The organism is Neisseria sp. LACPHL-SPEC-2024-00856, assembly GCF_047915665.1.
Lineage (GTDB): Bacteria > Pseudomonadota > Gammaproteobacteria > Burkholderiales > Neisseriaceae > Neisseria > Neisseria polysaccharea.
The window spans coordinates 1-394,658 of the sequence record NZ_JBLRPR010000001.1 but is presented as its reverse complement, the minus strand read 5'-3'; the positions used below and the strand labels follow the sequence as shown (position 1 = coordinate 394,658).

Here is a 394,658-nt window from a genome sequence, read left to right as displayed (position 1 = left end):
CGATTCCGACGGCCGCCCCGTTTTAACCCCGCCGCGCCCGTCCGATTACCACGAATGGGACGGCAAAAAATGGAAAATCAGCAAAGCAGCAGCAGCAGCCCGTTTCGCCGAACAAAAAAACGCCTTGGCATTCCGCCTCGCGGCAAAGGCGGACGAACTCAAAAACAGTCTCTTGGCGGGCTATCCCCAAGTGGAAATCGACAGCTTTTACAGGCAGGAAAAAGAAGCCCTCGCCCGGCAGGCGGACAACAACGCCCCGACCCCGATGCTGGCGCAAATCGCCGCCGCAAGGGGCGTGGAATTGGACGTTTTGATTAAAAAGGTTGTCGAAAAATCTGCCCGCCTGGCCGTTGCCGTCGGCGCAATTATCGGAAAGCGGCAGCAGCTCGAAGACAAATTGAACACCATCGAAACCGCGCCCGGATTGGACGCGCTGGAAAAGGAAATCGAAGAATGGACACTAAAAATCGGCTAAAAAAATACGGTTACCACCTGTTGGTAGCCATCGACCAACTGTTCAACGCCCTAACCGGCGACGCGGCGGACGAAACCCTGTCAAGCCGCACCTATCGCGGCGCGCGGCTCGCCCAACAGCCCAAAACCCGCTGGAAGATTTTATACACCCTGATCAACGGCTTGTTTTTCGACCGCCAACACTGCCGGCAGGCGTATATCAGCGAACTGAAAGGCAGGCAGCACGACGCGCGGTTCAACCAAAGCCGCGCCGCCGGGGAAAAGGGGACGCGATGAACTACTTCGGCATGGTAGAGTTTCTGCGCCTGATGGCAATGGTGCGGCCGCCATTTGTCTTCTTCTCCGGCACCCGCAGCGAACTGCCTGCTTATCTTGACCTCGTGGCAGAACTGCGCCTGACCGGATGGGAGCGTTTTGCAGGCAGCCAAACCTTGACTGTGAGCAGCACATCAACAGCAATTCAAGCTACGACGACCACCTGATTTATAAGTTCTGACCGCAAGTAGCGTACTGCTTTTAAAGGCATAAGATAATCCCCGTTTAACAGACCATTAAACGGGGATAAATTTGTGCAAAAGCTAATACAATTTCCTACGCTTCGGCGGTGCAAAAGTTGCCGCCAATTCGTGCAAAAGCTGCCGCCGCCTTACATAAGAGATGGGAAAATAATTGGCTATCAAGAAAAAGGTCTAGGTAGACCAATTTATCAAGTGAACCATAATGATAGGGAAGTTAAGGTGGCAATTACCATTGGTGATAATGGTTACATTGTGGGGGCAAACCCTCGAGGATTTGTAAAATGAAAATTAAAATTAGATTAATGGCTGACTATTTTTGTTATCCATTATGGCATGATGATGGTATTAATATGGGAGATATTGACCCTGCCAGTTTACCAATTTCCAATGAATTAAAAATGAAACTCTATCATTGGGCAGAATTGTATGACAATATTCTAAACATGGCTGATCCAGCAAGCTTTGTTTTTAATAGTAAAGAAGAAGAAAAATACTTCATACAAATGGGGGCAAAGCTTTTTTCTCAATTAAAAGTTGAGTTAAGTGACTCATACGAGATTAGGTATGTTGTTACTATTTAACAATAACCAACCAGCATATCCCGTGTAACCAAACTAAAAAGTGCACCAAATAACATGCAGCTAGTACCGTTGGAAATACATGATGCAGTTAGACATACTGGTCAAAATGTATTAAAAAAAGGACGTTAATCAAGGAAATGAATAATGAAAAAATTAAATATCTGGAGAGATGAAGGAAAAGTTTCTGCTTTAATCATTGAAAAATTTGCAGAAAATTTAGGTGTAACATTCCCTAGATCGTATATATATTTGATAAGTGAACATGATTATTTATATCCCGAAGAAGATTGTTTTATTTTTATTGATAATAATAAGAATACAGATGACAGAAATATTTTATTTTTAGGATATAAAAAAGATGCCTCCTGTCATGAAAATATCTATACCTATTCATGCATTGATGATGAATATGGCTATGGAAACCAAGTTGTTGCATTTGGAATAAGTGCAAATGGCGATTATATTTGTTTTGATTATCGTAAAAATTCAAGTAATCCATCCATCGTACTTATGTATCATGATGAATTTTACGAAGATGAACTAGGTAATACCAAGATGATTACAGTTCCCATCGCACCTGATTTTGATAGTTTTATAGATAAACTTTATCAAGATGTAGATTAACTGGCACTACTAACCAGTATAGCCTGTGTAACCAAGCAAAAAAGTGAAATGGTAGGATGTGTATTCATGCACACGCGGTTTTGGTTTCTCTGAACTCGGTTTCAGGCTGCCTTAAAACCACTTACCTTTCCTTTTTACTTTAACTAATCGTAACTCTAAACTATGCCCACTCCCCCCTAAACATCCTCTCACCCAAGCTCTATCCCAGTGAGCCATATAACGAAAGCGAAGCACCCGGTGCTATCACTTGGTTGTGGTATCAGTCGCCTAAGCATCGCCAAGTGTCTATTGCGGAGATGATGGCTTATGTGTTGCCTGTGTAAAAAAGAAGGGGCTGTGCTAGATAACCAGACCAAATTTCTATTAACTAATCGTCTTCAAATCTGAATTTGAGATTCTATTTCACTGTTGTTAAAACGCCGTTCACATTCCTTTAAATACGGTCCCAAATGTTCTTTGGAAATACCGTTCAACTTGCGTAAATGTCTAAATTCACTGACATCAATCGCATCATAACTATGAAAGGTATCCGTGTACACAATGCCATCAGGCTTAACTTTCTCTATCTAATACAGCCCCAAACTTTTTACTGTTTAAATAAATTTCCAAAGGCTTGGGCAGGCCGTAATCTTTCAAATGCGCCGGCTTTATCCAAATGCCGTCTGAAGGGCTTTCAGACGGTATTTGCCCTTCAAACGGCGTAATCATCAGCAACCGGTGCGTCAGGCGGTGGGTCAGGGCGGTTTGTTCGTCCATATCTGCCATCGTCAGGGAGAGTTTGGCGGCAAAGTCGGAAAGCCCGTTCAAACTTTCAAAACACGGTACGCAATACAGACCGCCCCAAATGCCTTTGGCGGGGCGTTTCTCCAATAAGATTGCGCCGTTTCGGTTGCGGACAATCAGCCAGTAAAGCGGCAGGGTTTGCACTTCGGGGGCAGTTTTTTTACGCGGCAGCTCGGCAATGCGGTTTTGCTTTTTTGCTTCGCAGATGTCTGCCATCGGGCATTGGTGGCACAAGGGTTTCGTCCCTTTGCACACGGTTGCGCCCAAATCCATCAAGCCCTGCGTGTAGGTGGGCATATCGGTGTTTTCAGACGGCATCAGACTTTCGGCAAGTGTCCAGAGCGAGTTTTCAAATTTTTTGTCCTGCGGATTGCCGTCGCGGGCGAACACGCGGCAGAGTACGCGTTTGACGTTGCCGTCCAAAATGGTTTCGCGGCGGTTGAAGGCAAAGGCGCAAATGGCGGCGGAGGTACTTCTGCCTACGCCGCAGAGGGTTTCCAAGTCTTTGCGCTCCGACGGAAATGTGCCGCCGAATTGTTCGACGACTTGTTGAGCGGCTTTGTGCAGATTGCGCGCGCGGCTGTAATAACCCAAGCCCGCCCACAGCGATAACACTTCGTCTTGCGGCGCGGCCGCAAGCGTCTGAACGGTCGGGAATTTTTCTAAGAAACGCGGATAGTAGTCCAACACGGTGGCGACCTGCGTTTGCTGGAGCATGATTTCGGAAAGCCAGACGCAATAAGGGTTTTTGACCTGCCAAGGGAGATGGTGGCGACCGTGTTGTTTTTGCCAGCGGATGAGCCGTTCGGAGAAGGGGATGGGTGTGTTCATTAATATCAATCTGTGGTTTTATTTATATTTAAAACAGAATGTTATGGTATAACATTGTGAAAGTAATTCTTATTGACATACAGATTATAGGGGTATATAACTCATACAAAGAGACTTTATTGCGGTATTGAAATTATTTATCAACAAGCAAGGAGTATCAGCATGAAAGCAATGGTTTATCACGGCGCAAACGACATCCGTTTTGAAGAAAAACCTCGTCCGCAGATTATCGATCCGACCGATGCGGTGGTGAAAATCGTCAAAACCACGATTTGCGGTACCGATTTGGGTATTTGGAAAGGCAAAAACCCCGAAGTCGCCGACGGCCGTATTCTCGGCCATGAAGGCATCGGTATTGTAGAAGAAGTCGGCGATGCTGTAAAAAACATTAAAGTCGGTGATAAAGTCATTATTTCATGCGTCAGCAAATGCTGCACTTGCGACAACTGTAAAATCCAACTTTATTCACACTGCCGCAACGGCGGTTGGATTTTGGGCTATATGATCGACGGCACGCAGGCCGAATACGTCCGCACGCCTTATGCCGACAACAGCCTTGTTCCGCTGCCCGATAACGTCAACGAAGAAGTCGCCCTGTTGTTGAGCGATGCCTTGCCGACCGCCCACGAAATCGGCGTGCAATATGGTGATGTAAAACCCGGCGATACCGTCTTTATCGCCGGTGCCGGCCCTGTCGGTATGTCTGCCTTGCTGACCGCGCAACTGTACAGCCCTGCCGCCATCATCGTTTGCGATATGGACGAAAACCGTTTGAAACTGGCGAAAGAACTGGGCGCAACCCATACCGTCAACCCTGCTTCCGGCAATGTATCCAAACAAGTTTTTGCCATCGTCGGCGAAGACGGCGTGGATTGCGCGATTGAGGCCGTCGGCATCCCCGCAACTTGGAATATGTGCCAAGACATCGTGAAACCGGGCGGTCATATCGCCGTTGTCGGCGTACACGGTCAATCCGTCGATTTCAAACTCGAAAAACTCTGGATTAAAAACCTTGCCATCACAACCGGTCTGGTAAACGCCAATACCACCGAAATGCTGATGAAGGCGATTTCCAGCAGCTCCGTCGATTACACCAAAATGCTGACCCACCGCTTCAAATTCAGCGAATTGGAAGAAGCCTACGACGTGTTCAAACACGCCGCCGAAAACCAAGCCATGAAAGTGGTTTTGGAAGCGGATTAATCGGCGTTGAATCAGTTGTTTTTTAACCGGATGCCGTCTGAATGCGTTTCAGACGGCATTTTTTCAGCCGTGTAAAACGGGCTGTCCGGCTGCTGTATTTGTCGAATAGACTGACCGTTATTTTTATTATGCGGAAGATGGATGGGTATTTTAGGGGCGGTATGTCGGAGCGGTGCTGCCGTGTATGCCGACTGCGCCGCCAATCGGCAAAATGCCGTCTGAAGCAGGAAAGGGTTTCAGACGGCATTTTTACGATGCGGTTCAGGCTTTGGGTTTCAACGCCGCCGCTTCTTTGGCGAGGCGGGTGATGGTGTCCCAGTCTTTGTTTTTCACAGCTTCTTTCGGGGTCAGCCAAGAGCCGCCGATGCACAAGACGTTGGGCAGTGCCAAGTAATCGGGTGCGGTGGCGAGGCTGATGCCGCCGGTCGGGCAGAAGCGCACGTCGGCATAAGGACCGTAGAGGGCTTTGAGCATCGCTTTGCCGCCAACGACTTCGGCGGGGAAGAGTTTGAGGGTGTCGATACCGTGTTCCAAAGCCAGTTGGACTTCGCCCGGAGTAGCAACGCCGGGAATCAGAGGAATGCCGCTGTTGTGTCCGGCTTTGGCGAGGGATTCGTGCAGCCCCGGGCTGATGGCGAAAACCGCGCCTGCGTCTTCGACGGCTTTGAGCTGTTCAGGGTTGGTAACCGTACCCGCGCCGACGATGGCGTTGGGCACTTCTTTGGCAATCAGGCGGATGGCATCGAGGCCGACAGGGGTGCGCAGGGTGATTTCGAGGGTGGGGATGCCGCCTTCGACAAGGGCGTGGGACAAATCGACGGCAGTACTCAAGTCGTCAATCGCCATTACCGGTACAACTGCGCCGGCGGTCAGGATTTCGCGGGGGGTCAGTTTGGACATTTCGGTTCTCCGGGTGGGATGGGGTGTTGTTTTTGATGCGGTCAAACGGGATGGGGGGCGGTTTTCAGACGACCTTTAGAGGCTCTCGTATCCGACAAATACTCTGATAACGTCGGATTCGAGAATCCGACCTACGTCTATCTTAAAACGCTTCAATAATTTTTCAGACGACCTCTCGTTTTATGAAAAGGCCGTCTGAAACGCACATCAGGCAAATTCGCCGCCGAAGCTCATCGCGCCGGTTTCCGCGCCGCCGGTCAAACTGCGAAAGCCGGCGAAGAGTTCGCGGCCGCAGCCTTGTTGGTTCGCGCCCAAGTCGATGTGTTCGACTTCGCGGGCATTCCATTCGGCTTCGTCAATCAGGACGTTGAGTTCGCCGGTCACGGAATCGAAGCGGATCAGGTCGCCGGTACGGATTTTGGCGATGTTGCCGCTCATCAGGGCTTCGGGGGTCATGTGGATGGAGGCCGGAACTTTGCCGGACGCGCCGGACATACGGCCGTCGGTCAGCAGCGCCACTTTGAAGCCGCGGTCTTGCAGGATGCCCAAAGGCGGGGTCAGTTTGTGCAACTCGGGCATACCGTTGGCACGCGGGCCTTGGTAGCGGACGACGCAGATAAAATCGCGTTCCAATTCGCCGCGCTCAAACGCAGCCAACACTTCGCGTTGGTCGTTGAATACGATGGCGGGCGCTTCAATGATGCGGCAACCTTCACGCACGGCAGATACTTTAATTACGCCGCGACCGATGTTGCCTTTCATCAGGCGCAGACCACCGTCTGGGGAGAACGGATTGTCGGCTTTGCGCAGGATGTCATCGTTGCCGCTGGTTTCGGGGGCTTCGCGCCATTCGAGTTTGCCGTCGATAAGGAAAGGCTCTTTGGTGTAGTGGCGCATACCGTGTCCGACAACGGTATCGACATCGTCATGCAACAGGCCTGCGTCCAGCAATTCGCGGATAACGAAAGGTAGGCCGCCGGCAGCGGTAAAGTGGTTTACGTCGGCTTTGCCGTTGGGGTACACACGGATCAGCAATGGGATGATGGAAGAAATTTCGTCAAAGTCGTCCCAGTTCAAAATCACGCCGGCGGCGCGTGCCATGGCAACGAGGTGCATGGTGTGGTTGGTTGAGCCGCCGGTTGCCATCAGGCCGATTAGGGCGTTAATGAAGGATTTCTCGGTCAACATTTCGCCCAATGGTTTAATCGTGCCGTTTTTGATGCCGCGCGCGAGGTGTCCGGCCGCGTAGCGGGTCAGGGCTTCGCGCAGGTCGGTATAGGGATGGACGAAAGCGGCGGCAGGCAGGTGTACGCCCATCATTTCCATCATCATTTGGTTGGAGTTTGCCGTGCCGTAGAAAGTGCAGGTGCCCGGGCTGTGGTAAGAACCCATTTCGCTTTTCAAAAGTTCGTCGCGTCCGACTTTGCCTTCGGCGAAAAGCTGGCGGGTGCGAGCTTTTTCTTTGTTGCCGATGCCGCTGGACATCGGGCCTGCGGGGACGAAGATACCCGGAATATGACCGAACGAAAGCGCACCTATCATCAAACCCGGCACGATTTTGTCGCATACGCCCATAAACAGGCTGCCGTCAAACATTTGATGCGACAGACCGATGGCGGTACTCATGGCAATCACGTCGCGGGAAAACAGCGACAATTCCATGCCGGCATAACCTTGCGTGATGCCGTCGCACATGGCGGGTGTGCCGCCGGCGACTTGTGCGGTCGCACCGTTTTTCTGTGCTTCGTCTTTGATTTGATCAGGGAAGTCTTTAAACGGCTGGTGTGCGGAAACCATGTCATTGTAGGCAGTGATGATGCCTAAGTTGGGGACGGTTTCCTGAAGCATTTCGATTTTGATGCTCTTAGGCATGGAGGCATAGCCGTGTGCCAAGTTGCTGCAGCCGAGCTGGTTGCGCTCTAAGCGTCCCATCTGTTTGGCGCTGCGGATTTTCGCCAGATACTTTTCACGCGTCGGGCGGCTGCGCTCGATGATGCGCTCGGTAATTTCGGCGAGTTTCGGGTGAATAGGAGTGGGGTTCATGTGCGGTCTCCTGGCTAAACGATATGATAGGGATTTTGTTTGTGCGTTTCTGATTTTTGTATCGGGTATTCAGACGGTGAGTGTTTTAAAAGGTATGCCGTCTGAAAGTGGGAAGCGGGTGCTATTATAGTACAAAATTTGTAATTTTGTTACAAAAAAATCAGGCATTGAAAAGAAATTTGATTTAAATCGTAGAATCTTTCGATTGTTGTAACGGAATAGGGGAAACCTGTCCGATTTTTGGACTAGGTCAAATAAATTGTAAAAATGGGAATAGACAAAAAGTGTAGCGGTGTGTAGTATTACTACTCGTTATGCCGCCTGCCTTTGTTTCCGATATTGCGATGCAGCGTGATGGGGGAAACAGGTTCAGACGGCATCGAAAAATTCTTTCCTGACGAGATAATGCGATGAGTACACAGACAAATTTTGATTTGGTGTTGTTCGGTGCGACCGGCGATTTGGCAATGCGCAAACTTTTGCCCTGCCTGTATCAGGCGCACGTGGCCGGTTTGCTTCATCCCGAAGGTCGTATTTTGGGTGTGAGCCGCAGCGAATTGGATACCGCCGGTTTTTTGGCAAAAGCGGAAACGAATTCTAAAATCCATATCAAACAAAATTTTTCAGATGAAGCGTGGGCTTCGTTCGTCAAACGCATCGAATACCTGAAGGTTGATGTTACCGAAGCAGCCGATTTTGCCGCTTTGGGCGATTTGGTCAAAGCGCGTAAAGAAACCGACAACGTCGTCATCTATCTGTCCACCGCGCCCAAATTCTTCGCGCAAGCCTGCGAGAACCTTGCTGCGATCGGTTTGAATGCCGACAACGTGCGCGTGGTTTTGGAAAAACCGTTGGGTACGGACTTGGCTTCTTCCCAACAAATCAATACCGATGTTGCGCGTTATTTCAAAGAAGGGCAAATTTACCGCATCGACCACTACCTTGGCAAAGAAAGCCTACAAAACCTGCTTGCGCTGCGTTTTGCCAATGTAATGTTCGAGCCGCTGTGGAACAATAAATACATCGAAAGCGTGCAGTTGACCATCGCCGAACAGCTCGGTGTAGAAGAGCGCGGCGAGTTTTACGACATTACCGGCGCGTTGCGCGATATGGTGCAAAACCATTTGATGCAGATGCTGTGCATGACTGCGATGGAAGCCCCCGCCAGCTTGGATGCCGACGCGGTGCGCGATGAAAAAGTCAAAGTCATCAAGTCATTGAAGCCGCTGACCGTCGAATCTGTCAATGAAAATGTCGTGCGCGGACAATATACCGCCGCCAAAGGCATGAACGGCTATCTTGAAGAAATCAACGTTCCGCAAGACAGCTTTACCGAAACCTACGTCGCCATTAAAGCCGAAATCGAAAATGAACGCTGGAAGGGCGTTCCTTTCTACCTGCGTACCGGCAAACGCATGGCGGGCAAAGTGGCGGAAATCGTTTTGAACTTCAAAGATTTGAACAGTCATATTTTTGAAGGCAGCCGCACCGCGCCCAACCGGCTCGTTATCGAGTTGCAACCGCATGAATCCGTGCGCCTCTATACGCAGATGAAAACCCCGGGTGCAGACAATAAGGTCGAAACCGTGCCGCTGGCAACCGATTTGGGCAAAGCATTGGAAGGCCGCCGCGCGGAAGCTTACGAGCGCCTGCTGTTGGATGTGATTAACGGCAAACTCGCTTTGTTCAACCGCCGCGACGAACTCGAAGCCGCATGGGAATATGTGATGCCGATTTTGGAAAACTGGGCAAATAACACCACGCCGCCGCACGGTTACGGCGCACACTCGTGGGGGCCTGAAGCCGCGCGCGAACTGTTGGCGCGCAACGGACACAAGTGGCACGAAGAGCAGTAATACAATAATGCGTTCAGACGGCATGGGGTTTGAAATGCCGTCTGAACGCAAGTAAAGCAGTATAGTGGATTAACAAAAATCAGGACAAGGCGACGAAGCCGCAGACAGTACAAATAGTACGGCAAGGCGAGGCAACGCTGTACTGGTTTAAATTTAATCCACTATAAAAAGCAGTCCCGATATTTGGTATCAAAAGCATAAACAACTGTTCGGCCGGCATATTGCTCAACCCGTTTCCATAACGGAATATGCCGTCTGAAATAAAAAAAGGACACAAATATGTTTGTTTGGCACGAATACGAAAATGCGGCAGAAGCGGCGCAGTCTTTGGCTGACGCAGTGGCGGATGCTTTGCAGGGCGCACTGGACGAGAAGGGCGGTGCGGTGTTGGCAGTTTCCGGCGGACGTTCGCCGATTGCATTTTTCAACGCCCTGTCGCAAAAAGATTTGGATTGGAAAAACGTCGGCATCACCTTGGCAGACGAGCGCATCGTTCCGACCGTCCACGCCGACAGCAATACCGGTCTGGTGCGCGAATACCTGTTGAAGAACAAAGCGGAAGCGGCAATGTGGATTCCTATGGTGGAAGACGGAAAAACTGAAACCGAATTACATCCCGATGCTGTTGTCGATTATGCACTGAAACATTACAAGCAGCCCGATGTTTTGATTTTGGGTATGGGAAACGACGGGCATACGGCTTCGATTTTCCCGAAAGCTCCGCAGTTTCAGACGGCAATCGACGGTTCGGCAGGTGTCGCGCTGGTGCATACCACGCCCGTTACCGCGCCGCACGAGCGCATCAGCATGACCGTGGATGCGATTGCCCATACGGGGCATGTGTTTTTGGCGATACAGGGCGAAGAGAAAAAAGCCGTGTTCGACCAAGCCGCACAAGGCGAAAACCGCGAATATCCGATCAGCTTCGTATTGAGCTGCCAAGGAGTGAACTGCCATGTCTTTTACGCCGAATAAACAAGCCGGATATCCCCGACTGGTCGCCGACATCGGCGGTACGAATGCACGTTTTGCTCTGGAAACCGCGCCGCGCGTCATCGAAAAAACCGCCGTGCTTCCGTGTAAGGACTACGATACGGTTACCGATGCGGTGCGTGTCTATCTGAACCAAAGCGGTGCAACAGGCGTACGGCACGCGGCATTTGCCATCGCCAACCCGATTTTGGGTGACTGGGTGCAGATGACCAACCACCATTGGGCGTTTTCCATCGAAACCACCCGTCAGGCTTTGGGGCTGGACACCCTCATCCTTTTGAACGACTTTACCGCGCAGGCATTGGCGGTAACGCAGACTTCAAGTAAAGACCTGATGCAGGTAGGCGGGCAAGAGCCTGTCGAATTTGCCCCCAAAGCCGTTATCGGTCCCGGTACCGGCTTGGGCGTGAGCGGATTGGTGCACAGCCCCGCAGGCTGGGTGGCTTTGGCAGGCGAGGGCGGGCATACCAGTTTCCCGCCGTTTGACGATATGGAAGTGCTGATTTGGCAGTACGCCAAAAACAAATACGGCCATGTTTCCGCCGAACGCTTTTTGAGCGGCGCGGGCTTGAGCTTGGTTTACGAGGCTTTGGCTGCAAAACAGAAAGCCAAACCCGCCAAACTGATGCCGTCTGAAATCACGGAAAAGGCTTTGAGCGGCGCGTCGCCTTTGTGCCGTCAGACTTTGGACATCTTCTGCGCCATGCTCGGCACGGTTACTTCCAACCTCGCCCTGACGCTGGGCGCGCGCGGCGGCGTGTACCTGTGCGGCGGCATTATTCCCCGCGTGTTGGAATACTTCAAAACTTCCCCGTTCCGCAGTCGTTTCGAGAACAAGGGCAGGTTTGAAGCATATCTTGCCGCGATTCCCGTGTATGTCGTCTTGAGCGAGTTTCCCGGAATTTCCGGTGCGGCTGCGGCTCTCGACAACCATTTGAGAAACGTTTAACCACAGCGGCTCCTTGCAGCGGGGCTGCATTATCGAAGGGCATATCATTATGTTAAGCAAAATCAGCGAATCACTGGCAAACCTTTCCGGTGCGGAACGCAAAGTCGCCGAATGTGCATTGGCGGAACCCAAATGGTTCGTCCATGCCGCCGTTGCCGAAATTGCCGAACGTGCGTCCGTCAGCCAGCCGACCGTCATCCGATTCTGCCGCAGCTTGGGTTATAAAGGGCTGCCCGAGTTCAAGCTCGCCTTGTCCGCCAGCATCGGTCATGAGGGTATGCCCTATGTCCACGAAGAACTCAACGCCGACGACGATATGGCAAGCGTGGTCGAGAAAGTATTGGGCAATGCCGCCGCCTCGCTGTTGGGCGAACGCCGCTTCCTGAAAGAGTCGGAGCTGGAAAACGCCATTGCCACGCTGATGCACGCCCGCCGCGTCGAGTTTTACGGTGTCGGCAATTCCGGTATCGTCGCGCAGGACGCGCAGCACAAGTTTTTCCGTTTCGGAATGTCCACGGTCGCCTATGTCGATACGCACACGCAGCTGATGGCGGCATCCGTTTTGAGCGATCAGGATGTTTTGGTTGCCATTTCCAACACGGGTTCGTCTATCGAACTTTTGGATGCGGTCAGCATCGCCAAAGAAAACGGCGCGTCTGTCATCGCACTGACCCGCAACGATTCGCCTCTGGCGCAACTTGCCGACTGCGTGTTGAGCGTTGCCACACAGGAAAATGCAGAACTCTACACGCCCATGGTTTCCCGCCTCTTGCAGCTTGCCGTCATCGACATTCTCGCCATCGGACTTGCCCTGCGCTTGGGCGATGCTGCCAGCCTGCAATTGCAGAAAAGCAAAAAAAGCATACACAACAAGCACATCGATTACGACAAAGATTGACCTTCAGACGGCATCCTACAAATGCCGTCTGAAATGCCGAACAACGGTCGTCGGCGGCTTGCGGCAGTTTCCGGCAGCCTTTTCATCCCACAACAAAAAACCTCATTCAGGAGCATACAGATGAAACACCTTCACGACTTACCCGCATGGTCGAAATTGTGGAACCACTTTGACGACAGCAAAACATTGCATATGCGTGAAATGTTCGAGCAAGACCCGCAGCGTGCGGAACGCTACTGGCTGCAAGTCGGCGGACTGACGCTGGACTACTCCAAAAACCGCATCAACGACGAAACCATGTCGCTTTTGTTCGAGTTGGCGCGTGAAGCAGGCGTGCCGGAGCGGATGCGGCAGATGTTCCACGGCGAAAAAATCAATACCACCGAAAACCGCGCCGTCCTCCACGTCGCCCTTCGCAACCGCACCAATTCGCCGATTGTGGTTGACGGTGAAGATGTTATGCCCAAAGTCAACCGCGTTTTGCAACGTATGGGCGAATTTGCACACGAAGTCCGCAGCGGAAGCTGGCTGGGCTATACCAACCAAGTCATTACCGACGTTGTCAACATCGGCATCGGCGGATCGGATTTGGGCCCGCTGATGATGTGTACCGCGCTCAAACCTTTCGGTCATCCGCGCCTCAATATGCACTTCGTCTCCAACGTGGACGGCTCGCAACTGCGCGACGTATTGTCCAAAGTCCACCCCGAAACCACGCTGTTCATCATCGCCTCCAAAACATTTACCACGCAGGAAACGCTGACCAACGCGCTGACCGCGCGCGAATGGTTTTTGAATCATGCGGGCGACGAAGAAGCCGTTGCCAAACACTTCGCCGCCGTTTCCACCAATCAAAAAGCCGTCGCCGAATTCGGCATCGACACCGCCAATATGTTTGAATTTTGGGATTGGGTCGGCGGTCGGTACAGCCTGTGGTCCGCCATCGGATTGCCGATTATGCTGTATCTCGGCGAAGAAAACTTCATCGAAATGCTCAACGGCGCGCACCTGATGGACCAACACTTCATCAACACACCGCTCGAGCGCAACCTGCCCGTCATCCTCGCCCTCATCGGCATCTGGTATATCAACTACTACGGCGGCGGCAGCCACGTCATCGCGCCTTACGACCAACATTTGCACCGCCTGCCCAAATTCATCCAGCAGCTCGATATGGAAAGCAACGGCAAACAGGTTACGTTGGACGGCAAAGCAGTCGGACACGAAACCTCGCCGATTATCTGGGGCGAAACGGGCATTAACGGCCAGCACGCCTTCTTCCAACTGCTGCACCAAGGCACGCACATTACCCCCATCGACCTGATTGCCTCGCTTGAAAAACGCAGCAACCTGCCCGGACACCACGAAATCCTGCTTGCCAACGTCTTTGCACAAGCAGAAGCCTTTATGCGCGGCAAAACCCCCGACGAAGTCCGTGCCGAACTCAAAGCGCAGGGTATGGATGAGGCGCGCATCGAAGAGCTGGTCCCGCACAAAACCTTCTCCGGCAACCGCCCGACCAACCTCATTCTCATGGACAAGGTCAACCCGCGCAATATGGGCAGCCTGATTGCAATGTACGAACACAAAACCTTCGTACAAGGCATCATTTGGGGCATCAACAGCTTCGACCAGTGGGGCGTGGAACTCGGCAAACAACTGGCTAAAACTATTTTGGGCGAACTGACCGGCGAAACCGTGCCGCAAAAGCACGACAGTTCGACCGAACGCCTGATCAGGCTTTACCTGCAAACCAACCGCAAATCATAAAATCCCCGGGCAAAATGCCGTCTGAACGCCGACCGTTTCAGACGGCATTTTTATCGAACAGGAAAACCGTCGGTAAACTTGCAGAGCGTGTGCAATCCCGATATGATGGTTCGCATAAATTTAAACATGTATGTTCCGCAGCCATGTACTTCAAGTGCCGTAGCGTGTGTGGAAATACGCAACAGACAGTCCGTGTTTGGACGGCAAAGGAAATCCGATGAAAAAAAACTTACCCGCACTGGCATTGGCAAGTATGCTGATTTTGTCGGGCTGCGACCGTTTGGGAATAGGCAACCCGTTTTCCGGAAAGGAAATTTCCTGCGGAAGCGAAGAGGCTAAAGAGATTTTGGTCAAACTCGTCCGCGACAATGTCGAGGGTGAAACCGTCAAAACCTTTGACGACGACGCATTCAAAGACCAGGCATTTGCCGACATCGGCATATCGCATATCCGCAGCATGGTCGAACGTTTGGGGATAACCGTCGATGAAGTCCGAACCATCGAAAAAACCGACACGTCCAGCAAACTCAAATGTGAAGCTACGTTGAAACTGGACGTGCCCGACGATGTTGTCGGTTATGCCGTAGCCGCCAACCAATCCATAGGTAACAGCTATAAGAAAACGCCCGACTTTTTTGAACGCTACTACCGCAAAGAAGGCGCGTATTACGTCAAAACTATTTCTTACAGCGTCCAGCCGACAGACGACAAAAGCAAAATCTTTGCCGAACTGAATCAGGCACACGATATCATCCATCCGCTCAGCGAGCTGGTGTCTATGGCACTGATTAAAGAGCCGTTGGACAAAGCGAAACAAAGGAACGAAGAACTTGAAGCGGCAGAAGCCGCCGCGCAGGAAGCGAGGGAGGCAGAAGAAGCGGCGGCGCAGGAGGCATTGGGTCGGGAGCAGGAAGCCGCCCGCGTATCCGAATGGGAAGAACGCTACAAGCTGTCGCGCAGCGAGTTCGAGCAGTTCTGGAAAGGATTGCCGCAAACTGTACAGAATAAGCTGCAAGCTTCGCAGAAAACATGGAAAAGCGGGATGGATAAAATCTGTGCCAGCAAGGCAAAAGCCGAAAGTGAAACGCCAAACGGCATAAAAATCAGCGAATTGGCATGCAAAACGGCGGAAACCGAAGCACGCTTGGAAGAGCTGCACAACCGCAAGAAAGCAGTGATTGACGAAATTATCAGGGAAGCAGATAAAAAAGAAAGGACTGCCAAGGCGGCATTGGATGGTGCGGTTCAGGCATTGCCCGCCGATATTGCCGAAACCGTTATGCCCGAATACCGCAACTGGCAAAACGGTTTGAATGCCAAATGCGCCGATGGCGACGAATACGGCGTGGCACAATCCGACTGCCGTACCAGAGAAATCAATGCGAAAACCAAAGAAATCCAAGGTTATCTGATCAACTGACCTTCGATTTGAAGATGCCGTCTGAAATACTTTTGTGTTTCAGACGGCATTTTTGCTGCTGGCCTTTTGGATAACGGCTTTGTTTATTCTGTAAAAAACGTATGCGCTCCAAGGTAGTTTTTGGCGTAAAACGGTGTGGAGAGTTTTTCGGTTTTGATGGTTTTACCGCTGCTGGGGGCATGGATGAATTCGCCGTTGCCGATGTAGAGTCCGACGTGTGAGTAGCGGTGCGCGCCGCCCGTATTAAAGAATACCAGGTCGCCTGCTTTGAGGCGGCTGTCGGGGATTTTGCGGCTGGCTGCCGCCATGTCGCGGGCGGTGCGGGGAAGGTTGACGTTAAGGGCGTTTTTGTAAACGAATTGAATCATGCCGCTGCAGTCGAAGCCGGTTGCGGTGCTGCTTCCGCCCCATTTGTAGGGCGTACCGATGAGTCCGAGGCTGTGGAGCATGAGTTCCTGCGAGCCTTGTGTGCGGTCGATGTGGCTGATGCGGACGGGTTGGATTTGCCGGACTGTCTGTTTGGGTTTCGGTTGGCGGTGTTTGTCGGAGGTCGTGCCACATGAGGCGAGGAGCAGTGCGCTGAGACAGAGGAAAAGGGTTTTGTCGAGGGGAAACATGGTTTTTCCTTTGCGGGTTCGGATATGCCGTCTGAAGGTGTTTCAGACGGCATTTCTATAATAAACCTTCTATGGGCAGCAGGGATAGGATTTTTGCGGCGATGCGTTTCCAAAGTTTGGCTTCGGGTTCGTTCGGGTAGGTTTTTCGGGTGGCGGGATCGTGCCATTGCAGGCGGTTGTGCCTGTCGAGGGTAACGCGGTAGGCGTATTCGGGTGTGGTATCGGCAAGGGTGCGCTCCATCTGTTCTGCGATTTTGGGGCTTTCGATGACAACGCCCATTTCGGTATTGAGGCGTGCGGAACGGGGGTCGAGGTTAAATGAGCCGATGAAGATGCGTTTGCCGTCCACGATGAAGGTTTTGGCGTGCAGGCTGGTTACGGAGCTGCCGGTCAGGCCTTTGTCTTTTGTGGCGGGGACGGCATGGTTGGGTTGCAGCTCGTAGAGTTTGATGCCGGCTTTGAGCAGCGGTTTTCGGTATTTGACGTAGCCGGAATGGACGGCGGCAACGTCGGTCGCCTGTAGCGAGTTGGTCAGGACGGTAACGTCTATGCCGTCCTGCACCAGTTTTGCCAGTGCGTCTGTGCCGGATTTTGTGGGGACGAAATAAGGTGAAACCAGATAGACGCTTTTTTCGGGCTGTTTGAGCGCGTCTTGCAGCCGCCCGGCAATCGGCGGTTTGCGGCTGTCCCGGTCCAGCCCTTTGTCGGGATCGTCGCTGATTAGGCGGGTTTGGACGCTCTGCCAGTCGATGCGTCCTGTCTGTATTTTTTTGTAGAGGGGCGACTGTTCGACGGTTTCGCGGTAGCGCAGGAGTGCGTGTCTGGACGTTTCGTCGTTGTATCCGAGTGCTTGAAGACCCTTGCCGATGTCGCCGCTGCGGATGATACGCGTGGCGTTGTGGGCGGAATGGCTTGCCCAGTAGCGGTCGAAGTCGTGCGATACTTCGCCGACGACGCTGCCGGTGGCGAGGATGTCCAGGTCGGCGAAAACGGTGTCCTCACCGACTTTGAAGTATTCGTCGCCGATATTGCGTCCGCCGAGTATGGTGGCGCGGTTGTCGGCGGTAAAGGATTTGTTGTGCATGCGGCGGTTGAGGCGGGGGAAGTCGGTCAGGTAGCCGAGTGCGCGCCATTTGCGTAGGACGAAGGGGTTGAACAGGCGCACTTCGATATTGGGATGGCTGTCGAGGGCAAGCAGGAGGTCGTCCAATCCGCGCGTGTTGTTGTCGTCCAACAGCAGGCGTACGCGCACGCCGCGTTCTGCGGCAAGGTACATCAGGTTGAACAGCAGCCGACCGGAAATGTCGTTGCGCCAGATGTAGTATTGCAAATCGAGGCTGTGTTCGGCAGATTCGATAAGGGCGGCGCGGGCGGCAAAGGCTTCGTGGGGGTCGTCGAGCAGGTAAATGTCGGACAGGCGGCTGTCGGACGGGAAATGGCGGATGTGCAGGACTTTATCCAAACGGACGGGGGAAGCAGTGTCAAAATGGCGGCTTTCCGTGCGTTCGTCCAAGGGCGGCAGCCATGCGGCGCACGAGCAGAGCAGGAGGAACAACAGGGGAAGGAGGCTGCGTGTTTTCATAGGAAATCGGTTCAGACGGCATTACCTGTGTTTTGGGTTGGCGCACATGGAAGTGCGACATCATAATCCAAACGTTGAAACGGGTAAAAGTTTTGCGTGCGAACCGCTTCAGGATGGTGTGTTCCGTGTCAGGTTGGTGCCGTCTGAAACGTGCAGCCGATTGAATACCAGCGATGAGGCAAGGGTGATGCCGCCGATGCTGAGCAGGGTCATACGGAAGGCGGAATGCAGACCTGAAGAAGCCGGTATCAGAAATGTCCAGTTTTTAAGGATTAATGCGCCGGCAACAATGCCCATGCTGATGGCAAGCTGTTGGTTGACCGCCATCAGGCTGTTGCCGCTGCCGGTCTGTTGCGGGCGCAAATCGGCGAGGGTCAGTGTGTTCATGGCAGAAAACTGTAGGGAGTTGCACGCGCCGATCGCCAGTGAGAGGAAAATCCAAATCCACAGTGGCGAGTTTCCGTCAGGCAGGGCGAGCAGCATGATAAAGGCGGCAAGCAGTTTGGTATTCCAAAGCAGTACCTTGCGATAGCCGAAACGCTTCATCAAGGTGGAGATTAACGGCTTGACTAATAGCGAAGACAGGGCGACGGGTGCGACCAGCCAGCCTGACAGGCTTGCGCTGAAGCCGAAAGCGACTTGAAACATCAGGGGCATCAGAAAAGGAATCGAGCTGATGCCGATACGGCTGAACAGGTTGCCTGCCAATCCCAGACGGAAAGTGCGTATCAGAAACAGGTCGGCAGAATAAATCGGATGGGGTGCCGTTTTCATGTGTCTGAAATAACGGTGTGCAAACAGCAGTCCGCCGCACAGCGGCAACAGTGCAAAATACGGAGGCAGCGCGTGCGACAGGCTTTCTGCAGCAAGCAGCAGCAGGCAGGCGGCAGCGGAAAAGGTCAGATAGCCTTTGAAATCCAGAGCGGTATCGTTGCCTTTGACATCGGGCATGATGTTGCGTCCCAATATAAACCCCAGCAGACCGATGGGCAGGTTGAGCAGGAAAATCCAGTGCCACGAAGCGTATTCGACCAGATAACCGCCCGCCAAAGGCCCTAAAACCGGCCCGATTAATGCGGGCATAACCGCATAATTGATGGCATTGAGCAGCTTGGACTTGTCGTACACACGCAAGATGGTCAGACGCGGTATCGGAACCAGCATCGAACCGCCAATGCCCTGAACGACACGGGAAAGCGTCAATTCAAACAGCGAACCCGATGCGGCGCACAATGCCGATCCGAGCATAAAAACGGCAATCGAACTGAAAAAGACTTTTTTCGTTCCGAACCTGTCCGCCAAATAACCGCTCAAAGGAATCAGCAGGGCAACAGTTAGCGTGTAGGAAATAACCGCCAGCTGCATGTTCAATGGCGACTCATTCAGGTCGGCGGCAATTTCAGGCAGTGCGGTATTTAAAATGGTCGCATCCAACATCTGCATAAAAATGGCAATTGCCAGCAGAAGCGGCAGCCAAGGGGATGGTGCGCGGGCGGATAGGGTGTTTTTTTCCATAGGGCGATTGTACCCCATCCTTGTGCCATTATCGTTTTCAGATGCCGTCTGAATGCCGTCAGAGTCGGCGTCCTGAATGTTCACAAGCAAACGAATCGGCATTTCATTGTAATGATAATTATTATCGAAAATTATCAGAGTAAGGTACAGTAAGCGTTATGGGGCAGTTTGTAAGAAAAACCGGATTATTTTTTAAAATTAGACTTGACCCGCAACAGTCAATTACTTAAAGTAAACGCTTACCTTTCTACAGAGAAAAACGGGTTTCCCGTTATCAAAAAACATGAGCGCAACCATTCCCCCAAAAATTATCCGATACGACAGCAATCCGACCGATGTCTATTTTTTCGGCACCTGCGTCCTTGATCTTTTTATGCCCGAAGCAGGCATGGATGCCATTGCCCTAATCGAGCAGCAGGGCATACGCGTCCATTTCCCGATGGCGCAAAGCTGCTGCGGCCAGCCCGCCTATTCATCCGGCCATCCGACCGAAGCCTTTGATGTCGCCAAGGCGCAACTCGACCTTTTCCCCGAAAACTGGCCGATTGTCGTACCGTCCGGCTCGTGCGGCGGCATGATGAAACACCACTGGCCGACTTTGTTTAAAGGCACCGAGTACGAGCAAAAAGCCATTGATTGTGCCGGCCGCATCATAGAGTTTACCCATTTTCTGCTGGCTATCGGCTACAAGCCTGAAGACAAAGGCGGGCCGGTTAAGGTCGCCGTTCACACTTCCTGTGCCGCCCGCCGAGAAATGAATGTCCATCTTTCAGGCTGGCAGTTGATTGACGGCATGGAAAACGTCGAGCGCATCGTTCACGACCACGAAAGCGAATGTTGCGGCTTCGGTGGCACATTCTCCGTCAAACAGGCCGATATTTCCGGCGCGATGGTAACAGACAAAGTTGCCGCGCTGAAAGAAACCGGTGCGACCGAAATCATCAGCGCGGACTGCGGCTGCATGATGAACATCGGCGGCAAAATTGCTAAGGACGAACCGAATATGCCGCGTCCGAAACACATTGCATCCTTCTTGTTGGAACGTACCGGAGGCAAAGCATGAGCGCGCGCGAAAATATTTTGGCAAAACTGAAAAAAGCCGACGCATTGCCGATGGAAGAGCCTGCGGTTTTTGATTATTACCGTGAAATGGGTGTTTCTTGGAGCAGCGAAGTTGAGCGTCTGAAACATTGGGCTGCCGCTATGCGCGCCGTAAAAACCGAAATTTATTGGGTGACCAAAACCGGCTGGCCGCAAGTATTCCGTCAAGCAGCCGAAGGCAAAGGTTTGAAAAACATTCTGCTGCCGTTGGCGACCGAACACGGACAAATCGCCCGTGCCGCGCTGGTGGACAGCAATATCGAACCGATTGCTTTCGAGCGCGAAATCGATACTTGGAAAACCGAGTTCTTCTCAAACATCGATGCGGGCTTCAGCGGCGCGCAATGCGGCATCGCCCGTACCGGTACGCTGATGCTGTTTTCCAGCCCTGAAGAGCCGCGTACTTTAAGCCTCGTTCCGCCCGTGCATTTCTGCCTGTTCGATACGTCCAAGATGTACAACGAGTTTCATAACGCCGTCGAAGGCGAAAAACTGGTGGAAAACGGTATGCCGACCAATGTATTCCTGATTTCCGGCCCGTCCAAAACCGCAGACATCCAACTGACGCTTGCTTACGGCGCGCACGGTCCGCGCGATTTGGTCATCCTCGCCATTCTGCCCGACCACATTTCCCCTGCCGATTTGGAGGAAAACGCATGACTACGCAAACCATCAAGTTCCACATGAAGCCGGAAACTTTCAAACAAAATGCCGCAATTTCCCTTCAAGACAAGCCTTTGCGTAAAAGCCTGCGTACCGCGATGGATATGCTGATGACCAAGCGCAAAGCCGTTTTGACCGACGAAGAAGAGCTGCAAAGCCTGCGCGATTTGTGCGAACACATCCGTCAGCGTTCCCTGTCCAAATTGCCTGCGCTGCTGGAGCAGTTGGAAGAAAACCTGACCAAGCTGGGCGTGAAAGTGCACTGGGCGGAAACCCCTGCCGAAGCCTGCCAAATTATCCACGACATCATCACAGCCAAAAACGGCAAGCTGATGGTCAAAGGCAAATCAATGGTCAGCGAAGAAATCGAGCTGAACCATTATCTTGAAGCAAAAGGCATTAAAGCGGTGGAAAGCGACTTGGGCGAGTTCATCGTCCAAATGGCAGGCGAAAAACCGACCCATATCGTGATGCCCGCCATTCACAAAACCAAAGAACAGGTTAGCGAACTTTTCCACCAAAATCTTGGAACTTCCTTAACGGACGACGTGGATCAACTGACCGGCTTCGCCCGCAAAGCCCTGCGCGATATTTACAGCACCGCCGATGTCGGCTTGAGCGGCGTAAACTTCGCCGTTGCCGAAACGGGTACGCTGTGTCTGGTCGAAAACGAAGGCAACGGTCGCTTGAGTACCACCGTTCCGCCCGTGCATATCGCTATTACCGGTATTGAAAAAGTGGTGGCGAAATTGTCCGACATCCCACCCTTGTACAGCCTGCTGCCGCGTTCTGCCATTGGTCAGAACATTACCACCTATTTCAATATGATTACCGGTCCGCGCCGCAGTGAAGAGCTGGATGGTCCGCAGGAAATGCACTTGGTTCTGCTCGACAACGGCCGCAGCCAAGCCTATGCCGAAGACCAAATGCGCCGCACCTTGCAATGTATCCGTTGCGGCGCGTGTATGAACCATTGCCCGGTTTATACCCGTATCGGCGGCGCGGCATACGGCACAACTTATCCCGGCCCGATTGGCGAGATTATTTCCCCACACCTGTTGGGCCTGGATGCCACCCGCGACCTGCCGACCGCCTGCACGATGTGCGGCGCGTGCGTGGAAGTCTGCCCGGTACGCATCCCGATTACCGAACAAATGCAGCGTTTGCGAGTTGAGGCGCAACGTTCGCCGACCGAAACCGTGCCGCACCCCATCCGGGGGCAAGGCGCATCGCATACCTTCGGCGAACAAATGGCGTGGCGCACATTCAACGGTATTTTCAGCGGCAGCAAAACCTACCGCGCCTTCGGTTGGGCGGCCACCAAGTTCCGCAACCTGACCCCGCGCAAACAGTTGGGTTGGACGCAAAACCGCGTACCGATGAAACCGGCGAAGAAAACCCTGCACGAACTGATGGCGGAAAAAATGCGCCAAAAAGAAAAAGCATAAGCGATTGTGTATGAAATGCCGTCTGAAACGGTTTCAGACGGCATTTGCTTGGTTATTCGGCTTTGAATTTTGGGTCGGCTTCCGACAGCCGTAGGGCGGCATTGCCATGCCGCCGTTCAAACCCTTGCATTTACACCTCCAACAGTTTCAGTGCGGCGGCTTTGATGGCTTCAAAAGACAAATCTACCGCCTTTTCCTTCAACAGGCTGCGGATGCACCGCCAAGCCGTATCGCTGCGGATGGAAGCGAGAAACTCATGCCCCGCCCACGTCAGGCGGATTCTGTAACAGGCAAACCCATTACCCTGCTGATCGCGGTTGCATTTGCCCGCAATCAGTTCGCCCTGTATCAAGAGCCACAGATGATATGCGGCTTCTTCCTTTGTCCAACCTTCGATACAGGTGGAAACGAGCCAGCGGTCGGGGTTGGGTTCATTTTCCAATTCGGTCAGGATATGGCGTATCAAATCCCAGTCGCGTTTCACTTTTTATCCTTGAAGATGTTTTAAAGGCCGTCTGAAACGGTTTCAGACGGCCTTTTAGTTATGCGGATTTTAATCCCAGGTCTGCTTCCGGAGCGGTTTTCCTACTTAAAAATACTTTTATTTCTCGGCTGACATACAGTTCAGACGGCATGACCTACTCCGATATTTTTATCAATAAGCGGACTTTATCCCACTGTTCTTGCGGCAATGATAACACATACCGCAACAATGACTTTGCGGTATTACCCTGCCACCCGGTTGATTTCATCCCGGCATATATAGGCGCAATTCATACGGGCGGGCGCATACATGGGTGGAACTGCAACAGGGCGCGTGTTTGCGGATAGCTTGTGTAAGCACAAAAGTGTGTAACAGCCTGATAATTGGCTGGAAGCTTGCAGCTTTTTGCATTGCCGATTTGTCGGCAGTAATGTTGGCTTTGGCATTTTCTTCTGTTTTAAGGTAACTTGTGGCAAGCTTCCCCCATAAATGATGAAAATTCAGGTATAGCCCGTCGTATCCGAGGCAACAAAAAAGCCTTGAGACTATTGAATTTCAAGGCTTTATGCGTATTGCAGGATACTGCTGAAAACAGGGTATGGTGGAGGCGGGGGGAATCGAACCCCCGTCCGAAAGTCCTCTACAAAGCGTTCTACATACTTAGTTGTGTCTATTTGAAAATCTTATTTCCATCATGCCGACCAACAGGCCTTTTGGAAACCAGTTACCTTAAGTCTTATTTCCTGCCAAGTAACCCGGCAGGAAACCAGTCAATGTAAGATGACGTTGCGGTGGCTTTCGCCACACAGCCCATTGACCGACTGCTGCAACGGCTGGCCTTAAGCGGCCAAAGCGTAAGTTTCGTCGTTTGCGACTATTTGAATTCAGTGTTTTACGGGAATCTGAGACCCCGGTATGCCCGCATCTGCTTCGCAACCCCCGTCGAAACCAAGGTCGCCCCCAGAAATGGTTTGCAAATTATACGGATATTGTGCGGTGCTGCCAAGTCTGGCGGAGAAATTTGTCAGTCTTGCTGCCTTAATTTGCGTTTGAGCAGGATGCGGACGCAGCCGTCGTTGCCTTCCCGGGGTTCGACGTAGGCGAGTACGTCGGGGTGTTGCATCAGCCAGTTTCGGGTCATGTTTTTCAGAACGGGTTTGTAGCCTTTGGAACCTAATCCGCTGCCGTGGATGATTTCGCCGCATACGCCGCGTTTTTGGGTGAATGCGATGAATTCGTTGAGGACTTTTTGGGCTTCTTCTTGGGTGTAGCCGTGCAGGTCGACATCGGTAACGACGGGATAGTATCCGTTTTTCAAGCGTTGGATGTCGTTTTTTCCCTGTCCGTTTTTGCTGAAGCTGGCGGGTGGGTCGTTGTATATGCTGCCGATGTAGAAGTAGTTTTCTTCGTCGGCGCGGTTGTCTTTGGGACGGACTTTGATGGGGGTTTTGTCGGGCTGCGCATAATATTGCTGCCGGTTTTTTAATGGGGAGACTTGTCCGACTGCTTGTGAAAAATCCAAATCCTGTTCTTGTTTTTGCTTGTTTTTTTCGGCTTCCTGTTTTTCTGCCGCTTCTTTTTTGGCCTGTTTGCCCAGTTGTTTGAGGATGTTTTGGAAGTCGGTATTCATATTTTTTCCTGTTATTTGTCCGATGGCTGTTTCGGGCGGGGTTTTAATTTGCCGGAATGTTTGCCAAGCGGGGGCGGATGATTTTGTTGCCGGCGTATGTTTTTTGAAAGTGTGATTGTATATCAAAAAGAAATGCGGCAACCGTCGGCAGTGTTGATTGCCGGAAATGCGGGCCGACCGAACCGATATGCCTGAACGCCTGATAAAGTTTTAAAAACCTGCCTTGCGAAGCAGGCTGACGTGTTTTGCCAATCTTGAATTGCCGGAAACGCGAAACACGGAAATCTGATGTTTTATAAATGTTCCGATACGAACCGCAAAATATTGGTTTTGTTTCTGACAGGCAAAAGCACTGTTTATTTGGCTATCAAAAGGGATGGTTAAGGAAAGTTATGCGCCCCTTTGATGAAGCGCGCCCCAGATAAGGATGGCTGCGCCGACGGCTTCAGACGGCATTTTGGCGGCGGTGTTGGGTTTTGTATCCGGTTTGCCGTTGTGTCTTGTGATGATGATTTTGGGCGCGGTTTTTCTGTTTTGATGTGTGAAATGCCGTCTGAAAGGTGGTTCAGACGGGGTCATTTTTGTGCGGTCAGGCGGTCGAATACGCCGCCGTCGGCGAAGTAGGTTTTCATGATGTTGTCCCATCCGCCGAATTTTTCTTCGGGAGAGAAGGTGTCTAAGTCTGGGAAGTCGGTTTTGTGCCGTGCCAATACTTCGGGGTTGCGGGGGCGCAGGTAGAGTGAGGCGGCGAGTTCTTGCGCCGGTTCGCTCCAAAGGTATTCGAGATAGGAGCGGGCGACTTTTTGCGTACCTTTTTTCGCGACGACGCTGTTGACGACGGCAACGGGGCTTTCGGCGGAAATGGTGTAGCTCGGATAGACGATTTCAAACTGTCCTTGGGTCAGTTTTTTGCTGACGTAGTTGGCTTCGTTTTCAAAAGTGATGAGTACGTCGCCGATGTTTCGTTGTGTGAAGGTGGTGGTGGCGGCGCGTCCGCCGTTTTCAAAAACGGGTGTGTTTTTGAGGATGGATGCGACGAGTTTTTGGGCTTCCTGTTCGTTGCCGTTGGTGGCTTTCAGGCCGTAACCGTATGCGCCGAGGAAGGCGTAGCGTCCGTTGCCCGAGGTTTTGGGATTGGCGATGACGATGTTAACGCCGTCTTTGGCAAGGTCGTTCCAATCGCGGATCTGTTTGGGGTTGTTTTTTCGGACAAGGAAAACCATAGTGCCGGTGTAGGGCGCGGCGTGGTCGGGGAGGGCTTGTTGCCAGCCTTTTTCTACCAGCCCTTTTTTTTCGAGCAGGTCGATGTCGGAGGATTGGTTCATGGTGACGACATCGGCTTGAAGGCCGTTGGCTACGGATAATGCCTGTTTGCTGGAGCCTCCGTGGGACTGTTGGATGCTGACGGATGTGCCGGGATATTTGGATTGGTATTCTTTGATAAATAATGGGTTGTATTCTTTGTAGAAATCCCGTGCTACATCGTATGAGGCATTGAGCAGGGCGATGGTTTTACCGTCGAATTCGGTATTGGCCGGGACATTTTGTCCGGACGGATGGTTTGAATCGGCTGTGGGGCTGCAGGCGGTGAGCAGGGCTGCGGTATAGAGTACCGGTGCGTAGGTTTTCATATGCTTGTCCTGTCGGTTGGTAGATGGGGCAACTTTATACGGCTGTCTGCGCTTGTGGAAATAATGTTTGATTTGAAGATTATCAGTTTTGGTTATGTGGAAGACAATTTCCAAACACTGCGTGAACGTGCGGTTGAGGATATTCGAGAACACTGATTGATTTGGTGTGAAAAAGGAGACCTGTGATGGGTCTCCTTTTAAATTGAAATGAAAGCAAAAAACCGCCTTTAACAGGCGGTTTAAAATTAGTGTCTAAATAATCTGCCAGTCTCTCTGATACGTTGGCGCATCAGATTGTTTTTCATTGGCGAAAAAAAGTAAGGCTCACCGTTCGGCTGATAACCACTTGCTACTGTTTGTTCAGATACACAACCGACACCTCTTGTGCAGTAGACCCATTTTCCATCTTGGCGGGTTACATAATTGTTTGCCCTGTCACTCCACAAGTGGAACTCTTTATATTGCGGTTCTGCTTGTCTTTGATGATTGGGTTTGGCAAAGACAGGGGACACAGCCAACACACAAACAGCAAGAACGAAAACTTTCTTCAACATGATTTTCTCCAAAATTCATTTCCAATGCGATTATTATACCTAGTTTTTCATGCAAGGTGGGATTAGAGGTGTTTGCGCATCAGTTCGCATTTGATTTTGATGCTGGGGTCAAGCTGCAATACTGCCGAACCGAGCGATTCGTAGCGGTTGAGAAGGTAAAACGGGACGGAGTTGAGCGATGCGTAGAGTTTCAGAAAGCTCAAACCGGATTTGTGGGCGATGGTTTCCGCCTGATGAAGTAGGGCAGTGCCCAGTCCGAGGTTGTGGAACAGGGGGTGGACGTAAAGCGCATCGAGTTGTGCTTCTTGGCAGTCGATTTGGAAAAACCCCTGTATGTTGCCTTTGTATTCGGCAACCCAAAGTGCTTTGTCGGGATCTGAAATGGTCGGCAGGTAACTTTCTGTGTTTAACAAGCCCTCCCATACTTTTAGGGCGTGTTCGTTGTAGCTGAGGATGCAGGTGTATTGGACGGAGTGCAGGTGGACTTTGAAGATGTCTTTGCAGTCTTGCACGGTGGCGGGGCGTAACAGTGTCAGCAGGCTCATGGCGGTATGTCGGCGGCTTCAGACGGCATCTGTGCCGTTGGTCGGATTATAGGGACTGATGCAGTTTTTTTGCTTCTTGAAATGCGGTGTCCGAATCAGTGGTTAAAACGGTAAAGTGTCCCATTTTCCGCCCTTTGCGCGCGGTTTTTTTGCCGTATAGGTGCAGGTGTGCATTCGGCCGGCTTTGCAACGGCAGCCAATCTGGTTCGCCGCCGTCTTCCTGCCAAACGTCGCCCAAAATATTCGCCATGCAGCATGAAGAAAGCAACTTGGTATCGGCAGGCGGCAGGTTGCACATAATGCGTACCTGCTGCTGGAACTGGTCTGCCGCGCAGGCATCTATCGTATGGTGTCCGGAATTGTGCGGACGCGGGGCGATTTCGTTGACGACCAATTCATGCGTGTTGCCGACAACAAACATTTCCACCGCCAATACGCCGACGTAGTTTAATTCATCGGCCAAACGCTGCGCCATTTGCCGCGCCTGTTGCTGCACGTCGGCACTTAGTCGCGCGGGGACAATGGAATAAGCCAAGATGCCGTTTTCGTGGATGTTTTCGGCGGGGTCGAAGGTTTGCACGTTTTCATCGTTCAGACGGCATACGATTACGGAAATCTCGCCGCGCAAATCCACCATTTTTTCCAAAACGCAATCCACGCCGCCGTGTTCGGCAAACGCGGCTTTGAGTTCGTCCACCGTTTTGACGCGGATTTGACCTTTGCCGTCGTAGCCCAAAGTGGCCGTTTTCAGAATACCGGGCAGGAATTGCGCGCTTGCTTCAGTGATGTCTTCGGCTTTGCAAACTGCTTGATACGGCGCGGTTTGCAGACCTGCTTTGCGTATCCATGCCTTTTCCTGAATGCGGTTTTGCGCGATGGCAACGCAGTCGCCGCTGGGGGAAACATTGGTGTGTTTTGCCAGAAAGCGCATCGCGTCGGCATTGACGTTTTCAAATTCAGTGGTCACCGCCGCGCATTTTGCTAGCTCGTCCAAAGCGGCTTGGTCGTCAAACGGCGCGCACAAATGGCGGTCGGCAAATTCTGCCGCCGGCGCGTTCGGATCAGGGTCGAGAACGGTTACTTTGTAGCCCATGGTTTTGGCGGCAACGGTAAACATTCTGCCTAATTGGCCGCCGCCGAGGATGCCGAGTATGGCAGGCGGGAGGATGGGGGATTTATTCATAGCGGTTTAATTTGTCTGTGTTCTACTGTTTATTTCAGGTTGTCTGAAACCGTTAATCCGTCGTTCCTGTGCAGGCGGAAATTTAGGCATCAATCTTTTGGAAATATTTAGAGATTCCCGTTATTTCAAATTTCTGGATTCCCGCTTGCGTGGGAATGACGCGGTAAAGGTAGTTGTTTTAATCAAACGATTGCTGCTTATTGTTTGGATTTTCAGACGGCCTGTTGATTCCTTAAAGGCTGTCTAAAAACGCCAAGTTTACCTATCCAACCCTTCCTGCACCATCTGCGCCGCCCGAACCACTGCTCGGGCTTTGTTTTGCGTTTCCTGCCATTCTGATTCAGGATTGGAGTCGGCAACTACGCCTGCGCCGCTTTGGACGAAGAGGGTATTATTTTTAATCACGGCGGTGCGGATGGCGATCGCCAAGTCCATGTCGTTGTTGAAGCTCCATACGCCGACGGCGCCGCCGTAGATGCCGCGTTTGCTCGGTTCGACTTCTTCGATGATTTCCATGGCGCGGACTTTGGGTGCGCCGGAGAGTGTGCCGGCGGGGAACGTGGCGGCGAGGATGTCCATGTTGGTGATGCCCTCTTTCAGACGGCCTTCGACGTTGGAAACGATGTGCATCACATGGGAGTATTTTTCAATCACCATTTTGTCGGTTACTTTGACTTCGCCTGTTTTGCTGATGCGGCCGACGTCGTTGCGTCCTAAGTCAATCAACATGACGTGTTCGGCGATTTCTTTGGCATCGCTTAACAAATCTTGTTCGTTGGCAAGGTCTTCGGCGGGGGTTTTGCCGCGCAGGCGCGTACCGGCGATAGGGCGGACGATGACGTCGTCGCGTTCGCGGCGGACGAGGATTTCAGGCGAGGAACCGACGATGTGGAAATCGCCGAAATCGTAGTAGAAGAGATAAGGTGAAGGGTTGAGCGTTCGCAAGGCGCGGTAGAGGGCGAGTGGGCTGTCGGTGAATTCCATACTCATGCGCTGGCTGGGGACGACCTGCATGCAGTCGCCTGCGAAGATGTAGTCTTTGATTTTGTTGACGCAGGCTTTGAACGGTTCTTCGCCGAACTCGCTGACGGCTTCGGTGTGTTTGCTGCCGAGCGAGAGCGGGATAGCGCAGCTTTGGCGCAACTGGGTACGGATGTCTTCAAGGCGTTCGCGGGCGCGTTCGTAGCCATCTGGCTGCGAAGGATCGGCATAAACGATAAGGTGGATTTTTCCGCTCAAATTGTCGATAACCGCCAACTCTTGCGACAGCATCAACAAAATATCGGGCGTGCCGAGCGGGTCGGCTTTGGCGGTGTTTTTCAGGCGGTGGGCGAAGTGTTCGAAATTGTAGATGGTTTCGTAACCGAAGTAGCCGACCAAGCCGCCGGTAAAGCGCGGCAGGCTTGGGATTTCGGGCGTTTTGAAACGGTTGTGGAAGGCTTCGATAAAGGGCAGGGGGTTGCCGTCGTGTTGCTCGACAATTTCGCCGTTTTGATAAACATCGACGTGTTTGCCGCTGGCTTTGAGATAGTGGCTGCAAGGCAGGCCGATAAAGGAATAGCGGCCGAAACGTTCGCCGCCGACAACGGATTCGAGCAGGTAGGTATAGGGGCGGTTGGCAAGTTTGAGATAGAGGGAAAGCGGCGTATCCAAGTCGGCAAGGAGTTCTTGCACGAGCGGGATGCGGTTGTAGCCTTGGGCGGCTTGGGCTTGGTATTCTTGTTTGCTGATCATTTCTGCTTTCCCAAAAGGCGGTTTCAGACGGCATGATAAGGGGTGCGAGTATAGCATTTTATCGGAATTGTTGACAGTCTGACCGGAGATGCCGTCTGAAAAAGACGGGCTTACGGCTTTGTTTTGCGCTGCCGGTATTGTTTCCATTTAAACAGATAACCTGCGGTTACGGGAATCAAGGCTAAGATGGTTTTGAACGTCCATGATGCATACCAAGGTAAAGAACCGGGTGCGACCGATTGATTCAGATACGGCCACCAACAGGCAGTCAGGCAGCCGAGCAGCAGCGGCCAGATATGCCGGCTGAGGTTTTTCTGCCAAAGGAGGAATGATGCGGCAGACCAAAGCAGGGTAAGGGCAGTGATTTTTAACACGGTATAAGCATCCGCTCCAAACAGGGCGGCGAGAAAATACGTACCGGCAATCCAGAGGACGGCAAGTATCAGGACGATGATTTCTTCAGGTCGTTTGAACATTTTTTTCTTCCTATTTGATTTCAGACGGCATTGCCGTTCTGTTTGGTTTCCAGCAGCTCCCAGCGTTCCAGCTTTTCCAAAAGCAGTGTTTCGATTTCTTCGGCGCGGTTTTGCAATGCACCTGCTTTTTCGTAATCTTTGAAAATTTCAGGATCGGAAAGTTGGGTATTGATTTCAGCCTGTTCGGCTTCCAAAGCGGCGATTTCGTCGGGCAGGGCATCGAGTTCGCGCTGCTCTTTGTAGGACAGTTTGACCGTGCGGTTGGCTTTGGGTTTTTCTTTCACCGGTTCGGCATCGGCTGTTTTGGGTGCGGATGCCGTCTGAATTTTCTCTTCGCGTGATTTTGCGTCGATGTAGTCCTGATAGCCGCCGATATATTCTTTTAACCTTCCATTTCCTTCAAAAATAATGCTTTGGGTAATCACGTTATCGAGGAACATACGGTCGTGCGAGACGAGGAAGACTGTGCCTTGATAATCGCGCAACAGGTCTTCGAGCAGCTCTTGGGTGTCGATATCCAAGTCGTTGGTCGGCTCATCCAAGACCAGGATATTGGCAGGACGGGTAAAGAGTTTTGCCAGCAAAAGGCGGTTGCGTTCGCCGCCGGAGAGCGATGAAACGGGACTTTGTGCGCGGGCTGGATGGAACAGGAAATCTTCCAAATAGCTCATCACATGCTTTTTCTTGCCGCTGACTTCAACGTAATCGTTTCCCTGTCCGAGCGTGTAAAACACGGTGTCGTTTTCATTCAACGCGCTGCGGAACTGGTCGAAATAGGCAACTTCCTGCTTGCTGCCGATACGGATTCTGCCGTAGGTCGGCTGCAATTCGCCCAAAATCAGCTTAAGGAAGGTGGTTTTGCCGATACCGTTTGGGCCGATTAAGCCGATTTTGTCGCCGCGCTGCAAAATGGTGGAAAATTTGTCCATGATAACTTTATCGCCATAGGCAAACGAGGCGTGTTCCAGTTCGGCGATGATTTTGCCGCTTTTTTCGCCGCTGTCGAGCTTGAAGTTGACTTGTCCCTGTACGTTGCGGCGTTCTGCACGCTGGCGGCGCAGCTCTTCCAAACGGCGCACGCGGCCTTCGTTGCGGGTGCGGCGCGCCTCGATGCCTTTGCGTATCCACGCTTCTTCCTGCGCGTGGAATTTGTCAAACAGGCGGTTGTGTTCCGCCTCGACTGCCAACTCTTGCACTTTTTTTTCGCTGTATTTGGAGAACGAACCGGGATAGGAACGCAAAATACCTCGGTCGAGTTCGACGATGCGCGTGGCGATATTGTCCAAAAAACGGCGGTCGTGGGTAATCACAACCAAGCTGCCTTCAAACGCTTTGAGCAGGTTTTCCAACCAAATAATCGCGTCGATGTCCAAATGGTTGGTCGGTTCGTCCAGCAGCAATACATCGGGCTTCTGCACCCAAGCCTGCGCCAAGGCGACACGCTTTTTCTGTCCGCCGGAGAGGTTGCCGATTTTTTCGTTTTCCGGCAAACCGAGTTCGCCCAAAGTCTGCTTCACCGCCGCATCCAGTTTCCAGCCGTCCTTCGCTTCGATTTCGAGTTGCAATTCGTTGAGTTCTTTTAATAAAACGCCGTCTGAATTGTGTTCCAAATCATGGCTGACGTGATGATAACGGCGCAATAAATCGCGGATTTCGCCCAAACCTTCGGCAACGGTATCAAATACGGTGGCTTCTTTGTCGAAAAACGATTCCTGAGGCACATAAACGATTTTGAGGTTGTTTTGAACAATAATCTGTCCGTCGTCGAGCTTTTGCACGCCGGCGAGGATTTTTAAAAACGAAGACTTACCCGCACCGTTGCGGCCGATTAAGCCGACTTTTTCGCCGCTGTCGAGTTGGAAGGAAGTTTTGTCGAGCAGGGCGACATGGCCGACGGCAAAGGAAGCGTTTTCTACGGATAATATATTCATGATACAAATTCTCAACAGTTACCGTTTGGATTTCACCGCAAGTTTGGCGCGGGCAATTTCGATGATGCCGGGCAGGACGGAAACAATAATGATACCGCCCATCACCAAGCCCAGATTGTTTTTTACGACGGGGAAGTTGGCAAAGAAATAGCCTGCATAAGAAAACAGGATGACCCACAACAAGCCGCCGATGATGTTATAGCGGATAAATTTTGCATAGTGCATTTTCCCCATACCGGCAACAAAGGGGGCGAAGGTACGGACGATGGGCACGAAGCGGGCAATGATGATGGTTTTCCCGCCGTGTTTTTCATAAAAGCGGTGGGTTTTGTCGAGATATTCGCGTCGGAAGATTTTAGAATCGGGGTTGGCGAACAGCCTGCCGCCGAAATACTTGCCGACGGTAAAATTGAGGGCGTCGCCGAGTATGGCGGCGGCAAATAGCAGCATAACCATCAGATGAATATCCATACCGCCTAGTGCGGCAATCCCGCCTGCGGCAAATAGCAGCGAATCGCCGGGCAGGAAGGGGGTAACGATCAGGCCGGTTTCGCAGAACACAATAATAAATAAAATGGAGTAAATCCAAATGCCGTATTGCGCCGACAGCGCAAGCAGGTGTTGGTCGATATGGAGGATGAAGTCGATGGCAGATGCAACCACGGTGCATTTCCTAAAAAAATAGACCGTGTATTTTAACCGATTGGAAAAATGCCGTCTGAAAAGTTTCAGACGGCATCGGTTTTATTTTTTCTTTGCAAGGCAAAAGGCGGTCAGTCCCGCGCAGCGGTTGCTTTTTTGTATGCGGATTTCGAGGCGGCATATTGAAGCCAGTATGCGGTTGATGACGGGATGATGCCGCATCAGTTGGGATTTGGGATTTTGTCCGGATCTCAACCGTCCGAGCAGGCGGACGGTTGCGGCAAGGAGGAATACTGCGCCAAAATAATAGTTCCCCCCGAGGACGGCCAGCCCGGTGCTGCGGATTAAGTTCTCGAGCTGTATCAGGCTGTAGCGGCGGTAATGCCCCAAAAATTCGTCGTGCCCGCTCCACAGGGACTGGAAGGCGGGTACGGAAATGAGGAATTCCGTGCCGGAAGGGACTTTTGCGATATAGTCCTCTAGCATTGCCTTGTCGTCTTCGACGTGTTCCAAAACATCCATCATCAGCACCAGGTCGGCATCGCTCATGCCGATGGTGCGGCGGAAATGAATCGGTTTGCCGCAATATGACTCATCTTTTTCACCCGTGTAGGCGGTGTCGATGCACAATGCTTCGCGTATATCAGAATTTTCCAGCAGGAAGTGTGAAAAAAAGGCGGAGCCTGCGCCGACATCCAGCACTTTGCGGAAGGTTCTGCCTTTTAAAAGATTGGCAACGGCAAGTGCTTTGGATGCGTAATACCAATGGCTGTTGATGCTGTCGCCCAAAATACCGCTTTCTTTTACATCCATTTTATTATCCTTTCTTTCGTTTTTTTAAAATATATCGGGGACGCTGTTTGGTTTCGATATAGATACGCCCGATATATTCGCCGAGTATGCCGATACCGATGAGCTGGATTCCGCCGAGAAACAGGATGCAGACCAAAAGCGACGGGTAACCGGGAATATCTTTTCCATAGACGAGCGTTCGGAGAATAATCAATGAGCCGCATAAAAATGCGGTAAATGCAAACAAAAAGCCGATATACGTCCATATCTTCAGCGGGACGGTCGAAAATCCGGTAATGCCGTCCCAAGCGAGATTCCAAAGTTTCAAGGCATTGAATTTGGTATGGCCGATGATGCGTTTCGGACGGGTGTATTCGATAACTTCCCCTCTGTCCGGCCAGGAAAGTAATCCTTTCATAAAGAGGTTTCGTTCGGGCATTTTGATAACGGTGTCGATGATGTCGCGTGAAATTAGTCGGAAATCGCCGACATTTTCTTCAATTCTGACGGGGCTGATTTTATTGTAAAGTTTATAGAAGAAGGACGCGCTCCATCTTTTGAGCGGATGGTCTTGCGCCCGCCCGATGCGTTTTGCCAATACGGTTTTTGCGCCGGCACGCCATTTTTCGAGCATAGTCGGAATCAGTTCTATGGGGTCTTGAAGGTCAACGTCAATCGGAATGGCGGCATTGCCCGATGCGTGTTCCAAGCCGGCGAAAAGGGCGTTTTCCTTGCCGAAATTGCGTGTAAAGTGCAGCGGTTTGACCAAGGGGTCTGCAAGGGCGAGGTTTTCCAAAACGGTTTCCGTATTGTCCGTGCTCCCGTCGTTGCAGAAGACGATTTCGACTTCGTATTTTTGAAGCCCCCTGCTTTCCCTGACGGCACGGTAGAAAATCGGAATGGCGGCTTCTTCATTCCACACCGGGACGATAAGCGATATTTTCATGGTTTTCCTTTTGTTTGGGCAAAAACAAGGTAACTCGAGCACAGGTAGCCATATATCAGACTGATGGCGGAAAATCCGACGGCGGCGACCTGCGGCGGCATAGCAAGGGCATCCGATGCCAAACCGCTTGCCGATGCCGCAAAACCCATCAGCAGTACGAAACAGGCATAGCGTTTGAAGGAAGCTTTTGTACCGAACGTCCATCTTGCATTTGCGGCAAAACCGAATGCTGAGGCTGCGGCAAAGGCTATGAGGTTTGCGGCGGCGGCGGGATATTGCCGGCTTGACAGCACGGTAAAAACGGCAATATGGATTAGGGTGTTGATGATACCAACCGTGCCGTAGCGCGCGAACCGTTTGAGCCGCATATCAATGCCGTCTGAAAAGCGACCATTCCCCTATGGTCTTGATATGGGAAACACGGGAGCAGGAGGGATTGGTGGCAAGCAGTTTTTCCAATGTGTCCGACGTATGGTTGGCGGTCAGGATAAGCAGGTAGTCATAGCGGCGGCAGTCTGTTTTCCGAGTCAGGTTATATTCGGACAAAAACCTGACTTGACTGTACCCGTCATACATTTCTTTCATTTTCATGCGGACGGGCATAGCGTGCGCCGAGGCAAAGCTGTAATCCGCCCACCCCTGCCTTTCGGCCTGATACCATTGTGCGATATGGAAGAACTCGCCGCCCGAAGTCAGGCTGCCTCCGCTGATGGACAAGGGGTCGTTGACAGTCAGGACTTTTTTGCCGTTTTCCATCATTTGGGAAATTTTTATAAAATCAGCCAACTTCTGCGAGCGGTCAAAAAGGATGTTGTTAAGGTAGGCTTTGCCTGTCAGCGCGGCGATGCACAAGGCGGACAACAGGCAGGCTGCTTCCGATATTTTTGCTGCAATCCTGCCCGGCGTTTCCGGTTTCTTTTCCCAAATCAGATAATAAAAAATAGGGACGAACAGGGCGAAGCGTTCGTAAAGGAAGCTGGTTTGAAAGGTAAAATGAGGCATCAGGAAATAAACCGCAAGACAAGCAAGCAGCAGGACGTACCGGCTTTTTTCCCGAGTGGGGCGGCAGTTTGCCGCTATGGGGGCGGCAAATAGGAAGAGGCAGGCAATGTCGTAGTAGAACAGGACCAACATATTCCAAGGCAGGTAGGCAATTTCCAGTATTTTGTCCCAAAAGGAATGTTGGATAAAGTTGTCTTCAAATGCCTTATAGGGGACGGGGTTGGGTTTTGCGGTATAACGTGCCAAAAGGGCGGCGAAAAAAAGATAGGCGGCTGTCAGGGAAAAACGCTGTTTCCAAGGGATTTCTTTAATTCTGAAAAGAAAGTATCCGTATGAAAGCAAGCAGAAAAACGAAAAGGTCAGAATATGGGAGAAGTACGACCATATCCCCAATGCGGAAACGGCGGCAAGCATCTTTGCTGAGGGGTTTTCAATCCAACGCTTGTTGGTAATGAAAAACAGTATGCCGATGGGAATGCCCATAATGTAGCCGACAAAGCCCCATTGAAAGGCAAATCCGAAAAAACAGGTCAGCGCGACCCAGTCGGTCATCCTTTCCGCCCCCATTTCCTTTCTCATTTTGACTGCCGTATAAATGAAAAATAAAAATTCGAGGGAGACCAAAGCCTTAGAAGAAGCATTAATGCCCATAAACTGATACAGCGCCAACCATAGGGCATAAACGGTCAGATAAGGCGTATCCCAATTTATTTGCAGCATATCCGCCCACGGGCTGCGGTGTTTGAGCAAATCATCCAAGGCGGCAACCTGCGCGGCGTGCTGCGGCAGGTCGTTCATCGGCAGGTATTTCGGATAAAACAGGAAACATACCGTTGCAAGGACGGTAAGGAAAAACAGCCTGTTTTGTATTTTGTCAGACAAAGGTAGTGCGATGTTCATTAAAATTTTCTTGGTTGTTTCACTCCTACCCGTCAGGATATTAGTATGTTTGAAAGGTAAGCCTTTCTAAATTGGGACGCACATATAGGATCGAACCGTATGTGTGTCCCGTCGGTATGGTAGTTGGCTTTTACATAACAAAACAATTGTTACGGTTGACATAATAAAGAAATCGGGGGGGGGGTAGATTTGCAGACTATATTTAACCTATTCTTACTAATTATTATATATTTTAACAATTTAGAGGCGTTCAGATAAAAAATGCCGTCTGAAACACGGAAATCAGGTTTCAGACGGCATTTTGCCTTGAAAAGGCTGTTCAAATCAGCGGTGGTAGTTCGGTGCTTCTTTGGTAATTTGAACGTCGTGAACGTGCGATTCGCTCATACCTGCGGAAGTGATTTCCACAAATTCGGCTTTTTCGTGCATTTCGGCAATATTGGCGCAACCCAAATAACCCATACTGGAACGCAAACCGCCGGTCAGTTGGTGGATGATGTTCACAATCGGACCTTTGTAAGGAACGCGGCCTTCGATGCCTTCAGGGACGTATTTGTCGGTGCTGTCGGTTTTGTCTTGGAAGTAGCGGTCGGCAGAACCTTGGCTCATCGCGCCCAAGGAACCCATACCGCGATAGGATTTGTACGAGCGGCCTTGGTAGAGTTCGATTTCGCCCGGTGCTTCTTCCGTGCCGGCAAACATACCGCCGAGCATGACGCTGTACGCGCCTGCGGCGAGGGCTTTGGCGATGTCGCCGGAGAAGCGGATGCCGCCGTCGGCAATCAGCGGAACGCCCGTGCCTTTGAGGGCTTCGGCAACGTTGTGAATGGCGGTCAGTTGCGGCACGCCCACGCCTGCCACGATACGGGTGGTGCAAATCGAGCCTGGGCCGATACCGACTTTGACGGCATCCGCACCGGCGGCGACCAAATCCAATGCGGCTTTGGCAGTGGCGATGTTGCCGCCGATGACTTGGATGTGCGGATAGGTTTCTTTGACCCAGCGTACGCGGTCGATCACGCCTTGGCTGTGTCCGTGTGCGGTATCGACGACAATTACGTCCGCGCCTGCTTCGACCAAGGCTTTGACGCGTTCTTCGGTATCGCCGCCGGTGCCGACTGCCGCACCGACGCGCAGACGGCCTTCGGAATCTTTGTTGGCATTGGGAAATTCGGTGGTTTTTAAAATATCTTTGACGGTAATCAGACCTTTGAGTTCGTCTTTTTCGTTCAGAACCAAAACGCGTTCGACTTTGTGCGTGTGCATCAGTTCGCGCGCTTCGTCTATGCTTGTGCCTTCGGGGACGGTAACCAAGCGTTCGCGCGGGGTCATAATGGCGGAAACGGGCAAATCGACTCGGTTTTCAAAACGCAGGTCGCGGTTGGTTACGATGCCGACGACTTTGCCGTTTTCAACGACGGGCAGGCCGGACATTTTGCGTTTGCGCTGCGCGCGCATTTCCAAGACTTCGCGGATGAGCGTCGTCGGCGCAACGGTTACGGGGTCTTTGACCACACCGCTTTCGTGGCGTTTCACTTTGGAAACGGCGCGCGCCTGCATCTCCGTCGGCATGTTTTTATGGATGATGCCGATGCCGCCTTCCTGTGCCATCGAAATGGCGAGACGCGCCTCGGTAACGGTGTCCATCGCGGCGGAAAGCAGGGGGAGGTTGAGCGTGATTTCGCGGGTGAGCTTAGTTTGAAGTTTAACGTCTCGCGGCAGCACGGTTGAGTGTGCGGGAACCAACAAAACATCGTCGAAAGTATAGGCTTTTTCTACGATACGCATAATGCTCGGTCTTTCAGTTTGTGCAAGATGCACGGCATTATAGCACGTTACCGGCGGCTTGACAGTTTATCAGGTTTAATTTTGGTCCCCTTTGAATAGCCCGGTTTTCCTTTGCCGACCACTGTTGCTCCCGTTCTTTCAATTTCAGGAAAAGCTTTTTTCTAATTTTTGGTAAGTGGCTCAGTTATTGAAGCCCTATATCGGGCGGTAACTTCCAGTACAAAAAAACGGAGTAGTTCTTTATTTATTTTTTCCTTTAATTTTCAGTATATTATCTTAATGTTTCGAGGGTAACATATCTGCTAATCTAGTTACAGCCCCATATATTATAGATTCAATTGACAAATAACAGATTCAACTGTACCTTTCTTATACCTGATTTCTTTAAAGTTTTTCCCATTGTCAAAACTATAAAAAAGTCTCTCTTCCTCACCAGAATATCCCATTTCTAATACTAAACAATCTATTTCACAATTACCCCCTCCACTCATATATGTAGTATCAATAGAAAATATATTGCATAATTCCAGAGAATTATATTTATCTATATCAAATAGTTGCTCTCCAAAATCTAAACCATTGTTTCCACCTGCATAATACTTCTCTTCAAAGGATGACTTCAAACTATTAAAAACTGTATTTAGCGTAAAATATCCATATGGGCATATCTTAGGATATATATTCTCTCCTATTATTATCTGAATTTTTCCATAAATAAAACCATTACATTCAGAGTTTTCTTCCCATAAAATCCCAAATTTTCTTGTTGAGTCCATAATAATATTCATATAAATCCTTATATTAATAAATTATTTACAATATCCCCCGCTTTCAGACGGCATACGGAGTGGCGGCGGAATGCCGTCTGAAGGCGGGCGTTATGATAATTGTTCCAGCAGCGTCTGCTTCAATGAGGACTGGATTTTTGGGTTTTTCAGGTCTAGGCTAAAAACGGTAAAACTGTCTTCGGCGCGTTCATCCAACGTGGAGATTTTGGCATAGCGCAGGCTGACGTTGTGGGCGAAAAAGACTTCCGCCATATCGGCGAGCAGGAAGGGGCGGTTGACAGCGGTGATTTCGACGGAGTACCAGTCGGGGTAGTCTTCTTCGGGGGTGATGGTGATGCTTGGCGCGATCGGCATGTAGCGGCTGCGGCGGCTGATGCGGCGGCTGCAGTTTTGGGTTTCGGCAACGGTGTGTCCGTGGATAAAGCTGTTGAGTTCGGCTTCGAGCGCGCTTTGGATGTCGGGGTAGTCTTCGGGAGCGTGCTGCGAGGGAATTTGCACGATGAAGGTGTCGAGGATGTAGTCGTGTTCGGTGATAAAAGCGCGGGCGGCGAGAATGTTGAAGCCGTGGCGGCTGAAGATACGGCAGAGACGGGCAAACAGGCGCGGGCCGTTGGGCATAAAGACCATCACTTGAAAGCTGTCGCTTTGGGGCAGGATGCGGCTGCGGACGATGGGGGTTTCAAAATCGTGTACGAGGTTGGCGGCGTGCCACAGGATTTCGCGGGACTGGTGGCGGGCGAAATAGGCGGAACCGAGCGCGTTCCATAGTTTTTTCTGCTGTTTTTCGGGGACGGCGGCGCGGGTGAGCAATTCGGCGGCTTCCTGCCGGCGGCGGCCGAAGAGGGCGTGCGGGTTGCCGCCGTTGCCTGCGAGGCAGCGTCCGGCGGCGTGGAACAGGCTTTCCAGCAGGCTGGCGCGCCAAGCGTTCCACAGTTTGGGATTGGTGCCGCGTATGTCGGAAATGGTCAGGAGGTAGAGTGCGCTGAGGCGTTCGTGGGTTTGTACGCGTTTGCAGAAGGCATCGAGTACGTCGGGGTCTTGGATGTCTTCTTTTTGGGCGACGGCAGACATCAGCAGGTGGTTTTCGACCAGCCAGGCGAGCAGGTCGCTTTCTTCTCCGGTCAGGAAGTGGTCGGCGGCAAATTGGCGTGCGTCTGTGATGCCTTGTATGGCGTGGTCGCCGCCGCGTCCTTTGGCGATGTCGTGGAAGAAGGCGGCGAGATAGAGGATGTCTTGTTTTTCAAAGGACTGCATCAGCGCAAAGGCGTAGGGCAGCTCGTGGCTGTGCATATCCAAGGCAAGGCGGCGGACGTTGCGGACGACGGCGAGGATGTGGTCGTCCACAGGATAGATGTGGAACAAGTCGTGTTGGAGCAGTCCGACGATTTTTTCCCACGCGGGCAGGTAGCGTCCCAATACGCCGTAGAGGTTGAGAAAGCGCAGGGTTTGGGTCAGTCCGTTGCCGTTGCGGAAAAAACCGGCGAAGCGGCGGCGGTTTTCGGGATTTTGGTAAAAGCTGCGGTTGATTTTGCGCGTCGCGCCCCACCAGGCGCGCAGGGTTTGCGGTTCGAGCGCGGTAATGTCGTTGCGCTGCTGCATGATTTCGACGATTTTGAAAATGTGTTCGGGCTGCCTCAAAAAAATATCGGTGTGCCGCGCGGCGATTTGGTTGTTGACTTGGATGTAGTCGTCGTCAATCCGCAGGGTAACGCGCATCGGCGCGGAGGAAACGCGGCTTTGCAGCATGGGCGTGAGGATGCCGGCCAGTTGTTTGACGGTTTTGACCGCACGGTAAAACACGCGCATCAGTTCTTCGCTTTGACGGCGGCGGTTTTCATCTTGATAACCCATACTTTCGGCGACTTGCGGCTGCAAATCGAACAGCAGGCGGTCTTCGGCGCGCTTGGCGTTTAAATGCAGACGGATGCGGATGTGGGCGAGGCGGCGGTAGCCGTGCGAAAGCATACCGGCTTCGGCACGCGTCAAAATCCGCTGTTTGAGCAGGTCGGGCAGATTGGCCGCCAAGCCTTGCGCCTTCGCTATCCAAAGCAGGGTGTGGATGTCGCGCAGACCGCCCGGGCAGCTTTTGATGTTCGGTTCCAATACCGCCCCCGAGCCTTGAGATTTGGCGTGGCGGTGTTCCATCTCCACCAGTTTCGCTTCGACAAACGCCGGCACATTGCGCTGCGCGTTCATTTTTTCCGCCAGTTCGTCCGCCGTTTGGCGGTTGCCAAACAAAAACCTAGCCTCTAAAAACGCTGTGTCCCCCGTAATATCATTGCGCACGCTTTCGCACAGTTCGTCAATGCCGCCGCTTTTTACAGACGGCATCAGTTTGCAGTCCCAAAGGGTTTGGACAAACCGGGCAATCTGTTCCTGAATGCCGTCTGAAAGCGGGGCAGGGGAGACAACCGCCAAATCCACATCCGAACAGGGATACAGTTCGCCGCGCCCGAAGCCGCCCACCGCCATCAGGCATAACGCGCTGTTTTGAAAATGTTCTACCCACAATGCCGCCAGTAAGGTTTCGACTGCCGCCGTATATTCCCTGAAAAATATCGACACGCGGTTGGCTTTCAAATAATGCGCTTCGGCGGCATCGCGCTGCCGTTTGAAGGTTTCCAGTGCTGAAGACAGGTTTGCAGGCATTTTTATTCTTTCGATGGGCGGGAAAAAGGGAGGCGGATGGTTCAGCGGTTAAATACCGCTTTCAGACGGCATTTGTCGGATATCGGCGGAATTGGTTATCAGGTTCAACCGTTCCTGCGGCGGCAGCAGCAACTGATACGCCGCCACACCCAAAGCCGCCGCCATTTTTTCGATATTCGACAGGGCGATGTTCCAGCGTTTGCGCTCGACTGCCGACACATAAGTCCTGTCCAAACCGCATTGCCGCGCCAATTCTTCTTGCGACCAGCCCTTGTTCACGCGGAAAAGCCGCATATTGTATGCCAATACCGCCCGCAAATCCTGTTCGTCAGGCAGTTCGGCAGGCAGAGTCAATTTGTTGCCCATCATTTGTTTCCGGATAAATGGTTAAAGTTAAGCATTTGCTGTTACGGATTTTACTTCACATAAAAGCCAAAAAAAAGGGGTGGCGGCAGCCACACCCAAACACACACACATCAAGAGGAAAGAGGTAAAATCAAGACGGATTGGGAAACAGCAAACAAGCAATCTAGATTTCATGTCGGTATTATCAAACTAAAACCGTTATCAAGTATTGATTCAAATCAATTTAGATTTTATTCGCAAACCGCAAAGAAGAACGGCCTATCCGATTGCCCGGATAGGCCGTCTGATGGTGCAGGGGACTGCTGTATTTGGCAGTGGTTTGTGTTTTAGTCCTCTTGCGCCGCTGTTTGCAGGTAGTTCGGCAAACCGATTTTGCCGATCAGTTCCTGCTGGGTTTCAAGCCAGTCGATGTGTTCTTCGTTGGTGTCTTTTTGTTTTTCCAACAAATCACGGCTGACGTAATCCTGTTGCGCTTCTGCTGTAGCGATGGCAGCAAGCAGGGCTTCGTGTTTTTCCTGTTCTTTGGTCAAATCGCAGGCAATGATTTCTTCGGTAGATTCACCAATCAACAGTTTGCCCAGTTCTTGCAGGTTCGGCAGGCCTTCGAGGAACAGAATGCGCTCGATCAAATCGTCGGCAGCTTTCATTTCAACGATGGACTGTTTGAAGAAATGTTCGCCCAGTTCTTCAAAGCCCCAGTTTTTCAAAATACGGGCGTGAAGGAAATATTGGTTGATGGTTATCAGCAGCAAGCCTAAGTTTTTGTTCAGCTCGCGGATAACCAAACGGTCGCCTTTCATACGGACTCCTTTTATTCCGAATACGGATTACAGTTGGCTTTGGTAGTAGTTGCCTTCGCCAATCAACTCGATCAGGCGAAGCTGCTGTTCCAGCCAGTGTGCGTGGTCTTCTTCGGTATCTTTCAGTTGGGCAACCATCAGGTCGCGCGTAACATAGTCTTGAGCCTCTTCGCACAGTTTGATGCCTTTTTTCAACGCATCACGTACTTCATATTCGGTTTGCAGGTCGGCTTTGAGGCAGGAAACCACGTCCGTGCCGATATTCAGTTCGGCGCGCGCCATTTTCGGCGTGCCGCCCAGCATCAGGATGCGGCGGATGAAGTCTTCGGCGTGTGTGGTTTCTTCTTCCATCTCGTGATTGAGACGTTCAAAAAGTTTGCTGTAGCCCCATTCGGAGTAGAGGCGGGAGTGGATGAAGTATTGGTCGCGTGCTGCCAGCTCACCGGACAGCAATTCGTTCATGTAATCTAAAACTGCTTGATTGCCTTGCATAATATCTCTCTTTCCGTAACTTGGTTTTCGGTATGTCTGAACAGCATTTGTATCGCTATTCGGGATGCGTGCATTGTATGCAAAAGTTTTTGATATGACAAATTTTCTATTTAAAATACAAACAATTATCAAAAGAGATAGGGTGGATTTGCTGATACTTTCCAAATCAATGCTCTGTTTCTTATCGGTTTTTTTTGCTGCTAAAACTAAGAATCCATCTCATCAATAAAGAACATTTACACTTATTAACCATAGTAAAAAACAAATAGAGCATGGTTTTTTATCAAAATTTATAATGAATCGTTCTCATTAACTGACAGATTCTTTTGAGATTATCGGATTTTGGGAATAAATTATGCCGTCTGAAGGGCTTTCAGACGGCATAGGCGGCTAACGCGGGTGCGGCTTGCGCCAAACGGCGCGGCAGGCGCAGGAAATTATTTTTTACTTCGGAACGGTGTTTTTGGTTTAATGATGCCCGCAACCGCCGTGGTTTTCGCGTAAGGCTTCCGCCGCCTGTTCGTCGGCATGATAACTTGAACGTACCATCGCACCGATGGCGGCATTGGTAAAGCCCAGTTCGTATGCTTCTTTTTCAAATATTTTGAATTGTTCGGGCGTAACGTAGCGCAAGACAGGCAAGTGGCCGTCTGAAGGCTGGAGGTACTGTCCGATGGTAATCATCTCGATATTGTGCGCCCGCATATCGCGCATAATTTCACGCACGTCTTCGTCTGTTTCGCCCAAGCCGACCATGATGCCGGATTTGGTCGGGATATGCGGCATCATTTCTTTATAACGTTTTAATAAGTCTAAAGAATGTTGATAATTGGCACCGGGACGGGCTTTCTTGTACAGGCTCGGATGGGTTTCCAAGTTGTGGTTCATTACGTCGGGCGGGGTTTCGGCAAGGATTTTGAGTGCGATGTCCAAGCGGCCTCGGAAGTCGGGAACGAGGATTTCGATTTTGGTATTCGGGCTGGTTTCGCGGATGGCTTTGATGCAGTCGGCGAAATGCTGTGCGCCGCCGTCGCGCAGGTCGTCGCGGTCAACCGAGGTGATGACGACGTAACGCAGGTTCATGGCTTTGACGGATTCGGCGAGGTTTTTCGGTTCGTCGGGGTCGAGCATATTCGGACGGCCGTGTCCCACGTCGCAGAACGGGCAGCGGCGCGTGCAGATGTCGCCCATAATCATGAAGGTCGCCGTGCCTTTGCTGAAGCATTCGCCGATGTTGGGGCAGGAGGCTTCCTCGCAAACGGTGTGCATTTTTTGTTCGCGCAAAATGTCTTTGATTTCAAAGAATTTGCGCGATGGGAGTTTGGCGCGTATCCATTCGGGCTTTTTTAATTTTTCCTGAAGGGGGACGACTTTGATGGGGATGCGGGCGGTTTTGTCCGCGCCTCTGAGTTTGATGCCGCGTTTGGGGTCGTCGGTTTTGATTTCACTCATTGTTGTCTGCTTTCGGTGTGAGTTGTGTTTTAAGATGTGTGGTCAGCTTGGCGGCGACTTCGTCCAGCGTGGGGCAGGGGTGGACGAGGTCGGCAATTTGTGTCATTTCCATACCGGCATAACCGCAGGGGTTGATATGGGTAAACGGCGAGAGGTCCATATTGACGTTGAGCGCAAGGCCGTGATAGACGGAACCTTCTTTGATACGCAGCCCCAGCGAGGCGATTTTGCGTTCTCCGACGTAAACGCCAGGGCGTTTGGGATCTGCAGCCGCTTCGATGCCGTATTCCGCCAATGTGGCGATAATGCTGTTTTCAAGCGCGGAAACGATGTTTCTAACACTGGTTTTGCGCCGTTTGAAATCAATCATCGTATAAACGACCAATTGCCCGGGTCCGTGATAGGTAATCTGTCCGCCCCGGTCAATCTGGATAACGGGAATGTCGTCGCGGATCAGCAGGTGTTCGGGTTTGCCCGCCAATCCTTGTGTGAACACGGGAGGGTGCTCGACAACCCACAGTTCGTCTTCGGTGTCGGCATTCCGTCCGGCATTAAAGGTTTTCATCGCCTCGAAAGTCGGCAGATATTCGACCAAACCTTTATGTATGATTTTCATCTCAAAGTACCACTTTGACCAGTTCGTGCGAAGTCAGCGCGCGGTAGATGTTGTCCAATTGTTCTTGGTTTTCAACCTTTACCTGAACGGTGGCGCCGGTATAGTTGCCTTTGCTGCTCGGACGCGTGGTGATGTGGTGCGCCTGCGTGTCGGGGGCGTGAAGGCGGACGGTGTCCAATACTGCCTGCTCGAACTCGGGATGCACCGCGCCCATTACTTTTAATGAGAAGGTACAGGGAAATTCGATGAGGGATGTTTTGTTTTTTTGTTCGGTCATGATGTGCTGCCTTATCGTGTACGGTATGCCGTCTGAAGGCGGGTTTGCCTTTCAGACGGCATCGGATGTGCGTTATTTTAGCCTAAACCGCGATAACAGGCTATCGGGAAGGCGGAGGCTTTTTTGACGGCGCGGCGGTTCTGCTATACTGGCGCGCAATATTATTTTTAGAAGGGTGGTTTTTATGTATCTGAGGAAAGGGCGGGGCATCAAGCCGTGGATGGGTGCCGGTGCGGCGTTTGCCGCCTTGGTTTGGCTGGTTTTCGCGCTCGGCGATACTTTGACTCCGTTTGCGGTTGCGGCGGTGCTGGCGTATGTATTGGACCCTTTGGTCGAATGGTTGCAGAAAAAGGGTTTGAACCGTGCATCCGCTTCGATGTCTGTGATGGTGTTTTCCTTGATTTTGTTGTTGGCATTATTGTTGATTATTGTCCCTATGCTGGTCGGGCAGTTCAACAATTTGGCATCGCGCCTGCCCCAATTAATCGGTTTTATGCAGAACACGCTGCTGCCGTGGTTGAAAAATACAATCGGCGGATATGTGGAAATCGATCAGGCATCTATTATTGCGTGGTTTCAGGCGCATACGGGCGAGTTGAGCAACGCGCTTAAGGCGTGGTTTCCCGTTTTGATGAGGCAGGGAGGCAATATTGTCAGCAGTATCGGCAACCTGCTGCTGCTTCCCTTGCTGCTTTACTATTTCCTGCTGGATTGGCAGCGGTGGTCGTGCGGCATCGCCAAACTGGTTCCGAAGCGTTTTGCCGGTGCTTATACGCGCATTACGGGTAATTTGAACGAGGTATTGGGCGAATTTTTGCGCGGGCAGCTTCTGGTGATGCTGATTATGGGTTTGGTTTACGGCTTGGGGTTGGTGCTGATCGGGCTGGATTCGGGGTTTGCCATCGGTATGGTTGCCGGTATTTTGGTGTTTGTCCCTTATCTCGGGGCGTTTACGGGATTGCTGCTTGCCACTGTTGCCGCCTTGCTCCAGTTCGGTTCGTGGAACGGCATCTTGGCTGTTTGGGCGGTTTTTGCCGTAGGACAGTTTCTCGAAAGTTTTTTCATTACGCCGAAAATCGTGGGAGACCGTATCGGCCTGTCGCCGTTTTGGGTTATCTTTTCCCTGATGGCATTCGGGCAGCTGATGGGCTTTGTCGGAATGTTGGCAGGATTGCCTTTGGCCGCCGTAACCTTGGTCTTGCTTCGCGAGGGCGTGCAGAAATATTTTGCCGGCAGTTTTTACCGGGGCAGGTAGGCGGCTCCGAAACATATTTGAAGCAGGATACAACCCTGCTCGGGTTTAAATATAGTGGATTAACAAAAATCAGGATAAGGCGACGAAGCCGTAGACAGTACAAATAGTACGGCAAGGCGAGGCAACGCTGTACTGGTTTAAATTTAATCCACTATATTTGAAGCGGGATACAACCCTGCCCGAGTTTAAATAAAAATGCCGTCTGAACCCCGAAAACAGAGCTTCAGACGGCATTTCATCACGGCTTATTTGGCGGTTTTGCTGCTGTCGATAATTTTCATCCCAGCCGAAATCAGGCTACCAATGTCGGCAACATTGGCAGGCATAATCAGCGTATTGCTTTCTTTGGCAAGATTGTTGAACGCGGCGACGTATTGTTCCGCAATCTTCAGATTGACCGCATCCGCGCCGCCTTGGGTTTGAAGGGCGGCGGCAATTTGACGGATGGCTTCGGCATTGGCTTCGGCAACAAGGCGCAAGGATTCCGCTTCGCCTTTGGCGCGGTTGATGCGGGCGATTTTCTCGGCATTTGACGCATTGACCGCAGCCTGAGCCTCGCCTTCGGATTGTTGGATTTCGGCTTCGCGCTGACCACTGGCAAGGTTGATTTGTTCGATTTTACGGCCTTCGGATTCGGCGATACGGGCGCGTTTTTCGCGTTCGGCGGTAATTTGCGCCTGCATCGCGCGCAAAATCTCTTGCGGCGGCACCAAGTCTTTAATCTCATAACGCAAAACCTTCACACCCCAGGCTCCGGCTGCCTCATCGAGGGCGGAAACGACGGTGCTGTTGATTTCGTCGCGTTCTTCAAACGTTTTGTCCAACTCCATACGTCCAATAACGGAACGCAGCGTCGTTTGGGCAAGCTGGGTAATTGCCATGATGTAGTTGCTCGAACCGTATGAGGCGAGTTTGGGATCGGTTACTTGAAAATAGATGATGCCGTCAACAGTCAGCTGCGTATTATCGCGCGTGATGCAGACCTGGCTGGGTACATCCAAGGGAATTTCTTTCAGCGAATGACGGTAGGCGACGCGGTCGATAAAGGGAATCAAAATATTCAAACCGGCCGTCAGGGCGCGATGGAAACGCCCGAGCCTTTCGACAACGTGGACTTCCTGCTGTGGGATGACAACAAAGGATTTGAAGCCGAAAACAACGACGGCTGCCAGCAAGATAATGAAAAATTCCATAATTCCTCCGAGTGTTAAGGGTTTACGATGATAAGAAGATTGCCTTCCTTGCGGACGATGAGGACGCGCGTTCCCGGTTCAAACACTTCCTGCCCCGTATTTTGCGCCTGCCAGTACGTACCGCGATAAAAAACTTCGTAACGGTTGCCGCCTGCGTGCCGGAGGATTTCGGCATATTGTCCGGCATCCAAATCCTGATATGAATCCGTTTCAACTTTTCCTACGGCGGTTTTGGCGTGTACGAACCAAATACCCAGCGCGGAAAGCAGTGCGGCGGCCAAGGTGGCGGCAGGCGTGCTGCCGGTCAGCCCGTAGATAATGCCCGAACCCGCCAAAGCCGCGCTAATAACCAAAAGATAAACTGTTCCCGTCAATAATTCGATGATTAAGACGGCAACAGCAGCAACAAACCATACAGTCATACATTTCCCCACAAAGCGCGTCGTTTGACAAAATAACGCAATATCAGCAGTATAGCCGAATTTGAAAGGATAGGGCAGATATGGGCACTTGGCATGATGCACTCGGCGGCGAAAAACAGCAGCCGTATTTTCAGGAAATTTTAAATGCGGTCAGGCAGGAACGTTTGTCGGGACAAATCATCTATCCGCCGACGGCGGATGTATTCAACGCATTCCGGCTGACAGCGTTTGACCGAGTCAAAGTCGTCATTCTCGGACAAGACCCGTATCACGGAGCAGGGCAGGCGCACGGTTTGGCATTTTCCGTCAGGCAGGGCGTCCGCATACCCCCGTCTTTACTCAATATCTACAAAGAATTGGAAACCGACATCGAAGGCTTTTCCATTCCCGCGCACGGCTGCCTGACGGCTTGGGCGGAGCAGGGCGTATTGCTTCTGAACACGGTTTTGACCGTACGCGCAGGACAGGCGCATTCGCACGCCCTTTTAGGCTGGGAACGCTTTACCGATACCGTCATCAGGCAGCTTGCGACACACCGCAAGCACCTTGTCTTCATGTTGTGGGGTGGGTATGCACAACAAAAAGGGAGGCTGATAGACAGTCAAAATCATTTGATACTGACCGCACCGCATCCGTCTCCTCTGTCGGCATATCGCGGTTTTTTCGGCTGCCGCCATTTTTCACAGGCAAACAGCTATTTGAGTCGGCACGGTATCGAACCGATAAACTGGAAGCTGTGAATGCCGTCTGAATGCCAAGTTGCTTAAACCTCGTTCAAGGCTGCTTTTGAAGCTTGAAACAAAGAGATTAAGACATAATGTAAAATCTCCCGAAGTCTAGGATTTAGACGGCCTTTAAGTTTCAAAGTTTGTGTGTCAGGTTCATTTAGCGGAATTCAATAGCGGAATTCAAACAACTCTTGATGCTTTGTTTGCCTTTTATTTGTTCTGATTAAATTTTTAAGCGACTGAGTTTTGAATGGAGGTTGTAAAAACATCTATTCAATCTATCATAAATTTAACATAATATACATTATGCGAACTATCGGAAAAAGCTGTATGTGTTTTGAAAGTTGACCTTCAATACGATATACAGGCAGCAGGCACACAGATATGCCGCCCATACTTTCTTTAATCCAAAACATTATATCAACGGGCGCAAATAATAAATCGCCCAACTTATCCCAAAAATTCTCCTGCTTGTTCATCATTTCTTCTGTCAAATCCTTGGAACGTTGGAACGGTCGATCTGAAAACACGGCCTTACATGCGCCCCAGTTCCCTTTGCAGGGCTTGGATGTTTTGCTGCCTGTCCAATACATTGCTTTGCAATGCGTTGATTTCTTGATGGTTGATGTTGCCGCCTTTTGCCAGACGTGCTTGTGATAACATTTTTTGGGCTTCAGTCAGGGCTTTGCGTTCATTGCTTAATTCTGCTTCGAGAATGGAGCGTCTGCTGTTGTTTACAGGTGCTTGTTGAGGCGGGGGCGTATTGGATTTTGCCGGCTTGGATACTGTTTTGACCGGGGCTTTATATTTGACAGCCTGTCCGCCGTTTGACGGTGATGGTGCCGGTTCGGGAGTTTGGGGTGGGATATAGCGTTCGCTGCTGTAGTTGCCGATTGGGGGCAAATCGGTTGAGTGGCAGCTTTTAGACGGCTTGGTGGTGTAAACGGTTTCTCCGTTGATTGTGCAGGTGTAGATTTTGGCCGCATTCGCACCCAATGGGCTTGAAATCAGGGAAAGGTTGATTAGGATTAAGGGGAGTTTTGATTTCATAATGTGTTTGATACTCGGATAATGATTTGATTTTTGGAGATTTTTTGTAAGGTTTTCTTAGCGTTTTATGGGCTTTTCTTTTCGGTTGTTTGTTTTTGATTTTCCTTCGGGGCTTTGGCAGCCTACCTGTTCTTTTTCCCGGCAGGTTTTTTGTTTTTCTTTTTGTTTCCTGTGTGTATTTTGGCTTCTTGACTAAGTTTTTTAATTTTCAGGCGGTATCCGCCTCCCTGATGGCTGCTGATTTTAGGTAAATCCGCATCGGCGCACGATCCTGACGGGTCTGATGTATATACGCTTTTGCCATTTGAGTTGCAATGGTATACGGATGCTTGCGCCGCCATACCGGAAAAGGACAGGAAAATGAAGGCAGCAAAAAGTCTGATGTTCATACCGGTAAAGTAAAAAGGCGGTGGTAACGTCCGAATTATACCGTTATTAGCAGGCAAAGATAAGCACCCTGCCCGCGCTTCTTTATCGCTCGGCAAACTGTTTCTCGATTTCAGTTTCAATCCGTTCCAATTCTTCTTGGCAAGCCAGCCAAACCTCTTCGATTTGGGCAAGTTGTGTTTTGACTTTTGCCAATTCGGATAAGGTGTTTTGCAATTTTTCTTTGTTTGCTTCAAGGTAAGCTTCTTCTTGTGCTAAAAATGCTTCACATGCCGTCTGAATTTCGGAAAGCTGCACCATTTCTTTTTCGGCACGGTCGATTTTCTGCTGTATCGGCTTACTGCGTCGGGCTTTTTCTTGACGGATTTGTGCTTCGATACGCTTGGTATCCTTGCGGTTTTGGCTTTGCGCGGATGCTGCGGGTGCGGCGGCGGCGTTTTCCTGTGCCAAACGCCATTGCCGGTAGTCGTTCAAATCGCCGTCGAAGTTTTTCAGACGGCCTTTGTCTATCAAGAGGAAACTGTCGGTCGTGGCTTCAAGCAGGCTGCGGTCGTGCGATACGACGATTAAGACGCCTTGGAAACTTTGCAGAGCGAGCGTCAAGGCGTGGCGCATATCCAAGTCCAAATGGTTGGTCGGCTCGTCAAGCAGCAGTAGGTTCGGCTTTTGCCAGATAATCATGGCAAGGGCGAGGCGGGCTTTTTCTCCGCCGGAAAAAGGTTCGGTTTTCTGCAACGCCATATCGCCGACAAAGTTGAAGCCGCCGAGGAAATTTCGGATTTCTTGTTCGCGCACTTCGGGAGAAAGCTGCTGAATATGCCAAACAGGGCTTTGGTCGGCGCGGATGGTATCGAGTTGGTGTTGGGCAAAATAGCCGATATTGAGTTTTTCGGAACGGACGATGCTGCCGGAGAGCAAATCGATTTTGCCCGCCAAGGCTTTGATAAACGTAGATTTACCGCTGCCGTTGACACCCAATAGCCCGTAACGTGCGCCACTTTCCAGCGACAGGGTAATGTCGTGCAGGACGGTTTTGCCTTCGTAACCCAAATCAGCGTGTTCCAGCTTCAGTAAGGGATTGGGCAGATGGTCGGGATGGTAAAACTCAAAGGAAAACTCGCTGTCCAGATGCGCGGGCGCAACGCGTTCTAGCTTTGCCAAAGCCTTCATGCGGCTTTGCGCTTGAACGGCTTTGGTGGCTTTGGCTTTGAAGCGGTCGATAAAGGATTGCAGATGTTTGATTTGCGCCTGCTGTTTGACATAGGCGGCTTGTTGTTGCGCCAGACGCTGCGCGCGTTCGTTTTGGTAAAAATCGTAATTGCCACCGTATTGCGTGAGCTTCTGCTGCGACAGTTCGATGGTTTGAGTGGTGGCCGCATTGAGGAAATCACGGTCGTGGGAAATGATGATTTGCGTGCAAGGTAAAGAGGCAAGGTGGTTTTCTAGCCACAAGACGGTTTCCAAATCCAAGTGGTTGGTCGGTTCGTCAAGCAAGAGCAAATCGGCGCGGCAAATCAGGGCTTGCGCAAGGTTCAGACGCATACGCCAGCCGCCGGAAAAGGATTTGACGGGGCGGTTGTCTTCTTCTTGCGAAAAACCCAGTCCGTTCAACAATTTCGCCGCACGGGCCGGTGCGGTATAAGCGTCGATTTCTTCCAATTTGGCATGATATTCCGCCTGTTTCATGCCGTCATTTTGCGCTTCCGCCTGCCTTAATGCCGTCTGAAAAGCCTGCAACTCGGCATCGCCCTGCAAAACGTAGTCCAATGAAGAGATGTCCAAGTCGGGCGTTTCTTGGGAAACGGAAGCAATCCGCCAATTTTTCGGAATCGAGATATCGCCGCCATCCTGAGTGATTTCACCCTTGATTAAGGCAAACAGGCTGGATTTTCCCGTACCGTTTTTACCGATCAAACCGACGCGCTGACCGGGATTGACGGTAGCGTTGGCTTTGTCGAGCAGGATTTTCAAACCGCGTTGCAGGGTGAGATTTTTAATTTCAATCATAACGGAAACATCATCGGGCGGAAAAAGCCCGTATTTTACCTGAAAGAAAGTGCTGATGCCGTCTGAAACGGGAAATTTACGGTTGAAGCCACGCCCAGGCTTTACGCCCTTCAGAATGCAAAAAGACCAATGTCCTGCATGCCGATTCGGTATTCATACATTCCACACCGATTCCGATCTGAGAGAAATCCGCCATGATTTTGGGATGGATAAACTTCTGTACCGCCCCGGTCCCGATAATCAATATTTCCGGATAGTCAACAGGTTTGATGTCGGACAACAGGTTTTCCGGAGTCAGGTCGGACAAGGTTCGGCATTGTGACAGGCAGACCGAATCCTTATGTACAAGCACGGGTTTATGGAAACTTTGACCTGCCAATCGGATTTCGCCCGACCGGTGGTCGTACTCTGCAAAATGTCCGTCTATCGGATTTTCTTCAAACAGCATATTTTCGTCCTTTTGCCGCTTCAGTCGTGTCGGAAAAGGTGCAAAATCAGACAAATTCATGTAGGATTAGCAGATTTCATCTGACGCGCCTTCCGATTTCAGACGGCATTTGATTTAAAGTGCGGCACAATTATATCGGCAGCGGATATTTTCGTCTTTCAATATTTACATTTCAGTCGGCTTACAAGGAGACACAATGAAGCCAGTAAACATCGGGGTCTTTTAGGTTTAGGTACGGTCGGCGGCGGTACGGCTGCCGTGTTGCGGGACAATGCGGAGGAAATCAGCCGCCGTTTGGGACGAGAAGTGCGCATCAGTGCCGTATGCGACTTAAGCGAAGAAAAAGCCCGCCAAATCTGCCCGTCCGCAGCCTTTGTCAAAGATCCGTTCGAACTGGTTGCGCGTGAAGACGTCGATGTCGTCGTCGAATTGTTCGGCGGTACCGGCATCGCCAAAGATGCGGTGTTGAAAGCCATTGAAAACGGCAAACACATCGTTACCGCCAACAAAAAACTACTCGCCGAATACGGCAACGAAATCTTCCCGCTAGCGGAAGAAAAAAATGTCATGGTGCAATTTGAAGCCGCAGTAGCGGGAGGTATCCCAATCATCAAAGCCCTGCGCGAAGGTTTGGCGGCAAACCGAATCAAATCCATCGCCGGCATCATCAACGGCACCAGCAACTTCATCCTCTCCGAAATGCGCGAAAAAGGCAGCGCGTTTGCCGACGTATTGAAAGAAGCGCAAGCATTGGGCTATGCCGAAGCCGATCCGACCTTCGATATCGAAGGCAACGACGCAGGTCATAAAATTACCATTATGAGCGCGCTGGCATTCGGCACGCCGATGAACTTCTCCGCCTGTTACCTCGAAGGCATCAGCAAACTTGACAGCCGCGACATCAAATACGCGGAAGAACTCGGCTACCGCATCAAACTGTTGGGCATTACCCGCAAAACCGGCAAAGGCATCGAGCTGCGCGTCCACCCTACCCTGATTCCCGAAAGCCGCCTCTTGGCAAACGTCAACGGCGTGATGAACGCCGTGCGCGTCAACGCCGATATGGTTGGCGAAACCTTATATTACGGCGCGGGCGCGGGCGCATTGCCGACCGCTTCCGCCGTGGTTGCCGATATCATCGACATCGCCCGCCTGGTTGAAGCCGATACCGCCCACCGCGTACCGCATCTGGCGTTCCAACCCGCGCAAGTCCAAGCGCAAACCATCCTGCCTATGGACGAAATTACCAGCAGCTACTACCTGCGCGTCCAAGCCAAAGACGAACCGGGCACGCTGGGGCAAATCGCCGCGCTGTTGGCACAAGAAAACGTGTCCATCGAAGCACTGATTCAAAAAGGCGTGATTGATCAGACCACTGCCGAAATCGTGATTCTGACCCACAGCACGGTCGAAAAACACATCAAGTCGGCAATCGCAGCCATCAAAGCACTGGATTGCGTGGAAAAACCGATTACCATGATCCGCATGGAAAGCCTGCATGACTGAGCCGAAACACGAAATGCCGACGGAAGAGCAGGTTGCCGCGCGCAAAAAAGCAAAAGCCAAAATCCGCACCATCCGCATTTGGGCGTGGGTCATTTTGGCGTTGCTCGCTTCAACCGCCCTGCTCTCCCAATGCGCGATGTCCAAACCGCAGGCAAAACAGAAAATTGTCGAGTCTTGCATGAAGAATATTCCGTTTGCTGAAAAATGGCAGAACGATTTGAAAGCGCGCGGCTTGGATGCGGACAATACCCGCCTTGCCACCGATTACTGCAAATGTATGTGGGAGCAGCCTTTGGACAGATTGAGCGAGAAACAGGTCAGCTCCTTCGGCAAACTCGGCGCGCAAGAACAGCTTGACCTGCTCGGCGGCACAAACGCGTTTGAGGCGCGCGACAGACAGTGCGTTGCTGATTTGAAAGCTGATTGAACCGCCGAACCGGAATGCCGTCTGAACGCGGGAAAAGCGTTTCAGACGGCATTTTTCCATCCGGATTTGACGGGCCAGCCCTTCATCCGAATCCGACGGGCAAACCCCCATCCTGATTCGGCGGGGCAAATAAAAAGCCGATTCTTCAAAAATCGGCTTTTTATCAAAGATAAACAATTTACAGCGCGTCTTTCAGAGCCTTGCCGGCACGGAATTTGGGCGTTTTGGCAGCGGCAATGGTCAGAGGCTCGCCGGTTTTGGGGTTGCGGCCTTGGCGTTCCGCACGTTCGCCGACGTAGAAAGTACCGAAACCGACCAGAGTAACGGTGTCGCCTTGTTTCAGGGCGTTGGTTACTGCATTGGTAGTGGCATCCAAAGCTTTTTGTGCGGCGGCTTTGGAAATGCCGGCTTCTTGAGCAATCGCTTCGATCAATTCAGACTTGTTCACAATCAGTCCCTTCCTGTCTTAAAAAATGATGAAATGCCCGAATACTCGGGAGTTTGTACTGCTTAAGCAACTTTCGCTTTATAGCAATTCTGAAATTGCCGTGTCAAGCAAAAAATACGGAATCGACCTATTTTACAGGCTTTCAGGACGAAACCGCATTTTTACAACACATTTCCTGCGTTTCAATGTTTGATTGCCCTGCTGCGGGGTTTCGGTTTTGAAGCGGGTTCCGCCGCCGCTTCCGCGGCAGAAGGTTCTGCCCAAGGCTCAGGTTGGCTTTCCAAACCCAAAGCCAATACCTCGTCTATCCATTTGACCGGATGGATGGTCAGGCCGGTTTTCACGTTTTCAGGGATTTCCTCTAAGTCTTTGACGTTGTCTTTCGGAATCAGGACGTGTTTGATGCCGCCGCGAAGCGCAGCCAACAGTTTTTCCTTCAGACCGCCGATCGGCAGGACTTCGCCGCGCAGGGTGATTTCGCCCGTCATGGCAACATCCGCACGCACAGGGATTTTGGTGAATGCGGACACCATCGCCAAAGTCATGGCAATGCCCGCACTCGGACCGTCTTTCGGGGTCGCACCTTCGGGAACGTGAACATGGATGTCTTTTTTCTCGTAAAAATCAGGAGCCAAACCCACTGATTCTGCACGGGAACGGACAACCGACCATGCTGCGAACACGGATTCCTTCATCACATCGCCCAACTGGCCGGTACACTGGATCACGCCTTTACCCGGTAATGCCACGGCTTCGACAGTCAGCAATTCGCCGCCGACTTCCGTCCACGCCAAACCGGTTACTTGTCCGATACGGTTTTCGCTTTCGGCAACGCCGTAATCGAAGCGGCGCACACCCAAATAGTCGTGCAGATTTTTCTCATTTACTTTAACCGCCCTGGGCTTGGCTTTTCCGGTTTTTTTGGTTTTTGAGTCTTCGTCCAAGGTAATCTGCATCACCACCTTGCGGCAGATTTTGGCAATCTCGCGGTCGAGCGAACGCACGCCCGCCTCGCGGGTGTAGTAACGGATAATATCGCGCACCGCGCTTTCTTCGATTGCCAATTCCCCTTCTTTTACGCCGTTGCGCTTCATTTGCTTCGGCACGAGGTACTGCATCGCGATATTGATTTTTTCGTCTTCGGTATAGCCGGACAGACGGATGATTTCCATACGGTCGAGCAGCGGTGTCGGGATATTCAGACTATTGGATGTGGCGATAAACATCACATCACTCAAATCGTAATCCACTTCCGCATAATGATCGGCGAACTTGTTGTTTTGCTCGGGATCAAGCACTTCAAGCAACGCGCTGGCGGGATCGCCGCGGAAGTCGCTGCCTAATTTATCGATTTCGTCGAGCAGGAACAAGGGGTTTTTCACGCCGGCTTTTGCCATATTCTGCAAAATCTTACCGGGCATAGAGCCGATATAGGTGCGGCGGTGTCCCCGTATTTCGCTTTCGTCGCGCACGCCGCCCAAAGCCATGCGGACATATTTCCGCCCCGTTGCTTTGGCGATGGATTCGCCCAAAGAGGTTTTACCTACGCCCGGAGGACCGACCAGGCACAGAATCGGGCCTTTGAGTTTGTCCATACGTTTTTGGACGGCGAGGTATTCCAAAATCCGTTCTTTGACTTTTTCCAGACCGTAGTGGTCGGCGTCCAGCACCAGTCCGGCTTTGGCGATGTCTTTGCTAACTCGGGATTTTTTCTTCCACGGCAGTTCGAGCAGGGTGTCGATGTAGTTGCGTACGACGGTGGATTCGGCAGACATCGGCGGCATCATTTTGAGTTTTTTCAGTTCGGACAGGCATTTTTCTTCCGCTTCTTTGCTCATCCCCGCCTTTTTGATGCCTGCTTCCAAGGCATCCAGTTCGCCGTTTTCGTCTTCTTCGCCCAATTCTTTGTGTATCGCTTTAATCTGTTCGTTCAGATAATATTCGCGTTGGGATTTTTCCATTTGGCGTTTGACGCGTCCGCGTATGCGTTTTTCGGCCTGCATAATGTCGAGTTCGGATTCCAGCTGTGCCAGCAGGAATTCCATCCGTTTACCGATTTCGGGAATTTCCAAAATCTGTTGGCGTTGCGCCAGTTTCAACTGCAAATGCGCTGCGACCGTATCGGTTAACCGGCTGTTTTCGGCAATGCCGTTGATGCTGCCGATGATTTCGGCGGGGATTTTTTTATTGAGTTTGGCGTATTGTTCAAACTGCGCCAACAGGGTGCGGCGCACGGCTTCGAGGTCGGTATTGCCGCCCGTGTCTTCTTCCCCGACCGCCTCTATATGGGAAACGAACAGCCCGCCCGTGTCTTCAATGGTCAGGACGCGTCCGCGATACAGCCCTTCGACCAGCACTTTTACCGTGCCGTCCGGCAGTTTCAATACCTGTAAGACTTGTGCGACGGTACCGGTCTGATACAGGTCTGCGGCTGCGGGGTTTTCCACTGCGGCATCGGTTTGCGCCAACAGGAAAACCGGTTCCTCGCGGGTAATGGCGTTTTCCAGCGCGGCGATGGATTTCGGCCTGCCGACGAACAGCGGCAGAACCATATGCGGGTAAACGACGACATCCCGCAAAGGAAGGGTTGCCAAGGCGGCATATTCCTCAAAATGCTTTTCTTTTTGTGTCATGGATACTCTCTTGTGTCTGACAGAATACGGATTGCCGCGTAAATTGGGGTTGAAGGTATTATTTCAAGCATACGCGGTTTATTTATGGAGTTTGATGCGATGCCGTCTGAAACATTCCGGCTTCAGACGGCATGGGCTTGGAAAGACAAGGCAGGAACAAAAAACAGTTCTGTGTTGCCGCTCCTTGCTGTACCATCCGTATGGTTTACGGTTCTGCCGCCCTATTTTCAAAACATGACGCAGGTATCCCATGTCTTCTTTTATTTTTCCCGATAACGGGTTCGAATGGCGCAACGAAAGTCTGCAAAAGCCGCCCAAAGGTTGGCATTATGTCCGCGAAAGCGGTGCAGACGGCATTTTGAAGGCTGCCTATCAAAATATTGCAACTGTCTGGCAGGGCGATTTCCACAATGCCAAACAGGTGCTTTCGGCAATGAAGAAGAAGGTCCGCAAACCTGCCGCCGTCCGTTCCGATGCGGATATCGCCGCCCTTTTCCACGCGCACCGTATGAAGCAGGCGCAGCAGAGCCGTATTCTGAATATGCTTGCCGTTGAAATCCGCCCCGGTTTTGTGTTGGACAACAAACGCGCGCCCGATATACGCGCCGCCTTGCTCGACGTGTACGGCAAGCCTAACGTCAAGCCTTTTTTCCTCCCGCTCAACCTGCTGCTGGGCTTTATCGGGGCGCACGAGTGGCATAAAAAAGGGGTTGCCGTTTCCCAAGCCGGCGGGCAGATATATGTCCCTTTCGGCGTATTTTCGCCCTTGCGCGGCGAATATCTCGATTTGCTCGCCCAAGCGCCGTCAACAGGGTTTCAGACGGCATTGGACATCGGGACGGGTTCGGGCGTGCTTGCCGCGATATTGGCAAAACAGGGGATTCCTTCCGTAATAGGGACGGACACCAATCCGAGGGCGGTTGCCTGCGCCCGGGCCAATATCGCCCGGCTGGGTTTGGAAAAACAGGTTGAAATACGGGAAACCGATATGTTCCCCGATATGCGTGCCGATTTGATTGTCTGCAACCCGCCGTGGCTGCCCGCCAAGCCGACTTCCGCCATCGAATCCGCATTATATGACCCCGATTCTGCGATGTTGGCCGCGTTTTTAAGGGATGCGCCGAAACATCTGAATCCCGACGGCGAAATCCGCCTGATTATTTCCGACCTTGCAGAGCATTTGGGGCTGCGTCCTGCCGATTTTTTGGAAAAGGCATTTATCCGGGCGGGTTTGCGTGTTGCCGATATGATGAAAACCAAGCCGAAGCACAAAAAAGCCGCCGATCCGAGCGATCCGCTTGCTTTTGCGCGAACCCGGGAAACCACTTTCCTATACCGTTTGAAAAAGGCATAAGGGGCGGCGGCGCGGCATTCGGGCGGATTATTCTTGTGAAAATACCCGCCCAAGCATACTGCCCAATGCCGTCTGACGCGCTTTGACGGTAGCGGCGGCTTGCCGGAAGGCTTCTTCCCCGCCGAAAAATACGAACTTTTCCCTCGCGCGGGTAATGGCTGTGTAAAGCAGCCCTCTGCTCAAACCCGAAAGCGCGTCGTCCGCGTCGTCCGAACCGCTGGCGGAGGGCGGCAGCAGCCAGACTTCCCGATATTCCGAACCTTGGCTTTTATGGACGGTCAGCGCGAATGCGGGTTCAAATTCGGGCAGGCAGCTTACCGCTACCTTTTTAAATCCGTCCGCATCGGCAAAATAGGCGGCAAGGCTGCCCTGCCGTCCGACATCTTCCATAATCAGTCCGATGTCGCCGTTGAACAGTTCAAGTGCGTAGTCGTTCTGCCTGATCATAATCGGCTCTCCGGCAAAATATGCCAAATGTTCCGGTGTGTTCATTTTGCGGCGTACATGGCTGCAATAGGCTTCGTTGAAGTCTTCCGCATCCTGCCGCCAAGCTGCCAGGATCACGATATCCGAGATGCCTGCGTATGCGGCTTCGATATTGCCGTCTTTTACCGCCTGCCAATAGGCTTTGTGCGTCCGGTACAACCTTTCGACTCGAGCGTTCGGACTGCATTCCGAATGTTCCAGTTCGTCCGGAAACCGGTCAAACAATGCCCACGCCCCCTCATCGCCCGATACGGCGGCACGAGCAAGGCAGCCGATGCCGCTGTTGTCGCCGAAGCGGTGGCTGAACGACAGATGGGCGGTGTTTTGCGCCAACACGGGTGGATTTGCGCTGACGCTGAAACCGTGTTCCGGAAGGAAGCCGGCCAGCCTTTGGTGCGTTTCTCCGTCCAAAACGGTTTTTTGTGACAAAACGGACAGCACCGCCCCTATTCCGACGGACGGGAGCTGGTTTTCATCCCCCAGCAGAATCACGCGCGCGCCGGTTTTGACCGCTTTTAAAAGTTGCAGCATCAATGCCGTATCCAGCATAGAGGCTTCATCGATAACCAATACGTCAAACGGCAGCGGGTAAACAGGGTTGAACGCCGGCTGCATTTTGGGCGGGCGCAGCTTCAGCAGGCGGTGGACGGTTTGCCCTTCCAATTTAAGCAGATGGCGGCGGACGTTGTCCGGCGCGTCAAAACTGTTGATTGCACGGTGCAGCGCGCGCGCCATATGCGCCGCAGCTTTGCCCGTCGGGGCGGCAAGCGCGATATGGGGAAGGCTGCCGCCCCCGCCGCAAATCAGTGCCAGCAGCTTGGCAACCGTCGTCGTCTTGCCCGTGCCGGGGCCGCCGGTAATCACCATAAAAGACTGCAACAGCGCCAGTGCGGCGGCATCGCGCTGTCCTTCGCTGCCCGCGCCTTGAAACCATTTTGCGAGATTCTGCCGCGCGCCTGCCGCATCGGGGGCGGATGTGCCGGCTGCCGCCAAGCGTTTGATCTCGACCGCCAAATCGTATTCCAACTGCCACATCCTGCCCAAAAACAGCCTTCTGCCTTCCAAAATCAAAGGGGCGGCGGATGATCCGACCACGGGCGCGAGTGCCTGCAACACTGCCGCCTCGCCCCCGTCCAAACGGATAAACGAATGACCGTTCTGCAATGCTTGAAACAGGCGTTCGGTACAGTTTGCAAGCACTTCGCCGCCGGAATCCGCATAGTGTTCCAAAAAACGGATTGCCGCCCTTGCCGCCGCTTGGGCAAATTCATCTGTCTGCCGTTCCATCGTATTCCTTGTCGAAATGCCGTCTGAAGGCGTGAGGCTTCAAACGGCGCGTGTTGTTTCGGCTGTTTAGGCGTTTGCGCCCTGTTTGGGGTGCAGGCTGCCGTCTTTCATGACCATGACGCGCTCGAAGCGGCCGGCGAGTTCATCGTCGTGCGTTACGACCACCAGCCCCGTTCCCAATTCCGTTTTCAGTTCCAGCATCATATCCAAAACATTCCTTGCGTTTGCCCGGTCGAGGTTGCCGGTCGGTTCGTCGGCAAGCAGGCATTTGGGTTGCGTAACCAAGGCGCGTGCAATGGCGGCACGCTGGCGTTCGCCGCCGGACAGTTCGCCCGCGCGGTGCGTCGAACGGTGTTTCAGTCCGACCTTCTCGAGCATCGCCATTGCCGCCTCCGCAGCCTCTTCCCGGCTTTTTTTGCCGATCAGCAAAGGCATCATCACGTTTTCCAGTGCCGAAAATTCAGGCAGAAGATGGTGGAACTGGTACACGAAACCGAGATGGCGGTTGCGCAAATCGCCCAAACGCCGCTGGTTTAAGGCACGCAAATCCTTGCCCATCAGCAGCACCCTGCCTTCAGACGGCATATCCAGCCCGCCCAAAATATGCAGCAGCGTCGATTTGCCGCTGCCCGAAGAACCGATGATGCCGGTGCTTTCCCCCGCGCGGATTTCCAAATCCAAGCCGTGCAGCACCCGAACGTCCAAACCGCCGTCCCGATAGCGTTTGCCCACGCCTTCGCATTTCAAAATCAACTCACTCATAACGCAAAGCCTCCGCCGGTTGGGTTTTTGACGCGCGCCAGCTCGGGTAGAGCGTGGCAACGAAAGACAGTCCCAAGGAAATGCAGGCAATCAGGGCAACGTCGCCCATATCGACATCACTGGGAAGGTAGTCGATAAAATAAACCTGCGAATTGATGAGGTGGACACCGAGCAGGTTTTCAAAAAACGCCACGACCCTGCCGACGTTCCAACCCAAAAGCACGCCGCAGACCACACCCGCCAGCGTGCCGAAAAAGCCTGAAAACGCACCCTGCACCATAAAAATCTTCATCACGCCGGCAGGGGAAAGACCCAAAGTCCGCAAAATCGCAATGTCCGCCTGCTTTTCCGTAACCGCCATCACTAACGAAGAGACAAGGTTGAACGCCGCCACAGCGATAATCAGCGTCAGGATGATGAACATCATCCGTTTTTCCAGTTCGACCGCTTCAAAATAGCTGCGGTTGCTGTACGTCCAATCGCGCACCCAAACCGCGTCCCTTTGCGCCTCCGGAATCAGTGTTGCCGTCAAGGCGGGAGCGTTTTGCGGATCGGCGAGCTTCAGCCGCAGCCCCGCAACTTCCTTATCCAAACGGTACAGCACGCGTGCGTCTTGGATATGCGTCATTGCCAATGAGTTGTCCACTTCGTAAACGCCCGTCTTAACCAGACCGACCACGGTAAACTGTTTCAACCTCGGTACGACTCCGGCGGGGGTAACGTTGCCCTCCGGCGTGATGACGGTAACTTTATTGCCGACTTCGATGCCCAGTGCCTCAGCCAAACCGACACCGAGGATAATGTCAAACTGACCCGGAATCAGGTCTTCAAACTTGCCTGCCGGCATTTTGTCGCCGTATTCCACCACTTTGCGCTCTTCAGACGGCAAAATGCCGCGCATCTGCACGCCCCTGATCTCGCCCGCATGGGCCAGCAATGCCTGATTGGAAACATAGGGCGCGGCAGCCAAAATACCTTTGCGGTTTTCGGTAAACCGAAGCAGGTTGCGCCAATCCGTATCCGTATTGTCGATATAGCCGATTTCGGCGTGCGGCGCGACATTCAGGAGCTGCCCGCGTATTTCTTTCTGAAAGCCGTTCATAACCGACAAGACAACAATCAGCGCGGTTACACCCAAGGCGATTCCGGCAATCGAAACCATCGTGATAAACGACATAAAGCCGTTGCGCTTTTTCGCCCTGAGATACCTCAAGCCTATCCAAGCCTCTAAAGAAAACATAACGCTACCTTAAAAATGTCTGCAAACGTGCCGCCCCGGACGGCGGTTTGGGGGCGGCGGCAAAAGTTTATTGTACCGTAAAACCCCGGCAGCGTCCGAACGGCAGGCTGTGCAAATAAAGACGCAGTATGTGGCAAATTCGGAAAAACAGGGCGGAAAACTTGCACAACGTGCCGAACTACCCTATCCTTCTCTTGAAACAAAATCTTTTCTTTAAGGAAAACAATGAATATCAGGAAAATCTCCGCTTTGTGTGCTGTTGCCGTTTTTACTGTTTCGACAGCCTATGCCAAAGAAATCAAAATCGATGCCAACAACACGCCTTATTCCGAAGCCGACGCGCAAAAGCTGGCGGCAACGGCAGTTGGTATGGGCGTTAAGGAACCTGTCAGCCTGAACGGCGGCAGCGGCAGCATTACCGTTTCCGGCAGCAGCGCGACGCAGTGCGTGTTCAAAGTCGGCAACGGAGGCGCGTTGCAGATTCAAGGGCTCAACTGCAAGTAAACCGCCCAGAAAAATGCCGTCTGAAGGCTTCAGACGGCATTTTGCATTGGCGGCGTTACGCCCCGCCTTCTTTAATCAGGCGGCGTTCGTACACCGCCTGCGCCAGCGTTCCCGCATCGACATATTCCAATTCGCCGCCCAAGGGGATGCCCTGCGACAGCCTGCTAACTTTGTAAGGCAAGTTTTTAAAAAACTCGGACAGGACATACGCCGTCGCATTGCCTTCTGCGGTAAAAGCGGTTGCAATAATGATTTCTTCGACTTCCCCGCCGCCCAGCCGTTGCGCCAGCCTGTCCAATGCGATGGCGGATACGTCCATTCCCAGTGCCGTATTGATTTGCCCCATCAGGACGAAATACAGCCCGTCGTGGCAATTTGCCGCTTCCATATTCGACACGTCGGCAGGCATATGCACCACCATCAGCCGCCGCCCGTCGCGTGTTTCATCGGCACAAATATCGCACAATCCGCCTTCGCAAAACGTGTTGCACATCGCGCAATGGTGAACCTGCTTCAATGCCGTCTGCAAGGCATCCACCAGCTCTTCAGCCTCTTTGCGCTTGTGCTGCAACAGATGGTACGCCATCCGCTGTGCCGATTTCGGCCCGACGTTGGGCAATACTTTCAGCGCACCGATCAGCCTTTGGAAGGCATCTTGCTTTTTGGAATTCATCATACTCCGCCATATGGGAAAACGGTCGGAATATTCCGACCGTTATGTTGTCAACAAAAGTGTCAATTACTGACCGTCGCCGTTGTCGACCGATTGCGCTCCTTTGGTCTGTTTGATTTTGCCGTTGAAATAGCGGATCAGCAGATCGAAGGTATTGGCAGACTGCTGTTGCGCCAAAGCCTGTTTTGCAGGCGGAAGCTGTGCGGCGATATCCTTCGGAGGCGTGATTGCCTGCACCTCGACAATCACCGGAGCCGGCAGGCCGGTCAGTCTGACATAGGCGGGTTTACCGTTTGCCGGTTTTGCTTTCAGCAGTTCCGCATAAGCCTCGGGAGGCATGGACTGCCTTGCCTGCTGCGCGCCCAAAACGGACACTTCCGACCATTTCACATCAACTGCCTTGCCTCCGCTCAACTGCGCCAGCGTTTCTTTTGCCTTGTTTTCGGCAAGTTTGGCGGCTTCGGCGCGGACATATGCCTGACGCACCGCATCTTTAGCTTCTTCAAACGGTAAGGTTTTTTCTTCGCGGACTTCTTTGGCGCGGACGACCCACGCGGTTTCGCTGTTGATGGTCAGCACTTCGGAATTGTGTTTTTTCTTCAATACGTCGTCGCTGAAAACGGCATTGATCAGATTTTCGGGCATACCGGACATTTGCGCGTCCTGCCTACTCAGCCAAGTTTCTTGGGTTTCGACTTTCAAACCGCTGTTTTTGGCGGCTTCGGCAAGCGAGGAAGGATGGTTGAACGCGTCATCGCCCAGCTTTTCTTTTGCCTTATTGAAGTCGGCAACCGCCTTTTTCATTTTCAATTCGTTTTCTACGGCGGCTTTTTCCTGCTCGAAAGAAGGTTTGGCTTCATTTGCCGGCAAACGCGCCACGCGCTCTTCAAACGCATTTTTCACTTCTGTTTCGCTGACGGTCTGTTTGTCTGCAAAGTCTTTCAGATTCAATGCGACATATTCCAATTTGACCGCTTTGGGAAGCAGGTAGTCTTTTTTGTTTGCGTTATAAAACTTCTGCAAATCGGCTTCAGACACTTTGACTTGGGCGATGAATTCGTCGGGGTTGAAAGTGTGCGAACGGATGGTGCGGTTGACCTGCGTCAGCCTGATCAGCTGTTCCGCCTGCGCGTCGCCGACCAATACGCCGTTTTGGACGAGGTTTACCAAATTCTGCAAGGCAAACTGATCGCGGATTTCTTCGACAAACTGGTCTTCAGACATATGGCGTTGGGAAAGGTAGCGGTTTAAAAGCGCGTGGTCGAATTTGCCGTTTGCGTCGTGGAAATTGGGATCGTCCACGATAATCTGCTTGATTTGTTCGGAAGAAACCGAAATGCCCATCAGCTTCGCGCCCTGTTTCAGGTAGGCGCGTTGTAGCAGGGATTGGAACACCGCGTCGCGCGAAGGGCCGCCGCCGTCCGCCTGTTCGTTTTGCATGGCGGCATTAATCGAATGATCGCTGATTTTTTCGTCCCCGACTTGGACGATGTAATCGGAACCCGGGTGTGAAACCGTGCTGACGCCGAAGCCGACAAAAGTTAATGCAATCAGGCCTAATAAGACTTGGGCGGGTGTTCTGTATTTTTCGATGGAATGGAACATATTTTCAGATCGGAATATGGAATGGGGTTGGGAAATATAAATTCCGTATTGTAACGGTTTTTATACACGTCTGCACGAAGGCTTAATTAACGTTTGAATATCTCTCGATAAGATTCATCGCTGAAGCCGACATGAACCTTTCCGCCGTATTCCAGTACGGGACGTTTGATAAGGCTGGGCATTTCGGACATTATTCTGACCGCACCTTCCTTTGAGGACAGGGCCTCCTCCTGCATCAGTGCATCAAGTTTGCGCCATGTGGTTCCCCGTTTGTTGAGCAGTATCTCCAAAGGCACCTGCTCCAGCCACAGGCGGATTTCCGCTTCAGACGGCCTCTGTTTTTTGAAATCCCGAAACTCAAACTCCAAGCCGTATCCGGCAAGCCTGTTTTTGGCTTTTTTGACTGTGTCGCAATTTGGGATGCCGTGAAGGACTATCATTTGGAAACCTTTTGCCTGAAATAATAAAACGGATATTTTACTATAAGTGTCTGAAAATTTGCCCGTCTGTTTCAGACGGCAAGGGGATTATGTTACAATCTAAAAATTTGAAAAATTTAATCTCTTGTTCAATAAAGGTTTTACCCATAATGATTTCTACCAACGGCATTACCATGCAATTCGGCGCGAAGCCGCTGTTTGAAAACGTATCCGTAAAATTCGGCGAAGGCAACCGCTACGGCCTGATCGGCGCCAACGGCTCAGGCAAGTCCACCTTCATGAAAATCCTCGGCGGCGATTTGGAACAGACTGCCGGCGAAGTCGCGATTGAAAACGGCGTGCGTTTGGGTAAATTGCGCCAAGACCAGTTTGCCTACGAAGAGATGCGCGTGCTGGACGTGGTAATGATGGGGCATACCGAAATGTGGGCGGCGATGACCGAACGCGATGCGATTTACGCCAACCTCGAAGCTACCGAAGACGACTACATGAAAGCCGCCGAACTGGAAGCCAAGTTTGCCGAATACGACGGCTACACCGCCGAAGCACGCGCTGCCGAATTGTTGAGCGGCGTGGGCATTTCCGAAGATTTGCACAATGCGAAAATGGCGGAAGTCGCCCCGGGTCTCAAACTGCGCGTATTGCTGGCGCAAGCCCTGTTCTCCAAACCGGATGTATTGCTTTTGGACGAGCCGACCAACAACTTGGACATTAATACCATCCGCTGGTTGGAAGGCGTGTTGAACCAATATGATTCTACGATGATTATCATCTCGCACGACCGCCACTTTTTGAACGAAGTCTGCACGCATATGGCGGATTTGGACTACAACACCATCACCATCTATCCGGGCAACTACGACGACTATATGCTCGCTTCCGCCCAATCGCGCGAACGCGCCCTGAAAGACAATGCCAAAGCAAAAGAGAAACTGCAAGAGCTGCAAGAGTTCGTCGCCCGCTTCTCTGCCAACAAATCCAAAGCCCGTCAGGCGACCAGCCGTCTGAAACAGGCCGACAAAATCAAATCGGAAATGGTCGAAGTCAAACCTTCCACCCGTCAAAACCCATATATCCGTTTTGAAGCCGACGAAAAAGCCAAATTGCACCGTCAGGCTGTGGAAGTTGAAAAACTGGCCAAACGTTTTGAAACCCAGTTGTTTAAAAACCTGAACTTCATCCTTGAAGCAGGCCAACGCCTTGCCATCATCGGCCCGAACGGCGCGGGCAAATCCACCCTGCTGAAACTCTTGGCCGGCGCGTACAACCCCGAATATTCAGACGGCCTGCTGCCGGACGAAGGCAGCATCAAATGGGCGGAAAAAGCCAGCGTCGGCTACTATCCGCAAGATCACGAAAACGACTTTGATGTCGATATGGATTTGAGCGAATGGATGCGCCAATGGGGGCAGGAAGGCGACGACGAACAAGTCATCCGGGGCACTTTGGGGCGTTTGCTCTTCGGCAGCAACGATGTCGTGAAAAAAGTAAAGGTTCTTTCCGGTGGCGAAAAAGGCCGTATGCTTTACGGCAAACTGCTGCTGCTGAAACCCAATGTTTTGGTGATGGACGAACCGACCAACCATATGGATATGGAAAGCATCGAATCCTTGAATATGGCGTTGGAAAAATATAAGGGCACGCTGATTTTCGTGTCGCACGACCGCCAGTTCGTCTCCTCGCTCGCCACGCAGATTATCGAACTGGACGGCAAGGGCGGTTACGAACATTACCTGGGCGATTACGAAAGCTATTTGGAGAAGAAAGGCGTAGCATAAGCGCACAAAATACCCTCCGGTTGAAACAATGCCGTCTGAAGCCGCTTCAGACGGCATTCTTGATAACTTTAAAACACAAAGCATATGCAGACTTACCTCGTCGGCGGCGCCGTCCGCGATTATCTTTTGGGCTTGCCCGTCAAAGACCGCGACTGGGTGGTCGTCGGCGCAGACGCGCAAACTATGCTGGCGCAAGGCTTCCAGCCGGTCGGCAAAGATTTTCCCGTATTCCTTCATCCCAAAACCCACGAAGAATACGCCCTCGCCCGCACCGAACGCAAAACCGCCAAAGGCTATGCCGGTTTCAGTTTCCACGCCGACAAAGACGTTACGCTGGAGCAGGACTTGATGCGCCGCGACCTGACCATCAACGCGATGGCGCAAGATGCGGACGGCAAGATTATCGACCCTTTCGGCGGACAACGGGATTTGGCGGCAGGCATTTTGCGCCACATTTCCCCGGCATTTGCCGAAGACCCCGTCCGCATCCTGCGTACTGCCCGCTTTGCCGCGCGCTACGGATTTGAAATCGCCGAAGAAACCATGAAGCTGATGCGGCAGATGGTGGAAAACGGCGAAGCGGACGCATTGGTTGCCGAACGCGTCTGGCAGGAATTGGTGAAAGGTTTGATGGAAAAAAATCCGCGCAAAATGATTGAAGTGTTGCGCGAATGCGGCGCGCTCAAAGTCTTGCTGCCCGAAGTCGATGCCCTCTTCGGCGTGCCGCAACGCGCCGACTACCATCCCGAAATCGACAGCGGCATCCATACCCTGATGACACTGCAACGCGCCGCCGATATGGGTTTGAGCCTGCCCGAACGCTATGCCGCCCTGCTGCACGACTTGGGCAAAGCCAAAACGCCGCCCGACATCCTGCCGCGCCACCACGGACACGACCTCGCCGGTGTCGAACCCGTGCGCGAAGTCAATCAAAGGTTGCGCGCGCCGAAACATTGCGCCGAGCTTGCCGAATTGGTTTGCCGTTGGCACATTATTTTCCACCAAGTCGGACAGCTTAAAAGCCAAACCATTCTGAACGTTTTGAAAAAAACCGACGCTTTCAGACGACCCGAACGCTTCTCCTCTGCCTTAAACGTCTGCATTGCCGATACGCAAGGTCGTCTGAACCGCGAACACACGCCCTACCCGCAACGCGCGCACTGGCTCGCCCTGCTCGAAGCCGCCAATCAGGCGGATTCGGGCAAAATCGCCGCCGAATGCCGCGCGCAGGGAAAAGCGCACCTTATCGCCGAACAAATCGACCGGGCGCGGCTGGCACAAATCGCTCCGCTGCAAAAAGCGTTCCGGGCGGCGCAAGACAAAACAGAAAAACATTAAAACGCCCAATGCAGCCACTATAAAGTTTTGAGGACGATACCCAATCCAAGCTTTGCAACAGCTGCTGCCATATCCGCTATAATTCACGCTTCAGCCATTCCGTTCCCAACATAAAATCATGACCCTACAAACCGATTTATTATCTAAAATCAACAACGAAGATTACCAACGTCTCATTCTCAAACACAGCTCGGAATTTAGCGATGGCGAAATCCGCCTATTGAACGAAATCCTCGAAAAATTCAATTTCGACGTTGTTCAGGCGCAGGCATTGGCGCAGGCGGTAATGCAGCAAATCCGCTTCGACCCCAACGCCTACCACATCGACAGCGACGACGAAGACACCACCGGCATCTGCCCCCACTGCATCAACCCGCCTATGCCGCCCCTGCGCGACTATCTCGTTTGGCGCGAAACGCTCGGATAAAACGCTTTTGACCGTTATCTTTTCAATGCCGTCTGAAACGCCGCCGACCGTTCAGACGGCATACCCGACAAAGGGAACACTATGCTGCAAACCGACAACCTGACTGCCGCGCAACCGCAACGCATTGTTGCCGCCCAAACCGCCTCCGCACAGGAAGAACTGCTCGAACGCGCCCTCCGCCCCAAAACGCTGGACGACTACATCGGGCAGCATAAAGCCAAAGAGCAGCTCGCCATTTTCATCCAAGCCGCCAAAAAACGCGGCGAAGCACTCGACCACGTCCTGCTTTTCGGCCCGCCCGGACTGGGCAAAACCACACTGGCGCACATCATCGCCAAAGAATTGGGCGTAAATTTGCGCCAAACCAGCGGCCCCGTCCTCGAACGCGCAGGCGACCTCGCCGCCCTTTTGACCAACCTTGATCCGCACGACGTATTGTTTATCGACGAAATCCACCGGCTCAGCCCTGTTGTCGAAGAAATCCTCTACCCCGCGCTCGAAGACTACCGGCTCGACATTATGATAGGCGAAGGGCCCGCCGCCCGTTCCGTCAAAATCGACCTGCCGCCCTTCACCCTCGTCGGCGCGACCACCCGCGCCGGTATGCTGACCAACCCGTTGCGCGACCGCTTCGGCATCGTCTCCCGCCTCGAGTTTTACGAAAACCGCGACCTTGCCACCATCGTCAGCCGTTCGGCACAACTATTGCAGCTCGATATGTCCGAAGAAGGCGCGGAAGAAATCGCCAAACGCAGCCGGGGCACGCCGCGCATCGCCAACCGCCTGTTGCGCCGCGTGCGCGATTTCGCCGACGTGAAAAACAACGGCACAATCGACGGCGGCATCGCCGATGCCGCTTTAAGTATGCTGGACGTGGACGCGCAGGGGCTGGACGTGATGGACAGGAAATTCCTCGAAGCCGTTTTGCACAAATTCGGCGGCGGCCCCGTCGGTTTGGACAACGTTGCCGCCGCCATTGGCGAATCTACGGACACCATCGAAGACGTTATCGAACCCTACCTCATCCAACAAGGCTTTTTGCAACGCACCCCGCGCGGCAGGATGGCGACCGAACGCGCCTACCTGCATTTCGGGCTGCCCGTCGAAAAATAAACCATGCCGTCTGAAACAGAACTGCCGACCAAAGTCGGACATCATCCCCTTTGTCTGCAACAACTTCAGACGGCATGTATTTTTTATCAGGTTTTGTACCCTATCCGTTGCAGAATGCAGGATTCGCAAAATTCCGTACTGCTCGGACTTGATACTGACAACTGCAGTGCCGACTGATGCGCCGATAGTAACGCCTGAAGAAAAACCGTTTGCCATATACTGATATATAGTGGATTAACAAAAATCAGGACAAGGCGACGAAGCCGCAGACAGTACAAATAGTACGGCAAGGCGAGGCAACGCCGTACTGGTTTTTGTTAATCCACTATACATCCATTGAAATAAGGTTGTTTGTATGTTTATCGTCGGTATGCTTATGCGTCGCCACATTCGGCGTATAAGCATTAGTATCCACCAAAGCGACCTTGACCGTATCGTCCGCCCAGTTCAACTGCCCCTCCAAGAACATCTATCTCGAAGTATCGTAAAGCGTATTAGCCATAACTGAGTATCGTAAAGCGTATTAGCCATAACTGCTCCAACAAGTTAAAAACACACCCATTAAACCAACCGTACCGGCGGCATTCAACCGCCTAAAAAAAGCCCGAACCGTTTTCAGGTTCGGGACTTTCTCAATGCCCGAAGGCAAATCCGCCGTCGGTACGCGCATCCGAGTGCTTGTCCGGCAGATAAATACCGTCTTTCGCCCCCGCAACGCGCCGTTGCCGGTTTCTCATGCTTGACATAATATTTTTCGACTTAATGGCACGCTCCGAATGCTTCCTGTTCCACTACGCCACCACTGCCGCCGCAACGCCCATTTTCTTCAATACAGCCTTCTCGGTGGCTTTCCTGCCCATATTCAAAATACCGCCGCCAAGCCCGTATTCGGGTCGGTAATCTCATAACTGGTTGTTTTAAAAACATTCGGGTCAAAGCCCTTCTCCTCTTTCCACTCAAACTTCCCATTAAGCGCATCAATCTGCCGCGCAATCTCCCCGCGCTAAGTTACACAAAAAACACACCGACAAACCATTTCTCGGGGCAAATAAAAAGCCGCCTGAAGCAAATTTGCTTACAGACGGCATCATTCCGATGTTATTCAAACAAAACCGATTTAAAGATTCCCCAAATATTCCAACAAAACCAACCAACGCGTGTGCGGCATATCGCAATGCGCTTTCAAACCCATTGCCGCCTCCTATTTTTGTTCCGTCACCAAAGTTACGCCCGTAATCTCGGCAACCCACTTTTGCGTCAAGCCGTATTTATGGCGCAATTCCTTCAGGTTGTTTGGCGTGTAATCAATGTTTTAACGGTAATGCAAGAGGTTTTTGAATATATTGCAAAATTCTGATTTATATGATTTTAAATTTATCCAAGCCCGATAAAAAAGCCACCTGATTAAATCAGATGGCCTGTATTTTGCGTCCCTAAATTGTCCCAATGTATTTTAAGTAATTGATTTATTTATTGTTAATGGTGCGGACGGAGAGACTCGAACTCTCACACCTCTCGGCGCCAGAACCTAAATCTGGTGCGTCTACCAATTTCGCCACGTCCGCATAAGGGTGGAGATTATACAGATTTTGTCCGATTGCGCAAGGCTTTGGGCGTAATAGTTGAGGCTTATGCTTTGCAGCGGTAAAATCCACTATTCGTCCGCCTGGCATCGGAATCCGGCGGTTTTATTTTATTGACGGAATTTGAGTATGCCTGCTGCTTTGATTAAAGATTTTCTGCTGACCCAAGGTTTAAAGCTGCCGCCCGACGAGGTACGGACGGCGTATCTGACCGTGAAGGCGGTGATGGATATGGGGATGGCTTCGATAGACCGTTCGGTTTTGTGGCGCAATTATGAAGATTGGAAACTTGCCGATTACCTGCCGTGCGATGATGTCCGCGAAGACAGCCTGAAACAGCTTTTTATGGCCCTGGATTCGGTATTCTCGCGCTCCGAAGGCGTGCGCGCCGCAGCCGTTTATGCCCTGATGCCGTCTGAAAACGCCGCCTTCCGGCTGGTTTGCCTGTCCCAACAGGGAGAAGGTTTGGAAAACATATGGAATCCGGATGAAAATGTTGCCGATGTTTCGCTTGCCTGCCGTTGCGCGCAAAGCGGCTGGATGAATATTGCTTCGGATGTGGGCCGCTGGCTGGCATTGGGCGAGCTTTCCGGCGAACGCAACCGGCATTCGGCGGCGCAACTTTCCATTCCCGTTTGTACCGAGAGCGGCGGCGTGCTGGGCGTGGTTCACGTCGAATTTGAAAAAGCCGGTTGTGCGGACGAGGCGGCGCAGGCGGAATGGATTGCATTGGCGCTGGCGTTGTCCGAACCTTTGAAGCAGCTTTTGGGCATCACTGCCGCAGAAGGAGATGAAAATGTCTGAATTATTAAACTATGTCGCTTCGTGCCGCCTGCCGACCGAATGGGGCGTGTTTACGATGCACGGTTTTGAAGAAGCAAGCGGGCAGGAACACGTCGCGCTGACCGTCGGCGATTGTTCAGACGGCAATCCGGTTCTGACGCGCATCCACTCGGAATGCCTGACAGGAGACGCGCTGTTCTCAAAAAAATGCGACTGCGGGCCGCAACTGGAAGCGGCGATGAGGGCGGTGCAGGCAGAGGGGCGCGGCGTTATCGTTTATCTGCGTCAGGAAGGACGCGGCATCGGGCTGATTAACAAAATCCGCGCCTATCATTTGCAGGATCAGGGTATGGATACGGTTGAGGCGAACGTGGCACTCGGGCTGCCCGTCGATGCCCGCGATTTCCGTTTGGCGCAATATATCTACGAATATCTGGGCATCCGCTCGGTCAAACTGCTGACCAACAACCCCGAAAAAATCCAAACCCTGAAAGATGCGGGGATTAACGTGGTCGAACGCATCCCGCTGCACGTCGGGGAAAATCTGGAAAACGAGCGTTATCTCCAAACCAAAGCAGACAAGCTGGGGCATCTGATGTCGGAATAAGGCAAAGATGCAGGGAACGGGCATCCTGCGCCGCCTTTCGGGAAACAGGTTTCCATACCTTAATAAAGCAATAAGTTTTATAAAGTTACAGGGTGCGGATACAAACGCATTGCGGGACGGGTTTGAAGCATACGCCCGACATACCTGATTGGGCGGATACCGGGCGCGGGTTTCTGCATACGCGCAAACATCTTAATATAATGGATTGATATTTATGATTTTCTCCATCATCGTCCCTATTTACAATGTGGAAAAATACCTCCGCTGCTGCGTGGATTCCGTGCTTGCCGAAAATTTTGCCGATTATGAAATGATTTTGGTCGATGACGGTTCGCCGGACGGCTGCGGGAAGATTTGCGACGAATATACAGGCAAATATCCGCATATAAAAGTGATTCATCAAGAAAACGGCGGGCTGTCGGATGCCCGCAACGCCGGTATCCGGGCGGCAAAAGGCGATTACCTAATCTTTTTGGACAGCGACGATTATTGGGCCGATACCAACCGTTCAAAAAACGCGGGGGGGGGGGATTCTCTTTGATTTACAACAACTTGCAGACAAAAAGGTTGATTTGATCCTGCATCCCTCGTCCTTCAATTACCGCGACATCCCCAAAGGGGCGGACTTTTCGGATAATGATTTTGTCCGCCATTTTGAAACGCTGGTGGAGGGGCGGTACTATATCGCCAACGCGTGGACAAAGATTGTCAGGCGGGAAATCATCATTAAAAACAATCTGTTTTTCCCAAAAGGATACATTCACGAGGATTTCCCGTACAGTTTGCAATTGGCGCGTTTTATCAAGACTTTTGCCTTTTACGATAACCCTTTTTACCAGTACCGCGTTCTCGGCGGCTCTATCAGCCACAACATCAAATACAAAAATTTCAGCGATGTGCTGACGCATCTCGACCGGGGTGTGGATTTTTTAGTCGAAAACAAAAATTCCCCCATCTACGGCGGTTTGCAAAAATTTGTCTTCGACAATATCGGCTATCTGAGGTCTATATTGGTAAGGCTTTATTTTTCCAAAAACATTATCCTCATCTACCGGAAATATTTTTCATTTAAAGAAAAATGCAGAAAGATATTCGGCGCGAAGACGATGCATCCGATTTTTATCGGGAAGACCGCATTCATCATAGGATTGCCGATATTGCGCCTGCTCGTACCGCCTATGCTGTACCCGGCAATCAAGGCCGTTTATCAGAAATTTTTTTCGGAATAAGCTTCCGGCAAACCCCGAATCGGAAGCGGGCGGGAAGAAACAGCCGCCCCGCCGGCGGGGATTGCGGCAATGCCGTCTGAAGCCACGAATCCGGCTTCAGACGGCATCTGTTTACCAAAAAGCAAATAATTCGGTTTGGCGAAAAAAACAGATTTGCTTTTTGGTAAATACGCGATTACAATCCGCTACATCCGATTTCTACAAAGGATGAAACGATGACCGACACAGCCGGTCTGCGCCGCCGCAACCTGCGGCAATGGATAGCAGAACACTACGGCGGTTTGCAAACCCGTTTTGCCGAAGCCGTTGCCCTCAACACAGGCGAACTCTCCGCCCTTTTGAAAAACAAATCCTTCGGCGAGAAAAAAGCCAGAAAAATCGAACAGGCGGCGAACATGCCTGCCATGTGGCTGGATCAGGAAAACCCTGCCGCCCAAACCGACCATCAAGAAAGGCGCACCATGTCCCATATCTCCACCATCCCCGAAATCCTAGCAGACATCAAAGCCGGCAAAATGGTCATCATTACCGATGCCGAAGACCGCGAAAACGAAGGCGACCTGCTGATGGCGGCGCAATTCGTTACCCCCGAAGCCATCAACTTTATGATTAAAAACGCGCGCGGCTTGGTCTGCCTGCCGATGGCTGGCGAAATGGTCGAAAAACTCGGGCTACCGATGATGACCCAGAAAAACGGCGCGCAATACGGCACCAACTTTACCGTCTCCATCGAAGCCGCACACGGCATTACCACCGGCATTTCCGCCGCTGACCGCGCACTGACTATTCAAACCGCCGTTTCACCGACCGCCAAACCTGAAGACATCGTCCAACCCGGTCATATCTTCCCGCTTCGCGCCCAAAAAGGTGGCGTACTCGTCCGTGCCGGACACACCGAAGCCGGTGTCGATCTGGCGCAAATGAACGGGCTTATCCCTGCCGCCGTCATCTGCGAAATCATCAACGACGACGGCACCATGGCGCGTATGCCCGAGCTGATGAAGTTTGCCGAAGAACACAAGCTCAAAATCGGCACGATTGCCGACCTCATCGAATACCGCAGCCGTACCGAAAGCCTGCTTGAAGACATGGGCAACGCACCCGTACAAACCCCGTGGGGCGAGTTCCAACAACACGTTTACGTCGACAAGCTCTCCGGCGAAACCCACCTCGCCCTCGTTAAAGGCACACCCTCCGCCGACGCAGAAACCCTAGTCCGCGTCCACGAACCCTTCAGCGTCATGGACTTCATCCAAGTCAATCCGCGCCATTCCTGGTCATTGCCCAAAGCCCTTGAGCGTGTCCAACAGGCAGAAAGCGGCGTAGTCATCCTTCTGCACCGCACCGAAGACGGCGCATCCCTGCTCGACCGCACCCTGCCTAAAGGCGCAAACCAAGCCTACAAATGGGACAGCAAAAGCTACGGCATCGGCGCGCAAATCCTCGCTGGCCTCAACGTCGGCAAACTGCGTGTGTTAGGACAGCCCTCCGCCTTCACCGGACTTACCGGCTTCGGTTTGGAAGTCATCGGCTTTGAAGAAGCAGAAAACAAATAAACCGCCCGTCCTATCAAAAGGTCGTCTGAAACCCGAATTCCGGTTTTCAGACGACCTTTTGCTATAAATTACCTGATTCAGCCAGAACCTCCCATAAAAGTCATTATTATAGTTTATTCTAAATAAAAATAATAATATAATAAACTAAGAATAATTTCAGAGTAATTTTTATTGCATTAAAAAATAGAAATGTAACATAATACTCACCATCAAGAATGAATCCTCTCCTCCTGATATTTTATTTAACCCTAAAACAAAAGGATATAATTATGCCTAATAGCTTTATCGACCGCCGCACAGAAATATACAACCAACGAAATCAAAATAAGATTACGTTGAGTTTACGTTTATCCATTAAAGATGATTTGATTTTGCAAGAGCTTGCCGATGCTTGGGAAACAACCCGCCAAGATATCATCAATGATTTAATTCAAGAATTTATTATTCAAGACTGGGAGAACAAACGAATGATTGACAAACAAAAAGAAGAAGAATTTGATAATTCAACTACAACACGATATTTCTTATTAAATACTAATAGTGCCAACGACCTGGAAGACCATAATTTTATGATGACAAACCAAGTAGCTGCTGCATTTGAAGATGGCTACAAAGAAAAAATCTGTCGGATTAAAAAAGGAGACTATGTATTCCTATACGCCTCTGGACAAGGAATTGTTGCATATGGTCAAGCAACAGGAATCATAGAGAAAACTCATCATTACGGCGTTGATAATAAAACATTTTTTCAGAAACTAGAACATTTTATCGATTTAAGTCAGAATCCAATCAAAGCAAAACAGGTTAAATCCATTTTGGGACGTTCTTTTCCTTTTGCCCAAACATTATCTCAGATTACTGATGGGGAAAAACTGTTGGAGAATCTCAAATAAGACAAAGTAAGGCTACAAGTATCCTGTAAAATGGCAGTTAAATTTTAAAAGGCCGTCTGAAAATTTTCAGACGGCCTTTTAAGTTTGTTATCCAATTCAAAAACAGCAAATATAAAAAAGCCGATAACCTTTCCGATGTATCGGCTTTCGCTATCTGCCCAACGCTTAATTTTTGCCGGGTAATTCTTTTTCGCTCAATGGTTTGATGTACCAAATATCGCGGCAGTAGTCCGCAATGGAGCGGTCGGATGAGAAGAAGCCCATATTGGCGATGTTGATCAAGGCTGATTTGCGCCACGCGGAGGTGTTGCGGTAGTGTCCGTCCGCTTTGTATTGCGTGTCGATATAGCTGCGGAAATCCGCCATCAGTTGATAGTAGTCGCCGTACGGCTGCAACACATCCTTGTAGCGGCCCGGCTCTTCCGGCGAAAACGCACCTTGGCTGATTTGGTTGACGACGCGGCGCAGGTCGCTGTCGCGCTCGATATAGCTCAAGGGGTCGTAACCGTTGCGGCGGATTTCTTCGACTTGTTCGACGGTATTGCCGAAGATATAGCAGTTGTCCGCGCCGACTTTTTCCAAAATTTCGACGTTCGCGCCGTCCAGCGTACCCATACAGATTGCGCCGTTGAGGGCGAATTTCATATTGCCGGTGCCGGATGCTTCCGTCCCCGCCAGTGAAATTTGTTCGTGCAAATCGGCGGCAGGAATGATGATTTGGGCGAGGCTGACGCTGTAATTTGGGATGAACACGACTTTAATCAGGTCGCGGATGCGCTCGTCGTTGTTGATGACTTTGGCAACGTCGTTAATCAGGCGGATGATTTTTTTCGCCATATAGTAGGCGGATGCGGCTTTGCCGGCAAAGATAAACACGCGCGGCTGCCAATCGTAATCCGGGTTTTCCAAGATTTTGTTGTAGCGGTCAACAATGTGCATCACGTTCAAGGCTTGGCGTTTGTATTCGTGGATGCGTTTGATTTGGATGTCGAAAAGCGCGTCGGTGCTGACTTTGATACCCAACTCGGTTTCGATGTATCGGGCGAGGCGTTCTTTGGCGGCTTTTTTGACTGCGCCGAACTCCGCCTGCACGGCGGCATCGTCCGCCCTGCCGTTGAGCTTGGTCAGCTTGTCCAAATGCAAACGCCAGTCGTCTCCGCCCAAATGTTTGTCGAGGAACTTGGTCAACTCGGGGTTGGCGATGTTGATCCAGCGGCGCGGGGTTACGCCATTGGTAACGTTGGTAAAGCGTTCGGGGAACACTTTGGCGAAGTCCGCAAAAATGGTGTTGACCATCAGGTCGGAGTGGATTTTCGCTACGCCGTTGACCTTATGCGAACCGATGACGGCAAGCCAACCCATACGCACGCGGCGGCCGTGGGTTTCGTCGATGATGGAGACGCGGCGGACAAAGTCTTCATCAAAACCCTGTTCCTGTACGCTGTTGAGGAAGTGGGCGTTGATTTCAAAGATAATGTCCAGATGTCGGGGCAGCAGGCGCGCCATCAGTTCGACCGGCCAGGTTTCCAAGGCTTCGCTCATCAATGTGTGGTTGGTGTAGGAGAAGATTTTGCAGCACATTTCCCATGCTTTTGTCCATTCGAAGCCTTCTTCGTCAATCAGGATACGCATCAACTCCGGAATGGCGAGTACGGGATGGGTGTCGTTCAGGTGGATGGCGGCTTTGTCGGCAAGATTTTCAACGCTCGGGAAACGGCATTTGTGGCGTGCGACGATGTCTTGAACCGAGGCGGAAACAAGGAAATATTCCTGTTTCAGGCGCAGCTCTCTGCCGCTGTCGGTAGAATCGTTCGGATAGAGGACGCGGGAGATGTTTTCGTCGCTGTTTTGCGCGCGGACGGCAGAGGCATAGTCGCCCTTGTTGAAGTCGGCAAGGTTGAACAGTTTGCCGGCGTGCGCCGTCCACAAGCGCAACGGGTTGGCACATTCGCCGCCGTAGCCCGGGATGATTTCGTCGTATGCCATCGCGGAGATTTCTTCTTCGGGCAACCATTCTTTTTTGCCGCCCATGTTCAGAAGCTGACCGCCGAAACGGACGGAATACTGTTTGTTCGGACGGGCAAACTGCCAAGCCAAATCCTGATCCAGCCACAAATCGGGTTTTTCAACCTGCTGTCCGTCCGCGATTTCCTGTTTGAACATACCGTATTGGTAGCGGATGCCGTAGCCCATTGCTGGAATCCGCAAAGTGGCGAGCGAATCGAGGAAGCAGGCGGCAAGGCGGCCCAAACCGCCGTTGCCCAGGCCGGGGTCCTGTTCTTGTTCGCACACGTCGGCGAACGCTTTGCCCAGTTGGCGGAACGCCTCTTCAAATTCGGCGTAAACGCCTTCATTAATCAAGGCGTTGACAAAAGCGCGGCCGAGCAGGAATTCCATAGACAGGTAGTAAACCATACGCTTACCGTTTTCGATGTGGGCGCGGCGGGTTTTCAGGAAGTCTTCGGCAATCAGGTCGCGTGCGGCAAGCATGGCGGCGTTGAGCCATTGGTGTTCGTTGGCATCTTTGGGGTCTGCGCCCAAGATGAAAATCAGTTTGTAGACAATCGCTTTGCGGATGGTCTCGGCATCCGGTTTGGGCATGACGTAGTCGAAACCGGAAATGGGAAGTTTTTGAGCCATGTGAAACAGCCTTTCTCTGCGGGGTGATTGAAAAATAGGTTTCCGTATGCCGTCTGAAGGGTCGCCGGTTCAGACGGCATTTCTTTTATTTGTGTTCTTTATGTTCGGACAGGTCATGCTTCCTGCTTCAAAACCCAAATGCCCATATGTCCGGCGGCAAACCGATTTTCAGAAACATTGTAATTAAATTTCTCCGATGGTACGCAAGAAACCTGCCACCGTCCTTGAGGCAGGTTAAAAAACTGCCGATTACGCGCACCGTTGACCAACAGCAGCCACTGCCCGTCCAGCAGAACCTGCATCGATTTCGCCGTCCTGTCGTGCCAGTTTTCATGATTCATCGGCACTCCGTCGGCATTCAGCCAGCACACCCTGCCCTCCGTCCACCAGATGTTTTCGTTCAAAATGCCGATTTCCCGGCGCAGGGCAATCAGCGATTTCGTGTAATCCTGCAACATTTTGTCCGCGTCCTGCCAGTCCAGCCACGCAATCGGGTTGTCTTGGCAATAGGCATTGTTGTTGCCCTGCTGGCTGTTGCCGAACTCGTCGCCGCCGAGCAGCATCGGGATGCCGTTGGAAAGGAACAGCGAGGAGAGCAGTGCTTTAGCGGTGTATTCGCGGCTTTGCCGTATATCCGCATCGTCGGTCGTGCCTTCGATGCCGTGGTTGTAGCTGATGTTGCCGTTGTGTCCGTCGCGGTTGCCTTCGCCGTTGGCATCGTTGTGTTTTTCGTTGTAGCTGACCAAGTCGCGCAGGGTGAAGCCGTCGTGGGCGGTAATGAAGTTGAGGCTTGCCGAGGGCTTGCGTCCGCCGTGGCGGAACAGGTCGGATGAGCCTGCCAGACGTTCGGCAAACGCGCCCAAATTGCCGTTTTCCCATACCCAAAACGCGCGCATATCGTCGCGGAAACGTCCGTTCCATTCGGCAAACGGCGGCGGAAACTGCCCCAAACGGTAGCCGTCGCCGCCGATGTCCCATGCTTCGGCAATCAGTTTCACATCTGCCAGCACGGGGTCTTGGTAAAGCGTTTGGAAAAAATGCCCGTCCGTTCGGAAATCCGGCCCGCGTCCCAAAACCGTTCCCAAGTCGAAGCGGAAACCGTCTATATGGAAGTGTTCCGCCCAATAGCGCAGGCTGTCCGAAGCCCAACGCGCCACATCGCGGTCGGCAATACGCAGCGTGTTGCCGCAGCCCGACCAGTTTTCATAACCGCCGTGCGGCTTGTGCCAATACCAGCGCGCATTGTCGATACCGCGCTGGCACAGCATCGCGCCTGCTTCGTCCTGTTCGGCGGTATGGTTGTACACCACGTCCAAAATCACTTCCAAACCTGCCGTGTGCAGCGATTTGACCGCCTGTTTCAGCTCCGCCGCAGCCTGTTCCGCCTCCGCCGCATAGGACGGCTCGACCGCGAAATGGGCACAAGTGTTGTAACCCCAATAGTTCGACAGCCCCGCCTGCTGCAAATGGTATTCGTCAAGATGCTGCTGAACCGGCAGCAGCTCGACCGTGGTAACGCCCAAATCCTTCAAATAGGCAATCACGCGCGCATCGGACAGGGCGCGGTATGTGCCGGCATGTGCCAAATCGGGAAACTGTTTGGTCAGCCCCTTGACGTGCGCCTCGTAAATCACGGTTTGCGCCAAGGGGATGCGCGGACGGCGGTCGCCGCCCCAGTCGAAACCGTCATCGCCCCGCACCACGCTTTTGGGAGCAAATGCCGCGTTGTCGCGCCCGTCCTCCGGTCTGAACCATGCCATCTCTTCCGCATTGCGGAAACCCGGTTTGCCGTCGGTCTGCCGCGCATACGGATCGAGCAGCAGCTTTTGCGGATTGAAACAGGATTCCGCCTCCGCGTCCGCCCTGCCGTACACGCGGTAGCCGTAACGCTGCCCCGCGCCGATTCCGCGCACAAAGCCGTAAAACACCGTGCCTTCGTGCGAAGGCAGCTCCAGCCGCGTTTCCCCGCCTTCGCCGTCAAACAGGCACAGCTCCACTTTTTCGGCATTGCCTGAAAACAAGGCGAAATTGACCCCGCCATCCATCGGTGTCGCCCCCATCGGATAAGGAAAGCCGCTTTCGATAACATATTTTTCGGCAACCATAAAACCGTTCCAAAAATAAAATAATCAAATGATTCATTCTGATACGATCAGATAAAGCCCTGATGCCGTCTGAAACCGGCTTTCCCGCCTTCAGACGGCATCTCAAACTTCAAAACCCGATTCACAGGGCGATGCTTTATGTGCCGTTCTGTGTGTTGAAACATCGGTTAAACATCGTTTACAAAAACGCCAACGCGCCCCACCGCATTCAGACGGCATCCCAAGGCTCGGAATGCCGTCTGAACGCCTTTGCGGCAGGCAGTCAAAGCCGTCCTGCCCCCAATCCGCCCTATCCCCTGGGCAATGCCTCTTCATCCAGCGATTTGAGCCATGCCAGCTTTTCGCCGATTTTGATTTCCAGCCCGCGCGGGACGGGTTGGTAGAAGTCCGGTTCGTCCAAGCCGTCGGGCATATAGCTTTCGCCGGCGGCGTAGGCGTTCGGTTCGTCGTGGGCGTAGCGGTATTCGCGTCCGTAGCCCAATTCCTTCATTAACTTGGTCGGGGCGTTGCGAAGATGGACAGGCACTTCGTCGCTGCTGTTTTCTGCAACAAATCGGCGCATTTGTTTATACGCTTTGTAGCCCGCGTTGGATTTCGCGGCGGCGGCAAGGTACAGCACGGCTTGCGCCAGCGCGAGTTCACCTTCGGGCGAGCCTAAGCGTTCAAATGTTGCGGCGGCATCGTTGGCGATTTGGAAGGCGCGCGGGTCGGCAAGCCCGATGTCTTCCCAAGCGATACGCACGATGCGGCGGGCGAGGTAGCGCGGGTCGGTGCCGCCGTCGAGCATACGGCAGAACCAATACAGCGCGGCGTTAGGATGCGAACCGCGCACGGATTTGTGCAGGGCGGAGATTTGGTTGTAGAAACTCTCGCCGCCTTTGTCGAAACGGCGGATTTGCGCCCCGAGACTGTCGGCGAGAAATTCAGCGGTTAAGTTTTTTAGACGGCGCGTGTCGGCGGCGCGTAAAAGTTGTTCCAACAGATTCAACAATCTGCGCGCATCGCCGTCGGCGGTATTGACGAGTAGATCCTGCGCGTCGGCCTCAATCGTGAAATCCCGGTATTCGGGCAAAGCCAAAACTTTGGCAATCAGTTTCTTGAGGCCGTCTGAAGACAAGGATTGCAAAACATACACCTGCGCGCGGCTCAACAGCGCGGGATTGACTTCAAACGACGGATTTTCCGTCGTCGCGCCGATAAAGGTCAGCAAACCGTTTTCCACATAAGGCAAAAACGCGTCCTGCTGCGCCTTGTTGAAACGGTGGACTTCATCGACAAACAAAATCGTCGCCCTCCCCTGCTGCAAAGCGATTTCAGCCTTATCGATTGCCCCGCGTATGTCTTTCACTCCTGAAAACACGGCGGAAACAGGCAGAAACTGGGCATTAAAACTCTGCGCCAAAATCCGCGCCAAAGTCGTCTTGCCCACGCCCGGCGGCCCCCACAGCAACATAGAATGCGGCTTGCCGCCTTCCACCGCCACCCGCAGCGGCTTGCCTTCGCCGATTAAATGCTGCTGCCCGATAACATCATCAAGCGTATGCGGGCGCAGGCGTTCGGCAAGCGGCGCGTCGGGTTGGCGGGTGAAAAGGTCGGACATGGCGGTTTCCGCAAAGGTTTTCAGACGGCATGGATTATACGTCAGTTGCGCGGAACGCACACATCGTTCTGCTTACGGTATAATGCGTAAATTTCAAATAAAAGTACGATTATCATGAAGAAAACCTTATCCACCACCATGCTTGCGGTTTTATTGAGCGGCTGCGCTGTCGGCGGCGGCAACACATTCGGTGGCTTAGACGGCGGCACGGGTATGGGCGGCAGCATCGTCAAAATGGCGGTAGAAAGCCAATGCCGTGCGGAATTGAACAAACGCAGCGAATGGCGTTTGACCGCGCTGGCGATGAGTGCCGAAAAACAGGCGGAATGGGAAAACAAGATTTGCGGCTGCGCTACCGAAGAAGCACCCAACCAGCTGACCGGCAACGATGTGATGCAGATGCTGAACCAGTCCACGCGCAATCAGGCAATTACCACCGTTACCGCCAAAACGGTTTCCGCCTGTTTCAAACGCCTGTACCGCTAACCTTCTTCAGACGGCATGAGGCAGATGCCGTCTGAAGCCGTTTTCCTGCAATTTCGACAGACGAGAAAAATCATGAAATACATCAGCACGCGCGGCGAAACCGCACACAAACCGTTCAGCGAAGTTTTATTGATGGGGCTGGCACCCGACGGCGGCCTGATGCTGCCGGAACATTATCCGCAAATCGGGCGCGAAACCTTGGACAAATGGCGCGGTTTGGCTTATCCCGAATTGGCGTTTGAAATCATGCGCCTGTTCGTTACCGATATTCCGGAGGACGATTTGCGCGACATTCTGAACCGTACTTACACGGAAGCGGCGTTCGGTACTAAGGAAATCACCCCCGTCCGCACGCTTTCAGACGGCATCAAAATCCAAGCCTTGTCCAACGGCCCGACGCTGGCGTTCAAAGATATGGCGATGCAGTTTTTGGGCAATGCGTTTGAATATGTTTTAAGCAAAGAAGACAAAAAACTCAATATCTTGGGCGCAACCAGCGGCGATACGGGTTCGGCTGCGGAATATGCCTTGCGCGGCAAAAAAGGCGTGAACGTATTTATGCTGTCGCCCGACGGTAAGATGAGCGCGTTCCAACGTGCGCAGATGTACAGCCTGCAAGATGAGAATATCCACAATATCGCCGTGAAGGGGATGTTTGACGACTGTCAGGACATTGTGAAGGCGGTGCAAAACGATGCCGCGTTCAAGGAAAAATACCATATCGGTACGGTCAACTCGATTAACTGGGGACGCATCGTCGCGCAAGTGGTTTATTACTTTGCAGGCTATTTCAAAGCGACGCAAAGCAATGACGAGCAAGTCAGCTTCTGCGTGCCGAGCGGCAACTTCGGCAACGTTTGCGCGGGACACATCGCCAAACAGATGGGTTTGCCTATCCGCCGCCTGATTGTCGCGACCAATGAAAACGATGTGTTGGACGAGTTTTTCAAAACCGGCGCGTACCGCCCGCGCAACAGCGCGCATACTTATGTTACCTCCAGCCCGTCGATGGACATTTCCAAAGCGTCCAACTTCGAGCGTTTCGTGTTCGACCTGATGGATCGCGATCCTCAGGAAATCAATACGCTGTGGGCAGAAGTGGCGGCGGGAAAAGGCTTTGACCTGCGGTTTGCTTTAGAAAAAGTCGGCGGCAAATACGGCTTTACTTCCGGCAAATCTACCCACGCCGACCGCCTCGCCACCATCAAGCAGGTTTACGAGCAAGACCAAGAACTCATCGACCCGCATACTGCCGACGGCGTAAAAGTCGCCCGCGAAGTGCGCGAAGAAGGTGAAACGGTGGTTTGTTTGGAAACCGCGTTGGCTGTGAAATTCGATGCGACCATACGCGAAGCCGTCGGCGATGTCGCCATTCCACGCCCTGCCGCGTTGGAAGGTTTGGAAAGCCTGCCGCAGCGCGTACAAACCGTGCCGAACAGTGCGGATGCGGTAAAAGGCATCATCGAACAAACCCTTGCCTGATGTCCCGTGTGGGCAGCATTCCGTCCGAACTTAAGATTGAAAGAAAATGACCTTACCTATGCAGGAAACCCGTTTTTCCATACTGCTGGACGAATTGGCGGCAAAACAGGAGGCAGCCATCGCTCCCCACCTGCTTGCCGACGGAACCAAGGTATGGGTACGCAAAGCAGGCAGGCACAATGCGCGGTGGCGTTACGCGCTGCTCGGTATGGTTGCCCGATATTTGAAACTGGGGGTGTTAAAGCCGGTTCCCAGCCTCGGCGGCGAGCCTGCCATTGCAACCGAGTCGAAACGCCTGTACGAATTGCGCGCGGCGGGGATAGTCGTTCCCGAATTGCTCGCCGTCCGGAAAAATGCCCTTATGTTCGGCAATTTGGAAGGCATCCCGCTCGATACGCAAATCCGCCAAGAAGCCGAGGCTGGAAAGTCGGACGCTTGGCTTGCCGGTTTGGAAGCCATTGCACGCGTGCATAAAAAACGGCAGTTCCTCAGTCAGGCGTTTGCGCGGAATATGATGTCGGACGGAAAAAACATCAGCTTTTTGGATTTTGAAGACGACCCTTCCGAAGTCCTGACCCACGCGCAATGCCAAGCCCGCGATTGGCTCTGCTACATCCATTCGACCGCGCTGATATTGAAAAACGGCGGACTGCTGGAAGCGGCTGCGGAAAAATGGGGCGGCGTATTGTCGGATCAGCCTGCCGAAATACAAAGGCTGATTGCCGCCACCGTCAAACCGATCCTCCCGATACGCAGGCTGGAACACCCCCGCTGGGGACGGGACGCGCTCAGGCTGGCCGCCTCGATTTCCCTGATTTCCCTTGCCGATATGCCGCCATAAGCCGCCGCCCGCCCCGCGATGCCGTCTGAAGCCCTTCAGACGGCATATGACCGCCGCGCATCAAGCATTGTCGCAACCATCCGTTTCGTTTAGAATTTTGGCTTTATCCCGAATCGGGCAGACATTTTCACTCTGCCTCACGTCCCGAACAAGCACTATCCATTTCTTTTACTGACAGGAAACCCAAATGGCAGCATTCAATACCCAGAAAGTATTGTCCGTACACCACTGGACAGACGCATATTTTACCTTTACCTGCACCCGCGACGAATCGTTGCGCTTTGAAAACGGACAGTTCGTTATGGTCGGATTGATGGCAGACGGCAAGCCGCTGATGCGTGCATACAGCGTCGCCTCCGCCAACTGGGAAGAACACCTCGAATTTTTCAGCATTAAAGTCCAAGACGGCCCGCTGACCAGCCGCCTGCAACACCTCAAAGTCGGCGACGACGTGTTAATCAGCAAGAAACCGACCGGAACCTTGGTTGCCGGCGACCTGAATCCGGGCAAACATCTTTACCTGTTGAGCACCGGTACCGGCATCGCCCCTTTCTTGAGCATCACCAAAGACCCCGAAATTTACGAGCAATTTGAAAAAATCATCCTCGTACACGGCGTGCGCTACAAAAAAGATTTGGCGTACTACGACCGCTTTACCAAAGAATTGCCCGAACACGAATACCTCGGCGACTTGGTTAAAGAAAAACTGATTTACTACCCGATTGTTTCGCGTGAAGAATTCGAACACCACGGCCGCCTGACCGACCTGATGGTAAGCGGCAAACTGTTTGAAGACATCGGTCTGCCCAAAATCAATCCTCAAGACGACCGCGCCATGCTGTGCGGCAGCCCTGCGATGCTGAAAGACACCTGCAAAGTTTTGGACGATTTCGGTTTGACCGTCTCTCCGAAAACAGGCGTGCGCGGTGATTACCTGATTGAGCGCGCATTTGTGGACCAATAATCTACTTGAAAATGCCGTCTGAACGGCATCAGCAATCAAAAATCCCGAATCCTGCCAATCAGGATTCGGGGTTTTTATAGTGAATTAAATTTAAATCAGGACAAGACGGCGAGCCGCAGACAGTACAAATAGTACGGCAAGGCGAGCCAACACTGTACCGGTTTAAATTTAATTCACTATATAGTGGGTAAAAATTAGAAATGCACATTTCCGTCATTCACGCGCAGGCGGGAATCCAGACCTATCCGTTAATTAGCATTTGAAAATAAAAGAAAAACCAAGCATATGGGTTCCCACTTGCGGAGGAATCTTCATCGTCTCATTTTTGTTTTCATCAACTTTTCCTAAACTTTCCTGTTTGGCTGCATAATCAGACTTGACTTTGTTATTTTCCATATTGAGCTTCTCTTAATTTGAAAAAATTAACATAAACATTTAAAAATAAAACAAAATTATATAATAAAAAAAATAATGAGAATATAAAGGATAAAAAGAGAGTTAAGTTATTTAATCGGACTTGTTCTCTATAAATCATAAGACACCAAATAAGCCATAATAAATTTAGTAAATAAAAACTGCTTATACCCAACTTTCTTTTCTTGGAACCTATTATTATTTCAACTCTAGATGAAAAAATAGAATTTAAAAATTTTTTTCTTTGATATATCGTTAATATCTCCCTAGTTTTTCTTAAAAAAATATAATCATATATATACTACACAACATTGGTAATAAATAAATTAAAAGCGAAAGGTAATTAAATTGATAATTGTAAATTATATAATAAACAACATACGAAGAAAAAATTATTATAGATGATTTGCTATACGAATAAAAAAATATCCTACCTAGCCCGAACTTTCTTATAATTTGTACTATGTGATTATCCATTTCAATATCCATTTAAGCTTTCAATTAATTTTCTATATTTTTCAATGGCATGTATCATGCTGTGCTTGGGAAATATCATCTTGGTTGATGATCAAGCCATGTATGCAAAGATTGGAATATGGTATCTGTCGTGCTAATAATGCCCCCGTTACTGTTATACGTCTAAAGCAACGCTGTCCGTCATTGTTCGGACGGCATTTTTTCAGACGGCATGTCCACCTGCTTGTGAAGCCGCATAGCATTGCCCAATACGACCAGCGAACTGAAGCTCATGCCCAGCGCGGCTATCCACGGTTGGACATAGCCCAAAACGGCAAGCGGTACGGCAATGATGTTGTAAGCACTCGCCCACGACAGGTTCTGACGGATAATCTGCCGCGTCCTTCCCGCCTGTACCAGCATATGCGGAACGGTATTCAAATCTTCGTTTAAAAGGACGATATCCGCGCCGTCCCTTGCAATATCGGTTCCTCCCGCCACCGCTGCAGAAGTATCGGCCTGTGCCAAAACAGGGGCGTCGTTGATGCCGTCGCCTATCATCAACACTCTTTTCCCTTCTTTCTGCAAAGCCTTGACATATTCCAACTTGTCTTCCGGCATGGCTTGGGAACGGTAATGTCCAATACCCAAGGCGCGTGCGGTTTCTGCAACGGCGGTTTCACGGTCTCCGCTGAGCAGGTGCAGGGTCAGGTGTTGCCGCTTCAACTTGCGTACAACTTCCTCTGCCCCTTCCTTCAACGGGTCTTGAAGATAAAACACAGCTTGGAAACCGAGCTGGTTGCCGAGATAGACCGCGCTGCCGCTTTCTGAAGACTGTTCATCTTGCGGAGGTTCTCCGGCGATTTTGGCGACATAAGCCGCCCTGCCCAATGCCCACACCTGCGTTTCCTCGTTGATGGTCAGTTGCGCGCCTACGCCTTCACCGACGTGATTGAGGCGTTGTCCGACCCGTATGTCAGGAATCATGCCGTCTGAAACACGGTGGTTGAGGATGGCACGGGCAAGGGGATGTTCGGACTGTTGTTCCAACGCCTGCGCCACCGCGAGAACAAAGGCTTCGTCTGTGCCGCTCAACAATGAGATACGGCTGACGGTGGGATTTCCCTGGGTCAGCGTTCCTGTTTTATCGAAGATGATGTCGGTGGTTTGGGCGAGCGTTTCCAGGGTTTGCTTACCGCTGATTAAAATGCCTTCGCGCGCCAGCGAACCGGTAGAAGCTGCCAAGGCCGTCGGCGTGGCAAGCGATAAGGCGCACGGACAGGTAATGACAAGCAGGGCGACGGTAATCCAAAGCGCGGTATGCGCGTCGGCGTACAGCGTCCAGCCGATGAAGACGGGGACGGCAAGCAGCAGCTCCCCGAAAATGAAAGACGAGGCGTATTGTTCCGCCAATTCGGCAGTGCGCGGTTTTTGCGCCAAGGCGCGGTCGAGCAGGCGGACGATGTGCGACAGTCGCGTGCCGCCGCCGGTGCGGTCGGTACGTATAATCAGGGGGCTTTGCGTATTGAGTGTGCCGGCGGTTACTTTTTCAGACGGCATTTTGGCGACGGGCAGGCTCTCGCCGGTCAGCATAGATTCGTCAACCGTGCTTGCGCCTTCCAGCACCGTGCCGTCAACGGGTATGGTTTCGCCCGGTTTGACCATCACGGTATCGCCCGCCTTCAGTTTGACGACGGCGGCTTCTTCAATGTCTTGGCTGCCGGGATAGCCGGGCATCCGGTGGCAGAAGGCGGGTATCAGTTTCACCAGCCTTTCGGCGGCATCGCCTGCCTTGCGGCGGGCAATGTGTTCCATAAAGCGTCCGCCCAGCAGGAAAAACAGCAGCATCGCGATGGATTCAAAATACATCCCCTGCCCTGCGTTGGTGGCGAGGCTGTAAATGCCGGCGGCAAAGGTCATAATGATGGCGGCGGCAATCGGCGTGTCCATACCGGCGCGGCGGTTTTTCAGGTCGCGCAACGCGCCTTGATAAAACGGGACGGCGCAATAAAATACGACGGGCAACACCATTAAGAAACCGCCCCAATGGAGGATTTTCAAAAAATCGGGTTCAATGTCGCCGCCGTAAAGGTAGGTCGGCAGCGCGAACATCATCGTCTGCATCATCCCTAGTCCGGCAACGGCAAGGCGAACGATATATTGTTTCCGCTCCTTCTGATTGGCGGCTTCGATTTTTTGCGCGTCATAGGGTGCGGCGGTGTAGCCTGTCTGCCGGATTTTCAACAGAATGTCGGAGAGGCGGATTTTGCCGTCCTCCCAAACGACGCGGCAGCGGTGCGTGCTGTAATTGAGGTCGATGCGGACGATGCCGTCTGTACGCAAAAGCTGCTGTTCGATCAGCCAGACGCAGGCGGCGCAGGTGATGCCGCCGAGCATTAAAACCGCCTCGCGCGTGCCGCCGTGGGTTTCCACAAAGTCGGACTGGACTTCGGGCAGGTCGTACAGGCGGATTTGGTCGAGGATTTCTTGGGGCGGCAGCTCGGTTTTTTGCGCGTCGGCGGTGCGTTGTTTGTAATAACTGCCCAAGCCCGCGTCAATAATGCTTTGTGCGACCGCCTGACAGCCGGCGCAGCAGGTTTCGCGGTCTTCGTTTTCGTAACGGACGGTCAGATGCAGGTTTTCGGGAACATCCAGCCCGCAGTGGAAACAGGTTTTTTTCATGGCGTTTCGGTTTCGTCTGTGTTTGGTGCGGCGGCACAATACTCGGCAATGGCTTCGCGCAGTGCGTCTATACCGGTATTTTCAGCAACGGAAATGCGGACGGCAGCAATTTTTCCCGCAGCGTCGCGCCATATGCCCGTGTTTTGTTCTTCAGACGGCAGCAGGTCGGTTTTGTTGTACACCTTGATGCAAGGAATATCGCCGGCATGGATTTCTTGCAGTACGTTTTCCACGTCTTCAATCTGCTGTCCGCTGTTCGGGGCGGCGGCATCGACGACGTGCAGCAGCACATCGGCTTGCGCGGTTTCTTCCAGCGTGGCGGAAAATGCCGAAATCAGCTTGTGCGGCAAATCGCTGACGAATCCGACGGTATCGGTCAGGATAATGCTGCATTTCGGATGGATATAAAGCCGCCGCGCCGTGGTGTCGAGTGTGGCGAAAAGCTGGTCTTTCGCATATATGCCCGACTTGGTCAGCCGGTTGAACAGGCTGGATTTGCCGACATTGGTATAGCCGACCAGCGCAAACGTTTTGATTCTGCCCGATTCGCGGGACTTGCGGCGCAGGACGCGCTGTTTTTTGAGGCTGGAAAGCTGTTTTTTCAAGGCGTTGATTCGATGGGCGATCAATCGGCGGTCGGTTTCCAGTTTGGTTTCGCCGGGGCCTTTCATGCCGATACCGCCGCGCTGGCTTTGCAGGTGTCCGTAACCGCGTATCAAGCGTCCGGCCAAATGGCTCAATTGTGCCAACTCGACTTGCAGCCTGCCTTCCTGAGTGCGGGCGCGACGGGCGAAAATCGCCAGAATCAGCCCTACCCTGTCCAATACGCGGCATTGGAAGATTTTTTCCAAATTGCGTTCCTGCGTGGGCGTGAGTTCGTGGTTGAATACGACCAAATCGATGCCGTCTGCAGCAACTGCTTCCGACAGCTCCGCCGCCTTGCCCGTGCCGACAAACAGCGCCGTATGCGGGCGGTCGCGTTTGGCGGTCTCCACAATGACGGGATTGCCGCCCGCCGCCTTGACCAGCTCCACCGCTTCCGCCAATGCCGTCTGAAATCCGCTCAGACGGGCGGCACTGCTGCCCGTACCGTCTTTGTCCAACATTACGCCCACCAGCATGACGCGTTCGGGTTGCGCTTGGGTACTGCCGTTGCGGCCTGTTCTGCCTGTCATGTATTCAATCCTGTAAATAAAGGGTAACGCCGCGTCCCGGGCTGTCTTCTGGGGCAAGCGTGATACGGCTGCCTGTCATTCCGCCAACGCTGAAGACGATGCCGCCCGCCTCGTGCCTTCCTATGGACAGGCGGCTGCCGAGCCGCTGCCGGTAGGTATAACGGGTACACGCGTCCAAACACCAGCGTCCGCGCCAGTGGATGAAATATTTTTCGCCTTTTCTAACCGCAAGCGTCTCGCCGCCGTTTACCTCAAAATAAGGGTAATCGGGTTTTCGGGTTTTAAACTGCCATTTCGCCTGCGCGCGCCGTCCGTTGCGGACATAGTCGAATACCGCCGTATAAAGCGTACCGTATTCCAAAGGCTTGAGCGGGAAAAGCGCGAATTGGTACGCGGTCAACCTGCCGTTGGGGTCGTTGCCGGCGGTTAAAACCCTGACGGGGCGGATTTCGTTTTTACCCTGATACAGCTTGAAACTTTTCATCGCAATTTTGCCTGCCGCCTCGGAAAAATCAATGCTGGCAGGATTGCCCGTCATTTCATATCCCGGCACGGGGTCGGGACGTTCCCCGTAAAAATAAGGCAGTGCGCCGCTGCCAACCGGATAGGCTGTATAAAGCAGCTCTTGTGCGGGCATGACTTCGTCGGTGTACACGACCGCACCGTTGTGGCAGGCGTTGCGGTAATAGTGCCGTCCCGCTTCAGGCTGATTTCTGCCTTGGGCGCAATGCCGCTCAAACCTGCCGTTGCCCTGATTGAATACGACGACGGTTTTACCGTTTTCGCGCACAAATGCCGCTCCTGCCTCATCCGTATGGCGGTCAAGCAGGGAAAGGCGGTGGTAGATTGCGCTCATCAATCCGTCAACCTGGCGTTGCTGCGTGCGGATGTCGCTGTCGGACGATTCGGCGGCTTCCTCTTCCGTGCTGATGTTTTCATGCACGCCGTTGTAGAGATACCCGGCAAGGCGTGTGCGTTCGGTCAGCTTTTGTGCTGTGTAGTGCGGATTATCGGGATGGTGTTCGCCGTGTCCGTCTTCGGGATTGAGCGTGAGGTAACGTGCGTGCCTGCGGGCGGAGTTTTCCAATACAGGCGCGTGTGCCAGCTCGTGCAAACCGATTTGTGTGCGGATGAGGTTGAGGTAGTGCAACGCATCGCCCTCTCCCCTGATTTGCGGTGCAGACGGATAGACAAGTTCCCCCACGGGCAGGGATTGGTTTTGGGTATAGTAGAAAACGCCTGCTGCCGAGCCCAACAGAAGCAGCCAGATAACAAGGGATTTCATGATGTCGCCCTCCCGACGCGTCAATGGGGTGTTTTATCAAAACGGCAAACTTGTCAATGCGGTTTCCGCTTGCCGATTGCCAAACCGACAAACCTTTCCCCGTGCCGATGCCGAACCCGATGCCGTCTGAACCTTCAGACGGCATCGGGTGTTTATTTGTCCACCCGGATGGGTGCAGGTTCGTATTGTGTCGACTCGTCCCCGTAATACAACACTCCGAGTTTGATGGGGATTCTGCCCTGTGATTTGCGGTGGGCGTTGGAATCCCTCAGGGAATAGGCACAACCGCAATATTCCTGCTGGTAGAAGTTTTCGCGTTTGCTGATTTCGATCATGCGCGCGCTGCCGCCGCCTTTGCGCCAGTTGAAATCCCAATACACCACATCATCGTAAGGCGCGGCGGCACGGCGGCCGCAGTCGTTAATCTGGTTCATGTTTTTCCAACGGGAAATGCCCAGCGAACTGGTAAAGACGGGAAAACCGTGTTCATGCGCGTATTGCGCCGCCTTTTCAAAACGCATATCGAAACACATGGTGCAGCGGATGCCGCGTTCCGGCTCAAACTCCATACCTTTGGCTTTGGCAAACCATTCTTTACGGTCGTTTTCGTAATCGTCGTCTTTATCGATGAAAGGGATGCCGAACTTTTCTGCAAAGCGTACGTTTTCCTCTTTTCGGAGCATATACTCTTTGTGCGGATGGATATTGGGATTGTAAAAATAAATGGTGTAATCAATGCCGCTGGCCAGCATGGCTTCCATCACTTCGCCGCTGCACGGGGCGCAGCAGGAATGCAGCAAGACTTTTTTATGCCCGCCGGGCGGGACGAGTATGGGGCGGTCAATGTCGGTAACGGTAGGTTTGTTTTGTGTTTCCATTAACTTAACGATATCTGTCTAATACGGTTGAAGCGGCTATTTTATCAGAGCCGCCGAATGTAAAACAGAGTGTCAGGGCATCAGCCCGAGCTGCCTGAACGAGCAGACGGTTTGCGAGGTAACGATAAAATGGTCGAGCAGCGACACATCGACCAGCGACATGGCCTGTGCCAGCCGCCTTGTGAACATGATGTCTTCCTGCGAAGGTTCGGGCGAGCCGCCCGGGTGGTTATGCGCGATAATCAGGCTGTCGGCATACTCGTCCAAAGCCAGTTTGACGATTTCGCGGATGTAAATCGTGTTTTCCGCAACCGTACCACGCGACAGCTCCCTGACGGAAATCAGCTGGTTTTGGCGGTTCAACAGCAGCGCGACGCTGACTTCGACTTTTTCCTGCCCCAAATGAAAGCGTAAATAATCGGCCACCGTATCCGGATCGGACAGGACGATGCTCTCCTGCAATTCTTCCGCCAATATCCGCCTCCCGATTTCCCTGACCACGGCAAACTGTGTGAAACTTGCCGTCCCCATCCCTTTGTATGCCGACAGTTTGCCGACCTCCGCGCTCATCAGCCTCCCCAAACTGCCGAACTCCTGCAGCAAATAACGCGCCAAATCGACCGCACTCATTCCGCGCGTGCCGACGCGCAGCAGGATTGCCAAAAGTTCGGCATCACTCAAAGCCGCCGCCCCGCGTTCCAACAGCTTTTCCCTGGGCCTTTCGCCTTCCGGCCATTGCTTGATGCTCATGTTTTCCCTCTTTTAAATAGTCTGAGATGCCGTCTGGAACAAATGTTCCCACACGCCAAATATCCGAAATGCCGTCTGAAGCGGATTTCCGCTTCAGACGGCATCTGTATTTCAAAACAGTCTTACGCCGTTTCTTCCAACTCGATGGACGCCGCCAGAAGCGACAGGCGTGCCATTACGCCGTACACATAGAGGCGGTTGTGTTCGTTGTCCACATCGCAGTCTTTTTCGGAGCGCGGCATACCGAGTGAATCCCATTGTTCGAATACGCGCTTGCAGGCTTCGGGCGCTTCTTGGGAATTATCGCCGTTGCCGGTGGGAATGCTGTTGGACAGCGGAACAAACACCATACCGCCGGCGTTGAGGTTTTCGTCCGCACCGCGCCCTTCGTGTACGCGGAAAAAGCCGCCGATGACGAAGCGGTCCATCATATACACGACGGGTTCGCACACCGCGCCGTTGAAGGTTTCATAAGTATAAATCCCTTCTTGGACAATGACTTCACTGACTTCCAAGCCTTCTTTGACTTTCGCCATTTTGTTGCGGTTTTTGCGGTTCAAGCCGCGCACTTCATCGGCGGACTTGACGCTCATCACGCCCATGCCGTAAGTGCCTGCGTCTGCTTTCACAATAACGAAAGGCTGGTCAGTAATACCCAGTTCGTCGTATTTGGCTTGAATTTTCGCCAGCACGCGTTCTACCGCTTCTGCCAACGCATCTTCGCCTTCCCGCTCTTGGAAGTCCAAACCGCCGATTTTTTCAAAATACGGGTTAATCTGCCATTCGTCGATGTCAATCAGCTTGGCAAATTCGGCGGCAACTTGGTTGTATGCACCGAAATGAGCTGTTTTGCGGCGCGTCGTCCAACCGCCATGCAGCGGCGGCAAAACGGTTTGGCTGATGCCTTTGAGGATGTCGGGAATGCCGGCGGACAAATCGTTATTCAACAAAACCACGCAAGGCGAAAAGCCGTCGGCAAGATGGACGCGGTCGTGGGTTCGCAGCAAAGGCTCAAGCAGGATTTTGTCGCCCAATGCGGTTTCAAATTCAGCCGGTTCGGTTACTTCCGGATTCAGGCTGCCCAAGCGCACTTCATACCCTGCCGAACGCAAAATCTCGCCGAGGGCGTAAACGTTTTGCAGGTAGAACGTGTTGCGCGTGTGGTTTTCGGGAATAATCAATACGGATTTTGCCGTTTCGCAGGCACGCTGTACCGCATCTTGCGCCGCAACCGCCGCCAGCGGGATAAAGTTGGGATTCAAATTATTGAAGCCGCCGGGGAACAAATTCATATCAATAGATGAAATTTTGTAACCGGCATTGCGGATGTCGACCGAACCGTAAAACGGCGGACGGTGCACATTCCACTGCGAACGGAACCATGCTTCGATTTTTGCGTGGTTACACAGGATTTTCGCTTCAAATGCCTGCAGTTGAGCCAAATGCTCAGACGATATAACCGGTAATTTCATCTTTCCTCTGCCTGACGTGGTTTTAACAAGGTACAAATAATAATGCCTTTAAAAGAATCCCGACAAGTATTCTTTCATATCGAATCATTCTTTAGATATAACTGTTTACTGAAATGGACAATATGTCTAATTTTTTTGTTAAAATTGTTTACAAAATAACACCGACTCAAAAATTAGACAAAATCTGTTGCGCGGTATAAAGAATACGTCTAAAATCCGCCCAATCCGCATTACCATTTATCCAAAAGAACAACATCATGACCGCACAAACCCTCTACGACAAACTTTGGAACAGCCACGTCGTCCGCGAAGAAGAAGACGGCACCGTCCTGCTTTACATCGACCGCCATCTGGTGCACGAAGTAACCAGCCCACAAGCATTTGAAGGCTTGAAAATGGCGGGGCGCAAACTGTGGCGCATCGACAGCGTGGTTTCCACCGCCGACCACAACACCCCGACCGGCGATTGGGACAAAGGCATCCAAGACCCGATTTCCAAGCTGCAAGTCGATACGTTGGATCAAAACATCAAAACATTCGGCGCACTCGCCTATTTCCCCTTTATGGACAAAGGTCAGGGCATCGTACACGTTATGGGGCCCGAACAAGGCGCGACCCTGCCCGGTATGACCGTCGTCTGCGGCGATTCGCACACTTCCACCCACGGCGCATTCGGCGCACTGGCGCACGGCATCGGCACTTCCGAAGTCGAACACACGATGGCGACCCAGTGCATTACCGCGAAAAAATCCAAATCCATGCTGATTGCCGTTGAAGGCCGTCTAAAACCGGGCGTTACCGCCAAAGATGTTGCCCTCTACATCATCGGAAAAATCGGCACGGCAGGCGGTACGGGCTACGCCATCGAGTTCGGTGGCGAAGCCATCCGCAGACTTTCCATAGAAGGCCGCATGACCTTGTGCAATATGGCGATCGAAGCCGGCGCGCGCTCAGGCATGGTCGCTGTCGACCAAACCACCATCGACTATGTAAAAGACAAACCCTTCGCACCCAAAGGCGAAGCGTGGGACAAAGCCGTCGAGTACTGGCGCACGCTGGTGTCTGACGAAGGTGCGGTATTCGACAAAGAATACCGTTTCAAAGCCGAAGACATCGAACCGCAAGTTACTTGGGGCACTTCGCCCGAAATGGTTTTAAACATCGGCGGCAAAGTACCTAATCCTGCCGAAGAAACCGATCCGGTCAAACGCAGCGGCATGGAACGCGCCCTCGAATACATGGGCTTGGAAGCCGGTACGCCATTAAACGAAATCCCTGTCGACATCGTCTTTATCGGTTCTTGCACCAACAGCCGTATCGAAGACTTGCGCGAAGCCGCCGCCATCGCCAAAGGCCGTAAAAAAGCGGACAATGTACAACGCGTATTGATTGTCCCCGGCTCCGGTTTGGTTAAAGAGCAGGCAGAAAAAGAAGGCTTACACGAAGTATTTATCGAAGCCGGTTTTGAATGGCGCGAGCCGGGCTGCTCTATGTGCCTCGCCATGAATGCCGACCGCCTGACCCCGGGACAACGTTGCGCCTCCACTTCCAACCGTAACTTTGAAGGCCGTCAAGGCAACGGCGGACGCACCCACCTCGTCAGCCCCGCTATGGCAGCCGCCGCCGCCGTTACCGGACACTTTACCGACATACGCACGATGGCTTAAAGTATTTTCAGACGGCCTTTATTCATCAGGCCGTCTGAAACAACACCTTACACAAGTAAGTTTTCCTATTGCGAAAAACGTCCGAAAAACTTCTCAATCATTGATAACTTGAAAGGAAACTAGTATGAAAAAACTGTTTGCATTGGCTGCCGCAGCCCTCATCCTGTCAGCTTGTTCCAGCACTTGGTCAGGCGCAAAAAAGGATGCCAACCGCAATTGGGATAAAACCAAAGAAACTGCTGAGCGCGTAGCCGATAAAACCAAAGAAACCGCCGAACACGTTGCCGACAAAACCGGCGAAGCCGTTAAAAAAGGCGGCAATGCAATAGGCCGCGGCATGAGCCATGTTGGCAGCAAAATCGAAGCCGCTACCGAATAATTCGGTAAATCAGACCGTCTGAAGCTCCTGACCCTGTTTTAGACGGCCTGATACCTGATTACTTGTTCAGACATTTTCACGATTCCAAGCAAAGGGAGAAACAATGAGTAATCCGTCAAGCTGGTTTGGTATTCACGCTCATGATTTGGATCGCGCCAAAGCCTTTTACGAATCCGTATTCGGCAAGCCCCTGCAAGACGTTGGCAGCAACGGATTCCGTTTCATCATTTTCCCAGCCGATTACACCCAACACGGTACGGCCGGCATGATTTGGCACGACAGCAATGCCCAACCCGGTCACGGCGGTACAACTATTTTCTTCAATTGCCCGGATTGTGCCGAAACAGCAGAAAAAGCCGTTGCAGCAGGCGGCAAACTGTTACAAGAGAAATTCCGCATTGCCAACGGCTTTGCAGCATTTATCGAAGACACAGAAGGCAACCGAATCGGTTTGCACAGCACACGCTGACCCGAATAGCCATAAAATTTCCCATTATTACTATAAGAATCTGACATGAAAGCCTTTACCAAAATTACCGCCATCGTCGCCCCGCTCGACCGCAGCAACGTCGATACCGACGCCATCATCCCCAAACAATTTCTGAAATCCATCAAACGCAGCGGCTTCGGCCCCAATGCCTTTGATGAATGGCGTTACCTCGACCACGGCGAACCGGGCATGGACAACAGCAAACGCCCGTTGAATCCGGATTTCTCCCTGAACCAGCCACGCTATCAAGGCGCACAAATCCTGTTGACGCGTAAAAACTTCGGTTGCGGCTCTTCACGCGAACACGCCCCTTGGGCATTGGACGACTACGGCTTCCGCGCCGTCATCGCCCCCAGCTTCGCCGACATCTTCTTCAACAACTGCTACAAAAACGGCCTTTTGCCTATCGTTTTGACAGAAGAACAGGTTGACCAGCTTTTCAAAGAAGTTGAAGCTAACGAAGGCTATCAGCTCTCCATCGACCTTGCCGAGCAAACCCTGACCACCCCTAGCGGCGAAACATTCACATTCGACATTACCGAACACCGCAAACACTGCCTCTTAAACGGCTTGGACGAAATCGGCCTGACCCTGCAACACGCTGACGAAATTCACGCCTTTGAAGAAAAACGCCGCCAAAGCCAGCCTTGGCTGTTTAACGGTTGATATACAAAAGGCCGTCTGAAAAATTTAAGTGTTTCAGACGGCCTTTAATCTACAAAAATATACCATGATTACCGACACCATAAGCAATGCCACCCGCTACGCTGCCTTGCATCCCGACTTTGCCGAAGCCTTCCATCTGTTGCAGACCTTGGATTTTACCAAACTGCCCGACAGCCAAGTGCCGTGCGAGAATCCCAATATCCGTATTTTTATCGGTAGCGAGCCGATGAGGACGCAGCGAGAAGCCCAGCCTGAAGCGCACTTAAAACATATTGATATTCAAACGCCGATTGACGGCAGCGAAACATATGGCTGGATAGACAGAGGCCGTCTGAAAAACGGTTTAGGCTACAACGAAAAGCGCGACATCGAGTTTTTCGACTGCGAACCGGAAACCTGGCTGACCTTGGAGCCAGGCGAATTTGCGCTATTTTTTCCGAATGATGCGCATGCACCGTTAGTCGGCGACAAGGCAAACATACGCAAAGCGGTATTTAAAATCCGTATCGAAACAGAGTGTCTATAACGGCATCTTGGCAGCGTATCCGACCTCTAAACCTGCCCGAACTTTTTTCAGACGGCATCCCCACTCTTTATTGACAAAAAAAGGAAAAACAAAATGACCAAACATATCGCTATCTTGCGCGGCGACGGCATCGGCCCTGAAATCGTCGCCGAAACCGTCCGTGTACTCGACAAACTCATCGCCCAAGGCTTGGACGCCGGCTACGAATACGCCCCATTGGGCGGCGAAGCCTACGACGAATACGGCCATCCTTATCCCGAATTCACGCAAAACCTCTGCCGCAAAGCCGATGCCGTCCTGCTCGGCGCGGTCGGCAGCCCGCAATACGACAATCTCGACCGTCCATTGCGTCCTGAGCGCGGCTTGTTGACCATACGTAAAGACTTGAATCTGTTTGCCAATTTGCGCCCCGCTATCCTCTATCCCGAGCTAGCCAACGCCTCCACGCTGAAACCCGAAATCGTCGCCGGTTTGGATATTTTGATTGTGCGCGAACTGACCGGCGATATTTATTTCGGCGAACCGCGCGGCATCCGTGTTCTGGAAAACGGCGAACGCGAAGGCTACAACACCATGAAATACAGCGAAAGCGAAATCCGCCGTATTGCCCACGTTGCCTTCCAATCCGCCCAAAAACGCAGCAAAAAAGTCTGCTCCGTAGGCAAAGCCAACGTTTTGGAAACCACCGAACTGTGGCGCGAAATCTTTGAAGAAATCGGCAAACAATATCCCGATGTCGAGCTTTCCCATATGTACGTCGACAACGCCGCCATGCAGCTCGTGCGCGCGCCCAAACAGTTTGACGTGATTGCCACCGGCAACATCTTCGGCGATATCCTCTCCGACGAAGCCTCCATGCTGACCGGCTCCATCGGTATGCTGCCCTCCGCCTCGCTGGACGAAAACGGCAAAGGACTGTACGAACCGTCCCACGGCTCCGCCCCCGACATCGCCGGACAAAACAAAGCCAACCCGCTGGCGACCATCCTCTCGCTCGCCATGCTGCTGCGTTACAGCCTGAACGACGAAGCGCGCGCGCAACAAGTTGAAAACGCCGTCCAAAAAGTGCTGCAACAAGGCTTGCGTACCGGCGATATTTACGAAGAAGGCACAAAACTCGTTTCCTGCTCCGAAATGGGCGATGCGGTACTCGCCGCCTTGTAAAAAAACAAAGCGCGGATCACACCGCGCTTTTTCATCCGCCCTTTTCCGCCCGCCCCGTTCGTCAACTGCCTGCAAACCCACCGTTTACCGGCAGGAAATGCCATAAATCCCTGCCTATGTTAGGATAAACGCCTTTACCGGCCCACACAAAGGATTATCATCATGAAAAAAATCATCATCGCCGCGCTCGCAGCAGCCGCCATCGGCACTACCTCCGCCGCCACCTACAAAGTGGACGAATATCACGCCAACGCCCGTTTCGCCATCGACCATTTCAATACCAGCACCAACGTCGGCGGTTTTTACGGTCTAACCGGTTCCGTTGAGTTCGACCAAGCAAAACGCGATGGCAAAATCGACATCACCATTCCCGTTGCCAACCTGCAAAGCGGTTCGCAACACTTTACCGACCACCTGAAATCCGCCGACATCTTCGATGCCGCCCAATATCCGAACATCCGCTTCGTTTCCACCAAATTCAACTTCAACGGCAAAAAACTTGTTTCCGTTGACGGCAACCTGACCATGCACGGCAAAACCGCCCCCGTCAAACTCAAAGCCGAAAAATTCAACTGCTACCAAAGCCCGATGTTGAAAACCGAAGTTTGCGGCGGCGACTTCAGCACCACCATCGACCGCACCAAATGGGGCGTGGACTACCTCGTTAACGTTGGCATGACCAAAAGCGTCCGTATTGACATCCAAATCGAAGCAGCCAAACAATAAAACATTTGATAAGAATCAATAAAGATGCCGTCTGAAAGGTTTCAGACGGCATCTTTATTTTCATCATGATAAATTTACCATATCATATCGTACTAATCCTTATTAATTATATTGGATAAACTTTATGACTACTCCGTTTAAGCCAAATACGCATCGTCTTTTTAATCTCAACATCATCCTACTATCCCTGCTTTCCGCATCGGCTTACGCACAGGACACGGCAACTGCCGAGTTGCCCCAAGTCAACGTTAGCGCGCACAAAGACAAAAGCAGCCGCGACCTGCAGGCCAAAGACGTTTTAGGTGACGGCGACGTGCTGACCGCCCATGATTTGAAAACCAAACGTGCCGTCTCACTCGGTCAGACTTTGGAAAAAGTCGGCGGCGTACAAAACGCTGGTTTCGGCCCCAATACCGGTCTGCCTCAAATCCGTAGTTTGAGCGGTTCGCGCGTCTATATCAGCGAAAACGGCATGGGTGTGTCCGATATGGCGGCAATCAGCGGCAACCTGCCTACCATGGTCAACCCGTTTTTAGCAGATAAAATCACGGTTTTGAAATCCTCAGCGGCAGTCCTGTACGGCGGCAACGCCATCGGCGGCGCGGTTGATGTCGATACCGGCATCATCCCGCACAAACTGCCGGAACAAGACTTCGGCGGTAAAATCGAATTGAGCGGCGGCTACAACACCCCGCACAACGAAGCCTTCCGTTTCGACGGCAAGACCGGTAATTTCGCATGGCATCTTGATGCTTCCAACAGCCAAATTTCAGGCTACCGCATCCCCGGCTCAAGCAAGCCCGATTTGTGCTACGACCCGGCGAACCGCCTCAACTCGCGCCTAATGTGGTCTTGCCAGATTACGCCGGAAATTGAAGAAAAACTCAATTACGGACATTTCAAATATAAACTCAAAGACAGCGCATCTTTTTTTAAGAAATACCCGGATGCCGATGAGAGTGAAGCCTACAAATTGGTAAAACCGATGTGGGGTGAATGGATTGACAATCCGCTTTACGACGGTTCACCTAATCGACGGCATACAATAGTTAAGGCCATGCGCGACGATACGCCCGTCCGCAAAGGCCACCTGGGCAACAGCAGCCTGAAAAACCGCAGCGTTTCATTCGGCGGCAGCTATATCGGCGAGAGAGGCCACATCGGTGCCGCCGTCAGCCGCAGCCTGTACCGTTCCGGTATTCCCGGTTTCTCCTATTACAATATCGACGGCAACGGCAACCGCAAACTTGCTGCAGAACCCGCATCCGTCTATTCTCAGCAAACACGCTGGCTTGTGGACGCACTTTACCGTCCGCAATCCTCTTGGGTGGACAACGTCAGCTTCCTGACCTCATACACCGATACGCCGAATACCGAACTCTTGGGCTCGACCAAGGTTAACAGCCTCGACAGCCGTACCCTCCAAAACCGTATCGAGCTGAACCACCACTTCTCCTCTCTGTTTAACGGCAGTATAGGGGCCGACTACAAACGCCGCCATACCGAATCTTCGGGCTTGAACGGCAAACGTACCGGCAACTATTCCTACCTGCCCGATACGAACAGTCGTGAATACGGCATATTTGTCTTGGAAAACCTCAAATACCGCAACTATGAAGCCTCGCTCGGTTGGCGTTATGGCAATGTCCGCCACGGCCTTGACTTGGGCAGCTACAAAACAGCCCGTAATACTGGTTCCAAAAAAGGATCTGAGCAACGGAGCAGCCTCAAATACAGCCTCAACAGCTTCCATGCGTCAACCGGTTGGAAACCCCTTTCGTTTTGGAAAATAAATGCCCGCTACAGCCGCTCCCAACGCGCGCCGGAAATTAACGAACTCTATGCAAGCGGCAGCCATTATGCGCAACTTGCTTCGGAAAATCATTTTTCCGATTCCGTCTTACGTCCGGAAACTGCCAGAACATGGGAATTCGGCAACGAATTCGCGTGGAACGGCGGCAAACTCCGCGCCAACTATTACCAAACCCGATTCAACGACTACATTTATCTGTCTGACTCTGCACATGACGGCGGCGACCGCCTGCCGACCAAATACTGGCGTGCGGCAGATACCCGTATCCAAGGTTTGGAAATCGAGCTGACCCAACTTTTCGACCTGAAACAATACGGACAACTCGAACTGCGTCTGTTTGCCGACAGGGTTCGCAATCATGCCGACGACAAAGACAGTAGGAATGCGGACTCAAACCGCCTGCGCAATGACGGCTACTATATGCCCAACCTGCCTGTTTCCCGCTACGGGCTGGGTGCAAGCTGGAACAAAGGAGCATGGCAAATCGGCAGCAGCCTGACCCGTTACGCCGCCGCCAAACACACCGGAAACATGGCTGCGGCATACAAAGAACCCTCACTCGGCTCCTACGCCCTGCTCGATGCCTATGTCAGCCATACACAAAAACACGGCAGATACAGCACAGAATGGTTCTTGGACGGCCGAAACCTGACCAACCGTACCGCGCGCGCGCAAAACTCCATACTCAAATACATTGCGCCGCTGCCCGGACGTTCTATCCGCACCGGTGTGAAAATTTCGCTGTAAACATCAAATACCGCCTGTAAACGAAATGCCGTCTGAACATTCTTCAGACGGCATTGATTTATTTCAAACACCGATACAGCGTTCAATCTACCACTTTTTTCAATTCTGCACGCATAGCATCGATTACCTCCTTGTAATCCGGTTTGCCGAAAATTGCCGAACCTGCAACAAAGGTATCCGCGCCGGCTTGGGCGGCGGCGGCGATATTGTCGGTTTTGATGCCACCGTCCACTTCAATGGCAATACGTCTGCCGCTTTTCTCTTCATAGCGGTCAAGCATGGCGCGAACCTGTCTGATTTTTTCCAAAGTGTGCGGAATGAAGCTCTGACCGCCAAACCCGGGGTTGACCGACATCAGCAAAACCATATCCAGCCTGTCCAATACGTTTTCCAACAGATATACGGGCGTTGCCGGATTCAACACCAGCCCCGCCTGACAGCCCATGTCCCGAATCAGGCTCAAGCTGCGGTCAATATGGCGGCTCGCTTCGGGATGGAACGTGATGATTGATGCTCCTGCTTTGGCAAACGACTGAATCAGGTCGTCCACGGGTTCGACCATTAAATGCACATCAATCGGCACACACGCATACGGTTTTAATGCCGCGCAAACCATAGGCCCGAAGGTCAGGTTCGGCACATAATGGTTGTCCATCACGTCAAAATGGATTAGATCTGCACCTGCCGCAATGACGCTTTCCACCTCTTCGCCAAGCCGTGCAAAATCTGCCGATAAAATGCTGGGTGCGATACGGTAAGTAGTCATGTTTTTTCCTTCAATATCCTTTTATAGTGGATTAACAAAAATCAGGACAAGGCGACGAAGCCGCAGACAGTACAGATAGTACGGAACCGATTCACTTGGTGCTTCAGCACCTTAGAGAATCGTTCTCTTTGAGCTAAGGCGAGGCAACGCTGTACTGGTTTAAATTTAATCCACTATACGTTCCGATTCCGCCGTTATGTCTGCCTGCCGGACATACGTACGCATTATTAACAAAAGTTAACTGCGATAATACCATCTTTCACACGTCAATCTAGTATATTTCCTAAAATTTCCAACAAGAGGAAAAGCCGTGCCACTGCCTGCTCCCTGCCGTTTTGCCAAACCTGCCGCCTCTTTTTTAAGTATGGCTTTGCTTTCCTGCCAGCTTTCCCACGCCGCCACGGCTTATATCCCCCCGAACGATTTTCAACCGAACTGCGACATACGCCGGCTCGGGCTGACCCAAAGTCAGCACAATGAGCTGCGTAAAATCCGCACCGCCTTCAAAATGGCGGGCGACAGGGCGCGTTTGAAGGTTATGCATTCCGAACACAGCCGCCGCCGGTCTGTCGTCGAAATCATTTCCTCGGATGTTTTTAATCGGAACGAGGCGCGCGATTATGTCGAAAGCCGCTACCACTCCAGCATGGATTTTGCGGTGGACGAATTGGAAATCCAACACCGCTTCTTCCATATCCTCACACCGCAACAGCAGCAAATGTGGCTTTCTTCCTGTCTCAAATAACTCCTAAAAAACTTACAGCATCCGTTTTTCCGGCAGCCTGCCCGCCCAGTCGCAGGCAAACTGCCAAGCGGAACGTCCCGAGCGGTTGCCCCGCATCTGCGCCCACTGCAACGCCGCCGTCCGGGCGGCTTCATCATATGGTATATCAAAATCTTCCAACCAGCTTTGCACTGCCGACAGATAATCGTTTTGATCGAACGGATAAAAGCTGAGCCACAATCCGAATCGGTCGGACAAAGATACTTTTTCTTCCACCGCTTCTTTCTGATGGATTTCTCCGCGCACGCCTGTCGTACCTGCATTTTCATCCAAATATTCGGGCATCAGGTGCCGTCTGTTGGAAGTCGCGTACACCAGCACGTTGGCGCAACGTTGGGACAGACCGCCGTCCAATGCCGTTTTCAATGCCTTATAGGTTTCGTCGCCGCTTTCAAATGACAAATCGTCGCAAAATACAATGAATTTTTCCGAACGTTCCTTCAAAAGCGTCAACAGATACGGCAGGCCGATCAAATCGCTTTTATCGACTTCGATCAGGCGCAATCCCTTATCCGCATATTCGTGCAGCAGGGCTTTGACCAGCGAGGATTTGCCTGTTCCGCGCGCGCCGCTCATCAATACGTTATTCGCGGGTCTGCCGGCTATGAATTGTTCGGTATTACGCACCAGCAATTCGGTTTGCCTGCCAACTCCCGCCAGCCTTGCCAAGGGGAAGGTGTGCGGATCGGGCAAGTGTTCCAAAAAACCTTTTTTGCCCGCACTCTGCCAGCGGAAGGCAAGCGCGTTCCAATCCGTATGCCCGGGTTCGGGCGGAAGCACGGCATCCAAACGCCGCAAAACGGCATAGGCTTTATCGAGAAATTCGTTCAACTCCATCTCTACCTCACTTTGCATATCTTTGCGCCATCAGCCGTTCGACTGTGTCGACGATTGCCTGCGTATTCGGATCGATTTCGATGTTGATCCTGTCGCCGACCTTTCTGCTGCCGAACAGCGTCCGTTCCAAAGTTTCGGGAATCAGATGGACATTGAAACGGCTGTCTTCGACTTTGCCTATGGTCAGGCTGCAACCGTCCAAGCCGACGAACCCTTTAGTCAGGATATAGGGGTTGAGTTCGTCCGGAAGCTCAAACCAAACCGTGCGGTTGAACCCGTCCCGTTCGATTTCGACAATAGGCACGGTTGCCATAATGTGTCCGCTCATGACGTGTCCGCCGATTTCGTCGCCGAAACGTGCCGCCCGTTCGATGTTGACGCAATCGCCTTCCTTCAGCAGCCCTAAATTGGTTTTTGCCAAAGTTTCTGCCATTAAATCGAAGCTGACGCGGTTTCCTTCGATTTCGGTAATCGTCAGGCAGCAGCCGTTATTGGCAACCGATGCGCCGCGTTGCAGATTGTCCGCCGCCTCTTGCGGAAGCTCGACGACATAAGTGTGAAATGCCTCCGACGGGCGGTGGATTGCCGTCAGTTTTCCCAATCCTTGAACAATGCCTGTAAACATAATCCTGTTTCCCTATGTCGGTAAAATAGTGTAAATTGTAGCATTTCCCCGCGAAAAATGCCGTCTGAAACGCCTTCAGACGGCATTGTGCCTCCAGTTCGGGCAAAAACCGCCCGGTACGGCCTGACCTTTCCTTTCCGCGCCGGTCGGCAGTGTTGCCCTTATCCCTCCTGCAAATCGGTTTGCGTGTTCAAGTCGGCAAAATGCCCGTCAAACTCGAATCTGACCGGCCGCGCCCTTTGCTGCTGCAACCAGCTTCTTAATGTTTTCATACCCGAAAACAGATAGGGAATCGCGCTTTGCAGAATTTGCGGGCGGATATACATAAGGTTGTAGTGCATCGTTACCGGTGTTTCCACATAAAACGCATTGCACAACGGTGTGCGTTTCGACACGGTTTCAAACCTTGCCACCAAATCGTCCGGCAGATACGGCATATCGCACGGCACAACCAAAAGCCAGTCGGCAGTCGCCAACTGCAAATCGTTGGCGGCGGTACACAATGCCGAAAGCGGGCCGAAATGCTGCCACTGCCGCGCATCGGGAAAAATATGCGGACTTCTTCGAGCATATTCTTCCAAATTCCGGTTGGTGCTGATGGCGATATGGCTGACCTGCGGCCTGACCCTGTCGATAACATGGTCTATCAGTGCCTTACCCCCCAAAAGAGCAAGCCCCTTGTCCCCGCCTCCCATACGGCTCGCCTGACCGCCAGCCAGTATCAGGGCAAAAGTTTTCATTGCGGATGTTCTCTTGGAAAAGTTCGAGGTTTTCATGATTGCAGTCTGCCGTTCCCAATGACTCAAAATGCCGTCTGAAGCAGACGGCAAATAAATTCATATTATCTGAATTTTATCATAACATGATTTAACACTGAAGCGGTGCGGATTAAGTTTTCCTTAACCAATTCTTTCTGAGCAGTTGTATCTAATCCCAAAGAATGATATTGTTTGCATTATTTAGAACAATTTTTCGCCGAGCATGATACTGCCAGCCCGTTTTTCAGACGGCATCAGCCTTTCCCTGCGCCTGAAACTCCTGACCGGACTGTGGGTCGGGTTGGCGGCATTGTCTGTCGTTTTGACACTGCTGCTCTCTTTGCGTCTGGAAAACGCGGCCTCCGTCATCGAAGAGGCGGGCAACTTGAGAATGCAGGCATACCGTCTGGCATACATGGCTGGTGAAGGCTCGCCCCGTGCGCAAATCGACAATCAGGTTGCCGAATTTGAAAAAAGTTTAAAACGCATTGCCCAAAGCGATGCCATCCATCCGCTGATTCCCTCCGACAATCCCCTTGCCTACGATTTGATACAGTCCATGCTGATTATCGACTGGCAGGCAAACATCCTTCCCCCGCTGCAGGCCTACCGCCGCCCGACACAAGTCGAACTTTACCGCTTTGCCGGAAACATCGAACTGTTTTTGCAGGCATTGGAAAATGCCAACGAAAAAAACACATGGTGGCTCAGGCGGTTTCAATGGGCGATTATGCTGATGACGCTGGTGTCGTCGGTACTGATGCTGTTCTGGCACCAAATCTGGGTTATCCGCCCGCTTCAGGCATTGGGAGAAGGTGCGGAACGCATCGGTCAGCGGCATTTTGACATCCCTGTTCCCGAAGACGGTACGCCGGAATTCAAACAGGTAGGTCGCTGTTTCAACCAAATGGGCGGCAAACTCAAAGCCCTATACGACAATTTGGAAGGGCAGGTTGCCGAACAGACCCATAACCTTGAAAAGCAAAACCGCAACCTGACCCTGCTGTACCGGACCACGCGCGACCTGCATCAATCCTATACGCCGCGACAGGCGGCGGAAGAATTTTTGAACCACATCCTCCCCGCCGTCGGCGCACAATCTGGCAGCATCTGCCTGGAAAACGGTTCCGACACAGACATTTCCGTCCATACGGCCGAACACGGCAAAAACCCCCATCATTTGGAAAAATACCATGACGAAACCTTCCCCATCGAATATCAAAACGAGAAACTGGGCATGCTTTCGCTCAGCTTTTCAGACGGCATTTCCCTCACCGGAGACGACCGCACGCTGCTTCAAACCCTGATTCGGCAATTGGGCGTATCGCTCGCTAGCGCGAAGCAGGAAGAAGAAAAACGCCTGCTTGCGGTATTGCAGGAACGCGGCCTGATTGCACAGGGGCTGCACGACAGCATCGCGCAGGCATTAACGTTCCTAAACCTACAGGTACAGATGCTGGAAACCGCCTTTGCCGAAAACAAACAGGAGGAAGCCGCAGAAAACATCAGCTTTATCAAAACAGGCGTGCAGGAATGTTATGAAGACGTCCGTGAACTGTTGCTCAACTTCCGTACCAAAATCAGCAATAAAGAATTTCCCGAAGCCGTTGCCGACCTATTCTCGCGCTTCACGCAACAGACCGGCACGACTGTCGAAACCGCTTGGGAAAACGGCACGCACCTGCCTACACAGGACGAGCAGCTCCAAATGATTTTCATCCTTCAAGAAAGCCTGTCCAACATCCGCAAACACGCCCGCGCCACTCATGTAAAATTCACCCTTTCCGAACACGGCGGACGCTTTACCATGACCATCCAAGACAACGGACAAGGTTTCGACACGGAGAAAATAGGGGAATCCACGGGCAGCCATGTCGGACTGCACATCATGCAGGAGCGTGCCAAACGCATCCGTGCCGTTTTAGAAATCCGTTCCCAACCCCAACAGGGAACCACCGTCTCATTGACGGGTGCATCTGAAGAAAGCTTGAAATGACCATTAAAATTATCCTGATAGACGACCACACCCTCTTCCGCAGCGGCATTAAAGCCCTTTTGTCGCGCCAACATGGTTTTGAAGTCATCGGCGAAGCCGCAGACGGCCTCTCGGGCATCAAAATGATTAGTCGGCTGCAACCCGATGTCGTCCTGCTCGATTTGGATATGCCCGGCATGAACGGACGCGAAGCACTCTCCCAAATCATCAGCATCAATCCGCAGCAGGCAGTGATTATGCTGACCGTTTCCGAAGACAGCGACGACTTGACCGAATGTATGCGCATCGGCGCGCGCGGCTACCTGCTGAAAAACATCAACGCCGACTTTCTGCTCGAAAGCATACGCAAAGCCGCCGATGGCGATAATGTATTCTCTCCCGAGATGACCGCCAAACTCGTCAAAAGCCTGATTTCCCCCCAACCTGCCCAAGGAACGCAGGCACTCTCCTCACTTACCCCTCGTGAACTGGAAATCTTGGGCTATCTCGCCGCAGGACACAGCAACAAAATCATCGCCCGCCACCTCGATCTTGCCGAATCCACCGTCAAAGTCCACGTTCAAAACCTGCTCCGCAAACTCAACCTCAGTAGCCGGGTGCAGGCCGCCGTTTACGCCATCCGGCACAACGTCCCCCAACCTGTGCTGGAATAGGCGTTCAGACGGCATCGGGTTAGGAAAAAAGCAATGCGCCCCTTTGACGGGGTGCAATATATAAGGGACGGCATCCGGTGTGCCGTCCCTTTAAGTACGCCATTACCGCCGTAACCCGGACGGAATGGCTTAGGCGGTTTATTTCCAAGAATATTTCACACCTACGGTGCCTTGGTAGCCTTTATGTCGGTTGCTATCGAAGGATTTTTCGTAGCGAGCGTCTGCATAAAGGTAAGTGTTTTCACTTAAGGAGAATTGAGAACCTAAGCCTAATTCCCACCAAGTGCGGGCAAACTTCCCGGCTAATTTGTCCGACCCGATTAATGCGTTGCCCCCTGCCTTAAAATCGTGCCAAATATTGCCGGTGAAATAATAGGTGCGCGTGCGTTGCTTATCGTTCGGTTGGTTATGCGCCAAACGGAAACCGACACGGCCGCGCAAACCGTAACCTTTTTGCGAAACGGAACGAGTGCCGTCGTTAAAGTTGCCTAAGCGCAAGTATTGTGCAATCAGTTGCGCTTGCGGCTCTAAAATCCAGCTATCTCCGTTGTTGGTTTTATCTTTACCTAATGCGTAAGGGCGACCGGTTTCCACTGAAAGGGCTGCACCCCAGCCGTGATTTCTCGCACCTGTGCCGTCAACCGCCGAATAACGGTTATTTAACCAAGAAAGCTGCCCCACCAAATCAATGTAAGTGCCGTTTTCATGGTAACGCGTATCGGTTACACCAAGATTAAGTGCGGTAGTTTTTACGTGGGAAGTTAATTTATCTGCAATCACGATGCCGTTTTTCGCGCGGTATTCATCATAGAATTTGCTGTGGGAACGTAACGCACCGAAATACAAGCCGGTAAAACGACGAGTGAGTTTGCCCTCATCATCTTGTTTGGTTTTAACATCAAAATCGTGTCCCACTTGGAAGCCGTACATATTGGTTTTGAAACCAAAACGTTCTTTTCCATCGAGTTTGAGGTGTTTGCCGATTACGCGCCCCCAAGATTGTTTTTCCACATCCTGCCAATAACTGCCTTGCCTGTCCCAAGAAAGGGTTTGGTTTTCGCCACGGCGTTGGTGAAGCGTATCCAGCATCGCATAGCCTGATTCCAAGTTTTGACGCGGAACGAGCGTATAAGCCGGCGCACTTGGCGTGATGATGGTTTTATCTTGATTCGGCGTGGTTAAAGTCCAGAAGTATTCTGTTACACCTTTGTCATCTTTATGAGAAACTAATTGTAATTCCCCTGCACCTGTGGTTTTTGCTGTACCGGTAAAGGTTGAACGTGTATTGTAAGCGTAAGGTTTGGCTGCATCCGTAGAATTTATTTCACCGTTTGCTGTTCCTTTGTCATCGCCTAAAACTTTAATAACAGGGACACTACGTTTGTAGCGGTCGGCAAGTTCGCCGATTGAGCCATCAATAACATTTTCAGTACCATCCGTCTTAATAGCTTTGACAGTCGTATTACCAGAGGCATCACCTGTAATCGTTAATAAATCTGATTCTGAATGTGCGCCGAGATAATCGCCCGGGGTATCCCATTTGGTGTTTACTTCTAACACGCCATTATTGCCGACATAATTTCCTTCAATGGTGAGTTTGTCTGCATAGGATTGATTGGCAAGCGTAATGATGCCGCCGTTGGTGAATGTTCCCTTTTCAGTTTCATAACTTGTACCTGATAAAGCAACACCCATACTTGACTGGGTAAATGTACTTTTAGCAAGTTGTATATTCCCATCCGGTGTCTCGACTACACCTTTTGTAATCGCGAAACTACCCTCTTTAATTTTAATTGTTCCTGCCTTATCTTCTATTTCTATTACACCGTTTACAATTTTGAATGGTTTCGTAACATATTTAACGGTATTATCATTTGGTTGTTCTGTGCCATCTGCTTTTAATAGCGTACTTGATTTTATTTTGAATAGACCTTTGGCATTTATTGTGCCATTAGTGATATTCTTTTCAATTTTTTGCTCATTCGCAGCGTGAGTCAGGGTTACTTTATAATCCGTTCCATCTCCTAGAGAATGTTTTGAAGCATCTAATACACCGCCATCAGCAAGCTCCACATCATAAGCTGTCGCACGTTGAACTGACTCATCTATTTTAGGTGCGAGTTCCCAAATAGCACCATTTTTGATTGCAACATCAAGTTTAGAGCTGATGAGTCCCTCACTTTGCTGATGCGTCAAGCCAATCGCTTGCTTTATTATCCAGCGTAAAAGTGAGATCTGAGGCTTTGTTTTTTGCTAATTTTGTTTCAGCCAACCAACCTTTAGTTGCTGCTTTTGCTTCGGATCGCTTACCTTTTAATAAGAATTTTGCATTTTCGGCAACAAATTCCCCATTGTTAAACCAGTTGGCGACTTTGTTTCCCGCATAAGATACCGCAAGGCTGTTCACATTCTCAGCATTAGCGACAATCAATGAGGCATTTTCAGAAGTGGTTGAAATCTTGGTATTGTTCAACCGCACTTCTTGGTTTTTGTTTGGTTCGTTACGGGAAACGGGTACAGTGAGAAAATAGGTTACATCAGTAGCGTAATCCCCTGTATCAAACACAATAGCCGAATTACCTGATGTGATTGTTCCTGTGCTGGTTTCACTATCCGCGATTAAACGGGATTTTGTGCCAAATAAACGCACTGTAGCCGAATCCTTCGTCCCGGAAGTATCCAGCTCCATTTTGCCTGTCGAGTTGATTACCGCACCTTTGTAATCATTAGGTTTATCTGTGTTAGGTAATTCCGGTTTGCCGATTTTCAGTGCTGCGGAATGTTTGCCATTCGCTTTTACAGTGATTTTACTGTCTTTTAAATTGGCTTCCGCGCCGTCGCCTGCAATGTAGATACCCACTAAATAATCGCCAATTTTTTTGGTTGATTTATCTTCAACATTGATAGTTAATGATTTTTCAGAATTTAAAATAGGGGTTGAATGAGCGGAGTCTTTTCGATAGATCCTAATCCCTGAAAGTTGATGACCGGTGTTAGCTGTAGCACCGCTATAGCTCATAGAACCAAGAATAGTACCCGGGGTATTATCTACTTTGATTGTTGCATCATCTTTTAATGTTAAAACAGTCTTATTTTTACCACCACCACTATAATCATACCCAACCGCAATGCCATAAGCTGCATTGGAGTCGGGAGACATACCAAGTTTTCCCTCACTGGCTAAAGTAACAGCAATATTGGTTTTTCCTTGAATTTCTTCACTGCGATCCTTACGAATGATAATGGCTTTTGGATAAGTATGTATTGAAGGATTTGCAGGCGTAACAGTGATATTTACATCACCGGTAACGGTGTTTTCGGTATCGCTCACTTCGTGAATCGGACCTTCACCGGAAATCTGTTTATTTTCATTAATACTGGAATATTGAGCTGAAAAAGCTGTTGCAGAAAGAGAAGAAATCAAAATGCTCAAAAGCGTTTTGCGATAGGGAAATGGTTTCATAAGGGGCCCCGTAATTTCAGAACATAAAGATAAGTAAAAATTGATGTCAATCATTTTAATAAGAATGAACTTACTAAAATTTTACCCCCCCCCCCTCGAATATGGCAAGCAAAAAGAATGCTCGCATAATAAAAATGCCGTCTGAAACAGGTTCAGACGGCATTTGATGCTTGGAAGTCAGGCAACTTGGGTTTGATGCTCGCTTCCTTGACGCTCGCGGATGCAACCCAAACGGTACACTGTCTCGCCCTGCCCGCTCAGGAATGACTGAACCGCATCGGCATCTTCGGCAGCGACGATGACGACCATACCGATACCGCAGTTAAAGGTCCGGTACATTTCTTGGGTTTCCACATTGCCCGCCTTTTGAAGCCATTGGAAGAGCTTGGGCAATTCCCACGATTCGGCATCGATTTGGGCAACCGTGTTTTCAGGCAACACGCGCGGCACGTTTTCGGTAATGCCGCCGCCGGTAATGTGCGCCATACCTTTAATGGTAAATTTTTCCAAAGCGGCAAGAATCGGTTTCACATACAGACGTGTCGGCGCAATAACGGTCTCACGCAAGGTTTTGCCATTATCAAACTCGGCATCCAAATCGGGATTGTCGCGTTCGATGATTTTACGGATAAGGGAATAGCCGTTTGAATGTGCGCCGTTGGAAGCCAAACCCAATACCACATCGCCCGCTCCGATGCTGCGGCCGGTAATGACATTCTCTTTTTCCACCACGCCGACGGCAAAACCCGCCAAATCGTATTCACCAACGGGATACATGCCCGGCATTTCGGCAGTTTCTCCGCCAATCAGGGCGCAGCCGGACTCTTCGCAACCTTGTGCAATGCCTTTGATCACATCGGTTGCGCGCGGAACATCCAATTTGCCGCAGGCAAAATAATCCAAGAAAAACAAGGGCTCTGCACCTTGAACCAAAATATCGTTGACACTCATTGCAACAAGGTCGATGCCCACCGTATCGTGTTTGTCCCAATCGAAAGCAAGCTTGAGCTTGGTACCCACGCCGTCCGTACCGCTGACCAATACGGGATTTTTATATTTTTTGCCGATTTCGACCAACGCGCCAAAACCGCCCAAATCCCCCAATACTTCCGGGCGCATCGTGCGTTTGGCAAACGGTTTGATGTTTTCGACCAGTTGGTCGCCTGCGTCGATATCGACGCCTGCATCGCGGTAACTCAATGAAGTATTCATCATTTTTCCTTGGTAAATGGGGATTGGACGGTAAAATAACGGGGCGTATTCTACCTTATTTCGCGTTTGCAGGTTTGGATTTTTAGACAATATTGTAAACAATATTCTTTGTATGGCAGATTTTTTGACAAACCGTGCAAGGATGTTGATGACCCAAGCAAGGTCAGGTTCGGTATTTGAAAATTGTCCGGAAAAACAAGCCCGCCGGATTTTGACGGATTGCCCCATAAAATTAAAAATGCGGGTTTCCCGAAACAGCAACCGTTCCGAGACCGGAAGTACTGGCATCACCTGTCCGCAGATAATCCGGTACAAACTTTTTTATTGTTCATACAATGATTTTATTTAAGAAAATATATGAGCTATCGGACAACCCGTTTCCCGATACCGGCCAATAAAATGCCGTCTGAAATTTTTCAGACGGCATCGCGTATCATTTAAACATTAATCCAGTAAACATCAATCCAGCTTTTTAAAGTGGCGGCGGCGTTCCAATTCGCTCAGGTAACGCTTACGCAGGCGGATGGACTGCGGCGTGATTTCAACGAGTTCGTCATCATCGATAAACTCGACCGCGCCTTCCAGCGTCAGTTTGATCGGCGTGGTCAGGCGCACAGCTTCGTCGGTACCGCTGGCTCGGATGTTGGTGAGTTTTTTACCTTTGAGCGGGTTAACCACCAAATCGTTGTCGCGGCTGTGGATGCCGATAATCATGCCTTCGTAGATTTTGTCGTTGGGCGATACGAACATACGGCCGCGGTCTTCCAAATTCCACAAGGCGTAAGCAACCGCTTCGCCCTGCTCTTGGGACACCAGCACGCCGTTGTGGCGGCCGGGCATATCGGGTTTTACGGGCGCGTAGTCGTCGAATACGTGGCTCATCAAGCCGACACCGCGCGTCAGGGTCATGAATTCGCCTTGGAAACCGATTAAGCCGCGCGCGGGAATATGGTATTCGAGGCGGGTACGGCCGTTGCCGTCGCTTTCCATATTGGTCAGTTCGCCACGGCGGCGACCGAGTTCTTCCATTACCGCGCCTTGGTTGTCGTCGGGTACGTCCACGGTCAGGTTTTCATAAGGTTCGCATTTTTGACCGTCGATGTCGCGGTACACAACGCGCGGTTTGCCGACTGCCAGTTCGTAGCCTTCGCGGCGCATATTTTCCAACAAAATGGTCAGGTGCAGTTCGCCACGGCCGGATACGCGGAACACATCGGCATCGGCAGTATCTTCCACGCGCAGGGCGACGTTGGTCAGCAATTCTTTTTGCAGGCGGTCGCGGATTTGGCGGCTGGTTACGAATTTGCCTTCTGTACCCGCCAGCGGGCTGGTGTTAACCATAAAGTCCATCGTCAGCGTCGGCTCGTCCACGCTCAACATAGGCAAGCCTTTAGGATTGTCTTTATCGGTAATGGTTACGCCGATGCCGATGTCTTCGATCCCGGAAATAATCACGATGTCGCCGGCTTCGGCTTCTTCAAGCGGTACGCGTTCCAAGCCTTTGAAACCCAAAAGCTGGTTGATGCGGCCTTGGGCGATTTGCTGCTCGTGGTTCATCACGGCAACGACTTGGCCGGGTTTGATACGTCCGTTCAAGATACGACCGATGCCGAGGCGGCCGGTGTAGTTGTCGTAGTCGAGTTGGGAAATTTGCAGTTGCAGCGGTTCGTCCGCGCTGCCGCTCGGTGCCGGCGTGTGTTTTAGGATGGTGTCAAACAGCGGGCGCATATCGCTGCTCTCGTCGGTTTCTTCCAGCTTGGCAAAGCCGCTCAAACCGGAAGCGTAAACAATCGGAAAGTCCAACTGCTCGTCGGTTGCGCCCAAGTTGTCGAACAGCTCGAAAGTCTGGTCGATAACCCAGCTCGGGCGGGCGGACGGTTTGTCGATTTTGTTGATGACGACAATCGGTTTCAGCCCCAAAGCCAAGGCTTTTTTGGTCACGAAACGGGTTTGCGGCATCGGGCCTTCCTGCGCATCCACCAACAAGACGACGCAGTCCACCATACCCAAAACGCGCTCCACTTCGCCGCCGAAGTCGGCGTGTCCCGGCGTGTCGACGATATTGATGTGGTAGCCCGCGTAATCGATAGCGGTGTTTTTGGCGAGGATGGTGATGCCGCGTTCTTTTTCAAGGTCGTTGCTGTCCATCACGCGCTCGTCAACCTGCTGGTTGGCGCGGAATGTGCCGGATTGGCGCAGCAGTTGGTCAACTAATGTGGTTTTGCCGTGGTCGACGTGGGCGATAATGGCGATGTTGCGGATTTGTTTCATAATTAATGTTTTTCAAAAACTGTAAAAGATAACTGCGCATTATACCACGCTTTACCGGACAGTATTTGGGAAATGAAGATGCCGTCTGAAGCCCTTGCCTTTCAGACGGTATAGTGGATTAACAAAAATCAGGACAAGGCGACGAAGCCGCAGACAGTACAAATAGTACGGAACCGATTCACTTGGTGCTTGAGCACCTTAGAGAATCGTTCTCTTTGAGCTAAGGCGAGGCAACGATGTACTGGTTTTTGTTAATCCACTATATCTTCTTACATACTTTCAGTTATCCAGTTGCGCAACCACCTTGCCGCCGGGGCGATTTCGCCCGCCAACAGCCCTGCCGCAATGCCTGCCGATTCTTTTATGACATCCGCCGCCGCGCCGTGCAGCCACACGCCCGCGCAGGCGGCTTCAAAAACCGGCACGCCCTGTGCGAGCAGACTGCCGATGATGCCGCCCAATACGTCGCCACTGCCCGCCGTTGCCAATCCCGCGTTGCCGCTTTCGTTGACATAGATTTCCGTATCCGGTGCGGCAACCAGTGTTTTGTGTCCCTTTAAAACCACGGTTGCGCCGAAAATTTCCCCTATCTTCCTTACTGCCGCCGTCCGATCCGCTTGAACCTGTGCAACCGTCGTTCCAAGCAGGCGAGCCGCTTCGGCAGGGTGAGGCGTTAAAATCAGGTTTTTACACCCGCGCGCCATGCTTCGGATTTCAGCATTGACTGATAATATATTCAATGCATCCGCATCCAAAAGGACGGGCTTGTCCGTGTGTTCCGCCAAAATTCCGGCAAGCGTTCCGACCGCCGCCTTATCCGTACCCAATCCGCAACCGACAACCCAGGCGTTTATATCTTGACGCTTGGTCAAACCGTCTGCCGTGTCCAACATAATTTCGGGAAAACCGGCAATGACGGTGAAAGGCACCGTTTCCTGATTGAAACCCGCCCACACTTTGCCGCAGCCGAGATACATTGCCGCCGATGCCGCCAATATGGGCGCGCCGCTCATGCCGACCGCGCCGCCGACTACGGCGAGCGTGCCGAAAGTCCCTTTGTGCGAATCTTCCGCACGGGCTTTGAAAACATGGGGAAAACGCAATGCCGTCTGAAGCATACGGCGGCGGCTTTCGCCTGAAATGCGGAAAACGGGAAACATTATCCCTCCAATCGGTTAAAATAAGGCTTGAAGAAACTGATTTTACCGCCGGAAACCGATTATGAAAAACAAAACCAAAGTCTGGGACTTCCCCACCCGTCTTTTCCACTGGCTGCTTGCCGCGTCCCTGCCCTTTATGTGGTATAGCGCGAAAGCCGGCGGCGATATGCTGCAATGGCACACGCGCGTCGGGCTGCTCGTCCTTTTCCTGCTCATATTCCGCATCTGCTGGGGCATTTGGGGCAGCGATACCGCCCGTTTTTCCCATTTCGTCCAAGGCTGGGCAGGCATACGCGGCTATCTGAAAAACGGCATTCCCGAACACCTCCAACCCGGACACAACCCCTTGGGCGCACTGATGGTCGTTGCGCTTTTGGCCGCCGTGTCGTTCCAAGTCGGCACCGGGCTTTTTGCCGCCGATGAAAACACCTTCAGCACCAACGGCTACCTCAACCATTTGGTTTCCGAACATACGGGCAGCCTTATGCGGAAAATCCACCTCAACTTTTTCAAGCTGCTCGCCGTTTTTTCCGCCATTCATATTGCCGCCGTCGCCGCATACCGCGTGTTCAAAAAGAAAAACCTCATCCTCCCAATGATAACCGGCTTCAAATACATCGAAGGCAAAACCTCAATCCGCTTTGCAGGCAAAACCGCGCTTGCTGCTGCATTATCGGTTGCCGCGCTTGCCGCAGCCGCCATCCTGCTCCTGTCCTGAAACCCGACATCAATGCCGTCTGAAGCCCTTTTCTGCCTTTCAGACGGCATTCCGAACATTGCCGCTTCAAAAATACCGTTGCACAGAATATCCCACCATTCCGCAACTTCCACACAATACCGATACTTGGTATAAAATACTTTCTTTTTTCCAGCTCTCTAACACAGTACAAAATGCCGTCTGAAACCCTTCGCTTTTCAGACGGCATGAAAACAAGGAAACACACTATGCCAGAATACCGCTCCAAAATCTCCACTCACGGCCGCAATATGGCGGGCGCACGCGCATTGTGGCGCGCCACCGGCGTGATGGAAACCGACTTCGGCAAGCCGATCATCGCCGTTGCCAACTCCTTCACCCAATTCGTGCCCGGCCATGTCCACCTGCACAACATGGGCCAACTGGTTGCCCGCGAAATCGAAAAAGCAGGCGCAATCGCCAAAGAATTCAACACCATCGCTATCGACGACGGCATCGCCATGGGACACAGCGGTATGTTGTACTCCCTGCCCAGCCGCGATTTGATTGCCGACTCCATCGAATACATGGTCAATGCCCACTGCGCCGACGCGCTGGTGTGCATTTCCAACTGCGACAAAATCACCCCCGGAATGCTGATTGCCGCCATGCGCCTGAATATTCCGACCATCTTCGTTTCCGGCGGCCCGATGGAAGCGGGCAAAGTCATCGGCGTGGCCAACATCCAACCCGAACGCCGCTTGGACTTGATTGACGCGATGATTGAATCGGCGGACGACAATGTCAGCAACCGGCAAGTCGAGGAAGTCGAACAAAACGCCTGCCCGACCTGCGGCTCCTGCTCCGGCATGTTTACTGCCAACTCCATGAACTGCCTGACCGAAGCACTCGGTCTGTCCCTACCCGGCAACGGTTCGTATTTGGCGACCCACGCAGGCCGTAAAGAATTGTTCCTCGAAGCAGGACGTATGATTGTCGAAATCACCAAACGCTATTACGAACAAAACGACGAAACCGTGCTGCCGCGCAGCATCGCCACCAAAAAAGCGTTTGAAAACGCTATGACGATGGATATTGCGATGGGTGGCAGCACCAACACTATTTTGCATTTGCTCGCCGTCGCCAACGAAGCGGGCGTGGATTTCAAAATGGCCGACATCGACCGCTTAAGCCGCGTTGTGCCTTGCATCTGCAAAACCGCACCAAACAACCACGATTACTACATGGAAGACGTGCACCGCGCGGGCGGCATCTTCGCTATCCTGAAAGAATTGGACAAAGCGGGCAAACTGCACACCGACGTGCACACCATCCACGCGCCGACGCTGAAAGACGCGATTGAGCAATGGGACGTAACCAATCCCGAAAACACCCACGCCATCGAACGTTTCAAAGCCGCGCCTGGCGGCGTGCGCACTACCCAAGCGTTCTCGCAAAACCGTATGTGGAAAACCCTCGACCTCGACCGCGAAAAAGGCTGTATCCGCGATGTCGAACACGCCTACTCGCAAGACGGCGGCTTGGCAGTATTGTTCGGCAACATCGCAGAACGCGGTTGCGTAGTGAAAACCGCAGGCGTGGACGAGAGCATCCTCAAATTCACCGGCCGCGCCCGCGTGTTTGAAAGCCAAGAAGACGCCGTCGAAGGCATTTTGGGCAACCAAATCGTGGCTGGCGATATCGTCATCATCCGCTACGAAGGCCCGAAAGGCGGCCCCGGTATGCAGGAAATGCTGTATCCGACTTCCTACCTGAAATCTAAAGGCTTGGGCAAAGCCTGCGCCCTCTTAACCGACGGACGCTTCTCCGGCGGCACATCAGGTCTCTCCATCGGCCACGCCTCGCCCGAAGCGGCGGAAGGCGGCGCAATCGGTTTGGTACACGAAGGCGACACCATCGAAATCGACATCCCCAACCGCAGCATCCGCCTTGTCATTTCCGATGAAGAGCTTGCCGCACGCCGTACCGAAATGGAAGCACGCGGCAGCAAAGCGTGGAAACCGGAAAACCGCGACCGCTACGTCTCCGCCGCATTAAGGGCTTACGGCGCGATGGCGACTTCCGCCGACAAAGGCGCGGTGCGCGACGTATCGCAAATCGAAAGATAAGCCCCAAAACGTGCGGCAAATGCCGTCTGAACAGCAAAGGTCTGATTATGGACAAATTTATCTGGGCAATGGCGGTATTTTCCGCAATTTTGGCTCTCGTTATCGGCAGCGGCTTTACCGCCCTCGAGTATGTGAAAGAGCCGCCACCGGTCGCCTCTTATGCTGCTTCCGCACCGCAAACCGCCGGGGTCAAGCCCTCGGCGCATCCTGCCGGAACGGAATCCCCCGTACTGCCGATTGACGGTTCAAACTCCGCGCCCGTTTCAAACACCGGCAATGCAGACGGACAGGATACGCCTGACGGAAACGCAGCCGATACCGTTTCCATCATCGGGGTCGGCGACATTATGCTCGGCAGCAATTATCCGGTCGATTACCTGCCCGATACCAATATCCTGAAAAACGTCGAATCCGTCTTGCAAGACGCGGACATTACCGTCGGCAACCTTGAAGGCACGCTGTTTGACGAAGGCGGTACGCCGAAAAAATGTGCAAACCCCAAAATATGCTATGCATTCCGCACGCCCTCCGCATACGGGCAATACCTTGCCGACGCGGGATTCGACTACCTCAGCCTCGCCAACAACCACAGCAACGACTTCGGCGCGCAAGGCATCACGGCAACGGCAAGCAACCTTGACGAATTAAACATCAAATATTCGGGCATCGAAAACAGGTTTGAAACCGCCATCCTGAAGAAAAACGGCGTGAGATACGGCTTCGTCTCATTTGCCCCCAACCTTGCCGCCGTCAAACTGAACGATTACGCCAAAGTTAGAAAACTGATTCGGAAAACCAAACAGAAAGCCGACATCGTTATTGTGATGTTCCACGGCGGCGCGGAAGGGAAACAGGCGGAACACCTGCCGTTCGATACCGAAATCTTCTATGGGGAAAACAGGGGCAACGTCGTTGAGTTTGCAAGGCTGGCCGTCGATTCCGGTGCGGATGTCGTATTCGGGCAGGGGCCGCACGTTACACGCGCCGTCGAACTTTACCGCGACCGCTTCATCTCTTACAGCGGCGGCAACTTTGCCACCTACGGCGCAATAAACACCTCCGGCATCAGCGGCATTTCGCCCATTTTCAAGATTATTACGGACAAACAGGGGAAATTTATTTCCGGAACCATCATCCCGATTACCCAAGCCGGCGACAAAATCCCCAAAATCGACCCCGAGAAAACCGTTATTGAGCGGATTATTTATCTGAACCACAGCGATTTCCCCAACGGGAACGGACTGGATGTCTCGCCCGACGGCAGCATCACGCGTCGGTAAAGAGATATTGGAAATGCCATCCGAACAAATGCCGTCTGAAAGCCTTTTTTCGGGTTTCAGACGGCATCCGCGTTTCAGACGGCGTTTTTGCAATCGTCAATAATCCACTTTAATCCCCGAGGCTTTGTCCGCTCCGCCCACGCCGCCTTCCGGTTCAAACTGCAAGGGATACAGGTTGGCTTTTCCAAATGCCGTCTGAAGCTCGTCAGGATTCTTTGGAAATACCGTGAACAAATGCCGTCTGAAAGCCTTTTTTCAGGTTTCAGACGGCATTCAAGTTTCAGACGGCATTCAAGTTTCAGACGGCATCCGCGTTTCAGACGGCATTTTTGCAATCGTCAATAATCCACTTTAATCCCTGAGGCTTTTTCCGCCCCGTCCGCGCCGCCTTCCGGCTCGAACTGTAAGGGATACAGGTTAAGCTTTTCCATCAGGATTCTGTCGCCGTCTTCATCCGGATTGCCCGTGGTCAGCAGCTTGTCGCCGTAAAAAATCGAATTCGCGCCCGCCATAAAGCACATCGCCTGCATTGCTTCCGGCATATTGCTGCGCCCTGCCGACAGCCGGACGTAGCTTTGCGGCATCGTAATCCGCGCCACGGCGATGGTGCGGACAAACTCCGTCCAGTCCAAATCTTCGGCATTGGCAAGCGGCGTGCCTTCCACTTTAACCAACTGATTAATCGGTACGCTTTCGGGCTGCGGGTCGAGATTGGCGAGGCTGGCAATCAGCCCGGCACGTTCGGCGCGGGTTTCGTTCATCCCGACGATGCCGCCGCAGCAGACTTTCAAACCGGCGTTGCGGACTTTGCCCAAAGTATCCATTCGGTCTTCGTGTTGGCGGGTGTGGATGATGTCGTTGTAGCGGTCGGGGTCGGTGTCGAGGTTGTGGTTGTAATAATCCAAACCCGCCTCTTTCAAGTCTTCCGCCATACCTTCTTCGAGCATACCGAACGTGCCGCAGGTTTCCATACCCAAGCCCTTGACGGCTTTGATGATTGCGGAAACCGTCTCCACGTCTTTGGGTTTGGGGCCGCGCCACGCCGCACCCATACAGAACCGGCTTGCGCCGCGCGATTGGGCGATTTTGGCTTTTTCGACGATTTCATCCACATCCATCATCTGCTCTTTGCCTAGATTGGTGTTATGGTGCGCCGATTGCGGACAGTAGGCGCAATCTTCGGGACAACCGCCGGTTTTGATGGACAACAGCGTGGAAAGCTGGATTTCGCGCGGGTTGAAATTTTGGCGGTGGACTTCTGCCGCCTGATGGACAAGTTCTAAAAACGGCAGTCCGAAAAGTGCCTCGACATCGCATTTTTTCCAATAGCGCGCGGTGGGATGCGGCTTGCGCTCGGTCTTACGGCGCAAGGCGACGGGGGATACGGTCATAATGTGTTCTTTCGTATTTACAGCGGCGCAATGACGCTGACGTGCAGACCGCCGGCGCAATGACGGCGGTTGCGGGTAATCAAATGGCTGAAAACAGCGGCAGCAAGTGTAACGCGTTTGAAAATACGGGGCAAACGGTTTTTCCGCCTTTGTGCCGCGCAGCCGGGCAATGCCGTCTGAAGGGCTTTCAGACGGCATTGCCCGGGCTATCTCAAAGCGTCCAGCAGTTTGGTGTGTATTCCGCCGAAACCGCCGTTGCTCATCACCAAAATATGGTCGCCGGTTCGGGCGTTTTTCACAATTTCGGCAACAAAGGCATCGAAATCCTTGCCGACGTGCAGCCTGCCGCCCAAAGGCGCGAGGGCTTCGGCAACGTCCCAGTCCACGCCCCCGGCGTAGCAGAACACTTGGTCGGCTTCTTTGAGGCTTGCGGGCAGGGCGGCTTTCATCGTACCCAGCTTCATCGTGTTGGAACGCGGTTCGAGGACGGCGAGGATGCGCGCGCCGCCGACACGTTGGCGCAAACCTTGAATCGTGGTTTCGATGGCGGTCGGATGGTGGGCAAAGTCGTCGTAAACAATGATGCCGTTTGCCGTGCCTTTGATTTCCATACGGCGTTTGACGTTTTTAAACGCGCCCAAGGCTTTGCAGGCCGTCCGAATATCAACGCCGGCGTGACGCGCGGCGGCGATGACGGCAAGCGCGTTCATACGGTTGTGCCTGCCCATCAAATCCCATTTGACGCGTCCGGCTTTTTTGCCGTCAAGCAACACGTCGAACGAGCCGTCGGCATTGACTTCGCCGGCCTGCCAGCCGTGTTCCGTGCCGAATTTTTCCACCGGCGTCCAGCAGCCTTTGTCCAAAGTGTCTTGCAGGCTTTGTTGTTGTCCGTTGCAGACGATTAAGCCTTCAGACGGCACGGTGCGCACGAGATGGTGGAACTGGGTCTGTATCGCGCCCAAATCGGCGAAGATGTCAGCGTGGTCAAATTCCAGATTGTTCAACACGGCGGTACGCGGACGGTAATGCACGAATTTGGAGCGTTTGTCGAAAAAGGCGGTATCGTATTCGTCGGCTTCGATGACGAAAAACGGCGATTTGCTGTTTGGATCTTGGCGCGGCGTTTGCGGCAGGCGCGCGGAAACGCCGAAATTTTCCGGGATGCCGCCGATGAGGAAGCCCGGCGCGAGTCCGGCATATTCCAAAACCCACGCGAGCATAGACGCGGTGGTGGTTTTGCCGTGCGTCCCCGCCACGCCGAGCACCCAGTGCCGGTGCAACACGTTTTCAGCCAGCCATTGCGGGCCGGAAATATAAGGCAGCCCTTTGTTCAAAATCGCCTCGACCACATCCATCCCGCGCCTGGCGACATTGCCGACGACGTAAACGTCGGCTTTAAATTCCTCCAACTGCGCGGCATCGAAGCCTTCATGTACGCCTATGCCCAAGGCTTCGAGCTGGGTGCTCATCGGCGGATACATCTTCGCGTCGCAACCGCTGACTTTAAAGCCCGCTTCTTTGGCAATAGCGGCCACTCCGCCCATAAACGTGCCGCCGATACCGATAATGTGGATGTGTTTCATCAAAGTTCCCTAATCGTTCAAATTCTATTGCTCAACACCGTCATGGTTGATTCGGTTTCAATCAATGCGTCTTTGCACCGGTATTCGAAGCATCCTTATGCGTATTCTCTTTCGGATTTTGGATGTGTTCGTCCTTCCTCATATCCAAATTGTCATCAGCCCCTGTGTTTTCCGCCCTGTCTTTTACTGCCGGCCTAATCGAACTGTATACCTGATCACGCCCCAAGCCCGCGTTGGTACAATGTTTTCTCGGAGTTTGGCTGTAACTGACCTTACCGTTTTGACGGCATTCATACACTGCCGCAGATGCCGTCTGAACCGCCACAGCCAGCATCAGCCCCGCAATAATTTTAGATGTTTTCATATCAAGACTCCTTCAAAACCATTTCCACCATATCCAAAACAAAGCCGCCACCATGACGGCATTGGACAATATGATGGCTTTCCACTGCCCATCCTTCCGCAATGCCGCCTTCTTGGGCTTCAAAACGCCGCCATAAAAAAACGGCGATAGCAGCATAGAAGCGATACATAAGAAAATCAATACGCCGTAATAGATTTTTTCAGACGGCATTTCTCTTCCTCAATACGTCGCCCGTTGGCGCATTTGTTCAAACAGGCAAACTGTCGCCGCCATTGCGACATTTAAAGACTCGGTTGCATCGTGCATCGGAATCCTGACACACTTGTCCGCCCTGTCTAAAACTGCTTTACCGACACCCGCGCCTTCGTTGCCAAACACCCAGGCTGTCGGTCCGCACAAATCTTCGCCATACAGAACCGCCTGCTTTTCCTCACGCAACGCGGTGGCAAACACACGGTCTTCATAGCGCGCCAACCATATTTCCAAATCCGCCTGCGAATAAATGTCCAACAAGAAATGCGCGCCCATACCCGCGCGCAATACCTTGGGCGACCAAACATCCGCAGAACCCCTGCCCAAAACGACCTTACCTACCCCTGCCGCCGCCGCACTCCGTAAGACGGTGCCGACATTGCCCGGATCTTGCACGCCGTCCAAAACCACACAGTCGCCTTTGTCCGGCAAGGTTCCGCCCAATGGGATATCAATCAGTGCAAGTATATCGTCTGCACAACTCAAGCTGCTGATTTTTTTCAATATGCCGTCTGAAACGGAAAAAATCCTGTCTTCCAGCAAAACCGCTGTCAATTTACGGACTTCTTCAGACGGCATTTTGCCCTCGGGAATATATACCCCGACCGGCTTTCTGCCGGATTGCAGGAAAACCTGAAGCAGGTGCACGCCCTCCAAAACGGTTTGGGCATACTGCCGTCTGAACTTTCCTTGCGACAACAGGCGGTGCAGGTGCCGGATGTGTTCATTATTTGGCGAACTGATTTGCTTCACTTTACAGCCTTTTCAAGAATATATAATCGGACGGTATCCAATCGTCCACTAAGTAACAGCGATTCCGATTCCATCAAAATAAAACGGGAAAATCCGGATGGACGGGCAAAATGCCGTCTGAAACCGAGATTTGAAAATCCGTACCGTAATTTGCCAACACCAGCGGACGGTTGTCCTTGTCGGCGACGACCGGCCAAAACGGGCGCAGCACGGGCAAAACCCGCTTTTCCTGAAGGATTTTCTTCACATCCTTATGGATACCGCCGACAGCCAGCCTGTCCGATGCCGCAACCGTCCGCAAGATTCCGTCCTGCTCCAAAAGATGCTCAGGAAGTCCGAACGGATGCCGTTTCAACACAAATCCCTGATCCGTCAATATTTCCCTTAAATTTCCGCTTATCTGCCTGTCTTTTAAAAACCGCAGTTTATCCGTTTTTTCCAGTCGGAACACAAACAGCCTGCCTGCATAATGATGCAATTCAAAGCCTTGCAAGTTCCAACGTCCGGTTTTTGCCTCCGTCAAAACGCGGGCAATGTCGGCAAGTGCGTTCTGATTCGGCACGGGGATGCCGTTTTCCTTTAGAAAATGCCGCAAAATATGGGTTTTCCGTCGCAGGGAAAAAGTCTGCCAACGCATCGTATCAAAACTGCCTTCCTCACAGACCCAACGGCAGTCCTGACCGATGATTTCGTCCAACAAAGCCAAATCTTCCTGCAAAGCGCGAACATTGTTCAGCACATGCCGCCCGAAATGGGGAATCTGCGCCGAAAGTTCGGGCAAAATACAGTGCCGGAAGCGGTTTCGCAAATAAGCCGTATCGCTATTGCTTTCGTCCTCGATATTCGGCAAACCGTGTTTTTGGGCATAATCCCATATGTCTTGGCGCGAAAAAGGCAGCAAAGGCCGCCAGATGATGCCTTTTTCCCCAAAAGGGCGGACGGCGGGCATAGCCGCCAAAGCGCGCAAACCGCCGCCGCGTGCAACTGCAAGCATAAAGGTTTCGATTTGATCGTCCCTGTGGTGCGCCAACGCCAAAACGTCAAAGCCTTTTTCGGCAAACGCGGCATAACGCTTTTGCCGCGCCGCCGCCTCGATGCCCAAACCGTTTTTTTCCACGCAGATCTTAACCGTTTCCAGCCCCACCCCGAGCATATCGCAATAGTTTTGGCAGAAATCCGCCCAATCGTCGGCACGGGGACTCAAGCCGTGATGGATATGCAATGCATCCGGAATAAAACCGCCTTTTTTCCCGGCGCGGACAAGCAGATGCAGCAAAACGACGGAATCCAAGCCGCCGCTTAATGCCACCGCTGTTTTTTTTCCATTCAGACCTTGAGGAAAACAATCATTCAAGCATTGCTCAAACGCATCTAAAGTCAGCACGGTTCCGTCCCGATAAAGAAAAAGCAAGCAGTTTCAGACAAACTGCTTGCTGCTTGTTCTACCTGAATTATTGTTCCGAAAATTTGCCGTAAGCCATAATGCGGTCGAAACGGCGCGAAAGCAAATCGGCAAGCGGGATGCTTTGCGCTTCGTGCAGTTGTTTTTCCAAAACGGCTTTTACGTTTTTCATGGTTTGCCCGAAATCCCGATGCGCGCCGCCCAATGGTTCTTTGATGACGGTATCGACCAAGTCCAGCTTTTGCAGGCGGTCGGCAGTAATGCCCAAAGCCTGAGCCGCATCCGCCGCCTTTTCCGCCGTTTTCCACAAAATAGACGCGCAGCCTTCGGGGGAAATAACGGAATAGGTCGAATATTGCAGCATATTGACGTAATCGCCTACGGCGACCGCCAACGCGCCGCCCGAACCGCCTTCGCCGATGACGGTACACAAAACAGGAACGCGCAGGCGCGTCAGTTCGTACAGGTTTTTGCCGATGGCTTCCGACTGCCCGCGTTCTTCCGCGCCGATGCCGGGATACGCGCCCGGTGTATCGATAAAGGTCATGACGGGCAAGCCGAATTTCTCAGCCGTTTTCATCAGGCGCAGGGCTTTGCGGTAGCCCTCGGGGCGCGGCATACCGAAGTTGCGGCGGATTTTTTCTTTGGTGTCGCGCCCTTTCTGATGCCCGACGACCATCACGCTTTGTCCGTTGAAACGTGCCAATCCGCCGACAATCGCATGATCGTCGGCAAAATGGCGGTCGCCGTGCAGCTCTTCAAAATCGGTAAACAGCGCCTCAATATAATCCAAAGTATAGGGACGCTGCGGATGCCGGGAAACCTGTGAAACCTGGGCGGGCGTAAGTTTGCTGAAAATCGATTTGGTCAGGTCGTTGCTTTTTTTCTGCAAACGGTGTATTTCGTCCGAAATATCGACGGCAGACTCGTCTTGGACGAAACGCAGTTCATCAATTTTGTTGGTCAGTTCGGCTATAGGTTGTTCAAAATCCAAAAAAACAGGTTTCATAGAATGAAGCTCTCATCAACAGATTCTGCCGCTATCATACGCTATTTGTGCATATTCCGCAGTTAATTTATTGTCCAAAACGGCTTTTCCATACCCTCTTTTTGTGTTCGGACAGCATGGAAAACAGTGGATTAGTGCATATATACTAGTTATAAGGCGGCGTATCTTATGCTAAACTCGAAACAAATTCAATTATTTCAACCAAAATCGTATGAAAGACAAGCACGATTCTTCCGCCATGCGGCTGGACAAATGGCTTTGGGCAGCACGTTTTTTCAAGACCCGTTCCCTTGCGCAAAAGCACATCGAACTGGGTAGGATTCAAGTAAACGGCTCGAAGGTCAAAAACAGTAAAACCATAGACATCGGCGATACTATCGACCTGACGCTCAATTCCCTTCCCTATAAAATCAAGGTTAAAGGTTTGAACCACCAACGCCGCCCGGCATCCGAGGCGCGGCTTCTGTATGAAGAAGACACGAAAACGGCAGCATTGAGGGAAGAGCGCAAACAGCTCGACCAATTCAACCGCATCACTTCCGCCTATCCCGACGGCAGACCGACCAAGCGCGACCGCCGCCAACTGGACAGGCTGAAAAAAGGAGACTGGTAAAACCATTCCCGCTGCAAACAGAAGCACGAACCGCGTACCGCCGCATTTCAGACGGCATTCCCGAAACTTATTCTGCCTCGTCTATCCATGCCTGCTGCACGGCCTCGAGGATGCGTTCGCCGCAACGGGCGGGGTCGTCGTCAAATTCGGGCAATGCCATAATCAGGTCGCGCAGTTGGGTAAAGCGCACGGTTTTGGGATCGATGGTTTCGCCGTGCAGGTCGTAGAGTTCTTCGGCGATACGCCGGGTATCGGTCCATTTCATATGAATTTCCTTTTATCGTCCGGCATTGAAGCCGTGTAGAATATGTTTCTGCAAAACTGCCGCCCTTTGAGGATGGCTGAATGTTTCAACTCGCCGGACAACACATCAAGCACCAGCCTATGTGCCGTCCCAATCTGGGAGGAGTTGTCCCTCCCAAACAAATCTGATTCTACCGCCCTGAAGGGCGGGGTTTCAACCGACAAGGAAGATTGATGAACAATATGTTTGCCGCAAAATTGTCCAAACTGGTTTATACCGCTTCCGACCATCCCGACCCCCTGTCGAAGATGGAGGAGTTTGACCGCCTGATTTTGCTGATACGCAAACTGTATCAAATATTGGACGGGCAGCATATCCTCTCCAGAGTAACAGTTTGCCTTCACTACCGGAGCAGGCGCGGCCTGATTGCCTTGGATAAAGCGGCTGCCGGTTGCGATGCGGCAATGTTGCGCGCCCAACGTTGGCGCATCTACACGCAGATTGCGGAACGCCTTGCCGGGTCGGGCGGCGGCTTCACGGTTACGGCAGAAAGCGTGTCCGCCGCCTGCCCTGAGCTTGAAGGACGCTATCTCGAGCTTGTCCGCCGCGCCGCCACCTCTTTCGGTTTCGTGCAAGTACAGGAATATCCGGCAGGCGGGCAGGAAGAAACACAAGCCGTCCCGGATGCCGCATCGGGTCGTTCCGTCAGAAAACCAATCAAAATCAATATAGAAGCGAAAGTGGAACGCTATCCGGCATACCGCCCGACCGCCGCCCTGAAAGTAACCCGCCGGCGGTTTTTCCGGCTGCAAAACCGATAAATACCCGTGCATCGCGTCTGAGTAATCCGTCTCGGAATTCCGTCAGAAAACCGATAAAAATCAATATATAGTGAATTAAATTTAAACCGGTACAGCGTTGGCTCGCCTTACCGTACTATTTGTACTGTCTGCGGCTCGCCGCCTTGTCCTGATTTAAATTTAATTCACTATAGAATCGAAAGTTCCGCCTGTACGAACGCCTGTTTTCGGGCGATTGCGCCTTATCCGCGCAACAATGCCGTCTGAAGCGCGCCGGCTTCAGACGGTCTGTTTTCAGTGTTCTTCTCGCGCGTGGTTGATGGTGTATTTGGGGATTTCCACAATCAAATCCTCGCCGGCGACAACCGCCTGACAACTCAGGCGCGAATCGGCTTCCAAACCCCATGCTTGGTCGAGCAGGTCTTCTTCCAATTCGGTCGGTTCTTCCAAACTGTCGAAACCTTTGCGGATGATGACGTGGCAGGTGGTGCAGGCGCAGGATTTTTCGCAGGCGTGATCGACTTCGATGTCGTGGTCGAGCAGTACGTCGAGGACGGTTTTGCCTTCCGGCGCGTCGTCGATAACCGCGCCTTCGGGGCATAATGTCGTGTGTGGAAGTACGGTGATTTTGGGCATTTTTATTGTCTTTCTGTAAAAAGTGTTTGTGTCCGTTTTTCGGAAAACTGTCTGCCTAATGTCGCGGTTCGAGCAGGTCGGCAACATTTTGCCAGCCCGTCAGGCGGGCAAAATCAAGGGCGGTATAGCCTTCCGATGTCGTTGAGGCAGGATTTGCGCCGTATTCAAGCATGGCTTGAACCATAAGTGCATTTCCTGCGATGGCTTCATGATGAAGCGGCGTATAGCCGTCTTCGTCCTGCTCATGCAGAAAATCCGGATTTTGGGACAACTGTTGCCGAAAATCGTCAATACAGTTCCGGCACATCGGATGCTCTTCCAGATTTTCGGGATGTTCTTTTTCTTCATACACCAGCAATACCTGCCCGGGATCGCCGAAATCGATTCCCCATGCGGCATCGTGTTCTGCGCGCTCCTCTTCCGTCATCTGCCCGCGCATTACCTGTACGGTAAAGCCGCCGTAGGGAATGCCGTTGCACACGAACATCCAGTCGCTGATGTCGTCAACCGGAACGCAAACGCTTTCGCCTTGTTCGACATTGGTCAGTCCGCCGGGTTCATTGTTCAGCACACCGTAAATATAAAGACCGTCAAAATAAATATCGTCGATCCACATATGTTCGCAAATTTCGCCGTCTTCGCCGTCTTGGAAAAAAGGGACTTTGACCATGGCAAAATCCAGGGCGGGAATAATGCGGCGGCGTTCCCAAAAAAGCTCACGCCAAAAGTATTTGAATGTTTTACGGGCGCGTTCGCCGGCGCGGTTTACCGGTTCGTCTGCCTGTTCTACATAATAAATGACGGAATCGCCCATCATACTGCTCCTCAACGTGTACGGTATCTGTTTGCACCTTACCGCGGTTTTCTGCCTTCGGCATCCGATTCGGATTTGAAAAGTTCCAAATATTCGGAATAGGCTTTTTCCAAATCCGCCCGTGAAAAACAGGTGTAAATATGGATGCCGTCTGCAATTTCGTCGGTCAGCCTCGTGCCGCTTTTGCGGGAATATGCTTCTTTAAAAAGGCGGATTTTCGATTTTTTCGGCTTGTAGGATGCCGCGCCCGCCAAAAGCCGGGGCAGCGCGTAAGGGTATTCCCGGTGTCCGCGCCGTACCAAATCAAGCAGTTGTTTGCGGCCGGACCCGGCATTCCCTTCCTGCCTGCGTTCGTGGACGCTTTTTTCAAATTCCGATTCCGCCGTTTCGTTTTTCGGGAATACGATTTCGCCGCGAAGTGATAAAAACAAACGTTTCACAAGGTTTTCGTCCACGGCGAACAATTCGGTATCGCCTATTCTGCTTTTGCTGAAAATTTCATGGAGCAGGTTTTCTTTTTCTTTGTAATTGTCGGTTTTGATGGCAAGGATGCGTTCCAATCCGGCAACGTTCGCATAGCCGTTGTTTTCCAAATGACGCATTCTGCCTCCAAAATTGCTTACGTCCGGAATGCCGATTTTATATAGTGAATTAACAAAAATCAGGACAAGGCGGCGAGCCGAAGACAGTACAAATAGTACGGAACCGATTCACTTGGTGCTTCAGCACCTTAGAGAATCGTTCTCTTTGAGCTAAGGCGAGCCAACGCTGTACTGGTTTAAATTTAATTCACTATACACGCCCTTGATGACGGTCTTCATCAGATAGACAATGCCTGACTTTTCCATATCGATGTTTTTCAAGTGTTTTCGAGCCTTCAGACGGCATCAGGTTATCTCTATGCCGTCTGAAACCATTTGCCGTCAAATATTATCAACGCTTTGACCTGTCAGCGCACGTTGGATGTTGCGGTTCATGCGCTTGGCGGCGAAGTTGTCGGTGATTCTGCCGAGTTTGGCGGCGGCGGCACGGATGTTTTCGGCTTTTCCGTCTTTCAGACGGCCTTGCAAATCGGCGATGCCTTGCCGGATCTGTTGCAATTCTTCGGCATCCAGTAAATCGCTGTCCAACTCGAGGGCGGCGTTGACGGCATCGGTCAGGCTTTCGGCTTCGACCACGGCTTCGGCTCGGGCACGTGCCGCCATGTCTTCGGCGGCGTTACTCATGCTGTCTTTGAGCATTTGGGTGATGGTGTCGTCATCCAAACCGTAGGAGGGTTTGACTTCGATTTGCGCGTGTACGCCGGTGCTTTGTTCTTGGGCGGAAACGGACAGCAGCCCGTCCGCATCGATTTGGAAGGTTACACGGATACGCGCCGCACCCGCCGCCATCGGCGGAATGCCGCGCAGGGTGAATTTGGCAAGGCTGCGGCAGTCGGCAACCAGTTCGCGTTCGCCTTGCACGACGTGTATCGTCATCGCGGTTTGACCGTCTTTGAAGGTGGTAAAGTCCTGTGCGCGCGCGGTGGGGATGATGGAATTGCGCGGGATGATTTTTTCGGCAAGGCCGCCATAGGTTTCCAAACCGAGCGACAAGGGCGTAACGTCCAGCAGCAGCCATTCGCCGTCGGCTTTGTTGCCGGCGAGGACGTTTGCCTGTATGGCTGCACCGAGTGCGACGACTTCGTCGGGGTTGAGGTTGTTCAGCGGGGTTTGTCCGAAAAAGGTGGCGACTGCCTGTTGAACGTGCAGCATACGGGTCGAACCGCCGACCATAATCACGCCTTTGACTTCGTTTTTACCGACACCGGCGTCTTTCAACGCCTGTTTGACCGGCTCGAGCGTTTTCATCACCAAATGCTGCGTTAGGTTGTGGAACTCGGCGCGACTGATGCGTGTGTCGATTGCCATGCCGTCTGAAAGCGTCGCCTGAATGCGCACTTCGGTTTGCGTGGTTAATTGTTCTTTGGCGGCGCGGACGAGCGAGAGCAGGAGTTGGCTGTCTTGTTCGTTGAGTTGGGAGAGTCCGTTTTGTTCGAGCAGGTAACAGAACAAACGATGGTCGAAATCGTCGCCGCCTAACGCGCTGTTGCCGCCGGTGGCTTTGACTTCAAACAGTCCTTTGGTCAGTTGCAATACGGATACGTCGAATGTGCCGCCGCCCAAGTCATAGACGACAAACGTGCCTTCCGAGGCGTTGTCCAGCCCGTAGGCGATTGCGGCGGCGGTGGGTTCGTTGAGCAGGCGCAATACGTTCAAACCCGCCAGACGCGCGGCATCTTTGGTGGCCTGGCGTTGGGCATCGTCGAAATAGGCGGGAACGGTAATCACCACTCCGACCAAATCGCCGCCCAAGGTTTCTTCGGCACGTGATTTAAGGATTTTGAGGATTTCCGCCGACACTTCGATAGGCGTTTTGGCACCTTGACGCGTGTGCAATTCGATAACGCGTTGATTTTCACCGAAACGGTAAGGCAGGTAATGCGTATTTTGATGCAGATCGGCAAGCGTCCGTCCGATAAGGCGTTTGGCGGAGCTGACGGTGTTCAGCGGGTCGGATTTTTGCGCGGACAGGGCGGTTTTACCGACTTCAATGCCGCCGTTTTCCAGATAGCGGACGACGGAAGGCAGGGTAACGCGCCCTTCGGCATCGGGCAGACAGGTGGCACTGCCGCTGCGGACGGTGGCAACCAAGCTGTTGGTCGTACCCAAATCGATGCCTGCCGCCAAACGGTGCCGGTGCGGGGCGGCGGACATACCCGGTTCTGAAATCTGCAAAAGAGCCATAAATTCTGCCTGTCGGTGCGGTGTGTAAAGGAAGGAAAGCGACATTTTAACAGAATTTGCGCCGATAGTTGAGCAAACCGCTAAGGATTGGGTCGTGCCGCCGAAATTGCCCTCTGCCGCCAAATGCCGATAAAATCCGCCTTTCCCGCCCATCATTAGGAATATAAATCGTGAAAGGACTCGACTATTGCCGTCAAAAAGCAGAAGAAAGCCGCTCCAGTTTTTTATCGGGCTTCCGTTTCCTGCCGCAGGAAAAACGGGATGCGGTAACGGTTTTGTATGCTTTTTGCCGCGAATTAGACGATGTGGTTGACGAATGTTCCAACCCCGATGTTGCACAGGCAACATTGAACTGGTGGCGCGGCGATTTGGACAAGGTGTTCGGCAGCGCGATACCGGAACACCCCGTCAATCAGGCCTTGCGGCAGGTTAAAGAAACCTTCAAGCTGCCGAAATATGAACTGGAAGCCTTAATCGACGGGATGCAGATGGATTTGGTTCGGGCGCGTTACGGTAGTTTTGAAGAATTGAAACTGTATTGCCACCGTGTTGCAGGCGTGGTCGGCTGCCTGATTGCGCGGATTTTGGGGTTTTCAGACGGCAAAACGCTGGAATACGCGGATAAAATGGGTCTTGCGCTGCAACTGACCAACATCATCCGCGATGTCGGCGAAGATGCACGCAGGGGACGGATTTACCTGCCGATGGAGGAAATGCGGCGGTTTGACGTACCCGCAAGCGTGATTTTGCAATGCAGCCCGACGGACAATTTTGCCGAATTGATGGCGTTCCAAATCAAACGCGCCCGCGAAACCTACCGCGAAGCCGTATCGCTGCTGCCGGCCGCCGATAAAAAAGCCCAAAAAGTCGGACTGGTCATGGCGGCGGTTTATTACGCGCTGTTGAACGAAATCGACCGAGACGGCGCGCAAAACGTCCTCAAATACAAAATCGCCCTCCCTTCGCCGCGCAAAAAACGCATTGCCCTGAAAACCTGGTTATTCGGATTCAAACCGCGCCCCTGCACGCCGGAACGGGCATAAGGCGCATACCGCCCGCCCTTCAGGAAAACCCAACCCCCGCCGCTCCGAAAAACGGGGTTTCAACCATTGGAGGAATAAATGATGAACACGCCGCATCCGCGCCCGAAAATCGCCGTCATCGGCGCAGGCTGGGCCGGCTTGTCCGCCGCCGTCACCTTGGCGCGGCACGCCGACGTTACCCTGTTTGAAGCCGGCAGGCAGGCGGGCGGCAGGGCGCGCACATTGGCCGGAAATACCGACGGTTTCGGTTTTTTGGACAACGGGCAGCATATTTTACTCGGCGCATACCGGGGCGTGTTGCGCCTGATGAAAACCATCGGTTCAGACCCCCGTGCCGCCTTTTTGCGCGTACCGCTGCACTGGCATATACACGGCGGTTTGCAGTTCCGCGCCCTCCCCCTGCCCGCGCCGCTGCATATTTTGGGCGGCGTGCTGCTTGCCCGGCGCGCACCGACCGCATTCAAAGCCAAACTGCTTGCCGATATGTCCGATTTGCAGAAGTCCGCACGCCTCGGACAGCCCGACACGACAGTGGCGCAATGGCTGAAACAGCGGAACGTGCCGCGTGCCGCCGTAATGCAGTTTTGGCAGCCCTTGGTTTGGGGCGCGCTCAACACGCCTTTGGAAACCGCAAGCCTGCGCGTGTTGTGCAACGTTTTGTCCGACGGCGTGCTGACGAAAAAATCCGGCAGCGACTATCTCCTACCCAAGCAGGATTTGGGCGCAATCGTCGCCGAACCCGCCTTGGCGGAACTTCAGCGGCTCGGCGCGGACATCCGCCTCGAAACGCGCGTATGCCGTCTGAACACCCTCCCGGACGGGAAAGTGCTCGTCAACGGCGAACCTTTCGATGCCGCCGTCCCCGCCACCGCGCCCTACCACGCCGCCGCGCTCCTGCCCGAAGGCACGCCCGAACACGTTCAGACGGCATATCAAAACCTTCGCTATCACGCCATTACCACCGTCTATCTGCGCTACGCCGAACCCGTCCGCCTGCCCGCCCCGCTGACCGGACTTGCCGACGGCACGGTGCAATGGCTGCTTTGCCGGGGCAGGCTCGGACTGCCTGAAAACGAAGTGTCCGCCGTCATCAGCGTTTCCGACCGCGTCGGCGCGTTTGCAAACCGGGCGTGGGCGGACAAAGTTCACGCCGACCTCAAACGCATCCTTCCGCATTTGGGCGAACCCGAAGCCGTGCGCGTCATCACCGAAAAACGCGCCACAACCGCAGCCGATGCCCCGCCGCCGGATTTGTCGTGGTTGCACCGGCACCGCATCTTCCCCGCCGGCGACTACCTCCACCCGGACTACCCCGCCACGCTCGAAGCCGCCGTACAATCAGGTTTCGCGGCGGCGGAAGCCTGCCTGCAAAGCCTGAACGATGCCGTCTGAAAACGCCGGCCGGCATCGGGACGCTTTACAAGGTGCGGCAAAACGCTAAAATACCCCCGACCGACCACCAAAAAGGAAAAAGTATGGCGACACTGACCGACAAAACCATCTTAGTTACCGGCGCATCGCAAGGGCTGGGCGAACAGGTTGCCAAAGCCTATGCGGCAGCAGGCGCGACTGTGATTTTGGTTGCCCGTCATCAGAAAAAACTGGAAAAAGTGTATGACGCGATTGTCGAAGCCGGATACCCCGAACCATTCGCCATCTGCTTTGACCTTATTAGCGCGGAAGAAAAAGAATTTGAACATTTCGCCGCCACTATTGCCGAAGCCACTCAAGGCAAACTAGACGGTATCGTCCACTGCGCCGGCTATTTTTACGCGCTCTCGCCGCTGGATTTCCAAACCGTCGCCGAATGGGTCAACCAATACCGCATCAACACCGTCGCCCCGATGGGGCTGACCCGCGCCCTGTTCCCGCTGCTGAAGCAGTCGCCCGACGCGTCCGTCATCTTCGTCGGCGAAAGCCACGGCGAAACACCCAAAGCCTACTGGGGCGGCTTCGGCGCGTCCAAAGCCGCGTTGAACTACCTGTGCAAAGTCGCCGCCGACGAATGGGAACGCTTCGGCAACCTGCGCGCCAACGTCCTCGTCCCCGGCCCCATCAATTCTCCGCAACGCATCAAATCCCATCCGGGCGAAGCCAAAAGCGAACGCAAAAGCTACGGGGACGTGCTGCCCGCATTTGTCTGGTGGGCAAGTGCCGAAAGCAAAGGGCGGAGCGGCGAAATCGTTTACCTCTAAATCCCCCAAAGGGCAGGTTCCACACCCGCCCTTCTTTTCAGACGGCATCAAAAAGCACGCCATATCCGCAATATGCCGACACAGGCAAATCTTTCGACACCCCGACAGACAAAAACACCTTGACTAAAAATTACATGCAAATAATAATAACAACCTCTTTATTCCTCTAACAATTTTGGAGTAGGTTTTATGAAGAAAATTTCCGCCGCCATCGCTTTTGCCGCTGCTGCCGTTTCACTGACCGGCTGTGCGACCGAATCCTCACGCAGCCTCGAGGTAGCAAAAGTCGCCTCCTACAATACGCAATATCACGGTGTTCGCACCCCGATTTCCGTTGGAACATTCGACAACCGCTCCAGCTTCCAAAAAGGCATTTTCTCCGACGGGGAAGACCGTTTGGGCAGCCAGGCGAAAACCATTCTGGTAACGCACCTGCAACAAACCAACCGCTTCAACGTACTGAACCGCACCAACCTTAGCGCATTGAAACAGGAATCCGGCATTTCCGGCAAAATGCAAAACCTGAAAGGCGCAGATTATGTCGTTACCGGCGATGTAACCGAATTCGGGCGCAGAGATGTCGGCGATCATCAGCTCTTCGGCATTTTGGGTCGCGGCAAATCGCAAATCGCCTATGCAAAAGTGGCTCTGAATATCGTCAACGTCAATACTTCCGAAATCGTCTATTCCACACAGGGCGCGGGCGAATACGCACTTTCCAACCGCGAAATCATCGGTTTCGGCGGCACTTCCGGCTACGATGCGACTTTGAACGGCAAAGTTTTAGACTTGGCAATCCGCGAAGCCGTCAACAACCTGGTTCAGGCTGTCGACAACGGCGCATGGCAACCCAACCGTTAAGGACAAATGATGAATCCGAAAACCTTGAGCCGTTTGTCGCTGTGTGCGGCGGTCTTGGCTCTGACCGCCTGCGGCGGCGGCGGGCATAAAAACCTGTATTATTACGGCGACTATCCCGATACTGTCTATGAAGGTTTGAAAAACGACGACACTTCGTTGGGCAAGCAGACCGAAAAGATGGAAAAATACTTTGTGGAAGCCGGCAACAAAAAAATGAATGCCGCCCCGGGTGCGCACGCCCATCTGGGACTGCTGCTTTCCCGTTCGGGAGACAAAGAGGGCGCGTTCCGCCAGTTTGAAGAAGAGAAAAAGCTGTTTCCCGAATCGGGCGTATTTATGGACTTCCTGATGAAAACCGGTAAAGGAGGCAAGCGATGAAACCTTTGATTTTAGGGCTTGCCGCCGTGTTGGCACTGTCTGCCTGCCAAGTTCAAAAAGCTCCCGATTTCGACTACACGGCATTCAAAGAAAGCAAGCCCGCCTCGATTCTGGTCGTACCGCCCCTGAACGAATCGCCCGATGTCAACGGCGCTTGGGGGATGCTGGCTTCGACCGCCGAGCCGCTTTCCGAAGCCGGCTATTACGTCTTCCCCGCCGCAGTCGTGGAGGAAACCTTCAAACAAAACGGTTTGACCAATGCCGCCGATATTCACGCCGTCCGGCCGGAAAAACTGCATCAGATTTTCGGCAATGATGCGGTTTTGTACATTACAATTACCGAATACGGCACTTCATATCAAATTTTAGACAGCGTAACCAGCGTATCCGCCAGAGCACGGCTGGTCGATTCCCGCAACGGGAAAGTGTTGTGGTCGGGTTCGGCCAGTATCCGCGAAGGCAGCAACAACAGCAACAGCGGCCTGCTGGGTGCTTTGGTCAGCGCAGTGGTCAACCAGATTGCCAACAGCCTGACCGACCGCGGTTATCAAGTTTCCAAAACCGCCGCATACAACCTGCTGTCGCCCTATTCCCGCAACGGCATCTTGAAAGGTCCGAGATTCGTCGAAGAGCAGCCCAAATAAGCATATGCCGTCCGAACCTCTCCGAGCTTCAGACGGCATATGCGAATCTTGATACTTCCAAGCCGCACCGCCCAAAATCGGGCAGCCGATTTCAATATCCGAACAAGGTTCGGGTTCTGTATTTTGCAGAACCCGAACCTTTTATTCAAATTCAAACTTAATTCCGGCGTGGTTGTATGGTAAATTATAGTGGATTAAATTTAAACCAGTACAGCGTTGCCTCGCCTTGCCGTACTATCTGTACTGTCTGCGGCTTCGTCGCCTTGTCCTGATTTAAATTTAATCCACTATAACAAGCAATATGCCCTGACCGGCAAAACTTCCCCAAACTTCATCAAAAAATCAACTGTACCCGTCTTTTTCAGACGGCATTGATACCGTAAGAGACTTCCCATGCAGAAATGGCAAACCGAGCTTTATTCCACGCCGTCTTGGCTGTTGCAGACCTTATTGACGGTCGCCGCCGCTTCAGCGGTGATTCTGTTTTTGACACGGAAAACGCGCTTCGGGCGCGAGTTTGCCTATATCCTGCGCCTTTGCCTGACACCGAAAAGTACGGTCAAAGTCTTGCTGCTGATTACGGCGATGATTACGCTGCTGTTAACCGAAGTGCGGCTGAATGTGTTAAGTACCTTTATGTCCAAAGGGCTTTACGACTCGATGCAGGATTTGAATGCTTCGGCATTTTGGATGTTTGCCGCAATGAACGCGGGCGTGGTGCTGATACGGGCGTTTAACAACGTCGTCAACGACTTTCTCGATCAAGGCTTGGCGATTAAATGGTCGGAGCGGCTCAACGAAGTGCTGACCACGCGCTGGCTTGCCGGCAAAAACTACTACCGCCTGCAAATGCGCCGCCACGCGCCGGACAACATCGACCAGCGTATCCAACAGGACGCGCAGGAATTTATCGCCTCGACCATTGAATTTGTGCGCGGTATGATCAATTCGGTCGTTACCTCGTTGGAATTTGCCGTTGTTTTGTGGGGCTTGGCGGGCATCCTGACCGTGTTCGGCTTCGACATTCCGCACGGCATCGTTTGGTTTGTCTTTATTTTTGTGATTTTGGCGACCTTTATCGCGATGTGGATAGGCAACCCCTTGATTCGTTACAACTATGAAAACGAAAAGCTCAACGGGGACTACCGTTATTCCCTCATCCGCGTGCGCGACCACGCCGAAAGCGTGGCGTTTTACAGCGGCGAGCAACACGAACACGGCCGGCTTTCCGACCGCTTTAAAGCCATTATCCGCAACCGTTGGCACATCGCGCGACAAAGCGTCTGCTTAAGCGGCTTTAACGATATGTTCACCAACGGCATCAAACTCTTCCCGATTATTTTGCAAGCGCCGCGCCTGTTTGCCGGACAAATCAAAATCGGCGACATCCAGCAGACCGTCCAAGCCTTTGCACGACTGCAAAACGCGCTGTCTTTTTTCCGGATGTTCTACAACAAATTCACCGCCTACCGCGCCCGGTTGGAACGTTTATACGGCTTTTTGCTGAGTACGGAAGAACAACACACCGCGCAGCAACCCGAGATTAGCGAAGTTTCAGACGGCATTGCACTGGAAAACGTCGCCCTGTTCCGCCACAACGGCGAAGTTTTATTGGACGGCATCAATATCAAACTCAAAAGCGGCGATTCCCTGCTGATACGCGGCCCGAGCGGTTGCGGCAAAACCTCGCTGTTGCGCGCGCTGGCGGGGCTTTGGCCGTTCGGCAGCAGCGGCAAAGTCAGCCGTCCGCCGCATCAAGACATCCTCTTCCTGCCGCAACGCCCGTACACGGCACAGGGCAGCCTGCGCGACGCGGTTTGTTACCCCGATATCGACAAACAGCATCCCGAGTTAGCCGAAGCCATGAACACCTGCCGCTTGGGTTATCTGATTGACAAATTGGACAAAACAGACGACTGGCAGCACAAACTCTCCCCGGGCGAACTACAACGCGTCGCCTTCGTCCGCGCCCTGCTTTCCAAGCCCAAAATCGTCCTGCTCGACGAAGCCACCGCCGCCTTGGACGAACCGGCCGAAGCCGCACTCTACCGCGCCTTAAAGCAAAAACTGCCCGACAGCATCATCATCAGCATCGGACACCGAAGCACGCTCAACGTGTTCCACAATATGCACCTCGATGTCGGCAACGCTGCCTGCGGCTGAACGATGCCGTCTGAAGCCGTTTTCAGACGGCATCGTTCAAATTGGAAAGACACGCGAAAACAACGTACAATAAACCCGTTTACCACCCCTCGGAATGCCGAACCGTGAACCAGCTTATTTTCGACTTTGCCGCACACGACTATCCGGGTTTCGACAAATTCCTCGGCACGGAAAACGCGGAACTGGTCTATGTCCTCCGACACAAACACGGACAATTCATCTATGTTTGGGGCGAAGAAGGCGCGGGCAAAAGCCATCTTTTGCAGGCGTGGGTCGCACAGGCGCTCGAAGCCGGCAAAAACGCCGCCTATATCGATGCCGCCTCCATGCCGCTGACCGATGCCGCGTTTGAGGCGGAATACCTCGCCGTCGATCAAGTCGAAAAACTGGGCAACGAAGAACAAGCCCTACTTTTTTCCATCTTCAACCGCTTCCGCAACAGCGGCAAAGGCTTTTTGCTGCTCGGTTCGGAATACACGCCCCAGCAGCTCGTCATCCGCGAAGACTTGCGGACGCGTATGGCATACTGCCTCGTTTACGAAGTCAAACCCCTGACCGACCAAGAAAAAATCGACGCGCTCGCCAGTATGGCGGCGGCACGCCAAGTAACCGTCGATTCCGAAATTTTCGAATACCTGCTCAAACACTGGCGGCGCGATATGGACAGCCTGATGATGATGCTCGACACGCTGGACAACTACGCCGTCACGATGGGCAAACGCATCACCCTGCCGCTTTTGCGCCAGCTTTTGAAACAACAGGAAACCCAATGAAAAACCTCGCCATCTTCGACCTCGACAACACCCTCATCAACACCGATTCCGACCACGCCTGGCCGCAATACCTCATCAAAAAAGGGTTGGTTGACGCTGCCGAAACCGAAGCGCAAAACGAAAAATTCTACCGCGACTACCAAAACAGCTGCCTCGACATCGACGCATTCCTCAAATTCCACCTCGCCCCGCTCGCCCGTTACAGCAAAGAAGAGCTGGCAGAGTTTCACCGCGAATTTATGGCGGAATACATCATCCCCCACATCTCGCCTATGCAGCGTATGCTGGTGCAGAGCCACCAAATGGCAGGCGACGAAACCCTCGTCATCTCCTCGACCAACGAGTTCATCATCACCCCCGTCTGCCGCCTTTTCGGCATTCGCAATATTATCGGCACGCAACTTGAAACCGGGCCCGACGGCCGCTACACCGGCAACTACATCGGCACGCCCAGCCTCAAAGAAGGCAAAATCACCCGCCTGAACCAATGGCTTGCCGAACGCGGCGAAACGCTCGAAAGCTACGGCAAAACCTATTTTTACAGCGACTCCAAAAACGACCTGCCGCTGCTGCGCCTCGTCAGCGAACCCGTCGCCGTCAACCCCGATGCCGAGCTGGAAGAAGAAGCCAAAGAAAAAGGCTGGCCGGTTTTGAATTTCAAATAAAAAATGCCGTCTGAAGCCCGATTCGGCGTTCAGACGGCATTTTTATAGTAAATTCAAAGGGAAACCCCTCTATCATCATTCCCTCGAAAGCAGTTGCATAGGGCGTGCTGCAGTCCGGGCTGTAGGACGTGATGTAATCCTGGCGTAGGGTGGGCTGTAGGGTGGGCTGTAGGGTGGGCTGTAGGGTGGGCTTCAGCCCACCAATCCACCGACTCCCGCCATCTTCATCCTAAAATCCCGTCATTCCCACGAAAGTGGGAATCTGAAACGCAGGGTTGGAGAAACCGTTTTATCCGATAAGTTTCCGTGCCGACAGGTCTAGATTCCCGCCTGCGCGGGAATGACGATATTTCAGTTTGCTGTTTTTGATTTTTTGTTTTTGCGGGAATGGCGGGATTTCAGTTTGCTGTTTTTGATTTTTTTTGTTTTTGCGGGAATGACGGTTTAGGAATTGCCCGAAACCCAAAAAAGCGGAAACCGGACAACCCGGCTTCCCGCCAAAGCCGGCATTTTCCGACTTTGCTTCAGGCATCTTCCCCACTGCCCAAAATCATCGAACCGATACCCGCATCGGTAAAGATTTCCAGCAAAAGTGCGTTGGGCACCCTGCCGTCGATGATGTGCGTGGCTTTCACACCGTTGACGGCGGCTTCAACCGCAGAAGCGATTTTCGGCAGCATACCGCCATACAGCGTGCCGTCGGTAATCAGTTCATCAATCCGTTTCGGCGTGAGTTTGGTCAGCAGATTGCCCGTTTTGTTCATCACACCGGCGATATTCGTCATCATCAAAAGTTTTTCGGCGTTCAATTCTTCCGCCAATTTGCCTGCCACCAAATCGGCGTTGATGTTGAACGCTTCGCCTTTTTCACCTATGCCGACGGGGGCGACGACGGGAATGCAGCCGCGTTCTATCAGCCCTTTAACCAAACCGGTATCGATGCTTTCCACCGTACCGACCTGTCCGATGTCTACGCCATTCTGTTCGGGCGTATCGACCAAAAGTTTCTTCGCCTTAATGAAATGGTCGTCGCGTCCGCTTACGCCGACCGCATGCCCGCCATATGTGTTAATCATCGACACGATTTCTTTATTGACGTGCCCGCCCAACACCATTTCGACAATATCCATCGTCTCTTTGTCGGTAACGCGCATTCCTTGGACAAACTCACCCTTTTTGCCGACTTTTTCAAGCATCGCATTGATCTGCGGCCCGCCGCCGTGAACGATGACGGGATGAATGCCGACCAGTTTCAGCAGCACGACATCACGGGCAAACCCTTCTTTCAAGGCAGGTTCGGTCATCGCGTTGCCGCCGTACTTGATGACGACGACCGAACCGGAAAACCGGCGGATGTAAGGCAGCGCTTCGGCAAGGATACGCGCCTTGTCGGCGGCGGAAATCATGTTTTCAGACTCCATAACGGCTCCCTATTGTTGACAATTTCGGCTTATGTTAACGCCAAACGCCGTCTGAAACAATCTTCAGACGGCATCCGGCAGACCTCGGGCAGGTTGAAGCCTTGCGATACGGGCGGTAAAATCGCGGTTTATCCGGTTCGAGAAACCGGCGACAGCAAGGACTTTCCCATGATTAAAATCAGCACCCGCTTCGATGCCGGTTCGGTCGTCGTCAAAGACCTGACCGATCCTTCCAACATCCGCCTCGCCCTGCGTCCCGACAACGCCTCCGATTTCGCACAATGGTTCTACTTCCGGCTGCAAGGGGCGGCATATCAAAACTGCATCATGCATTTTGACAATGCGGCAGATGCCGCTTATCCCAAAGGCTGGGAAAGCTATCAGGCGTGTGCCTCATACGACAGACGCAACTGGTTCCGCGTGCCGACGGGCTATGAAAACGGCGTACTGACCATCAACCATACCCCGCTGTCCAATAGCGTGTATTACGCCTATTTCGAACCTTACTCCGAAGAACAGCATCTGAACCTCTTGGGCGACGCGCAAGGCAGCGGCCTGTGCCGCATCGATGACTTGGGCAGCACCGTGCAAGGGCGCGACATCAATCTGCTGACCATCGGCAATCAGGTCGAAAGCGATTTGAAAATCTGGATTACCGCCCGCCAGCATCCGGGGGAAACCATGGCGGAATGGTTTATCGAGGGGCTGCTCGGCAGGCTGCTCGACCCTCAGGACGCGACCGCGCGCACCCTGCTCGACCGCGCCACGTTCTATATCGTCCCCAACATGAACCCCGACGGTTCGGCACTGGGCAACCTTCGTACCAACGCCGCCGGTGCGAACCTCAACCGCGAGTGGGAAAATCCGACAGTGGAAAAAAGTCCCGAAGTATTCTTCGTGCGTGAAAGAATGCTGGAAACCGGCGTAGATTTGTTTTTGGATATCCACGGCGACGAAGGGCTGCCCTTTGTCTTTGTTGCAGGTACGGAAGGCGTGCCGAACTACAATCCACGCATCGCCGCGTTGGAAGCGCAATTTAAAAATGCCCTTTTAAACGCGAGCCCAGATTTTCAAGACGAATACGGCTACGAAAAAGACGCGCCCGGTCAGGCCAACATGACCTTGGCGACCAACTGGGTCGGCAACCGTTTCAACTGCCTTGCCTACACGCTGGAAATGCCGTTCAAAGACAATGCCAATCTGCCCGACGACGATTTCGGCTGGAACGGTCAGCGTTCGCTGCGTTTGGGCGAAGCGGTGCTTTCCGCCATTTTGAACGTCGCCGGCGATTTGCGTTGACACTCCCCACTGAAAAATGCCGTCTGAAAGCCCTTTTGCGTCTTTCAGACGGCATTTGAAAACGAAAGCCCATTATGATTATCCATCCCCAATTCGACCCCGTCCTTATCAGTATCGGTCCGCTTGCCGTCCGCTGGTATGCCCTAAGCTACATACTCGGATTTATTCTTTTTACCTTTCTCGGCAGAAGGCGCATCGCGCAAGGCTTGTCCGTTTTTACCAAAGAATCGCTCGACGACTTCCTCACTTGGGGCATTTTGGGCGTGATTTTGGGCGGCCGTTTGGGTTACGTTCTGTTTTACAAATCCGCCTACTACCTTGCCCATCCGCTTGATATTTTTAAAGTATGGGAAGGCGGAATGTCGTTCCACGGCGGCTTTTTGGGTGTAGTTATTGCCATGTGGTTGTTCAGCCGCAAGCACGGCATCGGCTTCCTCAAACTGATGGACACGGTCGCCCCGCTCGTTCCCTTAGGTTTAGCTTCCGGCCGTATCGGCAACTTCATCAACGGCGAACTTTGGGGACGCATTACCGACATTAACGCATTTTGGGCAATGGGCTTCCCGCAGGCGCATTACGAAGATGCCGAAGCCGCCGCGCACAATCCCCTTTGGGCAGATTGGCTGCAACAATACGGTATGCTGCCGCGCCATCCCTCGCAGCTTTATCAGTTTGCCCTTGAAGGCATCTGCCTGTTTATCGCCGTGTGGCTGTTTTCCAAAAAACCGCGCCCGGCCGGGCAGACCGCCGCGCTCTTCCTCGGCGGCTACGGCGTGTTCCGCTTTATTGCCGAATTTGCACGCCAACCCGACGACTATCTCGGGCTGCTGACCTTGGGGCTGTCGATGGGGCAATGGTTGAGCGTCCCGATGATTGTTTTAGGTATCGCCGGCTTCATCTTCTTCGGCAGCAGGAAAAACTAAACCTTTCCGACAAAAACGCCGTCTGAAACGCAAACTGCATTTCAGACGGCGTTTTATTCCGCCCGAGCCGTCAATTTTTACCGCAACACGCCTTGTATTTCCTGCCGCTGCCGCAAGGACAGGGATCGTTCCTGCCGGTTTTTTCCCCTTCCCTGCGGACGGTTTGCGGTTTGTTGATGACCGCCTGCCAGTAGCGGTAAATGTCCGCCAGCGCGTAAGGCAACTCGGATTCCAGTTCCGCCAGCTCGCCTTCTGTGAATTGCAGGCGGATAGAGCCGTTTTCCTCTTCGTCGTAAATGCCGCCCAACGCCATAATGGGATAAAACAACTCTTCAAACTCTTCATCATCGGCGGCTTCAAACCAATCGGTCGGCACAATATCCAAACCGTAAAGATAAGCATTGCACCAAGTGTAAAAATCGCTGCCGCCGTCTTCGTTTTCATAAAGCCACAAATCGGGCAGCTTTTTATCCGACATCGCGGCGGTTATGTCCATCGCCATTGCCAAAACCAGCCGTTCGATTTCGGAACGTTCGGCGGCGGTAAATTGCGATTCGTCGCCCAACACTTCCGGCAGCCAGTCGAACGGTGTCAGTTTGTCCGGCCCGCTCAACAGCGCCGTCATAAAACCTTGAACCTCGTCGCAACGCATCGTGTTGCCCTGTTCGCTTTTGGCATCCAACAATTCGCCCAACCGCCGTTTGGACGCTTCGGTAAATTTTCGGGAATCCATCATTTTCCTTTTCAAATGGGTTTTGCGCCCTATTATCTCCGCAATGCCGTCTGAAGCCTTTTTCTGCTTCAGACGGCATCGTCTGTTTTCACGCTCAAATCGTACCGCTGCCCTGCGCTTTCGGTTTGGCGGCACTAAATTCCAGTTTGCTCAAAGCGGAAAGGTAGGCTTTGGCGGTGGCGACCAAAACGTCGGTATCCGCGCCCTGACCGTTGACGACGCGGTTACCGCGCGCCAGACGGACGCTGGTTTCGCCCTGGCTTTCCGTACCTTGCGTGACGGCGTTGACGGAATAAATCTGCAAAGCCGCGCCGCTTTGCGCCACGCTTTCAATCGCTTTGAAAATCGCATCCACGGGGCCGGAGCCTGTGGCGGAAGCGCGTTTTTCTTCACCCTTGATGCTGAACACGATGTCGGCGCGCGGCTCTTCGCCGGTTTCGGTGCTGATTTTTTGGGAAATGAATTTGTAGCTTTCGGCATTCATATTGCCCATTTCGTCCGACACCAGCGCGTGCAGGTCTTCATCGAAGATTTCGCGTTTTTTGTCGGCGAGTTCTTTGAAGCGGGCAAACGCGGCGTTCAACGCTTCTTCGCTTTCCAACTCGATGCCCAAATCCGCCAGCTTGGTTTTGAAGGCGTTGCGGCCGGACAATTTGCCCAAGCTCAAACGGTTTGTTGCCCAACCGACCGATTCGGCGGACATAATCTCATAAGTTTCCCGGTGTTTCAGCACGCCGTCCTGATGGATGCCCGACTCGTGCGAAAACGCATTCGCGCCGACAATGGCTTTGTTGGGCTGGACGGGATAGCCGGTAATGGTGGACACCAGTTTGGACGAAGGCACGATTTGCGTGGTGTCGATGCCGGTTTCCAAGCCGAACAAGTCGTGGCGCACTTTCAACGCCATCACGATTTCTTCAAGGCTGGCATTGCCCGCGCGTTCGCCCAAACCGTTGACGGTACATTCCACCTGGCGCGCGCCTGCCTGAACAGCGGCCAGCGAATTGGCAACCGCCATCCCCAAGTCGTTGTGGCAGTGGGTCGACCAGACTACTTTGTCGCCGTTGGGCACGCTTTTGATGATGTTGCTGATACGTTCGTACCACACGGAAGGAATGGAATAGCCGACGGTATCGGGAATATTGATGGTGGTCGCACCCGCTTCGATAACCGCCGTAAAGATTTTGGCGAGGAAGTCCAAATCCGAACGCACGGCGTCTTCGGCGGAAAATTCCACATCGTCGGTGTATTCTTTGGCGATTTTCACTGCTTTGACCGCCGCATCGATGACCTGCTGCGGCTTCATTTTCAGTTTGTGCTCCATATGGATGGGGCTGGTGGCGATGAAGGTATGGATGCGTTTTTTCGGCGCAGGCGAAACGGCTTCGCCTGCCTTACGCACATCGTTTTCAACGGCACGCGCCAGCGAGCAGACTGTGGATTTGGTGATGATTTTGGCAATCGCATTGACCGAATCGAAATCGCCCGGACTGGCGGCGGCAAAACCCGCTTCGATGATGTCCACGCCCAATTTTTCCAATTGGCGGGCGACGCGGATTTTTTCCTCTTTGGTCATAGCGGCGCCGGGCGATTGTTCGCCGTCGCGCAGGGTGGTGTCGAAAATAATTACGCGGTTGGTCTGTGTCATTTCTGTTCTCTCCAGAGATTCGTTTTTTTGTAAAAAAGCATTCAAATCCAGCGGTCTGCCTTGCGCTTCCGCCAATGCGGTCAGCTTTTGCAGCTGCGCCAGGGGCAGCGAGCCGCGCGTGCGCCATTTATAGATGGCGGCGGTCGTCGCGGCATTTTCGGGATCGTGCTGTTTCAACGCTTCGGCAAGCGCGTTCACGCCGCCGAAATAAGCAACCAAGCGGTCTATATCTAATTGCATGGTAGTCCTTGTCTAAAATAAATCAGCCTACAGCAGAAATATGGACGGGATTATACGCATTTTGGACAAAACGGCAATATAAATTTGAAAAAATCTCAATAAGCCGCTATAGATTTTATTAATTTTATACATTTTGTCCATTTTATTGCAGGCGCGGCGTGATTGTTGACAATTGCGGCAGAACAGGGCAAATTCGGCGGCACAAGACGGCAACGAGACAGGACAAACCAACAAGGACGGAACAATGAAATACAAAAGAATCGTATTTAAAGTCGGCACATCTTCGATTACCCATTCGGACGGCAGCCTCTCGCGCGGCAAAATCCAAACCATCACCCGCCAGCTTGCCGCATTGCATCATGCGGGACACGAGCTGGTCTTGGTGTCTTCCGGCGCGGTTGCGGCAGGGTTCGGTGCGCTGGGTTTCAAAAAACGTCCGGTCAAAATCGCCGACAAACAGGCTTCTGCCGCCGTCGGGCAGGGGCTGCTGATGGAAGAATATACGGCAAACCTGTCTTCAGACGGCATCGTGTCCGCACAAATCCTGCTCAACCGCACCGACTTTGCCGACAAACGCCGCTACCAAAATGCCGTCGGCGCACTTTCCGTGCTGCTGCAACGCCGCACGATTCCCATCATCAATGAAAACGACACGGTTTCGGTTGAGGAGTTGAAAATCGGCGACAACGACACATTGAGTGCGCAAGTGGCGGCGATGATACAGGCAGACCTCTTGGTGCTGCTGACCGACATAGACGGTCTTTACACGGGCAACCCGAACAGCAATCCCGATGCCGTACGGCTGGACAGAATCAAACACATCAACCATGAAATCATCGAAATGGCAGGCGGTGCGGGCTCGTCAAACGGCACGGGCGGTATGCTGACCAAAATCAAAGCGGCAACGATTGCGACCGAGTCCGGCGTACCGGTGTATATCTGTTCCTCGCTCAAAACCGATGCACTTGCCGAAGCGGCAGATAATCAGGCGGACGGCTCGTTTTTCGTCCCCCGTGCCAAAGGTTTGCGGACGCAGAAGCAATGGCTGGCGTTCTATTCCGAAAGCCGGGGCGGCGTTTATGTGGACGAAGGTGCGGAACACGCTTTGTCCGAACAGGGAAAAAGCCTGCTGATGTCGGGCATTGCCGGAATCGAAGGGCATTTTTCCCGTATGGACACCGTAACCGTGTACAGCAACGCAACCAAACAGCTCCTGGGTAAAGGGCGCGTCCTTTTCGGCTCTGCCGCCGCCGAAGACCTGCTCAAATCGCGTAAAGCGAAAGGCGTGTTCATCCATCGGGACGATTGGATTTCCATCACGCCCGAAATACGCCTGCTTCTGACCGAATTTTAGAAAAGGAAACCTATGTCAAACACACAAAAACAGCTTGCCCTTGCCAAAGCGGCAAAAAAATCCATCAACACCGCGGATACGGAAGAAAAAAACCGCGCGTTGCTTGCTATGGCGGACAGCTTGGAAGCGGCAGCGGAAGATATTTTGGCGGCAAACCGCCAAGATTTGGAAGCGGCGGCAGGCAAAATTCCCGAAAGCATGACCGACCGCCTTTTGTTGGACGAAAAACGCATTGGCGCGATGGCGGACGGCATCAGGGCGGTTGCCGCGCTGCCTGATCCCGTGGGCGAAATACTGGAAACCTCGACTTTGCCCAACGGCTTGAAAATCGTCAAAAAGCGCGTTGCGATGGGCGTTATCGGCATTATTTACGAAAGCCGTCCGAACGTTACTTCCGATGCGGCGGCTTTGGCACTGAAAAGCGGCAGCGCGGTCGTACTCCGCAGCGGCAAAGATACATTCCAATCCGCACGCGCCATCGTTGCCGCCCTGAAAACGGGGTTGGCGCAAACCCGCATCGACCCCGACGCGCTCCAACTGATTGAAGACACCGGGCGCGAAAGCAGTTACGAAATGATGAGGGCGAAAGATTATCTAGATCTGCTGATTCCGCGCGGCGGGGCGGGATTGATACGGGCGGTGGTTGAAAATGCCGTCGTGCCGGTCATTGAAACGGGGACGGGCATCGTCCACATTTATATCGACAAGGACGCGGATTGGGACAAGGCGCTCCGTATCGTGTACAACGCCAAAACCAGCCGTCCGTCCGTGTGCAACTCGATGGAAGTGCTGCTGGTGCATGAAGACATTGCTGCCGACTTCCTGCCCAAGCTCGAACGGCTGTTGGTGCGCGACCGTATAGAAGCCGGACTGCCGCCCGTCCGCTTCCGTTTGGATCCGCAGGCGGCGCGGCATATCGGCGGCGAAGCAGCGGGTGCAGACGATTTCGATACCGAGTTTTTAGACTACATCCTCGCCGTGAAAACCGTCGCTTCGGTCGAAGAGGCGGTCGGGCACATCGAAACGCACGGCACGCACCATTCAGACGGCATCGTTACCGAAAACCGCCACGCTGCGGACTATTTCACGACCCATATCGATTCTGCCGCCGTGTATGTCAACGCGTCCACACGCTTTACCGACGGCGGCGAATTCGGCTTGGGTTGCGAAATGGGCATCTCCACGCAAAAACTCCACGCCCGGGGCCCGATGGGTTTGAAAGAGCTGACGAGTTACAAATACATCGTACAAGGCACGGGACAGGTTAGGGAATAATCCGAATTCAAACGTCTGATATAGTGGATTAACAAAAACCAGTACGGCGTTGGCTCGCCTTAGCTCAAAGAGAACGATTCTCTAAGGTGCTGAAGCACCAAGTGAATCGGTTCCGTACTATTTGTACTGTCTGCGGCTTCGTCGCCTTGTCCTGATTTTTGTTAATCCACTATAAAAATGCCGTCTGAAACAGTCTTCAGACGGCATTTCCATTTGCAAAAAATCAAGCATTGTCCAAGGGGACGAGAATCGTACGGTTGCCGTTGTGTTCCGGTGCGGACACAATGCCTTCCGCCTCCATCTGGTCAATCAGACGCGCGGCGCGGTTGTAGCCGATACGCAAGGCGCGCTGTACGCCCGAAATGCTGGCTTTGCGCGTTTTCAGGACAACGGATACGGCTTCGTCGTACATCGGATCGGTTTCGCCGTCGCCGCTGCGCCCGATGCCGGGCAGCTCTTCGCTGCCGCCGCCGCTCAAAATATCGTCAACATAGTCCGGCTCACCAAACTGTTTCAAATATTCGACCACGCGGTGCACCTCTTCATCCGAGGCAAACGCGCCGTGAACGCGCTGCGGATAGGCAGTACCCGGCGGCAGGAACAGCATATCGCCCTGACCGAGCAGGTTTTCCGCACCCATTTGGTCGAGAATCGTGCGGCTGTCGATTTTGCTGGACACTTGGAACGCGATACGCGTCGGGATGTTCGCCTTAATCAGACCCGTGATGACATCGACGCTTGGGCGTTGTGTGGCAAGAATCAAATGGATGCCTGCCGCGCGGGCTTTTTGAGCGAGGCGGGCAATCAGTTCTTCGATTTTCTTGCCTGCCGTCATCATCAAATCGGCAAACTCATCGACCACAACCACGATAAACGGCAGTTTTTCCAAAGGTTCGGGATCGTCGGGCGTGAGGCTGAACGGATTGCCGATTTTTTCTCCCCTTGCTGCGGCTTCGGCGATTTTTTGATTGAAGCCCGCAAGATTGCGCACGCCCATAAAGCTCATCAGGCGGTAGCGTTTTTCCATTTCGTTAACACACCAGTTCAGCGCGTTTGCCGCCAGCTTCATATCGGTAACGACAGGGGCGAGCAGGTGCGGGATGCCTTCGTAAATGCTCAATTCCAGCATTTTCGGATCGATCATAATCATACGCACGTCTTCCGGCGCGGCTTTGAAAAGCATAGACAGAATCATCGCGTTGACACCCACCGATTTGCCCGAACCGGTCGTGCCGGCAACCAGCAAATGCGGTGCTTTGCCCAAGTCGGTTACAACGGGCTGTCCGGTAATGTCCTGACCGAGCGCGAGCGTCAGCTTGGATTTGGATTCGGCAAACTCGGGCGAATTGAAGATTTCGCTCAGGCGTATCATTTGGCGTTTCGGGTTCGGAAGTTCCAAACCCATACAGGTTTTGCCGGGGATGGTTTCGACAACGCGGATGGAAGCCACGCCGAGCGAACGCGCCAAGTCTTTTTCCAGATTTAGAACGGAATTGCCGCGCACGCCGACATCGGGTTCGATTTCATAACGCGTAATCACGGGGCCGGAATAAGAATCGACAACCTTGACCTTGACTTTGAACTCCGCCAATTTTTCTTCGATGGTGATGCTGTTTTCCAACAGTTCTTCTTCGGTTTGCGTCGCCTCGGGATTGAACAGCGGAGGCAGAAGCAGGTCGGTTGTCGGCAGGTGTTCGGATACCGCACCGGTTTCTTCAGATGGAAACGCCCCTTCATCCGCTTCCGTATCCGATACCCGGCAGGACGGGCGTTCAGACGGCACATCTTCAAACGGACAAACCGCCTGACTGTCATGCCCGAACGCTTCGGTTTCCGACAGATATTGCCCGCTTGACCGCTCTGCCGCACCTTCACTGCCGTCATCTGCAATAGCGGCAGTTTCCTCCTGCCAACCTCCATTTAAAACATCATCGGCAAGATGGTCGGTTTCGGCAATGCGGCTGCGTTGCGCCTGCTCGAATCCTGACGGCGGTTCATAGGTACGGTTGTAGATTTCCGATACGGGAGGCGGCGGCGGAATATCGATTGCGGGCATGGGAACTTTCGGCACTTCGGGTGGTTCGACCACCCAAGCATCGGGCGCGGCAGGTTCTTCAATATGGATATCGGCAGCTTCATCATAAACCGGACCGCCGTATCCCACAGACGAAACGGTTTCCGTGAAAACATTTTCGGTTTCAGACGGCATTTCGACATCCCGTTTCCCGACAACCGTCCGACTTTCCGGAATCAGGCGCGAAACCCGCGCCTCCGCAGAAACCGTTGCCTTGTTCGGTTCTTTCAAATTGACGGAAACGCGGCGGCAGGCATCGTGGACGGCTGTGCCGTCTGAAACGGACTGCCCTTGGGAAACATCCGGGGATTTTGCCTCCACCTGCCCTGCATGACGGCGGAACGGCGCATTCCGTGCATTTTCGGCTTTGACTGCAGAAAAGGCAGACGGATGCTGCTTCTCAAAATACGGCTCAAATCCGTAATCCGCAGACTCGGAAAACGCTTCTTTGTCCGCATCGAACATACAGGAATACGTGCGTTGAAGCACAGGGTCGTCCAAACCGATAATCTGCAGCCCTTCCATCGGGGTATCGGACACGCGGACTTTGGGGACCGCTGTTTCGTTTTTCTCAAATGCATCGATATAGCGTTTTTTCGTTTCCCTTAAAGCCGCGCTGTTTAAAGCACGCGTTGCTTCTTCCAAGGTGATTTCCTTAAAAACCGGACGGACGGGCGAAATTTCGCTTTCAGACGGCATCAACCCTTCAGCAATACTCCGGTCGAATGGGATGCGGCGGTTGTCGATCACGGCAGTTGCAATGTCTTCCGTATCGGCAGCCTCTTCCTCCGCAGTTTCTGCTGCTTCCGTTTTCGCTTCTTCCGTCCCGTTTCCACTGTCTGAATACCCGTCGGATGCGGTCGGAACATCCGCACGGTTTGCAGAAGCAGGCGGCACAGACCTGTCTGGTTCGGATTCGTGCGCCAGATAGTTTCGGCAGAAACGGACGACACCGACAAACAGCCAATACACTGCCGTTTTGACGGCATGGAAAAGCATCAGGGCAAGTTCGGGAAAATCGGGCATACCGTCTTTGATTTCAGGCAGCTCCGCCTGTTTTTCCCCTTTCTTTTCCTGCCACGCAGAAACCTCGCGCATCCACTCGCGTTCGGATTGTGCGCGGACAAAAAACAAGCCGGCAAGCGCAAGCAACAAAATAACGATCAAAACTATCCAAAACATATGCCGTTTCCCGCAAGACAAACGATTAAATTGGTTTATTTTAACGTGTTTCCATCCCAAAAAAAACAACCGGCCGGCAATTCTGCCGAAACCGATTCGGCTTTCGGTTTGCCCCCGCCGACAGTATAATAGCCGTCCCTTCCCTTAATCTTTGCGGCATTGCCATGATTTTCCAAACAGTCTGGTTTTCAGATGTGGTACTGTCGGTTTCGTGGATTGTCCTTATCCTGATACTGGCAACTTCCGCGCCGTCGGCATTCCGCTCGCTTGCCCGCTACCGTTCCGCCCTTCCCCTGTGTACCGTAATTTTTTCCGCAGCATGGTGTCTGAACGCCTCTGCCGGCGGCGGACAGCTTGCACAGATGAACTACCACCTGCTCGCCGTCAATCTGGTTGCACTGATGGTGGGCACTTCCGCCGCCTTTTGGCTTGCCGCGCTGCTGATGCTGCCCTACTGCCTGCTGTTTGCCGGTTCTGTCGGCGCATATCCGCCGAACGCTTTGGTGCTGATTCTGCCCGCGCTGGTCGTCAACCGCCTGTCGCGTATGCTGGTCAACCGCCTGCCGCCCAATATTTTCATCTTTATTTTCGTCAACGGCTTTCTCGCTTCCGCCGCCGGCATTCTGCTGACCGGGCTGGTGCTGACCGGTATTTTGGATGCCGCAAACGCTTTTCCGTCCGAAATATTGTGGACGACCGCCCTGCCCGTCTTTATTCTGCTGGCGTGGGCGGAAGCCTTCCTCAGCGGCATTTCAACTGCCATATTTGTTGCACTGAAGCCACATTGGATCAACACTTTCGACGACAACCGCTATCTGAAGTCCGACCGCGGCATATGGCGGTAGCCTTCAGACGGCATAGACAGGCAAAACCATGCTTTCCAACATCATCCCACTTTCCATCGGTGCGGCACTCGGTGCAACGGCGCGTTGGCTGCTCAACCTCGCCGTTCCTGCCGCCATATCGCCCGCCACGGGCAACCTGTTTGCCAACTGGATAGGCGCTTTTCTTATCGGAATCTTTGCCGAAACCGTCAGCCACCCGCAATGGAAGCTGCTGCTGATTACCGGTTTTCTCGGCAGCCTGACCACGCTTTCCGGATTTTCGCTGGAAACCGTAACCCTGCTCCAATCGAATCGTCCTGCTTCAGCACTTGCCAATATTTTCCTACACACGGCAGGTTCGCTGCTGCTGACTTGGCTCGGGCTGAAGATAGGGACGGCAGTCAAATAATCGAAAAAATTGCTTCCTTTGGTTTTGACACAAACTATACAAGTCCTAACATCTTAATCATGGCGCAGCATATAAGCGTGGATTTGCAGCCCAATCTATACTTTCTGATTCTATTCATTAAGCCATTATGCTTATTCCTCAATCACGGTTTCCACCACCGAATGAATACTTTTAGGCAATTGCAAAAAAGCATTCCAAGCAATTAAAGTAGTTTTAAAAGTATGCGGCGAACAGCTTAAATCAGGCCAGCCGTCTTCTTCATCAAATTCGTTGTTATAGAAAACTACTTTTTCAGCAGAAATATCCCAGCAAAAACCTTGTCCACCTCCTGAATAAACTTCATTGGGATTATTTTCTGCTTGATGGATAAATTCTAAATTTTCATCTATGTCTTTTTGTAGATAAAGGTCTCCTGTTAAAACATAAATTAAGTATTCATATATTCTATCTTTAATTATTTCATTATTTTCTTCATTTTCTTCATCTAAAAATATACATCTTTTTAATAGTTCCCCATTAAATTCATAAACATCGTAATAAGCTTTAAAAATAGATATCATATCATTTCCTTATCTTCCATAAATCGGCTTCGCTTGTTTAAATACTGCCTGCGCCAATTACCGTTCTCAAATTCAAATTGAGCTTTTAGGTCTATAACAAAGAAAAAGCCTTGGTAGGTTTATCCTACCAAGGCTTTTTCTTAAAAAAAACGCTCTATTACTGTGCCTAAAAATGCAAAAAAAGTAACCATCATAACCCTTTTGCCAAAATCAATATTATCATCCGATGAATGAATTGACGGTATATAAGAAAGAATTAATAAGCTCATAAACTGGTAAGAAAAATCAGTAACAAAGATATTCATTATTAACCATTTTAAAAATTATCATGTTCGTTTGGGTAATTATCATACCCTTTTCCCTCTTATTACTAAAGCACGAATGACTTTGAAGGACGCGCCCAGAGACAAGCCGAAAAGGCATATCTCATCCGCCAAACAAAATGCCCGCCGATCTACTCCGGCGGGCAATTCCAACATCCTGTCAATCCTTCATCAGCCAGTATTGTAAACCGATTAATGTTTTACCATCTTTAATTTCATCGTTTGCCAATGCCTGACGGACTTCTTCTTTCGACATCAATACGGTTTCCGTAATCTCGTCTTCGTCATTGGCAAGCGTACTGCCCAAACGCACGCCTTCCGCCTCGAACAGATACATTTTTTCGTTGCAAAAACCGACCGCCGTATAAAAACTGTACAACAGGCGCACGCTGTCGGCGGTATAAGGCGTTTCTTCAGCCAGTTCTCGCAGCGCACACGCTGCCATATCCTCGCCCGCCACATCCAGCTTGCCCGCAGGAAGTTCCAATGTCGCCTGATTTGCCGCATAACGCCACTGTCGCACCAAAACGACCTTTTCATCATCCGTTACCGCCAACACGCACGCCGCTCCCGGATGACGGATGACGATACGCTGCCCTTCGTTACCGTTGGGCAACCTGACCTTATCCTTGCTGATGCTGACGAAACCGCCCTCGTAAATGGTTTCGCCGCCTAATTTTACTTCCCTCAAATCCACTTCATATCTCCTTTCCGTTTTCTATTCTGCCGTTCAATCTTCACGCTTACCGCGCTCGATTTCCACTCCAACCTCGCGCACGCCTTCCAAAATACCCGGCTTGACGATTTTCACGCGCACCCACACCGCGCCGAAATATCCCAAAACCAAATCGGCAATATATTCCGCCAACGCTTCCAAAAGCAGGAAATCCTGTTCTTTTAGATGTCGGCGCAATGTTTCGCATACCTCGGCATAATGCACCGTATTGGCAATATCGTCGTCCGAACCCGCTTTCTCGGGAATGCCGATGTCCAAATCGACAATCAGGGTCTGCAACCGTTCGCGTTCCCAGCCGTACACACCGATGAGCGTATCCGCCTTCATGCCGTGCAAAAAGATTTTATCCATAATCCGCCCCGTTTTTTGCTAAAATAACCGCACCATTCTAAGTAAAGTACCGCAAATGTTCAACATACCGACCGTCGCCGTTTCCTATTTAATCGGTTCACTGTCTTTCGCCGTCATCGTTTCCAAGTATTACGGGATGGACGACCCGCGCACCTACGGATCGGGCAATCCCGGCGCGACCAATGTTTTACGCAGCGGCAAAAAAAAGGCGGCCGCGCTGACGCTCTTGGGCGATGCCGCCAAAGGTTTGGTTGCCGTTTTGCTTGCACGCGTGTTTCAAGAACCGCTCGGCTTGTCCGACAGCGCAATCGCTGCCGTCGCACTCGCCGCGCTGGTCGGACATATGTGGCCGGTATTTTTCGGATTTAAGGGCGGCAAAGGCGTGGCAACGGCATTGGGCGTGCTTCTGGCACTCTCTCCCGCAACTGCCTTGGTCTGCGCGTTGATTTGGCTTGTTATGGCATTCGGCTTCAAGGTGTCCTCCCTTGCCGCATTAACCGCCACAATCGCCGCCCCCCTTGCTGCGCTGTTTTTTATGCCCCACCCTTCTTGGATTTGGGCGACGCTCCTTATCGCCCTGCTGGTGTTGTTCCGCCACAAAAGCAATATCAGCAACCTGCTTAAAGGCAAAGAAGGCAAAATCGGCGAAAAACGCTGATTCGGCATTTGTTTTCCATTACGTCATGCCGTCTGAAACCATATTTCCGCGTTCAGACAGCATTTCCGCACAAACGGCTTTCATACCATGCTCAGTTACAGACACGCATTCCACGCCGGTAACCACGCCGATATGCTCAAACACTTCACCTTGTTTTTAGTGCTGCAATATTTCAACCGCAAAGACAAGCCCTACTGGTACATCGACACGCACGGCGGCGCGGGTTTGTACAATCTCGAAGGCAACGAGGCGCAGAAAGTCGGCGAATACCGGCAAGGCATCGCCCTGCTCCGACAGGCGCAAAACCTGCCTGCCGAACTCTCTGACTTTGCCGCGCACATACAAAAAATCCTGCCCTCGCCCGAACTTTACTGCGGTTCTCCGTGGCTGGCGCAATCGCTGACCCGTGTCGGCGACAAATTGCGCCTGTTTGAGCTGCACCCCACCGACTTTGTCCATCTGAAAAACAATATGGGCGAAGCAGGATTGGGCAAACATGGACAAGTATTGCGCGAAGACGGTTACAAAGGGCTGATTTCCCTGCTGCCGTCCCCGCCGCGCCGCGCCGCCGTCCTCATCGACCCGCCCTATGAGGAAAAACAGGACTACCGGCGTGTAACGGAAACGCTGAAAGCCGCTTTAAAACGTTTTGAGTCCGGCTGTTATCTCATCTGGTATCCCTGCCTCAGCCGGGAAGAAAGCCGCAAGCTGCCCGAAGAATTGAAAAAACTCCTGCCCGACAACTACCTTCACGCCGAACTGCACGTCCACGCGCCGAAAACCGACGGCTTCGGTATGCACGGCAGCGGAATGTTCGTCATCAATCCGCCCTATCTGTTGGCGGAACAATTGGCGGCAAACCTCCCCGCCCTCACGCGGCTGCTGGCGCAAGACAAAGGCGCGCGCTACCTGTTGGACAGCAAAATCCGCTGACCCCAATGCCGTCTGAAACCCTTCAGACGGCATCTCCCGTCAAATAAACAAAACCGGACGATATACCGGCAGTCGGCACTTTTAAGAATAAATATCCCCTCATCCGCCTGCCGCGTTCCGACTTGCCCCATGCCGTTTTTTTACACTACAATCCCCTAGACTATCCTGCAAAACTCACCAAAGGAATACGCCACAATAACCTGCCGCCTTTCAGACGGCACAAACCTTTCCGAAACGAGCAAACTATGGACACACTGACCCGATTCCTCCCCGAACACCTGCAACAAAACCAGCTGCCCGAAGCACTCGGCGGCGTTTTACTGTCCGTTGTTTCCGCCTGCACCGAAATCAACGCCAAAGTCCGCCTCGGCGCACTGGCCGGCGTATTGGGTATGGCGGGCACAGGCAATATTCAGGGCGAAGACCAGAAAAAACTGGATGTTATCGCCAACAACATTATGATTGACACACTCAAAGCCAACCCTGCCGTTGCCGGTTTGGCAAGCGAGGAAGAAGACACTTTCGTAAGTGCCGGTGAAAACGGACGCTATCTCGTCCTATTCGACCCTTTAGACGGATCGTCCAATATTGATGTCAACATTTCCGTCGGTACGATTTTCTCCATCCTTGAAAAACCCGATGGCGAATTAAAAACCGAGTCCTTCTTGCAAGTCGGCCGGCACCAGCTTGCCGCAGGCTATGTCCTCTACGGGCCTCAAACCCAGCTCGTATTCACACTCGGACACGGCGTGTACGTGTTTACACTAAATACCGAAAACGAATTTGTCCTGACCAAAGAAAACCCGAAAGTACCCGAAAGTACCAAAGAATTCGCCATCAATATGTCCAACCGCCGCCACTGGCTGCCCCCCGTACAGCAATACATCGACGAACTCTTGGCAGGCGAAACCGGTACGCGCGGCAAAAACTACAATATGCGCTGGGTAGCCAGTATGGTTGCCGAAATCCACCGCATCCTGATGCGCGGCGGCGTGTTCATGTATCCGCAAGACAAACGCGACCCCGCCAAACCCGGCAAACTGCGCCTGATGTACGAAGCCAACCCTATGGCCCTGATACTCGAACAGGCGGGCGCATCGGCAAGCAACGCATATCAAGCCATGCTCGATATACAGCCCGAAAGCCTGCACCAGCGCGTCGCCGTCATTATGGGCAGCAGCGAAGAAGTCGCCTATCTCGACCGCCTGCACGCAAAATAGACAGACAGCCGTTCACACAAGCACACGGCGGCGGCAATCTGATACTGCCGCCGTTATTTCAAACAGCACAAGCCTTCCGGTCAAATAACAAAAATGCCGTCTGAAAACATTTCAGACGGCATTTCAAAAACTCAAACCCGAATTATTTGCCCGCTGCTTTTTGCAGGATGGCGTACAACTCGTCTTTCAGTTTCAATTTGGCTTTTTTCAGCTCATCAATGTTTTCCGCGCCGCTGGTAACCGGATTGTTGACCAGACCGGTAATTTTATCGTCCAGCTCGTTGTGTTCGTCGAACAGACGGGCAAAGTGGGAATCTTCCTGTTTCAATTTGGAAATCAAATCACGGTATTCTGGGAACATATCGCTTTCCTCTCTTGGTTTACGGTTAAAAAGTCAAACTGAATCTTTACATTAATTATAACAAAGATAATATTTTTATCCAGTGTTTTGTTACACACGGCAACACCGCCCGCAGAAAACCGCCCCACCGTCCGACAAAATCGTTGACAATCCTCCGCTTTGCGCATAAATTTTCAATACCTAACCCTGACCACACAAAGGAATCAAGAGATGTTTTCAAAAAGCGTAACCATCACCCAATATGATCCCGAACTGGCGGCCGCCATCGCCCAAGAAGACCGCCGGCAGCAAGACCACGTCGAACTGATTGCCTCTGAAAACTACGTCAGCTGCGCCGTTATGGAAGCGCAAGGTTCCCAGCTGACCAACAAATACGCCGAAGGCTATCCTGGCAAACGCTACTACGGCGGCTGCGAATACGTCGATATTGTCGAACAATTAGCGATTGACCGCGTAAAAGAACTGTTTGGTGCCGCCTATGCCAACGTCCAACCGCACTCCGGCTCCCAAGCCAACCAAGCCGTATATGCTTCCGTTTTAAAACCGGGCGACACCATTTTGGGTATGTCTCTGGCACACGGCGGACACCTGACCCACGGCGCGAGCGTTAATATTTCCGGCAAACTCTACAACGCCATTACTTATGGTTTGGATGAAAACGAAGTGCTCGATTATGCCGAAGTGGAACGCTTGGCTCTTGAACACAAACCTAAAATGATTGTGGCGGGTGCGTCTGCCTACGCGTTGCAAATCGACTGGACAAAATTCCGCGAAATCGCCGATAAAGTCGGCGCATACCTCTTCGTCGATATGGCGCACTATGCGGGTCTGATTGCCGGCGGCGAATATCCCAACCCCGTGCCGTTCTGCGACTTCGTGACTACCACCACCCACAAAACCCTGCGCGGCCCTCGCGGCGGTGTGATTTTGTGCCGCGACAACACGCATGAAAAAGCACTGAACTCTTCCATCTTCCCAAGCCTGCAAGGCGGTCCGCTGATGCACGTCATCGCCGCCAAAGCCGTGGCGTTTAAAGAAGCGTTGCAACCTGAGTTCAAACAATACGCAAAACAAGTGAAAATCAATGCTGCCGCCATGGCGGAAGAATTGGTTAAACGCGGTTTGCGCATCGTTTCCGGCCGCACCGAAAGCCACGTTTTCCTCGTCGACCTGCAACCGATGAAAATCACCGGTAAAGCCGCCGAAGCCGCTTTGGGCAAAGCGCACATCACCGTCAACAAAAACGCCATCCCGAACGATCCGGAAAAACCGTTCGTTACCTCCGGCATCCGCATCGGCTCCGCTGCGATGACCACGCGCGGATTCAACGAAGCCGACGCACGCATATTGGCGAACTTGGTTGCCGACGTATTAGCAAATCCCGACGACGAAGCGAATCTGGAAAACGTCCGCAAACAGATTACCGCCCTCTGCGACAAATACCCCGTTTACGGCGCGTAAGCCTTTTTAAAAACCGATGCCGTCTGAAACCTTTTCAGACGGCATTTACTTAAAATCCAAGCTATTAAAAGGAAGTGTCCGACAGTTTGGACGATTTCGTTTTTGTTTTCACCGTGTCCAAATGTCCTGCCTATTGCTTCGGAGGCATAGGGCGCAGCGGTATTAACTGCGCTTTGTAACCCACTGGCTCGGTAACGCTAAATAAAGGCCGTCTGAAACGGGTTCACGGTTTTCAGACGACCTCTTAGCTCAAACCTTGAGAAGCGCATACATGCGTTCCGCACACATGCTACTTGTTGAGTTTAGGTTTCATATGGGCTATGGTTTGCTGATTGGACTGAAATAAATTTGAATAACTCAACTATTATATTTCTATAATACTGCAAAGAAATTTCCTTCAGCTTAAAAGACCCTTCATGCAGAGAATAAAACAGCCTAAATTTATCCTCTACAATCTCACACATCATTCTTAAACCATAATCCCCCAGCTCCGAAAGATAACAATACATGATATTTTCTTCACTTTCCTCTTCTTTTTCAAAATCAATATCATGCAATGAAAAAATACTTCCAGGAAACTTTTTACATAACGCCTTATCTAAATTATCTTTTAAAGTCATTATTTCACTGTTTAACGTTAACACAGCCCCTTCCCCTGGATATGCTTTATCATTAATCCAGAATACAAGGGGACCCATGCAATAATCTCCATCTCTAATTAATATGTCTGTTTGTACGAAAAAATCTGGTTTATTTCCAAAAATCATTTTAAAACCTTTTCTTTCCAACCTAAATTTCTTAAATCAAATTTAACCTTATTGTTTAATTTTAATTGATTATTGACATCACCCGTACTTCCATTCCAATGCCATTGATTATTATCATCCCCTGAAAATCGATGAATATTTCCATATTCGTCTTTTGAAAATCGAACTGTCGGAGATGATGGTATTGGTTTAGACTTTATAAATAAGTCAAGTGAATTCTTCGGTCCTTTGCCGGCTTTTGGATTCCAACCTGAACCGCCTGGAGTGTGTTTTGAGTTCGATTTATAAGTAACAACTTCATTATCAAACTTAATTTTTACAGTTTCAGGTACAGGTACAGAAGACCTACCCACCTGCCCTTTAGATGCTCCCAAATCATTCTTTTGATGACTCTTCGACGCCAACGCCGTATCCGGAATCCTGCCCCCCTTCGCAACATTGCCGTTTACAGGGATACGGATATTCCCCGCACCCGCCAATAAGGGATCGCTGCCGGTAACGGTCTGTTTGATGTTTTTCAGGTTGCGGATGCCTGCACGAACTGCTGCATTTACCCTTGGGTTCGGGATGACAAAGCCCGTCAGGATGTCGGTAACGTTCAATGCAAACTCTTCGTTTTTCCGCTCTTCCTGCCTGATTTTGGTGTCTTTCGTCCCGCTGTGCAGCCAGGTCAGGTTGCAGTATTCGGGTTTGTCCTGTCGGCGGTATTCCTCAAACAGTTTCGGATCATTATAGGCTTGCGGATTTCTTGTGCCGTAGTCGCGGTAGTCCCAAGTATAACCCAAGGCTTTGTCTTTGCCTTTCATTCCGATAAGGGATATGACGCTTTGGTCGGTATAGCCGTCTTGGGAACCTTTGTCCACCCAACGCAGTATCTGCCTGCGGATTCTCATTGCCGCTTCTTGGCTGCTGATTTTTCTGCCTTCGCGTTTTTCAACTTCGCGCTTGAGGGCTTCGGTATATTTGCCGAACTACGGTTGATTGGACAGTTTCAATATATAAGGTGATGTAGGTTGCTTTTGTCTGATTGCTAAAGGTCGTCTGAAAACGTATTTTTTGTTGTTTCAGACGACCTTTTGGCTTAAACCCTGAGAACCGCATGCGTGCGCATTCCGCACACATGCTACTTGTTGAGTTTAGGTTTCATATGGGCCACGGCTTGCTTTCCAAATATGCTTTTATTTCATACATTAGATTATTTATATTAGGGGAAACTACATTTCCTGTTTTTTCTATTACAAGTAGACAATTATATTTTATTGCCCAATCAATGGTTTTCTGAATAAATTTAGTATAATCAAATCTTAAATCAAGTTCACACTCTATATCATCTGGCCAAACGGTAAGACTATTACCAAAATTATCACAAAACATGATTGCGTCTTTATCCCAAGACTCTTTCAATTTAAGCTGTTTCTTTGCTTCATTTATTATTGATAATAATATAACATCATTATCGATAAAGTAATTTTCAAAACTTTTATTCTCATTAAAATTCTGAAAACCATTAGATCGATACTCATCAAGTATGATATCTTTATTTGCATTAAATTTATTTCTGATAGCAGCTGATGGTATGAGGTAGTACCGATAATTCCAAATTGCCATTTTTATTTACTCCTATATTTATTATCTAATGAAACCAATTCCCTGCTTTCAGACGACCTTTTATCAAATATTATCGGCAGCGGCTCAATGCCAACTTTAAACCTGCTCCGATTTCTTCAGAGCTGTTATCCAATGATAAAATTACATCGTCTGCATCAATGGCATCCCACGCTTCCGGCTTGGCATGGCGGCTCGGGCTGATTTTCAGGCAGCCGTTGTGCAGCCAAATATCCACGCTCATCATGTTTTTAAATAGGGCGCGTCTGGTTTTATAGCCCAAGTTCCCGCATAGCTTGGCAACCCAATCCTCATAACGTGGTTTAAAACTTTCCTGTTTTAAAAAATCAATACGTTTAGCTTCGTTGTCTAACGTCCTGCTGTTCGCCAATGCTTGTAAGACCGTCGTGCCTAAAGTTTCATTGTCGGTATCCAATGGCAGGATATGGGGGGGGATATAGGTGGTCTGGAGCATATCGCCCAAATCCTGACCATGTTTGAATAATCAAGGCTCTTTCATTTGCCTTATAGCCAGCCCAATAATCTTGTTCTTGATTGAAAGTCATTTATTCGATCTCCGTAATTTTGACTGTAATGTTTTGACTTTTGCCATACTCTACCACACGTTGCAACTGCAATCTTTGCTCCTTTACAGCCCCAAAAGTTTTTATATAAATAAATTGCCCTCCCCCCATTCTTTTGCCCCCGAAACACAAATGCCGTCTGAAGCCTTTCAGACGGCATTTGTTGCTTTATATTCATTCTGCCTGCTTAGGCAAATTGCCGTGTAAAACCGACAAACTCCTCTTTTTTCGATTTTGCCCTACCTGAATCGATGGCTTCCCGTGCGGCAGATATGCCGTCTGAAAGCGAAGCAGCGATATTTCCGGCATATAGGGCGGCGGCGGTATTAAGCAATACGATATCGCGTGCCGCCCCTTCTCTTCCTTCCAGCACCTCGTTCATTTTCAACAAAGATTCCTGAGTATTGGCAACTTTGATTTCATCTAAATTGCGGCGGGTTTCGATACCGAAATCTTCTGGGCGGATGTCGTATTCGCTGATTTTTCCGTCTTTGAGTTCGGCAACGCGCGTTTTGCCCGTCAGTGTAATTTCATCCAAGCCGCCCTCCCCGCAAACAACCAAAACGTGTTTAGAACCGAGTTGTTGCAAGACCCGCGACAAAATGCCGCACAAATCGGTATGGAACACGCCCAAAAGCTGGTTCGGCGCGCTCGCAGGATTGGTTAACGGACCCAATATGTTGAAAATACTTCGGAAACCGAGCGAACGTCGTACCGGGGCGACATAGCGCATGGCACTGTGGTGATTGGGTGCGAACATAAACCCTATACCGGTCTGGCTGATACTTTGGGCAATCTGTTCGGGAGTCAGATTGAGGTTTGCACCCATTTGCTCCATTACGTCCGCCGCGCCGCTGGAAGATGAAACGGAACGCCCGCCGTGTTTGGCAACCTTCGCGCCTGCCGCTGCGGCAACAAACATCGAAGTCGTCGAAATATTAAAGGTTTTCGCACCATCCCCGCCCGTACCGACGATATCGACCAGCCCCTGAGCATTCTCCAGCGGCACTTTTGTCGCAAACTCGCGCATGACGGCTGCAGCTGCGGTAATTTCGGAAACGGTTTCAACCTTGATACGCAATCCTGTCAAAATAGCCGCTATCTGCTCCGGCGGAACCTGTCCGCTCATAATCTGACGCATCAAGTCAGTCATTTCATCGTAAAACAACTCATTATTGCTGATTAATCGTTCGATGGCCTGTTGCGGTGTAATCATTTTTGTCCTCCGTTCAATATTCGGACGAAAATGCCGTCTGAAGGGTTTCAGACGGCATCACGTCAGATTTTTTGCGGTTTGAAGTTTTGAAATTCAACTAGAAAATTGTTTAACATATCATGTCCGTGTTCAGTCAGCAGGGCTTCAGGGTGGAATTGCACCCCCTCAACAGCATATTCCTTATGGCGCACACCCATAATCTCGCCGTCCGCAGTCCAAGCCGTTACTTCCAAACATTCGGGCATCGTATCCCGATCGATAACGAGGCTGTGATAACGCGTACAGGTAACAGGATTGGGCAAATCTTTAAACATACCCTTACCCGAATGGGACACAGGCGACACCTTGCCGTGCATCAAGGTTTTTGCCCGTACCACATCTCCGCCAAACGCTTCGCCTATCGTCTGATGTCCGAGGCAGACACCCATAATCGGCAGCCTGCCCGCAAAATGGCGCATGGCTTCTACTGAAATCCCTGCCTCTTTAGGGGAACACGGTCCGGGGCCGATTACAAGATATTGCGGCTTTAAGGCTTCGATTTCTTCCAATGTAATATCATCGTTACGGCGCACGACAACTTCCTGCCCCAATTCTGTAAAATACTGGACAATGTTGTAAGTGAAACTGTCATAATTGTCGATAAACAAAAGCATTTTGTTATTAACCTATTGATTTAAAATATTTTTTGTTGTTAACTGCATTTCCGATACCCCCGATCATACCCCCTATATCTTAGCGTACCTGATGCACCCTTAGGAATCTGACGCAGAGTCTCGCTTTCTGACAAGTATGCAATTTTGCCATCTTTTCGACCATTCAGGAAAGCACCGATTTTATGCCCTCATAAATTTTGGTTATCCCGCAGCCGAATATAATGGGCAAACATAGCGGAATCTGCGTCAACATCAACCACGCCCCCGAATGACGGCGGATACAAATGGACACCGCCCGATGCCGCAACCGTGTCATTTGAAAAACTTTTGCCTATGCCCTCTGAGTGTTCTCAAAATCTTATGATATAAAAAATGTAATGTTATATAATAACAAACTTTTGAAATGCGAAGAGAAGCCAAAATGGAACAAACCACACTCAAGCCCATTGTTTTATCAATTCTTTTAATCAACACACCCCTCCTTGCCCAAGCGCATGAAACTGAGCAATCGGTGGGCTTGGAAACGGTCAGCGTCGTCGGCAAAAGCCGTCCGCGCGCCACATCCGGGCTGCTGCACACTTCGACCGCCTCCGACAAAATCATCTCCGGCGACACCTTGCGCCAAAAAGCTGTCAACTTAGGCGATGCTTTAGACGGCGTACCGGGCATTCATGCCTCGCAATACGGCGGCGGCGCGTCCGCTCCCGTCATTCGCGGTCAAACAGGCAGACGGATTAAAGTTTTGAACCATCACGGCGAAACGGGCGATATGGCGGACTTCTCGCCCGACCATGCCCTGATGGTGGACAGCGCCTTGTCGCAACAGGTCGAAATCCTGCGCGGTCCGGTTACGCTCTTGTACAGCTCGGGCAATGTGGCCGGTTTGGTCGATGTTGCCGATGGCAAAATCCCCGAAAAAATGCCTGAAAACGGCGTATCGGGCGAAGCCGGATTGCGTTTGAGCAGCGGCAATTTGGAAAAACTGACATCCGCAGGCATCAATATCGGTTTGGGCAACAACTTCGTGCTGCATACCGAAGGCTTGTACCGCAAATCTGGCGATTACGCCGTACCGCGCTATCAAAAAGAAGAAGGCCGTCTGAAACGACTGCCCGACAGCCATGCCGATTCCAAAACAGGCAGCATCGGGCTGTCTTGGGTAGGTGAAAAAGGCTTTATCGGCGTGGCGTACAGCAACCGTCGCGACCAATACGGTCTGCCTGCCCACAGCCACGAATACGATGATTGCCACGCCGACATCATCTGGCAAAAGAGTTTGATTAACAAACGCTATTTGCAGCTTTATCCGCACCTGTTGACCGAAGAAGACGTCGATTACGACAATCCGGGCTTGAGCTGCGGCTTCCACGACGACGATAATGCACACACCCATGTCCACAACGGCAAACCGTGGATAGACCTGCGCAATAAACGCTACGAACTCCGCGCCGAATGGAAGCAGCCGCTCCCCGGTTTTGAAGCCCTGCGCGTACACCTGAACCGCAACGACTACCACCACGACGAAAAAGCAGGCGATGCAGTAGAAAACTTCTTCAACAACAAAACACACAATGCCCGTATCGAGTTGCGCCACCAACCCATAGGCCGTCTGAAAGGCAGCTGGGGCGTGCAATATTTGGGACAAAAATCCAGCGCGCTTTCCGCCATTCCCGAAACCGTCCAACAGCCGATGTTGATTGACAACAATGTGCGCCATTACAGCTTTTTCGGTGTAGAACAGGCAAACTGGGACAACTTCACGCTTGAAGGCGGCGTACGCGTGGAAAAACAAAAAGCCTCCATCCAGTACGACAAAGCATTGATTGATCGGGAAAACTACTACAACCAGCCCCTACCCGACCTCGGCGCACACCGCCAAACCGCCCGCTCGTTCGCACTTTCGGGCAACTGGTATTTCACGCCGCAACACAAACTCAGCCTGACCGCCTCCCATCAGGAACGCCTGCCGTCAACGCAAGAGCTGTACGCACACGGCAAACACGTCGCCACCAACACTTTTGAAGTCGGCAACAAACACCTCAACAAAGAGCGTTCCAACAACATCGAACTCGCGCTGGGCTACGAAGGCGACCGCTGGCAATACAATCTGGCACTCTATCGCAACCGCTTCGGCAACTACATTTACGCCCAAACCTTAAACGACGGACGCGGCCCCAAATCCATCGAAGACGACAGCGAAATGAAGCTCGTGCGCTACAACCAATCCGGCGCCGACTTCTACGGCGCGGAAGGCGAAATCTACTTCAAACCGACACCGCGCTACCGCATCGGCGTTTCCGGCGACTATGTACGAGGCCGTCTGAAAAACCTGCCGTCCCTACCCGGCAGGGAAGATGCCTACGGCAACCGTCCTTTCATCGCACAGGACGACCAAAACGCCCCTCGTGTTCCGGCTGCGCGCCTCGGCGTTCACCTGAAAGCCTCGCTGACCGACCGCATCGATGCCAATTTGGACTACTACCGCGTGTTTGCCCAAAACAAACTCGCCCGCTACGAAACGCGTACGCCCGGACACCATATGCTCAACCTCGGCGCAAACTACCGCCGCAATACGCGCTATGGCGAGTGGAATTGGTACGTCAAAGCCGACAACCTGCTCAACCAATCCGTTTACGCCCACAGCAGCTTCCTCTCTGATACGCCGCAAATGGGCCGCAGCTTTACCGGCGGTGTGAACGTGAAGTTTTAAAATCGGAAACGCAGGCAGCCTGAAAAACACCCGTAGGTCGGATACTTGTATCCGACACCAAAAGTTCCCTTGAAATCAAAATGTCGAATTCGAGAATCCGACCTACTGCTACTAATCTACGTCGGCCCCAAACAAAAAGCCATGTTTTAAGCCGTCCGATATGAATTAATCTTGACGTATTTTTTTTTTTTTTTACTATAATTTATAAATAAGCTGCTTTGTTATTTTTTCGTTTATAAATTCAGAAGGAATAAAATTGAAACCTTATTTGTTGATTGTAGTATGTTTTTTAACCGGATGCGGTGTGCGTTCCGTGCGACTTCCCGAATGGCAGGCAATTGATGGCAGCCGCACTGATGGTACGATTACTTTGGCTTATGAGCAAAATTTCCGCTCCCGCTTAATACCCCGCATAGGACAAGATAACGAGGTGGCGAAAACTCGTTGCCGAGTTTGGGGTTACAACAGTGCCGAGGCGTTTGGCGGTTCAACACGAAGCTGCGTGGCAACTCCCGCACGCGCCCATGCCAAAGTGCCGTGTCTGATTTGGCGATTTGAAAAACGCTATCAATGTACCAACCATGTCAGCGATAAAGTGCAACACACACCAGTGCAATACACGCCAATGCAACAGCAGCCCATTCAAAACAACATCACGATTGAATTAAGTCCCACCAACGTACCGCAAGTTAAAACGAAACAAACTAAATAGGCAACCTGAAAACCCATTTCAGGCTGCCTGAGACCTTTGTAAAATTCCCCAAAATCCCCTAAAGTCCCACCAAGACATTTAGGGGATTTTCCATGAGCACCTTCTTCCGGCAAACCGCCCAAGCCATGATTGCCAAACATATCGACCGCTTCCCACTATTGGAGTTGGATCAAGTGATTGATTGGCAGCCGATTGAACAGTACCTGAATCGTCAAAGAACCCGTTACCTCCGAGACCACCGCGACCGTCCCGCCTATCCCCTGTTGTCCATGAAGCCGTCCTGCTCGGACAATGGCACAGCCTCTCCGATCCCAAACTCGAACACAGCCTCATCACCCGCATCGACTTCAACCTGTTTTGCCGTTTTTAGGCAAACAAAAAAGGTTTTCAGACGGCAGTCTGAAAACCTTTTTCTTACTTTAAATCAATTTTAAAACCAGCAATTAATCTTTCAACACATCTTGCACAGCCGCCTGAATCTTAGCCGCCGCTTCAATTTGCCGTTGTTCGGCAGATGGGTTTGCCGCTGTTTCAACCGGAGCAGTTTGTAAAGCAGGCTCAGATTCAGGCTCAGATTCAGTTTGCGGCGCAGTCAGCGGCAAACGCGCCAATACAGTGCTGACGCCGGTTACTTTATCGCCAATCGCCACTTGCGCCTGCGCATCGACAGGCAGATACATATCCACGCGCGAACCGAAGCGGATAAAGCCATAACGTTCGCCGCGAGACAGTTTCGCACCTGCTTGGGTGTAGCACAAAATACGGCGCGCCACCAAACCGGCCACTTGAACAAAAGTAATTTCACGACCTGAAGCCGTAGTCGCCAAAACCGCATTACGTTCATTTTCCGTGCTGGCTTTATCCAAATCCGCATTCACGAATTTGCCTTTGTTATAGACCACTTTCGTTACCGTACAATCGGCAGGCGATTTTTGAGAATGCACGTTGAACACGTTCATAAAAATACTGATTTTCAAAGCATCGACATCACGATACGGATCGCGTGCGCGCTCGACCACCACGATACGGCCGTCAACAGGGCTCAACACCGCTTCAGGGTTTTGCGGAATCTCACGCGCAGGGTCGCGGAAAAACTGCAGGGCAAATACGGTAAACACCCAAAACGGCAAAGACCACCAGCCGCAACACATCGACACCAGCAGGCTCAAAGCCAAACCGCCGCCGATAATCGGCCAGCCCTCACGGGCGATAATCGGGTGGGGGTAAAGACGGTTCATTTGTCATCCTTTTGTTCAAGCGGGTTAAAATTGCCGCCATTATAACGGAATCTGCCGCGTTCCGCCGACAAATGCCGTCTGAACGCGGCTTCAGACGGCATCCGAGAAAGTGCTACAATATCGGTTTTCCTTTATTTTTCAGGCGGCATCCATTATGTGCAACCATCATCCCCAACATTCGCACGACAACGACACCATCCGCATCCGCGGCGCGCGCACGCATAATTTGAAAAACATCGATTTGGACATTCCGCGCCACAAGCTCGTGGTGGTAACAGGATTGTCGGGCAGCGGCAAGTCGTCGCTGGCGTTTGACACGCTGTATGCCGAAGGGCAGCGGCGTTATGTCGAGAGCCTTTCCGCCTATGCGCGGCAGTTTTTGCAGATGATGGACAAACCCGACGTCGATTTGATCGAGGGTCTGTCGCCCGCGATTTCCATCGAGCAGAAATCCACCAGCCACAACCCTCGTTCCACCGTCGGCACGGTTACGGAAATCCACGATTACCTGCGCCTTTTGTACGCCCGCGTCGGTACGCCGTATTGCCCCGAACACAAGCTGCCGCTGTCGAGCCAAACCGTATCGCAGATGGTCGATGCCGTATTGAAACTGCCGGAAGATACACGCGTGATGATTCTGGCACCGGCAGTGCGCGAGCGTAAGGGCGAGTTTGTCGATTTCTTTGCCGACTTGCAGGCACAAGGTTTTGCGCGGGTACGCGTGGACGGCGAAGTCTATCAGCTTGACGAAGTACCGAAGCTGGAAAAAAACATCAAACACAACATCGACGTGGTCATCGACCGCGTGAAAGTGAAGGCGGACATCAAGCAGCGGCTGGCGGAAAGTTTTGAAACCGCGCTACGCCACGGCAACGAGCGCGCGCTGGCGATGGAGATGGACAGCGGCGAAGAACATTGGTTCTCCGCGCGTTTCGCCTGCCCCGTATGTTCGTACAGCCTGCCCGAATTAGAGCCGCGCCTCTTTTCGTTCAACAACCCGATGGGTTCCTGCCCGACTTGCGACGGCTTGGGCAACACCAATTTCTTCGATCCCGAAAAAGTAGTCGCCCATCCCGAATTGTCGCTGGCTTCGGGCGCGATTGACGGCTGGGACAAGCGCAACCAGTTCTATTTCCAAATGATTCAGTCGCTGGCACGGCATTACGGTTTTGATGTGCAGGCTGCTTGGGAAACCCTACCTGCAAAAATCAAAAAAGTCGTGTTGCACGGCTCGGGCAAGGAAGTCATTGATTTCACCTACCTATCCGAACGCGGCACCACCTTCAACCGCAGCCACGCCTTCGAAGGCATCATTCCCAATCTCGAACGCCGCTACCGCGAAACCGACAGCGAAACCGTGCGCGAAAAACTGCGCGAATACCAGAACCACCGCGCCTGCCCAAGCTGCGGCGGTGCACGTTTGCGCAAAGAAGCGCGCTACGTTTACGTCAGCGGCGAACCGTTGCACGAAGTCTCCGCCTGGCCGCTGACCAAAACCCACCAATTCTTTGAAACGCTGGATTTGGACGGCAACAAAAAACAAATCGCCGAAAAAATTCTCAAAGAAATCACCGAGCGGCTCGGCTTCCTGATTAACGTCGGACTGGATTACCTGAATCTAAGCCGCTCCGCCGAAACCCTTTCCGGCGGCGAAGCCCAGCGCATCCGCCTCGCCAGCCAAATCGGCAGCGGACTGACTGGCGTGATGTACGTTTTGGACGAACCCTCCATCGGTCTGCACCAGCGCGACAACGACCGCCTGCTCGCCACCCTCAAACGCCTTCGCGATTTGGGCAACAGCGTGATTGTGGTCGAACACGACGAAGACGCCATCCGCGAAGCCGATTTCGTCGTCGATATGGGCCCCGGCGCAGGCGAACACGGCGGCAACGTATTGATTGCCGACACGCCAGAAAACGTCGCCCAATGCGAAAACTCCGTTACCGGACAATACCTCAGCGGCAAAAAATCCATTGCCGTGCCGTCTGAACGTACGCCCGTCAATCCCGACCGAATGCTCGTCCTCAAAGGCGCGCGCGGCAACAACCTCAAAAACGTTACCCTCGAACTGCCGCTCGGTTTGATTACCTGCATCACCGGCGTATCCGGCAGCGGCAAGTCCACCCTGATTAACGACACCCTCGCCAAAATCACTGCCCGCGAACTCAACCGCGCCCAAGAAGAACCCGCCCCATACGACGACATCCACGGTCTCGAACACCTCGACAAAGTCATCAACGTCGACCAATCCCCCATCGGCCGCACCCCGCGTTCCAACCCCGCCACCTACACCGGCCTGTTCACCCCCATCCGCGAACTCTTCGCCGGCGTACCCCTCTCGCGCGAACGCGGCTACAACGTCGGCAGATTCTCCTTCAATGTCAAAGGCGGCCGCTGCGAAGCCTGCCAAGGCGACGGCGTGATTAAAGTCGAAATGCACTTCCTGCCCGACGTGTACGTCCCCTGCGAAGTCTGCCACGGCAAACGCTACAACCGCGAAACCCTCGAAATCCAATACAAAGGCAAAAACATCAGCCAAGTCCTCGACATGACCGTCGAAGAAGCCCGCGAATTCTTCGACGCCGTCCCCACCGTATCGCGCAAACTGCAAACTCTGATGGACGTAGGTCTCGGCTACATCCGCCTCGGCCAATCCGCCACCACCCTCTCCGGCGGCGAAGCCCAGCGCGTCAAACTCGCCTTGGAGCTATCCAAACGCGACACCGGCAGAACGCTCTACATCCTCGACGAACCCACCACCGGCCTGCACTTCGCCGATATTGCCCTGCTGCTGGAAGTGATAGGCCGTCTGAAAGGCAAAGGCAACTCGATTGTGATTATCGAGCATAATCTGGACGTGATTAAAACTGCAGATTGGATTGTGGACTTAGGGCCGGAGGGCGGCGATGGGGGGGGTACAATTATTGCTTGTGGAACGCCGGAAGGGGTGGCGGAAGAGAAAAATAGTTATACTGGGAAATATTTGAAAAAACTCTTGTGAATTTGCATTTAATAAAAATATTTCTATATTATTCAAATAATTTATTTAGGATAATTAGTTATGGCACAGCATAAAAAAACCGAAACAACAGATCTAGATTCCTCTCAACCTACCCAAAATCCATCTTCTCATAATACAGAGCAAAAAGGAGATATTGCTGAGTCCACGCCCAACCAATATAACAAACCCAAATGGTATAAAACCGAATTTATTGAAATTACTATGGTGATTTTGAGTCTTACTTTTGGAGTTTGTGCATTCTATGAGTATTTCAGAATTCCCAAGCTAACTAATGAAATTGATGATTTGAATAAAAAGATTCAAAAGTTAGAAGCTTCAAATGCTTATTTACAAAATGAGTCAATAGTCGCAAAATTAACTAGAGTTAATAAACTTTTGAATGAAAGTTTAGAAAGCAAAGAATCAGCTCTTGTATCAAAAGACCAGTTAATTCAAAAGCTCGAGCGATCTGAAACTAATCTTAATTATCAAATAAATGAGTTAAAAGGAAATATTCAGAAGTGGGATAGTGCATATAAGGAGATCAACAGTAGATTTATACGTTGTTCAGCAAATTTTGGGTTTAAAAGAGAAATTGATAATCTTAGACAAAAAATTGAGCATAATAATAATGAAATTAACGGGTACGCCCCAACTGAACGAAAAATCAATACATTAACTATAGATAATCAAAATTTGAATGAGATGATTCGTGGCTATCAAGAAAAGATGCAGTGCCAAAATTAACGACCAATAATTCGTGTAGCAAGCCGTAGCCTGCATATCCAACCGACCGCGTGCGTGGCTACGCCACACACCCTACCTGTGAATCGCACGGAGCTTCAAAGCCAACGTGTAGGGTGTGTGCGGTACGCACGCATGCGGTTGCTTGATTGACGGTTTACCGTTTCAACATTTCAGACGACCTCCAATGTCGTCTGAAAACATCAGCTTCAACAAAGTTAAAACCTTAAACAACAAATCATTCCTTCTCCAACACCCAAACCACAAGCAAAAATCCTATGGCGCGTTATCGCAGAAACTTCATTGCCGGCGGCACATTCTTTTTCACCGTCAAACTCGCCGACCCGAAATCGCGCCTGCTTGTCGAACATATCGACTTCGCGGGCAGCTTATATGGATGTGCAAAAACAATATTCCTTTGAAACCGTCGCCGTATGCGTGCTGCCGAACCATATCCACGCCATTTGGACGCTGCCGCCCGATGATGCGGATTATTCCCTACTCCGGCGGCTGATTAAAACCAAATTCTCCGCACATTTCCCTCATGCCCAAAACCTGTCTGCAAGCAAACAGCGGCGGCACGAACGCGGTATTTGGCAACGGTATTTTACGAACACACCGTGCGCGACGAAACGGATTTGCAGCATTGCGCGGACTACATCCATTCCAATCTTATCAAACAAAAAATGTCGCGTGCTAAAACAGAATCCCGCAAAAAATAATATCAGTCTTTTCAAATGTAATACTTATCATTCCCTGACTTCAAAAAAGACGCGTGCAACCTGACTTACGGGTTTGCTCCTGTTTGACCGATAAATATTCTGACTGCATCAAAGGGCAAAAATAATGTGGGTATGTTGAGGCTGCCTCTTTTTGAAATGACAAACAAAATGCCGTCTGAAACCCGATTTCCGGTTTCAGACGGCATTTGATGTTCAATCAGTTGTCAACCCTGATTATGCCAAACCTTTTGCTTTCAACACTTCCAGCATGGTAGTGCCCAACTCGGCAGGGCTGCGAGTATAGGCGATACCGGCTTTTTCAAACGCGGCGAATTTTTCCTCGGCAGTACCTTTGCCGCCGGAAATAATCGCACCGGCGTGGCCCATGCGTTTGCCTTTAGGAGCGGTAACACCAGCGATGTAACCTACAACAGGTTTGGTTACGTTGGATTGGATGTATTCGGCTGCTTCTTCTTCCGCAGTACCACCGATTTCACCAATCATGATGATGGCGTCGGTATCTGGGTCTTCTTGAAAAAGTTTCAGTGCATCGATTTGGTTCATACCGGGAATCGGGTCGCCGCCGATACCGATACAGGTTGATTGACCCAAGCCCAGTTTGGTGGTTTGTGCCACGGCTTCGTAAGTCAATGTACCGGAACGGGAAATAATACCGATGCGGCCCGGAGTGTGGATGTGGCCCGGCATAATGCCGATTTTGCACTCGCCCGGAGTAATCACGCCCGGGCAGTTAGGGCCGACCAAGCGGGTACCGTTGCCGTTGGTTTCCAAATAACGTTTGGCTTTGAGCATGTCCAGAGTTGGCACGCCTTCGGTAATCACAACGACCAAGCCTACGCCTGAATCAACGGCTTCAACGATAGAATCCAAAACAAACGGAGCGGGAACGTAAATTACAGATGCGTCCGCGCCGGTTTCTTTAACAGCTTCTTTCATGGTGTTGAATACAGGCAGGTTCAGGTGGGTTTGACCGCCTTTGCCCGGGGTAACGCCGCCGACAACTTTAGTGCCGTAAGCCAGAGCTTGTTCGGAGTGGAAAGTACCGTTTTTACCGGTAAAACCTTGAACCAATACTTTGGTGTCTTTATTAATCAATACGCTCATTCTTTTCTCCTTAGGCGTTTACGGCTGCGACAATTTTTTCGGCTGCGTCATTCAGGCCGTCTGCAGAAGTCAGTTTCAGGCCTGATTCGTTCAGGATTTTCGCGCCGAGTTCGGCGTTGTTACCTTCCAAACGAACAACGACAGGAACGTTGACATTGATTTCTTTAACGGCTGCCACGATGGCTTCCGCAATCATGTCGCAACGTACGATACCGCCGAAGATGTTGATCAATACGCCTTTAACAGATTTGTCTTCCAAAATCAGTTTGAACGCTTCAACCACGCGGTCTTTGGTTGCGCCGCCACCAACGTCCAAGAAGTTGGCAGGTTGGCCGCCTTTGAGTTTGATGATGTCCATAGTAGCCATCGCCAAACCGGCACCGTTAACCATACAGCCGATGTTACCTTCCAGGGCAACATAGTTCAGGTCGAATTCAGAAGCTTTCAGCTCACGTTCGTTTTCTTGAGATTTATCGCGCAATTCGGCGATTTTTGGCAGGCGGTAGAGAGCGTTGCTGTCGATACCGATTTTGCCGTCCACGCAAGCCAGTGCGCCGTTTTCGCGAACTGCCAATGGGTTTACTTCAAACAGGGCGAAGTCGTTTTCGATAAACGCTTTGTACGCGCCGGTCATCAGTTTGACGAACTCGTTGATTTGTTTGTCTTTCAAGCCCAGTTGGAAGGCAACTTCGCGAGCTTGGCAAGGTTGCAGGCCGACCAACGGATCAACGGTTACTTTGAAGATTTTTTCAGGAGTTTCGGCAGCAACTTTTTCGATTTCTACGCCGCCTTCGGTAGAAGCCATGAATGTAACGCGGCGGGTAGAACGGTCAACCACTGCGCCCAAGTACAGCTCGGTTTGAACCGGATACATGTCTTCGCAAACCAAAACGCTGTTGACAGGTTGACCGTTGGCATCCGTTTGGTAAGTTACCAAGTTGGTGCCAATCAGGCTTTCAGCCACTTCTTTGGCTTCTTCGCGGCTTTTAACGACTTTTACGCCGCCCGCTTTACCGCGGCCGCCGGCGTGTACTTGTGCTTTGACAACAGCGAATTTACCGCCCAATTTGTCGTAAGCTGCAGCGGCTTCTTCGCCGTTGTGCGCCAAAATACCGCCTTGCACGGGCAAACCGTAGCTAGCCAGCAGTTCTTTAGCCTGATACTCGTGTAGATTCATGGATTTCTCCTTAAGGTGAGTGGGTCTTAGGAATCGCCCTGCGGACAATCCTATATTTTCAGACGGCACTATTGTTTACTGAAAGGCAGCCACATCCTCGCCAACAAATACATGACCGCGCCGCCTCCCCCGAGAATAAAAAAGACGATGCCTTTTTTACGCGAATTCGGGCAGAGCAGGTAAACGGCAAGGCTGAAACTGATAAACAACAATGCCACGCGCCAAACCAATTCTTTATCTTTGAAACGGTTGAGCGTATAAGTTTCGGTCATCATCACATACATCTGCCACAATGCGGCCATACACATGCTGATGATACCCATCGGTATAAAGAAAATACCGACTATTTCTTTGTTCATAATGAATGTAAATGCTGTTTGTTTGCCTGACGGAATTATAAATCAGAAAACGAAGCTCTCGGAACATTCAATTTGTCGAAGGCCTTAAGGCCGTCTGAAAAGTTTCAGACGGCCTTAATGTCTATCAACCGTGCAAAGCGCGTTTGTCGGCCGCCAATGCAGCTTCGTGAACCACTTCGGACAAGGTTGGGTGGGCATGGATAATGCGGGCGATGTCTTCGCTGCTGGCGAAGAATTCGAGCGCAGTCACGCCTTCGGTAACCAATTCGCTAACAACCGGGCCGATCATGTGTACGCCCAAGATGCGGTCGGTTTTGGCATCTGCCAATACTTTAACCGTACCTTTGGCTTTGCCCATTGCCAATGCGCGACCGTTTGCACCGAAACCTGAAGTACCTTTTTTGTACTCCACGCCTTCGGCTTTGAGCTGTTCTTCGGTTTTACCCACCCAAGCGATTTCAGGATCGGTGTAAATCACAAACGGTACGTTGTTGAAGTCGATATGCGGTTTTTGACCGGCAATGCGCTCGGCAACGGCAACGCCTTCATCGCTGGCTTTATGTGCCAACATCGGGCCGCGAACCACGTCGCCGATTGCCCATACGTTAGGCAGGTTGGTACGGCATTCGCCGTCTACTTTGATAAAGCCGCGCTCGTCTTTTTCCAAGCCTACGGCTTCGGCGTTCAGGCCTTTGGTGTTTGGAATACGGCCGATGGCAACGATCAGTTTGTCGAATACTTCGGTTTTGGCTTCGCCGGCAGCAGTTTCGTAAGCAACGGAAATGCCTTTGCCTTCAGATTTGATGTCGCCGATTTTCACGCCCAATTCAATGCTCAAGCCTTGCTCTTTGGTGAAGTATTTGAAGGCTTCTTTAGCGATTTGTTGGTCTGCGGCAGCCAGGAAGGTCGGCGCGGCTTCAAGAATGGTAACTTCTGCACCCACGCGGTTCCATACGGAACCCATTTCCAAACCAATCACGCCGGAACCGATCACGCCGAGTTTGGCAGGTACTTCGGTCAGGTTCAATGCGCCTTCGTTGTCCAATACGTTCACATTGTCGATAGCGACTTGTGGCAGCGGACGCGGTACGGAACCGGTTGCTACGATGACGTGTTTGGCTTCGATAACGGTTTTCTCGCCTTTGTTATCGACTTCGATTTGGTAGGCATCGCCATTTTTACCGGCAAAGGAAGCCGTACCGAACAGGCTGGTTACTTTGTTTTTTTGGAACAGGAATTTTACGCCGCCGGTCAGTTTGGTCACGATGGCATCTTTGCGCTCAATCATTTTGGCCGCGTCGAATTTTACGTCGCCGACAGTGATACCGTGTTCGGCAAAATCGTGTTGCGCAGCGTGGAAATGTTCGCTGGATTGCAACAGGGCTTTGGAAGGGATACAGCCTACGTTCAAGCAAGTACCGCCCAATGCAGGGGCATTGCCTGCTTTGTTAACGCCTGCATCGACGCAAGCGGTTTTGAAACCCAGTTGCGCGGCACGGATGGCGGCAACGTATCCGCCCGGGCCTGCACCAATCACTACTACATCATATTGAGACATCGTGTCATCCTTTGCTTTTGCAGTATCTCAAAATAAAAACGATACTTTTTGTTTCTTTTTTATTTTGAATGACTGCGTTTTGATGGTTTTAAGAAAAGACCGTCTGAAAGTCCATATCTGTCGATTCATTCGAATCAAATGTTTCAGACGGCCTCAATCGTTCGTTGAGCCTATTGTAGCACGATACTACATTACGCTACATCTAAATATAGTGGATTAAATTTAAATCAGGACAAGGCGACGAAGCCGCAGACAGTACAGATAGTACGGCAAGGCGAGGCAACGCCGTACTGGTTTAAATTTAATCCACTATAAAAATTCAGACGGCCTTTTCATTAACAAATAAAAGGCCGTCTGAAACGATTACAGATCCAACAACAGGCGTGCCGGGTCTTCCAACGCGTCTTTAATGGCTACCAAGGTCAATACAGCTTCGCGGCCGTCAATGATACGGTGGTCATAAGACAGAGCCAGATACATCATTGGACGGACAACAACTTGGCCGTTTTCAACCACGGCGCGCTCTTTAGTGGCGTGCATACCTAAAATTGCAGATTGAGGCGGGTTGATGATCGGGGTGGACATCATAGAACCGAAGGTACCGCCATTGGTAATACTGAATGTACCGCCGGTCAGATCTTCGATAGCGATTTTGCCGTCTTTGGCTTTTTTCGCGTAATCAACAATTGCTTGTTCGATGTCGGCAATGCTCATTTGGTCGGCATCGCGCAGGATTGGCACAACTAAACCGCGTGGGCTGCCGATGGCGATACCGATGTCGAAGTAGCCGTGGTAAACGATGTCTTTGCCGTCAACAGAAGCATTCACAACCGGATATTTTTTCAGGGCGGCAACAGCGGCTTTAACGAAGAAGGACATAAAGCCCAATTTCACGCCGTGTTCTTTCTCGAATTTTTCTTTGTACTTCGCACGCAAGTCCATGATTGGTTTCATGTTGACTTCGTTGAATGTAGTCAGAATGGCGTTTTCTTGTTGAGAAGCCAGGAGGCGTTCTGCAACACGGGCACGCAGGCGGCTCATCGGTACGCGTTCTTCGGGACGTGCGCCGGCAGGAAGTGCAACGGCAGGAGCAGCGGCTGCGGCAGGTTTAGCAGCGGCATTTTGTACGTCTTCTTTCAATACGCGACCGTCACGGCCGGAACCTTGCAATGCGTTCACGTCAACACCGGTCTCGGCAGCCAGTTTGGCGGCGGCAGGCATAGCGGCGTTGTTTTGCGCGGCAGCAGGAGCGGCGGCCGGGGCTGCTTCGGCAGGCGCGGCTGCAGGTGCTTCAGCAGCAGCAGTAGCAGTAGCAGCTGTATCGATGCGTGCCAAAACTTGGTCGGCAACAACGGTTTCACCGTCTTGCGCTACGATTTCAACCAATACGCCGGCTTGTGGAGAAGGTACTTCCAAAACCACTTTGTCCGTTTCGATATCGATCAGGATTTCGTCACGGGCAATGGCTTCGCCAACTTTTTTCTTCCATTCCAAGAGCGTGCCTTCAGATACGCTTTCAGACAGCATAGGTACTTTTACATCAATAATCATTTTGTGTCTCCAATGGCCCTTTCAGACGGCCTGTTGTGTGTTTTTAATTCTGCATATGGGTGTTCCGCCTGAGTAGCCTCAGACGGAATGCTACTTGGCTTACAACGCTAAAGCGTCTTCAACCAATTGTTTCAATTGAGCAATGTGTTTGCTTGAGTAGCCCACTGCAGGCGATGCGCTGCTTGGACGACCGGCATAAGACAGTTTTTGCTCTTCGCTGATAACGTCTTCGATGCGGTGGCGGATTTGGTAGAACGCGCCTTGGTTTTTCGGCTCTTCTTGTGCCCAAACCACAGATTTTGCGTTCGGATATTTCGCCAGTTCGGCTTTAACCTCGTCGTATGGGAACGGATACAGCTGCTCAACGCGGACAATAGCGACATCATCTTCCAGTTTACGTTCGGCTCGACCGGCTTCCAAGTCATAGTAAACCTGACCGGCACACAATACCACGCGTTTCACGCTGTCGTTGCTTGCGCGTTCGGCGGTATCGCCGATAACCGGACGGAAAGTCGAACCTTCGGTGAAGTTTTCCAGCGGGCTCATTGCACCTTTGAAGCGCAACAGGCGTTTGGACATGAAAATCACCAGCGGTTTGCGGTATGAACCCAAGACTTGACGTTGCAAGATGTGGAACATTTGCGATGCTTCAGACGGCATGATGACTTGCATATTGTTCTCAGAACACAGTTGCAACCAACGTTCTACGCGTGCAGAAGAGTGCTCGGGACCTTGACCGTCGTAGCCGTGCGGAAGGATGGTGGTCAGACCACACAAACGACCCCATTTGGTTTCGCCTGAAGACAGGAATTGGTCAATAGTCACTTGCGCGCCGTTGGCGAAGTCACCAAATTGAGCTTCCCAAATGGTCAGCTTGTCAGGAGCGGAGCAGGCAAAGCCGTACTCGAACGCCATCACGGCCTCTTCGTTCAAGATGGAGTCGATAACCAGGAACTCGCCCATTCCTTCGCCCATATGGCGCAGGGGAACATAAGTACCGTCGTCCCATTTTTCGCGTTTTTGATCGTGCAATACGGCGTGGCGGTGCGAGAACGTACCGCGTCCCGAGTCCTCACCGGAAATACGCACGCCGTGACCTTTGGTTACGAGGCTGGCGTATGCCAAGGTTTCGGCCATACCCCAATCTATGGCCTGCTTGCCGGATGCCATGGCTTTACGCGCTTCAATCACACGTTTTGCAGTCGGATGCAGGGCAAAGCCTTCCGGTACGGCGGTAAACTTCTCAGTGAGACGTTCAATATCTGCGGCAGGCAAACCAGTTTCGATGTGTTCGCGCCAATCTTTGCCTTGGTATTTGCTCCAGTCGATTTGTGTACGTTGGAAGTTGCTCAAAGTTGTTTGTTCAACATGTTCGCCTTTGTCCAAAGCATCACGGTAGGCTTGGATGTAACCGTCAGCCTCAGCTTGAGTTACCACGCCTTCGGCAATCAGTTGCTCGGTGTACAAAGCACGCGCCCCCGGGTGTTGCGATACTTTTTTGTACATCATCGGTTGGGTCAAGGTCGGATCATCACCCTCGTTGTGGCCCCATTTACGGTAGCAGACAACGTCGATCACAATGTCTTTATGGAATTTTTTGCGGTAATCCAAAGCAGCTTGGATGGCAAAGCAAACGCGCTCAGGATCATCGCCGTTCACATGGATAACCGGGGCGGAAACCATTTTTGCGATATCGGTACAGTGTACGGTTGAACGGGTATCGCGGATATCGGAAGTGGTAAAGCCGATTTGGTTGTTGATCACGATGTGAACCGTACCGCCGGTGGTATAACCGCGTGTTTTAGACAGGTTGAATGTTGCTTGGTTAACACCCAAACCGATAAATGCGGAATCGCCGTGAATCAATACCGGCAAGACTTTATCGCGACCGTTTTCGCCCAAACGTTTTTGTTTGGCGCGTGCAGAACCTTCCACTACCGGGTTAACAATTTCCAAGTGTGACGGGTTAAATGCCAAAGAAACGTGCATCGGGCCGTGAGGGGTGGCAATATCGGAGCTGAAGCCCATATGGTATTTCACGTCGCCGCTAGGCAATTTGATTTCAGCACGGCCTTCAAATTCAGCAAACAGATCAGCCGGTTTTTTGCCCAAAATGTTCACCAAAACATTTAGACGGCCACGGTGTGCCATACCGATGATGACTTCTTCCACGCCGTCTTTACCGGCGTTTTGAATCAGGTAGTTCAAACCGGCAATCGCACTTTCGCCGCCTTCTACACCAAAGCGTTTTTGACCGACATATTTAGTATGCAGGTAGCGTTCCAGAGTTTCGGCAGCAGTCATTTCTTTCAAGATACGGCGTTTTTGTTCAACGTTGTAGCTTGGCGTAGACAGTACGCTTTCAAAATAATTGCGTACCCAGCGACGCTCTTCGGTATTTGGGATGTAGATGTACTCCACCGCGATATGACCGCAGTAGGTTTGTTTGAGGTTGCTGATGATTTTGGAAAGAGGCAGTTTGCCCTGACCGGAAAAATCGCCCTCGCCCATATTGAATTGAATCGCCATATCGGCATCTGACAAACCGTGGAACTTAGGATCGAGAGCTTCGATATTTTGAGGTGGGATACGTTTGAGCGGATCAAGTTGGGCTGCACCCACGCCTTGTATACGATAGGCAGAAATCAGACGCAGAACGCTGACTTGCTTTTTCATCATTGCCTCATCCACACCACCCGCAACGGCTGCAGCAATTTTCTTTTTAGCCAAAGTGGCAAATGATTCACGAATCGGTGTGTGGGCAACATCGACAGCGACTGCGCCCGGCTGTTTACTCAAATCGGTAAAGTACTGTTTCCATTTTTCATCAACAGATTCTGGATTATCCAGAAACTTTTCATACAACTCCTCGATGTATAGCGCATTAGAACCAAACAGATAAGAGAAATTGAGTTTTTCGTCCATCATGGCGTGAGCTCTTTTCTTTAAAATATAAACAAAGGGTAGAAGTCCGCGTCCTGACGGCGGAACTTATGCCGTCTGAAAAGACACTTCATTCTACCCTATTTCAAACCGGATTGCTTGCATTAGTTTCATTCGACTACAACAATGCTGAACCAACAAACAATCCGACTTTCCGATATTTCCTACTCAACAATATATTAATATAAACTACCTATCATTTACAGATACATAATCCCGACGCGCCGAGCCGGTATAAAGCTGACGGGGACGACCGATTTTCAGCGAAGGATCGCTAATCATTTCATGCCAATGCGAAATCCAGCCGACGCTGCGTGACAGGGCGAAGATAACGGTAAACATTTCAGTCGGGATTCCCAAAGCGGACAGGACGATGCCCGAATAGAAGTCGACGTTTGGATACAGCTTGCGCTCCACAAAGAACGGGTCTTTCAGGGCAATTTGTTCCAATTCCATTGCCAGCTTGAATTTTGGGCTGTCTTCCAAACCCAATTCCTTCAAAACTTCATAACAGGTTTCACGCATGATACTGGCGCGCGGATCCATGTTGCGGTACACGCGGTGTCCGAAGCCCATCAGACGGTATTTGCGTTGTTTCACACCTTCCATATATTCGGCAACATTAGATACATCGCCGATTTCGTCCAGCATCTTCAACACAGCTTCATTAGCACCGCCATGGGACGCACCCCACAGGCAGGCAATACCGGCAGCAATGCAGGCAAACGGGTTTGCACCCGAAGAACCTGCCAGACGGACGGTGGAAGTCGATGCATTTTGCTCATGGTCTGCATGGAGGATAAAGATGCGGTCAAGTGCGCGCGCCAAAACCGGGTTAGGTTTATAATCTTCACACGGTGTAGCAAACATCATGTGAAGGAAGTTTTCAGAGTAAGAGAGATTGTTTTTCGGATAATTGAACGGCAAACCGTTAGAATAGCGGTAACACATTGCCGCGATTGTCGGAATTTTGGAAATCAGACGGTAAATTGCGATTTTTCGGTGTTCGGGATTGGTAATATCCAGACTGTCTTGATAGAACGCAGACAGTGCGCCGACCACGCCGACCATCATCGCCATCGGATGCGCGTCACGTCGAAAACCACGGAAGAACCAAGTCAGCTGTTCATGCACCATCGTGTGGCGGCTGACAGTGGTATCAAATTCTTTTTTCTGCTCAGCTGTAGGCAGTTCGCCGTAAATCAACAGATAACAAACTTCCAAATAATCGGACTTTTCAGCCAGCTGCTCGATGGGGTATCCGCGATAATAAAGCAAGCCTTGATCGCCGTCGATGTAAGTAATTTTAGACTCACAGCTTGCGGTTGAAACAAATCCGGGATCAAATGAAAACAAACCTGTATTTTTTGTCAGCCCCCGAATGTCAACCACATCATGCCCGATGCTGGCTTCCAATACCGGCAGATCCAAGCCTGCCTGACCCGGTACGTTGAGTTTGATTGATTTGGACATATTATCGCTCCTTTGCAAGTTGTAACCCACATTACTGCATCCGCAGCACGTTCTTTGCTTTCAGACGGCCTTTGCATTTTGAAATCTGCCCACAGGCAGATTTCAGATACCTCATACCCGTCTGATTTTTTCAAGCATCGGGATAAGGTGCCCTTTGTCCGTTTCCGAATGCCCGTTAATCAAGGCAAGTAATTCTTGATCCTGAAATTCAAGGATTTCGGAAAACTCGGACAGCTCTTTATCGCTCAAATGCTCGAATTCTTTTTCCATAAACCTGCCGAAGATTAAATCTAATTCCAACAATCCCCGGCGGGTTTGAAAACGGATTTTCCGTTTGGCAATATCGTCAAAAACCATCATTTCTTAAACGGCTCGTTTCAACATAATCTCTTTAATCTTACCGATGGCTCGGGTCGGATTCAAGTGTTTAGGACATACGTCTACGCAGTTCATAATGGTGTGGCAACGGAACAGGCGGTATGGGTCATTCAGATTATCCAAACGCTCATTAGTGATGGTATCACGGCTATCCGCAATGAAACGGTAAGCATTCAGCAAACCGGATGGGCCGACGAATTTATCAGGGTTCCACCAAAATGACGGGCAGGCAGTAGAACAGCAGGCGCACAAAATACATTCGTACAAGCCGTCCAACTCTTTGCGCTCTTCCTGAGTTTGCAGACGCTCTTTGTCCGCATCAATCGGATTGTCGTTAACGACATAAGGTTTGATGGAATGGTATTGTTTGAAGAACTGGGTCATATCCACAATCAGGTCGCGGATAACAGGCAGACCTGGCAGGGGACGGATTTTAACCGGCTGTTTCAAGCCACGCAGATCGGTCAGACACGCCAAGCCGTTTTTGCCGTTAATGTTCATACCGTCAGAACCGCAAATCCCTTCGCGGCAGGAGCGGCGGAAAGACAAGGTATCGTCTTGTGCTTTCAGGCGTACCAAAGCGTCCAAAAGTTTCACGTCGGTCGGCTCCAATTCCAACTCGTAACGCTGCATATAAGGCTTGGCATCAACATCCGGGTTGTAACGGTAAATTTCAAAACTCATTTTTTCCATGAGAAGTGTTCCTTTTCTCATCAACTGCCCAATGATTTTGTATTATAAATTCAAGCAGTTCAATGTGGGTATGGTTAGATTTCAGACGGCCTCTAAGACAGATGCCGTCTGAAAATGCATCAATAAACGCGCTTGGCCGGTTTGATGTATTCCACGCTCAAAGGCTTGGTATGTACCGGTTTGTAAGACAAAGTATTAGTATCTGAATGATACAGGGTATGTTTCATCCAGTTTTCGTCATCGCGCTCAGGATGGTCGTCTGAAGCGTGTGCGCCACGCGATTCTTTACGCGCTTCGGCGGACACCAAAGTCGCTTTCGCTACTTCAATCAGGTTATCCAATTCCAAAGCTTCGATACGCGCAGTATTCCACACTTTGCTCTTGTCTTTGATTTCAGTACGTTTCACGCGCTCGGCAATCGCCATGATTTCTTGAACGCCTTTACTCAGAATCTCATCAGTACGGAACACGCCGGCGTGCAGTTGGACGGAGCGTTGCAGCTCGCGACGCAGCGCATCAACGTTTTCGCCATCGGTTTGATTGTCCAAACGTTCGATACGTTGGCGGGTCAGCTCACCCGCATCGGCAGGTAGAGGTTTCCAACCGCTTTGCTCTTTGATGAATTTAATCATGCTGTCGCCGGCAGCTTTACCGAACACCACCAAGTCCAGCAGAGAGTTCGTACCCAAACGGTTCGCACCGTGTACGGAAGCACAGGCGCACTCACCTGCGGCATACAGGCCTTTTACAGGCACTTCGTATTCGTCTCCTTGCGGCACAACGACTTCGCCGTGGTAATTGGTCGGAATGCCGCCCATCATATAGTGGGTAGTCGGCACAACAGGAATCGGGTCTTTAATCGGATCGATACCGGCGAACTGAATGGAAATCTCGCGGATGCCCGGCAGTTTTTCCATAATTTTTTCTGCGCCGATATGGTCGATTTTCAGTAAGACATGGTCTTTGTTTTTACCGCAGCCGCGACCTTCGTAGATTTCCATCGCCATCGCGCGGGAAACAACGTCGCGAGAAGCCAAGTCTTTTACGGTCGGCGCATAGCGTTCCATAAAGCGTTCGCCGTCGGCATTCAACAGAATACCGCCCTCACCGCGCACACCCTCGGTAATCAATACACCGGCACCAGCCACACCGGTCGGGTGGAATTGCCAGAATTCCATATCTTCCAACGGAATACCCGCACGCGCACAAATACCCAAACCGTCGCCGGTGTTCATATAGGCATTGGTAGAGGACGCATAAATACGACCGCCGCCGCCGGTAGCAAACATCACAGCTTTAGCGTGGAAAATATAAACCTCGCCGGTTTCCATTTCCATTGCGGTAACACCGACGACATCACCATTCTCATCACGAATCAAATCTTGCGCTGTCCATTCCACAAAGAATTGCGTATTGGCACGGACGTTTTGTTGGTACAACGTATGCAACATCGCATGACCGGTACGGTCGGCAACCGCGCAAGCACGTTCTACCGCGCGTTTACCGTGTTCGGCAGTATGACCGCCGAAAGGACGCTGATAAATTTTGCCGCTTTCAACGCGGTCAAAAGGCATGCCCATGTGTTCCAACTCAATCACCGCTTCAGGCGCAGCGCGACACATAAACTCAATCGCATCTTGGTCGCCCAGCCAGTCGGAACCTTTCACGGTATCGTACATGTGCCAGTCCCAACGGTCCTCCTGCACATTACCCAGAGAGGCGGAAATACCGCCCTGCGCCGCTACGGTATGCGAACGGGTCGGGAACACTTTAGACAAAACGGCACAATTCAGACCGGATTTGGATAATTGGAGGGCTGCGCGTAAACCTGCACCACCACCGCCGACAATCACGGCATCAAACTTGCGAACAGGAAAACCCATACTTACCCCCAAATTACTTTAATTGAATACACCAAGCAGCCGACCAGCCAGACGATGGTGGCAACCTGCAAAAACAAACGCACGCCGAAGGGTTTGATATAGTCCATCCACAAATCGCGGATACCCACCCAAGCGTGCAAGAATACGGCGATGAAGCTCACTTGGGTAAATACTTTTACCCAAGTTTGACTAAAAAATGTCTGCCATGCCGAATATTCTTTAGGCAGGGAAAATAGAACCACTAAAAGTGCAACGGTATAAATCAACATAATAACCGCGGTCGCACGTTGCATCGCCCAATCGCGCAAACCGTAATGGGCACCGGTCAATTTACGTTCTACCATAACAACGCTCCCAAAACGACAGTCAAAACCAATGCAGAAGCAAATACGGCTTTAGCGGTATTGCGCGCAGTATTCAGCTCAAGGCCTTTGTGTGCATCCAAAAATAAAAAGCGGATACCGGCGAGAGAATGGTGCAGATAAGCCCACAATACACCGATTAAAACCAGCTTGACCAAAGGATGGGAAACAATGGCACGGTAAGTTTCAAATGCAGACTCTTGACTCAGGGTACCGGACAGGAAATACAGCAAGAAAGGCAGCATAATAAACAGCCCGACCCCGCTGATGCGGTGAAGGATGGAAACTATCCCGGGTATCGGCAGACGGATGTTCGGCAAATCCAGATAAACAGGACGCGGTTTGACAGACATAGTCAATTCCTCTGTAGTTATATATCGACTCAAAAACCGTAAACCCATTGCTACACTGGGTTACATAAACGTTAATTTACCTGTTTTATCCCATTTTGAACAGTGTATTTTAAAAACAAACTGATAGATTTTGACAAACACGCGTGGAAACAGCAGATTAAAAGAAAGATTTTTAGTTTTACCCCCTTCCCGACACGGTATCAGCATCCGACCCCCAACCTCATCCCCAAAAATAAAATGCCGTCTGAAAAAATTTCAGACGGCATTGTTTTGCCATATCGGTCAGGCTTTCAATTTCGCATCGGCATCGCGCAACGCGGTACGCAGACCTTCCTCGATAACGGGATGGTAGAACGGCATATCCAGCATTTGCGGAACGGTCATCTTCATTTGATGTGCCCAAGCCAACAGGTGCGCCAAATGTTCGGCGGCCGGACCTAAGATTTCCGCGCCGATGAAGCGGCCGGTGGCTTTTTCGGCATACAGGCGCATATGGCCTTTGTTTACCAGCATCACGCGGCTGCGGCCTTGGTTTTTAAACGATACTTCGCCGATGACGAATTCGTCGGCTTTGTATTGCGCGGCAACCTGCGCGTATTTCAAACCGACAAAGCCGATTTGCGGACTGGTGAACACCACGCCGATGGTGCTGCGGCGCAAACCGCCGCCGATATTCGGATAGCGGCCCGCATTGTCGCCGGCAATCTTACCTTGGTCGGCGGCTTCGTGCAGCAAGGGTAGTTGGTTAGACGCGTCGCCCGCAATAAAGATATGCGGAATGCTGGTCTGCATGGTCAGCGGGTCGGCAACGGGTACGCCGCGCGCATCTTTTTCGATATTGATGTTTTCCAAACCGATATTGTCCACGTTCGGACGGCGGCCTACGGCTGCCAGCATATATTCGGCAACAAATACGCCTTTTTCGCCATCCTGCTCCCAATGGACTTCTACATTGCCGTCTGCATCGAGTTTGACCTCGGTTTTGGCATCCAGATGCAGTTTCAATTCTTCGCCGAACACGGCTTTCGCCTCGTCTGAAACGACGGGGTCGGAAATGCCGCCGATGATGCCGCCCAAGCCGAAAATCTCGACCTTCACGCCCAAACGGTGCAATGCCTGACCCAGTTCCAAACCGATAACGCCCGGTCCGAACACGGCAACGCTCTTAGGCAGCGTATCCCACGAGAAAACGTCGTCGTTGATAATCAAACGGTCGCCCAAAGACTGCCACTGCGGCAGGATGACGGGACGCGAGCCGGTAGCAATCACGAAACTTTTTGCCGTGATTTGGGTATGGTCGTCGATTTGGACGGTATGTTCGTCGATAAATTTGGCCGAACCCATAATGCGCTTGTCGGCAGGCCACTCTTCCACATCGGCAACGACAAAGCCGACAAAACGGTCGCGCTCGGATTTAACACGCCGCATTACTTCTTCGCCGTTGACGACGATACTGTCTTTGTCCAAATGCACGCCGAACGGGTCGGTATGCAATGCGTGATGGCGCGCTTCTGCGGCGGCAATCAAGAGTTTGGAAGGCATACAGCCCACGCGCGCGCAGGTCGTGCCGAACACATTGTTTTCAATCAGGTAAACATTATCCGAATGTAAACGGGCATTGCGGAACGCGCCCATACCGGCAGTACCGCCGCCGATTACGACGACATCTGCTTGAATTTTTTTCATAATCTTTGTCCTTCCGTTTTCGTCTGAAACACTGCCGACACGGAATATATCGGCTTCAGACGGCATTGAAATATTTTCCCAATCAAAAACATTATCCAGATAAATAAAAACAAAATTTCGATTGAGTGCAACAATATCCAAATCCTCTTATAAATATAGAGTTATTCGGAGCGGTAGTGTAGAACCGCCCGAATAACTCTATCCGGTATATCAGACAGTTTAATCAAACCGCCTTAATCAAACAGCTATCAGTTTTTAGCCAAGTAAGCTTCCAAATCTTCGCTGCCGCCGATGTATTTACCGCCGATGAAGACTTGAGGAGCAGTCATCTTGCCGGTAATGGCGCGTACAGAAGTAACGGTTGCATCTTTGCCCAATACGATTTCTTCGTAAGACAAACCTTTGTCTTGCAAAGCTTGTTTGGCTTTGGCGCAGAATTGGCAACCTGGTTTAGTGAAAATTGCCACAGATTCTTGAGCCTTCCAATCAGGAGCAACGAATTTCAGCATAGTATCTGCATCGGATACTTTGAACGGATCGCCTGGTTCTTCAGGCTCGATGAACATTTTTTCAACCACGCCGTCGTTAACCAGCATGGAGTAACGCCAAGAGCGTTTGCCGAAGCCCAAGTCTTCTTTACCGACCAACATACCCATGCCTTCGGTAAATTCGCCGTTGCCATCAGGAATCATGTAGATGTTGTCGGATTCTTCTTCGGCCGCCCAAGCGTTCATTACGAAAGTATCGTTTACAGATACGCAGTAGATTGCATCAACGCCGTTTTCTTTGAACGCGCCGAACAATTCATTGTAACGTGGCAGGTGAGAAGAAGAGCAAGTTGGAGTAAATGCGCCGGGCAGGGAGAATACGACTACTTTTTTGCCTTTGAACAAATCATCGGTAGACACATCTTTCCAAGTGTCGCCGACGCGGGTGCGGAATACTACGGAAGGTACTTTTTGACCGGTACGATCTTGCAAAGCCATTTTGAGCTCCTTAATAGATAGGTTTAAGAAATGATTGTGAATCGCTGGGCATTCTACCCCGAATAAGTCGATTTGTATAATTTATAGTTCAAATAATATTAATTATTCAAAACTATTAATCACCAACCTCGACCAACTTTTACAGTATATAAAGCCATGCCTAAAAAAAACAAGTCTTATTTGAGAAAAATTCTTAGAAACTCCCCTACGCTCATTTGAAAACAGAAATGCCGTCTGAAAAGTATTCAGACGGCATCTGATCACGTTATCCCTGCTTATTTAGCCAGTTCGGCACGCAGTTTGTGGGTTACGTTCATCATCACTTGGAGTTGTTCCAGAGTTTCTTTCCAGCCACGGGTTTTCAGGCCGCAGTCCGGGTTAACCCACAGACGTTCAACCGGTACAACCTCGATGGCTTTGCGCAACAGGTGCTCCACTTCGGCTTCTGTCGGTACGCGCGGGCTGTGGATGTCGTAAACGCCCGGGCCGATGTCGTTCGGGTATTTGAATTCGCCGAACGCGGTCAAGAGTTCCATGTCGGAACGTGAAGTCTCGATGGTGATCACGTCCGCATCCATTGCAGCAATCGCAGGCAGGATATCGTTGAACTCGGAGTAGCACATATGAGTGTGGATTTGTGTGCTGTCTTCGCAACCAGTAGAGGACAGGCGGAAGGATTCGCCGGCCCAGTTCAGGTAGGCATCCCAATCGGCACGTTTCAAAGGCAGGCCTTCGCGGATGGCAGGTTCGTCAATTTGGATGACTTTGATGCCGGCTTTTTCCAGATCCAATACTTCGTCGTTCAGAGCCAGTGCGATTTGTTTGCACACGGTAGAGCGAGGAATGTCGTTGCGGACGAAAGACCATTGCAGAATGGTTACAGGGCCGGTCAACATGCCTTTCATCGGGCGTTTGGTCAGGCTTTGTGCGTAAGTAGACCAAGCCACGGTCATCGCTTCAGGACGGCTTACGTCACCAAAGATGATCGGTGGTTTAACGCAACGTGAGCCGTAGCTTTGTACCCAGCCGTATTGGGTGAATGCAAAACCGCTCAACAGTTCGCCGAAGTATTCGACCATATCGTTACGCTCGGCTTCGCCGTGTACCAGTACGTCCAAGTCCAGTTTTTCTTGCTCTTCAACCACCAAGGCGATTTCTTTTTTCATCGCGGCTTCGTAATCGGCGGCAGACAGTTCGCCTTTTTTGAAGGCTGCGCGTGCTTGGCGGATTTCGGTAGTTTGCGGGAAAGAACCGATGTTGGTCGTCGGCAGCAGAGGCAGGTTCAACCATGCTTGTTGCGCTTTGATACGGTCGGCAAATGGAGATTTGCGTTGGTCCGCGTTGGCAGGCAGGTCGACCAAGCGTTTGGCAACGTCTGCACGGTGGATTTCGCTGCTGTTGGCACGGGAGTCGGCAGCAGCTTGGCTGGCGGCCAGTTCTTCGGCAACAGAATCACGGCCTTCGTTCAATGCGGCTTTCAGAACGCGCAATTCTTGGGTTTTTTGCAGGGTGAATGCCAGCCAAGAGTACAGGTCAGGTTTGTTGGCTTTCAGTTTTTCTTCAACTGACAAGTCAAATGGAGTATGCAGCAGAGAGCAAGAGCTGGAGATCCACAAACGGGCACCCAGTTTGGCTTGCAGAGGCTCGACAGTTTCCAAAACTTTGTTCAGGTTGGCGCGCCAGATGTTGCGGCCGTCGATGATGCCTGCAGACAGAACTTTGTCGTAGTCGGCAAATGCGTCCAGTTGCTCGGGAGCGCGTACCAAGTCGATGTGCAGGCCGTCAACAGGCAGGGATTTCAACAATGCGGCGTGTTCGGCAACAGAACCGAAGTAAGTGCTCAGCAGGATTTTGGCGTTGACTTTGCTCAAAGTAGCGTAAACGTCTTTGTATGCTTCTACCCATTCTTTAGGCAGGTCAACAGTCAAAGCAGGCTCGTCGATTTGAATCCACTCGGCACCGGCTTCAACCAAAGCAGTCAGGATTTCAACGTAAACAGGCAACAGTTTAGGCAACAGGCTCAGACGGTCGAATGCGACTTCACCTTTTTCTTTACCCACCCACAGGAAAGTCAACGGACCAACAACGGTCGGTTTGGCTTTCAAGCCGAGGGCTTGGGCTTCTTTCAGTTGTTGGACGTAATGTTTGGCGTTCGCTTTGAATTCGGTATCGGCGTGGAATTCAGGCACCAAGTAGTGGTAGTTGGTGTCGAACCATTTGGTCATTTCGATAGCGAATTGGTCTTTGTTGCCGCGCGCCAGTTGGAAGAATTGTTCCAAAGACAGGTTTTGGCTGTCGAAGCCGAAGCGGGCGGGAATCGCGCCGGTGGCGACTTGCAGCTCGAGGATATGATCGTAGAAAGTGAAATCGCCTACGGCAACGTAATCGGCGTTGGCAGCGGCTTGGTGTTTCCAGTTTTTCTCGCGTAAGTCTTTGGCAACAGCCAGCAATTCTTGCTCGCTGATTTCTTTGCGCCAGTATTTTTCTTGTGCGAATTTCAATTCACGGAAGGCGCCGACACGCGGGAAGCCTGAGAAATGTAATGTTGTCATGTTGAACTCTCCAGTTGGATTTTGTAAGGACCGGTTCAATCCGAATCGGTCGGTATTGTAAATCAGAATGGCTCGGATGGGGCGGCGTTTTGCTTTTCAGACGGCCTCGGATGCCGTCTGAAGCCGTTTTCAGCTTTAAGGGCGCACGCCTAAAATATGGCAGATGGCGTAAGTCAGCTCGCTGCGGTTGAGCGTGTAGAAGTGGAAATCTTTCACGCCTTCGCGGGATAAGACTTTGACCATATCGATGGCGATACTGGCGGCGACGAGGTTGCGCGTGCCTTGGTCGTCGTCCAAACCTTCATACATTTGCGACAGCCAGCTTGGGATTTTGACGTTGGTTACTTGCGCCATTTTGCCGAGCTGCTTGAAATTGGTAACAGGCAGGATGCCGGGGACGATTTCCACATCGATGCCCAGCATCACGCAGCGGTCACGGAAGCGCAGGTAGCGTTCCACATCAAAGAAAAATTGGGTGATAACGTGGTTTGCGCCCGCATCGATTTTGCGTTTCAGATTAATCAGGTCGGCTTGTGCGGATTTGGCTTCGGGATGCACTTCGGGATATGCCGCCACAGAGATGTCGAAGTCGGCGACGGAGCGTAATAGCTTAACCAAGTCTTCGGCATAAAACGGTTTTTTCTCGTAACCGGGCGGCTCGTCGCCGCGCAGGGCGACAATGCGGCGGATGCCGCTGTCCCAATAATCTTTGGCAATTTGGCGCAATTCGTCGGGAGAAGCGTCGATACCGGTCAGGTGAGGCGCGGCTTCCAAGCCGGTTTCCTGTTTGATGCGTTTGACGATGCCGTGCGTGCGGTCGCGTTCGCCGGAATTTGCGCCGTAAGTTACGGATACGAACTTGGGATGCAGGGTTTGCAGACGGTGGATGGAGTCCCACAGCATCGTTTCCATTTGTTCGTTTTTCGGCGGGAAAAATTCAAACGAAACGTTAATGTCGCCTTTCAAATCGGAAAGGCTGTTATTTAACGCATTGATTTCTTTTGCGTAATTCATATCCGCATACCTTCGTTATCTTTTATATGATGTTTCAGGCGGTATGATAAGGTTGCACCGAATATGAGTCAATTTCAAAATTTTCAGGTTTATGATGAAAATTTTTAATATTTAGCAAAAACCATACGCTTTTCTTGCACAAGCCTTCTAAATTATGATAAAGTTTGTTATGTTATAACACTCCAATCAAGGCAATATATGAAACCGAATATTCATCCTGACAATTATCGAACCGTCCTTTTTTTCGACAGCAGCGCCAATGAAGGCTGGCTGATTCGTTCTTGCGCCGAAACGCACGGAAAAACGATGGTTTGGACAGACGGCAAAGAATATCCGCTCTTTTCCTTAGATACTTCCTCTTCCTCACACCCCGTCTATACCGGCAAGCAGCGCAACGTCAACACCGAAGGCCGTGCCAGTAAGTTCAACCAACGTTTCCAATCCGTCATGTCATCGTTTAGAAAGGACAAATAATGCAGGTTCTGTCTTCACTCAAAACCGCCAAACAACGCCACCGCGACTGCCAAATCGTCAGGCGCAGGGGCAAAGTTTACGTCATCTGCAAAAGCAATCCGCGTTTTAAAGCGCGCCAACGCTGACCCCCTGCCCTTCCTGCTTCGGTTGTAAATCTCCTCCTACCGCAAGCCCTTTTCAAAAAAATGCCGTCTGAAACATGAAAATAGCGTTTCAGACGGCATTTTTTTCCGTCAATACGAATCCGGAATGTGTTTGAAATACAGCATAAGCAGATACCAAAACAGCGTCGCGGCAGCTGCACCGAGCAGTACCCATGCGCTGATTTTGGCAACTTCGCGCAGGGCGCGCTTCTGCCTGCGGCTGAAGAGGCGGTTGATAATCAGCGCGGCAAGTGCGAAAAAGAAAAAAATACGGAAAAGTCTGCCTATCATATCGGGAAGCGGGAAGCTGTCTGAAAAGTATGGTCCGTGTGCGGCGGTATGGGGGTCAAACGCGTCCGGCTGCCTGCCCGGCCGTGTCAAAAAGTCATACCGTTTGCGATATAATAACGCTTTTTGCCGCATTTGTTGGAACAGGATATGAGTCAAAATGCCTCGGTGGGCATTGTAACGCCCCAAAAAATTCCGTTTGAGATGCCGCTGGTTTTGGAAAACGGTAAAACTTTGCCGCGTTTCGATTTAATGATTGAAACTTATGGCAAACTGAATACACAAAAAAACAATGCGGTTTTAATCTGCCACGCGCTGTCGGGCAACCATCACGTTGCGGGCAGGCATTCGGCGGAGGATAAATATGCGGGCTGGTGGGACAATATGGTCGGTCCCGGCAAACCGATTGATACGGAACGATTTTTCGTGGTCGGTTTGAACAATCTGGGCGGCTGCGACGGCAGCAGCGGGCCTCTGTCGATCAACCCTGAAACCAACCGAGAATACGGCGCGGATTTTCCGGTGGTTACGGTGAAGGACTGGGTAAAATCCCAAGCCGCGCTTGCCGATTATCTCGGCATCGGGCAATGGGCGGCGGTTGTCGGCGGCAGCTTGGGCGGTATGCAGGCCTTGCAGTGGACGATTTCCTATCCCGAGCGCGTGCGCCATGCTTTAGTGATTGCGTCTGCGCCGAAGCTGTCCACGCAAAATATCGCGTTTAACGATGTGGCGCGTCAGGCGATTTTGACCGACCCCGATTTCAACGAAGGACATTACCGCAGCCGCAACACCGTTCCCGCACGCGGTTTGCGGATTGCCCGTATGATGGGACACATTACCTATCTTGCCGAAGACGGTTTGGGCAAAAAATTCGGACGCGATTTGCGCTCCAACGGCTATCAATACGGCTTTGGCGTTGAATTTGAAGTGGAATCCTATCTGCGCTATCAGGGCGACAAATTCGTCGGACGGTTCGACGCCAACACCTACCTGCTGATGACCAAAGCTTTGGACTATTTCGATCCGGCGGCGGATTTCGGCAACAGCCTGACCCGCGCCGTGCAGGATGTGCAGGCAAAATTCTTTGTCGCCAGCTTCAGCACCGATTGGCGTTTCGCGCCCGAACGTTCGCACGAATTGGTCAAGGCACTGATTGCCACCCAAAAATCCGTGCAGTATATCGAAGTCAAATCCGCACACGGGCACGATGCCTTTTTAATGGAAGACGAAGCCTATATGCGTGCGGTCGCCGCCTATATGAACAACGTTTATAAGGAATGTCAGCAATGAACCTGCGCGATGATTTGCAACTGATTTACGACCGGATACCCGAAGGCAGCCGCGTCTTGGACTTGGGCTGCGGCGACGGCGAACTGCTTGCCGCATTGGTCGAACACAAAAAATGCAGCGGCTACGGCATCGAAATCGACACCGACAGCGTGATTGCCGCGATGTCGCGCGGCGTGAATGTTATCCAAGCCGATTTGGAAGAAGGTTTAACCGCATTCAACGATCAAAGTTTTGATGTGATTGTTTTGAGCCAAACCATCCAAGCGATGCAGAATACCGAAAAAATCCTGCGCTGCCTGATGCGCGTGGCAAAACAGGCAATCGTCAGCTTCCCAAATTTCGGCTACTGGCGCAACCGCGTCCAAATCGCACTCGGCGGACATATGCCGGTTTCCGAACGTATGCCCTACCATTGGTACGACACGCCCAATATCCATTGGTGCACGCTCAAAGACTTTGATTTATTGTGCGCCAAAAACAACATACGCGTCCTCGAGCGCGCCGTGATGACGGGTAACAAACAGGTCAAACATTTCCCCAACTTTTTGGGCAGCCTTGCGTTTTACCGCGTCGGGTAAGACAGGTTGAGAACCTTGTCGGCAATAACGGGTTCTTCGGTTCTATTAACAACAGGCCGTCTGAAAAATGAAACGGCAGGTTTTCAGACGGCCTTTTTAATATTGGAAACAATAGAATGAAAAACAAAACCTCATCACTTCTCTTATGGCTTACCGCAATCATGCTGACCGCGTGTTCTCCGAGCAAAGACGATAAAACCAAAGAAGTCGGTGCATCCGCTGCTTCGTCCTCCGCGTCATCAGCTCCTTCCCAAACCGATTTGCAACCGACCGCATCCGCCCCTGATAACGTCAAGCAGGCAGAAAGCGTGCCGCCGTCAAATTGCACCGACCTGCACCCCGCCACCGGCATTGACGATCTCATGCAGCAAATCGCCGAACACATCGACTCGGACTGTCTGTTTGCCCTTTCCCATCACGAACTGGAAACCCGTTTCGGCTTACCCGACAGTGGCTATGACAACATACAGCGGCTGCTGTTTCCCGACATCCGCCCTGAAGATCCCGACTACCATCAGAAAATCATACTGGCAATTGAAGACTTGCGTTACGGAAAGCGCACCATCAGCCGGCAGGCACAAGATGCCATAATGGAACAGGAACGCCGCCTCCGAGAAGCGACACTGTTACTGACACAGGGCAGCGAAGAAACCCGCGGGCAAGGCGAGGAGCCGAAACGCACGCGTTATTTTGAAGTTTCGGCAACCCCTGCCTATTCGAGCCGGCACAACAACGGACTTGGCGGCAATTTCCAATACATCAGCCAATTGCCCGGCTATCTGAAAATACACGGAGAAATGCTTGAAAACCAATCACTCTTCCGGCTGTCCAACCGTGAACGCAATCCCGACAAACCGTTTTTAGACATCCATTTTGACGAAAATGGCAAAATCACGCGTATTGTCGTTTACGAAAAAAACATCTACTTCAATCCAAACTTGGGGCGAAGATAAAAAAATGCCGTCTGAAACGTTTTCAGACGGCATTTTTCAATGCAACAAATCAAGCGCGTTTGCGGAATTCGCCGGTACGGGTATCGATTTCGACTTTATCGCCGTTTTCGATGTAAGACATCACTTGGATTTCGGTGCCGCCGACCAGGCGCGCGGTTTTCATCACTTTGCCGGAAGTATCGCCTTTGACGGCAGGCTCGGTGTACTCGACTTCGCGCACGATGATAGTGGGCAGTTCGACAGAAATGGGATTGCCTTCGTAGAAGGTAACTTCGCATTGGTCTTCCATACCGTCAACGATGAATTTCAACGCGTCGCCGATGTTGTCGGCTTCGATTTCGTATTGGTTGAATTCTTCGTCCATAAAGACGTACATCGGGTCGGCAAAGTAGCTGTACGTACAGTTTTTGCGGGACAGGATGACCACGTCGAATTTGTCGTCGGCTTTGTAAATGGTTTCAGAAGCCGCGCCGGTCAGCAGGTTTTTCAGTTTCATGCTGACTTTGGCGGAAGAGCGGCCGCCTTTGATGTATTCGGTTTTTTGAACGACCATAGGATCGTTGCCGACCATAAATACATTGCCGGCGCGCAGTTCTTGTGCTGTTTTCATTGTGATTTTCCAATCAAATCGGTTGTCGTAAAACGCGCTATTCTAGCGTATTTTTTGATGCTTTGAAACAAAGGCGGCGAGTTTTTCGGATGCGGAAGGCTGCCCGAAAAGATAACGGCTCCAATCCTCCGCGCCTTGCCGCCAGCCGTTTTGATGTTGTTGCAGGATTTGCCAACATTCGAGGCGTTGTGTTGCGGATAAAGCCTCTCCGCCGTTGAGGTCGTCTGAAAGGCAGCGGTGTGCCGATGCGGTTTCGGGCGTGTAGAAACCGTGTGCCTTATCCCAAAAGGCGTGGAGCTTGTCGAGATGGACATGCTCGTCTTGCGGGTAGATGTGCCAAAAGAAGGGTTTGCCCGCAAGCTGGGCGCGCACGAAACTATCTTCGCCGCGGATGACGGCGCAGTCGGCGAGGTGCAGCAGTTTGTCGAAATCCTGTTGCGGCACGAAAGGAATCTTAACGAGGCGGACGGATGCCGTCTGAAAAACATCGCCGTCGTTTTGCAGGGCGTTTTGCGGAATAACGCCGCTTTGCTTGAGGCTGTCGATGATTTGCGTACCCGCCAACAACAGGGTCAACTCGCTGCCTGCCTGTTGCCACATGTCCAGCCACTTTGCCCAAACATCGCCCCGATAGCCGAAAAGCAGCCATTCGGGCGCGTTTTTTTCGGGAAGCATCAGCCGCCGACGCAGGGCTTCGGTATCAAAACGGACGGCATCACGGTAATCACGTTCGCGTATCAACCCGCCGCTTTTTTCGCTGAAACCCATAAACCAAAAATATTTTTGAACACCCTCCTGCGGCGAAGGCATCAGGTGCAGCCTTTCATTACTTTCTTCCGCGCTCAAATATTCCCAATTCAGCCAAAGCGGCTTGTGTCGGCGGATGATGTGCAACACATTTTCGGGCAGGTCGCAGGCAAAAGTTTCGATAACGGCATCGGGAACAGGCGCGGTATCAATATCCGCCGCTTCGGCATACCAAGTGCGAACATGAATATCCTGATGAACGCAGGGAACATCGGGCAAATCAGGGCAAAGCGCACGCAAGGCGGACACATCGTCCGTCCACAAATGCACCTGCCAACCGAACTCACGGTGCAAAACACGTGCAAGCCGCCACGAAACGCCGATGTCGCCGAAATTGTCGATGACCTTGCAAAAAATCCAACAGACAAAAGGAGGAGTATTCATAGAAATAACGGAAACGGGCTAAAACGCGCCGAAATAGTGGAACAAATACACAATCAGCAAAACAATCGGAATAAACAGAAACATAGTTTGACGTTTCAAATCAAACTCTTGTTTCAAATGATGCTTGATGGTGTCGAAAAGGACGAATTTGAACAAAAACGTCGCTTCGCAGGCAAGGATGATGCCGTTGATCAGATGCTGGAGTTTGTCTTCGGGCGGATTGGCGGCGAAAACGGCAAGCGTCGCCAACGGGATGAGGCAGACGGCAAGCCAGCGGACAAGCAGGTTTCGAGACATTGCAAGGCTTTCAAAAAAAGCAAAACACCATTATCGCCCCAAGCGCACGCCTTGTCTAACGGACGCACCGGAGATGCCGTCTGAAGCCTTGCCGCCGGGAAACGCCGCACCGCCGAACCTTTAAATACGCCTGGGACGGGCGTTCCCCGAAAACTCGAACGCTGCCGCCGATGCCTGCGGACAAGGCAGCATCGGGCACGGGCATATTGAAAACCCGGCGCGTCGGTTTGAAATTTTATAGTGGATTAACAAAAATCAGGACAAGGCGACGAAGCCGCAGACAGTACAGATAGTACGGCAAGGCGAGGCAACGCTGTACTGGTTTAAATTTAATCCACTATATAAAGGCATACGGTAAACACGCCCCCTTGCCGTCAGCGTGCTTCCGCAAAGCAAAATATAAGGGCGGCGCGCTTTCCGCTATAATCCGTATTTTTCCAAACCTGAAACGTTATGCCGACCCCGAAAGCCTTTGCCCTGCTCGGGCCGACCGCCGGAGGAAAAACCGCGCTCGCCCTCAAAATCGCCGAAACCCTGCCGGTCGAAATCATCAGCCTCGATTCCGCACTGGTCTATACCGGTATGGACATCGGCACGGCGAAACCGTCTCATGCCGAGCGTTCCTTTATACCGCACCACCTTATCGACATCATCCCGCCTACCGAATCATACAGCGCCGCCCGCTTTGTCGAAGACTGCACGCGCTTGGTCGGGGAAATTTCCTCACGCGGCAGGTTTGCCCTTATTGTCGGCGGCACGATGATGTATTTCCGCGCCCTGACCCAAGGTTTGAACGATTTGCCCGAGGCCGATGCCTGCCTGCGTGCCGACTTGGACGAACAAAAACAAATGTACGGCTTGGATTTTCTCTACCGCACCCTGCAAAAAGTCGACCCTGAAACCGCATGCCGTCTGAAACCGAACGACAGCCAGCGTATCGGACGCGCTTTGGAAGTTTATTATTTAACCGGCAAACCGATGAGTGCGCACCTCGGCAGCCCAACCTCCCATACGCTCCCTTTTGATTTGCATACCGCCGCCCTGATTCCCGAAAACCGCGCCCGCCTGCATGAAAACATCGCCCAGCGTTTCCACCTGATGCTTGAACAGGGCTTTATCGGCGAAGTAGAAAACCTGCGCTGCCGCTATCCCGGTCTGACCGCCGACTCCCCTGCCATCCGCTGTGTCGGCTACCGTCAGGCGTGGGAATATCTGGACGGAAAAACCGATTTCCCAACCTTTGTCGAAAAAGGCATTGCCGCCACGCGCCAACTTGCCAAACGCCAACTGACTTGGTTGCGCAAAACACCTTTAGACTGCGTTGCCGACCCGTTTTCAGACGGCACTTCAGGCACACGCCTGATTGAGGCGGCAAAACGGTTTTTCGGTGTATAAACTATGCTGATCACGCCGCCGCTCGCCCCCAAAACCGTCGCCGCCCTACACAGGCTCGGTATCCGTACGCTCGAAGAACTGCGTCAAACCGGCGCGGTTCAAACCTTCTTGTTATTGAAGGCATCAGGTTTGACCCTCACGAAAAGCACGCTGTGGCAACTCGAGTCGCTGCTGGACGGCACACCGCCGCAAGAAATGGCGCAAGCGCATAAAGCCCGCCTTCTTGCCGAATTGAAAAACCATCCGCCCGTCGCCGCCTTTCCGCCTCAGGAAGAAATGGAACACTTCATGCGCGAAGCACTGCGCCAAGCAAAACAATCCGCCGCCGACGGCGAAATACCCGTCGGGGCAGTCATCGTTTCAGACGGCAAAATCATCGCATCGGCACACAACACCTGCATTGCCGACTGCAATGTCAGCCGACACGCCGAAATCAACGCCTTGGCACAGGCAGGCAGCGAAATACAAAACTACCGCCTTGACGGATGCGACATATATATCACCCTCGAACCCTGCGCCATGTGCGCGTCCGCACTGATACAGGCACGAATCAAGCGCGTGATATACGGTGCGGCAGAACCCAAAACCGGCGCGGCAGGCAGCATCGTCAACCTGTTTGCCGACAAACGCCTCAATACGCACACCGCCATACGGGGCGGAATCCTGCAAGAAGAATGCTGCGCCGTATTAAGCCGTTTTTTTCAGAACAAAAGAAAAGGTTGAACCTATGATCGCCTTGCTCGTCATCCTCGCCCTCGCCCTGATAGCCGTCGGTACGGCGGGCATCGTTTACCCCGCCCTGCCCGGATTGGCATTGATGTTTGCCGGAACATGGCTGCTTGCCTATGCCGGCGGATACCAAATCTACGGCGCAGGTGTTTTGTGGACGGTCGGACTCATCAGCCTTGTCGGCATACTGGCGGACTATGTAGCAGGCATATTGGGGGTAAAATATACCGGAGCAGGCAGGTTCGCCGTGCGCGGTGCTTTTATCGGCAGCATCATCGGCATATTTTTCTCCCTGCCCGGACTAATACTCGGCCCCTTTATCGGCGCGGCGGCAGGCGAACTCATCGACAGACGCAATATGCTTCAGGCAGGTAAAGCGGGCTTGGGTACACTGTTGGGACTTGTCATCGGTACGGCGTTCAAAATCGGCTGCGCCGTATCCATCTTGTTTATCCTGTTGGTGAAATACATCGCCTACCTGTTTTAACCCCTTCAGACGGCATACCGGCAAATTGCTATAATGCCGTCTGAAACCTTTTGACAAACACCATTATGGCAAATCAAAGACTTATTTACGGCTTCCACGCCGTCAATGCCCGTTTGTGGCAAAACCCCAAATCCATCGTCGAACTCTACATCCAAGAAGGCAAATCAGACGCACGCACGCGCGAAGTGTTGGAAAAGGCGGCAAACGAAAACATCCGCGTATATTTTGCCGATGCCGACCGCCTCAACGCCATCAGCAAAGGCGCGCGCCATCAGGGCGTGGTCGGGTTTATCGACGCTTCCAAAAACCACGTCCACCTCGAAGACGTATTGGAAAACCTCAGCGAACCGCCGCTGCTGCTGATACTCGACGGCATCACCGACCCGCACAACCTCGGCGCGTGCCTGCGTACCGCCGACGCAATGGGCGTACACGCCGTCATCGCACCGAAAGACAAAAGCGCGGGGCTGAACGCCACCGTCAGCAAAGTCGCCTGCGGCGCGGCGGAAACCGTCCCCTACATTACCGTAACCAACCTCGCCCGCACCCTGCGCGAGCTGAAAGAATACGGCATCTGGATTATCGGTACCGACATGGGCGGCGACGCCGACCTTTACCATTGCGATCTGCCCGACAGCGCGGCATGGGTAATGGGCAACGAAGGCGACGGTATGCGCCGCCTGACACGCGAACATTGCGACATGCTGGTGTCCATACCCATGTTCGGCACGGTCGAAAGCATGAACGTCTCCGTGTCTGCCGGAATGGTATTAAGCGAAACCCGCCGGCAACGCGTATTGAAAAACGAAAAAGCGTAAGCCTCAAAAACAATGCCGTCTGAAACAGGGATTCCGTTTCAGACGGCATTCATTTTCAAAATCAGTGTTCCAAGTGGTCGGTATCAAACTTGACCGCCGCCTCGGTTTTATCTTCGGGCAAGACCAAATTCAGCAAGACTGCCGTAATGCCGCCGGCGGAAATAGAGTTTTGGAACAAGACGGGCAGGTTTTTAAATACTTCCGGCTCAAACGCGACACCCAAGCCCAAACCGACCGAAGTTGCCGCAATTACCGCCTCGCGCCTGCGGATGCCGTGGCTGACCAAAATCCGCACGCCCGCAATCGCAATTAAGCCGAACATCAAAACCATCGCGCCGCCCAACACCGGACTCGGAATCGTCGTAAACGCGCGTCCGACAACGGGGAACAGACCCAACAACACCAAAATCACGGCAATATATTTGCCCACATGACGCGAAGCCACGCCGGTCATCTGAATCACGCCGTTGTTTTGTGCAAACGTCGTCAGCGGCAGCGAACCCAAAGCCGTCGCAATCACTGACACCAAGCCGTCAGCCAACACGCCGCCGCGCAGGCGTTTGGTGTATTCTTCGCCTTCAATCGGCTGGTCGGACACCATTGCCGTCGCGGTCAAATCGCCGACCGCCTCAAACACGCTCAACAGGAAAATCGCGCCCGCCACAATAAATGCGTGCCAGTCGAAAGCAAAACCGTATTTAAACGGTACGGGCAGCGTAACCAGCGGCAGATTTTGCAGCGCGGAAAAATCCACCTTGCCCAAAAACAGCGCGACGATGTAGCCGGCAATCAGACCGACCGCGATGCCGCTCATGCGCAACAGCGGGTTTTTCATGCAGTTGAATATCAACACAATCAGCAACACCAGCGAAGCCAACCCCAAGTTTTCCATCGAGCCGAACGTGCCGTCCGCCTTCGCGCCGAAGCCGCCACCGAAATCAGTAATGCCGACGTGTACCAAACTCAAGCCAATCAGCATCACGACCACGCCGCTGACCGTCGGCGTAATCACTTTTTTCAAATAAGGCAGCAGCCACGCCGAGAAACACACCAAAAACGCGCCGACAAACGATACGCCCAAGAGCGTCGAAATCATCGCATCCTTAGTCAAGCCGCCCTCCTTCATCCCCGCACCGAGCGCAATCATGACGGTAACGAACGAGAAATTCACCGACTGGATGGACAGCATCCCCGAACCGACCGGCCCGAAGCGGTTGACCTGCAAATAAGTGCCGACACCCGACGCAACCATCGCCATCGACACGAGATACGCCGTCATTTCCACCGGCAGTTCCAGCGCGCCGCCCACAATCAGCGCGGGCGTAATCATCGGCACAAAAATCGCCAAAAGATGGGTAACGGCACTCAAGAGCGCATTACCGAACGGCGGCCTGTCTTCCAAACCGTACACCAAATCAGGCGAATCCGCCTGTTTTTTCATTGTTTCAGCCATTGGAGTCTTTCTATCCGTTGTCAAACGTTAAAAAATTTTAAGAACGGAATTGTAACGAATCAAAGATTCCTTATCAATTCAAATCCTCATGTGCAAAAACACCACCGGTTGTCCGAATTCAAATTTCTTTGAATTTCCGCACCGGACAGTCCTTCATTTTCAGAGGGCCTTCATGCGCTTAACACATTTTAATCCTCAACGGCGCATCCACTGCTTAAACCCAATAATTTCATGATTATAAAAAATATTATTTATTAAGATATGATAGAACTCAAGCCTTAGAACCAACCGTGCGACCGATATGTTTCACACAAACAACAAAGTAAGCTACAATCCGAAGCATAATCGACCTCACTCAATGAATAAAAGGTTTCCGTATGTTACAAGGTAGCTTGGTTGCCCTGATTACCCCGATGAATCAAGACGGCAGCATCCATTACGAACAACTCCGCGATTTGATCGACTGGCATATCGAAAGCGGTACCGACGGCATCGTCGCTGTCGGCACGACAGGCGAATCCGCCACCCTCTCCGTCGAAGAACATTTAAGCGTAATCGAAGAAACGGTCAAACACGTCAACAAGCGCGTCCCCGTCATCGCAGGTACCGGCGCCAACAACACCCTTGAAGCCATCGCACTTTCGCAAGCCGCCGAAAAAGCCGGTGCAGACTTCACTCTCTCCGTCGTCCCCTATTACAACAAGCCCTCCCAAGAAGGCATTTACCAACATTTCAAAACCATCGCCGAAGCCACTTCGATTCCGATGATTATCTACAACGTGCCCGGCCGTACCGTCGTCAGCATGACTAACGACACCATCCTGCGCCTTTCAGAAATCTCCAATATCGTCGGCGTGAAAGAAGCCAGCGGCAACATCGGCAGCAACATCGAACTCATCAACCGCGTCCCCGAAGGCTTCGCCGTCCTTTCCGGCGACGACCATACCGCCCTGCCGTTCATGCTGTGCGGCGGGCACGGCGTCGTTACCGTTGCAGCCAACGCCGCACCCAAACTCTTTGCCGATATGTGTCGCGCCGCGCTTCAAGGCGATATCGCCCTCGCACGCGAACTCAACGACCGGCTGATTCCGATTTATGACACCATGTTCTGCGAACCCAGTCCCGCCGCACCGAAATGGGCGGTATCCGCCCTGGGCAAATGCGAACCGCACGTCCGTTTGCCGCTCGTTCCTCTGACGGAAGGCGGACAGGCAAAAGTCCGCGCCGCCCTGAAAGCCTCAGGACAACTTTAAATATAGCCATGCCGTCTGAAGCGTTCAGACGGCATAACGCAACAAACACTTTAATATCCATCACACAGGATGACACGATGACCCATATCAAACCTGTAATCTCCGCACTACTCCTCATCGGACTAACTGCCTGCACCGGCAGCACGACCGAGCAGCCCAAGCTCGACTACCAAAGCCAGTCGAACCGTTCGGTGAAACTCGAAGTTCCCCCCGACTTAAACAACCCCGACCAAGGCAACCTCTACCGCCTTCCTGCCGGTTCGGGAGCCGTCCGCGCCAGCGATTTGGAAAAACGCCGCACACCCGCCGTCCAACAGCCTGCCGATGCCGAGGTATTGAAAAGCGTCAAAGGCGTCCGTCTCGAGCGCGACGGCAGCCAACGCTGGCTCGTTGTCGATGGCAAATCACCGGCGGAAATATGGCCGCTCCTGAAAGCCTTCTGGCAGGAAAACGGCTTCGACATCAAGTCCGAAGAACCTGCCATCGGACAAATGGAAACCGAGTGGGCGGAAAACCGTGCCAAAATCCCCCAAGACAGCTTGCGCCGCCTATTCGACAAAGTCGGTTTGGGCGGCATCTACTCCACCGGCGAGCGCGACAAATTCATCGTCCGTATCGAACAGGGCAAAAACGGCGTTTCCGACATCTTCTTCGCCCACAAAGCGATGAAAGAAGTGTATGGCGACAAAAACAAAGACACGACCATGTGGCAGCCTTCCGCTTCCGACCCCAACCTCGAAGCGGCATTCCTGACGCGCTTTATGCAATATTTGGGCGTTGACGGACAGCAGGCGGAAAACGCATTGGCAAAAAAACCGACCCTTCCCGCCGCCAACGAAATGGCGCGTATCGAAGGCAAAAGCCTGATTGTCTTTGGCGACTACGGCAGAAACTGGCGGCGCACCGCGCTCGCCCTTGACCGCATCGGACTGACCGTCGTCGGTCAAAACACCGAACGCCACGCCTTCCTGGTTCAAAAAGCCCCGAACGAAAGCAATGCAGTTACCGAACAAAAACCGGGGCTGTTCAAACGCCTGCTGGGCAAAGGCAAAGCGGAGAAACCTGCCGAACAGCCGGAACTGATTGTCTATGCAGAACCCGTTGCCGACGGCTCGCGCATTGTCCTGCTCAACAAAGACGGCAGCGCATATGCCGGCAAAGACGCATCCGCACTGTTGGGCAAACTCCATTCCGAACTGCGTTAAACCGTTCAAAACAAAAGCAGCTTCCAAACAGAAGCTGCTTTTTTTATGCGGAACTTTTTACAACAACCGAGGAAAAATATCCTCAACCGCCTGAACCAACGCATCCGCCAAAGGCGGATCGAACGCACAATGCCCTGCCTGAACCACCCTCAATTCCGCTTCCGGAAAGGCTTTCGACAGCGCCCACGCACTCTGCATCGGCGTACACAAATCATACCGCCCCTGCACGATAATGGTCGGGATATGCCGTATTTTGCCGATATTGTTCAAAATCGCCCTATCGCCCTGCAACCAACCGCCGTTGACAAAATAATGGTTTTCCAAACGCGCGATTGCCAGCGAGGCATAAGCATCTTCATCCACTTCCTCCGGCTCGAAACGGATCAGATAGCTTTCCCAATCCGCCCAAGCCTTCGCGGCAGACAAGCACACTTCTTCATCTTGATGAAACAGCAATCCGTGATACGCCTCAATCAGCCGGTTCCGCCGATTTTCAGCAATCGGCGCGACAAATTTTTGCCATTGTTCCGGATAAATCCGGCTCACACCGCCCGCCTCGTTCAGCCACGCCGTTTCAGACGGCCTGCACAAAAATATCCCGCGCAATACCAATCCCTTTACCCGTTCCGGATGGGTTTGGGCATAAGCCAGCGACAAAGTGCTGCCCCACGAACCGCCGAACACCAGCCATTTTTCAATACCCAGCATTTCACGGACTTTTTCAATATCCGCCACCAAATCCCAAGTCGTATTGTCTTCCGCACAAGCATACGGGCGCGAACGTCCGCAACCGCGCTGGTCAATAATGACGATGCGGAACACATCGGGATTGAAAAAACCCCGACATTCAGGCGAAGCCCCCGCGCCCGGTCCGCCGTGCAGGAAAATGACCGGCACACCGTCGGGATTGCCCGACTCTTCCCAATAAATTTGATGAATTTCAGACACCTGCAAGTATCCGCTATGAAAAGGCTGTCTTATCTCATACATCATCTTCTCCTATATTGCTTCTGACAATCCGAACATCCCGACACGCGACATCCCGCACAAAACACAGGCCGCCCCGAAAGGCAAATTCCGAAAAATCGCGATATAGTGGATTAACAAAAATCAGGACAAGGCGACGAAGCCGCAGACAGTACAAATAAGTACGGAACCGATTCACTTGGTGCTTCAGCACCTTAGAGAATCGTTCTCTTTGAGCTAAGGCGAGGCAACGCTGTACCGGTTTTTGTTAATCCGCTATATTCCGCCATCTCTAAGATTTACAGCGATACACGGGTAATTTAAGGAATGCCCGAACCGTCATTCCCGCCACTTTTCGTCATTCCCGCCACTTTTCGTCATTCCCGCGAAAGCGGGAATCTAGAATCTCGGACTTTCAGATAATCTTTGAATATTGCTGTTGTTCTAAGGTCTAGATTCCCGCCTGCGCGGGAATGACGGCTGCAGATGCCCGACGGTCTTTATAGCGGATTAACAAAAATCAGGACAAGGCGACGAAGCCGCAGACAGTACAAATAGTACGGAACCGATTCACTCGGTGCTTCAGCACCTTAGAGAATCGTTCTCTTTGAGCTAAGGCGAGGCAACGCTGTACCGGTTTTTGTTAATCCACTATAAAAACCATCAATCGGAAAATATTGCATAAACAGGCGGAAATATATCATTGAAAAGAAAACCCATACAATGTCGGACAGAAACAAGCCGCTTTGCCATTGTTTTCTAACAGTTAAACCCCCATACTTCAAGACGGCGGGCCGGTCTTGTTTCAAAATGGCGCAAGCCCCTGCCCTCAAATCCAACGCGCAGGATTAAACCATAATGGCGGCTTTCTTATTGTTTCTTATTGAAACATCGCCCCAAACCCGATACAATCCGCCCTTGAACCATCAGTGAAAATCGTTCTTTTCTAATCAGTTAAACCGAATACGGAGCCGAAAATGAATCCAGCCCCCAAAAAAACCCTTCTCTTCTCTTCTCTTCTCTTCTCTTCTCTTCTCTTCTCTTCCGCAGCGCAGGCGGCAAGTGAAGACAATGGTCGCGGCCCGTATGTGCAGGCAGATTTAGCCTACGCCTACGAACACATTACCTACGATTATCCCGGCGACAACGCCAAAGTCTTCGACGACTACCGCGACGTCAAAACCCATTCCACCCACCCTCGCCTTTCCGTCGGCTACGATTTCGGCAACTGGCGCATCGCCCTCGATTACGCCCGTTACAATACTTGGAGACATGGCAAGCATATTCACGCAGAAAACAGCAAAAAAATCAACAACCTTGATGTAAAAACAGAAATAGACCACACTGACAAAGGCACGTTCAAAGCCGAATCCAACTACGGCATCTCCGCCATCTACGATTTCGACACCGGCACCCGCTTCAAACCCTATGTTGGTGCACGGGTTGGTTTAGGCAAAATCAAACACAGCATTGCTGTAGAAGACCAATTAACTCTTACCATCGCCAATATCAAACGAGGACCAACAGATACCCATCCGCCCATCCACGAAAGCCACAGCATCCGCCGCGTGGGCTTCGGCGCAGTGGCAGGCGTAGGCATAGACATCACACCCAACCTGACCTTGGACACCGGATACCGCTACCACTACTGGGGACGCTTGGAAAACACCCGCTTCAAAACCCACGAAGCCTCATTGGGCGTGCGCTACCGCTTCTGATTCCCCGACACCGATGCCGTCTGAACCTTCAGACGGCATTTTTGATGCACTTGCCGTTTACAGGCGCAGGACAGGCGTAGTGAAATACCCGAACCGTCATTCCCGACAACACCGTAATCTCAAAATCCGTCATTCCCGCGCAGGCGGGAATCCAGACCTGTCCGCACAGAAACTTATCAGATAAAAACAGTTGCCCAAACCCCGCGTTCTAGATTCCCACTTCCGTGGGAATGACGGTTCAGTTGCGTAGGGCTGGATTGTCGAAAGGGACGGATTCAATGGATTCAATGAAAACGGTAGAAATGTTGGATTGATAGAAATGGCGGACTGAAGCACACCCTACGGCTCGCTGATTCCCGATACCGATGCCGTCTGAACCTTCAGACGGTATTTTTGATGCACTCGCCGTTTACAGGCGCGGGGCGGGCGCAGGGAAATGCCCGAACCGTCATTCCCGACAACACCGTAATCTTGAAACCCGTCATTCCCGCGCAGGCGGGAATCCAGACCTGTCCGCACAGAAACTTATCGGATAAAAACAGTTGCCCAAACCCCGCGTTCTAGATTCCCACTTTCGTGGGAATGACGGGTTCAGTTGCGTAGGACTGAGTCGTCGAAAGTGGCGGATTCGATGGATTCAATGAAAACGGTAGAAATGTTGGATTGATGGAAATGGCGGACTGAAGCCCACCGATTCATCGACTCCAACGCTTCCGATGCTTCCAACGGTTTCAGACGGCATTTTTTACACAATTCCCGCCATTTCCTGTCATTCCCGACAACACCGTAATCTCGAAACCCGTCATTCCCGCGCAGGCGGGAATCCAGACCTGTCCGCACAGAAACTTATCGGATAAAAACAGTTGCCCAAACCCCAAGATTCTAGATTCCCACTTTCGTGGGAATGACGGTTCAGTTGCATAGCAACTGTATTTTTCACCCCGTCGGGCAAAAATACAGTTGCTACGGCCCCGCCCTACAATGCGCCTTGCGAATCTGTCCCGCGCCCGCCCTTGTATGTCTCAAATGGGTTAAACTACGTACTTCCCGACTTCCCGTTTCGGGCAGGGGTGCAGGTCCGATTTATCTTTCAATAAAACAAGGAAACTTTATGCAGCACGAAGAAGGCAACCGCCAACGCCCTCAAGGCGAACTGCTCCTGCGTACCGTCGCTATGCCGCGCGATACCAATCCCAACCAAGACATTTTCGGCGGCTGGATTATGTCGCAGATGGATTTGGGCGGCGGCATATTGGCGGCGGAAATCGCGCGGGGACGCATCGTTACCGTCGCCGTTCAGGAAATGAACTTCATCCGCCCGGTCAAGGTCGGCAACGTCGTCTGCTGCTACGGGCATTGCGTCCGCGTGGGCAACACCTCGCTCCAGCTTAAAGTGGAAGTCTGGGTGAAAACTTTGATGAACGATTGCGTTACCGAAGACCGCCACCTCGTAACCGAGGCGGTGTTCACTTATGTCGCCATCGATGCGGAAGGCAATCCGCGCCCGATTCCGAAAGAAGGCAACCCCAAATTGTCGGGCTTATTGCCTACTCCGTGAAAATACCCGTAAAAATGCCGTCTGAAACTGTCTTCAGACGGCATTCCGCATCATTTGAACCAAGACCTGATGCGGGAAAACAGCGACATACTCTGTTTTTCAAAGTCTTCCCGCACTTCCGGCACGGCTTTTTTTATGACCTTCATTCCTGCAAAAGTCTGCGCCACGGGCATAATTTCAATCGTGTTCACATTCATATGCGCCGGCCGGCGGTACAGCCACAATGCGGTTTCCGCAATATCTTCGGGGCGGATAAATTCCACACCCTCATACACGCCCGTCGCCCTCTCGTCATCGCCTTTGAAGCGCACATTGGAAAACTCCGTATTGCCGCACAAACCCGGTTCGATATTGGTAACGCGGATGTTCTTATCCGCCAACTCTGTGCGCAAATTCAGGCTAAACTGGCGCACAAACGCCTTGGTCGCTCCGTAAACGTTGCTGCCGGCATAAGCATAATTGCCTGCAATCGAACCCAAATTCATCACATAACCGCCGCCTCGAGCCACCATTTGCGGCAAAATTTTGCGCGTCAGAAACGTCAAACCCAAAACATTGGTTTGAATCATTGTTTCCCAATCTTCAAAATCCGCCTTGTCCGCCGTGTCCAAACCCAAAGCCAGCCCGGCATTGTTGATGAGGCAGTCGATGTCGGAAAATTCATCGGGGATGCCGTTTAAGGCGTTTTCCACCGACTCGCGGCGCGACACGTCCATTTCCAAAGGGTAAAACAAAGCACCCAATTCATCCGCCAAGGCCTGAAGCCTGTCCGCACGACGCGCCGCACCGATAACGCGGTATCCCGCCCCGACAAACGCGCGGCACATCGCTTCGCCGAATCCTGCCGAAGCACCGGTAATTAAAACAGCCATTGTTTTTCCTTTCTTTCTCGTTTCCCAAACCTGTTTCAGGTATCATAACGCCCTTCAGACGGCATCGCGCCGGCTGAAAATGACAACAACCATACCACCACGACAGGACACATTCAATATGTTTCAACACACAGGACGACACATAAAGCGTCGCCCTATGTGCCGTCCTGATTCGGAAGGGATTGCACCCTTCCCAAATAAAATCTGATTCTACCGCCCCGAAGGACGGATGTCCAAGTGGGCGGGGTTTCAACCGAAAAGGAAACACGATGAACATTCAAACCCGCCTTGCCGCAACCGCCCTCGCCCTATTCCTTTCCGCCTGCGGAAACGGCGGCGCGCCCGCACAGCCCAAAGGCGAAATTTCCGAAAACCGCACCGCCGCGTTCAAATCTATGATGCCCGACTTCTCGCGTATGGGCAAAATGGTCAAAGGCGAAGAGCCTTACGATGTCGAAAAATTCAAACAGGCTGCCGCGGCGTTTGCCGAAAGCAGCAAGAAACCGTTTACGCTTTTTGATTCCGATCCGCAAGGCAACGGCCGCGCCCTGCCAGCCGTTTGGTCGGATGGTGCAAAATTTGAAGCCGAAAAAACAAAATTCGCCGCCGCCGTCGAAAAACTCAACGCCGCCGCCCAAACCGGCAAACTGGACGAAATCAAAGCCGCCTACGGCGAAACCGGCGCAAGCTGCAAATCCTGCCACGACAGCTTCCGCGCGCCCGAATAACATCCAAAACAAAACAATGCCGTCTGAAGCCTTCAGACGGCATTTTCTTTGCCATTTCAGCACACGCAAAGCAATCAGAAATTATCGTCAATTCAAAAAATACGCCATATCCTGATTTTTGCCTTACTTACTCCGCCATTTTCTATTTTGATTTGCTATGCGATTAATCTTTATCGTCAAATGTCAAAATCGGGATGCCGGATTGGGTAAACAGGGCATACACCGGCTTAAGCCAATAATCTTCCGGAAGGGAAGCCGGTTTCAATGCGTAAACGTGCACATTGGGAAAATCCTTCATCGTCAACGCCGCGCCGCTGAAAAAGGTATAAATTTCATACCTCGTATGCGGGTTTTTCTTAATCTCGCGCAAAATATAGTCTTCGATGACATAGGGCGAATTTAATGTGGTTACGCCGGAAAGCCCGTAGGTTTGGCGGGGATGCGGCGCGACATATTGTATTTTGAAGTTTTTTGCCGCCTTTTCCGAAATTTCCTTCATTTCTTTGTCGGGCGAACCCAAAAGTATCCGCACCGTGCCGCCCGTTTCATCCCCCGCCTTCAGTTCGGACGCATCGAACAGCGGCAGGTAAGTCATCTTGCGGCGGCCGTCGTCCATAATGTTTTTCAAACCCTTGAATATCGTGTAATGCTCGTCGGAAGCATTGCGGGTTTTGGCGATGCTCCAATCTCCGATCATCATTCGGGCAAAATTACGCTTGATCGTCCCGTTTACAGAAAACTCATCGCCCAAATAGCTGCTGCTTTGAATTAAATTGCCTGTCCCGTCGTCAAAGGTTTTGATTTCCGCATCCGGGTAAGTACTCAAAAAGGCGGCAATGCTGACTTTTTCCAAACTTGCCAAATAAATCCGCTTGACCTTCGGCAGCAGCATCGACTTTACCTTCAGCTCCGCCATCGTCGGAATGAAATCAAACGATTTGTTCAAACCGTAGGGCAGGTAGAAAAAATACGCCCGCTCCGCCTTATCCTTTATCTGATTGAAATAATAATCGTATTTTTCATTCCTGTTTTCAGACATCAGCACCACATAAAACCGCTCCCCCGGATGCTGCGCCATAATCCTTTCTGCCACCTTCATCTGCAATATGGTATAGCAGAAAATCAGATTGACCGGTTCCCCCTCTTCATTGAAGAGTTTGTCCTTCAGCAGGGAAACCGCATTCCTTTCCCCCTGATTTACCCGGTCAAATGTATAAAATATCCCGAAGCAAAAAACAATCAGGCACAACACGGTCAAACAAGCCTTTTTCAAGCCCATATCCCTAAAACTCCATTCCGACAAATTGAACATACGCCCCGAGTGTCCCGGGGCGGAAAAATGCGGAATTTTAGCAGATATTCCAACAGTTACCGAATATTATAGTGGTTTAAATTTAAATCAGGACAAGGCGACGAAGCCGCAGACAGTACAAGCAGTACGACAAGGCGAGGCAACGCTGTACTGGTTTAAATTTAAACCACTATAAAATCAATTTCACCGAAAATATGCCGCCGCACATCATGCACAGCACCTCCGACACCGCCGCCAAACGCGGGAAAACCATTTCCCCCTTCCTTTCACGTCGCCGCGTTCAAACACGCCAAGATCGAACAAAGCGCGAACAAAGCCGCCAAAATATGCCATAATAGCCGCGCACATTCCCCGCGCAATGTGTTCCAAAAGAAAAAACCAACCTACAAGAGAATAATCCTATGACTCAAAAATCCACCATTGTTTATACCCATACCGACGAAGCCCCCGCGCTGGCGACCCAATCGCTGCTGCCGATTGTACAGGCTTTTGCCCGCCACGCCGATATTGATGTCAAAACCAGCGACATTTCCCTGTCCAGCCGTATTTTGGCGGCGTTTCCCGAATACCTGACCGAAGCGCAGCGCGTACCCGACGCGCTTGCCGAATTGGGCGAACTGGTAAAACAACCCGATGCAAACGTAATCAAACTGCCGAACATCAGTGCATCCGTACCTCAACTGACCGCCGCGATTAAAGAATTGCAGTCTAAAGGCTTTGCCGTTCCCGATTATCCTGCCGACCCTCAAACCGATGAAGAAAAAGCCGTGCGCGAACGCTACGACCGCATCAAAGGCAGCGCGGTAAACCCTGTTTTGCGCGAAGGCAACTCCGACCGCCGCGCACCTAAAGCAGTGAAAAACTTTGCCAAAAAAAATCCGCACAGCATGGGCGCATGGACCAAAGACTCCAAAACCCACGTTGCCACCATGCAAAGCGGCGACTTTTTCCATAACGAACAATCCGTTACCGTACCCGATGCGACTTCCGTATCCATCGTATTCACCGACAAACAAGGCAACAAAAAAGAGCTGCGCGCGCCCGTCGCCCTGAAAGCCGGCGAAATCATCGACGCAACCGTGATGAGCAAAAAAGCCCTGCTCGCCTTCCTTGCCGAACAAGTGCAAGACGCAAAAGCTAAAGGCGTATTGTTCTCGCTGCATATGAAAGCCACGATGATGAAAGTGTCCGACCCGATTATCTTCGGACACGCCGTCAAAGTGTTCTTCGCGCCTGTATTTGAAAAATTCGGCGACAAACTGGCTGCCGCAGGCGTCAACGTCAACAACGGCTTCGGCAACCTGCTTGCCAATTTGGACAAACTGGATGCGGACACCCGCGCTGCCGTTGAAGCTGAAATCGCCGCCGTTTACGCCGCCAACCCCGATTTGGCGATGGTCGATTCCGACAAAGGCATCACCAACCTGCACGTTCCCAGCGATGTCATCGTTGATGCCTCTATGCCTGCGATGATTCGTAACTCCGGCCGTATGTGGGATAAAGACGGCAAAGCGCAAGACACCAAAGCCGTGATTCCCGACAGCAGCTATGCCGGCGTTTACCAAGCAACCATCGACTTCTGCCGCGAACATGGCGCGTTCGACCCGACAACAATGGGTACAGTACCCAATGTCGGGCTGATGGCGCAGGCAGCCGAAGAATACGGTTCGCACAACAAAACTTTTGAAATCGAAGCCGACGGTCAGGTTCAAGTAGTTGATGCGGCAGGAAAAGTCCTGATGCAGCACGACGTTGAAGCAGGCGACATCTGGCGTATGTGCCAAACCAAAGACGCTCCGATTAAAGACTGGGTGCAACTCGCCGTCAACCGTGCCCGTCTGAGCAATACGCCCGCCGTGTTCTGGCTCGACGAAAACCGTCCGCACGACAAGAGCCTGCTCGCCAAGGTTAAAGCCTACCTTGCCGAACTGGATACCGACGGCCTCGATATCCGCGTCCTCGCTCCCGAAGAAGCCGCCAAGTTCAGCCTGGGCCGTCTGAAAAACGGCGAAGACACCATTTCCGTAACCGGCAACGTCCTGCGCGACTACCTGACCGACTTGTTCCCGATTTTGGAACTGGGTACCAGCGCGAAAATGCTGTCTATCGTCCCATTGATGAACGGCGGCGGTATGTTTGAAACCGGCGCGGGCGGTTCTGCACCGAAACATGTCCAACAATTCCTCGAAGAAAACCACTTGCGTTGGGACTCTTTGGGCGAATTCCTCGCGCTTGCCGTATCGTTTGAACATTTGGCGCAAAAAACCGGCAACGCCAAAGCCCAAGTCCTCGCCGACACTTTGGATGCAGCCACCGAAAAACTGCTGTTGAACGACAAATCGCCTAAACGCAAAGCAGGCGAACTCGACAACCGCGGCAGCCATTTCTACCTCACCCTCTATTGGGCGCAAGAATTGGCAGCGCAAGACAAAGATGCCGAACTGAAAGCCGCATTTGCGCCATTGGCAGCCGCTTTGACTGCTGACGAAGCCAAAATCGTTGAAGAACTCTCTGCCGTACAAGGCAAAGCGGTCGACATCGGCGGCTACTACGCAGCCAATCCTGAAAAAGCCGCACAAGCGATGCGCCCAAGCGCAACCTTTAATCAGGCACTAAACACCTTATAAGCACAAAGGTAAAAATGCCGTCTGAACATTCGTCGTTCAGACGGCATTAGTTATTCCTATCTGCCTGATTATGATTAAACGCCGCACCCATTGGATATAAATCATATAATCTTTAGTTTTGACCCTACGGAAAGACAATAATATGAAAGCTATTCCAACCATCCTGATTAGCATCCTTTTGGCAACCGCCCTTCCTGCATCCGCACACGGTATGCATAAGAGCAAACCCCTGACTATGGACGAGCTGCCTCCGATTTGCCAACAATATTTCAAACGCGCCGAGACCTGTTACAACAAAGCCGGAAACAAAGCAGATTTCGCACGCAACAACACCAAATTCCTATTCCAAGCCCTGCCTGCCGCCGATTTGGGACAGCGTAAGCAAATGTGCCAAATCGCTATGGATTCGTTTGCAGAAAAAACCCGCAATCTGAATTGCGAATAAAGCCGCATCAGCAATAACAATGCCGTCTGAAACAATGATTTCAGACGGCATTCTCACATCAAAACGCGCGGCTTGATAAAACCCGCCTTCCCCGCATCCCTGACCCAAACAGGATTAAACGGAGTAACGGCTTTAACCATTATGGTAAGTTCCCATTCCAAAAAATGACCATACAAATTAATACCATAAAACATTAATAAAAAGCGTCTGCCGATTGCGGTTTGTTGCAGGGCGTTACGAAAAATCAGGGTAAATCGATGATTTTTATATAGTAATTGACACAACTTGAACAAAAAAGAACCGCCCTGATTCAGGGCGGTTATGTTTTCTGGCGGAAACGGTGGGATTCGAACCCACGGAGGATTTGCACCCTCAGCGGATTTCGAGTCCGCTGCATTCAGCCTCTCTGCCACGTTTCCGATAATGCAGTAAAACCAAATAAAAATACAATATTTGCTACTATTGCATTCTTATTTGGTTCTACTCTCAAGAAATGGCGGAAGCGGTGAGATTCGAACTCACGGAGGGCTATCAACCCTCGACGGTTTTCAAGACCGTTGCATTAAACCGCTCTGCCACGCTTCCGTCTTCTTGAAGAGTAGGAATAATAATGAAGTTTATACATTTTGCCAAGCACTTTTTTCGGAAAATACTTAATTTATTGTTTTCACTTTATTTGTTCCGAACGCATAAACACCCATTCGCTTTCATTGGAAGCCGCATCATTGAATGCGTAGCCTTCGTAATTAAAATTTTTCAGCATTTCAGGATCGGTAATATTGTGTTCTGCCGCATAGCGCACCATTAATCCGCGTGCGCGCTTGGCATAGAAACTGATAATTTTATATTTGCCGTTTTTCTCATCTTTAAATATCGGGGTAATCAGCCGCACCCGAAGTTTTTTCGTGTTGACGGACTTGAAATATTCCTGTGAGGCAAGGTTGACAAGCGTATTGCTGCCTGCTTGGGCAAGCGTATCATTTAAAAGGTTGGTAATGATGTCGCCCCAAAACTCATACAAATTCTTGCCGCGCAAATTGGCGAAGGGCGTTCCCATTTCCAGGCGGTAGGGCTGCATTAGGTCTAATGGGCGCAGAAGACCGTACAAACCAGAAAGCAGACGGACATGGTTTTGCAGATATTGTATTTGATCGGTATTCAATGTGTTTGCATCCATACCTTCGTAAACATCGCCGTTGAACATAAAGACCGCCTGTTTGGCGTTTTCCGGCGTAAACGGCGTGTGCCATTCTGCATTGCGCTGCGCGTTTAAGAGGGCAATTTTGTCGGAAACGTGCATCAGTTCGGCAATCTGTTGCGGAGCAAGCTCGCGCAGCTGCTGCATTAGAATTTCGGACTCTGCCAGCAGGTCGGGTTGGGTAAACTCGCTGACAGGGGCAGGGTCTTTTTCGTTAAGGTTTTTCGCAGGGGAAAGGACAAAAAACATAATCTGCTCGGTATAGTGTAAAACGTCGGAATTTTAGATTTAAAAGCATCCTCAGGCAAGCCAATTAATTGTGGTGCAAATACCGTTATAATAAATACATCTTGATGGTGTTAAAAAATGCCGTCAGGAAAAGTTCAGACGGCATTTTTTATTCTTTACCGATACAGTGAAACTATGTCTTCCGCAGCTTTGACACAAGTTGCGACATCGGCAACCAAAGCGATACGCACATAACCTTCCCCAGGATTGCCCTGTTCGGTATCCCGTGCCAAAAAACGTCCGGGCAATACTTGGATAGCGGCTTTTTGCCATAAATTGCGTGCAAATGCCAAATCGTCGCCATCGGGGACTTTCAACCAGATGTAAAACGAGGCATCCGGTAATTTAACGTCAAATACCTGTTGCAAAATGGGAATAACGCGCTCAAATTTTTCCTGATACATACGGCGGTTGTCGATAACGTGCTGTTCGTCATCCCAAGCGGCAATGCTTGCGCGCTGCACGGGAATGCTCATTGCGCTGCCGTGATAGGTTCTGTAAAGCAGAAAGTTTTTAAGCAGTTCGGCATCGCCAGCGACAAAACCGGAACGCAGGCCCGGAACATTGGACCGCTTGGACAAACTGGTGAACATAAGCAGTTTTTGTCTGCTTCGACCCAACTGTGCAGCGGCTTGCAGGCAGCCCAAAGGTTTGTTGCCGTCGAAATAGATTTCGGAATAGCATTCATCCGAGGCAATAATGAAACCATATTTATCCTGTAAATCAAAAACTTCTTTCCAGCCATCCAAATCCAGCACGCTGCCGCTGGGGTTGTTGGGCGAACAAACAAATACCATCTTGGTGCGGTGCCAAATTTCTTCGGGAACGCTGCCCCAGTCCGGATTGAAAGACGGCGCGGGGCAATTAGCAAAATGGATTTCACCGCCGCCCAAAAGTGTCGCACCTTCATAAATCTGATAAAAGGGATTCGGGCTGACAATTGCGGGTTTGATGCCGTCTGAAACAGGGTTCAACACGGTTTGAACAAAAGAAAACAACGCCTCCCTACTGCCTAAAACCGGCAGAATTTCATTATCCGGATTGACCGTCAAGCCGTCATAACGGCGTTTTAACCAGTTCGCACACGCCTGACGCAGTTCAGGCAAACCGGCCGTCAGCGGATATTTTTCCAACTCATGCAATGAGGCGGTCAGCGCATCTGTAATGACTTTCGGTGTCGGATGTTTCGGTTCGCCGATGTGAAGGGGGACGGCTTCCACGCCTTCGGGCGCGGAAATGCCCTGCATCGCTTCACGCAGTCGGGCAAAGGGATAGGGTTTGAGTTGGTTAAGTAAGGTATTCATAATGTTCTCCGGTTGTCGGTATATCGGAAGATATGCCGTCTGAACCTGACGGCACCCATCAGACGGCATTTTATATTCAATGCAAACCCGTACTGCCGAAACCGCCCTCACCCCGGCTGCTTCCGACAAATTCTTCGACACGTTTGAAATGCGCCTGCACGATTGGCACGATAACCATCTGCGCGATACGCTCAAACGGCTTGACAGTAAACGGCTCGCTGCTTCTGTTCCATAACGACACCTTCAATTCCCCTTGATAATCGGAGTCGATCAAACCGACCAAATTGCCCAAAACAATGCCGTGTTTATGCCCCAAGCCGGAACGGGGCAGCAAAACGGCGGCATATGAAGGATCGGCCAAATAAATTGCCAAACCGGTCGGCACAAGCAACGTTTCGCCCGGCTGCAAAACGACTTCCTCATCCAAACAGGCGCGCAAGTCCAAACCGGCAGAACCCGCCGTCGCATAGGCAGGGATAAAATCCGCCATCCTCTCGTCCAACACTTTCATTTCTACTTCAATATTCATCGTCTTGCTCCTGCATACGGCCAGTTTCAAAGATGGGAGATTATACACAAGCCGTGTTTACGCTGAAACACGGCAAATCGGTTTTGTTTTGAAATCCGTTGCCAATGTATAATACCCGCCCTTCCGGTTATGAAGACGAACATTATGCACACACCTTCCCCGCATAACGAATTTATACGCGGCATCAAAGAAAGTTCGCCTATGCTGATTGGGCTTTTGCCTTGGGCATTAATACTCGGTATGCAGGGTGGGCAAAAAGGTATGACTTGGCTGGAAATGTTGCTGATGACCGGTATGAACTTCGCCGGCGGCTCCGAATTTACCACGGTCAACCTGTGGGCGGAACCTCTGCCGATACTGCTTATCGCCACCGTAACCTTTATGATTAATTCTCGGCATATCCTGATGGGGGCGGCACTTGCCCCGCACCTAAAAGAAATACCGCTGAAAAAAGCCGTGCCCGCACTGTTTTTTATGTGTGATGAAAGCTGGGCGATGGCATTCTCCGAAATCCAAAAGCGGAAAGCAGCAGGTTTGCCCGCATTCAATATGCCTTTTTATATGGGCGTATGCTTTATCCTCTACATTACTTGGATAGGATTTGCCGCATTCGGCGCGGCAGTAGGACCCGTGTTCGGCAATGTGGACGCTTGGGGATTCGGTATGGCGTTTCCTGCCGTATTTCTGGTTTTATTGAGAGGGATGTGGAAAAGTTTTTCCGCATCAAGACCATGGTTTGTCAGCCTGATTGTTGCATCCGCCGTTTACCTGACCGTTGACGGCGCGTGGTATGTTCCTGCCGGCGCACTGTCCGGCTTGTTGTCCGCTTATTTTTGGAGTGGGTGGAAATGAAAGATTTATTGTCGTTCCCACCATTCCTGCTGTTTTCCTGTATGCTTGCCGTTACCTACTCTACCCGGCTGATCGGCTTTTTCGCACTGCGTAACCGAACCCTAAGCCGCCGCGCCCAAACCATTATGGAAGCCGCGCCGGGCTGCGTCCTGATTTCCGTCATTGCCCCCTATTTCGTATCCGACAAGCCGCACGAACTTATCGCCATCGCGTTAACCGCCTTGGCAGCCTGCCGCTTTTCTATGTTGCCTACCGTATTGATAGGGGTCGGCTCGTCAGGCATCTTAGGATGGTTGATGACATAATTCATTTCAAAATGTCCGTAAAAAATGCCGTCTGAACATTGATTTTCAGACGGCATTGGCAAAACAGCCCTATTTTTTACGATTAGAGAAAGCTTCACAGCCGGCATCCGCGGACAAAGTCTCCGAATAGGCTCGGGCAGAAGCGGCATCACGGCATTTGTATCCGTCGCCCACGCTGTTCATCCATACCGACAAAGTATAACCCGTCCCCGCCTTCGGAACGCCGACCAACCTGTATGCCCTTGATTTTGCCGCATCGACAAATTCCCCCGAAACACTATATTTTTCGGCAATTTTCGGGTTCATCCTATAAGCCGGCGCAAACTTCTTCAGTTCCGTTTCAAGGTTCTGATTACTTTCCCCGGGATTTTTCAAAATAATCTGTTTGAAAGCATTGTTGATACTGACCATCTCCGTATAAAGCTGGGACTGATAGCCTTTTTCAATATAACTTTGATAAGAAGGTATGGCAATGACGCTGATAATGCCGAGTATCGCGACGACTATCATTACCTCAACCAATGTAAACCCTTTTTGTTCCATTTTATTGCTCATCATTATTGCTTACATAAGATTGAAGGACGACCACGGTATTGGCATTCTTACCCCAAGCCTTGGCAGTAACCCTATAAATATTCTGACCGTTCTTCACACCCAAATATTCGATAATATAACGCGGCATTTTGCTGACGCTTCCCGTACCTTTCCCATATACCATCCCTTTATTGTCAATGCACAGGTTGGTAGAATTTGCAGGACAAAAACGCTTCACCGCCTCAACGGTGGGCTTGCCTTGCACCACGATATTGTCAAAAGCCTCTTCATTATCATTATTTGTCCGCACATTCACTGCGGTACACAGGCCGTTTTCACAATTTTCGCTAAATGTAACCTTACTGTCCGTAGTATATTCCAAATCCAAAACCTGAAATTCGCCGTCCCGCAAAGCCGCCTCGGCTAAAGACAAAGCCAATTTCCTGTCTGATTCGTTGGCACTGATCCTCTGCTCGGTATTGTAAGACTGCGCGGCAGTTACAACCAAAAAGGCCACGACGATCATAACCATCAGCACGATAAACAGTGCGAACCCCCTCTGTCCGTCAGAAGTCGGGATTCCCGTCAAAGCGTTCTGTTTGCGCATACATTTCCCCCGCGTATTGTCGCATCGATACGGTAAGCATAAATATTATTGTCTGAAGAAGCGGCAATCTTGGCATCGGTACCGCTATTCAATAAAACCTCCACCCCGGCGGGCGTAACAGCACCTTTGGAGCTGTCAAATTTATCCGTATATTTGAATTTTTCCTCTTTGCCGACATCTTCATCTTCAGGGCAGTCGGAAACATAGATATACCGCACATTCATATGGGTAATCTTTTTCACGAGCAACTGGGGATTACCCCACCCGCCGTTATCATTCAATTGGAAGCGGAACAAACCCTCCTCATCAGAAATCTTGCCGACCGCATAGGCATTGACCTCATGCCTTTGACGCGCAATATTGCCATCTTGCCTGTTATCCGTATCCGGAATCTTCAATTCTTTTTTTACATTTTCTAATGTAGAGATTTGCTTGCCCGGTTTTGATATTGCGGCACAACTGCTGACGACGGTAGTCGCGGCGTTTGCATTAGCATCGTCGATACCGTATTGGAAAATCAATGCCTTACCGGATTGGGTAAAACCCGGATAACCGATATTTCCAGATTCCGCTACGGGGATAAGTTTATCTATGCCTTTGCTTTTTAAGGAAAAAGGAGAATTTTGTTGCGTCGTATCGGAAACAACATCAGTTGTAGTATGCTCGGACATATTGAAACAACCGAAGCCCCCTGCCATTCTTGCATCGCGGACAATCAATGTTGCCGCATTCCGCAAATCCTGTTGCGCGGTAAGACGCTCGTTTGCCGCATCATTTAATTTCCGGGATGTAAAGTAACTCGATCCGACCGCCATCAGGACAATCATACTGAGCAGGCCCGCAACCAGAAATTCAACAATGGTAAAACCTTTCATACCATCATAACTGCCTTTTGGTACGTTTAGCATTTTACGTTTCATTCCCGACCTCCGACCCTTGCCTGATAGGTATATACGATATTGTCGCCGTTCGCTTCAAGATTCGTATGTGCAATATCCGAATCCCCTGCCGAATCATTTACCCACAATACTTTAATTAAAGTATCTCCGTTTGCCTTATTGTCGCAATTTGAAGAAAAAGCACCGCTGTCGGACAATGTCGGCGCGTTACCCGACGAATCTTTGCAGACGGCGTAATGAATGGCTGCCGCATCCGGCAAGGCATTTTTCAATTCATAACCGAACCTGTCCAACTGGGCTTTTGCCAAATCCTTCTTGCTTTTCAAATTATTAAGCGTGAAATCGCCGTCGGAGGAAGCGGGGGTGTACGACCCTGTGTAAAGATTATAGTTTTTCTTGTTGCTGTCCGAATCAATGGTCGGATTAATCAACATCCCTTCCATCAGGTTTTGCGTGATTTGGCTGACGATGGTTTGCGTTTCCGCTTCCCTGACGGAAGCGACTGTCCGCAACTGCACGGACAGCAATGCCAAAATACCGATGGTCAGAACGAGCATAGCAACCAAAACTTCTATCAGCGCCATACCGGACTGGGGATTTTTCAGGCGGAAGCAATCATTATTCTTCATTTTTTATTTCCCAAACCGACTAAAACAGTCATTGACGTTGGCATACGGCGCGCGTATCGTTTCTAGGACAAACCTCAACCCTGCCGCTGCCGTCAATCAAAACCACTGCCGAACGGAATTTCTTTTCATCGGCAGAAACCGCCTTCGCATCTGTCAACACGATTTGGATATAACCGTCAGAGTAAACAAATCTGGAAGTGCGCGTGAGATTCTGATCGGACGAATAGCCGAATGCCCCGTTTTGGTTGAAAGTCCAAACAACACGGTCGGCAGTCGGCTGTGTCTGACCGAAAGCGATATGGTTGAAGGCATAATTAATCCGGCTGTCGTCGGCATCATTCAACACCACGCTGCGGAGAAAAACATCCGCAGCATCGCCGTCATATGCCTTATTGCCGTTTTTGTCGCCGAAAGCCAACATTCCCTGCCCCTTCTTACTGAAGTCGCATTGGTTGTTGACCGTACCGTCTTTTTTAACTTGAACAGGACAGATATAGACAGGGAGATTGAGCCGGACGGCTTCGCCCCTGGAGAAACGCAAAAGGTTGGCAACCTGCTCCGCGTGACTGGCAATGCGGCGCGATGCAATCCACCGGCTCATACTGGGGAGGGCTATCATCGCCATAATGGCTGCAATGACCATCACGATGAGCAGCTCTATTAGCGTGAAACCTTGTTGTTTTCGTGTACACATAAGCAATAGGACGTTAACTGGTAATGTATTTTCAATTATATGCCGTCTTAATGCAAAAATGCCTCAAGACCGCGTTTTATTTTTTAGGGCAATCTCTAAGCATGATTTTAAACGATTTTGCCTGATTTCGCCTAATAAATTTTTATATAGCCATTTAATCTTCTATCTTTGCCTCCTCGGGAATATAGGCAGCATTGTCGAATTTGGTAAACTGCCCCATCCATGTCAGGAAAACTTTTCCGACCGGGCCGTTACGGTGTTTACCGATGATACATTCGGCAAGGCCTTTCATGGGCGAGTCTTGGTTGTAGTATTCGTCGCGGTACATAAACATAATCAGGTCGGCATCCTGCTCGATAGCACCGGATTCGCGGAGGTCGGACATCATCGGGCGTTTGTCGGTACGCGATTCGACCGTCCTGCTCAACTGAGACAAAGCGATGATAGGAACCTGCAATTCTTTCGCCAACGCTTTAAGCGAACGTGAAATCTCTCCCAGCTCCGAAGCTCGGTTGTCGGAACGGCCGGATCCCGCCATCAGTTGCAGGTAGTCAATGACGATCAATCCAAGCTTATTGTTAAATTGACGGGCGAGACGGCGGGCACGGGCGCGCAGCTCGAGGGCGGTCAGATTCGGGGTTTCGTCAATAAACATAGGCGCGTCGGAAAGTTTGACGACTGCCTCATTCAAACGCCCCCAATGTTCGTCTTCCAACCTGCCTGTTTTCAAGACGCTTTGATCCAACCGTCCGACCGAGCCGAGCATACGCATGACCAGTTGCGCACCGCCCATCTCCATCGAGAAGACGGCAACGGGCAGCTTGCCCTCTACGGCAACGTGTTCCGCAATATTGATCGAAAAGGCGGTCTTACCCATAGACGGACGACCGGCGACGATAATCAGGTCGCCGGGCTGCAGACCCGAGGTTTTTTTGTCGAGGTCGATGAACCCCGTCGGCACTCCAGTAACTTCATCGGGATTGTCGCGCGAGTAGAGCATATCGATGCGCTGTACGACTTCTTTCAGCAAATCGGGCATCTCCAAAAAGCCCTGCTTGGATTTGGCCGTGCTTTCGGCGATTTGGAATACTTTGTTTTCCGCCTCGTCCAAAAGCTGACCCGCGTCCCTGCCTTGCGGATTGTATGCGCTGCGTGCGATTTCCGTCCCCACTTCGGCGAGCTGGCGCATGATGGAACGCTCGCGCACGATTTCGGCATAGCGGCGGATGTTGGCGGCAGACGGGGTGTTTTGCGCCAGCGTAATCAGATATTCAAATCCGCCTGCCGCTTCCAATTCTTCGTTCCGCTGCAAATCTTCCTGAACCGTAATCACATCTGCGGGACGGCTCTCATTGATTAATTTGGCAATGGATCGGAAAATCAGGCGGTGTTCATGCCGGTAGAAATCCTCTCCCGAAACCACATCGGCAATCCTGTCCCATGCCGGATTTTCCAGCATCAACCCGCCCAAAACGGATTGTTCCGCCTCCATCGAATGTGGAGGCAGCGACAATGCGCCGATCTCACGGTCTTCAGACGGCATGGCTGTGTAATCGTTCATGGTACATCCTATCTGTCGTGCCGAAATTGCAATCTTCTATTATAGCGTAAAGCAGGTTTAATTGGTTTCCATCCCTCAAAACAGGTAAAATATGTGCGCTGCCGAGCTATTTGCAGCACACTGCCAAAATACAACATTTAAAACAATATTAGGAGCACAAAATGGAACATAAGCTGCCGCAACTGCCTTATGAACTGGACGCATTGTCCCCGCATCTGAGCAAAGAGACTTTGGAATTCCACTACGGCAAACACCATCAAACCTACATCACCAACCTGAACAATCAAATCAAAGGCACCGAATTTGAAAACCTGCCTTTGGAAGAGATTGTGAAAAAATCTTCGGGCGGCGTGTTCAACAACGCGGCACAAACTTGGAACCACACCTTCTACTGGCTGGGTTTCACGTCCAAAGGTCAAGGCAAACCTGCCGACGAACTGGCCGCCGCCATCGACGCCAAATGGGGAAGCTTCGAGAAATTCCAAGAAGCATTCTCCGCTTGCGCTGCCGGTACTTTCGGCTCCGGTTGGGCATGGCTGGTGAAAACCCCTGCCGGCGGATTGGATTTGGTTTCCACTTCCAACGCAGCAACTCCGCTGACCACTGAAAACACGCCGCTGCTGACCTGCGACGTGTGGGAACACGCCTATTACATCGACTACCGCAACAGCCGTCCCAACTACCTGAAAGGTTTCTGGGAAATCGTCAACTGGGACGAAGTCGCCAAACGTTTTGCCGCATAAGCCGCAAACCGACAAAATGCCGTCTGAACACATTTCAGACGGCATTTTTTACGGGAAATCCGAATCAATATCCGCAGGCGCAAGCGTCGCCGTGGTGTCCGCAACCTTTAGCCGCTTCAAGCCACGCGACGTCATCACCGTCAAACTCTTCCACTTCGTCAAACTCGCCGCGTTCCACCATGGCGCACAACTCTTCAAGGCTTTCCGCGCCTTCCACCCAAAAACAGGGAATGCCCGGCGGCGTATCGGGCGCAAGCAGTGCCGCCACGCCGTCATGCCACGCAATCCAATAACCGTTGTCCGTGCGGACGAATTGTGCGTTTTCGTTGACCGACTCGCCTTCCGTGCCCTCCAGCATACGTTCCGCAATGTCCGCCTGAAAAGATAAAATCTGCATAAGTGTTCCTTTATATGATGGTTTTCCGTCAAAACAAGGCGTTATTTTAGAACATCGCGCCCGCTTGAGAAACTGCCAACCGCTTTATAACAAATTCGTCTTTGTACCAAACTTTCCATTCTTTCCGTTTTTCAGACGGCATCGTTAAAGTAATGCCTTTATTTTCCACCCTTACCGACCATGTTACTGCTCAAAACACCCGGTGTCCTTCCCGGCTTCAAACTCAGCCTCGGGCTGACCGTATTGTGCCTGTCGCTGCTTGTGGTCTTGCCGTTTGCGATGATGGCGGCGAAAGCGGCGGAAATCGGCTGGGGCGGCTTTTGGAACACGATTGCCGAGCCGAACGTGTTGGCGGCGGTGTGGCTGAGTTTGCGGATGTCGTTTTATGCGATGCTGACCAATGTCGTGTTCGGCACGCTGGTGGCGTGGGTATTGGTGCGTTATGAATTCCCGGGCAAGGGTCTGGCGAACGCGCTGGTCGATTTGCCGTTTGCGCTGCCGACGGCGGTTACGGGTATCGCGTTGGCGACCCTGTATGCGCCCAACGGCTGGATAGGCCGTTTTTTCGAGCCTTTGGGTATCAAAATCGCGTTTACGCCCGTCGGCATTTGGATTTCGCTGATTGTCGTCAGCCTGCCCTTTATCGTCCGCGCCGTGCAGCCGGTATTGGAGGAATTGTCGGGCGAATATGAGGAAGCGGCGGCAACTTTGGGGGCAAACTGCTTCACGACGTTCCGCCGCGTGCTGCTGCCGGAAATCACGCCGTCACTCTTGACCGGCGCTGGCATGATGTTCGCGCGGGCAACGGGGGAATACGGTTCGGTGATTTTTATCGCGGGCAACATTCCGATGGTTTCCGAAATCTTGCCGCTGATTATTACGGGCAAGTTGGAACAGTTCGACGTACAGGGCGCGTCGGCAGTAGCGTTGTTTATGTTGATGATTTCGTTTGTCATCCTGCTTGCGCTGAACGTGATGCAGTGGGCGTTGGGCAGGCGTTCGGGCGCGAAGGGTTGATAGGCCGTCTGAAAAACGTAGGTCGGATTCTTAAATCTGATGTTTTGACACCTGGAACTGAAACACCGGAACACCGGATATTTTGTCGGATTCAAGAATCCGACCTGCCTTCTAAAAAGGTCGTCTGAAAACCTGAACTACGCTGTTGCCGTCATTCCCGCGCAGGCGGGAATCCACCACAAGGCAACAGGAAAACAGAAAATCAATAAGGCAGCCGAAATTCACTAATGGATTCCCGCCTGCGCGGGAATGACAGCAGCTAGACTTTTTTATTTCTCTTTTAACATAAAAGATAAAAGGTCGTCTGAAAACGAATCCGCTCCCCAAAACACAGTTTTTCAGACGACCTCCGAACATTTTAAAACCAACCAGGGAACACCACCGCCATGAAACCCTATTCCGCCAATCCCAACCTGACCGAACCGCGCCGGCTGCGCGTGTTGCTGATTGCCGCCGCGCTGGGCTTTCTGCTGCTGATGCTGGTCGTGCCGCTCGTCGCCGTGTTTTACGAAGCCTTAAAAGGCGGTTGGGATTTGTACCTGAAATCCTTAAACGATCCCGAAGCGTGGTCTGCCATCAAATTGACGCTGATTACCGCGCTGATTGTCGTCCCCGTCAATGCCGTCTTGGGCGTGGCGATGGCGTGGCTGCTGACCCGTTTTGATTTTCGCGGCAAGCAGTTGCTGACCACCCTGCTCGATTTGCCGTTTTCCGTATCGCCTGTGGTAGCCGGTTTGATGTTCGTCTTATTGTTCGGTGCGCACACGGCATTGGGTAGCTGGCTCGAAGCGCAAGGCATACAGATTATCTTCGCCATCCCCGGCATTGTTTTGGCGGCGCTGTTCGTTACCTTCCCCTTTGTCGCACGCGAAATCATTCCTTTAATGCAGGCGCAAGGCGACAGCGAAGAACAGGCCGCGCTGATACTCGGCGCAAGCGGCTGGCAGATGTTTTGGCGCGTTACCCTGCCCAACATCAAATGGGCGTTACTCTACGGCATCATCCTCACCAACGCCCGCGCGATGGGCGAATTCGGCGCGGTCAGCGTGGTATCGGGACACATACGCGGCGAGACCAACACCATCCCGCTTTTGGTTGAAATCTTCTACAACGAATACAACTTCACCGGCGCATTCGCCCTCTCCGGCGTATTGGCACTTTTAGCACTGGCGACGCTGGCGGTGCAGAACATCATCACCAAATTACAAGACAAAAAACTCGCCGCCGCCGAAAGGAAAGCAGTATGAGCATCACCATTCAAAACTTAAACAAACACTTCGGCAATTTTCACGCGCTGAAAAACATCAACCTCAACGTCCCCACCGGCAAACTCGTTTCCCTGCTCGGCCCGTCCGGCTGCGGCAAAACCACACTCCTGCGCATCATCGCCGGACTGGAAAACGCCGACGACGGCAAGATTCTGTTTGACGGGCAAGACGTAACCGCCAAACATGTGCGCGAGCGCAAAGTCGGTTTCGTGTTCCAACACTACGCCCTTTTCCGCCATATGAACGTGTTTGACAACATCGCCTTCGGTTTGACCGTATTGCCCAAGCCAGAACGCCCGTCCAAAGAACAAATCCGCGCCAAAGTCGAAGAATTGCTCAAGCTCGTGCAGCTCTCGCATTTGGCAAAATCCTATCCGCACCAACTCTCCGGCGGGCAACGCCAGCGCATCGCCCTCGCCCGCGCGCTTGCGGTCGAACCGAAACTCCTGCTTTTGGACGAACCCTTCGGCGCGTTGGATGCCAAAGTACGCAAAGAATTACGCACCTGGCTGCGCGACATTCATCACAACCTCGGTGTAACCAGCATTCTGGTTACGCACGACCAAGAAGAAGCCCTCGAAGTTTCCGACGAAATCGTCGTGATGAACCACGGCAAAATCGAACAAACCGGCAGTGCCGAAGCCATTTACCGCAAACCCGAAAACGCCTTCGTTACCGAGTTCCTCGGCGAAACCGACGCTTTTGAAGGCAGAATCGAAAAAGGCATCTGGCATTACAACGGCTTCGCGTGGAAATTGGACGCACAATACAAATGGCAGGAGCAAACTGCCATCGGCTACATCCGTCCGCACGAATGGCAGATCGCCGCCGAAAACGAAACACCGATGATTTGTGCCGAAATCGAAAAAATCCACGCCGTCGGCGCATTGACGCACGTTTTGGTGAAACACGACAAACAAGACGTGCATATCACGCTGGCTGGCAGCGATGCCGCGCGTTACCCAATCGCTGAAGGTAAAGAATTAAACTTAATTCCAAAACAGGTTTATGTTTTTTCCCAAAACGAGCTGATTGAATATTCGATTTAACCCTGAAAGCATAATGCCGTCTGAAAGGCTTTCAGACGGCATTATGCTTTCAAGCGTCAGGCAAGAAACAGCTTGTACGCGGCATTTTGCGTTTCCTCGTGATAGCTGTATCCCAGACTTTCCAAGAAACCGTCAAATGCGGCGGCATCGTGAGGCGGCACATCGATACCGACCAAAATCCGCCCGTAATCCGCACCGTGGTTGCGGTAATGGAAGAGCGTAATATTCCACCCTCCCTGCATATGGTTCAAAAAACGCGCCAATGCCCCCGGACGCTCCGGAAACTCAAAACTGACCAGACGCTCGTTTTCTACTTTGTCCGTCCGCCCTCCGACCATATAACGGATATGGATTTTGGCAATCTCATCATCGGTCAGGTCGACATTGGGCAATCCCGCCTCATCCAACCGGCTGCCGATAACCGCCAAATCCTGCGGGCCTGCCGCTTGAAGTCCGACAAAGATATGCGCTTTTTCATCGTCTCCGTAGCGGTAGTTGAACTCGGTAATATTCCTATTTCCCAATATATTGACAAACTTAAGGAAGCTGCCGCGTTCTTCAGGGATGGTAACGGCAAAAATACCTTCGTTGCCCTCACCCAATTCGCTCCGTTCCGAAACGTGGCGCAAACGGTGAAAATTCATATTCGCACCGCTGGTAACGGCAATCAGGGTCTGCCCCTTGATGCCGCCGCGTGCGATATAAGCCTTCAATCCTGCCAATGCCAACGCGCCGGCCGGCTCGGTAATGCTGCGCGTATCATCGAAAATATCCTTGACCGCACCGCAAACCGCATCGGTATCGACTGTAATGATTTCATCCAAAAGTTCTTTGCAGAGGCGGAAGGTTTCATCTCCGACAACTTTGACCGCAGTGCCGTCTGAAAACAGCCCGACATCTTTCAAATGGACGATTTTACCCGCTTCGACCGATTGCTTCATACAACAGGAATCATGTGTCTGAACGCCGATAACTTTGATTTCGGGACGGACCTGCTTGATAAATGCCGCCACGCCCGCTGCCAAACCGCCTCCCCCTATCGGTACGAATACAGCGTGAATATCATCTGGATGTTGGCTGACAATTTCCATGCCTACCGTCCCTTGTCCTGCAATAACATCAGGATCGTCAAACGGTGCGATATAGGTTAACCCTTCTTTTTCCGCCAACTCCATCGCATAATCGTATGCATCGTTGTATGAAACACCACGCAAAACCACTTCACCGCCACGGCTCTTAACCGCATCTACTTTAATTTTCGGCGTAGTCTCCGGCATGACGATAACGGCACGGCAACCCAAACGCTGCGCGGACAATGCCACCCCTTGGGCATGGTTCCCCGCACTTGCCGCAATCACGCCGCAAGTAAGCGCATCTTTCGGCAACTTGGACATTTTGTTATAAGCGCCGCGTATTTTGAAAGAAAATACAGGTTGCAAATCTTCGCGTTTCAGCAAAATATTGTTTCCCGAACGTGCAGAAAGGCTGCGCGCTGATTCCAAAGGCGTTTCAACCGCCACATCATAGACAGATGCTGTTAGGATACGGATAAGGTAATCAGAATAAGAAAGAGGCGTGTTCATGATTTAATACTAAAATAATCGGTTTATTAAAATTACAAAACGTGAAACCATACCCCCATGACGGTTTGAAATCAAGAAAAATCCGCCCGATCAGGCACCCTAAGCGTATAATCGGCAGGCTGAAACACTCACACAATTAGAATATTTCATGACAGCACATAAAATCCTGCCCGTCCTGCTTTCCATTATCTTAGGCGTTTCTCACGCAATGGCTGCATCTCCCGCACCCAACAGACCGACGGTACACGCCGCCCCCACGCTCCAAACACCCGAAACCCTCACAGCGGCACACATCGTTATCGACCTTCAAAGCAGACAGACTTTATCCGCCAAAAACATCAATACCCCTGTCGAACCGGCGGCACTAACCCAACTGATGACCGCATATTTAGTTTTCAAAAACATGAAATCGGGAAATATCCAATCTGAAGAAAACTTAAAAATACCCGAATCCGCATGGGCTTCAGAAGGAAGCAGAATGTTTGTACGTCCCGGCGATACGGTCGGCACCGACAAACTCTTAAAAGGCATGATTGCCCTATCCGCAAACGATGCCGCCCTAACCCTTGCCGGCCGGCTGGGCAACGGCTCGATTGAAAATTTTGTGCAACAAATGAACAAAGAAGCCCGACGCCTGGGCATGAAGAACACTGTATTCAAAAACCCGACAGGCTTGAGTAGAGAAGGACAGGTTTCCACCGCCAAAGACCTCGCCCTGCTGTCTGAAGCATTGATGCGCGACTTTCCGGAATATTACCCGCTGTTTTCCATCAAATCTTTCAAATTCAAAAATATAGAACAAAACAACCGCAATATCCTTTTATATAGGGACAACAATGTAAACGGTCTGAAAGCCGGACACACAGAAAGCGGCGGCTACAACCTTGCCGTGTCATACTCCGGCAACGGCAGGCACATCCTTGCCATCACATTGGGTTCGGAATCGGCGGAAACACGCGCATCGGACAACAGCAAGCTGCTGAACTGGGCATTGCAGGCCTTCGATACGCCCAAAATATATCCGAAAGGAAAAACCGTTGCCCAAATCCAAATTTCCGGAGGCAGCAAAAAAACCGTCCGCGCAGGCTTCCTCAAAGAAGCCTACATCACTCTGCCACATAAGGAAACGAAAATGGCCGAACAAATTTTGGAAACCATACAGCCGATTCCCGCCCCGGTAAAAAAAGGGCAGATTTTAGGAAAAATCAAAATCAGACAAAACGGATACACCATTGCCGAAAAAGAAATTGTCGCACTGGAAAATGTAGAAAAAAGAAGCCGGTGGCAAAGACTTTGGACGCGTCTGACGGGACAGTAAGCTTCTATATTTCCATATCCAAAATAGGAGAATTAAAATGCCGTCTGAAACAATCTTCAGACGATATTCAAAAGACCGTTAAATAAAGTTGTACGACCAATCAAATATCGCAACTCATCCACCTCTATTTGATTTGCGCTTAACGGCAACAGTTGGCTGAATAACTAAGGCCGTCTGAAATATCATCTTTCAGACGGCCTTTTATTATTGATCCGTTGATTACATTATTTGCAAAACAGGTGTAATACTATGATTATACCTGTTCGTTTTAAGCCTGCTCCTCTTTTTCTAACTTTAAGTCCCCCACTTTTTCCACAACACAGTATGCCAAACCGCCCAGTGCTTCAAAATGCCGTTCACCGCATTCGATTTTCAGCCGTTCGTTTTCGCGCAGCTTGCCCGCATCTACCCCCGCCTGAATGCCTTTGCCGGTGTTTTTGGTTTCCGCAACGAAATACACTTTATCCCGAACCTGTTTTACCACCGCCCAATCGGGATTGTAATTGCCCAGCGGGGTTGGGATTTTGAACCAGCCGGGCAGTTTGAAGTAAAACGCCACGCCTCCTTCATTTTTCGCATCATAATCCTCGCAATTTTGGGCAAAGGCTTTTTCCGTGCCGGAATCCAAAGGGATGTAGTTTTCGCAAATGGTTTTTTGCGGATTGCTTACTGTGAATGTAAAACCGTTTTCGTAAAACTCGATACCTTCGCGCTCCATGTCTTCCAACAGCTTTTGATCGTACGCCTCGTCCGTCCGTTCATACTCGATTCCTGCCGCCATCAACGCGTACAGGCTGCGGTTTATTACTTCAGCAGCAAGGTCGATGAAGCGTTGCGGATTACCAGCTACATCTTTCAGACGGCCTGACTGTGTGATGATTTCGTACGCCGTGCGCCGCGTCAGCCCCGTTTTTCTTTGAATTTCGCCGAGTATGTCGGGAATCTCCCATGTGGTTTCCATTTCGCGGCTGCGGCTGGCAATTTCGACTGTTTCGATACCGTAGGTTTGTGATTGTTTTAATTGCGCCTTGCGGACGCGGATTCTCGGCTTCTGGATTTCGGGTAGGTTTGCCACTGCCGCCGAAGCCTGTTCGATCAATTCTTCCGTATCGAAGCGCACACGGTAGCGCGTTTTGTATTTCAACTTGTCCCAAATTGCCTGAAATTCGGGATCGAGCGGAAAATCTTTGCGGAACAGCTGTTTTTTCTTCTTATTGCCGTTTTTGATGTTTTCGGCGGCAAATTTGATGCCGCATTCGTCTTCGTATTCCTTTTGCAGATTTGCGGCAAACAATTCGTAGCTTTCGTTCGGCACAACGGTCAGTATGTTCACGTTTTCATCGCGCACGCGCCGTCCTTCCTGATTGACGGCGATACGCAGCCCGCGCCCGATTTCCTGCCGCTTTTTCAGCGGCGAGCGGGTTTCGTTGAGCGTGCAGATTTGGAATACATTGGGGTTGTCCCAGCCTTCTTTCAGCGCGGAATGGGAAAAGATAAAGCGCAGCGGGCTGTCAAAGGAAAGCAGGGTTTCCTTGTCGCGCATAATGAGGCGGTAGGTATCGTTGTCCGCCTGCGTTGTGCCGTCGGTGTTTTTCAGACGGCCTTTCTTGTCTTGCGAGAAATAGCCGTCGTGTACGCCCGCCGTATCGCTATTGCCTGCAAGCTCCCGATAGATTTCTTCAAACCAAAGGGCAAACTTGCCTGCCGTTCCGTCTTCTGTGCGGTAATTCTCCACGCGGTCGATAAAGAACAGCGACAACACCTTAATCCCCAGCGGATTCAGCCGTTTCTCCTTCGCCAAATGCTCCCTTACCGTTTCGCGGATCTGGTTTTTCATGATTTCATCGCGCACCGCATCGCCGTCTCCGCCGCGCGTAATGGTTTTACCGCTTGAGAACGCCAATTCCTGATTCTCGAAATCCATGCCGTCAATGATGAAACCGTGGCGGTAGGCTTCGTTGCCGCCCGATTTTTCAAACAAATCGTCTCTCGATTTGACGGATACCTTTTTCTTCTTGGTTTCCTTTTTATCCTGATAATGAATGTTCAAATCGGCTTTCAGACGGCCTTTGGCCGCCTGTTTCACTTCCAGCAGCTCCGCAAATGCGCCGTTCACATCGTTTTCCGCCAATACCGGCAAAACTTCGATTTGCTTGACCAGCTTCAAATTGTATGCCTGCACGGGATTCAGGCTGTAAACCTTGTGGTACGGTTTTTTATGCGTTGCCGAATAGCGCAGGGTAAAAAGCGGATTGAGCGATGCCAAGGCGTTCAGACGGCCTTCCGTTTCCATATTCTGCGGCTCGTCGATGATGACGATGGGACACGTTTCCTGAATAAACTTAATCGGTGCTTCCCCGCTTTCGTTTACCTTATTGATCACGTTTCCGTCTTTTTCAAACGACTGAATGTTGATAACTAAAATTTCGATATGGTCGTTTACCGCAAAAGCGCGTAAATCCGACAGCCGCGTGCTTGAATATTCCGCATAACGCATCACGGGCCTGCCGAACACTCCGTCAAAATGCGCTTTCGTAATTTCCAAACTTTTCAACACGCCTTCGCGTATCGGTACGCCCGGTACGACAATCACAAACTTCTTCCAGCCGTAACTGCGGTTTAATTCGTAAATCGTGCGCAGATAGACATAGGTTTTGCCCGTACCCGTTTCCATTTCCAGGGAAAAATTCAGCCCGTGTGTGCCGATTTCCGTTTCAGGCTGTCCGTTTTGCTTTTGCACCGCATTCAGATTCCGGCCCAGCGTTTCCCAATCCAAATCCAAGCCATTGCCGACAAACCGCCCCGTCCCCTGACTGGTCAAATCAAATGTCCGGGCGTGGTTCGGCTGCCCTGCAAAAAGATTCGCAACGGCATTTACCGCATCAAGCTGATAGGGCAGTTCTTCAAATTTCAATTCCATTTTTATTTCCTTCTATCCGCTGTCGCGCGGAAAATCCACCTCTTTGCCGCCATCCGGAAAATCCACCTCTTTGCCGTCATTCCCGCGCAGGCGGGAATCCAGACCTGTCGGCGCAGAAACTGATATATCGTCATTCCCGCGAAAGTGGGAATCTAGGTTCGTTGGGTTTCAGTCATTTCCGATAAATTCTTGCAACTTTGAGTTTCTAGATTCCCGCCTGCGCGGGAATGACGGCAGACGGCACTTCCGGTTTCCCGCTTTCGGCTGACTACACACACTCAAACATCACGCCAGCGTCCTTCATCTGCAATACGGTATTGCCTTTGAGCGCGTCGTCGCCCTCGAACAGCCTGTCCAAAACCACCGCCTTGACGGGATGCTTCGCCAGCACGGCATCAATCAAATCCTGATTCACGCGTTCCAGCAGGAAGGCGTACAGTCCGCCCGTATCCTCGTCTTCCACGAAATACACGCCGTCTGAAAGCGAAACCTTGCAAGTCAGCTTCAAACCTAAACGCAGCATCAATTCGCAGAGCAGGTTTTCAGACGGCGTTTCAGACAGCACGGAATCAATGTTCAAGGACAATTCGCGTTGCAGGGCTTCCGTATCGGCTTGTCCGGACTGCCGCCATTGTTTGAAACCGCTTTCGGCAAGTTTGAAGACTTTAAAGCCCGTATCCACGTTTTGACCGCTTTGAAGGCCGTCTGAAATCTGCCTGCCCGCGCGGCGGATGCGTTCTTTGGCGATTTCGGCAATCGTGTTGAAACCCGCCTTGCGCGCTTCGGATTTTTCGTCGGTTTCTTCGGGAAGCTGGACGCAGATGAAACGGCGGCTGCCGCCGTCTTCGGCATTAAGCTGCATCACGGCGTGGGCGGTAGTGCCGCTACCGGAGAAGAAGTCTAATATAATTGAATCTTTTTTATTTGATGCAATTTTAAGCATCCTTTTGATTAATGAAGGAGGTTTCGGAAAAGTAAATATTCCTTTACCAATCATGGATTCCAACTCTTTGCTGGCAGCATCTGTTGTTCCTGTTTCATCATGTTTCCATAAATCAACTGGCACCATTCCGCCATCCATCTCTGTGAGAAATTTCTTTAAGCGTGGATATTTGTTTTCTCCATTCTTTCCCCAATACAGTCTGTTATCTTCCTGATAGGATAAATATTTTGAATGCTCAAATTTCCATGCATTTGTTGGGTGTGTAATGACTTCTCCCGTGTGTGGATTTTGTATTTCATATGATAAATTCGGGCGTTGTTCCTTTGTTGCTGGGTTAACACAAGATACGCTTGTCCATACTCCTCTTGGGTCATTATCTGGATTGGTATAAGTGGAATCTGCTTTTTCATTTCTAGGCTCTTTTAACTCCTGTAAGTTATCAGATTTCCTGTAGCAAACTATCTGCTCCGTTAATGTTGTGAACATGCGGGCGTTGTTACTTCTGGTATACCTCTTCTCCCATATAATATTTGACACAAAATTCTCCGCCCCAAACACTTCATCACACAGCAGTTTCAACTGTGCCTGTTCGTTGTCGTCAATACTGATGAAAATCACACCGTCTTCGCTCAGCAGGGTTTTCGCCAGATGCAGGCGCGGCAGCATCATGGAGAGCCAGTTGCTGTGGTAATGGCCGCTGTCTTTGCCGTTTTTGCGCCACGCGCCCTGGAATACGCCGTCGCGCTTCAGGTAGCCCGCGTCGTCGGTATCGCCCACGCGGCGGGCGTATTCTTCGCGGCTTTCAGAGAATTTGTCGGGATAGATAAAAGAATCGCTGCCGGTGTTGTAGGGCGGGTCGATGTAAATCATCTTCACGCTGCCGGCATAGGATTTTTGCAGGATTTTCAGGGCTTCGAGGTTTTCGGCTTCGATAAACACGTTTTGCGTGCCGTCGAAATCTGCGGATTCTTCTTTGCAGGGGGTAAGCGTGCGGGAAGTGGGGCTTTGCAGGTTGAGATAGGCAGCGGTTTTGCCCGCCCAATCGAGTTGATAACGTTCGCCCGCGCCGGCAAGGTTTTCCGCGCCGAGGACGAGTTTGAGCTTCTCAAAATCGATTTGGTCTTCGCAAAAGACTTCAGGAAAGAGTTGTTTGAATTTTAATATATTGTTTTGTTTGAAATTATTTTCTAAATCGTGTATAATTTCGGTTCGGTTCGGTTCGGTTCGGTTCGGTTCGGTTCGGTTCGGTTGCCATAACTATGTCCATCAAGAGCGGGTTACGAAATATCCTTTTATCGGGATGTTTCAAAAGTTGAAAGAAAAGTGATTTCTAGGGTAAAAGTTGACCGACTATCTCTGATAGCCGGTTCCAGCCGGGCAGCTACTGGAATGTGAACGACATATCTTCTTCATTTTCATCTGGTACGAAATGCCGTTTTTAAGCTAACCATCCGTTGTCGCGCAATACGCCTATAGATTTCTACCCAAACGAAAATAAGCGGTTTTCCCTTATAAACGGATGAAATCAACCAAATATTGAAACACAGCCAAAAACAATAAGGCGGTACGCATCATATACGTACCGCCTGCTTTTCAATCAATTAGCGTTTTTTACCGGTAACAGTAGCAACAGCCAGATTTTCATTACGTTTCAAGGAAACGCTTTCTACACCTTCAGGAAATTTGATGTCTGACAAGTGCAAAATATCGCCGGCAACCACTTCGGCACAATCCAAATCCAAGAAAGCAGGGATATTGGCAGGCAACGCAAGCACTTCAACAGTCGTGTTCAGCAAAGATACACGGCCGCCTTGCAGTTTGACCGCTTGGGAGTTTTCAGCGTTAACGATGTGCAGGGGAACACGGATGCGTACAAGTTGATCGGCTTTCACAGCTTGGAAGTCAATATGTTGAACTTCGCGGCGAAACGGGTGCATTTGGAAATCGCGGACGATAACGTCTTTGGTTTCGCCGTTCAGAGACAATTTAATCAACGCGGTATGGAAAGATTCTTTTTCCAGTGCGTAGAATACGGTTTTGTGATCTACGGCAATCGCAACGGGCTCTTGACCTTCACCGTACAGAATGCCGGGGATTTGGCCTTCGCGACGCAGGCGGCGGCTCGCACCAGTGCCTTGTGCTTCACGAACAGAGGCTTGAATTTCATAAGTCATGTTAAATACTCCAAGTTAGGTAAAATCGCCGTCATCGACCGCGACCAGCTTAAGACGGCATCGGGGTTACGGCAGCAGCATGCTGCCTGTCATCACTTCTTCATTAAAAAGATATGAGACGGATTCTTCATTGCTGATGCGGCGGACAGTTTCGGCCAACAGACCGGCAATCGTTACCTGACGGATACGGTCGCAGTTTTTAGCCGCTTCAGACAAAGGAATGGTATCGGTTACGACCACCTGGTCGATTTCGGATGAGGCGATACGGCTGACCGCCTCTCCGGAGAATACTGCATGGCTGGCATATGCCAAGACACGTTCCGCACCGCGCTCTTTCAGGGCGACGGCAGCTTTACACAAGGTATTCGCGGTGTCAATCATATCGTCCACAATCAGACAGGTTCTGCCTTGAATATCGCCGATGATGTTCATGACTTCCGCCACATTGGCTTTCGGGCGGCGTTTATCGATGATTGCCAAGTCGGCATTCAAGGATTTTGCCACGGCGCGGGCGCGGACGACACCGCCGATATCCGGGCTGACGACGGTCAGATTTTCAATCCGCTGCTGCTTGATGTCGTTCAACAGAATCGGGGTGGCATAAATATTATCCACAGGAATATCGAAGAAGCCTTGAATCTGGTCGGCATGCAAATCGACAGTCAAAACACGGTCGATCCCTGCCGAATACAGCATATTCGCCACCAGTTTGGCAGAAATAGGAACGCGGACGGAACGCGGACGGCGGTCTTGGCGCGCATAGCCGAAATACGGAATGGCTGCCGTGATGCGGCCTGCCGAAGCGCGTTTGAGCGCATCCGCCATCGTCAGGATTTCCATCAAGTTGTCATTGGTCGGCGCACAGGTCGGCTGAAGGATAAAAACATCGCGGCCGCGTACGTTTTCCAACAATTCGACGGCGACCTCACCGTCTGAAAACTTGGATACGGAAGCATTGCCCAAAGAAATATCCAAATGTTTGACAACACGTTGCGCCAATTCGGGATTGGCGTTACCTGTAAATACCATCAAACTGTCGTACGCAGCCATATTCTCACCTGATTTTATGTTTAACTTCCGCTCAGAAAACACAATGCTTCCCTCCGCTTGTACCAAGCCCGACATTATACCTGCAACATCCGACACAAACAAAGGCATTTCAATATTTTTATTTCTATGAAACAAAAAGCGTGTAAGCAGGCTTACACGCTTTATCTGGCTGGGGAGGAAGGATTCGAACCTTCGCATGCTGGAATCAAAATCCAGTGTCTTAACCGCTTGACGACTCCCCAAAAAAATATGGCTGGGGAGGAAGGATTCGAACCTTCGCATGCTGGAATCAAAATCCAGTGTCTTAACCGCTTGACGACTCCCCAACTCGTTTGGCTTGGCTGGGGAGGAAGGATTCGAACCTTCGCATGCTGGAATCAAAATCCAGTGTCTTAACCGCTTGACGACTCCCCAACAATGTTTATACGGACAACAAAGGATGTTTTGAAAGACCCTCTGCCAAATATGCCTCGTACAAATCTGAAACTTGTCGGTATATATTGTATGCGCTATTCCTATCTTGACACGCCGTGAATACACACGCACCAGAACCTGTCATTAAGGCAAATCCATATCGGGACAATTCGGAATAGGCTTTCCAAACTTCAGGGTATTCTTTAAATACAACTGCCTGCATATCATTTCTAAACGGTTGCAGGTTTTGGAAAGTCGGCATTATGCTTGAGGCAGAATCCCGTGTCAAGCATTCGTGTGTGAAAATTTTTGCAGTGGAAACGTGAACAGGCGGTTTGACAATGACATACCACTGTTTCGGAATATCCATTCCGATCAGTTTTTCACCTATCCCGCTGGCAAAAGCATTTTTTCCGAAAATAAAAAATGGTACGTCCGCACCCAAAGTCGCGCCCAGTTCAATCAGCTGCCGCTGCGTCAAACCGCACTGCCACCAACGGTTCAATACCAGCAAAACCGTTGCGGCATCAGAACTCCCACCGCCCAAACCTGCCCCGGTCGGAATTTTTTTGTCCAGCCATATCTCCACGCCGGCAGGGGTGCGTGCATATTTTTGCAGCAACGATGCGGCACGGTAGCTTAAATCCGCTTCCTGCGGCATTCCATCAACCGGATTGTGCAGAATGATTTTGCCGTCGTTCCTCGGTTTCAAATATACGGTATCCTGCAAATCTATCAGGCAGAATATGCTTTCGATATTGTGATAACCGTCCTCACGCCTGCCTGTAATCCTCAAATCGAGATTCAGTTTTGCAGGTGCGGGAAAGGCCTGCCGTCCGTCCGTAACACTCATATATCTACCTTACCGTATGCGTGCCGCACATTGTTCTTGGGTTTCGGTTTCAGACGGCATACCGATTTCGCTGAAAACCAGCCTGATGTTCAATTTCCCGTTGTCCAATTGCAGGATGCGGGCTTTTCCTTCGCTGCCTGCGGTTCTGCCGATTGTCCAACCGTATTGCTCCAGCATACCGTCCGGCAGGATGCGGTAAGGTGCGCGTGCAACCCGCCTGCCGTCTGCCCAGATATGCAGATATTGGATTGGCAGCTTGAAACCAATAAGCTGCCGGCCCAACTCTTCCGCACTTTCCGCCTGATAAACATTTCCTTTGGCATCCACTGCCAACGCACCGGCTTTGTCTTGGCACAACTGGCCGAGCGTGCCGCCCAAAGGGGTGTTGATATTGATGGTTTCCACGGGCGGTTGGTATGTCCAATCGAAATTTGCATACGAACCTTTCCCTTCCGCTTTCACTGCCAGCCGCCCTTCTGCCGTGAAACTGCCGATGTGTTCGGACGGCTGCCACAGGTTTTCGTTATTTTGAGGTAATTGCGCGCAAGCGGTCAAAAGCAGGATGACCGATGCGGATACGGTGTGCTTCATCAGAATTTCCTTAAGGGGTGCAATCCTGCCGGCCGGAGGTTCGGCGAACCGTGTGCCGTCTGAAAGGATGGGTCTGCATTATTTCCGGGGTTTTCGGGAAAGTTTGGGCAATGTGATGCCGTGGCGTTTGAGCGTTTCGCGCCATATTTTTTTGTCTCCCGTAAGGTGTGCCGCCTGAGTCCACACATCAACCGCCCGATCGCGCTCGCCCAATGCCCACAACACCTCGCCCAAATGGGCGGCAACTTCCGGCTCGGGCCGGCTCTCAAACGAATAACGGAGGTACGGCAGCGCACTTTCCGCATCGCCTTTCAGGTAATACGCCCAGCCTATGCTGTCGTTGACGGCGGTATCGTCCGGGTTGATTTGGTATGCCGTCTGAAGCAGGGCGAAACCTTCGTCCAGACGCTTGGAATCGGACAGCAGGCTGTAACCTAAATTATTCATAATTTGTGCATTGTCGGGCGTAAGTTTGAGTGCCGCTTCAAGGTCGGCAATCATTTTTTTCCGCTTGCCAAGCCGATCGTAAACAACCGACCGCTGTACCAATGCCTCTGCCTGTAACTCTGTATTACTGCCAGCAGGCGGTTTTTCGATAATCTTGTCCAACCCCCTCAAAGCCTCCCGTGCATCCGACAGTTTCGACAGGGCGAGCATCTGTATTTTGGACAAATTGTCTGCCGTAAAATACCGCCCCTGCTGTTCGGGAAGTTTCCGCACCCTGCCGATCTGCCGCAAAGCCGCCCTGCCGCCGTCCAATTCGGCAGCCGCAGCCGCAGCCAACACGCCTTTGTCGAACAGATATTCCGGCGCGGATACTTTTTTCAGCCACTGCCTGACTTTGGCATAATCCCTGCGGTCGGCATATATCATCGCCGCCGTCATTGCCGCCCTGCCCCGCTGTTCCCCCGTCCCCCTGCCGTATGCCTTTTCGGCGTAACCGTCGATAACGGAAGCACCTTCTTTCCGGTTTGCCGCCAATATCGCTGCCTGAATATACAGGTCTGCATTCGGATTGTGTTCCAACAGCACGTTCAAACGCGCATAGGCATCATCCAGCCTGTGCAAGGAAACCAGATTCATAATTTCCATTTCCTGCCAGACGGTTGAAAGGTTTTTGGTGTCTGTTTGCTCGAAAAAGCCACTGAGTATCTCGGGATATTTGCGTGCAGTCAGACGCAACGTCATTAAAGTGGGGGGCAATATTTCCGTATCGAGCTTCGCCAAACGCTGCAAAGCTCCGATTGCCTTTTCCTTTTTGCGCCCCTGTATGCTGAACACCACATCGGCAACCGCCGCTTCGGGCAGATGTTCATATTTCAACGCCGCACGGCGAACCGCTTTCGATGCTTTTTGCGCCAACCCGTCCTGCCGCACGGCAGCTTGCGCCAACAGCAAAAATACCCTGCGTTTTTGCACATCGTCCGATTGCGCCAGCACCTCTTCCAATCCATCCAGATGCTGATTTCCCCTTTCCCTCAATACGTTCCGCAGCCACCCCGCCCGTTTTTGCTCCTCACCCGGTATAGGCTCAATCTGCCGCCATTTCTGATAAATCATTTCCGCCTGTTCAAACGCATTCAGCGACACGGCCATTTCCAAGGCGCGTTCGGCGACTTCGGGGGATTTTGTGCGTTCCAACATCAGCATATAGGCTGCCAAAGCCGTTCCCGCCTGCCCCTTTTGCAAGGCGGTTTCCCCTCCCAGCAACGTAAATATCTGATTAACCCGTTCGCCCACTGCCGCAAGCCGTGCGCGTTCGTTTTTGATTTCTTCCTCGCTGTAACGCTGATGTTTCCTTAAAACCTTTCCGACTTCCTTCGGCTGTTTCATATCCCCCGCACCGCCTCCGGCGGCAGATACCTGTCCGGCAATCAGGGCTGCCGTCAACACAGTTAACATTTTGAAACGCTTAGGTAACATAATCATCCTTTATCCGGCATCCGTCCGAACTTTCAGACGGCATATAATCAGGCGTAACTTTATCACAAGCAGAATCGTTTGTAGATTTGCGAAACCCCGTTCAAAAAATAAATGCCGTCTGAAACGCGGTTTCAGACGGCATTCCCGACGCTTGCGGTTCTTTGCGGTTTAAGGGAGTTTTACTTCCACATTGTCAATCAGGCGCGTCGTCCCCAGACGGGCGGCGGCCAAGACCACCAGTTTCTTATCTCCCGCCCGCGCCACTTCGAGCGTATCGGCACGGCGGATTTCCACATAATCGACCACCCAGCCCGCAGCGGTCAAATGGTCGGCAGCCTGCCGCTCCAAACCCGCATAATCCAAATCGCCCTGCTTCAGAGATTCGGCAACCGCCTGCAGCTCACGGTACAGGCGCGGTGCTTCGGCGCATTCCTCAACGCTCAAGTACTGGTTGCGGCTGGAGAGTGCCAAACCGTCCGCCGCCCGCCCCGTATCGACAGGCACAATTTCGATGTCGAAATTCAAATCCTCGGTCAAACCTTTAATCACGGCAAGCTGCTGGTAATCTTTTTTGCCGAAACAGGCAACATCCGGCGCGACAATATTGAACAGCTTGGACACTACCGTTGCCACCCCGCGGAAATGTCCCGGACGGAACTTGCCGCACAACTCATTTTGCAGATTGGGCGGTTCGACGTTGTAACGCTGTTCCACGTTCGGATAGAGTTCTTTCTCGTCCGGCGCGAAAACAACGGCAATGCCTTCGGCGGCAAGTTTGTCCGCATCCTGTTGCAAAGTACGCGGATATTTGTCGAAATCTTCGCCCTGACCGAATTGCAGGCGGTTGACGAATATGCTGACAACAACGTTGTCGGCGCGTTTTTTGGCTTCGCGAACGAGGGCAAGATGCCCTTCGTGCAGGTTGCCCATAGTCGGCACGAACGCCACCGTTCCCGCATTTTTACGCCACGCGCGCAGTTCTTGAATGGTATGTATGATTTGCATAACGGTAATCCTTATCCTTCGGGCTTCCTGCCCGACAAAACGCGCCGATTATACGCGCCGCGCACGGCAAAACAAAATGCCGTCTGAAACGGCTTTCAGACGGCATCGGCAGCAAACCTCGTTCAGTCTGCAAAAATATGTTCCGCAGCAGGGAAGGTTTTGGCTTTGACTTCGGCAACATACGCCCGAACCGCCGCCTGAATGCTGCTTTGCCCGTGCATAAAGTTTTTGACGAATTTCGCCGTCTTACCCGGAAAAATACCGAGCATATCGTGCATCACCAAAACCTGCCCGTCGCAATCCACACCCGCACCGATACCGATGGTCGGACAAGAAACGGATTCAGTTACCTCTTTTGCCAGTTCCGCAGGAACACATTCCATCAACACGACCGCCGCCCCCGCATCGTCATGCGCCTTGGCATCGTTAAGCAACGCCTGCGCCTTACTTCCGCGCCCCTGAACCTTGTATCCGCCGAAGGCAAACACGGATTGCGGGGTCAGACCGATATGCGCGCAAACCGGAATACCGCGCATTTGCAGAAATTCAGTCGTTTCCGCCATCCACACGCCGCCTTCGAGTTTGACCATATGCGCTCCTGCCGCCATCAGTTCGGCAGCGGCGGCAAACGCCTGCTCCTTACTTTGCTGATATGCACCAAACGGCAAATCACTGACAATCATCGCATTTTTTGCACCGCGCGCCACACATTCAGTGTGATAGCACATATCGCTCAAGCTGACGGGCAGCGTCGACTGCCGCCCTTGAACCGCCATACCCAAAGAGTCGCCGACCAGCAGCATTTCCACGCCAGCATCGTCCATCAGTGCGGCAAAACTGGATTCGTAAGCGGTCAGCATGGCAATTTTTTCGCCCGCCGCCTTCATTTTTTGCAGTGTGTTCACAGTAATCATCAGATATTGTTACCCCGCCCTTTTCAGACGGCCTTTTCAGTTTGAAACGGGCTATTATAGTGAAATGCCCGCAGCCCTGCCACCGACCGTGCCGCAAATGCAAAACAGCCCGACTGTTTTACACAATCGGGCTGTCAAATCTGGTGCCGGCACCAAGAGTCGAACTCGGGACCCCCTGATTACAAGTCAGGTGCTCTACCAACTGAGCTATACCGGCTTACTGAAATGTTTTGCAACACCATCAGTAGAAATGGTGCCGGCACCAAGAGTCGAACTCGGGACCCCCTGATTACAAGTCAGGTGCTCTACCAACTGAGCTATACCGGCAAAGAAGGCGAATTATGCAGGCAACTTCACACTTTGGCAAGGAATTTGTTCGACCCCCTCATAAAAATACACTAAGTATCTTATTTAAAACAAAATTAATTTGAAACAGGACAAGCATCGGCATTCTGATAAAATATCTGCCTTTCAAACTGACTGCTCACACCGATGGCAAGACATCCCTACCGCCGCCTGCGTCCTGCAAAATCCAGCTTCCCCGAAGTCGGCATTTCCGAAGAAGGCAATATCCGTTCGCTTCACTTGGGCAGCGACACTATCCAAAGCTCAATGAACCTCGACCACCCGTCCGAGCTGGTGCTCTCTTACAGCCGCGCGATGATGGGCTGGCTGCTGTTTACCGACGCGCTTCCGCAGCATATCACCCAAATCGGCTTGGGCGGCGGCTCGTTTGCACGCTGGATAGATACCTACCTGCCCGATACGCGCCAAACCGCCGTGGACATCAATCCGCAGGTTATCGCCATTGCCCGCAACCTGTTCGAGTTGCCTTTCGAGGGCGAGAAATTTGAAATTATCGAAGCAGACGGTGCAGAATATATCAAAGTCTTCCGCCACAATACCGATGTGATTTTGGTGGACGGGTTCGACGGCGAACAAATCATCGATGCGCTGGTTGAAGAACCGTTCTTCCGAGACTGCCGAAACGCACTCTCTTCAGACGGCATATTCGTTACCAACTGGTGGAGCGGCGATAAACGCTATCAACGCTTCATTGAACGGTTGTTGAGCGTTTTTGAAGGGCGCGTATTGGAACTTCCTGCCGAAAGTCACGGCAATGTCGCGGTAATGGCTTTCCAAAGCAGCCCCAAAGAGCAAAACATAGACAAACTCAAAAAACGTGCCGACAAACTGAGCAACGCATACGGATTGGACTTCCACCGCATGCTCGCCGACCTGAAAGCATCCAACCCCAACAACGGCAAGCATTTCTACCTTTAAGCAACTATCTTCACAGCCGCATCGGAACATGCGGAAAATCAAGAGGAAATCATTATGCTGAAACCCGAAACCATACACATATCCGGTCCTGCCGGCATTTTAGAAACCATCCATATCCCGTCCGAACAAGTACCGGCACGCGGTGTTGCCGTCATCAATCATCCCAACCCCCTCCAGGGCGGAACAAACACCAACAAAGTCATCCAAACCGCTGCCAAAGCATTGAGCAAACTCGGATTCCACTGCTACCTGCCCAACCTTCGCGGCGTAGGCAACAGCGAAGGCACACACGATTACGGACGCGGCGAAACGCAAGACTGCCTCGCCGTCATCGATTATGCCCGCGCCCAACATCCCGAAGCCCCAGAATTTGTCTTATCCGGCTTCTCCTTCGGCGGTTATGTCGCCACATTTGCCGCACAAGAGCGCATACCCGACCTGTTACTGCTCATCGGCGCGGCAGTCTGCCACTATACCGACCGTCCGGAACCGTCAGCCGTTCCCAACGTTGCAAAAACACTGATGATACACGGCGCGGAAGACGAAGTCGTCGAAATCGAAAAAGCACTGAAATGGGCCGAACCGCAAGATTTGCCCGTCATTGCCATCGCCGGTTCCACGCATTTCTTTCACGGCAAACTCATCGTTCTGCGCGACACCATCCTCCGCTTCGCGCCCGTATGCCTGAACGGATAAAGCCCCTTTCAGACGGCATCGATAATATCAAACCCGTATCGGCGGCATCTGCCGATACGGGTTTGCATTCCCTCTCATTATAGGCAAAACCTACTGTAAAACACCCTTTCCAGACCCGACAAAGGATCTGCAAACGCAATCTTTTTTGCCAATAACTTCAAAGGTTTCCGATAATCCTCGCTACCCGCTTCAGACGGCACGGGATAGAGCGCGTCATTCAACAGCGGCATACCCAAGCCCATCATATGCACGCGCAACTGGTGTTTCTTGCCGGTATGCGGCGTAAGGCGGTAAAGGCTGAATTCCCCCCTGTTTTCAATCAGTTCGACCGTCGTATGTGCGTTTGGTTCGCCTTCCGCCTCTTGCGTCGTAAAAAATTTCTCACCCCTCACCAAACGCGAAACCACATCGAGCGGATACGGCAAATCCGTCCTTGTCGGCGCAAGTGCCTCATACGTTTTCCATACCGTTTTGTTTTGAAACATCGTCTGATAGGCTCCACGCGTGGCAAGATTATGCGACAGCAGCATCACGCCTGCCGTATCCTTGTCCAAGCGGTGCAGCGGCGTAATGTCTTCAACATTCAAATGCTGCAATTCAGGACGCAGGCGCAGACGTGTGAGCAGCGTTTCCCTCAAAAAACGCCCGCTGGGGATGACGGGCAGAAAATGCGGCTTGTCCACCACAATCAAATGCTCATCAATATGCAAAATCTTTTCTTCAAACGGAATACGCGGCTCATCCTCACTGCTGGTTTCCCGATAATAAAACATCGTCTTACCCGGCTCGAACAAAGTATGTTCGTCCAACGCCGCACCATCCGAACCAACCACAAAACCGCTGTTCAACCGCCTGCGCCAATTGTCCGCGCCCACAAAAGGAAAGCGGATGCACAGAAAATGCAGCAGCGGTAGCCCGTAAAACTGCTTTTCATGCGGCAGCACCAAATAACTGGGTTTGACACCGTTCAACAGCGGAAGAGGATTATTGCGTTTTTTCATGCGGCGGATTGTAACCGTTTTTCACAAACTTTTCAGACGGCATATCAAAACATAATTGATAAAAACAAATATATCGTTTTTTTTGATTTAAAAATTTATTTAGACAGAATTATCGGATATTCATTACTATTATTAAATAAGAATTAATATCAATAAGAGGAAATATGAAACGCATCTTTTTGCCCGCCTTGCCCGCCATCCTGCCTTTATCCACTTATGCCGACCTGCCCTTGACGATTGAAGACATAATGACCGACAAGGGAAACTGGAAACTTCCCTTACCTACCTGAATAGCGAAAACAGCCGCGCCGCACTTGCCGCACCGGTTTACATTCAAACCGGCGCAACCTCGTTTATCCCCATTCCGACCGAAATCCAAGAAAACGGCAGCAATACCGATATGCTCGCCGGCACGCTCGGTTTGCGCTACGGACTGACCGGCAATACCGACATTTACGGCAGCGGCAGCTATCTGTGGCACGAAGAACGCAAACTCGACGGCAACGACAAAACCCGCAACAAACGGATGTCCGACGTATCCCTCGGCATCAGCCACACCTTCCTTAAAGACGACAAAAACCCCGCCCTAATCAGCTTTCTTGAAAGCACGGTTTACGAAAAATCGCGCAACAAAGCCTCGTCGGGAAAATCGTGGCTCATCGGCGCCACCACCTACAAAGCCATAGATCCGATTGTCCTTTCCCTCACCGCCGCCTACCGCATCAACGGCAGCAAAACCCTTTCAGACGGCATCCGCTACAAATCGGGCAACTACCTGCTGCTCAACCCCAACATCTCATTTGCCGCCAACGACAGAATCAGCCTGACCGGAGGCATCCAATGGCTGGGCAAACAGCCCGACCGCATAGACGGCAAAAAAGAAACCGCAAGAAACACATCCACCTATGCCCATTTCGGCGCAGGTTTCGGTTTCACCAAAACCACGGCTTTAAACGCATCCGCACGTTTCAACGTTTCAGGGCAAAGCAGCTCCGAACTGAAATTGGGCGTACAGCATACGTTTTAAGCAGGTTTTGATTTTCCAACGTTGTAATCCAAAGGAGTTGTTATGAAAAAACAAATCACCGCAGCCGTAATGATGCTGTCTATGATTGCCCCCGCAATGGCAAACGGCTTGGACAATCAGACATTTGAAAACCAAGTGTTCCACACGCAGGCAGATGCGCCGATGCAGTTGGCGGAGCTTTCTCAAAAGGAGATGAAGGAGACTGAGGGGGCTTGGGGACCGGTAGGTGCATTTATCGGAGGAGTCGGAGGCGGAATCGGATATATGATGAACCAGCAACTTAGCGGAAGCAGATTTTCTCCCACAGCATTCACTCTTGCCGTAGGGGCGGGAGCTTTTGGAGGGGCGACAGCAGGTCCGGCAGGGGTTGTATGGGGATTTAACCGATCTTTGGCAACAGGTATGGTTACGGGTGTTGCCCAACGATATGGTAAATAAATATATAAAAACAGCAATCAGCATAACCGCCATATCTATATTTTATCTTCTAACTCAAGAAAGCAGCGGCAAAACTGAAGAACCATCATATTTCTTGATGTTCATGTTTCTCAACTCGCTTTGGTTTGAAGAAAATAAAACAGTTATGGCTGCCGTTACGGCAATGATTGCCGCCCACCTTATATTTGTCACACTATCCGATTAATAAGCAAACAAAAAGGCTGCTTGGAAATTTCAGGCAGCCTTTCAGGAGGACTTTGATGGAACATTATCTCCTCCCTAAGAATTTGTTATGAAAAAACAAATCACCGCAGCCGTAATGATGCTGTCTATGATTGCCCTCGCAATGACAAACGGCTTGGACAAAATGAATTAAGGACATTAGCTGTTTTTACAGAAATTTTTAAAATGGATGATTTGATTGCAGCTTTTTTAGGCTATTTATCAGGTAAATATAGCGAAGGGAAAATAAGCAGATTAGAAATATCCCTAACGGCAGGAAGTATTTTCTTTGCAGTATTCTTTATTCATGAACTGATAATTTTTATTGTTGATGGAAATAAGGAAAATCTTTGGAATTTTATTACTGAGATGATGAAAGATTTATTTTTATTTTCATGTTCTGTTTGTTTATTATTCTACTTCTTATTATTTATTGCGGAAACTATTGGGAAAACAATCAATAAAATTAAATAAGATATTTAAGCCGCTAAAACCATTTAAGTATTTTATCTTTTCTATGCGGCATTTATCTTGGAATTGAAATACTGCAATCGGACTGCCGTTACGGCAATGATTGCCGCCCACTTTATATTTGTCGCACTATCCGATTAATAAGCAAACAAAAAGGCTGCTTGGAAATTTCAGGCAGCCTTTCAGGAGGATTTTGATGGAACAAAAAAGGCGGTTTGCCGCTTCCCTGCTCCTCGCCGCCGCCCTGCCGCTTTGTGCACATTCTTTTCCCTTTGCGGAAGAAAACCCCATAGCCTACGGCAAAGTCAAAATACAAAGCTGGAAAGCGCGGCGGGATTTCAATATTGTAAAGCAGGATTTGGATTTTTCCTGCGGGGCGGCTTCGGTAGCGACACTTTTGAACAATTTTTACGGGCAAAAGCTGACGGAAGAAGAAGTGTTGAAAAAGCTGGATAAGGAGCAGATGCGCGCGTCGTTTGAGGACATGCGGCGCATCATGCCTGATTTGGGTTTTGAGGCGAAAGGCTATGCCCTGTCTTTCGAGCAGCTCGCACAGTTGAAAATCCCCGTCATCGTGTATCTGAAATACCGCAGGGATGATCATTTCTCGGTATTGCGCGGTATAGACGGCAATACGGTTTTGCTTGCCGACCCGTCGCTGGGTCATGTTTCGATGAGCAGGGCGCAGTTTTTGGATGCTTGGCAAACCCGTGAGGGAAATTTGGCAGGTAAGATTTTGGCTGTCGTACCGAAAAAAGCCGAGACAATTTCAAATAAATTGTTTTTCACACATCATCCCAAGCGGCAGACGGAGTTTGCAGTCGAACAAATCAGGCAAGCACGTGCAGAGTAAGTCAAATGCCGTCTGAAAACTGTTTCAGACGGCATTTTTACCCGTCCGCAAACCATCTCCATCCTCACAAGCCCTTAAAAATCCGCTATAATCGCCCGCAATTTGATTTAAGCATTTTTACTTGAAATGGCACAAAAAATCCAATCCGTCAAAGGTATGAACGACCTTCTGCCTGTCGGGCAAAAAGATTTCAAACTGACGGCTGCGTTTTGGCAGGCGTTTGAAGATACGGTAAACCGTTGGACGCGCGCTTACGGTTATCGGCAAATCCGTACGCCGATTGTCGAGCAAACCGGTTTGTTCGTCCGCTCCATCGGCGAGGAAACCGATGTGGTCGGCAAGGAAATGTACACGTTCTCCGATTCAAACGATTCTTTGAGTTTGAGCCTGCGTCCTGAAGGTACGGCTTCCTGTCTGCGTGCGGTGGTCGAACACAATCTTCTGTACAACAGCCCGCAAAAGCTGTGGTATATGGGGCCGATGTTCCGCCGCGAGCGTCCGCAAAAAGGCCGTTATCGTCAGTTCCATCAAGTCGGTATCGAGGCTTTGGGTTTTGAAGGGCCGGATATCGATGCGGAAATCATCGCGATGTCTGCCGACTTGTGGGAAAAATTGGGTATCCGCAAATACCTGACTTTGGAAATCAACAGCTTGGGCAACCGTGAGGAACGTGCGGCACACCGTGCGGCATTGGTTGAATATCTGACCCGTTATGAAGATAAATTGGACGAAGACAGCAAACGCCGTCTGAAAACCAATCCTTTGCGCGTTTTGGATACGAAAAACCCTGATTTGCAGGAAATCTGCAACGCGGCGCCGCGTTTGGTGGATTACTTGGGTGAGGCTTCGCAAAACCACTATGCACGCTTCAAGGCGATGTTGGATGGTTTGGGTATCCAATATATTGAAAATCCGCGCTTGGTACGCGGTTTGGATTACTACAATCAGACGGTTTTTGAGTGGACGACCGACAAACTCGGCGCGCAGGCGACTGTGTGCGGCGGCGGCCGTTACGATAGTTTGATTGAGGAACTTGGCGGTAAGCCTGCGCCGTCCATCGGCTTTGCAATGGGTATCGAGCGGCTGCTGCTTTTAGTGAGCGAATACGGCTCGCTGGAAGTGAACGCTGCGCCTGATGTCTATGCAATGCACCAAGGCGAAGGGGCGGACTTGCAGGTGATGAAATACGCACAAGCCTTGCGCGCGCAAGGTTTCAATGTAATGCAGCATTCCGGCTATCAAAGCCTGAAAGCGCAAATGAAAAAAGCCGACAACAGCGGCGCGCGCTTTGCCCTGATTGTCGCGCAAGACGAACTGGCGAACGGTACGGTTACGCTCAAAGACATGAACGGCGCACACGGTCAGCAAACTGTCGCCGCCGAGGATTTAACCCATACTTTACAACAATGGAAGAACGCATAAATGGCAGCCCATCTCGAAGAACAACAAGAGTTAGACAACTTTAAATATTTTTGGAAAACCACGGGCAAATGGCTGTTTGCCTTGCTGATTTTGGCGGCACTCGGCTACTTGGGATACACGGTTTACCAAAACCGTAAAGTTTCCCAAAATCAGGAAGCCGCTGCCATATTGGCAGAAATCGTAGAAAAGGCGCAAAGCAAAGCCCCGCAAAACGAAATCAATGCCGAATTGACCAAACTCCAACAAAGCTACCCCCATTCCATTTCCGCCGCCCAAGCCACACTGATGGCGGCGGCAACCGAATTTGACGCGCAGCGTTACGATGTTGCCGAAGGCCATTTGAAATGGGTGTTGTCCAACCAAAAAGACAGCCTGATTCAAGCGTTGGCGGCGCAGCGTCTGGGCGTTGTGTTGTTGCAACAAAAAAAATACGATGCCGCGCTTGCCGCGCTCGACACGCCGGTTGAGGCGGATTTTTCACCCCTGCTGATGGAAACCAAAGGCGATGTCTATGCCGCACAGGGAAAAAGCCAGGAAGCCTTAAAAAACTACGGTCAGGCTTTGGAAAAAATGCCTCAAGATTCTGTCGGTCGTGAATTGGTTCAAATGAAACTCGATTCGCTGAAATAAATGCCGTCTGAAATGCCGCCCTCTCTTCAGACGGCATTTCAGACAACACTATCCTACGGCAATTCCCGTAAAACCATCCGCCGTGTCCCAACGGACACCTGCTCGTGTTCAGTTCTACAGAACGGCACTTGACACAGAAAGACCCAATGATGAAACCCACTATCGCGCTTGTCGGCCGCCCCAACGTCGGCAAATCTACTTTATTCAACCGTTTGACGCGCACCAAAGACGCGCTCGTGCATGACCTGCCCGGTCTGACGCGCGACCGCCATTACGGACACGGCAAAGTCGGCAGCAAACCTTATTTGGTCATCGATACCGGCGGTTTCGAGCCGGTTGTGGACAGCGGCATTTTGCACGAAATGGCAAAACAAACCTTGCAGGCTGTCGATGAAGCCGATGCGGTTGTGTTTTTGGTGGACGGCCGTACCGGCCTGACCCCGCAAGACAAAATCATTGCCGACCGCCTGCGCCAAAGCCCGCGCCCTGTTTATCTGGCGGTAAACAAAGGCGAAGGCGGCAACAGGGCCGTGCTTGCTGCCGAGTTCTACGAACTTGCTTTGGGCGACCCTTATGTTATTTCCGGTGCGCACGGCGACGGCGTGTATTACCTGGTTGAAGAAATTTTAGAAAACTTCCCCGAGCCGGAAGTCGAAGAAGCCGATGCAAAACATCCCGTTTTTGCCGTCATCGGCCGTCCAAACGTCGGCAAATCTACGCTGGTTAACGCCATTCTCGGCGAAGAGCGTGTGATTGCCTTCGATATGGCAGGTACGACGCGCGACAGTATCCATATCGATTTCGAGCGCGAAGGCAAACTGTTTACCATCATCGATACCGCAGGCGTGCGCCGTCGCGGCAAAGTGGATGAAGCAGTGGAAAAGTTCTCCGTTATCAAAGCCATGCAGGCGGTTGAAGCCGCAAACGTTGCCGTCTTGGTATTGGACGCGCAACAAGATATCGCCGACCAAGATGCGACGATTGCAGGTTTCGCTTTGGAAGCAGGCCGTGCCTTGGTGGTTGCCGTCAACAAATGGGACGGCATCAGCGAAGAACGTCGCGAGCAAGTGAAGCGCGATATCAACCGCAAACTGTATTTCCTTGATTTTGCTAAGTTCCACTTTATTTCCGCATTGAAAGAGCGCGGTATAGACGGTTTGTTCGACAGCATTCAAGCTGCCTACAACGCGGCAATGATTAAGATGCCGACGCCGAAAATCACGCGCGTCCTGCAAAGCGCAATCGAGCGTCAGCAACCGCCACGTGCTGGCTTGGTGCGTCCGAAAATGCGCTATGCTCACCAAGGCGGTATGAACCCACCCGTAATTGTGGTACACGGCAATTCGCTACACTCGATTTCCGACAGCTATACGCGCTATCTGACCCAAACGTTCCGTAAAGCCTTCAATCTGCAAGGCACGCCGCTCAGAATTCAATACAATGTTTCGGAAAACCCGTATGAAAATGCGGAAGACAAACCGAAGAAAAAACCGCTGCGCCGCGTCAGCCTGAGCAACCGTATTGAGAAACGCGAAGGCCGCAAGGAAGAGAAAAACCGTTTTAAAAAGAAAACCAAAGTCAGCGTGAAAAAACAATTCAGCAAATAATTCCCGACATTTCAAACAACAGGAAACATTTATGTGGTTCAAGCAGATTAGTTTTTATCCGCTCAACAAAGAAAAACTGCCTGAGGCGGACGTACTTGCCGACAAACTTGCTGAAGCTGAATTTACCCATTGCCAAGGCTTAGACTGGTTCAGCGAAGGCTTTACCGCACCGGTTTCATTCTCACCGGAACTCGTTTTCCCTGCCGACTTTACCTTGCGCATCGCCCTGAAAAAAGAGGAAAAAGTCCTGCCTGCCGGCGTCATCCGCGATATTTTGGAAGAGAAGGTAGCGGAAATCCAAAACAATGAAGCCCGCAATGTCGGTCGCAAAGAAAAACAAGAGCTTAAAGAGCAAATTACAGACGACCTGCTGCCCCGCGCATTTACCCGCAGCAGCCGTACAGAAGCGGTGTTTAACACTCGCCACGGCTACCTGCTCGTCAATAACGCGGCTTCTGCCAAAGCAGAAAACATCCTGACCAAGCTGCGCGAAGCTTTGGGAGGTTTGGGAGGTTTGGAAGCCTCGCTGCCGAATACCAAACAATCGCCCTCTTCCCTGATGACCGGCTGGCTGTTGCAAGGGCATTGCGAAGGCGGTTTTGAATTAGACAGCGATTGCGAACTCAAAGGTACGGGCGATATTGTTCCCGTCGTCAAAGTATCCAAACAAGATTTAACCGCCGACGAAGTGGTTCAACACGTCAAAAACGGTAAAACCGTAACCCAGCTCGGTTTGGTTTGGCGCGAACAAATCGCCTTTATCCTCACTCAAGACTTCACACTCAAGCGCATCCAATACCTCGACGTATTGCAGGAAGAAGCCGAAAGCAACGGCGACGATGCCGTCGGCCTTGCCTTCACCTCGCAAATCCTGATGGCGGAATCCGTCGGCACCATGTTGGAAGAGCTGGTTTCCTATTTGGGCGGCTGGCAAGATTGATTTTTCAGACGGCTTTTACACGACAAAATACCGTCAACCAAAATCCAATGGAATAACCCTTATGCTTAAACATCTCGCATTCCTACTGTCCGCCATGATGTTCGCCCTCCCCACTTCGGCCGCCGTTCTGACTTCCTATCAAGAACCAGGCTGTACCTACGACGGCGATGTCGGCAAAGACGGTAAACCCGCCGGCAAAGGCACATGGCGCTGCCAAGACGGGCGCAACTATACCGGTTCGTTTAAAAACGGCAAGTTCGACGGACAAGGCGTTTATACCGTTGCCGCCAACCGCGAAATATTTATCGAACCGTTCAATTCCGACAGTACCAAATTCCGCAACATGGTACTCTCGGGCACATTCAAGAAAGGCTTGGCACACGGCAGATTCACCGTCTCGCAAAACGGCGAAACCCTCTTCATTATGAAATGCGAAAACGGCATGATTAAAGAAGTGAAACTGCCCAAAAATAAATAAGCCCCGTTTTCAGACGGCATCCCCGAATGCTTTGTCCGAACATCGAAAGAAACAAGGAAAACATTATGAGCATCAAGTCCGACAAATGGATACGCCGCATGAGCGAAGAATTCGGCATGATTGATCCCTTCGAGCCGAACCAAATTAAAGAAGCCAACGGACAGCGCATCATCTCCTACGGTACGTCCAGCTATGGCTACGATATCCGCTGCGCCAATGAATTTAAAATTTTTACCAACATCAACAGCACCATCGTCGATCCCAAAAACTTCGATCCCAAAAACTTCGTTACCGTCGAAGACGACTGCTGCATCATCCCGCCCAATTCCTTCGCACTGGCGCGCACGGTCGAATATTTCCGCATCCCGCGCAACGTCCTGACCGTCTGCTTGGGTAAATCCACCTACGCCCGCTGCGGCATCATCGTCAACGTAACCCCGTTCGAGCCGGAATGGGAAGGCTACGTTACCCTCGAGTTTTCCAACACCACCCCCCTGCCCGCCAAAATCTACGCCGGCGAAGGCGTGGCGCAAGTCCTCTTCTTCGAGAGCGACGAAATCTGCGAAACCTCATACAAAGACCGCAACGGCAAATATATGGGGCAAACCGGCGTTACCCTGCCTAAAGCCTAAAATATAAATGCCGTCTGAACCGTATCATCCGGTTTCAGATGGCATTTACCTGTTTATCCGTGGTTAGAACTGAACCGTTCCATTGACACTGATGCTGATTTCCTCCACACCGGGAGCAACGGAATCCGTACCCTCCACGCCGTAGCTTGCCGCCATCGGCATGGCACGAAGCATTTTTGCCTGAGCAGCTCCCCCACCCGCGATATGGCTGCCGATGTGTCCCAAATTTAATTTGACGATTTTATAACCGGACGTACCCAATATGCCCGACAACTTGTCGGCACGCGTCTTGAAACGCAAAATAGCATCCTTGCTGACCTGATCGATGACCTCGTTTCGGCGTTCACGCGACACATGGAAATCCGTATATTCCAATGCGGCATCTGCCTGAATATCGGCAATAAAACGGTTTAACTCATCAAAATCCCTACCTTCGACCTTAAATTCCGCACGCTCCTCCCAACCTGTTTGAATGCGTCTGCCGTTGGTATATTGATAGCGCGGCATCGCACTGCGCGATACCAATTCGGTTTTAAAGCTACCATTTTTTGATTTTCTGGTAAAATTGTTGAATTTTTTAACAAACTCAGCATTGACGGCATTTTTGTCCCGTCCTTCCGCCGTCACTTGGAAACGTGCGGACATTGTATCCTGAGCCACCTCCACACCTGCCGATTCAGAAAATTCGGCAATATTGTAATTCAATGCTTCAGCCGCTGCCGGAAAAGATACCGCCAATAGGGAAGCCGCCAAAATAGAACGCAACATATCCGTATCCTCACTTATAAAACCGCCAATCTAGCATATCGGTATGCTAAATTGCGTTAGCGTAAGGCAACAATTTAATATTCGATCGGCCTGCCTTATAATAACCGTCTTTCCGATACGGAATCATATTATGTCCGAACCGTTGCACGTCCTCGTCATCCCCTCATGGTATCCGCAATCCGAACAGGACGTGGACGGGATTTTTTTTCAAAATCAGGCACTGGCATTGCAGAGGAAAGGCATCAAAACTGCCGTGCTTGCACCGATGTTCCGCTACTTGCGGAAAGAAACAGCAAGCATCCTGACCGGCCCTTACGGTTTTGCCCAATACCGGCAAAAAGGTTTGGACATCTATGCATGGCACGGCATGTATTTCTTCCCCCGCTTTCCGTTCATCGACATCGACCGCATCCGCTGGGTGCGGGCAGGATTAAAGGCCTTTGAGCGCTATATCGGGGAAAACGGCATTCCCGACATCATCCATGCCCACTGTATGAACTATGCCGGCATACTTGCCTTCAAAATTTCCCAAAAATACGGCATCCCCTATGTCGTCACGGAACACAGCAGCACCATTACGCGCGGTTTGGTGCGCCCGCACCAATGGCAGCCTATGAAAAATGCGGCGGCACACGCCTCCGCACTGCTCGCTGTCAGCCACCGTTTCGCACACGTCCTGCAACATCAATACGGCACTACATGGCAATATCTGCCTAACATTCTGGGTAACATCTTTACTCGAGCCTTCAATCCCCCGCAAATCAATCGTCCGGACAAATATTTTACCTTCTGCACTGTCTCCCATCTGCGCCGGCTAAAAGGACATGATGTCCTCCTGTCCGCCTTTGCCCGTGCTTTGGCAAAACATCCCAACCTCCGTTTGAATATCGGAGGCAGCGGACAAGAAGAAACAAACCTGAAACAGCAGGCACGTCAGTTGGGAATTGCACATGCCGTTACATTTTTAGGCGCATTACAGCCTGAGGCAGTATTGGATTTGATGAGGAACAGCGACGCATTCGTCCTTGCCAGCCGCACAGAAACCTTCGGCGTGGTCTATATCGAAGCACTGTCCCAAGGACTGCCCGTCATTGCAACACGCTGCGGCGGTGCGGAATCTATTGTTTCAGACGGCAACGGATATTTAGTTCCTGTTGACGACGACGATGCCCTTGCCGACGCACTCATCAAAATGTATGAACACCACTCTGATTTTGAACCTGCCCGACTTAGGGAAAACTGTCTGAACGAATTTGGCGAAAATGCCGTTATAGGCAGGTTGATCGGCATTTTCCGACAGGCAATCGCAGAATACGGTAAGAAAATACCGGTGAAATAGATTAAAATCACACAATATCCAACTATTCGGACCTTCATATGACACATACCGTCCACCTGCATTTAGAAGAAACCGACAACTTGGCGTTGCAGCGTCTGTGCGGTTCTTTTGACAACAACCTTGATTTACTTGCCAAAGCACTCGATATCCACATCAGCCGCCGTTTTGAACATTTCACTTTCAACGGCGCATTTGCACACGCCGGCAAACGCGCACTGCTCAAACTCTTGGAAACGGCGCAGACGCGCGACCTAAACGACGGCGACATCAGGCTTGCCGCCGTCGAAGCCCAAACCGAAGATGCCGGTCATCAAGAAAAAAACCATGACCACGCCTATTATTTCCGTACGAAGCGCGGCAGCATCGGCGGCAGGACACCCAGACAAAACGGCTATATCCGCGCCCTGCTCAACCACGATATCGTATTCGGGCTGGGGCCCGCAGGCACGGGCAAAACCTATCTTGCCGTCGCCGCCGCCGTTGACGCAATGGAAAAACACCAAATCGAACGCATCGTTTTAGTCCGGCCTGCCGTCGAAGCCGGTGAGAAACTGGGTTTTCTGCCCGGTGACCTGACCCAGAAAGTCGATCCCTACCTTCGTCCGCTTTATGATGCCCTCTATGACCTGATGGGCTTTGACCGTGTAACCAAGCTGATTGAAAAAGGTCTGATTGAGATTGCCCCGCTCGCCTATATGCGTGGCAGGACGCTCAACGGCGCATACATCATCCTCGACGAGGCACAAAATACCACGCCTGAACAAATGAAAATGTTCCTGACCCGCATCGGATTTGGTGCGAAAGCCGTCATTACCGGCGACATCAGCCAGATTGACCTGCCCAAAAACATCAAATCAGGATTGAAAGACGCACGTGAGAAACTGCACGATGTAGAAGGCCTGTATTTCCACACCTTCACCGGCGAAGACGTTGTCCGGCATCCTCTGGTGCAAAAAATCGTCGAAGCCTACGAATCGGCAGAACACGACTGACACTCCAATGCCGTCTGAAACCCGATGCACGGAAAATCAGGCAGAAAAAAACGGATACGGAAGCCAAGCTCCGTTTCTTTATCCGTCCAACCGATACATCAATCGAATTTTCTGCATCGGATTGCCTCATCTCCGCAAAACATTGCCGAAGTTTCGCGGTTGCACGCCTGACGCACTCTCTGCCGTGCCGCGCCTTCATTCCGGCCGCTTGCCTCAAACGTCTTCTGAAAAGGCGTAACGCTGCATACATACATGGTGGAATTTGAACCGAAAAGGTCGATTTTGACGGTATTGCCGCCGCTTTCCAATACGGCGACACGGTGTTCCAACTGCGCCAGACGTGCTTCCAAATCACTGATTCTGTCGGCAAATGCAGGCATGGCGGCACACACGGTCAAAATGCCCAAAATACATTTTTTCATCAATTTTTCCTTGTTGCTTGAACCCTGCCCACCCGGACATCCTTTTTCCGGGCGGCAGGGTCAGACTTTATTTACGGGGATGAAGCCCCTTACAAATCAGGATAATACATAGAACGGCACTTTATGCTTCATCCTATGTGTTGAAACTTCATTGCTCCTTGTCTGTTGACCGTTATTCCCAATCCGTTCCCACAACCTTCGGCTTGGGTTTGCGCCTGCGACGGCGGCGTTTTTTCGCCTGTCCCTCGTTTTTTTCGTGTCGGGCGGCGGCCTCGTTTTTGGTCATCTCCGACCGCTGTTCCGGCGATGCCGTCTGAAACGCCGTCCACCACTCGGCAAGGGCGCGGTCCGCATTACCGGTTTCGGCGCGCAAGAGCAGGAAATCATAGGCGGCACGGAAACGCGCCTGTGCAAACAGTTTGTGCGGACGTGCGCCTTTGCGGTTCTCAAACTGCGGCTGAAACATCCAAATTTCGCGCATCGTGGCGGAAAAGCGTTGCGGCACGCCCCAGCCGCGTTCGACGGTTTCACGCATCGTATTGATTGCATCGGACAGGGCGGGCGCGGGTTTCAAACCATGTTGCAGATTGCTTTTCCAATGGCGTTCCAACTCGGGCCACATCAGGGCCGCCAGTACGAAACCGACCGAAACCGGTTTGTCGGCACGCAGCCGCCCATCGGTATTTTTCAGGGCAAGCACCGTCATTTTCCCGGCGATGCCGTCTGAAACACGCAAGGCATTGAGCAGCGGATGGATGTCGTCCGGTATGTCAAATCCGTTCAAACGTTTCAGACACTCGCGCGCGTGCCCTGAAAACAGCAGTTTCATGATTTCGTCAAACAGCCGCGCTACCGGTTCGTGCTTCAGACGGCATATCGATTCGGCAATCGGTGCGGCGGTTTCTTCCGACAGCTCAAAGCCCAATTTGCCCGACAGGCGGATGGCGCGCAAAATCCTGACAGGGTCTTCCTGATAGCGTTCGGCGGCATCGCCAATCATAACCAGCCTGCGGGCGGCAACATCGGCAATCCCGTTGTGGAAATCCAAAATCTCTTCTTTTTCAGGATCGTAATACAAGGCATTGCAGGTAAAATCGCGCCGCATCGCATCTTCTTCGATGCTGCCGTAGGTGTTGTCCTTCATGATTCTACCGTGCGCGTTCTGATGAACCTTCGCACCGCCGCGAAACGTCGTTACTTCGATAATCTCCGCACCGTTCATCACATGGACGATTTGAAAACGCCTGCCGATGATGCGGCTGCGGCGGAAGAGTTTGTGCACCTGTTCGGGCGTGGCATCGGTTGCGACATCGAAATCTTTGGGTTCGATGCCGAGCAGCAGGTCCCTGACCGCGCCGCCGACCACATAAGCCTGAAACCCCGCCCCTTTCAGGCGGCGTATGACGTTTTCGGCGGCAAAGCTCAACATTTCGGCACGGATGTTGTGTCTTTCGGCAGAAATGACCGTTTTACTTTCCGCTTTTTTACTGCTCCGACCGGAAGGCAGCATCTTATTCAACCATTTTTTCAGCATAAATATTCTGACCCGAAGAGCGGCATCTCCACGGGCAACCGTGTTCAGACGGCATCAGGCGGTACGATTCCGCAAGATGCCGTAACCATAAACAAAAGGCGTAGAAACTACGCCGTCCGAATCACGCCGCCCTCGCGGCGGCAACGCGCCATTATAACAGATTGCCCTTTAAAAAAATCAGACCCTGCTTTTGTGGCGGAGTCTGAAATTTGATGCATCTTATTAAGTCGTTGATTCTAGGTTGATATGATCTCAATATACTCTTTGTATTCTAAGGGGATAGGTAGATTAAACACCAAATCCTTTAGAGGGTCTACATTTCTCCCCATTTTGTAACACAAATATAGCCGTTCATTAAGCTCAGCATAGATTCGTACATTCCTCAATTCATAGCTATTAATCGTTTCTAAATCGTCTCTATTTATTGACGCAATGATATCTCGTTCATTGTATTTCCCCGAGGAAGTATCTACTTCAAAGAGTCTGCCCCCACCATCTCCTATGATAAGAATTTTCTTTTCGTTTGGTGTTCCTTCCCAGAGCGTAATCCATCTACTTCCCATACCTAAGGGGTCTATCTTACGCTTTGGAGAGATATAGTTCTCAATCCCCTTAATATTCTGCCTGAAGATATTGCTACTTTTAATGAATTGACGAGCAACAGTGGCGCAGAAAAGAATAGGAACTTGGGTTAAGTCTACATCATCCCAATTGTTATCAGTGTTAAATAGATTGAAAAACAGGAGTTCAGCCTTCCCTATCATCTGAGCGAGCACATACACCCTAGTTTCTCTTGATTCATCCTTTCGTTTAGTCTCAATGCTGATAACTTGATTATTCCTCCACCTTATTTCTGTCATATTTCTCATCTTAGTGAATTCCTTTGGTTTTCAGATGTTCATCAGCTGCAGCTAAGTACTTATCGCGATTTGGATTCTTGACTCCAACGGGATTCTGCCGATTTGCAACCTTCTTTGTATCTCCACCTGTAGCCTTTAGATCTCCTTCATATAGCCTTTGCTCAAGGCCTCTCGCAATTTGTTTCCCTTCCACACCGTCTCCCGAGTAAACAGCTTTAGGAGCAACTCCTATATTGCGTCCCTAAGAAGGGATGATTAACAAAAATTAACGACCTTTACTTTCTTTTCCGATTGGGAACATTCCCGTCGTACTAACAGGCAAATGAAGGAACAGAAATCACATTCAAACGGCGTTCCGCCGCCTCTACGCCGCTTCCCAGTAGTCGATATAAAGCTGCAATTCGAGATTGTTGCGCCATTCGTTGGCAACGGGGCGGTACACCGTGCGGATGTATTCGGGAATGTCTTCGCTGCAACGCCAAAACATGGCTTCAAATTCGCAACCGTCTTTTTGCAGCCAGACTTTTTTGTGTTTGCCTTCCACGCCCAAAGGTTGCTGGCGGACAACGTGAAATTCGTCGGTAAAACTCGGCGGCGCGAAGCCCTGCCCCCAAACATGGCGGGCGAGGTTTTGCGCCTGTTCCAGCGTAATGTCGCGGGCAGGCAGGCTGCCGTCGGTGATGAATGTTTGCGACAAATCGTCTTCGCACACCATCTCGCGCACGGCTTCTTCAAATGCCGTCTGAAACGCGGGGATATTGTGTTCGAGTATGCTCAAACCCGCCGCCATCGCGTGTCCGCCGAATTTCAAAATCAAATCGGGATGGCGTTTGGACACCAAGTCCAAAGCGTCGCGCAGGTGCAGATTGGGAATGGAGCGTCCCGAACCGCGCACTTCGCCGTTGTCGGCAGGCGCAAACACGATGGTCGGACGATAAAAACGGTCTTTGAGGCGGCTGGCAACGATGCCGACCACGCCTTGATGGAAGTCGTCGCGATACACCACCAACGTCGTCTGCCCCGGAGGCAGGGTTTCGGGAAAATCATTCAACGCGTCTTGCAGCATAGACTGCTCGATTTCGCGACGCTCGATATTGAGGTTGTTTAACTGAGCCGCCAGTTCCTGCGCTTCCGCATCGTCTCGCGCCAACAGACAGGCAATACCGACCGACATATCGTCCAGCCGTCCGGCGGCGTTGATGCGCGGGCCCAACGCAAAGCCCATATCAAACGGCTGGGCCTTGCGCCAATCGCGCCGCGCCACTTCAAACAAAGCGCGGATGCCGGGGCGCATTTTGCCCGAACGCATCCGTTTCAAACCTTGCGACACGAGAATGCGGTTGTTGTGGTCGAGGGGGACGACATCGGCAACCGTGCCGAGTGCGACCAAATCCAAAAGGCTGCCCAGATTCGGCTCTTTGATGCCGTCTGAAAAATAATTGCGGCGGCGCAGTTCGGCACGCAAAGCCATCAGTACATAAAAAATTACGCCCACGCCCGCCAAGCTTTTGCTTTGGAAACCGCAGCCTTTTTGGTTCGGATTGACGATGATGCAGTCTGGCACGGTCTCGGCAGGCAGATGGTGGTCGGTCACAATCACATCCAAACCCAATTCCTGCGCACGCGCCACGCCTGCGATGCTGGCAATGCCGTTATCCACCGTAATCAGCAAATCCACGCCTTGCGCGGCGGCGATTTCGGCCAGCTCGGGCGTTAAACCGTAGCCGTGTTCAAAGCGGTTGGGCACGAGGAAATCTACTTTTGCCCCCATCGCCGCCAAACCGTCCAAACCGACGGCACACGCGGTCGCGCCGTCGGCATCGTAGTCGGCGACAATCAAGATTTTTTCCTGACGCTCAACCGCATCCGCCAAACGGCGGGCGGCGGCTTCGCAGTTTGTCAGCGTTTGATACGGCAAAAGCGCAGCAAGCTTGTCGTCCAATTCGGCAGGACTTTGCACACCGCGCGAGGCACAAAGCCGGGCGATTAAAGGATCGGCACCGGCGGTGAGCAAATGATTAAAAACGTCGGTATTGACGGATCGGGTTTGGATTTTGACTGACATAGCGCGGGGTTTTACAGTGCGGGTGTGCTTGAAATGCCGTCTGAAGGCTTTTCAGACGGCATTACCGTTCATTTGTCTGAGGAATTCGAGACTGCAATCAACGCCGCGATAGGCAAGGCCAGCACCGCGCCCGCCGCATCCAGTATCAACGTGGTGGGCGTATATGCAATATTTTCAAACAACTTGGATTTGTCGGTATGTTTTTTCGTAACCGTGTAATAAATATCGGCAGGCACACTTTGCTCAAAATGATAATCGGCGTTCAGTTTTTGCGGTGTGGCGTAGTATTTGCCTTTGGCGGAGACGCAGCGCGTGTAAATGGTCTGATTGTCGAGTTTGACCGCTTTAAACTCAAGCTGTTTCAGCTTGGCGATGTCGGCAGGTCTGTCAGTATCGTAGCGCAGGCAAAGACCTCCGGTACTGAAATTCTGGCTGCCGGGTGCTTCGAGTTTGACCGGCAGGGCTTGGTGGCGGGCATAGCTCGGGGTATCCTCAACTATTTGGAAGGGCTTGTCCAGCCCGGCCTTCAAAATGCCCGTCAGCTTCGCCGAATCTTCAGGATTGACGACGAACCAGTATTTCCCGCCCATCATCACCAGGCTGCCCTTTTCCAATTGGGCATTGTCTTCGGCAACCACACCGAAGGCGCGGATTTGGTCTTTGTCAACGTGTTTGCGGGCGGTCGTTTCGCTGAACGGGTTGTTCACACCCCACATCATTACCGTACAGCCGTTAAGCATCAAGGTTGCCGCCAAAACGGCGGCGGTCGTTTTACGGAACAACATTTTATCCTCCAATCTAAATAACGGCGGATCCCGTCTGAAAATATGCCTAAATTTCCGCGTCCCCGTTTTCCATCACGGTTTTCAATTCTTGAAACAGGGCGCGGAAATTTTTCGGCGGTTTGTTTTGCTCCTGCTCTTTTTTGGTATTGCGGATGAGTGTCCTCAGCTTGCCCGCGTCCGCATGCGGAAAATTCGATATAAACTGCGTCAACGCACCGTCGTCTGCCAACAGCCGTACGCGCGCCTGTTCCACACGTTGCAAAAAGGCATTGTGCGCCGCATCGTCGCCGCGCAGCTTGGCAAGAAACGCCTCGATGGGTGCGGGATCGGTATCGCGCATCAGCCTGCCGATAAATTGCGCCTGCCGCTTGAGCGCGCCGTTGGACGTAATTTTTTTATAGGTAACGACGGCTTCGTACAAATCTTCGTCCAAGCCGATTTTTTTCAGCGTGTCGCTTGAGAGCTTGGTCAGTTCCATACCCAAATCCTGCAAACCGTTCATCTGCTTTTTCATTTGGGTTTTGCTGATCCACTCGTCTTCTTGTTCAAACATCTTCATTCTCAAATTTTATCCGACGGGCGCATTTTAACAGAATGCCGCCGCGTTCAGACGGCATTTTGCACCGCACGCCCTGCAAGCGGCGCGCTTTTGCCCCTGCCGCCCGAAACGGTTAAAATGCCGCAACGCTCCACCAAGAAAGATTGTTATGCTGTTCAACCACACCGCTTCCGAACTCCTCGACCTCTGCCGCCGCACGCTCGACTTGGCAAAAGCGACGGGCGCAACCGCCGCCGAAGCCGATTTCAGCGAATCATTGGGACAAAGCGTCAGCGTACGGCTGGGCGAAATCGAACAAATCGAGTTCCAGCAGGACAAGTCGTTGGACATTACCGTTTACGTCGGCAAACGCAAAGGCCGCGCCAGCACTGCCGACTTCTCCGAAAAAGCCCTGCAAGACACCGTCAAAGCCGCCATCGACATCGCCCGCTACACTGCCGAAGACGATTGCGCAGGTTTGGCAGACGCTTCGCTTATGGCGCAACACATCGGCGACCTCGACCGTTACCACGAATGGGATTTAAGCACGGAAGCCGCCGTCGAGTTGGCAAAACAATGCGAACAAGCCGCTCTGAACGAGGATGAGCGCATCGAAAACTCCGAAGGGGCGGCGGTACAAACCGGACATTACCAATACGTTTACGGCAACACCCACGGTTTTGCCGCACACCAGCAAGGTACGCGCCACAGCATTTCATGCAGCGTCGTTGCCGCCGACGAAAACGGCATGCAGCGCGACTACTGGTACGATTCCTCCTGCCGCCATCAAGACATGGACAGCCCGGCGCAAATCGGTCAAACCGCCGCCGAGCGTACCTTACGTCGTTTGAACAGCCGCAGCATTCCGACTGGAAGCTACCCCGTCCTATTCGATGCGACCGTTTCAAGAGGTCTGATCGGACACCTCGTCGGCGCACTGTCCGGCGGCTCACTCTACCGACAAAGCAGCTTCCTGATCGACAGCATAGGCAAACAGGTTCTGCCCGATTTCCTCAGTCTGCGCGAAGAGCCACATATTCCCCGCGCCTTCGGCAGCACCTATTTCGATTCCGAAGGCGTCGCCACGCGGCCGCGTTTCGTTATCCGCGACGGCATCGTCGAAGGCTATTTCCTCAGCAGTTATAGCGCGAGGAAACTCGGTATGCAGACCACGGGCAACGCCGGCGGTGCGCACAACCTTTATTTGAACCATACGCACGAAACGCAATCAGACCTGCTGAAAGAAATGGGGACGGGATTGTTGGTAACCGAGCTCATGGGGCAAGGCGTAAACGCCATTACCGGCGACTACTCGCGCGGTGCGGCGGGTTTTTGGGTGGAAAACGGCGTGATTGCCTACCCCGTCCATGAAATTACCGTTGCCGGCCGCCTTCAAGATATGTACCGCAACATCGTCGGCGTGTCCGATGATGCCTTACGCCGTTCGTCCAACCAAATCGGTTCTATCCTGATAGGAAGCATGACGGTTGCCGGCAACTGAAACCCCAACCGGATGCCGTCTGAAAGCAAAGGGCTGAACCTACAACGGTTCGGCCCTTTGTTGATATAGTGGATTAACAAAAACCAGTACGGCGTTGCCTCGCCTTAGCTCAAAGAGAACGATTCTCTAAGGTGCTGAAGCACCAAGTGAATCGGTTCCGTACTATTTGTACTGTCTGCGGCTTCGTCGCCTTGTCCTGATTTTTGTTAATCCACTATACATAATTTCTTTTAGATTTCCGCAAAAATCCCTGACAAACAATCTGCACATTTTTTAATCATATAAGATTTCCCCTTATTCCTCAGCATACTATCAAACATATCCACAACAGGATTCACACAGGCTAAGGATAAAGCAGATAAAAAGACACCTGTTCTTTTCAGACGGCATTCCCCCTGTTTCTGCAAACGGCAAAACAAAACGGCAGGACATCGTCTGTCCTGCCGTTTCACATATACGGTTTCCCGTACACTCGGGATTAAGCAGCCTGAATGTTAGCGGCTTGTTTGCCTTTAGGGCCGGTGGTTACGTCGAAAGAGACGCGTTGGCCTTCTTTCAGGGTTTTGAAACCTTCCATATTGATTGCGGAGAAGTGAGCGAACAAATCTTCGCCGCCTTCGTCAGGCGTGATGAAACCAAAACCTTTAGCGTCGTTAAACCATTTTACGATACCGGTTGCCATTAGAAACTTCCTATACTTAAAAATTAACAAAATCAGCAAAATAAGGCATACAGCAAACTTAAACGTTCAGCGTTTCTCCCCAGCTTTATATACTTGGTCGAGTGCCGGCTTCTGCTTAACCGTCTTTTTACATTTGTTAAGACAAAACGTCAAGCTATGTTTTCAAAAAAGTGGGAAAATAGGTAAAAGTACCGAAAATACAACAAAAATGCCGTCTGAACGCAGCTTTCAAATGGGACACGCTATGACCGCGCAACACCAATCCGACACGCTCTTGCACCGCCTGAACACCCTGCCGCCGAAACGTTACGGCGTATTTTTATTAAACGACGATTACACCACGATGGAATTTGTTGTTGAAATCCTGACCGAAATCTTTATGCTCGGGCAGGAACAGGCGGTAGCGGTGATGCTCTTGGTTCATCACGAAGGCAAAGGCCTGTGCGGCACTTACACGCGCGATATTGCCCAAACCAAACAGCAACAAGTCATGCAGCGGGCAAAAGCCGAAGGGCATCCGCTGCAATGTATTATCGAGGAGATTTAATATGCTTGCACCCGAATTGGAACAGATTTTGCAGCAGCTTTACCGCGAGGCGCGTAAGGCTCATTATGAATTTATCAGCCTCGAGCATCTGCTTTTGGTACTCATCGAAGAAGATGCCTCCGTGCCGAACGTCTTAAAACTCTGCGGCGCGGATTTGAAAGTGGTGTCCGAACAGCTCGCCGCCAGCGTTGCCGAAAACACCCCCCTGATTCCCGAACACCTTTTAGACACGGTCGAAACCCGGCCCACGCTCGGCTTCCAACGCGTGATGCAACGGGCGATGGTGCATACCCAGTCTGCCGGAAAAGCCGCAGTCGAACCGTTGGACGTTTTGGTCGCGCTGATGAGCGAAACCGACAGCCACGCCGTCTATTTCCTCAAGCTGCAATCGGTTACGCGTTTTGAAGTTTTGCGCTGTATTGCCCACGGCTCTCCCGATGAAGATGAAGACGATGGCAACTATTCTTCAGACGGCATGGACGACAATAATGAGAACCGCACCAAACCGAGCAAAAACCCTTTATCGGCGTACACCGTCAACCTCAACGCCGAAGTCAAAGTCGGCCGTATCGACCCTTTGATTGGTCGCAAACACGAAATGGAACGGCTGGTGCAAATCCTGTGCCGCCGCCGCAAAAACAATCCGCTTTTGGTCGGAGAAGCAGGCGTGGGCAAAACCGCGCTGGCGGAAGGTTTGGCACATCAAATTGTCAACGGCGACATTCCCGACGCGCTCAAAGATGCCGAAGTATACGCGCTGGATATGGGTTCGCTTTTGGCGGGCACAAAATACCGCGGCGATTTTGAAGCGCGGATCAAATCTATATTGAAACAGCTCGAAAAAATCCCGCACGCCATTTTGTTTATCGACGAAATCCATACCATCATCGGCGCGGGCAGCACCAGCGGCGGCACAATGGACGCGTCCAATCTGCTCAAACCCGCGCTGGCGAAAGGCATGCTGCGCTGCATCGGCGCGACCACTTACGACGAATACCGCACCATTTTCGACAAAGACCACGCCTTAAGCCGCCGCTTCCAAAAAATCGACGTGGTCGAACCCACCGTCGCCGAAACCGTGCAAATCCTGCGCGGCTTGAAACCGATGTTTGAAGATTTCCACCAAGTCCGTTATACGCAAGGCGCACTTGAAGCCGCCGCCGAACTCTCCGCCCGCTACATCAACGAGCGTTTCCTGCCCGACAAAGCCATCGACGTGATGGACGAAGCAGGCGCGGCGCAACGGATTCTGCCCAAATCCAAACAGAAAAAAGTCATTGGTAAAGCGCAAATCGAAACCGTCATCGCCAAAGTTGCGCGGATTCCCGAAAAAACCGTGTCACACGAAGACAAACAAGTGCTGCAATTCCTCGGCCGTGATTTGAAAAATATGGTTTACGGTCAGGAAAACGCCATCGACGCGCTGGTTGCCGCCGTCAAAATGTCGCGCTCCGGCCTTGCCCTGCCCGACAAACCGATAGGCAGTTTCCTCTTCTCCGGCCCGACCGGCGTCGGCAAAACCGAAGTCGCCAAACAGCTTGCCTATTCGATGGGCGTACCACTGCAACGCTTCGACATGTCCGAATACATGGAACGCCACGCCGTATCGCGCCTTATCGGTGCGCCGCCGGGCTACGTCGGCTTTGAACAAGGCGGCCTTTTGACCGAAGCCGTCAACAAACAGCCGCATTGCGTATTGCTCTTGGACGAAATCGAAAAAGCCCACCCCGACATTTTCAACGTCCTTTTGCAAGTGATGGACGCGGGCAGGCTGACCGACAACAACGGCAAGAGTGCCGATTTCCGCAACGTCATCCTGATTATGACCACCAACGCAGGCGCAGAAAGCCTCAGCCGCCCCAGCCTCGGCTTTACCGCCAAACGCGAACGCGGCGACGAAATGCAGGCGATCAACAAGCTCTTCACGCCCGAGTTCCGCAACCGCTTGGACGCGATTATCCCGTTTGCACCCCTGTCCGAACCCATTATCGCCAAAGTCGTGGACAAATTCCTGCTCCAGCTCGAGCACCGGCTCCTCGACAAAAAAGTCGAAGCCGAATTCACACCTGCATTGCGCAAATATCTGGCGGAAAAAGGTTTCGACCCGCAAATGGGCGCACGCCCGATGCACCGCCTTATTCAGGAAAAAATCCGCAAACCACTCGCCGACGAACTCCTGTTCGGCAAACTCGCCGAAGGCGGCTTTGTACTGATAGACTGGGATGCAGCAAAAGAAGAAGCCGTGTTGAAGTTTAAAAAAAGCAAGGTCAAAATAAAAACCGCCTCCACATAAAATCAAAAATGCCGTCTGAAAGGTTCAGACGGCATTTTGTCAAATATCGATCCCTATTCCGGCAAACTTCTCCACAAACGCCGCAATCTTTTGAAAAACACTTTGTTTCTTCGTCAGATATTGCGGGTTGAGCGGACTCATTTTCGGCAGGGTTTCGGTCAGTTCCGTGCCGTTTTCGCTGGCATAGCCGCGTTTGAGCGAGCCGGTTAAATAGCGTTTGGCGGCAGTTTCGTTCAGGCCTTCGGCGGCAATCAGCTCTGCTGCTTCGCTCTTCATCACCTCTTGCGCGTAGGTGTAGAAGGTTTCCAGTATGGCGGGAACGTCGGGCACTTTGTCCAAATCCGTATCGTTGATGAAATCCACAATCAGCCCTTCTTTGGCGCGGTGTCCGATACTTGCGCGGATGATGCGGCGGATTTCTTCTACCAGCTCCGCTTTGCCTTTGATTTTTTTGTGATGCTCGAAAACCAGTTGCAGGATGTAATCCAGATTGATTTCCTGCGATTTGAGCAAATCCACCTCAAAAACCACATCGTCCCAATCGATTTTTGACTGTTCTTTCTGTCCGCCTGCTTTTTGGCGGCGCAACCAATCGCGGATGTCGTTGTAGGCGGAGCGGTAGTCCTGCACCGCCCTTTCAGACGGCATCGGCACTTGCCGCATTTCCTGCACGTCTTCATCGCTCAAGTAGTATTTTTCCTGAAACGCCTTCATCGCATCTTCGTCCGCCGCGTCCACACTCTGCAATTCACGCAACGCGGCAAATTCATCGTAGTTCTGCAATACGTTTTCCGCCCGCAGGTATTCACCGAAGAGTTTGGCAAAATCTTTTTTGTCTTTTTCCGTTTCGATTTCGTCGGGATCGGAGAAACGTTGGCGCAATTCTTTTGCCACATCCAAATAACCGCGCCGCACTTCGCCGGTCCGATCATCGGTATAGCCGTTCATGTATTCTTCGTAACTTTTTTCCAGCACCACGTTTTTGGTGTTTTTATCGCCGAAGAGCGTGATCGCATCAATGGTTGCCTGCTCCAAATCGCGGAAGCAGACAATATTGCCGAAGGTTTTGGTGGCATCGTAAATGCGGTTGGTGCGCGAAAACGCCTGCATCAGGCCGTGATAGCGCAGGTTTTTATCGACAAACAGCGTGTTCAGCGTCGGCGCGTCAAAACCCGTCAAAAACATGCCGACCACAATCAGCAAATCCACTTCCTGATTTTTCACCCGTTTTGCCAAATCTCGGTAGTAGTTTTGAAAGGATTTGCTGTCCGTGCCGAAATTGGTTTTGAAACAGGCGTTGTAATCGTTGATGGCAGCCTGCAAAAATTCTTTTGCGCTGCTGTCCATCGCTTCCGGTTCAAAGGTTTCATCGACAATTTCACCGACGGCATTTTGCTCTTCGTTGGCGGCAAAGGAAAAAATAGTGGCCACTTTCAACGGGTGCGGGCTGCCTGCCTGTTGTGTTTTGAACGCTTCGTAATAGCACTTCGCCGCATCCACGCTGCTGACGGCAAACATCGCGTTAAATCCTTTGCCGCCCGCATTCAGCCGGTGCGTTTTCTGCCTGAACTGATTCAGGATATATTGCGTGATTTCGCGGATGCGTTCAGGGTGCAGCAGGGCTTGGCGGTTTTCGGCGGCACTCAGTTTCTTCTCGTCCTGTTCCGCTTCCACGGCTTTGAACTGCGGGCGCACATCGTTGTAATCCACTTTGAATTTCAATACTTTTTCATCGCGGATGGCATCGGTAATCACATAAGAATGCAACTCCCGCCCGAACACGCCCGCCGTGGTTTCCGCGCCCAAAGCGTTTTCGGGAAAAATCGGCGTGCCGGTAAAGCCGAACTGGCAGAATTTCTTAAATTTCTTTTTCAGGTTTTTTTGCGCTTCGCCGAATTGCGAGCGGTGGCATTCGTCGAAAATAAAGACAACCCGCTGATGGTAAACCGGCAGATTATCTTCGCCCTTCATCAGGTTGTTCAGCTTTTGGATGGTGGTAACGATGATTTTGTTGTCGTCTTTTTCCAAATTGCGTTTCAAGCCCGCCGTGCTTTCCGAACCATTCACGCTGTCGGGCGAAAAACGCTGGTATTCCTTCATCGTCTGATAGTCCAAATCCTTCCTGTCCACCACGAAGAAAACCTTGTCGATAAACGCCGATTCCGTCGCCAGACGCGCCGCCTTAAAGCTGGTCAGCGTTTTGCCGCTGCCCGTGGTGTGCCAAACATAGCCGCCGCTTTCCGGCCCGCTCCAATTCTTCGCCTGCGCCGAGCTGTTGATTTTCCACAAAATACGTTCGGCGGCGGCAATCTGGTACGGCCGCATAATCAGCAGCGTATCATTCGCATCGAACACGCTGTAATGCAGCAAAACGCCCAGCAACACGCTTTTCTGCAGGAACGTGGCGGTAAAGTCTTTCAAATCCTTAATCGGATGATTGTCCGACCGCGCCCAATTCATCGTGAAATCGAAGCTGTTTTTGTCGCGCTTGGTGGTGTTGGCGAAATAGCGCGTGTCCGTGCCGTTGGAAATCACGAAGATTTGCAGGAATTTGAACAGCGAATTTTCGCTGTTGAAGCTCTCTTTGCTGTAACGGTGCACCTGATTGAATGCCTCGCGCACCGCCACACCGCGCTTTTTCAATTCAATTTGCACCAGCGGCAGGCCGTTTACCAACACGGTAACATCATAACGGTTTGCATGCGTGCCCGTCTGCTCAAACTGGTTGATAAGCTGCACATGGTTGCGGGCAAGGTTTTTCTTGTCCAGCAGATAAATGTTTTTCAGACGGCCGTCATCAAAAGCGAAATCGTAAATATGGTCGTCGTGGATTTTGCGGGTTTTATCGGTAATGTTTTCAGACGGCCTGTCCAGATATTCCGTCAAAAACCGCGCCCATTCGCCGTCTGAAAACACCATATCGTTCAGCCGCTGCAACTGCGCGCGCAGGTTTTCCAGCAGCCTGCTTTGGCTGTTCAAATCCTTGCGGTATTCGTAACCCTGATTCTGCAAATCGGCGATTAACTCCGCTTCCAACCGGTTTTCCGATTGGTAGCTGCCCGACTGTTCGATTTTTTCATATTGGTCGAGCACGATGAAATTCGGCGTTTCGGCGATGGGTTTGGTTTCAAGGTTCATAGTTCGTCCTTTGCAGGGTCGGGTTTTAAACAGTTTGATGTTCGGATTGGGCTGCCTGAAAATGTGCAGGCTGCTTTGGTCGGCTTCGGCGGAATGCGGGGTGGTTGTGTCCGCCGTAGGGTGGGCTTCAGCCCACCGCCCCGCCTGCCCTTGTTTTGCCGTTGTTTCGGTTTGCCGTTGTTTCGGTGGGCTGAAGCCCACCCTACTTTGTCTGCGACTTCTACCCCACCGATGCCGTCTGAATCATCCCAATCGGGTTTTTCTCTTTGTTTTGAGCATCTATCGCCATATTTTCCGGTTTCCGCACGCTTCGGCGGAATGCGGGTCGGTTGTGTCCGCCGTAGGGTGGGCTTCAGCCCACCGCCCCGCCTGCCGTTGTTTTACTGTTGTTGCAGCTTGCCGTTGTTTCGGTGGGCTGAAGCCCACCCTACCGAAAGGCAAGTAGCTGTTCGCGGTAATATTCGTATTGTTTGCGGCACAGGGCGATTTCGTGCGGCAGGCCTTCGCTGATGGAGTGGGTCAGGGTATCGAATTTGTCGAGGATGGCGATGATTTTTTCTTGTTCGGGGAGTGGAGGGATGGAGATTGGGAAGCGTTTAAAACCATTCATATCCACAGAAGCAAAACTCGATGTTGTCGTATTCTTTTTGCACCATTCACTAAGATTAAAACAATAGTAATAAAGAAAATAAATGCTGAGTTTATCGGCAAATTCAGGCTTTAAAGATAAACTGGTAAATCTTTGGTTGGCTAAGAATGGAACGGTTATTAGTGCATGCTCACCTATGGTTGCAGATGTAGCCATGATAATAGAATTGGCTGGAAATAGCTTACCGCCCTTTACTGCGCTTTTTGATATATGCTGTAATGAATTATCTAAAATACGACCATTTTCCCTAATATCTTCCATTCTAAACCAAGGGATTGAGCCATTTTCCCAATATTCTTTATTTGATTTGGAAGGGGTATAGCCATTCTTCAAGTCAAACACCTCCCCCAACGTCTTCCAAACCACATCTTTCAGACGGCATTGATAGCCATCAGCTATCCCCCCCACGATTTGATTGTCAAAATCTAAAAGAAAGTCGCGGTAATACCGGTATTGGCGTTTGCGCAGGGCTAATTCTGCTTCCAGCGTAGCTTCCAGCTCAGTGAATTTGTCAAGTATTTTTACAATTTTTTGTTGGGTTTCCAGGGGTGGGATGGGGATTTTGATTTTTGCCATATCGGTTGCGGAAACATCAATAACCTTTGTTCCTTTTACAAATTTTCTTTTTGCCTTATCAAAAATTTCTGTTTGAGTGAAATAGACAAAGAATTTGCCGACAATTTCTTTGCTTGGTTTAAAAATAGTTGCGTGTCCGCCTGTAACGGCTTGCTCTTCTCCCAAATATAAAAGGGCTTTTCCTACGTCTTCTATATTTTCACTAGTGTTGGTAATTACCACATCACCTTTATCTACTTTCTTCAGTTTTTCCGCCAATTCCGGTGAAACGAAAGAAAGAGTCTTATCCGTCTGATTGCCATAATAGGTGTAAATTTGTCCGTAATGAATCGCCGGTACGCCACTTTCGGTAAAATCTTTTTTCTGCAAACCGTTACCACGAACCAATAGGCCAACCTCCCCCAACGGCTTCCACTCCACCGGTGCCGTCTGAATCATCTCAATCAATTTTTTCGCTTTGCTTTGCATATCCATAGTTGTTTTCCGTTTCTTTCCCGTTCCGGCGGGATGTAGGGCGGTTGTGTCCGCCGTAGGGTGGGCTTCAGCCCGCCAATCCGCCTGCTGTTTTGCCGTTGTTTTGCCGTTGTTTTGCCGTTGTCTCGGTGGGCTGAAGCCCACCCTACTTTGTCTGCAAGGTGTGCGTCGACCAATATTCATTGCCTGTTGCGTCGATGTGTTTGGCGTTTTCAAAAGCATTGTTTTCTGTTGTCATGTATTTTTCCCCGAAAATTTCTTGATTTGAACTTGTAAGGATTGCTTACAGGTTGCCGCCCGTATTTTCAGACGGCCTCTTTCCCATTCAGTTGTTGCAAAATATGCAACAACTGCCTATGCCTCAATCTCTGCAATCACTTCGTCAATTTCGCGCCGCAGCCGTTCGATTTTGGCGACGGTTTCGCCGATTTCGGCGTTAAGCTGTTTGATGTCGATAATTTCGCGTGTGTCTTCGGGTTCAACGTAGCTGCTGACGGCGAGGTTGTAGCCGTTGTCTTTGACGGTTTGCTGGGCGGCGTTTTGGGCGATATGCGGCACATCGGCTTTGTCGGCGAAGAGTTTGACGATTTCGGCAATGTGTTCTTCGGTTAAGACGTTGTTGTTGGTTTCTTTCTTAAAGAAGCCGCTTGCGTCGATGAATTGGATGTCGGTATTGTCTTTATGTTTGGACAAAACCAGGATATTGACGGCAATGCCGGTGCCGTAAAAGAGATTGGGTGCAAGGGCGATCACGGTTTCCACGTAGTTGCCCTCCACCAGATATTGGCGGATTTTCTGCTCTGTCCCGCCACGATAGAAAATGCCGGGGAATGAGACGATGGCGGCGCGACCTCTGCCGGAAAGGTAGTTCAGTGCGTGCAGGATGAAGGCAAAATCGGCTTTGGATTTCGGGGCGAGTACGCCTGCGGGGGCAAAGCGGTCGTCGTTGATTAAGGTGGGGTCGTCGCTGCCTATCCAGTTGATGGAATAAGGCGGATTGGAAACGATGGCATCAAAGGGTTTGCTGTCTTTGAGCTTGGGCTTGGTCAGCGTGTCGCCCAATTCGATGTGGAATTTGTTGTAATTGACGTTGTGCAGAAACATGTTCATGCGGGCGAGGTTGTAGGTGGTGTGGTTGATTTCCTGCCCGAAGAAGCCTTCTTCGATGATGTGCTCGTCAAACTGTTTTTTCGCCTGTAAGAGCAGGCTGCCCGAGCCGCAAGCTGGGTCGTAGATTTTGTTGACTTTCTCCTGCCCGTGCACCGCCAGCCGCGCAATCAGCTTGGAGACGCTTTGCGGGGTGAAAAATTCGCCGCCGGATTTGCCTGCGTTGGCAGCGTAGTTGGAAATCAGGTATTCGTAGGCATCGCCGAAAAGGTCGATGTGGTGGTTTTCAAAATTGCCGAAATCGAGTTCCGCCACGCCTTTGAGGACGGCGGCAAGGCGTTTGTTCTTGTCGGCAACAGTGCTGCCGAGCCGGCTGCTGGTGGTGTCGAAGTCGTCAAACAGGCCTTTGATGTCCTGTTCGGACGGATAGCCGGAGGCGGAGCTTTCAATCGCGGTAAAAATTTCTTTCAGCTTGGTGTTGAGCTCTTCGTTTTGATGGGCTTCGGCGGCAATATTGCAAAAAAGCTGGCCGGGGTAGATGAAATAACCTTTGACTTTGATGGCATCGTCTTTGATTTCGGGCGTGATGATGCTGTCCGGCATAGCGGCGTAATCAATGCTGCTGTCGCCTGCCTGCATATAGTCGGTAAAGTTTTCGCTGATAAAGCGGTAGAAAAGTGTGCCGAGAACATATTGTTTAAAGTCCCAGCCATCCACCGCGCCGCGTACTTCGTCGGCGATTTTCCAGATTTGGCGGTGCAGTTGGGCGCGTTGTTGCATTTCGGTCATCATCGAAATCCATATAAAAGTTAAACAAATCAAAATCGCCTGATATTTTCAGACGATTTTTTTACGGGCATTCAAATTAAGCCAAATTTTCCAGCATCCATTTGACGTAGCGGTCGACACCTGCTTTGACATCGAAAAATTCTTCCGTATAACCTGCCTCGCGCAATTTGGTGATGTCGGCTTGGGTGAAGCTTTGGTATTTGCCTTTGAGCGCGTCGGGAAATGGGATGTAGCGGATAAATTCTTCTTCTACCAACTCTTTTAAACTCATTTCAGGTTTGCCTTCGGCGGCGCGGCAGGCGTTGACGGTGGCAGCGGCGAGTTCGTTAAACTGTTGGCTGCGGCCGGTGCCGAGGTTGTAGATGCCGGAAAGTTCGGGATGGTCGAAGAAGTAAAGGTTGACTTTAGCGACGTCTTCGACGCTGACGAAGTCGCGGGTTTGTTCGCCGTTGCCGTAGCCGTCGTTGCTGCCGAACAGGTTGACGTAACCGTGTTCGCGGTATTGGTGGAAATGGTGGAAGGCGACGGATGCCATACGACCTTTGTGTTGTTCGTGTTGTCCGTAAACGTTAAAGTAGCGGAAGCCGACGACTTGGGCGGTGAGACCTTCTTTCATGCGGCGACGCAATACTTGGTCAAACAGGAATTTGGAGTAGCCGTATACATTGAGCGGTTTTTCGAGTTCGCGCTCTTCGCGGAAGATTTCGCCTTTGCCGTAAACCGCCGCACTGGAGGCATAAAGGAAGGGGATGCATTCGTCCTGACACCAGTCCAGCAAATCCAGCGTGTACTGGTAGTTGTTGTCCATCATATACAAACCGTCGTGGTTCATGGTGTCGGAACACGCGCCTTGATGGAAAACGGCTTCGATGTTTTGATAAGGTAAAATGTGTTCCCTCACTTGGCGGATGAATTCGTGTTTATCGAGATAATGGGCGATTTCGCACTCGGCAAGGTTTTTGAATTTTTCGCCTTTGCTCAAATTATCGACGGCAACAATGTCGGTAATACCGCGTTGATTAAGTGCTTTGACGATGTTGCTGCCGATAAAGCCAGCCGCGCCTGTTACGATGATGGTCATATTGGGTTTCCTTTGTTTTGAGGGTTTCAGACGGCATTGGATGGTCATGCCGTCTGAAAAGATTTATTGCCCGTCCAGTGCTTCAACCAACTCTGCAAACGAGCAAACCGCCGTACCAAGTTTCGCCACGACAACCCCAGCCGCAGTATTGGCAAGGTGCATGGCTTCAGGCATGGTATAACCAGCAGCCAAACCCAAGCCCACTCCGGCAATGACGGTATCGCCTGCACCGGATACATCATAGACTTCTTGGGCGCGGGTGGGCTGGTAAATCGGTTCGCCTTCGCTGAACAAGGTCATGCCTTCTTCGCTCCGGGTCAGTAAAACGGCGGTCAGGTCGAGGTGGCGGCGCAGGTTTTGCGCTTTTTCGGTCAGCTCGCTTTCGTTTTTCCAACTGCCGACCACTTCTTTCAATTCGGCGCGGTTGGGCGTAATCAGGGTTGCGCCGGCGTATTTTTCGTAATCGTCGCCTTTGGGGTCGATTAATACGGTTTTGCCCGCGTGTTTCGCCCAATCGATCATATCGGAGATGTACGACAGACCGCCTTTGCCGTAGTCTGAAAAAATAATTGCGTCGTATTCGGGCAAGATTTCGCGGTATTTCCGCTTGATTTGTTCCAACACTTCGCGGTTGGGATGTTCTTCAAAATCAAGGCGGATAAGCTGCTGGTTGCGGGCGACGACGCGCAGTTTGACGGTGGTGGCGATTTGTTTGTCGCGCATCAGATAGGAGGCGACGCCGTCCTGCACCATCAACGCGTCAAGCGCGTCGGCGGCTTCGTCGTTGCCGGTTACGGACAACAGCCCTGCTTTGCCGCCCAACGAAGCGATGTTGCGCGCAACGTTCGCCGCTCCGCCCGCGCGTTGGTCGATTCGTCCGATTTTTGCCACCGGCACAGGTGCTTCGGGCGAAATACGGGATACGTCGCCAAACCAATAGCGGTCGAGCATCACGTCGCCGACAACCAAGACTTTGGCTTGCGCGAAACGGGATTTTAGGGTTTCTTGTTGAAACTTGGCAGGCATCTTATGCACTCCAAAATAAGTTATTTTTTTTGTGTGAAAACTTCACTGTATTCTCAGTAATTATCTGGCAAATTTACTGATTAATAATAAAATCCGGCTTTTTATTATTATTCAAAATCAAAAGGAGACCAATCGGTAACAGGTGAAAAGCAATCCTCTCCTTCTTTTTTCTCAAAAACGCTACCTATATCCGCCCAAAACAGCTCCCCAACATCTGCTTGATAATGAGTGAGCCGTGTCAAACTATGAAAGGAGAAGTTATCAGGGTTATTCGAGTATTCATCATCTTCTGTTCCAGAAAATACTCGCCATCCGCTATCAAATGGTAAATCCCCTTGATGTTCCCGATACATAAATTTAATAGGAAGCCCCTCTTCGACAATTTTATGCGACACAATCGCATACCATCCGACAGGGGTATCCTTTACAAGCAAATCATCTTCCGGAAATGCATCATAATCAAAAATATTGCTCACATCTGAACCACATTGAGACATCGGATAAATTCCTTTCTAAGCTGAAATTTTCCGGCTATTGATCTATCGTATCAAAGTAAGGTAGTTTCTTTGAACAGCATCAAAATTGTTGATGCTTAAGCGTTTGCCACGCGGTTCACTTCGCGCAATACGGCGACCGGATCGGCGGCTTGGGTTACAGGGCGGCCCATTACCAAATAGGTTGAACCTGCCGCCAAGGCTTCGGCCGGTGTCATAATGCGGCGTTGGTCGTCGTTGTTGCCGGCAACGTCCAAGCGGATGCCGGGCGTGACCAAGACAAAATCCTGTCCCAATTCGCGGCGCAGCGGCGCGGCTTCTTGGGCGGAACAGACGACTCCGTCCAAGCCCGAACTTTGCGCCAGTTTCGCCAAGCGGATGACTTGTTCTTCGGGAGCGATGTTCAAACCGATTTCCGCCAAATCGCTTTGTTCCATACTGGTCAACACGGTTACGCCGATTAAGAGCGGCTTCGTGCCGTATCCGGCAACGGCTTCGGCTGCGGCTTCCATCATACGGCGGCCGCCCGATGCGTGCATATCGACCATCCACACGCCCATGCCGGCGGCGACTTTGCAGGCTTGCGCGACGGTGTGGGGAATGTCGTGGTATTTCAAATCGAGAAAGAGTTTGAAACCCTGATGAATCAGGCTTTCCGCCAAACTGCGCCCCGTCGCGGTAAACAGCTCTTTGCCGATTTTGATTTGGCACAACGCCGGATCAAGATTGCGGACAAATCCGAGCGTGTCTTTTTCGTTGGCAAAATCGAGGGCGACGATGACCGGGGTGCGTTGTTGCTGGGTTTGGAAGTCGGAGATTAAGGGGTTCATAAGATGCCTGCGGATAAACGGTTACAACTTCGATTTTAACAGCTTTCATACACAAAATGCCGTCTGAAAATATTTTTTCAGACGGCATTTCCTACTCGGCAAAACTTATTTGCCCAAGCCCTTCAATACTTCGGCTTTCACGGCTTCTACTGCTTGGGTACCGTCGACTTTGATGTATTTCGGCGCGTGTTCGCCTTCCAGCTTGCTGTAAAAATCAACCAGCACTTCGGTTTGCTCGTGGTAAACGGCAAGGCGTTTTTTCACGGTTTCTTCTTTGTCGTCGTCGCGCTGAATCAAATCTTCGCCGGTTACATCGTCTTTGCCTTCGACCTTGGGCGGATTGTAGGTAACGTGGTAAGTACGGCCGGAAGCCAAATGCACGCGGCGGCCGCTCATACGATCGACAATCACGCTGTCAGGCACATCGATTTCAACAACCGCGTCCAAATCCACGCCTGCTTCAACCATCGCTTCGGCCTGTGCCAGCGTGCGTGGGAAACCGTCAAACAAGAAACCGTTTTTGCAATCGTCTTGGGCAATGCGCTCTTTAACCATGCCGATAATGATGTCGTCGCGCACCAAACCGCCTTCATCGATGATTTTTTTCGCTTCCAAACCCAAGGGCGTGCCAGCCTTAATCGCGGCGCGGAGCATATCGCCGGTAGAGATTTGCGGAATGCCGAACGCGGCGGTGATGAATTGCGCCTGAGTGCCTTTGCCCGCGCCCGGTGCGCCTAAAAGTAATGCTTTCATGAAGTGATCCTTTTAAATGTGTTTATTGGAATCAAACAGATGGTTTGCGATTCTACACGGCTTGGCACAATAGTTCAAAAACCAACTGCACAAACTGCCATTTGCAAACAAATGTTTTGCATACCTTTGCCGAGCTTAATATTCACAAGGCTGCAACTTTTTGGGACAATTCCCAAAATTTCAAAACATCACACCCTACCAAAAAGGAACATCCGTGAAACGCATTTTTCTGTTTTTGGCTACCAATATCGCTATTTTGGTCGTAATCAGTATTGTTTTGGCGGTTCTGGGCATCAACAGCCGGGGCGGCACGGGCAGCCTGTTGGCGTATTCCGCCGTCGTCGGTTTTACCGGCTCCATTATCTCTTTGCTGATGTCCAAATTTATCGCCAAACAATCGGTCGGCGCGGAAGTTATCGACACGCCGCACACCGAAGAAGAAGCCTGGCTTTTGAACACTGTCGAAGCCCAAGCGCGGCAATGGAACCTGAAAACGCCCGAAGTCGCCATCTACCACTCCCCCGAACCCAATGCCTTTGCCACGGGCGCATCGAGAAACAGCTCCCTGATCGCCGTCAGCACCGGTTTGCTCGACCATATGACGCGCGACGAAGTGGAAGCCGTATTGGCGCACGAAATGGCGCACGTCGGCAACGGCGATATGGTTACGCTGACGCTGATTCAAGGCGTGGTCAATACCTTTGTCGTGTTCCTGTCGCGCATTATTGCCAACCTGATTGCCCGAAACAACGACGGCAGCCAGTCGCAGGGAACTTACTTCCTGGTCAGCGTGGTGTTCCAAATCCTGTTCGGCTTCCTTGCCAGCTTAATTGTCATGTGGTTCAGCCGCCAGCGCGAATACCGCGCCGATGCGGGGGCGGCAAAACTGGTCGGCGCGCCGAAAATGATTTCCGCCCTGCAAAGGCTTAAAGGCAATCCTGTCGACCTGCCTGAAGAAATGAACGCAATGGGCATCGCCGGAGATACGCGCGACTCCCTGCTCAGCACCCACCCTTCGCTGGACAACCGCATCGCCCGCCTCAAATCGCTCTGAGCCGATTTGAAACAACAAAAAACCGTACGCACAAGCAGTACGGTTTTTTTCATAGTAAACCGATGCCGTCTGAAAACATCGGGTTCGCCATATCGGCATAAACCGCGTCCATTTCCGCACCGGATACGCCGCATTGATATACCCCGACAAACCGTGTCCGGACAGAAAATATAGTGGATTAACAAAAACCAGTACGACGTTGCCTCACCTTGGCTCAAAGAGAACAATTCTCTAAGGTGCTGAAGCACCAAGTAAATCGGTTCCGTACTATTTGTACTGCCTGCGACTTCGTCGCCTTGTCCTGATTTTTGTTAATCCACTATATCAGATAAAACAGCGGTAAAAATGCCGTCTGAAACCAATTAGGGCTTCAGACGGCATTTTTACTGCAAAACCTTATGCGAACGGATGATGCAGCACAATCGTTTCTTCGCGGTCGGGGCCGGTGGAGACGATAGCTACCGGCGCACCGCACACTTCTTCGATACGTTTCAAATATGCTTTGGCATTGGCAGGTAATGCGTCGTAGCTTTTCACGCCGAAAGTGGATTCGCTCCAACCGGGCATGGTTTCGTAAATTGGCTTGCAGGCTTCTACCGCATCGGAACCGCAAGGCAGAATGTCAGTTTTGCTGCCGTCGGGCAATTCGTAGCCGACACAGATATTGATGTTCTCAATACCGTCCATCACGTCCAGCTTGGTGATGCACATACCGGAAATACCGTTGACTTGGATGGAGCGTTTCAGGGCGGCGGCATCAAACCATCCGCAGCGGCGTGCGCGACCGGTTACGGAACCGAATTCGTGTCCGCGTTCTGCCAAACCTGCGCCTACTTCGTCAAACAATTCGGTCGGGAACGGGCCTGAACCGACGCGCGTGGTATAGGCTTTGACGATGCCCAAAACATAATCCAGCATTTGAGGGCCTACGCCTGCGCCTGCGGAAGCGGCTCCCGCCAGGCAGTTGGAAGAGGTAACGAAGGGGTAAGTGCCGTAGTCGATGTCCAACAGCGTGCCTTGCGCACCTTCAAACAGCAGTTTTTCGCCGTTTTTGTTTTTCTCGTTCAACACGCGGGATACGTCGGTAATCATCGGCGTAATGCGCGGCGCGACTTTTTCGATAACCGCCATCACGTCTTCCGCTTTCACCGGCTCGGCATTGTGCAGATGTTGCAATTGAACGTTGTAATAAGCGAGGATGGTATCCAGTTTTTCACGCAATTTTTCAGGATGCAGCAAATCGACGGCGCGGATGGCGCGGCGTGCCACTTTGTCTTCGTAGGTAGGGCCGATGCCGCGGCCGGTCGTGCCGATTTTGCCTTTGCCGCGCGATGCTTCGCGGGCTTGGTCGAGCGCGATGTGGTAAGGCAGGATCAGCGGACAGGTCGGCGCGATTTTCAGACGGCCTTCGACGTTTTTCACGCCTGCCGCGTTCAACTCGTCGATTTCGCCCAACAGGGCTTCGGGGGAAACGACAACGCCCGAACCGATGAAGCAGTCCAGACTTTCATGCAGGATGCCGCTCGGAATCAGGCGCAAAATGGTTTTTTTGCCGCCGACAACCAAGGTATGTCCCGCATTGTGGCCGCCTTGGAAGCGCACCACGCCGCCGGCTTCTTCCGCCAGCCAGTCAACGATTTTACCTTTACCCTCGTCGCCCCACTGTGCGCCGATTACTACAACATTTTTAGCCATAGCCATATAACCTATCGATATTAAAAATTATTGCGGAAATCCCCAAACCGGTGCGGCTTTGCGCCACGCCTCGATTTGCCTTTCATCCGCCATGAACGGGTATTTAGCGTTTCACGACCTGCCAAACGCCGTCAGTCTTTTTCAGACGGCCTGCAAGCTCTTCCGAAACATTGTGTCCGATACCGTAGTCAATCACGACACACTGCCCTTGTTCACGCAAGGCCTCGACCGCTTCGCGCGCCGCTTCGGCATCTTCCGCATCGACCAACACGGCGGGCTGCCGTTCGATGGCGGGCAAACGCCCGATAAAGCTGCGCAAGTCGAAACTGAATCCCGTTGCCGGGCGCGCACGGCCGAAATATCCGCCCAATCCGTCATAACGCCCGCCGCGCGCGACCGCGTCGTGGAAATCGGCGGCATAGGCGGCATACAGCAAGCCCGTGTGGTAATTGTCGACACGCAGCTCGGACAAGTCGATATGGATTTCATTATCGGGAAATGCGTCGCATACCGCCTGCAATTCGTCCAACGCGCCGCCGACCGCCGACAAATCCGGCAACCGTCCGCGAGCGTCGGACAACACTTCACGCCTGCCGTACAGGCGCGGCAGCAGCGAGAATGCTTTTGCCCACATACCGTCCAGCTTCCAAGCCTTGACCTGCGCTTCGACCGCCCCGGTATCTTTATCCTGCATCAAGGCAAGCAGCGTTGCGGACTGCCCCGCATCCAAATGCGCCGCATCGGACAAGGCGCGGAATATGCCGATATGCCCCAGCGAAAGCAGCACTTTGCCCATATCGGCAATTTTCATGCTTTTCAGCATCAGGTCTATCAGCTCGATGTCGCCACGGATGTCGGCAAAACCGTACATTTCCGCCCCTGCCTGCAAGGGTTCGCGCATATTCAGCAGACCGTCGGACTGCGCGTGCAACACCGGACCGGCATAACACAACCGGTTAATCCCTTGGTTGGCGGATAAAAGATGGGCATCGATACGCGCCACCTGCGGCGTGATGTCGGCGCGTATGCCCAACTGCCTGCCGCTGAGCCTGTCCGTTACCAAAATGGTTTTCAGGGAAAGCCCCGCATCGATATGCGTCAGCAGGGAATGTGCGTACTCCATCAGCGGAGGCTGTACCAGTTCATAACCGTGTACGCGGAACAGTGCCAACAACTGCTCGCGCGCGCTTTCAAGCTGCCGCGCGTTCGTGGGCAGTACGTCGGCGATATGTTCCGGAAGCTGCCATGTCTGCATGAGAATCTGCCTTCTATTTTATCCTGTAAACACAAAAGGCTGCCCGATCCGCAATCAGACGGCATCTTTGCCGCAACGCATCACGCCGCTGTCAAAACGGCGATGCTTCCTTCCGATTCAGAATCCGAACAGCCCCTGTCCGACGGCTCAATGCCGTCAAGTCGTTAAAACCAAACTTTACCATAAAATACACACAATCTGAATATACTTTTATACCCTGTATCCGCCGTCTGACGGCACGGCATTTTTTTACGATATAATGTGCGCCATTATTTCTCATCACTCCCCGCTGCCGTTTTTTTGTTTCAGACGGCATTTTTGTTGATTGAACACTTATGCTGCTCGACCTCAACCGCTTTTCCTTTCCCGTCTTCCTGAAAGAAATCCGCCTGCTGACCGCCCTTGCCCTGCCCATGTTGTTGGCACAGATTGCGCAGGTGGGCATCGGTTTTGTCGATACCGTGATGGCGGGCGGTGCGGGTAAGGAAGATTTGGCGGCGGTGGCTTTGGGCAGCAGCGCGTTTGCCACGGTTTATATTACCTTTATGGGCATTATGGCGGCACTGAACCCGATGATTGCCCAGCTTTACGGCGCGGGTAAAACCGGTGAAGTGGGCGAAACGGGGCGGCAGGGGATTTGGTTCGGGCTGATCTTGGGGATTTTCGGCATGGTCTTGATGTGGGCGGCGATTACGCCGTTCCGCAACTGGCTGACCTTGAGCGATTATGTGGAAGGCACGATGGCGCAGTATATGTTGTTCACCAGCTTGGCGATGCCGGCGGCAATGGTACACCGCGCGCTGCACGCCTACGCTTCCAGCCTGAACCGCCCGCGCCTGATTATGTTGGTCAGCTTCGCGGCGTTTGTGTTGAACGTGCCGCTGAACTATATTTTCGTTTACGGCAAATTCGGTATGCCCGCTTTGGGCGGCGCGGGCTGCGGGTTGGCGACGATGGCGGTGTTTTGGTTCAGCGCGCTGGCATTGTGGATTTATATCGCCAAGGAAAAATTCTTCCGCCCGTTCGGACTGACGGCGAAATTCGGCAAACCGGATTGGGCGGTGTTCAAACAGATTTGGAAAATCGGCGCGCCCATCGGACTGTCTTATTTTTTGGAAGCCAGCGCGTTTTCGTTTATCGTGTTCTTGATCGCGCCTTTCGGCGAGGATTATGTGGCGGCGCAGCAAGTCGGCATCAGTTTGTCGGGGATTCTCTATATGATTCCGCAAAGCGTCGGCTCGGCGGGGACGGTGCGCATCGGTTTTTCATTAGGACGGCGCGAATTTTCGCGGGCGCGTTATATTTCGGGTGTGTCGCTGGTGTTGGGTTGGATGCTCGCCGTGATTACCGTGCTTTCTTTGGTATTATTCCGTTCGCCGCTGGTAAGTATGTACAACAATGATCCAGCGGTTTTAAGCATCGCCGCCACCGTCCTACTGTTCGCCGGCTTGTTCCAACCGGCAGACTTCACCCAATGCATCGCGTCCTACGCCCTACGCGGCTACAAAGTCACCAAGGTACCGATGTTCATCCACGCCGCCGCCTTCTGGGGTTGCGGCCTGCTGCCGGGCTACCTGCTCGCCTACCGTTTCGATATGGGCATTTACGGCTTCTGGACGGCATTGATCGCCTCGCTCACCATCGCCGCCGTCGCCTTGGTGTGGTGCTTGGAATTGTGCAGCAGGGAGATGGTCAGATCGCATAAGGTCGTCTGAAAACTCCGCCGATTAAAATATGAAACTATGGGCTGAAGCCCGCCACTGACAATACCCTTTTAAAGTTTAAACCCATGCAACCCATCCAATACCAAACCGATCTCACCCCCTACAACACTTTCGGTCTTCGCGCCCAAGCCCAAGCCTTTATCGCGCTTGAACACGCCGATGAATTGCACGACATCGTCCGACTGCCCGAGTTCGACCGCGATACCGTTTTATGGCTCGGCGGCGGCAGCAATATCCTTTTGATGCAGGATTACGCCGGACTGGTCGTACACATGGAAAACAAAGGCATACGCGAGATTGCGCGTTCAGACGGCATGGTTCTGATTGAAGCGCAGGCGGGCGAAATTTGGCACGATTTCGTGTTGCACACCGTCGCGCTGGGTTTGAGCGGTTTGGAAAACCTGAGCCTGATTCCGGGTACGGTCGGCGCGTCGCCCGTGCAGAACATCGGCGCATACGGCGTAGAGGCGAAAGATGCGATTCACAGCGTGCGCTGTTTCGATTTGGATACGGAAACCTTTGTAACCCTTTCCAATACCGACTGCCGCTTCGCCTACCGCGAAAGCCTGTTCAAGCAGGAAGGCAAAGGGCGTTATGTGATTGTTTCGGTCATATTTGCATTAAAAACGCATTTTGTGCCGAACTTGGGCTACGGCGATTTGGCGGCGAAGGTTGCCGAATTGAGTGCAGGCAGGGAGGCGACGGCAAAAGACGTTTCCGATGCGGTATCCGCCATTCGCAACAGCAAATTACCTGACCCGAAAGTTTTGGGCAATGTCGGCAGTTTTTTTAAAAACCCCGTCGTCAGCGCGGAAAAAGCCGCCACCCTGTTGCAGCAGCATCCCGATATGCCGCGCTATCCGCAGCCCGACGGTTCGGTCAAACTCGCCGCTGGCTGGCTGATTGACCAATGCCGTCTGAAAGGCTTCCAAATCGGCGGCGCGGCGGTACACGACCGACAGGCTTTGGTTTTAGTGAACAAAAACAACGCCTCGGCAAACGACGTTCGGCAACTGGCGCAACACATCAAATTTACAGTATTTGCTCGGTTTCAGGTAGAATTGCACGCCGAACCCAATTGGCTGCCCGCTTCGTTCAGCCTGTGAATCCAAGGAGTATGCCCGTGACCCGCACCGCCAAAATCAACACTTACACACGCATCATCGATGCCGGCCTCGCCTTGTTCAACGAGGAAGGCGAGCGCAACATCAGCACCAACCATATCGCGGCGCATTTGGGCATCAGTCCGGGCAATCTTTATTACCACTTCCGCAACAAAGACGAAATCATCGTCCAACTGTTCAAACGTTACAGCGAAGCCCTGCTTGCCTACTTGAATGAAGCCGTGCTGCCGTCCGATGTGGAAGACTCCATCAATTATATGGCGGGCATTTACGACGTGATGTGGGAATACCGATTCCTGTTCAGCGACGTGAACACCCTGCTTGCGCGCAGTGCCGAATTGTTGGGCGAACACAATACCTTCACCCAAGCCAAAGTCTCCCCGCTCTTGGTCAAGCTGCTTACCCAGCTCAACGGCCTGAACATCATCCAAGCCGACCAAACCGCCATGAACGACCTCGCCGTCAATATGTGGATGATCACGAAATACTGGTTCGACTTCGACAGCTCCCTGCGCGGTCGTACCAAGCTGACCGAAGACTCCAAAGCACGCGGCATCCGCCGCACCTTAAGCCTCCTGCGTCCCTACCTCTTGCCGGAACATCGCGAGGAATACGACCAGAAAATCGGCGGTGCGCATTCATAATTTCCATGCCGTCTGAGCCTATAGTGGATTAACTTTAAATCAGGACAAAGCGACGAAGCCGCAGACAGTACAAATAGTACGAAATCGATTCACTTGGTGCTTCAGCACCTTAGAGAATCGTTCTCTTTGAGCCAAGGCGAAGCAACGCCGTACTGGTTTAAAGTTAATCCACCATATTTTCAGACGGCATTCATCTATAAACATGATACATACACCTCCTTCCACCTCCCCCGACGCATCTATCTTAGGCTTAGGCTACCTCGGCCGTCCTTTGGCGCAGAAACTTTACGAACACGGCAGCCGCGTTGCCGCCGTCAAACGCAGCCTGACTTCGGACGATATCAATCTGCCCATACACCTCGATACCTTCGACCTCGGCAACACCGATGCCTTTCAGACGGCATTGTGGCGGCACCACGCCGACAAACCCGTTTGGTTCTTCATGCTGCCGCCCTCCTCGCTGACGCATTACGCCGACACCGTCAAACAATGGGCAGAACTTGTCCGAGCGTGCAACGTGCAACACCTGATTTTCACGAGCAGCACCAGCGTTTACGGCGATAAAGTGCGCGAATGCGACGAAACCGCCCTACCCGATCCGCAAACCGAGTCTGCCCGCCAAATCCTCGCCGCCGAACAACACCTGCTCGACAGCGGCATCTCCAACATCGACATCCTGCGGCTGGGCGGGCTTTATTGCGCCGAACGCCATCCCGTCAGCCGCCTTGCTCAAAAGCAAAACATCCAAGGCGGCAACCGGCCTGTCAATATCATCCACCGCGATATCGCCGTCGAAACCCTGTTTCAGACGGCATTAAAACCCAACGGCAAAAGACTGAAAAACATTATTGAACCGCGCCACCCGACACGACGCGAATTTTATACGGAAGAAGCTGCCAAACTCGGCCTGCCCGCGCCAGATTTCACACCCGACGACAGCGTGGGCAAAATCATCATTACCGTTTGCGATAACGGCTTAAGCCTGTAAAATAACCGGCAACAGCAACAAACCGGCATTCTGCCCACAGTCAGGAAATAAACATGTCCGCCCTATTCCCCATCATCAACCACCTGATTCAGCAAAACCCCGACAGCCGCTCGGAGCTTGCCGCATTTGCCGACAAAACACTGGCACTGAACATTGCCGGATTGAAACTGACCGGACGTATCACAGAAGAAGGATTTCTATCGGCAAGCAACGGTTTTGCAGATACAGAAATCACCTTCCGCAACAGCGCGGTACAAAAAATCCTGCAAGGAGGCGAGCCGGGGGTGGGAGACATCAGCCTTGAAGGAGACCTCATACTCGGCATGGCGGTATTACCCCTGCTCGGCAGCCTGCGTTACCGTGCATCAGACGACTTGGCACGGATTTTCGGCACGCAGCTCGGTAACAGCATCGGCAGCCGTGCCGCCGATATCGGACACGGCATCAAACAAATCGGCAGAAGCATAGCCGAACAAATCGGCGAATTTTCACGCGAACCCGAATCCCCCGTTATCGACGCCGCCACCCTGTCCGCCTGGATGGAAGAAGTGGACAAACTGCGCGACGACGTTGCCCGCCTCAACGAACGCCTTGACAGGCTCGAACGCGACATTTGGATAGACTAACCTTCAGACGGCATCCGACATGAACAGCCCTTTTCACAACATCGGCATCGTAACCCGCCCCAACACGCCCGACATCCAAGATACTGCACACACACTGATTACATTTTTGAAGCAGCACGGCTTTACCGTCTATCTCGACGAAGTCGGCATAAGGGAATGCTGCATCTATACCCAAGACACCGTCGGCTGCCACATCGTCAACAAGACCGAACTGGGACAATACTGCGACTTGGTCGCCGTCTTAGGCGGAGACGGCACCTTTCTCTCTGCCGCCCGAGAAATCGCCCCGCGCGCCGTTCCGATTATCGGCATCAACCAAGGTCATTTGGGCTTTCTTACCCAAATTCCCCGCGAATATATGACAGACAAGCTATTGCCTGTTTTAGAAGGAAAATACCTTGCCGAAGAGCGAATCCTGATTGAAGCCGCACTGATCCGCGAAGGCAAAACCGCCGAACGCGCCCTCGCCCTCAACGATGCCGTCCTCTCCCGTGGCGGTGCCGGACAGATGATTGAATTTGAAGTCTTCGTCAATCGAGAATTCGTCTATACACAACGTTCGGACGGGCTGATTGTCTCCACCCCCACCGGATCGACCGCCTATTCGCTTGCCGCCGGCGGTCCTATCATGCAGGCAGGATTACACGCCTTCACACTCGTACCCATCTGTCCGCAATCCATGACCAACCGCCCCATCGCCATTTCCGACGCATCTGAAATCGAAATCCTCGTTACTCAAAGCGGCGACGCCCGCGTTCATTTCGACGGACAATCCTTCATCGACGTGCAAAACCTCGACCGCATCATCATCCGCCGCTACCACAATCCCTTACGCATCCTACACCCGACCGACTACCAATATTTCAAAACCCTGCGCCAAAAACTGCACTGGGGCGAGCAATTAGTCTAAGCCGGCCTTTACCCGAAAGTACCCATGAATCCCAAAATTTCCTCCAACCATACAGAAGATACCATGCGCCTCTCCAAACGCATGGCGCAACTGGGGCTTTGTTCGCGCCGCGAAGCCGACGGCTATATCGAACAGGGCTGGATAACGGTCAACGGCAAAACCGCCGTACTCGGTCAAAAAGTTTCACCGGCAGACCGTATCGAACTGAACAAGAAAGCCCACGAACAGCAGGCGGCACGCATTACCATCCTGTTGAACAAACCCGTCGGCTATGTCAGCGCACAAGCGGAAAAAGGCTATAAATCTGCCGCCGAACTGATTACCTCTGAAAATCGCTGGGAAGGCGACACCGGCCGCATCCGTTTCGATCCGAAACACAAAATCGGCCTCGCCCCCGCCGGCAGGCTCGATATCGATTCAGTCGGATTGCTGGTGTTGACGCAGGACGGCCGTATCGCCAAACAGCTTATCGGCGAAAACAGCGGCAGTGAAAAAGAATATTTGGTGCGCGTGCGCGGCAAATTGGACGAAAAAGGACTTGCCTTACTGAATCACGGATTGAGTTTGGACGGTGAGAAACTGCGTCCCGCCAAAGTAGAATGGCAAAACGAAGACCAACTGCGTTTCGTATTGAAACAAGGTAAAAAGCGGCAAATCCGCCGTATGTGCGAACTGGTCGGACTGCGCGTCGTTGGGCTGAAGCGCATCCGCATGGGCAAGGTCAAACTCGGCAGGCTGCCGCCCGGCAAATGGCGTTACCTCGCTCCCGACGAATCGTTTTAAATAAGCATAAAAAATGCCGTCTGAAAATCCTTGCGTTTTCAGACGGCATTGCCTTATGCCCAAATAACGGTTTCTTCCAACGGCCTGCGCGCTTTCGTGGCGATTTCCTGAACCCGGTAGCCGAATGTCGCGGCAACGGACACGCCCCATTCTGCAGCATCGAACAAACCGAACTGCCCGGACAATACGCGTTCCATATCGGCATAGTTGAAACCTTCCACCGGGCAGGAATCGATACCTGCCATAGCGGCACCCGTCATCATGTTGGCTAACGCGATATAGGTCTGGCGGCAACACCAGTCAAACAAGGCGTGCGGATCGTCCAAAATCTTGATGTCGTCGGCTTGAAACGCCTGATACCTCGCCAAAGATTTTTCTACGGCATCCGGTTCGGTAACGCCGCGCCGTTTGAGGCTTTCCAACATAAACGTGCTGTCGAAGCGGGCATTTTTCTTCGCCAAAAACACCACCAAATGACTGGCGGTATCCAAAGCATCCGCCATACCCCAAGAAAACGGCTTGACGGCCTGTCGGATTTCAGGGTTTTGAACCACAATAAACTGCCAAGGCTCCGAACCGACCGAACTGGGCGACAAACGCCCGAGTTCTAAAATAAACTGAAAATCCTCGGCACTGATTTTGCGTGCCGCATCGTAATACCGGCACGATTTGCGGTTTTTAAATGCGGATAGAACCTGCTCTCTGTCTAATACCGTCATAGTGGCATCCTTTTATTATTTGTATTGCAAATTGATTTCAAACCGATACGGCACTGCCGCACATACAAGCCGCCCTCGCCGTCGGACCTTATCCGGACTTTGCCCGTCCTTCGGCGGCTCGGAAAGTGAAGCGGCGGCAGATTCGCGAATGCCGCCCCAATGCCTTTCAGACGGCATTTGGATCATCGCAAACACGCCTACGGATACGCGATATAGGCATAAGCCGAATGGTTGTGGATAGACTCGAAATTCTCGCTCTCGACGACGAAACTCTTGATGCGTTTGTCGGCAATCAGCGAAGTAGCGACATCGCGCACCATATCTTCCACGAATTTCGGATTTTCGTAGGCCTTTTCGGTAACGTATTTTTCATCGGGGCGTTTGAGCAGGCCGTAGAGTTGGCAGCTCGCCTGCGCCTCCACATAATCGATGACTTCCTCGATACCGACTTCGGCATCGGCAGTCAGGCTGACGGTAACGTGCGAACGCTGATTATGCGCGCCGTATTGGGAAATTTCTTTGGAACACGGGCAAAGCGAGGTTACGGGAATCATGACCTTCATACTGTGGCCGTATGCCCCGTCTTTAATTTCGCCCGTGAGGCTGACATCATAATCCAGTAAAGACCGAATACCGGAAACCGGCGCGGTTTTCTTGCGGAAAAATGGAAAAGAAACGCTGATTTTACCGGAGTGGGAGTCCAAAAGCGCGACCATTTCGGCAGTCAGCCTATGCAATTGTGCGAAATCCAAGGCTTCGGCATGTTGCTCCATCAATGCGACAAAACGCGACATATGCGTCCCCTTCTGCTCAGCAGGCAGGTAAACCGTCATGGTCAGACGGGCAATGGTGGACTGGATGCCTTCTGCAGTTTGCAGGGTAATCGGAAAGCGCAGGTCTTTGATACCGACCTGATTGATCGGCAGATTGCGCAAATCTCGGCTGGATTGCACGTCTGCAATAGTGTTCATGAGTTGTTTTTCCTTAATATTCATGTAATTGTTGAGATGTGTGCATGGTATGGCGTTTCCGCCGGGGAATATACCGTCAATCTGCAAATGCGAGATTATATCACTCGCTTTTAGCAGCTGCATTGATTGTTTCTATTTTTCAGATAGTGATAAAATCTTCGATTATTCACATCTACATAGGCAGAGACCAAATGAAATTCGCCACGAAAGCCATTCATTCCAGCTACGATTGCGACGAACACAACCGCGCGCTGATGCCGCCGATTTATCAAAACAGTATGTTTGCGCTGCACGAAATCGGCGAAAATGTGCCTTACCGTTATTCGCGCCTGAGCAACCCGACCCGTCAGATTTTAGAAGACACCGTTGCCGATTTGGAACACGGTGTGGCAGGTTTTGCGTTTTCCAGCGGTATGGCGGGAATTGATGCCGTATGGCGCACTTTCCTACGCCCTGGCGATACCATTGTCGCCGTCGCCGATATTTACGGCGGCGCGTATGACTTATTGGTCGATGTTTATCAAAAATGGGGGGTGAACGTTGTTTTTGCCGATTTGGGCAATCCCAATAATTTGGACAAATTGCTTAAAGCGCACAAGGTCAAACTGGTTTGGCTGGAAACGCCGTCCAATCCGCTTTTACGCTTGGTAGACATCAAAGCCCTTGCCGCGAAAGCCAAAACAGCCGGTGCGCTGGTCGGCATCGACAACACCTTTGCCACGCCGTATCTGCAACAGCCCTTGGATATGGGTTGCGATTTTGTGTTCCACTCTGCTACCAAATATTTGTGCGGCCATTCCGACGTATTGATGGGCGTAGTCGTTGCCAAAACTAAAGAGCTGGCGCAGCCTTTACACGACATGATGGTGCATACCGGCGCGATTGCAGGCCCGATGGACTGCTGGCTGGTGTTACGCGGTATCAAAACATTGGCCTTGCGCATGAATGCCCATTGCCAAAACGCACTCGAAATCGCGCGCCGTTTGGAAGCCCATCCTGCCATAGAAAAAGTGTTCCATCCCGGCCTGCCGTCGCACGAACATTACGAACTGGCGAAAACACAAATGCCCAAAGGCATCGGCGGCGTGGTTACGGTTTATCTCAAAAACGACACGCGTGAAGCGGCAAACAGCGTGATTAAAAACATGAAACTGGTCAAAATGGCTTCCAGCCTCGGCGGTGTGGAAAGTTTGGTCAACCATTGCTATTCCCAGTCCCACAGCGGCGTGCCGCATAATGTGAAAATGGAAATGGGCATCAGGGTCGGACTCCTGCGCTTCTCCATCGGTATTGAAGACGTAAATGATATTTGGAACGATATTTCCACCGCACTCGATACGACTTTGTAAACCGTAAAAATGCCGTCTGAAACCATAGTTTCAGACGGCATTTCAATATTGCGAATCAAATATCAACGCTTCAGCATCTTTGCCGCCTCAATGGCGTAATAGGTCAAAATCCCGTCCGCACCCGCGCGTTTGAATGCCAGCAGGCTTTCCAAAACCACTTTGCCGCCGTCCAGCCAACCGTTGGCAACCGCCGCCTGCAGCATCGCGTATTCGCCCGAAACCTGATAGGCATAAGTCGGTACGCCGAACTCGTCCTTCACGCGGCGGACAACGTCCAAATACGGCAAACCGGGCTTGACCATCACCATATCCGCACCTTCCTGAATGTCCAACGCCACTTCGTGCAACGCCTCATCGGTATTTGCCGGATCCATCTGGTAGGTTTTCTTGTCCGCCTTGCCCAAATTGCCCGAACTGCCCACCGCATCACGGAAAGGGCCGTAGAATGCAGAAGCATATTTGGCGGAATACGCCATAATCCGCGTATGGATATGCCCGGCATCCTCTAAAGCCTCGCGAATCGCGCCGATACGCCCGTCCATCATATCGGAAGGGGCAACGACCTGCGCGCCCGCTTCAGCGTGGCACAAAGCCTGCTTGACCAAAACCTCGACGGTTTCATCATTCATCACGTAACCGTTTTCGTCCGTCAGTCCGTCCTGACCGTGAACCGTATAAGGATCGAGCGCGACATCCGTCATAATGCCCAGTTCCGGGAAACGCTCGCGCAAGGCGCGGACGGCTGTCGGCACGAGTCCTTCGGGATTGTACGCCTCCTCCGCACGCTCGGTTTTGTTTGCCGTAACCACGGGGAACAGTGCCAGCATCGGAATACCGAACTTCACCGCCTCTTCCGCTGTAAACAGCAGCCTGTCCAAACTTTGACGCTTCACGCCCGGCATAGAAGGCACATCCTCCTCGCGCGCCGATCCCTCCAATACGAACACCGGATAAATCAAATCATCGGCAGTTAGCGTATGCTCGCGCATCAGGCGGCGTGAAAAATCGTCCCTGCGCATACGGCGCATACGCGAAGCCGGAACATTGCGATAAGGAAACTGCATAACATCCCTCCAATCATCCTGCAAATCACTCAAACCATTGAAACCTGCAACACAAAAACACTTACAGACGGCATCGGGCAGATATCCGAACAACCGTTTCCGCAACACCAAAAAACGGCTGTTTCAGTATACCGCCCCTAAAATCAGGCTTCGATATTCTTACGCCACAATACCAAAAGTTTTCCGATATGCTGAACCAGTTGCGCATCAACCGCCTCACATAAGGCATTGCAGATTTCGATACGTTCGGCACGGTCGTCGCCGAACACGCGCACCTTAATCAACTCGTGCGCCGTCAGCGCGGCATCGGTTTCCCTGATGACGGAATCCGTCAGGCCCTGTTGTCCGACCATCACGACGGGATTCAAATGATGCGCGCGCGCTTTCAATTCCAAAATTTCTTTGGTATTTAATTTTGTATCAGTCATTTTCCTAGTGCTTGAACCATAAAGAATAATGACCCATTGTACGCGATTTGGCGCAGCAGGGGCAAAATTAACGTACAATAGGTCGTTTCCATTCCAACCCCGACCATTATGGCCTCACGTTCCAAATCCTCAAAAGCGTGGCTGCACGAACACGTCAACGATCACTATGTCCACATGGCGCAAAAAGACGGCTACCGCGCCCGTGCCGCATACAAACTATTGGAAATTAACGAAAAAGATAAACTAATCAAACCCGGAACCATATTGGCGGATTTAGGTAGCGCACCAGGAAGCTGGTCGCAGGTCGCTGCCAAGCTAGCCGGCCCTTCCGGCGCGGTATTCGCTTTGGACATCCTACCCATGGAAGCCGTAAACGGCGTATCCTTTATTCAAGGCGACTTCAGGGAAAACGACGTCTTGGCACAATTTGAAACCTTATTAAACAACCGCCCCCTGGATCTTGTAATTTGCGATATGGCACCCAATATGTCGGGAAACGCCGTAAGCGATCAGGCACGCAGCCTCTATCTGTGCGAATTGGCCCTTGACTTTGCCTCGCAACACCTGAAAACAGGCGGCAGCTTTTTAGTCAAAGTCTTTCAGGGAGCAGGCTATCAGGAATACATGGCAGCCATGCGCGAAATTTTCGGCACGGTGCAGACGCGCAAACCCGAAGCCTCGCGCAATCGCTCCAGTGAGATTTATTTATTGGGCAAAAATAAACGCTGACAATACAGACGGCGTGTTTTACAATCATTTCCGTTTTACACCTCAATTATGGAGCCTTGCTAAGTGGGGAATACCTTTAAATCAATCCTTGTCTGGGTCGCCTTGGGTATCGGTCTGATGGCTGCGTTCAACGCTTTAGACGGTAAAAAAGAAGACAACGGGCAAATCGAATATTCTCAGTTCATCCAACAGGTCAACAACGGCGAAGTATCCGGCGTCAACATCGAAGGATCTGTCGTCAGCGGCTACCTGATTAAAGGCGAACGCACCGACAAAAGCACCTTCTTTACCAACGCGCCTTTGGACGACAACCTAATTAAAACACTGCTCGACAAAAACGTCCGCGTAAAAGTAACGCCGGAAGAAAAACCGAGCGCGCTGGCTGCCCTGTTTTACAGCCTGCTACCCGTCCTGCTGCTGATTGGCGCGTGGTTCTACTTTATGCGTATGCAGACGGGCGGCGGCGGCAAAGGCGGCGCATTCTCATTCGGCAAAAGCCGCGCACGCCTGCTGGACAAAGATGCCAACAAAGTTACCTTTGCCGATGTCGCAGGCTGCGACGAAGCCAAAGAAGAAGTACAGGAAATCGTCGATTACCTGAAAGCGCCAAACCGCTATCAAAGCCTGGGTGGTCGCGTGCCGCGCGGCATCCTGCTGGCGGGCAGCCCGGGTACGGGTAAAACACTCTTGGCGAAAGCCATTGCAGGCGAAGCCGGCGTGCCGTTCTTCAGCATTTCCGGTTCCGATTTTGTCGAAATGTTCGTCGGTGTCGGTGCAAGCCGCGTCCGCGATATGTTCGAGCAGGCGAAGAAAAACGCTCCCTGCATCATCTTTATCGACGAGATCGACGCGGTAGGCCGCCAACGCGGCGCAGGTTTGGGCGGCGGCAATGATGAGCGCGAGCAAACATTAAACCAATTGTTGGTGGAAATGGACGGTTTTGAGAGCAACCAAACCGTCATCGTCATTGCGGCAACCAACCGTCCCGACGTACTCGATCCGGCATTGCAGCGGCCCGGCCGCTTCGACCGCCAAGTGGTCGTCCCCCTGCCGGACATTCGTGGGCGCGAACAGATTTTGAACGTCCATTCTAAAAAAGTGCCTTTGGACGAATCTGTGGATTTATTGTCCCTCGCGCGCGGCACGCCGGGTTTTTCCGGCGCGGATTTGGCGAACTTGGTCAACGAAGCCGCCCTGTTTGCCGGCCGCCGCAACAAAGTCAAAGTCGATCAGAGCGATTTTGAAGACGCAAAAGACAAAATCTATATGGGTCCGGAACGCCGCAGTATGGTGATGCACGAAGACGAGAAACGCGCAACGGCGTATCATGAGTCCGGACACGCGATTGTTGCCGAAAGCCTGCCCTTTACCGACCCCGTCCACAAAGTAACCATTATGCCGCGCGGACGTGCGCTGGGTCTGACTTGGCAGCTTCCGGAGCGCGACCGCATCAGTATGTATAAAGATCAGTTGTTGAGCCAGCTCTCCATCCTGTTCGGCGGGCGCATTGCCGAAGACATCTTCGTCGGACGCATCTCCACCGGCGCATCAAACGACTTTGAACGCGCAACCCAAATGGCCCGCGAAATGGTAACGCGCTACGGTATGAGCGACAAAATGGGCGTGATGGTTTATGCGGAAAACGAAGGCGAAGTCTTCTTGGGACGCAGCGTAACCCGTTCGCAAAACATTTCCGAAAAAACGCAACAGGACATCGATGCGGAAATCCGCCGGATTTTGGACGAGCAATATCAGGTTGCCTACAAAATCCTCGATGAAAACCGCGACAAGATGGAAACGATGTGCAAAGCCCTGATGGAATGGGAAACCATCGACCGCGATCAGGTGCTGGAAATTATGGCGGGCAAACAACCCAGTCCGCCCAAGGATTACAGCCACAACCTGCGCGAGAATGCGGACGCGGCGGAAGATAACGCACCGCACGCTCCGGCTCGGGAAGAAACCGAAGCACCTGCTCCGGCAGACACCGCTTCGACAGAGTCCGAGCAGCAGCCTGAAAACAAGGCTTAACTCCCCGAACAAACGGCAGCCCGCAAGCTGCCGTTTTCCCATCCTGTTTTCAGACGGCATTCTCCACTCAATGCCGTCTGAAACGCAAAAGCCGTATCGGTTTTTGCGAATCTGCGATATGGCGGTTTAAATTGAAATCAGAACGGGCAAGGCTGTACCGGTTTAAAATTAAACCGCTATAATACCGCCCTTCAAATACACGCCCGCATTGGTGATGCCTGTGAAAAAAGTTGAAAAAAACATCTTGGTGCTGCACGGCGCGGACAAAATGTTCGAGCTGGTCGACAAGGTTGAGGATTACCCGAACTTTCTACCGTGGTACAGCAAGACCGAGGTCATCGGGCGTAGCGGCAACGAACTGAAGGCGCGGCTGTTTATGGATTATATGCACGTTCGCCAATCGTTTGCCACGCACAACCGCAACATCCCCGGCAGGGAAATCCGTATGGAACTGCTCGAAGGCCCGTTCAAAACCTTACGCGGAACGTGGAAATTCATCGATTTGGGCGACGATATGTGCAAAATCGAATTCAAGCTTGAATACGATTTTTCCAATGCCGTTTTGTCCGCCTTAATTTCCCCCGTCTTCAGCCACCTTTCCTCCACATTGGTCGAAGCGTTCGTCAAAGAGGCAGACCGCCGTTATGCTTGAAATTGAAGTTGTGTACGGTCTGCCCGACCGACAGGTTTTGAAAACCATGCAGCTTGCCGAGGGAACAACCGTCCGCGCCGCCGCACTGCAAAGCGGTTTGGACGGCATATTTGAAGATTTAAACCTGCATTCCGCGCCTTTGGGCATTTTCGGCAAAGCCGTCAAGGACGACACGCCGTTACGCGACGGAGACCGTATCGAAATATACCGTCCGCTTCAGGCAGACCCTAAAGAAGCGCGTCGCAGGCGCGTCCTTAACCAAAAAGGCTAACCATGCCGTCTGAACCCCGTCCGGACGGCATCTGATGGAAAACGACATGTCAAACAAAATCAAAATGGTTGTCGGCTTGGGCAACCCGGGCAAAGAATACGAACAGACCCGCCATAATGCAGGCTTTTGGTTCCTCGACGAACTGGCTTGGAAGTGGAAGGCTTCGTTTAAAGAAGAAAAAAAATTCTTCGGCGAAGTCGCCCGTGCTACCCTGCCCGACGGCGATGTCTGGCTGCTCAAGCCGACCACGTTCATGAACCGTTCCGGACAGGCAGTTGCCGCCCTTGCGCAGTTTTATAAAATCAAACCCGAAGAAATCCTCGTCGTCCACGACGAACTCGACATTCCCTGCGGACGGATCAAATTCAAACTCGGCGGCGGCAACGGTGGACACAACGGCTTGAAAGACATTCAGGCACGGCTCGGCACGGCCGACTATTACCGCCTGCGCCTCGGTATCGACCACCCGGGCGACCGCAACCTCGTCGTCGGCTATGTCCTGAACAAACCCAGTGCGGAACACCGCCAACAGATTGATGATGCCATCGCCAAATCCCTGCAGGCCATACCCGACATCATTTCCGGCAAATGGGAAGAAGCAACACGTTTCCTGCACAGCAAATGACCCAATGCCGTCTGAAGCCCTTTCAGACGGCATTCCCGCCATCAGCGAGAACCCGCACTATGTCCGAACTCAACCGGCTCATCCAAACCGAATCCGTTGCCGTCATTGAAGAAACTTTAAATTTCCTGCTCTACGAATGCAGCATAGACGATGCCCCCTCCGCCGAAGAAATTGCCGTTTGGCGCGACATGCTGGCCGCACGCGGCGGAAAATTCCTGCGCCTATCCAAACTATGCCGGACATGGCTTGAAGAGGAACAAGCATGAATCTGCCGCGCAACCGCTTTATCCTGCTCTCGGCATTGTGGTTTGCAGGCAGCATTTACTCGCTGCTTTTCAAAGCTGCCGAAACCGCGCCGCCGCCTTTTCCGCATTTTGACAAAGTGGCGCACCTCGCCCTGTTTTTCGCACAAATCTGGCTTCTGACCAAAGCATTCAAAACCGGAAAACTTCCCATCCCCTACCGCAGCCTGATTGCGTTCGCCTTCTGTTTTGCCGTCGGCAGCGAATGCGCGCAGGCATGGTTTACCGTAACGCGAACCGGCAGTTTGGGTGATGTTCTTGCCGACCTGACGGGCGCAGCCCTTGCCCTCTTTACCGCGCGAGCTGCCGACCGCATGGACTGAATCGGTTTATTTTCCCCAAACAGGATGCACCTTCTCCCGATGCATCCTGTTTTTCCCCTTACATATCAATCCCATCTCATAAACAAAACCGACAAATCGTTTACAATATATTTACACTACATCGGATTACAAATATACTCGAACCAGTTGCAGAACCGGCGGTTTCGCAGACCGTTTCGGATTGCACGACACAAAAGAAAAACCGATTTTGTTGCCTTAAAGGAGCATTCATGAACCTGCATGCAAAGGACAAAACCCAGCATCCCGAAAACGTCGAGCTGCTCAGTGCGCAGAAGCCGATTACCGACTTTAAGGGTTTGCTGACCACTATCATTTCCGCCGTCGTCTGTTTCGGCATTTACCACATCCTGCCTTACAGTCCCGATGCCAATAAAGGTATCGCGCTGCTGATTTTCGTTGCCGCACTTTGGTTTACCGAAGCCGTCCACATTACCGTAACCGCACTGATGGTGCCGGTTCTCGCCGTCGTACTCGGTTTCCCCGATATGGACATCAAAAAGGCAATGGCAGGTTTCGCCGACCCGACAATTTATATCTTCTTCGGCGGTTTCGCACTCGCCACCGCCCTGCATATGCAGCGTCTCGACCGCAAAATCGCCGTCAGCCTGCTGCACCTGTCGCGCGGCAATATGAAAGTGGCGGTTTTGATGTTGTTCCTCGTTACCGCCTTTCTGTCCATGTGGATCAGCAACACCGCGACCGCCGCGATGATGCTGCCTTTGGCAATGGGTATGATGAGCCACCTCGACCAGGAAAAAGAACGCAAAACCTATGTCTTCGTCCTGCTCGGCATTGCCTATTGCGCCAGTATCGGCGGCTTGGGAACAGTCGTCGGTTCACCGCCGAACATGATTGCCGCCAAAGCCCTGAATCTCGATTTCGTCAGCTGGATGAAACTCGGTCTGCCCATGATGCTGCTGATTCTGCCGCTGATGCTGTTCTCCATGTACGTCATCCTCAAGCCCAACCTGAACGAGCGTGTGGAAGTTAAAGCCGAATCGATTCCGTGGACTTTGCACCGCGTTATCGCGCTGTTGATTTTCTTGGCCGCTGCCATCGCTTGGGTATTCAGCTCCAAAATCAAAGCCGCATTCGGTATTTCCAACCCCGATACCGTTATCGCCCTGATTGCCGCCGTTGCCGTCGTCGTATTCGGCGTGGCGCAATGGAAAGAAGTTGCCCGTAATACCGACTGGGGCGTATTGATGCTCTTCGGCGGCGGTATCAGCTTGAGCGCGCTGCTGCAATCTTCCGGCGCATCTGAAGCACTGGGTCAACAGGTTGCTTCCACATTCTCTCATTCTCCTGCATTGCTGGTGATTTTCGTGGTTGCCGCCTTTATCATCTTCCTGACCGAGTTCACCAGTAACACGGCTTCTGCCGCCCTGCTTGTGCCCATTTTCGCCAGCATCGCCGCGCAAATGGGCCTGCCCGAACAAGTCTTAGTATTCGTCATCGGTGTCGGCGCATCTTGCGCCTTCATGCTGCCGGTTGCCACACCGCCTAACGCGATTGTGTTCGGCACGGGCTTAATCAAACAACGCGAAATGATGAATGTCGGCATACTGCTGAACATCCTCTGCGTAGTATTGGTTGCTCTGTGGGCATACTTCTTCCTGATGTAAATCCGATTCCCTAAAACGATGCCGTCTGACATAATCCGTTCAGACGGCATTGGATTTTCCGCAAGCCTCCCAATTTTGCCTGTGATTTTCAACGAAAGGAAACATATGATTATCCTGCACACCAACAAAGGCGACATCAAAATCGAACTCGATTTCGACAAAGCCCCCGTTACCGCCAAAAACTTCGAGCAATACGTCAAAGACGGCTTCTACGACGGCGTAATCTTCCACCGCGTCATCAAAGGCTTCATGATTCAAGGTGGCGGCATGGATGAAAACATGAACGAAAAAGAAACCCGCGATCCGATTCAAAACGAAGCGTCCAACGGCCTGCCCAACGATAAATACACCATCGCCATGGCGCGTACTTCCGATCCGCATTCCGCCAGCGCGCAATTCTTCATCAACACTGCCGACAACGCCTTCCTGAACTTCCGTTCTAAAGAGCTGTACGGCAAAACCGTCGTCCAAGACTGGGGCTATGCAGTATTCGGTAAAGTCGTTGACGGTTTTGACGTTGTCGATGCCATCGAAGGCGTATCCACCAAACGCCACGGCTACCATGACGACGTACCGACCGAACCTGTCGTCATCATTAAAGCCGAAGCGGTATAAACCGGCAATCCGAAAGCAGCCTGCACAAAGGCTGCTTTTATTTCAGACGGCATGTTATTTGATGTAACCTGGCTATGCCGTCTGAAAACCGGACGCAAGCCTTCAGACGGCATACCGCTATGTTAAAATACACCCGTTTTTCCTAAACGGACACAAAGGAAACCTTATGGCAAGCATCGCCCGCGACATCTTCAAAGCCTACGATATCCGAGGCATTGTCGGCAAAACCCTGACCAACGAAGCCGCCCACCTTATCGGCAAAGCCATCGCCGCCAGAGCCGCCGAAAAAGGTATCGCCCGCATCGCGCTCGGACGCGACGGACGCTTGAGCGGTCCCGAACTGATGACACACATCCAACGCGGTCTGACCGACAGCGGTATCGGCGTCCTCAATGTCGGCATGGTTGCCACCCCTATGCTCTACTTCGCCGCCGTCAACGAATGCGGCGGCAGCGGCGTGATGATTACCGGCAGCCACAATCCGCCCGATTACAACGGTTTCAAAATGATGCTCGGCGGCGACACGCTCGCAGGCGAAGCCATTCAAGAACTGTTAGCCATTATTGAAAAAGACGGTTTTGCTGCCGCCGGCAAACAAGGCAACGTAACCGAAAAAGACATCTCCGGCGAATACCTCAAACACATTACCGGACACATCAGGCTCAAACGCCCGATGAACATCGCCATTGACGCGGGCAACGGCGTGGGTGGCGCGTTTGCCGGCAAACTCTACAAAGGCTTGGGCAACGAAGTAACCGAACTTTTCTGCGAAGTGGACGGCAATTTCCCCAACCACCATCCCGACCCATCCAAACCCAAAAACCTGCAAGATTTGATTGCCGCGCTGAAAAACGGCGATGCCGAAATCGGTCTGGCGTTTGACGGCGATGCCGACCGCTTGGGCGTGGTTACCAAAGACGGCAACATCATCTATCCAGACCGCCAACTGATGCTGTTCGCGCAAGACGTGTTGAGCCGCAACCCCGGCGCGAAAGTCATTTTCGATGTCAAATCCACACGCCTGCTTGCCCCGTGGATTAAAGAACACGGCGGCGAACCTGTGATGGAAAAAACCGGCCACAGCTTCATCAAATCCGCTATGAAAAAAACCGGTGCACCGGTTGCCGGCGAAATGAGCGGACACATTTTCTTCAAAGAACGCTGGTTCGGCTTCGACGACGGTCTGTACGCCGGCGCGCGCCTCTTGGAAATCCTGTCTGCCTCCGATAATCCGTCCGAAGTGTTGGACAAGCTGCCGCAAAGCATTTCCACGCCCGAACTCAACATCGCCCTGCCCGAAGGCAGCAACGGTCATCAGGTTATCGACGAACTCGCCGCAAAAGCCAAATTCGAAGGCGCGACCGAAATCATCACCATCGACGGCTTGCGCGTTGAATTCCCCGACGGTTTCGGACTGATGCGCGCTTCCAACACCACGCCGATTTTAGTATTGCGTTTTGAAGCGGATACGCAAGAAGCCATCGAGCGGATTCAAAACCAATTCAAAGCCGTCATCGAAAGCAATCCAAATTTAATCTGGCCTCTGTAAAAATAGAAAAAATGCCGTCTGAAGGCTTCAGACGGCATTTTTCACAAATGGCTAATCAAATCTTGGCAGATTGGATTTGGCTTAAAAATTTCCGCGTCCGTTCGTGTTTGGGGAGGTCGAACAACTCTTTCGGGCTGCCTTGTTCGACAATAACGCCGCCGTCCATCACGACGACGGTAGTCGCCACTTCAAGCGCAAACTTGATTTCGTGGGTAACGACGACCATCGTCCAACCTTCCCGCGCCAATTCCTTCATAGCGTTCAACACGTCTTGCACCAATTCGGGGTCGAGTGCGGAAGTGGGTTCGTCAAACAGCATCAATTCAGGCTGAATCGCCAATGCGCGGGCAATGCCGACGCGCTGTTGCTGACCGCCGGAAAGCTGGTAGGGATACAAATCCACTTTATCGCCCAAGCCGACTTTTTCCAACAGTTTCAAAGCCTCTTCACGCGCTTGGGCGGCAGGTTTGCCCTGTACGGCAACCGGCCCTTCCATCACGTTTTCCAAGGCGGTTTTGTGCGGAAAGAGGTTGTATTGTTGGAACACCATACCGGATTTGCGGCGCAGTGCCAAAATATCGTGTTTGCTTGGCTTTTTAGAAAAATCGATTTTCAACGGCCGCTCGTTGTCAAACTCGATCTGACCTTGTTCTGGCATTTCCAAAGCGTTTAAGCAGCGCAGAAACGTGGTTTTACCCGAGCCGGAAGGCCCGAGGATGACGACCACCTGTCCTTTGCCGACATCCAAATCGATACCGCGCAAAATAGTGTTTTCGCCGAAGGTCTTATGGATATTGCGGATTTTAATCATAACAACTCCTTATTTGGCGACATAGCGGTCGAAACGTTTTTCCAAACGCGCCTGAATCAGGAACAGAACCTTGCAGAAACACCAGTAAACCAAAGCGGCTTCGATATAGACGGGCAAAAAGTCGTAAGTGCGGTTTGCCGTTTCCTGCGCGACGCGGAACAATTCCGTTACCGTTACCACCGCCGCCAGCGAGGTATTTTTGAACAAGCCGATAAATTCGTTGCTCAAAGGCGGCACGGCAACGCGGAATGCCTGCGGCGCGACAATTCGGCGGAACGTCTGCATATAGGTCATACCGATGGAGAAACCTGCTTCCCATTGGCCTTTCGGTACGGACAAAATTGCCGCGCGTATGGTTTCGGAAGCGTATGCGCCGACATTAAGCGAAAAGCCGATGATGGCGGCAGGAATCGGGTCGATATAGATGCCGACGGACGGCAGCCCGTAAAACACAATCACAAGCTGAACCAACAGCGGCGTACCGCGAATGACGGAAATATAAAATTCCACCAATTTCAGCAGGATTTTCCGCACGATACCGCCGGCGGGCATAATCCGCACCAAAGCCACGGCTACGGCAATCATCATACCGATAACGAAAGAAGCGATTGCCAAAGGCAAAGATACTGCGAAGCCGGCTTTGACCATAGGCAAAAACGCGCTGACAATCATATCGGCGCGTGTTTCCGTCATAAACGGCAGCGAAGCAAGGAAATTATTGAACACTGATGTCTTTTCCGAAGAATTGTTCGCCCAGTTTTTTCAGCGTACCGTCGGCTTTCAGCTCGTTGATTGCCGTGCTGAATTTCGCCACGGCTTCATCATTGCCCTTGTTGACAATCAGGCCGGAACCGACTTTTTCATCGGCAGGCGCAGACCAAACGATTTTCACGCCGGCATTCGGGTTTTTCTTCAGATAGTCCAAAACCGCCAATTCGTCGTTCAACGTCGCATCGGCGCGTTTTTGTTCAATCAGGGTCAGCGATTGCGCCAAACCGTCCACCGGCACGAGTTCCGCACCTGCAGCTTTGGCTTTTTCGCCGTAGTTGCTGGTCAGGGATTGCGCGGTTTTCACGCCTTTGATGTCGGCTATAGATTTGATGTTGCTGTCGTTACGGGCGACCAATACGGCACCGCTCCAGCTGTAAGGATCGGATTTGTCGAATGTCGCTTGGCGTTCGGGGCTGGTCAGACCGACTTGGTTTGCCACCACGTCGAAACGCCCCGCCTTCAAACCCGCCATCATCGAATCCCATTGCGTTTCTTTAAACTCGACTTTCACGCCCAGTTTTTCCGCCACGGCGCGGGTTACTTCCACATCGTAACCGGTCAGTTTGCCGTCCTTGTCGTGGTAGGTAAACGGTGCGTAAGTGCCTTCTGTACCGACGGTAACCGTGCCTTTATTGTTGATGCGCTCGATTAAAGAACCGGAAACTGCCGATTGTGCAGGCGCGGAAGATGCTCCGCTGCCGCCTTCCGAACCGCCGCAGGCCGCCAAAACCAATGCGGCAATGCCGCCGAGTACGAATTTTTCCAACATCATCCTCTCCTGTAAAAAGTGTGCAAGTGCGGCATTCTAAGTGAAATTGCGGCAAACACAAAGAATACTTTTTTATATGGCTATTCCAAACCGGAATGGGAAAGATATGCCGAAGCCGCCGGAAGCGGAAATAAAGGGGGCGGGAAAGGCGGATTCACGCACTCCGTTCCGGCAAAAATCCGCCTGCCGATTCGGTGCTATAATCCACCCGAAACAGATGACACCAAAAAGGAACATCATGAACACGCCCCAATCCGCCATCATTCCCGACCACGCCCAAGCCGGCATCTTTATCGAAGCCGACTTCGCCGCCAACCGCCTCAACGATATTAAAGCCGCCTGCCGCGCTTCGCTCGACGCGTTATCCGCCTTGAAAACCCGTTTTCCGGACGATATTTTGGGTCTGACCATCGCCTTCGGCAGCGAAGCCTGGGCAACATTCGGACACCCGGAAGAAGGTCGGGAAATCAAACCCTTCCCCGAAATGGGCAACGGGCTTGCGCCGTCCACACAGCACGATATGTACATCCACATCCAATCCTTCCGCCAAAACGCCGCCTACGCGCTTGCCCAATCCGTTTTGGGCGCGTTCGGCAACAGCATATGCGTCGCATCCGAAGAACACGGTTTGCGCCTGTATCAGGATCGCGGACTGGACGGTTTCGTCGACGGCACGGAAAACCCGCAGGGCGATGAAAAAATCCGCGAAGTCGCCATCATCCCCGAAGGGCCCGATGCGGGCGGCAGCTATGTCCTGCTGCAAAAATACCTGCACGATTTGAAAAAATGGGATGCCGTCCCCGTCGCCGAACAGGAAGCCTCGGTCGGACGCAGCAAGGAAACCAACGACGAATTCAGCCGCGATATCCGCCTGCCCGATTCGCACCTCGGCCGCGTCAACCTGAAAGAAAACGGAGTCGGCCTGAAAATCGTCCGCCGCAGCCTGCCCTTCGGCAAAATCAGCGGCGAACACGGTTTGATGTTTACCGCATACTGCCGCACGCTGCACAATATCGAAGCGCAATTATTGAGTATGTTCGGCGATACGGACGGCAAAACCGACCTGCTGCTCCGGCACCTCTCCGCCGCTGTTTCGGGCGGATACTACTACGCGCCGTCTGTCGAACGCCTGCAAAACCTCTAAACCGGACGATGCCGTCTGAAACCCTTTTTTCAGACGGCATTTTCCCGTTTTACCGTCCAACCGTTTTCCGAGCGCGCACTATGTCTGCAAGCATCCAAGCATTCGACCCGCTGACCGTCCCCATTTCCGGCACCAACCTGATTGAGGCCTCTGCCGGCACCGGCAAAACCTACGGCATCGCCGCCCTGTTTACACGTTTGATCGTATTAGAACAAAAAAACGTCGAACGCGTATTGGTCGTAACCTTCACCAAAGCCGCCACCGCCGAGCTGAAAACACGCCTGCGCGCACGTTTGGACGATGTGTTACAAGTTTTGGAAAGCAAAGAAATTGCCGAACTTGGAGACGACACGCTTTCAGACGGCATCGCCGCCTACTGCGCCGAACACCACGAAGGCGACGCCTTCCTGCCCGCACTCTTAAAACAGGCTTTGCAAAAAGAAGGCCGGACGCGCCTGATTGTCCGCCTCAAAGCCGCCATCGGGCAATTCGACAACGCTGCCATCTATACCATACACGGCTTCTGCCAGCGTATCCTGCGCGATTACGCCTTTTTGTGCCAAGCACCGTTCGATGTCGAACTGACCGAAGAAGACGGCGACCGCCTGCTTGTCCCGGCGCAAGATTTTTGGCGGGAACGCGTCAGCGGCGACCCGGTGCTTGCCGAATTGGTTTTCAAACGCAAAGCTGTGCCGCAAACCGTCCTTGCCCAAATCCGCGCCTACCTGTCCCGCCCGTACCTGAGTTTCCGCCGTCCACAAACCGATTTGCCGCAAGCCCGGGATGCCGCTTTGGCAAGCTGGCAAAACATTTGCGGAAATCTGGCTGAATTAAAAGAAACTTTTTGGCGAATCCATCCCCTTTTAAACGGCAATTCGTATCGGAAAAACAGTTTTGCCGAATTGTTTGACGCGTTGGAACAAAAAGCCCTGTCGCCGGATTTGCCCTTTTTGGAGGCAAAGCTGCACGAACGGCTCTTGAAACTCTCATCCGACAAACTCGAAGCCGGACTGAAAAAAGGCAAAACGCCCGATGCGGCAGCATTTGCCGAATTGCAGAAACTGGCAGACTTCGGGCGCGATTTGGACGCACTCGAAGAAGCGGAAGAAGCAACAATAATCCGACTGCAACTGGATTTAATCGGATATCTCAACCGCAGCCTTGCCGAGATGAAAAAATCGCGCCGCGAACGCGGTTTCGACGACCTGCTGCTCGATGTCCACACCGCGCTGACCGACAATCCGCACGCCGAAACCCTCGCCCGCGCCGTTGCCGAAAACTGGGAAACCGCGCTGATCGACGAGTTCCAAGACACCGACCCGCTGCAATACGAAATCTTCCAAAAGATTTTCATCGCCCAAAACCGTCCGCTGTTCCTCGTCGGCGATCCCAAACAGGCGATTTACAGCTTTCGCGGAGCGGACATTTACGCCTACCTTCAGGCGGCGGAAGACGCGCGGCACCGCTACACGCTCGCCACCAACTACCGCAGCCACGCCGCGCTTATCGGCAGCATAGGCGCGTTGTTCCGCCTCAAAGAACGCCCGTTCGTTTTGGAAAACATCGGCTATTCGGAAGTCGGTGCGGCGCGTGCCGAAAGCAGGTTGTCCCCCGAACGTCCTGCCGTACAGGTCCGTTGGCTGCACGAAAACGACAATGAAAAAGCCAACAAAGACGTTTTGCGCCGCCGTGCCGCCGACTATTGCGCCGACGAAATCGCCCACGCGCTCAACGAAGCCGCCGGAGGCCGTCTGAATTTCAAAGGCTGCCCGTTGCAGTCGGGCGATATTGCCGTGCTGGTCCGCACGCACAACGAGGCGGTGATGGTTTCCGCCGCCCTGAAAAAACGGCAGGTGCAAAGCGTCCTGCTTTCGCGCGAATCCGTATTCGCCTCGCCCGAAGCCGCCGCCCTGTCCGCACTCATCGGCTTTTGGCTCGAACCGCGCCGCGCCGGAACGCTGCGCTTTGTCCTGACAAGCGGTATATTCGGCTATGACGCGCAGCAATTGCACGACTTCAACCAAAACGAAAGCGAGATTTTGCATTGGGCGGAATCTGCCCGAACCGCGCTCGACAACTGGAATAAATACGGCATTTTCGCCGCTATGCAGCAATTTTCCCAAACACACGGCATCGAAACGCGCCTCTTAAGCCGGAACAACGGGCGCAGCCTGACCAATTATTTCCAACTGCTCGAACTGCTTGCCGCCGAAGACGCGCAAAACCGCAACCCCGCCGCGCTGCACAAATGGCTGCGCGACCAAATCAGCCTGGCCGGCAACAACGGCGGCGACAACCGCGCCATCCGTCTGGAAAGCGACGAAGATTTGGTCAAAATCGTTACCATGCACGCCTCGAAAGGTTTGCAGTATCCGCTGGTGTACTGCCCGTTTGCGTGGGACGCGCAAGATACCGGACCGTCCGACTGGCAAATCCTCCACCAAAGCGCAAACCGAACCGAACTGTTGGCAAAGGCGCAACTGTCGGAAGACGAACAGAAGCAATACGCCGACGAAGAAATGGCGGAACGCCTGCGCCTGCTTTATGTCGCGCTGACGCGTGCCGAGGAACAGCTCAACATCTACGCCGCCTATTCTTCCGATACCGCCGACAACCCCCTCGCCTACCTGATCGAAGGCTTGCCGCAAGACAGCCGTGAAACCGTCCGCCGTGCCTATGCGTGTGAAAAAGACGGCATCGCGATGCTCAAACGCAACTGGCGGCGCGTGGCGGACAACGCCCCTTCCGGCACAAATTTCGCCTTCACAGAAGATGCGCCGCCCCCTGCCGCCTATCGCGGCAACGCCGGTCAAACCGCCGAATTTGCCGCCTCCGACATTCCCAAGCGCGGTTTCCGCTTCATCCGCCACACCAGCTTCACCGCCTTAAGCCGCCAAACCCAAACGCCCGACGATGGGGAAGAAGAGGTGCAGCCTTCCCTAGACCCTGCAGAAACGGCAGAATCAACTATGCCGTCTGAAACGCCGACGGCTTCAGACGGCATATCGATACACGACTTTCCGAAAGGCACGCAGGCGGGGCTGTGCCTGCACGAAATTCTTGAAGATTTCAAATTCGGACAAGCAGCCGCCGGACAGGAAACCCTCATTGCCGACAAGCTGAAAAAATACGGTTTTGAAGAAATATGGCTGCCCGCCGTTGCCGAAATGGCGGAAGCCTGCCGCAAAACGCCGCTGACGGGGGCATACTGCCTGTCCGACATCCCGCCCGAGTGCCGCTGTCCCGAAATGGGCTTTACCCTCCACACCGAAGACTTCGGCCTCAAACGGCTGCGCGACTGGTTTGCCCGCGACGACATCAGGCTGCCCGAAGTCTGCCGTGCCGCCGCCGAAACGCTCGACTTCCACACCGTCAACGGCTTTTTAAACGGCTTTGTCGATATGGTCTGCCAAGACCCCGACGGCAATATCTGCGTCATCGACTACAAATCAAACCACCTCGGTACGGACGCATCCGCCTACACGCGGCAGGCGATGGACGAAGCCGTCGCGCACCACCACTATTACCTTCAGGCACTGATTTACGCCGTTGCCGCCGCGCGCTACTTCAAACTGCGCGGACAACCGCCCGCCGCCGTTTCCGTCCGCTACCTGTTTTTGCGCGGATTGGATGGCAAAGGCGGCGGCGTTTGGCGTTGGGACATAGATGCCGCCGCATTGGATCAGATAAGATAACTTCCCGTCCCTTGGGACGACAACCGCAGGAGAGCCCTATGAATATCAAACATTTAATTACCACCGCACTCATTGCCTCAGCCGCCTTTGCCGCGCAGGCGGCCCCGCAAAAACCCGTATCCGCCGCCCAAACCACGCAACATCCGACCGTTTGGATCGATGTCCGCAGCGAACAGGAATTTCAAGAAGGCCATTTGAACAACGCGGTCAATATCCCCCTCGACCAAATCGTCCGCCGCATACACGAAGCCGCGCCCGACAAAGACACGCCGGTCAACCTCTACTGCCGCAGCGGACGGCGTGCCGAAGCCGCCCTTCAAGAGCTGAAAAAAGCAGGTTATACAAATGTTGCCAATCACGGCGGTTATGAAGACCTGCTCAAAAAAGGGATGAAATGACGCAATGCCGTCTGAAAGGACAGGCTTTCAGACGGCATACGGTACTCCGGCACGCGGCGCAACATCAGGCGCGGCGCGTGCCGCCCCGTCCGAAGCCTGACAAACAAACCGATAAGGAAAAAGGAAATACGATGAAACACATACTCCCCCTGATTGCCGCATCCGCACTCTGCATTTCAACCGCTTCGGCACATCCTGCCGGCGAACCGTCCACCCAAAACGAAACCGCTATGACCACGCATACCCTTACCTCAAAATACAGTTTTGACGAAACCGTCAGCCGCCTTGAAACCGCCATAAAAAGCAAAGGGATGGACATTTTTGCCGTCATCGACCATCAGGAAGCCGCCCGCCGAAACGGCTTAACAATGCAGCCGGCAAAAGTCATCGTCTTCGGCACGCCCAAAGCCGGCACGCCGCTGATGGTCAAAGACCCCGCCTTCGCCCTGCAACTGCCCCTGCGCGTCCTCGTTACCGAAACAGACGGCAAAGTACGCGCCGCCTATACCGATACGCGCGCCCTCATCGCCGGCAGCCGTATCGGTTTTGACGAAGTGGCAAACACTTTGGCAAACGCCGAAAAACTGATACGAAAAACCGTAGGCGAATAAGCCCGTCGCCGACATATGGCGGATGGAAATCAAATGCACACGCCCCTCATTCCCGCGAAGTCGGGAATCCAATCGTTTGGGTTACCGTGATTTTCAATCATTGCCAAAACGGACAATTCCGGATTCCCGCCCTCGCGGGGATGACGGGCGTGTGCGTTTTGCCATATCACAGGCAACTTTGCCGCAAATCTTATCTGTCGCCGGTATGCCTTCTTGTTTCAATCCGCCACAAACCAAATGCCGTCTGAACCTTCAGACGGCATTTCCTTTTAATCCCTATCTTCCCGACAAATATCGATGGCTTCCTGCAAACTCGAAACGCCGTAAATTTTCAGGTTCGGAAACTCTTTGGCGTTGCGCGGCATATTGGCTTTTGGGACGATGGCGCGTTTGAAGCCGAGCTTTTCCGCTTCTTTGAGCCGCTCTTGTCCACGCGCGACGGGGCGGACTTCGCCGCTTAGTCCGATTTCGCCGAAAACCACGGTTTTTTCGGGCATGGGGCGGTTGCGGAAGCTGGAGAGCATGGCGAGGATGACAGCAAGGTCGGCGGCAGGTTCGCCGATTTTGACGCCGCCGACGGCGTTAAGGAATACGTCTTGGTCGAAACAGGCAATGCCGCCGTGGCGGTTGAGGACGGCGAGCAACATGGCGAGGCGGTTTTGTTCGAGACCGACGGTGAGTCGTTTGGGGGTGAAGCCGTGCGCGTCATCGACCAATGCCTGAATTTCGACCAAAAGCGGGCGGCTGCCTTCTTGTGTAACCAAAACGCACGAACCGGGCGTGTCGTCGCGGTAGCTGGCAAGGAAGATGGCGGACGGGTTGGACACGCCTTTCAAGCCGTTTTCGGTCATGGCGAACACGCCCAGTTCGTTTGCCGCGCCGAAGCGGTTTTTGATGGCGCGTATCATGCGGTAGTTGGAATGTTGGTCGCCCTCGAAATACAGCACGGTATCGACCATATGCTCCAGCACGCGCGGGCCAGCAATCGCACCGTCTTTGGTCACGTGTCCGACCAGTATCATGGCGATGCCCATTTGTTTCGCCATGCGCGTCAGTTGGGCGGCGCATTCGCGTACCTGCGACACGGAGCCTGGGGCGGAAGTGATTTGGTCGGAATACATGGTTTGGATGGAGTCGATGACGACGACTTCGGGCTGATGCTGTTTCAACGCTGCTTGAATCGCTTCCATGCGGATTTCGGCAAGCAGGTTTACGCCTTCGGTCGGCAGTTCCAAACGTTGCGCGCGCAAGGCGACTTGTTGGGCGGATTCCTCGCCGGAAACGTACAGCACTTTGCGGCTTTGCGCCATTTTGGCGATGGTTTGCAGCAGCAGCGTGGATTTGCCGATGCCGGGGTCGCCGCCGAGCAGGATGACCGCGCCATCGACCAAACCGCCGCCCAATACGCGGTCAAGTTCGCCCATACCGGTCGGATTGCGCGGCACTTCGGTGGCGGTAACGGCGGAGAGGGATTGGACGGTCGAGGTGTCCGCCGCCCAAGATTGGAAGCGGGCGTTTTTCGGCTCGGGCGCGGCTAAGCTTTCCTGAAGTGTGTTCCACTCGCCGCAATGCGGGCATTTGCCTTGCCATTTCGGGGAAGTGCCGCCGCATTCGGTGCATTGGTAAAGGGTTTTAAGCGTTTTTGCCATCGGTTTTCCCTGCATCTGAAAACAAAAATGCCGTCTGAAAATAGGGACGGTTGGGATTGCGCCAATGCGGCAACGCCGCCGTCATGCACTATCCGTACACGGCGGATATTGCCGCATTGCCTTATTTTTACCCCAACCGGCCATCTCTCGGCTTCAGACGGCATATCGGGCGGTTTCCTGCCGGCTTACCCGCCGTGATAATGCCGCGACAGCTCGTGTACGGTGTCGACTAAGATTTTGGCGTGTTCGGGGTCGGCGTGTTGGTTAATGCCGTGTCCGAGGTTGAAGACATGGCCGCTGCCGTGTCCGTAGTCGGCTAGGATGCGTGCGACTTCGGTGCGGATGGATTCCGGCGTACCGAAGAGGGCGAACGGGTCGAAGTTGCCTTGCAGGGCGACTTGCTTGCCGACGCGGCGGCGTGCTTCGCCTATGTTGCACGTCCAGTCCAAGCCCAATGCGTCTGCGCCGATTTCTGCCATGCTTTCCAGCCACAGCCCGCCACCTTTGGCAAATACGATAACAGGCACGCGGCGGCCTTCACTTTCGCGTTTCAATCCGGCAACGATTTGGCGGATGTATTTGAGGCTGAATTCTTTAAACGCCGCATCGCTCAAGACGCCGCCCCAAGTATCGAAAATCTGTACAGCCTGCACGCCCGCGTCGATTTGAGCGTTGAGGTAGGCGGTAACGGCTTGGGCGTTGGTATCGAGGATTTTGTGCAGCAAATCGGGGCGCGAGTACATCATGGTTTTGATGGTGCGGAATTCTTTGCTGCTGCCGCCTTCAACCATGTAGCAGGCGAGCGTGAACGGGCTGCCGGAGAAGCCGATGAGCGGCACGCGGCCGTCCAATGCTTTACGGATGGAAGTTACCGCGTCAAAGACGTATTGCAGTTTTTCCATATCGGGAACGTGCAGCTTGGCGATGTCGGCTTCGTGTTGCAAGGCGCGTTTGAATTTCGGGCCTTCGCCTTCGGCAAAATACAGCCCCAAGCCCATTGCATCGGGAACAGTCAGGATGTCGGAGAACAAAATCGCCGCGTCCAAATCGAAGCGTTCCAAAGGTTGGATGGTAACTTCGGTCGCCAATTCGGTGTTTTTACACAAATCGAGGAAGCTGCCCGCTTTCACACGTGTGGCTTTGTATTCGGGCAGATAACGTCCCGCCTGGCGCATCATCCAAATCGGGGTGTATTCGACGGGCTGTTTGAGCAGGGCGCGGAGGAAAGTGTCGTTTTTTAAAGAGGTCATGTGGGGCTTTCGGTTTGTTTGTAAAACGGAGAAGGAAAACAGTTTTCAGACAACCTTTGCGGCGGTTTCCGCAATGAAAGGTCGTCTGAAAGGGGGGCGGACACATTTGCCTAGGTAATCATCAGTAGATGATTAAACGGCAGCAGGTTTTCAGGGGGTTTCAATGGTGCGTTTATCTTCGATATGGATAACTTTGGGTTCTTCAGCATCACAATCGCGATGAGAGCGCCCTTCGATACCGATTTTGAAATCTTCATCCAATCCTTCTTCTTTTAGGATTAGCGTAAAAATTTCGGGATGATGGCATGAAACGGCATATCCATCGCCACTATCTAAAGTGATAATGCCAAAATCTGCAGATGGTGTTCCTATTTGAACCTTGCCCCATTTGCTTAACATCTCTTTAGCTTGTTTCGCCAAATCTTTTTCCGGTTCAAGTAAAATGACGCAAGTCCCATTTTCAAAGAGCACCCAAGATTTTTCGTTTCCATTAATGCTCTTTTTCCAAACATCAATTAACTTTTGGCGATAAGCAGGCGTTCCAATTTCGAATATTTCTTTCTTTTCCTTAAAGGAATCTGAAGATCCCATCAAATTCTCCCAGATAAAGATATTTCCCAAAATCAGCTATGCTGCTCTAACGCTGCGTGACGTTCGTCATCGGAGACGGCTTCCAAAACCAATTTGCGCTGTGCTTCGGCTTTTTGCGGCTGTTCGGTTTCGTCAAAGACTTTCGCCAACACCAGACGCGCCGAAACGCTCGGTTGCAGGGCGATACTGGCTTCCAAATAACCTTTCGCCTTGCCCCATAGCCGACGGCCGTAGGCGAGCCGGCCGAGATACATCAGCAGAAGCGCGTTATCGGGCTGTTCTTTCAGCCAAGCATCGGCAAAATCGATGGCCTTCTGCTGATCGCGTTCGCCCAAAAAGCGCACGCTTTCGACAAAGGCTTCCAAAAGCTCGGGGCGGCGGTTGTGCGGATAATGCTGTTTAACCCATTTGACCGCATCGGCATACAGTCCCAAACGTTCGTACTTTTCCGCAACCGATACGCTCAATTCCCCGTTTTTGAGGCTGTCGGGAATCCGCTTCAGGCAGGTTTTTAAAGCGGCGGCATCGTCGGCATCCGCCAGCAGCCGTCGGTATGCCCAATTTTGATACTGTTCCGTTTCGGATTCACCCAATGCGCCTGCCTTGGAAAGTTTTTCGGTTTTTGCCAGAACCTGCAACGCGTCGCCCCTGTCGAAAGCGTAACGAAGTTGCAGACGCACGAGGCGCGTAAGGTTGGCATTCATCTTCGCCGCCGCATGAAGATTGGCTTCCGCCGCTTCGTAATCGCGCCGGTTCAGTGCCGATTCCGCCAGCAGCAGGTAGCGGGAAAGCTGCTGTTTTTCCGGCAGTTTGGCGATTTCGGCAAGATAACGGTCGCGCAGCTCGATGTTTTCCATCTGTCCGGCGGCGTGCGCGCCCAGCATCAATGCCAAAGTCCGGTTGTCTCCGGCCTCTTTGTTTCCCAATACGCGCGAGGATTCAAGTTCCGCCTTTTCAAAACGCCCTTCAAAATACGCCAAACCCGCTTTGTTCAAGGCAAGCGCGGCCTTGCGGCCTTTCCGCGCCGAACCGGAACGCCGCAGTTTTTCGGGGATATTGAATACGCCGATGATGAATTTGAACAGGAAATACCAAGCCGCAACGGCAATCAGCAGCCCCAGCACAAAGGCGTGCAGGTTGATTCTGAGCATGGTCTGTCCGAGTACGATATACACGTCGCCGGTGTAAATGCCCGAAGCCAATGCCAGCCCGACGGCGGCGGCAAACAGGATGACAATCCAGACTACCGTTTTCATGCGCGTTCTCCTTTAGCGGACGGCGAACGCCCTGCCTTTTCCGGTACGGGCTGTTTTTTTGCAGGCTGTTCCGGTTTGCGTTCCGAAGGCAGGGACGGTGCTTCTATGGCCTTCACATCCGATGCGGCAGCCGGTTCGGAAGCTGTTTTTTCGTTTGCCGGTTCGGAAACCGCCTGTTCCGCTTCTTGATTTTCCGCCGCCGTCATGCGCGTACCATCGCGATAGGCGCGGACGGCATTTAGGCTGTTTTTCAAACCGTCATCCGCCGTCATGCGCACATCCAACGCCTTCAATTCCGCCAGTTCTTTCAGCCACGACTGCGTGGCGGGGGATTTGGCATCAAAATACTGTCTGACGGCGGTTTCGGCATTGTTCAAATCGCTTTGATAGACTTCGCTGTTGCGCTGCATTAATGCAGTCCGCGCATCCAAAAGGCGGAGACGCAGGTTTTCGCGTACAAAATATGCCTGTTCGGGAGAAATCAGCATGGCATCGTTGTTTTCCAAACGCCGGATTTCGACCAGCCCCTTCAATGTGCCGAGGGATTTTTCCCATACGTTCTGCCACCATGAAGCGGAAGCGGCTTCGTTCTTCACCTGTACGCCCGGTTTCAATACGCCGTCCAAAATCAGCGGCAGTCCGGATACGGCGGTTTCCAGCCTGTCGAGGCGCAATGCCGTGCCGGAAATATCGACATAGGGACGGTTTTTCAGTTCCGCCAAGTCGCTGCTGACCGCCTGCTTGATCGGCAGAAGCTCTGCCTGATTGAAACGGGACAGGCGGCTGTCGATATGCTCCAACACGCCGACTGCCGTTTGGATATTGCCGGTCAACACCAGCTGTTGCGCCGCCAGATTGAGTATGGTCTCGGTTTCGTCCACCAGCCAATCGGCACGCCCTTTAGTCAGTTCGCGATAGGCTTTTTGCGTCATCAGAATCTGTTCGCCGTTGGCTTTGACACCGCTGTCCAAACGGTCGAGTTCGGACTGTATGGCACTTTGGCGGTTGAGGTTGTCTTTGAGCAGGGCGGCGTTTTCCGACTCGCCCAAGGCGGCTTTGTCGATTTTTTGGTTGAATGCCAGCTCTTGGTTTTTCAAGACATTCTGTCCTTGGACAAACAAAAAACCACTTGCACCCAAACCCAATGCCGCCAATACCAAGGCGCAGGTCGCCAAAGCGTTGCTGCCGGACTGTTTGACGATAAAAGGAGCGGCAGGAATGTGTACTTCTGTTTCGTTTTCTTTGCGTGGGGAAGAGGTTTCAGACGGCATTTCTTTTGATGCCTGTATCTCGTGTACGGGTTCGGATGATTTGTTTTCAGGTTCGCCCACCGTTTTGCTCCTTATTGGTTTGAGGTTCCGGGAAAGACCATGCCGTCTGAAACGGAAATGGAAGAATGGGAAAGCGCAGCTTCCAGCGTAGGGACGGTTTCGACCGAACACACGCCTTCGCGCTTCAATGCCTCCGCAATGCGCGGATGATGGGTAAAGTATAGCAAGGATTTGAAGAATCGGGAAAATCGCGGCGGAAGCTGCCCGAACAACAAGCGCACCAGCTCGGTCGACGTAATATAGGCGGCGGCAATATTTTCGGTTTGGAAATTTTGAAAGTTCAAAGGTTTATGCCGTCTGAAATAGACTTCTGCCACCTCCGTCCGAAAACCTTTCTCCTGCAAGGCATTCATCAGAAAATCCCGCCCGCCGTGTCCGCGCACAAACAATACGCGCGCACCTTCGGGCAGACTGTTCCAAACCGGCAGGCGCAAAACCGCCTCGCTGTCGTTTCCGTCATGAGGCGCAATGACCGTTCTGCCAAAACAGCGTTCCAATGCGCGGCGGCTGCCCTGCCCTACGGCAATGTGCATCTTTATACCGTCTGAAAGGTTAAGGTACGGGACGGCGGTTTCAACGGCGGTCGGACTGACCCAAAACACGGCATCCGCACGGGCATACATTTCCGGCAGCCGTTTCAGGCTTGCTTCGTCGGTTTCGATTTCAATCGGGCTCAACACTTCCGCCTGCCATCCGGTACGACGGCAGGTTTCCACATCGTCCTTCGCCCTGCCCGACGGTCGGACAATCAGCATGATGGGTTTCACTGTTTCCATCGCCTTATCCGCCCCGATTACCAGGAAAAATCGTCATCGTTGAAATTCGCCTGCGCGGTTTTCGGCGTACAGCCGACCCGTGCGACTTCCTTGCCCCTACGCTCCACAACGACACCGCTGCTTTCCGTATGAGTCACGGAATCGAAGCCTGTCCATACGGTGTACATAAATTCGCCGTTTTGGAATTTCATCGTTGCCCGGCGTCCGCTACCCATGCCTTGCCACCTGTCGGAACGCCCCAACAGGTCAGCTTTGCTGTTGCGTATGGCAATTTCTTTTTTTGCCGCACTGCCGAACGAATATTCGTAAAGATTGCGGTTGATTTTTTGAACTTCTATATATTTGTTGTTGTCCGTTTTACAGGAAAATACCGTATCCGCCCACACGGTTTGGGTCGCAGCCGACAGAAGCAATACGGCAGAAAGGAACATTTTTTTCATCGTATTTCCTTAATGGTTGAAACCCCGCCACTTGGACATCCGTCCTTCGTGGCAGCAGCATCAGATTTTATTTGAGAGGGGTTTAACCCCTTCCAAATTAGGGCAACACATAGGGCGGCGCTTTATAGTGGATTAACAAAAACCGGTACGGCGTTGCCTCGCCTTAGCTCAAAGAGAACGATTCTCTAAGGTGCTCAAGCACCAAGTGAATCGGTTCCGTACTATTTGTACTGTCTGCGGCTTCGTCGCCTTGTCCTGATTTTTGTTAATCCACTATATGTATCGTCCTGTGTGTTGAAACATCATTGCCCGTATCCTGAAATAGAAAAGAAAATGCCCGTTTTACGGTCTTCTTTCCGATAAAATGCCGTCTGAAACGGATTTCAGACGGCATGGTCAAAAATTATTGCGCGGCAAGCGGCTTGAGCAGGAAGGTTTCGCCACTTTGCATGACTTTTTCCAGCAGGTCGATGTTCGGATGCTTGCCGGGATGGGCGTGCGCGTCGGCAACATGTTCGGCAAACCATATCAAACCCTGTTCTGCCGCTTCTTTATCCAACCTGCCGTCAAAACGTTCCGCCAAAGCGTTGTACAGCTTGAGCGAACCGAGCTTGCCCTGTACGGCGGGAATATGGTGAACCGTTTTGCCGTCGGCATCCTGAACGTCCAAACCGCCCAGATGGTCGATTGAAGGAAATGTGGCGAGATAGTCTTGAAAATTCATATCAACTCCGAAAATCAGTCAGTTAGCGCGTGCCGAAAATCTTGTCGCCCGCATCGCCCAAGCCGGGGATGATGTAGCCGTTCTCGTTCAAGTGGCTGTCGAGCGCGGCGGTGTAAATCGTAACGTCAGGGTGCGCGTCGTTGACCGCCTTCACACCCTCGGGCGCGGCAACCAGCACCAGTGCCTTGATATTTTTGCAGCCCTTGGCTTTCAAAAGGTCGATGGTGGCAACCATCGAACCGCCCGTCGCCAGCATAGGATCGATAATCAAAGCCGGACGCTCGTCCATACTGTCCACAAATTTCTCAAAATAGGAAACAGGTTTCAATGTTTCCTCGTCGCGCTGCAGACCGACCACACTGATTTTGGCAGTCGGAATCAAGTCGAGTACGCCGTCAAGCATACCCAAACCGGCGCGCAGGATGGGAACGACGGTCAGGGTTTTGCCTTTGATGCGGTCGCCTTCAATCTGACCGCACCATCCGTCGATAAGGTATTTTTCGATTTCAAAATCACGGCTTGCCTCGTATGCCATCAGGCGCGCCAGTTCGGTGGCAAGCGTTCGGAATTTGTAGGTGCTGCAATCCGCCTCCCTCATCAGGGTTAATTTGTGGCGGACAAGCGGATGGTTGATAACGTTAACGTTCATCGCAGTGTTCCAGTGTGATTTTGAGACGCGCCATTATACTTTTTTTTAATTTGCCGGAAAAGAAAATGCCGTCTGAAACACGTTCAGACGGCATTGCCTGCCGGATCAGGCTTTGAGCAGATCCTGCAGCTCGCCTGCCTCATACATCTCCGCCAGAATGTCCGAGCCGCCGACAAATTCGCCGTTCACATAAAGTTGGGGAATGGTTGGCCAGTCGCTGTATTCTTTAATACCTTGACGTACTTCGGGATTTTCTAATACGTTGACGGTTACATAGTCGGTACAGCCTGCCGCATTAAGGATTTGTACGGCACGTGAAGAAAAACCGCATTGCGGAAACTGCTTCGTACCTTTCATAAACAATACGACGCGGTGAGTCGTTACTACTTCTTTAATTTGGTCGTGGATGGAAGCCATCGCTTATTCCTTTTGATTAAAGTTGACAAAATTTGTCAGGTAGGGCGCATTATACGCAAAAGCGGAAACTTCCCACAATATTTGCCGTATATCGCGCAGTATCAATGTTGTGAACGGAAATATTCCCACTCCTCGACAATCCTGCTGTCCGGCAAATGGCACAGGGTATATCCGCCGCCGCTTTCGTCTTTTTTGCTTCCCGTCTGCCGCCTTTGGCAATGCAGAATTTGGAAGCGGAATTTGCCATACCGACTGCCTCATGCCTGTCCGAAACGTGTTGGCAGGCAGCCGGCAGCAGCGCGGACATGCATACGGATGAATTGCCCTCATGGTTTCCCTTATCGTCGGCACAGGGTCAGATGGCCCGCATATCGGGCACTTTTTTAAACAGACGGTAAAAGTTTTCCGTCGTATATGCCGCAACCTGTTCCAATGTTTGATTCCGCAATTTGGCAATATGTTCGGCGGTATGACGCACAAAAGCCGGCTCGTTCTGCCTGCCGCGCTTGGGAACGGGGGCAAGGAACGGCGCATCGGTTTCCACCAAAATGCGGTCGTCCGGCACATATTTTGCCGCCTCCTGAACCAAGGGTGCGTTTTTAAAGGTAACGATTCCCGAGAAAGAAATGTAAAGCCCCAAATCCATTGCTGCACGGGCAAAACTGATGTCTTCGGAAAAACAGTGGATAACGCCCGAATTAACCCGGCATTCTTTCAGGATAGACAAGGTATCCGCCGCCGCATCGCGCGTATGGACGATAACGGGCAGCCCGGTTTGATTGGCTGCTTCGATGTGGTCTGCAAAGCGTTTGTGCTGCCAGGACAAATCACCTTTGCACCAGTAATAATCCAAACCCGTCTCTCCAATGCCGATCACTTTCGGCGAGGCGGCTGCGGCAACCATTTCCGCAATGGAAAATTCTTCGGCTTCCTTGCTGTCGGGATGTACGCCTATGGTGCAATAGATGTGTTCGTGCGCTTCGGCGACGGCAAAGACTTCGGAGAAGCTTTCCCTACTGACGCTGATGGCGAGTGCCTGCCCCACGCCGTTTGCTTCCATGTTGGACAAAACTTCGGGCAGGCGTTCTTTCAAACCTTCAAAATTGAGGTGGCAGTGCGAATCGATGATATGCATGGCGTTACATGGTAAACGTAAGTCTGCTGCCGCTGATTGTGCTGCCCAGTTCGACTTCGATCTGGTCTTTGACTTTCAGGCAGTTTTCGTGTTTTGTGAATGCCAGCCCAACCCCTTTGGGTTTGGAGGAAGTACGCGCAGGATTAATCCAAGCGACCTTGGTCGGCAGGAACAGTTTGGGGAAGTTGAGGATTTCTACGGCAAGCAGAATATCGTCCCCGATGGAAAATACGTCGTCGGTCTGCACAAACAGACCGCCATGTTCCAAAAACGGCATATAGGAGCTGTACAGCAGATTCATGTCTTTCAGCTGCAACGACATCATTTTTGCCGGAATATTTTGTCCGTCTGACATAATTCACCCGTTCTCTTTCTTCAATTCCAAATAATTGATGAGCAGATGCTCGATCTGCATTTTGACATTTAAAGTATGAAACCCGTAAGGGGCAAGCTGTTTGAGCATATCCTCCGCCGCAAATATATTGCGCGGGCGGAAGCCGGATGCCGTCTGAAGCAGCCTGTCTTCATAAGCAGGATAATAGACGGGTTTCATGTGTCGCAGGCACAATCCCAAATCGACCAGCCACTTCTGCATCCACCCGACAAATACGGCGAGCGGAAGTTTCTCCTTATCGAAAAGCGCGGCGTAATCCAAAATCTTCAACAACCTCGGCTCTGCCAAAATATCCAACAGTTTAATCCGCAACGCACGGACACCGTCCGCCTCATCAAACAGCGGCGCACCCGAATGGAACGCCAAAAATTCTTCCGGCTCCGCCACACCCCTTTCACGCAGATATGCCAATGCTTCCCCATGCGAAGGAGCGGGCAAAACCATCTTCCGGCAGCGGCTTTTAATGGTCGGTAAAACCTTGTCCGCCGCGTGGCTGACCAGCAAAAAGACCACTTGGGGCGGCGGCTCTTCCAACACTTTCAACAAACTGTTGGCGGCTTGGACATTCATACTTTCCGCAGGATGAATCAGAACCACGCGCAAACCGCCCCGTACCGAAGTCAGGTACACATTATCGATGATTTCCCTGACGGCATCGATTTTGATCTGCAACAGTTTGCGCCCGTTTTCGGGTTCGTCCGCCAGAGGCGTGATTTCGTAAAAATCGGGATGGCTTCCCTGTCCAAACAGATGGCAGGACATACATTCGCCACAGGGTTTGCAGCCCGGTGCAGGGGTTTCGCACAACAACGCCTTCGCCGCAAAACGGGCAAACGCGGTCTTCCCCGTCCCCTTTTTGCCGGCAAACAGCCAAGCATTGGGACGGCTCGTCCAATGCTCCGCAATCTGCCGCCATTGTTCATTATGCCACGGATAAATCATGTCAAACTGCCCGTCCGGAAATCTATACCGCCATCAGAGCAGTTCCAAATCGGGGCCGGAACTTTGTGCCCGGCGGCTGCGCAACTGTACCGCCAAACGCAAATCGTGTGCGGAATCGGCATTTTTCAAGGCATCCTGCAAGGAAATCTCGCCTTTTTCATACAATTGGTAAAGGTGTTGGTCGAAGGTCTGCATACCCAGGGTAGTGGATTTTTTCATCACTTCTTTGATTTCATGGATGTTGCCGTTGTGAATCAACTCCGAAATCAGGGGCGAATTGAGCAGCACCTCGACTGCCGCCACCCTGCCCTTGCCGCCGTCTCGCGGAACGAGGCGTTGCGAAATAAACGCCTGAAGGTTGAGCGACAAATCCGTCAGCAATTGTTCGCGCCGCTCCTCGGGGAAGAAGTTGATGATGCGGTCGAGTGCCTGATTGGTGCTGTTGGCGTGCAGCGTCGCCATACACAAATGCCCCGTTTCGGCAAAGGCGATGGCGTAGTCCATTGTTTCGCGGTCGCGGATTTCGCCGATAAGGATGACATCGGGCGCCTGCCGCAGCGTGTTTTTCAACGCCGCCATCCAGTTTTCCGTATCCACGCCGACCTCGCGCTGGGTGATGATGCAGTTTTTGTGTTCGTGGACAAACTCGATCGGATCTTCGATGGTGATGATGTGTCCGAACGAATTTTCATTGCGGTAGTCGATAAGCGAGGCAAGCGAAGTCGATTTGCCCGAGCCGGTGCCGCCGACAAAAATAACCAGCCCGCGTTTTTTCAGCGCGACATCCTTCAAGACAGGCGGTAGGTTCAGGCTTTCAAACTTGGGAATCTTGCTGGTAATCGCGCGGAATACCAACGCCGTCGCGCCGCGCTGTATCATCGCATTGACGCGGAAGCGGCTGGTGTCCGGCAGGCTGATGGCGAAGTTGCACTCGTTGGTCGATGAAAATTCTTCCGCCTGCTTCGCACTCATAATTGAAAAGGCGATTTCCATACATTTTTCCGCCGTCAGCGGCTCGTCCGTGATGCGGGTGATTTTGCCGTCCAGCTTCATCGCGGGCGGGAAATGGGTCGTCACAAACAGGTCGGAACCTTTGTTTTTGTTCATATGGCGCAGCCATGCGAACAGTTCTTCCTTTGCAGTCATATTTTCATCGGTAAACATCCTCGTCCCCCAATTTTCAAACAATCTGTACCTTCCCATTTTACCAAAAACCCGCCATGCCGTCTGAAACCGTTTCAGACGGCATGGACAAACCGCCCCCACTCAATCCTGCCGTGTTAGCGTGTATAATTCGGCATTCTATCCGAAATTCACAGCAGGTCAGCAATATGTCTTTGAAAACAGTAGCCGTTATCGGCGCAATGGAACAAGAAATCGAGCTTTTGCGCGAGATGATGGAAAATGTCAAAGCCGTCTCTTTCGGCAGATTTTCCGCCTATGAAGGCGAATTGGCGGGAAAACGCATGGTGCTTGCATTGAGCGGCATCGGCAAGGTCAACGCGGCGGTTGCAACGGCTTGGCTTATCCATCAATTCGCACCGGAATGCGTCATCAACACCGGCAGCGCGGGCGGTTTGGGCAAGGGTTTGAAAGTCGGCGACGTAGTCATCGGTACGGAAACCGCACACCACGACGTCGATGTAACCGCATTCGGCTATGCCTGGGGACAAGTGCCGCAACTGCCGGCAAGGTTTGCTTCAGACGGCATTTTGATTGAAACGGCAAAACGGGCGGCGCGGACGTTTGAAGGCGCGGCGGTAGAACAAGGGCTGATTGTCAGCGGCGACCGCTTTGTCCACAGCAGCGAAGGCGTGGCGGAAATCCGCAAACACTTCCCCGAAGTCAAAGCAGTGGAAATGGAAGCGGCGGCGATTGCCCAAATCTGTCATCAGTTGGAAACGCCCTTCGTCATCATCCGCGCCGTTTCCGATTCGGCGGACGAAAAGGCAGACATCAGCTTTGACGAATTTTTGAAAACGGCGGCGGCAAGTTCCGCAAAAATGGTGGCAGAAATCGTCAAATCTTTATAAGACCTTTATCAAACTTATGCCAAAACAGCGGTTTTCCGTTAGAATAACGGGCTATTTCCACGTTGCACCCGATATTCGGACGCAACGCCGTTTGTTCAGACGGCATTTCCCAAACCCACTGTCCGACATCCCACACAACCCTAATGAAAAATATCCGAAATTTCTCCATCATCGCCCACATCGACCACGGCAAATCGACGCTTGCCGACCGCTTCATCCAATATTGCGGCGGTTTGGATTTGCGCGAAATGAGTACACAGGTACTCGATTCCATGGACATCGAAAAAGAGCGCGGCATCACCATCAAAGCGCAAACCGCCGCACTCAACTACAAAGCACGCGACGGACAGATGTATCAGCTTAACTTGATTGACACGCCGGGACACGTCGACTTCTCTTACGAAGTCTCCCGTTCGCTGTCCGCCTGCGAAGGCGCGCTTTTGGTGGTTGACGCGTCGCAAGGCGTGGAAGCGCAAACCGTGGCGAACTGCTACACCGCGATTGATTTGGGCGTGGAAGTCGTGCCCGTTTTAAACAAAATCGACCTGCCCGCCGCCGACCCCGAACGCGTGGAACAGGAAATCGAAGACATCATCGGCATCGATGCCGTCGGCGCGGTGCAATGTTCCGCCAAAAGCGGTATCGGCGTGGAAGATGTTTTGGAAGAAATCGTTGCCAAAATCCCCGCACCGACCGGCGACGAAAACGCGCCGCTGCAAGCGGTTATCGTCGATTCGTGGTTTGACAACTATGTCGGCGTGGTTATGCTGATCCGTGTGAAAAACGGCATCATCAAGCTGAAAGACAAAGTGCGCTTTATGAGCACCAAGGCGGAAACGCAGGTCGAGCAACTGGGCGTATTCACACCGAAATCGGTTCAAAAACAAGAACTCAAAGCCGGCGAAGTAGGCTTTTTGATTACCGGTGTAAAAGAATTGGGACAGGCGAAAGTCGGCGATACGGTTACTTTGGTTGCCAATCCTGCCTCTGAACCGCTGCCCGGTTTCCAAGAAGTGCAAAGCCAGGTATTCGCCGGACTTTATCCCGTAGAAAGCCACGACTACGAAGCCTTGCGCGATGCTTTGGAAAAATTGCAGCTGAACGATGCTTCGCTAAAATTCGAGCCTGAAGTTTCCCAAGCATTGGGCTTCGGCTTCCGTTGCGGCTTCTTGGGTCTGTTGCACTTGGAAATCGTGCAGGAACGCTTGGAGCGCGAGTTCGATATGGATTTGATTACCACCGCGCCGACGGTGGTTTATGAAGTCGTGTTGAAAAGCGGCGAAAAAATCGAAGTTGAAAACCCGTCCAAACTGCCCGACATCGGCAGCATCGAAACCATACTCGAGCCGATTATTACCGCGACCATCCTCGTGCCGCAGGAATACGTCGGCAACGTCATGACTTTGTGTAACCAAAAGCGCGGCGTTCAGGTCAATATGCAATATATGGGCCGCCAAGTCATGCTGACTTACGATTTGCCCATGAACGAAGTCGTCATGGACTTCTTCGACAAACTCAAATCCACTTCGCGCGGTTATGCTTCGTTGGACTACCATTTCAAAGAGTTCCAACCGTCTGATTTGATTAAGCTGGATATTATGGTCAACGGCGAAAAAGTCGATGCCTTAAGCCTGATTGTGCACCGTCAAAGCGCGGTTCACCGAGGCCGCGAGCTGGCATCGAAAATGCGCGAGCTGATTCCGCGCCAAATGTTCGACATTGCCGTCCAAGCCGCCATCGGCAGCCAGATTATCGCCCGCGAAAACGTCAAAGCACTGCGTAAAAACGTCTTAGCGAAATGTTACGGCGGCGATATTACGCGTAAGAAAAAACTACTTGAAAAACAAAAGGCAGGTAAACGCCGTATGAAACAAGTGGGCAATGTGGAAATTCCGCAAAGCGCGTTCTTGGCGATTTTGCAGGTGAGCGACAAATAACTCCGGCACACAGGGCGGCGCGTCGGGAACACCCCTCAAACCGCCCTGATTTCAGGGGCACGCGCCCGCAAACAAATTTTGCAATTTGCCGCCTTAAAACGGTTGCACGGACGGGCGGTTTTTTAAGCATTAAGGAACAACAATGAACACTATGCTAATGTCGGGCGCGGCTGCCGCGCTGCTTGCCGGCATCATCCTTTATTTCAAAAGCGACAAAAAGCGGCAGGAAAACGGTGAATGGAGTTCCGGCCTCGAATACGCCTATATCCTGACAGCGGTCGGCGTGTTTGCCGCTTTGTCCCTATTTATGAGCTTTACCGCCGTTTTCCTGATTTTCGTTGTATTGTGCGGTACGGCTTGGGGGGTATACAAATACCGCCTGAAGACTCATCCCGAAATCTCGGAAAGCAGCCACTTCGGCGATTATTTCGGCGGTTTCTTCCCTACCGTTTTGGTATTGTTCCTCATCCGGTCGTTTATTGCCGAACCGTTCCAAATCCCGTCCAGCTCGATGCGCCCGGGCCTGATCAAGGGCGATTTCATTTTGGTCGGCAAATTTTCCTACGGCCTGCGCGTACCCGTTTTAAACAATATATTTATTCCTACAGGCAAAATCGAACGGGGCGATGTCGTTGTTTTTAATTATCCTCTGCAGCCGGAGATGACCTACATCAAGCGTATTGTCGGCATTCCGGGCGATGTGGTCGAATATCGGGATAAGATTTTGACGGTAAATGGCAAACCCACTTCCGATATTCCTAACGGCACATACCGTTATCCCGACGACACCGACCCTTCCGAAATCCACAACACGGATATGTTCCGCAGCGGTCTGGACGGCAAATCCTTCAATATTCTGAAAAAAGAAGGACAGCCTGCCGTTTCCCTGCCCGTATTGGGCAAATATACCTCCGATATTATGTCTGAAAACGGATATTCCATAGAGCAAAGCGGTTTGGAACACTGCCAATATGCCGACGACGGCAGCGGTTTCGTGTGCAAAGTTCCCGAAGGACGCTATTTCGCTATGGGCGACAACCGCGACAACAGTGCCGATTCGCGCTACTGGGGATTTGTGGATGACAAGCTGGTTGTCGGCAAGGCAATGTTCATTTTGATGAACTTCGGCGATTTCGGCAGGGCCGGTACGGCAATCCGTTAGGCCGGAAAATTACGCCGGAACATCAAAAATGCCATCCGAACCCTGTTTCAGACGGCATTTTTATCATCAAACGCCTTGTTTCCCTGCCGGCAGCCTCGGGGATAATATAGTGGATTAAATTTAATCCACTATATTTCCGTTTGTGTGGAAACCCATCCCATTGAATAAAGGGCATTTCGTCCGACTGACGGTGTGGGCGGCATATGGAAATACGGACATTATTTTAGTTGCATTGCCATTCCAGCGGAGGCGGCTTTTTTGATTCTGCCCGCCCCGATGCCGTCTGAAAGGGCTTCAGACGGCATTTTCCGCTCCGCGCCGTTGCCGGCGTGTTTGATCTTGCCGGTTTTGACTGCCTGCCAGTTCAATCGTACGCAGGTTTGCCACGGCAGAAAATCTGATGCCGGACGGAGTCAAGGCTCGGACTGCTGTTTCAGCGAACCGAGATAAATTGCCGAAAGCGTCAGCGCCACCCCTGCCCACTGCACGCCTTCAATCGGTTTGCCCAATCCGAAATAATCGATGAACAGGGCGGCAACCGGTTCGGACAAAAGCAGCAGCCCCGTCAGCGACAGCGAAAGCAGCGGAATCGCATAGGCAACCATCGCCCACGCGAAGCACTGCATCACCACGCCGTACACAAGCACCAAACCCGCATCTTTCCAAGTCGTCGGATAAAGCGCGCCGCCGTCCATCAGCAATGCCGGAACAACCAACGATACCGCGCCGCCTAAACTCAAAATCATCATTGAAGGGAAAAGCGCCACCGGCTCGACTTCATGAGTCTTGCGGACGAACACCATCGACAGGGCAAGCATCAGCCCGGACACCAAACCGCTGACGAATCCCCAAACCGCATTACCGTTGTAGCCGAATTCCGCACCGGCAATCATCGCCACACCGGCAACTGCCGATATTAAGCCTGCCTTTTTCAGCCCGCTCAAACGCTCGCCGAAAAAGAAAACACCGATTGCCGACAAGAAAAAGATTTGCAGGCTGTTGAGCAGGGTGGAAATACCCGGCCCGACCGCGTGTATGCTTTCGTGCCACAACGCCAAATCGAAAGCGAGAAACACGCCCGCCGTCAGGGCATATCGGACGGTTTTCCTGTTTTTTGGGAATTTTTGCCCGAAAAACCGTGCTAAAAACCAAAATACGAACACCGAAATCAGCAACCGCCAAAATGCGATTGCATACGAACCGACGGGGACGGATCTGACAATCAGACTGCCCAGACCGAACACCACGCAACCCAGCACCAGCAATGGTGCGGCATATTTTTTGCCGTTACCGACCACAATATCCCCTCCCTTCCCCATACGGCTGCCGCGCCGACGGCAAGAATGCCGCCATTCCGAAAATATGCCGTCTGAAGCCCAAAGCCCCGGCTGCACCCGGACAAACGGCTGATTTTACGGGCAGACCGACTATTTTCCGTTGGGGCAAAAAAACCGTCCTGCCGGATAAAACCCGAATAAAAAATATTTCCCTCAAGCAATGCGGCGGCACCAACACCTGATTAAAACACAACCGGCGTTTTCGGCATATACGCAAAAACGCATTTTCCGGCACGGCGTTACACCGATACCGAAAAATGCGTCTGAATGTTTTGACAATCCGATTAAAGCATTATGCCAAATCGGCAAACAGGGGCGTGGAAAGATAGCGTTCGCCATAAGAAGGCAGCAACACGACTATCAATTTGCCTTCGTTTTCAGGCTGTTTGGCAAGCTGCAACGCGCTCCAAACCGCCGCGCCGGAAGAAATGCCCACCAAAATGCCTTCTTTTTCCGCCATTGCGCGGGCGGTTTCAAAAGCTGCTTCGTTCGGAACTTTGGCGATGCTGTCATAGATTTTGGTATTCAAAACGGTCGGAATAAAGCCTGCGCCGATACCTTGAATCGGGTGCGGGCCTTTTTCGCCGCCGCTCAATACGGGGGAAGCCTCAGGCTCGACGGCAACCACTTTGACTTCGGGTTTGTATTTTTTCAATACTTCGCCCACGCCGGTAATCGTACCGCCCGTGCCGACACCGGCAACGAAGACATCGACTTTGCCGTCCGTATCCCGCCAAATTTCCTCGGCGGTTGTTTTGCGGTGGACTTCGGGGTTTGCCTCATTGTCGAACTGGCGCGGCATAAAATAAGTGTCGGGATGCGCGTCCACCAAGGATTGCGCTTTGGCAATCGCGCCCGCCATACCTTCGGCGGCAGGGGTCAGAATCAGCTCCGCACCAAACGCACGCAACAGCATTTTGCGCTCTTTGCTCATGCTTTCCGGCATGGTAATCGCCAGTTTGTAGCCGCGTGCTGCACATACCATTGCCAAACCGATACCCGTATTGCCGCTGGTTGCCTCAACAATCACGGTGTTTTTGTTGATTTTGCCCGCTTTTTCGGCGGACTCGATCATTGCTTCGGCAATGCGGTCTTTGACGCTGCTGCCCGGATTGAAAAATTCCAGTTTCACGGCAACCTCTGCCTTCAAACCTTCGGTCAGACGATTCAGTTTGACCAAAGGCGTGTTGCCGATCAATTCGGTGATGTTGTTTGCAATTTTCATCTTTTGCTCCTGAATAATAAGATTTCGATAGTACGGCACGCAATCCCCTGTCAACATCCTGTCCGATTACAGAGTATTCACGCCGAACCATAAACAAATTTCAGATATGGCCGTATCCTAAACCTATGCCGTCTGAAAAACCAATACCTAAATTTTCTTTCTTTATAACTTTTTGTTCCAATACGGCTGCACCGTATTATCTTCCAATTTCTGAAAGCAGCAGCACCAGTACCGAAACCTGCATCAACGCCGCCGTCAACACGCCGAGGCACAACTGCGAACCACTGAACAGAAAGGAAGGCCGCCCGTCTATACCCCTGCCATGCACATAAGCAACCGCCATCAGTACAAACTGCAACACGAACCAATAAACCGGCTTCAGCGCATAAAGTTTAAGCAATGCCGAAAATACGAACACTTGTGCCGTTCCCGAAAACCAATAATGCACCAACGCACATATTCCGACAAAAGCAAGCGTCATCGATACATTACTGACGGCAAAAAGCCCGAGCAGCGGATGTTCGGGGTCTGCCTGCCATCCGTTTCCGTCTGCCTTCCTCCGCCAATGCCCGATAAAGAAAAATATGCTGCCCAAAGTCAGGTAAAAATGGGGGATAAACAAAGGCACGGCATGGGTCATTCCCCATATGCCGGGCATCAGCTTTGCCCCTAAAACCGATATGCCGAGCCACAAAGCAATACTCGCCCAAAACCATTGCAACATTCCTGCGCGGAATATCAGAAACAGAAAAACCGCCGCATACAGTAAGGCAGACAAAAAATCCAAATGCAGCAAAATCATGAATACGCCAACTCGCCTTCAAACACCGTTTCCGCAGGGCCGGTCATCATCACATCGCCGCCGCAGGCCCATTCGATATATAAAGTTCCTCCCGGCAAAATCACCTCTACCGTTTTCCCTTCATCCAACAGCCCCAGACGGATACCCGCCACCACAGCCGCACACGCGCCCGTACCGCAAGCTTGGGTTTCGCCCACGCCGCGCTCGAACACGCGCAAACGAATCGCAGTTCGGCTGACAATCTGCATAAAGCCGACGTTGACGCGTTCGGGAAACTGCCTGTGCGGTTCGATAAGCGAACCGGTTTCGCGCACCGGCGCGCATTCCACGTCATCGACTACAATCACAGCATGAGGATTGCCCATATTGACGCAGCTGACAGGCTGAATGCCGGATTCAAGATGCACCCCATAAATACAGGCATCATCCCCCTCGTCCGATACGGGAACAAACGGTATTTCAGACGGCATGAACTTTGGTTTGCCCATATTGACCGTAACCATGCCGTTATCGGACAATTTCGGAAAAATAATGCCCTTGGCCGTTTCAACACAAATTTCTTTCTTATCGGTCAAACCTTTGTCTGCAACAAAACGGGCAAAACAACGCGCTCCGTTGCCGCATTGCTCGACCTCGCTACCGTCGGCATTGAAAATACGGTAACGGAAATCCACACCTTCGGTTTCCGAACGCCCGACCACCAAAAGCTGGTCGAACCCGATGCCGCGGAAACGGTCAGCCCATGCCGCAATCGGTGCATACTCAGGAATAAAATCCTGACTGACCGCGTCAATCACCATAAAATCGTTGCCCAAACCGTGCATTTTAGTAAATTTCAAAGTGTTCATATTATTCTGAAATTCCGTATTGTCTGTTGCTTCCGAATTCCGAAATCCCCGTGCCGAAGGGAAATGCTTCCATCTCCCGCCGTCGGGAGATTAAAATAAGCATTATACTGTTTGTTACCCATTACAATAAACACCATGTTCCGCATATTACTGTTGCTTTTCCCTTGTGCAATCCTCGCTGCCTGCACCCGAAACATACCGGCAAACCCGGCCGTTTCAAATTGCGCGCATTTTCAAAACCGCACCATCCTGTATTTTGACGCACACGGCAAACCTGCCGACAGCGCAGTAAAGGGCGGATTTTACAGGACTGTCGAAATTCATGACACCAACCGCATCCTTATTCAAGACTTTAACAGCACGGGGCATACCTTCGCCAAACCCTATTGGTCGGACTGCCGGAAATTATCCGTTTTCCCCGACAAACATCTGACCATGAGCCGTCCATGAACCACGACATCACTTTCCTAACCCTGTTCCTGCTCGGTTTCTTCGGAGGAGCGCACTGCATCGGCATGTGTGGCGGATTAAGCAGCGCGTTTGCGCTCCAACTCCCCCCGCATATCAACCGCTTTTGGCTGATCCTGCTGCTTAACACAGGACGGATAAGCAGCTATACGGCAATCGGTCTGATGCTCGGATTAATCGGACAGGTCGGCGTTTCACTCGACCAAACCCGCGTCCTGCAAAATATTTTATACACGGCCGCCAACCTCCTGCTGCTCTTTTTAGGCTTATACTTGAGCGGTATTTCTTCTTTGGCGGCAAAAATCGAAAAAATCGGCAAACCGATATGGCGCAACCTGAACCCGATACTCAACCGGCTGTTACCCATAAAATCCATACCCGCCTGCCTTGCGGTCGGAATATTATGGGGCTGGCTGCCGTGCGGACTGGTTTACAGCGCGTCGCTTTACGCGCTGGGAAGCGGTAGTGCGGCAACGGGCGGATTATATATGCTTGCCTTTGCACTGGGTACGCTGCCCAATCTTTTGGCAATCGGCATTTTTTCCCTGCAACTGAAAAAAATCATGCAAAACCGATATATCCGCCTGTGTACGGGATTATCCGTATCATTATGGGCATTATGGAAACTTGCCGTCCTGTGGCTGTAACACTCATTCATTCCCGATACCCATAAAAAATGCCGTCTGAAACCTGTTCAGACGGCATTTTCATCCCTAAGCATTACTCGGCGGCATTTTCTTCGCGTGCAGGAGCTTCAAGCAAAGCTTTGATAGACAGGCGTACGCGGCCGCGATCGTCTACTTCCAATGCTTTCACGTTCACAACCTGACCGACTTGCAGGTAGTCGCCGACATTGCGTACGCGCTCGTGGGCGATTTGGCTGATGTGTACCAAACCGTCTTTGCCCGGCATCACGCTGACAATCGCGCCGACGTTGTTGTCGAGGATTTTAACCACAGTACCTTCGTACACTTTGCCCACTTCCACTTCGGCGGTAATCTGTTCGATGCGTTTTTTCGCCGCATCGCCGGCTTCTTGGGTCGTTGCGGCAATGGTAATCGTACCGTCTTCGGCAATATTGATTTCCGTACCGGTTTCAGCGGTAATCGAACGGATGGTTTCGCCGCCCTTACCGATAACTTCGCGGATTTTGTCTTGGTTGATTTTCATCGTGAACAAGCGTGGCGCGTGTGCAGACAGCTCTTGTGGGCCTGCAACGGCGGCTTTCATCTGATCCAAGATGTGCAGACGCGCTTCTTTGGCCTGCGCCAAAGCGATTTGCATGATTTCTTTGGTAATGCCTTGGATTTTGATGTCCATTTGCAGCGCGGTTACGCCTTCGGTCGTACCGGCCACTTTAAAGTCCATATCGCCCAAGTGGTCTTCGTCGCCCAAGATGTCGGTCAGAACGGCAAACTTATTGCCCTCCAAAATCAGCCCCATCGCGATACCGGCAACGTGTGCTTTCAAAGGCACGCCGGCAGACAGCAGACTCAGGCAGCCGCCGCAGACGGAAGCCATAGAGGAAGAGCCGTTGGATTCGGTAATTTCGGAAACCACGCGCATGGTGTAGCTGAAATCTTCAGGTTTCGGCAATACGGCCAATAACGCACGTTTAGCCAAACGGCCGTGACCGATTTCACGGCGTTTCGGCGCACCTACGCGACCGACTTCGCCGGTAGAGTATGGCGGGAAGTTGTAGTGCAGCATAAAGCGGTCGGTGTATTCGCCGGACAGCGCGTCAATGATTTGCTCGTCGCGCGAAGTACCCAAAGTGGCAACCGCCAAAGCTTGGGTTTCGCCACGGGTAAACAGTGCAGAACCGTGAGTGCGCGGCAACACGCCGGTTTGGATGTTCAGCGGACGGACGGTGCGGGTGTCGCGGCCGTCGATGCGCGGTTGGCCGTCCAAAATTTGGCTGCGGACGACATCGGCTTCCAAGTGTTTGAAAATGCCTTTGATTTCGTTGGCTGCCAGCGTGTCGGTTTCTTCGGTAATCAAGGCTTCTTTTACCGCATTCCAAGCCTCGTCCAATTTTGCGGAACGCGCTTGTTTTTGACGGATTTTGAACGCTTCTTTAATGGTTTCGCCGGCAATCCCGCGTACTTTGGCAACCAGTTCCTCATTGGTTTCAGGTGCTTTCCAATCCCAAACTTCCGGGTTGACTTCGTCGGCAAACTCATTGATGGCGTTAATGGCCACTTGCATTTGATCATGACCGTAAACAACTGCGCCCAACATCACTTCTTCAGACAAGATGTCGGCTTCGGATTCCACCATCAACACGGCTTTAGACGTACCGGCGACCACCAAGTCTAATTGTGATTTAGCCAATTCGGCTTTAGTCGGGTTCAAAACGTACACACCGTTTACATAACCCACGCGTGCCGCGCCAATCGGTCCGGCAAACGGTACGCCGCTCAACACCAGCGCGGCAGATGCACCCAACATTGCAGGAATATCAGAATCGATTTCAGGATCGACGGACACGACCATCGCTACGATTTGGATGTCGTGGTAGAAACCTTCAGGGAACAGAGGACGAATCGGGCGGTCGATCAGACGACTGGTCAGGATTTCTTTTTCGCTTTGTTTGCCTTCGCGTTTGAAGAAACCGCCGGGGATTTTACCTGCGGCGTAAGTACGCTCGAGGTAATCGACAGTCAGAGGGAAGAAGTCTTGGCCTTCTTTCACTTCTTTGTTGGTGGTAACGGCAACCAAAACCACGGTGTCGCCCATAGAGACTTTAACGGCAGCGGCAGCTTGGCGGGCAATTTCGCCAGTTTCCAAAGTAACGGCATGATTACCGTATTGGAAGGTCTTAACGTGTTTGTTGAACATCATTGTTCCTTTCAAAATACCGCACTGCTAAAACACTAATAATGCACACTAAAATCCGAATGTGCATAGTTAGGGTTTCAGACCGTGCGGCAGGTTGTAAACAAGCTTTCAGACGGCATTTCGGACGCTGAAAGCAATTCCGGATTATAAAGGCAACCATCCTTAAAATCCAGTATTGATACAATAAAAAGGCCGTCTGAACCATATTTCTTTCAGACGGCCTTCAAACTTAAAAATCAATCCTGAGTCAGCAAAGTCAATGCTTCCCGATACTTCTCGACAGTTTTCTGAATCACATCGGCAGGCACTTTCGGCGCAGGGGCTTTTTTGTTCCAACCGCTTTGTTCCAGCCAGTCGCGGACGAATTGTTTGTCAAAAGACGGCGGATTGGTGCCGACTTTGTATTGGTCGGCAGGCCAGAAGCGGCTCGAATCGGGAGTCAATACCTCATCCATCAGCGTCAGCGTACCGTTTTCATCCAAACCGAATTCAAATTTGGTATCGCAAATGATGATGCCGCGCGATTTGGCATATTCGGCCGCTTCTGTATAAAGCTGAATCGCTTTGGCGCGCACTTCCGTCGCCAATTCTTTTCCGATAATGCGTTCGCATTCTTCAAAGCTGATGTTTTCATCGTGATCGCCGACTGCGGCTTTGGTTGAGGGCGTAAAAATCACTTCGGGCAGTTGTTGCGCTTCCCTCATACCTTCGGACAGCCGAATACCGCAAACCGAGCCGGTTTTTTGATAATCTTTCCAACCGCTGCCTGCCAGATAACCGCGCACAATCGCCTCAACTTTCACCGGAGTGAGCTTTTTAGCCACAACGGCGCGTTTTTCTAAAACTTTGGCTTCGTTCTCAGGCAAAACATCGTACACGGTATCGCCGGTAAAATGGTTGGGCATAATATGCACCAGTTTTTTAAACCAAAAATTGGAAATCTGCGTCAGAATCTCCCCTTTACTCGGAATCGGGTCGTCCAAAATCACATCGAATGCAGACAGGCGGTCGGAAGCGACCATCAGCATACGTTTATCGTCGATTTCATATAAATCGCGCACTTTTCCAGAATAGATCTTTACCAAACCAATCTCACTCATTTCGCACCCCCCTGAAAATATCTTGAAAATACCGACCCGACACCCGACAGGTTTGAATCGCAAACCGATATTCTAGCCGAAGTCGGCGCAAAACAATACCCATGGCACAAAAAGCCAACCCGTCAACCGTCGGCAAAGTTTTGGCACTATAATACCGACAGCAAGTACTACAATACACTTTCACCAAAGGAAATACCTCATGAGAATCCTATTGACAGGCTCGAAAAGCCAACTGGCACACTGTCTGCGCGACCGTCTTCCTGAAGACTGGGAAACCATTGCGACGGATTCCGCATCCCTAGATATTACCGATGCCGATGCCGTCTGCAACATGGTCAAAAGTTTCCAACCCGACGCTATTGTCAACACGGCTGCCTATACTGCCGTCGACAAAGCAGAAGGCGATGCGGCAGCGGCATTTGCCGTCAATGCTTCCGCCGTTTACAACCTTGCCTTGGCAGCACATCGCGCCCATGCCCGATTCATCCACATCTCAACCGACTATGTCTTTGACGGAAAAGGGAAAAGACCCTACCAGGAAAGCGACTTTACCAACCCTTCCAATGTATACGGACAATCCAAAACCGCCGGCGAACTGCTCGCACTGTCTGCCAATCCCGACAGCCTTATCCTGCGGACTTCTTGGCTGTTTAGCGAATACGGGGACAACTTTGTCCGCACGATGCTGAACCTTGCTCGGGAACGTTCCCCGCTGTCCGCCATCCACAATCAAACCGGCTGCCCGACCTATGCCGGCGACTTGTCCGCCGCTATCATCCGCCTGTTGCAGCAGTCCAATCCCGTTCGCGGCATTTACCACTACGCCGGCGGCAAATCCGTATCCTGGTACGAATTTGCCCAACATATTTTCCAAGCGGCATCGCAACAGCAGACATCCTTCCCCATTCCCGAATTGACTGCCGTTTCAGACAAGGAATATCCGACCGCCGCCCCCAGGCCCGCATACAGCATTTTGGACTGCCGCAAAATCGAAAACGACTTCGGCATCAAACCGTCAGACTGGCAAAAAGCCCTTGCACAGGTCGTTTCCAAGCTACTCTGATGCCGCCCGCCTCTCCGTTTCCGCCGCCAAGCACTGCCTTGGCGGTTTTCTTATAAAATCTACCGATTACACAAACGCATATCATCTTTACACAATCATGCTTCCATCAACAGCAAAACATGATATGATTGCCAACAATAACATCTCACAATAAATTTTCTAATTTTTATTGAAAAAATCAATAAATAAGAATTCTCCCAACCGACAAATAAAATAAAGAAAGGGTTAATATGCAACATCGAAGAAGACTAGCAATTTACCAAGCATCCAAACGTGCTTCCTTTACCGGCAGGTCATCAGCCCTGCAAAAACGTAAAGAACGTTGATTTGAAAAAAATGCCGTCTGAAGTCCTGCTTCAGACGGCATTTTTTTACCGTTCGAGAAACTGTTTCAACCTGTCCTCATCCAAAAACCAGTGGCAGATTTCCTCATCTCCCGCCAACAAAACGGGAACCAGTTCATTGTATTTTTCTTCCAAAACAGGATTTTCATCCACATCGACCACCTCCAGCTCGAACCCGTATTCATCCTGAAAAGGTTTGAGTTCGTCGCGCATTTTGTGGCACAAGCTGCAATATTCACGAAACATCAAGGTCAATTTCATCCGCGTTTCCTTATCTGTCAATTTGCACACGCCAAAGCCTTAGACGCAGCAGAATCATGGTCTATTTGGGAAAAAACAATGTTTTCAAGGAAGATGATACTCAAGTCCTGCCAAAAACAGCAAAAATGCCGTCTGAACAGTTCAGACGGCATTTCAAAAACCGTTTTACGCTTGAACGTTGATACCCGCCGTAACCGTCGGTTGCGCATTGTGCGCCGTCAGAAACGAAGCGGCAAGCTCCCCGCAGCAGCCGCAGCAGCTCGCTACGCCCAATTGCGACTGCAAATCGCCCATTGTGGTCGCGCCGGCGGCGATGGTTTCCTTGATTTGATGGTCGGTAACAGCATTGCAGATGCAGACAAACATTTTGTGCTCCGTGTGTTCTCAAACTATCGTACCGATAGCGGCTTTTATTATCGTATGCAACTATAAATAAAAACGGTTCGCATTGCAAGGTCGGCATACACGGTTTTCTTGGTAATTTTTTATCAAGTTTTCATTTCCGATTGATTTCTTATTAAACCGAAGCAGAAGCCTCAGTTTCGGGAATGGTGTTCCTTCACTACACCCTGCAACCATACATTGGCAACATGGGTGTAAATCTGCGTCGTATTCAAATCGGCATGCCCCAACATATCCTGAACTACGCGCAAATCCAATCCATGCTGCACCAGATGGGTGGCGAAGGCATGGCGCAGGCTGTGCGGGCTGATGTGCCCGATGCCTGCCCTACCTGCATATTCTTTGACAATCATCCATGCCAACTGACGGGAAATACCTGTTTTTTTCTGACTGACAAACAATGCGTCGCAACTCCTGCCCTTCAACAAGGCCGGACGCGCCTCCGTGTAATAGCGTCCCACCCAATACGCCGATTCCTGCCCCATCGGGATCATCCTCTGCTTGTCGCCCTTGCCCAGCGCGGTAATACAGCCCCTATCCAAATCCACACTGCCGAAGTTCAGCCCGACCGCCTCGCTGACGCGCAAGCCGGTCGCATACATCAATTCGAGCAGTGCCTTGTCCCGCAAACCGTGTGGCGTATCAGTATCCGGAGTGGCAAGCAGCCGGGAAATCTGCTGTTCTGTAATCAGTGTCGGAATATTCTTGTCGATTTTGGGTGGTTTCAGCAAACGGGTGGGATTGTCCGTCCTCATGCCTTCACGCTCCATCCATATATACAGGCGTTTGCATGCTGATAATGCACGGGCCTGAGAGCTTCGTTCCTCACCGGCAACATAAACCGCCGCTGCCAAATCCGATTCGTCCGCATCCCTCAGGGTTTGACCGCACAAAGACAACCGGCGGGCAATTTTTTCCAAATCCCGCCGATAGCTGTCCAAGGTATTCCGACTAAGCCGCCGATCCAGCCACAAGGTTTCAAGCAGCCTGTCAATCAAATCTTCTTCCATATTATTCCAAACAAATGCCGTCTGAAACAGGTTAGGAAGCGAAACCCGCATGATCAGGAAAGCGTTTCCAGCACTTCCTGCGCATGACCCGCCACCTTGACCTTCCTCCATTCATGGACGATTTCACCGTCCTTATTCAGAACAAACGTACTGCGCTCGATACCGAACGACTCTTTCCCATACAGTTTCTTCAATTTGATGACATCAAACAGGCGGCACACTGTTTCATCCTTGTCACTCAACAGTTCAAACCGGAAACCCTGCTTGGCGCAAAAATTCTGATGCGCCTTTACGCCGTCGCGGGAAATACCGACCACGGTATAACCCAATGCCTCAAACTGTTCCAAACGCGCATTAAAATCCAAGCCTTCCGTTGTACAGCCCGGCGTACTGTCTTTCGGATAAAAATACACGACCAAAGGCAGATGTTCTGCCGAATGAAAATCCGCACCGCTGCTCGAAGGCAGGGTAAATTCATATTTCACATCCATAGTCCTACTCCCGATATTCCCATTATTCAAAACGGCACGCAGACGCACCGCCGCAATTTCCAAACCAATCCCGATTCTACCGCCCCAAAGGACAGGGATTCAACCGCCGGAAACATCCAAACCGACACACGACGGCATGAAAAATATCCATGTCAAACCACAAAATATGTTCCGATTTAAAAACAGAATGTTATAAAACCCAACCCCCAAAACACAACAAGACCGCCCGCCTACGGGCAGTCTCCTGTCAGACAACATACTTTACAGATGGCTGTTTTTTCAACAAAATAACGCCAATACTCAAAAATATGGAATCAAAAATGTCCATCCGCCCACTGAAACACCTGCGCCTCGCCCTGCTGCTCGGTCTCTGCCTTTCCCTGCCGTCAGCCCACCTTTTTGCCGACAACGACATTTTAGGGCAATTTTTAGAACAGAACATGCTTACCTCCTCCGATCCGATAGAAATATTCGCCGAAAGCACGATACACCCCACCAACACCCAAGCCATCACAAGCAGTCTGATTCTCTCCTCACAGTCTGCCCTGGTCGTCAACAACAAAACCGGACAGATACTGTATCAGAAAAACGCCGACAGGATTATGCCCATCGCCTCCATTTCCAAACTGATGAGCGCGATGGTCGTTTTGGATGCAAACTTGGACATGAACGAAACCGTTACCATCACGCCCGACGAAATCGACCGCCTCAAAGGGACCGGCAGCCGTCTTGCCATAGGTACGGCACTTACACGCAAAGAACTGCTGCACCTGAGCCTGATGAGCAGCGAAAACCGCGCCACCCATGCATTGGGCAGAACCTACCCCGGCGGCATGGGCGCATTTGTCGCCGCCATGAACCGTAAAGCCCAAAGCCTGGGCATGTACAGCAGCCGCTTTTACGAACCGACCGGACTCAACTTCCAAAACGTTTCTACCGCCAAAGACCTGAGCCTCATGGTCAACGCTGCCGCCCAATATCCGCAAATCCGCACCAACTCGACTTCCAACTACGCCTCGGTACAGACCAAAAACGGGCAGCAGAACTACAAAAACTCCAATGCGCTGGTCAGGGAAGGCATGTGGAACATCGAATTGCAGAAAACCGGCTACATACGCGAGGCAGGCAGGTCTATGGTTGTCAAAGCCAACATTCAAAACCAACCCGTTACCATCGTATTGCTGAACTCGCCCACATCCGCCACACGCGTCAACGACGCCCGCAAAATCGAATCGTGGATGCTGCAACAACGCTCCTGACATACAAATGCCCGGCGGAAAACCGCCCAAACACAAAAAAATTGGTAATTTTTCCTATTCAAGGCTACAATTCGACACGCACAGGGCGTCTGCCCGATTTCACAATCATAATAACGGAGTTAAAAATATGACAGCTAAAGGACAAATGTTGCAAGATCCCTTCCTGAACGCCCTGCGTAAAGAGCACGTTCCGGTTTCGATTTACCTGGTCAACGGCATCAAACTGCAAGGTCAGGTTGAATCTTTCGACCAATACGTCGTTCTTCTGAGAAACACTTCCGTAACCCAAATGGTTTACAAACACGCCATTTCCACCATCGTACCGGCTCGCTCCGTCAACCTCCAACACGAAAACAGACCCCAAGCCGCACCGGCTTCGACCCTTGTCCAAGTGGAAACCGTCCAGCAGCCTGCCGAATAATCCGCACGAAGCATGATGTGTCATATCTTTCAATACCTTACCGACATCGGTAAGGTATTTTTATTTTCAGACGGCATTTAAAAATGTTATTGAAAAACATCCTTCCATTCGCCCATTGCCTTTTGCGGCAGGCACTTCCCGAAGGCGGCAATGCTTTGGACGGCACCGCCGGCAACGGACACGACACCCTTTTCCTCGCACAAACCGCAGGCAACAGGGGGAAAGTGTGGGCATTCGATGTCCAGCCCCAAGCCCTGAACAACACCCGATGCCGTCTGCAGGAAGCAGGTTACAGCAATGTACGGCTCATCTTGGACGGACATGAAAACCTGAAGCAATATATTCCAGAGCTGCTGGATGCAGCCGTTTTCAATTTCGGCTGGCTGCCCGGAGGCGACAAGAATCTGACCACCGACAAGGAAAGCAGCATTGCCGCCCTTTCTGCCACCTTATCCCTACTGAAAGAAAACGGTATGCTTATTGCCGTCCTCTATCCGGGACACGAAAACGGCAAACAGGAAGCAGAAGCAATCGAACAATGGGCAAAAAACCTGCCTCAAGAACAGTTTGCCGTTTTGCGTTACGGCTTTACCAACCGTCGAAACAACCCGCCCTATCTGTTGGCATTTGAAAAGTTACGTCAAAAATAAATGTTTGCGGTAAAATAGGCCGGTTCCAACCCTTATTTTGATAAGAGCCGACCATGCAGTATCTGATTGTCAAATACAGCCACCAAATCTTCGTTACCGTTACCATTTTGGTATTCAACATCCGCTTTTTCCTGCTTTGGAAAAATCCCGAAAAACCCTTGGCGGGCTTTTGGAAGGCACTGCCCCACCTCAACGACACCATGCTGCTGTTTACGGGATTGTGGCTGATGAAAATTACCCATTTCTCCCCGTTCAACGCACCATGGCTCGGTACAAAAATCCTGCTTCTGCTCGCCTATATCGCATTGGGTATGATGATGATGCGCGCCCGTCCTCGTTCGACCAAGTTCTACACTGTTTACCTGCTCGCCATGTGTTGTGTCGCCTGCATCGTTTACCTTGCCAAAACCAAAGTCCTGCCTTTCTGAAACACCGTTATGAACAACAGACATTTTGCCGTCATCGCCCTGGGCAGTAATCTTGAAAACCCTGCCCAACAGGTACGCGCCGCATTGGACACGCTGTCGTCCCATCCTGACATCCGTCTTAAACAGGCTTCCTCACTGTATATGACCGCGCCCGTCGGTTACGACAATCAGCCCGATTTCGTCAATGCCGTCTGCACCGTTTCCACCACTCTGGACGGCATTGCCCTGCTTGCCGAACTCAACCGTATCGAGGCTGATTTCGGACGCGAACGCAGCTTCCGCAACGCGCCGCGCACATTGGATTTGGACATTATCGACTTTGACGGCATCTCCAGCGACGACCCCCGCCTTACCCTGCCGCATCCGCGCGCGCACGAACGCAGTTTCGTCATACGCCCTTTGGCAGAAATCCTCCCTGATTTTATTTTGGGAAAACACGGAAAGGTTGCCGAATTGTCAAAACGGCTGGGCAATCAAGGCATCCGTCTTTTACCGGACAAGTAATTCCGCACGCGGATGCCGTCTGAATGCCGGTTTCAGACGGCATTTTTCCTTTGCCGCCAACACGCGTGCAAAAAAATCGCCCCTTGGAAAAGGGGCGCAAAAGGAACACAAACCACTACCAAAACTTTAAATCTGAAACACTGCCTGCCGCATACTGTATCCGACAGGATATAAAGCCCTCACTAAATCGTTTCGAGAAATCCAAACTTCTTCATCGCCGACAGAAAATCTGCCTTTCTCCGGCACCAGCTCCAACAAAAACGGTTGAACCGCCGTATGCAGCCTGTCCTTACACCGCCCCAGCTTTCTGGACAACGCGGACAGGGCGCGTTTGTAGGCATTATCCTTGCAGTCAAGCTCCCGCGCACTGCCGACCCAGCTCAAACGAAGGTTGCGGCTTTCATCCTCAATCAGCAAAATGCCTGTTTTAACTTCCCCCACCTCGGGCTCGCATGAAAGCGAAATATAATATTTGCCGTCAATGTTGACATACGCCGCTTCATGCACCTGACAGTTGCAGCCGGAAGTGGCAAGCAGCGAATAAACAGAATCTCGATGCAGTTTCAAAATATCAAGGGAAATCTGTTTAAAAATACTTTCCGGCATTTTTCCCTCCTTTCGTCTGCTGCGTTGTTTACTGGATTGACTGCATTATACAGACATCTCCCAATCTTGCAAATGATAATTGTTCCTATTTTTTAAAAAGTTTATAAATTATTGATGGATATATGAATTAATTTTTAAAATTTAAAACCTTTGTCTCAAAAAACACAAAAATGCCGTCTGAAACGTGTTCAGACGGCATTGGCTGCACAGGCAGTCTGTTTAAAATTTCACGCCTTTATGCAGGGCCACGATCCCCGCACTCATATTATGATAGTCCACACTGTCAAATCCGGCATCCAGCATCATTTGCTTTAAAGTTTCCTGATCGGGGTGCATACGGATGGATTCGGCGAGATACTGGTAGCTGTCCGCATCTTTCGCAATCAGCCTGCCCATCACCGGCAACAGCTTGAAAGAATAAAAATCGTATGCGCCTTCGAGCGGCTTGTAGATTTTGGAAAACTCCAATACCAGCAATATTCCGCCGGGTTTCAAAACACGGTACATCTCTTTCAGCGCGGTATCCTTGTGCGTCATATTCCGCAAACCGAACGCCACGGAAACCAAATTAAAATAATTGTCAGGGAAAGGCAGTTTTTCCGCATCGGCAAGCGATACGGGGAGAATCATGCCTTCGTTCAAAAGCCGGTCGCGCCCGACGGTCAGCATGGAAGAATTAATATCGGTCAGCCAAACTTCGCCCTCTTTGCCGACGCGTTTTGCCCACCCTCGGGACAAATCACCCGTACCGCCCGCGATATCCAGTACCTTGTCTCCTTTTTTCAAGTATGCCGTATTGATGGTAAAGTGTTTCCACACACGGTGCAGCCCTGCCGACATAACATCGTTCATAATATCGTAGTTTTTTGCAACCGAATGGAAGACTTCCGCCACTTTGCCGGCTTTCTCATCTTCATTTACCGTACTGAATCCGAAATGCGTTTTCTGTTCGCCCATTTTCTGACCACCTCTCTGATACCGTTGCCCGTCAGATTACCATCCGACCGGTCTTATTTCTCTTCAAAACGCGACGCGCCCGCTGCCGCCAATTTGTCCAAATATTCCTGCCACATCGCATCGTATCCGTATGCCAGTCTGTGCAGATACGCCCAATCGTAAAGACCGCTGTCGTGCCCGTCCGAAAAACTGATTTTCAGCGCATACTGACCGACAGGCTGCAAATCCGTGATTTGGACATCCGCCTTGCCGGTCTGCAAAACATCCTGTCCCACGCCGTGTCCGCGCACTTCCGCACTCGGCGAATAGACGCGTAAAAATTCGGCAGGCAGATTTTTAGGTTCGTCCCCATAAGTCAAAACCAACACGGTACGGTTTTTCAACAAACGGATTTCAACAGGAATATTATTCAAAAAACACCTCGGTTCGGCATACAATATCCGGCAGGCGCAGGCGTGCCTTCAAACGGCGCGTATTTTAACAGCTTTATCCCGATACCGATATTCAAACCCACATTTCAGACGGCATTGATATGGACAATCTCGCATGGAACGGCATTCCCGACATCCGCACACTTTACAATATTATCGACAAACGCGCGCAACCGCTCAACCTGATTATCTGCCTTCCCGATAATCAGATTCCCGATTTTCAAACCGCACAAGATGCTTCGGACGCAGAATGCCGTCTGAAGCACCGTTTGGATCAGGCAACCCAGTGCCTCCAGTTCGACAGCATCAACCTCATCGAACACATCCTGCCCGATGTCCGTTTCTGGCTGGTTCCCCCTTCACGCACCCGCCGCCTGCACGAACACTTCTACCACATTTCCTGGCAGACCGAAGCCATCCCGCAAACCGAAAGTAAGCCCGACAAACCCTGGTTTGCACTTCCACAAACAGCCGAACGGCAAAAACTGGAACACATCCTCGTTATCGGCGCGGGCATATCCGGCGCGGCAACCGCCCACGCCTTAGCATCACACGGCATTTCCGTTACCGTATTGGAAGCCCGAAAAGCCGCCCAAGCCGCCAGCGGCAACCGCCAAGGGCTGCTCTACGCCAAAATCTCGCCGCACGACACCGAACAAACCGAACTGCTGCTTGCCGGCTACGGCTACACCAAACGCCTGCTCGGACACATCCTGCCCGAATCCGAAACCTGGGGCGGCAACGGCATCATCCACCTCAATTACAGCCGCACCGAACAACAACGCAATCACGAATTGGGTTTGCAAAAACACCATAACCACCTCTACCGCAGCATCACGTCTGCAGAAGCCGAAAAAATCGCCGGTATCCCGCTCACTGCTCCCCACACCAAACCATCATGTGGTCTCTTCTGGCAACACGGCGTATGGCTCAACCCGCCCGCATTCGTCCGCGCCCTCCTCCGCCATCCGCTGATTAGACTACACGAAGACACACCGTTAACCGGCATTTCCCACGACGGGGAAAAGTGGATTGCAAGCACGCCAAACGGCATCTTTTCTGCCACACACATCGTCTACTGCACCGGCGCGCACAGCCCCTGCCTGCCCGAAACCAACCTCGCCGCCCTGCCCCTCAGGCAAATACGCGGACAAACCGGCCTCACACCGTCCACCCCGTTTTCCGAACAACTGCGTTGCGCCGTTTCAGGTGAAAGTTACATCAGCCCGTCGTGGCACGGACTGCACTGCTACGGTGCAAGTTTTATTCCCAACAGCAGCCATACCGGATGGAATGAAGCCGAAGAAACCTCAAACCGCCAAGCACTAGCACACCTTAACCCCGCCCTTGCCGAATCATTGTTTGCCGCCAACCCAAACCCTCAAAAATACCGGGGACACGCCGCCATACGCTGCGACAGCCCCGACCACCTGCCCATCGTCGGCGCACTCGGCGACATTGCCGCTATGCGGCAGACTTACGCCAAACTCGCGCTAGACAAAAACTACCGCATAGATTCACCCTGCCCGTACCTGCCCAATGCCTACGCCAACACCGCGCACGGCACGCGCGGACTCGCCACCGCCCCCATATGCGCCGCCGCCGTTGCAGCCGAAATCCTAGGCTTACCCCACCCCCTCTCAAAACGCCTGCGCCACGCCCTCCACCCCAACCGCACCGTCATCCGCGCCATCGTCAGAAGGCAGAACCTGACTCCCTAACCCTTTGCCGCATTCTCTTTGAAACTCTAGGCTAATATTCATATCTTAGATAAGGTCCCAATGCTGCGACACATACACAAGCTAAAACTTTTATTACCTTCTCACACCGAAATTTCTATAACTATTTAAAAATATTGTGGAAAATCAGTTAGCATGCGAAAAAGCTATCAATACAACATATGATATACCCACTAAATTATTCTCTACTCCATTCTGTCCGACCGCCCCTCAGATTTGCACGTCTATCGGCGTGCCGCCCACGGCCGCTCCCGTCAGTGATGCAATCACCCCGCTCTTTGACTTGATTTCTTCTTTAATATGTTCCGGCAGCAGGTTGGCATTGAACTCGCCTGTTTGTGGATCGATTGCGGTTTTACCATCGTTATACTATTGCCAAGATGTTCCCTACCTTTTCAGCTGCAACTGCTGCCAAGCCGCCGGCAGCAAAATTACCACCGTTGACGCGAGCGATAGTTGCACCTAAAAGGAAATGTCCGATTGCCTGGGCGGTTTCGTTTCTGTTTTCACCGTGGCCGAATGTCCTGCCTATTGCTTCTGAGGCATAAGGCGCAGCGGCATTGACTACGCTTTGTAACTCGCTGGCTCGATGACATCAAACTAAGACCGTCTGAAACGGGTTTTCTGTTTTCAGACGGCCTCTTAGCTCAAACCTTGAGAACCGCATACGTGCGTTCCGCACACATGCTACTTGTTGAGTTTAAGTTAGGGGCTGTCCTAGATAACTAGGGAAATTCAAATTAAGTTAGAATTATCCCTATGAGAAAAAGTCGTCTAAGCCGGTATAAACAAAATAAACTCATTGAGCTATTTGTCGCAGGTGTAACTGCAAGAACAGCAGCAGAGTTAGTAGGCGTTAATAAAAATACCGCAGCCTATTATTTTCATCGTTTACGATTACTTATTTATCAAAACAGTCCGCATTTAGAAATGTTTGATGGCGAAGTAGAAGCAGATGAAAGTTATTTTGGCGGGCAACGCAAAGGCAAACGCGGTTGCGGTGCTGCCGGTAAAGTCGCCGTATTCGGTCTTTTGAAGCGAAATGGTAAGGTTTATACGGTTACTGTACCGAATACTCAAACCGCTACTTTATTTCCTATTATCCGTGAACAAGTGAAACCTGACAGCATTGTTTATACGGATCGTTATCGTAGCTATGATGTATTAGATGTGAGCGAATTTAGCCATTTTAGCTTCGCTGAAACTTCGTTTTCGTATCAATCACAGCACACATTTTGCTGAACGACAAAACCATATTAATGGAATTGAGAACTTTTGGAACCAGGCAAAACGTCATTTACGCAAGTTTAACGGCATTCCCAAAGAGCATTTTGAGCTGTATTTAAAGGAGTGCGAATGGCGTTTTAACAACAGTGAGATAAAAGTTCTTGTTCCATTTTAAAACAATTAGTAAAATCGAGTTTATCCTAGTTATCTAGGACAGCTCCTAAATATAAGGATGACGGTCAATGAGATTTTTCGGTATCGGTTTTTTGGTGCTGCTGTTTTTGGAGATTATGTCGATTGTGTGGGTTGCCGATTGGTTAGGCGGCGGCTGGACGTTGTTTCTGATGGCGGCAGGTTTTGCCGCCGGCGTGCTGATGCTCAGGCATACGGGGCTGTCCGGTCTTTTATTGGCTGGCGCGGCGATAAAAAGTGGTGGGAAGGTGTCTGTTTATCAGATGTTGTGGCCTATCCGTTATACGGTGGCGGCGGTGTGTCTGATGAGTCCGGGATTCGTATCCTCGGTGTTGGCGGTATTGCTGTTGCTGCCGTTTAAGGGAGGGGCAGTGTTGCAGGCAGGAGGTTCGGAAAATTTTTTCAACATGAACCAATCGGGCAGAAAAGAGGGCTTTTCCCGCGATGACGATATTATCGAGGGAGAATATACGGTTGAAGAGCCTTACGGCGGCAATTGTTCCCGAAACGCTATCGAACACAAAAAAGACGAATAAATGTGAATGGAATGCCGTCTGAAGGTTCAGACGGCATTTTTCCGGTTTGAAAATATAGTGGATTAACAAAAACCAGTACGGCAAGGCGAGGCAACGCCGTACTGGTTTTTGTTAATCCACTATAAATTTAAGGGGCTGTACTAGATTAGCAGATATGTTACCCTAGAAATATGAAGATAACGCACTGCAAATTAAAGAAAAAAGTACAGAAAGAACTGCTCCGTTTTTTTGTGCTGGAAGTTACCGCCCGTTCTGCCGCCGATATTTTGGGTATCCATCCCAATTCGGCAGCACTGTTCTACCGTAAAATCCGCACGGTTATCAACTATCATTTGGCCTTGGCTGCCGATGAGGTTTTTGAGGGCTCTGTCGAGCTGGACGAAAGCTATTTCGGCGGACGGCGTAAAGGCAGACGTGGTCGCGGTGCGGCAGGAAAAGTGGTTGTTTTCGGTATTCTGAAACGCAACGGACGGGTCTATACCGTTATCGTAGATAATGCCAAGTCTGAAACGTTACTCCCTGTCATCAAAAAGAAAATCATGCCGGACAGTATTGTTTATACCGATAGTCTGAGCAGCTACGACAAGTTGGACGTGAGCGGTTTTATCCATTACCGCATCAACCATTCCAAGGAGTTTGCCGACCGTCAGAACCACATTAACGGCATTGAGAATTTTTGGAATCAGTCAAAATGCGTCTTGCGAAAATACAACGGAATCGATTGCAAATCTTTCCCACTGTTCTTGAAAGAATGAAACCTAATGAGATAAATATATAGGGGTTGATGAGAAAAATGGGATGAGAGAGGATGACGGGGGATTTTGTGGGATGAAAAAAATGCAAGGGAGTTGCAAATATTGCAATAAAAACGGACGGTATTTTTATCGTCCGTTTTTTGTTGTCAAAGTCCTTTTTTGAGGGCGGCGATGGCGATGTCGAGGATTCGGCGTTCGGCACCGGGTTGGAGTTGGTTGTTGCCGTTGATGGGGAGATAGGGGCGTGCTGGAAGGTTGGTTTTGTGACCTCGCCCTGCTCGTCCGCCGAGGTGGTGGATGGCGGCGTATTTTTTATTGCTGCCGATTCGGGCATAGTTGCTGCCAACCTGTGTAGTCAGGCGGGCGGCAAGTTGCCCGCTTTTTTGCAGGGTCTTGCCTTCCTCGTCTGCGGCTCGGCGGCTTTGTTCCCATTTCTTGCCGCCCCAGCTTTCAGATTCAAAATTTTCTTCGGTTATAGATAGCAACTCAGTTGCAATACCGCGCATCATGGGTCGGGTGTTTGCGGCGTTTTTAAGGAGCGTACTCAGACCGTGTTCGAGTTTGGCAGCATCGAGTTTGATTTCCAGCATAATCAGCCTTTTAACAGTTTAAGCACCCAAGTCAGCGAAGCGGTGGACAGAGCGTTTTTGAATCTGTCGTTGCCCATCATCGTTTTCAGGGCAATGCGGGCGATGTCCGGATGGGTTACCTGCGCCTTATCCACTGCGATTTTCGCCATACGGGACAGCATAGACTTGCCTTGGTTGGCGTTGAAGCCCGCATTGGGGGCGATAAATTTGTTGTTGATGCGAATGCCGGTGCGCTGTGCGTAACGCTCCTCTCCGGTATAGGGATTTGCGCCTATATCGACAGTGATGGACTCAAGAGTCGGTCGGGGCAGGACACGGTTTTCTCCCATACTGCGGGACAGCGGTTTGACACGGCAACGACAGCGGTAGTCCAAAGGAGGGTACAAAGTATTCCACACGGGGTCGTCTGCGGCATAGACGCGACCGTGTAACATACGGTGGGTATCACGAGTGCGGCTGTCGTTGATGGCGACGTACTGCCAATAAGGGGGCGTGTCGATGGAGTCCATCATTTCGGCGTAGCGGCCCGCCATATAGGCCGACTGCATATTGGTCAGATAGATGGTTTTCAGGCGGTGGGGGCTACCGAGCTGTACGCTTTGGGTTTCTCCTTCGGGATTTTGAACTTCCTGCCTGCCCCACCAGCCTTTGCGCTGTAGAACGGGGGCGAGTTCTCGGCTGAACTCTTCCAGCGTCCGGCCTTGTTCGGCGGCATCGACGACGGCGGAATAGATATCGGAGAGCACATCCATTTTGGCGGTTTTGGCCACCGTAAAGGCAGTGGCGTGCGCGTCGTCCAACATATCCTGCCAGTCCCAAGATACGGCAATGCCTTTTTGCTTGAGATAGGCGACGGCGGCTTCGGGTTTCATGCCGAAGACGGCTTTAATATCTTCGGGGTTCATGATTTAAGCTCCTGTGCTACTTCAATCCTGCCGACCAAGTCGGAAAGGAAAATCAGGCGCGCCAACTCGTTTTGCAAGGCGGTATCGTCCATATTCGGATAGGCGGCGGACAGACGATCGAGCAGGTTTTCGGCGGTTTCTCCACGACTTAATTCGGCCACTAGGACGGCAGTCAGCAGGTCGCCTTGTGTATTCAGATGGTCTGAGTTAGGGACGAGTCCGTCGATGACCAAACCTGCATCCGTCAAATCGCCCTCGGTAAAGTCGGCAGCTTTTGCCTCCGGGCTTGCTTGAACACCCTCAAGCAAATCCCCATCTTCTAAACCGTATGTGCGCTGCCAGTATTGCCTGCTGAACCTTGCCCCCGCGTCCGTCATCATCTTATCCCGTTCGGCACGCTCTTTGGTGCCGCTCTCCTCGTTCTCGAACAATACGAACTTCGGACGGGCAACGTCTCCGAAATTTATCTCTACCATCCACTCTATCAACTGATTGAACGTTGTCTCCACGATTCGTTTGTCGCTGTCGCGGATGTCGTCCGTTACTTCCAAGCCTGCGGTCGCGCTGGCGTGCGTGCTGTCTTTTTCGGTGGTTTGGTCTTGTCCGAGCAGCGCAATGCTGATTTCGGAGCGGCAATAACGGATGAGCTTGTCGTAGGCATCAATAGATGAGGACTTGCCGCTTGCCTCGTGGATTTCAACGCTGGAATCATTGGGAATGGTGCCGACGCTGTTACCGATCAGGGCTTTGAGTGCGTCCAGCAGTTTGTCGGTATCCTGCGGGGTATTGGAACGCGGTTCTTTACCAATCAGCCAAGGTGCACCGTATTTTTCGGTGAACTGCATCCAGAACTTCAGTCCGCCGCGCTTGAAGGTGACCAGCCAAAAAACCAAGCCCAAATCGCCCAAACCGTAGGGGTTTAGATAATCTGCCTCATGTGTCGGGCAAAGAAACTTATAAGGCGGAGGAACGGTATCGGTCAGCCCGTTTTGGATGTAACGCAGTTCGCCTTCGTCGTTGAAGGCAAACCACTCTTGCGGCTTGGCGATGATTTTGTCAGGCAGCCATGCAGAATCGGTACGCCAAATCAGTTCGATGGGCTGGTAGCCGTAAAAAACGGCGTTTAAAACGTCTTTAATCAGGCGGTAAACATCGGTTTCAGCCAGCCAGCTATCGACAAAATCCCGGACATTTTTAGGGGTGTCGTCGCCCTCAAGCCGCCATTCGAGGCGGGCGACAGCTGCTTTTCGGCGGCGCACCAGCGAGCCGACCAAGGGGTCGCGCATCAGCTCACGGTAAATGGAGATTTGCCTGCCCATTTTGCGCAAAACAGGGTCGGGATTAGGTAGCCAGCCGTTGAAACCGCTGAAAAACGGGCGGGAAACGGCAAGATGTGCAGATAAATCCTGCGGCTTGAAGGTTATGATGCCTTGGCTGGTTTTGAGTTTGAGGTGGGGTTTGGGCATGATATGTACTCTTTAAATACCTTAATAACCTTCGGTTAACGCGCTTTTTCGGCGGATTCGGCGGCTGGCTACGCGTATCGGTCCGGTATTCAGCTCGCGGCTGGCGTAATGGGCAAGGACAAAGGCAATCGCCGCATCGCCGTGGCGTTTTTTGCCGTCTTGACCTTTGGTGCGTACATCGGGGATGCGCGGCACGCCTCTGACCAGCTCGAAGGCGCGCAGGTCGGTCAGGATGTCTTCGTCTTTGGGGATTGCGTCCAACGTGCCGTCTTCGAGGGCGGCTTTGAACGGCGCGGTATGGGTGCGGTACCAGTTTTCCGAGAGCATGACCGACTCGCATACCTCCGCGCCAAATTCGTCGCGCATGGCTTCGGCGATGGACTGGCCGTTGCCGCGCGCATCCAATGCCGCGCCGCGCAGATTGGGTAAGCCGTGCAACAGGTGTTTCATGATTTGCTCTTGTTGGGCAAACGGTATATTGCCCAACTCCAACACGAACGGCGGCTTAAGGCTTAAATTAGGCTGCTGCAATAAAGGGACGATGACGGTACGGTCGCCGCTGCGGGCAAAGTCTTCGCCAACGAAGCTGGTGCGGGTTTTATCCAAACCGTCGAGCAGCGGTTGCAGGGTGTCGGCTATCCAGTCAGCGACTTCAGCGGCGCGGCGCGGTTCGGGCAAGAGGCCGAAATCGTCGGTCTGGTCGTAGCGGATAACCGGTGTATAAGGGCTCATACGGCTTTCGATTAAGGCGCGGTTGAGCCATTTGCCGCCGCCGTTTTTGGGTATGCAGTCCAACTCTTCGGATGCGTCGTCTCCGTAGAAATCGCGGATTTCCTTGCACCACGCCGCCTCGCCTTCTTCTGTCCATTCTTTCCCCAAACGCAGGCAGATGCGGCGGTAGAGGCCGTCTGAAACGGCTTCGTCGAAAGTAATGCGGTGGATGGAATAAGGTTTTTTGCCCGCACGGATGTCGGTAATCAGCTCGTTGAACGGATTATCCACCCCGTCATGGGTAGAGATGATGTGTACCTGCCCGCCCCACATCAGCAAGGCCATTGCCGCTTTGAGCAGCTCTCCGAGCTGCTCGTGGAACGCCGCTTCGTCGATGATGACGCGCCCCTGTTTGCCGCGAAGGTTGGACGGTCGGCTGGACAAGGCGGTAACGCGCCAGCCGGACGCGAAACGGATGACGAAGGCGAGGACGGATTTTTTGTCGTCGCCTTCGACAAACACTTTTTCGGTTTCTTCGATTTCGCCTGCCGCCAAGCCATAGAATTTCGCCCAGTTGGCGCAGTCGCGGATAAACTCCAAAGCCATGTCTTTGTTGTAGCCGATATACCACGCGTCCATCCCTTTCGCGGACGCGGCAAGCAGCGCGGTATCGGCAGCCTCGCCCCAGCTCAGACCGATGCGTCGGGATTTTTCACAGAGTTTGACGGGAGAGTTATCGGCGCACCAACGCTGCTGGTAAGGCAGCAATACCGATGGCGTGCGGTCTTCGGTTTCGGGCAATGTCATGATGCGATACCTAAAATCTGTTTGCGGATGGCTTCGGCAGCCGCGTCGGACAGCCCGCCTTTTTTTGCCTGCTTGGCCACGTTTTCGGCGGCGGCTGCGACTTTGGCTTTAACTTTTGCCTGATATTCTTTGAGGCGTGTGCTGGCTGATGTTAGAGTCGCGATATTTTTGGCCGATTTCGCAACCATGCTAAACCTGTCTACAGCCGATAAGTCTTCCATTTCACCAATTTCCAACATGGCTTCAAATAATTCGGACTGCACCATTGCAACCAATGCTTCGCTACGGGTATCGCCTTCATCGGCTGCGCCTTCGGCAATCAGGCGTGCCGCTTCAGTGCTGTTTTTGATGGCGGCAAATCGACGCTGGACTTTCTGGCCGTAGCGGTGGGCGGCAGAGCGGCTGATTTCGTAGCCCTGCTGCTGCAACCATTCGGACAATGCCTGATAGTCGGCGAAGCCGTTTTCGACGAGCTTGCGTTCGAACTCGTGTCGGACGGCTTCGGGGAGCTGGTCGATGACGCTGCGTTTTGCCATATCAGCTCCACACTTTTTCGGGGCGGGCGATACCGGCGCGGCATTCAACCGTGTATTCGGCAATATCGACACCCAAACTGGTCAGGTCGGCAAACCACAAGCCGTGCGGTGCTTTATTCAGTTCGACCATTTTGCGGTCGGCAAGGTAGTCGAGCTGCTGGCGCAGTTCGGTGGCGGTGGTCTGCGGGTAAATCGCATTCATGATGTCCAGCAGAAAGGTCTCGCTGGTGGTATGCGGGCGGGCTTTATTAAGGGTGTTGATGATGTTCCAACGCATCCCCTCTCTGCGTTGTTTGGCAATCAATTCTTGGCTAATCATTTCTTTACGCTTTCCATTTTGTAGATTTCAGTGAGTTTTTCTGCGACGTTGTCGAGTTTGGCTTCGAGGACGACTTGATTGCGGATGTAGTCTTCCCGCAAAACATAGGTCAGCGGCAGACCGGCATTGAATTCCGCCAGTTTGTTTTCCATGATTTCGACTTTGCCTTGTAGGCGTTCCTGCTGTTTTTGGCGTTCGTCCTGCTGCTCGCGGAATTGCGCCAGCAGCATTTTGCCGAAGGTAAAACAAATGCCGAGGAAGGAGAGTAAAAAGCCGACAAGCTGCCAAAATTCGATGTGGATAAAGGTTTTTTCCATTGTTCACCTCTGAAATCCGTGTTCAAAATATTCTTGGCAGACAACACAGCGCGTACAGCCTTGGACGGCTTTTTGCCTGGCTTCGGGTATCGGGCTACCGCAATCTTCACAGTGGCTTAGGCTGGCGGTGGTTTCAGAGTGCGAAGCCTGCCCGTGGTACGGCGGTTGATGCTTTGCCAGGGATTCTGCGAGAAAGATGGCTTCGCGTTCGGATGCGCGGTCGGCAAAATCAGTCATTTTTCAGACGGCCTTTCGTGTACCAGTTCTGCCAGCCCTCAATTTGGATTTCGAGCTTTTGACAGTATTCACCGTAGCGCACGGCATGGTTCAAGAGTTGTTCGGGTGAGCCGCCGGTCGGACGCTCGGGGCGTTCGTATTTGACCAGCAGCCCGGTAGATACAGGCGGCAAATCCACTGTCGGTACGGTTTTAATCGGGGTATCCGAAGGCACGGTTGTAGAGGTGCAGGCTGTTAGAGCCGATACCGTTAAAACCATTGCCGTCTTTTTTAATCGTGTCATGCGTTTGCTCCTGTAAAGTGTTTTTGGTTTTATCCAGTTCGCTCAGGGCGGATGCCAGCTCAATGCTTTGACGCTGCGCGAAGTCATGCCAACGCTTCGTTTCCGCCTGCGCTTTTTTAAGCTCGTCGGCGTATTGTTTGGCTGCCGCCTTTGACGAGTTTTGGTAGGCGGTAATCAGGGCGGTTTGCTTGGCATCGGCTTTGTCGGCGGCATAGTGATAGCCGTTTAGCCAAATGCCCAAAACAATCAATGCACGCCATGCCAATGCCGATTTGTTTTTGTACAAAAAGTCAATCATTGCCGCTCCATTCTTCCGCATTCGCGGATTTTTTGATTTCTGCCAACTGCGGTACGGCGGCGATACCGCGTTTGATTAATGCATACCCGCCGACCATCGCGCCGTATGCCCACCAAAGCCATTCGGGAGCATCAGCGGTTTGCGAGAACTTATAAGTCATAGAGGCGGCTGCCACGTTTGCCCATAGTTTGGTATGGCTGATTTTCCCTGTGGCCGGATTAGATACCAAGCCGCCCAGCCATCGGAAAAAGGCGGTTATTTGCGACGCTTTTTTTTGGCTGCGCGTTTCGCGGCGGCTACCCCGCTCTTGCGGTGGGCTTGCGTCCAACATCCCTGAGTCGGCATGGCGTAGCGAATGCCTAGGTCGCTGTGGCTGAAATCGGGCTGCATGGCTGCGGTCATTAGGGCGATGAGTGACTTTTTTGACATGGTTTGTCTCCCTTTAATCAGTGTTATCTGCAGACGCGTGAATCAGGTTTTGCGCCACACGGCGTACCCATCCCTTGCCGAAAGAAGTGAACGTACCGAGCTTGGTATAAAAGACCAGACGCTCGGCGTTGAACCGCAATAAAAGGTCGTTTTCGGGAAGGGAATTGATGGCTTTGAGGCTGATTTCGCCGATGATTCCATCGTCCGGCACGCCTGCGGCGCGTTGGAGCATACGGGTGGCATTGCCGTAACCGTGGTTGACGCAGGCATCGAAGAATTGGAAAGCGACCGCTTCAGGCATTTTGTCGGCGTGGTAACGCTCCCAAAACGCTTTACGGTAAATGCCGATTGCCTGTTCACGCGTCATGGCACGCATGGAGCCGGTAAAGCCGTTTGCCATTGCGGTACGCTTAGTGATGCCCCAATTGGTTTCGCCGCCGGGGTCTTGAGGGTGATTGACGTAACCGCCCTCGTGGGAGAGGACGCGGTTGATGAATTGGTTGAATTTGATGGACATAAAAAATCCCTGTATTGAGGTTGAAATCAATACAGGGATTTTAGAAAAGGCCGTCTGAATGGGCTTTTAATGGAGGTTAAAACTCGTTCTAGATTTTGGGTTTCTTCTTTCCCATGAGTTTTTTAAACTCTTCTTTTCGGCTTTTAATTAAATTCCCAGGTAAGAATACAGAATAAAAAATGGAAATACAGGCTAAAAATAAATAGCTCCGTTCAAGCCAAAAAATGGCTGGTTCATTTTTGTATTCTTCTTTATGAGCCAACAAGATGGCAATAAAAACACAAACCAATACGGCAAGATATGTGTAAAAAAGTAAGGAATGTTTTATATACCGTTGTTCTTGTACGCCTTCACGAATTTGAATTTGTCGCCAATTTGCATCTTCATCAAACCTCATATTACTAAACAATGTCATAATGGCAATTAAAAAACCGGCTAAGATTGCAAATACGTTAATAATTAAATCAACGGCCTTCTCGTTCCCATGAACAAAAGGTTGCCCTTTCCATGCTAAAAATGCTGATATACAAGCCATCAACATAAAACGTAGTAAGGGCAGGTATTTTTTCATTGTTCAGTTAAGTTTCTGCTTTGGAGTTCTAGGAAATATTCACTGATTGCTGTAAATGCTGAGCCAGGAAGTAACGAGTTGGCTTCATCGTATCGACCAATTCTAACAGATTTAGACAGTTTTACATCAGAAGGCTTAATCACTTCACCTTGTTGCGTGGTAATAGAAAATCCTTGATTAACTGTTTCATCATCAATAATTTCCTCTGCCTGTTCCTGCATTAAAGATTGTGCTTCGATGCTGGCTCTCGAATTACCATTTAGTAAGACTTCTAAATTGATATGAATTTCGGATTGTGCTTCCAATTCCTCATCACTCAATTCGCTTGTAAATACACTACCGACCTTCCCTAATGCTTTCGCAATGGTTGAACGGCTATTTTGATACAGTCTATCTCTGGATAATTGATATGCCGAAGCATCTAAAGTAATGCTTTTCACTCCATGTTGTTGTATCAATGACAACTTATCGCAATTTCCTACTGCTTTGAATTCAATATTAAAGAGAACAATATTCGGATTGCTCTCTCTTAATTTATTGCTTAGTAAACTTAAATAAGAAGCAACCGTTGATGCTGACAAAAAACCATGTCCGCAAAAAATTACATGGTGCCCAACAATATACAAAAAAGCCTCTTTACGCAAAAAGGAATATCCACTTGGAGGAGCTTGTGTTCCACCATGATCATCTTGCTGTACAGGTTTATTGCTCATAGTGCGGATATGTTCGTCTTTTGTACCGCTGCCAATGTGTATCAGTAATCCACCAATTGAATTGCCTTTTGCATCTTTAGGATCCAGAGTTCTATGCATGATTTGGGTAAGCTGATTGTATTGTTCAATTTGTGTATCTTGAACAGTAGGAGCAGCTGACAAGACCGTTCTTAACGCCGCTTCCAAATCGAATAGATCATGATCTGCCTGTGCACGTAAATAATGAATGGTTTTAGTAGTTTTTTTTGCCATTTGTACAGTCCTTTCTCTTTTAATATCTGTGTCGAAAAAATAAATTCAGACGGCATCAATTCAAATCTTTCAACACCTGAACCACCTGCCCGATGACCTGTATGTCGGGGTAGTTTTTAATGCGTTTTAAAATGCACGGCCGCTTCAATTGCTTAATATCCGTTTCAGAACACCAGCGCAGCCAGAATGCCGGAGTGTCCTAAATGCCGTCTGAAAATTTCAGACGGCATTTTTTTCTTTATCGGCCAGAGTTGACAATATTTGTGCGAAGCGTTGTAAAGCGTGGCGATCGGCTGTTTCCAATTTTCTGAAAATATCCAGCAAATCCTGCTCTTCAGGAATGGCGGTCAGTTTTTGAAGCTGTTGGCCGTAGCGGTGTACGGCAGACCTACCGATTTCATAACCCTGATGTTTCAACCATTCGCTGTGTTGTGTGTAGCCGCTAAAACGGCTTTTCCGAATTTCATCATCAAGCTGCCTGCGGACATCATCGGGCAGCATTTCTACCGCGCTGCGTTTCCCCATTATCCGTTGCTCACTTTACCAGGCGCAGCTTGGGCTTTTTTCTCTGCCCTGCGCGCAACCATCAGAATCATTTCACGGTCGGCAGCTGCCGCTTCACGGAACAGGGTAAGCAGTTCTTTTTCTTCGGCACTCAAGGATTCAGACAGCATGGCCGCTGTTTCGCCGCGTCTGCCGTGCATGACGTATTGAACGTCTATACCCACCTTTTCAAATTGGAAGAAAAGTTCCGCTTTTGGCTGGCTGATGCCACGTTCATAATCCCCCCACATTCTTCCTGAAACCCCACATTTTTCAGCGATTTCAGCTTGAGTCATTTTTAATTTTTTTCTTTCTTCTTTCAATCGGTTGCCAAAAAAGGAAGAATTATTCATAAATATTCCTTGCAAAATAGGAAGAATTCTTCCTATAATTTCCACATCGAAACACAAACACCCTAAATCATCACGAGAAAGGACGAAAAAATGAACACTTTGAAGGCTCATGCGCGACAGCTCATGATGGATCACATACACCCAGCTACGGGAAAAAGCTTGTTTACTTTAAAACAAGCCAAGACCCTGCTGCTGCACAACAGACCGGATGTTTATCGTGCAAAGAAACCTAAAAACAAACACATTATATCACACGAAAGGCATAAATAACATGGAAAAACCTTTAAATTTCAAGCCTATTCCCTATCCGCAAACGCGCGAGAGCGCGGCCGTGTGGTTTAAGCGCAACGGCGTGTGCAAGGCGCATTGGGCGAAATATTTCAATTTGGAGCGCACCACGGTGGAGCACCTCTTGCGCGGCAAGCTGAAAGGCAATTTCGGCAAAAGCCACGAAGCGGCGGTTTTGCTGGGGCTGAAGGAGGATGCGGATGGCGGTAAGTAAAAAGGCGCAGCGGCTGTTGCGGGTGTTTTTGGCGATGGACGCGCATCCGATTATCGGCATCAGCAATAAGGAGCTTTCAGACGGCCTGGTGGCGGCCGGGCTGGCGGTACGGCTGGACAACGGCAACTATGCCTACAGCGTGCGGACGCTGCAGATCGCGGAACGCTTCCGGCAGCAGCAGGAAAGGCTGACGGCGAAGCTGAAAGAGATACACGACCGCACCAGCAATGTCTGGTAAGTCAAAATGGACGCCGGCGTCCATTTTGAAAAACAACTAACCAAATGCGACACCAGCGTCGCATTTGAAGGAGCTAAAAATGGCAACAGAAATCTTAGGGCATATGGTTGATGCATCGGCAACAGAACTGGCTTTGCACAGCGCGAATGTGATGAAGCAGTGGGGCAATGGCGAAACCTACAATGAAGATGTATGGGTTGAGAGAGCCAAGCTCGCAACACGCAAAACAATGGAAGGGATGTTTGAGCTTGGTCAGGCTTTAATTGTTTTAAAAGAACATATGACTTGGAAACAGTTCGCAGACGTCTGCGAAGTCTTAGGAATGTCGGTTAGAGCAGCACAACAACTTGTTCAAGCCACCCAACGCTTTGCCACGCCGCAAATGCAGAAAGCCGCGCCGAAGCTGATGGATTTGGGCAAGTCAAAGCTGCTGGAACTCTTGGTCGAAGAAGACGTTACGTTGGTGGGTTTGTCCGAAGGAGAAGAAGTCAACGGCATGACCTTTGACGATGTGGATCGAATGACGGTGCGCGAGCTGCGCGTCGCCCTGCGCGAAAGCCGTGAAAACCTCGCCGCCAAAGACGAAGTGATGAAAATCAAAACAGCCAAAATTGATGAGCTGGCCGAGAAGCTGGCTAAGAAGCAAACCGTTGTAAGAGAGCCGAAGGCGGAAGACGTAGGCAGCGAGTTGGCGATGCAGTTAACAAGCCTTGAGGTCGGTATCCGCAGTCAAGTGAGCCGTCTGAAAGATTTGTTCGACCAACTTAATGCGCACGGCGAGGCGCATGGATTTGACCACCGCGCGAAGATGGTCGGCACGCTCAATCAAATTATTTTGGATTGCGAGCAACTGCGCGAAAGCTATGCCCTGCCGACTGAAGCACCGACAGACAATGTGCCGGAATGGTTGGGCGGTGAAACGGGAGAAGGCGATGAATCCGGCAATGATTGAGCGTCTTAAGGCAGTCGAGAATCAGGCGGAAGCAATGGGACGTGGCGCACGCTCTGCATATCTTAAGCAGCAGGCACAGGAATTGGGCATCAGCCTTGCCACGCTATACCGCAAGCTGGAGGCGGTTAGCGTCAAGCCGACGCGCAAACGGCGCAGCGATGCGGGCAAGACGGAGCTTAAACCGGAAGAAGCCAAATTGATTTCGGCGGTTTTGGTGGAGGCGATGAGGCGCAACGGCAAGCGGTTGATGTCGGTGCGGCAGGCGGTGGAAATGCTGCGTGCCAACGGAAAAATCGAGGCGGCGCGGATTGATGGGGAAACCGGGGAAGTCATCCCCCTTTCTGAAAACACCATTACCCGGGCTTTACGGGAATACAAGCTGCATCCCGACCAGCTTTTGCAGCCCGAACCCGTCAGCCGCATGAAATCGGAACACCCGAACCATTGTTGGCAAATCGACCCGAGTTTGTGCGTTTTGTATTACCTGCCGCGTCAGGGCAAGGATACGGGGCTGCGGGTGATGAAGGAAGAGGAGTTTTATAAAAACAAGCCGAAAAACGTCGTCAAAATCGAAAACGACCGCGTCTGGCGGTACACGGGGACAGACCATGCCTCCGGCACGATTTCGGTGCGTTATTACTTCGGCGGCGAAACCAGCGCGAACCTCTGTGATTTTTTCATCTACATGATGCAGGCGAAAAAAGATATTGGAAAAGACCCGTTTCGCGGCGTACCGCGCATGGTCATGCTTGACCCAGGCAGTGCGAATACTTCGGCGGCGTTTAAAAATTTGTGCAAGTCCTTGGATGTGCATGTGCAAATCAACAAGCCGGGCAATCCGCGTGCCAAAGGGCAAGTGGAAAAAGCCAACGATATTGTGGAAACGGCATTTGAGAGCGGATTGCGCTTTACCGAGGTACACGACATCGACCAGCTCAATGCTTTATCGGAACGCTGGATGCGTTACTACAACGGTACGCAAAAACACAGCCGCCACGGCATGACCCGCTATCAGGCGTGGAACAAAATCAAACCCGAGCAGCTCATCCTGCCGCCGCCTGCTGAATATTGCCGAGAGCTTGCCGTCAGCGCACCGAAAGAGGCGAAAGTCTCGGCGGATTTGGAAATCCGCTTCGGCGGACGGGTATATAGCGTGAAAGGCATCAAGGGGATTTTGGTAGGTCAGAAGGTTTTGGTCGGCAAGAACCCTTGGGAGGCAAACGGGGCGCGGGTCGCCACATATGACGCGGAGGGCAACGAGGTTTGGGTATCCGTACCCGAAGTCGTTTTTGACGAGATGGGCTTCAGGGCCGATGCGGCAGTCATCGGGGCGGAATACAAAGCCCCAGCCGATACAGACGCGCAGCAGCACCGCAAAGAGCTGGACAAGCTGGCGATGGGTGCGGAAACGCTGGAGGCGGCAGCCGCCAAACGCAAAGGCAAGGTAGTCCCATTCGGCGGCGAAATCGACCCGTACAAACATCAGGAAGATACACTTGCCGCGCGAAATACGCTCTTTATGCCCAAACAAGGACAGCAGATGGCGTACAACCGGATGGAGGTCTCGGAGCAGGTATTGAGCAAGGTCGAAATCGCCAAACGCTTAAAACCCCGCGTCGAGGCAGACGGCGGCGACTGGAAACAGGCAGTGTCGGTCATCCTCAAACACTACCCGGAAGGTGTGACCGAGGGCAGGCTGGAAGAGGCGTTTGAACGTATCCGGACAAGATGCCGTCTGAAACTTTTGAAAACCGGTTAGGTTTCAACCGAAAAGGAAAACACGATGAAACAGAGTTTTCAGAAAATCGGCAAATCCTATGCGGCGGCGGCAGCCGAAATCGGATGCAGTAAGCCGATGCTGGTGGCGGTGGTCAATCACGGGCAATGGCCGAAAAAAAACGCAGCCGAGCTGCAAAGGAAATTGAAACAATTTTTTGAAACGAATGGTGCGGAAATCCCAGCGAGCCTGAGAAACGAGCCGGAAGCCGCACCTGCCCAAGCAACTTACGAAGACAAGGACAATGAGATGTTACTACGAAAAGCAACTTTAAACCAATCGGCAAAACAACATTTTAGCTTATTCCGCGACCCGTTTAACGACGAAATCCAGTCTGCGGACGATGTGTATATGACGCCGGATGTGCGCTATGTGCGCGAGGCGATGTTTCAGACGGCCTGCCACGGCGGTTTTGTGGCGGTGGTCGGCGAAAGCGGCGCGGGTAAATCTACACTGCGTGAAGACCTGCAAGACCGCATCAACCGCGAAGGCCGACAAATCATCCTGATCGAGCCTTATGTGCTGGCAATGGAGGACAACGACCAAAAAGGCAAAACGCTTAAGGCGGTACATATTGCCGAGGCCATTTTGGAGGCGGTGTCGCCCGGGACCGGCCCGAAACGCAGCCCGGAAGCACGTTTCCGCCAAATCCACCGCGCTTTGTCGGAAAGTGCAAAAGCCGGCAACAAACACCTGCTCTTGATTGAAGAGGCACACGGCCTGCCGTTGCCGACCCTGAAACACCTGAAACGCTTTTTCGAGCTGAAAAACGGATTTGAACGCCTGCTCGGGATTGTCTTAATCGGTCAGACGGAGTTGGCACAAAAACTCAGCGAAAACAATCCTGCGGTGCGCGAGGTGGTGCAACGCTGCGAGGTGGTTACGCTCTTGCCGCTAACCGACGGCAAGCTCGAAGGCTATCTCAAGCACAAATTTGCCCGCGTCAATGCGGATATGGCGAAGATTTTAGATCAGAGCGCGATTGATGCGGTTGCCGAGCGTCTGACAGTCAAAAGCCGCACGAGCAAGGGATTGGAAACCAACAGCCTGCTCTATCCACTGGCAGTCAACAACTTGGTGGCGGCAGCGATGAATCAGGCGGCGGAGCTTGGTTTTGAGATGGTTGACGGCGATGTAGTACGGGGAGTGTGAGATGAAAAGAAACGAAATCGCACCGGCTGTCATCATCGTATTGCTCTCCATCGTCATTATGGTACAGGCGGTGATGGCGGAATCCTGCCGGCAGCATCCACCCGTGCAGATAAACGAATACGACAAGGGACAGTACCGATGAAAACCGTTTGTCCGATTTGGGTTTGAAAAATACAAGCCCTTGCTACGGCTATATATTTTTTACCCTCTGATTTTAATAACTATTTGATTTATAAGGAAATACGAAATGCAAGTTTTAAAAAGACACGCGCTGCCAGCGTGGTGCGGCGCGGCGTTTTGGCGGTGGGTGCCGGTGGGGCTGCTGACGGGCATCTGGTGGGTAGTCGCGGTGTTGGCACTGCATACCTGCGCGCCCGAGCCTGCGCTCAAAGCGGCGGAGCCGTCCAAGATGGAGGCAATGCGGCGCGCGGCGGACGAGGAGTCGGCACGGGTTAAAGGTATATATGAACGAATGAGCGATGAAGAACGGATGCGGGGGGTGGTGTATGAACCGTAAACGCCCCCCGAAACGGATACGCAAACTAGCACTGAAACGCGCCATCGCCGAAATCCGCGCCAAATACGGCGCAAAAGCCATCACGAAAGGAGACGGAAAGTGAACCAAAAAGCATTGACCAAGCTGAAAAAATGCAAGATTTGCGGACAGGACAAACCGGAGGCGGCGTTTGCCTGGCGTTTTGACGCGGCAAAACGCGTACGCGTGCGTTCTGAGGTGTGCGCCAAATGTTGGCAAAGTCAGGGCGGCAGGCACACCTTGCCCCAATTTAAAAAGATGGACGAACCGTTTGCCGGATACGAATCGCAAACCAAACGTCGCAGCGAGTATCCCAAAGCACTTGAAATTTTAGATAACAAATACTGGACGGCGACGGATACGCGTCAAACAGATGCGGCATGGGCGCAACAGTTTTGGACGGAGCGAAGTCAATGAAAGTACGCTGCCCTACCTGCGGCGCGGTGATGAGCTTGGATGTATTAATCGCCCATGACGATGCCCGTGAAGCACTGATTGCCCTGACCGGCATTTCAGACGACCTTTTTAAGGCGGTATTGCGGTATCTGACGCTGTTTCGCCCCGCTGAAAAGGATTTAAGTTTTAACCGAGTTTCAAAGCTTGTCGGCGAGATTGCGCCGATGATACGGGAGGGCGAAATCGTGCGTAACCGAAAAACGTACCCGGCCCCGCGCGAGGCTTGGATTTGGGCGGCAACGCGATGCCTTGAGGCACGGGACGCGGGAAAACTGACACCGCCACTGACCAGCCACGGTTATTTGTTGGAAAACATTACGTTTTGGTCGCCTGAAAAGACGGCGGGAACGGCGGTTTTGCCCTCTCCCCAACCATCTCACACGAGAGAGGTGGCAAGCACCAAATTGAGGAGCGGGTTGGGCGGCTTGATGGAGTGGTCAAATGGAGGAAAACAATAGCTGGCTGAAAAAAGCAATCGCGCAGGGTTTCATGATGCTCGCCGCCCTAAATCTCAAAGGCCGCCCCGCTTCGGCGGATTTGACCGCCGTTGCCGAACTTTGGTTGGGCATACTAAGCGGACGATCGTGGCAACTGGAACAGGATGAAATCAGGATACAGGCAGCCTTTAGGGATATCGCGGCATCCTCGTCAGAGTGGCCAAATCCTGCCGACCTTATCAAACACCTGCCTCCGCCCGAAATCAGGATGGTGCCGAGGCTGGAAAAGAAGCACCGCCCGACGGAATACGGCAAAGCGCAGTCCGCCGAGCTGAAAAAGATTGTCGGCAGATTGAAAAACGCGCCCTGTATGGACAGGGACTGGATACACGGACCGAGGCATCGGTCGGTGGACGAATGTAAAAGGATTTATGCCGAAAGGCAGAAAGGAAACAAATAATCAAATGAGTACGTTTTTTGACAATCAGGAATCCGACTTAATACACGAATTTCTGACGGAATACTGGGAAGAGTTTGAAAAATTCGCTGGCAATAACGGATTTGATGACGATTTATTGAAGCAAATATCAATGGAATTGGACGGACGTAGGAAACATTATGAGTAACTTAGACATGAAACAATACAAACAGGATGCCAAAGGTAATCTCGTGCCGCTGGCCAATATTAAAGAAATTGACCTGCTGCGCGACGAGCTGGTGCAGGAAATCGCTGCCAAAGCCCGCGCGGTACAAGATAACTTAATTGCTTTCAAACGCGAGGCTATGGACGATATTGCGGCGTTTGTACAGTTGAGTGCCGATCGCTATGACGTGAATGTCGGCGGTAAGAAAGGCAATATCAGCCTGCACAGCTTTGACGGCGCATACCGCGTCAACCTTGCCATGCAGGATACGTTGGTATTCGACGAAGGTTTGATTGCCGCCAAAGCCCTGATTGACGAATGCATCAACGAATGGACGGAAGGCAGCCGCACGGAATTGAAAACGCTGATTAACGCGGCATTTCAGGTGGACAAGGAAGGCAATATCAGCACCGCCCGCGTCCTCGGACTGCGCCGCCTGCAAATCACCGACGAAAAATGGCGGCAGTCGATGGATGCGCTCTCCGACAGTTTGCAGGTGCATATCAGCAAGCCGTTTGTGCGGGTGTATCAGCGCGGCGAGGATGGGGAGTATCAGTTGATGAATTTGGATGTGGCGAAGGTGTGAACATGGCGACGGTAAACATCCTCATCAGCGATCAGCCAGGCGGCTTGTTTGTCAAGCTGACTTCGGACGAACCGATGCCGAAAGATGACGAAGACGGTGGTAGCATCGCCCAAAATGCAGGTCTTATCTGCCTAGCTGTCCTCAAGAGTGAAATTCGGCAGATAACCGGCAGGGAGATGGATGTAGTCCATATTCAATGAACCAACCGCGCGGCACGGTCTGCCGCATTTAAACCTAAACAGGAGTCAAAAAGTGAATAAATCTGAATTAGTACAAGCTGTTGTTGCCGAAACCAACCTGAGCCAGGCTCAAACGGCAAAAGTGGTGGATGCCGTCATCGGTGCAATCAAGCAGGAGCTGGCCAAAGGCGGCGAGGTCGCACTGGTCGGATTCGGTACGTTTTACGTTGCCCAATCCGCCGAGCGCAAAGGCCGTAACCCGAAGACCGGCGAGCCGTTGACTATTGCCGCCACCAAAACGCCTAAATTCCGTGCCGGAAAACCTTTGAAAGAAGCGGTAAACAGATAAGCAAACCATTCTTTAAAACAGGCCGTCTGAAATGTTTCAGGCGGCCTTTTTCTATCCGCTCCGTATGTTTGCCAAGTGGTTCAATTCAGGCTAAAATGATATTATTCATTGATTTTAATGGAAAAAGTGAAACGGCGTTTCACTTTTTGAGGTTTGTGGGAAGAAAAAATGGAAACCCGTGCTCAGAAAAAACAGCGGTTGATACGGCTCATCCATGTGGCTAAAACCCAGTTGATGATGGACGACGGCGAATACCGCGCGCTGCTCGCCAATCTGTCATGCGGCAAGACGAGCAGTACCAAGTTATCGGTCGAGGAGCTGGAGCTTGCCGTGCGGGCTATGAAGATGCGGGGCTTTGTGGTTGCCACTAAGGCGCAGGCGGCATCAGGCAAACCTGATTTGCCGGTGCATATGCCCAACCGCATGATAGAGGCGCAGGTCAAAAAGATACGCGCGCTTTGGTTGGAGCTGCACCGTTTGGGCGAGGTGCGAAGCCCGTCTGAATTGAGCCTGGCTCGATTTGTCAAACGCATGACGGGCATAGATTATCATGGATGGTTGGGGACTGATGACGCAATACGGGTCATCGAACATCTGAAGAAGTGGAAAGTGAGGATGGAAAATGGCGGACAACAGAGTGCCTGAGCTGGTGGCGGATTTGGAAGACCAAGCGGTTGCTTGCTTGATGTCGGTATTGCCGATGGAGCGGCAGCAGGCGGTCGAGGTATCTAAAAAGCTGTCCCATCATCTGACCAGCAACTGGGGCGGGCAGTTGATTTATTTCCCAAAAAACCTTTTGGGCAGGGTATCGGAACGGGATATGCAAATTTACAAGGAGTTTGACGGTAAGAATCATGCAGGCCTTGCCCGAAAATACGGTCTGACCGTACAGCACGTTTACCGCATCGTCAAGTAGGTTGGAATGGCAGAGCGGGCGAAAAAACAGGCAGATTTGTTTTCGTAAGTACACCGTATAATTAAAACATCGGTCAGGTTTAGCCCTGACCGATTTTATATTGCGTTTCTCTTTGCGGTCGGGGGTTTGCCCACCCTGAAACCGAAACGCGCTAAAAACGCAAATTTGGCGTATTTGTTTTTATTAGCCCCGATTAAAAGATTGGGGGAGGACAACGGTTCATGATGATCCTGCTGCCGATATGGCAGTATGACCTCGAAAGGAATCTATATGTCTTTATCAACAGAAGAAAAACAACTGTATGCCGGTTTTATCCATAATGTGTACAATGGTGCCGTCCATGCCGATGCGGACGATATTACGCCTGAAGTTGCTGATATTTGCGACAAGCTTGCAACCGCCATTGCCCAATGTTCACAAAAAATGGTTTGGCCTGAGGCTATGTTTCGTGAATTTTACGGACGACCATTCTTGTCTTTAAGAGCAGTATTGAAAGCATTGAAAAAGCTTGCACAATCTTCAGTCAAGAAATGGATTGAAACAGTAGCAACAGACAGACGCTATCGTATATGCATGGCGACCGCTGCATTGAATTGGCGGTCGGCTTTGGAAATGGAGCTTATGGGAATTTGACGGGTTATGCTGGAAAAAATTATCGACTTTCTGATGCTTCTTGACGAACGCCTCCCCTTTGTCAAAAACCGATGGGGGACTTTATTGATGTCGTTGCCGTTTACGCTCCTGCTGCTGATTACCGACGGTAAAACTATCCGTATGCTGCTGTCGGAAACATCTTGGGGCGTATGTGCCGTATGCTTCGTATTGGCATTTATATGGTTTTTCTGTCGGACAGACCGTTGGTTGAGGTTTTTACCGTATATCTGTATCGCTAAAATTGCTGTTTCATTCTTGTAAACGACAAACCGCCCGCCTTAGGGCGGTTTTTTACTGCCTCCGGCAAACATCTGCCGAAATAAGTTTTAAACCCGATTAAAAGCCGTTTCAGACGGCCTTTGCCACAATAGCCTCATCCATACGATGAGGCTTTTTTATGTCTTACGAAATTTTCCGCGCAGGCACGCGCACCGATGCAAACGGCAATACGGTAACGATTACCGAGGCCGACCTTGCCGCCGCCGCGCAAGCCTACGATCCGAAGGTGCATGAGGCTCCTATTGTGGTCGGCCACCCGAAGGCGGACGCGCCGGCTTACGGCTGGGTCAGTGGACTGAAAGCTGAGAACGGCGTACTGACGGCGGATTTTGACCAAGTCGATGAAGGCTTTGCGGATTTGGTTAAAGCCGGACGATATAAAAAAGTGTCGGCGAGTTTTTACCCTCCTACCAGCCCGAACAATCCCAAACCGGGCATTTGGACGCTGCGCCATGTGGGCTTTTTGGGCGCGCAACCGCCCGCAGTCAAGGGTTTGTCCCCCGTCAGTTTTGCCGAAGGCGAAGTTTATGTCGAGTTTGCCGAAGAACCGCAAGAAATCGGCTTATTGCGCCGATTACTGAGCATGGCGGGTTTGAAACCTGCCGAATTTACCGAATCACCCCACAACCCATCCGAAGAACCCCATGAAAACAAGGAGACCCCTATGTCGCTGGAACAAGAACTTGCAGCCGAAAAGGCCGCCCGCGAAGCTGCCGAGAAGAAGGCCGCCGAATCACAGGCGGAATTGAAAAAGCTGCAAGACGAGCAGAATGCCGCCCTGCGCGATGGTGCGCATGAGCAGAATGCTGAATTTGCCGAAGGCTTGGTCAAGGCAGGCCGTCTGAAACCTGCCGACAAGGATTTGGTCGTCAAGGTTTTGGATTTTGCCGAATACCCTGACGACGTAACCGCCGACTTCGGCGAAGGCAGTAAGAAGCAGCCTTTGTCTGCCGCACTGCATGCATTTTTTACCGCTGTCCTGCCTAAGCAGATTCAGGGCGGCGAGATGGCTAAAGGTGAAACGCCGTCGGGATTGGCGGCAGACTTTGCCGAAGCGTCGGACCCGGAAGCCTTGAGCCATCACCAACGTGCATTGGCATTGGCGGCGAAGGAAGGTATCCCTTACGAAGAGGCTGCCCGCCGTACTATTGCTTAATCATCAACCCGTCAAATGCGACGACGTCGTCGCATTTGACCTGAAAAAGGATAAAACATGAGTGCATCTCATTTGCGCGGTCTGCGCGGCCAGCTTGATCCGGTTTTGACCAATCTCGCACTGGGCTACAAGCAGGCAGATTTTATTGCCGAGAAAATCTTCCCGGTGGTGTTTACTGAAAAAGAAGGCGTGCGTGTGCCGGTGTTCGGCAAGGGTTCGTTTGTCGAGTATCAGACCGAACGTGCGGTCGGTGCGGCATCGAATGTGATTACGCTGGACTCCCCAAGCTTTATGCCGGTTGTGTTGGAAGAACATGATTTGGCCGCCGGTGTGGATTACCGCGAACAAGCCGAATCCATGTACGACGAGCGCGCCAAGGCAACACGCCGCGCGGTCAAGGGCGTGCAGCTGCGTCAAGAAATCGAAACTGCCGCCCTCCTGCAAAACAAATCGGCTTATCAGTCAGGTTTCAGCAAAGATTTGGCCTCCACCAAAAAATGGAGCGATAGAAACTCTGATCCGTTGGCAGACATCGAGATCGCCCGCGAAACGGTTCGCGCAGGCTGCGGTGTACGCCCGTCGGTGCTGGTGGTAGGCGCGAGCGTGCTGTCGGCACTGAAACGCCACAACAAGCTCATCGGCGCACTGGGTGAAAATGAACGCAAGTCCCTGCTCACGGTCGAGCAGCTGAAAAATCTGCTGGAGCTGGACGACATCATCGTCGGCGAGGCGGTATCTACACCTGCCGCCAATAAGGACACCCAAGATATTTGGGGCAAATTCGCCAGCCTGATTGTGCGTCCGCATACGGCTTCCGGTGGCAATGACGAGGGTGAGCCGAGCTTCGGTTATACCTTCCGCCGTCGCGGTATGCCGGTAGTTGACCGCTACGAAGAGGTTGGCGGCAAGGTGGAATACGCGCGCTATACCGACATCCGCAAAGCGGCAGTGGTCGGCGGTGCATGCGGTTTCTTGTTTGAAAACGCGGTTGCGTAATCGGTAAAACGCCGTCTGAAAGGCTTCAGACGGCATCAAGGAGGGAAATATGGCACAAACGAAACAAGTGGTCTTGGTAACCACGGTCAAAACATCAGGCAAGGTGGTCAAAAACCGCTTTGTGGATTTCACAGGCAAACAGGCAGCAGCCGGTGTGAAAGTTCTGGGTACTGCTACTTTGGATGCGGATGCGGGCGAAATGTTGGCCGTTGATGTATTGGGTATCGCCTTAGTTGAGGCAGGCGGCACGATTGCCGTCGGCGATGAAGTAGCAGCCGATGCGCAAGGCGCGGCAGTCAAGGCGGCAGGTAATGCCAAGGTTGCCGGTACGGCGCGCTCTGCGGCGACAGCGGCGGGCGAAGTTATCCAAGTATTTTTGAAAGGCTGATCATGGCTAAAGTTTATATCGCAAACACTCCGTTGATTTTGGAAAACGAACAAGGCGGCCAATTTCGTGTCGAGGTCGGCGAAGCGGTCGAATTGACGGCGGAGCAGTACGAATCGGTCGCGGCACACGTTACCCCGACACTGACAACCGGCGAAGAGCCGGATGCGCAACAAAATGACACCCCGCCGTCCGAAGATACGCCGTCAGATGATACAGGCAATGCCCCTACGGGCGAAGTTGAAAAGCCGAAACGCGGTAAAAAATCGGCAGCAGCCGAAGGGGCGGAGTAAGCCATGTATATCGGCGCGGATGATTTGACGGCTGCGATGGGCCAAATGGAGTTGGTGCAACTGACCAACGACAATGCGCGCGGGACAGAACCCGACGCTCAGGTCATTGATGCGGCAGTGCGTTATGCCTGCGATTTGGTGGACGGATACCTGCGCGGCAGATATGTGCTGCCGCTGAAGGACACGCCGACGGTGTTGCAGCCTTTGTGCATCAACATCGCCCGCCATTTTTTGCACAGCCGCCGCATCAACCGCGCCGACTTTCCGAAACCGCTGGAAACTGCCTACAACGCAACCATTAAGACGCTGGAAGCCATCCGCGACGGCAAGATTCACATCGGCATCGCCGCATTGGACAAGCCGTCGCAACCCGAGCCGGGCACGTATCACGTCCGAGCGCGCGACAAAATGGATTTAGGAGGCTACTGATGAGCGCGACACGTCCGATTATTGATGCGGTAGTAGAACATTTGCAGGCCGCTATCCCGTGGGTCAGCGTTGAGGCTTTCCCCGAGCGTCCGTCCGAATACCAATTTATCCATCCGGTCGGAGCAATCTTGGTCGGATACGGCGGCAGCAAATTTGGCGAAATCGAGCAGCTCGGTCGTATTGCACAGCAGCGCGATGTCAGGTTGGTGTTGACCGTTTTCGGCAGCAGCCTTAATGCGGATGACGGCACGCTGGCGATTTTGGACGAGGCACGTCTTGCTATGGTTGGTTTCGCGCCGCCGAACTGCCGCCCCTGCCACCTGATTAGCGAGGAGTTTTTGGCCGAGGATGCTGGCGCATGGCAGTATCAGCTTGTCTTGCAAACTGAGACTCAGCAGGTTGAAGTTTGCCATGAAGAAAAACGCCTCCTCTTCGTCGCTGCCCGCTATCGCCGAACCGACCAAGACCTCAATTCCGATTTAAAACCTAAAACATAGGAGTATCCATTATGGCAGCAGCCTACCATCACGGCACGGAGACCATCCGCATCAACGGCGGCTCCAATCCCGTCTATACCGTTGACGGCGCAATTACCGCCATCGTCGGCACTGCGCCAGTCGGCGCGGTCAATGAGCTGACGGTATGTCAAATTAAAAAAGATTTTGCCCGATTCGGCGGCGGGCTGACCGCTCAAGGCTTCACCCTGCCCGATGCCGCACACATCTGGACGCGCTACGGCAGCGGTGTCGCTTATGTTGTCAATGTTTGCGACCCTGCCAAACATAAGACAACCGTCAGCAACGAAGTATTGGCGGTTGATCCTGACACCTTGACAGCCAAAACCGCCAAGCCTGCCCTGCAAAGCGGCTACGCGGTTTCAGACGGCAACAGCCCCCTGACCGAAAACACGCACTACACCATCAACACGCTGACGGGCGAAATTGTGTTCAAAACCAAACCGTCCGCACCGGAAATCAGCTACACCTATACCGACCCGACGAAAGTGACCGAAGCCGACATTATCGGCGCATATGTGGCGGCAACGGGAAAACGCACCGGTTTGGAACTCTTGACCGAAGGTTTCAACCGACAAGGCGCGGACGCGAAAATTATCATCGCCCCCGAGTATGACGGCAATGCCGGAGTCCGCGCAGCAATGGAAATCATTGCGGGCAAATTGAAAGCCATCGCCTATGCCTCCGCGCCGAAAGGCACAGGCTTGGGCAAGGCTTTGGAAGGACGCGGTCCGTTGGGCAGCATCAATTTCCAAACTTCGTCCGACCGCTGTCAGCTCTTTTACCCCTACGTCGTCGGTTTGTCGGGCTTGGAAAGCCTCGCTGTCCACGCCGCCGGCCTGCGTATGAAAACCGATGTGGAACAGGGCTACTGGTACAGCATCTCCAACCGCGAACTCTTGGGTGTGACCGGCGTGGAAATCGGACTGACCGCCCGTGCGGACGACCCGCAGTCCGAAACCAACCGTCTGAATGAAAAAGGCATTACGACTGTATTCAACAGCTATGGTACGGGCTATCGTATGTGGGGCAACCGCCTCGCCTGCTTCCCAACGGTTTCGCATATTAAAAACTTTGAAGTGGCACAACGCACCGGCGACATCATCGACGAATCCATCCGTCGCGCAGAGCTGCAATATGTCGACCGTCCGATTGACGATGCCTTAATCGACAGTTTGATTGAGACGGTACGCACCTATTTGGGTACGCTGCCTTCCATCGTAGGTTTCTCGGTCGGTTTGGACTATGACTACGACCTGCCGGATGCGTTCAGTAAAGGCCAAGTGCCGATTGTGTACGACTACACGCCCAAGCTGCCTGCCGAGCGTATGACCAATACCAGCGTGATGACCCGCAAATACCTGGCCAATCTGGTTTCTGCGTCCTAATGCCGTCTGAAAAAAGAAAGGAAACAAGATGAGCGCAATCAATGCAATCTACAATGCCAATGTCTATATCGACGGCAACAGCCTGTTGGGTAACGCATCCGAGTTCAAACTACCCGAGTTTGAGTTTGGGCAGGACGACCATACCGGTTTGGGTATGGTCGGTACCATCAAACTGCCCAACGGCGTAGAAGCCCTGAAAGGCGAAGTCACTTGGAACAGCTTTTATCCCGAGGTGGCGAAGAAGGCATCCAACCCCTTTAAAGCTGTGCAACTGATGGTGCGCGGCAACCTGCAGACCTTCAATGCGTCAGGTTTGGCGGAAGAAGTCCCCATCGTAACCACGGTAACGGCAGTGTTTTCCAAAAACGCCCTGGGCGGCTACAAGCCGAAGGAAAAGGCGGAATTTAGCTCAACCTACCAGGCAACAGAAATCCGCCAAGTCGTCGGCGGGCGCGAAGTGCTGTACTACAACGCGTTCAAAAATATCTACCGCGTGGACGGTCAGGACGTTTTGAACCAAATGCGTAAAAACATTGGTGCTTAATCTTTAAATCGGATTAAAAGCCGTTTCAGACGACCTTTGACACAATCACCGTATCTTTACCGATACGGTGATTTTTTTATTTTTGGAGATGGAAAATGAATGAAGCCAAGAAATTGCAAGAAGATTTGGGTGTAAATACCGTTGTGAAACTGAAATATCCGGTACGGCTGGCGACGGGTCAGATGTTGGAACAGGTAACGCTCCGTCGTTTGCGCGTGGGCGATTTGCGCGCCGTGTCGCACCTGACGAATGAGGCGGAGCAAGAACTGGCCCTGTTTGCCCGCATGACAGGCATGATTCCCGAAGACTTGGATTGTTTGGATTTGGCGGATTGGAAACAGTTGCAGGAAACGTTTCGCCGCATCACGGAATCTGACCAAGACAAATAGTCCTCCTCTTTCAAAGGCTGAAACGCAGCGGCAGCTGCTGTCTGCCGCCGCCGATTTGGCTTGGTGGTTCGGCTGGAGCTCGGATGACGTTTACGCGCTGCCGCTGGACGAATTTGAAGACTGGCAGAAAGAAGCAACCCGCCAAATGAAGGCGGGTTATCGGAGGGGGATGTGATTCAGACTTGGCGGCGGCGTTCTGCTTCGATTTCGCGCTGCAAATCGCGACACCAACCGTTGTCAGGCTCATCTTTTTCAAAAAACGCCTGCCATAACCCGACTGCCGCCAGCCAAACAGCGGAAGCAGCAATAATGACGCAATAAAAAATGCCCGCCAAAACCACGATTGTACCGACGATGAACATATAAAACCCTCACTTTAATGGATGCATATTAGCATATGGCAAGCGATTTAGGTATATCAATCAGAGTTTCCGCCGTTGTCGGCGGAGCTTTGTCCGGGTTGACCCATATCGGCAAGGCGATGGATACGCTGAAAACGACGACCAATACCCTGTCCGAACGTCAGAAGGAACTGGGCAGGGTATTGGAGCGGAACAAAGACCGTTTGGGCGTATCGTCTGCCAAACAGCTATGGCAGGAATACGACAAAATCGGCAATTCCGTCGCCAAACTGACCCGCCAATATGAAAAGCTCAATGCCGTCCGTGCCCAAAGGGCAGTCGTCAGCCGCCAATGGACAGACATCAAAGGGCAATGGCAGGGTGCGCTTGCAGCAGCAGGCACCCTGATTCTGCCCGTCAAAATGTCGATTGAATTTGAATCGGCAATGGCGGATGTGAAAAAGGTGGTCGATTTCGATACGCCGCAGCAATTCAAGGAGATGGAACGGGACATTTTGAAAATGACCCGTAAGATTCCTATGGCGGGCAAGGACATTGCCGCCATTGTTGCTGCTGGCGGACAGTCCGGTGTTGCCCGCGAAAACCTGACGGGCTTCGCCGAAGATGCCGCCAAAATGGGGGGGGCATTCGATATGGCGGCGGGACAAGCGGGCGAATCTATGGCGACGCTGTCCAACGTCTTGCAGATACCCATTCCCAAAATCGGCATATTGGGAGATGCCGTCAACCATCTTTCGGACAATGCGAACTCGAAGGCGGCGGATATTGTCAACGTCCTGACCCGCGTCGGCAGCGACATCAGGCAGTTGGGCATGACGGAAAACCAAGGTGCGGCATGGGGCAGCACCTTTTTGAGTATGGGCAAAGCCCCCGAACTGGCGGCGCAGGCAATGAAGGGCATGATTACTTCGATGTCAGTCATGAAGGCGGGCGGTGCAAAAAAAGAGCTGGCAGAGCTAGGATTGACGACCAAGGAATTTGCCGCCGCTATGGACAAAGATGCCAACGGTGCGATGCTCAACCTGTTGGCTCGGGTCAAGCAGTTGCCGAAGGCGGAACAGTTCCCCATGCTGCTGAAGATGTTCGGCAGGAACTATGCCGACGATGCCATGATGTTGGCAAACAATGTCGGTGAGTACAACCGCCAACTGGCGTTGTTGGAGGAACGGGATGCATCGGGAAACTTGAAGTATCTCGGTTCTATGCAGCGCGAGTTTGCCAACCGTTCGGCAACGACCGCCAATCAAATCCGGCTTTTCAAAAACGGGATTTCGGAACTCGGCATACGGTTGGGCTCGATTGTATTGCCTGCCGTAAATGATTTTTTAAGCAAATGCATCAAGCTGACAAACATGATTTCTGACTGGTCGGAAAAACATCCCGTATTGACGAAAGGGATTGTCGGTACGGCCGCTTCGCTGCTGGCTTTTAAAGTCGGGATGTTTGGCGCGATGGTCGTTGCCAACCGGTCGCGTGCTGCTTATTTGGGAATGAAGGGAGCGGTTTTATCGCTACGGTCTGCCATTGTACTGACCCATACTGTGATGCAAGGCGGAATGGGACTGCATGATGTGCCGGGCCGGTTAGGAAAACTCATACGTGCTTTGGCAGCAGCAAGAACCGCCATGCTCGGTTTCAGCCTGTCTTCGCTGACGGCGATGTGGCCGCTGGTTTTGGCTGTCGGCGCACTTGCCTTGGTCGGATGGATAATTTACAAGGCTTGGAATCCGATTAAGGCTTTTTTTGCCGGACTGTGGGACGGGCTGTTGAAAGGTTTGGAACCGTTAAAGCCTGCTTTTGATGCTCTGGTTTCTGCACTGTCAGATGCTTGGGACGGCATTTATAACGCCATTTCCCCGGTTGTAGATGCCATTTCGTCTGTCTTGGGCGGATTGTGGGATACGGTCAAGCCTTTTATTCAGCCGCTATTGGATTTCTTTGGAGATTTTTTCAGCACCACGCAAATTGCCGAAGGCGGAGCGCGCAGCTTCGGCGAATCGCTAGGCTTGTGGATAGGTGAAAAAATCACAGCGGTCGCCGGTTGGGTCGGCGGCAAAATCGCCGAAATGAAAACCGCCTTTGACGGCGGACTGCTCGGCATCCTCGGCCTGATTCTCAACTGGTCGCCCATTGGCGCGTTCTATTCGGCCTTTGCCGCCGTACTGTCTTGGTTCGGCATTGACTTGCCGTCCAGCTTCACGCAGTTTGGCGCAAACATCATCCAAGGGCTGTGGAACGGGTTGCAGTCCAAATTCGAGTCGGTCAAGGCATGGCTTGCCGAAAAGGCGGCATCGCTCAAACAGGCTTTTGCCGGCGTGATGGGCATCCATTCGCCCAGCCGCGTGTTCCGCCGTTTCGGCGGATGGATGATGGAGGGGCTGCAAATCGGTTTGGACGGGGGCGCGGCGCGTCCGATTGCCTCTATAGCCGATACGGCAGGCCGTCTGAAAAGCGGTTTTACCGACCATATGGGCGCGCTGGCGGCACGGTTGTCTGCGGGCGGCGAGGCATTTGCGTCTGCACGCAATACTCAGGCGGCGGGCGGGATGACCATCAATTACAACCCGACCATCAACGCGCCGGGCGGTAATCCTCAGCAGATTGAGGCTGCGCTGCAGATGAGCTTGCGTGAATTCGAAGCAATGTTCCGCCGCATGATGGACGACAAAGCACGGAGGGCTTATTGATGTATGCGATGTTGGGTGATGTGCGATTTGAGCTTTTAAACAGCTTCACATCGCTTGAGGCGGAACATTCGGCGAACTTTGCCAAGCATGAGGTCTTAAAAGGCCGTCCGCGCCTGCAGGCCTTGCAAAACGAACTGACGACGTTGCGTTTCTCTCTCAAGTTGCATTGGCGGCTGGGTAATCCCGACACGGCTTATAAGGGTCTGCTGTCGGCTTTGGAGGCGCAGCAGGCAGTGTCTTTGGTTTACGGCAGCGGCCGTTTTGCCGGATGGTTTGTGCTTGAGCGGCTGACGGAGCGCACGTTGATTCAGGACGCGCAAGGTCGGACGGCGGCGCGGGAATTGGATGTGGAGCTGACCCAGTTTGTCGGCGACCCGAATAATCCCCTGCCTACGCCCGCAGTCAAGTCGGGCAGGCAAAATCCACTCCTGTCCTTATTACCGGAGAGCGTTCGGGCTCAGGCATCGGATGTAGTGAGGGCGGTTGAAAAAGGTATCAAGGTCTACCGCGCTGCGGAATCGGGCATAGCCGATATGCAGAACCTGATACGCGCGGCCAAAGATTTGAAAAACGACCCGTCAGGGACATTAAATCTGTTGGGGGACGCACTCAATGTCGGTGGCAGCACTTTAGGAAGGCTCAATACCTTGCCGGAAGTAACGGCGGTTTTCGGCGACCTGAAAGGCGCGGCAGAATTTGCGGCACAGGCCGGACAAGCGGCCAACCGGCTGGGCGGAGCCGTCGGCGCATTGCGGGCAGGTTATGAGGGCGGTTCGGTAGGAAGTTGGTTGGATGCGGTGGAAAACGGCGTAGCCGAAGCATCGGATGCGCTGGCAAACGGCTCTGCCGCCGCCCAGGCTTTGACCGGCTATCTTGCGGCAAGAAAGGATAAATGATGAGTGCGGTCATACGCTACACCACCCAAGACGGCGACCGATGGGATTTGATTGCGCACAAGCATTACGGCAACGCACTGTTGATTGACGGTCTGATTGCGGCCAATCCGCACTTGCCTTTGGCGGAGGAGTTCGTGAGCGGGCTGACGGTATTTGTCCCCGTTTTGGAAACCAAACCGAAAAATAACCAAGAGGAGCTGCCGCCGTGGATGCGTTAAGTGCGTTTTTGAAGCTGAAGGGCTTGGACGGCGGCAATACCCATCCGGTTACCATGCCCGATTTCGTCCTGTCTTACGAAGACAAAGATATAACGGCAGATGTTGCGCCTTATCTGATTTCGTTCAGCTATACCGATTATCTTGAGGGGCAGTCGGACGAATTGCAGGTCGATTTTGAGGATACGGACGGCCGCTGGCTGAGTAACTGGTATCCCGAACAGGGCGATGCTTTGTCTTTGAGCCTGGGTAACCAATTTACCGGGCTGGTTTCTCTCGGCAAATTTGAGATTGCCGAAATCGAATACAACCGCCCGCCGTCGACGGTCAGCCTGAAGGCTTTATCGACGGGCATTACCAAGTAGAACCGCACCCTGCGCGGCAAGGCGTATGAAAACACGACTCTGGCCGCCATTGTCCGTCAGATTGCAGGCCGTCTGAAATTGGAAATCACAGTGACGGTTAAAGATATCCCCATCAAACGCGTTACCCAGTATCAGGAGCGCGATGTCGAGTTTTTGGCGCGGCTGGCGAAGGAATACGGACACAGCTTTAAAATCGTCGGCAAGAAACTGGTGTTTACCGACAACGACGCGCTCAAACAGCGTCCTGCCGTTGCCGTCCTGAAACCCGAGGACATCATTCGTGTCCGCCTGCGCGATTTGATTAAGGGCGTGCCGTCCAAAGTAGATGTCAAAGGCTACGACCCGAAAAACAAGAAAACGATCTCGGCAAGCCGAAAAAGCAAGCCCAAGCGAGGCAAAGCCAAACACGGCAGCACGGGCGATACATTGCGTATCGTGCCGAATAAGGGTGAGAGTACCGCCCAATTAAATGCCAGGGCAGATGCCAAATTGGCGGATGCGCAGGACGACCAATGCGCGGGCACGGTTACACTGGTCGGCAATGCGCTGTTGGCGGCAGGTCAAATGGTACGGCTGAAAGGATTCGGCAAGTTTTCGGGCAAATATCTGGTCAAGCAGTCGCGGCATGACTTTTCGCGCAGCGGCGGCTATACGACGGAAATCGAAATCAAGATGACGGAATATGTTTCTGAAGAGGAGCAAGGCAGTGCAAACCCATGATTTTACGGCAACGATGCAATTTGGTACGGTATCGGCAGTCGATGCGGCGGCACACAGTTTGCGGGTAAAAATCCCCGTACTCGACGACATGGAAACCGATTGGCTGCCGATGGCGACACCGGCGGCGGGCGGCAACCGTTTTTACAGCCTCCCCGATGTGGGCGAACTGGTGGTCTGCCTGCTGGACGCGCGCGGCGAAAACGGCTGCGTCATCGGCGCGATTTACAATGCCTCCGACAAGCCGCCGGTATCCGACCAAAACAAATGGGTCAAACGGTTTGCCAACGGCACGGTCATCTCGCACGACCGGCGCAGCGGCGAAGTCGTTGTGGAAACGCCGGGCAAGGTCGAAATCAAAGCGGCGCAGAAAGTGGACATCCAATCGCCTCAGACAGAAATTACGGGCAATGCGACGGTAAACGGGCTGTTGACCTATACCGCAGGTTTGGCGGCAGGCAATGCCGGCGGCGGCGAGGCGGCGAAGATTACGGGTAACGTCATCATTGACGGCGAACTTATCGTCAACGGTATCAATGTCGGCAGGCACATCCATGACGGCGATTCCGGAGGGCAAACCGGAGAGCCGAAAAATCATTAAGCCGCATTAAAAGCCGTTTCAGACGGCATTTCCTACAATCCCTGTATCTATCAGCGATACAGGGATTTTTATGTTTTACGCCGCACCGATTTCCAAGCACTGGCAGCTCGCGCCCGAAGGCTCGGGCGTGGTTCAGGGCGAGGACGATATAGATCAGTGTATCCGCAATATTTTATCAACCCGCAAAGGTGCGGACGTTACCCGTCCTGATTTCGGCTCCGACCATTACAAATGGCTGGACACGCCGGAAGACGTGTTTGTCCCCAATATCGTGCGCGAAACCGTGCTGGCCATACAGACGTGGGAGAAGCGGGCAGTGGTTGAGGACATTATTTTCGACGGTGCCGCACCGCATCTGACTATGACGGTTTATTGGCGCATAGCGGATGAAGTGGCAGGCGAGGTTTATACGACAGACATCAGATTGGAGCAGGCGGCATGGATTTGAGCAAAATTAAGCGTGAAGAGCTTAAGGCAGTTTCAGACGATCTTACCGAGATTTTGGCACAGACCATTGCCGACTATGAGGCAAAAAGCGGCAAAACCCTGCAACCCGCCCACATCGAGCGTCTGATTATCAACACCTATGCCTACCGCGAAATGCTGGTCCGTAAAGCCTTGAACGAAGCCTACCGCCAGCAGCACCCGCGTTTTGCAACGGGGTTGATGTTGGATTTGTGCGGCGATGATGTGAACACGCCGCGCCTTGAGGCATCGGCCGCCCGCTGCACCGTCCGCTTTACCCTTGCAGCTTCCCACAGCGAACCCGTCGTCATCTCGCAAAGTACGCAGATTGCCGCAGGTGCGACCGTGTTTCAGACGGCATCGGAAGGCACGCTCTCACCAGCCGGCCGAACTTTGGATTTAGAGGCTGTCTGCACGCAGACAGGTGTGTCCGGCAATGGTTTTGCCGCAGGACAAATCAATACCTTGGTCAGTCCTATTGACGGCGTATCTGCCGCCAATATCGAAGTATCGGCAGGCGGTGCGGACGAAGAGTCGGACGATGCTTATCGGCAACGCATCCTGCTCGCCCCGGAAAGTTTCAGCGTGGCGGGGCCTGTCGGCGCATACGAATACTTTGCACGACGTGTCAATCCTGTCATTTGCGACGTTCATGTCGGCAACCTGAAAACGGCAGGCGGCGAGCCGGTCGGCGGCCGGGTACGGGTAACGGTGCTGACTAAAAACGGACTGCCGTCTCCCGAACTCATCGGCGAAGTGCAGAGGGCTTTGTCTGACGAACGTGTCCGCCCGCTTTGCGACACGGTAAGCGTTGCCGCCCCTTCTGTTATCGATTACACGCTGGATGCGGAACTCACGCTGTTTACAGGCGCGGATGCCGCCGAAGTTTTGGCGGCGGCAAAACAGGCTTGGGCAGATTACGAAGCATCACGCCGCGAAAAACTGGGCGCGGACATCGTGCCGCTGGACATTCAGACGGCATTGAAGGCGGCCGGCGTATACAACGTCGTTTTAAAGTCGCCCGCGCTGACCGTCGTCCAACCCGACCAATGGGCAAGATGCACTTCCGTCAATATCCGCATATCGCCTGAAACGGCGGAGGGTTAGCAATGGCAAAACTCTCCTACGCATCCGTTATCGAACACGACCGACGTTACAAAATGTTGGCGGATTTAGGCTTGAGAATAAATGAGGTCGATGCGGTCAGACTACTGCCGAGGTTGGTAGATTTGGTTGCTCCGGAACACTTGGCGCTGCTGGCGGAGGGTCGCAGCATTTTAGGTGCGGACAGCTACTGGTTAGCTGAAAGCGACCAGACGCGCCGCAAGCTGATTAAGGGCGCGTACCAGCTGCACCGTATGAAAGGCACGCCGTGGGCAATACGCGAAATCGTACGGCGGCTCGGTTTCGGAGAAGTCGAAATCACCGAAGGCTTGGGCAATAAGGAACACAACGGCGAAATCAGGCGGGACGGAACCTACGCGCACGGACGGTCCGACCACTGGGCGCATTACCGTATCACCATGAACGGCGTGCTAACCAACGATCAGGCGGCTTTGCTGCGGCATACCCTGCAAGCCTTTGCGCCTGCCCGATGCGTATTGGCGGCATTGGATTACCGGCACGCCGCCGTCCGGCATAACGGACGGGCATCGAGAGACGGAACATTTAACCGAGGAACTGCATAATGGCAAATTTGAACGAAACAGCACAATGGGAAACAGGCATTTACCAATTAGAAACCTCCGACCCCGTGATGGGAGGGCCGGACGGCATCGACAACCGTCAGGCAAAACAATTGGCCAACCGCACCCTTTGGCTCAAAAACCAAACCGAAGCCCTTCAGACGGAATCGGAAGGCAAAGTCTCCCTCACCGGCGACCAAACCGTCAACGGCCAAAAAACCTTTACCGCCGCAGCACAATTCCAAAACGGCATCCATCTGTCCGCCAACCAAACGCACTGGAACGG

At 51.9% G+C, this 394,658-nt stretch carries 400 protein-coding genes, 8 tRNA genes, 1 other RNA gene and 18 pseudogenes; 205 read left to right on the top strand and 222 right to left on the bottom strand.

Annotated features, from left to right (window positions below; all coding sequences use genetic code 11):
• The 6 genes from ACNAU7_RS02135 to ACNAU7_RS02110 all read left to right on the top strand — a co-directional run.
• Positions 1–475 (top strand): hypothetical protein (locus tag ACNAU7_RS02135; RefSeq protein WP_416300226.1); only part of this gene is annotated, 475 nt, incomplete at its 5' end.
• Positions 454–750 (top strand): DNA helicase UvrD, encoded by a 297-nt coding sequence (locus ACNAU7_RS02130; RefSeq protein WP_416300225.1) that lies wholly within the window; start codon positions 454–456, stop codon positions 748–750. The genes ACNAU7_RS02135 and ACNAU7_RS02130, both read left to right, overlap by 22 nt.
• Positions 747–956 (top strand): hypothetical protein, encoded by a 210-nt coding sequence (locus ACNAU7_RS02125; protein ID WP_002213582.1) that lies wholly within the window; start codon positions 747–749, stop codon positions 954–956. Before ACNAU7_RS02130 ends, ACNAU7_RS02125 begins: the two co-directional genes overlap by 4 nt.
• A gap of 317 nt (positions 957–1,273) precedes the next feature.
• Positions 1,274–1,573 carry a hypothetical protein gene (locus ACNAU7_RS02120; protein ID WP_416300221.1) on the top strand — a complete coding sequence of 100 codons (300 nt, stop codon included), beginning with the start codon at positions 1,274–1,276 and terminating at the stop codon, positions 1,571–1,573.
• Positions 1,574–1,717: 144 nt separating this feature from the next.
• Positions 1,718–2,197, top strand: a complete 480-nt coding sequence (locus tag ACNAU7_RS02115; RefSeq protein WP_003751641.1) for an SMI1/KNR4 family protein — start codon at positions 1,718–1,720, stop codon at positions 2,195–2,197.
• Positions 2,198–2,343: 146 nt separating this feature from the next.
• Complete coding sequence (locus ACNAU7_RS02110; RefSeq protein WP_101041416.1) at positions 2,344–2,520, top strand: toxin-activating lysine-acyltransferase; 177 nt, start codon at positions 2,344–2,346, stop codon at positions 2,518–2,520.
• Positions 2,521–2,574: 54 nt separating this feature from the next.
• Here ACNAU7_RS02110 and ACNAU7_RS02105 read toward each other — a convergent pair.
• Positions 2,575–2,760 (bottom strand): annotated as a pseudogene (locus ACNAU7_RS02105) (IS1595 family transposase); the annotation flags it as partial.
• Positions 2,750–3,811, bottom strand: a complete 1,062-nt coding sequence (gene mutY / locus ACNAU7_RS02100; protein ID WP_416300219.1) for an A/G-specific adenine glycosylase — start codon at positions 3,809–3,811, stop codon at positions 2,750–2,752. The pseudogene ACNAU7_RS02105 and the gene mutY, both read right to left, overlap by 11 nt.
• A gap of 162 nt (positions 3,812–3,973) precedes the next feature.
• On the opposite strand from mutY, the gene ACNAU7_RS02095 reads away from it, so the two are divergent.
• The gene (locus ACNAU7_RS02095) at positions 3,974–5,014 is read left to right on the top strand and encodes a zinc-dependent alcohol dehydrogenase family protein (protein ID WP_416300217.1); all 1,041 of its coding nucleotides are present in this window, start codon (positions 3,974–3,976) and stop codon (positions 5,012–5,014) included.
• Between the two features lie 22 nt (positions 5,015–5,036).
• On the opposite strand, the gene ACNAU7_RS02090 is transcribed toward ACNAU7_RS02095, so the two are convergent.
• From ACNAU7_RS02090 to edd, 3 genes are all read right to left on the bottom strand, one after another.
• Positions 5,037–5,261 (bottom strand): hypothetical protein, encoded by a 225-nt coding sequence (locus tag ACNAU7_RS02090; protein ID WP_196428045.1) that lies wholly within the window; start codon positions 5,259–5,261, stop codon positions 5,037–5,039.
• A gap of 14 nt (positions 5,262–5,275) precedes the next feature.
• Positions 5,276–5,914, bottom strand: a complete 639-nt coding sequence (locus ACNAU7_RS02085; protein WP_416300214.1) for a bifunctional 4-hydroxy-2-oxoglutarate aldolase/2-dehydro-3-deoxy-phosphogluconate aldolase — start codon at positions 5,912–5,914, stop codon at positions 5,276–5,278.
• Positions 5,915–6,121: 207 nt separating this feature from the next.
• Positions 6,122–7,957, bottom strand: a complete 1,836-nt coding sequence (gene edd, locus ACNAU7_RS02080; protein WP_416300212.1) for a phosphogluconate dehydratase — start codon at positions 7,955–7,957, stop codon at positions 6,122–6,124.
• 410 nt (positions 7,958–8,367) lie between these two features.
• On the opposite strand from edd, the gene zwf reads away from it, so the two are divergent.
• The 6 genes from zwf to ACNAU7_RS02050 all read left to right on the top strand — a co-directional run bounded on the left by zwf (position 8,368) and on the right by ACNAU7_RS02050 (position 15,843).
• Positions 8,368–9,813: a glucose-6-phosphate dehydrogenase gene (gene zwf / locus ACNAU7_RS02075; RefSeq protein WP_416300210.1), complete on the top strand. Its 1,446-nt coding sequence runs from the start codon at positions 8,368–8,370 to the stop codon at positions 9,811–9,813.
• 279 nt (positions 9,814–10,092) lie between these two features.
• Positions 10,093–10,788 carry a 6-phosphogluconolactonase gene (pgl, locus tag ACNAU7_RS02070; protein ID WP_416300208.1) on the top strand — a complete coding sequence of 232 codons (696 nt, stop codon included), beginning with the start codon at positions 10,093–10,095 and terminating at the stop codon, positions 10,786–10,788.
• Positions 10,769–11,755 (top strand): glucokinase, encoded by a 987-nt coding sequence (locus tag ACNAU7_RS02065; protein ID WP_416300206.1) that lies wholly within the window; start codon positions 10,769–10,771, stop codon positions 11,753–11,755. The genes pgl and ACNAU7_RS02065 overlap by 20 nt, the downstream gene beginning before the upstream one ends.
• 49 nt (positions 11,756–11,804) lie before the next feature.
• Entirely contained in the window at positions 11,805–12,653 is an 849-nt protein-coding gene (gene hexR, locus ACNAU7_RS02060; protein ID WP_002213148.1) for a DNA-binding transcriptional regulator HexR, read from the top strand.
• 120 nt (positions 12,654–12,773) lie between these two features.
• Complete coding sequence (gene pgi, locus ACNAU7_RS02055; RefSeq protein ID WP_002241709.1) at positions 12,774–14,423, top strand: glucose-6-phosphate isomerase; 1,650 nt, start codon at positions 12,774–12,776, stop codon at positions 14,421–14,423.
• Positions 14,424–14,640: 217 nt separating this feature from the next.
• Entirely contained in the window at positions 14,641–15,843 is a 1,203-nt protein-coding gene (locus ACNAU7_RS02050) for a lysozyme inhibitor LprI family protein (protein WP_416300271.1), read from the top strand.
• Between the two features lie 83 nt (positions 15,844–15,926).
• On the opposite strand, the gene ACNAU7_RS02045 is transcribed toward ACNAU7_RS02050, so the two are convergent.
• The 3 genes from ACNAU7_RS02045 to ACNAU7_RS02035 all read right to left on the bottom strand — a co-directional run bounded on the left by ACNAU7_RS02045 (position 15,927) and on the right by ACNAU7_RS02035 (position 19,557).
• Positions 15,927–16,460: a C40 family peptidase gene (locus ACNAU7_RS02045; protein ID WP_416300189.1), complete on the bottom strand. Its 534-nt coding sequence runs from the start codon at positions 16,458–16,460 to the stop codon at positions 15,927–15,929.
• 55 nt (positions 16,461–16,515) lie between these two features.
• Complete coding sequence (locus ACNAU7_RS02040; protein WP_416300187.1) at positions 16,516–18,042, bottom strand: phospholipase D family protein; 1,527 nt, start codon at positions 18,040–18,042, stop codon at positions 16,516–16,518.
• Between the two features lie 108 nt (positions 18,043–18,150).
• The gene (locus ACNAU7_RS02035) at positions 18,151–19,557 is read right to left on the bottom strand and encodes an MFS transporter (RefSeq protein WP_416300266.1); all 1,407 of its coding nucleotides are present in this window, start codon (positions 19,555–19,557) and stop codon (positions 18,151–18,153) included.
• 283 nt (positions 19,558–19,840) lie between these two features.
• On the opposite strand from ACNAU7_RS02035, the gene ACNAU7_RS02030 reads away from it, so the two are divergent.
• The 3 genes from ACNAU7_RS02030 to ACNAU7_RS02020 are packed head-to-tail and all read left to right on the top strand — an operon-like array spanning position 19,841 to position 22,769.
• Positions 19,841–20,620, top strand: a complete 780-nt coding sequence (locus tag ACNAU7_RS02030) for a (Fe-S)-binding protein (protein ID WP_416300185.1) — start codon at positions 19,841–19,843, stop codon at positions 20,618–20,620.
• Positions 20,617–21,318 carry a LutC/YkgG family protein gene (locus ACNAU7_RS02025; RefSeq protein ID WP_416300183.1) on the top strand — a complete coding sequence of 234 codons (702 nt, stop codon included), beginning with the start codon at positions 20,617–20,619 and terminating at the stop codon, positions 21,316–21,318. The genes ACNAU7_RS02030 and ACNAU7_RS02025 overlap by 4 nt, the downstream gene beginning before the upstream one ends.
• The gene (locus ACNAU7_RS02020) at positions 21,315–22,769 is read left to right on the top strand and encodes a LutB/LldF family L-lactate oxidation iron-sulfur protein (RefSeq protein ID WP_416300181.1); all 1,455 of its coding nucleotides are present in this window, start codon (positions 21,315–21,317) and stop codon (positions 22,767–22,769) included. Before ACNAU7_RS02025 ends, ACNAU7_RS02020 begins: the two co-directional genes overlap by 4 nt.
• 130 nt (positions 22,770–22,899) lie before the next feature.
• Here ACNAU7_RS02020 and ACNAU7_RS02015 read toward each other — a convergent pair whose 3' ends face one another.
• The 25 genes from ACNAU7_RS02015 to ACNAU7_RS01895 all read right to left on the bottom strand — a co-directional run bounded on the left by ACNAU7_RS02015 (position 22,900) and on the right by ACNAU7_RS01895 (position 46,447).
• Positions 22,900–23,253: a DUF2513 domain-containing protein gene (locus ACNAU7_RS02015; RefSeq protein WP_196428038.1), complete on the bottom strand. Its 354-nt coding sequence runs from the start codon at positions 23,251–23,253 to the stop codon at positions 22,900–22,902.
• Positions 23,254–23,852: 599 nt separating this feature from the next.
• Positions 23,853–24,215: a transfer-messenger RNA gene (gene ssrA / locus ACNAU7_RS02010) on the bottom strand.
• Between the two features lie 62 nt (positions 24,216–24,277).
• The gene (locus ACNAU7_RS02005; RefSeq protein ID WP_416300178.1) at positions 24,278–24,883 is read right to left on the bottom strand and encodes a Smr/MutS family protein; all 606 of its coding nucleotides are present in this window, start codon (positions 24,881–24,883) and stop codon (positions 24,278–24,280) included.
• A gap of 390 nt (positions 24,884–25,273) precedes the next feature.
• On the bottom strand, positions 25,274–25,462 hold the full coding sequence (locus ACNAU7_RS02000; RefSeq protein WP_301668603.1) for a hypothetical protein: 189 nt from the start codon (positions 25,460–25,462) through the stop codon (positions 25,274–25,276).
• The gene (locus ACNAU7_RS01995) at positions 25,459–26,514 is read right to left on the bottom strand and encodes a sulfate ABC transporter substrate-binding protein (RefSeq protein WP_416300176.1); all 1,056 of its coding nucleotides are present in this window, start codon (positions 26,512–26,514) and stop codon (positions 25,459–25,461) included. The genes ACNAU7_RS02000 and ACNAU7_RS01995 overlap by 4 nt, the downstream gene beginning before the upstream one ends.
• Positions 26,515–26,759: 245 nt before the next feature.
• On the bottom strand, positions 26,760–27,068 hold the full coding sequence (locus ACNAU7_RS01990) for a hypothetical protein (RefSeq protein WP_301668461.1): 309 nt from the start codon (positions 27,066–27,068) through the stop codon (positions 26,760–26,762).
• Between the two features lie 62 nt (positions 27,069–27,130).
• Positions 27,131–27,613, bottom strand: coding sequence for a GNAT family N-acetyltransferase (locus ACNAU7_RS01985; protein WP_002224566.1), 483 nt, complete (start codon positions 27,611–27,613; stop codon positions 27,131–27,133).
• A gap of 46 nt (positions 27,614–27,659) precedes the next feature.
• Positions 27,660–28,796 (bottom strand): 5-(carboxyamino)imidazole ribonucleotide synthase, encoded by a 1,137-nt coding sequence (locus tag ACNAU7_RS01980; protein ID WP_416300173.1) that lies wholly within the window; start codon positions 28,794–28,796, stop codon positions 27,660–27,662.
• 258 nt (positions 28,797–29,054) lie between these two features.
• A complete protein-coding gene (gene trpE, locus ACNAU7_RS01975) occupies positions 29,055–30,530 on the bottom strand; it encodes an anthranilate synthase component I (protein WP_416300171.1) in 1,476 nt (491 codons plus the stop codon).
• A 110-nt stretch (positions 30,531–30,640) separates the two neighbouring features.
• Positions 30,641–31,006 carry a hypothetical protein gene (locus tag ACNAU7_RS01970; protein ID WP_002213667.1) on the bottom strand — a complete coding sequence of 122 codons (366 nt, stop codon included), beginning with the start codon at positions 31,004–31,006 and terminating at the stop codon, positions 30,641–30,643.
• A gap of 20 nt (positions 31,007–31,026) precedes the next feature.
• On the bottom strand, positions 31,027–32,937 hold the full coding sequence (locus ACNAU7_RS01965) for an ATP-binding cassette domain-containing protein (protein WP_416300158.1): 1,911 nt from the start codon (positions 32,935–32,937) through the stop codon (positions 31,027–31,029).
• An 18-nt stretch (positions 32,938–32,955) separates the two neighbouring features.
• Positions 32,956–33,600, bottom strand: coding sequence for a DedA family protein (locus ACNAU7_RS01960; protein WP_416300156.1), 645 nt, complete (start codon positions 33,598–33,600; stop codon positions 32,956–32,958).
• Between the two features lie 81 nt (positions 33,601–33,681).
• Positions 33,682–34,392 (bottom strand): methyltransferase domain-containing protein, encoded by a 711-nt coding sequence (locus tag ACNAU7_RS01955; RefSeq protein ID WP_416300154.1) that lies wholly within the window; start codon positions 34,390–34,392, stop codon positions 33,682–33,684.
• Positions 34,393–34,396: 4 nt separating this feature from the next.
• Entirely contained in the window at positions 34,397–35,317 is a 921-nt protein-coding gene (locus ACNAU7_RS01950; protein ID WP_416300152.1) for a glycosyltransferase family 2 protein, read from the bottom strand.
• Positions 35,314–35,685, bottom strand: coding sequence for a GtrA family protein (locus tag ACNAU7_RS01945; RefSeq protein ID WP_301668614.1), 372 nt, complete (start codon positions 35,683–35,685; stop codon positions 35,314–35,316). The genes ACNAU7_RS01950 and ACNAU7_RS01945 overlap by 4 nt, the downstream gene beginning before the upstream one ends.
• A gap of 1 nt (position 35,686) precedes the next feature.
• Positions 35,687–37,219 (bottom strand): hypothetical protein, encoded by a 1,533-nt coding sequence (locus tag ACNAU7_RS01940; protein WP_416300150.1) that lies wholly within the window; start codon positions 37,217–37,219, stop codon positions 35,687–35,689.
• A 324-nt stretch (positions 37,220–37,543) separates the two neighbouring features.
• Positions 37,544–39,007, bottom strand: a complete 1,464-nt coding sequence (gene guaB, locus ACNAU7_RS01935; RefSeq protein WP_416300148.1) for an IMP dehydrogenase — start codon at positions 39,005–39,007, stop codon at positions 37,544–37,546.
• 326 nt (positions 39,008–39,333) lie between these two features.
• A complete protein-coding gene (locus tag ACNAU7_RS01930; RefSeq protein ID WP_416300146.1) occupies positions 39,334–39,795 on the bottom strand; it encodes a hypothetical protein in 462 nt (153 codons plus the stop codon).
• Positions 39,796–39,885: 90 nt separating this feature from the next.
• Positions 39,886–42,444, bottom strand: coding sequence for a [protein-PII] uridylyltransferase (glnD, locus tag ACNAU7_RS01925; RefSeq protein ID WP_416300144.1), 2,559 nt, complete (start codon positions 42,442–42,444; stop codon positions 39,886–39,888).
• 48 nt (positions 42,445–42,492) lie between these two features.
• Positions 42,493–42,813, bottom strand: coding sequence for a helix-turn-helix domain-containing protein (locus ACNAU7_RS01920; RefSeq protein ID WP_416300142.1), 321 nt, complete (start codon positions 42,811–42,813; stop codon positions 42,493–42,495).
• Positions 42,814–43,136: 323 nt separating this feature from the next.
• Positions 43,137–43,610 carry a bacterioferritin gene (gene bfr / locus ACNAU7_RS01915; protein ID WP_003752420.1) on the bottom strand — a complete coding sequence of 158 codons (474 nt, stop codon included), beginning with the start codon at positions 43,608–43,610 and terminating at the stop codon, positions 43,137–43,139.
• Between the two features lie 27 nt (positions 43,611–43,637).
• Positions 43,638–44,102, bottom strand: a complete 465-nt coding sequence (gene bfr, locus ACNAU7_RS01910; RefSeq protein ID WP_196428025.1) for a bacterioferritin — start codon at positions 44,100–44,102, stop codon at positions 43,638–43,640.
• 468 nt (positions 44,103–44,570) lie between these two features.
• Positions 44,571–45,554, bottom strand: a complete 984-nt coding sequence (gene lipA / locus ACNAU7_RS01905; RefSeq protein ID WP_304677790.1) for a lipoyl synthase — start codon at positions 45,552–45,554, stop codon at positions 44,571–44,573.
• Positions 45,547–46,170, bottom strand: a complete 624-nt coding sequence (gene lipB, locus ACNAU7_RS01900; RefSeq protein ID WP_196428016.1) for a lipoyl(octanoyl) transferase LipB — start codon at positions 46,168–46,170, stop codon at positions 45,547–45,549. Before lipB ends, lipA begins: the two co-directional genes overlap by 8 nt.
• A gap of 1 nt (position 46,171) precedes the next feature.
• Entirely contained in the window at positions 46,172–46,447 is a 276-nt protein-coding gene (locus ACNAU7_RS01895; RefSeq protein WP_025458457.1) for a YbeD family protein, read from the bottom strand.
• Positions 46,448–46,631: 184 nt separating this feature from the next.
• On the opposite strand from ACNAU7_RS01895, the gene ACNAU7_RS01890 reads away from it, so the two are divergent.
• Together ACNAU7_RS01890 and ACNAU7_RS01885 are read left to right on the top strand one after the other, a co-directional pair.
• Complete coding sequence (locus tag ACNAU7_RS01890; protein WP_416300138.1) at positions 46,632–47,702, top strand: AI-2E family transporter; 1,071 nt, start codon at positions 46,632–46,634, stop codon at positions 47,700–47,702.
• A 44-nt stretch (positions 47,703–47,746) separates the two neighbouring features.
• Positions 47,747–47,862 (top strand): annotated as a pseudogene (locus tag ACNAU7_RS01885) (IS5/IS1182 family transposase); the annotation flags it as partial.
• 85 nt (positions 47,863–47,947) lie between these two features.
• Here the strand turns inward: ACNAU7_RS01885 and ACNAU7_RS01880 are convergent.
• Positions 47,948–48,895, bottom strand: coding sequence for an SPFH domain-containing protein (locus tag ACNAU7_RS01880; protein WP_416300136.1), 948 nt, complete (start codon positions 48,893–48,895; stop codon positions 47,948–47,950).
• A gap of 14 nt (positions 48,896–48,909) precedes the next feature.
• Positions 48,910–49,317, bottom strand: a complete 408-nt coding sequence (locus tag ACNAU7_RS01875; RefSeq protein ID WP_416300134.1) for an NfeD family protein — start codon at positions 49,315–49,317, stop codon at positions 48,910–48,912.
• Between the two features lie 80 nt (positions 49,318–49,397).
• Between ACNAU7_RS01875 and ung the strand changes: the two genes are divergently transcribed.
• A complete protein-coding gene (ung, locus tag ACNAU7_RS01870; protein WP_250313929.1) occupies positions 49,398–50,057 on the top strand; it encodes a uracil-DNA glycosylase in 660 nt (219 codons plus the stop codon).
• A gap of 522 nt (positions 50,058–50,579) precedes the next feature.
• Here the strand turns inward: ung and ACNAU7_RS01865 are convergent.
• The 4 genes from ACNAU7_RS01865 to ACNAU7_RS01850 form a co-directional block, all read right to left on the bottom strand.
• Entirely contained in the window at positions 50,580–51,095 is a 516-nt protein-coding gene (locus ACNAU7_RS01865) for a hypothetical protein (protein ID WP_003752396.1), read from the bottom strand.
• 122 nt (positions 51,096–51,217) lie between these two features.
• A complete protein-coding gene (locus tag ACNAU7_RS01860; RefSeq protein ID WP_416300264.1) occupies positions 51,218–51,484 on the bottom strand; it encodes a hypothetical protein in 267 nt (88 codons plus the stop codon).
• Positions 51,485–51,566: 82 nt separating this feature from the next.
• Positions 51,567–53,489 carry an ATP-binding cassette domain-containing protein gene (locus ACNAU7_RS01855; RefSeq protein WP_416300131.1) on the bottom strand — a complete coding sequence of 641 codons (1,923 nt, stop codon included), beginning with the start codon at positions 53,487–53,489 and terminating at the stop codon, positions 51,567–51,569.
• 76 nt (positions 53,490–53,565) lie between these two features.
• Entirely contained in the window at positions 53,566–53,937 is a 372-nt protein-coding gene (locus ACNAU7_RS01850) for an Mth938-like domain-containing protein (RefSeq protein WP_416300129.1), read from the bottom strand.
• Between the two features lie 196 nt (positions 53,938–54,133).
• On the opposite strand from ACNAU7_RS01850, the pseudogene ACNAU7_RS01845 reads away from it, so the two are divergent.
• Positions 54,134–55,443, top strand: a pseudogene (locus tag ACNAU7_RS01845) (homoserine dehydrogenase).
• Positions 55,436–55,870, top strand: coding sequence for a hypothetical protein (locus ACNAU7_RS01840; protein ID WP_416300127.1), 435 nt, complete (start codon positions 55,436–55,438; stop codon positions 55,868–55,870). The pseudogene ACNAU7_RS01845 and the gene ACNAU7_RS01840 overlap by 8 nt, the downstream one beginning before the upstream one ends.
• 178 nt (positions 55,871–56,048) lie before the next feature.
• Here the strand turns inward: ACNAU7_RS01840 and ACNAU7_RS01835 are convergent, their stop codons facing one another.
• Together ACNAU7_RS01835 and lon are read right to left on the bottom strand one after the other, a co-directional pair.
• Complete coding sequence (locus tag ACNAU7_RS01835; RefSeq protein WP_025458445.1) at positions 56,049–56,318, bottom strand: HU family DNA-binding protein; 270 nt, start codon at positions 56,316–56,318, stop codon at positions 56,049–56,051.
• 182 nt (positions 56,319–56,500) lie between these two features.
• On the bottom strand, positions 56,501–58,951 hold the full coding sequence (lon, locus tag ACNAU7_RS01830) for an endopeptidase La (protein WP_416300125.1): 2,451 nt from the start codon (positions 58,949–58,951) through the stop codon (positions 56,501–56,503).
• A gap of 250 nt (positions 58,952–59,201) precedes the next feature.
• Between lon and ACNAU7_RS01825 the strand changes: the two genes are divergently transcribed.
• Complete coding sequence (locus ACNAU7_RS01825) at positions 59,202–60,305, top strand: methyltransferase (protein ID WP_416300123.1); 1,104 nt, start codon at positions 59,202–59,204, stop codon at positions 60,303–60,305.
• Between the two features lie 27 nt (positions 60,306–60,332).
• Here the strand turns inward: ACNAU7_RS01825 and recD are convergent, their stop codons facing one another.
• From recD to ACNAU7_RS01810, 3 genes are all read right to left on the bottom strand, one after another.
• The gene (gene recD / locus ACNAU7_RS01820) at positions 60,333–62,078 is read right to left on the bottom strand and encodes an exodeoxyribonuclease V subunit alpha (RefSeq protein WP_416300121.1); all 1,746 of its coding nucleotides are present in this window, start codon (positions 62,076–62,078) and stop codon (positions 60,333–60,335) included.
• Positions 62,079–62,144: 66 nt separating this feature from the next.
• Positions 62,145–62,840: a lipoprotein-releasing ABC transporter ATP-binding protein LolD gene (lolD, locus tag ACNAU7_RS01815; RefSeq protein WP_416300119.1), complete on the bottom strand. Its 696-nt coding sequence runs from the start codon at positions 62,838–62,840 to the stop codon at positions 62,145–62,147.
• Complete coding sequence (locus ACNAU7_RS01810) at positions 62,833–64,080, bottom strand: lipoprotein-releasing ABC transporter permease subunit (RefSeq protein ID WP_308030308.1); 1,248 nt, start codon at positions 64,078–64,080, stop codon at positions 62,833–62,835. The genes lolD and ACNAU7_RS01810 overlap by 8 nt, the downstream gene beginning before the upstream one ends.
• 225 nt (positions 64,081–64,305) lie before the next feature.
• On the opposite strand from ACNAU7_RS01810, the gene ACNAU7_RS01805 reads away from it, so the two are divergent.
• Positions 64,306–64,584, top strand: coding sequence for a hypothetical protein (locus ACNAU7_RS01805; RefSeq protein WP_003714116.1), 279 nt, complete (start codon positions 64,306–64,308; stop codon positions 64,582–64,584).
• Positions 64,585–64,639: 55 nt separating this feature from the next.
• Here ACNAU7_RS01805 and recR read toward each other — a convergent pair whose 3' ends face one another.
• The 3 genes from recR to ACNAU7_RS01790 form a co-directional block, all read right to left on the bottom strand.
• Positions 64,640–65,257, bottom strand: coding sequence for a recombination mediator RecR (gene recR, locus ACNAU7_RS01800; protein WP_416300262.1), 618 nt, complete (start codon positions 65,255–65,257; stop codon positions 64,640–64,642).
• Positions 65,258–65,323: 66 nt separating this feature from the next.
• Positions 65,324–66,862, bottom strand: a complete 1,539-nt coding sequence (locus tag ACNAU7_RS01795; RefSeq protein ID WP_416300116.1) for a SurA N-terminal domain-containing protein — start codon at positions 66,860–66,862, stop codon at positions 65,324–65,326.
• Positions 66,863–66,948: 86 nt separating this feature from the next.
• A complete protein-coding gene (locus ACNAU7_RS01790; RefSeq protein WP_416300114.1) occupies positions 66,949–67,302 on the bottom strand; it encodes an arsenate reductase in 354 nt (117 codons plus the stop codon).
• Positions 67,303–67,451: 149 nt separating this feature from the next.
• Here ACNAU7_RS01790 and ACNAU7_RS01785 point away from each other — a divergent pair, with 149 nt between their 5' ends.
• The 5 genes from ACNAU7_RS01785 (at position 67,452) to ACNAU7_RS01765 (ending at position 72,135) form a co-directional block, all read left to right on the top strand.
• On the top strand, positions 67,452–69,080 hold the full coding sequence (locus ACNAU7_RS01785) for an ABC-F family ATPase (protein WP_416300112.1): 1,629 nt from the start codon (positions 67,452–67,454) through the stop codon (positions 69,078–69,080).
• An 84-nt stretch (positions 69,081–69,164) separates the two neighbouring features.
• The gene (locus tag ACNAU7_RS01780) at positions 69,165–70,418 is read left to right on the top strand and encodes a multifunctional CCA addition/repair protein (RefSeq protein ID WP_118996776.1); all 1,254 of its coding nucleotides are present in this window, start codon (positions 69,165–69,167) and stop codon (positions 70,416–70,418) included.
• Between the two features lie 118 nt (positions 70,419–70,536).
• Complete coding sequence (locus ACNAU7_RS01775; protein WP_118996777.1) at positions 70,537–70,845, top strand: hypothetical protein; 309 nt, start codon at positions 70,537–70,539, stop codon at positions 70,843–70,845.
• Positions 70,846–70,926: 81 nt separating this feature from the next.
• A complete protein-coding gene (gene ruvB / locus ACNAU7_RS01770; RefSeq protein ID WP_002232490.1) occupies positions 70,927–71,958 on the top strand; it encodes a Holliday junction branch migration DNA helicase RuvB in 1,032 nt (343 codons plus the stop codon).
• A gap of 3 nt (positions 71,959–71,961) precedes the next feature.
• Entirely contained in the window at positions 71,962–72,135 is a 174-nt protein-coding gene (locus ACNAU7_RS01765; protein ID WP_416300109.1) for a hypothetical protein, read from the top strand.
• 582 nt (positions 72,136–72,717) lie between these two features.
• Here the strand turns inward: ACNAU7_RS01765 and ACNAU7_RS01760 are convergent.
• Both ACNAU7_RS01760 and ACNAU7_RS01755 read right to left on the bottom strand, forming a co-directional pair.
• Positions 72,718–72,864 (bottom strand): hypothetical protein, encoded by a 147-nt coding sequence (locus tag ACNAU7_RS01760; RefSeq protein ID WP_416300107.1) that lies wholly within the window; start codon positions 72,862–72,864, stop codon positions 72,718–72,720.
• A gap of 574 nt (positions 72,865–73,438) precedes the next feature.
• A tRNA-Leu gene (locus ACNAU7_RS01755) sits at positions 73,439–73,523 on the bottom strand.
• A 147-nt stretch (positions 73,524–73,670) separates the two neighbouring features.
• Between ACNAU7_RS01755 and ACNAU7_RS01750 the strand changes: the two genes are divergently transcribed.
• The 3 genes and pseudogenes from ACNAU7_RS01750 (at position 73,671) to ACNAU7_RS01740 (ending at position 76,160) form a co-directional block, all read left to right on the top strand.
• The gene (locus tag ACNAU7_RS01750) at positions 73,671–74,345 is read left to right on the top strand and encodes a hypothetical protein (RefSeq protein ID WP_118782699.1); all 675 of its coding nucleotides are present in this window, start codon (positions 73,671–73,673) and stop codon (positions 74,343–74,345) included.
• Positions 74,338–74,931: a GTP cyclohydrolase II gene (gene ribA, locus ACNAU7_RS01745; protein WP_115177848.1), complete on the top strand. Its 594-nt coding sequence runs from the start codon at positions 74,338–74,340 to the stop codon at positions 74,929–74,931. Before ACNAU7_RS01750 ends, ribA begins: the two co-directional genes overlap by 8 nt.
• Positions 74,932–75,145: 214 nt before the next feature.
• Positions 75,146–76,160, top strand: a pseudogene (locus ACNAU7_RS01740) (glycosyltransferase).
• Here ACNAU7_RS01740 and ACNAU7_RS01735 read toward each other — a convergent pair.
• Complete coding sequence (locus ACNAU7_RS01735) at positions 76,139–76,267, bottom strand: hypothetical protein (protein WP_017628988.1); 129 nt, start codon at positions 76,265–76,267, stop codon at positions 76,139–76,141. The pseudogene ACNAU7_RS01740 and the gene ACNAU7_RS01735 sit on opposite strands and share 22 nt — an antisense overlap.
• 108 nt (positions 76,268–76,375) lie before the next feature.
• Between ACNAU7_RS01735 and ribBA the strand changes: the two genes are divergently transcribed.
• Both ribBA and ACNAU7_RS01725 read left to right on the top strand, forming a co-directional pair.
• Positions 76,376–77,716: a bifunctional 3,4-dihydroxy-2-butanone-4-phosphate synthase/GTP cyclohydrolase II gene (gene ribBA / locus ACNAU7_RS01730; protein ID WP_416300104.1), complete on the top strand. Its 1,341-nt coding sequence runs from the start codon at positions 76,376–76,378 to the stop codon at positions 77,714–77,716.
• 269 nt (positions 77,717–77,985) lie between these two features.
• Positions 77,986–78,609, top strand: coding sequence for a hypothetical protein (locus ACNAU7_RS01725; protein WP_025458424.1), 624 nt, complete (start codon positions 77,986–77,988; stop codon positions 78,607–78,609).
• A 165-nt stretch (positions 78,610–78,774) separates the two neighbouring features.
• Here the strand turns inward: ACNAU7_RS01725 and ACNAU7_RS01720 are convergent, their stop codons facing one another.
• Together ACNAU7_RS01720 and glgX are read right to left on the bottom strand one after the other, a co-directional pair.
• Positions 78,775–81,249, bottom strand: coding sequence for a glycogen/starch/alpha-glucan phosphorylase (locus tag ACNAU7_RS01720; RefSeq protein WP_416300102.1), 2,475 nt, complete (start codon positions 81,247–81,249; stop codon positions 78,775–78,777).
• A gap of 113 nt (positions 81,250–81,362) precedes the next feature.
• Complete coding sequence (gene glgX, locus ACNAU7_RS01715; RefSeq protein ID WP_416300100.1) at positions 81,363–83,354, bottom strand: glycogen debranching protein GlgX; 1,992 nt, start codon at positions 83,352–83,354, stop codon at positions 81,363–81,365.
• A 62-nt stretch (positions 83,355–83,416) separates the two neighbouring features.
• Here glgX and ACNAU7_RS01710 point away from each other — a divergent pair, with 62 nt between their 5' ends.
• Positions 83,417–83,737, top strand: coding sequence for a hypothetical protein (locus ACNAU7_RS01710; protein ID WP_416300098.1), 321 nt, complete (start codon positions 83,417–83,419; stop codon positions 83,735–83,737).
• Here ACNAU7_RS01710 and ACNAU7_RS01705 read toward each other — a convergent pair.
• Positions 83,644–84,954 (bottom strand): replication-associated recombination protein A, encoded by a 1,311-nt coding sequence (locus tag ACNAU7_RS01705; RefSeq protein ID WP_416300096.1) that lies wholly within the window; start codon positions 84,952–84,954, stop codon positions 83,644–83,646. The two genes, ACNAU7_RS01710 and ACNAU7_RS01705, sit on opposite strands and share 94 nt — an antisense overlap.
• Before the next feature lie 114 nt (positions 84,955–85,068).
• Between ACNAU7_RS01705 and ACNAU7_RS01700 the strand changes: the two genes are divergently transcribed.
• From ACNAU7_RS01700 to ACNAU7_RS01680, 5 genes and pseudogenes are all read left to right on the top strand, one after another.
• Positions 85,069–85,440, top strand: coding sequence for a hypothetical protein (locus ACNAU7_RS01700; RefSeq protein ID WP_416300094.1), 372 nt, complete (start codon positions 85,069–85,071; stop codon positions 85,438–85,440).
• A 72-nt stretch (positions 85,441–85,512) separates the two neighbouring features.
• The gene (gene thrC / locus ACNAU7_RS01695) at positions 85,513–86,922 is read left to right on the top strand and encodes a threonine synthase (protein ID WP_416300260.1); all 1,410 of its coding nucleotides are present in this window, start codon (positions 85,513–85,515) and stop codon (positions 86,920–86,922) included.
• A 46-nt stretch (positions 86,923–86,968) separates the two neighbouring features.
• Positions 86,969–87,763: a hypothetical protein gene (locus tag ACNAU7_RS01690; protein WP_416300092.1), complete on the top strand. Its 795-nt coding sequence runs from the start codon at positions 86,969–86,971 to the stop codon at positions 87,761–87,763.
• 187 nt (positions 87,764–87,950) lie between these two features.
• Entirely contained in the window at positions 87,951–88,727 is a 777-nt protein-coding gene (locus ACNAU7_RS01685) for a ferredoxin--NADP reductase (RefSeq protein WP_416300090.1), read from the top strand.
• A gap of 75 nt (positions 88,728–88,802) precedes the next feature.
• Positions 88,803–88,909, top strand: a pseudogene (locus tag ACNAU7_RS01680) (IS5/IS1182 family transposase); the annotation flags it as partial.
• A 70-nt stretch (positions 88,910–88,979) separates the two neighbouring features.
• Here the strand turns inward: ACNAU7_RS01680 and ACNAU7_RS01675 are convergent.
• The 7 genes from ACNAU7_RS01675 to gshA all read right to left on the bottom strand — a co-directional run bounded on the left by ACNAU7_RS01675 (position 88,980) and on the right by gshA (position 97,839).
• Positions 88,980–89,123 (bottom strand): hypothetical protein, encoded by a 144-nt coding sequence (locus tag ACNAU7_RS01675; protein WP_002244108.1) that lies wholly within the window; start codon positions 89,121–89,123, stop codon positions 88,980–88,982.
• A 675-nt stretch (positions 89,124–89,798) separates the two neighbouring features.
• Positions 89,799–92,279 (bottom strand): heavy metal translocating P-type ATPase, encoded by a 2,481-nt coding sequence (locus ACNAU7_RS01670; protein ID WP_416300085.1) that lies wholly within the window; start codon positions 92,277–92,279, stop codon positions 89,799–89,801.
• Positions 92,276–93,454, bottom strand: a complete 1,179-nt coding sequence (gene hflX, locus ACNAU7_RS01665; RefSeq protein ID WP_416300083.1) for a GTPase HflX — start codon at positions 93,452–93,454, stop codon at positions 92,276–92,278. The genes ACNAU7_RS01670 and hflX overlap by 4 nt, the downstream gene beginning before the upstream one ends.
• A 4-nt stretch (positions 93,455–93,458) precedes the next feature.
• Positions 93,459–94,739 (bottom strand): CAP domain-containing protein, encoded by a 1,281-nt coding sequence (locus tag ACNAU7_RS01660; RefSeq protein WP_416300081.1) that lies wholly within the window; start codon positions 94,737–94,739, stop codon positions 93,459–93,461.
• A gap of 152 nt (positions 94,740–94,891) precedes the next feature.
• Positions 94,892–95,617, bottom strand: a complete 726-nt coding sequence (locus ACNAU7_RS01655; protein WP_002233924.1) for an epoxyqueuosine reductase QueH — start codon at positions 95,615–95,617, stop codon at positions 94,892–94,894.
• Between the two features lie 72 nt (positions 95,618–95,689).
• Entirely contained in the window at positions 95,690–96,367 is a 678-nt protein-coding gene (gene radC, locus ACNAU7_RS01650) for a RadC family protein (RefSeq protein WP_416300078.1), read from the bottom strand.
• Positions 96,368–96,489: 122 nt separating this feature from the next.
• On the bottom strand, positions 96,490–97,839 hold the full coding sequence (gene gshA, locus ACNAU7_RS01645) for a glutamate--cysteine ligase (RefSeq protein WP_416300076.1): 1,350 nt from the start codon (positions 97,837–97,839) through the stop codon (positions 96,490–96,492).
• Positions 97,840–98,096: 257 nt separating this feature from the next.
• Here gshA and leuC point away from each other — a divergent pair, with 257 nt between their 5' ends.
• The 8 genes from leuC (at position 98,097) to ACNAU7_RS01605 (ending at position 106,017) form a co-directional block, all read left to right on the top strand.
• Entirely contained in the window at positions 98,097–99,506 is a 1,410-nt protein-coding gene (gene leuC / locus ACNAU7_RS01640) for a 3-isopropylmalate dehydratase large subunit (RefSeq protein WP_416300074.1), read from the top strand.
• A gap of 124 nt (positions 99,507–99,630) precedes the next feature.
• Positions 99,631–99,885 (top strand): hypothetical protein, encoded by a 255-nt coding sequence (locus tag ACNAU7_RS01635; RefSeq protein ID WP_107863217.1) that lies wholly within the window; start codon positions 99,631–99,633, stop codon positions 99,883–99,885.
• A gap of 103 nt (positions 99,886–99,988) precedes the next feature.
• Positions 99,989–100,354 (top strand): VOC family protein, encoded by a 366-nt coding sequence (locus ACNAU7_RS01630; RefSeq protein WP_196427984.1) that lies wholly within the window; start codon positions 99,989–99,991, stop codon positions 100,352–100,354.
• Between the two features lie 45 nt (positions 100,355–100,399).
• A complete protein-coding gene (gene leuD, locus ACNAU7_RS01625) occupies positions 100,400–101,041 on the top strand; it encodes a 3-isopropylmalate dehydratase small subunit (protein WP_003677355.1) in 642 nt (213 codons plus the stop codon).
• Positions 101,042–101,105: 64 nt separating this feature from the next.
• Complete coding sequence (locus ACNAU7_RS01620; protein ID WP_416300071.1) at positions 101,106–101,567, top strand: YhcH/YjgK/YiaL family protein; 462 nt, start codon at positions 101,106–101,108, stop codon at positions 101,565–101,567.
• A gap of 93 nt (positions 101,568–101,660) precedes the next feature.
• Positions 101,661–102,731 (top strand): 3-isopropylmalate dehydrogenase, encoded by a 1,071-nt coding sequence (leuB, locus tag ACNAU7_RS01615; protein WP_416300069.1) that lies wholly within the window; start codon positions 101,661–101,663, stop codon positions 102,729–102,731.
• Between the two features lie 162 nt (positions 102,732–102,893).
• Positions 102,894–103,457 carry a YceI family protein gene (locus tag ACNAU7_RS01610; protein ID WP_025459319.1) on the top strand — a complete coding sequence of 188 codons (564 nt, stop codon included), beginning with the start codon at positions 102,894–102,896 and terminating at the stop codon, positions 103,455–103,457.
• Between the two features lie 124 nt (positions 103,458–103,581).
• Positions 103,582–106,017, top strand: coding sequence for a TonB-dependent receptor (locus ACNAU7_RS01605; RefSeq protein ID WP_416300066.1), 2,436 nt, complete (start codon positions 103,582–103,584; stop codon positions 106,015–106,017).
• 82 nt (positions 106,018–106,099) lie between these two features.
• On the opposite strand, the gene rpe is transcribed toward ACNAU7_RS01605, so the two are convergent.
• Entirely contained in the window at positions 106,100–106,783 is a 684-nt protein-coding gene (gene rpe / locus ACNAU7_RS01600; protein ID WP_308076316.1) for a ribulose-phosphate 3-epimerase, read from the bottom strand.
• A 310-nt stretch (positions 106,784–107,093) separates the two neighbouring features.
• Between rpe and ACNAU7_RS01595 the strand changes: the two genes are divergently transcribed.
• Positions 107,094–107,528 (top strand): Spy/CpxP family protein refolding chaperone, encoded by a 435-nt coding sequence (locus tag ACNAU7_RS01595; RefSeq protein ID WP_025458403.1) that lies wholly within the window; start codon positions 107,094–107,096, stop codon positions 107,526–107,528.
• Between the two features lie 12 nt (positions 107,529–107,540).
• On the opposite strand, the gene ACNAU7_RS01590 is transcribed toward ACNAU7_RS01595, so the two are convergent.
• The 3 genes from ACNAU7_RS01590 to ACNAU7_RS01580 form a co-directional block, all read right to left on the bottom strand.
• Positions 107,541–108,404 (bottom strand): ATP-binding protein, encoded by an 864-nt coding sequence (locus tag ACNAU7_RS01590; RefSeq protein WP_416300258.1) that lies wholly within the window; start codon positions 108,402–108,404, stop codon positions 107,541–107,543.
• A 7-nt stretch (positions 108,405–108,411) separates the two neighbouring features.
• Positions 108,412–109,029: a riboflavin synthase gene (locus ACNAU7_RS01585; RefSeq protein WP_025458401.1), complete on the bottom strand. Its 618-nt coding sequence runs from the start codon at positions 109,027–109,029 to the stop codon at positions 108,412–108,414.
• A gap of 161 nt (positions 109,030–109,190) precedes the next feature.
• On the bottom strand, positions 109,191–109,805 hold the full coding sequence (locus ACNAU7_RS01580) for a molybdenum cofactor guanylyltransferase (RefSeq protein WP_042508579.1): 615 nt from the start codon (positions 109,803–109,805) through the stop codon (positions 109,191–109,193).
• 205 nt (positions 109,806–110,010) lie between these two features.
• Between ACNAU7_RS01580 and ACNAU7_RS01575 the strand changes: the two genes are divergently transcribed.
• Positions 110,011–111,783: a histidine kinase gene (locus ACNAU7_RS01575; protein WP_196427976.1), complete on the top strand. Its 1,773-nt coding sequence runs from the start codon at positions 110,011–110,013 to the stop codon at positions 111,781–111,783.
• Positions 111,780–112,436, top strand: a complete 657-nt coding sequence (locus tag ACNAU7_RS01570; protein ID WP_196427975.1) for a response regulator — start codon at positions 111,780–111,782, stop codon at positions 112,434–112,436. The genes ACNAU7_RS01575 and ACNAU7_RS01570 overlap by 4 nt, the downstream gene beginning before the upstream one ends.
• A 138-nt stretch (positions 112,437–112,574) precedes the next feature.
• Here the strand turns inward: ACNAU7_RS01570 and ACNAU7_RS01565 are convergent.
• From ACNAU7_RS01565 to ACNAU7_RS01550, 4 genes and pseudogenes are all read right to left on the bottom strand, one after another.
• Positions 112,575–115,899, bottom strand: a pseudogene (locus tag ACNAU7_RS01565) (autotransporter outer membrane beta-barrel domain-containing protein).
• 177 nt (positions 115,900–116,076) lie between these two features.
• The gene (gene purM, locus ACNAU7_RS01560; protein ID WP_416300256.1) at positions 116,077–117,111 is read right to left on the bottom strand and encodes a phosphoribosylformylglycinamidine cyclo-ligase; all 1,035 of its coding nucleotides are present in this window, start codon (positions 117,109–117,111) and stop codon (positions 116,077–116,079) included.
• Between the two features lie 459 nt (positions 117,112–117,570).
• Positions 117,571–119,382: a translational GTPase TypA gene (typA, locus tag ACNAU7_RS01555; protein ID WP_416300062.1), complete on the bottom strand. Its 1,812-nt coding sequence runs from the start codon at positions 119,380–119,382 to the stop codon at positions 117,571–117,573.
• 269 nt (positions 119,383–119,651) lie between these two features.
• Positions 119,652–120,542, bottom strand: coding sequence for an NAD(P)H-hydrate dehydratase (locus ACNAU7_RS01550; protein WP_416300060.1), 891 nt, complete (start codon positions 120,540–120,542; stop codon positions 119,652–119,654).
• Between the two features lie 61 nt (positions 120,543–120,603).
• On the opposite strand from ACNAU7_RS01550, the gene ACNAU7_RS01545 reads away from it, so the two are divergent.
• From ACNAU7_RS01545 to ACNAU7_RS01530, 4 genes are all read left to right on the top strand, one after another.
• Positions 120,604–121,260 (top strand): cytochrome b/b6 domain-containing protein, encoded by a 657-nt coding sequence (locus ACNAU7_RS01545; protein WP_416300058.1) that lies wholly within the window; start codon positions 120,604–120,606, stop codon positions 121,258–121,260.
• A gap of 12 nt (positions 121,261–121,272) precedes the next feature.
• Positions 121,273–121,395 (top strand): hypothetical protein, encoded by a 123-nt coding sequence (locus ACNAU7_RS01540; RefSeq protein WP_283255173.1) that lies wholly within the window; start codon positions 121,273–121,275, stop codon positions 121,393–121,395.
• A 92-nt stretch (positions 121,396–121,487) separates the two neighbouring features.
• Positions 121,488–123,347 (top strand): dihydroxy-acid dehydratase, encoded by a 1,860-nt coding sequence (ilvD, locus tag ACNAU7_RS01535; RefSeq protein WP_416300254.1) that lies wholly within the window; start codon positions 121,488–121,490, stop codon positions 123,345–123,347.
• A 47-nt stretch (positions 123,348–123,394) separates the two neighbouring features.
• Positions 123,395–124,627, top strand: coding sequence for a CapA family protein (locus ACNAU7_RS01530; RefSeq protein ID WP_416300055.1), 1,233 nt, complete (start codon positions 123,395–123,397; stop codon positions 124,625–124,627).
• A 96-nt stretch (positions 124,628–124,723) separates the two neighbouring features.
• Here the strand turns inward: ACNAU7_RS01530 and ACNAU7_RS01525 are convergent.
• Positions 124,724–124,840, bottom strand: a pseudogene (locus tag ACNAU7_RS01525) (biotin synthase BioB); the annotation flags it as partial.
• Between the two features lie 13 nt (positions 124,841–124,853).
• Between ACNAU7_RS01525 and ACNAU7_RS01520 the strand changes: the two are divergent.
• Entirely contained in the window at positions 124,854–124,982 is a 129-nt protein-coding gene (locus tag ACNAU7_RS01520) for a hypothetical protein (protein ID WP_416300053.1), read from the top strand.
• Here ACNAU7_RS01520 and bioB read toward each other — a convergent pair.
• The 7 genes from bioB to ACNAU7_RS01485 all read right to left on the bottom strand — a co-directional run bounded on the left by bioB (position 124,966) and on the right by ACNAU7_RS01485 (position 131,381).
• Positions 124,966–126,018 (bottom strand): biotin synthase BioB, encoded by a 1,053-nt coding sequence (gene bioB / locus ACNAU7_RS01515; RefSeq protein WP_416300051.1) that lies wholly within the window; start codon positions 126,016–126,018, stop codon positions 124,966–124,968. The genes ACNAU7_RS01520 and bioB overlap by 17 nt on opposite strands.
• Before the next feature lie 206 nt (positions 126,019–126,224).
• A complete protein-coding gene (mpl, locus tag ACNAU7_RS01510) occupies positions 126,225–127,601 on the bottom strand; it encodes a UDP-N-acetylmuramate:L-alanyl-gamma-D-glutamyl-meso-diaminopimelate ligase (protein ID WP_416300049.1) in 1,377 nt (458 codons plus the stop codon).
• Between the two features lie 61 nt (positions 127,602–127,662).
• Positions 127,663–127,965, bottom strand: coding sequence for a DUF4124 domain-containing protein (locus tag ACNAU7_RS01505; protein WP_416300047.1), 303 nt, complete (start codon positions 127,963–127,965; stop codon positions 127,663–127,665).
• A 12-nt stretch (positions 127,966–127,977) separates the two neighbouring features.
• On the bottom strand, positions 127,978–128,175 hold the full coding sequence (locus ACNAU7_RS01500; protein ID WP_003751916.1) for a hypothetical protein: 198 nt from the start codon (positions 128,173–128,175) through the stop codon (positions 127,978–127,980).
• 9 nt (positions 128,176–128,184) lie between these two features.
• Positions 128,185–128,970, bottom strand: coding sequence for a TrmH family RNA methyltransferase (locus ACNAU7_RS01495; RefSeq protein WP_416300045.1), 786 nt, complete (start codon positions 128,968–128,970; stop codon positions 128,185–128,187).
• Between the two features lie 73 nt (positions 128,971–129,043).
• A complete protein-coding gene (gene tilS, locus ACNAU7_RS01490) occupies positions 129,044–130,354 on the bottom strand; it encodes a tRNA lysidine(34) synthetase TilS (protein WP_416300043.1) in 1,311 nt (436 codons plus the stop codon).
• A 67-nt stretch (positions 130,355–130,421) separates the two neighbouring features.
• Positions 130,422–131,381, bottom strand: a complete 960-nt coding sequence (locus ACNAU7_RS01485; protein ID WP_002217206.1) for an acetyl-CoA carboxylase carboxyltransferase subunit alpha — start codon at positions 131,379–131,381, stop codon at positions 130,422–130,424.
• A 211-nt stretch (positions 131,382–131,592) separates the two neighbouring features.
• On the opposite strand from ACNAU7_RS01485, the gene ACNAU7_RS01480 reads away from it, so the two are divergent.
• A complete protein-coding gene (locus ACNAU7_RS01480) occupies positions 131,593–131,994 on the top strand; it encodes an RNA-binding S4 domain-containing protein (protein ID WP_416300039.1) in 402 nt (133 codons plus the stop codon).
• A gap of 67 nt (positions 131,995–132,061) precedes the next feature.
• Here the strand turns inward: ACNAU7_RS01480 and iscX are convergent, their stop codons facing one another.
• Positions 132,062–132,259 carry a Fe-S cluster assembly protein IscX gene (gene iscX, locus ACNAU7_RS01475; RefSeq protein WP_002248850.1) on the bottom strand — a complete coding sequence of 66 codons (198 nt, stop codon included), beginning with the start codon at positions 132,257–132,259 and terminating at the stop codon, positions 132,062–132,064.
• A gap of 212 nt (positions 132,260–132,471) precedes the next feature.
• Here iscX and ACNAU7_RS01470 point away from each other — a divergent pair, with 212 nt between their 5' ends.
• Complete coding sequence (locus tag ACNAU7_RS01470) at positions 132,472–133,059, top strand: amino acid permease (RefSeq protein ID WP_416300036.1); 588 nt, start codon at positions 132,472–132,474, stop codon at positions 133,057–133,059.
• A gap of 273 nt (positions 133,060–133,332) precedes the next feature.
• On the opposite strand, the gene fdx is transcribed toward ACNAU7_RS01470, so the two are convergent.
• The 4 genes from fdx to hscA all read right to left on the bottom strand — a co-directional run bounded on the left by fdx (position 133,333) and on the right by hscA (position 137,274).
• On the bottom strand, positions 133,333–133,674 hold the full coding sequence (gene fdx, locus ACNAU7_RS01465; protein WP_002222474.1) for an ISC system 2Fe-2S type ferredoxin: 342 nt from the start codon (positions 133,672–133,674) through the stop codon (positions 133,333–133,335).
• 55 nt (positions 133,675–133,729) lie between these two features.
• Positions 133,730–134,491 (bottom strand): DUF2314 domain-containing protein, encoded by a 762-nt coding sequence (locus ACNAU7_RS01460; protein ID WP_416300032.1) that lies wholly within the window; start codon positions 134,489–134,491, stop codon positions 133,730–133,732.
• A gap of 35 nt (positions 134,492–134,526) precedes the next feature.
• Positions 134,527–135,177 (bottom strand): GIY-YIG nuclease family protein, encoded by a 651-nt coding sequence (locus ACNAU7_RS01455; protein ID WP_206694993.1) that lies wholly within the window; start codon positions 135,175–135,177, stop codon positions 134,527–134,529.
• A gap of 234 nt (positions 135,178–135,411) precedes the next feature.
• Positions 135,412–137,274, bottom strand: a complete 1,863-nt coding sequence (gene hscA, locus ACNAU7_RS01450) for a Fe-S protein assembly chaperone HscA (protein ID WP_416300251.1) — start codon at positions 137,272–137,274, stop codon at positions 135,412–135,414.
• A gap of 170 nt (positions 137,275–137,444) precedes the next feature.
• On the opposite strand from hscA, the gene hpnD reads away from it, so the two are divergent.
• From hpnD to ACNAU7_RS01405, 9 genes are all read left to right on the top strand, one after another.
• Positions 137,445–138,317 (top strand): presqualene diphosphate synthase HpnD, encoded by an 873-nt coding sequence (hpnD, locus tag ACNAU7_RS01445; RefSeq protein ID WP_416300030.1) that lies wholly within the window; start codon positions 137,445–137,447, stop codon positions 138,315–138,317.
• Positions 138,318–138,395: 78 nt separating this feature from the next.
• Complete coding sequence (hpnE, locus tag ACNAU7_RS01440; RefSeq protein ID WP_416300028.1) at positions 138,396–139,709, top strand: hydroxysqualene dehydroxylase HpnE; 1,314 nt, start codon at positions 138,396–138,398, stop codon at positions 139,707–139,709.
• An 83-nt stretch (positions 139,710–139,792) separates the two neighbouring features.
• Positions 139,793–140,512 carry an SDR family oxidoreductase gene (locus tag ACNAU7_RS01435; RefSeq protein ID WP_002234876.1) on the top strand — a complete coding sequence of 240 codons (720 nt, stop codon included), beginning with the start codon at positions 139,793–139,795 and terminating at the stop codon, positions 140,510–140,512.
• Positions 140,513–140,701: 189 nt separating this feature from the next.
• Positions 140,702–141,373 carry a CsgG/HfaB family protein gene (locus ACNAU7_RS01430; RefSeq protein WP_025458375.1) on the top strand — a complete coding sequence of 224 codons (672 nt, stop codon included), beginning with the start codon at positions 140,702–140,704 and terminating at the stop codon, positions 141,371–141,373.
• Between the two features lie 9 nt (positions 141,374–141,382).
• The gene (locus ACNAU7_RS01425) at positions 141,383–141,751 is read left to right on the top strand and encodes a DUF4810 domain-containing protein (RefSeq protein ID WP_196427963.1); all 369 of its coding nucleotides are present in this window, start codon (positions 141,383–141,385) and stop codon (positions 141,749–141,751) included.
• On the top strand, positions 141,748–142,395 hold the full coding sequence (locus ACNAU7_RS01420) for a DUF799 domain-containing protein (RefSeq protein ID WP_416300024.1): 648 nt from the start codon (positions 141,748–141,750) through the stop codon (positions 142,393–142,395). The genes ACNAU7_RS01425 and ACNAU7_RS01420 overlap by 4 nt, the downstream gene beginning before the upstream one ends.
• Positions 142,396–142,788: 393 nt before the next feature.
• Positions 142,789–144,558, top strand: a complete 1,770-nt coding sequence (locus tag ACNAU7_RS01415) for an ABC transporter ATP-binding protein/permease (RefSeq protein WP_416300022.1) — start codon at positions 142,789–142,791, stop codon at positions 144,556–144,558.
• Between the two features lie 104 nt (positions 144,559–144,662).
• Positions 144,663–145,331, top strand: a complete 669-nt coding sequence (gene hda, locus ACNAU7_RS01410) for a DnaA regulatory inactivator Hda (protein ID WP_003707574.1) — start codon at positions 144,663–144,665, stop codon at positions 145,329–145,331.
• A complete protein-coding gene (locus ACNAU7_RS01405) occupies positions 145,328–145,996 on the top strand; it encodes an HAD family hydrolase (RefSeq protein WP_416300019.1) in 669 nt (222 codons plus the stop codon). The genes hda and ACNAU7_RS01405 overlap by 4 nt, the downstream gene beginning before the upstream one ends.
• A 524-nt stretch (positions 145,997–146,520) precedes the next feature.
• On the opposite strand, the gene argB is transcribed toward ACNAU7_RS01405, so the two are convergent.
• Entirely contained in the window at positions 146,521–147,417 is an 897-nt protein-coding gene (gene argB, locus ACNAU7_RS01400) for an acetylglutamate kinase (RefSeq protein ID WP_416300017.1), read from the bottom strand.
• 168 nt (positions 147,418–147,585) lie between these two features.
• Here argB and ACNAU7_RS01395 point away from each other — a divergent pair, with 168 nt between their 5' ends.
• Positions 147,586–148,716 carry a M14-type cytosolic carboxypeptidase gene (locus tag ACNAU7_RS01395; protein ID WP_416300249.1) on the top strand — a complete coding sequence of 377 codons (1,131 nt, stop codon included), beginning with the start codon at positions 147,586–147,588 and terminating at the stop codon, positions 148,714–148,716.
• A 74-nt stretch (positions 148,717–148,790) separates the two neighbouring features.
• The gene (gene lgt, locus ACNAU7_RS01390) at positions 148,791–149,639 is read left to right on the top strand and encodes a prolipoprotein diacylglyceryl transferase (RefSeq protein ID WP_416300015.1); all 849 of its coding nucleotides are present in this window, start codon (positions 148,791–148,793) and stop codon (positions 149,637–149,639) included.
• A gap of 70 nt (positions 149,640–149,709) precedes the next feature.
• Here the strand turns inward: lgt and ACNAU7_RS01385 are convergent, their stop codons facing one another.
• Together ACNAU7_RS01385 and ACNAU7_RS01380 are read right to left on the bottom strand one after the other, a co-directional pair.
• Positions 149,710–150,372 carry a UPF0149 family protein gene (locus tag ACNAU7_RS01385; protein ID WP_416300247.1) on the bottom strand — a complete coding sequence of 221 codons (663 nt, stop codon included), beginning with the start codon at positions 150,370–150,372 and terminating at the stop codon, positions 149,710–149,712.
• Between the two features lie 94 nt (positions 150,373–150,466).
• The gene (locus ACNAU7_RS01380) at positions 150,467–152,260 is read right to left on the bottom strand and encodes a 2-isopropylmalate synthase (protein WP_115118842.1); all 1,794 of its coding nucleotides are present in this window, start codon (positions 152,258–152,260) and stop codon (positions 150,467–150,469) included.
• 244 nt (positions 152,261–152,504) lie between these two features.
• Here ACNAU7_RS01380 and proB point away from each other — a divergent pair, with 244 nt between their 5' ends.
• Both proB and ACNAU7_RS01370 read left to right on the top strand, forming a co-directional pair.
• Complete coding sequence (proB, locus tag ACNAU7_RS01375) at positions 152,505–153,614, top strand: glutamate 5-kinase (protein ID WP_416300012.1); 1,110 nt, start codon at positions 152,505–152,507, stop codon at positions 153,612–153,614.
• Between the two features lie 12 nt (positions 153,615–153,626).
• Positions 153,627–154,889, top strand: a complete 1,263-nt coding sequence (locus ACNAU7_RS01370; RefSeq protein WP_416300010.1) for a glutamate-5-semialdehyde dehydrogenase — start codon at positions 153,627–153,629, stop codon at positions 154,887–154,889.
• A gap of 223 nt (positions 154,890–155,112) precedes the next feature.
• Here ACNAU7_RS01370 and ACNAU7_RS01365 read toward each other — a convergent pair whose 3' ends face one another.
• Complete coding sequence (locus ACNAU7_RS01365) at positions 155,113–158,145, bottom strand: DNA translocase FtsK (RefSeq protein ID WP_416300008.1); 3,033 nt, start codon at positions 158,143–158,145, stop codon at positions 155,113–155,115.
• A 164-nt stretch (positions 158,146–158,309) separates the two neighbouring features.
• On the opposite strand from ACNAU7_RS01365, the gene ACNAU7_RS01360 reads away from it, so the two are divergent.
• Positions 158,310–158,990, top strand: a complete 681-nt coding sequence (locus tag ACNAU7_RS01360) for an energy-coupling factor ABC transporter permease (RefSeq protein WP_416300006.1) — start codon at positions 158,310–158,312, stop codon at positions 158,988–158,990.
• A gap of 28 nt (positions 158,991–159,018) precedes the next feature.
• The gene (locus ACNAU7_RS01355) at positions 159,019–159,378 is read left to right on the top strand and encodes a fluoride efflux transporter CrcB (RefSeq protein WP_416300004.1); all 360 of its coding nucleotides are present in this window, start codon (positions 159,019–159,021) and stop codon (positions 159,376–159,378) included.
• Positions 159,379–159,509: 131 nt separating this feature from the next.
• Here the strand turns inward: ACNAU7_RS01355 and ACNAU7_RS01350 are convergent, their stop codons facing one another.
• From ACNAU7_RS01350 to folB, 3 genes are all read right to left on the bottom strand, one after another.
• Positions 159,510–159,938 (bottom strand): hypothetical protein, encoded by a 429-nt coding sequence (locus tag ACNAU7_RS01350; protein ID WP_416300002.1) that lies wholly within the window; start codon positions 159,936–159,938, stop codon positions 159,510–159,512.
• 483 nt (positions 159,939–160,421) lie between these two features.
• Positions 160,422–160,958 carry an NUDIX hydrolase gene (locus ACNAU7_RS01345; protein ID WP_003754827.1) on the bottom strand — a complete coding sequence of 179 codons (537 nt, stop codon included), beginning with the start codon at positions 160,956–160,958 and terminating at the stop codon, positions 160,422–160,424.
• A gap of 33 nt (positions 160,959–160,991) precedes the next feature.
• Positions 160,992–161,348 (bottom strand): dihydroneopterin aldolase, encoded by a 357-nt coding sequence (gene folB / locus ACNAU7_RS01340; RefSeq protein ID WP_002237900.1) that lies wholly within the window; start codon positions 161,346–161,348, stop codon positions 160,992–160,994.
• Between the two features lie 55 nt (positions 161,349–161,403).
• On the opposite strand from folB, the gene plsY reads away from it, so the two are divergent.
• Complete coding sequence (gene plsY, locus ACNAU7_RS01335) at positions 161,404–162,006, top strand: glycerol-3-phosphate 1-O-acyltransferase PlsY (RefSeq protein WP_416299998.1); 603 nt, start codon at positions 161,404–161,406, stop codon at positions 162,004–162,006.
• Between the two features lie 18 nt (positions 162,007–162,024).
• Here the strand turns inward: plsY and ACNAU7_RS01330 are convergent, their stop codons facing one another.
• Positions 162,025–162,150 (bottom strand): hypothetical protein, encoded by a 126-nt coding sequence (locus tag ACNAU7_RS01330; protein ID WP_416300269.1) that lies wholly within the window; start codon positions 162,148–162,150, stop codon positions 162,025–162,027.
• On the opposite strand from ACNAU7_RS01330, the gene ACNAU7_RS01325 reads away from it, so the two are divergent.
• Together ACNAU7_RS01325 and ACNAU7_RS01320 are read left to right on the top strand one after the other, a co-directional pair.
• The gene (locus ACNAU7_RS01325) at positions 162,094–162,939 is read left to right on the top strand and encodes a 23S rRNA (adenine(2030)-N(6))-methyltransferase RlmJ (protein WP_416299996.1); all 846 of its coding nucleotides are present in this window, start codon (positions 162,094–162,096) and stop codon (positions 162,937–162,939) included. The genes ACNAU7_RS01330 and ACNAU7_RS01325 overlap by 57 nt on opposite strands.
• 245 nt (positions 162,940–163,184) lie before the next feature.
• Entirely contained in the window at positions 163,185–164,159 is a 975-nt protein-coding gene (locus tag ACNAU7_RS01320; protein WP_416299994.1) for a class 1 fructose-bisphosphatase, read from the top strand.
• Between the two features lie 142 nt (positions 164,160–164,301).
• On the opposite strand, the gene ACNAU7_RS01315 is transcribed toward ACNAU7_RS01320, so the two are convergent.
• Positions 164,302–164,520, bottom strand: coding sequence for a YdcH family protein (locus ACNAU7_RS01315; RefSeq protein ID WP_003754814.1), 219 nt, complete (start codon positions 164,518–164,520; stop codon positions 164,302–164,304).
• A 210-nt stretch (positions 164,521–164,730) separates the two neighbouring features.
• Between ACNAU7_RS01315 and glyA the strand changes: the two genes are divergently transcribed.
• Positions 164,731–165,981: a serine hydroxymethyltransferase gene (glyA, locus tag ACNAU7_RS01310; RefSeq protein ID WP_003754808.1), complete on the top strand. Its 1,251-nt coding sequence runs from the start codon at positions 164,731–164,733 to the stop codon at positions 165,979–165,981.
• Between the two features lie 302 nt (positions 165,982–166,283).
• Here the strand turns inward: glyA and ACNAU7_RS01305 are convergent, their stop codons facing one another.
• From ACNAU7_RS01305 to ACNAU7_RS01280, 6 genes and pseudogenes are all read right to left on the bottom strand, one after another.
• A complete protein-coding gene (locus ACNAU7_RS01305) occupies positions 166,284–166,769 on the bottom strand; it encodes an immunity 42 family protein (protein WP_301005482.1) in 486 nt (161 codons plus the stop codon).
• Positions 166,745–167,713: pseudogene (locus tag ACNAU7_RS01300) on the bottom strand (hemagglutinin); the annotation flags it as partial. The gene ACNAU7_RS01305 and the pseudogene ACNAU7_RS01300, both read right to left, overlap by 25 nt.
• A 178-nt stretch (positions 167,714–167,891) precedes the next feature.
• On the bottom strand, positions 167,892–168,356 hold the full coding sequence (locus ACNAU7_RS01295; protein ID WP_002217740.1) for a hypothetical protein: 465 nt from the start codon (positions 168,354–168,356) through the stop codon (positions 167,892–167,894).
• 70 nt (positions 168,357–168,426) lie between these two features.
• Positions 168,427–168,919, bottom strand: a pseudogene (locus ACNAU7_RS01290) (contact-dependent growth inhibition system immunity protein).
• Between the two features lie 205 nt (positions 168,920–169,124).
• Positions 169,125–170,153 carry an anthranilate phosphoribosyltransferase gene (trpD, locus tag ACNAU7_RS01285; protein WP_416299982.1) on the bottom strand — a complete coding sequence of 343 codons (1,029 nt, stop codon included), beginning with the start codon at positions 170,151–170,153 and terminating at the stop codon, positions 169,125–169,127.
• A 62-nt stretch (positions 170,154–170,215) separates the two neighbouring features.
• Positions 170,216–170,806, bottom strand: coding sequence for an aminodeoxychorismate/anthranilate synthase component II (locus ACNAU7_RS01280; RefSeq protein ID WP_416299980.1), 591 nt, complete (start codon positions 170,804–170,806; stop codon positions 170,216–170,218).
• Between the two features lie 421 nt (positions 170,807–171,227).
• Between ACNAU7_RS01280 and znuD the strand changes: the two genes are divergently transcribed.
• The 3 genes and pseudogenes from znuD to ACNAU7_RS01265 all read left to right on the top strand — a co-directional run.
• Positions 171,228–173,516 carry a TonB-dependent zinc receptor ZnuD gene (znuD, locus tag ACNAU7_RS01275; protein ID WP_416299978.1) on the top strand — a complete coding sequence of 763 codons (2,289 nt, stop codon included), beginning with the start codon at positions 171,228–171,230 and terminating at the stop codon, positions 173,514–173,516.
• A 256-nt stretch (positions 173,517–173,772) separates the two neighbouring features.
• On the top strand, positions 173,773–174,228 hold the full coding sequence (gene yecR, locus ACNAU7_RS01270; RefSeq protein WP_416299976.1) for a YecR family lipoprotein: 456 nt from the start codon (positions 173,773–173,775) through the stop codon (positions 174,226–174,228).
• 92 nt (positions 174,229–174,320) lie between these two features.
• Positions 174,321–174,595 (top strand): annotated as a pseudogene (locus ACNAU7_RS01265) (transposase); the annotation flags it as partial.
• A gap of 76 nt (positions 174,596–174,671) precedes the next feature.
• Here the strand turns inward: ACNAU7_RS01265 and ACNAU7_RS01260 are convergent.
• Entirely contained in the window at positions 174,672–175,466 is a 795-nt protein-coding gene (locus ACNAU7_RS01260) for a phosphatidylserine decarboxylase (RefSeq protein WP_416299974.1), read from the bottom strand.
• 154 nt (positions 175,467–175,620) lie between these two features.
• Between ACNAU7_RS01260 and uvrA the strand changes: the two genes are divergently transcribed.
• The 4 genes from uvrA to ACNAU7_RS01240 all read left to right on the top strand — a co-directional run bounded on the left by uvrA (position 175,621) and on the right by ACNAU7_RS01240 (position 179,933).
• Positions 175,621–178,467 carry an excinuclease ABC subunit UvrA gene (gene uvrA, locus ACNAU7_RS01255; RefSeq protein ID WP_416299972.1) on the top strand — a complete coding sequence of 949 codons (2,847 nt, stop codon included), beginning with the start codon at positions 175,621–175,623 and terminating at the stop codon, positions 178,465–178,467.
• 60 nt (positions 178,468–178,527) lie between these two features.
• On the top strand, positions 178,528–179,214 hold the full coding sequence (locus ACNAU7_RS01250) for a hypothetical protein (protein WP_416299970.1): 687 nt from the start codon (positions 178,528–178,530) through the stop codon (positions 179,212–179,214).
• A 275-nt stretch (positions 179,215–179,489) separates the two neighbouring features.
• A complete protein-coding gene (locus ACNAU7_RS01245) occupies positions 179,490–179,633 on the top strand; it encodes a hypothetical protein (protein ID WP_416299968.1) in 144 nt (47 codons plus the stop codon).
• 171 nt (positions 179,634–179,804) lie between these two features.
• Positions 179,805–179,933: a hypothetical protein gene (locus ACNAU7_RS01240; RefSeq protein WP_416299966.1), complete on the top strand. Its 129-nt coding sequence runs from the start codon at positions 179,805–179,807 to the stop codon at positions 179,931–179,933.
• Positions 179,934–179,998: 65 nt separating this feature from the next.
• Here the strand turns inward: ACNAU7_RS01240 and ACNAU7_RS01235 are convergent, their stop codons facing one another.
• The 5 genes from ACNAU7_RS01235 to lpdA form a co-directional block, all read right to left on the bottom strand.
• Positions 179,999–180,139, bottom strand: a complete 141-nt coding sequence (locus ACNAU7_RS01235; protein ID WP_416299964.1) for a hypothetical protein — start codon at positions 180,137–180,139, stop codon at positions 179,999–180,001.
• Positions 180,140–180,167: 28 nt separating this feature from the next.
• Entirely contained in the window at positions 180,168–181,058 is an 891-nt protein-coding gene (gene sucD, locus ACNAU7_RS01230) for a succinate--CoA ligase subunit alpha (protein WP_002221113.1), read from the bottom strand.
• A gap of 10 nt (positions 181,059–181,068) precedes the next feature.
• Positions 181,069–182,283, bottom strand: coding sequence for an ADP-forming succinate--CoA ligase subunit beta (gene sucC, locus ACNAU7_RS01225; protein ID WP_308018820.1), 1,215 nt, complete (start codon positions 182,281–182,283; stop codon positions 181,069–181,071).
• 20 nt (positions 182,284–182,303) lie between these two features.
• Positions 182,304–182,594 carry a hypothetical protein gene (locus tag ACNAU7_RS01220; RefSeq protein WP_301669808.1) on the bottom strand — a complete coding sequence of 97 codons (291 nt, stop codon included), beginning with the start codon at positions 182,592–182,594 and terminating at the stop codon, positions 182,304–182,306.
• Positions 182,595–182,718: 124 nt separating this feature from the next.
• The gene (gene lpdA / locus ACNAU7_RS01215; protein ID WP_118786142.1) at positions 182,719–184,152 is read right to left on the bottom strand and encodes a dihydrolipoyl dehydrogenase; all 1,434 of its coding nucleotides are present in this window, start codon (positions 184,150–184,152) and stop codon (positions 182,719–182,721) included.
• 204 nt (positions 184,153–184,356) lie between these two features.
• On the opposite strand from lpdA, the pseudogene ACNAU7_RS01210 reads away from it, so the two are divergent.
• A pseudogene (locus tag ACNAU7_RS01210) lies at positions 184,357–184,464 on the top strand (IS5/IS1182 family transposase); the annotation flags it as partial.
• A 51-nt stretch (positions 184,465–184,515) separates the two neighbouring features.
• Here the strand turns inward: ACNAU7_RS01210 and odhB are convergent.
• The 12 genes from odhB to metF form a co-directional block, all read right to left on the bottom strand.
• Entirely contained in the window at positions 184,516–185,703 is a 1,188-nt protein-coding gene (gene odhB, locus ACNAU7_RS01205) for a 2-oxoglutarate dehydrogenase complex dihydrolipoyllysine-residue succinyltransferase (protein ID WP_002233734.1), read from the bottom strand.
• A gap of 99 nt (positions 185,704–185,802) precedes the next feature.
• A complete protein-coding gene (locus tag ACNAU7_RS01200) occupies positions 185,803–188,631 on the bottom strand; it encodes a 2-oxoglutarate dehydrogenase E1 component (RefSeq protein WP_416299959.1) in 2,829 nt (942 codons plus the stop codon).
• A gap of 204 nt (positions 188,632–188,835) precedes the next feature.
• On the bottom strand, positions 188,836–190,119 hold the full coding sequence (gene gltA, locus ACNAU7_RS01195; RefSeq protein WP_416299957.1) for a citrate synthase: 1,284 nt from the start codon (positions 190,117–190,119) through the stop codon (positions 188,836–188,838).
• Positions 190,120–190,230: 111 nt separating this feature from the next.
• Positions 190,231–190,479, bottom strand: coding sequence for a succinate dehydrogenase assembly factor 2 (locus ACNAU7_RS01190; protein ID WP_019272847.1), 249 nt, complete (start codon positions 190,477–190,479; stop codon positions 190,231–190,233).
• Between the two features lie 3 nt (positions 190,480–190,482).
• Positions 190,483–191,190, bottom strand: coding sequence for a succinate dehydrogenase iron-sulfur subunit (locus tag ACNAU7_RS01185; protein ID WP_002241462.1), 708 nt, complete (start codon positions 191,188–191,190; stop codon positions 190,483–190,485).
• A gap of 119 nt (positions 191,191–191,309) precedes the next feature.
• Positions 191,310–193,073: a succinate dehydrogenase flavoprotein subunit gene (gene sdhA / locus ACNAU7_RS01180; protein ID WP_025457932.1), complete on the bottom strand. Its 1,764-nt coding sequence runs from the start codon at positions 193,071–193,073 to the stop codon at positions 191,310–191,312.
• A 2-nt stretch (positions 193,074–193,075) separates the two neighbouring features.
• Positions 193,076–193,417 carry a succinate dehydrogenase, hydrophobic membrane anchor protein gene (sdhD, locus tag ACNAU7_RS01175; protein WP_061704795.1) on the bottom strand — a complete coding sequence of 114 codons (342 nt, stop codon included), beginning with the start codon at positions 193,415–193,417 and terminating at the stop codon, positions 193,076–193,078.
• Positions 193,411–193,788, bottom strand: a complete 378-nt coding sequence (sdhC, locus tag ACNAU7_RS01170) for a succinate dehydrogenase, cytochrome b556 subunit (protein ID WP_014581112.1) — start codon at positions 193,786–193,788, stop codon at positions 193,411–193,413. The genes sdhD and sdhC overlap by 7 nt, the downstream gene beginning before the upstream one ends.
• Positions 193,789–194,070: 282 nt before the next feature.
• On the bottom strand, positions 194,071–195,474 hold the full coding sequence (locus ACNAU7_RS01165) for a dihydrolipoyl dehydrogenase (protein ID WP_416300244.1): 1,404 nt from the start codon (positions 195,472–195,474) through the stop codon (positions 194,071–194,073).
• A gap of 248 nt (positions 195,475–195,722) precedes the next feature.
• Entirely contained in the window at positions 195,723–196,460 is a 738-nt protein-coding gene (locus ACNAU7_RS01160; RefSeq protein ID WP_002221128.1) for a redoxin family protein, read from the bottom strand.
• Positions 196,461–196,735: 275 nt separating this feature from the next.
• Positions 196,736–199,012 (bottom strand): 5-methyltetrahydropteroyltriglutamate--homocysteine S-methyltransferase, encoded by a 2,277-nt coding sequence (gene metE, locus ACNAU7_RS01155; protein ID WP_416299952.1) that lies wholly within the window; start codon positions 199,010–199,012, stop codon positions 196,736–196,738.
• A 135-nt stretch (positions 199,013–199,147) separates the two neighbouring features.
• Positions 199,148–200,026: a methylenetetrahydrofolate reductase gene (gene metF, locus ACNAU7_RS01150; RefSeq protein ID WP_002217399.1), complete on the bottom strand. Its 879-nt coding sequence runs from the start codon at positions 200,024–200,026 to the stop codon at positions 199,148–199,150.
• A gap of 198 nt (positions 200,027–200,224) precedes the next feature.
• Here metF and ACNAU7_RS01145 point away from each other — a divergent pair, with 198 nt between their 5' ends.
• Entirely contained in the window at positions 200,225–200,500 is a 276-nt protein-coding gene (locus ACNAU7_RS01145) for a type B 50S ribosomal protein L31 (RefSeq protein ID WP_019271952.1), read from the top strand.
• Positions 200,500–200,625: a type B 50S ribosomal protein L36 gene (gene ykgO, locus ACNAU7_RS01140; RefSeq protein ID WP_002213788.1), complete on the top strand. Its 126-nt coding sequence runs from the start codon at positions 200,500–200,502 to the stop codon at positions 200,623–200,625. The genes ACNAU7_RS01145 and ykgO overlap by 1 nt, the downstream gene beginning before the upstream one ends.
• 108 nt (positions 200,626–200,733) lie before the next feature.
• Here ykgO and ACNAU7_RS01135 read toward each other — a convergent pair whose 3' ends face one another.
• On the bottom strand, positions 200,734–200,934 hold the full coding sequence (locus ACNAU7_RS01135; RefSeq protein WP_061386576.1) for a protein MIGRI: 201 nt from the start codon (positions 200,932–200,934) through the stop codon (positions 200,734–200,736).
• Positions 200,935–201,081: 147 nt separating this feature from the next.
• Here ACNAU7_RS01135 and metX point away from each other — a divergent pair, with 147 nt between their 5' ends.
• From metX to ACNAU7_RS01120, 3 genes are all read left to right on the top strand, one after another.
• Positions 201,082–202,221 carry a homoserine O-succinyltransferase MetX gene (gene metX, locus ACNAU7_RS01130; RefSeq protein WP_416299933.1) on the top strand — a complete coding sequence of 380 codons (1,140 nt, stop codon included), beginning with the start codon at positions 201,082–201,084 and terminating at the stop codon, positions 202,219–202,221.
• Positions 202,218–202,799, top strand: coding sequence for a methionine biosynthesis protein MetW (metW, locus tag ACNAU7_RS01125; protein ID WP_025457937.1), 582 nt, complete (start codon positions 202,218–202,220; stop codon positions 202,797–202,799). Before metX ends, metW begins: the two co-directional genes overlap by 4 nt.
• 116 nt (positions 202,800–202,915) lie before the next feature.
• Positions 202,916–203,752 (top strand): NMB0938 family lipoprotein, encoded by an 837-nt coding sequence (locus ACNAU7_RS01120; protein WP_416299930.1) that lies wholly within the window; start codon positions 202,916–202,918, stop codon positions 203,750–203,752.
• Positions 203,753–203,801: 49 nt separating this feature from the next.
• On the opposite strand, the gene efp is transcribed toward ACNAU7_RS01120, so the two are convergent.
• Genes efp through ACNAU7_RS01105 form a run of 3 tightly spaced genes read right to left on the bottom strand, consistent with a single transcriptional unit; the run spans position 203,802 to position 205,850 of the window.
• Complete coding sequence (gene efp, locus ACNAU7_RS01115) at positions 203,802–204,362, bottom strand: elongation factor P (protein WP_002219406.1); 561 nt, start codon at positions 204,360–204,362, stop codon at positions 203,802–203,804.
• 42 nt (positions 204,363–204,404) lie between these two features.
• Positions 204,405–205,553 (bottom strand): elongation factor P maturation arginine rhamnosyltransferase EarP, encoded by a 1,149-nt coding sequence (gene earP, locus ACNAU7_RS01110; RefSeq protein ID WP_416299916.1) that lies wholly within the window; start codon positions 205,551–205,553, stop codon positions 204,405–204,407.
• Between the two features lie 18 nt (positions 205,554–205,571).
• Positions 205,572–205,850, bottom strand: a complete 279-nt coding sequence (locus tag ACNAU7_RS01105) for a hypothetical protein (RefSeq protein ID WP_416299914.1) — start codon at positions 205,848–205,850, stop codon at positions 205,572–205,574.
• A gap of 453 nt (positions 205,851–206,303) precedes the next feature.
• On the opposite strand from ACNAU7_RS01105, the gene miaA reads away from it, so the two are divergent.
• The 4 genes from miaA (at position 206,304) to rlmB (ending at position 209,279) form a co-directional block, all read left to right on the top strand.
• On the top strand, positions 206,304–207,245 hold the full coding sequence (gene miaA / locus ACNAU7_RS01100; RefSeq protein ID WP_416299912.1) for a tRNA (adenosine(37)-N6)-dimethylallyltransferase MiaA: 942 nt from the start codon (positions 206,304–206,306) through the stop codon (positions 207,243–207,245).
• A 3-nt stretch (positions 207,246–207,248) separates the two neighbouring features.
• Entirely contained in the window at positions 207,249–207,968 is a 720-nt protein-coding gene (gene tadA, locus ACNAU7_RS01095) for a tRNA adenosine(34) deaminase TadA (protein WP_416299910.1), read from the top strand.
• Positions 207,969–207,972: 4 nt separating this feature from the next.
• Entirely contained in the window at positions 207,973–208,461 is a 489-nt protein-coding gene (locus tag ACNAU7_RS01090; RefSeq protein ID WP_416299908.1) for a DUF456 domain-containing protein, read from the top strand.
• Between the two features lie 65 nt (positions 208,462–208,526).
• Positions 208,527–209,279, top strand: coding sequence for a 23S rRNA (guanosine(2251)-2'-O)-methyltransferase RlmB (gene rlmB, locus ACNAU7_RS01085; protein WP_314169902.1), 753 nt, complete (start codon positions 208,527–208,529; stop codon positions 209,277–209,279).
• Positions 209,280–209,340: 61 nt separating this feature from the next.
• Here the strand turns inward: rlmB and ACNAU7_RS01080 are convergent, their stop codons facing one another.
• On the bottom strand, positions 209,341–210,732 hold the full coding sequence (locus tag ACNAU7_RS01080) for a nucleobase:cation symporter-2 family protein (protein ID WP_101132146.1): 1,392 nt from the start codon (positions 210,730–210,732) through the stop codon (positions 209,341–209,343).
• A gap of 377 nt (positions 210,733–211,109) precedes the next feature.
• Here ACNAU7_RS01080 and dapA point away from each other — a divergent pair, with 377 nt between their 5' ends.
• Positions 211,110–211,985 carry a 4-hydroxy-tetrahydrodipicolinate synthase gene (gene dapA / locus ACNAU7_RS01075; protein ID WP_416299905.1) on the top strand — a complete coding sequence of 292 codons (876 nt, stop codon included), beginning with the start codon at positions 211,110–211,112 and terminating at the stop codon, positions 211,983–211,985.
• Positions 211,986–211,993: 8 nt separating this feature from the next.
• A complete protein-coding gene (bamC, locus tag ACNAU7_RS01070) occupies positions 211,994–213,190 on the top strand; it encodes an outer membrane protein assembly factor BamC (RefSeq protein ID WP_196427928.1) in 1,197 nt (398 codons plus the stop codon).
• A gap of 57 nt (positions 213,191–213,247) precedes the next feature.
• On the opposite strand, the gene pip is transcribed toward bamC, so the two are convergent.
• Entirely contained in the window at positions 213,248–214,180 is a 933-nt protein-coding gene (pip, locus tag ACNAU7_RS01065) for a prolyl aminopeptidase (protein ID WP_416299903.1), read from the bottom strand.
• A 953-nt stretch (positions 214,181–215,133) separates the two neighbouring features.
• On the opposite strand from pip, the gene ACNAU7_RS01060 reads away from it, so the two are divergent.
• The 4 genes from ACNAU7_RS01060 (at position 215,134) to yciA (ending at position 217,432) form a co-directional block, all read left to right on the top strand.
• On the top strand, positions 215,134–215,874 hold the full coding sequence (locus tag ACNAU7_RS01060) for an opacity family porin (protein WP_196427927.1): 741 nt from the start codon (positions 215,134–215,136) through the stop codon (positions 215,872–215,874).
• A 365-nt stretch (positions 215,875–216,239) separates the two neighbouring features.
• A complete protein-coding gene (locus ACNAU7_RS01055) occupies positions 216,240–216,410 on the top strand; it encodes a hypothetical protein (protein WP_199901114.1) in 171 nt (56 codons plus the stop codon).
• Positions 216,411–216,567: 157 nt separating this feature from the next.
• Complete coding sequence (locus ACNAU7_RS01050) at positions 216,568–216,798, top strand: hypothetical protein (protein ID WP_107818869.1); 231 nt, start codon at positions 216,568–216,570, stop codon at positions 216,796–216,798.
• 187 nt (positions 216,799–216,985) lie between these two features.
• Positions 216,986–217,432, top strand: a complete 447-nt coding sequence (gene yciA, locus ACNAU7_RS01045; RefSeq protein ID WP_002230436.1) for an acyl-CoA thioester hydrolase YciA — start codon at positions 216,986–216,988, stop codon at positions 217,430–217,432.
• 50 nt (positions 217,433–217,482) lie between these two features.
• Here yciA and ACNAU7_RS01040 read toward each other — a convergent pair whose 3' ends face one another.
• Positions 217,483–218,304, bottom strand: a complete 822-nt coding sequence (locus ACNAU7_RS01040) for an SDR family oxidoreductase (RefSeq protein WP_118996939.1) — start codon at positions 218,302–218,304, stop codon at positions 217,483–217,485.
• Positions 218,305–218,573: 269 nt separating this feature from the next.
• Between ACNAU7_RS01040 and ACNAU7_RS01035 the strand changes: the two genes are divergently transcribed.
• Complete coding sequence (locus tag ACNAU7_RS01035) at positions 218,574–219,032, top strand: c-type cytochrome (protein WP_013449144.1); 459 nt, start codon at positions 218,574–218,576, stop codon at positions 219,030–219,032.
• Positions 219,033–219,195: 163 nt separating this feature from the next.
• Here ACNAU7_RS01035 and lst read toward each other — a convergent pair whose 3' ends face one another.
• On the bottom strand, positions 219,196–220,311 hold the full coding sequence (lst, locus tag ACNAU7_RS01030; RefSeq protein WP_118792697.1) for an N-acetyllactosaminide alpha-2,3-sialyltransferase: 1,116 nt from the start codon (positions 220,309–220,311) through the stop codon (positions 219,196–219,198).
• Between the two features lie 227 nt (positions 220,312–220,538).
• Here lst and ACNAU7_RS01025 point away from each other — a divergent pair, with 227 nt between their 5' ends.
• The 3 genes from ACNAU7_RS01025 to ACNAU7_RS01015 all read left to right on the top strand — a co-directional run bounded on the left by ACNAU7_RS01025 (position 220,539) and on the right by ACNAU7_RS01015 (position 223,416).
• A complete protein-coding gene (locus ACNAU7_RS01025) occupies positions 220,539–220,679 on the top strand; it encodes a hypothetical protein (protein WP_061375308.1) in 141 nt (46 codons plus the stop codon).
• 66 nt (positions 220,680–220,745) lie between these two features.
• Positions 220,746–222,971, top strand: a complete 2,226-nt coding sequence (locus ACNAU7_RS01020; RefSeq protein WP_416299886.1) for an NADP-dependent isocitrate dehydrogenase — start codon at positions 220,746–220,748, stop codon at positions 222,969–222,971.
• A 142-nt stretch (positions 222,972–223,113) separates the two neighbouring features.
• Positions 223,114–223,416 (top strand): hypothetical protein, encoded by a 303-nt coding sequence (locus ACNAU7_RS01015; protein ID WP_107862445.1) that lies wholly within the window; start codon positions 223,114–223,116, stop codon positions 223,414–223,416.
• A gap of 329 nt (positions 223,417–223,745) precedes the next feature.
• Here the strand turns inward: ACNAU7_RS01015 and ACNAU7_RS01010 are convergent.
• The 5 genes from ACNAU7_RS01010 to dut all read right to left on the bottom strand — a co-directional run bounded on the left by ACNAU7_RS01010 (position 223,746) and on the right by dut (position 226,735).
• Positions 223,746–223,835 (bottom strand) — tRNA-Ser (locus ACNAU7_RS01010).
• Positions 223,836–223,910: 75 nt separating this feature from the next.
• Positions 223,911–224,001 (bottom strand) — tRNA-Ser (locus ACNAU7_RS01005).
• A gap of 82 nt (positions 224,002–224,083) precedes the next feature.
• Positions 224,084–224,863: a peroxide stress protein YaaA gene (yaaA, locus tag ACNAU7_RS01000; RefSeq protein ID WP_416299884.1), complete on the bottom strand. Its 780-nt coding sequence runs from the start codon at positions 224,861–224,863 to the stop codon at positions 224,084–224,086.
• Between the two features lie 155 nt (positions 224,864–225,018).
• Positions 225,019–226,206 carry a succinyldiaminopimelate transaminase gene (dapC, locus tag ACNAU7_RS00995; RefSeq protein WP_416299882.1) on the bottom strand — a complete coding sequence of 396 codons (1,188 nt, stop codon included), beginning with the start codon at positions 226,204–226,206 and terminating at the stop codon, positions 225,019–225,021.
• A gap of 76 nt (positions 226,207–226,282) precedes the next feature.
• On the bottom strand, positions 226,283–226,735 hold the full coding sequence (dut, locus tag ACNAU7_RS00990; RefSeq protein WP_416299880.1) for a dUTP diphosphatase: 453 nt from the start codon (positions 226,733–226,735) through the stop codon (positions 226,283–226,285).
• Between the two features lie 144 nt (positions 226,736–226,879).
• Here dut and ACNAU7_RS00985 point away from each other — a divergent pair, with 144 nt between their 5' ends.
• Together ACNAU7_RS00985 and ACNAU7_RS00980 are read left to right on the top strand one after the other, a co-directional pair.
• Complete coding sequence (locus ACNAU7_RS00985) at positions 226,880–227,587, top strand: AzlC family ABC transporter permease (RefSeq protein WP_416299878.1); 708 nt, start codon at positions 226,880–226,882, stop codon at positions 227,585–227,587.
• Entirely contained in the window at positions 227,584–227,892 is a 309-nt protein-coding gene (locus tag ACNAU7_RS00980) for an AzlD family protein (RefSeq protein ID WP_416299876.1), read from the top strand. Before ACNAU7_RS00985 ends, ACNAU7_RS00980 begins: the two co-directional genes overlap by 4 nt.
• A gap of 69 nt (positions 227,893–227,961) precedes the next feature.
• Here ACNAU7_RS00980 and ACNAU7_RS00975 read toward each other — a convergent pair whose 3' ends face one another.
• From ACNAU7_RS00975 to dnaB, 6 genes are all read right to left on the bottom strand, one after another.
• The gene (locus ACNAU7_RS00975; RefSeq protein ID WP_025457170.1) at positions 227,962–228,435 is read right to left on the bottom strand and encodes a PilX family type IV pilin; all 474 of its coding nucleotides are present in this window, start codon (positions 228,433–228,435) and stop codon (positions 227,962–227,964) included.
• Position 228,436: 1 nt separating this feature from the next.
• The gene (locus tag ACNAU7_RS00970) at positions 228,437–229,033 is read right to left on the bottom strand and encodes a pilus assembly PilX family protein (protein ID WP_301669785.1); all 597 of its coding nucleotides are present in this window, start codon (positions 229,031–229,033) and stop codon (positions 228,437–228,439) included.
• On the bottom strand, positions 229,012–229,953 hold the full coding sequence (locus ACNAU7_RS00965) for a PilW family protein (protein WP_416299873.1): 942 nt from the start codon (positions 229,951–229,953) through the stop codon (positions 229,012–229,014). The genes ACNAU7_RS00970 and ACNAU7_RS00965 overlap by 22 nt, the downstream gene beginning before the upstream one ends.
• Positions 229,950–230,561, bottom strand: coding sequence for a type IV pilus modification protein PilV (gene pilV / locus ACNAU7_RS00960; protein WP_416299871.1), 612 nt, complete (start codon positions 230,559–230,561; stop codon positions 229,950–229,952). The genes ACNAU7_RS00965 and pilV overlap by 4 nt, the downstream gene beginning before the upstream one ends.
• A 28-nt stretch (positions 230,562–230,589) precedes the next feature.
• Positions 230,590–231,255, bottom strand: a complete 666-nt coding sequence (locus tag ACNAU7_RS00955) for a GspH/FimT family pseudopilin (RefSeq protein ID WP_416299869.1) — start codon at positions 231,253–231,255, stop codon at positions 230,590–230,592.
• A 154-nt stretch (positions 231,256–231,409) separates the two neighbouring features.
• The gene (dnaB, locus tag ACNAU7_RS00950; RefSeq protein ID WP_416299867.1) at positions 231,410–232,816 is read right to left on the bottom strand and encodes a replicative DNA helicase; all 1,407 of its coding nucleotides are present in this window, start codon (positions 232,814–232,816) and stop codon (positions 231,410–231,412) included.
• 161 nt (positions 232,817–232,977) lie between these two features.
• On the opposite strand from dnaB, the gene ACNAU7_RS00945 reads away from it, so the two are divergent.
• Positions 232,978–233,559, top strand: a complete 582-nt coding sequence (locus ACNAU7_RS00945) for a superoxide dismutase (RefSeq protein ID WP_416299865.1) — start codon at positions 232,978–232,980, stop codon at positions 233,557–233,559.
• A gap of 64 nt (positions 233,560–233,623) precedes the next feature.
• On the opposite strand, the gene ACNAU7_RS00940 is transcribed toward ACNAU7_RS00945, so the two are convergent.
• Complete coding sequence (locus ACNAU7_RS00940; RefSeq protein ID WP_416299863.1) at positions 233,624–233,956, bottom strand: hypothetical protein; 333 nt, start codon at positions 233,954–233,956, stop codon at positions 233,624–233,626.
• A 180-nt stretch (positions 233,957–234,136) separates the two neighbouring features.
• Between ACNAU7_RS00940 and cysT the strand changes: the two genes are divergently transcribed.
• The 3 genes from cysT (at position 234,137) to ACNAU7_RS00925 (ending at position 237,290) form a co-directional block, all read left to right on the top strand.
• On the top strand, positions 234,137–234,973 hold the full coding sequence (gene cysT / locus ACNAU7_RS00935; RefSeq protein WP_416299861.1) for a sulfate ABC transporter permease subunit CysT: 837 nt from the start codon (positions 234,137–234,139) through the stop codon (positions 234,971–234,973).
• A gap of 386 nt (positions 234,974–235,359) precedes the next feature.
• Entirely contained in the window at positions 235,360–236,220 is an 861-nt protein-coding gene (gene cysW / locus ACNAU7_RS00930; RefSeq protein WP_416299859.1) for a sulfate ABC transporter permease subunit CysW, read from the top strand.
• Positions 236,217–237,290, top strand: a complete 1,074-nt coding sequence (locus ACNAU7_RS00925; RefSeq protein WP_416299857.1) for a sulfate/molybdate ABC transporter ATP-binding protein — start codon at positions 236,217–236,219, stop codon at positions 237,288–237,290. Before cysW ends, ACNAU7_RS00925 begins: the two co-directional genes overlap by 4 nt.
• 56 nt (positions 237,291–237,346) lie before the next feature.
• Here the strand turns inward: ACNAU7_RS00925 and ilvA are convergent, their stop codons facing one another.
• The gene (gene ilvA, locus ACNAU7_RS00920) at positions 237,347–238,873 is read right to left on the bottom strand and encodes a threonine ammonia-lyase, biosynthetic (RefSeq protein ID WP_416299855.1); all 1,527 of its coding nucleotides are present in this window, start codon (positions 238,871–238,873) and stop codon (positions 237,347–237,349) included.
• A gap of 148 nt (positions 238,874–239,021) precedes the next feature.
• Between ilvA and ACNAU7_RS00915 the strand changes: the two genes are divergently transcribed.
• Positions 239,022–240,191: a D-alanyl-D-alanine carboxypeptidase family protein gene (locus ACNAU7_RS00915; RefSeq protein WP_416299853.1), complete on the top strand. Its 1,170-nt coding sequence runs from the start codon at positions 239,022–239,024 to the stop codon at positions 240,189–240,191.
• Between the two features lie 268 nt (positions 240,192–240,459).
• On the opposite strand, the gene ACNAU7_RS00910 is transcribed toward ACNAU7_RS00915, so the two are convergent.
• Both ACNAU7_RS00910 and ACNAU7_RS00905 read right to left on the bottom strand, forming a co-directional pair.
• Positions 240,460–243,111, bottom strand: a complete 2,652-nt coding sequence (locus ACNAU7_RS00910) for a DEAD/DEAH box helicase family protein (RefSeq protein WP_416299851.1) — start codon at positions 243,109–243,111, stop codon at positions 240,460–240,462.
• Positions 243,112–243,379: 268 nt separating this feature from the next.
• Positions 243,380–244,993 (bottom strand): site-specific DNA-methyltransferase, encoded by a 1,614-nt coding sequence (locus ACNAU7_RS00905; protein WP_416299849.1) that lies wholly within the window; start codon positions 244,991–244,993, stop codon positions 243,380–243,382.
• 3 nt (positions 244,994–244,996) lie between these two features.
• Here ACNAU7_RS00905 and ACNAU7_RS00900 point away from each other — a divergent pair, with 3 nt between their 5' ends.
• The gene (locus ACNAU7_RS00900; RefSeq protein WP_416299847.1) at positions 244,997–245,215 is read left to right on the top strand and encodes a hypothetical protein; all 219 of its coding nucleotides are present in this window, start codon (positions 244,997–244,999) and stop codon (positions 245,213–245,215) included.
• Positions 245,216–245,655: 440 nt separating this feature from the next.
• Here the strand turns inward: ACNAU7_RS00900 and ACNAU7_RS00895 are convergent, their stop codons facing one another.
• The 12 genes from ACNAU7_RS00895 to ACNAU7_RS00840 all read right to left on the bottom strand — a co-directional run bounded on the left by ACNAU7_RS00895 (position 245,656) and on the right by ACNAU7_RS00840 (position 253,305).
• Positions 245,656–246,228 carry a 50S ribosomal protein L25/general stress protein Ctc gene (locus ACNAU7_RS00895; protein ID WP_416299845.1) on the bottom strand — a complete coding sequence of 191 codons (573 nt, stop codon included), beginning with the start codon at positions 246,226–246,228 and terminating at the stop codon, positions 245,656–245,658.
• A gap of 66 nt (positions 246,229–246,294) precedes the next feature.
• Positions 246,295–247,278, bottom strand: coding sequence for a ribose-phosphate pyrophosphokinase (locus tag ACNAU7_RS00890; RefSeq protein ID WP_107818814.1), 984 nt, complete (start codon positions 247,276–247,278; stop codon positions 246,295–246,297).
• A gap of 166 nt (positions 247,279–247,444) precedes the next feature.
• Positions 247,445–247,520: transfer RNA gene (locus ACNAU7_RS00885), tRNA-Gln, on the bottom strand.
• A gap of 8 nt (positions 247,521–247,528) precedes the next feature.
• Positions 247,529–247,604, bottom strand: a tRNA-Gln gene (locus tag ACNAU7_RS00880).
• A gap of 12 nt (positions 247,605–247,616) precedes the next feature.
• Positions 247,617–247,692 (bottom strand) — tRNA-Gln (locus tag ACNAU7_RS00875).
• Positions 247,693–247,699: 7 nt separating this feature from the next.
• Positions 247,700–248,545 (bottom strand): 4-(cytidine 5'-diphospho)-2-C-methyl-D-erythritol kinase, encoded by an 846-nt coding sequence (gene ispE / locus ACNAU7_RS00870; protein WP_416299842.1) that lies wholly within the window; start codon positions 248,543–248,545, stop codon positions 247,700–247,702.
• Positions 248,546–248,554: 9 nt separating this feature from the next.
• The gene (locus ACNAU7_RS00865) at positions 248,555–249,136 is read right to left on the bottom strand and encodes an outer membrane lipoprotein LolB (protein WP_416299840.1); all 582 of its coding nucleotides are present in this window, start codon (positions 249,134–249,136) and stop codon (positions 248,555–248,557) included.
• Between the two features lie 78 nt (positions 249,137–249,214).
• Entirely contained in the window at positions 249,215–251,059 is a 1,845-nt protein-coding gene (locus ACNAU7_RS00860) for a tetratricopeptide repeat protein (RefSeq protein WP_416300240.1), read from the bottom strand.
• Positions 251,060–251,227: 168 nt separating this feature from the next.
• On the bottom strand, positions 251,228–252,064 hold the full coding sequence (panC, locus tag ACNAU7_RS00855; RefSeq protein ID WP_416299838.1) for a pantoate--beta-alanine ligase: 837 nt from the start codon (positions 252,062–252,064) through the stop codon (positions 251,228–251,230).
• Between the two features lie 122 nt (positions 252,065–252,186).
• The gene (panB, locus tag ACNAU7_RS00850) at positions 252,187–252,978 is read right to left on the bottom strand and encodes a 3-methyl-2-oxobutanoate hydroxymethyltransferase (RefSeq protein WP_416299836.1); all 792 of its coding nucleotides are present in this window, start codon (positions 252,976–252,978) and stop codon (positions 252,187–252,189) included.
• A 141-nt stretch (positions 252,979–253,119) separates the two neighbouring features.
• Positions 253,120–253,195 (bottom strand) — tRNA-Thr (locus ACNAU7_RS00845).
• Between the two features lie 34 nt (positions 253,196–253,229).
• A tRNA-Thr gene (locus ACNAU7_RS00840) sits at positions 253,230–253,305 on the bottom strand.
• A 165-nt stretch (positions 253,306–253,470) separates the two neighbouring features.
• Here ACNAU7_RS00840 and ACNAU7_RS00835 point away from each other — a divergent pair.
• Positions 253,471–254,262 carry a polyamine aminopropyltransferase gene (locus tag ACNAU7_RS00835; RefSeq protein ID WP_416299834.1) on the top strand — a complete coding sequence of 264 codons (792 nt, stop codon included), beginning with the start codon at positions 253,471–253,473 and terminating at the stop codon, positions 254,260–254,262.
• Positions 254,263–254,316: 54 nt separating this feature from the next.
• The gene (locus tag ACNAU7_RS00830; RefSeq protein ID WP_416299832.1) at positions 254,317–254,958 is read left to right on the top strand and encodes an alpha/beta hydrolase; all 642 of its coding nucleotides are present in this window, start codon (positions 254,317–254,319) and stop codon (positions 254,956–254,958) included.
• Between the two features lie 77 nt (positions 254,959–255,035).
• Here ACNAU7_RS00830 and ACNAU7_RS00825 read toward each other — a convergent pair whose 3' ends face one another.
• Entirely contained in the window at positions 255,036–255,959 is a 924-nt protein-coding gene (locus tag ACNAU7_RS00825; protein ID WP_416299830.1) for an RluA family pseudouridine synthase, read from the bottom strand.
• A gap of 164 nt (positions 255,960–256,123) precedes the next feature.
• Between ACNAU7_RS00825 and ACNAU7_RS00820 the strand changes: the two are divergent.
• The 11 genes and pseudogenes from ACNAU7_RS00820 to dcd all read left to right on the top strand — a co-directional run bounded on the left by ACNAU7_RS00820 (position 256,124) and on the right by dcd (position 264,679).
• Positions 256,124–256,986: pseudogene (locus tag ACNAU7_RS00820) on the top strand (meta-pathway of phenol degradation family protein).
• A 42-nt stretch (positions 256,987–257,028) separates the two neighbouring features.
• The gene (locus ACNAU7_RS00815) at positions 257,029–257,424 is read left to right on the top strand and encodes a hypothetical protein (RefSeq protein ID WP_002223883.1); all 396 of its coding nucleotides are present in this window, start codon (positions 257,029–257,031) and stop codon (positions 257,422–257,424) included.
• A complete protein-coding gene (locus tag ACNAU7_RS00810; RefSeq protein WP_003707391.1) occupies positions 257,414–257,629 on the top strand; it encodes a hypothetical protein in 216 nt (71 codons plus the stop codon). Before ACNAU7_RS00815 ends, ACNAU7_RS00810 begins: the two co-directional genes overlap by 11 nt.
• Positions 257,630–257,832: 203 nt before the next feature.
• Positions 257,833–258,120, top strand: coding sequence for a hypothetical protein (locus ACNAU7_RS00805; protein WP_002261415.1), 288 nt, complete (start codon positions 257,833–257,835; stop codon positions 258,118–258,120).
• Positions 258,121–258,313: 193 nt separating this feature from the next.
• Complete coding sequence (locus tag ACNAU7_RS00800) at positions 258,314–258,970, top strand: C39 family peptidase (RefSeq protein WP_416299824.1); 657 nt, start codon at positions 258,314–258,316, stop codon at positions 258,968–258,970.
• Between the two features lie 126 nt (positions 258,971–259,096).
• Positions 259,097–260,392 carry a histidine--tRNA ligase gene (gene hisS, locus ACNAU7_RS00795; protein ID WP_416299822.1) on the top strand — a complete coding sequence of 432 codons (1,296 nt, stop codon included), beginning with the start codon at positions 259,097–259,099 and terminating at the stop codon, positions 260,390–260,392.
• Positions 260,393–261,022, top strand: coding sequence for a YfgM family protein (locus tag ACNAU7_RS00790; RefSeq protein ID WP_416299820.1), 630 nt, complete (start codon positions 260,393–260,395; stop codon positions 261,020–261,022). It abuts the gene before it with no gap.
• Between the two features lie 149 nt (positions 261,023–261,171).
• Positions 261,172–262,629 (top strand): ribosome biogenesis GTPase Der, encoded by a 1,458-nt coding sequence (gene der, locus ACNAU7_RS00785; RefSeq protein WP_416300238.1) that lies wholly within the window; start codon positions 261,172–261,174, stop codon positions 262,627–262,629.
• A 31-nt stretch (positions 262,630–262,660) separates the two neighbouring features.
• Entirely contained in the window at positions 262,661–263,569 is a 909-nt protein-coding gene (locus tag ACNAU7_RS00780; protein ID WP_416299818.1) for a recombination-associated protein RdgC, read from the top strand.
• Positions 263,570–263,630: 61 nt separating this feature from the next.
• Complete coding sequence (locus ACNAU7_RS00775; protein WP_416299816.1) at positions 263,631–264,047, top strand: hypothetical protein; 417 nt, start codon at positions 263,631–263,633, stop codon at positions 264,045–264,047.
• Between the two features lie 65 nt (positions 264,048–264,112).
• Positions 264,113–264,679, top strand: a complete 567-nt coding sequence (dcd, locus tag ACNAU7_RS00770) for a dCTP deaminase (RefSeq protein ID WP_039854796.1) — start codon at positions 264,113–264,115, stop codon at positions 264,677–264,679.
• A 63-nt stretch (positions 264,680–264,742) separates the two neighbouring features.
• Here the strand turns inward: dcd and ACNAU7_RS00765 are convergent, their stop codons facing one another.
• Positions 264,743–265,447 carry an SIMPL domain-containing protein gene (locus ACNAU7_RS00765; protein WP_416299814.1) on the bottom strand — a complete coding sequence of 235 codons (705 nt, stop codon included), beginning with the start codon at positions 265,445–265,447 and terminating at the stop codon, positions 264,743–264,745.
• Positions 265,448–265,589: 142 nt separating this feature from the next.
• Here ACNAU7_RS00765 and ACNAU7_RS00760 point away from each other — a divergent pair, with 142 nt between their 5' ends.
• A complete protein-coding gene (locus ACNAU7_RS00760; protein ID WP_416300236.1) occupies positions 265,590–266,786 on the top strand; it encodes a glycosyltransferase in 1,197 nt (398 codons plus the stop codon).
• A gap of 38 nt (positions 266,787–266,824) precedes the next feature.
• Positions 266,825–267,778: a PhoH family protein gene (locus ACNAU7_RS00755; protein ID WP_416299812.1), complete on the top strand. Its 954-nt coding sequence runs from the start codon at positions 266,825–266,827 to the stop codon at positions 267,776–267,778.
• 98 nt (positions 267,779–267,876) lie between these two features.
• On the opposite strand, the gene ACNAU7_RS00750 is transcribed toward ACNAU7_RS00755, so the two are convergent.
• The 6 genes from ACNAU7_RS00750 to yjgA all read right to left on the bottom strand — a co-directional run bounded on the left by ACNAU7_RS00750 (position 267,877) and on the right by yjgA (position 273,997).
• On the bottom strand, positions 267,877–268,200 hold the full coding sequence (locus tag ACNAU7_RS00750) for a hypothetical protein (RefSeq protein WP_308028437.1): 324 nt from the start codon (positions 268,198–268,200) through the stop codon (positions 267,877–267,879).
• A 172-nt stretch (positions 268,201–268,372) separates the two neighbouring features.
• Positions 268,373–269,734 carry a polynucleotide adenylyltransferase PcnB gene (locus ACNAU7_RS00745; protein ID WP_416299810.1) on the bottom strand — a complete coding sequence of 454 codons (1,362 nt, stop codon included), beginning with the start codon at positions 269,732–269,734 and terminating at the stop codon, positions 268,373–268,375.
• Between the two features lie 236 nt (positions 269,735–269,970).
• Positions 269,971–270,603: a hypothetical protein gene (locus ACNAU7_RS00740; RefSeq protein WP_170314440.1), complete on the bottom strand. Its 633-nt coding sequence runs from the start codon at positions 270,601–270,603 to the stop codon at positions 269,971–269,973.
• A gap of 355 nt (positions 270,604–270,958) precedes the next feature.
• The gene (gene recJ, locus ACNAU7_RS00735) at positions 270,959–272,659 is read right to left on the bottom strand and encodes a single-stranded-DNA-specific exonuclease RecJ (RefSeq protein ID WP_416299807.1); all 1,701 of its coding nucleotides are present in this window, start codon (positions 272,657–272,659) and stop codon (positions 270,959–270,961) included.
• A gap of 68 nt (positions 272,660–272,727) precedes the next feature.
• Positions 272,728–273,444 (bottom strand): hypothetical protein, encoded by a 717-nt coding sequence (locus ACNAU7_RS00730; RefSeq protein WP_196427895.1) that lies wholly within the window; start codon positions 273,442–273,444, stop codon positions 272,728–272,730.
• Positions 273,445–273,490: 46 nt separating this feature from the next.
• Positions 273,491–273,997, bottom strand: a complete 507-nt coding sequence (yjgA, locus tag ACNAU7_RS00725; protein WP_304670105.1) for a ribosome biogenesis factor YjgA — start codon at positions 273,995–273,997, stop codon at positions 273,491–273,493.
• A 154-nt stretch (positions 273,998–274,151) separates the two neighbouring features.
• On the opposite strand from yjgA, the gene pmbA reads away from it, so the two are divergent.
• A complete protein-coding gene (gene pmbA / locus ACNAU7_RS00720; protein ID WP_304670104.1) occupies positions 274,152–275,483 on the top strand; it encodes a metalloprotease PmbA in 1,332 nt (443 codons plus the stop codon).
• A 478-nt stretch (positions 275,484–275,961) separates the two neighbouring features.
• Here the strand turns inward: pmbA and ACNAU7_RS00715 are convergent, their stop codons facing one another.
• Positions 275,962–276,165, bottom strand: a complete 204-nt coding sequence (locus tag ACNAU7_RS00715) for a cold-shock protein (RefSeq protein ID WP_002217533.1) — start codon at positions 276,163–276,165, stop codon at positions 275,962–275,964.
• A gap of 244 nt (positions 276,166–276,409) precedes the next feature.
• Here ACNAU7_RS00715 and clpS point away from each other — a divergent pair, with 244 nt between their 5' ends.
• Together clpS and clpA are read left to right on the top strand one after the other, a co-directional pair.
• On the top strand, positions 276,410–276,712 hold the full coding sequence (clpS, locus tag ACNAU7_RS00710) for an ATP-dependent Clp protease adapter ClpS (RefSeq protein WP_320747044.1): 303 nt from the start codon (positions 276,410–276,412) through the stop codon (positions 276,710–276,712).
• Position 276,713: 1 nt separating this feature from the next.
• Positions 276,714–279,005 (top strand): ATP-dependent Clp protease ATP-binding subunit ClpA, encoded by a 2,292-nt coding sequence (clpA, locus tag ACNAU7_RS00705; protein WP_416299786.1) that lies wholly within the window; start codon positions 276,714–276,716, stop codon positions 279,003–279,005.
• A 39-nt stretch (positions 279,006–279,044) separates the two neighbouring features.
• On the opposite strand, the gene ACNAU7_RS00700 is transcribed toward clpA, so the two are convergent.
• The 9 genes and pseudogenes from ACNAU7_RS00700 to adk form a co-directional block, all read right to left on the bottom strand.
• Positions 279,045–282,143 (bottom strand): type I restriction endonuclease subunit R, encoded by a 3,099-nt coding sequence (locus tag ACNAU7_RS00700; RefSeq protein ID WP_416300234.1) that lies wholly within the window; start codon positions 282,141–282,143, stop codon positions 279,045–279,047.
• 427 nt (positions 282,144–282,570) lie between these two features.
• Complete coding sequence (locus tag ACNAU7_RS00695; protein ID WP_416299784.1) at positions 282,571–283,842, bottom strand: restriction endonuclease subunit S; 1,272 nt, start codon at positions 283,840–283,842, stop codon at positions 282,571–282,573.
• A 154-nt stretch (positions 283,843–283,996) separates the two neighbouring features.
• Positions 283,997–284,080, bottom strand: a pseudogene (locus ACNAU7_RS00690) (DNA-damage-inducible D domain protein); the annotation flags it as partial.
• A 116-nt stretch (positions 284,081–284,196) separates the two neighbouring features.
• Entirely contained in the window at positions 284,197–285,741 is a 1,545-nt protein-coding gene (locus ACNAU7_RS00685) for a type I restriction-modification system subunit M (protein ID WP_416299782.1), read from the bottom strand.
• 73 nt (positions 285,742–285,814) lie between these two features.
• The gene (gene rfaD / locus ACNAU7_RS00680; protein ID WP_416299780.1) at positions 285,815–286,819 is read right to left on the bottom strand and encodes an ADP-glyceromanno-heptose 6-epimerase; all 1,005 of its coding nucleotides are present in this window, start codon (positions 286,817–286,819) and stop codon (positions 285,815–285,817) included.
• Positions 286,820–286,882: 63 nt separating this feature from the next.
• Complete coding sequence (gene hldA / locus ACNAU7_RS00675) at positions 286,883–287,845, bottom strand: ADP-heptose synthase (RefSeq protein WP_416299778.1); 963 nt, start codon at positions 287,843–287,845, stop codon at positions 286,883–286,885.
• A 107-nt stretch (positions 287,846–287,952) separates the two neighbouring features.
• Entirely contained in the window at positions 287,953–288,342 is a 390-nt protein-coding gene (locus tag ACNAU7_RS00670; RefSeq protein WP_416299776.1) for a DUF2185 domain-containing protein, read from the bottom strand.
• Positions 288,343–288,437: 95 nt separating this feature from the next.
• Complete coding sequence (pyrF, locus tag ACNAU7_RS00665) at positions 288,438–289,169, bottom strand: orotidine-5'-phosphate decarboxylase (RefSeq protein WP_416299774.1); 732 nt, start codon at positions 289,167–289,169, stop codon at positions 288,438–288,440.
• Positions 289,170–289,274: 105 nt separating this feature from the next.
• Positions 289,275–289,922: an adenylate kinase gene (gene adk / locus ACNAU7_RS00660; protein ID WP_019272635.1), complete on the bottom strand. Its 648-nt coding sequence runs from the start codon at positions 289,920–289,922 to the stop codon at positions 289,275–289,277.
• A gap of 214 nt (positions 289,923–290,136) precedes the next feature.
• On the opposite strand from adk, the gene htpX reads away from it, so the two are divergent.
• Positions 290,137–290,976 (top strand): protease HtpX, encoded by an 840-nt coding sequence (gene htpX, locus ACNAU7_RS00655; RefSeq protein ID WP_416299772.1) that lies wholly within the window; start codon positions 290,137–290,139, stop codon positions 290,974–290,976.
• Between the two features lie 396 nt (positions 290,977–291,372).
• On the opposite strand, the gene ACNAU7_RS00650 is transcribed toward htpX, so the two are convergent.
• Positions 291,373–292,671, bottom strand: coding sequence for an adenylosuccinate synthase (locus tag ACNAU7_RS00650; RefSeq protein WP_416299770.1), 1,299 nt, complete (start codon positions 292,669–292,671; stop codon positions 291,373–291,375).
• Positions 292,672–292,774: 103 nt separating this feature from the next.
• The gene (locus ACNAU7_RS00645) at positions 292,775–293,926 is read right to left on the bottom strand and encodes an ATP phosphoribosyltransferase regulatory subunit (RefSeq protein ID WP_416299768.1); all 1,152 of its coding nucleotides are present in this window, start codon (positions 293,924–293,926) and stop codon (positions 292,775–292,777) included.
• A 335-nt stretch (positions 293,927–294,261) separates the two neighbouring features.
• On the opposite strand from ACNAU7_RS00645, the gene norM reads away from it, so the two are divergent.
• The 8 genes and pseudogenes from norM (at position 294,262) to ACNAU7_RS00605 (ending at position 300,725) form a co-directional block, all read left to right on the top strand.
• On the top strand, positions 294,262–295,641 hold the full coding sequence (gene norM, locus ACNAU7_RS00640; RefSeq protein ID WP_416299766.1) for a multidrug efflux MATE transporter NorM: 1,380 nt from the start codon (positions 294,262–294,264) through the stop codon (positions 295,639–295,641).
• 74 nt (positions 295,642–295,715) lie between these two features.
• A complete protein-coding gene (murB, locus tag ACNAU7_RS00635) occupies positions 295,716–296,756 on the top strand; it encodes a UDP-N-acetylmuramate dehydrogenase (RefSeq protein ID WP_416299764.1) in 1,041 nt (346 codons plus the stop codon).
• Positions 296,757–296,767: 11 nt separating this feature from the next.
• Positions 296,768–297,418, top strand: a complete 651-nt coding sequence (locus ACNAU7_RS00630) for a TetR/AcrR family transcriptional regulator (protein ID WP_416299762.1) — start codon at positions 296,768–296,770, stop codon at positions 297,416–297,418.
• A gap of 19 nt (positions 297,419–297,437) precedes the next feature.
• Positions 297,438–297,500 (top strand): annotated as a pseudogene (locus tag ACNAU7_RS00625) (transposase); the annotation flags it as partial.
• Between the two features lie 120 nt (positions 297,501–297,620).
• Positions 297,621–298,406, top strand: coding sequence for an SDR family oxidoreductase (locus ACNAU7_RS00620; RefSeq protein WP_416299760.1), 786 nt, complete (start codon positions 297,621–297,623; stop codon positions 298,404–298,406).
• A gap of 53 nt (positions 298,407–298,459) precedes the next feature.
• The gene (locus ACNAU7_RS00615) at positions 298,460–299,032 is read left to right on the top strand and encodes a ubiquinone biosynthesis accessory factor UbiJ (protein WP_101133688.1); all 573 of its coding nucleotides are present in this window, start codon (positions 298,460–298,462) and stop codon (positions 299,030–299,032) included.
• 19 nt (positions 299,033–299,051) lie between these two features.
• Positions 299,052–299,942 carry an NAD(+) kinase gene (locus tag ACNAU7_RS00610; protein WP_416299757.1) on the top strand — a complete coding sequence of 297 codons (891 nt, stop codon included), beginning with the start codon at positions 299,052–299,054 and terminating at the stop codon, positions 299,940–299,942.
• A gap of 24 nt (positions 299,943–299,966) precedes the next feature.
• Positions 299,967–300,725: a pseudouridine synthase gene (locus ACNAU7_RS00605; RefSeq protein WP_416299755.1), complete on the top strand. Its 759-nt coding sequence runs from the start codon at positions 299,967–299,969 to the stop codon at positions 300,723–300,725.
• A 53-nt stretch (positions 300,726–300,778) separates the two neighbouring features.
• Here the strand turns inward: ACNAU7_RS00605 and ACNAU7_RS00600 are convergent, their stop codons facing one another.
• Positions 300,779–301,444, bottom strand: a complete 666-nt coding sequence (locus ACNAU7_RS00600; protein WP_416299753.1) for an NAD(P)H-dependent oxidoreductase — start codon at positions 301,442–301,444, stop codon at positions 300,779–300,781.
• Positions 301,445–301,641: 197 nt separating this feature from the next.
• Positions 301,642–302,415: a GTP cyclohydrolase FolE2 gene (gene folE2, locus ACNAU7_RS00595; RefSeq protein ID WP_416299751.1), complete on the bottom strand. Its 774-nt coding sequence runs from the start codon at positions 302,413–302,415 to the stop codon at positions 301,642–301,644.
• A gap of 191 nt (positions 302,416–302,606) precedes the next feature.
• Here folE2 and ACNAU7_RS00590 point away from each other — a divergent pair, with 191 nt between their 5' ends.
• Positions 302,607–303,764 carry a trans-sulfuration enzyme family protein gene (locus tag ACNAU7_RS00590; RefSeq protein ID WP_416299749.1) on the top strand — a complete coding sequence of 386 codons (1,158 nt, stop codon included), beginning with the start codon at positions 302,607–302,609 and terminating at the stop codon, positions 303,762–303,764.
• 62 nt (positions 303,765–303,826) lie between these two features.
• Here ACNAU7_RS00590 and hemB read toward each other — a convergent pair whose 3' ends face one another.
• A complete protein-coding gene (gene hemB, locus ACNAU7_RS00585) occupies positions 303,827–304,828 on the bottom strand; it encodes a porphobilinogen synthase (protein WP_118786950.1) in 1,002 nt (333 codons plus the stop codon).
• A gap of 143 nt (positions 304,829–304,971) precedes the next feature.
• A complete protein-coding gene (gene yhbY / locus ACNAU7_RS00580; protein ID WP_003677631.1) occupies positions 304,972–305,256 on the bottom strand; it encodes a ribosome assembly RNA-binding protein YhbY in 285 nt (94 codons plus the stop codon).
• A gap of 108 nt (positions 305,257–305,364) precedes the next feature.
• Between yhbY and ACNAU7_RS00575 the strand changes: the two genes are divergently transcribed.
• The 10 genes from ACNAU7_RS00575 to ACNAU7_RS00530 all read left to right on the top strand — a co-directional run bounded on the left by ACNAU7_RS00575 (position 305,365) and on the right by ACNAU7_RS00530 (position 313,999).
• Positions 305,365–305,985 (top strand): RlmE family RNA methyltransferase, encoded by a 621-nt coding sequence (locus tag ACNAU7_RS00575; RefSeq protein WP_101122162.1) that lies wholly within the window; start codon positions 305,365–305,367, stop codon positions 305,983–305,985.
• Positions 305,986–306,048: 63 nt separating this feature from the next.
• On the top strand, positions 306,049–308,016 hold the full coding sequence (gene ftsH, locus ACNAU7_RS00570; RefSeq protein WP_250314105.1) for an ATP-dependent zinc metalloprotease FtsH: 1,968 nt from the start codon (positions 306,049–306,051) through the stop codon (positions 308,014–308,016).
• A 220-nt stretch (positions 308,017–308,236) separates the two neighbouring features.
• Positions 308,237–308,668, top strand: a complete 432-nt coding sequence (locus ACNAU7_RS00565) for a type II toxin-antitoxin system RatA family toxin (RefSeq protein WP_304671907.1) — start codon at positions 308,237–308,239, stop codon at positions 308,666–308,668.
• Complete coding sequence (locus ACNAU7_RS00560) at positions 308,661–308,939, top strand: RnfH family protein (protein WP_416299745.1); 279 nt, start codon at positions 308,661–308,663, stop codon at positions 308,937–308,939. The genes ACNAU7_RS00565 and ACNAU7_RS00560 overlap by 8 nt, the downstream gene beginning before the upstream one ends.
• 46 nt (positions 308,940–308,985) lie before the next feature.
• Positions 308,986–309,564, top strand: coding sequence for an aminoacyl-tRNA hydrolase (pth, locus tag ACNAU7_RS00555; protein WP_320748648.1), 579 nt, complete (start codon positions 308,986–308,988; stop codon positions 309,562–309,564).
• 59 nt (positions 309,565–309,623) lie between these two features.
• Positions 309,624–309,830: a hypothetical protein gene (locus tag ACNAU7_RS00550; protein WP_002237831.1), complete on the top strand. Its 207-nt coding sequence runs from the start codon at positions 309,624–309,626 to the stop codon at positions 309,828–309,830.
• Positions 309,827–310,189 carry a VanZ family protein gene (locus ACNAU7_RS00545; protein WP_416299743.1) on the top strand — a complete coding sequence of 121 codons (363 nt, stop codon included), beginning with the start codon at positions 309,827–309,829 and terminating at the stop codon, positions 310,187–310,189. Before ACNAU7_RS00550 ends, ACNAU7_RS00545 begins: the two co-directional genes overlap by 4 nt.
• Before the next feature lie 230 nt (positions 310,190–310,419).
• A complete protein-coding gene (locus ACNAU7_RS00540) occupies positions 310,420–311,835 on the top strand; it encodes an SLC13 family permease (protein ID WP_416299741.1) in 1,416 nt (471 codons plus the stop codon).
• A 105-nt stretch (positions 311,836–311,940) separates the two neighbouring features.
• The gene (locus tag ACNAU7_RS00535) at positions 311,941–312,450 is read left to right on the top strand and encodes a peptidylprolyl isomerase (RefSeq protein WP_416299739.1); all 510 of its coding nucleotides are present in this window, start codon (positions 311,941–311,943) and stop codon (positions 312,448–312,450) included.
• A 166-nt stretch (positions 312,451–312,616) separates the two neighbouring features.
• Positions 312,617–313,999 (top strand): phosphomannomutase/phosphoglucomutase, encoded by a 1,383-nt coding sequence (locus ACNAU7_RS00530; protein ID WP_416299737.1) that lies wholly within the window; start codon positions 312,617–312,619, stop codon positions 313,997–313,999.
• 55 nt (positions 314,000–314,054) lie between these two features.
• Here ACNAU7_RS00530 and ACNAU7_RS00525 read toward each other — a convergent pair whose 3' ends face one another.
• From ACNAU7_RS00525 to ACNAU7_RS00515, 3 genes are read right to left on the bottom strand one after another with little or no spacing between them, the layout of a single operon-like run.
• Complete coding sequence (locus tag ACNAU7_RS00525) at positions 314,055–314,810, bottom strand: amino acid ABC transporter ATP-binding protein (protein ID WP_003712741.1); 756 nt, start codon at positions 314,808–314,810, stop codon at positions 314,055–314,057.
• A gap of 9 nt (positions 314,811–314,819) precedes the next feature.
• Positions 314,820–315,536 carry an amino acid ABC transporter permease gene (locus ACNAU7_RS00520; protein ID WP_002222717.1) on the bottom strand — a complete coding sequence of 239 codons (717 nt, stop codon included), beginning with the start codon at positions 315,534–315,536 and terminating at the stop codon, positions 314,820–314,822.
• Positions 315,526–316,353 (bottom strand): amino acid ABC transporter substrate-binding protein, encoded by an 828-nt coding sequence (locus ACNAU7_RS00515; RefSeq protein WP_013449226.1) that lies wholly within the window; start codon positions 316,351–316,353, stop codon positions 315,526–315,528. The genes ACNAU7_RS00520 and ACNAU7_RS00515 overlap by 11 nt, the downstream gene beginning before the upstream one ends.
• 235 nt (positions 316,354–316,588) lie before the next feature.
• Between ACNAU7_RS00515 and ACNAU7_RS00510 the strand changes: the two genes are divergently transcribed.
• The 4 genes from ACNAU7_RS00510 to ACNAU7_RS00495 all read left to right on the top strand — a co-directional run bounded on the left by ACNAU7_RS00510 (position 316,589) and on the right by ACNAU7_RS00495 (position 322,198).
• Positions 316,589–317,494, top strand: coding sequence for a Dyp-type peroxidase (locus ACNAU7_RS00510; protein WP_308028884.1), 906 nt, complete (start codon positions 316,589–316,591; stop codon positions 317,492–317,494).
• A gap of 80 nt (positions 317,495–317,574) precedes the next feature.
• Complete coding sequence (gene recB, locus ACNAU7_RS00505) at positions 317,575–321,189, top strand: exodeoxyribonuclease V subunit beta (protein WP_416300231.1); 3,615 nt, start codon at positions 317,575–317,577, stop codon at positions 321,187–321,189.
• 38 nt (positions 321,190–321,227) lie between these two features.
• Positions 321,228–321,587 (top strand): rhodanese-like domain-containing protein, encoded by a 360-nt coding sequence (locus ACNAU7_RS00500; protein ID WP_416299733.1) that lies wholly within the window; start codon positions 321,228–321,230, stop codon positions 321,585–321,587.
• 131 nt (positions 321,588–321,718) lie between these two features.
• On the top strand, positions 321,719–322,198 hold the full coding sequence (locus tag ACNAU7_RS00495) for a DUF302 domain-containing protein (RefSeq protein ID WP_003714743.1): 480 nt from the start codon (positions 321,719–321,721) through the stop codon (positions 322,196–322,198).
• 269 nt (positions 322,199–322,467) lie between these two features.
• Here the strand turns inward: ACNAU7_RS00495 and radA are convergent, their stop codons facing one another.
• The 15 genes and pseudogenes from radA to ACNAU7_RS00420 form a co-directional block, all read right to left on the bottom strand.
• A complete protein-coding gene (gene radA / locus ACNAU7_RS00490; protein ID WP_416299731.1) occupies positions 322,468–323,847 on the bottom strand; it encodes a DNA repair protein RadA in 1,380 nt (459 codons plus the stop codon).
• Positions 323,848–324,032: 185 nt separating this feature from the next.
• Positions 324,033–325,097: a uroporphyrinogen decarboxylase gene (hemE, locus tag ACNAU7_RS00485; RefSeq protein ID WP_416299729.1), complete on the bottom strand. Its 1,065-nt coding sequence runs from the start codon at positions 325,095–325,097 to the stop codon at positions 324,033–324,035.
• 150 nt (positions 325,098–325,247) lie between these two features.
• On the bottom strand, positions 325,248–325,688 hold the full coding sequence (locus ACNAU7_RS00480; RefSeq protein ID WP_002222725.1) for a hypothetical protein: 441 nt from the start codon (positions 325,686–325,688) through the stop codon (positions 325,248–325,250).
• A gap of 32 nt (positions 325,689–325,720) precedes the next feature.
• Entirely contained in the window at positions 325,721–326,944 is a 1,224-nt protein-coding gene (locus tag ACNAU7_RS00475) for a heme biosynthesis protein HemY (protein WP_416299725.1), read from the bottom strand.
• Complete coding sequence (locus ACNAU7_RS00470) at positions 326,941–328,275, bottom strand: uroporphyrinogen-III C-methyltransferase (RefSeq protein ID WP_416299723.1); 1,335 nt, start codon at positions 328,273–328,275, stop codon at positions 326,941–326,943. Before ACNAU7_RS00470 ends, ACNAU7_RS00475 begins: the two co-directional genes overlap by 4 nt.
• A gap of 11 nt (positions 328,276–328,286) precedes the next feature.
• Positions 328,287–329,051, bottom strand: coding sequence for a uroporphyrinogen-III synthase (locus tag ACNAU7_RS00465; RefSeq protein WP_416299721.1), 765 nt, complete (start codon positions 329,049–329,051; stop codon positions 328,287–328,289).
• A gap of 17 nt (positions 329,052–329,068) precedes the next feature.
• Positions 329,069–329,491: a protein Gly1ORF1 gene (locus tag ACNAU7_RS00460; RefSeq protein ID WP_416299719.1), complete on the bottom strand. Its 423-nt coding sequence runs from the start codon at positions 329,489–329,491 to the stop codon at positions 329,069–329,071.
• A gap of 403 nt (positions 329,492–329,894) precedes the next feature.
• Positions 329,895–330,215 carry a DUF2322 family protein gene (locus ACNAU7_RS00455; protein WP_416299717.1) on the bottom strand — a complete coding sequence of 107 codons (321 nt, stop codon included), beginning with the start codon at positions 330,213–330,215 and terminating at the stop codon, positions 329,895–329,897.
• A gap of 22 nt (positions 330,216–330,237) precedes the next feature.
• Entirely contained in the window at positions 330,238–330,864 is a 627-nt protein-coding gene (gene upp, locus ACNAU7_RS00450; RefSeq protein ID WP_002246895.1) for a uracil phosphoribosyltransferase, read from the bottom strand.
• 105 nt (positions 330,865–330,969) lie between these two features.
• Positions 330,970–331,281, bottom strand: coding sequence for a Grx4 family monothiol glutaredoxin (gene grxD / locus ACNAU7_RS00445; protein WP_002241342.1), 312 nt, complete (start codon positions 331,279–331,281; stop codon positions 330,970–330,972).
• A gap of 101 nt (positions 331,282–331,382) precedes the next feature.
• Positions 331,383–331,611 (bottom strand): annotated as a pseudogene (locus ACNAU7_RS00440) (DUF333 domain-containing protein).
• Positions 331,612–331,636: 25 nt separating this feature from the next.
• Complete coding sequence (locus tag ACNAU7_RS00435; RefSeq protein WP_416299713.1) at positions 331,637–332,416, bottom strand: TatD family hydrolase; 780 nt, start codon at positions 332,414–332,416, stop codon at positions 331,637–331,639.
• A 4-nt stretch (positions 332,417–332,420) separates the two neighbouring features.
• Positions 332,421–332,771: a PilZ domain-containing protein gene (locus ACNAU7_RS00430; RefSeq protein WP_416299711.1), complete on the bottom strand. Its 351-nt coding sequence runs from the start codon at positions 332,769–332,771 to the stop codon at positions 332,421–332,423.
• A 3-nt stretch (positions 332,772–332,774) separates the two neighbouring features.
• Complete coding sequence (locus ACNAU7_RS00425) at positions 332,775–333,752, bottom strand: DNA polymerase III subunit delta' (protein WP_416299709.1); 978 nt, start codon at positions 333,750–333,752, stop codon at positions 332,775–332,777.
• 33 nt (positions 333,753–333,785) lie between these two features.
• Entirely contained in the window at positions 333,786–334,916 is a 1,131-nt protein-coding gene (locus tag ACNAU7_RS00420) for a PilT/PilU family type 4a pilus ATPase (protein WP_025457249.1), read from the bottom strand.
• A gap of 167 nt (positions 334,917–335,083) precedes the next feature.
• On the opposite strand from ACNAU7_RS00420, the gene ACNAU7_RS00415 reads away from it, so the two are divergent.
• The 3 genes from ACNAU7_RS00415 (at position 335,084) to lepB (ending at position 338,884) form a co-directional block, all read left to right on the top strand.
• The gene (locus tag ACNAU7_RS00415; protein ID WP_416300229.1) at positions 335,084–335,785 is read left to right on the top strand and encodes a 5'-methylthioadenosine/adenosylhomocysteine nucleosidase; all 702 of its coding nucleotides are present in this window, start codon (positions 335,084–335,086) and stop codon (positions 335,783–335,785) included.
• Between the two features lie 143 nt (positions 335,786–335,928).
• Entirely contained in the window at positions 335,929–337,722 is a 1,794-nt protein-coding gene (gene lepA / locus ACNAU7_RS00410; protein ID WP_416299707.1) for a translation elongation factor 4, read from the top strand.
• Positions 337,723–337,864: 142 nt separating this feature from the next.
• A complete protein-coding gene (lepB, locus tag ACNAU7_RS00405; RefSeq protein WP_416299705.1) occupies positions 337,865–338,884 on the top strand; it encodes a signal peptidase I in 1,020 nt (339 codons plus the stop codon).
• 218 nt (positions 338,885–339,102) lie between these two features.
• On the opposite strand, the gene ACNAU7_RS00400 is transcribed toward lepB, so the two are convergent.
• The 5 genes from ACNAU7_RS00400 to dapF form a co-directional block, all read right to left on the bottom strand.
• Complete coding sequence (locus tag ACNAU7_RS00400) at positions 339,103–339,252, bottom strand: hypothetical protein (protein WP_416299703.1); 150 nt, start codon at positions 339,250–339,252, stop codon at positions 339,103–339,105.
• Between the two features lie 45 nt (positions 339,253–339,297).
• Positions 339,298–340,203 (bottom strand): DMT family transporter, encoded by a 906-nt coding sequence (locus ACNAU7_RS00395; protein ID WP_033915023.1) that lies wholly within the window; start codon positions 340,201–340,203, stop codon positions 339,298–339,300.
• Positions 340,204–340,513: 310 nt separating this feature from the next.
• Positions 340,514–341,446, bottom strand: coding sequence for a cysteine synthase A (gene cysK / locus ACNAU7_RS00390; protein WP_416299701.1), 933 nt, complete (start codon positions 341,444–341,446; stop codon positions 340,514–340,516).
• A 196-nt stretch (positions 341,447–341,642) separates the two neighbouring features.
• Complete coding sequence (locus ACNAU7_RS00385; RefSeq protein ID WP_416299699.1) at positions 341,643–342,248, bottom strand: hypothetical protein; 606 nt, start codon at positions 342,246–342,248, stop codon at positions 341,643–341,645.
• Complete coding sequence (dapF, locus tag ACNAU7_RS00380; RefSeq protein WP_416299697.1) at positions 342,245–343,096, bottom strand: diaminopimelate epimerase; 852 nt, start codon at positions 343,094–343,096, stop codon at positions 342,245–342,247. The genes ACNAU7_RS00385 and dapF overlap by 4 nt, the downstream gene beginning before the upstream one ends.
• A gap of 135 nt (positions 343,097–343,231) precedes the next feature.
• Here dapF and ACNAU7_RS00375 point away from each other — a divergent pair, with 135 nt between their 5' ends.
• Both ACNAU7_RS00375 and ACNAU7_RS00370 read left to right on the top strand, forming a co-directional pair.
• The gene (locus ACNAU7_RS00375) at positions 343,232–343,546 is read left to right on the top strand and encodes a hypothetical protein (RefSeq protein WP_416299695.1); all 315 of its coding nucleotides are present in this window, start codon (positions 343,232–343,234) and stop codon (positions 343,544–343,546) included.
• Positions 343,543–344,211, top strand: coding sequence for a sulfite exporter TauE/SafE family protein (locus ACNAU7_RS00370; RefSeq protein ID WP_416299693.1), 669 nt, complete (start codon positions 343,543–343,545; stop codon positions 344,209–344,211). The genes ACNAU7_RS00375 and ACNAU7_RS00370 overlap by 4 nt, the downstream gene beginning before the upstream one ends.
• Positions 344,212–344,284: 73 nt before the next feature.
• On the opposite strand, the gene pnp is transcribed toward ACNAU7_RS00370, so the two are convergent.
• Positions 344,285–346,408 (bottom strand): polyribonucleotide nucleotidyltransferase, encoded by a 2,124-nt coding sequence (gene pnp, locus ACNAU7_RS00365; RefSeq protein WP_416299691.1) that lies wholly within the window; start codon positions 346,406–346,408, stop codon positions 344,285–344,287.
• A 233-nt stretch (positions 346,409–346,641) separates the two neighbouring features.
• Positions 346,642–347,505, bottom strand: a complete 864-nt coding sequence (locus ACNAU7_RS00360) for a phosphoribosylaminoimidazolesuccinocarboxamide synthase (RefSeq protein ID WP_416299689.1) — start codon at positions 347,503–347,505, stop codon at positions 346,642–346,644.
• 199 nt (positions 347,506–347,704) lie between these two features.
• Between ACNAU7_RS00360 and rfbD the strand changes: the two genes are divergently transcribed.
• Positions 347,705–348,568 carry a dTDP-4-dehydrorhamnose reductase gene (gene rfbD / locus ACNAU7_RS00355; RefSeq protein WP_416299687.1) on the top strand — a complete coding sequence of 288 codons (864 nt, stop codon included), beginning with the start codon at positions 347,705–347,707 and terminating at the stop codon, positions 348,566–348,568.
• Between the two features lie 371 nt (positions 348,569–348,939).
• On the opposite strand, the gene ACNAU7_RS00350 is transcribed toward rfbD, so the two are convergent.
• From ACNAU7_RS00350 to ACNAU7_RS00335, 4 genes are all read right to left on the bottom strand, one after another.
• The gene (locus tag ACNAU7_RS00350; RefSeq protein WP_416299685.1) at positions 348,940–349,173 is read right to left on the bottom strand and encodes a glutaredoxin family protein; all 234 of its coding nucleotides are present in this window, start codon (positions 349,171–349,173) and stop codon (positions 348,940–348,942) included.
• A 165-nt stretch (positions 349,174–349,338) separates the two neighbouring features.
• Entirely contained in the window at positions 349,339–349,539 is a 201-nt protein-coding gene (locus ACNAU7_RS00345) for a bacterioferritin-associated ferredoxin (protein ID WP_002214037.1), read from the bottom strand.
• A 170-nt stretch (positions 349,540–349,709) separates the two neighbouring features.
• Positions 349,710–350,585 (bottom strand): site-specific tyrosine recombinase XerD, encoded by an 876-nt coding sequence (xerD, locus tag ACNAU7_RS00340; protein WP_416300227.1) that lies wholly within the window; start codon positions 350,583–350,585, stop codon positions 349,710–349,712.
• 53 nt (positions 350,586–350,638) lie between these two features.
• Positions 350,639–351,076 carry a peroxiredoxin gene (locus ACNAU7_RS00335; protein ID WP_416299654.1) on the bottom strand — a complete coding sequence of 146 codons (438 nt, stop codon included), beginning with the start codon at positions 351,074–351,076 and terminating at the stop codon, positions 350,639–350,641.
• A gap of 320 nt (positions 351,077–351,396) precedes the next feature.
• Between ACNAU7_RS00335 and ACNAU7_RS00330 the strand changes: the two genes are divergently transcribed.
• The 5 genes from ACNAU7_RS00330 (at position 351,397) to folK (ending at position 354,338) form a co-directional block, all read left to right on the top strand.
• Positions 351,397–352,335: a serine hydrolase gene (locus tag ACNAU7_RS00330; protein ID WP_416299652.1), complete on the top strand. Its 939-nt coding sequence runs from the start codon at positions 351,397–351,399 to the stop codon at positions 352,333–352,335.
• 127 nt (positions 352,336–352,462) lie between these two features.
• Positions 352,463–352,756, top strand: coding sequence for an RNA chaperone Hfq (gene hfq, locus ACNAU7_RS00325; RefSeq protein WP_002236839.1), 294 nt, complete (start codon positions 352,463–352,465; stop codon positions 352,754–352,756).
• 83 nt (positions 352,757–352,839) lie between these two features.
• Positions 352,840–353,406 (top strand): tRNA (mnm(5)s(2)U34)-methyltransferase, encoded by a 567-nt coding sequence (locus ACNAU7_RS00320; RefSeq protein ID WP_416299639.1) that lies wholly within the window; start codon positions 352,840–352,842, stop codon positions 353,404–353,406.
• A 53-nt stretch (positions 353,407–353,459) separates the two neighbouring features.
• Positions 353,460–353,834, top strand: a complete 375-nt coding sequence (locus tag ACNAU7_RS00315; protein ID WP_416299637.1) for a SirB2 family protein — start codon at positions 353,460–353,462, stop codon at positions 353,832–353,834.
• 9 nt (positions 353,835–353,843) lie between these two features.
• Positions 353,844–354,338 carry a 2-amino-4-hydroxy-6-hydroxymethyldihydropteridine diphosphokinase gene (folK, locus tag ACNAU7_RS00310; protein WP_002237810.1) on the top strand — a complete coding sequence of 165 codons (495 nt, stop codon included), beginning with the start codon at positions 353,844–353,846 and terminating at the stop codon, positions 354,336–354,338.
• A gap of 126 nt (positions 354,339–354,464) precedes the next feature.
• On the opposite strand, the gene ACNAU7_RS00305 is transcribed toward folK, so the two are convergent.
• From ACNAU7_RS00305 to ACNAU7_RS00295, 3 genes are all read right to left on the bottom strand, one after another.
• A complete protein-coding gene (locus ACNAU7_RS00305; protein ID WP_002232060.1) occupies positions 354,465–354,944 on the bottom strand; it encodes a pyridoxamine 5'-phosphate oxidase family protein in 480 nt (159 codons plus the stop codon).
• Positions 354,945–355,163: 219 nt separating this feature from the next.
• Positions 355,164–355,901 carry a bifunctional demethylmenaquinone methyltransferase/2-methoxy-6-polyprenyl-1,4-benzoquinol methylase UbiE gene (gene ubiE / locus ACNAU7_RS00300; RefSeq protein ID WP_416299630.1) on the bottom strand — a complete coding sequence of 246 codons (738 nt, stop codon included), beginning with the start codon at positions 355,899–355,901 and terminating at the stop codon, positions 355,164–355,166.
• Positions 355,902–355,954: 53 nt separating this feature from the next.
• A complete protein-coding gene (locus ACNAU7_RS00295) occupies positions 355,955–356,314 on the bottom strand; it encodes a gamma-butyrobetaine hydroxylase-like domain-containing protein (RefSeq protein ID WP_002235623.1) in 360 nt (119 codons plus the stop codon).
• A 119-nt stretch (positions 356,315–356,433) separates the two neighbouring features.
• On the opposite strand from ACNAU7_RS00295, the gene mnmC reads away from it, so the two are divergent.
• The 4 genes and pseudogenes from mnmC to ACNAU7_RS00275 all read left to right on the top strand — a co-directional run bounded on the left by mnmC (position 356,434) and on the right by ACNAU7_RS00275 (position 360,781).
• Positions 356,434–358,053 (top strand): FAD-dependent 5-carboxymethylaminomethyl-2-thiouridine(34) oxidoreductase MnmC, encoded by a 1,620-nt coding sequence (gene mnmC, locus ACNAU7_RS00290; protein WP_416299627.1) that lies wholly within the window; start codon positions 356,434–356,436, stop codon positions 358,051–358,053.
• A 777-nt stretch (positions 358,054–358,830) separates the two neighbouring features.
• A pseudogene (locus tag ACNAU7_RS00285) lies at positions 358,831–359,502 on the top strand (IS1595 family transposase).
• 38 nt (positions 359,503–359,540) lie between these two features.
• The gene (locus ACNAU7_RS00280) at positions 359,541–360,026 is read left to right on the top strand and encodes an FxsA family protein (protein ID WP_416299625.1); all 486 of its coding nucleotides are present in this window, start codon (positions 359,541–359,543) and stop codon (positions 360,024–360,026) included.
• A gap of 170 nt (positions 360,027–360,196) precedes the next feature.
• The gene (locus ACNAU7_RS00275) at positions 360,197–360,781 is read left to right on the top strand and encodes an IS1595 family transposase (protein WP_416299623.1); all 585 of its coding nucleotides are present in this window, start codon (positions 360,197–360,199) and stop codon (positions 360,779–360,781) included.
• A gap of 146 nt (positions 360,782–360,927) precedes the next feature.
• Here the strand turns inward: ACNAU7_RS00275 and ACNAU7_RS00270 are convergent, their stop codons facing one another.
• The 16 genes from ACNAU7_RS00270 to ACNAU7_RS00195 form a co-directional block, all read right to left on the bottom strand.
• The gene (locus ACNAU7_RS00270) at positions 360,928–361,371 is read right to left on the bottom strand and encodes a phage virion morphogenesis protein (protein WP_416299621.1); all 444 of its coding nucleotides are present in this window, start codon (positions 361,369–361,371) and stop codon (positions 360,928–360,930) included.
• A gap of 2 nt (positions 361,372–361,373) precedes the next feature.
• On the bottom strand, positions 361,374–362,276 hold the full coding sequence (locus ACNAU7_RS00265) for a phage minor head protein (protein ID WP_416299619.1): 903 nt from the start codon (positions 362,274–362,276) through the stop codon (positions 361,374–361,376).
• Positions 362,273–363,742 (bottom strand): DUF935 domain-containing protein, encoded by a 1,470-nt coding sequence (locus ACNAU7_RS00260; RefSeq protein ID WP_416299617.1) that lies wholly within the window; start codon positions 363,740–363,742, stop codon positions 362,273–362,275. Before ACNAU7_RS00260 ends, ACNAU7_RS00265 begins: the two co-directional genes overlap by 4 nt.
• Positions 363,743–363,763: 21 nt before the next feature.
• Positions 363,764–365,260 carry a terminase large subunit domain-containing protein gene (locus ACNAU7_RS00255; RefSeq protein WP_416299615.1) on the bottom strand — a complete coding sequence of 499 codons (1,497 nt, stop codon included), beginning with the start codon at positions 365,258–365,260 and terminating at the stop codon, positions 363,764–363,766.
• Positions 365,257–365,796 carry a DUF3486 family protein gene (locus ACNAU7_RS00250; RefSeq protein ID WP_416299613.1) on the bottom strand — a complete coding sequence of 180 codons (540 nt, stop codon included), beginning with the start codon at positions 365,794–365,796 and terminating at the stop codon, positions 365,257–365,259. Before ACNAU7_RS00250 ends, ACNAU7_RS00255 begins: the two co-directional genes overlap by 4 nt.
• A gap of 1 nt (position 365,797) precedes the next feature.
• Entirely contained in the window at positions 365,798–366,115 is a 318-nt protein-coding gene (locus ACNAU7_RS00245; protein ID WP_013448348.1) for a hypothetical protein, read from the bottom strand.
• A complete protein-coding gene (locus ACNAU7_RS00240) occupies positions 366,112–366,432 on the bottom strand; it encodes a hypothetical protein (protein ID WP_013448349.1) in 321 nt (106 codons plus the stop codon). The genes ACNAU7_RS00245 and ACNAU7_RS00240 overlap by 4 nt, the downstream gene beginning before the upstream one ends.
• Positions 366,433–366,435: 3 nt before the next feature.
• Positions 366,436–366,669, bottom strand: a complete 234-nt coding sequence (locus ACNAU7_RS00235; RefSeq protein ID WP_019272453.1) for a TraR/DksA family transcriptional regulator — start codon at positions 366,667–366,669, stop codon at positions 366,436–366,438.
• A complete protein-coding gene (locus ACNAU7_RS00230; RefSeq protein WP_019272454.1) occupies positions 366,662–366,883 on the bottom strand; it encodes a hypothetical protein in 222 nt (73 codons plus the stop codon). The genes ACNAU7_RS00235 and ACNAU7_RS00230 overlap by 8 nt, the downstream gene beginning before the upstream one ends.
• On the bottom strand, positions 366,861–367,250 hold the full coding sequence (locus ACNAU7_RS00225; RefSeq protein WP_061704865.1) for a hypothetical protein: 390 nt from the start codon (positions 367,248–367,250) through the stop codon (positions 366,861–366,863). Before ACNAU7_RS00225 ends, ACNAU7_RS00230 begins: the two co-directional genes overlap by 23 nt.
• Positions 367,243–367,581 carry a hypothetical protein gene (locus ACNAU7_RS00220; protein ID WP_019272456.1) on the bottom strand — a complete coding sequence of 113 codons (339 nt, stop codon included), beginning with the start codon at positions 367,579–367,581 and terminating at the stop codon, positions 367,243–367,245. Before ACNAU7_RS00220 ends, ACNAU7_RS00225 begins: the two co-directional genes overlap by 8 nt.
• A 111-nt stretch (positions 367,582–367,692) precedes the next feature.
• Entirely contained in the window at positions 367,693–368,196 is a 504-nt protein-coding gene (locus ACNAU7_RS00215; RefSeq protein ID WP_416299609.1) for a glycoside hydrolase family 108 protein, read from the bottom strand.
• 88 nt (positions 368,197–368,284) lie between these two features.
• Positions 368,285–368,767 (bottom strand): hypothetical protein, encoded by a 483-nt coding sequence (locus ACNAU7_RS00210; protein WP_416299607.1) that lies wholly within the window; start codon positions 368,765–368,767, stop codon positions 368,285–368,287.
• Positions 368,764–369,732, bottom strand: coding sequence for a hypothetical protein (locus ACNAU7_RS00205; protein WP_204810806.1), 969 nt, complete (start codon positions 369,730–369,732; stop codon positions 368,764–368,766). Before ACNAU7_RS00205 ends, ACNAU7_RS00210 begins: the two co-directional genes overlap by 4 nt.
• Before the next feature lie 219 nt (positions 369,733–369,951).
• Positions 369,952–370,257 carry a phage protein Gp27 family protein gene (locus tag ACNAU7_RS00200; RefSeq protein WP_107960489.1) on the bottom strand — a complete coding sequence of 102 codons (306 nt, stop codon included), beginning with the start codon at positions 370,255–370,257 and terminating at the stop codon, positions 369,952–369,954.
• On the bottom strand, positions 370,257–370,628 hold the full coding sequence (locus ACNAU7_RS00195; protein ID WP_416299604.1) for a helix-turn-helix domain-containing protein: 372 nt from the start codon (positions 370,626–370,628) through the stop codon (positions 370,257–370,259). Before ACNAU7_RS00195 ends, ACNAU7_RS00200 begins: the two co-directional genes overlap by 1 nt.
• 271 nt (positions 370,629–370,899) lie before the next feature.
• Between ACNAU7_RS00195 and ACNAU7_RS00190 the strand changes: the two genes are divergently transcribed.
• The 28 genes from ACNAU7_RS00190 (at position 370,900) to ACNAU7_RS00055 (ending at position 386,554) form a co-directional block, all read left to right on the top strand.
• Positions 370,900–371,130 carry a DNA-binding protein gene (locus ACNAU7_RS00190; protein ID WP_416299602.1) on the top strand — a complete coding sequence of 77 codons (231 nt, stop codon included), beginning with the start codon at positions 370,900–370,902 and terminating at the stop codon, positions 371,128–371,130.
• The gene (locus tag ACNAU7_RS00185; RefSeq protein ID WP_416299600.1) at positions 371,117–371,368 is read left to right on the top strand and encodes a DNA-binding protein; all 252 of its coding nucleotides are present in this window, start codon (positions 371,117–371,119) and stop codon (positions 371,366–371,368) included. Before ACNAU7_RS00190 ends, ACNAU7_RS00185 begins: the two co-directional genes overlap by 14 nt.
• A gap of 79 nt (positions 371,369–371,447) precedes the next feature.
• Entirely contained in the window at positions 371,448–372,320 is an 873-nt protein-coding gene (locus ACNAU7_RS00180; protein ID WP_416299598.1) for a hypothetical protein, read from the top strand.
• The gene (locus ACNAU7_RS00175) at positions 372,313–374,079 is read left to right on the top strand and encodes a transposase (RefSeq protein WP_416299596.1); all 1,767 of its coding nucleotides are present in this window, start codon (positions 372,313–372,315) and stop codon (positions 374,077–374,079) included. The genes ACNAU7_RS00180 and ACNAU7_RS00175 overlap by 8 nt, the downstream gene beginning before the upstream one ends.
• 24 nt (positions 374,080–374,103) lie before the next feature.
• Positions 374,104–375,249 (top strand): ExeA family protein, encoded by a 1,146-nt coding sequence (locus tag ACNAU7_RS00170; protein WP_416299595.1) that lies wholly within the window; start codon positions 374,104–374,106, stop codon positions 375,247–375,249.
• 1 nt (position 375,250) lies between these two features.
• The gene (locus ACNAU7_RS00165; RefSeq protein ID WP_416299593.1) at positions 375,251–375,391 is read left to right on the top strand and encodes a hypothetical protein; all 141 of its coding nucleotides are present in this window, start codon (positions 375,251–375,253) and stop codon (positions 375,389–375,391) included.
• 105 nt (positions 375,392–375,496) lie between these two features.
• Complete coding sequence (locus ACNAU7_RS00160; protein ID WP_416299591.1) at positions 375,497–375,766, top strand: hypothetical protein; 270 nt, start codon at positions 375,497–375,499, stop codon at positions 375,764–375,766.
• A 99-nt stretch (positions 375,767–375,865) separates the two neighbouring features.
• Positions 375,866–376,201, top strand: coding sequence for a hypothetical protein (locus tag ACNAU7_RS00155; RefSeq protein WP_416299589.1), 336 nt, complete (start codon positions 375,866–375,868; stop codon positions 376,199–376,201).
• The gene (locus ACNAU7_RS00150; protein ID WP_411712957.1) at positions 376,198–376,698 is read left to right on the top strand and encodes a hypothetical protein; all 501 of its coding nucleotides are present in this window, start codon (positions 376,198–376,200) and stop codon (positions 376,696–376,698) included. Before ACNAU7_RS00155 ends, ACNAU7_RS00150 begins: the two co-directional genes overlap by 4 nt.
• Positions 376,682–377,137: a hypothetical protein gene (locus ACNAU7_RS00145; RefSeq protein ID WP_416299587.1), complete on the top strand. Its 456-nt coding sequence runs from the start codon at positions 376,682–376,684 to the stop codon at positions 377,135–377,137. The genes ACNAU7_RS00150 and ACNAU7_RS00145 overlap by 17 nt, the downstream gene beginning before the upstream one ends.
• 4 nt (positions 377,138–377,141) lie before the next feature.
• Entirely contained in the window at positions 377,142–377,303 is a 162-nt protein-coding gene (locus ACNAU7_RS00140) for a hypothetical protein (RefSeq protein WP_349273378.1), read from the top strand.
• Positions 377,296–377,907, top strand: a complete 612-nt coding sequence (locus ACNAU7_RS00135; RefSeq protein ID WP_416299585.1) for a DUF3164 family protein — start codon at positions 377,296–377,298, stop codon at positions 377,905–377,907. Before ACNAU7_RS00140 ends, ACNAU7_RS00135 begins: the two co-directional genes overlap by 8 nt.
• Positions 377,908–377,909: 2 nt before the next feature.
• Positions 377,910–378,107, top strand: a complete 198-nt coding sequence (locus ACNAU7_RS00130) for a hypothetical protein (RefSeq protein WP_416299583.1) — start codon at positions 377,910–377,912, stop codon at positions 378,105–378,107.
• A gap of 19 nt (positions 378,108–378,126) precedes the next feature.
• Positions 378,127–378,435: an HU family DNA-binding protein gene (locus ACNAU7_RS00125; protein ID WP_159069351.1), complete on the top strand. Its 309-nt coding sequence runs from the start codon at positions 378,127–378,129 to the stop codon at positions 378,433–378,435.
• A 168-nt stretch (positions 378,436–378,603) separates the two neighbouring features.
• Positions 378,604–379,080 carry a gp16 family protein gene (locus ACNAU7_RS00120; RefSeq protein ID WP_416299581.1) on the top strand — a complete coding sequence of 159 codons (477 nt, stop codon included), beginning with the start codon at positions 378,604–378,606 and terminating at the stop codon, positions 379,078–379,080.
• Positions 379,058–379,351 carry a Mor transcription activator family protein gene (locus ACNAU7_RS00115; protein WP_416299579.1) on the top strand — a complete coding sequence of 98 codons (294 nt, stop codon included), beginning with the start codon at positions 379,058–379,060 and terminating at the stop codon, positions 379,349–379,351. The genes ACNAU7_RS00120 and ACNAU7_RS00115 overlap by 23 nt, the downstream gene beginning before the upstream one ends.
• A gap of 270 nt (positions 379,352–379,621) precedes the next feature.
• Positions 379,622–379,984, top strand: a complete 363-nt coding sequence (locus ACNAU7_RS00110) for a hypothetical protein (RefSeq protein WP_196963158.1) — start codon at positions 379,622–379,624, stop codon at positions 379,982–379,984.
• A 6-nt stretch (positions 379,985–379,990) separates the two neighbouring features.
• Positions 379,991–380,266: a paraquat-inducible protein A gene (locus tag ACNAU7_RS00105; protein WP_118779730.1), complete on the top strand. Its 276-nt coding sequence runs from the start codon at positions 379,991–379,993 to the stop codon at positions 380,264–380,266.
• Between the two features lie 136 nt (positions 380,267–380,402).
• Positions 380,403–381,440: a 2-oxoacid:acceptor oxidoreductase gene (locus ACNAU7_RS00100; protein ID WP_416299577.1), complete on the top strand. Its 1,038-nt coding sequence runs from the start codon at positions 380,403–380,405 to the stop codon at positions 381,438–381,440.
• A gap of 57 nt (positions 381,441–381,497) precedes the next feature.
• Positions 381,498–382,436, top strand: coding sequence for a hypothetical protein (locus tag ACNAU7_RS00095; RefSeq protein WP_416299575.1), 939 nt, complete (start codon positions 381,498–381,500; stop codon positions 382,434–382,436).
• 49 nt (positions 382,437–382,485) lie between these two features.
• Positions 382,486–382,824 (top strand): capsid cement protein, encoded by a 339-nt coding sequence (locus tag ACNAU7_RS00090; RefSeq protein ID WP_101121452.1) that lies wholly within the window; start codon positions 382,486–382,488, stop codon positions 382,822–382,824.
• A 2-nt stretch (positions 382,825–382,826) separates the two neighbouring features.
• Positions 382,827–383,114 (top strand): hypothetical protein, encoded by a 288-nt coding sequence (locus tag ACNAU7_RS00085; RefSeq protein WP_003753465.1) that lies wholly within the window; start codon positions 382,827–382,829, stop codon positions 383,112–383,114.
• A 3-nt stretch (positions 383,115–383,117) separates the two neighbouring features.
• Positions 383,118–383,543 (top strand): gp436 family protein, encoded by a 426-nt coding sequence (locus ACNAU7_RS00080; protein WP_416299573.1) that lies wholly within the window; start codon positions 383,118–383,120, stop codon positions 383,541–383,543.
• Positions 383,543–384,040 (top strand): Gp37 family protein, encoded by a 498-nt coding sequence (locus ACNAU7_RS00075; RefSeq protein ID WP_416299571.1) that lies wholly within the window; start codon positions 383,543–383,545, stop codon positions 384,038–384,040. Before ACNAU7_RS00080 ends, ACNAU7_RS00075 begins: the two co-directional genes overlap by 1 nt.
• Before the next feature lie 11 nt (positions 384,041–384,051).
• Positions 384,052–385,446, top strand: a complete 1,395-nt coding sequence (locus tag ACNAU7_RS00070) for a phage tail sheath family protein (protein ID WP_416299569.1) — start codon at positions 384,052–384,054, stop codon at positions 385,444–385,446.
• 28 nt (positions 385,447–385,474) lie between these two features.
• Positions 385,475–385,990, top strand: coding sequence for a phage major tail tube protein (locus ACNAU7_RS00065; RefSeq protein ID WP_416299567.1), 516 nt, complete (start codon positions 385,475–385,477; stop codon positions 385,988–385,990).
• 95 nt (positions 385,991–386,085) lie between these two features.
• Positions 386,086–386,379: a phage tail assembly protein gene (locus ACNAU7_RS00060; RefSeq protein ID WP_416299565.1), complete on the top strand. Its 294-nt coding sequence runs from the start codon at positions 386,086–386,088 to the stop codon at positions 386,377–386,379.
• A gap of 55 nt (positions 386,380–386,434) precedes the next feature.
• Positions 386,435–386,554: a GpE family phage tail protein gene (locus ACNAU7_RS00055; protein WP_416299563.1), complete on the top strand. Its 120-nt coding sequence runs from the start codon at positions 386,435–386,437 to the stop codon at positions 386,552–386,554.
• 1 nt (position 386,555) lies between these two features.
• Here ACNAU7_RS00055 and ACNAU7_RS00050 read toward each other — a convergent pair whose 3' ends face one another.
• Positions 386,556–386,741, bottom strand: a complete 186-nt coding sequence (locus ACNAU7_RS00050; protein WP_416299561.1) for a hypothetical protein — start codon at positions 386,739–386,741, stop codon at positions 386,556–386,558.
• An 89-nt stretch (positions 386,742–386,830) separates the two neighbouring features.
• On the opposite strand from ACNAU7_RS00050, the gene ACNAU7_RS00045 reads away from it, so the two are divergent.
• The 9 genes and pseudogenes from ACNAU7_RS00045 to ACNAU7_RS00005 form a co-directional block, all read left to right on the top strand.
• Positions 386,831–389,428, top strand: coding sequence for a phage tail tape measure protein (locus tag ACNAU7_RS00045; RefSeq protein ID WP_416299559.1), 2,598 nt, complete (start codon positions 386,831–386,833; stop codon positions 389,426–389,428).
• Positions 389,428–390,324 carry a phage tail protein gene (locus ACNAU7_RS00040; RefSeq protein WP_308074303.1) on the top strand — a complete coding sequence of 299 codons (897 nt, stop codon included), beginning with the start codon at positions 389,428–389,430 and terminating at the stop codon, positions 390,322–390,324. The genes ACNAU7_RS00045 and ACNAU7_RS00040 overlap by 1 nt, the downstream gene beginning before the upstream one ends.
• Complete coding sequence (locus ACNAU7_RS00035) at positions 390,321–390,542, top strand: tail protein X (protein ID WP_048816091.1); 222 nt, start codon at positions 390,321–390,323, stop codon at positions 390,540–390,542. Before ACNAU7_RS00040 ends, ACNAU7_RS00035 begins: the two co-directional genes overlap by 4 nt.
• A pseudogene (locus tag ACNAU7_RS00030) lies at positions 390,530–391,624 on the top strand (phage late control D family protein). Before ACNAU7_RS00035 ends, ACNAU7_RS00030 begins: the two are co-directional and overlap by 13 nt.
• Positions 391,587–392,222 carry a phage baseplate assembly protein V gene (locus ACNAU7_RS00025; RefSeq protein WP_101121440.1) on the top strand — a complete coding sequence of 212 codons (636 nt, stop codon included), beginning with the start codon at positions 391,587–391,589 and terminating at the stop codon, positions 392,220–392,222. The pseudogene ACNAU7_RS00030 and the gene ACNAU7_RS00025 overlap by 38 nt, the downstream one beginning before the upstream one ends.
• 70 nt (positions 392,223–392,292) lie before the next feature.
• Positions 392,293–392,670 (top strand): GPW/gp25 family protein, encoded by a 378-nt coding sequence (locus tag ACNAU7_RS00020; protein WP_416299556.1) that lies wholly within the window; start codon positions 392,293–392,295, stop codon positions 392,668–392,670.
• Positions 392,661–393,794: a baseplate J/gp47 family protein gene (locus tag ACNAU7_RS00015; RefSeq protein ID WP_416299554.1), complete on the top strand. Its 1,134-nt coding sequence runs from the start codon at positions 392,661–392,663 to the stop codon at positions 393,792–393,794. Before ACNAU7_RS00020 ends, ACNAU7_RS00015 begins: the two co-directional genes overlap by 10 nt.
• A 2-nt stretch (positions 393,795–393,796) precedes the next feature.
• Positions 393,797–394,375 (top strand): phage tail protein, encoded by a 579-nt coding sequence (locus tag ACNAU7_RS00010; RefSeq protein WP_003753438.1) that lies wholly within the window; start codon positions 393,797–393,799, stop codon positions 394,373–394,375.
• Positions 394,375–394,658: pseudogene (locus tag ACNAU7_RS00005) on the top strand (tail fiber protein); the annotation flags it as partial. The gene ACNAU7_RS00010 and the pseudogene ACNAU7_RS00005, both read left to right, overlap by 1 nt.

Coding starts and splice junctions, on each gene's coding strand:
- ACNAU7_RS00110 (WP_196963158.1), top strand. CDS start 379,622: ATGTCTTTATCAACAGAAGAAAAACAACTGTATGCCGGTTTTATCCAT.
- ACNAU7_RS01380 (WP_115118842.1), bottom strand. CDS start 152,260: ATGCAATTAGATATAGACCGCTTGGTTGCTTATTTCGGCGGCGTGAAC.
- ACNAU7_RS00385 (WP_416299699.1), bottom strand. CDS start 342,248: ATGATTTTGCTGCATTTGGATTTTTTGTCTGCCTTACTGTATGCGGCG.
- radC (WP_416300078.1), bottom strand. CDS start 96,367: ATGAGCATCAAGCAATGGCCGGAAGGCGAAAGGCCCAGGGAAAAGCTG.
- ACNAU7_RS00210 (WP_416299607.1), bottom strand. CDS start 368,767: ATGAAAAAATACCTGCCCTTACTACGTTTTATGTTGATGGCTTGTATA.
- ACNAU7_RS01780 (WP_118996776.1), top strand. CDS start 69,165: ATGCAGACTTACCTCGTCGGCGGCGCCGTCCGCGATTATCTTTTGGGC.
- ruvB (WP_002232490.1), top strand. CDS start 70,927: ATGCTGCAAACCGACAACCTGACTGCCGCGCAACCGCAACGCATTGTT.
- ACNAU7_RS00695 (WP_416299784.1), bottom strand. CDS start 283,842: ATGGATATGCAAAGCAAAGCGAAAAAATTGATTGAGATGATTCAGACG.
- ykgO (WP_002213788.1), top strand. CDS start 200,500: ATGCAGGTTCTGTCTTCACTCAAAACCGCCAAACAACGCCACCGCGAC.
- ACNAU7_RS00980 (WP_416299876.1), top strand. CDS start 227,584: ATGAAAGATTTATTGTCGTTCCCACCATTCCTGCTGTTTTCCTGTATG.
- argB (WP_416300017.1), bottom strand. CDS start 147,417: ATGGAGTCTGAAAACATGATTTCCGCCGCCGACAAGGCGCGTATCCTT.
- ACNAU7_RS00215 (WP_416299609.1), bottom strand. CDS start 368,196: ATGTCCATCAAATTCAACCAATTCATCAACCGCGTCCTCTCCCACGAG.
- ACNAU7_RS00965 (WP_416299873.1), bottom strand. CDS start 229,953: ATGAAACGTAAAATGCTAAACGTACCAAAAGGCAGTTATGATGGTATG.
- dut (WP_416299880.1), bottom strand. CDS start 226,735: ATGAATATTGAAGTAGAAATGAAAGTGTTGGACGAGAGGATGGCGGAT.
- ACNAU7_RS00970 (WP_301669785.1), bottom strand. CDS start 229,033: ATGCGCAAACAGAACGCTTTGACGGGAATCCCGACTTCTGACGGACAG.
- ACNAU7_RS01420 (WP_416300024.1), top strand. CDS start 141,748: ATGAAACCTTTGATTTTAGGGCTTGCCGCCGTGTTGGCACTGTCTGCC.
- dapC (WP_416299882.1), bottom strand. CDS start 226,206: ATGAATACCTTACTTAACCAACTCAAACCCTATCCCTTTGCCCGACTG.
- ACNAU7_RS00475 (WP_416299725.1), bottom strand. CDS start 326,944: ATGAAAACGGTAGTCTGGATTGTCATCCTGTTTGCCGCCGCCGTCGGG.
- ACNAU7_RS00100 (WP_416299577.1), top strand. CDS start 380,403: ATGTCTTACGAAATTTTCCGCGCAGGCACGCGCACCGATGCAAACGGC.
- ACNAU7_RS00945 (WP_416299865.1), top strand. CDS start 232,978: ATGGAACATAAGCTGCCGCAACTGCCTTATGAACTGGACGCATTGTCC.
- pth (WP_320748648.1), top strand. CDS start 308,986: ATGTCAAACAAAATCAAAATGGTTGTCGGCTTGGGCAACCCGGGCAAA.
- ACNAU7_RS01190 (WP_019272847.1), bottom strand. CDS start 190,479: ATGATGGTTTTTGACGATATTGCCAAACGGAAAATCCGTTTTCAAACC.
- ACNAU7_RS02005 (WP_416300178.1), bottom strand. CDS start 24,883: ATGAATACCGACTTCCAAAACATCCTCAAACAACTGGGCAAACAGGCC.
- bioB (WP_416300051.1), bottom strand. CDS start 126,018: ATGACCGTATCCCCCGTCGCCTTGCGCCGTAAGACCGAGCGCAAGCCG.
- yjgA (WP_304670105.1), bottom strand. CDS start 273,997: ATGTTTGAACAAGAAGACGAGTGGATCAGCAAAACCCAAATGAAAAAG.
- ACNAU7_RS01500 (WP_003751916.1), bottom strand. CDS start 128,175: ATGCCGTCTGAAAAAATCTATTACGGCGTATTGATTTTCTTATGTATC.
- ACNAU7_RS01040 (WP_118996939.1), bottom strand. CDS start 218,304: ATGGCTGTTTTAATTACCGGTGCTTCGGCAGGATTCGGCGAAGCGATG.
- ribA (WP_115177848.1), top strand. CDS start 74,338: ATGTCTGAATTATTAAACTATGTCGCTTCGTGCCGCCTGCCGACCGAA.
- ispE (WP_416299842.1), bottom strand. CDS start 248,545: ATGAGTGTTACGGACGGACGGCAGGCCTTTCCCGCACCTGCAAAACTG.
- ACNAU7_RS01860 (WP_416300264.1), bottom strand. CDS start 51,484: ATGAACATCAGACTTTTTGCTGCCTTCATTTTCCTGTCCTTTTCCGGT.
- ACNAU7_RS01220 (WP_301669808.1), bottom strand. CDS start 182,594: ATGAACAAAGAAATAGTCGGTATTTTCTTTATACCGATGGGTATCATC.
- ACNAU7_RS00335 (WP_416299654.1), bottom strand. CDS start 351,076: ATGGATGTGAAATATGAATTTACCCTGCCTTCGAGCAGCGGTGCGGAT.
- sdhD (WP_061704795.1), bottom strand. CDS start 193,417: ATGGTAGAACGTAAATTGACCGGTGCCCATTACGGTTTGCGCGATTGG.
- ACNAU7_RS00645 (WP_416299768.1), bottom strand. CDS start 293,926: ATGCAGACATGGCAGCTTCCGGAACATATCGCCGACGTACTGCCCACG.
- pgl (WP_416300208.1), top strand. CDS start 10,093: ATGTTTGTTTGGCACGAATACGAAAATGCGGCAGAAGCGGCGCAGTCT.
- ACNAU7_RS01705 (WP_416300096.1), bottom strand. CDS start 84,954: ATGTCCGACCTTTTCACCCGCCAACCCGACGCGCCGCTTGCCGAACGC.
- ACNAU7_RS00765 (WP_416299814.1), bottom strand. CDS start 265,447: ATGTTGCGTTCTATTTTGGCGGCTTCCCTATTGGCGGTATCTTTTCCG.
- hscA (WP_416300251.1), bottom strand. CDS start 137,274: ATGGCTCTTTTGCAGATTTCAGAACCGGGTATGTCCGCCGCCCCGCAC.
- folE2 (WP_416299751.1), bottom strand. CDS start 302,415: ATGAACACTATTGCAGACGTGCAATCCAGCCGAGATTTGCGCAATCTG.
- odhB (WP_002233734.1), bottom strand. CDS start 185,703: ATGATTATTGATGTAAAAGTACCTATGCTGTCTGAAAGCGTATCTGAA.
- ACNAU7_RS01385 (WP_416300247.1), bottom strand. CDS start 150,372: ATGGATTCCCGAAAATTTACCGAAGCGTCCAAACGGCGGTTGGGCGAA.
- ACNAU7_RS00205 (WP_204810806.1), bottom strand. CDS start 369,732: ATGGCAAAAAAAACTACTAAAACCATTCATTATTTACGTGCACAGGCA.
- ACNAU7_RS02040 (WP_416300187.1), bottom strand. CDS start 18,042: ATGAAAACACGCAGCCTCCTTCCCCTGTTGTTCCTCCTGCTCTGCTCG.
- ACNAU7_RS01920 (WP_416300142.1), bottom strand. CDS start 42,813: ATGATGGGCAACAAATTGACTCTGCCTGCCGAACTGCCTGACGAACAG.
- ACNAU7_RS02125 (WP_002213582.1), top strand. CDS start 747: ATGAACTACTTCGGCATGGTAGAGTTTCTGCGCCTGATGGCAATGGTG.
- ACNAU7_RS00265 (WP_416299619.1), bottom strand. CDS start 362,276: ATGAACCCCGAAGATATTAAAGCCGTCTTCGGCATGAAACCCGAAGCC.
- ACNAU7_RS00465 (WP_416299721.1), bottom strand. CDS start 329,051: ATGGAAACAGTGAAACCCATCATGCTGATTGTCCGACCGTCGGGCAGG.
- ACNAU7_RS02130 (WP_416300225.1), top strand. CDS start 454: ATGGACACTAAAAATCGGCTAAAAAAATACGGTTACCACCTGTTGGTA.
- panB (WP_416299836.1), bottom strand. CDS start 252,978: ATGATTACTGTGAACACACTGCAAAAAATGAAGGCGGCGGGCGAAAAA.
- ACNAU7_RS01015 (WP_107862445.1), top strand. CDS start 223,114: ATGAAAGCTATTCCAACCATCCTGATTAGCATCCTTTTGGCAACCGCC.
- ACNAU7_RS00115 (WP_416299579.1), top strand. CDS start 379,058: ATGGCGGACAACAGAGTGCCTGAGCTGGTGGCGGATTTGGAAGACCAA.
- ACNAU7_RS01235 (WP_416299964.1), bottom strand. CDS start 180,139: ATGCCGTCTGAAACCGGAAATCGGGTTTCAGACGGCATTTTGTTTGTC.
- ACNAU7_RS01855 (WP_416300131.1), bottom strand. CDS start 53,489: ATGATTGAAATTAAAAATCTCACCCTGCAACGCGGTTTGAAAATCCTG.
- ACNAU7_RS01610 (WP_025459319.1), top strand. CDS start 102,894: ATGAAAAAAATCATCATCGCCGCGCTCGCAGCAGCCGCCATCGGCACT.
- typA (WP_416300062.1), bottom strand. CDS start 119,382: ATGAAACAAATCCGCAACATCGCCATTATCGCCCACGTCGACCACGGC.
- ACNAU7_RS01105 (WP_416299914.1), bottom strand. CDS start 205,850: ATGTCTCGAAACCTGCTTGTCCGCTGGCTTGCCGTCTGCCTCATCCCG.
- ACNAU7_RS00220 (WP_019272456.1), bottom strand. CDS start 367,581: ATGTTGGACGCAAGCCCACCGCAAGAGCGGGGTAGCCGCCGCGAAACG.
- ACNAU7_RS00605 (WP_416299755.1), top strand. CDS start 299,967: ATGAATCCCAAAATTTCCTCCAACCATACAGAAGATACCATGCGCCTC.
- ACNAU7_RS00095 (WP_416299575.1), top strand. CDS start 381,498: ATGAGTGCATCTCATTTGCGCGGTCTGCGCGGCCAGCTTGATCCGGTT.
- proB (WP_416300012.1), top strand. CDS start 152,505: ATGAAATACAAAAGAATCGTATTTAAAGTCGGCACATCTTCGATTACC.
- ACNAU7_RS01795 (WP_416300116.1), bottom strand. CDS start 66,862: ATGTTCCATTCCATCGAAAAATACAGAACACCCGCCCAAGTCTTATTA.
- pmbA (WP_304670104.1), top strand. CDS start 274,152: ATGCTGTTCAACCACACCGCTTCCGAACTCCTCGACCTCTGCCGCCGC.
- ACNAU7_RS01430 (WP_025458375.1), top strand. CDS start 140,702: ATGAAGAAAATTTCCGCCGCCATCGCTTTTGCCGCTGCTGCCGTTTCA.
- ACNAU7_RS02035 (WP_416300266.1), bottom strand. CDS start 19,557: ATGGAAAAAAACACCCTATCCGCCCGCGCACCATCCCCTTGGCTGCCG.
- ACNAU7_RS01630 (WP_196427984.1), top strand. CDS start 99,989: ATGAGTAATCCGTCAAGCTGGTTTGGTATTCACGCTCATGATTTGGAT.
- ACNAU7_RS01480 (WP_416300039.1), top strand. CDS start 131,593: ATGAAAGACAAGCACGATTCTTCCGCCATGCGGCTGGACAAATGGCTT.
- ACNAU7_RS00025 (WP_101121440.1), top strand. CDS start 391,587: ATGTTTCTGAAGAGGAGCAAGGCAGTGCAAACCCATGATTTTACGGCA.
- ACNAU7_RS01320 (WP_416299994.1), top strand. CDS start 163,185: ATGGACACACTGACCCGATTCCTCCCCGAACACCTGCAACAAAACCAG.
- ACNAU7_RS02030 (WP_416300185.1), top strand. CDS start 19,841: ATGAGCGCAACCATTCCCCCAAAAATTATCCGATACGACAGCAATCCG.
- ACNAU7_RS00040 (WP_308074303.1), top strand. CDS start 389,428: ATGTATGCGATGTTGGGTGATGTGCGATTTGAGCTTTTAAACAGCTTC.
- ACNAU7_RS00070 (WP_416299569.1), top strand. CDS start 384,052: ATGGCAGCAGCCTACCATCACGGCACGGAGACCATCCGCATCAACGGC.
- ACNAU7_RS00150 (WP_411712957.1), top strand. CDS start 376,198: ATGAAAGTACGCTGCCCTACCTGCGGCGCGGTGATGAGCTTGGATGTA.
- recR (WP_416300262.1), bottom strand. CDS start 65,257: ATGAATTCCAAAAAGCAAGATGCCTTCCAAAGGCTGATCGGTGCGCTG.
- ribBA (WP_416300104.1), top strand. CDS start 76,376: ATGACCGACACAGCCGGTCTGCGCCGCCGCAACCTGCGGCAATGGATA.
- gltA (WP_416299957.1), bottom strand. CDS start 190,119: ATGTCCAAATCAATCAAACTCAACGTACCGGGTCAGGCAGGCTTGGAT.
- ACNAU7_RS00540 (WP_416299741.1), top strand. CDS start 310,420: ATGAACCTGCATGCAAAGGACAAAACCCAGCATCCCGAAAACGTCGAG.
- bfr (WP_003752420.1), bottom strand. CDS start 43,610: ATGAAAGGCGACCGTTTGGTTATCCGCGAGCTGAACAAAAACTTAGGC.
- ACNAU7_RS01020 (WP_416299886.1), top strand. CDS start 220,746: ATGACTCAAAAATCCACCATTGTTTATACCCATACCGACGAAGCCCCC.
- ACNAU7_RS00200 (WP_107960489.1), bottom strand. CDS start 370,257: ATGGGGAAACGCAGCGCGGTAGAAATGCTGCCCGATGATGTCCGCAGG.
- ACNAU7_RS00415 (WP_416300229.1), top strand. CDS start 335,084: ATGTCTTTGAAAACAGTAGCCGTTATCGGCGCAATGGAACAAGAAATC.
- ACNAU7_RS01145 (WP_019271952.1), top strand. CDS start 200,225: ATGAAACCGAATATTCATCCTGACAATTATCGAACCGTCCTTTTTTTC.
- ACNAU7_RS00940 (WP_416299863.1), bottom strand. CDS start 233,956: ATGCAGATTTTATCTTTTCAGGCGGACATTGCGGAACGTATGCTGGAG.
- ACNAU7_RS01505 (WP_416300047.1), bottom strand. CDS start 127,965: ATGAAAACATCTAAAATTATTGCGGGGCTGATGCTGGCTGTGGCGGTT.
- ACNAU7_RS00500 (WP_416299733.1), top strand. CDS start 321,228: ATGAATATCAAACATTTAATTACCACCGCACTCATTGCCTCAGCCGCC.
- mpl (WP_416300049.1), bottom strand. CDS start 127,601: ATGAAACACATCCACATTATCGGTATCGGCGGCACGTTTATGGGCGGA.
- ACNAU7_RS02065 (WP_416300206.1), top strand. CDS start 10,769: ATGTCTTTTACGCCGAATAAACAAGCCGGATATCCCCGACTGGTCGCC.
- dapA (WP_416299905.1), top strand. CDS start 211,110: ATGTTACAAGGTAGCTTGGTTGCCCTGATTACCCCGATGAATCAAGAC.
- ACNAU7_RS01575 (WP_196427976.1), top strand. CDS start 110,011: ATGATACTGCCAGCCCGTTTTTCAGACGGCATCAGCCTTTCCCTGCGC.
- ACNAU7_RS00015 (WP_416299554.1), top strand. CDS start 392,661: ATGGATTTGAGCAAAATTAAGCGTGAAGAGCTTAAGGCAGTTTCAGAC.
- pnp (WP_416299691.1), bottom strand. CDS start 346,408: ATGATGTTCAACAAACACGTTAAGACCTTCCAATACGGTAATCATGCC.
- hflX (WP_416300083.1), bottom strand. CDS start 93,454: ATGACAGGCAGAACAGGCCGCAACGGCAGTACCCAAGCGCAACCCGAA.
- ilvA (WP_416299855.1), bottom strand. CDS start 238,873: ATGAACACGCCTCTTTCTTATTCTGATTACCTTATCCGTATCCTAACA.
- ACNAU7_RS00750 (WP_308028437.1), bottom strand. CDS start 268,200: ATGAAAAAATGTATTTTGGGCATTTTGACCGTGTGTGCCGCCATGCCT.
- ACNAU7_RS00035 (WP_048816091.1), top strand. CDS start 390,321: ATGATGAGTGCGGTCATACGCTACACCACCCAAGACGGCGACCGATGG.
- ACNAU7_RS00075 (WP_416299571.1), top strand. CDS start 383,543: ATGAGCGCGACACGTCCGATTATTGATGCGGTAGTAGAACATTTGCAG.
- ACNAU7_RS00620 (WP_416299760.1), top strand. CDS start 297,621: ATGATACATACACCTCCTTCCACCTCCCCCGACGCATCTATCTTAGGC.
- ACNAU7_RS01735 (WP_017628988.1), bottom strand. CDS start 76,267: ATGCCGTCTGAAGCCGGATTCGTGGCTTCAGACGGCATTGCCGCAATC.
- earP (WP_416299916.1), bottom strand. CDS start 205,553: ATGAATACTCCTCCTTTTGTCTGTTGGATTTTTTGCAAGGTCATCGAC.
- ACNAU7_RS00320 (WP_416299639.1), top strand. CDS start 352,840: ATGTTATTGAAAAACATCCTTCCATTCGCCCATTGCCTTTTGCGGCAG.
- ACNAU7_RS00685 (WP_416299782.1), bottom strand. CDS start 285,741: ATGATGACCGAAATGCAACAACGCGCCCAACTGCACCGCCAAATCTGG.
- ACNAU7_RS01245 (WP_416299968.1), top strand. CDS start 179,490: ATGGCGCGTTATCGCAGAAACTTCATTGCCGGCGGCACATTCTTTTTC.
- ACNAU7_RS00255 (WP_416299615.1), bottom strand. CDS start 365,260: ATGACATTGCCCGAAACCGAAGACCGCACGCCATCGGTATTGCTGCCT.
- ACNAU7_RS02115 (WP_003751641.1), top strand. CDS start 1,718: ATGAAAAAATTAAATATCTGGAGAGATGAAGGAAAAGTTTCTGCTTTA.
- murB (WP_416299764.1), top strand. CDS start 295,716: ATGCAACCCATCCAATACCAAACCGATCTCACCCCCTACAACACTTTC.
- ACNAU7_RS00140 (WP_349273378.1), top strand. CDS start 377,142: ATGAGTACGTTTTTTGACAATCAGGAATCCGACTTAATACACGAATTT.
- ACNAU7_RS00460 (WP_416299719.1), bottom strand. CDS start 329,491: ATGAAAAAAATGTTCCTTTCTGCCGTATTGCTTCTGTCGGCTGCGACC.
- ACNAU7_RS00160 (WP_416299591.1), top strand. CDS start 375,497: ATGCAAGTTTTAAAAAGACACGCGCTGCCAGCGTGGTGCGGCGCGGCG.
- ACNAU7_RS00715 (WP_002217533.1), bottom strand. CDS start 276,165: ATGGCAACCGGTATCGTAAAATGGTTTAACGACGCTAAAGGTTTTGGT.
- ACNAU7_RS01955 (WP_416300154.1), bottom strand. CDS start 34,392: ATGGATGTAAAAGAAAGCGGTATTTTGGGCGACAGCATCAACAGCCAT.
- radA (WP_416299731.1), bottom strand. CDS start 323,847: ATGGCAAAAACGCTTAAAACCCTTTACCAATGCACCGAATGCGGCGGC.
- ACNAU7_RS00235 (WP_019272453.1), bottom strand. CDS start 366,669: ATGACTGATTTTGCCGACCGCGCATCCGAACGCGAAGCCATCTTTCTC.
- ACNAU7_RS00190 (WP_416299602.1), top strand. CDS start 370,900: ATGGAAAAACCTTTAAATTTCAAGCCTATTCCCTATCCGCAAACGCGC.
- ACNAU7_RS01090 (WP_416299908.1), top strand. CDS start 207,973: ATGATCGCCTTGCTCGTCATCCTCGCCCTCGCCCTGATAGCCGTCGGT.
- ACNAU7_RS01325 (WP_416299996.1), top strand. CDS start 162,094: ATGCTCAGTTACAGACACGCATTCCACGCCGGTAACCACGCCGATATG.
- recB (WP_416300231.1), top strand. CDS start 317,575: ATGTCTGCAAGCATCCAAGCATTCGACCCGCTGACCGTCCCCATTTCC.
- ACNAU7_RS02045 (WP_416300189.1), bottom strand. CDS start 16,460: ATGTTTCCCCTCGACAAAACCCTTTTCCTCTGTCTCAGCGCACTGCTC.
- ACNAU7_RS01025 (WP_061375308.1), top strand. CDS start 220,539: ATGCCGCCGCACATCATGCACAGCACCTCCGACACCGCCGCCAAACGC.
- trpE (WP_416300171.1), bottom strand. CDS start 30,530: ATGATCAGCAAACAAGAATACCAAGCCCAAGCCGCCCAAGGCTACAAC.
- ACNAU7_RS01890 (WP_416300138.1), top strand. CDS start 46,632: ATGTATCTGAGGAAAGGGCGGGGCATCAAGCCGTGGATGGGTGCCGGT.
- ACNAU7_RS02050 (WP_416300271.1), top strand. CDS start 14,641: ATGAAAAAAAACTTACCCGCACTGGCATTGGCAAGTATGCTGATTTTG.
- cysK (WP_416299701.1), bottom strand. CDS start 341,446: ATGAAAATTGCAAACAACATCACCGAATTGATCGGCAACACGCCTTTG.
- hldA (WP_416299778.1), bottom strand. CDS start 287,845: ATGCCTGCCAAGTTTCAACAAGAAACCCTAAAATCCCGTTTCGCGCAA.
- ACNAU7_RS00830 (WP_416299832.1), top strand. CDS start 254,317: ATGCTGAAACCCGAAACCATACACATATCCGGTCCTGCCGGCATTTTA.
- ACNAU7_RS00050 (WP_416299561.1), bottom strand. CDS start 386,741: ATGTTCATCGTCGGTACAATCGTGGTTTTGGCGGGCATTTTTTATTGC.
- uvrA (WP_416299972.1), top strand. CDS start 175,621: ATGTGCAACCATCATCCCCAACATTCGCACGACAACGACACCATCCGC.
- ACNAU7_RS00080 (WP_416299573.1), top strand. CDS start 383,118: ATGTATATCGGCGCGGATGATTTGACGGCTGCGATGGGCCAAATGGAG.
- ACNAU7_RS01690 (WP_416300092.1), top strand. CDS start 86,969: ATGACCTTACCTATGCAGGAAACCCGTTTTTCCATACTGCTGGACGAA.
- ACNAU7_RS00250 (WP_416299613.1), bottom strand. CDS start 365,796: ATGGCAAAACGCAGCGTCATCGACCAGCTCCCCGAAGCCGTCCGACAC.
- norM (WP_416299766.1), top strand. CDS start 294,262: ATGCTGCTCGACCTCAACCGCTTTTCCTTTCCCGTCTTCCTGAAAGAA.
- ACNAU7_RS00065 (WP_416299567.1), top strand. CDS start 385,475: ATGAGCGCAATCAATGCAATCTACAATGCCAATGTCTATATCGACGGC.
- metE (WP_416299952.1), bottom strand. CDS start 199,012: ATGACAACATTACATTTCTCAGGCTTCCCGCGTGTCGGCGCCTTCCGT.
- ACNAU7_RS00455 (WP_416299717.1), bottom strand. CDS start 330,215: ATGAATTTTCAAGACTATCTCGCCACATTTCCTTCAATCGACCATCTG.
- ACNAU7_RS00730 (WP_196427895.1), bottom strand. CDS start 273,444: ATGTTGTTCCGTAAAACGACCGCCGCCGTTTTGGCGGCAACCTTGATG.
- ACNAU7_RS01160 (WP_002221128.1), bottom strand. CDS start 196,460: ATGGCTTTGCAAGATCGTACCGGTCAAAAAGTACCTTCCGTAGTATTC.
- ACNAU7_RS01605 (WP_416300066.1), top strand. CDS start 103,582: ATGACTACTCCGTTTAAGCCAAATACGCATCGTCTTTTTAATCTCAAC.
- ACNAU7_RS00480 (WP_002222725.1), bottom strand. CDS start 325,688: ATGGGATCTTCAGATTCCTTTAAGGAAAAGAAAGAAATATTCGAAATT.
- ACNAU7_RS00510 (WP_308028884.1), top strand. CDS start 316,589: ATGAACACGCCCCAATCCGCCATCATTCCCGACCACGCCCAAGCCGGC.
- pilV (WP_416299871.1), bottom strand. CDS start 230,561: ATGAAGAATAATGATTGCTTCCGCCTGAAAAATCCCCAGTCCGGTATG.
- ACNAU7_RS02120 (WP_416300221.1), top strand. CDS start 1,274: ATGAAAATTAAAATTAGATTAATGGCTGACTATTTTTGTTATCCATTA.
- ACNAU7_RS00090 (WP_101121452.1), top strand. CDS start 382,486: ATGGCACAAACGAAACAAGTGGTCTTGGTAACCACGGTCAAAACATCA.
- folB (WP_002237900.1), bottom strand. CDS start 161,348: ATGGATAAAATCTTTTTGCACGGCATGAAGGCGGATACGCTCATCGGT.
- ACNAU7_RS00135 (WP_416299585.1), top strand. CDS start 377,296: ATGAGTAACTTAGACATGAAACAATACAAACAGGATGCCAAAGGTAAT.
- grxD (WP_002241342.1), bottom strand. CDS start 331,281: ATGGCTTCCATCCACGACCAAATTAAAGAAGTAGTAACGACTCACCGC.
- lst (WP_118792697.1), bottom strand. CDS start 220,311: ATGGGCTTGAAAAAGGCTTGTTTGACCGTGTTGTGCCTGATTGTTTTT.
- metX (WP_416299933.1), top strand. CDS start 201,082: ATGAGTCAAAATGCCTCGGTGGGCATTGTAACGCCCCAAAAAATTCCG.
- metF (WP_002217399.1), bottom strand. CDS start 200,026: ATGAATTACGCAAAAGAAATCAATGCGTTAAATAACAGCCTTTCCGAT.
- ACNAU7_RS00810 (WP_003707391.1), top strand. CDS start 257,414: ATGGTAAATAAATATATAAAAACAGCAATCAGCATAACCGCCATATCT.
- folK (WP_002237810.1), top strand. CDS start 353,844: ATGAACAACAGACATTTTGCCGTCATCGCCCTGGGCAGTAATCTTGAA.
- plsY (WP_416299998.1), top strand. CDS start 161,404: ATGTTCAACATACCGACCGTCGCCGTTTCCTATTTAATCGGTTCACTG.
- ACNAU7_RS01685 (WP_416300090.1), top strand. CDS start 87,951: ATGGCAGCATTCAATACCCAGAAAGTATTGTCCGTACACCACTGGACA.
- ACNAU7_RS00790 (WP_416299820.1), top strand. CDS start 260,393: ATGGCAGCCCATCTCGAAGAACAACAAGAGTTAGACAACTTTAAATAT.
- glgX (WP_416300100.1), bottom strand. CDS start 83,354: ATGGTTGCCGAAAAATATGTTATCGAAAGCGGCTTTCCTTATCCGATG.
- miaA (WP_416299912.1), top strand. CDS start 206,304: ATGCCGACCCCGAAAGCCTTTGCCCTGCTCGGGCCGACCGCCGGAGGA.
- ACNAU7_RS01315 (WP_003754814.1), bottom strand. CDS start 164,520: ATGTTCCCAGAATACCGTGATTTGATTTCCAAATTGAAACAGGAAGAT.
- pyrF (WP_416299774.1), bottom strand. CDS start 289,169: ATGAACCCCTTAATCTCCGACTTCCAAACCCAGCAACAACGCACCCCG.
- ACNAU7_RS01875 (WP_416300134.1), bottom strand. CDS start 49,317: ATGACTGTATGGTTTGTTGCTGCTGTTGCCGTCTTAATCATCGAATTA.
- purM (WP_416300256.1), bottom strand. CDS start 117,111: ATGAATACTTCATTGAGTTACCGCGATGCAGGCGTCGATATCGACGCA.
- ACNAU7_RS00270 (WP_416299621.1), bottom strand. CDS start 361,371: ATGCTGGAAATCAAACTCGATGCTGCCAAACTCGAACACGGTCTGAGT.
- ACNAU7_RS01590 (WP_416300258.1), bottom strand. CDS start 108,404: ATGGAGTTGAACGAATTTCTCGATAAAGCCTATGCCGTTTTGCGGCGT.
- edd (WP_416300212.1), bottom strand. CDS start 7,957: ATGAACCCCACTCCTATTCACCCGAAACTCGCCGAAATTACCGAGCGC.
- ACNAU7_RS00435 (WP_416299713.1), bottom strand. CDS start 332,416: ATGCATATCATCGATTCGCACTGCCACCTCAATTTTGAAGGTTTGAAA.
- metW (WP_025457937.1), top strand. CDS start 202,218: ATGAACCTGCGCGATGATTTGCAACTGATTTACGACCGGATACCCGAA.
- ACNAU7_RS01765 (WP_416300109.1), top strand. CDS start 71,962: ATGCCGTCTGAAACAGAACTGCCGACCAAAGTCGGACATCATCCCCTT.
- ACNAU7_RS01425 (WP_196427963.1), top strand. CDS start 141,383: ATGAATCCGAAAACCTTGAGCCGTTTGTCGCTGTGTGCGGCGGTCTTG.
- mutY (WP_416300219.1), bottom strand. CDS start 3,811: ATGAACACACCCATCCCCTTCTCCGAACGGCTCATCCGCTGGCAAAAA.
- ACNAU7_RS01700 (WP_416300094.1), top strand. CDS start 85,069: ATGAAGAAAACCTTATCCACCACCATGCTTGCGGTTTTATTGAGCGGC.
- ACNAU7_RS00370 (WP_416299693.1), top strand. CDS start 343,543: ATGAACCACGACATCACTTTCCTAACCCTGTTCCTGCTCGGTTTCTTC.
- ACNAU7_RS02095 (WP_416300217.1), top strand. CDS start 3,974: ATGAAAGCAATGGTTTATCACGGCGCAAACGACATCCGTTTTGAAGAA.
- rfaD (WP_416299780.1), bottom strand. CDS start 286,819: ATGACCATCATCGTAACAGGCGCGGCTGGCTTTATCGGCAGCAACATC.
- efp (WP_002219406.1), bottom strand. CDS start 204,362: ATGAAAACAGCACAAGAACTGCGCGCCGGCAATGTATTTATGGTCGGC.
- glyA (WP_003754808.1), top strand. CDS start 164,731: ATGTTTTCAAAAAGCGTAACCATCACCCAATATGATCCCGAACTGGCG.
- panC (WP_416299838.1), bottom strand. CDS start 252,064: ATGCAAATCATACATACCATTCAAGAACTGCGCGCGTGGCGTAAAAAT.
- ACNAU7_RS00495 (WP_003714743.1), top strand. CDS start 321,719: ATGAAACACATACTCCCCCTGATTGCCGCATCCGCACTCTGCATTTCA.
- ACNAU7_RS01415 (WP_416300022.1), top strand. CDS start 142,789: ATGCAGAAATGGCAAACCGAGCTTTATTCCACGCCGTCTTGGCTGTTG.
- ACNAU7_RS01660 (WP_416300081.1), bottom strand. CDS start 94,739: ATGAAATCCCTTGTTATCTGGCTGCTTCTGTTGGGCTCGGCAGCAGGC.
- ACNAU7_RS00745 (WP_416299810.1), bottom strand. CDS start 269,734: ATGCTGAAAAAATGGTTGAATAAGATGCTGCCTTCCGGTCGGAGCAGT.
- lgt (WP_416300015.1), top strand. CDS start 148,791: ATGATTATCCATCCCCAATTCGACCCCGTCCTTATCAGTATCGGTCCG.
- ACNAU7_RS01620 (WP_416300071.1), top strand. CDS start 101,106: ATGATTACCGACACCATAAGCAATGCCACCCGCTACGCTGCCTTGCAT.
- ACNAU7_RS01585 (WP_025458401.1), bottom strand. CDS start 109,029: ATGTTTACAGGCATTGTTCAAGGATTGGGAAAACTGACGGCAATCCAC.
- ACNAU7_RS00145 (WP_416299587.1), top strand. CDS start 376,682: ATGGAGGAAAACAATAGCTGGCTGAAAAAAGCAATCGCGCAGGGTTTC.
- ACNAU7_RS00915 (WP_416299853.1), top strand. CDS start 239,022: ATGACAGCACATAAAATCCTGCCCGTCCTGCTTTCCATTATCTTAGGC.
- ACNAU7_RS00700 (WP_416300234.1), bottom strand. CDS start 282,143: ATGAACCTTGAAACCAAACCCATCGCCGAAACGCCGAATTTCATCGTG.
- ilvD (WP_416300254.1), top strand. CDS start 121,488: ATGCCAGAATACCGCTCCAAAATCTCCACTCACGGCCGCAATATGGCG.
- lon (WP_416300125.1), bottom strand. CDS start 58,951: ATGACACAAAAAGAAAAGCATTTTGAGGAATATGCCGCCTTGGCAACC.
- clpA (WP_416299786.1), top strand. CDS start 276,714: ATGCTTGCACCCGAATTGGAACAGATTTTGCAGCAGCTTTACCGCGAG.
- lipB (WP_196428016.1), bottom strand. CDS start 46,170: ATGAAAATCATACATAAAGGTTTGGTCGAATATCTGCCGACTTTCGAG.
- ACNAU7_RS00010 (WP_003753438.1), top strand. CDS start 393,797: ATGGCAAAACTCTCCTACGCATCCGTTATCGAACACGACCGACGTTAC.
- ACNAU7_RS00120 (WP_416299581.1), top strand. CDS start 378,604: ATGGAAACCCGTGCTCAGAAAAAACAGCGGTTGATACGGCTCATCCAT.
- ACNAU7_RS00615 (WP_101133688.1), top strand. CDS start 298,460: ATGTCCGCCCTATTCCCCATCATCAACCACCTGATTCAGCAAAACCCC.
- ACNAU7_RS00895 (WP_416299845.1), bottom strand. CDS start 246,228: ATGACTTATGAAATTCAAGCCTCTGTTCGTGAAGCACAAGGCACTGGT.
- yhbY (WP_003677631.1), bottom strand. CDS start 305,256: ATGACTGATACAAAATTAAATACCAAAGAAATTTTGGAATTGAAAGCG.
- ACNAU7_RS00350 (WP_416299685.1), bottom strand. CDS start 349,173: ATGAAATTGACCTTGATGTTTCGTGAATATTGCAGCTTGTGCCACAAA.
- ACNAU7_RS02090 (WP_196428045.1), bottom strand. CDS start 5,261: ATGCCGTCTGAAACCCTTTCCTGCTTCAGACGGCATTTTGCCGATTGG.
- ACNAU7_RS01060 (WP_196427927.1), top strand. CDS start 215,134: ATGAATCCAGCCCCCAAAAAAACCCTTCTCTTCTCTTCTCTTCTCTTC.
- ACNAU7_RS00835 (WP_416299834.1), top strand. CDS start 253,471: ATGGCAAGACATCCCTACCGCCGCCTGCGTCCTGCAAAATCCAGCTTC.
- ACNAU7_RS00395 (WP_033915023.1), bottom strand. CDS start 340,203: ATGGGGAAGGGAGGGGATATTGTGGTCGGTAACGGCAAAAAATATGCC.
- cysT (WP_416299861.1), top strand. CDS start 234,137: ATGTTACTGCTCAAAACACCCGGTGTCCTTCCCGGCTTCAAACTCAGC.
- dnaB (WP_416299867.1), bottom strand. CDS start 232,816: ATGAACGATTACACAGCCATGCCGTCTGAAGACCGTGAGATCGGCGCA.
- ACNAU7_RS00545 (WP_416299743.1), top strand. CDS start 309,827: ATGAATCTGCCGCGCAACCGCTTTATCCTGCTCTCGGCATTGTGGTTT.
- ACNAU7_RS01185 (WP_002241462.1), bottom strand. CDS start 191,190: ATGGAAAAAATGAGTTTTGAAATTTACCGTTACAACCCGGATGTTGAT.
- ACNAU7_RS00085 (WP_003753465.1), top strand. CDS start 382,827: ATGGCTAAAGTTTATATCGCAAACACTCCGTTGATTTTGGAAAACGAA.
- ACNAU7_RS00985 (WP_416299878.1), top strand. CDS start 226,880: ATGCACACACCTTCCCCGCATAACGAATTTATACGCGGCATCAAAGAA.
- ACNAU7_RS01530 (WP_416300055.1), top strand. CDS start 123,395: ATGGACAAATTTATCTGGGCAATGGCGGTATTTTCCGCAATTTTGGCT.
- ACNAU7_RS00825 (WP_416299830.1), bottom strand. CDS start 255,959: ATGAAAAAACGCAATAATCCTCTTCCGCTGTTGAACGGTGTCAAACCC.
- ACNAU7_RS01825 (WP_416300123.1), top strand. CDS start 59,202: ATGTCTTCTTTTATTTTTCCCGATAACGGGTTCGAATGGCGCAACGAA.
- znuD (WP_416299978.1), top strand. CDS start 171,228: ATGGAACAAACCACACTCAAGCCCATTGTTTTATCAATTCTTTTAATC.
- ACNAU7_RS00425 (WP_416299709.1), bottom strand. CDS start 333,752: ATGATTTATCCGTGGCATAATGAACAATGGCGGCAGATTGCGGAGCAT.
- ACNAU7_RS01965 (WP_416300158.1), bottom strand. CDS start 32,937: ATGAATATATTATCCGTAGAAAACGCTTCCTTTGCCGTCGGCCATGTC.
- ACNAU7_RS00240 (WP_013448349.1), bottom strand. CDS start 366,432: ATGGAAAAAACCTTTATCCACATCGAATTTTGGCAGCTTGTCGGCTTT.
- yaaA (WP_416299884.1), bottom strand. CDS start 224,863: ATGTTTTTTGTCCTTTCCCCTGCGAAAAACCTTAACGAAAAAGACCCT.
- ACNAU7_RS00305 (WP_002232060.1), bottom strand. CDS start 354,944: ATGCCGGAAAGTATTTTTAAACAGATTTCCCTTGATATTTTGAAACTG.
- ACNAU7_RS01545 (WP_416300058.1), top strand. CDS start 120,604: ATGAAAAACAAAACCAAAGTCTGGGACTTCCCCACCCGTCTTTTCCAC.
- dcd (WP_039854796.1), top strand. CDS start 264,113: ATGAGCATCAAGTCCGACAAATGGATACGCCGCATGAGCGAAGAATTC.
- ACNAU7_RS00910 (WP_416299851.1), bottom strand. CDS start 243,111: ATGGAATTGAAATTTGAAGAACTGCCCTATCAGCTTGATGCGGTAAAT.
- ACNAU7_RS00020 (WP_416299556.1), top strand. CDS start 392,293: ATGTTTTACGCCGCACCGATTTCCAAGCACTGGCAGCTCGCGCCCGAA.
- ACNAU7_RS00225 (WP_061704865.1), bottom strand. CDS start 367,250: ATGATTGACTTTTTGTACAAAAACAAATCGGCATTGGCATGGCGTGCA.
- tadA (WP_416299910.1), top strand. CDS start 207,249: ATGCTGATCACGCCGCCGCTCGCCCCCAAAACCGTCGCCGCCCTACAC.
- ACNAU7_RS00550 (WP_002237831.1), top strand. CDS start 309,624: ATGTCCGAACTCAACCGGCTCATCCAAACCGAATCCGTTGCCGTCATT.
- ACNAU7_RS01395 (WP_416300249.1), top strand. CDS start 147,586: ATGATTAAAATCAGCACCCGCTTCGATGCCGGTTCGGTCGTCGTCAAA.
- guaB (WP_416300148.1), bottom strand. CDS start 39,007: ATGCGTATCGTAGAAAAAGCCTATACTTTCGACGATGTTTTGTTGGTT.
- adk (WP_019272635.1), bottom strand. CDS start 289,922: ATGAAAGCATTACTTTTAGGCGCACCGGGCGCGGGCAAAGGCACTCAG.
- ACNAU7_RS00360 (WP_416299689.1), bottom strand. CDS start 347,505: ATGAGTGAGATTGGTTTGGTAAAGATCTATTCTGGAAAAGTGCGCGAT.
- ACNAU7_RS00800 (WP_416299824.1), top strand. CDS start 258,314: ATGGAACAAAAAAGGCGGTTTGCCGCTTCCCTGCTCCTCGCCGCCGCC.
- ACNAU7_RS01355 (WP_416300004.1), top strand. CDS start 159,019: ATGCTTTCCAACATCATCCCACTTTCCATCGGTGCGGCACTCGGTGCA.
- ACNAU7_RS01785 (WP_416300112.1), top strand. CDS start 67,452: ATGATTTCTACCAACGGCATTACCATGCAATTCGGCGCGAAGCCGCTG.
- ACNAU7_RS00755 (WP_416299812.1), top strand. CDS start 266,825: ATGACACATACCGTCCACCTGCATTTAGAAGAAACCGACAACTTGGCG.
- ACNAU7_RS01055 (WP_199901114.1), top strand. CDS start 216,240: ATGCCGTCTGAACCTTCAGACGGTATTTTTGATGCACTCGCCGTTTAC.
- ACNAU7_RS00315 (WP_416299637.1), top strand. CDS start 353,460: ATGCAGTATCTGATTGTCAAATACAGCCACCAAATCTTCGTTACCGTT.
- ACNAU7_RS00590 (WP_416299749.1), top strand. CDS start 302,607: ATGAAATTCGCCACGAAAGCCATTCATTCCAGCTACGATTGCGACGAA.
- ACNAU7_RS00345 (WP_002214037.1), bottom strand. CDS start 349,539: ATGTTTGTCTGCATCTGCAATGCTGTTACCGACCATCAAATCAAGGAA.
- ACNAU7_RS00575 (WP_101122162.1), top strand. CDS start 305,365: ATGGCCTCACGTTCCAAATCCTCAAAAGCGTGGCTGCACGAACACGTC.
- ACNAU7_RS01540 (WP_283255173.1), top strand. CDS start 121,273: ATGCCGTCTGAAGCCCTTTTCTGCCTTTCAGACGGCATTCCGAACATT.
- ACNAU7_RS00275 (WP_416299623.1), top strand. CDS start 360,197: ATGAAGATAACGCACTGCAAATTAAAGAAAAAAGTACAGAAAGAACTG.
- cysW (WP_416299859.1), top strand. CDS start 235,360: ATGAAACCCTATTCCGCCAATCCCAACCTGACCGAACCGCGCCGGCTG.
- ACNAU7_RS00650 (WP_416299770.1), bottom strand. CDS start 292,671: ATGGCTAAAAATGTTGTAGTAATCGGCGCACAGTGGGGCGACGAGGGT.
- rpe (WP_308076316.1), bottom strand. CDS start 106,783: ATGACTACTTACCGTATCGCACCCAGCATTTTATCGGCAGATTTTGCA.
- ACNAU7_RS01365 (WP_416300008.1), bottom strand. CDS start 158,145: ATGTTTTGGATAGTTTTGATCGTTATTTTGTTGCTTGCGCTTGCCGGC.
- ACNAU7_RS00955 (WP_416299869.1), bottom strand. CDS start 231,255: ATGTGTACACGAAAACAACAAGGTTTCACGCTAATAGAGCTGCTCATC.
- pgi (WP_002241709.1), top strand. CDS start 12,774: ATGAAACACCTTCACGACTTACCCGCATGGTCGAAATTGTGGAACCAC.
- ACNAU7_RS01165 (WP_416300244.1), bottom strand. CDS start 195,474: ATGAAAAAAATTCAAGCAGATGTCGTCGTAATCGGCGGCGGTACTGCC.
- ACNAU7_RS01370 (WP_416300010.1), top strand. CDS start 153,627: ATGTCAAACACACAAAAACAGCTTGCCCTTGCCAAAGCGGCAAAAAAA.
- ACNAU7_RS00195 (WP_416299604.1), bottom strand. CDS start 370,628: ATGAATAATTCTTCCTTTTTTGGCAACCGATTGAAAGAAGAAAGAAAA.
- ACNAU7_RS01895 (WP_025458457.1), bottom strand. CDS start 46,447: ATGACCGAACAAAAAAACAAAACATCCCTCATCGAATTTCCCTGTACC.
- dapF (WP_416299697.1), bottom strand. CDS start 343,096: ATGAACACTTTGAAATTTACTAAAATGCACGGTTTGGGCAACGATTTT.
- ACNAU7_RS01550 (WP_416300060.1), bottom strand. CDS start 120,542: ATGTTTCCCGTTTTCCGCATTTCAGGCGAAAGCCGCCGCCGTATGCTT.
- thrC (WP_416300260.1), top strand. CDS start 85,513: ATGAAATACATCAGCACGCGCGGCGAAACCGCACACAAACCGTTCAGC.
- ACNAU7_RS01250 (WP_416299970.1), top strand. CDS start 178,528: ATGGCACAGCATAAAAAAACCGAAACAACAGATCTAGATTCCTCTCAA.
- sdhC (WP_014581112.1), bottom strand. CDS start 193,788: ATGTCTGTCAAACCGCGTCCTGTTTATCTGGATTTGCCGAACATCCGT.
- ACNAU7_RS00925 (WP_416299857.1), top strand. CDS start 236,217: ATGAGCATCACCATTCAAAACTTAAACAAACACTTCGGCAATTTTCAC.
- leuD (WP_003677355.1), top strand. CDS start 100,400: ATGAAAGCCTTTACCAAAATTACCGCCATCGTCGCCCCGCTCGACCGC.
- ACNAU7_RS00860 (WP_416300240.1), bottom strand. CDS start 251,059: ATGTTACCTAAGCGTTTCAAAATGTTAACTGTGTTGACGGCAGCCCTG.
- ACNAU7_RS00600 (WP_416299753.1), bottom strand. CDS start 301,444: ATGACGGTATTAGACAGAGAGCAGGTTCTATCCGCATTTAAAAACCGC.
- ACNAU7_RS00330 (WP_416299652.1), top strand. CDS start 351,397: ATGTCCATCCGCCCACTGAAACACCTGCGCCTCGCCCTGCTGCTCGGT.
- rlmB (WP_314169902.1), top strand. CDS start 208,527: ATGGCAAATCAAAGACTTATTTACGGCTTCCACGCCGTCAATGCCCGT.
- hpnE (WP_416300028.1), top strand. CDS start 138,396: ATGATGAACACGCCGCATCCGCGCCCGAAAATCGCCGTCATCGGCGCA.
- ACNAU7_RS01805 (WP_003714116.1), top strand. CDS start 64,306: ATGAATATCAGGAAAATCTCCGCTTTGTGTGCTGTTGCCGTTTTTACT.
- fdx (WP_002222474.1), bottom strand. CDS start 133,674: ATGCCCAAAATCACCGTACTTCCACACACGACATTATGCCCCGAAGGC.
- ACNAU7_RS01580 (WP_042508579.1), bottom strand. CDS start 109,805: ATGAAAACCTCGAACTTTTCCAAGAGAACATCCGCAATGAAAACTTTT.
- ACNAU7_RS01810 (WP_308030308.1), bottom strand. CDS start 64,080: ATGTTTTCTTTAGAGGCTTGGATAGGCTTGAGGTATCTCAGGGCGAAA.
- ACNAU7_RS00260 (WP_416299617.1), bottom strand. CDS start 363,742: ATGCCCAAACCCCACCTCAAACTCAAAACCAGCCAAGGCATCATAACC.
- ACNAU7_RS00180 (WP_416299598.1), top strand. CDS start 371,448: ATGGCAACAGAAATCTTAGGGCATATGGTTGATGCATCGGCAACAGAA.
- ung (WP_250313929.1), top strand. CDS start 49,398: ATGGGCACTTGGCATGATGCACTCGGCGGCGAAAAACAGCAGCCGTAT.
- ACNAU7_RS01725 (WP_025458424.1), top strand. CDS start 77,986: ATGCCTAATAGCTTTATCGACCGCCGCACAGAAATATACAACCAACGA.
- glnD (WP_416300144.1), bottom strand. CDS start 42,444: ATGCCTGCAAACCTGTCTTCAGCACTGGAAACCTTCAAACGGCAGCGC.
- ACNAU7_RS00375 (WP_416299695.1), top strand. CDS start 343,232: ATGTTCCGCATATTACTGTTGCTTTTCCCTTGTGCAATCCTCGCTGCC.
- ACNAU7_RS01775 (WP_118996777.1), top strand. CDS start 70,537: ATGACCCTACAAACCGATTTATTATCTAAAATCAACAACGAAGATTAC.
- recD (WP_416300121.1), bottom strand. CDS start 62,078: ATGGAACGGCAGACAGATGAATTTGCCCAAGCGGCGGCAAGGGCGGCA.
- ACNAU7_RS01990 (WP_301668461.1), bottom strand. CDS start 27,068: ATGTTGAAGAAAGTTTTCGTTCTTGCTGTTTGTGTGTTGGCTGTGTCC.
- xerD (WP_416300227.1), bottom strand. CDS start 350,585: ATGGAAGAAGATTTGATTGACAGGCTGCTTGAAACCTTGTGGCTGGAT.
- clpS (WP_320747044.1), top strand. CDS start 276,410: ATGACCGCGCAACACCAATCCGACACGCTCTTGCACCGCCTGAACACC.
- ACNAU7_RS00185 (WP_416299600.1), top strand. CDS start 371,117: ATGGCGGTAAGTAAAAAGGCGCAGCGGCTGTTGCGGGTGTTTTTGGCG.
- ACNAU7_RS00610 (WP_416299757.1), top strand. CDS start 299,052: ATGAACAGCCCTTTTCACAACATCGGCATCGTAACCCGCCCCAACACG.
- ACNAU7_RS01670 (WP_416300085.1), bottom strand. CDS start 92,279: ATGAAAAAAACCTGTTTCCACTGCGGGCTGGATGTTCCCGAAAACCTG.
- gshA (WP_416300076.1), bottom strand. CDS start 97,839: ATGAAATTACCGGTTATATCGTCTGAGCATTTGGCTCAACTGCAGGCA.
- lepA (WP_416299707.1), top strand. CDS start 335,929: ATGAAAAATATCCGAAATTTCTCCATCATCGCCCACATCGACCACGGC.
- ACNAU7_RS00780 (WP_416299818.1), top strand. CDS start 262,661: ATGTGGTTCAAGCAGATTAGTTTTTATCCGCTCAACAAAGAAAAACTG.
- ACNAU7_RS01940 (WP_416300150.1), bottom strand. CDS start 37,219: ATGAACATCGCACTACCTTTGTCTGACAAAATACAAAACAGGCTGTTT.
- ACNAU7_RS01350 (WP_416300002.1), bottom strand. CDS start 159,938: ATGATATCTATTTTTAAAGCTTATTACGATGTTTATGAATTTAATGGG.
- sucD (WP_002221113.1), bottom strand. CDS start 181,058: ATGAGCGTATTGATTAATAAAGACACCAAAGTATTGGTTCAAGGTTTT.
- ACNAU7_RS00890 (WP_107818814.1), bottom strand. CDS start 247,278: ATGGCTGCGTACGACAGTTTGATGGTATTTACAGGTAACGCCAATCCC.
- ACNAU7_RS00430 (WP_416299711.1), bottom strand. CDS start 332,771: ATGTCAGACGGACAAAATATTCCGGCAAAAATGATGTCGTTGCAGCTG.
- ACNAU7_RS00865 (WP_416299840.1), bottom strand. CDS start 249,136: ATGAAGCACACCGTATCCGCATCGGTCATCCTGCTTTTGACCGCTTGC.
- ACNAU7_RS01470 (WP_416300036.1), top strand. CDS start 132,472: ATGAACAATATGTTTGCCGCAAAATTGTCCAAACTGGTTTATACCGCT.
- recJ (WP_416299807.1), bottom strand. CDS start 272,659: ATGTCAGTCAAAATCCAAACCCGATCCGTCAATACCGACGTTTTTAAT.
- ACNAU7_RS01260 (WP_416299974.1), bottom strand. CDS start 175,466: ATGAACCGTCTTTACCCCCACCCGATTATCGCCCGTGAGGGCTGGCCG.
- hfq (WP_002236839.1), top strand. CDS start 352,463: ATGACAGCTAAAGGACAAATGTTGCAAGATCCCTTCCTGAACGCCCTG.
- ACNAU7_RS01280 (WP_416299980.1), bottom strand. CDS start 170,806: ATGCTTTTGTTTATCGACAATTATGACAGTTTCACTTACAACATTGTC.
- ACNAU7_RS01405 (WP_416300019.1), top strand. CDS start 145,328: ATGAAAAACCTCGCCATCTTCGACCTCGACAACACCCTCATCAACACC.
- hemE (WP_416299729.1), bottom strand. CDS start 325,097: ATGACCTCTTTAAAAAACGACACTTTCCTCCGCGCCCTGCTCAAACAG.
- ACNAU7_RS00535 (WP_416299739.1), top strand. CDS start 311,941: ATGATTATCCTGCACACCAACAAAGGCGACATCAAAATCGAACTCGAT.
- sdhA (WP_025457932.1), bottom strand. CDS start 193,073: ATGGGTTTTCCTGTTCGCAAGTTTGATGCCGTGATTGTCGGCGGTGGT.
- trpD (WP_416299982.1), bottom strand. CDS start 170,153: ATGATTACACCGCAACAGGCCATCGAACGATTAATCAGCAATAATGAG.
- ACNAU7_RS00420 (WP_025457249.1), bottom strand. CDS start 334,916: ATGTTTACCGATGAAAATATGACTGCAAAGGAAGAACTGTTCGCATGG.
- ACNAU7_RS00280 (WP_416299625.1), top strand. CDS start 359,541: ATGAGATTTTTCGGTATCGGTTTTTTGGTGCTGCTGTTTTTGGAGATT.
- bamC (WP_196427928.1), top strand. CDS start 211,994: ATGCCGTCTGAAGCGTTCAGACGGCATAACGCAACAAACACTTTAATA.
- yciA (WP_002230436.1), top strand. CDS start 216,986: ATGCAGCACGAAGAAGGCAACCGCCAACGCCCTCAAGGCGAACTGCTC.
- ACNAU7_RS00165 (WP_416299593.1), top strand. CDS start 375,251: ATGAAAAGAAACGAAATCGCACCGGCTGTCATCATCGTATTGCTCTCC.
- ACNAU7_RS00630 (WP_416299762.1), top strand. CDS start 296,768: ATGCCCGTGACCCGCACCGCCAAAATCAACACTTACACACGCATCATC.
- ACNAU7_RS02000 (WP_301668603.1), bottom strand. CDS start 25,462: ATGACCCCGTCTGAACCACCTTTCAGACGGCATTTCACACATCAAAAC.
- ACNAU7_RS00975 (WP_025457170.1), bottom strand. CDS start 228,435: ATGGAACAAAAAGGGTTTACATTGGTTGAGGTAATGATAGTCGTCGCG.
- ACNAU7_RS01945 (WP_301668614.1), bottom strand. CDS start 35,685: ATGCGGCTCAAACGGTTCGCGCGCTACGGCACGGTTGGTATCATCAAC.
- ACNAU7_RS01295 (WP_002217740.1), bottom strand. CDS start 168,356: ATGGCAATTTGGAATTATCGGTACTACCTCATACCATCAGCTGCTATC.
- der (WP_416300238.1), top strand. CDS start 261,172: ATGAAACCCACTATCGCGCTTGTCGGCCGCCCCAACGTCGGCAAATCT.
- ACNAU7_RS00530 (WP_416299737.1), top strand. CDS start 312,617: ATGGCAAGCATCGCCCGCGACATCTTCAAAGCCTACGATATCCGAGGC.
- ACNAU7_RS01980 (WP_416300173.1), bottom strand. CDS start 28,796: ATGAATAAATCCCCCATCCTCCCGCCTGCCATACTCGGCATCCTCGGC.
- ACNAU7_RS00170 (WP_416299595.1), top strand. CDS start 374,104: ATGAAACAGAGTTTTCAGAAAATCGGCAAATCCTATGCGGCGGCGGCA.
- ACNAU7_RS01570 (WP_196427975.1), top strand. CDS start 111,780: ATGACCATTAAAATTATCCTGATAGACGACCACACCCTCTTCCGCAGC.
- ACNAU7_RS01750 (WP_118782699.1), top strand. CDS start 73,671: ATGCCTGCTGCTTTGATTAAAGATTTTCTGCTGACCCAAGGTTTAAAG.
- ACNAU7_RS01995 (WP_416300176.1), bottom strand. CDS start 26,514: ATGAAAACCTACGCACCGGTACTCTATACCGCAGCCCTGCTCACCGCC.
- lpdA (WP_118786142.1), bottom strand. CDS start 184,152: ATGTCTCAATATGATGTAGTAGTGATTGGTGCAGGCCCGGGCGGATAC.
- ACNAU7_RS01950 (WP_416300152.1), bottom strand. CDS start 35,317: ATGAAAATATCGCTTATCGTCCCGGTGTGGAATGAAGAAGCCGCCATT.
- ACNAU7_RS02025 (WP_416300183.1), top strand. CDS start 20,617: ATGAGCGCGCGCGAAAATATTTTGGCAAAACTGAAAAAAGCCGACGCA.
- ACNAU7_RS01985 (WP_002224566.1), bottom strand. CDS start 27,613: ATGAGCCTGCTGACACTGTTACGCCCCGCCACCGTGCAAGACTGCAAA.
- ACNAU7_RS01635 (WP_107863217.1), top strand. CDS start 99,631: ATGAAAAAACTGTTTGCATTGGCTGCCGCAGCCCTCATCCTGTCAGCT.
- ACNAU7_RS01840 (WP_416300127.1), top strand. CDS start 55,436: ATGACTGAGCCGAAACACGAAATGCCGACGGAAGAGCAGGTTGCCGCG.
- ACNAU7_RS01655 (WP_002233924.1), bottom strand. CDS start 95,617: ATGGAAACACAAAACAAACCTACCGTTACCGACATTGACCGCCCCATA.
- ACNAU7_RS01790 (WP_416300114.1), bottom strand. CDS start 67,302: ATGATAGTCCTTCACGGCATCCCAAATTGCGACACAGTCAAAAAAGCC.
- iscX (WP_002248850.1), bottom strand. CDS start 132,259: ATGAAATGGACCGATACCCGGCGTATCGCCGAAGAACTCTACGACCTG.
- hexR (WP_002213148.1), top strand. CDS start 11,805: ATGTTAAGCAAAATCAGCGAATCACTGGCAAACCTTTCCGGTGCGGAA.
- ACNAU7_RS01200 (WP_416299959.1), bottom strand. CDS start 188,631: ATGATGGACGAAAAACTCAATTTCTCTTATCTGTTTGGTTCTAATGCG.
- ACNAU7_RS00775 (WP_416299816.1), top strand. CDS start 263,631: ATGCTTAAACATCTCGCATTCCTACTGTCCGCCATGATGTTCGCCCTC.
- ACNAU7_RS00525 (WP_003712741.1), bottom strand. CDS start 314,810: ATGATTAAAATCCGCAATATCCATAAGACCTTCGGCGAAAACACTATT.
- ACNAU7_RS01930 (WP_416300146.1), bottom strand. CDS start 39,795: ATGAATATTATTATGGACTCAACAAGAAAATTTGGGATTTTATGGGAA.
- ACNAU7_RS00245 (WP_013448348.1), bottom strand. CDS start 366,115: ATGATTAGCCAAGAATTGATTGCCAAACAACGCAGAGAGGGGATGCGT.
- ACNAU7_RS00815 (WP_002223883.1), top strand. CDS start 257,029: ATGAAAAAACAAATCACCGCAGCCGTAATGATGCTGTCTATGATTGCC.
- ACNAU7_RS01970 (WP_002213667.1), bottom strand. CDS start 31,006: ATGTTCAAACGACCTGAAGAAATCATCGTCCTGATACTTGCCGTCCTC.
- rfbD (WP_416299687.1), top strand. CDS start 347,705: ATGAGAATCCTATTGACAGGCTCGAAAAGCCAACTGGCACACTGTCTG.
- ACNAU7_RS01675 (WP_002244108.1), bottom strand. CDS start 89,123: ATGGAAAATAACAAAGTCAAGTCTGATTATGCAGCCAAACAGGAAAGT.
- bfr (WP_196428025.1), bottom strand. CDS start 44,102: ATGCAAGGCAATCAAGCAGTTTTAGATTACATGAACGAATTGCTGTCC.
- ACNAU7_RS01135 (WP_061386576.1), bottom strand. CDS start 200,934: ATGATAGGCAGACTTTTCCGTATTTTTTTCTTTTTCGCACTTGCCGCG.
- hisS (WP_416299822.1), top strand. CDS start 259,097: ATGGCACAAAAAATCCAATCCGTCAAAGGTATGAACGACCTTCTGCCT.
- mnmC (WP_416299627.1), top strand. CDS start 356,434: ATGGACAATCTCGCATGGAACGGCATTCCCGACATCCGCACACTTTAC.
- leuC (WP_416300074.1), top strand. CDS start 98,097: ATGACCGCACAAACCCTCTACGACAAACTTTGGAACAGCCACGTCGTC.
- zwf (WP_416300210.1), top strand. CDS start 8,368: ATGAGTACACAGACAAATTTTGATTTGGTGTTGTTCGGTGCGACCGGC.
- ACNAU7_RS00740 (WP_170314440.1), bottom strand. CDS start 270,603: ATGAGAAATATGACAGAAATAAGGTGGAGGAATAATCAAGTTATCAGC.
- ACNAU7_RS02020 (WP_416300181.1), top strand. CDS start 21,315: ATGACTACGCAAACCATCAAGTTCCACATGAAGCCGGAAACTTTCAAA.
- ACNAU7_RS00670 (WP_416299776.1), bottom strand. CDS start 288,342: ATGTCTCAATGTGGTTCAGATGTGAGCAATATTTTTGATTATGATGCA.
- ACNAU7_RS01035 (WP_013449144.1), top strand. CDS start 218,574: ATGAACATTCAAACCCGCCTTGCCGCAACCGCCCTCGCCCTATTCCTT.
- ACNAU7_RS01850 (WP_416300129.1), bottom strand. CDS start 53,937: ATGCTGTTTGAAGAAAATCCGATAGACGGACATTTTGCAGAGTACGAC.
- ACNAU7_RS01760 (WP_416300107.1), bottom strand. CDS start 72,864: ATGAGATTACCGACCCGAATACGGGCTTGGCGGCGGTATTTTGAATAT.
- ACNAU7_RS00805 (WP_002261415.1), top strand. CDS start 257,833: ATGGATGATTTGATTGCAGCTTTTTTAGGCTATTTATCAGGTAAATAT.
- ACNAU7_RS00060 (WP_416299565.1), top strand. CDS start 386,086: ATGAATGAAGCCAAGAAATTGCAAGAAGATTTGGGTGTAAATACCGTT.
- ACNAU7_RS01120 (WP_416299930.1), top strand. CDS start 202,916: ATGAAAAACAAAACCTCATCACTTCTCTTATGGCTTACCGCAATCATG.
- ACNAU7_RS01880 (WP_416300136.1), bottom strand. CDS start 48,895: ATGGAATTTTTCATTATCTTGCTGGCAGCCGTCGTTGTTTTCGGCTTC.
- ACNAU7_RS01435 (WP_002234876.1), top strand. CDS start 139,793: ATGGCGACACTGACCGACAAAACCATCTTAGTTACCGGCGCATCGCAA.
- pip (WP_416299903.1), bottom strand. CDS start 214,180: ATGTATGAGATAAGACAGCCTTTTCATAGCGGATACTTGCAGGTGTCT.
- ACNAU7_RS01460 (WP_416300032.1), bottom strand. CDS start 134,491: ATGATGGGCGATTCCGTCATTTATTATGTAGAACAGGCAGACGAACCG.
- lepB (WP_416299705.1), top strand. CDS start 337,865: ATGAACACTATGCTAATGTCGGGCGCGGCTGCCGCGCTGCTTGCCGGC.
- ACNAU7_RS00105 (WP_118779730.1), top strand. CDS start 379,991: ATGCTGGAAAAAATTATCGACTTTCTGATGCTTCTTGACGAACGCCTC.
- ACNAU7_RS01720 (WP_416300102.1), bottom strand. CDS start 81,249: ATGGCTCAAAAACTTCCCATTTCCGGTTTCGACTACGTCATGCCCAAA.
- lipA (WP_304677790.1), bottom strand. CDS start 45,554: ATGAGTGAAATCAAAACCGACGACCCCAAACGCGGCATCAAACTCAGA.
- ACNAU7_RS02085 (WP_416300214.1), bottom strand. CDS start 5,914: ATGTCCAAACTGACCCCCCGCGAAATCCTGACCGCCGGCGCAGTTGTA.
- ubiE (WP_416299630.1), bottom strand. CDS start 355,901: ATGGGCGAACAGAAAACGCATTTCGGATTCAGTACGGTAAATGAAGAT.
- hemB (WP_118786950.1), bottom strand. CDS start 304,828: ATGCAGTTTCCTTATCGCAATGTTCCGGCTTCGCGTATGCGCCGTATG.
- ACNAU7_RS00175 (WP_416299596.1), top strand. CDS start 372,313: ATGATTGAGCGTCTTAAGGCAGTCGAGAATCAGGCGGAAGCAATGGGA.
- ACNAU7_RS01360 (WP_416300006.1), top strand. CDS start 158,310: ATGATTTTCCAAACAGTCTGGTTTTCAGATGTGGTACTGTCGGTTTCG.
- ACNAU7_RS01710 (WP_416300098.1), top strand. CDS start 83,417: ATGCCGTCTGAAACCGGCTTTCCCGCCTTCAGACGGCATCTCAAACTT.
- ACNAU7_RS01865 (WP_003752396.1), bottom strand. CDS start 51,095: ATGAAATCAAAACTCCCCTTAATCCTAATCAACCTTTCCCTGATTTCA.
- ACNAU7_RS00130 (WP_416299583.1), top strand. CDS start 377,910: ATGGCGACGGTAAACATCCTCATCAGCGATCAGCCAGGCGGCTTGTTT.
- ACNAU7_RS00560 (WP_416299745.1), top strand. CDS start 308,661: ATGCTTGAAATTGAAGTTGTGTACGGTCTGCCCGACCGACAGGTTTTG.
- lolD (WP_416300119.1), bottom strand. CDS start 62,840: ATGAGTGAGTTGATTTTGAAATGCGAAGGCGTGGGCAAACGCTATCGG.
- ACNAU7_RS00515 (WP_013449226.1), bottom strand. CDS start 316,353: ATGATGTTGGAAAAATTCGTACTCGGCGGCATTGCCGCATTGGTTTTG.
- upp (WP_002246895.1), bottom strand. CDS start 330,864: ATGAACGTTAACGTTATCAACCATCCGCTTGTCCGCCACAAATTAACC.
- leuB (WP_416300069.1), top strand. CDS start 101,661: ATGACCAAACATATCGCTATCTTGCGCGGCGACGGCATCGGCCCTGAA.
- ACNAU7_RS01080 (WP_101132146.1), bottom strand. CDS start 210,732: ATGGCTGAAACAATGAAAAAACAGGCGGATTCGCCTGATTTGGTGTAC.
- ACNAU7_RS01485 (WP_002217206.1), bottom strand. CDS start 131,381: ATGAAACCTGTTTTTTTGGATTTTGAACAACCTATAGCCGAACTGACC.